At 73.6% G+C, this 450,046-nt stretch carries 424 protein-coding genes, 5 tRNA genes, 13 pseudogenes and 1 CRISPR repeat array (1 of these 443 cut by a window edge); of the genes and pseudogenes, 282 read left to right on the top strand and 160 right to left on the bottom strand.

The window, feature by feature from the left end:
* The first annotated feature begins 676 nt into the window (after nt 1-676).
* Nucleotides 677-2,146 (top strand): transposase, encoded by a 1,470-nt coding sequence (locus tag HUT16_RS15490; protein WP_254897823.1) that lies wholly within the window; start codon nt 677-679, stop codon nt 2,144-2,146.
* An 83-nt stretch (nt 2,147-2,229) separates the two neighbouring features.
* Nucleotides 2,230-2,685: a CRISPR direct-repeat array (repeat unit 29 nt; unit sequence GTCCGACCCGGGCGCGCAGGGGCTGACCG).
* A gap of 84 nt (nt 2,686-2,769) precedes the next feature.
* On the opposite strand, the gene HUT16_RS15485 is transcribed toward HUT16_RS15490, so the two are convergent.
* Entirely contained in the window at nt 2,770-4,140 is a 1,371-nt protein-coding gene (locus HUT16_RS15485; RefSeq protein WP_176188760.1) for a site-specific integrase, read from the bottom strand.
* Between the two features lie 141 nt (nt 4,141-4,281).
* On the opposite strand from HUT16_RS15485, the pseudogene HUT16_RS15480 reads away from it, so the two are divergent.
* Nucleotides 4,282-5,031 (top strand): annotated as a pseudogene (locus HUT16_RS15480) (transposase family protein).
* Nucleotides 5,032-5,328: 297 nt separating this feature from the next.
* On the opposite strand, the gene HUT16_RS15475 reads toward HUT16_RS15480, so the two are convergent.
* On the bottom strand, nt 5,329-6,324 hold the full coding sequence (locus tag HUT16_RS15475) for an IS630 family transposase (RefSeq protein ID WP_176188759.1): 996 nt from the start codon (nt 6,322-6,324) through the stop codon (nt 5,329-5,331).
* A gap of 617 nt (nt 6,325-6,941) precedes the next feature.
* Here HUT16_RS15475 and HUT16_RS15470 point away from each other — a divergent pair.
* The 6 genes from HUT16_RS15470 (at nt 6,942) to HUT16_RS15445 (ending at nt 14,048) form a co-directional block, all read left to right on the top strand.
* Nucleotides 6,942-8,210 carry an ATP-grasp domain-containing protein gene (locus HUT16_RS15470; protein ID WP_176188758.1) on the top strand — a complete coding sequence of 423 codons (1,269 nt, stop codon included), beginning with the start codon at nt 6,942-6,944 and terminating at the stop codon, nt 8,208-8,210.
* Nucleotides 8,198-9,205: a TauD/TfdA family dioxygenase gene (locus HUT16_RS15465; protein ID WP_176188757.1), complete on the top strand. Its 1,008-nt coding sequence runs from the start codon at nt 8,198-8,200 to the stop codon at nt 9,203-9,205. The genes HUT16_RS15470 and HUT16_RS15465 overlap by 13 nt, the downstream gene beginning before the upstream one ends.
* Nucleotides 9,206-9,313: 108 nt before the next feature.
* Nucleotides 9,314-10,564: an ATP-grasp domain-containing protein gene (locus HUT16_RS15460; RefSeq protein WP_176188756.1), complete on the top strand. Its 1,251-nt coding sequence runs from the start codon at nt 9,314-9,316 to the stop codon at nt 10,562-10,564.
* Nucleotides 10,565-10,609: 45 nt separating this feature from the next.
* Nucleotides 10,610-11,371, top strand: coding sequence for an SDR family oxidoreductase (locus HUT16_RS15455; RefSeq protein WP_176188755.1), 762 nt, complete (start codon nt 10,610-10,612; stop codon nt 11,369-11,371).
* Nucleotides 11,368-12,780, top strand: coding sequence for a hypothetical protein (locus HUT16_RS15450; RefSeq protein ID WP_176188754.1), 1,413 nt, complete (start codon nt 11,368-11,370; stop codon nt 12,778-12,780). Before HUT16_RS15455 ends, HUT16_RS15450 begins: the two co-directional genes overlap by 4 nt.
* Entirely contained in the window at nt 12,777-14,048 is a 1,272-nt protein-coding gene (locus HUT16_RS15445) for an MFS transporter (RefSeq protein ID WP_176188753.1), read from the top strand. Before HUT16_RS15450 ends, HUT16_RS15445 begins: the two co-directional genes overlap by 4 nt.
* 35 nt (nt 14,049-14,083) lie before the next feature.
* On the opposite strand, the gene HUT16_RS15440 is transcribed toward HUT16_RS15445, so the two are convergent.
* From HUT16_RS15440 to HUT16_RS15375, 14 genes are all read right to left on the bottom strand, one after another.
* Entirely contained in the window at nt 14,084-14,989 is a 906-nt protein-coding gene (locus tag HUT16_RS15440; protein ID WP_176188752.1) for a LysR family transcriptional regulator, read from the bottom strand.
* 189 nt (nt 14,990-15,178) lie between these two features.
* Nucleotides 15,179-16,027, bottom strand: a complete 849-nt coding sequence (locus HUT16_RS15435) for an aldo/keto reductase (RefSeq protein WP_303392079.1) — start codon at nt 16,025-16,027, stop codon at nt 15,179-15,181.
* Nucleotides 16,028-16,052: 25 nt separating this feature from the next.
* A complete protein-coding gene (locus tag HUT16_RS15430; RefSeq protein WP_254897822.1) occupies nt 16,053-17,120 on the bottom strand; it encodes a quinone oxidoreductase in 1,068 nt (355 codons plus the stop codon).
* Complete coding sequence (gene ilvE / locus HUT16_RS15425) at nt 17,113-18,111, bottom strand: branched-chain-amino-acid transaminase (RefSeq protein ID WP_176188750.1); 999 nt, start codon at nt 18,109-18,111, stop codon at nt 17,113-17,115. The genes HUT16_RS15430 and ilvE overlap by 8 nt, the downstream gene beginning before the upstream one ends.
* Complete coding sequence (locus tag HUT16_RS15420) at nt 18,083-18,769, bottom strand: HAD family phosphatase (protein ID WP_176188749.1); 687 nt, start codon at nt 18,767-18,769, stop codon at nt 18,083-18,085. Before HUT16_RS15420 ends, ilvE begins: the two co-directional genes overlap by 29 nt.
* Nucleotides 18,766-20,109, bottom strand: a complete 1,344-nt coding sequence (locus tag HUT16_RS15415; protein ID WP_176188748.1) for a D-arabinono-1,4-lactone oxidase — start codon at nt 20,107-20,109, stop codon at nt 18,766-18,768. Before HUT16_RS15415 ends, HUT16_RS15420 begins: the two co-directional genes overlap by 4 nt.
* Nucleotides 20,106-21,089: an NAD(P)-dependent oxidoreductase gene (locus HUT16_RS15410; protein ID WP_176188747.1), complete on the bottom strand. Its 984-nt coding sequence runs from the start codon at nt 21,087-21,089 to the stop codon at nt 20,106-20,108. The genes HUT16_RS15415 and HUT16_RS15410 overlap by 4 nt, the downstream gene beginning before the upstream one ends.
* Nucleotides 21,089-21,763 carry an RraA family protein gene (locus HUT16_RS15405; RefSeq protein WP_176188746.1) on the bottom strand — a complete coding sequence of 225 codons (675 nt, stop codon included), beginning with the start codon at nt 21,761-21,763 and terminating at the stop codon, nt 21,089-21,091. Before HUT16_RS15405 ends, HUT16_RS15410 begins: the two co-directional genes overlap by 1 nt.
* Nucleotides 21,763-23,805: a transketolase C-terminal domain-containing protein gene (locus HUT16_RS15400; protein WP_176188745.1), complete on the bottom strand. Its 2,043-nt coding sequence runs from the start codon at nt 23,803-23,805 to the stop codon at nt 21,763-21,765. The genes HUT16_RS15405 and HUT16_RS15400 overlap by 1 nt, the downstream gene beginning before the upstream one ends.
* A 22-nt stretch (nt 23,806-23,827) precedes the next feature.
* Nucleotides 23,828-24,625, bottom strand: coding sequence for an SDR family oxidoreductase (locus HUT16_RS15395; RefSeq protein WP_176188744.1), 798 nt, complete (start codon nt 24,623-24,625; stop codon nt 23,828-23,830).
* A complete protein-coding gene (locus HUT16_RS15390; RefSeq protein WP_176188743.1) occupies nt 24,615-25,715 on the bottom strand; it encodes an N-acetylneuraminate synthase family protein in 1,101 nt (366 codons plus the stop codon). Before HUT16_RS15390 ends, HUT16_RS15395 begins: the two co-directional genes overlap by 11 nt.
* A 415-nt stretch (nt 25,716-26,130) precedes the next feature.
* The gene (locus HUT16_RS15385) at nt 26,131-29,337 is read right to left on the bottom strand and encodes a BTAD domain-containing putative transcriptional regulator (protein ID WP_176188742.1); all 3,207 of its coding nucleotides are present in this window, start codon (nt 29,335-29,337) and stop codon (nt 26,131-26,133) included.
* Between the two features lie 242 nt (nt 29,338-29,579).
* Nucleotides 29,580-30,302, bottom strand: a complete 723-nt coding sequence (locus HUT16_RS15380; protein ID WP_176188741.1) for a response regulator transcription factor — start codon at nt 30,300-30,302, stop codon at nt 29,580-29,582.
* A gap of 368 nt (nt 30,303-30,670) precedes the next feature.
* Nucleotides 30,671-31,036, bottom strand: a complete 366-nt coding sequence (locus HUT16_RS15375; RefSeq protein WP_176188740.1) for a helix-turn-helix domain-containing protein — start codon at nt 31,034-31,036, stop codon at nt 30,671-30,673.
* A 183-nt stretch (nt 31,037-31,219) separates the two neighbouring features.
* On the opposite strand from HUT16_RS15375, the gene HUT16_RS15370 reads away from it, so the two are divergent.
* On the top strand, nt 31,220-32,704 hold the full coding sequence (locus tag HUT16_RS15370; RefSeq protein WP_176188739.1) for an MFS transporter: 1,485 nt from the start codon (nt 31,220-31,222) through the stop codon (nt 32,702-32,704).
* A 173-nt stretch (nt 32,705-32,877) separates the two neighbouring features.
* Here HUT16_RS15370 and HUT16_RS15365 read toward each other — a convergent pair whose 3' ends face one another.
* Complete coding sequence (locus tag HUT16_RS15365) at nt 32,878-33,456, bottom strand: TIGR03086 family metal-binding protein (RefSeq protein WP_176188738.1); 579 nt, start codon at nt 33,454-33,456, stop codon at nt 32,878-32,880.
* Between the two features lie 218 nt (nt 33,457-33,674).
* On the opposite strand from HUT16_RS15365, the gene HUT16_RS15360 reads away from it, so the two are divergent.
* Nucleotides 33,675-34,520, top strand: a complete 846-nt coding sequence (locus tag HUT16_RS15360) for an NAD(P)H-binding protein (RefSeq protein WP_176188737.1) — start codon at nt 33,675-33,677, stop codon at nt 34,518-34,520.
* A 74-nt stretch (nt 34,521-34,594) separates the two neighbouring features.
* Here HUT16_RS15360 and HUT16_RS15355 read toward each other — a convergent pair whose 3' ends face one another.
* Together HUT16_RS15355 and sigJ are read right to left on the bottom strand one after the other, a co-directional pair.
* Nucleotides 34,595-35,371 carry an SDR family oxidoreductase gene (locus HUT16_RS15355; RefSeq protein ID WP_176188736.1) on the bottom strand — a complete coding sequence of 259 codons (777 nt, stop codon included), beginning with the start codon at nt 35,369-35,371 and terminating at the stop codon, nt 34,595-34,597.
* 57 nt (nt 35,372-35,428) lie between these two features.
* Complete coding sequence (gene sigJ / locus HUT16_RS15350; RefSeq protein ID WP_254897821.1) at nt 35,429-36,334, bottom strand: RNA polymerase sigma factor SigJ; 906 nt, start codon at nt 36,332-36,334, stop codon at nt 35,429-35,431.
* 182 nt (nt 36,335-36,516) lie between these two features.
* Between sigJ and HUT16_RS15345 the strand changes: the two genes are divergently transcribed.
* Nucleotides 36,517-37,716: a serine/threonine-protein kinase gene (locus HUT16_RS15345; protein WP_176188734.1), complete on the top strand. Its 1,200-nt coding sequence runs from the start codon at nt 36,517-36,519 to the stop codon at nt 37,714-37,716.
* 870 nt (nt 37,717-38,586) lie between these two features.
* On the opposite strand, the gene HUT16_RS15340 is transcribed toward HUT16_RS15345, so the two are convergent.
* Entirely contained in the window at nt 38,587-39,354 is a 768-nt protein-coding gene (locus HUT16_RS15340) for a helix-turn-helix transcriptional regulator (protein ID WP_254897820.1), read from the bottom strand.
* A gap of 64 nt (nt 39,355-39,418) precedes the next feature.
* Here HUT16_RS15340 and HUT16_RS15335 point away from each other — a divergent pair, with 64 nt between their 5' ends.
* A complete protein-coding gene (locus HUT16_RS15335; RefSeq protein WP_254897819.1) occupies nt 39,419-40,924 on the top strand; it encodes an MFS transporter in 1,506 nt (501 codons plus the stop codon).
* Here the strand turns inward: HUT16_RS15335 and HUT16_RS15330 are convergent.
* From HUT16_RS15330 to HUT16_RS15320, 3 genes are all read right to left on the bottom strand, one after another.
* A complete protein-coding gene (locus HUT16_RS15330) occupies nt 40,893-41,492 on the bottom strand; it encodes a superoxide dismutase (RefSeq protein WP_176188733.1) in 600 nt (199 codons plus the stop codon). The two genes, HUT16_RS15335 and HUT16_RS15330, sit on opposite strands and share 32 nt — an antisense overlap.
* Before the next feature lie 158 nt (nt 41,493-41,650).
* Nucleotides 41,651-42,505 carry a siderophore-interacting protein gene (locus tag HUT16_RS15325; RefSeq protein WP_176188732.1) on the bottom strand — a complete coding sequence of 285 codons (855 nt, stop codon included), beginning with the start codon at nt 42,503-42,505 and terminating at the stop codon, nt 41,651-41,653.
* 11 nt (nt 42,506-42,516) lie between these two features.
* Entirely contained in the window at nt 42,517-43,545 is a 1,029-nt protein-coding gene (locus HUT16_RS15320) for an ABC transporter substrate-binding protein (RefSeq protein ID WP_176188731.1), read from the bottom strand.
* A 173-nt stretch (nt 43,546-43,718) separates the two neighbouring features.
* On the opposite strand from HUT16_RS15320, the gene HUT16_RS15315 reads away from it, so the two are divergent.
* The 4 genes from HUT16_RS15315 (at nt 43,719) to HUT16_RS15300 (ending at nt 47,041) form a co-directional block, all read left to right on the top strand.
* Nucleotides 43,719-44,750, top strand: a complete 1,032-nt coding sequence (locus HUT16_RS15315) for an iron ABC transporter permease (RefSeq protein WP_176188730.1) — start codon at nt 43,719-43,721, stop codon at nt 44,748-44,750.
* Nucleotides 44,747-45,772, top strand: coding sequence for an iron chelate uptake ABC transporter family permease subunit (locus HUT16_RS15310; RefSeq protein ID WP_176188729.1), 1,026 nt, complete (start codon nt 44,747-44,749; stop codon nt 45,770-45,772). Before HUT16_RS15315 ends, HUT16_RS15310 begins: the two co-directional genes overlap by 4 nt.
* A 137-nt stretch (nt 45,773-45,909) precedes the next feature.
* The gene (locus tag HUT16_RS15305) at nt 45,910-46,722 is read left to right on the top strand and encodes an ABC transporter ATP-binding protein (protein ID WP_176188728.1); all 813 of its coding nucleotides are present in this window, start codon (nt 45,910-45,912) and stop codon (nt 46,720-46,722) included.
* An 85-nt stretch (nt 46,723-46,807) separates the two neighbouring features.
* Nucleotides 46,808-47,041 (top strand): hypothetical protein, encoded by a 234-nt coding sequence (locus tag HUT16_RS15300; RefSeq protein WP_176188727.1) that lies wholly within the window; start codon nt 46,808-46,810, stop codon nt 47,039-47,041.
* Nucleotides 47,042-47,056: 15 nt separating this feature from the next.
* On the opposite strand, the gene HUT16_RS15295 is transcribed toward HUT16_RS15300, so the two are convergent.
* The gene (locus HUT16_RS15295) at nt 47,057-49,537 is read right to left on the bottom strand and encodes a lysylphosphatidylglycerol synthase transmembrane domain-containing protein (RefSeq protein WP_176188726.1); all 2,481 of its coding nucleotides are present in this window, start codon (nt 49,535-49,537) and stop codon (nt 47,057-47,059) included.
* 127 nt (nt 49,538-49,664) lie between these two features.
* On the opposite strand from HUT16_RS15295, the gene HUT16_RS15290 reads away from it, so the two are divergent.
* Entirely contained in the window at nt 49,665-49,943 is a 279-nt protein-coding gene (locus HUT16_RS15290) for a hypothetical protein (protein ID WP_176188725.1), read from the top strand.
* Between the two features lie 96 nt (nt 49,944-50,039).
* Nucleotides 50,040-50,534, top strand: coding sequence for an NUDIX hydrolase (locus HUT16_RS15285; RefSeq protein WP_176188724.1), 495 nt, complete (start codon nt 50,040-50,042; stop codon nt 50,532-50,534).
* Between the two features lie 134 nt (nt 50,535-50,668).
* On the opposite strand, the gene HUT16_RS15280 is transcribed toward HUT16_RS15285, so the two are convergent.
* The 3 genes from HUT16_RS15280 to HUT16_RS15270 all read right to left on the bottom strand — a co-directional run bounded on the left by HUT16_RS15280 (nt 50,669) and on the right by HUT16_RS15270 (nt 52,918).
* Nucleotides 50,669-51,364 (bottom strand): class I SAM-dependent methyltransferase, encoded by a 696-nt coding sequence (locus HUT16_RS15280; protein WP_176188723.1) that lies wholly within the window; start codon nt 51,362-51,364, stop codon nt 50,669-50,671.
* A gap of 69 nt (nt 51,365-51,433) precedes the next feature.
* Nucleotides 51,434-52,150 carry a tyrosine-protein phosphatase gene (locus tag HUT16_RS15275; protein ID WP_176188722.1) on the bottom strand — a complete coding sequence of 239 codons (717 nt, stop codon included), beginning with the start codon at nt 52,148-52,150 and terminating at the stop codon, nt 51,434-51,436.
* A 69-nt stretch (nt 52,151-52,219) separates the two neighbouring features.
* The gene (locus HUT16_RS15270; protein WP_176188721.1) at nt 52,220-52,918 is read right to left on the bottom strand and encodes a hypothetical protein; all 699 of its coding nucleotides are present in this window, start codon (nt 52,916-52,918) and stop codon (nt 52,220-52,222) included.
* Between the two features lie 276 nt (nt 52,919-53,194).
* On the opposite strand from HUT16_RS15270, the gene HUT16_RS15265 reads away from it, so the two are divergent.
* The 4 genes from HUT16_RS15265 (at nt 53,195) to HUT16_RS15250 (ending at nt 56,884) form a co-directional block, all read left to right on the top strand.
* Nucleotides 53,195-53,929: an RNA polymerase sigma factor gene (locus tag HUT16_RS15265; protein WP_254898313.1), complete on the top strand. Its 735-nt coding sequence runs from the start codon at nt 53,195-53,197 to the stop codon at nt 53,927-53,929.
* Nucleotides 53,926-54,801 carry a hypothetical protein gene (locus HUT16_RS15260; RefSeq protein WP_176188720.1) on the top strand — a complete coding sequence of 292 codons (876 nt, stop codon included), beginning with the start codon at nt 53,926-53,928 and terminating at the stop codon, nt 54,799-54,801. The genes HUT16_RS15265 and HUT16_RS15260 overlap by 4 nt, the downstream gene beginning before the upstream one ends.
* 324 nt (nt 54,802-55,125) lie before the next feature.
* Complete coding sequence (locus tag HUT16_RS15255; protein WP_176188719.1) at nt 55,126-55,266, top strand: hypothetical protein; 141 nt, start codon at nt 55,126-55,128, stop codon at nt 55,264-55,266.
* A 61-nt stretch (nt 55,267-55,327) separates the two neighbouring features.
* Nucleotides 55,328-56,884, top strand: a complete 1,557-nt coding sequence (locus HUT16_RS15250) for a protein kinase (protein ID WP_176188718.1) — start codon at nt 55,328-55,330, stop codon at nt 56,882-56,884.
* On the opposite strand, the gene HUT16_RS15245 is transcribed toward HUT16_RS15250, so the two are convergent.
* The 6 genes from HUT16_RS15245 to HUT16_RS15220 form a co-directional block, all read right to left on the bottom strand.
* Nucleotides 56,881-57,396 carry a potassium channel family protein gene (locus HUT16_RS15245; protein WP_176188717.1) on the bottom strand — a complete coding sequence of 172 codons (516 nt, stop codon included), beginning with the start codon at nt 57,394-57,396 and terminating at the stop codon, nt 56,881-56,883. The two genes, HUT16_RS15250 and HUT16_RS15245, sit on opposite strands and share 4 nt — an antisense overlap.
* On the bottom strand, nt 57,393-58,736 hold the full coding sequence (locus tag HUT16_RS15240; RefSeq protein ID WP_254897818.1) for a hypothetical protein: 1,344 nt from the start codon (nt 58,734-58,736) through the stop codon (nt 57,393-57,395). Before HUT16_RS15240 ends, HUT16_RS15245 begins: the two co-directional genes overlap by 4 nt.
* 163 nt (nt 58,737-58,899) lie before the next feature.
* Nucleotides 58,900-59,172, bottom strand: coding sequence for a Sec-independent protein translocase subunit TatA (gene tatA, locus HUT16_RS15235; RefSeq protein WP_176188716.1), 273 nt, complete (start codon nt 59,170-59,172; stop codon nt 58,900-58,902).
* Between the two features lie 202 nt (nt 59,173-59,374).
* Entirely contained in the window at nt 59,375-59,698 is a 324-nt protein-coding gene (locus tag HUT16_RS15230; protein WP_176188715.1) for a DUF202 domain-containing protein, read from the bottom strand.
* Complete coding sequence (locus HUT16_RS15225; RefSeq protein ID WP_176188714.1) at nt 59,695-60,057, bottom strand: YidH family protein; 363 nt, start codon at nt 60,055-60,057, stop codon at nt 59,695-59,697. The genes HUT16_RS15230 and HUT16_RS15225 overlap by 4 nt, the downstream gene beginning before the upstream one ends.
* A gap of 103 nt (nt 60,058-60,160) precedes the next feature.
* Nucleotides 60,161-61,705 carry an MFS transporter gene (locus tag HUT16_RS15220; protein WP_176188713.1) on the bottom strand — a complete coding sequence of 515 codons (1,545 nt, stop codon included), beginning with the start codon at nt 61,703-61,705 and terminating at the stop codon, nt 60,161-60,163.
* 110 nt (nt 61,706-61,815) lie between these two features.
* Here HUT16_RS15220 and HUT16_RS15215 point away from each other — a divergent pair, with 110 nt between their 5' ends.
* The gene (locus HUT16_RS15215) at nt 61,816-62,403 is read left to right on the top strand and encodes a TetR/AcrR family transcriptional regulator (RefSeq protein WP_176188712.1); all 588 of its coding nucleotides are present in this window, start codon (nt 61,816-61,818) and stop codon (nt 62,401-62,403) included.
* 86 nt (nt 62,404-62,489) lie between these two features.
* Here HUT16_RS15215 and HUT16_RS15210 read toward each other — a convergent pair whose 3' ends face one another.
* The gene (locus HUT16_RS15210; RefSeq protein ID WP_176188711.1) at nt 62,490-62,825 is read right to left on the bottom strand and encodes a cupin; all 336 of its coding nucleotides are present in this window, start codon (nt 62,823-62,825) and stop codon (nt 62,490-62,492) included.
* 165 nt (nt 62,826-62,990) lie between these two features.
* Between HUT16_RS15210 and HUT16_RS15205 the strand changes: the two genes are divergently transcribed.
* Nucleotides 62,991-63,251 (top strand): hypothetical protein, encoded by a 261-nt coding sequence (locus HUT16_RS15205; protein ID WP_176188710.1) that lies wholly within the window; start codon nt 62,991-62,993, stop codon nt 63,249-63,251.
* An 81-nt stretch (nt 63,252-63,332) separates the two neighbouring features.
* Here HUT16_RS15205 and HUT16_RS15200 read toward each other — a convergent pair whose 3' ends face one another.
* Together HUT16_RS15200 and HUT16_RS15195 are read right to left on the bottom strand one after the other, a co-directional pair.
* On the bottom strand, nt 63,333-64,490 hold the full coding sequence (locus HUT16_RS15200) for an acyl-CoA dehydrogenase family protein (RefSeq protein WP_176188709.1): 1,158 nt from the start codon (nt 64,488-64,490) through the stop codon (nt 63,333-63,335).
* A 161-nt stretch (nt 64,491-64,651) separates the two neighbouring features.
* Entirely contained in the window at nt 64,652-64,969 is a 318-nt protein-coding gene (locus HUT16_RS15195; protein WP_176188708.1) for a hypothetical protein, read from the bottom strand.
* A 456-nt stretch (nt 64,970-65,425) separates the two neighbouring features.
* Here HUT16_RS15195 and HUT16_RS15190 point away from each other — a divergent pair, with 456 nt between their 5' ends.
* Together HUT16_RS15190 and HUT16_RS15185 are read left to right on the top strand one after the other, a co-directional pair.
* Entirely contained in the window at nt 65,426-67,297 is a 1,872-nt protein-coding gene (locus HUT16_RS15190; RefSeq protein ID WP_254897817.1) for an ATP-binding protein, read from the top strand.
* Entirely contained in the window at nt 67,294-69,645 is a 2,352-nt protein-coding gene (locus HUT16_RS15185) for a hypothetical protein (RefSeq protein WP_176188707.1), read from the top strand. Before HUT16_RS15190 ends, HUT16_RS15185 begins: the two co-directional genes overlap by 4 nt.
* 25 nt (nt 69,646-69,670) lie before the next feature.
* Here the strand turns inward: HUT16_RS15185 and HUT16_RS15180 are convergent, their stop codons facing one another.
* The gene (locus HUT16_RS15180) at nt 69,671-70,624 is read right to left on the bottom strand and encodes a cation diffusion facilitator family transporter (RefSeq protein ID WP_176188706.1); all 954 of its coding nucleotides are present in this window, start codon (nt 70,622-70,624) and stop codon (nt 69,671-69,673) included.
* 207 nt (nt 70,625-70,831) lie between these two features.
* Between HUT16_RS15180 and HUT16_RS15175 the strand changes: the two are divergent.
* The 9 genes and pseudogenes from HUT16_RS15175 to HUT16_RS15130 all read left to right on the top strand — a co-directional run.
* Nucleotides 70,832-72,547, top strand: a pseudogene (locus HUT16_RS15175) (threonine/serine exporter ThrE family protein); the annotation flags it as partial.
* 1,329 nt (nt 72,548-73,876) lie between these two features.
* Nucleotides 73,877-75,184: a C40 family peptidase gene (locus tag HUT16_RS15165; protein WP_176188705.1), complete on the top strand. Its 1,308-nt coding sequence runs from the start codon at nt 73,877-73,879 to the stop codon at nt 75,182-75,184.
* A 203-nt stretch (nt 75,185-75,387) separates the two neighbouring features.
* Nucleotides 75,388-76,161: a TnsA-like heteromeric transposase endonuclease subunit gene (locus HUT16_RS15160; protein ID WP_217712066.1), complete on the top strand. Its 774-nt coding sequence runs from the start codon at nt 75,388-75,390 to the stop codon at nt 76,159-76,161.
* Nucleotides 76,158-76,931, top strand: a complete 774-nt coding sequence (locus HUT16_RS37400; RefSeq protein WP_217712065.1) for a helix-turn-helix domain-containing protein — start codon at nt 76,158-76,160, stop codon at nt 76,929-76,931. Before HUT16_RS15160 ends, HUT16_RS37400 begins: the two co-directional genes overlap by 4 nt.
* A gap of 27 nt (nt 76,932-76,958) precedes the next feature.
* Nucleotides 76,959-78,191: a Mu transposase C-terminal domain-containing protein gene (locus HUT16_RS37395; protein ID WP_217712064.1), complete on the top strand. Its 1,233-nt coding sequence runs from the start codon at nt 76,959-76,961 to the stop codon at nt 78,189-78,191.
* Nucleotides 78,188-79,252, top strand: coding sequence for a TniB family NTP-binding protein (locus HUT16_RS15150; RefSeq protein WP_176188704.1), 1,065 nt, complete (start codon nt 78,188-78,190; stop codon nt 79,250-79,252). Before HUT16_RS37395 ends, HUT16_RS15150 begins: the two co-directional genes overlap by 4 nt.
* Nucleotides 79,249-82,236, top strand: a complete 2,988-nt coding sequence (locus HUT16_RS15145; protein WP_176188703.1) for a TniQ family protein — start codon at nt 79,249-79,251, stop codon at nt 82,234-82,236. The genes HUT16_RS15150 and HUT16_RS15145 overlap by 4 nt, the downstream gene beginning before the upstream one ends.
* 514 nt (nt 82,237-82,750) lie before the next feature.
* A complete protein-coding gene (locus HUT16_RS15135) occupies nt 82,751-83,584 on the top strand; it encodes a S1 RNA-binding domain-containing protein (RefSeq protein WP_176188702.1) in 834 nt (277 codons plus the stop codon).
* Between the two features lie 304 nt (nt 83,585-83,888).
* The gene (locus HUT16_RS15130; protein ID WP_176188701.1) at nt 83,889-84,629 is read left to right on the top strand and encodes a hypothetical protein; all 741 of its coding nucleotides are present in this window, start codon (nt 83,889-83,891) and stop codon (nt 84,627-84,629) included.
* Between the two features lie 140 nt (nt 84,630-84,769).
* Here the strand turns inward: HUT16_RS15130 and HUT16_RS15125 are convergent, their stop codons facing one another.
* Nucleotides 84,770-85,027 (bottom strand): DUF6221 family protein, encoded by a 258-nt coding sequence (locus HUT16_RS15125; RefSeq protein WP_176188700.1) that lies wholly within the window; start codon nt 85,025-85,027, stop codon nt 84,770-84,772.
* On the opposite strand from HUT16_RS15125, the gene HUT16_RS15120 reads away from it, so the two are divergent.
* Nucleotides 85,026-85,754: a DUF6000 family protein gene (locus HUT16_RS15120; RefSeq protein WP_217712063.1), complete on the top strand. Its 729-nt coding sequence runs from the start codon at nt 85,026-85,028 to the stop codon at nt 85,752-85,754. The genes HUT16_RS15125 and HUT16_RS15120 overlap by 2 nt on opposite strands.
* Nucleotides 85,755-85,975: 221 nt before the next feature.
* On the opposite strand, the gene HUT16_RS15115 is transcribed toward HUT16_RS15120, so the two are convergent.
* Nucleotides 85,976-86,947 (bottom strand): Lrp/AsnC family transcriptional regulator, encoded by a 972-nt coding sequence (locus HUT16_RS15115; RefSeq protein WP_176188699.1) that lies wholly within the window; start codon nt 86,945-86,947, stop codon nt 85,976-85,978.
* 163 nt (nt 86,948-87,110) lie between these two features.
* On the opposite strand from HUT16_RS15115, the gene HUT16_RS38205 reads away from it, so the two are divergent.
* The 6 genes from HUT16_RS38205 to HUT16_RS15090 all read left to right on the top strand — a co-directional run bounded on the left by HUT16_RS38205 (nt 87,111) and on the right by HUT16_RS15090 (nt 92,726).
* Entirely contained in the window at nt 87,111-87,818 is a 708-nt protein-coding gene (locus HUT16_RS38205) for an MFS transporter (protein ID WP_254897816.1), read from the top strand.
* Complete coding sequence (locus HUT16_RS38200; RefSeq protein WP_254897815.1) at nt 87,773-88,696, top strand: MFS transporter; 924 nt, start codon at nt 87,773-87,775, stop codon at nt 88,694-88,696. The genes HUT16_RS38205 and HUT16_RS38200 overlap by 46 nt, the downstream gene beginning before the upstream one ends.
* Complete coding sequence (locus HUT16_RS15105) at nt 88,681-89,553, top strand: hypothetical protein (RefSeq protein WP_176188698.1); 873 nt, start codon at nt 88,681-88,683, stop codon at nt 89,551-89,553. The genes HUT16_RS38200 and HUT16_RS15105 overlap by 16 nt, the downstream gene beginning before the upstream one ends.
* A 178-nt stretch (nt 89,554-89,731) precedes the next feature.
* Complete coding sequence (locus HUT16_RS15100) at nt 89,732-91,030, top strand: GNAT family N-acetyltransferase (protein WP_176188697.1); 1,299 nt, start codon at nt 89,732-89,734, stop codon at nt 91,028-91,030.
* A gap of 85 nt (nt 91,031-91,115) precedes the next feature.
* The gene (locus HUT16_RS15095) at nt 91,116-91,973 is read left to right on the top strand and encodes a hypothetical protein (RefSeq protein WP_176188696.1); all 858 of its coding nucleotides are present in this window, start codon (nt 91,116-91,118) and stop codon (nt 91,971-91,973) included.
* A 345-nt stretch (nt 91,974-92,318) separates the two neighbouring features.
* A complete protein-coding gene (locus HUT16_RS15090; RefSeq protein ID WP_176188695.1) occupies nt 92,319-92,726 on the top strand; it encodes a hypothetical protein in 408 nt (135 codons plus the stop codon).
* A 13-nt stretch (nt 92,727-92,739) separates the two neighbouring features.
* On the opposite strand, the gene HUT16_RS15085 is transcribed toward HUT16_RS15090, so the two are convergent.
* Nucleotides 92,740-92,928, bottom strand: coding sequence for a DUF397 domain-containing protein (locus HUT16_RS15085; RefSeq protein WP_254897814.1), 189 nt, complete (start codon nt 92,926-92,928; stop codon nt 92,740-92,742).
* Entirely contained in the window at nt 92,921-93,775 is an 855-nt protein-coding gene (locus tag HUT16_RS15080) for a helix-turn-helix transcriptional regulator (RefSeq protein WP_176188693.1), read from the bottom strand. Before HUT16_RS15080 ends, HUT16_RS15085 begins: the two co-directional genes overlap by 8 nt.
* A 147-nt stretch (nt 93,776-93,922) precedes the next feature.
* Here HUT16_RS15080 and HUT16_RS15075 point away from each other — a divergent pair, with 147 nt between their 5' ends.
* The 6 genes from HUT16_RS15075 to HUT16_RS15050 all read left to right on the top strand — a co-directional run bounded on the left by HUT16_RS15075 (nt 93,923) and on the right by HUT16_RS15050 (nt 96,991).
* Nucleotides 93,923-94,168, top strand: coding sequence for a hypothetical protein (locus tag HUT16_RS15075; protein ID WP_176188692.1), 246 nt, complete (start codon nt 93,923-93,925; stop codon nt 94,166-94,168).
* A 16-nt stretch (nt 94,169-94,184) separates the two neighbouring features.
* Nucleotides 94,185-94,496 (top strand): hypothetical protein, encoded by a 312-nt coding sequence (locus HUT16_RS15070; protein ID WP_176188691.1) that lies wholly within the window; start codon nt 94,185-94,187, stop codon nt 94,494-94,496.
* A complete protein-coding gene (locus tag HUT16_RS15065; RefSeq protein ID WP_176188690.1) occupies nt 94,493-94,822 on the top strand; it encodes a hypothetical protein in 330 nt (109 codons plus the stop codon). Before HUT16_RS15070 ends, HUT16_RS15065 begins: the two co-directional genes overlap by 4 nt.
* A gap of 269 nt (nt 94,823-95,091) precedes the next feature.
* Nucleotides 95,092-95,385: a hypothetical protein gene (locus HUT16_RS15060; RefSeq protein WP_176188689.1), complete on the top strand. Its 294-nt coding sequence runs from the start codon at nt 95,092-95,094 to the stop codon at nt 95,383-95,385.
* A 146-nt stretch (nt 95,386-95,531) separates the two neighbouring features.
* Nucleotides 95,532-96,398, top strand: coding sequence for an alpha/beta fold hydrolase (locus tag HUT16_RS15055; RefSeq protein WP_176188688.1), 867 nt, complete (start codon nt 95,532-95,534; stop codon nt 96,396-96,398).
* Between the two features lie 71 nt (nt 96,399-96,469).
* Nucleotides 96,470-96,991: an SRPBCC family protein gene (locus HUT16_RS15050; protein ID WP_176188687.1), complete on the top strand. Its 522-nt coding sequence runs from the start codon at nt 96,470-96,472 to the stop codon at nt 96,989-96,991.
* Between the two features lie 99 nt (nt 96,992-97,090).
* Here the strand turns inward: HUT16_RS15050 and HUT16_RS15045 are convergent, their stop codons facing one another.
* Together HUT16_RS15045 and HUT16_RS15040 are read right to left on the bottom strand one after the other, a co-directional pair.
* Nucleotides 97,091-97,591, bottom strand: a complete 501-nt coding sequence (locus HUT16_RS15045; protein ID WP_176188686.1) for an RNA polymerase sigma factor — start codon at nt 97,589-97,591, stop codon at nt 97,091-97,093.
* A gap of 72 nt (nt 97,592-97,663) precedes the next feature.
* On the bottom strand, nt 97,664-98,434 hold the full coding sequence (locus HUT16_RS15040; RefSeq protein WP_176188685.1) for a TetR/AcrR family transcriptional regulator: 771 nt from the start codon (nt 98,432-98,434) through the stop codon (nt 97,664-97,666).
* 307 nt (nt 98,435-98,741) lie between these two features.
* On the opposite strand from HUT16_RS15040, the gene HUT16_RS15035 reads away from it, so the two are divergent.
* Nucleotides 98,742-99,347, top strand: a complete 606-nt coding sequence (locus HUT16_RS15035; RefSeq protein WP_176188684.1) for an N-acetyltransferase — start codon at nt 98,742-98,744, stop codon at nt 99,345-99,347.
* On the opposite strand, the gene HUT16_RS15030 is transcribed toward HUT16_RS15035, so the two are convergent.
* On the bottom strand, nt 99,332-100,570 hold the full coding sequence (locus HUT16_RS15030; RefSeq protein WP_254897813.1) for an MFS transporter: 1,239 nt from the start codon (nt 100,568-100,570) through the stop codon (nt 99,332-99,334). The two genes, HUT16_RS15035 and HUT16_RS15030, sit on opposite strands and share 16 nt — an antisense overlap.
* A 116-nt stretch (nt 100,571-100,686) precedes the next feature.
* Between HUT16_RS15030 and HUT16_RS15025 the strand changes: the two genes are divergently transcribed.
* Nucleotides 100,687-101,652, top strand: a complete 966-nt coding sequence (locus HUT16_RS15025; RefSeq protein ID WP_176188682.1) for a LysR family transcriptional regulator — start codon at nt 100,687-100,689, stop codon at nt 101,650-101,652.
* Nucleotides 101,653-101,794: 142 nt separating this feature from the next.
* Here the strand turns inward: HUT16_RS15025 and HUT16_RS15020 are convergent, their stop codons facing one another.
* Nucleotides 101,795-102,430, bottom strand: coding sequence for a YceI family protein (locus tag HUT16_RS15020; protein ID WP_176188681.1), 636 nt, complete (start codon nt 102,428-102,430; stop codon nt 101,795-101,797).
* Between the two features lie 210 nt (nt 102,431-102,640).
* Here HUT16_RS15020 and HUT16_RS15015 point away from each other — a divergent pair.
* The 4 genes and pseudogenes from HUT16_RS15015 to HUT16_RS15005 all read left to right on the top strand — a co-directional run.
* Nucleotides 102,641-102,888: pseudogene (locus HUT16_RS15015) on the top strand (MoxR family ATPase); the annotation flags it as partial.
* Nucleotides 102,889-103,295: 407 nt separating this feature from the next.
* Nucleotides 103,296-104,742: pseudogene (locus HUT16_RS39745) on the top strand (SNF2 helicase-associated domain-containing protein); the annotation flags it as partial.
* A 102-nt stretch (nt 104,743-104,844) separates the two neighbouring features.
* Nucleotides 104,845-106,350, top strand: coding sequence for a DEAD/DEAH box helicase (locus tag HUT16_RS37385; protein ID WP_303392139.1), 1,506 nt, complete (start codon nt 104,845-104,847; stop codon nt 106,348-106,350).
* Nucleotides 106,351-106,355: 5 nt separating this feature from the next.
* A complete protein-coding gene (locus HUT16_RS15005; protein WP_176188680.1) occupies nt 106,356-106,511 on the top strand; it encodes a hypothetical protein in 156 nt (51 codons plus the stop codon).
* A 19-nt stretch (nt 106,512-106,530) separates the two neighbouring features.
* Here the strand turns inward: HUT16_RS15005 and HUT16_RS15000 are convergent, their stop codons facing one another.
* Nucleotides 106,531-107,373, bottom strand: coding sequence for an alpha/beta fold hydrolase (locus tag HUT16_RS15000; RefSeq protein WP_176188679.1), 843 nt, complete (start codon nt 107,371-107,373; stop codon nt 106,531-106,533).
* A 54-nt stretch (nt 107,374-107,427) separates the two neighbouring features.
* Nucleotides 107,428-108,048 (bottom strand): HAD family hydrolase, encoded by a 621-nt coding sequence (locus HUT16_RS14995; protein WP_176188678.1) that lies wholly within the window; start codon nt 108,046-108,048, stop codon nt 107,428-107,430.
* A 120-nt stretch (nt 108,049-108,168) separates the two neighbouring features.
* On the opposite strand from HUT16_RS14995, the gene HUT16_RS14990 reads away from it, so the two are divergent.
* Nucleotides 108,169-109,575 carry a hypothetical protein gene (locus HUT16_RS14990; RefSeq protein ID WP_176188677.1) on the top strand — a complete coding sequence of 469 codons (1,407 nt, stop codon included), beginning with the start codon at nt 108,169-108,171 and terminating at the stop codon, nt 109,573-109,575.
* A gap of 147 nt (nt 109,576-109,722) precedes the next feature.
* Here HUT16_RS14990 and HUT16_RS14985 read toward each other — a convergent pair whose 3' ends face one another.
* On the bottom strand, nt 109,723-110,244 hold the full coding sequence (locus HUT16_RS14985) for a DUF2199 domain-containing protein (protein WP_176188676.1): 522 nt from the start codon (nt 110,242-110,244) through the stop codon (nt 109,723-109,725).
* 201 nt (nt 110,245-110,445) lie between these two features.
* Here HUT16_RS14985 and HUT16_RS14980 point away from each other — a divergent pair, with 201 nt between their 5' ends.
* The 3 genes from HUT16_RS14980 (at nt 110,446) to HUT16_RS14970 (ending at nt 111,888) form a co-directional block, all read left to right on the top strand.
* Nucleotides 110,446-110,817, top strand: coding sequence for a helix-turn-helix domain-containing protein (locus tag HUT16_RS14980; protein WP_176188675.1), 372 nt, complete (start codon nt 110,446-110,448; stop codon nt 110,815-110,817).
* Between the two features lie 102 nt (nt 110,818-110,919).
* On the top strand, nt 110,920-111,453 hold the full coding sequence (locus tag HUT16_RS14975; RefSeq protein WP_176188674.1) for a hypothetical protein: 534 nt from the start codon (nt 110,920-110,922) through the stop codon (nt 111,451-111,453).
* Between the two features lie 102 nt (nt 111,454-111,555).
* Nucleotides 111,556-111,888, top strand: coding sequence for a DUF2516 family protein (locus HUT16_RS14970; RefSeq protein WP_176188673.1), 333 nt, complete (start codon nt 111,556-111,558; stop codon nt 111,886-111,888).
* A gap of 89 nt (nt 111,889-111,977) precedes the next feature.
* Here the strand turns inward: HUT16_RS14970 and HUT16_RS14965 are convergent, their stop codons facing one another.
* Nucleotides 111,978-113,525: a PP2C family protein-serine/threonine phosphatase gene (locus tag HUT16_RS14965; protein WP_176188672.1), complete on the bottom strand. Its 1,548-nt coding sequence runs from the start codon at nt 113,523-113,525 to the stop codon at nt 111,978-111,980.
* 230 nt (nt 113,526-113,755) lie between these two features.
* Between HUT16_RS14965 and HUT16_RS14960 the strand changes: the two genes are divergently transcribed.
* Both HUT16_RS14960 and HUT16_RS14955 read left to right on the top strand, forming a co-directional pair.
* A complete protein-coding gene (locus HUT16_RS14960; RefSeq protein ID WP_176188671.1) occupies nt 113,756-114,289 on the top strand; it encodes an O-acetyl-ADP-ribose deacetylase in 534 nt (177 codons plus the stop codon).
* 336 nt (nt 114,290-114,625) lie between these two features.
* Nucleotides 114,626-115,855 (top strand): Cys-Gln thioester bond-forming surface protein, encoded by a 1,230-nt coding sequence (locus tag HUT16_RS14955; RefSeq protein WP_176188670.1) that lies wholly within the window; start codon nt 114,626-114,628, stop codon nt 115,853-115,855.
* Nucleotides 115,856-115,996: 141 nt separating this feature from the next.
* Here HUT16_RS14955 and HUT16_RS14950 read toward each other — a convergent pair whose 3' ends face one another.
* On the bottom strand, nt 115,997-116,821 hold the full coding sequence (locus tag HUT16_RS14950; RefSeq protein WP_176188669.1) for a class I SAM-dependent methyltransferase: 825 nt from the start codon (nt 116,819-116,821) through the stop codon (nt 115,997-115,999).
* A 248-nt stretch (nt 116,822-117,069) separates the two neighbouring features.
* Here HUT16_RS14950 and mshA point away from each other — a divergent pair, with 248 nt between their 5' ends.
* The 4 genes and pseudogenes from mshA to HUT16_RS14930 all read left to right on the top strand — a co-directional run.
* Nucleotides 117,070-118,359, top strand: a complete 1,290-nt coding sequence (gene mshA, locus HUT16_RS14945) for a D-inositol-3-phosphate glycosyltransferase (RefSeq protein ID WP_254898308.1) — start codon at nt 117,070-117,072, stop codon at nt 118,357-118,359.
* A 280-nt stretch (nt 118,360-118,639) separates the two neighbouring features.
* Nucleotides 118,640-119,155: a YbjN domain-containing protein gene (locus HUT16_RS14940; RefSeq protein ID WP_176188667.1), complete on the top strand. Its 516-nt coding sequence runs from the start codon at nt 118,640-118,642 to the stop codon at nt 119,153-119,155.
* Between the two features lie 31 nt (nt 119,156-119,186).
* The gene (locus tag HUT16_RS14935) at nt 119,187-119,684 is read left to right on the top strand and encodes an SLATT domain-containing protein (RefSeq protein WP_176188666.1); all 498 of its coding nucleotides are present in this window, start codon (nt 119,187-119,189) and stop codon (nt 119,682-119,684) included.
* A gap of 343 nt (nt 119,685-120,027) precedes the next feature.
* Nucleotides 120,028-120,171 (top strand): annotated as a pseudogene (locus HUT16_RS14930) (DUF397 domain-containing protein); the annotation flags it as partial.
* Nucleotides 120,172-120,506: 335 nt separating this feature from the next.
* On the opposite strand, the gene HUT16_RS14925 reads toward HUT16_RS14930, so the two are convergent.
* From HUT16_RS14925 to HUT16_RS14910, 4 genes are all read right to left on the bottom strand, one after another.
* The gene (locus HUT16_RS14925; RefSeq protein ID WP_176188664.1) at nt 120,507-121,490 is read right to left on the bottom strand and encodes an AraC family transcriptional regulator; all 984 of its coding nucleotides are present in this window, start codon (nt 121,488-121,490) and stop codon (nt 120,507-120,509) included.
* A gap of 153 nt (nt 121,491-121,643) precedes the next feature.
* The gene (locus HUT16_RS14920) at nt 121,644-122,351 is read right to left on the bottom strand and encodes a class F sortase (protein ID WP_176188663.1); all 708 of its coding nucleotides are present in this window, start codon (nt 122,349-122,351) and stop codon (nt 121,644-121,646) included.
* A gap of 106 nt (nt 122,352-122,457) precedes the next feature.
* Nucleotides 122,458-122,877, bottom strand: a complete 420-nt coding sequence (locus HUT16_RS14915) for a hypothetical protein (RefSeq protein ID WP_176188662.1) — start codon at nt 122,875-122,877, stop codon at nt 122,458-122,460.
* An 830-nt stretch (nt 122,878-123,707) separates the two neighbouring features.
* Nucleotides 123,708-124,181: a hypothetical protein gene (locus HUT16_RS14910; protein ID WP_176188661.1), complete on the bottom strand. Its 474-nt coding sequence runs from the start codon at nt 124,179-124,181 to the stop codon at nt 123,708-123,710.
* 449 nt (nt 124,182-124,630) lie between these two features.
* Here HUT16_RS14910 and HUT16_RS14905 point away from each other — a divergent pair, with 449 nt between their 5' ends.
* Together HUT16_RS14905 and HUT16_RS14900 are read left to right on the top strand one after the other, a co-directional pair.
* Entirely contained in the window at nt 124,631-125,833 is a 1,203-nt protein-coding gene (locus tag HUT16_RS14905) for a D-alanyl-D-alanine carboxypeptidase family protein (RefSeq protein ID WP_176188660.1), read from the top strand.
* 257 nt (nt 125,834-126,090) lie between these two features.
* The gene (locus HUT16_RS14900) at nt 126,091-126,303 is read left to right on the top strand and encodes a DUF397 domain-containing protein (RefSeq protein ID WP_254897812.1); all 213 of its coding nucleotides are present in this window, start codon (nt 126,091-126,093) and stop codon (nt 126,301-126,303) included.
* Nucleotides 126,304-126,397: 94 nt separating this feature from the next.
* Here the strand turns inward: HUT16_RS14900 and HUT16_RS14895 are convergent, their stop codons facing one another.
* Entirely contained in the window at nt 126,398-127,651 is a 1,254-nt protein-coding gene (locus tag HUT16_RS14895; RefSeq protein ID WP_176188659.1) for an MFS transporter, read from the bottom strand.
* Between the two features lie 158 nt (nt 127,652-127,809).
* Between HUT16_RS14895 and HUT16_RS14890 the strand changes: the two genes are divergently transcribed.
* The 3 genes from HUT16_RS14890 (at nt 127,810) to HUT16_RS14880 (ending at nt 130,035) form a co-directional block, all read left to right on the top strand.
* Nucleotides 127,810-128,568, top strand: a complete 759-nt coding sequence (locus HUT16_RS14890; protein WP_176188658.1) for a phosphoglyceromutase — start codon at nt 127,810-127,812, stop codon at nt 128,566-128,568.
* Between the two features lie 95 nt (nt 128,569-128,663).
* Nucleotides 128,664-129,209 (top strand): GIY-YIG nuclease family protein, encoded by a 546-nt coding sequence (locus HUT16_RS14885; protein WP_176188657.1) that lies wholly within the window; start codon nt 128,664-128,666, stop codon nt 129,207-129,209.
* Between the two features lie 235 nt (nt 129,210-129,444).
* The gene (locus HUT16_RS14880; RefSeq protein ID WP_176188656.1) at nt 129,445-130,035 is read left to right on the top strand and encodes a lytic polysaccharide monooxygenase; all 591 of its coding nucleotides are present in this window, start codon (nt 129,445-129,447) and stop codon (nt 130,033-130,035) included.
* Between the two features lie 77 nt (nt 130,036-130,112).
* Here the strand turns inward: HUT16_RS14880 and HUT16_RS14875 are convergent, their stop codons facing one another.
* On the bottom strand, nt 130,113-130,292 hold the full coding sequence (locus HUT16_RS14875) for a hypothetical protein (protein ID WP_176188655.1): 180 nt from the start codon (nt 130,290-130,292) through the stop codon (nt 130,113-130,115).
* Nucleotides 130,293-130,441: 149 nt separating this feature from the next.
* A complete protein-coding gene (phoU, locus tag HUT16_RS14870) occupies nt 130,442-131,116 on the bottom strand; it encodes a phosphate signaling complex protein PhoU (protein ID WP_176188654.1) in 675 nt (224 codons plus the stop codon).
* A gap of 285 nt (nt 131,117-131,401) precedes the next feature.
* Here phoU and HUT16_RS14865 point away from each other — a divergent pair, with 285 nt between their 5' ends.
* Together HUT16_RS14865 and HUT16_RS14860 are read left to right on the top strand one after the other, a co-directional pair.
* Nucleotides 131,402-132,682, top strand: a complete 1,281-nt coding sequence (locus HUT16_RS14865) for a cell wall metabolism sensor histidine kinase WalK (RefSeq protein ID WP_176188653.1) — start codon at nt 131,402-131,404, stop codon at nt 132,680-132,682.
* Entirely contained in the window at nt 132,679-133,371 is a 693-nt protein-coding gene (locus tag HUT16_RS14860) for a response regulator transcription factor (RefSeq protein WP_033250991.1), read from the top strand. The genes HUT16_RS14865 and HUT16_RS14860 overlap by 4 nt, the downstream gene beginning before the upstream one ends.
* Before the next feature lie 122 nt (nt 133,372-133,493).
* On the opposite strand, the gene HUT16_RS14855 is transcribed toward HUT16_RS14860, so the two are convergent.
* Complete coding sequence (locus HUT16_RS14855) at nt 133,494-134,180, bottom strand: DUF461 domain-containing protein (RefSeq protein ID WP_176188652.1); 687 nt, start codon at nt 134,178-134,180, stop codon at nt 133,494-133,496.
* Between the two features lie 376 nt (nt 134,181-134,556).
* Here HUT16_RS14855 and HUT16_RS14850 point away from each other — a divergent pair, with 376 nt between their 5' ends.
* From HUT16_RS14850 to HUT16_RS14820, 7 genes are all read left to right on the top strand, one after another.
* On the top strand, nt 134,557-135,039 hold the full coding sequence (locus HUT16_RS14850) for a CarD family transcriptional regulator (RefSeq protein ID WP_014136563.1): 483 nt from the start codon (nt 134,557-134,559) through the stop codon (nt 135,037-135,039).
* 281 nt (nt 135,040-135,320) lie between these two features.
* Nucleotides 135,321-136,076: a 2-C-methyl-D-erythritol 4-phosphate cytidylyltransferase gene (gene ispD / locus HUT16_RS14845; protein ID WP_176192683.1), complete on the top strand. Its 756-nt coding sequence runs from the start codon at nt 135,321-135,323 to the stop codon at nt 136,074-136,076.
* A 67-nt stretch (nt 136,077-136,143) separates the two neighbouring features.
* Nucleotides 136,144-136,623 (top strand): 2-C-methyl-D-erythritol 2,4-cyclodiphosphate synthase, encoded by a 480-nt coding sequence (gene ispF / locus HUT16_RS14840; RefSeq protein WP_176192684.1) that lies wholly within the window; start codon nt 136,144-136,146, stop codon nt 136,621-136,623.
* A gap of 49 nt (nt 136,624-136,672) precedes the next feature.
* The gene (locus HUT16_RS14835) at nt 136,673-137,068 is read left to right on the top strand and encodes a PPOX class F420-dependent oxidoreductase (RefSeq protein ID WP_176188651.1); all 396 of its coding nucleotides are present in this window, start codon (nt 136,673-136,675) and stop codon (nt 137,066-137,068) included.
* A 122-nt stretch (nt 137,069-137,190) separates the two neighbouring features.
* Nucleotides 137,191-138,588 carry a cysteine--tRNA ligase gene (cysS, locus tag HUT16_RS14830; protein ID WP_176188650.1) on the top strand — a complete coding sequence of 466 codons (1,398 nt, stop codon included), beginning with the start codon at nt 137,191-137,193 and terminating at the stop codon, nt 138,586-138,588.
* Nucleotides 138,589-138,680: 92 nt separating this feature from the next.
* Entirely contained in the window at nt 138,681-139,673 is a 993-nt protein-coding gene (gene rlmB, locus HUT16_RS14825; protein WP_176188649.1) for a 23S rRNA (guanosine(2251)-2'-O)-methyltransferase RlmB, read from the top strand.
* 219 nt (nt 139,674-139,892) lie between these two features.
* Nucleotides 139,893-141,464, top strand: a complete 1,572-nt coding sequence (locus HUT16_RS14820) for a DoxX family membrane protein (protein WP_254897811.1) — start codon at nt 139,893-139,895, stop codon at nt 141,462-141,464.
* A 171-nt stretch (nt 141,465-141,635) separates the two neighbouring features.
* Here the strand turns inward: HUT16_RS14820 and HUT16_RS14815 are convergent, their stop codons facing one another.
* The 3 genes from HUT16_RS14815 to HUT16_RS14805 form a co-directional block, all read right to left on the bottom strand.
* Nucleotides 141,636-142,385 carry a nucleotidyltransferase family protein gene (locus tag HUT16_RS14815; protein ID WP_176188647.1) on the bottom strand — a complete coding sequence of 250 codons (750 nt, stop codon included), beginning with the start codon at nt 142,383-142,385 and terminating at the stop codon, nt 141,636-141,638.
* 109 nt (nt 142,386-142,494) lie between these two features.
* Nucleotides 142,495-142,932 (bottom strand): hypothetical protein, encoded by a 438-nt coding sequence (locus tag HUT16_RS14810; protein ID WP_176188646.1) that lies wholly within the window; start codon nt 142,930-142,932, stop codon nt 142,495-142,497.
* Between the two features lie 218 nt (nt 142,933-143,150).
* On the bottom strand, nt 143,151-144,248 hold the full coding sequence (locus HUT16_RS14805; RefSeq protein ID WP_176188645.1) for an ABC transporter ATP-binding protein: 1,098 nt from the start codon (nt 144,246-144,248) through the stop codon (nt 143,151-143,153).
* A gap of 289 nt (nt 144,249-144,537) precedes the next feature.
* On the opposite strand from HUT16_RS14805, the gene HUT16_RS14800 reads away from it, so the two are divergent.
* A tRNA-Thr gene (locus tag HUT16_RS14800) sits at nt 144,538-144,614 on the top strand.
* Between the two features lie 80 nt (nt 144,615-144,694).
* On the opposite strand, the gene HUT16_RS14795 is transcribed toward HUT16_RS14800, so the two are convergent.
* Nucleotides 144,695-147,607 carry a BTAD domain-containing putative transcriptional regulator gene (locus tag HUT16_RS14795; protein ID WP_254897810.1) on the bottom strand — a complete coding sequence of 971 codons (2,913 nt, stop codon included), beginning with the start codon at nt 147,605-147,607 and terminating at the stop codon, nt 144,695-144,697.
* Nucleotides 147,608-147,678: 71 nt separating this feature from the next.
* Here HUT16_RS14795 and HUT16_RS14790 point away from each other — a divergent pair, with 71 nt between their 5' ends.
* Complete coding sequence (locus HUT16_RS14790; RefSeq protein ID WP_176188643.1) at nt 147,679-147,864, top strand: hypothetical protein; 186 nt, start codon at nt 147,679-147,681, stop codon at nt 147,862-147,864.
* Between the two features lie 70 nt (nt 147,865-147,934).
* Here the strand turns inward: HUT16_RS14790 and HUT16_RS14785 are convergent, their stop codons facing one another.
* Nucleotides 147,935-149,257 carry a chloride channel protein gene (locus tag HUT16_RS14785; RefSeq protein ID WP_176188642.1) on the bottom strand — a complete coding sequence of 441 codons (1,323 nt, stop codon included), beginning with the start codon at nt 149,255-149,257 and terminating at the stop codon, nt 147,935-147,937.
* A gap of 141 nt (nt 149,258-149,398) precedes the next feature.
* On the opposite strand from HUT16_RS14785, the gene HUT16_RS14780 reads away from it, so the two are divergent.
* Both HUT16_RS14780 and HUT16_RS14775 read left to right on the top strand, forming a co-directional pair.
* Nucleotides 149,399-149,623, top strand: coding sequence for a hypothetical protein (locus HUT16_RS14780; protein ID WP_176188641.1), 225 nt, complete (start codon nt 149,399-149,401; stop codon nt 149,621-149,623).
* 225 nt (nt 149,624-149,848) lie between these two features.
* Nucleotides 149,849-150,382 (top strand): methylated-DNA--[protein]-cysteine S-methyltransferase, encoded by a 534-nt coding sequence (locus HUT16_RS14775; RefSeq protein WP_176188640.1) that lies wholly within the window; start codon nt 149,849-149,851, stop codon nt 150,380-150,382.
* A 13-nt stretch (nt 150,383-150,395) separates the two neighbouring features.
* On the opposite strand, the gene HUT16_RS14770 is transcribed toward HUT16_RS14775, so the two are convergent.
* A complete protein-coding gene (locus HUT16_RS14770) occupies nt 150,396-151,493 on the bottom strand; it encodes an ATP-grasp domain-containing protein (protein ID WP_176188639.1) in 1,098 nt (365 codons plus the stop codon).
* Between the two features lie 324 nt (nt 151,494-151,817).
* Here HUT16_RS14770 and HUT16_RS14765 point away from each other — a divergent pair, with 324 nt between their 5' ends.
* Together HUT16_RS14765 and HUT16_RS14760 are read left to right on the top strand one after the other, a co-directional pair.
* Nucleotides 151,818-153,224, top strand: a complete 1,407-nt coding sequence (locus HUT16_RS14765; RefSeq protein WP_176188638.1) for a family 2B encapsulin nanocompartment shell protein — start codon at nt 151,818-151,820, stop codon at nt 153,222-153,224.
* Between the two features lie 198 nt (nt 153,225-153,422).
* The gene (locus HUT16_RS14760) at nt 153,423-154,424 is read left to right on the top strand and encodes a family 2 encapsulin nanocompartment cargo protein polyprenyl transferase (protein WP_176192682.1); all 1,002 of its coding nucleotides are present in this window, start codon (nt 153,423-153,425) and stop codon (nt 154,422-154,424) included.
* A gap of 160 nt (nt 154,425-154,584) precedes the next feature.
* On the opposite strand, the gene HUT16_RS14755 is transcribed toward HUT16_RS14760, so the two are convergent.
* Nucleotides 154,585-155,586: an NAD-dependent epimerase/dehydratase family protein gene (locus tag HUT16_RS14755; RefSeq protein ID WP_176188637.1), complete on the bottom strand. Its 1,002-nt coding sequence runs from the start codon at nt 155,584-155,586 to the stop codon at nt 154,585-154,587.
* Between the two features lie 199 nt (nt 155,587-155,785).
* Here HUT16_RS14755 and HUT16_RS14750 point away from each other — a divergent pair, with 199 nt between their 5' ends.
* A complete protein-coding gene (locus tag HUT16_RS14750) occupies nt 155,786-157,084 on the top strand; it encodes a DUF1254 domain-containing protein (RefSeq protein ID WP_254897809.1) in 1,299 nt (432 codons plus the stop codon).
* Between the two features lie 27 nt (nt 157,085-157,111).
* Nucleotides 157,112-158,443, top strand: coding sequence for a DUF1254 domain-containing protein (locus HUT16_RS14745; protein ID WP_176188635.1), 1,332 nt, complete (start codon nt 157,112-157,114; stop codon nt 158,441-158,443).
* Nucleotides 158,444-158,914: 471 nt separating this feature from the next.
* Here the strand turns inward: HUT16_RS14745 and HUT16_RS14740 are convergent, their stop codons facing one another.
* A complete protein-coding gene (locus tag HUT16_RS14740; RefSeq protein WP_176188634.1) occupies nt 158,915-159,787 on the bottom strand; it encodes a hypothetical protein in 873 nt (290 codons plus the stop codon).
* A complete protein-coding gene (locus HUT16_RS14735; protein ID WP_176188633.1) occupies nt 159,781-160,683 on the bottom strand; it encodes an RNA polymerase sigma factor in 903 nt (300 codons plus the stop codon). Before HUT16_RS14735 ends, HUT16_RS14740 begins: the two co-directional genes overlap by 7 nt.
* Before the next feature lie 152 nt (nt 160,684-160,835).
* Between HUT16_RS14735 and radA the strand changes: the two genes are divergently transcribed.
* Nucleotides 160,836-162,368 carry a DNA repair protein RadA gene (radA, locus tag HUT16_RS14730; protein ID WP_176188632.1) on the top strand — a complete coding sequence of 511 codons (1,533 nt, stop codon included), beginning with the start codon at nt 160,836-160,838 and terminating at the stop codon, nt 162,366-162,368.
* Between the two features lie 169 nt (nt 162,369-162,537).
* Complete coding sequence (gene disA, locus HUT16_RS14725) at nt 162,538-163,596, top strand: DNA integrity scanning diadenylate cyclase DisA (protein ID WP_176192681.1); 1,059 nt, start codon at nt 162,538-162,540, stop codon at nt 163,594-163,596.
* On the opposite strand, the gene HUT16_RS14720 is transcribed toward disA, so the two are convergent.
* On the bottom strand, nt 163,593-164,228 hold the full coding sequence (locus tag HUT16_RS14720) for a helix-turn-helix domain-containing protein (RefSeq protein ID WP_217712059.1): 636 nt from the start codon (nt 164,226-164,228) through the stop codon (nt 163,593-163,595). The two genes, disA and HUT16_RS14720, sit on opposite strands and share 4 nt — an antisense overlap.
* Before the next feature lie 121 nt (nt 164,229-164,349).
* On the opposite strand from HUT16_RS14720, the gene HUT16_RS14715 reads away from it, so the two are divergent.
* Entirely contained in the window at nt 164,350-165,618 is a 1,269-nt protein-coding gene (locus HUT16_RS14715; protein ID WP_254897808.1) for an MFS transporter, read from the top strand.
* A gap of 92 nt (nt 165,619-165,710) precedes the next feature.
* Here the strand turns inward: HUT16_RS14715 and HUT16_RS14710 are convergent, their stop codons facing one another.
* Nucleotides 165,711-166,592 (bottom strand): hypothetical protein, encoded by an 882-nt coding sequence (locus tag HUT16_RS14710; protein ID WP_176188629.1) that lies wholly within the window; start codon nt 166,590-166,592, stop codon nt 165,711-165,713.
* Nucleotides 166,593-166,725: 133 nt separating this feature from the next.
* On the opposite strand from HUT16_RS14710, the gene HUT16_RS14705 reads away from it, so the two are divergent.
* Both HUT16_RS14705 and HUT16_RS14700 read left to right on the top strand, forming a co-directional pair.
* The gene (locus HUT16_RS14705) at nt 166,726-167,478 is read left to right on the top strand and encodes a rhomboid family intramembrane serine protease (RefSeq protein WP_176188628.1); all 753 of its coding nucleotides are present in this window, start codon (nt 166,726-166,728) and stop codon (nt 167,476-167,478) included.
* A 36-nt stretch (nt 167,479-167,514) separates the two neighbouring features.
* Nucleotides 167,515-168,420 (top strand): A/G-specific adenine glycosylase, encoded by a 906-nt coding sequence (locus HUT16_RS14700; RefSeq protein WP_176188627.1) that lies wholly within the window; start codon nt 167,515-167,517, stop codon nt 168,418-168,420.
* 82 nt (nt 168,421-168,502) lie between these two features.
* On the opposite strand, the gene HUT16_RS14695 is transcribed toward HUT16_RS14700, so the two are convergent.
* Entirely contained in the window at nt 168,503-170,095 is a 1,593-nt protein-coding gene (locus tag HUT16_RS14695) for an MDR family MFS transporter (RefSeq protein ID WP_176188626.1), read from the bottom strand.
* A gap of 211 nt (nt 170,096-170,306) precedes the next feature.
* Here HUT16_RS14695 and HUT16_RS14690 point away from each other — a divergent pair, with 211 nt between their 5' ends.
* Complete coding sequence (locus HUT16_RS14690; RefSeq protein WP_176188625.1) at nt 170,307-170,903, top strand: TetR/AcrR family transcriptional regulator; 597 nt, start codon at nt 170,307-170,309, stop codon at nt 170,901-170,903.
* 40 nt (nt 170,904-170,943) lie between these two features.
* Here the strand turns inward: HUT16_RS14690 and HUT16_RS14685 are convergent, their stop codons facing one another.
* Complete coding sequence (locus tag HUT16_RS14685) at nt 170,944-171,984, bottom strand: M23 family metallopeptidase (protein ID WP_176188624.1); 1,041 nt, start codon at nt 171,982-171,984, stop codon at nt 170,944-170,946.
* 339 nt (nt 171,985-172,323) lie between these two features.
* Between HUT16_RS14685 and HUT16_RS14680 the strand changes: the two genes are divergently transcribed.
* On the top strand, nt 172,324-173,430 hold the full coding sequence (locus HUT16_RS14680) for a low specificity L-threonine aldolase (protein ID WP_176188623.1): 1,107 nt from the start codon (nt 172,324-172,326) through the stop codon (nt 173,428-173,430).
* 86 nt (nt 173,431-173,516) lie between these two features.
* Here HUT16_RS14680 and HUT16_RS14675 read toward each other — a convergent pair whose 3' ends face one another.
* Nucleotides 173,517-175,808 (bottom strand): immune inhibitor A domain-containing protein, encoded by a 2,292-nt coding sequence (locus tag HUT16_RS14675; protein ID WP_254898307.1) that lies wholly within the window; start codon nt 175,806-175,808, stop codon nt 173,517-173,519.
* 442 nt (nt 175,809-176,250) lie between these two features.
* Nucleotides 176,251-178,770 (bottom strand): ATP-dependent Clp protease ATP-binding subunit, encoded by a 2,520-nt coding sequence (locus HUT16_RS14670; protein WP_176188622.1) that lies wholly within the window; start codon nt 178,768-178,770, stop codon nt 176,251-176,253.
* Between the two features lie 466 nt (nt 178,771-179,236).
* Here HUT16_RS14670 and HUT16_RS14665 point away from each other — a divergent pair, with 466 nt between their 5' ends.
* A complete protein-coding gene (locus HUT16_RS14665; RefSeq protein WP_176188621.1) occupies nt 179,237-179,695 on the top strand; it encodes a hypothetical protein in 459 nt (152 codons plus the stop codon).
* Nucleotides 179,696-179,708: 13 nt separating this feature from the next.
* Here the strand turns inward: HUT16_RS14665 and HUT16_RS14660 are convergent, their stop codons facing one another.
* From HUT16_RS14660 to HUT16_RS14595, 14 genes are all read right to left on the bottom strand, one after another.
* Nucleotides 179,709-180,071 carry an Lsr2 family protein gene (locus tag HUT16_RS14660; protein WP_176188620.1) on the bottom strand — a complete coding sequence of 121 codons (363 nt, stop codon included), beginning with the start codon at nt 180,069-180,071 and terminating at the stop codon, nt 179,709-179,711.
* 104 nt (nt 180,072-180,175) lie between these two features.
* Nucleotides 180,176-180,703, bottom strand: a complete 528-nt coding sequence (locus tag HUT16_RS14655; RefSeq protein WP_176188619.1) for an amino-acid N-acetyltransferase — start codon at nt 180,701-180,703, stop codon at nt 180,176-180,178.
* An 11-nt stretch (nt 180,704-180,714) separates the two neighbouring features.
* Nucleotides 180,715-181,107: a BlaI/MecI/CopY family transcriptional regulator gene (locus tag HUT16_RS14650; RefSeq protein ID WP_176188618.1), complete on the bottom strand. Its 393-nt coding sequence runs from the start codon at nt 181,105-181,107 to the stop codon at nt 180,715-180,717.
* 103 nt (nt 181,108-181,210) lie between these two features.
* The gene (locus HUT16_RS14645) at nt 181,211-181,363 is read right to left on the bottom strand and encodes a hypothetical protein (RefSeq protein WP_176188617.1); all 153 of its coding nucleotides are present in this window, start codon (nt 181,361-181,363) and stop codon (nt 181,211-181,213) included.
* 2 nt (nt 181,364-181,365) lie between these two features.
* Complete coding sequence (gene lysX, locus HUT16_RS14640) at nt 181,366-182,952, bottom strand: bifunctional lysylphosphatidylglycerol synthetase/lysine--tRNA ligase LysX (RefSeq protein WP_176188616.1); 1,587 nt, start codon at nt 182,950-182,952, stop codon at nt 181,366-181,368.
* A 136-nt stretch (nt 182,953-183,088) separates the two neighbouring features.
* Nucleotides 183,089-183,787, bottom strand: coding sequence for a hypothetical protein (locus HUT16_RS14635; protein WP_176188615.1), 699 nt, complete (start codon nt 183,785-183,787; stop codon nt 183,089-183,091).
* A gap of 141 nt (nt 183,788-183,928) precedes the next feature.
* A complete protein-coding gene (locus tag HUT16_RS14630) occupies nt 183,929-184,723 on the bottom strand; it encodes a type III pantothenate kinase (protein WP_176188614.1) in 795 nt (264 codons plus the stop codon).
* Nucleotides 184,724-184,746: 23 nt separating this feature from the next.
* A complete protein-coding gene (gene nadC / locus HUT16_RS14625) occupies nt 184,747-185,718 on the bottom strand; it encodes a carboxylating nicotinate-nucleotide diphosphorylase (protein WP_176188613.1) in 972 nt (323 codons plus the stop codon).
* A gap of 48 nt (nt 185,719-185,766) precedes the next feature.
* Nucleotides 185,767-187,380, bottom strand: coding sequence for an L-aspartate oxidase (locus HUT16_RS14620; RefSeq protein ID WP_176188612.1), 1,614 nt, complete (start codon nt 187,378-187,380; stop codon nt 185,767-185,769).
* Between the two features lie 16 nt (nt 187,381-187,396).
* Nucleotides 187,397-187,849: an aspartate 1-decarboxylase gene (gene panD, locus HUT16_RS14615; RefSeq protein WP_176188611.1), complete on the bottom strand. Its 453-nt coding sequence runs from the start codon at nt 187,847-187,849 to the stop codon at nt 187,397-187,399.
* Between the two features lie 97 nt (nt 187,850-187,946).
* A complete protein-coding gene (gene panC / locus HUT16_RS14610; RefSeq protein WP_176188610.1) occupies nt 187,947-188,852 on the bottom strand; it encodes a pantoate--beta-alanine ligase in 906 nt (301 codons plus the stop codon).
* A complete protein-coding gene (locus tag HUT16_RS14605) occupies nt 188,852-189,766 on the bottom strand; it encodes a Rossmann-like and DUF2520 domain-containing protein (protein ID WP_176188609.1) in 915 nt (304 codons plus the stop codon). The genes panC and HUT16_RS14605 overlap by 1 nt, the downstream gene beginning before the upstream one ends.
* A gap of 106 nt (nt 189,767-189,872) precedes the next feature.
* Nucleotides 189,873-190,562, bottom strand: coding sequence for a response regulator transcription factor (locus tag HUT16_RS14600; protein WP_176188608.1), 690 nt, complete (start codon nt 190,560-190,562; stop codon nt 189,873-189,875).
* Nucleotides 190,563-190,585: 23 nt separating this feature from the next.
* Nucleotides 190,586-191,800, bottom strand: coding sequence for a sensor histidine kinase (locus tag HUT16_RS14595; protein ID WP_176188607.1), 1,215 nt, complete (start codon nt 191,798-191,800; stop codon nt 190,586-190,588).
* A 114-nt stretch (nt 191,801-191,914) separates the two neighbouring features.
* On the opposite strand from HUT16_RS14595, the gene HUT16_RS14590 reads away from it, so the two are divergent.
* Both HUT16_RS14590 and HUT16_RS14585 read left to right on the top strand, forming a co-directional pair.
* Nucleotides 191,915-192,919, top strand: a complete 1,005-nt coding sequence (locus tag HUT16_RS14590) for an SAM-dependent methyltransferase (protein WP_176188606.1) — start codon at nt 191,915-191,917, stop codon at nt 192,917-192,919.
* A gap of 15 nt (nt 192,920-192,934) precedes the next feature.
* Nucleotides 192,935-194,098: an NADH-quinone oxidoreductase subunit D gene (locus HUT16_RS14585; RefSeq protein ID WP_176188605.1), complete on the top strand. Its 1,164-nt coding sequence runs from the start codon at nt 192,935-192,937 to the stop codon at nt 194,096-194,098.
* A 30-nt stretch (nt 194,099-194,128) separates the two neighbouring features.
* Here HUT16_RS14585 and HUT16_RS14580 read toward each other — a convergent pair whose 3' ends face one another.
* A complete protein-coding gene (locus tag HUT16_RS14580) occupies nt 194,129-194,896 on the bottom strand; it encodes a hypothetical protein (RefSeq protein ID WP_254898306.1) in 768 nt (255 codons plus the stop codon).
* A 309-nt stretch (nt 194,897-195,205) separates the two neighbouring features.
* Here HUT16_RS14580 and HUT16_RS14575 point away from each other — a divergent pair, with 309 nt between their 5' ends.
* The 8 genes from HUT16_RS14575 (at nt 195,206) to HUT16_RS14540 (ending at nt 205,457) form a co-directional block, all read left to right on the top strand.
* The gene (locus HUT16_RS14575) at nt 195,206-195,550 is read left to right on the top strand and encodes a WXG100 family type VII secretion target (RefSeq protein WP_176188603.1); all 345 of its coding nucleotides are present in this window, start codon (nt 195,206-195,208) and stop codon (nt 195,548-195,550) included.
* Between the two features lie 65 nt (nt 195,551-195,615).
* On the top strand, nt 195,616-198,846 hold the full coding sequence (locus HUT16_RS14570) for a toxin glutamine deamidase domain-containing protein (protein WP_176188602.1): 3,231 nt from the start codon (nt 195,616-195,618) through the stop codon (nt 198,844-198,846).
* Entirely contained in the window at nt 198,843-200,120 is a 1,278-nt protein-coding gene (locus HUT16_RS14565; RefSeq protein ID WP_176188601.1) for an SUKH-4 family immunity protein, read from the top strand. Before HUT16_RS14570 ends, HUT16_RS14565 begins: the two co-directional genes overlap by 4 nt.
* A 49-nt stretch (nt 200,121-200,169) precedes the next feature.
* Complete coding sequence (locus HUT16_RS14560; protein WP_176188600.1) at nt 200,170-201,123, top strand: Ppx/GppA phosphatase family protein; 954 nt, start codon at nt 200,170-200,172, stop codon at nt 201,121-201,123.
* A gap of 209 nt (nt 201,124-201,332) precedes the next feature.
* Nucleotides 201,333-202,136, top strand: a complete 804-nt coding sequence (locus HUT16_RS14555; protein ID WP_176192679.1) for a sugar phosphate isomerase/epimerase — start codon at nt 201,333-201,335, stop codon at nt 202,134-202,136.
* Nucleotides 202,137-202,168: 32 nt separating this feature from the next.
* Nucleotides 202,169-202,927 (top strand): class I SAM-dependent methyltransferase, encoded by a 759-nt coding sequence (locus HUT16_RS14550; RefSeq protein WP_176188599.1) that lies wholly within the window; start codon nt 202,169-202,171, stop codon nt 202,925-202,927.
* A 115-nt stretch (nt 202,928-203,042) separates the two neighbouring features.
* Nucleotides 203,043-204,887, top strand: a complete 1,845-nt coding sequence (ilvD, locus tag HUT16_RS14545; RefSeq protein ID WP_176188598.1) for a dihydroxy-acid dehydratase — start codon at nt 203,043-203,045, stop codon at nt 204,885-204,887.
* 48 nt (nt 204,888-204,935) lie between these two features.
* A complete protein-coding gene (locus tag HUT16_RS14540) occupies nt 204,936-205,457 on the top strand; it encodes a hypothetical protein (RefSeq protein ID WP_176188597.1) in 522 nt (173 codons plus the stop codon).
* Between the two features lie 7 nt (nt 205,458-205,464).
* Here HUT16_RS14540 and HUT16_RS14535 read toward each other — a convergent pair whose 3' ends face one another.
* Entirely contained in the window at nt 205,465-206,514 is a 1,050-nt protein-coding gene (locus HUT16_RS14535) for a hypothetical protein (protein WP_176188596.1), read from the bottom strand.
* 62 nt (nt 206,515-206,576) lie between these two features.
* Nucleotides 206,577-207,005, bottom strand: coding sequence for a hypothetical protein (locus tag HUT16_RS14530; protein ID WP_176188595.1), 429 nt, complete (start codon nt 207,003-207,005; stop codon nt 206,577-206,579).
* Between the two features lie 206 nt (nt 207,006-207,211).
* Here HUT16_RS14530 and proC point away from each other — a divergent pair, with 206 nt between their 5' ends.
* The 3 genes from proC to HUT16_RS14515 all read left to right on the top strand — a co-directional run bounded on the left by proC (nt 207,212) and on the right by HUT16_RS14515 (nt 210,035).
* The gene (proC, locus tag HUT16_RS14525; RefSeq protein WP_176188594.1) at nt 207,212-208,039 is read left to right on the top strand and encodes a pyrroline-5-carboxylate reductase; all 828 of its coding nucleotides are present in this window, start codon (nt 207,212-207,214) and stop codon (nt 208,037-208,039) included.
* An 11-nt stretch (nt 208,040-208,050) separates the two neighbouring features.
* Nucleotides 208,051-208,725: an HAD family phosphatase gene (locus HUT16_RS14520; protein ID WP_254897807.1), complete on the top strand. Its 675-nt coding sequence runs from the start codon at nt 208,051-208,053 to the stop codon at nt 208,723-208,725.
* A gap of 95 nt (nt 208,726-208,820) precedes the next feature.
* Nucleotides 208,821-210,035 (top strand): MFS transporter, encoded by a 1,215-nt coding sequence (locus HUT16_RS14515; protein WP_176192677.1) that lies wholly within the window; start codon nt 208,821-208,823, stop codon nt 210,033-210,035.
* A 299-nt stretch (nt 210,036-210,334) separates the two neighbouring features.
* On the opposite strand, the gene HUT16_RS14510 is transcribed toward HUT16_RS14515, so the two are convergent.
* A complete protein-coding gene (locus HUT16_RS14510; RefSeq protein WP_176188593.1) occupies nt 210,335-210,976 on the bottom strand; it encodes a TetR/AcrR family transcriptional regulator in 642 nt (213 codons plus the stop codon).
* 70 nt (nt 210,977-211,046) lie between these two features.
* On the opposite strand from HUT16_RS14510, the gene HUT16_RS14505 reads away from it, so the two are divergent.
* Nucleotides 211,047-211,814 (top strand): MBL fold metallo-hydrolase, encoded by a 768-nt coding sequence (locus tag HUT16_RS14505; protein WP_176188592.1) that lies wholly within the window; start codon nt 211,047-211,049, stop codon nt 211,812-211,814.
* Between the two features lie 225 nt (nt 211,815-212,039).
* Here HUT16_RS14505 and HUT16_RS38190 read toward each other — a convergent pair whose 3' ends face one another.
* From HUT16_RS38190 to HUT16_RS14485, 4 genes are all read right to left on the bottom strand, one after another.
* A complete protein-coding gene (locus tag HUT16_RS38190) occupies nt 212,040-212,579 on the bottom strand; it encodes a VOC family protein (protein WP_254897806.1) in 540 nt (179 codons plus the stop codon).
* Between the two features lie 116 nt (nt 212,580-212,695).
* The gene (locus HUT16_RS14495; protein ID WP_176188591.1) at nt 212,696-212,908 is read right to left on the bottom strand and encodes a DUF397 domain-containing protein; all 213 of its coding nucleotides are present in this window, start codon (nt 212,906-212,908) and stop codon (nt 212,696-212,698) included.
* 26 nt (nt 212,909-212,934) lie between these two features.
* Nucleotides 212,935-213,150, bottom strand: coding sequence for a DUF397 domain-containing protein (locus HUT16_RS14490; RefSeq protein WP_176188590.1), 216 nt, complete (start codon nt 213,148-213,150; stop codon nt 212,935-212,937).
* A complete protein-coding gene (locus tag HUT16_RS14485; protein ID WP_176188589.1) occupies nt 213,140-213,973 on the bottom strand; it encodes a DUF5753 domain-containing protein in 834 nt (277 codons plus the stop codon). The genes HUT16_RS14490 and HUT16_RS14485 overlap by 11 nt, the downstream gene beginning before the upstream one ends.
* A 165-nt stretch (nt 213,974-214,138) precedes the next feature.
* On the opposite strand from HUT16_RS14485, the gene HUT16_RS14480 reads away from it, so the two are divergent.
* The 4 genes from HUT16_RS14480 (at nt 214,139) to HUT16_RS14465 (ending at nt 216,209) form a co-directional block, all read left to right on the top strand.
* Entirely contained in the window at nt 214,139-214,657 is a 519-nt protein-coding gene (locus HUT16_RS14480) for a hypothetical protein (protein ID WP_176184168.1), read from the top strand.
* A gap of 14 nt (nt 214,658-214,671) precedes the next feature.
* Nucleotides 214,672-214,980 (top strand): hypothetical protein, encoded by a 309-nt coding sequence (locus tag HUT16_RS14475; RefSeq protein ID WP_176188588.1) that lies wholly within the window; start codon nt 214,672-214,674, stop codon nt 214,978-214,980.
* Nucleotides 214,977-215,282, top strand: a complete 306-nt coding sequence (locus HUT16_RS14470) for a hypothetical protein (RefSeq protein WP_176188587.1) — start codon at nt 214,977-214,979, stop codon at nt 215,280-215,282. The genes HUT16_RS14475 and HUT16_RS14470 overlap by 4 nt, the downstream gene beginning before the upstream one ends.
* Before the next feature lie 147 nt (nt 215,283-215,429).
* Nucleotides 215,430-216,209 (top strand): class I SAM-dependent methyltransferase, encoded by a 780-nt coding sequence (locus tag HUT16_RS14465; protein WP_176188586.1) that lies wholly within the window; start codon nt 215,430-215,432, stop codon nt 216,207-216,209.
* 60 nt (nt 216,210-216,269) lie between these two features.
* Here HUT16_RS14465 and HUT16_RS14460 read toward each other — a convergent pair whose 3' ends face one another.
* The gene (locus HUT16_RS14460) at nt 216,270-217,274 is read right to left on the bottom strand and encodes a hypothetical protein (protein ID WP_176188585.1); all 1,005 of its coding nucleotides are present in this window, start codon (nt 217,272-217,274) and stop codon (nt 216,270-216,272) included.
* 222 nt (nt 217,275-217,496) lie between these two features.
* On the opposite strand from HUT16_RS14460, the gene HUT16_RS14455 reads away from it, so the two are divergent.
* The 6 genes from HUT16_RS14455 (at nt 217,497) to HUT16_RS14430 (ending at nt 222,339) form a co-directional block, all read left to right on the top strand.
* Complete coding sequence (locus HUT16_RS14455) at nt 217,497-218,684, top strand: acetoin utilization protein AcuC (RefSeq protein ID WP_176188584.1); 1,188 nt, start codon at nt 217,497-217,499, stop codon at nt 218,682-218,684.
* Nucleotides 218,681-219,532, top strand: coding sequence for a phosphatase (locus HUT16_RS14450; protein WP_254897805.1), 852 nt, complete (start codon nt 218,681-218,683; stop codon nt 219,530-219,532). The genes HUT16_RS14455 and HUT16_RS14450 overlap by 4 nt, the downstream gene beginning before the upstream one ends.
* A 118-nt stretch (nt 219,533-219,650) precedes the next feature.
* Nucleotides 219,651-219,860 carry a helix-turn-helix domain-containing protein gene (locus HUT16_RS14445; RefSeq protein ID WP_014136488.1) on the top strand — a complete coding sequence of 70 codons (210 nt, stop codon included), beginning with the start codon at nt 219,651-219,653 and terminating at the stop codon, nt 219,858-219,860.
* Between the two features lie 123 nt (nt 219,861-219,983).
* A complete protein-coding gene (locus HUT16_RS14440; protein ID WP_003948845.1) occupies nt 219,984-220,082 on the top strand; it encodes an AURKAIP1/COX24 domain-containing protein in 99 nt (32 codons plus the stop codon).
* 200 nt (nt 220,083-220,282) lie between these two features.
* Entirely contained in the window at nt 220,283-221,338 is a 1,056-nt protein-coding gene (locus HUT16_RS14435; protein WP_176188583.1) for an NAD-dependent epimerase/dehydratase family protein, read from the top strand.
* Nucleotides 221,335-222,339, top strand: coding sequence for a lysophospholipid acyltransferase family protein (locus HUT16_RS14430; RefSeq protein ID WP_176188582.1), 1,005 nt, complete (start codon nt 221,335-221,337; stop codon nt 222,337-222,339). Before HUT16_RS14435 ends, HUT16_RS14430 begins: the two co-directional genes overlap by 4 nt.
* 75 nt (nt 222,340-222,414) lie before the next feature.
* Here HUT16_RS14430 and HUT16_RS14425 read toward each other — a convergent pair whose 3' ends face one another.
* From HUT16_RS14425 to HUT16_RS14415, 3 genes and pseudogenes are all read right to left on the bottom strand, one after another.
* Entirely contained in the window at nt 222,415-223,632 is a 1,218-nt protein-coding gene (locus HUT16_RS14425) for a DUF5667 domain-containing protein (protein ID WP_176188581.1), read from the bottom strand.
* Between the two features lie 303 nt (nt 223,633-223,935).
* Nucleotides 223,936-224,756, bottom strand: a pseudogene (locus HUT16_RS14420) (ECF subfamily RNA polymerase sigma factor, BldN family).
* Nucleotides 224,757-225,284: 528 nt separating this feature from the next.
* Nucleotides 225,285-226,208, bottom strand: a complete 924-nt coding sequence (locus tag HUT16_RS14415; protein ID WP_176188580.1) for an HAD family phosphatase — start codon at nt 226,206-226,208, stop codon at nt 225,285-225,287.
* Between the two features lie 83 nt (nt 226,209-226,291).
* Between HUT16_RS14415 and HUT16_RS14410 the strand changes: the two genes are divergently transcribed.
* The 7 genes from HUT16_RS14410 to hemB all read left to right on the top strand — a co-directional run bounded on the left by HUT16_RS14410 (nt 226,292) and on the right by hemB (nt 233,537).
* Nucleotides 226,292-226,564: a glutaredoxin family protein gene (locus tag HUT16_RS14410; protein WP_176188579.1), complete on the top strand. Its 273-nt coding sequence runs from the start codon at nt 226,292-226,294 to the stop codon at nt 226,562-226,564.
* Between the two features lie 162 nt (nt 226,565-226,726).
* On the top strand, nt 226,727-227,401 hold the full coding sequence (locus HUT16_RS14405) for a 3'-5' exonuclease (protein WP_176188578.1): 675 nt from the start codon (nt 226,727-226,729) through the stop codon (nt 227,399-227,401).
* Between the two features lie 107 nt (nt 227,402-227,508).
* The gene (locus HUT16_RS14400; protein ID WP_176192675.1) at nt 227,509-228,381 is read left to right on the top strand and encodes a redox-sensing transcriptional repressor Rex; all 873 of its coding nucleotides are present in this window, start codon (nt 227,509-227,511) and stop codon (nt 228,379-228,381) included.
* Between the two features lie 31 nt (nt 228,382-228,412).
* Nucleotides 228,413-229,858, top strand: coding sequence for a glutamyl-tRNA reductase (locus HUT16_RS14395; RefSeq protein WP_176188577.1), 1,446 nt, complete (start codon nt 228,413-228,415; stop codon nt 229,856-229,858).
* A gap of 41 nt (nt 229,859-229,899) precedes the next feature.
* On the top strand, nt 229,900-230,874 hold the full coding sequence (hemC, locus tag HUT16_RS14390; RefSeq protein ID WP_176192674.1) for a hydroxymethylbilane synthase: 975 nt from the start codon (nt 229,900-229,902) through the stop codon (nt 230,872-230,874).
* Nucleotides 230,871-232,490 carry a uroporphyrinogen-III synthase gene (locus tag HUT16_RS14385; protein ID WP_176188576.1) on the top strand — a complete coding sequence of 540 codons (1,620 nt, stop codon included), beginning with the start codon at nt 230,871-230,873 and terminating at the stop codon, nt 232,488-232,490. The genes hemC and HUT16_RS14385 overlap by 4 nt, the downstream gene beginning before the upstream one ends.
* 66 nt (nt 232,491-232,556) lie before the next feature.
* Nucleotides 232,557-233,537, top strand: a complete 981-nt coding sequence (gene hemB / locus HUT16_RS14380) for a porphobilinogen synthase (protein ID WP_176188575.1) — start codon at nt 232,557-232,559, stop codon at nt 233,535-233,537.
* Nucleotides 233,538-233,670: 133 nt separating this feature from the next.
* Here hemB and HUT16_RS14375 read toward each other — a convergent pair whose 3' ends face one another.
* From HUT16_RS14375 to HUT16_RS14365, 3 genes are all read right to left on the bottom strand, one after another.
* Nucleotides 233,671-233,928 carry a hypothetical protein gene (locus HUT16_RS14375; protein WP_176188574.1) on the bottom strand — a complete coding sequence of 86 codons (258 nt, stop codon included), beginning with the start codon at nt 233,926-233,928 and terminating at the stop codon, nt 233,671-233,673.
* Nucleotides 233,929-234,130: 202 nt separating this feature from the next.
* Nucleotides 234,131-234,475 (bottom strand): rodlet layer protein, encoded by a 345-nt coding sequence (locus HUT16_RS14370; protein ID WP_176188573.1) that lies wholly within the window; start codon nt 234,473-234,475, stop codon nt 234,131-234,133.
* A gap of 146 nt (nt 234,476-234,621) precedes the next feature.
* On the bottom strand, nt 234,622-234,966 hold the full coding sequence (locus HUT16_RS14365) for a hypothetical protein (protein ID WP_014136472.1): 345 nt from the start codon (nt 234,964-234,966) through the stop codon (nt 234,622-234,624).
* 332 nt (nt 234,967-235,298) lie between these two features.
* Between HUT16_RS14365 and HUT16_RS14360 the strand changes: the two genes are divergently transcribed.
* Nucleotides 235,299-236,006 carry a hypothetical protein gene (locus HUT16_RS14360; protein WP_176188572.1) on the top strand — a complete coding sequence of 236 codons (708 nt, stop codon included), beginning with the start codon at nt 235,299-235,301 and terminating at the stop codon, nt 236,004-236,006.
* Nucleotides 236,007-236,093: 87 nt separating this feature from the next.
* Here HUT16_RS14360 and HUT16_RS14355 read toward each other — a convergent pair whose 3' ends face one another.
* The 3 genes from HUT16_RS14355 to HUT16_RS14345 form a co-directional block, all read right to left on the bottom strand.
* The gene (locus HUT16_RS14355; protein ID WP_176188571.1) at nt 236,094-236,477 is read right to left on the bottom strand and encodes a hypothetical protein; all 384 of its coding nucleotides are present in this window, start codon (nt 236,475-236,477) and stop codon (nt 236,094-236,096) included.
* 114 nt (nt 236,478-236,591) lie between these two features.
* Nucleotides 236,592-236,882, bottom strand: coding sequence for a chaplin (locus tag HUT16_RS14350; protein WP_033252292.1), 291 nt, complete (start codon nt 236,880-236,882; stop codon nt 236,592-236,594).
* Between the two features lie 86 nt (nt 236,883-236,968).
* Nucleotides 236,969-237,211 carry a chaplin gene (locus tag HUT16_RS14345; RefSeq protein WP_176188570.1) on the bottom strand — a complete coding sequence of 81 codons (243 nt, stop codon included), beginning with the start codon at nt 237,209-237,211 and terminating at the stop codon, nt 236,969-236,971.
* 449 nt (nt 237,212-237,660) lie between these two features.
* Between HUT16_RS14345 and HUT16_RS14340 the strand changes: the two genes are divergently transcribed.
* Complete coding sequence (locus tag HUT16_RS14340) at nt 237,661-237,900, top strand: chaplin (protein WP_030457840.1); 240 nt, start codon at nt 237,661-237,663, stop codon at nt 237,898-237,900.
* 242 nt (nt 237,901-238,142) lie between these two features.
* A complete protein-coding gene (locus tag HUT16_RS14335; protein ID WP_254897804.1) occupies nt 238,143-239,798 on the top strand; it encodes an RICIN domain-containing protein in 1,656 nt (551 codons plus the stop codon).
* Nucleotides 239,799-239,808: 10 nt separating this feature from the next.
* Here HUT16_RS14335 and HUT16_RS14330 read toward each other — a convergent pair whose 3' ends face one another.
* Nucleotides 239,809-240,387, bottom strand: coding sequence for a DUF4291 family protein (locus tag HUT16_RS14330; protein WP_176188569.1), 579 nt, complete (start codon nt 240,385-240,387; stop codon nt 239,809-239,811).
* Between the two features lie 312 nt (nt 240,388-240,699).
* Between HUT16_RS14330 and HUT16_RS39740 the strand changes: the two are divergent.
* Nucleotides 240,700-241,473, top strand: a pseudogene (locus tag HUT16_RS39740) (N-acetylglucosamine kinase); the annotation flags it as partial.
* A 183-nt stretch (nt 241,474-241,656) separates the two neighbouring features.
* Here the strand turns inward: HUT16_RS39740 and HUT16_RS39735 are convergent.
* The gene (locus HUT16_RS39735) at nt 241,657-242,211 is read right to left on the bottom strand and encodes an ATP-binding protein (protein WP_368662739.1); all 555 of its coding nucleotides are present in this window, start codon (nt 242,209-242,211) and stop codon (nt 241,657-241,659) included.
* Between the two features lie 169 nt (nt 242,212-242,380).
* Between HUT16_RS39735 and HUT16_RS14320 the strand changes: the two genes are divergently transcribed.
* On the top strand, nt 242,381-243,139 hold the full coding sequence (locus tag HUT16_RS14320) for a GntR family transcriptional regulator (protein ID WP_176188567.1): 759 nt from the start codon (nt 242,381-242,383) through the stop codon (nt 243,137-243,139).
* A 50-nt stretch (nt 243,140-243,189) separates the two neighbouring features.
* On the opposite strand, the pseudogene HUT16_RS14315 reads toward HUT16_RS14320, so the two are convergent.
* Nucleotides 243,190-243,348: pseudogene (locus HUT16_RS14315) on the bottom strand (YbhB/YbcL family Raf kinase inhibitor-like protein); the annotation flags it as partial.
* 114 nt (nt 243,349-243,462) lie between these two features.
* Nucleotides 243,463-244,245, bottom strand: coding sequence for an NAD(P)-dependent oxidoreductase (locus tag HUT16_RS14310; protein WP_176188566.1), 783 nt, complete (start codon nt 244,243-244,245; stop codon nt 243,463-243,465).
* A gap of 71 nt (nt 244,246-244,316) precedes the next feature.
* Here HUT16_RS14310 and HUT16_RS14305 point away from each other — a divergent pair, with 71 nt between their 5' ends.
* A complete protein-coding gene (locus HUT16_RS14305) occupies nt 244,317-245,201 on the top strand; it encodes a LysR family transcriptional regulator (RefSeq protein ID WP_254897803.1) in 885 nt (294 codons plus the stop codon).
* Between the two features lie 30 nt (nt 245,202-245,231).
* Nucleotides 245,232-246,833: a cell wall metabolism sensor histidine kinase WalK gene (locus HUT16_RS14300; protein WP_176188564.1), complete on the top strand. Its 1,602-nt coding sequence runs from the start codon at nt 245,232-245,234 to the stop codon at nt 246,831-246,833.
* Here the strand turns inward: HUT16_RS14300 and HUT16_RS14295 are convergent.
* Nucleotides 246,776-248,134, bottom strand: a complete 1,359-nt coding sequence (locus HUT16_RS14295; RefSeq protein ID WP_176188563.1) for a DUF2079 domain-containing protein — start codon at nt 248,132-248,134, stop codon at nt 246,776-246,778. The two genes, HUT16_RS14300 and HUT16_RS14295, sit on opposite strands and share 58 nt — an antisense overlap.
* Nucleotides 248,135-248,236: 102 nt before the next feature.
* On the opposite strand from HUT16_RS14295, the gene HUT16_RS14290 reads away from it, so the two are divergent.
* Entirely contained in the window at nt 248,237-248,905 is a 669-nt protein-coding gene (locus HUT16_RS14290; protein WP_176188562.1) for a response regulator transcription factor, read from the top strand.
* A gap of 10 nt (nt 248,906-248,915) precedes the next feature.
* On the opposite strand, the pseudogene HUT16_RS14285 reads toward HUT16_RS14290, so the two are convergent.
* Nucleotides 248,916-249,410 (bottom strand): annotated as a pseudogene (locus HUT16_RS14285) (hypothetical protein); the annotation flags it as partial.
* Nucleotides 249,411-249,771: 361 nt separating this feature from the next.
* Here HUT16_RS14285 and hemL point away from each other — a divergent pair.
* The 7 genes from hemL (at nt 249,772) to HUT16_RS14250 (ending at nt 256,722) form a co-directional block, all read left to right on the top strand.
* Nucleotides 249,772-251,115 carry a glutamate-1-semialdehyde 2,1-aminomutase gene (hemL, locus tag HUT16_RS14280; protein ID WP_176188560.1) on the top strand — a complete coding sequence of 448 codons (1,344 nt, stop codon included), beginning with the start codon at nt 249,772-249,774 and terminating at the stop codon, nt 251,113-251,115.
* Nucleotides 251,116-251,150: 35 nt separating this feature from the next.
* A complete protein-coding gene (locus tag HUT16_RS14275; RefSeq protein ID WP_254898304.1) occupies nt 251,151-251,801 on the top strand; it encodes a histidine phosphatase family protein in 651 nt (216 codons plus the stop codon).
* A gap of 151 nt (nt 251,802-251,952) precedes the next feature.
* Nucleotides 251,953-252,555 (top strand): TlpA disulfide reductase family protein, encoded by a 603-nt coding sequence (locus tag HUT16_RS14270; protein WP_176188558.1) that lies wholly within the window; start codon nt 251,953-251,955, stop codon nt 252,553-252,555.
* Entirely contained in the window at nt 252,552-253,331 is a 780-nt protein-coding gene (locus tag HUT16_RS14265; protein ID WP_176188557.1) for a cytochrome c biogenesis CcdA family protein, read from the top strand. The genes HUT16_RS14270 and HUT16_RS14265 overlap by 4 nt, the downstream gene beginning before the upstream one ends.
* A 2-nt stretch (nt 253,332-253,333) precedes the next feature.
* Complete coding sequence (locus HUT16_RS14260; protein ID WP_176188556.1) at nt 253,334-255,121, top strand: cytochrome c biogenesis protein ResB; 1,788 nt, start codon at nt 253,334-253,336, stop codon at nt 255,119-255,121.
* Nucleotides 255,122-255,124: 3 nt separating this feature from the next.
* Entirely contained in the window at nt 255,125-256,246 is a 1,122-nt protein-coding gene (ccsB, locus tag HUT16_RS14255) for a c-type cytochrome biogenesis protein CcsB (protein WP_254897802.1), read from the top strand.
* Between the two features lie 71 nt (nt 256,247-256,317).
* The gene (locus HUT16_RS14250) at nt 256,318-256,722 is read left to right on the top strand and encodes a hypothetical protein (protein ID WP_033213895.1); all 405 of its coding nucleotides are present in this window, start codon (nt 256,318-256,320) and stop codon (nt 256,720-256,722) included.
* A gap of 64 nt (nt 256,723-256,786) precedes the next feature.
* Here HUT16_RS14250 and HUT16_RS14245 read toward each other — a convergent pair whose 3' ends face one another.
* The 3 genes from HUT16_RS14245 to HUT16_RS14235 all read right to left on the bottom strand — a co-directional run bounded on the left by HUT16_RS14245 (nt 256,787) and on the right by HUT16_RS14235 (nt 259,404).
* Entirely contained in the window at nt 256,787-256,987 is a 201-nt protein-coding gene (locus HUT16_RS14245) for an acyl-CoA carboxylase epsilon subunit (RefSeq protein ID WP_176188555.1), read from the bottom strand.
* Between the two features lie 56 nt (nt 256,988-257,043).
* Nucleotides 257,044-258,636 carry an acyl-CoA carboxylase subunit beta gene (locus HUT16_RS14240; RefSeq protein ID WP_176188554.1) on the bottom strand — a complete coding sequence of 531 codons (1,593 nt, stop codon included), beginning with the start codon at nt 258,634-258,636 and terminating at the stop codon, nt 257,044-257,046.
* A gap of 351 nt (nt 258,637-258,987) precedes the next feature.
* Nucleotides 258,988-259,404: a PLD nuclease N-terminal domain-containing protein gene (locus HUT16_RS14235; protein ID WP_176188553.1), complete on the bottom strand. Its 417-nt coding sequence runs from the start codon at nt 259,402-259,404 to the stop codon at nt 258,988-258,990.
* A gap of 74 nt (nt 259,405-259,478) precedes the next feature.
* Here HUT16_RS14235 and HUT16_RS14230 point away from each other — a divergent pair, with 74 nt between their 5' ends.
* Both HUT16_RS14230 and mqnP read left to right on the top strand, forming a co-directional pair.
* Nucleotides 259,479-260,936 (top strand): menaquinone biosynthesis decarboxylase, encoded by a 1,458-nt coding sequence (locus HUT16_RS14230; RefSeq protein WP_176188552.1) that lies wholly within the window; start codon nt 259,479-259,481, stop codon nt 260,934-260,936.
* Nucleotides 260,936-261,838: a menaquinone biosynthesis prenyltransferase MqnP gene (gene mqnP / locus HUT16_RS14225; protein WP_176188551.1), complete on the top strand. Its 903-nt coding sequence runs from the start codon at nt 260,936-260,938 to the stop codon at nt 261,836-261,838. The genes HUT16_RS14230 and mqnP overlap by 1 nt, the downstream gene beginning before the upstream one ends.
* Before the next feature lie 170 nt (nt 261,839-262,008).
* Here the strand turns inward: mqnP and HUT16_RS14220 are convergent.
* The 6 genes and pseudogenes from HUT16_RS14220 to HUT16_RS14195 form a co-directional block, all read right to left on the bottom strand.
* Nucleotides 262,009-264,665, bottom strand: a pseudogene (locus tag HUT16_RS14220) (fumarate reductase/succinate dehydrogenase flavoprotein subunit).
* A gap of 37 nt (nt 264,666-264,702) precedes the next feature.
* Nucleotides 264,703-265,419, bottom strand: coding sequence for an ABC transporter ATP-binding protein (locus HUT16_RS14215; RefSeq protein WP_176188550.1), 717 nt, complete (start codon nt 265,417-265,419; stop codon nt 264,703-264,705).
* Nucleotides 265,416-266,201 (bottom strand): ABC transporter permease, encoded by a 786-nt coding sequence (locus HUT16_RS14210; RefSeq protein WP_176188549.1) that lies wholly within the window; start codon nt 266,199-266,201, stop codon nt 265,416-265,418. The genes HUT16_RS14215 and HUT16_RS14210 overlap by 4 nt, the downstream gene beginning before the upstream one ends.
* Nucleotides 266,198-267,589 (bottom strand): ABC transporter substrate-binding protein, encoded by a 1,392-nt coding sequence (locus tag HUT16_RS14205; RefSeq protein ID WP_176188548.1) that lies wholly within the window; start codon nt 267,587-267,589, stop codon nt 266,198-266,200. The genes HUT16_RS14210 and HUT16_RS14205 overlap by 4 nt, the downstream gene beginning before the upstream one ends.
* Nucleotides 267,590-267,600: 11 nt before the next feature.
* The gene (locus HUT16_RS14200) at nt 267,601-267,828 is read right to left on the bottom strand and encodes a ferredoxin family protein (protein WP_030904666.1); all 228 of its coding nucleotides are present in this window, start codon (nt 267,826-267,828) and stop codon (nt 267,601-267,603) included.
* A 52-nt stretch (nt 267,829-267,880) separates the two neighbouring features.
* Nucleotides 267,881-268,645, bottom strand: a complete 765-nt coding sequence (locus HUT16_RS14195) for a GntR family transcriptional regulator (RefSeq protein WP_176188547.1) — start codon at nt 268,643-268,645, stop codon at nt 267,881-267,883.
* A 212-nt stretch (nt 268,646-268,857) separates the two neighbouring features.
* Between HUT16_RS14195 and HUT16_RS14190 the strand changes: the two genes are divergently transcribed.
* Nucleotides 268,858-269,235: a VOC family protein gene (locus HUT16_RS14190; RefSeq protein WP_176188546.1), complete on the top strand. Its 378-nt coding sequence runs from the start codon at nt 268,858-268,860 to the stop codon at nt 269,233-269,235.
* A gap of 3 nt (nt 269,236-269,238) precedes the next feature.
* On the opposite strand, the gene HUT16_RS14185 is transcribed toward HUT16_RS14190, so the two are convergent.
* Together HUT16_RS14185 and HUT16_RS14180 are read right to left on the bottom strand one after the other, a co-directional pair.
* Complete coding sequence (locus HUT16_RS14185) at nt 269,239-269,949, bottom strand: MOSC domain-containing protein (protein ID WP_176188545.1); 711 nt, start codon at nt 269,947-269,949, stop codon at nt 269,239-269,241.
* 77 nt (nt 269,950-270,026) lie between these two features.
* Nucleotides 270,027-270,767 carry a cyclase family protein gene (locus HUT16_RS14180; RefSeq protein ID WP_176188544.1) on the bottom strand — a complete coding sequence of 247 codons (741 nt, stop codon included), beginning with the start codon at nt 270,765-270,767 and terminating at the stop codon, nt 270,027-270,029.
* A gap of 71 nt (nt 270,768-270,838) precedes the next feature.
* Between HUT16_RS14180 and HUT16_RS14175 the strand changes: the two genes are divergently transcribed.
* The 6 genes from HUT16_RS14175 to HUT16_RS14150 all read left to right on the top strand — a co-directional run bounded on the left by HUT16_RS14175 (nt 270,839) and on the right by HUT16_RS14150 (nt 276,455).
* Nucleotides 270,839-271,516, top strand: coding sequence for a UbiX family flavin prenyltransferase (locus HUT16_RS14175; protein WP_176188543.1), 678 nt, complete (start codon nt 270,839-270,841; stop codon nt 271,514-271,516).
* A 118-nt stretch (nt 271,517-271,634) separates the two neighbouring features.
* Nucleotides 271,635-272,096 (top strand): Lrp/AsnC family transcriptional regulator, encoded by a 462-nt coding sequence (locus tag HUT16_RS14170; RefSeq protein WP_030462120.1) that lies wholly within the window; start codon nt 271,635-271,637, stop codon nt 272,094-272,096.
* 22 nt (nt 272,097-272,118) lie between these two features.
* Nucleotides 272,119-273,081 carry a threonine/serine dehydratase gene (locus tag HUT16_RS14165; RefSeq protein WP_176188542.1) on the top strand — a complete coding sequence of 321 codons (963 nt, stop codon included), beginning with the start codon at nt 272,119-272,121 and terminating at the stop codon, nt 273,079-273,081.
* Between the two features lie 53 nt (nt 273,082-273,134).
* Complete coding sequence (gene mqnE, locus HUT16_RS14160; RefSeq protein ID WP_176188541.1) at nt 273,135-274,298, top strand: aminofutalosine synthase MqnE; 1,164 nt, start codon at nt 273,135-273,137, stop codon at nt 274,296-274,298.
* A 197-nt stretch (nt 274,299-274,495) separates the two neighbouring features.
* Nucleotides 274,496-275,413 carry a L,D-transpeptidase family protein gene (locus tag HUT16_RS14155; protein WP_254897801.1) on the top strand — a complete coding sequence of 306 codons (918 nt, stop codon included), beginning with the start codon at nt 274,496-274,498 and terminating at the stop codon, nt 275,411-275,413.
* Between the two features lie 97 nt (nt 275,414-275,510).
* Nucleotides 275,511-276,455 (top strand): beta-ketoacyl-ACP synthase III, encoded by a 945-nt coding sequence (locus HUT16_RS14150; protein ID WP_176188540.1) that lies wholly within the window; start codon nt 275,511-275,513, stop codon nt 276,453-276,455.
* Nucleotides 276,456-276,626: 171 nt separating this feature from the next.
* Here HUT16_RS14150 and HUT16_RS14145 read toward each other — a convergent pair whose 3' ends face one another.
* Nucleotides 276,627-277,268, bottom strand: coding sequence for a TetR family transcriptional regulator (locus HUT16_RS14145; RefSeq protein ID WP_176188539.1), 642 nt, complete (start codon nt 277,266-277,268; stop codon nt 276,627-276,629).
* A gap of 327 nt (nt 277,269-277,595) precedes the next feature.
* On the opposite strand from HUT16_RS14145, the gene HUT16_RS14140 reads away from it, so the two are divergent.
* Nucleotides 277,596-279,938 (top strand): serine/threonine-protein kinase, encoded by a 2,343-nt coding sequence (locus HUT16_RS14140; protein WP_176188538.1) that lies wholly within the window; start codon nt 277,596-277,598, stop codon nt 279,936-279,938.
* Nucleotides 279,939-280,059: 121 nt separating this feature from the next.
* On the opposite strand, the gene galE is transcribed toward HUT16_RS14140, so the two are convergent.
* A complete protein-coding gene (galE, locus tag HUT16_RS14135; RefSeq protein WP_176188537.1) occupies nt 280,060-281,034 on the bottom strand; it encodes a UDP-glucose 4-epimerase GalE in 975 nt (324 codons plus the stop codon).
* Nucleotides 281,035-281,209: 175 nt separating this feature from the next.
* On the opposite strand from galE, the gene HUT16_RS14130 reads away from it, so the two are divergent.
* Nucleotides 281,210-282,262 carry a S1C family serine protease gene (locus HUT16_RS14130; protein ID WP_176192670.1) on the top strand — a complete coding sequence of 351 codons (1,053 nt, stop codon included), beginning with the start codon at nt 281,210-281,212 and terminating at the stop codon, nt 282,260-282,262.
* An 81-nt stretch (nt 282,263-282,343) separates the two neighbouring features.
* On the opposite strand, the gene HUT16_RS14125 is transcribed toward HUT16_RS14130, so the two are convergent.
* Nucleotides 282,344-283,498 (bottom strand): sensor histidine kinase, encoded by a 1,155-nt coding sequence (locus HUT16_RS14125; RefSeq protein WP_254898303.1) that lies wholly within the window; start codon nt 283,496-283,498, stop codon nt 282,344-282,346.
* Nucleotides 283,499-283,786: 288 nt separating this feature from the next.
* Between HUT16_RS14125 and HUT16_RS14120 the strand changes: the two genes are divergently transcribed.
* The 15 genes and pseudogenes from HUT16_RS14120 to HUT16_RS14050 all read left to right on the top strand — a co-directional run bounded on the left by HUT16_RS14120 (nt 283,787) and on the right by HUT16_RS14050 (nt 298,479).
* The gene (locus tag HUT16_RS14120) at nt 283,787-284,194 is read left to right on the top strand and encodes an NADH-quinone oxidoreductase subunit A (protein WP_176188535.1); all 408 of its coding nucleotides are present in this window, start codon (nt 283,787-283,789) and stop codon (nt 284,192-284,194) included.
* Nucleotides 284,185-284,838 (top strand): NADH-quinone oxidoreductase subunit B, encoded by a 654-nt coding sequence (locus HUT16_RS14115; protein ID WP_176188534.1) that lies wholly within the window; start codon nt 284,185-284,187, stop codon nt 284,836-284,838. The genes HUT16_RS14120 and HUT16_RS14115 overlap by 10 nt, the downstream gene beginning before the upstream one ends.
* A pseudogene (locus tag HUT16_RS39730) lies at nt 284,835-285,320 on the top strand (NADH-quinone oxidoreductase subunit C); the annotation flags it as partial. The gene HUT16_RS14115 and the pseudogene HUT16_RS39730, both read left to right, overlap by 4 nt.
* Before the next feature lie 541 nt (nt 285,321-285,861).
* Entirely contained in the window at nt 285,862-286,821 is a 960-nt protein-coding gene (gene nuoH, locus HUT16_RS14105; RefSeq protein ID WP_176188533.1) for an NADH-quinone oxidoreductase subunit NuoH, read from the top strand.
* Nucleotides 286,821-287,375, top strand: a complete 555-nt coding sequence (locus tag HUT16_RS14100) for an NADH-quinone oxidoreductase subunit I (RefSeq protein WP_176188532.1) — start codon at nt 286,821-286,823, stop codon at nt 287,373-287,375. The genes nuoH and HUT16_RS14100 overlap by 1 nt, the downstream gene beginning before the upstream one ends.
* Nucleotides 287,372-287,989, top strand: coding sequence for an NADH-quinone oxidoreductase subunit J (locus HUT16_RS14095; protein WP_176188531.1), 618 nt, complete (start codon nt 287,372-287,374; stop codon nt 287,987-287,989). Before HUT16_RS14100 ends, HUT16_RS14095 begins: the two co-directional genes overlap by 4 nt.
* A gap of 1 nt (nt 287,990) precedes the next feature.
* Nucleotides 287,991-288,362 (top strand): NADH-quinone oxidoreductase subunit NuoK, encoded by a 372-nt coding sequence (gene nuoK, locus HUT16_RS14090; protein ID WP_176188530.1) that lies wholly within the window; start codon nt 287,991-287,993, stop codon nt 288,360-288,362.
* A complete protein-coding gene (locus tag HUT16_RS14085; RefSeq protein ID WP_176188529.1) occupies nt 288,359-290,311 on the top strand; it encodes an NADH-quinone oxidoreductase subunit L in 1,953 nt (650 codons plus the stop codon). The genes nuoK and HUT16_RS14085 overlap by 4 nt, the downstream gene beginning before the upstream one ends.
* 196 nt (nt 290,312-290,507) lie before the next feature.
* Entirely contained in the window at nt 290,508-292,034 is a 1,527-nt protein-coding gene (locus HUT16_RS14080) for a NuoM family protein (protein ID WP_176188528.1), read from the top strand.
* A 32-nt stretch (nt 292,035-292,066) separates the two neighbouring features.
* Entirely contained in the window at nt 292,067-293,611 is a 1,545-nt protein-coding gene (locus HUT16_RS14075; protein ID WP_176192669.1) for an NADH-quinone oxidoreductase subunit N, read from the top strand.
* Between the two features lie 106 nt (nt 293,612-293,717).
* Nucleotides 293,718-294,575 (top strand): zinc metalloprotease HtpX, encoded by an 858-nt coding sequence (gene htpX, locus HUT16_RS14070; RefSeq protein WP_176188527.1) that lies wholly within the window; start codon nt 293,718-293,720, stop codon nt 294,573-294,575.
* A gap of 161 nt (nt 294,576-294,736) precedes the next feature.
* Complete coding sequence (gene ctaD / locus HUT16_RS14065) at nt 294,737-296,461, top strand: cytochrome c oxidase subunit I (protein WP_176192668.1); 1,725 nt, start codon at nt 294,737-294,739, stop codon at nt 296,459-296,461.
* 120 nt (nt 296,462-296,581) lie between these two features.
* Nucleotides 296,582-297,001 (top strand): SHOCT domain-containing protein, encoded by a 420-nt coding sequence (locus HUT16_RS14060; protein ID WP_176188526.1) that lies wholly within the window; start codon nt 296,582-296,584, stop codon nt 296,999-297,001.
* Between the two features lie 166 nt (nt 297,002-297,167).
* The gene (locus tag HUT16_RS14055) at nt 297,168-297,569 is read left to right on the top strand and encodes a YccF domain-containing protein (RefSeq protein ID WP_176188525.1); all 402 of its coding nucleotides are present in this window, start codon (nt 297,168-297,170) and stop codon (nt 297,567-297,569) included.
* Nucleotides 297,570-297,681: 112 nt separating this feature from the next.
* Nucleotides 297,682-298,479, top strand: a complete 798-nt coding sequence (locus tag HUT16_RS14050) for an aminoglycoside phosphotransferase family protein (RefSeq protein ID WP_254897800.1) — start codon at nt 297,682-297,684, stop codon at nt 298,477-298,479.
* A gap of 158 nt (nt 298,480-298,637) precedes the next feature.
* On the opposite strand, the gene mug is transcribed toward HUT16_RS14050, so the two are convergent.
* Entirely contained in the window at nt 298,638-299,225 is a 588-nt protein-coding gene (mug, locus tag HUT16_RS14045; RefSeq protein WP_176188524.1) for a G/U mismatch-specific DNA glycosylase, read from the bottom strand.
* Between the two features lie 190 nt (nt 299,226-299,415).
* Here mug and HUT16_RS14040 point away from each other — a divergent pair, with 190 nt between their 5' ends.
* Nucleotides 299,416-299,865 carry a hypothetical protein gene (locus tag HUT16_RS14040; RefSeq protein WP_176188523.1) on the top strand — a complete coding sequence of 150 codons (450 nt, stop codon included), beginning with the start codon at nt 299,416-299,418 and terminating at the stop codon, nt 299,863-299,865.
* 190 nt (nt 299,866-300,055) lie between these two features.
* Here the strand turns inward: HUT16_RS14040 and HUT16_RS14035 are convergent, their stop codons facing one another.
* Nucleotides 300,056-300,544 carry a YajQ family cyclic di-GMP-binding protein gene (locus HUT16_RS14035; protein WP_176188522.1) on the bottom strand — a complete coding sequence of 163 codons (489 nt, stop codon included), beginning with the start codon at nt 300,542-300,544 and terminating at the stop codon, nt 300,056-300,058.
* Between the two features lie 214 nt (nt 300,545-300,758).
* Between HUT16_RS14035 and HUT16_RS14030 the strand changes: the two genes are divergently transcribed.
* A tRNA-Tyr gene (locus HUT16_RS14030) sits at nt 300,759-300,839 on the top strand.
* 77 nt (nt 300,840-300,916) lie between these two features.
* Here the strand turns inward: HUT16_RS14030 and HUT16_RS14025 are convergent.
* On the bottom strand, nt 300,917-302,170 hold the full coding sequence (locus HUT16_RS14025; RefSeq protein ID WP_176188521.1) for a hydrolase: 1,254 nt from the start codon (nt 302,168-302,170) through the stop codon (nt 300,917-300,919).
* 331 nt (nt 302,171-302,501) lie between these two features.
* Between HUT16_RS14025 and HUT16_RS14020 the strand changes: the two genes are divergently transcribed.
* The 9 genes from HUT16_RS14020 (at nt 302,502) to HUT16_RS13980 (ending at nt 307,616) form a co-directional block, all read left to right on the top strand.
* A tRNA-Thr gene (locus tag HUT16_RS14020) sits at nt 302,502-302,574 on the top strand.
* Between the two features lie 42 nt (nt 302,575-302,616).
* Nucleotides 302,617-302,689 (top strand) — tRNA-Met (locus tag HUT16_RS14015).
* Between the two features lie 83 nt (nt 302,690-302,772).
* Nucleotides 302,773-302,937, top strand: coding sequence for a 50S ribosomal protein L33 (gene rpmG / locus HUT16_RS14010; RefSeq protein WP_006604855.1), 165 nt, complete (start codon nt 302,773-302,775; stop codon nt 302,935-302,937).
* Between the two features lie 90 nt (nt 302,938-303,027).
* The gene (locus HUT16_RS14005; RefSeq protein ID WP_176188520.1) at nt 303,028-303,489 is read left to right on the top strand and encodes a MaoC family dehydratase N-terminal domain-containing protein; all 462 of its coding nucleotides are present in this window, start codon (nt 303,028-303,030) and stop codon (nt 303,487-303,489) included.
* Complete coding sequence (locus HUT16_RS14000; protein ID WP_176188519.1) at nt 303,486-303,914, top strand: MaoC family dehydratase; 429 nt, start codon at nt 303,486-303,488, stop codon at nt 303,912-303,914. Before HUT16_RS14005 ends, HUT16_RS14000 begins: the two co-directional genes overlap by 4 nt.
* A 103-nt stretch (nt 303,915-304,017) precedes the next feature.
* Nucleotides 304,018-304,569 (top strand): TetR/AcrR family transcriptional regulator, encoded by a 552-nt coding sequence (locus tag HUT16_RS13995; protein WP_176192666.1) that lies wholly within the window; start codon nt 304,018-304,020, stop codon nt 304,567-304,569.
* An 83-nt stretch (nt 304,570-304,652) separates the two neighbouring features.
* Nucleotides 304,653-306,080: a DHA2 family efflux MFS transporter permease subunit gene (locus HUT16_RS13990; RefSeq protein WP_176188518.1), complete on the top strand. Its 1,428-nt coding sequence runs from the start codon at nt 304,653-304,655 to the stop codon at nt 306,078-306,080.
* A gap of 42 nt (nt 306,081-306,122) precedes the next feature.
* Entirely contained in the window at nt 306,123-306,566 is a 444-nt protein-coding gene (locus HUT16_RS13985; RefSeq protein ID WP_176188517.1) for an antibiotic biosynthesis monooxygenase, read from the top strand.
* 12 nt (nt 306,567-306,578) lie between these two features.
* The gene (locus HUT16_RS13980) at nt 306,579-307,616 is read left to right on the top strand and encodes a UDP-N-acetylmuramate dehydrogenase (protein WP_176192665.1); all 1,038 of its coding nucleotides are present in this window, start codon (nt 306,579-306,581) and stop codon (nt 307,614-307,616) included.
* Here the strand turns inward: HUT16_RS13980 and HUT16_RS13975 are convergent.
* Both HUT16_RS13975 and HUT16_RS13970 read right to left on the bottom strand, forming a co-directional pair.
* On the bottom strand, nt 307,613-308,647 hold the full coding sequence (locus HUT16_RS13975) for an adenosine deaminase (protein ID WP_176188516.1): 1,035 nt from the start codon (nt 308,645-308,647) through the stop codon (nt 307,613-307,615). The genes HUT16_RS13980 and HUT16_RS13975 overlap by 4 nt on opposite strands.
* Nucleotides 308,648-308,740: 93 nt before the next feature.
* Nucleotides 308,741-309,979 carry a pyridoxal phosphate-dependent aminotransferase gene (locus HUT16_RS13970; protein ID WP_176188515.1) on the bottom strand — a complete coding sequence of 413 codons (1,239 nt, stop codon included), beginning with the start codon at nt 309,977-309,979 and terminating at the stop codon, nt 308,741-308,743.
* Nucleotides 309,980-310,289: 310 nt separating this feature from the next.
* On the opposite strand from HUT16_RS13970, the gene HUT16_RS13965 reads away from it, so the two are divergent.
* From HUT16_RS13965 to HUT16_RS13915, 11 genes are all read left to right on the top strand, one after another.
* Nucleotides 310,290-310,362 (top strand) — tRNA-Trp (locus tag HUT16_RS13965).
* Between the two features lie 240 nt (nt 310,363-310,602).
* Nucleotides 310,603-310,872, top strand: coding sequence for a preprotein translocase subunit SecE (gene secE, locus HUT16_RS13960; RefSeq protein WP_254898302.1), 270 nt, complete (start codon nt 310,603-310,605; stop codon nt 310,870-310,872).
* A gap of 179 nt (nt 310,873-311,051) precedes the next feature.
* A complete protein-coding gene (gene nusG, locus HUT16_RS13955; RefSeq protein WP_176188513.1) occupies nt 311,052-311,969 on the top strand; it encodes a transcription termination/antitermination protein NusG in 918 nt (305 codons plus the stop codon).
* A gap of 166 nt (nt 311,970-312,135) precedes the next feature.
* On the top strand, nt 312,136-312,570 hold the full coding sequence (rplK, locus tag HUT16_RS13950; protein WP_030457453.1) for a 50S ribosomal protein L11: 435 nt from the start codon (nt 312,136-312,138) through the stop codon (nt 312,568-312,570).
* 77 nt (nt 312,571-312,647) lie between these two features.
* Nucleotides 312,648-313,370 carry a 50S ribosomal protein L1 gene (gene rplA, locus HUT16_RS13945; protein WP_176188512.1) on the top strand — a complete coding sequence of 241 codons (723 nt, stop codon included), beginning with the start codon at nt 312,648-312,650 and terminating at the stop codon, nt 313,368-313,370.
* 161 nt (nt 313,371-313,531) lie between these two features.
* Nucleotides 313,532-314,365, top strand: coding sequence for a hypothetical protein (locus HUT16_RS13940; protein WP_176188511.1), 834 nt, complete (start codon nt 313,532-313,534; stop codon nt 314,363-314,365).
* A gap of 106 nt (nt 314,366-314,471) precedes the next feature.
* Nucleotides 314,472-315,275, top strand: a complete 804-nt coding sequence (locus tag HUT16_RS13935; protein ID WP_176188510.1) for a hypothetical protein — start codon at nt 314,472-314,474, stop codon at nt 315,273-315,275.
* 293 nt (nt 315,276-315,568) lie between these two features.
* A complete protein-coding gene (rplJ, locus tag HUT16_RS13930; protein WP_014136320.1) occupies nt 315,569-316,123 on the top strand; it encodes a 50S ribosomal protein L10 in 555 nt (184 codons plus the stop codon).
* Nucleotides 316,124-316,203: 80 nt separating this feature from the next.
* Nucleotides 316,204-316,590, top strand: a complete 387-nt coding sequence (gene rplL, locus HUT16_RS13925) for a 50S ribosomal protein L7/L12 (RefSeq protein ID WP_217712175.1) — start codon at nt 316,204-316,206, stop codon at nt 316,588-316,590.
* 621 nt (nt 316,591-317,211) lie between these two features.
* A complete protein-coding gene (gene rpoB, locus HUT16_RS13920; protein WP_033250896.1) occupies nt 317,212-320,685 on the top strand; it encodes a DNA-directed RNA polymerase subunit beta in 3,474 nt (1,157 codons plus the stop codon).
* Between the two features lie 115 nt (nt 320,686-320,800).
* Complete coding sequence (locus HUT16_RS13915) at nt 320,801-324,694, top strand: DNA-directed RNA polymerase subunit beta' (protein WP_176188508.1); 3,894 nt, start codon at nt 320,801-320,803, stop codon at nt 324,692-324,694.
* Here HUT16_RS13915 and HUT16_RS13910 read toward each other — a convergent pair.
* Both HUT16_RS13910 and HUT16_RS13905 read right to left on the bottom strand, forming a co-directional pair.
* A complete protein-coding gene (locus tag HUT16_RS13910) occupies nt 324,673-326,853 on the bottom strand; it encodes a hypothetical protein (protein WP_176188507.1) in 2,181 nt (726 codons plus the stop codon). The two genes, HUT16_RS13915 and HUT16_RS13910, sit on opposite strands and share 22 nt — an antisense overlap.
* Nucleotides 326,850-327,686, bottom strand: a complete 837-nt coding sequence (locus HUT16_RS13905; protein WP_176188506.1) for a hypothetical protein — start codon at nt 327,684-327,686, stop codon at nt 326,850-326,852. The genes HUT16_RS13910 and HUT16_RS13905 overlap by 4 nt, the downstream gene beginning before the upstream one ends.
* Nucleotides 327,687-327,867: 181 nt before the next feature.
* Between HUT16_RS13905 and HUT16_RS13900 the strand changes: the two genes are divergently transcribed.
* The 5 genes from HUT16_RS13900 to HUT16_RS13880 all read left to right on the top strand — a co-directional run bounded on the left by HUT16_RS13900 (nt 327,868) and on the right by HUT16_RS13880 (nt 332,997).
* Complete coding sequence (locus tag HUT16_RS13900; protein ID WP_176188505.1) at nt 327,868-328,515, top strand: Crp/Fnr family transcriptional regulator; 648 nt, start codon at nt 327,868-327,870, stop codon at nt 328,513-328,515.
* A 116-nt stretch (nt 328,516-328,631) separates the two neighbouring features.
* On the top strand, nt 328,632-329,303 hold the full coding sequence (locus HUT16_RS13895; protein WP_176188504.1) for a hypothetical protein: 672 nt from the start codon (nt 328,632-328,634) through the stop codon (nt 329,301-329,303).
* Between the two features lie 101 nt (nt 329,304-329,404).
* On the top strand, nt 329,405-330,859 hold the full coding sequence (locus HUT16_RS13890; RefSeq protein WP_176188503.1) for a WGR domain-containing protein: 1,455 nt from the start codon (nt 329,405-329,407) through the stop codon (nt 330,857-330,859).
* A 259-nt stretch (nt 330,860-331,118) separates the two neighbouring features.
* On the top strand, nt 331,119-331,868 hold the full coding sequence (locus tag HUT16_RS13885) for a Sir2 family NAD-dependent protein deacetylase (protein ID WP_176188502.1): 750 nt from the start codon (nt 331,119-331,121) through the stop codon (nt 331,866-331,868).
* A 133-nt stretch (nt 331,869-332,001) separates the two neighbouring features.
* Nucleotides 332,002-332,997 (top strand): ADP-ribosylglycohydrolase family protein, encoded by a 996-nt coding sequence (locus HUT16_RS13880; RefSeq protein ID WP_176188501.1) that lies wholly within the window; start codon nt 332,002-332,004, stop codon nt 332,995-332,997.
* Nucleotides 332,998-333,064: 67 nt separating this feature from the next.
* Here HUT16_RS13880 and HUT16_RS13875 read toward each other — a convergent pair whose 3' ends face one another.
* From HUT16_RS13875 to HUT16_RS13855, 5 genes are all read right to left on the bottom strand, one after another.
* The gene (locus HUT16_RS13875; RefSeq protein ID WP_176188500.1) at nt 333,065-334,165 is read right to left on the bottom strand and encodes an ADP-ribosylglycohydrolase family protein; all 1,101 of its coding nucleotides are present in this window, start codon (nt 334,163-334,165) and stop codon (nt 333,065-333,067) included.
* A gap of 33 nt (nt 334,166-334,198) precedes the next feature.
* Nucleotides 334,199-335,491 carry a DUF2786 domain-containing protein gene (locus tag HUT16_RS13870; protein ID WP_176188499.1) on the bottom strand — a complete coding sequence of 431 codons (1,293 nt, stop codon included), beginning with the start codon at nt 335,489-335,491 and terminating at the stop codon, nt 334,199-334,201.
* Nucleotides 335,492-335,583: 92 nt separating this feature from the next.
* Nucleotides 335,584-335,970: a hypothetical protein gene (locus HUT16_RS13865; RefSeq protein ID WP_176188498.1), complete on the bottom strand. Its 387-nt coding sequence runs from the start codon at nt 335,968-335,970 to the stop codon at nt 335,584-335,586.
* Nucleotides 335,971-336,643: 673 nt separating this feature from the next.
* A complete protein-coding gene (locus HUT16_RS13860; protein WP_176188497.1) occupies nt 336,644-338,260 on the bottom strand; it encodes a transporter in 1,617 nt (538 codons plus the stop codon).
* Entirely contained in the window at nt 338,257-339,036 is a 780-nt protein-coding gene (locus tag HUT16_RS13855) for an ABC transporter ATP-binding protein (RefSeq protein ID WP_176188496.1), read from the bottom strand. The genes HUT16_RS13860 and HUT16_RS13855 overlap by 4 nt, the downstream gene beginning before the upstream one ends.
* A 303-nt stretch (nt 339,037-339,339) precedes the next feature.
* Here HUT16_RS13855 and HUT16_RS13850 point away from each other — a divergent pair, with 303 nt between their 5' ends.
* From HUT16_RS13850 to glmM, 41 genes are all read left to right on the top strand, one after another.
* On the top strand, nt 339,340-339,933 hold the full coding sequence (locus HUT16_RS13850; protein WP_368662682.1) for a DUF1707 and DUF4190 domain-containing protein: 594 nt from the start codon (nt 339,340-339,342) through the stop codon (nt 339,931-339,933).
* Nucleotides 339,934-340,264: 331 nt separating this feature from the next.
* Nucleotides 340,265-340,636 carry a 30S ribosomal protein S12 gene (rpsL, locus tag HUT16_RS13845; RefSeq protein ID WP_014144289.1) on the top strand — a complete coding sequence of 124 codons (372 nt, stop codon included), beginning with the start codon at nt 340,265-340,267 and terminating at the stop codon, nt 340,634-340,636.
* 2 nt (nt 340,637-340,638) lie between these two features.
* Nucleotides 340,639-341,109 carry a 30S ribosomal protein S7 gene (gene rpsG / locus HUT16_RS13840; protein WP_030457432.1) on the top strand — a complete coding sequence of 157 codons (471 nt, stop codon included), beginning with the start codon at nt 340,639-340,641 and terminating at the stop codon, nt 341,107-341,109.
* Nucleotides 341,110-341,148: 39 nt separating this feature from the next.
* Complete coding sequence (gene fusA / locus HUT16_RS13835) at nt 341,149-343,254, top strand: elongation factor G (RefSeq protein WP_176188495.1); 2,106 nt, start codon at nt 341,149-341,151, stop codon at nt 343,252-343,254.
* Between the two features lie 205 nt (nt 343,255-343,459).
* Nucleotides 343,460-344,653 (top strand): elongation factor Tu, encoded by a 1,194-nt coding sequence (gene tuf, locus HUT16_RS13830; RefSeq protein WP_030457430.1) that lies wholly within the window; start codon nt 343,460-343,462, stop codon nt 344,651-344,653.
* 526 nt (nt 344,654-345,179) lie between these two features.
* Nucleotides 345,180-345,488: a 30S ribosomal protein S10 gene (gene rpsJ, locus HUT16_RS13825; protein WP_012785157.1), complete on the top strand. Its 309-nt coding sequence runs from the start codon at nt 345,180-345,182 to the stop codon at nt 345,486-345,488.
* A 14-nt stretch (nt 345,489-345,502) separates the two neighbouring features.
* Nucleotides 345,503-346,150, top strand: a complete 648-nt coding sequence (gene rplC / locus HUT16_RS13820) for a 50S ribosomal protein L3 (protein ID WP_014136287.1) — start codon at nt 345,503-345,505, stop codon at nt 346,148-346,150.
* 5 nt (nt 346,151-346,155) lie between these two features.
* Nucleotides 346,156-346,833 carry a 50S ribosomal protein L4 gene (gene rplD, locus HUT16_RS13815; RefSeq protein WP_014136286.1) on the top strand — a complete coding sequence of 226 codons (678 nt, stop codon included), beginning with the start codon at nt 346,156-346,158 and terminating at the stop codon, nt 346,831-346,833.
* A complete protein-coding gene (rplW, locus tag HUT16_RS13810; RefSeq protein ID WP_033214018.1) occupies nt 346,833-347,150 on the top strand; it encodes a 50S ribosomal protein L23 in 318 nt (105 codons plus the stop codon). The genes rplD and rplW overlap by 1 nt, the downstream gene beginning before the upstream one ends.
* Nucleotides 347,151-347,195: 45 nt before the next feature.
* Nucleotides 347,196-348,032: a 50S ribosomal protein L2 gene (gene rplB, locus HUT16_RS13805; protein ID WP_014136284.1), complete on the top strand. Its 837-nt coding sequence runs from the start codon at nt 347,196-347,198 to the stop codon at nt 348,030-348,032.
* Between the two features lie 11 nt (nt 348,033-348,043).
* Nucleotides 348,044-348,325: a 30S ribosomal protein S19 gene (rpsS, locus tag HUT16_RS13800; RefSeq protein ID WP_014136283.1), complete on the top strand. Its 282-nt coding sequence runs from the start codon at nt 348,044-348,046 to the stop codon at nt 348,323-348,325.
* A gap of 61 nt (nt 348,326-348,386) precedes the next feature.
* Complete coding sequence (gene rplV / locus HUT16_RS13795) at nt 348,387-348,734, top strand: 50S ribosomal protein L22 (RefSeq protein ID WP_099899927.1); 348 nt, start codon at nt 348,387-348,389, stop codon at nt 348,732-348,734.
* Nucleotides 348,734-349,558, top strand: a complete 825-nt coding sequence (gene rpsC / locus HUT16_RS13790; RefSeq protein WP_176188494.1) for a 30S ribosomal protein S3 — start codon at nt 348,734-348,736, stop codon at nt 349,556-349,558. The genes rplV and rpsC overlap by 1 nt, the downstream gene beginning before the upstream one ends.
* Before the next feature lie 5 nt (nt 349,559-349,563).
* Nucleotides 349,564-349,983 (top strand): 50S ribosomal protein L16, encoded by a 420-nt coding sequence (rplP, locus tag HUT16_RS13785; protein ID WP_014136280.1) that lies wholly within the window; start codon nt 349,564-349,566, stop codon nt 349,981-349,983.
* Complete coding sequence (gene rpmC / locus HUT16_RS13780) at nt 349,983-350,207, top strand: 50S ribosomal protein L29 (protein WP_014136279.1); 225 nt, start codon at nt 349,983-349,985, stop codon at nt 350,205-350,207. Before rplP ends, rpmC begins: the two co-directional genes overlap by 1 nt.
* Complete coding sequence (gene rpsQ / locus HUT16_RS13775; RefSeq protein ID WP_014136278.1) at nt 350,207-350,479, top strand: 30S ribosomal protein S17; 273 nt, start codon at nt 350,207-350,209, stop codon at nt 350,477-350,479. The genes rpmC and rpsQ overlap by 1 nt, the downstream gene beginning before the upstream one ends.
* Nucleotides 350,480-350,581: 102 nt before the next feature.
* Entirely contained in the window at nt 350,582-350,953 is a 372-nt protein-coding gene (rplN, locus tag HUT16_RS13770; protein ID WP_030300391.1) for a 50S ribosomal protein L14, read from the top strand.
* A gap of 15 nt (nt 350,954-350,968) precedes the next feature.
* Nucleotides 350,969-351,280, top strand: a complete 312-nt coding sequence (rplX, locus tag HUT16_RS13765) for a 50S ribosomal protein L24 (protein ID WP_030457413.1) — start codon at nt 350,969-350,971, stop codon at nt 351,278-351,280.
* The gene (gene rplE, locus HUT16_RS13760) at nt 351,280-351,849 is read left to right on the top strand and encodes a 50S ribosomal protein L5 (protein ID WP_030457412.1); all 570 of its coding nucleotides are present in this window, start codon (nt 351,280-351,282) and stop codon (nt 351,847-351,849) included. The genes rplX and rplE overlap by 1 nt, the downstream gene beginning before the upstream one ends.
* 3 nt (nt 351,850-351,852) lie before the next feature.
* Nucleotides 351,853-352,038: a type Z 30S ribosomal protein S14 gene (locus HUT16_RS13755; protein ID WP_008747480.1), complete on the top strand. Its 186-nt coding sequence runs from the start codon at nt 351,853-351,855 to the stop codon at nt 352,036-352,038.
* 267 nt (nt 352,039-352,305) lie between these two features.
* Nucleotides 352,306-352,713, top strand: a complete 408-nt coding sequence (rpsH, locus tag HUT16_RS13750) for a 30S ribosomal protein S8 (protein WP_014136274.1) — start codon at nt 352,306-352,308, stop codon at nt 352,711-352,713.
* Nucleotides 352,714-352,735: 22 nt separating this feature from the next.
* A complete protein-coding gene (rplF, locus tag HUT16_RS13745) occupies nt 352,736-353,275 on the top strand; it encodes a 50S ribosomal protein L6 (RefSeq protein WP_030904898.1) in 540 nt (179 codons plus the stop codon).
* 3 nt (nt 353,276-353,278) lie between these two features.
* Nucleotides 353,279-353,662 (top strand): 50S ribosomal protein L18, encoded by a 384-nt coding sequence (gene rplR, locus HUT16_RS13740; protein WP_014136272.1) that lies wholly within the window; start codon nt 353,279-353,281, stop codon nt 353,660-353,662.
* Nucleotides 353,663-353,710: 48 nt separating this feature from the next.
* Nucleotides 353,711-354,331 (top strand): 30S ribosomal protein S5, encoded by a 621-nt coding sequence (gene rpsE, locus HUT16_RS13735; RefSeq protein ID WP_030457410.1) that lies wholly within the window; start codon nt 353,711-353,713, stop codon nt 354,329-354,331.
* Nucleotides 354,331-354,513 carry a 50S ribosomal protein L30 gene (rpmD, locus tag HUT16_RS13730; RefSeq protein WP_014136270.1) on the top strand — a complete coding sequence of 61 codons (183 nt, stop codon included), beginning with the start codon at nt 354,331-354,333 and terminating at the stop codon, nt 354,511-354,513. Before rpsE ends, rpmD begins: the two co-directional genes overlap by 1 nt.
* 1 nt (nt 354,514) lies before the next feature.
* A complete protein-coding gene (gene rplO, locus HUT16_RS13725; protein WP_176188493.1) occupies nt 354,515-354,970 on the top strand; it encodes a 50S ribosomal protein L15 in 456 nt (151 codons plus the stop codon).
* Nucleotides 354,971-355,231: 261 nt separating this feature from the next.
* Nucleotides 355,232-356,539, top strand: a complete 1,308-nt coding sequence (gene secY, locus HUT16_RS13720) for a preprotein translocase subunit SecY (RefSeq protein ID WP_176188492.1) — start codon at nt 355,232-355,234, stop codon at nt 356,537-356,539.
* The gene (locus tag HUT16_RS13715) at nt 356,539-357,198 is read left to right on the top strand and encodes an adenylate kinase (protein ID WP_176188491.1); all 660 of its coding nucleotides are present in this window, start codon (nt 356,539-356,541) and stop codon (nt 357,196-357,198) included. The genes secY and HUT16_RS13715 overlap by 1 nt, the downstream gene beginning before the upstream one ends.
* 114 nt (nt 357,199-357,312) lie before the next feature.
* The gene (gene map, locus HUT16_RS13710; RefSeq protein WP_176188490.1) at nt 357,313-358,149 is read left to right on the top strand and encodes a type I methionyl aminopeptidase; all 837 of its coding nucleotides are present in this window, start codon (nt 357,313-357,315) and stop codon (nt 358,147-358,149) included.
* Nucleotides 358,150-358,279: 130 nt separating this feature from the next.
* Nucleotides 358,280-358,714: a large conductance mechanosensitive channel protein MscL gene (gene mscL / locus HUT16_RS13705; RefSeq protein ID WP_176188489.1), complete on the top strand. Its 435-nt coding sequence runs from the start codon at nt 358,280-358,282 to the stop codon at nt 358,712-358,714.
* A 192-nt stretch (nt 358,715-358,906) separates the two neighbouring features.
* A complete protein-coding gene (gene infA / locus HUT16_RS13700) occupies nt 358,907-359,128 on the top strand; it encodes a translation initiation factor IF-1 (RefSeq protein WP_003956442.1) in 222 nt (73 codons plus the stop codon).
* A 35-nt stretch (nt 359,129-359,163) separates the two neighbouring features.
* Nucleotides 359,164-359,277, top strand: a complete 114-nt coding sequence (rpmJ, locus tag HUT16_RS13695) for a 50S ribosomal protein L36 (protein ID WP_003956441.1) — start codon at nt 359,164-359,166, stop codon at nt 359,275-359,277.
* Nucleotides 359,278-359,452: 175 nt separating this feature from the next.
* A complete protein-coding gene (gene rpsM / locus HUT16_RS13690) occupies nt 359,453-359,833 on the top strand; it encodes a 30S ribosomal protein S13 (RefSeq protein WP_123555013.1) in 381 nt (126 codons plus the stop codon).
* Nucleotides 359,834-359,906: 73 nt separating this feature from the next.
* Nucleotides 359,907-360,314, top strand: a complete 408-nt coding sequence (gene rpsK, locus HUT16_RS13685) for a 30S ribosomal protein S11 (RefSeq protein ID WP_030232513.1) — start codon at nt 359,907-359,909, stop codon at nt 360,312-360,314.
* Between the two features lie 133 nt (nt 360,315-360,447).
* Complete coding sequence (locus tag HUT16_RS13680) at nt 360,448-361,470, top strand: DNA-directed RNA polymerase subunit alpha (protein ID WP_030457404.1); 1,023 nt, start codon at nt 360,448-360,450, stop codon at nt 361,468-361,470.
* Between the two features lie 129 nt (nt 361,471-361,599).
* Nucleotides 361,600-362,100, top strand: coding sequence for a 50S ribosomal protein L17 (gene rplQ / locus HUT16_RS13675; RefSeq protein ID WP_033213976.1), 501 nt, complete (start codon nt 361,600-361,602; stop codon nt 362,098-362,100).
* 91 nt (nt 362,101-362,191) lie between these two features.
* Complete coding sequence (truA, locus tag HUT16_RS13670) at nt 362,192-363,094, top strand: tRNA pseudouridine(38-40) synthase TruA (protein ID WP_254897799.1); 903 nt, start codon at nt 362,192-362,194, stop codon at nt 363,092-363,094.
* A gap of 42 nt (nt 363,095-363,136) precedes the next feature.
* Nucleotides 363,137-364,795, top strand: coding sequence for an ABC-F family ATP-binding cassette domain-containing protein (locus HUT16_RS13665; protein WP_176188488.1), 1,659 nt, complete (start codon nt 363,137-363,139; stop codon nt 364,793-364,795).
* A gap of 237 nt (nt 364,796-365,032) precedes the next feature.
* Nucleotides 365,033-365,476, top strand: coding sequence for a 50S ribosomal protein L13 (rplM, locus tag HUT16_RS13660; protein ID WP_014136251.1), 444 nt, complete (start codon nt 365,033-365,035; stop codon nt 365,474-365,476).
* 47 nt (nt 365,477-365,523) lie between these two features.
* Entirely contained in the window at nt 365,524-366,030 is a 507-nt protein-coding gene (gene rpsI / locus HUT16_RS13655; protein ID WP_176188487.1) for a 30S ribosomal protein S9, read from the top strand.
* Nucleotides 366,031-366,167: 137 nt separating this feature from the next.
* Nucleotides 366,168-367,532 carry a phosphoglucosamine mutase gene (gene glmM, locus HUT16_RS13650; RefSeq protein WP_176188486.1) on the top strand — a complete coding sequence of 455 codons (1,365 nt, stop codon included), beginning with the start codon at nt 366,168-366,170 and terminating at the stop codon, nt 367,530-367,532.
* Nucleotides 367,533-367,579: 47 nt separating this feature from the next.
* Here glmM and HUT16_RS13645 read toward each other — a convergent pair whose 3' ends face one another.
* The 3 genes from HUT16_RS13645 to HUT16_RS13635 are packed head-to-tail and all read right to left on the bottom strand — an operon-like array spanning nt 367,580 to nt 371,906.
* Complete coding sequence (locus tag HUT16_RS13645; protein ID WP_176188485.1) at nt 367,580-369,367, bottom strand: glycosyltransferase family 39 protein; 1,788 nt, start codon at nt 369,365-369,367, stop codon at nt 367,580-367,582.
* A complete protein-coding gene (locus HUT16_RS13640; protein WP_176188484.1) occupies nt 369,367-370,380 on the bottom strand; it encodes a glycoside hydrolase family 26 protein in 1,014 nt (337 codons plus the stop codon). The genes HUT16_RS13645 and HUT16_RS13640 overlap by 1 nt, the downstream gene beginning before the upstream one ends.
* Nucleotides 370,377-371,906, bottom strand: coding sequence for a glycosyltransferase family 2 protein (locus tag HUT16_RS13635; protein ID WP_176188483.1), 1,530 nt, complete (start codon nt 371,904-371,906; stop codon nt 370,377-370,379). Before HUT16_RS13635 ends, HUT16_RS13640 begins: the two co-directional genes overlap by 4 nt.
* A 321-nt stretch (nt 371,907-372,227) precedes the next feature.
* Here HUT16_RS13635 and HUT16_RS13630 point away from each other — a divergent pair, with 321 nt between their 5' ends.
* Together HUT16_RS13630 and HUT16_RS13625 are read left to right on the top strand one after the other, a co-directional pair.
* Nucleotides 372,228-373,160: a hypothetical protein gene (locus HUT16_RS13630; RefSeq protein ID WP_176188482.1), complete on the top strand. Its 933-nt coding sequence runs from the start codon at nt 372,228-372,230 to the stop codon at nt 373,158-373,160.
* Nucleotides 373,161-373,182: 22 nt separating this feature from the next.
* A complete protein-coding gene (locus tag HUT16_RS13625) occupies nt 373,183-374,250 on the top strand; it encodes a glycoside hydrolase family 26 protein (RefSeq protein WP_176188481.1) in 1,068 nt (355 codons plus the stop codon).
* Nucleotides 374,251-374,257: 7 nt separating this feature from the next.
* Here the strand turns inward: HUT16_RS13625 and coaA are convergent, their stop codons facing one another.
* Nucleotides 374,258-375,250 carry a type I pantothenate kinase gene (coaA, locus tag HUT16_RS13620; protein WP_176188480.1) on the bottom strand — a complete coding sequence of 331 codons (993 nt, stop codon included), beginning with the start codon at nt 375,248-375,250 and terminating at the stop codon, nt 374,258-374,260.
* A 99-nt stretch (nt 375,251-375,349) separates the two neighbouring features.
* On the opposite strand from coaA, the gene glmS reads away from it, so the two are divergent.
* From glmS to HUT16_RS13580, 8 genes and pseudogenes are all read left to right on the top strand, one after another.
* Entirely contained in the window at nt 375,350-377,206 is a 1,857-nt protein-coding gene (gene glmS, locus HUT16_RS13615) for a glutamine--fructose-6-phosphate transaminase (isomerizing) (RefSeq protein ID WP_176192662.1), read from the top strand.
* A gap of 65 nt (nt 377,207-377,271) precedes the next feature.
* A complete protein-coding gene (locus tag HUT16_RS13610) occupies nt 377,272-377,640 on the top strand; it encodes a holo-ACP synthase (protein ID WP_176188479.1) in 369 nt (122 codons plus the stop codon).
* Between the two features lie 250 nt (nt 377,641-377,890).
* A complete protein-coding gene (locus HUT16_RS13605; RefSeq protein WP_176188478.1) occupies nt 377,891-379,327 on the top strand; it encodes an NAD(P)H-hydrate dehydratase in 1,437 nt (478 codons plus the stop codon).
* Nucleotides 379,328-379,484: 157 nt separating this feature from the next.
* Complete coding sequence (gene alr, locus HUT16_RS13600) at nt 379,485-380,669, top strand: alanine racemase (protein ID WP_176188477.1); 1,185 nt, start codon at nt 379,485-379,487, stop codon at nt 380,667-380,669.
* Between the two features lie 3 nt (nt 380,670-380,672).
* On the top strand, nt 380,673-381,827 hold the full coding sequence (locus HUT16_RS13595; protein ID WP_254897798.1) for an alpha/beta fold hydrolase: 1,155 nt from the start codon (nt 380,673-380,675) through the stop codon (nt 381,825-381,827).
* A gap of 61 nt (nt 381,828-381,888) precedes the next feature.
* Nucleotides 381,889-382,401, top strand: coding sequence for a tRNA (adenosine(37)-N6)-threonylcarbamoyltransferase complex ATPase subunit type 1 TsaE (tsaE, locus tag HUT16_RS13590; protein WP_176188476.1), 513 nt, complete (start codon nt 381,889-381,891; stop codon nt 382,399-382,401).
* A 102-nt stretch (nt 382,402-382,503) separates the two neighbouring features.
* Complete coding sequence (locus tag HUT16_RS13585) at nt 382,504-382,698, top strand: hypothetical protein (protein ID WP_176188475.1); 195 nt, start codon at nt 382,504-382,506, stop codon at nt 382,696-382,698.
* Between the two features lie 72 nt (nt 382,699-382,770).
* Nucleotides 382,771-383,774: pseudogene (locus tag HUT16_RS13580) on the top strand (IS5 family transposase).
* Between the two features lie 272 nt (nt 383,775-384,046).
* On the opposite strand, the gene HUT16_RS13575 reads toward HUT16_RS13580, so the two are convergent.
* Entirely contained in the window at nt 384,047-384,616 is a 570-nt protein-coding gene (locus HUT16_RS13575; protein WP_176188474.1) for a L,D-transpeptidase, read from the bottom strand.
* Between the two features lie 147 nt (nt 384,617-384,763).
* Here HUT16_RS13575 and tsaB point away from each other — a divergent pair, with 147 nt between their 5' ends.
* The 5 genes from tsaB to HUT16_RS13550 are packed head-to-tail and all read left to right on the top strand — an operon-like array spanning nt 384,764 to nt 388,250.
* Complete coding sequence (gene tsaB / locus HUT16_RS13570) at nt 384,764-385,411, top strand: tRNA (adenosine(37)-N6)-threonylcarbamoyltransferase complex dimerization subunit type 1 TsaB (RefSeq protein WP_176188473.1); 648 nt, start codon at nt 384,764-384,766, stop codon at nt 385,409-385,411.
* 54 nt (nt 385,412-385,465) lie between these two features.
* Nucleotides 385,466-385,954, top strand: a complete 489-nt coding sequence (rimI, locus tag HUT16_RS13565) for a ribosomal protein S18-alanine N-acetyltransferase (RefSeq protein ID WP_176188472.1) — start codon at nt 385,466-385,468, stop codon at nt 385,952-385,954.
* On the top strand, nt 385,947-387,035 hold the full coding sequence (tsaD, locus tag HUT16_RS13560) for a tRNA (adenosine(37)-N6)-threonylcarbamoyltransferase complex transferase subunit TsaD (RefSeq protein ID WP_176188471.1): 1,089 nt from the start codon (nt 385,947-385,949) through the stop codon (nt 387,033-387,035). Before rimI ends, tsaD begins: the two co-directional genes overlap by 8 nt.
* Complete coding sequence (locus HUT16_RS13555; RefSeq protein WP_176188470.1) at nt 387,032-387,292, top strand: hypothetical protein; 261 nt, start codon at nt 387,032-387,034, stop codon at nt 387,290-387,292. Before tsaD ends, HUT16_RS13555 begins: the two co-directional genes overlap by 4 nt.
* A gap of 28 nt (nt 387,293-387,320) precedes the next feature.
* Complete coding sequence (locus HUT16_RS13550) at nt 387,321-388,250, top strand: polysaccharide deacetylase family protein (RefSeq protein WP_176188469.1); 930 nt, start codon at nt 387,321-387,323, stop codon at nt 388,248-388,250.
* On the opposite strand, the gene HUT16_RS13545 is transcribed toward HUT16_RS13550, so the two are convergent.
* A complete protein-coding gene (locus tag HUT16_RS13545) occupies nt 388,226-389,404 on the bottom strand; it encodes a methyltransferase domain-containing protein (RefSeq protein WP_176188468.1) in 1,179 nt (392 codons plus the stop codon). The two genes, HUT16_RS13550 and HUT16_RS13545, sit on opposite strands and share 25 nt — an antisense overlap.
* Before the next feature lie 22 nt (nt 389,405-389,426).
* Nucleotides 389,427-389,741, bottom strand: coding sequence for a hypothetical protein (locus HUT16_RS13540; protein ID WP_176188467.1), 315 nt, complete (start codon nt 389,739-389,741; stop codon nt 389,427-389,429).
* A 260-nt stretch (nt 389,742-390,001) separates the two neighbouring features.
* On the opposite strand from HUT16_RS13540, the gene groES reads away from it, so the two are divergent.
* From groES to HUT16_RS13525, 3 genes are all read left to right on the top strand, one after another.
* A complete protein-coding gene (gene groES / locus HUT16_RS13535) occupies nt 390,002-390,307 on the top strand; it encodes a co-chaperone GroES (protein ID WP_014136232.1) in 306 nt (101 codons plus the stop codon).
* A 114-nt stretch (nt 390,308-390,421) separates the two neighbouring features.
* Entirely contained in the window at nt 390,422-392,056 is a 1,635-nt protein-coding gene (groL, locus tag HUT16_RS13530) for a chaperonin GroEL (protein ID WP_176188466.1), read from the top strand.
* A 235-nt stretch (nt 392,057-392,291) separates the two neighbouring features.
* The gene (locus HUT16_RS13525; RefSeq protein ID WP_176188465.1) at nt 392,292-393,293 is read left to right on the top strand and encodes a LysR family transcriptional regulator; all 1,002 of its coding nucleotides are present in this window, start codon (nt 392,292-392,294) and stop codon (nt 393,291-393,293) included.
* Between the two features lie 85 nt (nt 393,294-393,378).
* Here the strand turns inward: HUT16_RS13525 and HUT16_RS13520 are convergent, their stop codons facing one another.
* On the bottom strand, nt 393,379-393,705 hold the full coding sequence (locus HUT16_RS13520; protein WP_030905003.1) for a WhiB family transcriptional regulator: 327 nt from the start codon (nt 393,703-393,705) through the stop codon (nt 393,379-393,381).
* A gap of 534 nt (nt 393,706-394,239) precedes the next feature.
* On the opposite strand from HUT16_RS13520, the gene HUT16_RS13515 reads away from it, so the two are divergent.
* The 4 genes from HUT16_RS13515 to HUT16_RS13500 all read left to right on the top strand — a co-directional run bounded on the left by HUT16_RS13515 (nt 394,240) and on the right by HUT16_RS13500 (nt 398,816).
* Nucleotides 394,240-394,851, top strand: a complete 612-nt coding sequence (locus tag HUT16_RS13515; protein ID WP_014136228.1) for a response regulator transcription factor — start codon at nt 394,240-394,242, stop codon at nt 394,849-394,851.
* 195 nt (nt 394,852-395,046) lie between these two features.
* On the top strand, nt 395,047-395,766 hold the full coding sequence (shbA, locus tag HUT16_RS13510; RefSeq protein ID WP_176188464.1) for an RNA polymerase sigma factor ShbA: 720 nt from the start codon (nt 395,047-395,049) through the stop codon (nt 395,764-395,766).
* Nucleotides 395,767-396,026: 260 nt separating this feature from the next.
* The gene (guaB, locus tag HUT16_RS13505; RefSeq protein WP_176188463.1) at nt 396,027-397,529 is read left to right on the top strand and encodes an IMP dehydrogenase; all 1,503 of its coding nucleotides are present in this window, start codon (nt 396,027-396,029) and stop codon (nt 397,527-397,529) included.
* A gap of 168 nt (nt 397,530-397,697) precedes the next feature.
* Nucleotides 397,698-398,816 (top strand): GuaB3 family IMP dehydrogenase-related protein, encoded by a 1,119-nt coding sequence (locus HUT16_RS13500; protein ID WP_176188462.1) that lies wholly within the window; start codon nt 397,698-397,700, stop codon nt 398,814-398,816.
* Nucleotides 398,817-398,894: 78 nt separating this feature from the next.
* Here the strand turns inward: HUT16_RS13500 and HUT16_RS13495 are convergent, their stop codons facing one another.
* Complete coding sequence (locus HUT16_RS13495; RefSeq protein WP_176188461.1) at nt 398,895-399,536, bottom strand: hypothetical protein; 642 nt, start codon at nt 399,534-399,536, stop codon at nt 398,895-398,897.
* A 229-nt stretch (nt 399,537-399,765) separates the two neighbouring features.
* Here HUT16_RS13495 and HUT16_RS13490 point away from each other — a divergent pair, with 229 nt between their 5' ends.
* From HUT16_RS13490 to HUT16_RS39725, 8 genes are all read left to right on the top strand, one after another.
* The gene (locus HUT16_RS13490) at nt 399,766-401,430 is read left to right on the top strand and encodes a serine/threonine-protein kinase (RefSeq protein WP_176188460.1); all 1,665 of its coding nucleotides are present in this window, start codon (nt 399,766-399,768) and stop codon (nt 401,428-401,430) included.
* A 201-nt stretch (nt 401,431-401,631) separates the two neighbouring features.
* Nucleotides 401,632-402,720 (top strand): protein kinase, encoded by a 1,089-nt coding sequence (locus tag HUT16_RS13485; protein WP_176188459.1) that lies wholly within the window; start codon nt 401,632-401,634, stop codon nt 402,718-402,720.
* A gap of 155 nt (nt 402,721-402,875) precedes the next feature.
* Nucleotides 402,876-404,570, top strand: coding sequence for a serine/threonine-protein kinase (locus tag HUT16_RS13480; protein WP_176188458.1), 1,695 nt, complete (start codon nt 402,876-402,878; stop codon nt 404,568-404,570).
* Between the two features lie 74 nt (nt 404,571-404,644).
* On the top strand, nt 404,645-406,252 hold the full coding sequence (locus HUT16_RS13475; RefSeq protein ID WP_176188457.1) for a succinic semialdehyde dehydrogenase: 1,608 nt from the start codon (nt 404,645-404,647) through the stop codon (nt 406,250-406,252).
* A 20-nt stretch (nt 406,253-406,272) separates the two neighbouring features.
* Entirely contained in the window at nt 406,273-408,033 is a 1,761-nt protein-coding gene (locus HUT16_RS13470; protein WP_176188456.1) for a GMC oxidoreductase, read from the top strand.
* Nucleotides 408,034-408,098: 65 nt separating this feature from the next.
* Nucleotides 408,099-409,694: a zinc ribbon domain-containing protein gene (locus tag HUT16_RS13465; protein ID WP_176188455.1), complete on the top strand. Its 1,596-nt coding sequence runs from the start codon at nt 408,099-408,101 to the stop codon at nt 409,692-409,694.
* A gap of 793 nt (nt 409,695-410,487) precedes the next feature.
* Nucleotides 410,488-412,074 (top strand): glutamine-hydrolyzing GMP synthase, encoded by a 1,587-nt coding sequence (guaA, locus tag HUT16_RS13460; RefSeq protein ID WP_176188454.1) that lies wholly within the window; start codon nt 410,488-410,490, stop codon nt 412,072-412,074.
* 151 nt (nt 412,075-412,225) lie between these two features.
* The gene (locus HUT16_RS39725) at nt 412,226-413,230 is read left to right on the top strand and encodes a Rieske 2Fe-2S domain-containing protein (protein WP_176188453.1); all 1,005 of its coding nucleotides are present in this window, start codon (nt 412,226-412,228) and stop codon (nt 413,228-413,230) included.
* Nucleotides 413,231-413,242: 12 nt separating this feature from the next.
* Here the strand turns inward: HUT16_RS39725 and HUT16_RS13450 are convergent, their stop codons facing one another.
* The gene (locus HUT16_RS13450; RefSeq protein WP_176188452.1) at nt 413,243-413,470 is read right to left on the bottom strand and encodes a hypothetical protein; all 228 of its coding nucleotides are present in this window, start codon (nt 413,468-413,470) and stop codon (nt 413,243-413,245) included.
* Nucleotides 413,470-415,074 carry a PspC domain-containing protein gene (locus HUT16_RS13445; RefSeq protein WP_176188451.1) on the bottom strand — a complete coding sequence of 535 codons (1,605 nt, stop codon included), beginning with the start codon at nt 415,072-415,074 and terminating at the stop codon, nt 413,470-413,472. The genes HUT16_RS13450 and HUT16_RS13445 overlap by 1 nt, the downstream gene beginning before the upstream one ends.
* 135 nt (nt 415,075-415,209) lie before the next feature.
* Here HUT16_RS13445 and HUT16_RS13440 point away from each other — a divergent pair, with 135 nt between their 5' ends.
* On the top strand, nt 415,210-416,586 hold the full coding sequence (locus tag HUT16_RS13440; RefSeq protein WP_176188450.1) for an ATP-binding protein: 1,377 nt from the start codon (nt 415,210-415,212) through the stop codon (nt 416,584-416,586).
* Nucleotides 416,579-417,259, top strand: a complete 681-nt coding sequence (locus tag HUT16_RS13435; RefSeq protein WP_176188449.1) for a response regulator transcription factor — start codon at nt 416,579-416,581, stop codon at nt 417,257-417,259. Before HUT16_RS13440 ends, HUT16_RS13435 begins: the two co-directional genes overlap by 8 nt.
* 69 nt (nt 417,260-417,328) lie before the next feature.
* Here the strand turns inward: HUT16_RS13435 and HUT16_RS13430 are convergent, their stop codons facing one another.
* The gene (locus HUT16_RS13430) at nt 417,329-418,684 is read right to left on the bottom strand and encodes an acyltransferase (protein ID WP_176188448.1); all 1,356 of its coding nucleotides are present in this window, start codon (nt 418,682-418,684) and stop codon (nt 417,329-417,331) included.
* A gap of 262 nt (nt 418,685-418,946) precedes the next feature.
* Here HUT16_RS13430 and HUT16_RS13425 point away from each other — a divergent pair, with 262 nt between their 5' ends.
* From HUT16_RS13425 to HUT16_RS13410, 4 genes are all read left to right on the top strand, one after another.
* A complete protein-coding gene (locus HUT16_RS13425; RefSeq protein WP_176188447.1) occupies nt 418,947-420,380 on the top strand; it encodes a glycosyltransferase family 39 protein in 1,434 nt (477 codons plus the stop codon).
* Between the two features lie 182 nt (nt 420,381-420,562).
* Entirely contained in the window at nt 420,563-421,834 is a 1,272-nt protein-coding gene (locus HUT16_RS13420; RefSeq protein WP_176188446.1) for a glycosyltransferase family 39 protein, read from the top strand.
* 87 nt (nt 421,835-421,921) lie between these two features.
* On the top strand, nt 421,922-424,531 hold the full coding sequence (gene pcrA, locus HUT16_RS13415; RefSeq protein ID WP_176188445.1) for a DNA helicase PcrA: 2,610 nt from the start codon (nt 421,922-421,924) through the stop codon (nt 424,529-424,531).
* A 169-nt stretch (nt 424,532-424,700) separates the two neighbouring features.
* Nucleotides 424,701-425,105 (top strand): cobalamin B12-binding domain-containing protein, encoded by a 405-nt coding sequence (locus tag HUT16_RS13410; protein ID WP_176188444.1) that lies wholly within the window; start codon nt 424,701-424,703, stop codon nt 425,103-425,105.
* Nucleotides 425,106-425,292: 187 nt separating this feature from the next.
* Here HUT16_RS13410 and HUT16_RS13405 read toward each other — a convergent pair.
* The 4 genes and pseudogenes from HUT16_RS13405 to HUT16_RS13390 all read right to left on the bottom strand — a co-directional run.
* A pseudogene (locus HUT16_RS13405) lies at nt 425,293-426,858 on the bottom strand (DUF5691 domain-containing protein); the annotation flags it as partial.
* A complete protein-coding gene (locus HUT16_RS13400) occupies nt 426,858-427,001 on the bottom strand; it encodes a hypothetical protein (RefSeq protein WP_176188442.1) in 144 nt (47 codons plus the stop codon). The pseudogene HUT16_RS13405 and the gene HUT16_RS13400, both read right to left, overlap by 1 nt.
* Before the next feature lie 163 nt (nt 427,002-427,164).
* Complete coding sequence (locus HUT16_RS13395; RefSeq protein ID WP_176188441.1) at nt 427,165-428,487, bottom strand: SWIM zinc finger family protein; 1,323 nt, start codon at nt 428,485-428,487, stop codon at nt 427,165-427,167.
* A gap of 235 nt (nt 428,488-428,722) precedes the next feature.
* Nucleotides 428,723-429,076 carry a MerR family transcriptional regulator gene (locus HUT16_RS13390; protein WP_176188440.1) on the bottom strand — a complete coding sequence of 118 codons (354 nt, stop codon included), beginning with the start codon at nt 429,074-429,076 and terminating at the stop codon, nt 428,723-428,725.
* 103 nt (nt 429,077-429,179) lie between these two features.
* Between HUT16_RS13390 and HUT16_RS13385 the strand changes: the two genes are divergently transcribed.
* The 6 genes from HUT16_RS13385 (at nt 429,180) to sucD (ending at nt 436,981) form a co-directional block, all read left to right on the top strand.
* Nucleotides 429,180-429,596, top strand: coding sequence for a hypothetical protein (locus tag HUT16_RS13385; protein WP_176188439.1), 417 nt, complete (start codon nt 429,180-429,182; stop codon nt 429,594-429,596).
* A gap of 158 nt (nt 429,597-429,754) precedes the next feature.
* Entirely contained in the window at nt 429,755-430,852 is a 1,098-nt protein-coding gene (locus HUT16_RS13380) for an AAA family ATPase (RefSeq protein WP_176188438.1), read from the top strand.
* An 11-nt stretch (nt 430,853-430,863) separates the two neighbouring features.
* Complete coding sequence (locus tag HUT16_RS13375) at nt 430,864-433,320, top strand: DUF5682 family protein (protein WP_176192660.1); 2,457 nt, start codon at nt 430,864-430,866, stop codon at nt 433,318-433,320.
* 90 nt (nt 433,321-433,410) lie between these two features.
* Nucleotides 433,411-434,544 (top strand): VWA domain-containing protein, encoded by a 1,134-nt coding sequence (locus tag HUT16_RS13370; protein ID WP_176188437.1) that lies wholly within the window; start codon nt 433,411-433,413, stop codon nt 434,542-434,544.
* A 356-nt stretch (nt 434,545-434,900) separates the two neighbouring features.
* Nucleotides 434,901-436,073: an ADP-forming succinate--CoA ligase subunit beta gene (sucC, locus tag HUT16_RS13365; protein WP_176188436.1), complete on the top strand. Its 1,173-nt coding sequence runs from the start codon at nt 434,901-434,903 to the stop codon at nt 436,071-436,073.
* 17 nt (nt 436,074-436,090) lie between these two features.
* Nucleotides 436,091-436,981: a succinate--CoA ligase subunit alpha gene (gene sucD / locus HUT16_RS13360; RefSeq protein ID WP_176188435.1), complete on the top strand. Its 891-nt coding sequence runs from the start codon at nt 436,091-436,093 to the stop codon at nt 436,979-436,981.
* Here sucD and HUT16_RS13355 read toward each other — a convergent pair.
* Nucleotides 436,914-438,539, bottom strand: a complete 1,626-nt coding sequence (locus HUT16_RS13355; protein ID WP_176188434.1) for a LuxR C-terminal-related transcriptional regulator — start codon at nt 438,537-438,539, stop codon at nt 436,914-436,916. The two genes, sucD and HUT16_RS13355, sit on opposite strands and share 68 nt — an antisense overlap.
* Nucleotides 438,540-438,656: 117 nt before the next feature.
* Between HUT16_RS13355 and HUT16_RS13350 the strand changes: the two genes are divergently transcribed.
* Entirely contained in the window at nt 438,657-439,928 is a 1,272-nt protein-coding gene (locus HUT16_RS13350; RefSeq protein ID WP_176188433.1) for a DUF6350 family protein, read from the top strand.
* 179 nt (nt 439,929-440,107) lie between these two features.
* On the opposite strand, the gene HUT16_RS13345 is transcribed toward HUT16_RS13350, so the two are convergent.
* Together HUT16_RS13345 and HUT16_RS13340 are read right to left on the bottom strand one after the other, a co-directional pair.
* Nucleotides 440,108-440,881 carry a hypothetical protein gene (locus tag HUT16_RS13345; RefSeq protein ID WP_176188432.1) on the bottom strand — a complete coding sequence of 258 codons (774 nt, stop codon included), beginning with the start codon at nt 440,879-440,881 and terminating at the stop codon, nt 440,108-440,110.
* Nucleotides 440,878-441,792, bottom strand: coding sequence for an ABC transporter ATP-binding protein (locus tag HUT16_RS13340; protein ID WP_176188431.1), 915 nt, complete (start codon nt 441,790-441,792; stop codon nt 440,878-440,880). The genes HUT16_RS13345 and HUT16_RS13340 overlap by 4 nt, the downstream gene beginning before the upstream one ends.
* A gap of 492 nt (nt 441,793-442,284) precedes the next feature.
* Here HUT16_RS13340 and HUT16_RS13335 point away from each other — a divergent pair, with 492 nt between their 5' ends.
* Both HUT16_RS13335 and HUT16_RS13330 read left to right on the top strand, forming a co-directional pair.
* A complete protein-coding gene (locus tag HUT16_RS13335; RefSeq protein ID WP_254897797.1) occupies nt 442,285-443,103 on the top strand; it encodes a sensor histidine kinase in 819 nt (272 codons plus the stop codon).
* Nucleotides 443,100-443,780 (top strand): response regulator transcription factor, encoded by a 681-nt coding sequence (locus HUT16_RS13330; protein WP_254897796.1) that lies wholly within the window; start codon nt 443,100-443,102, stop codon nt 443,778-443,780. The genes HUT16_RS13335 and HUT16_RS13330 overlap by 4 nt, the downstream gene beginning before the upstream one ends.
* A gap of 45 nt (nt 443,781-443,825) precedes the next feature.
* Here HUT16_RS13330 and HUT16_RS13325 read toward each other — a convergent pair whose 3' ends face one another.
* Nucleotides 443,826-444,218, bottom strand: a complete 393-nt coding sequence (locus tag HUT16_RS13325) for a hypothetical protein (RefSeq protein WP_176188430.1) — start codon at nt 444,216-444,218, stop codon at nt 443,826-443,828.
* Entirely contained in the window at nt 444,215-444,526 is a 312-nt protein-coding gene (locus HUT16_RS13320) for a hypothetical protein (protein ID WP_176188429.1), read from the bottom strand. Before HUT16_RS13320 ends, HUT16_RS13325 begins: the two co-directional genes overlap by 4 nt.
* A gap of 403 nt (nt 444,527-444,929) precedes the next feature.
* Here HUT16_RS13320 and HUT16_RS13315 point away from each other — a divergent pair, with 403 nt between their 5' ends.
* Complete coding sequence (locus HUT16_RS13315; protein WP_176188428.1) at nt 444,930-445,976, top strand: Scr1 family TA system antitoxin-like transcriptional regulator; 1,047 nt, start codon at nt 444,930-444,932, stop codon at nt 445,974-445,976.
* Nucleotides 445,977-446,025: 49 nt separating this feature from the next.
* Here the strand turns inward: HUT16_RS13315 and HUT16_RS13310 are convergent, their stop codons facing one another.
* Nucleotides 446,026-446,643: a hypothetical protein gene (locus HUT16_RS13310; protein WP_176188427.1), complete on the bottom strand. Its 618-nt coding sequence runs from the start codon at nt 446,641-446,643 to the stop codon at nt 446,026-446,028.
* A gap of 366 nt (nt 446,644-447,009) precedes the next feature.
* On the opposite strand from HUT16_RS13310, the gene purN reads away from it, so the two are divergent.
* Together purN and purH are read left to right on the top strand one after the other, a co-directional pair.
* Nucleotides 447,010-447,669, top strand: a complete 660-nt coding sequence (gene purN / locus HUT16_RS13305; RefSeq protein ID WP_254897795.1) for a phosphoribosylglycinamide formyltransferase — start codon at nt 447,010-447,012, stop codon at nt 447,667-447,669.
* Nucleotides 447,666-449,273, top strand: coding sequence for a bifunctional phosphoribosylaminoimidazolecarboxamide formyltransferase/IMP cyclohydrolase (gene purH / locus HUT16_RS13300; RefSeq protein ID WP_176188426.1), 1,608 nt, complete (start codon nt 447,666-447,668; stop codon nt 449,271-449,273). The genes purN and purH overlap by 4 nt, the downstream gene beginning before the upstream one ends.
* A gap of 77 nt (nt 449,274-449,350) precedes the next feature.
* On the opposite strand, the gene HUT16_RS13295 is transcribed toward purH, so the two are convergent.
* On the bottom strand, nt 449,351-450,046 hold the 3' portion of the coding sequence (locus tag HUT16_RS13295; RefSeq protein WP_176188425.1) for an RDD family protein. It continues 45 nt past the right edge of the window; 696 of the gene's 741 nt are visible here — the last part of the coding sequence; its start codon lies beyond the right edge, outside the window; it ends in the stop codon at nt 449,351-449,353.

Genomic DNA, 450,046 nt, shown 5'->3' with positions numbered 1-450,046 from the left:
GAGGACCCACGGTCGGCCACATCAAACACTCTGAGTGACAGACCCTGCGCCGGCCGAGCAGGAAGAAACAGGGGGAGGATATGGGATCCCTCTGGAGCAACTTGCCCGGAACTTGCCCGGGAGTATCCGTAGCCGCTTGGGACCAGCTGAACCGTATGGGACAGGCCGTCACGCTCAGACGTGCCCTGAACAGGCAAAACTGGGACGCGACCCCGCCGATTGGGACCGGTCGGCGGATGATCAAGCGTCCTCGTAATGCGTAGGTCATGGGTTCGAATCCCATAGGCGGCTCAGGGAAGGCCCAGGTCAGATAGTCACTGACCTGGGCCTTTGTCGTCTCTCGGGTGCCAGGGCGGGCTGCTGCTCGCGCCGATTCGTTCGATCGGGGGCCGTGTGCGGCCGAAGTGCGGCCATCAGTGCAATTGCACTGCAAGGTGTGGCCGGGGGCGGCACAGGCCAGTTCTCGCGCGTCGCAACGAGGCTGTGGAATTTCTACAACGGCAGGCCGGGTTGGGGACTCGCTTCATCCGGTCCGGGGTGTCGCTTCTTCATGAGGCCGACTCCAGGAATCCTCGCGAAAGTGCTGCAGCCTGCATTGTCAGTGGCCGCGTCTAGAGTCGCTTCCGTTGGTGGCGGAAGCGTTCGGCGGGAAGGGGTGAGGTCTGTCGTGGCACAGGTGGAGACGCTGCGTGCGTACCGGTTCGCCCTGGACCCGACCGCGGCCCAGCTCGCGGATCTCAACCGGCACGCCGGTGCGGCCCGGTGGGCGTTCAACCATGCCTTGGGTGTGAAGGTCGCCGCGCACCGGCAGTGGCGCGCCCAGGTCGACGCCTTGGTGAGCGGAGGGATGCCGGAAGCGCAGGCCCGCAAGTCGGTGAAGGTACCGGTGCCGGGCAGCCAGGCGATCAAGAAGGCGCTGAACACCCTCAAAGGCGATTCCCGTGCCGAGACCGAGCTGCCGGACGGGTTCCACGGCCTGCACCGGCCGTGCCCGTGGTGGCACGAGGTGTCGACCTACGCCTTCCAGTCCGCGTTCATCGACGCCGACCGGGCGTGGGGCAACTGGCTGGACTCCCTGACCGGACGCCGGGCCGGCGGGCCGGTCGGCTACCCGCGGTTCAAGCGCAAGGGCCGCGCCCGCGACTCCTTCCGTCTGCACCACGACGTGAAGAAGCCGACGATCCGTCTCGACGGCTACCGGCGCCTCCAACTCCCCCGGCTCGGTTCCATCCGTGTCCACGACTCCGGCAAGCGCCTGGCCCGCCTGGTTGCCAAGGGGCAGGCCGTCATCCAGTCCGTCACCGTCTCCCGCGGCGGCAACCGCTGGTACGCCAGCGTCCTTGCCAAGGTGGTCCAGGAGGTCCCCGGTAAGCCGACCCGCGCTCAGACCGGCCGCGGCACCGTCGGCGTCGACTGGGGAATCTCCCACCTGGCCTCCCTCTCCCAGCCCCTCGACCCCGCCGACCCCGGCAGCATCCACATCGCCAACCCCCGCCACCTCGACCAGTGGACCCGCCAACTCGCCAAGGCACAGCGGGCGCTGTCGCGCACCGAGCGCGGGTCCAGGCGGCGGGTGAAGGCCGCGCGGAAGGTCGGCGCGATCCAGCACCGGATCGCGCAGCGCCGGGCGAGCACCGTGCACCTGCTCACCAAGAAGCTGGCCACCGGGTTCGCGACCGTGGCGGTCGAGGACCTGAACGTGCGCGGGATGAGCGCCTCCGCGCGCGGAACCGTCGAGAAGCCTGGTAGGCGCGTGCGGCAGAAGGCTGGCCTGAACCGCGCCATTCTCGACGCCGCCCCCGGCGAACTGCGGCGCCAGCTCACCTACAAGACTTCCTGGTACGGCTCTGCCCTAGCGGTCCTCGACCGCTGGCACCCGTCCAGCAAGACCTGCTCTTCCTGCGGAACAGCGAGACCCAAGCTGACGCTGAGCGAGCGGGTGTTTCACTGCACCACCTGCGGCCTGGCCATCGACCGCGACCACAACGCGGCCATCAACATCGCCCGGCACGCCGCCGTCCCCCTGGTAGAGGGGGACGTTAACGCCCGCAGAAGTCCACCCCCGGCCGACAACGGTCGGCACGGACGCGCCGCAAGGCAGAAGCGGGAAGGCCCACCACCTGGTGGGCCACCTCGGCGGGAGTAATCCCCCGACAGCCCCTTACCCCGGACAACTCCACAGAGAGTCAAGGAAGCGCAAAACCCGGACAACACCCCAGCTCGCAAAGGGTCCGACCCGGGCGCGCAGGGGCTGACCGGCGTACGCCCAGGAGCGCGTCGGCGCCGAGCGGTCCGACCCGGGCGCGCAAGGGCTGACCGTGTGCCGCTAACGCAACACTTCGCTGTGGAATGTCCGACCCGGGCGCGCAGGGGCTGACCGTCGTACCCGAACACGTCGTCGTACGCCCGCCGGTCCGACCCGGGCGCGCAGGGGCTGACCGCCCAAGCGCTCCAGCGGCCCCGGTGCCGACCTGTCCGACCCGGGCGCGCAGGGGCTGACCGATGATGCCGGGCTTGTCCTCGGTGCCCAGGTAGTCCTACCCGGGCGCGCAGGGGCTGACCGGAGTGGACGGAGATGCCGCTGTGGCGCACCCCGTCCGACCCGGGCGCGCAGGGGCTGACCGTCGATCGCGACCGTGTAGGCGGAGGGCGAGTCGTCCGACCCGGGCGCGCAGGGGCTGACCGGATGGTTCCCAAGACGGATGCTGTCCTGGCAGTGTGGCGTTGGGACAGCAGAATTGCTGTCCCAACGCCACACTGCGTGAGCGGTCAGGCGGTCTTCGCCTCGCTGGGGGTTTTGGTCGGCCGGGTCAGGGGCCGCATCTGGGGGACGGCGGCCTGCGGCGTGGTGCCGTCGGGGACGGCGGCGAGCGGGCGCCGGGTGTGCGGGACCAGTTCGGCGACCTTCTCGGCGGCTTCGCGGTTGAGGTCGTCGAGGACGGACTGGTAGACGTCTCGGGTGATCCGGGTGTCGGAGTGGCCGAGGGTCTCGGCGACGATCTTGGGGTCGATCTTGCCGAACAGCATGATGGTGGCAGCGCCGTGTCGGAGGTCGTGAAGGCGGATCGGGGGCAGGCCGGCGGCTTCGACGATGCGGTCGAAGAGGTCGCTGACCTTGCCCGGGTGGAGGATGGAGCCGTCTTCGTTGGTGAAGATCCGGCCGGTGTTCTGCCAGGCGTCGCCCCAGGCTGCGTGCTCGTTCTCCTGGCGGATCTTGTGATCTTCGAGGCCGTCGAAGGTGCCCTTGTCGAGGGACAGCAGGCGAACGCCCGAGCTGGTCTTGGGCGCGCCCTCCAGGACCTCCCAGCCGTCCTGGACGAGCTGGGTGGCGATGGCCAGGGAGCGCTGTGCGGCGGAGTAGTCCTCCCAGCGGACGCCGCACGCCTCGCCGCGGCGGGTGCCGCGGAAGGCGATGATCCGCCAGAGCATGTACAGCCGGTCGTGCGCGACGAAGTCGAGGAAGGTGGCGGTTGGTTCGGGAGTCCAGACCATGACGGGGCTCGGCTTGACGCCGGTCTCCTGCCAGCGGGCGATCCGGTCCTCGGTCCAGATGAGTGCCTTTGGCTTGGTGCCGGGCAGCAGCTCGACGTGCTCGAAGGGGTTGAACGGCGACATCACCTGCTGCGCGATGGCGACGTTGAGGGCCGCACGGCCGGTGGCCTTGATGTGGGGCTTGAGGTGGACGCGGGCGTCGCACTCGTACCGCTTGAGGCCGGTGACCCGCAGGCGCTTACGACCGGCGAGCCAGCGGTCGAGCCACTCGGCGACGGTCATCTTCGAGTTGAGGACCTGTCCGGTCTTGAACCGTCGGAGGGTCTCGTCGTAGTCCGGCAGCGGCTCCTTGGCCGCCGCGCAGGCTTCGAGCAGGTCGCTGATCGCCAGTTGACCGGTCGGGTCGTCCTTCTCGGGTATTGCCATCAGGGCGATGACCTTAGACAGCTCTTCCTTCGCGTCGGCGGCGGTGGTGAACCCGCCCCGGTGGAAGTGACGGCGGCTGTTGTCCTGACGCGGCACCAGCTCTTGGGTGACGTACCAGATGCCGTGGCGGGAGCTGGGTGCCTTCGGGCACTGCGCGCCGTACGGCTTGCCGGTGTCGGGGTTGCGGCATGCGCAGCGTCGGGAGACGGTGCCGTTCTTCATTGCGGTTCTTACAGTGAGCCTTTTCAAGGCGGGCACCGATCGGGTGATGGCTTGGCGGTCGGTGTAAGGGCAGAACGAACGAGGCTCCCGGGTGGTTGAGCGAGATGTCTCACGTCTCAAACAACCAGCCAGGAAGCCTCGTTGGTCACCTATCCTGCTGCACTGGACCTGCCGCACGCGCTCGTCGAGTGGGTCACCATGCTCATTGTCACCCGCGAGGGTGACCGACGGTGCAAGCTCCGACCGTCCCAGCGAGCGTTGGTTGCGCTGGTGTACCTGCGCAAGCACGACACCCTCGCGCAGATCGTCGCCGGCTTCCGGATCAGCGTCGGTACCGCCCACGCCTACGTCCACCAGGTCACCGATCTGCTGGCACGGAAGGCGCCCGGCCTTACCTAGGCCCTGCGTGACACCGATGCGGAGTACGTCCTGGTCGACGGCACCCTCGCCGAGTGCGACCGCGTGGGCGACGGCCGCGCCGACTACTCCGGCAAACACCGCCGCCACGGTGTCAACCACCAGGTCATCACCGGCCCGACGGGCACACTCGTGTGGATCTCCCGCGCTCTGCCCGGCCGAACCCACGACCTCACCGCCGCCCGCACCCACCGCATCGTCAAGACCTGCATCCGGCTACGCATCCCGGCCCTGGCCGATATGGGCTACACCGGCGCGGGCGGCACCTTCGCCGTACCGACCAGACGCCCTGCCCACAAGCAGCTGTCCGTTGGACAGCGGTCGCTGAACCGGGCCCACGCCCGGCTCCGCCACCCTGTCGAACGCGGCGTGGCTACGCTCAGGCGCTGGAGAATCTTCCGCCATGCCCGTTGCAGCCCGAACTGGCTGACGTCAGCAGCCAAGGCAGTCCTCACCCTTGAGCTCCACCGCTGAAAAGGCTCACTGGTACGATCTCGACCCTTTATTGATCGGCAGGGTGCTGGTCGGCCTGTGTGAGCTGTAGGTGCGGGGCGGAAGTCTCCGGTCTCTGCACAGGATGGGGCGGTTTGGCGGAGTGGTCGCCGCATGCTACTGGCATGCGAGACAATGGCCTCAGCCTTGTCGATCAAGGAATGTGTTGTCGGTCTGAGTGTCAGGAGCGGGGTATGGCGGATCTGCTGTCCGACTGGTTGATCAAGGCCGTGTCGGAGTTCGGGGCAGCCTGCCAGACGAAGCTATTGACTCGAAACGCTAAATTCCCGGCTCCTCGGTGATGTAGCGGACGTGCGGGCCTTGGAAGTAGCCACGGATGACGTGCGGCTGCTTCTGTCGGCGGCGGAAGAAGCGGCGGACCTCGTCGGCGAGCTGATCGGCGTTGCGGGCTCGGGAGGCCGGCAGCAGGGTCCACTTCAGGTCGGCGTTGACCAGCTCGTCGGGGTTGGTCTCGGGCGCGTACGCGGGCAGCAGGTGCAACGTGATGCGGCCGGGGTGGCCGGCGAGCCAGGCACGGACCTTCTTGCTGCGGTGGACGGAGTGCCGGTCGACAACGAGGTGGACGGGGCGGTCGAACTGCCTGTTCAGGCGGTCGAGGAAGTCGCAGAACACCTCGGCCGTGAAAGATCCCCGGTAGACCGTGAACCACATCCGGCCCCGCGGGCTGATCGCGGACATCGCGTTGACCGAGAAGCGGTTGCCGGTCCGCTGCACGGTCGGCGTCTCGCCGCGCGGGGCCCAGGTCCGGCCGGACACCTGGTCCGAGCGCACGCCGGTCTGATCCGCGAACAGCACCTCGGCGCCTTCCTCCAGGGCCTTCGAACGGATCGCGGGCCAGGCCTCCTCGCGCCAGGCGCGGACTGCTTCCGGGTCCTGCTCGATCGCGCGCTTGTCCGGGCGCTGGAAGGACAACCCCCAGCGCTTGAGGTACTTGCCCACGCCCTGCTCGGTCAGTCGCACCCGGTACAGCAGGGCGATCAGGTCGCCGACGACCGCGCGGGTCCACAACTGCCCGCCCAGGCCGAGGTCTTCGGGGCGGTGGTCGATCAGGGCCTGCCGGACGCACTGCTGCCGGTCCGGATCGAGCACCTGGTGCTCGCCCACCCGCCGGCCTCGGGTCCTGGACACCAGCGCTTCCCGGCCTCCGGCCTGCCACGCGGCCCACCAGTCGGTCACCGACTCCATGCTCACGCCGAGCAGTTCGGCGACCTCACGCCGGTCCCGGCCCGCCCGAAGCGCGGCAACCGCCCGCATCCGCAGAGCTTCCTGGGCCTTCGGCGACAGCCGCCGCGCATCCCCAACCAGATCCGTCACGCCCGGACCAACGAGCGCCGAACCTTACCGTTTCGGGTCAATAGGCTCGTCGCCCAGGTCCATGGAACCTGGTCTGGGAAACGCTTCAAGGGGGATCGTGGGACGCCTATCGCAAGCGCCGTAGGGGTATAACTGCGTGAGCAGACGGGGAAACACGTGCCAGTTCGGGCGGGATTACGGGCCACGGGGCAACCTTCTGACCTGCGGGTTCAGCGCCAAATGGTCGATGCTGGCGGCAGCCAGCATGATCACTCTCGGGCTCGTAATGCGTAGGTCATGGGTTCGAATCCCATAGGCGGCTCAGATATCGAAGGCTCGGTCAGATCATCTGACCGGGCCTTCTTTCGTTGTCCCGGCTCCGGGCGCGGGTGGTGCGGGTTTCGGCGGGGGCCGGGGTGCGGGGGTGGTGGGCTGGGGTTTTCGGGGGGTTGGGGGCGGGGGGTGGGGGCTGCCGCAAGGTTTGCTTAAGCCCCGGGTTCAAAAGCTTTCGCTACCGCGGGCGGGGCCTGCCGGTCACGATCGGAGTGACGGCCGCTGACCGACGGGGAGCGAGACACGTGAGCATCCTGCTAGTCCACAAGAAGAACCTGAGCCGGCGTCGGCTCCTGGCGAAGACCAGGGAGTACGCGCAGCGGCACGGGGAGCGGTTGCTGCTGATCATGGCGGACCCGAGCTGGGAGGCGGAGTACTTCGACCGGGTGGCCGTCGCCGACACCACGAGCATCGAGGAGAGCCTCGCGGCCTGCCGGGAACTGCTGGCGGACGAGGAACCGATCACCGGGGTCGTCACGCTGAGCGAGTTCTGCGTGCCGACGGCGGCGGCGATCGCGGCGGAGTTCGGGCTGCCCTCGGTCAGCGAGTGGACGGCCTACACGGCGCGGGACAAGTTCGCGATGCGCAGCGCGTTCGCGGCGGCGGGGGACGTCCCGCAGCCGGGGTTCGCGCTGGTCGCGGACGCCGGGCAGGCGGCCGAGCAGGCGGCGCGGTTCGGGTACCCGGTGATCCTCAAGCCGGTGATCGGGTGCCACAGCATGTTCGTGCAGAAGGTGCACGACGAGCGGGAGCTGGTCGAGGCCTTCCCGGAGATCCAGAAGGGCGCCTGGGAGGGCTTCGCCTTCGATCCGCTGCACGAGCGGACCTTCGAGCGGTACGCGGGCGGCATCCTGGTCGAGGAGTTCGTCGACGGCCCGGAGATCAGCGTGGAGTCGCTGATCGTCGACGGGGTGACGCACCCGGTCGCCATCCACGACAAGCCGCTGCCGCAGGGCGCGACCTTCGAGGAGGTCTACGCCTGCACGCCGACCCGGCTGCCGGCCGACACGGTGGCCGCGATCCACGCCGCGACCGAAGCCTGCCACCGGGCGCTGGGCATCACCACCGGCGCCTCGCACGTGGAGTGGCGCCTGCGCGACGGCCGGGAGCCGGTGATCCTGGAGGCCGGCGCCCGGATGGGCGGCGGGCCGATCTACCGGTCGGTGCTGCTGAGCACGGGCGTCGACATGCTGGAGGCGATGCTCGACCTGGCGACCGGGCGGACGCCCGTCATCGCGCCCAGGCCCGAGCCGGTGCCGGTCGGCTTCCGCAACATCTTCCCCGAGCGCCCCGGCACGCTGACCGAGGTCGTCGGGGCCGCCGAGGCCGAGGCCGCCGACGACGTGCACGACCTGGAGGTCTTCCGCGGGCCCGGCGACCTGCTGGACGTCCCGCCGAACACGTACGAGGGCTACGGCCACGTCATCTTCACCGCGCCGGACATCGAGCGCCTCGACGCCCGGTTCGCCGAACTGCTGCGGACACTGCGACTGGAGACCCGATGGACGCACTGAGCGAAACACTGACGGCATCGTCGGACGTCGACGGGCACGGGATCGCGCTCACCGACCTGCGGCTCGCGGACCGGGTTCGCGACGCCCTCGGTGCCAGGCTGCAGGAGGCCCTCGGCGACCCGTTCCCGAAGCTGGACACCGACACCGACGCCGCGATCCTGGCCCGGATCGGCGCGCACGCGCTGCGCCGGACGCTGCCGGCCTCCGTCCTCGACACGCTGGCCGGCTTCGCGGGCGCCCGCAGCGACGTGCTGGTGCTGTCGAACCTGCCGCAGCAGGAGTTCCCGCCGACCCCGGTCAACGGCTTCGGCGAGGAGTCCGACCTCTGCCTCGTCACCTCCCTGCAACTCGGCCTGATCGCGCTGCTCGGGCTGACCCCGTACGCGGTCGACTACGAGAACAGCGGCAAGCTGATCCGCAACGTGGTGCCCAACCCGGAGGCGGCCGGGACGACCAGCTCGTGGGGGTCGGACACCGAGTTCTTCTGGCACACCGACAACCCGCACCTGCCGTTCGGCGGGGAGGGGCTGAACCCGAGGCCGTTCCCGCCGCGGTTCCTCACCTTCTACGCGGTGCGCAACGCCGAGCAGGTGGCCACCGAGTTCGTCGGGGTGGACACCGCGCTGCGCGGGCTGCCCGACGAGGTCCTGGACCGGCTGTCCGCACCGGAGTTCCTGGTGAAGGCGCCGGACTCCAACGACGTCACGGCCGACGGGGACCGGCTGGCGCTGGAGGGCACCTCGGTGATCCAGCACGGGCCGGAGGGCGTCCTGATCCGCTACGACCGCGGCACCACCCGGGGCATGACCGCCGCGGCCGACCAGGCGCTGGCCGCGCTGTCGGAGCACCTGTCCCGCACCCCCGCCTTCGCGCCGGTGCTGCGGCCGGGGCAGTTCCTGATCTTCGACAACTACCGGGTGCTGCACCGCCGCAAGGCCTTCGACCCGGCGCCGCCCGGCACCGCCAGGTGGCTGCGCCGCTGCTACGCGAGCTGACGGATCGTCAGGAGCGGGGCAGCGGAAGGAAATTCCCGCAGGACCAGAGCAGTCGCCCCCGGCGCGTCCGCGACCGGAGCGGATCCCCACGGAACGAGGAGAACACGGATGTATCGGGTCGCCGTGGTCGGTGGCAAGCCGGCCCCCATCAGTGGTGCCAAGGAACTGGGCATCGACGTCGTGCTCGTGCACGAGGAGGGCAAGTACGACCTCGACGAGCTCGGCCCGCACTGCGAGCGGATCGTGCACGCCGCCATCGACGACCGGGACGCGATACTCGCGGTGCTCCGGCCGCTGCACCGGGAGCGCCCCTTCGACCTGCTGCTGACCTCCACCGAGGACGCCGCGATCCCGGTCGCCGCGGTCAACGCCGAACTCGGCCTGCCCGGCACCAGCGAGCGCACCTCGCGGATCATCAAGGACAAGGCGCTGACCCGCCGGGCGCTGGCCGAGCACGGGCTGAGCCCGGTCCGCTTCCGGGCGCCGGAGAGCGCCGAGGACGCCGCCGACTTCCAGGGCGAGGTCGGCGACCGGATCGTGGTCAAGCCGATCGACGGCGTCGCCAGCCTGCACATCCACGTCGCGACCACCCCGCAGGAGGCCGCCGCGGCCTGGACGGCGCTGCAGGAGGCCGGCTACTCGCGGGTGATCGCCGAGGAGTACCTCGACGGCCCGGTGGTCAGCGTCGACTCCTTCTCCCACCAGGGCCGGCACATCGTGGTCGGGATGTCGGAGTACCTCATGAACGACCTGTTCGTCGAGTGGCAGGTCGCCACCATCAGCGAGACCGCCTGGCCGCACCGCGAGGCGCTGCGCGCCGCCACCGCCGAACTGCTCGACGCGGTCGGCCTGACCGACGGCCCCGCGCACAGCGAGTTCGTGCTGACCCCGGCCGGCCCCCGGGTGCTGGAGACGCACAACCGGCTCGCCGGCAGCGGCGCCCCCGACCTGGTGCGGCGGGCGACCGGCGTCGACCTGGCCCGGATGTTCCTGACCGTGCCGCTGGGCATCGACAAGCTCCCCGAGACCCACCCGGAGCCGACCGGCGGCGCGGCGATCCGCTTCTTCGTCCCCGAGGCCGGCCGGATCACCGCGATCACCGGCCTGGACGAGGTCGGCGTGCCGGTGCTGCGGGTGCCGCCGGGCGTGCGGCCGCCGCACATCATCCCCTACCTGTACAAGTTCGCCGAGGACGAGGCCGCCGTCGTGATCTCCAAGAGCGAGGGCGACACCGTCAACCCGCTGCGGGCGGTCATGGACTGCGACAACGGCTACGTCCTGGCCCAGGGCCGCGACATGCGGGACGCCGTCGCCAAGGCCGCGGCGCTGACCGAGCGGATCCGCTTCCACGTCGAGTAGGCCGCCGGACCAGTCCGAACCCGACCCACCGAGAGAGGAAAGACCATGGTGAAGACCGCAGTCGTGACCGGCGCCAGCAGTGGCATCGGAGCGGCGGTCACCGCGCGGCTGGCCAAGCAGGGGTACCGGGTGCTCGCGGTGGCCCGCCGGGCCGACCGGCTGGCGGAGCTGGCCGGGCGGACCGGGGCCGAGCCGCACGTGCTCGACGTCACCGACGCCGGGGCGGTGGACCGGTTCGCGGCCGCCGTCGCCCGGTGCGACGTCCTGGTCAACAACGCCGGCGGCGCGTTCGACGCGGCCGCCCTCCAGGACGCCGACCCGCAGGTGTGGCGGCACAGCTTCGAGGTGAACGTGCTCGGCACGCTGCACGTCACGCGGGCCCTGCTGCCCGCGCTGCTGGCGGCCCCGGGCGCGACCGTGGTCACCATGAACTCGACCGCCGGGTTCACCCCGTACGAGGGCGGCGGCAGCTACACCGCGGCCAAGCACGCGGCGCACGCCCTGACCGGGACGCTGCGGCTGGAACTGGCCGGGCGGCCCGTGCGGGTCGTCGAGATCGCCCCCGGCATGGTGCGCACCGAGGAGTTCGCGCTCAACCGCTTCGCCGGCGACGCGGACCGGGCCGCCGCCGTCTACGCGGACGTCGACCGGCCGCTGACCGCGGAGGACGTCGCCGAGTGCGTGGCCTTCACGGTCGGCCTGCCGATCCACGTCAACGTCGACCAACTGGTCGTCAGGCCGCTGGCCCAGGCCGCGCAGCACAAGCTGCACCGCGGTCCGCTCTTCCAGGAGGAGGCCCCCCGATGACGGACGCGATCACCGAGGCGTACAACCGGGAGTGCCTGGCACCGGACAGCCGGCTGCTCGGCGTCACCGGCCGGATGCGGCTGCCGGAGAAGCTCGCCGCGGCGCACGGGGCGGGTTCGCTGCCCCGCCCGCTGTTCCTCGCCGAACGGGAGATCCGGGAGTTCACCGACGACCTGCGCGGCTTCTTCGGCCTGCTGACCACGCTGCCGCAGCGGCTGTTCGACGGCAGCACGGACGCGTACGCCGCCGCGGTCGGGATCAGCCCGCGGCGGGCCGCGCTGATGAAGCGGCTCGGCGTCGCCCCCGTCCTGCACGGCCGCGCCGACCTGCACCACGACGGCACCTCCTTCAAGCTGCTCGAGTTCAACGTGGGCACCCACCTGGGCGGCACCGACCGGGCCGAGCTGATGCGGCTGCACCTGGAGGACGAGGCGTTCCGCGCCTTCGCCGAGGAGCACCGGCTCGACTACGCGCACACCGGCGAGCAGATCGTCGAGGTGCTGCGCCGGCTCGGCGAGCAGGTGACCGGCGGCGCGGAGCCCGTCGTCGCCTTCGTCGAGGCCGACGGCGGGCTGGCGCCCTACCTGCACCTGGTGCTCTCCTTCCAGGAGATGGCGGCGCGGCTGGGCCTGCGCGTCCTGCTCGCCGAGATCGGCCAGGTCACCAGCAAGGACGACAAGCTGTACCTGGACGGCACCCCGATCGACGTCGTCCTGCGCTACTTCTCGGTCAACCAGCTGTGCGCGGACGGCCGCGACGGCGCCGAGGCGGAGCCGTTCTTCCGGGCGCACGAGGCCGGCAAGACCCTGCTCTACACCCCGCTGGACGGCCTGCTCTTCGAGCAGAAGACCAGCCTGGCCCTGCTCTCCGACCCCCGCTGGCGCGCGGCCTACTCCGCCGAGGAGGCCGAGCTGATCGACCGGCTGCTGCCGTGGACCCGGCTGCTCACCGCGGGGGAGAGCACCGCCGGCGGCGAGCGGGTGGACCTGCTCGACCACTGCCGGGAGCACCGCGCCGACCTGCTGCTCAAGCCGGGCAACCAGGACGGCGGCCGGGGCATCGTCGCGGGGTGGACCGTCGACGACCGGGCCTGGCGCGAGGCGCTGGACGCGGGCCGCGGCCGGGGGTGGATGGTGCAGCGGCGGGTCGTCCCGCGGGCCGAGCCGATGGTGGACCCGGACACCCGCGAACTGCGGGACTGGCACGCCACCTGGGGGATGTTCGTCACCCCGCACGGCTACGGCGGCTTCCACATCCGGGCCCTGCCGGCCGAGAACGGCGGCATCCTCTGGCACGGGGCCAGCGGCCAGGTGCGCAAGACCGGCGTCTTCCACTACCGGGAGGACCGGGAGGACCCGGCGGCCCCGCAGGCCCCGCAGGCCCCGGTGGCCGGAGGGGAGGCACGATGACCGCCGACGTGACGACGGCGGCCCCGCAGGAGCGGCCGCGCTCGCTGCTGGTCCGCCACCCGGACTTCCGCCGGCTGTTCACCGCGTACAGCCTCAGCCAGGTCGGGACGCAGGTCAGCTACGTCGCGGTGCCGCTGGTGGCGATCGAGGCGCTCGGCGCCGGGGCCTTCCAGGTCAGCGCGCTGGCCTTCCTCGGCTCGCTGCCGTTCCTGCTGGTCGGCCTGCAGGCCGGGGCGTGGCTGGAGCGGGTGCGGCGGCGGCCGGTGCTGGTGGCCGCCGACCTGGTGCGCGGCGTGCTGATGGCGTCGGTGCCGGTCGCCTGGGCCCTCGACGCGCTGACCGGCGCGCAGCTCTACCTGGTGGTGCTGCTGGTCGGCGTCGCGACGGTCTTCTTCGAGGTGGCGTCCGGGGCCTACATCCCGCACCTGGTCGGCCGGGACAACCTGCTGGAGGCGAACGCCAAGCTCGGCGGCATGTTCGCGGGCGCCGAGGTGGCGGGCCGGAGCATCGGCGGCTTCCTGGTGCAGGTGCTCACCGCGCCGTACGCGCTGGTGGTCAACGCGGTGACCTACCTGTGGTCCGGGCTGTGGCTGGGCCTGATCCGCAAGCAGGAGCCGCGGCTGGAGAAGCCGGGCACCGCGAAGCCGCTGTGGCCGGACGTCCGCAGCGGCATCACGTACGTGTTCCGCAACGCGGTGCTGCGGACCGTCTCGCTGGAGACCTCCTGGAGCAACTTCTGCCTGCGCATCGTCATCACGCTGGTGCCGCTGCTGTACGTCTCGGAGCTGCACCGCTCGGCCTCCCTGGTCGGCGCCTTCCTGACCGCGGGCGGCGTGGGGGTGTTCCTCGGCGCGGCGGTCGCCCGCCGGATCGGGCTCCGGGTCGGCTACGGCCGGGCGCTGTGGATGGTGGGCGCCTGCTGCGGGCCGTTCGCGCTGGTGGTGCCGTTCGCGGTGCACGGCGCGGCGGTGTGGATCGGCATCGCCGCCTGGGCGGTGGTGGCGTTCAAGGTCGGCGTCGACAACGTGCTGAAGGCCGCGATCCGGCAGCACGTCACCGCGGACGAGATGATGGCCCGGATGGGCGCCACCTACCGCTTCATGATCACCGGCGTGCTGGCGATCGGCTCGGCGGTGGCCGGCCTGCTGGCGGGCGCGGCCGGGGTGCGGGTGGCGATCCTGGTCGGCGCGGTCGGCCTGGCCGCCAGCTGGCTGGTGCTGTTCTGCTCGCCGGTGCGCGGGATGCGGGAGATGCCCGGCGTCGAGTGAGCCGCCCCCTGCCGCCCGCGGAGGGGGCGGGCGGATCAGGGGGTGGCCGCCCGCGCGGTCCGCGACAGGGCGGCGACCGTCGCCCGGATCGCCGGGCGGCGGTCGCCGCCGGACCGCCAGACCGCGTACACGTGCCGGCTCAGCAGCGGCTGCACCGGGACGACCCGGACGCCCTCCGGGATGCTCTCCCGGCCGAGCCGGGGGATCACCGCGATGCCGAACCCGGCCTGGACGAGCGCCAGTTGGGTGGCGTACTCGCCGGCCGTATGGACGATCCGGGGCTCGATGCCGTACCCGCGCAGGGTGTAGAGCAGCCACTCGTAGCAGCCGGAGCCGGGCGTCCAGCTGATCCACCGGTCGCTGTGCAGCTCGGCCAGGTCGACCGTCGTGCGGGCGGCCAGCGGGTGGGCGGCGGGCAGGGCGATGTCGGCGACGTCGTCGAGCAGTTCGGTGCGGCTCAGCCCGGGCGGCAGGTTCAGCGGCACGTTGAACCAGTCCTGCACCACCGCGATGTCCAGGTCGCCGCGGATCACCAGCGGTATCGACACGTCGGGCTCCAGCTCGGAGACCCTGGGGGACAGCGCCGGGAACCGGGCCGCGAGGCTGGTCAGCGTGCCGGTCAGCAGGCCCCGGGCGGCGGTCGGGAAGCCGGCCACCGACACCTCGCCGACCACCGCGCCGCGGTGGCCCTCCAGTTCGGCCTCGGTCTGGTCGACCAGGGCCAGGATCTTGTCGGCCCGGTCGACCAGCAGCTTCGCGGCGTCGGTCAGCAGCACGCCCCGGCTGTGCCGTTCGAGCAGCGTCTGGCCGACCTCGCGTTCGAGCTTCGCGAGCCGCTGGGAGACCGCCGAGGTGGTCAGGTGCAGCACCGCCGCGGCCGAACTGATCGACCCGGTCGCGGACACCGCGTGCAAGGCCCGGATCCCGTTGAGCTCCAGCATCTGCGTACGTCCTTCCGCGGGTGGCCGGCGTCGGAGCCGTTGAAGTCTACGGGCGGCGGGGCCGGGCGGCCCGGGCCCGGACGGACGGCACGGCGGGCCCCGGCCGGACGGCGGTGCGGTGCCGTCGGCCGGGGCCCGCCGTGCACGGGCGCGGCGTCCCCCGGCCGCGGCGGGCCGGGGGACGGCGGGTCAGGACGCCGGGTAGGCGGCGTCCAGCCGGGCGAACTGCTCGTCCGTCAGCTCCAGGTCGGCGGCCGCGGCGTTCTCCCGCAGGTGCGCGGCGGAGCTGGTGCCGGGGATCGGCAGCACCACCGGGGAGCGGCGCAGCAGCCAGGCCAGCGAGACCTGGGTGGTGCTCGCGCCGAGCTCGGCGGCGACCTCGGCCAGCGGCCCCCGGTCCTGGGCGTGCTCGCCGCGGGCGATCGGCAGCCACGGGACGAAGGCGATGCCCTCGGCCTCGCAGTACTCCAGCACGTCCTCGTCGACCCGGTCGGTGAGGCTGTAGCGGTTCTGCACGCTGACCACGTCGATCTCGGCCCGGGCCTCGACCAGTTCGGCCACGCTGACCTGGGACAGGCCCAGGTGCCGGACCTTCCCCTCCTTCTGCAGCTGCGCGAGCGCGCCGAACTGCTCGGCGGCCGGCACCTTCGGGTCGATCCGGTGCAGCTGGAACAGGTCGAGCCGCTCCAGCCGCAGCCGGCGCAGGCTCAGTTCGGCCTGCTGGCGCAGGTACTCGGGCCGGCCCAGCGGCACCCACTCGTCGCGGGAGGGCCGGGACTGGCCCGCCTTGGTGCCGATGACCAGGCCCTCCGGGTAGGGGTGCAGGGCCTCGGCGAGCAGTTCCTCGCTGGTGCCCGGGCCGTAGGAGTCGGCGGTGTCGATGAAGGTGGTGCCGAGCTCGACGGCGAGCCTGGCCAGGTCGAGCGCGGCCGGGACGTCGGCGGGCGGGCCCCACACGCCGTCCCCGGTCAGCCGCATCGCACCGAAGCCCAGGCGGCGGACGGTCAGGTCGCCACCGAGGGCGAAGGTCTGGTTCACGGTTTCCTCTCCAAACAACGGACGTTCATCGTGCTGCCGGACGGCGGTCCGCGCCGTCGCCGGGGACCAGCACGACCTTGCCGAGCACCCGGCGCCCGGCCAGGTCGGCGTGGGCCGCGGCCGCCTCGCGCAGCGGACGGTCATCGACCGCCTCCAGCCGCAGCATGCCCCGGGCCAGGTGGTCGAACACCGCCCCGGCCCGAACGAGCAGCTCGGACCGGTCGCGGACGTGGTGGGTCAGGTCGGGGCGGGTCAGGAACAGCGAGCCGCCCGCCTGCAGCAGCGCCGGGTCGACCGGATCGACCGGCCCGCTCGCCGCGCCGTGCAGCACCAGGGTGCCGCGCGGGCGCAGTGCGGCCAGGCTCTGCGCGAAGGTGGCGGCCCCGACCCCGTCGTAGACCGCGGCCACCCCCGCGCCGCCGGTCAGCGCCCGGACCTGCTCGGCGAGCGGGGGGCCGGCGGCGTCCGGGCCGTAGCGGACCACCTCGGCGGCGCCGGCCCGCCGGGCCAGCTCCTCCTTGTGCGCGGTGGAGACGGTCGCGATCACCCGGGCGCCGAGCAGCGTCGCCCACTGGGTCAGCAGCAGCCCCAGGCCGCCCGCCGCCGCCTGGACCAGCACGTCCTGCCCCGGGCGGACCGGGTGGCTGTCGTGCACCAGGTAGTGCGCGGTCATGCCCTGGAGCAGGGCGGCCGCCGCCGTCCGGTCGTCGATCCCGGCGGGGACCGGCACCAGCCGTTCGGCCGGGACGGCGGCGTACCGCGCGTAGGCGCCGCGCACGTTCGCCCAGGCGACCCGGTCGCCGACCCGCAGGCCGTGCGGGTCGGTGCCGGGGCCGAGGGCGCGCACGGTGCCCGCGCCCTCCTGGCCCAGCACGGCCGGCAGCGGCACCGGGTAGCGGCCCGAGCGCAGGTAGAGGTCGACGAAGTTCACCCCGGCGGCCGCGACCTCCACCAGGGCCTCGCCCGGGCCGGGGCGCGGCACCGGGCGGCGTTCGAAGCGCAGCTGCTCGGGGCCGCCCGGCTCGCGCAGCACGACGGCGTCCATCGTCCCGGCGTCCGCCGCTGCGGTGCGCACCGCCCCGGCCTCAGACATGGGCCCCGACCGGGACGGGGGTGAGCCAGCCCAGGTGCCGGTCCGAGCGGCCGCGCACCAGGGAGAAGTAGAGCTCGTACAGGCGCTCGGTGACCGGCCCGGCGACGCCCTCGCCGACCCGCAGGCCGTCCACCGCGGTGATCGGCAGCACCTCCCAGGCCGTCCCGAGGAAGAACAGCTCGTCGGCGAGGTAGAGCTCGGTGCGGTCCACCGGGCGCTCCTCGACCTCGTAGCCCTCCTCGGCGAGCAGGGTCAGCGCGGTGGAGCGGGTGATGCTCTCCAGCACCCCGCTGGAGAGCGAGGGGGTGATCACCACGCCGTCCCGCACCAGCGCGACGCACGCGCCCGCGCCCTCGCTGACCTGGTGCCGGTCGTTGAGCAGGATCGGCCAGTCGTGCCCGTTCTCCCGGGCCTCGATCAGGGCCAGCCGGCCGTTGTGGTAGTTCGAGAACGCCTTGACCCGGGGCGGCGTGCTGGCGTCGGTGATCCGCAGCCAGGAGCTGACCGCGGCCCGGCAGCCCTCCCGCCGGAAGCCGCTGCGGAACGGCCAGCTGTCCACCACGACCTCGCAGCGCGCCCCGGCCGGGACCATCTGCTCGCGGATCAGGCCCTCGGGGAAGGCCCACGGGCGGACGTAGGTGTCGCCGGCGGCGCGGTTCGCCTTCAGCAGGTCCACCACCGCCTCGGCCAGCTCGTCCCGGCTGTGCGGGATCTCGACCCGGCAGATCCGCGCGGAGTGCCGCAGCCGGTCCAGGTGGTCCTCCAGCCGGAACAGCAGCAGGTTCTCGCCGTCCTCCGCCAGGTACGCCTTGATGCCCTCGAAGACGGCGGCCACCGACGCGTGGCCCACGGCGTTGACGTGGATGGTGGCCTCGCTCCAGGGCCGCAGCCGGCCGCCGCGCCAGATCCACTCGGGGCCGTCCGCGCCGGGGGTGGCCAGGGAGCCGAGGTGGGCGGCGGCCTCATGCCGCAGGGGCGTCGCGGAACTCATCGTCGAAGAGCCTTTCCAGGGAGGCGAGGGACAGGGATTCGAAGCTGGGCACCACCGCCGCGGCCCCGGCGAACGCGGCCGGGTCCGCGGCGGCGGCGCCGGGCACCGCGACGCACCGCAGCGCGGCCGCGACGGCCGCGCTCACCCCGGGCACCGAGTCCTCGAAGGCCACCGCGCCGGACGCCCGGACGCCGAGCGCGGCCAGGGCGTGCAGGTAGAGGTCCGGGGCGGGCTTGTTGGGCAGCGGGAGATCGCCGGTGACGACGGTGCGGAAGCGCCCGCGCACACCCAGCCGCCGCAGGTGCGGCTCCACCCACCGGCCCGGCGCGCTGGAGACCACGGCCGCCGGGAGCCCGCGGCCGGCCGCCTCGGCCAGCAGGGCGGCCACGCCGGGCAGCAGCGGCTGGGCGTGCGCGAGTTCGGACTTGCGGGTGCGCCGGTGCTCGGCCTCCCGGGCGGTCATCGGCCGGCCCAGGAGCCGGCCGAGGTGCTCGGCGGCGAGCCGCTCGCCGTCGTGCCGCCCGCGCATCCGGGCCCACAGCCCGTCCGGGAAGTCGAGGCCGAAGCCGCGGTAGGCCTCCCGCCAGGACTCCCGGGCGGCGTTCTCGGTGTCGCAGATCAGGCCGTCGAAGTCGAACAGCAGCGCGTCGAGCGTCATGCCGCGCCCGCCCGTTCCCGCGCGCCCACCGGGCCGAGCAGGCGCACCGCGTAGTCGCCGGCGAACCGGCCCTCCGGGTCGACCCGGGCCCGGACCCGCTGGAAGTCGGCCCACCGGGGGTAGCGCGGGGCGAGCACCTCGGCGGTGGCGGTGTGCGCCTTGCCCCAGTGCGGCCGTCCGCCGTGGGCGCGCATCACGTGCTCGACCACCCGCAGCAGCTCCACCTGGCCGGCGCTGCGCGGCACGGTGAGGTTGACGTAGCCGGTGGCCCGGCCGTACGCGGGGCTGAGCGGCGAGTCCTCGTCGGCGGCGCCCACCCGCACCAGCACCGAGTACGGCGAGTACTGCCCGGCCCGCCGCAGCGCGCCGCCCAGCTCGCGCAGCGCGTCCGGGGTCCGCTCCAGCGGCAGGGCGTGTTCGAGGGCGATGAACCGCACCGGCTGCGGGAAGGTGAACACCCGGTCGGAGACGTCCACGTAGGTCGCCGGGCCGGGGACGGGCAGGGACAGCGCCCGGCTGAGCGCGGGCACCGCCGTGGCCGAGCCGCGGCCGGCCAGGCCGGTCACCCCGCAGCACAGCTCCTGCGCGGTGGTGGAGTAGCGGCGCAGCCGGGCCCGCGGGGTCGGCGGGGCGGCGGTGCGCTCCGCCGTCCGGATGCCGACGTCCCGCCGCCAGGGCAGCCAGGACAGGCTGACGTGCTCGGCGCTCGCCGCCCAGCCGGAGAAGTCCCGCAGCACGGCTTCGAGCGGGGCCGCGCTCTGCCGGACCTCCAGGTTGAAGGCCGGCACGCAGCGCAGCGTGAGCGAGGAGACCAGGCCGAGCGCGCCCACCGAGGTGCGGGCGCAGTGGAACAGCTCCGGGTCCTTCGCGGCGTCCAGCCGGTGCACGGTGCCGTCGGCGGTGACCAGGCGCAGCGCCGTGACCAGCGAGGACAGCGGGCCGAAGGAGAGCCCGGTGCCGTGGTTGCCGGTCGCGACCGCGCCGCCGACGGTCTGCTCGGCCAGGGTGCCGAGGTCGGGCAGCGCCAGGCCGGCCCGCCGCAGGACGGCGGCCAGCTCGCCGAGCCGGGTGCCGGAGCGCACGGTCACCGAGGGCGCGGTGCGGTCGACCGACTCGACGCCGGTGTGCCGGGTCAGGTCCACCAGCAGCCCGTCGGTGACGGACAGCTGGTTGAACGAGTGGCCGGTGCCCGCGGCGCGGATGCCCAGGCCGAGCCGGGCGGCGGTGGTCACGGCGTCCACGATCGCGTCCTCGCCGACCGGGCGCAGCACCCGGCGCGGCGTGCAGCGGGCCGTGCCGGACCAGTTGCGCCAGGAGGCGCGCGGTGCGGACGGGCTCATGCGGGTCCCCTTCCGTGGGCCGGGGCGAGTCCGTGCGGTGCGGACGCGTCCCCCGGGGCCCCGGCGGGGGACGGCCGGGCGCCGAGCGTGCGCAGGTAGGCCCGCAGCGCGTCCCGCCAGGTGGTCATGGTGTGCCCGAGCGAGCGCAGCCGGTCGGTGTTGAGGGTGGAGTCCACCGGCCGGTCGCCGCGGAAGCCGCAGTCGGCCATCGGCACCGGGACGGGCGCGGGCGCCGCGGCCGAGCCCGCCCCGGCCCGCAGCTGCCGTCGCAGCTCCAGCCCGACGTCGTACCAGCTGGCCCGGCCGGCGTTGCCGATGTGCACCGTGCCGCCGGGGGGCTCCGGCAGGCACAGCAGGTGGACCAGCGCCTCGGCCAGCTCCCGGGTGCCGGTGGGCAGGCTGTACTGGTCGCTGACCAGCAGGGCCGGTTCGCCGCGTTCGGCGGCGCGGACCGCGGCGAGCACGTTGTCCACCCGCTCGTCCGCGCCGCCGAACAGCCAGGAGGTCCGCACGACCAGCGAGTCGGGCAGCAGGGAGGTGATCCGCTCGCCGGCCAGCTTGGTCAGCCCGTAGACGCTCACCGGGTTGGGCAGGTCCTGCTCGGTGTAGCCGTGCTCCGGGGTGTCGAGCCCGTCGAACACGTAGTCGCTGGAGAGGTACACCATCCGGGCGCCGTGCCGCCGGGCCTGCTCGGCGACGTTCCGGGTGCCCCGCACGTTGACCCGCATCGCGAGCCGCGGGTCCGCCTCGCAGGTGTCGACGATCGCGCAGGCGGCCAGGTGCACCACGACGGTCGGCCGGAAGCCGTCCACCGAGCGGCTGAGCGCACGGCCGTCCGCGATGTCGAAGTCGGCCAGCGAGACGCCGTGCACCGGCCAGTGCGCGGTGCGCCCGTCCGCGCGCAGCGCCCGGACCAGGGCCTGGCCGAGCATGCCGTCCGCGCCGGTGACGTAGATCCGCTCCGGCCGTGCGCCGCCCATCAGAGGTGACCGAATTCGACCAGCAGCTGCTGGAGGGTGGCACCGGAGTTGATCTTCTCCCGGATGAGCCGCTCCTTGGCGATCTGCCGGCGGGCGCCCTCCAGCGCCTCCTCGGCGGAGTCGGCGGGGACGACGGCGATGCCGTTCTCGTCCGCGACCACGATGTCGCCGGGCGCGATGATCTGCCCGTCGACCACCACCGGCACGTTGAACTGCACCGGCTCGGTGCGGTTGTGCTCGGCGCTGGGCGAGGGCCGGGGCACCGTGGAGCGGTACCAGACCGGGAAGTCCAGGTCGCGGATCTCGTCCACGTCCCGGATGGCGCCGTCCACGATCCCGCCGGCGATGCCCGCCTTGAGCGAGAGGGTGGACATCAGGCCGCCCCACATCGCGGTCCGGGCGGTCTGGTGGCAGGCCACCACGATCACGTCGCCGGGCTGGGCCTTGGCGAGCAGCGGCATGCAGTCGACCAGGTTGTCGACGGACAGGTTGACGGTCAGCGCGGGCCCGGCGATCTTGTGGCTGGGCTTGACCGGCAGCAGCCCGCCGATCGCGCCCATCCGGCCCTGCGCGTCGGTCACCAGGCAGGAGGGGCTGTACTCGCGCAGGACCGCGCGGAACTCCTCGACCACCGCCTCGGAGGGCCGCTTGACGTCGTTGTAGACGGTTTCCATCACCGTGCTCCGTTCTGCTGGGGGTGCTGCTCGGTCTGCTCTCGGTGGTGCTCTTCGGCCCGTTCCTCGGCGCGGCGGTCGCGGGCGGCGACGGCGAGGGGCCCGGCGGTCGCGGTGCCGCGGGTCTGCGCGAGCACCGCCCCGGCCAGCGCCTCGAAGTGCAGCCCGTGGACGCGCAGCACCTCCTCCGGGGTGCCGCAGCGCGGCACCTCGGTCAGCCCGATGCCGCGGAAGGCGGGCGGGTGCGGCAGGTTCAGCTCGGCCAGCGTGCGGGCGACGGCGTCGCCCTGGCCGCCGCGCACGTAGTGGTTCTCCACCACGATCAGGTGGTCGGCCCCGGCGGCCAGCGCGGCCAGCCAGTCGGCGTCGACCCGGTTGAGCCAGGGCAGTTCGACCACGGTCGGGGCCGCGCCCCGGTCGGCCAGCAGCTCGGCGGCCCGCAGCAGCTGGTCGAGCACGGTCGGACCGGCGCCGACCAGGACGGTGCGGCCGCCCTCGCGCACCACCCGGCCGTGGCCGGTGCGCAGTTCGGCGACCGGCAGCGCGGCCACCCGGGCGGGCACCTCCACGCTCTCCAGCCGCAGGTAGAAGCTCTCGTCGGTGGCGGCGCAGTGCCGCACCGCCTGCCGGGTCCCCGCGCAGTTGGCGGGCTGGAGCACGGTGAGCCCGGGCAGGGCGCTGAACGCCGCGACGTCCCGCACGGCCTGGTGCGAGTGGCCCGGCGCGGCGGGCAGCAGGCCGGCCAGCGCGCCGGTGTAGACGATCCGGCGGCCCTCGGTGGCGTTGTTGTAGATCTGCTCGTACGGCCGGGAGTGCAGGAAGCAGGCGAAGGAGTTCACGAACGGCAGCAGCCCCTGGGAGGCCAGGCCGCCCGCCGCCGAGACCATGTCCTGCTCGGCGATCCCGAACTCGACGAAGCGGTCCGGGTGCGCCTGCGCGAAGGGGATCAGGCCGGTGTCGAGCACCAGGTCCGCGTCCAGGGCGAGGATGCGCTCGTCCCGCGCCGCGAGCGCGGTCAGCTCGCGGCCGTACGCCTCGAAGAGCTTCTCGGCGCCCGGGTTCCGCTCCGGCGCCGGGTCCTCGGCCACCAGGGCCAGCGGGCCGAGGCCGTTGCGGGCCAGCAACTCCTCGGCCGCGGCGACGAGCTGGGCGTGGGCGGCCCGGTAGTGCTCGGGGGCCGGGGCGCCGCTGTGGAACAGGTAGCGCCAGGGCGTGCCCGTCCCGTCGTCGGTGAACGCCGCGGGCATCGAGGTGGCGGCGAAGGCCGCGCAGCCGCCGCCCTTCACGGTGTCCGCGACGATCACCGCGGGCAGCTCCGGGAAGGACTCCCAGCGCTTGCGGAAGGCGGCCTCCAGGGCCTGCTGGTCGTGCCCGTCGCAGCGGACCACGCCCCAGCCGAAGCCGGCGAAGCGGGCCTCCAGGTCGCCCAGGCCGTTGACGTCCTCGACCCAGGTGTCCGACTGGATCTTGTTGTGGTCGACCACCACGGTCAGCTCGTGCATCCCGCGCCGGACCGCGCCGGCCAGGGCCTCGTAGTTCTGGCCCTCCTGGAGCTCGCCGTCCCCGGTGACCACGTAGATCCGCCGGGAGCGGCCGGCCAGCCGGTCGGCCAGGACCACGCCCTTGGCCTTGGAGACGCCCATGCCGAGCGAACCGGTGTTGAAGGGCATGTGCGGGGTGTGCACGTCGGGGTGCCCGGGCAGGCCGCCGAGGCGGCGCAGCCGGTGCAGCTTCTCCTCGGGCAGCGCGCCGAGGCCGATCAGCGCGGCGTACAGGCCGGGCGCGTCGTGGCCCTTGGAGGAGAAGTAGAGGTCCCCGTCCTCGGCCAGCGGCGCGCGCATCTCGTGCAGGAACAGGTGGCTGACCAGGTCGGCGGCGCTGAAGCTGGAGCCGAGGTGCCCCGAGCCGGCCCGCATCACCATGTACAGCGTGTTGATCCGGGTGAGCGCCGAGAAGGCACGGCAGCGCTCCAGGGGGTCTGCCACCCCGTCGAGGACGCGGGTGATCTCCGCGACCTCCACCCGGTGCAGGGCGACGGGCATTGTCTCTCCTTCGGGGGTTCGGTCACCAGCTGACATAGCCGCCGTCCAGCAGCAGTTCCTGGCCGGTGACGTAGCCGCTGAGGTCGGAGGCCAGGAAGAGCAGCGGGCCGGTCAGGTCGCCGTCCACGGCCATCCGCCCCAGCGGGACCCGCTCGGCGAACTTCCGCCGGAACTCCGGGTCCTGGCCGCCGAGCACGCCGCCGGGGGACAGGGTGTTGACGCGGACGCCGGCCGGGCCCCAGTGCGCGGCCAGGTAGCGGGTCAGGTTGTGCACCGCGCCCTTGGACATGCCGTAGGCCGGGTGCTTGAGGAACGGCGGGTCGAGCGGGATGTGGCTGTAGAGCGGCTGGTAGGGGGCCACGTTGCCGTAGAGCGACCCGATGTTGACCACCGAGCCGCGGCCCCGCTCGGCCAGGTGCGCGCCGAAGACCTGGCACACCAGCAGCACCCCGCGCACGTTCACGTCGAGGATCGCGCCGACGGAGTCCTCCGGGACGTCGGCGAAGGCCCAGCCGCCGTGCGCGGCGGACGGCGGGTGGTCGATCCCGGCGTTGTTCACCAGGACCGACGGGCTGCCGAGCCGGTCGAGGCAGGTCGCGAGGGCCGCCCGGAGCGAGGCGCGGGAGGTGACGTCGGCGGCCAGCGGCAGGTAGCGGCCGGAGCCGGCGGGCAGGTCGGCCAGCGGGGCCGGGACGGACGCCGCCAGGTCGAGACCCAGGACGTCCGCCCCGGCGGAGAGCAGCGCGCCGCTCCACACCGTGCCGAGCCTGCCCGCCGCACCGGTGACCACGGCCACCCGGCCGGTCAGGTCAATCGGCATGCGTGGCGGCCTCGGAGTCGAGCAGCGCGGTCAGGGCGTCCCCGGCGGCCAGGTGGTCGGGCAGGATCGCGTCGTCCTCGGCCAGCGGGACGGAGAGCGTCATGCCGATGACCTGCTCCAGCTGGTAGGGCTTGAGGCCGTCGCCCGGCGACTTGCAGGCGATGTCCGCGGCGGTGAGCCGGTGGCCGGCCGGCAGCTCCCGCGCGGCGACCAGCTTCTTGCCCATCTTGCGCACGGCGGGGGCCTCGGTCTCGCTGCACCGCTTGACCGGCGAGCCCAGGGCGGACCGGGCGCGGCCGAGGCCGGCGGTCAGCTCGGCCAGCTGCTGCGGGTCCAGCGAGAACGCGTGGTCGGTGCCGGGCAGCGTCCGGTCGAGCGTGATGTGCTTCTCGACGACGCGGGCGCCCAGCGCGTAGGCCAGGTAGCTCATCTCGGGGCCCAGGTCGTGCCCGGAGAAGCCGATCACGACCTCGGGGAACTCCGCCCGGAAGGTCTCGATCACCGAGAGGTTGAGGTCCTCCGGGCCGGCCGGGTAGACCGCGGTGCACTGCAGCAGGGCCAGGTTGCGGTTGATCGGCAGGACGGCCTCGCAGGCCCGCCGCACCTCCGACATGGTGGCGCCGCCGGTGCTCACCACCAGGGCCCGGCCGGTCTGCGCGGCGTAGCGCAGCAGCGGGGTGTTGGTCAGGTCCGCCGAGGCGATCTTGATGGCGGGCAGGTCGAGCTCGACCAGGAAGTCGACGCTCGGCAGGTCGAAGGCGGTGGAGAAGAAGTCGATGCCGAGCTCGGCGGCGACGCCCGCCAGGTGCTTGTACTCGTCGAGCCCGAACTCCAGCGCCTCGCGGTGCGCCCCGTAGGTGGGGCCGAAGGAGTTCCGTCCGGTGTAGGGCTGGTCGAACATGGCCCGGGTGAACAGGGTCCTGTTGTCGCGCTTCTGCAGCTTGGCCGCGTCGGCGCCGGCCTGCGCCGCGGTACGGAAGAGGGCTTCGGCCTGTTCGAGGCTGCCGCCGTGGTTGTGTCCGATCTCGGCGATCACGTACGCCGGGGTGTCGTCGGCGATCCGCTGGCCACTGATATGGAATTCCCGCATCTGTGTCACGTTCCTTCGCTCTGCTCGGTTCGTCGCCTTCTGAGCGCGCACCACCGTTGCAGCGCGGTGTCCCGGCGCCGTACCGGTTCCCTCCCGGGGACGGCACCGGGAGCGGGAACGGGGGGCGCCGGATCAGGACAGGATCGGTACCTCCTCGTGCCAGTCTGGTTCCACCGCGTCACACAGACACCACCACACGATGGGGAGCTTCCAGTCATGCGCCGTGTCATCCACCGAGTGCCCTCCGCCGCGACCGTGCCGACCGGCCGGGAGCGGGGGTGCGGCGCCGGGTCCAACACGGACAACCCGGGCCCGAACGCCGTCCCCGCCGGCCCGGGCCGCTGACCGCGCCGGGCCGGCCGCGTCCCCCCGCGGCTCCCCCGGACGCGGGGCGCGCGGCCCGGCCCGGCGCCCCCTACGGAGGGGACTGCCGGCGGCAGCAGACGGGCGTGCCGATCCGGGCGAAGAGCGTCTCGGCCTCCGCGGCGTAGGACGCCGCGGTCGCGGAGGAGCGGCCGCTCCACCGCGCGACCGCGGCCAGGCCGTCGAGCGCGAGCGCGAGCTCGTAGACGTTCTCCACGCTCCGGGCGTCCTTGCGGGCCAGCGCGTACTGCTGCTCGGCCCGCTGCCCCTGCCCCTCGCGCAGCAGGACGGTGCCGAGCAGGTTGGCGATGGCGGTGCGGCGCATCGGCGAGACCACCTCCACCGCCAGGGTCCGCTCCGTCAGGGACAGCGCCGGCCCCGGGTGCCCGGCGCGCTGGAGCGCGTACGCCCGCCAGGCGTCCACCAGGGCGACCATCGTCGCGTTGCGCAGCTGGGCGTAGATCGCGGCCGCCTGCTGGAACCGGTGCACCGCCAGCTCCCACTCGCCGAGCCCGAGCCGGGCCTCCGCGAGGTTGAGCAGGGCGAGCGCCTCGTCGCTGAGGTTGTTCATCCGCCGGCCCAGCTTCAGCGCGGTGAAGGCGGCCTTCTCGGCCTCGTCGTGCCGGCACAGCACGTTGAGGGCGGAGCTGATCCCGTTGAGCGCGATCGCCTCCTCGCGCGGGTCGGCCAGGCCGCGCAGGATGGGCAGCGCCCGGCGCAGGTAGTGCAGCGCCTCCTGCGAGCGGCCCAGCGAGTTGTGGAAGGAGCCGAGCCGGCTGAGGCAGGCCGCCTGGCCGTGCTCGTCGCCGATCTCGACCGCCAGGTCGAGGGCCTCCTCCAGGTGGGTGATCCCCCGGCCGCCCTGGCCGGAGAGCCAGTGGCTCAGGCTGGCGTTGGTCAGGCACAGCCGCAGCATCAGCTTGTCGCCCAGCCGGCGGGCCGCTGCCACCGAGATCTCGCTCACCTCCAGCAGCTCCTGCGGGTGCTCCTGCAGGGTCAGGTACGCGCCGAGGTTGCGCGGCAGGCCGGCGGCCTGCCGGTACAGGCCGGCGTCGGCGGCGGCGCGCAGCAGGGCGACCAGGTTGCGGCGCTCCCGGCCGAACCACTTCAGCGCGAGCTGCGGGGTCAGCTCCGGCAGCACGTACGGCTCGGCCGGGACGGGCTCGGCGGGGTAGCGCACCCGGCCGGGGAACAGCACGTCGGCGGCGGCCTCGGCGGCCGCCACGTAGTGGTCCACCAGCGCGGTGAAGCGGGCGGCGTCCCCCGGCGGCGCGGCCGCGGCGGGGGTGAGGCTGCGGGCGAAGTCCCGCACCAGGTCGTGGAAGCTGAAGCGGCCGAACTCGGGCTGCTCCAGCAGGTGCACGTCGATCAGCGACTCCAGGATCCGCTCCGCCTCGTCGGCGGACGTCCCGAACAGCGCGGCCGCCGCGCCGACGTCGATGTCGGAGCCGGGGTTGAGGCCCAGCAGCCGGAAGGCCCGCTGCTGCTCCGGCCGGAGCACCAGGAAGGACAGCTTGAGGCTCTCCACGACGTCGCGGTCCCCGGCGCTCAGCTCGTCGAGGCCGGTGGGGCGCACGCTCAGCCGTCCGACCAGGTGCCCGAACGTCCACTGCCGGCGGTGCCGCAGCCGGGCCGCGGCGATCCGCAGCGCCAGCGGCAGCCCGCCGCAGAGGCCGACCAGGTCGACCACCGCCTCCGGCTCCGCCGCGCAGCGCTCGGTGCCGACGATCCGCTCGACCAGGGCGACGCCCTCGCCGACGGGCAGCTGCCCGACGGAGAGCTGGGCGGCCCCGTCGAGGTTGACCAGCCGGCGGCGGCTGGTGACGATCGCCAGGCAGTCCGGCGCGGACGGGATCAGCGGCAGGATCTGCGTCTCGTCGAGCACGTTGTCCAGGACCAGCAGGAGCCGGCGGTTCGCGCAGGCCGTGCGCCAGGCCGCGGTCCGCTCCGCCAGGCCCTCGGGCACCTGGTCGCCGCTGACGCCCAGGCTGCGCAGGAGCACGTCCAGCACGGCCTCCGGGCGCAGCGGATCGCAGCCGGGGGTGAACCCGTGCAGGTCGATGAAGATCCGTCCGTCCCGGAAGCCGTCCGCGATCCGGTGCGCCAGGTGCACGGCCAGCGAGGTCTTCCCGCTGCCGCCCATCCCGTCGAGCGCGATCAGCCGGGGGGCCGGGTCGGGGCGCTCCAGGAGGTCGGCGAACCAGTCGAGTTCCTCCTGCCGCCCGGTGAAGTCGTCGATGTCGTAGGGCAGCGTGCTGGGCGGGGGGACGGCCACCCGCCCCGGCCAGGCCGCGGGCCCGGGGGGCGCCATGGGCCCGGTCGGCGCGGCGGGCCCGGCAGCGCCGGCGGCGGGTGCGGCGGGCGGGACGGGGCCGGCGGGGTCCGGTTCGGCGGGGGCCGGGTGGTCGGCGGGCCCGGGCTGCTCGGCGGGGGTCTGCTGCTCGGCGGCCAGCAGGGCCGGGTCGGCGCAGAGGATCGCGGTGTGCAGCTGGGCGAGCGCGGCGCCGGGGTCGATCCCGAGTTCGTCGGCCAGCAGCTCGCGGGCCCGGTTGTACTCGGCGAGCGCCTCGGCCTGCCGGCCGCTGCGGTAGAGGGCGAGCATCAGCGCGTGCCGCAGCGACTCGCGCAGCGGGTTGCGGTCGACCAGCGCGCGCAGCTCGGAGACCAGGGTGGCCGCCTCGTCCGGGTTGGCCTGGACGGTGGAGAGCCACTCGTAGGCGGCCAGCCGGCTCTCCTCCAGCGCGGTGGCGGCGGTCTCGATGATCCGGCCGCCGGTGCCCGCCAAGGCGTCGCCGCGCCAGAGGGCGAGGGCGGCGCGCAGGTGGCCGGTCACGGCGGCGGAGTCCTGCGGGTCGGTCTGCCGGGCCAGTTCGATTTCCTGCCGGAACTCGTGCAGGTCCACCCAGGCCGCGCCTAACTGGAGCCGGTAACCGGGGCCCTCGGTGCAGATCTGCGCCACGCTCTTCGGAATGCGCAGCCGGAGATCGCCGATGGCTTTGCGCACTTGGTGGGTCGCGGTGCGCGGGGGGAATTCCTCCCAGAGCGCGGTCGTCAGGCGGTCGGTGGGAACCACCCGGCCCGATTCCAGCAGCAGGACGGCGAGCACTTTCTCGTTCTTCGCGCCGCCCAGGTGCTTTCGCTGCCGGTCGTCCGAGGTGACCTCCAGCGGGCCGAGGAGGCGGAAGCGCCAGCGTGCGGCGCTGCCGTCGCTTTCGGCTGCGTTCCCGGTTTTGGTAGAATTCCCCCGCAAGATTTCCATGTGAGACCCACACCCCCTGTTCGGCTGCGGCAGATACCAAGAGCCCCGGCCAGCATACACGTGCGTATGCATGACAAAACTGTCGCTCGATTCAAATGCGACCCAAAGTATTGTGCGGCGGCGGAGCATACTCACTTTTCGCCGCATTTGTCGGGATAGCGGGGGATTCGGGAAAGGGGATTGCGGCCGGATTCGGGCGGGATCGGCCGGGTTCGGGCGGGGCCGGGCGGGTTCGGCCGGGATCAGCCCGGGTGGCCGAGGCGGAAGCCGATGCCGCGGACGGTGACGATCCAGCCGGGACCGAGCTTGGCGCGCAGGGTGCTGACGTGGGTGTCGACGGTGCGGCCGCGGGGCGACCAGGTGTCGGCCCAGACCCGGGCCATGATCTGCCGGCGGGGGAGCACCGTGCCGGGGTGGGCGGCGAGCAGGTGGAGCAGGTCGAACTCCTTGCGGGTGAGGTCGACCGGGGTGCCGTGCAGGGTGGTGAGCCGGGCGCCGGCGTCGATCCGCAGCGGGCCGTGGACGAGGACCGGGCGGGCCGGCGGGCGGGTGCGGGTCCGGCGCAGCACCGCCTCCATCCGGGCCAGCAGCTCGCGGAAGCCGTACGGCTTGACCAGGTAGTCGTCCGAGCCGGCCTGCAGGCCCAGCACGCGGTCGAGTTCGGAGCCGCGGGCGGTGACGGTGATGATCGGGGTGTCGGCCACCGCGCGGATGCCGCGGCAGACCTCCAGGCCGTCCAGGTCGGGCAGGTCGAGGTCGAGCAGGACGAGGTCGGCGTCGGGGTGCGCGCGCAGCGCCTCGGCGCCGGTGGTCACGCCGTGGGCGGCGTAGCCCTGCCGGGCCAGCGCCCGCAGCAGCGGGGCGGCCGCGTGGGCGTCGCCCTCCACGACCAGGACGCGCAGGGCCCGGGGGCCGCGGTGCGGCGCGGGCGGGGGTTCGAGCAGGTGGGTGGCGGGCCGGTTCATCTGTCCCCCTCGGGCGCGCCCGGTCGGCACGGACGGGGTCGTGCTCAGGGCTGGTCGGGCGCGCGCTCGACGAGGATAACAAACAGACCTGTCTGATTGCGAGCGGGGTTTTGCCGGGTCGGGAGGGGGTGTTTTGCCGTCTTTCGGGCAGGCTGAGGGGAATTGAAAGCATGCAGGTCTGGATGTTTCCGGCCCGGATGTCAGGGGCCGGTCGGGGGTGTCACGGCTTGCTCCGCGGACTGTCAGGGCTGTGAAAACCCGCTGTCCGGCGGGGGCGGCGGGGCCGCATCCTCGGTTCGGCGGGCAGTCCGGCGGGCGGTGCGGGAGGAGCGGAAGGAGGAGGACGGACGGGCCCGGCCCGGGGGAGGTCAGGCGCCGGCCGTGTCGAAGGCGGTGCGGGCGCGCTCGACCTCGGGCAGGTGCTCGGCCGACCAGTCGGTGAGCGCGGCGAACAGCGGGGCCAGGCTGAGGCCCAGCTCGCTGATCTCGTACTCGACCCGGGGCGGCACCTCCGGGTGGTAGGTGCGCACCACCAGGCCGTCGCGCTCCAGTTGGCGCAGGCGCTGGGTGAGCACCTTCGCGGTGATGCCGCCGACGTTCCGGTTCAGCTCGACGAAGCGCTGCCGGCCGAACCTGTTCAGCGTCCACAGGATCGGCGTCGTCCAGCGGCTGAACACGATGTCGAGCACCGGCGTGATCGGGCAGGCCTGCGCGCCGCCGTCCTGCACGTCCATCCCGCACCCTTCCCGCCGGTCGGTTTCCTCAAGGTACCCAGTTTATTCGGGATTCCGGCTCTCCGACAGCCACCGACCGGTCCCGTCCCCGGACCGGCGGCACCCGAACGCCCGCGACTTCCCCGCGCCCGCGGCTCCCGAAACGCCCGGGCCTCGCGAACACCCACGACTCACAGGAGTGAGATGTCCGTGCACGACGCGCTGCGCGCCCCGGCCGCGGTCACCGAACCGGGGCCGGTCCGCCGCCCCGGCCTGATCCTGGCCTTCCTCTGCCTGGCCGGTTTCATGACCTTCCTCGACGTCTCGATCGTCAACGTCGCCCTGCCCACCATCGAACACGAACTGGGCATCTCCCAGACCACGTTGGAGTACGTGGTCACCACCTACGGCATGGTGCTGGGCGGCTTCCTGCTGCTGGCCGGCCGGCTCGCCGACACCTTCGGGCGGCGCCGGATGCTGCGGCTCGGACTGGTCCTGTTCGCGCTGGCCTCGCTGGTCGCGGGCCTCGGCCACGACGCCTGGGAGCTGATCGCCGCCCGCGGCGCGCAGGGCCTGGGCGCCGCGTTCATCGCCACCGCCGCGCTCGCCCTGCTCAGCGGCAACTTCGCCGAGGGCGCCGAGCGCAACCGGGCGCTCGGCGCCTGGGGCGCGCTGTCCGGGCTGGCCGCGGTGGTCGGCGTGACGCTCGGCGGGGTGCTGACCGACGGCCCCGGCTGGCGCTGGATCTTCTTCATCAACGTGCCGATCGGCCTGGTCGGCGCCCTGCTGGCGCCCCGGGTGGTCGGCGAGAGCCGGGCCGCCGGGCGCGGCCGCGGCTTCGACCTGGCCGGGGCGGTCTCGCTCACCGCCGCCCTGGTGCTGCTGATCTTCACGCTCGGCCAGACCGTCTCGGACGGCGAGCTGCCGTACGCCCGGATCTACGGCGGGGCCGCGCTGGTGGTGCTGCTGCTGGCGGTCTTCGTGGTGGTCGAGCGCCGCACCGCCGACCCGCTGATCCCGTTCTCGGTCTTCCGCCGCAAGTCGCTGCGGGCCGCCAACGTGATCGCGGTGCTGCTGCTGGGCACCTGCGTGACGCTGTTCTTCTTCGCCTCGCTGTTCCTCCAGCAGGTGCTGGACTACTCGGCCGTCCGGACCGGCTTCGCGTACGTGCCGCTCGCGGTGCTGACCGCGGTCGGCGCGGGCGTCGCCTCCCAGCTGGTCACCAAGGTCGCGGCCAAGCCGGTGCTGCTGGTCGGCCTGGCGCTGGCCACCGCGGGCATGCTGCTGCTGTGGCGGGTCCCGGCCGACGCCTCGTACCTCACCGACGTCCTGCCCGCCTTCGTGCTGATGGGGCTGGGGCTGGGGGCCTCGTTCGTGCCGGTGCAGGTCTCGGCGTTCGCGGGGAGCACCGAGCAGGAGTCCGGGCTGGCGGCCGGGCTGATCAACACCGCGCAGGAGGTCGGCGGCGCGCTCGGCCTGGCGGTGGCCGCCACCTGGGCGTTCCGGCGGGTCGCCGAGCTCACCGAACGGGCGCACGGCGTACCGGAGCTGGTGCTGAAGGCGCGGACCGCGGTGTTCCACGACGCGTTCCTGGTCGGCGGGGTGTTCGCCGGGGCGGCCCTCCTGGTCACCCTGGTCCTGCTGCCCTTCACCAAGGCCACCGGCGAGCCGCCGGTGCCGCGCGGCTGACCGGGCCGACGGGGCCGACGGGGCCGACGGGGCCTGCCGGGCCGACCGGATCGGCGGCGGGCGCCCGGGTCCGGTTCCGCGGACGGCGGAGGGCCGCCGGACTCGAAGTCCGGCGGCCCTCCGGGGCGTGCGACGCCGGGCGGGCGTCAGGGGCGTACGGCGCCGGGCGGGCGTCAGGGGCGGCGGCCGTACCAGCCGGCCAGGCGGTCGATGCCGGGCGCGTCGGCCGGCACCGGGACGACCGGCCCGTACGGCACCCGACCGCCGCGCGGCTCGGCCGGGACGGCGCGCTCCATCGCGGCCAGCGGGGCGGCCAGCGCCTCGGCGGGCCAGTCCACCGCCTGTCCGGTGGCCTGGGCGAGGTCCCAGCCGTGCAGCACCAGCTCGTTGGTCCAGATCACCGCGGCGGCGGCGCCCGGGACGGGCCCCCACGGCAGGGCGATGGTCCGGCCCAGCACGGCCGGGTCGTCCCAGGCGGCCCCGAAGCCCTTCCGGGCCTCGGCCCAGGCGGCCGCCCACCCGCCGTCCGGGACGTCGACGGCGAAGTGCGGCACCGCCGTGAACGGGCCGCCGCCGGCCATCGCGGTGCTGCGGCGCAGCACCGAGACGACGTGGTTGGCCAGGTCGCGGACGGTGTAGTCGGGGCACGGGGTGGCCAGGTCGTACTGGTCGGGGCGGAGGTCGGCGAGGATCCCGCCGAGGGTGTCGGCGGCGGCGTGGAAGCCCGGGCGGGGGTCTGCGGTGGATGCCATGGGGCCAGCCTGGGCGGCGCTCCGGGCGCCGGGCCCGGGACTTTGCAGAACCCTGTAGAAGAACCGACAGATCTGTCTGGTCCGGGCGGAAAACCGGGGGTCGCTTTCCTCTAGGTACCTACTATCTTTCCGATGCTAACGTCGTGGACGTGGCCGAACGGGCCGCAACAAGCGCGGGGGACAAGGGACTTGGACCCCCGGAACCGAGGAGTTCGATCATGATCGTTGTCACCGGGGCCACCGGGAACGTCGGCCGCCCGCTGATCTCCCTGCTCGCCGCAGCGGGCGAGCAGGTCACCGCGGTCTCCCGCCGGGAGCCGGCGGGCGGCCTCCCCGACGGCGTCACCCACGTCGCCGCGGACCTCGCCGACTTCGCCGGCCTCGGGCCCGCGCTGAAGGGCGCGGACGCGCTGTTCCTGCTGCTGGCCGGCGAGCTCAACGGCCCCGGCGCACCCGCCACCGAACTGCTGGACCTGGCCCGCGAGTCCGGCGTCCGGCGGGTCGTCCTGCTCTCCTCCCAGATCAACGGGACCAGGCCGCAGGCACCCTCGCACACCCGGCTGCGCGAGTTCGAACTCGCCCTGCGGCTCAGCGGGTTGGAGTACACCGTGCTGCGTGCCGGGGGGTTCGCCTCCAACGCGTACGCCTGGGCCGAGGGCGTCCGCGGGCAGCGCACCGTGCGCGCCCCGTTCGCGGACGTCGCACTGCCGGTCGTCGACCCGGCCGACCTGGCGGCGGTCGCCGCGGCCGCGCTCCGGGAGGACGGGCACCACGGGCAGGTGTACGTCCTCACCGGGCCCGAGGCGATCACGCCCCGCCGGCAGGCGGCCGTGCTCGGCGAGGCGCTCGGGGCGGAGGTCGCGTTCGTCGAGCTCAGCCGCGAGCAGGCCCGCGCGCACCTGGCCCGCTTCATGCCCGAGGAGGTCCTCGACGGCACGCTCGACATCCTGGGCGAGCCCCTCCCCGAGGAGCAGCGGGTCAGCCCGGACGTCGAGCGGGTCCTCGGCCGTCCGGCGCGGGGCTTCGCGCAGTGGGCGCGGGAGGCGCTGCCCGCCTTCCGGTGAGCTCCCGGCCCGGCACTGCGCGGCCCGGCGCCTCGCGGCCCGGTGCACTCCGTCGCCCGGCGCCTCGCCGCCCGTCACTTTCCGGCGAGGAACTCCGCCCAGGTGCGGGTGCCGTAGGCGTTCTGCGGGGCGGTGAGGGCGCCCGCGCGCAGGGCGCGGCCGGCCCGGCCGGGCAGGTGGAGCGGGAGCACCGGGCGGCGGCGGCCGGTGCTGCGGAGCCAGTCGGCGGCGAGGTCGGTGGCGAGGCGGGTCTCGGGGCCGGCGAAGTCGGGGGCGTGGCCGGCGGGTTCGCCCAGGGCGAGTTCGACCAGCCGGGCGGCGACCTCGGCGGGGTGGACCGGCTGGACGGGGGTGCGGGAGACCATCGGGACGAGGGGGAGCCTGGCGAGCGGGCCGAGCATGCCGTCCAGGAGCTGGGGGAACTGGGTGGCGCGCAGGTTGGTCCAGCCGAGGCCGGAGGCGCCGAGGAGCTGCTCGCCCCGGAGCTTGATCCGGTAGTACTTCAGCGGGATCAGGTCGACGCCGACGATCGAGACGTTGACCACGTGCCGGACGCCGGCCCGCCGGGCGGCGTCCAGCAGGTGGCGGAAGGCGGGCAGGTCGTTCTCCGGGTGCCGGGGGTCGCTCGCGCAGTGGATGACGGCGTCGGCGCCGGCGAACGCCGCGTCCAGGCCGGTGCCGGCGGTGAGGTCGCCGGTGTGCCAGTGGGTGTCGGCGTCGGCGGGCAGGCCGGTGCGCCGGGTGAGCGCGCGGACCGGGCGGCCGGTGGCGCGGGCGCTGCGCAGCACCTCGCGGCCCAGGACGCCGGTCGCGCCGGTCACCAGCAGGGGCGGGGCGGTGCGGTCGTTCATGGTCCGGGTTCCTTCCGGGGAGGGGGTCGTGGGCTCTCCCAGGTAGGAACCGGACGGTCAGCCGTTCTGTGACAGCGCGCGGTGCCGCTGCGCGTAGTGGGCGAGTTTGTCCGGGTTGCGCAGGATGCGGACGACGGTGACGCCGTCGGGCCCGGCGTCGACCGTGCCGAGGGAGGTGAGCGCGTCGCCCTCCCAGCCGAGCAGGACGGCGGTGCCGTTGGCCTCGGCGAGTTCGAACCGGACGCCGTCGGTGAACCGTTCGAACAGACCGGCCAGGAAGCGGGCGGCGTTGGTCCGGCCGTGCACCGGCCGGAGCGCGGCGCGGACCTTGCCGCCGCCGTCCGCCCAGACCACCACCTGTTCGGCGAGGAGCCGTTCGAGCTGGTCGAGCGCCCCGTCGGAGGCGGCCCGCAGGAAGCGGCCGAGCAGGGCGGCGTTCTGCTCGGCGTCGACGGTGCCCGGGTGCGGGGCGTCGGCGGCCAGGTGCTTGCGGCCGCGGTGGTAGAGCTGGCGGGCGGCGGCCTCGGTGCAGTCCAGGACGCCGGCCACCTCGCGGTGGCTGTAGGCGAACGCGTCGCGCAGCACGACGGCGGCCCGCTCGGGCGGGGAGAGCCGCTCCATCATGGTGAGCACCGCGAAGGACACCGCCTCGCGCTGCTCGGCCCGCTCCATCGGCCCGAGCGCCCCGGTGGCGACCGGCTCGGGGAGCCAGGTGCCGGGGTACTCCTCGCGGCGGGCCCGGGCCGAACCGAGCCGGTTCAGGCAGAGGTTGGCGACCACCTTGTTCAGCCACGGGCCGGGCGCGGCGACCTGACCCGGTTCGGTGCCGTGCCAGCGCAGGTAGGCGTCCTGCACGGTGTCCTCCGCCTCGGCGGCCGACCCGAGCATCCGGTACGCCAGCGCGAACAGCCGCTGCCGGTGGCTCTCGAACTCCCGTACCGCGTCGTCCCGTTCCCCGTTCACGGTGTCCACGCTAGGGCACCGGGGCCCGTGGCGCCGAGCCGCTCCGGGGGCGCGGGGCGCCGGGTGGCTCCGAGCCGGTCCGGGCGGTGGACCGGTGCATCCCTCCGCGGATCGCGGGTACGCGCCGACGGATCGTGTCCCGTCCGTGTGGTGCGGTCGCTCACCCGACAACGGAGAATGGCATGCACTCGACAGTTGAGGGCGTCGGCACCGCGGGACTGTTCGCGGACCGGTACCGGATCGCGGGGCTGCTGGGCCAGGGCGGCGGCGCCCGGGTGCTGCGGGCGGTGGACCTCCGGCTCGGCCGCGAGGTCGCGCTGAAGGTGCTGCACCAGGGCGCCTCCGAGGACTTCACCCGCCGGTTCGCCGCCGAGGCGCGGACGCTGGCCCGGCTCCGGCACCGGGGGCTGGTCGAGGTCTACGACTACGGCCGCGCCGACGACCGCCCCTACCTGGTCCTGGAACTGGTGGACGGCCCGACGCTGGCCGACGCGCTGCGCGCCTCGGCGCTCTCCGTCCCCGCCACGGTCCGGCTCGGCCGGGAACTGGCCCGCACGCTGGCGTTCGTCCACGCCTGCGGCGTCGTCCACCGCGACGTCAAACCGTCCAACGTGCTGATCGACGCCTCGGGGGCGCCGCGGCTCGCGGACTTCGGCATCGCCCGTTCGCCGGTGGACGCGGACGCCGCGGACGCCGACGCGACCCGGACGGGCTTCGTCGTCGGCACCCCCGCGTACCTGGCGCCGGAGCAGATCCGCGGCGAGGGCGCCCGCCCGGCCGCCGACGTCTACGCCCTGGGGCTGCTGCTGATCGAGTGCCTCACCGGGCAGCGCGTCTACCCGGGCGGCCCCATCGAGGCGGCCGTGGCCCGGCTGCTGCACGCCCCCTCGATCCCGGACGGCATCCCCGCCCGGCTCGCCCGGGCCCTGCGCGCCATGACCCGGCCGGACCCGGCGGCCCGGCCGTCCGCCGAGGAGTGCGTGGAACTGCTCGACCCGGGGAAGCCCGCGCCCCCGCCGGCCGGGGTCCGCTCCGGCGGCCGGAGCGAACTGCGCCGACGGCTGGCGCTCTCGGCGGGAACGGCCTGCCTGCTGCTCGTCGGCGGGGCCGGGAGCGTGGCGTTCGGCGCGAGCGACGGCACGGAACCCTCCGCCCGGCTGCAACCCGCGGCCGCCACCGTCACCATCCCCGTCCCGCCCGCCCCGACCACCCCGGCCGCAGAGCCCGCCGCCGCGCCTGCCGCTGTGCCCGCGCCCGCGCCCGCCGCCGACCGCGCCCCGGCCCGTCCCGCCGTCCGGACCGAACCGCCGCAGGCCCCCCACGACAACGGCCGGAAGAAGGAGGGCAAGGGCCCGAAACCGCCCCGGCGGGGACGGGGCTGAGCTCTCCGCCCAACTGCGTTGCGACCCGCCCGCGCCGAAGCGGCTGACAACAGCCCGGGAACGCCCCGGCAGGGCTGAGCGACCGGGCTGCTGCGCGCGCGGCGGGACGGAGCCCTCCGCCCGGCTGCATCGATGACCGCCCCGAGCACCCCGGCGCTGCGCCCGCCCCGAACCGTCGGACGCCCGCCGCGGCAGCGGTCGGAAGAACGAGGTCGAGGGCCGGGAACGCCCTGGCGGAGGCTGAGCGACCGCGCTGCGCGCACGGCGGGACGGAGCCCTCCGCCCGGTTGCAGCCTGCGGCCGTCACTGTTCCGTCCGTCCCGGCGGCCGCCCCCCGGCAACGGCCGGAAGACGACGCGGAGGGTCCGGGAACGCCCTGGCGGAGGCTGAGCGACCGCGCTGCGCGCACGGCGGGACGGAGCCCTCCGCCCGGTTGCAGCCTGCGGCCGTCACTGTTCCGTCCGTCCCGGCGGCCGCCCCCCGGCAACGGCCGGAAGACGACGCGGAGGGTCCGGGAACGCCCCGGCGGGTCTGAATGGCCGTGCTGCGCGCGCGGCGGGGCGGAGCCCTCGGCCCGGTTGCAGCCTGCGGCCGTCACTGTTCCGTCCGTCCCGGCGGCCGCCCCCCGGCAACGGCCGGAAGAGGACGCAGAGGGTCCGGGAATGCCCTGGCAGGGCTGAGCGACCGCGCTGCGCGCGGCGGGACGGAGCCCCTCGGCCCGGTTGCAGCCTGCGGCCGTCATCGTTCCCGTCCGCCCGAGCCCCCCGGCCGTCGCCGCCCGCCCCGGCGGCCGGGCCCAACAGCCGGTCGCCTCCCCCCCCCGCGACAGCGGTCGGAAGAACAACGGGGCCGAGGGCCCGGGTGGTGGGTTCAGTCCGGCGGGGGGAGGCCGATCCAGTTCGCGAGGCCGGTGGCGCCGGATTCGGTGAGGTGGACGACGCGGGGGCTGGCGCCGTGCCGGATCCAGCGGAGGGCCAGCAGGCGGGCGGTGAGGGCGGCCCCGGCGGCGCCGGCCAGGTGGTGCTGCTGCTCGCTCCAGTCGACGCAGTACCGGACCAGCGGGCGGCGGGGCGGGAGGGCGTCGAGGTCGATGCCGAGCCGGTGCAGGGCGGTGCGCCCGGCCGGGGTGAGCCGGTAGCGGTGGTCGTGGCCGTAGCCGGAGGCGCGGTCGCGGACGGCGGCGGCCGGCCGGTGGGTGCCGTCGTGGCCGGTCAGCAGGCCGCGGTCGAGCAGGGTGCCCATCAGGGCGACGCCGAGCCGCCCGGCCAGGTGGTCGTAGCAGGTGCGGGAGCGGCGCAGCGCGTTGGTGGTGCCGCTGTCGCGCAGCGAGGTGATCGGCAGCGGGGGCGCGATCAGGGCGAGCGCTTCGAGCGCGTGGCCGACCTCGGGACCGGCCAGCCGGTAGAAGCGGTTGCGGCCGCTGCTGCGGACGGTGACCAGCCCGGCGTCGAGGAGCCGGGCCAGGTGGGCGCTGGCGGTGGGCGCGCCGACGCCCGCCTCGGCGGCGAGGACGGCGCCGGACAGGGCGCGGCCGTCGCCGAGCGCCTTCAGCATCCGGGCCCGGGACGGGTCGGCGAACAGCGCGGCGGCCCGGGCGACGTCCGGCTGGCCGCTGGAGGGGGTGAGGGGAGCGGGCACGGGGCCAGCCTACGGCGGGCACGGTTCGACGGGCGGCGAACCGTTCCGCGCCGAGACTGCCGTCATGGCTTCCGTACAGATGACGCAGACGCTCGCCCGCCCGCCGGCCGCCCGGCTCGTGCTGCCGCCGCTGGTGGCGCTGAGCCTGGGCCACTTCCTGGTGATGCTGGACGTCACGGTGGTGAACGCGGCGGTGCCGGGCGTGCGGGCCGCGCTGGGGACGGGCGCGGCCGGGCTGCAGTGGGTGGTGGACGGCTACAGCACGGTGTTCGCGGGGCTGCTGCTGCTCGGCGGCGGGCTCGGCGACCGGTTCGGGCACCGGCGGCTGTACCTGGCGGGGCTCGGCCTGTTCGCGGCGGCCTCGGCGCTCTGCGCGGCGGCCCCGTCGGGGACGGTGCTGGTGGGGGCCCGGCTGGGGCAGGGGGCGGGGGCGGCGCTGCTGGTGCCGGCCTCGTTCGCGCTGCTGCGGGCGGCGTACCCGGACGTCGCGCTGCGGGCCCGGGCGGTGGGGGCGTGGGGGCTGGTCTCGGCGGTGGCGTTCGGCGCGGGGCCCGCGGTGGGCGGGCTGCTGGTGGCCGGGCCGGGCTGGCGGTGGGTGTTCTGGGTGAACCTGCCGGTCGCGGCGCTGGCGGCGGCACTGACCTGCCGTCACGTCCGTCCGTCGGCGGCGGTGCGCTCGGGGCGGCGGGGCGATCCGCTGGGCCAACTGCTGGGCGCGGCGGGCCTGGTGGCGCTGGTCGGGGCGGTGAACGAGGCGGGCGCGCGGGGCTGGGGCTCGCCGTGGGTGCTGGCCGTGCTCGCGGGCGGCGCGGCGGCGCTGGCCGGGTTCGTCCGGGTGGAACTGCGGCTGGAGCGGCGGCTGGAGCGGCGCTCGGCGCGGGAGCCGGGCGGCCGGGCCCCGCTGCTGCCGCCCGCGCTGCTGCGGGACGGGCGGCTCGCGGTGGTGGACGCGGTCGGGCTGCTGCTGAGCCTCGGTTACTACGGGATGCTGTACGTGCTGACGCCGTACTTCCGGCAGGTGCTGCACCTCGGCGCGCTGGGGGCGGGGCTGGCGCTGCTGCCCTCGGTGGGGATGGGCCTGCTCGCGGCCCCGCTGTCGAGCCGGCTGGCGGCCCGGTCCGGCCCGTACCCGCCGATGGCGGGCGCGCTGCTGCTGGGGGCGGCGGGGTTCCTGGGCTGGCTGGCGGCGGGGCCGCACACCCCGTACCCGGTGCTGCTGTTCGCGTTGGCGGCGACCGGGCTGGCGACGCCGCTGACGGTGGTCGCGGCCACCGTCGCGGTGCTGGAGGCGGCGCCGCCGGCCTCGGCGGGAACGGCCTCGGCGGTGTTCAACGTCGCGCGGCAGGCGGGCAGTTCGTTCGGCGTGGCGCTGTTCGGCACCCTGGCGGGCGCGCTGGGCCCGGTGCGCGGCCTGCACGTCTCGGCGCTGGTCGCGGCGGGCGCCTTCCTGCTCGGGGCGCTGCTCGTCGGCGGGCTCCGGCGGCGGGAGCGGGCGGCGGCGGGGGCGCGGCCGACGGGCGGCGCCCCCGCCGCCGGGGTCAGGCCCGGGTGGCGGCGTAGCGGGCGCTGACGTCCTGCCAGTTGACGACGTCCCAGAGGCGGGTGACGTAGTCGGGGCGGACGTTCTTGTACTGGAGGTAGTAGGCGTGCTCCCAGGCGTCGAAGGCGAGCAGGGGGGTGGTGCCCTGGCCGACGTTGCCGTGGTGGTCGTAGACCTGCTCGATGACGAGCCGCTCGCCGAGCGGCTCCCAGGAGAGGATGCCCCAGCCGGAGCCCTGGACGCCGACGGTGGCGGTGGTGAGCTGCTGCTTGAAGGCCTCGAAGGAGCCGAAGTGCTCGGTGATCGCGTCGGCGAGGGCGCCCTCGGGGCGGTCGCCGCCGTCGGGGGAGAGGTTCTCCCAGAACAGCGAGTGCAGGACGTGGCCGGAGAGGTTGAAGGCCAGCGTCTTCTGCAGGCCGACCAGCGAGCCGAACTGCTCCTTGTCGCGGGCCTCGGCGAGCTGGTCGAGCGTCGAGTTGGCGCCGTTGACGTACGCCTGGTGGTGCTTGGAGTGGTGCAGTTCGAGGATCTCGGCGGACATCGCCCGTTCCAGGGCGGAGTAGTCGTACGGCAGGTCAGGCAGCGTGTAGGCACCCATGGCGGAGCGGCCCTTCTGGTTCGACGGAGGGTCAGTTGCGACTGTCACCCTATTGCAAACCTCTTGCAAGAGCACTGATGGGGCATTAAGCCCAGGTGTCGCCGCACGACGAAGGCCCGCCCGGTGGGACCGGGCGGGCCTTCGTCGTGCACGGCGGGTCAGGACTGCCCGGCGTACGCCTCCTCGCGCAGCCGGTCCTCGGACGCGCCGCGCCGCCAGTAGCCGGAGAAGGCCACCGCGCGCCGGTCGACGCCGCGTTCGCGCACCAGGTGCCGGCGCAGCTCCTTGACGGTGCCGGACTCACCGGCGATCCACGCGTACGGGGCGCCGTCGGGCAGTTCGGCCGCGCGCAGGGCGGTCGGCAGGCCGGAGGGCGCGCCGGGGGCGCGGACCAGCCAGTGCAGCTCCACCCCGTCCGGGGCGGGCAGGTCCTGGACGTCGTCGGCGTCCGGCACCTCGATCCAGGCCAGCGCCCGGGTGCCGGCCGGGAGGTGCTCCAGGATGCCGCCGGTCGCGGGCAGCGCGGTCTCGTCGGCCAGCAGCAGCACGAAGTCGGCGTCCGCGGGCGGCCGGAAGGACACCGAGCGGTTGTCGGCGACGGCCGGGCCGAGCAGCACCACCCGCGCGCCGGGGCCCGCCGCGGCGGCCCAGGCGGCGGCCGGACCGGCGGGTGCGCGGTCGTCCGGGCCGGTGCCGTGCAGCGCGAAGTCGACGTCCACCTCGGGCGGTTCGGCCCGCTGCGCGCGGACGGTGTACGAGCGCATCACGGCCCGCTCGTCCGCCGGGAGCGCCCGCCAGGCCGCGAACCAGCCCTCGCCCTGCGCGTACGGCAGGTTCGGCTCGTCCTGCCCGGGGTGCGGCAGGAACAGCGAGAAGGACTGGTCGCGCCCGCCGCTCGCGAAGCCGCGCAGCGCCTCCCCGCCGAAGGTGACCCGCAGCATGGTCGGGCCGAGTCGGCGGGTGCGCACCACGTGCGCCGGGAAGAAGTCGTACTCCTGGGCCTGGCCGGTCATCGGGGGGTCCTTCAGCTCAGCTTGCGGGACTTCTGGATCGCGGCGGTCAGCCGCTCGATCAGCGGGGCGAACCCGGCGTACGAGAAGCGCGGCACCGCGTCCCACGGGGTGATCTGCTCGGCCTTGACGGCGGGCAGCTGGCCCCAGGAGGGCTTGGCGGCCAGGTCCTTGGGCTGCAGGGCGGTGGAGCGCTGGTCGAGCAGCAGCAGGTCGGCCGGGTACTTGCCAGCGTTCTCCCAGCTCAGGCCCTCGTAGTAGTCGCCGCCGTCGGTCTTCTCCGGCTGGATGAACTCCACGCCCAGCTCGGCGAAGTAGATCAGGTCGCAGGAGATCTTCGGGTTGGAGACGTAGAACAGGTCGGCGCTGCCGGAGCAGGCCATCACCTTGACGCCGCCGGCCGCCTTGACGGCCTGCCGCAGCTCCTCGGACGCCTTCTCGAAGCGGGCCTTGGCGTCGACCACCTTCTGCGCCCCCAGGTCCGCGCCCAGCGACTCGGCGAGCTTGGCGTAGTGCTCGATCGGCTGGGTGATGGTGACCCGGCCGGTGGAGATCAGCGCCTGCGGGGCGAGCGGCAGGATCTTGTCCTTGGACTCGTCCGGCACGTACCAGTACGCGCCCGGGTCGTACATGTGGGTCACCAGCAGCTCGGGGCGCAGCGCCGCGTACTTCTCGATCGAGAACTCGCCCCAGGCGTTGCCGATGATCTCGATCTTGTCCACGTCCAGGCTGCCGGCCTGCGGGTCGGCCTTGCCGTCGGCGGTCTTGGTCTCGCCGAAGACGCCGACCAGCTGCTTGTCCAGGCCGAAGTCGGCGAGCGCGGCGGCGGCGCCGGTGAAGGCCACCACCCGGGACGGGACGCTCTTCGCGGTGACGGTCTGCGGGCGGTCGTCGGTGAAGGTCCACGCGCCGCCGCCCGTGCCCTTGGCCCCCTCCGACGCCTTGTCGCCGGAGGAGCCGCAGGCGGCGAGCACCGCGCCGAGGGCGGTGGCTCCGCCCGCGGCGAGCAGGCCGCGGCGGGTCAGGCGGGGGGAAGACGACATGGCGGTACCTCGGTTCGAGCTTCGGGGCAGGGGGGAACCACACACCGGTGGGGGTGCCGGAGCGCGGTACCCGGCGGTAGCCGCCGGGCGTACGCAGGTTAACCTAACCTAAGTTGCGGTACGGAGAGCCCCCAGGCCCCGCCGACCCGTCCCCCGACCCACCCGGAGCACCCTTGAGCACCACCGGCTCCCTCCCGATACCCGGCGCCGCCCCCGCCCGCCGCGGCTCGCCCCGCGCGCTCGGCCTGGCCGTCGGGCTGCTCGTGCTGCTCGCCGTCCTGGTGCTCAGCCTCGGCCTCGGCGCCAAGCAGCTGAGCCCCGCCGAGGTCTGGCACGGACTCCTCGACCCGGACGCCCCCGGCTACACCGTCGTCCACCGGATGCGGCTGCCCCGCACCCTGCTCGGCCTGCTGGCCGGCACTGCGCTCGGCCTGGCCGGCGGCGTCATGCAGGCGCTCACCCGCAACCCGCTCGCCGACCCCGGCCTGCTCGGCATCAACGCCGGCGCCTCGGCCGCCGTCGCCACCGCGGCCGCCGTGCTCGGCGTCACCTCCTTCACCGGCTACGTCTGGTGGGCGCTGGTCGGCGCCGCCCTGGTCTCCGTCCTGGTGTACGCCGTCGGCGGCGGCCGCGGCGCCACCCCCGCCCGGCTCGCACTGGCCGGCGCCGCGCTCAACGCCACCCTGTACTCGTACGTCAGCGCGGTGATGCTGCTGGACACCGCCTCGCTCGACAAGCTGCGCTTCTGGACGGTCGGCTCGCTGGCCAGCGCCCAGACCTCCACCGTGCTCGGCGTCCTGCCGTTCATCGCCGTCGGCGCGCTGCTCGCGCTCGGCCTGGCCCGCCCGCTCAACGCGCTCGCGCTCGGCGACGACGCGGCGCGGGCGCTGGGGGCCAGGCCGGCCGCGATCCGGGCCGCCGCGATCGTCGCCGTCACCCTGCTGTGCGGCGCGGCCACCGCCGCCTGCGGCCCGATCGTCTTCGTCGGCCTGATGGTGCCCCACCTGGTCCGCGCCCTCACCGGCCCCGACCTGCGCTGGCTCCTCCCGTACTGCGCCGTCCTGGCCCCCGTCCTGCTGCTCGGCGCCGACGTCCTGGGCCGCGTCCTGGGCCGTCCCGGCGAGCTCCAGGTCGGCATCGTCACGGCCGTCCTCGGCGGCCCGTTCTTCCTGTACTTCGCACGACGGGGGAAGGCCCGCGCATGAAGACTCTGAGGGTGGCCCGGTTCTCGGTGCGGTACCGGCCGCGGGGCCTCGCGGTGGGGGCGGGGGCGCTGCTGGCGGCGCTCGTGGTCGGGGTGCTCGCGCTCGGGCGGGGGGACTTCCCGATCGGGCCCGGGGACGTGGTGCGGGCGCTGCTCGGCGGCGGGGACGCCGCCCAGAGCTACGTCGTCAACCAGCTCCGGCTGCCCCGGGTGGCCACCGCGCTGCTGGTCGGCGCGGCCCTGGCGCTGGCCGGGGCGCTGTTCCAGACCCTGGTGCGCAACCCGCTGGGCAGCCCGGACGTCCTCGGCTTCACCCAGGGCGCGGCCACCGGCGCGCTGCTGGTGGTGGTGGCCGGCGGCTCCAGCGCCGCGCTGGCGGGCGGCGCGGTGGCGGGCGGCCTGGCCACCGGCGCGCTGATCTACGCCCTGGCCTGGCGCGGCGGGGTGCAGGGCGCCCGGCTGGTGCTGGTCGGCATCGGAACGGCGGCGATCCTCACCGGCGTCAACGGCTACCTGCTGACCCGCACCCAGCTGATGGACGCCGCCCGCGCGGTGCTCTGGCTCACCGGCAGCCTGGACGGCCGGGGCTGGGACCAGGCCCGCCCGCTGGCACTCGCGCTGGCCGTGCTCGTCCCGCTGGTGCTGCTGGTCTGCGGGCCCGCGCTGCGCGCCCTGGAGCTGGGCGACGACGCGGCGAGCGGGCTGGGCGTGCGCCCCGAGCGGCTGCGGATCGCGCTGCTGGGCGCCGCCGTGCTGCTCGCCTCGCTGGCCGCGGCCGCCGCCGGGCCGGTCAACTTCCTGGCCCTGACCGCCCCCCAGCTGGCCCGCCGGATCACCCGCTCGCCGGGCCCGAACCTGGCCGCGTCCATGTGCACCGGTGCCGCGCTGCTGGTCACGGCGGACTTCGCCGCGCAGCACCTGTTCGGCGACCGGCAGCTGCCGGTGGGCGTGGTCACCGGCGTCCTGGGCGGCGGCTACCTGGTCTGGCTGCTCGCCACCCAGCGCCGGGCCGGCCGCCTGTGACCGACCCGCCCGTGCCCGACCCGCCCGTGCTCGCTTCGCCCGTGCCCGACCCGCCCCTGCCCGCTTCGCCCGTGCCCGCCCCGCCCCTGCCCGCTTCGCCCGCCCCGCCCGTCCCGTCGTCCCGAACGGAGCCCCCCATGGCCCAGCCCGCGTCGCGCCTGGCCGGCCGCGACCTGACCCTCGCCTACGACAAGCGCACCATCGCCGAGGGCCTGACCGTCGACGTCCCCGACCACTCCTTCACCGTGGTGGTCGGCCCGAACGCCTGCGGCAAGTCCACCCTGCTGCGCGCGCTGTCGCGCACCCTCAAGCCGGTCTCCGGGCAGGTGCTGCTGGACGGCCGGTCGATCGCCACGCTGCCCGCCAAGCAGGTCGCCCGCACCCTGGGCCTGCTCCCGCAGTCCTCGATCGCCCCGGACGGCATCACCGTCTCCGAGCTGGTCTCCCGCGGCCGCTACCCGCACCAGGGCGTGCTGCGCCAGTGGTCGACCGAGGACGAGCGGGTGGTCGCCGAGGCGATGGCCGACACCGGCGTCGCGGAACTCGCCGACCGGCCGGTGGACGAGCTCTCCGGCGGCCAGCGCCAGCGGGTCTGGATCGCCATGGCACTGGCCCAGCAGACCCCGCTGCTGCTGCTCGACGAGCCCACCACCTACCTGGACATCGCGCACCAGGTCGAGGTCCTCGACCTGTGCGCCCGCCTGCACCAGGAGCAGGGCCGCACCCTGGTCGCCGTCCTGCACGACCTCAACCAGGCCGCCCGCTACGCCACCCACCTGGTCGCGCTGCGCGACGGGAAGCTGGTCGCGGCCGGTCCGCCGCAGGAGGTGGTCACCGCCGAGCTGGTCGAGGAGGTCTTCCGGCTGCCCTGCCGGGTCATCCCCGACCCGGAGACCGGCACCCCGCTGGTCGTCCCCGCCGCCAACCGCCGGGCCCCCGCCAAGGCTTGACCCCCGCGCCGGGCCGTCCGACCGGATGCGAGACCCGCCGCCGGAAAGGCTCGGGTTCGCGCCGCTCCGGTCGGATACTGGCGGTATGCGTGCCAATGCGGAGAACCCCGAGAACCCCGAGTACCCCGAGGACGGCGACGAGCAGTCCCCGACCGTGCTGGAGGCCGCCGACCAGGAGCGGGCGGCGGCCGAACCGGAGGTGGACGACCTGGAGGTGTTGCGGCAGCAGCGCGAGCGGGGCGCGGAGCCCGCGGACGAGGGCGACGCGGTGGAGCAGGTCCGCGAGGTCGCCCTGGAGGACGAGGACTACCGGGAGTAGCGGCTCGGGCCGGCCTCAGATCTGCCCGCGGCGCTTGAGCCAGGCGAAGGCGGCCCAGCCCGGCAGCACCGGCAGCACGAAGGTCAGCAGCCGGAACAGCATCACGGAGTCCCGCGCGCCGACCGCGCCGACGCCGCCGGTCAGCGTCAGCAGGGCGGGCATCAGCAGCTCCACCCCGCCCGCGCCGCCGGGCAGCGGCACCACGTTGCCCGCCGCGTTGCCGGCCAGGAAGGTCATCGCGACGGCGTTGAAGCCCGGGTGCTGGCCGACCGCGCGGGTGCAGCAGTACAGGCACATCACGAAGCACATCGACACCAGCAGCTGCCCGGCCACGCCGGTGGCCAGCCGGCCGGGCCGCTGCGCCAGGTCGAGCAGCCGGGGCAGCACCTCGGCGCGCAGCGGCCGCAGCAGGGTCTGGGCCCGCCGCCGCAGCGAGGGCACCGCGGCGACCGACACCGCGACGACGGCGGTGGCCGCCCCGGCCAGCCAGAGCACCCAGCCGCCGGCCAGCGGGGAGGACGACTCGCCGCCGACCGACGCGGTGTCCACCCCGACCAGGGCGCTGAACACGGCGAGCTGCAGCATGTGCAGCAGCAGGCCGAACAGCTGGCTGACGCCGATGCTGGACATCGCCTGCGCGGTGGGGATGTTCGCGCACTGCAGGTAGCGGGTGTTCAGGGCCAGGCCGCCGACACCGCCGGGGGCGACCACCTTGACGAAGGACCCGGCCACCTGGGTGGCCAGGGTGGAGCGGAACGCCAGCTTCTCGGGGACGAAGCCGCTGAACGCGAAGCTCGCCACCGGGTAGCTGACCGCGGCCCACAGCACGGCGCCGGCCAGCCAGAGCGGGTCGGCCGCGGCGATCACGTCCACCGGGTTGGAGAACTGCAGCAGCGCGTACCCGACCACGACGCAGGCCACGATGGCGAGCAGGGTGCGCGGGCGCAGCCGCTCCAGCCGGACGGGCACGGCGGTGGACCGCGGCGTCTGCCCCTGCACCTCGGCGCGCAGGGCGGCGGCCAGCTCCCCGTGCCGGGCCAGCGCGGCCCGGGTGCGGCGGGCCAGCGCGATCGGTTGCAGCAGCGGCAGCGCGGCGCTGACCGGCCCGGCCCCGAGCACCTCGACCGCGGCCCGCACCGCCCGCTGCGGCCCGGCGTACAGGGCGAGGACGGCGAGCAGCCCGGCGACGTCCAGCCGCAGCAGCAGCTCGCTCGCGGCGATCTCGCCGTGGGCCAGGCCGACCAGGTGCACCCGGCCCTCGGCGTCCAGCAGCACGGTGTTCGGGGACAGCGAGCGGTGCGCGATCCGGCGGCGCTGCAACAGGGCCAACTGCTGCCAGGCGTCGCGCAGTTCGGCGTCGGTGGGACCGGCGTCGGTCTCGGTGCCGCCGCCGGTGCCGCCGTCGTCGGTGCCGTTGTCGCCGGTGCCGTCGCCGTCCGGGTCGGGCAGCTCGTCGAAGAGCGCGGCGAACGGCCGGGCGTCGATCCGCCGGTAGGCGACCAGGGCGGCGTCCGGGCCGAGTTCGACCACCGCGAGGGGGATGCGGGTGCGGGCCCCGGCGGCGGACGCGGCGTGGCCGAGCAGGGTCTGGTGCTCCAGCACGGCGCGCAGCGGGCGCAGGCCGAGCGGGCGGGGCGCGGTGCGCAGCCGCAGCGCCAGCCACAGGTGGCCGAGCAGCCCGCTGGCCTGCGCGTACCGGTCGAGCAGGTGGACGTCCAGGTCGGGGCGGCCGTCGTGCTGGGTGACCAGGTAGCGGCCGCTGCCGAGCATCAGCACCGCGCTCGGGCGGACGCCGGTACCGGCCAGGGCCACCGCGATCTGCTCCTCGGTGGGCTCGCCGACCGGCTCGCCGACGGCGTACCGGGCGGCGTGCGCGGTGGTCCAGCCGAGCAGCAGCGCCAGCACCAGCGACAGCGGGGTGGCGTACCCGGTGACCAGGCCGGACAGCCCGGACAGGCCCAGCGTGACGCCCAGCGCGGTGCGCCAGCGGCGGCGCCCGGCGGTGCCGAGGGCGGTCATGAAGGCCAGCACCGGCGCGAGGTGCCCGTACACCGGGTCGGTGCGGCCGAGGCCGGAGGGCAGCGGGTGGGTGAGCGCGGCGAGGTCGCCCGCCAGCAGGTCCAGGCCGAGCGAGAGGCCGTACGCCAGGACGGCGGCGAGCACGCCGTCGGCGACCCGGCGGCCCTCCCCGCGCAGCACCCGGTCGACGGCGAAGCCGAGCGGCACGGTGAGCAGCGCGGCGCCGCACAGCGCGGCGGTGAGCTTGGCGGGCGGCCAGGGCAGCAGTTCGACGCCGCGGGCCACGTCGCTGTCCAGGCCGAGCGCGGAGGAGCGGGCGTAGCAGGCCAGCAGCAGCACCAGGGCGATCCAGCACCCCCCGGCGGCCAGCCGGATCAGCGCGGCGGGGTGCCGGACGCGGTCCACCCGCCGGGCGGGCGTCCGGCGCGGGGGCGTCCGGGACTCCCGGGATTCGTCGGCTTGTATCACCGTGGCCACGCGGCATGGTCCCACACCGGCCCGGCCCGATCGGGCCGTTCCGGCAAGGGGGACCGAGTGTCCTGGTGTACATCGGTCGATAACGGGAATATCGGTCTGATGGAGGTCCGAGGAAGGGAGTCATGCGATGACCGAGCGCTCGACCGACAGGACGGCCATGCTCCGCCGGGGCGGTGAGGAACTGCTCGCGGAGCGCGGCATGGTCGCCGACCCGGTGGCCCTCGCCCCGCAGCTGCACACCGGGGCGGCCCCCGAGACCCGCGGCGGCCCGCACTACGTGGACGCGGTGTTCAGCCACGGCGGCCGCCGGATGCCCCCGGCCGCCGGGCCCGCCGAGGGGCCCGCCGCCCACACCGACCTGCCCGGCCACCGGCACCGCGGGGCGGAACGGCACTCCGCGCACTGAGGGCCGTCCGGGCCCGGCACCGCGGGGTGGGAGAGCCCGGCACCGCGGGGGTGGGAGAGTGGGGCCGCAAGCTCCCGCCCCCGTCGAAGGAGTGCCATGGCCGACGCCCCCGAGTTCGCCTCCCGTGAGGAGTGGCTCGCCTCGCTGCACCGCGTCTACGCCGCGGCGGGCTGCCTGATCACCGACCCTGAGGGCCGCGTCCTGATCGTCAAGGCCGGCTACCGCGACGCCTGGCAGTTCGTCGGCGGCACCGTCGACCTCGGCGAGAACCCCCGGCAGTGTGCGACCCGCGAACTCCACGAGGAGACCGGGCTGCGCCGCGAGGCCGGCGAACTGCTGGCCGTCGCCTGGACCAACCCCAGCGGCGAACTCGACCACCCCGCCTGCCACTTCCTCTTCGACTTGGGCGTCTTTCCCGCCGACACCCCGATCACCCTCCCGCCCGGCGAGCTCGACGCCCACCGCTGGGCCGCCGTCCCCGAGGCGCTCGCCCTCCTCGGCCCGGCCCGCGCCCTGCGGCTCGAAGCCGGCCTCGCCGCCCGGGTGGACGGCCGCACCCGGCTGGTGACGGCGCCCGCCTCCGGCTTCTGAGCAGGGGAGGACGAGGCGGAGCGAGACCGGGGAACCGCGCGGTCGGCGAGCCCGCCCAGCCGGATCGCGACGCGGGATGCGGACTTGCCCGGTCCCGCGATCCCGCTGACGGGCGGCTTTCGCTGCGCGCCGTGCTACGCCTTGCGCCAGACGTACGCCGCCGAGACCGGGTGGCCGCGGTAGCGCTCCCACTTGGGCTTGAGGGCCGTCCACCGGTCGCCGACCACCTCCTCGCGCATCTCGGCGAGCTGCCAGCCCGCCGCGAGGCCCGCGGTGAGGTGGTCGCTGACCAGGTGGACGTGGGTGGTGATGGCGACCGGGCCGTCGGGGCCGTCGTAGTGGGTGGGCATGCCCGCGGCCATGATGAAGGCGGGGTGCAGGCCGACCAGGACGAACAGGCCGCCGGGGCGGACCAGGCGGTGGGCCTCGCGGTAGAGCGGGCCGAGGTCGGCGAGGTGCTCGTCGACGAGCGAGCAGGCGGCGAGGCCGTACTCCCCGGCGGGCAGGCCGGTCGCGGCCAGGTCGCCCTCCAGCAGCCGCCGGTGGGCCCCGCGGGCTCCGGCGCGGGCGAGCATCTCGGGGGTGAGGTCGACGCCGTCGACCGCGGCGACGCCGCGGTCGCGCAGCCAGGCGCCGGTGCGGCCGGTGCCGCAGCCGAGGTCGACGGCGAGGTCGGTGCCGGCCCAGCGCGGGACGGACAGCCGGGCCAGCACCTCGACGTCCATCGCGTCCTGGACGGTGTCCTCGTAGCTGTCGACCCACCCGGCGTAGCCGGTGCGGACGTCGACGGTGGGGTAACCGCGGGTGTCGAACAGGGAGAAGTTCGTCATGCCGGACAGTCTGGTTCGCGGCCCGCCCGCACCGCGAGCGGTTATCCGGGCGGCCGGTCGTCCGGGCGGTTATCCGAGCAGCCGGGCCCGGACGGCGGCGACGTCCCCGGCGGGCAGCCACTGCTCGGCGTCGAACTCGGCCAGCACCTCGTGCAGGGCCTGTTCGGGGGTGGTGCCGGCGTCGGCGAGCAGGCGGGCGGGGCCGGCCTCCTCCTCGGAGCGGTCCAGGATCGCCCACAGCGGGCGCAGGTTGGCGGCGGAGAGCAGGTAGTCCTCGGCGACCGCGGCGGGGGTGGCCCCGGCGAGGGCGAGCAGGACGAGGGCGGCCAGGCCGGTGCGGTCGCGGCCGGCGCCGCAGTGCACCACGACGGTGCCGGGGCGGGCCCGGGCGACGGCGGCGACCAGTTCGGCGACGGCCTGCCGGCAGTGGTCGAGGTAGGGGCGGAAGGCGAGCGGGGTGCCGTCCAGGGCGCCGAACCGGGACCACCAGTCGGGCCCGGCCAGCGCGTCGAGCGGGACGCGCACCAGGTCGATGCCGTCGGGCGCGGGCAGCAGCGGCCGGTACTCGGCGGCGTCGCGCAGGTCGACGACGGTGCGCACGCCGTACGCGACCAGCGAGTTCTGGCCCTCGGCGGTGAGCCGGTCGAGGTTGTCGGCCCGGACGACCGCGCCGGTGCGGGTGCGCCGTCCGTCGAGGGTGGGCAGCAGGCCGAGGTCGCGGACGTTCAGGCAGCCGTCCCAGTCGAGCCGGCGTTCCTCGTGCGGTATCGCCGTGGTCCCCGTCATGTCCGCCCCCGCGTGTGCGCCCCGTGTCCGTTCCGGAGGTGCGCCCGGCGCACCGCCACTGACAGGGACTCAGCCCGCCCCGGGATGGTTCCCGCCGGGGGCGTGGCGGAACTCCCAGAGCGTCCGGCCGAGCGTGTCGAGCACCCGCACGGTGCGGAACCTGGCGTCCAGGGCGGACAGGAAGCCGCGGGCGGCACCGGCCAGGACGGCCTGCGCGACCGGGTCGTGCCGGCTCCACGCGCCGTGCAACTCCAGGGCGCCGCCGATGAGTTCGGCGCGCTGGATGCGGGCGACGGCGGCCGCGGCGAGGGCGCCGTTGACGCCGTCGAGCTCGGCCTGGCCGAGGTAGTGCTCGCGCTCCTCGACGCGTAGCCGGCGGCGCAGCTCGGGCAGCGCGTAGCCGCGGACGGCGGCCACCGAGTCCTCGACGGCGATCAGCCAGCGCGGCCCGGGCGCCACCTCCCACCAGACCTCGCCGCCGACCGGCAGCAGTTCGCCGATCGGGGAGTGCCAGCGCTCAAGCCCGGTGGGGGAGTTGGCGTCCGGCCGGATGCTGCGCCGGTCCCAGGCGGACTTGTCGGTGACGGAGAGGTTCACGGTGTACCGCACCCGCCCGTCGCCGGGCACCGCCCGCACGCCGAGCACCGCCCAGCGGTCGCGGTCGGGCAGCGAGAAGGAGTGCCGCCAGCCCTGGAACCCGAGCCGGCGCAGCGCGGGCGCGAAGTGGTCGCGGATCCCCGTGGTGTACAGCTCCTGGGCGGTGCGCATGGCGGCTCCGGCCTCCTCGTCCGATGAAGGGTGCGTGGGCGAATCGCCCCGTATTTGCACGGTATGTCGGTGGTGGGGGGCCGAACCGCGGGCGAAGGGCGGCAGCCGGCGGGACGAAGGTCGGTGCGGCGCGGGCCCTGCGGCCCGGTCCGGCGGCGGAGCTGACGCGGCGTCGGCGGGCACCGGGCCCGCACCGGGCCGACACCGCTCGGCCACCGCTCCGTCACGGGACGGGCGGCGCCCCGGCGGTGGGAGCGTTCCCCCGGATGGCGCATGATGTGGCGGGTGCACAGAGCTGAACACCACGGGGCGGACGACGGGGACCGGCTCGGCCGTCCGGATGCACCGGACCGTCCGCCCGCCCGGCGGACCGACCTGGCCGCCGCCGTCCGCGCCGCCCAGGACGGTGACGAGGAGGCGTTCCGGGTGCTGTTCCGGGCCGTCCAGCCGGGGCTGCTGCGCTACCTGCGGGTGCTGGTCGGCGGGCGGGCCGAGGACGCCGAGGACATCGCCTCGGAGGCGTGGCTGCAGATCGCCCGCGACCTGCCGGGCTTCCGCGGCGACGCGGACGGGTTCCGCGGCTGGGCCGCGACGGTCGCCCGCAACCGGGCCATGGACCACCTGCGCCGCCTGCGCCGCCGCCCGGTCGCCGACCTGCCGGTGGAGTACCTGGCCGAGCTGGCCGCCGCCGAGGACACCGAGGGCCGGGCGATGGCCGCCGTGGCCACCTCCGACGCGCTCGCGCTGATCGCCGCGCTGCCGCCCGACCAGGCCGAGGCGGTGCTGCTGCGGGTGGTGCTCGGGCTGGACGCGGAGAGCGCCGCGAAGGTGCTCGGCAAGCGCTCCGGCAGCGTCCGGATGGCCGCCCACCGGGGGCTCAGACGGCTGGCCAAGGTGCTGGAGCAGGGCGGGGGAGCGGCCGCCGGGGTGCCCCGCCGGGAGTCCGGGAAAAGAATTCCCGCGCAGGGTGTGACACCGGCGCAGGTGCCGACGCTGAAGGACACGAGATGAGCACCAACCGATCCCGCCGGATCGATCGCGCCGTCGCCGAGCAGCTGCTCGGCGGCGTCACGGTCGACCCGGAGGCCGGTCAGGACCCCTCCGCCGGGCAGCGGTCCGCGCCAGGACGGCCGGAGCTCGCCGCCCTGCTCGCCGCCGCGGCGGGCGGGGCGGCCGGTGACGGCCCGCTGCCCGGCGAGGAGGGGGCGCTGGCCGCGTTCCGGCAGGCTCGTCGCCAGCCGGCCCCCAGGCAGCACCGGAGACGAAAGATGGCGGACACCGCGCTCGCGCGTGCCCTCAGTGCGAAGGCCGTGGCCGTCGCACTGGGCGTCACCGCCGTGGGCGGCGTCGCGGTCGCGGCGTCCACCGGCCGGCTGCCGGAGGTGCTGGGCGGCCCCGCCCCGGCCCCGCCGGCGACCAGCGCGGCGCCCGCGCCGTCGTCCGCCGAGCCGTCCCCGGCCGCACCGTCCTCGGCGAGCCCCGGTGCCGACCGCACCGGGCGGCCGAGCCCGTCGCCGAGCCGCTCCGGCAGCCCGGCCCGGCCCACCGGCCGGGCCTCCGGCGACCCGTCCGACCCGTCCGGCCTGCCCGACCTGTCGAAGCTCTGCGCGGGCTTCGCCGGGCGGATCGCGGGCGGCAGCAAGCCCGGGGAGGCCGCCGTCGACCCGGATCTCGCCGAGCTGCTGAAGGCGGCCGGCGCGCCGGAGAAGGTGACCGGCTTCTGCGCCCTGCTCGCCGCGCACGGCTGGGACCAGCCGGGCGGGGACGGGCGCGGGAGGCCCACGGCCGTCCCGAGCCGGCCGTCCTCGCCGTCGCCCTCGTCCTCCGGCAAGTGGGGACGCCAGAGCGCCCGGCCGTCCGGCGGGGGGAACAGCCAGGACTGACACCGCACTCCGGTCGGACCGCGGGCTCCCCCGGGCCCCCGTCCGACCGGGCACCGCCTCCGGGCGGCCGACGGGCCCCTGTACCCGTCGTCCGCCCGGGACCGACTCCGGACGGGCGACGGGCTCCCCCGGGCCCCCGCCCGTCCGGATCAGGCTCCGACCGGCAGCGGACTCCCCCGGGTCCGCGGCCGGTCGGGGACCGCTCCGGACGGACGGCCGGACTCCCCCGGGTCCACCGTCCGTCCGGGGCTCCGACCGGCAGTACCGTCCGAAACACCCTGGAGTCACGGTGAACGAACGACCGCACCGCCAGGCGAGCCCGCGATGACCTTCCCCCGCACCTCGCCCGCCGCCGACCGCGCCGCCCGCCGCGCGCTGGAGGACGGCCCGCCGCGCACCCTGCGCGCGCTGCTCGCCGTCGCCCTGGCCGCCCTGACCGCAGCACTGCTCGTCCAGCGCCCCTGAACCGGGTCCGGGCGGCCCGCTATGGTTCACGGGTGCCGGACCGAGGTGATGGGAGTATCCGATGATCGGACGCGCGCTGAACGGCCGCTACGAACTCGGCGAGATCCTCGGAGTCGGCGGCATGGCCACCGTGTACCGCGCCGTGGACCACCAACTGGGTCGCCCGGTGGCGGTCAAGGTGCTCAACGGCGGCCTGGCCGACGACCCGAGGTTCGCCGAGCGGTTCGCCCGCGAGGCCCGCTCGGCCGCGCTGCTGGCGCACCCGCGGGTGGTCACCGTCTTCGACTCCGGCGTCGACCAGGGCTCCCCGTACCTGGTGATGGAGCTGGTGCACGGCGCCACGCTGGGCCGGGTGATCGCCGAGCAGGGCGTGCTGCCGGTGGAGCGCGCCGTCGGCACCGCCGCCGCCGTGCTGGACGCGCTGGCCGCCGCGCACGCCCGGGGCCTGGTGCACCGCGACATCAAGCCCGGCAACGTGATGATCACCCGGGACGGCGAGGTCAAGGTCGTCGACTTCGGCATCGCCCGGGCCGGCTCCTCCTCCGGGCAGCAGCTCACCCAGACCGCGTCCGTGCTGGGCACCGCCGCCTACCTCTCCCCGGAACAGGCCACCGCCGGCCAGGTCGACGGCCGCGCCGACCTGTACGCGGTGGGCTGCGTGCTCTACGAGATGCTGACCGGCGCGCCGCCGTTCACCGCCGACACCCCCGTCGCGGTGACCTTCAAGCACGTCACCGAGTACCCCGTCCCGGTCTCCGCGCACCGCCCCGACGTGCCGCCCGCGCTGGACGTCGCGATCATGCGGCTGCTGGCCAAGCACCCGGCCGAGCGCCCCGCCGACGCCAGGGCCGCGGCCGCCGAACTGCTCGCCGCCGTCCCGGCCGCCCCCGCCGACCGCACCGCCCAACTCCTCGGCGCCGCCACCCGGGTGCTGCCGCCCGTCCCCGCCGCCGCCTTCCCGGCCCCGCCGCCGCAGCCCTGGACCGAGCCGCAGCGCACCTCGGTGCTGCCGCCGGTGCAGGCCCCGCTGCTGCCCTCGGCCCGCTACGAGGACGAGGAGCCCGCGCCCCACCGCGGCCGCAACCCGCTGCTGTACGCGGGCATCGGCGCCGCCGTGATCGCCTGCGTGGCGGGCATCGCCGCGTTCTCGCTCGCCGGCGACGGCTCCGCTCCCGAGGCCGGGCGCACCCCGGCCCCGGCGGCCGCCGCCACCACCGCCGCGCCGACCCCGACGCCCTCCCCGCCGCCCTCCCCGACGCCGACCCCGTCCCCGTCGGCCAGCACGAAGCCCAGCACCTCGCCCAGGCCCTCCGCCACCCCCAAGGGCGGCGCCCTGGTCGCTCAACTCACCCAGCTGCGCGCCGAGGTGGCCCAGACCACCTTCGACCGGGACCGGGACAAGCAGGACGACCTGACCGCCCTGCTGGCCCGGGCCGCCCAGTCCGTCAACGACAAGCAGCCCGCCGACGCGGAGGACTCCCTCAAGGACGCCCAGCGGCTGGTCCGAGACCTCCAGCGCCGCAAGGCCGTGGACGCCCCGGTCCTGATCGGCTGGCAGACCCGGCTCGCCGCCCTCACCACGGCGGTGCACCTGCAGGCCGCCCAGCAGGACGACTAGTCCCCGGGGCGCTCGCGGTGGTGGGCCCGCTGCACCGCGCGGGTCTTCACCTGCCGGGTCAGCGCGGTCACGCCGGTGGTCAGGAAGACCACGGTGTACAGGAGTTGGAGCATCACCACGACCCGGGCGGTCTGCCCGGCCGGGTGGATGTCGCCGTACCCGACGGTCGCCATGGTGATGACCGTGAAGTACAGCCCGTCGACCTTGGTGGTCAGCCCGTCCAGCTCGCCGGGCTGCCGGGACATGCCCAGGTAGGAGGTGGCGAAGACCACCAGCGCGCCGCACAGCAGGAACAGGATGCGCGGCGCCGGGTGCCGGGCGCGGCCCAGCACCTGCAGCCGCACCTCGCGCAGCAGGCCCAGGCCGAGCAGGACCAGCAGGCTCCCGGCCACCAGCCAGCTGAGCAGCGGGTGGTGCGGCCCGAACCAGTCCAGCGGCACCGTGAAGTAGGCCGTCAGCAGCAGCACCGGTCCGGCCAGCAGGACGAGGTACGTCCGGGCCGTCTCCCTCACGCCGGTGCGGCCTTCCCACCGGCGGGCGGCGGGCCGGGCGGCGGGCCCGCGGGCGGCTCGGCGGGCTCCTCGGCAGGGGGGCCGGCGGGGGTGTCCAGGAACTCCAGCACCGCCAGCCCGGCCAGCAGCACCACCGCCGTCCACAGCACCACCGCGCTGGTCGGGTAGCTCCAGGTCAGCACCACCACGGCGGCGACGGCCACCGCGCCCCAGCCCAGCCAGGACTTCCAGCGGTGCACGAACGGGCCGACCGGGCCGAGCCGCATGCCGATGCCCTCGGCGGCCTGCCGCACCGCGCCCAGACCGGACCCCCACAGGTGCCGCACCCAGCCGGCCCGGCGGCCCCCGCCGGTCAGCCAGGCGGCCAGCGCGATCACCACGCCCAGCGCCAGCACCATCCGGATCGCGGCCCGCAGGTAGCGCACCAGCGTGTCGTACACCGCCATCGCGGCGGCCTGGTCGACGTCGGCGGGCAGCTTGTCCAGGTAGATCGCCCGGAACACGCTCAGCCCGATGCCCAGCACCCCCGCCCCGGCGGCCGCCCCGAGCGCCGCCCAGACGGTGGCCCGGCGGTGGTGCACCGCCAGCACGATCCCGCCGACCGCGCACAGCAGCGCCAGCACCGGCACCCAGAACCCGGCCAGGTCGAGCAGCCGCAGCCCGGTCTGCGCCTTGCGCACCGCGTCCGACTGCACCAGCGTGTAGTCGGTGTGCACCTCGGGGATCTTCGACGCCAGCCCCAGCCCGTTGGCCACCAGCCGGTCCTTCACCGCCGCGATCACCGGGGCGAGGTCCAGGCTGACGGTGTCGCCCTTGACCTGCACCGCTCCGCCGCCCTGCCCGGTCAGCACCTTGTCGAACGCGGCGTGCGCGTTGCGCAGCACGCCCGTCCAGACCGTGGCGAAGGCGTCGGACCGGACGAACCGCAGCACCTGGTCGTGGACGAACCCGGTCAGCCCGCTGGTCAGCGCCGGGCCGAGCCTGCCCAGCGCGGCGTCCAGCAGCGGCCGGTCGCCGGGCGCCGCGTCGTTCAGCAGGTCGGTGATCGGCAGCTGCTGCATCACCGCCGTGGTCACCCGGTCGGTCAGCGCGCCCTGCACCGCCGGGTCGGAGGCCAGCGGCGCCATCGTGGCCACGAACCGGTCGGTGTCGGTCACCTGCGACTTGCTCCAGGCGGCGACCACCCCGAGCGGGGTCAGCACCACGGCCAGCACGATCAGCAGCGCCGCGAAGAAGGACTGCACCCGGTGCCGCTTCCGCGGCGGCCCCTGCTCCTCCAGCACGGCGATCCGGCCGCGCAGCTCAGCGAGCTCCCGGTCGTCCGACGGGTCCGCCGCCATCCGGTGCCTCCCAGGTGATCCGCCGTCAGGTGGATACCAGGAGATAACAGGATGAAACGGTCAGCCACTCGGGCGTCCCGACACGCCGGAGCCCCCGGTCCGTCAGGGCGACGGGCCGGGGGCTCCGGTACGGCGGGCGCGGTCGGCCGGGGCCGACGCGGCGTCAGGCCGTGGTCGGCTTGGTGGCCTCGGCGGCCTTGGTGACCACGATCGGCTCGACGGCCGGGCGCAGCGGCTCGGCCTGCGAGGCGGCGGTGCCGTTCTGGGCCTCCGCGGGGGCGTCGTCCTCGCGCAGGGCCTTGGTCTCCGCCTTGAGGATGCGCATCGACTTGCCCAGGCCGCGGGCCATCTCGGGCAGCTTCTTCGAGCCGAACAGCAGGACCAGCACCACCACCATGATGGCGATGTGCCAGGGCTCAAGACCGTTACGGAACATCCCTGACCACCGGTCCTTTCGTGGAAGTTCTCGCTGTGACAAGGGGGCCGAGCGGAATGCCCGACTCGGCCAGTATGCACGGCTCGGTCCGCGAACGTATACACCCGTCGGCAAACAGCCGCCGAAAAACAGGTGATCCCAGTCATGTGGTCTGTGCCACCGCGAGGGGTCCGCCGGTGCCCCGGCGGACCGGCCCGGAACCTCACCCGCCCGTGTTCACCAGCACCGACCACGCCGCGCCGCCGGCCGCCAGCACCACCGCGGCGGTCAGCCCCCGCATCCACCACCGGCCCGCCGAGACGTGCGGACTGTGTTCCACCGCACTGCGCCGCCGCAGCCCGTGCGCGTACGTCCCGGCCGCCGCCGCCGCCAACACCCCGCCCAGCGCGGTCAGTCCGGGCCGCCCCCGGACGTACCCGGTGCGCAGCACCAGCAGCGCGTCGGCGGCCAGCACCAGCGCGGTGCGGCTCCACGCCAGCAGGGTCCGCTCCGGTTGCAGGCCCGGGTCCCGCCCCGCCGCCGTCACCGCGACCAGCCGACGATCAGCACCGAGAACACCGCCGCCGCGACCGCCACGCACACCGTCAGCACCAGCATGGTCCGGGTCGCCGGCAGCGGGCCGCCCGCCCGCATCGCCCGCTCCACCCGCACCCACCGCTGGTAGGCGGCCCACCCCAGCCCCGCCCCGCCCGCGGCCAGCAGCACCGAGAGCGTTACCCGCACCGGCACCGGCGCCAGGTCCGGGGTCAGCTGGTCCAGCCCGACCGCCCCCGCGAGCAGCGCCAGCGCGGTCCTGATCCAGGCCAGGAACGTCCGCTCGTTCGCCAGCGTGAACCGGTAGTCCAGTTCCTTCGGCTCCTCGGGTTCCCCGGACTCCTGCGCCATACGGCGACCCTAGGCGGGGCCGCCCGCGCCCACAACGGAACCGCGCCGGGGCGAGTCGCCCCGGCGCGGTCCCTTCCGCGTCCGACCTCCGCCGCGTCGCGGCCTACGCGGCGAGCTCCCGCTCCTCCTGCGCCGCGGCCTGCGCCGCGCCCGGCACCGGCAGGTGGCGCATCAGCAGGTGGGCGGCCAGCGCGGCGCCGAGCATGACCAGGACGCCGACCACCGCGGCGACGTGCATCCCGTCGGCGAAGGCGTCGCGGGCGGTGGCCAGGAGCCGGTCGGCGGCCTCGCCGGGCAGGTGGGCGGCGGTGGTGACGGCCCCGCCGAGGGTGTCGCGGGCGGCCTCGGGGGCGGTGCCGTCCATCCGGGAGCGGTAGATCGCGGCGCCGGCCGCGCCGAGGACGGCGATGCCGAGCGAGCTGCCGAGCTCCTGGGCGGTCTCGGAGGTGGCGCCGGCCGCGCCGGCCCGGTCGGCGGGGGCGGCGGAGAGCACCATCTCGCCGGTGATGCTGATGGTGCCGACCGAACCGGCCGCGATCACGCCGGCCGCGATCAGCGGGAGGGCGAGCGAGGAGCCCGGGTCGACCAGGGCCATCGCGACGAACCCGCCGGCGCCGGCCAGGAACCCGGCGACCAGCAGGACGGCCGGTCGCACCCGGCCGGCCAGCGCCCCGAACCCGCCGACGGCCGCGCCGACGCCGACGCTGGGCAGCAGCGCCCAGAGCGAGGCGGCCAGCGGGCTGTAGCCCTTGACCAGTTGCAGGTACTGCGAGGTGAAGAGGGTGAAGCCCATCATCGCGAACATCGCGATGGTGTTGACGGTGATCGCGCCGGTGTAGGTGCGGATGCGGAACAGGCTGATGTCGATCAGCGGGTTCGCGGCCGTCCGCAGCCGGACCACCAGGGCGCCGCCGATCGCCAGGCCGACCAGCAGCACCAGGGCGGGGAGCGGGCTCCAGCCGTCCACCGCGAGCGTCTTGATGCCGTAGACGACCGGCAGCACGGTGGCCATCGAGAGCGCGGCGCCGAGCAGGTCGAAGCGGCCCTGCTGCGGGGCGCGGTACTCGGGGAGCAGCACCGGCGCCAGGACCATCACCAGCAGCATCGCGGGGACGGCGATCAGGAAGGCCGAGCCCCACCAGAAGTGGTTGAGCAGGAGTCCGCCGATCACCGGCCCGAGGGTGGCGCCGGCCATCATCACGCCGCTCCAGGCGCCGATCGCGGACTGCCGCTGCTTGGGGTCGGGGAACATGTTGCGGATCAGGGCCAGCGTGGAGGGCCCGAAGACCGCCCCCGCGATGCCCAGCAGGGCCCGGGCGGCGATGAGTCGGCCCGCCCCGTCCGACCAGGCGGCGACCAGCGAGGCGGCCGCGAAGGCGGCGGTGCCGCCGATCAGCAGCTTGCGCCGGCCGATCCGGTCGCCCAGCGCGCCCATCGGGATCAGCAGCCCGGCGAGCAGGAACGAGTACATGTCCATGATCCACAGCTGCTGGGTGCCGCTGGGGTGCAGGTCGGTGGCGATGAAGGGGACGGCGAAGAACAGGACGCCCATGTCCATGGCGAGGACGAGGGTCGGCAGCAGCAGGAGGGCGAGGCCCAGCCAGGCCCGGCGGCCGGCGCGCTCGGCGGTGCGGTGGTCGGTGGTCATGACGATGACTGTACGGATGTCTTGCACGAATGTCTAGTACAAGCGTCTAAATCAATCGTTCCAGACGTTCGAGCAAGACAATCGTCTTGGACGGAGTTAGCATCGGCGGCATGGGAAATCGTGAGGACCTGCTGGCCAGCGCTGCCCGCTGCCTGCAAGAGAAGGGCTACGGGCGCACCACCGCCCGGGACATCGCCACCGGCGCGGGCGTCAGCCTGGCCGCGATCGGCTACCACTACGGATCGAAGGACGCCCTGCTGATCGAGGCGCTGGTCGAGGCGATGGGGAAGTGGGGCGACTCGATCGGCGCCGCGCTGTCCGCCGCCACCGCGGTCGACGACCCCCGGGAGCGCTTCGTCCGGGCCTGGAACGCGGTGCGCGACAGCTTCGCCGCGCACCGGGGGCTGTGGACCGTGCAGTTCGAGCTGCTCGCCCAGCTCGACCACCTGCCCGGGCTGCCCGAGCGGCTGGCCGCGGCGCAGAAGGAGGGCCGGCTCGGCCTGGCCGCGCTGTTCCAGGGCAAGGCCGAGGTGGCGGACACCCCGGACGAGCTGGCCCGGGGCATCTTCTACCAGTCGCTGCTGCTCGGGCAGGCCGGCCAGTGGCTGATCAGCCCCGAGCTGGCGCCCAGCGGCGAGCAGTACCTGCTCGGGCTGTCCCTGGTCTCCGGTGACGTGCTGGGCGGGGCGAAGGGCTGACCGGCCCGGCGGGCGGAGGCGCCGCGGCCGCCGCCGGGGGAGACGCCGGGGACGCACCGGGGGAGACGCCGCGGGCGCCGGGGGTGTCAGGCGGTGACGGCGGTGAGCAGCACCACCGCGTCGGTGTGGGCGAGCAGGCCGTGCCGCTCCTGCGGGATCGGGTGCAGCTCGCCCGGGCCGGCCTCCTGCCGGCGGCCCGCGACGGTCAGCGCGACCCGGCCGCGCAGCACCTGGAGGCTGGCCGCGACCGGGGCGTTGTGCTCGTCCAGCACCGCCCCGGCGCGCAGCGCGATCACGGTCTGCCGCAGCACCCCGTCGTGCAGCAGCAGGTGGGCGCTGCGGCCGTGCGGGCTGGCGGCGGCCTTGGCGGCGTGCTCCTCGGCCAGGGCGTTCAGGTCGATCCGGGTCGGCTGCTCGGTCATCGCGTTCTCCTCCGTCGGTCCCCCCGCACCACCGGGCCCGCCGACCGGGCCCCGCGGTCGACCCTAAGCGGCGCCCCGCGCGTGTCGCGCGCTGGATCACGCGCAGGGGTTAAGGAAGGGGCCGCTCGGCGTGCGGGGGCGGGGGAGTGGGCCGATGGTGGCCCTATGACGACCAATCAGAAATTCACCGTCGGCGGCTTCCAGGTCAACCGCCGCCTGCTCACCGCCGGCGCGGCCCTCACCGGGGTCGGCGCCGTCGTCGCCCTGGCCGGGACGGCGCTGGTCTGCACCGCCCTGGTGAGTGCGGGCCGGGGCTGGGTGCGGACCCTGGAGACCCACCCCGCCGAAATGGCGCAGCGCACCTTCCAGCAGGCGAAGGCCGCTTCGGCGGCCGGACGGGAGGCCTGGCGCAGCAGCGTCAACTGACCGGAGCGACGGTGGAACGGCACGGAGGCGGGCGCCCGACCGGGTGCCCGCCTCCGCCGTGCGCGCTCGGCCCGGCCGGTCCTACAGGCCGAGCGACTTGGCGATGATCGTCCGCATGACCTCGCTGGTGCCGCCGTAGATCCGGAACACCCGGTTGTCGGCGTAGAGCCGGGCGATCGGGTACTCCAGGATGTAGCCGTAGCCGCCGTGCAGCTGCAGGCACTGGTCGATCACCCCGGAGGCCGACTCGGTGCAGAACAGCTTGGCCGCGGCGGCGTCCGCCACCGTCAGCTCGCCGTTCTGGTAGAGCTCCAGCGCCTGGTCGACCATCGCCTGCTGGGCGAGCACCTGGGCCTGGCAGTCGGCCAGCGAGAACTTGGTGTTCTGGAACTCGGCGACCGCCTTGCCGAACACCTTGCGGTCCTTGACGTACTGCACCGCGAAGCGCACCGCGGCCGCCGCCGAGGCGTACGCGCCGACGGCGATGGCCAGGCGCTCCTGCACCAGGTTGTGCGTCAGGTAGGAGAACGCCCGGCCCTCCTCGCCGAGCAGGTCCGCCACCGGGACCTTGACGTCGGTGAAGGACAGCTCCGCGGTGTCCGAGGTGCGCAGGCCGATCTTCTGCAGCTTGCGGCCGACCGCGTAGCCCTCGGACTTCGTGTCCACGCACAGGATGGACAGGCCCGCGCGGCGGTCCGCCGGGTCGTACGGGGCGGTGCGGCAGACCACCAGCACCAGGTCGGCCAGCACGCCGCCGGTGATGAAGGTCTTGGCGCCGTTGAGGACGTAGTGGGTGCCGTCCTCGGACAGCTTCGCCGTGGTGGCGATGCCCGCCAGGTCGGAGCCCGCGCCCGGCTCGGTCATCGCGATGGCGGTCATGATCTCGCCCGAGACGAAGCCGGGCAGCCAGCGCCGCTTCTGCTCCTCCGAGGCGTACTCCATCAGGTACGGCAGCACCAGGCCGGTGTGCACGCCCGAGGAGCCGAAGGTGACGCCCGCGCGGGCGGTCTCCTCGTAGATCACGGCCTGGTACTTGAAGCCGCTCTCGCCCGCGCCGCCGTACTCCTCCGGGACCTCGATGCCGAACACGCCCAGCTCGCCGAGCTTGCGGTAGAAGTCGCGCGGCGGGTGGCCGGCCTCCTCCCAGCTCCCGTAGACCGGGACGACCTCGTTGGCGATGAAGTCCCGGATGGTCTCCCGGAACGCCTCGTGGTCCTCGTTGTACACGGTGCGGCGCACGGTGCGCTCCCTTCGGCGGCTGCTCGCTCAAGTTAATCGCCAGTAGCTTCCGGTGTCCAGGGAGGCGGACGGGCAGGTGAGCGGGCTGCGGAGGGATTTCGGCGGCGCTCGCCGGGGTGCGGGCGGCGGCGCGGTTCCCCGCGCCCCCGCCCGCGGGCGGCCTAGTACAGGACGAACGGGTAGTAGACGGTGTGCGCCAGGTTCGCGTTGGACTGGAGGGCGCCGACGCCGCCGGTGTTGTCGGTGGCGGCGAGGGTGTTGTTCTGGTTGCTCGCGCCGGAGCCGGTCGCGGTCTGCTGGGTGCCGTTGGCGTTGCCGTGCACCGGGCCGACGATGTTGCCGGAGCCGATGGTGCCGACCACGCCGCTGTTCGAGGAGTGGTCGGCGCCCGCGCCGTTGTCGGCGGCGGCGGTGCCGGCCCCCGCGAGGAGGAAGGCGCCGAGGGCGGCGACGACGGCGACTGCGCGAATACGGGACACGGTGGTCTCCCTGCTAACTGGTGCGAATGTGGCGCTGCGGGGTGGCCGCCCCGTTCGCGCCGGTTCCTGGCGTCGCGTCATCAGGATTGCCCACGGGGCCGTTCGGGTTCCAGTGCGGGCACGCGGGTTCGCCCGAAGGTGTCACTCCGGTGGAATAGCGCCGGGACCGGGAGTGACCGGCGCCGGTCCGCAGAACACCGCGCTGACAAGGGATTTCACCGTTCCGGGCAGGTCCGCCGCGATCTCCGCACGTCAACGCCGGGTTGACCGAGGATCGACAGGAACGGGAAATCGGAAAGCAGTGGTCCCCCGATTGTCGTACTGGCACACTGGGGCCTTATGTCTGATGGCCTTCCCCCCGCTTCCGGAGCCGACGGAAGTGGCGCCGAATTCCCCGCGTCCGAGAACTCGGCGGATCTCCGCACCACGGAGGTCGACCTCGGCGGCCTGGTGGGAGTGCTCGCCACGCACCTCTACTCCACCCCGCTGGTGGCGCTGCGCGAACTGGTGCAGAACGCCCACGACTCGCACACCCGGCGGAAGTTGGAGGACCCGGAGGGGGCGTACCGCCCGCTGATCCGGGTCACCGGCGACCCGGCGGCGCGGACGGTGTCGATCGAGGACAACGGCGCGGGGCTGACCGAGCCGGAGATCCACGCGTACCTGGCGACCGTCGGCACCGGCTACACCCGGATGCTGCGCGACCTCACCGGCAACCAGGACCTGATCGGCGCCTTCGGGCTCGGCTTCCTCTCGGCGTTCTCGGTGGCCGAGGAGGTGACCGTCACCACCGCCTCGCACCGCGAGCCGGCGGCCGCGCACACCTACCGCAGCCGGGGCGGCGAGCAGTACAGCGTGGAGCGGGCCCCGGCGCGGCCCGGGCCGGGGACGGTGGTGCGGCTGCGGCTGAAGGCCGAGCACGCGCACCTCGCCGACGAGCACGCGCTGCGCGAGGTGCTGGCCCGGTACTGCGTGCTGCTGCCGATCGCGGTGTACGTCGGCGGGGACGAGCGGCCGGTCAACGACGTGGCGGTGCCCTGGCGGCAGGACGCGCCGGGCTCGGCGCACCTGCACCGGATGCGCTTCGCCTCGGCGTTCGCCCGCAGCTTCGAGCCGCTCACCGCCTTCCCGGTGACGCCCGTCGAGGACCGCACGGACGCGGTCGGGCTGCTGTGGGTGCAGGACGGCGGGACGTACGGGTCGAGCGACAACCGGGACCTGGCGGTCTACCTGCGCGGCATGCTGCTCGCCGACGACGCCCGGGACCTGCTGCCCAGCTGGGCCGGGTTCATCGGCGGCGTGGTCGAGTCGACCCGGCTCACCCCCACCGCCAGCCGCGAGGACCTCCAGCGCGACGAGCACTACCGGGCGCTCCAGCAGGCGCTGGCCGACGCGATCGTGGACGGCCTGTACGAGACCGCCCGGCTGCACCCGGCGGCCTGGCGGCGGATCCTGGCCCGGCACGGCCAGGACCTGCTGGGCGCGGCGCTCTGCGACGAGCGGCTGTTCACGCTGCTCGCCGACGACGTCCCGGTGCCGACCTCGCAGGGCGAGCTGACCGCGGGCGCGCTGCGGGCCGCGGGCTCCGGCGCGGTGCACGTGGCGCTGGGCAGCGGCGGCGGCTTCGAGGAGATGCTGTACCGGGCGATGCAGGTGCCGATCGCCCGCGGCGACCGGTACGCGGTGCTGCCGTTCCTGCGCCGCTACGCCCGGCTGCGGGACTGCCGGATCGTCGAACTCGGCAGCGAGAGCGGCAACAAGGAGCTGTTCCGGGCCCCGGACGTGCCGCTGCCCGCCGAGCAGCAGGCCTGGCTGGCGGCCGCGCTGACCGAGGACGGCGAGCAGCTGGTGCCCGCCAGGTTCGACCCGCCCGGGCTGCCGCTGGTGCTGGTGCCGGACCGCGAGGCCGAGCTGAAGGCGCGGATCGAGGACGACCGGGCGGACTCCCGCATCCCGTCCGCCGCCCTGCAGTTGGCGCGGGCGTTCACCGCGCGCACCGACGGCGCGGTCAGGGCCCGGCTGTACCTGAACCTGGCCTCGCCGGCCGTCCGCGACCTGCTGGCCGCGTACCGGGACGGGCACACCGGGGCGGCCACCGCCGCGGCGCTGCTGCGCTCGCTGAAGGTCATCATGGCGGCGGCCTCCGGCTCCGCGGGCGGCGACCTGGGGGCGGCGCTGTCCGGGATCTCCACCGCGGTGGCCGCGCTCACCGCGGCCGTGCCCGCCGACGGGCTGTCGGCGGTGCCCGACACCATCTCCGTCGAGGCCGCCGACGCCGCAGATGCCGCTGACGCCGCAGACCTTCCGCAGGGGGACGAGGAACGATGACCACCGACATCTGGTCCTGGGTGCACGACACCCACCGGCAGCTCGCCGAGTCCGGCCAGCACCGGCTGGCCGACGCGCTCGCCGAGATCGCCGGGCACGCCGTGGAGGGCCGCAACGAGCAGCTGGACGCGATGTACCCGGAGGCGCTGGCCTCCGCGCGGGCCCTGGGCCTGCCCTGGGTGGAGGTGTTCCTGCGGCACTGGCGGCTGCAGAACCTGCTGAACAAGCGCCACCAGGGCGAGGCCGCGCTGTCCGAGGCGGTGTCGCTGCTGGAGTTCGCGCACCGCGAGGAGACCGCGTCCTGCCCGCAGTCGGTGTGCGCCGTCCAGGACTTCACCATCTGCCACGCCAACATCGACGGCCCCGGCTACGTCCCGGAGCGGCTCGCCGTGCTGGAGGAGGCGCTGCAGCGGGTCGAGCCGGCCCGGGCCTGCTTCGACTGCCTGTCCCGCGAGTACGCCGACACCCTGGAGGACGACGGCCGCCCGGCGGACGCGCTGACCCACCTCGACCGGGCCGAGACCCGGATCACGGCCGCCGGCGAGCGGGTCTCGCTCTCCTTCGCGCACAGCCGCGCCTCCGCCCTGCACCGGCTCGGCCGCCACCAGGACGCGCTGGACGCGTACGACACCGCCGAGCGCGCCCACGTCGCCGCCGGGAACCGGCCGGACGACGACGACCGGCGCAAGCTCGCGGCCGGCCGCGCCCTGCAGTTCGCGGCGCTCGGCCGCCCCGGCCCCGCGCTGGAGCTGCTGCCGGACGCCGAGGAGGCCGACCGGTACCCGGACATCCGGCACCGCTGGTCCTCCGCCGTCGAACTGCTGGCCGCCGCCGGTGAGTTCGACAACGACGCCGCGCTGGGCGCCCGACTCGCCTCCTGGGCGGGCGAGTTGGACACCGCCGGGTCGCACCGCCCGTGCCTCGACCTGGTGCTGCGGGCCGGTCGGCTGGCGCTCGCCCGGGGCGCCCGCGAGGTCGCCCTGACGCTGGCCCGCACCGGCGAGCGCAAGCTCGGGCAGCTGCGCCGCACCGAGGGCGTCGCCGAGCAGGTGGCCGCGCTGCGGGCCGCCGCCGAGGCCCTGCCGCTCCCCGAACTCCCGGTGCCGGTCGAGGAGTTGCCGGCCTGGCTGGCCGAGCACCGCCCCGACCCGGAGACCGGCGCCGACCTGCTGGCCGCCGCGCTGGCCCGCGGCGAGCGCCCCGACACCGTCCTGGTGGTCAACCTGGCCGGCGCCCTCGGCGCGCTCGGCCACACCCGGGCCGTCGCCGAACTCGCCTGGGCCCAGCTGGAACTGGACCCGGGCCACGCGTACCTCACCGGCATGCTCGGCCAGCTCCTGATCGACTCCGAGGACGGCGAGGGCGTCGACCGGCTGGCCACCCGGCTGGCCCGGGCCACCCCCGAGGACCCGTCCGACGCGCACTGGCTGCGGGCCCGCTGGGCCGCCGCCCAGGGGCGCTGGGAGGAGGTCGGCGAGCAGTGCGCGGCCGTCCTGGTCCACTCGCCCGACGCGCTCAACACCCGTCGGCTGGCCGCGGCCGCCGCGACCCGGCGCGGCGACCACGCCGAGGCCCAGCGGCTGTACCTGGAACTGCTGGAGCACGCCCTCGACCCGGCCGAGGCGGGCGAGGAGGACGCGTACCGCACCGTCCAGGAACCCGACCTGTGGCACCTGATCACCGCCGCCACCGCCAACCGGGACTGGGCGGCCGTCCGCGCCGCCGGCGCCCGGATCGGCATCGAGTTCGACACCGACAGCGGCCCGGTCGAGGAGCAGTGGCAGCTGATCGAGCTGCGCGTCCCCCGGGCCAACGGCACCACCACCGACCTGCCCGCGCTGCGCACCGGCCCGGCCACCGCCAAGGTGCTGCCGGTGCTCGGCGAGGATCTCGACCTCAACCACGGCGACGTCGCGGTCTTCTCCCCGGCCGTCCTCAACGACCGCCCCGAGCCCGGCTCGCCCGAGCAGGAGGACTGGCGGCCGGTCTTCGAGTTCCTCACCCTGCTCGACCCGGCCGGCTACACCACCTACTGGATCGACGGCGTCCGCCCCGACCCGGAGCGGTGGTACGCCCTGCGCGACGCCGTCCGGGCCGCCGGGCACGAGGTCTGGGTCTACAGCGGCGACACCTACCGCACCGCCGACCCGGCCGACCCCGAGGGCAGCCTCCCCGGCGTCTACGCGGCCCTCGGCGTCCCCCCGACCGCCACCGCCGCCCAGGCCGACGCCCTCCTCACCGCCCTCACCGCCGACCTCGCCCACCCGCTGGCCTGGCCCGCCCTCGCCGAGGCGGCGGGCGCCGACACCGCCCGCCACCGGAAGATCGTCGACGACTACGGCCTCTGACCGGCTCCCCGCCCCGCCCGGCCGGTCAGGTGCGGGGCGGGGTGGGGTCGAGGTAGACCCGGGTGACGGAGGGGACGGCGTGGCGGACGGCGCGTTCGGCGCGGTCGCAGGCGGTCTCGATGTCGGTGGCGGTGGCGAGGTCGGCGAAGTCGACCTTGGCGGCGACCAGGACGTCATCGGGGCCGTGCACGCTGGTGACCAGGTCGAGGACCCGGACGACCTGGGGCTGGGCGGTCAGGGCCTCGGTGATGGCGCGCTCGTCGCGCTCGGGGAGGGAGCGGCCGATCAGCAGCGAGGCGTTGTCCCGGGCCAGGACGTAGGCGACCCAGGCGAGCAGGGCGCCGATCAGCACGGAGGCCAGGCCGTCCCACAGGGCGTCACCGGTGAGCTGGGCGCCGAGCAGGCCGCCGAAGGCGAACAGCAGGCCGACCAGGGCGGCGCAGTCCTCCAGGAAGACCGCCTTCACGGCGGTGTCCGGGGTGTGCCGCAGGTAGCGGTAGCCGCCGACCCGGTGCCGGCGGGTCTCGCCGCGCAGCTGGCGGACCGTCCGGGAGAGCGAGACGGACTCCAGGACGAAGGCGACGGCCAGGATCAGGTAGGAGAGGGCCGGGCTGCCCAGCTCCTCGCCGTACTGGAAGGTGTGGATGCCGTCGTGGATCGAGAACACCGCGCCGCCGACGAAGGTCGCGAAGGAGGCGAGCAGCGCCCACAGGTAGCGCTCGCGGCCGTAGCCGAGCGGGTGCTCGTCGTCGGCGGGGCGGGCGCTGCGCTTGAGCGAGAGGAAGAGCAGCACCTCGGTGACGGTGTCGGCGAAGGAGTGCGCGGCCTCGGAGAGCATCGCGCTGGAGCCGCTGATCGCGCCCGCCACGGCCTTGGCGAACGCGATGCCGAGGTTGCAGAGGCCCGCGACGACCACCGTGGTGACGCTCTCGCCGCCGCTGTCCCCGGGGGTGCCGGTCACCGTCCGTTGCTCGCTCATCACCGGCCATTGTGTCCGATCCGCGACCCGCCGCCCCGGAGCGGTGCGGGGCATGTCCTCCCGGCGCCGGACGGCCGGGCCGGGGGCCGGGCCGGGGTGGCGCGGCCCACGTCACGCGCTGTTCGCACCCGCGCCGCCGATCGGGCAAGGTGGAGGCCAGGAGGCCGCCCCGACCGGGCGGGCGGCCGGGGTGGTGGAGGAAGTGCCGTGTCCGATCGCGAGCCGGAGGGCGCGCCCGCGCAGGAAGCGCCGCCCACCGAGGGGCTGCTCGGACCGGACGCGCCGCCGATCGGACGGACCGTCAGCGTGCCGCACGCGCCGGAGCCGCTGCAGACCGAGGGGCTGCTCGGCCACCTCCCGCTCCCCGAGTCCGCCGAGGCCGCCCGGCCCCGCCGCAACCCGCTGCTCCAGGACACCCTGACGCCCGAGGAGTGGAACGCGGCCGGCTACACCCCGTCCCACGGCATCGACCTGGCCGAGCTGCACAAGGGCGCCCCCGGCGACGCCCCCTGGCCGGACCGGATGCGCACCCTGCTGCGGACGCCGATGGCCGAGCGCCCGGCGTTCGAGCGCACCGCCCGCGAACTGCACCCCGCGGCCGGTGCGCAGGCCCAGCGCAACGTGCCGCGGGTGCTGGACCTGTCGCTGCGGATCGGCGAACTGCTGCTGGCCAGCGGCGAGGCCGCCGAGGACGTGGAGGCCGCGATGCTCGGCATCGCCCACGCGTACCGGCTCGACCACTGCGAGCCGCAGGTCACCTTCACGCTGATCTCGATCTCGCACCAGCCCTCGCTGATCGACCCGCCGGTCACCGCGGACCGGGTGGTGCGCCGCCGCACCTCCGACTACACCCGGCTGGCCGCCGTGTACGAGCTGGTCGCCGACATCACCGCCGAGCAGGTCACCGTCAACGACGCGTACCGGCGCCTCGCCGGGATCCGCCGCAACCGGCACCCGTACCCGGTGTGGCTGATGGCGGTGGCCACCGGGCTGCTGGCCGGGGCGGCGTCCTTCCTGGTCGGCGGGCAGGTCGACTCCACGGCCTGGCTGGTGTTCGTCTCCGCGTTCACCACCGCCGTGGTCGGCGACCGGCTGGCCTCGGCCGTCGCCCGCCGCGGGCTGCCGGAGTTCTACCAGTTCGTGATCGCCGCGATGCCCGCCGCGCTCTGCGGCATCCTGCTCTCCTTCAACGAACTGCACCTGCGCGGTTCGGTGGTGATCACCGGTGGACTGTTCGCGCTGCTGCCCGGCCGGGCGATGGTCGCCGCCGTCCAGGACGGCCTGACCGGCTTCTACATCACCGCCGCGGCCCGGCTGCTGGAGGTGATGTACCTGATCGCGGGCATCGTCATCGGCGTGATGCTGGTGCTGTACGTCGGCGTCAACTACAACGCCAGGCTCAGGCCGGACGAGAGCCTGGGCGGCACCGCCAACCCGCCGGTCCAGCTGGTCGCCGCGATGGTGCTGGCGCTGGCCTTCGCGATGCTGCTGCAGACCGACCGGCGGGCGCTGCCGATGGTGGTGCTGAACGCCGCCGTCGGCTGGTCCACGTACGGCGTGCTCACCCACAACGCGGGCGTCTCGGCGATCGTCGCCACCGGCCTGGCGGCCGGCCTGGTCGGCCTGTTCGGCCAGCTGCTGGCCCGCTACCGGTCGGCCTCCGCGCTGCCGTACGTGACCGCGGCGATCGGGCCGCTGATGCCCGGTTCGGCGCTCTACCTCGGCATGCTGGCCTTCGCCCAGGGCCACGCCGGGTCCGGGCTGGTCTCCGCCTCCCGGGCGGTCGCGCTGGCGCTGGCGCTGGCGATCGGCGTCAACCTCGGCGGCGAGGTGGCCCGGCTGTTCCTGAAGAACCCCGGCGCGAGCGACCGGGACTCCCCGCACGCGCTGATCCCGCGCCGGGCGGCCGAGCGCACCCGCGGCTCCCGACCCCGCGTCACCCCCTGCAAGAAGAGGCACCACCCGATGATCAGTGCACTGCTGGACGGCTACCGCCACCACATCGTGGACGCCCACAAGCAGCCGCTGTTCCTGCTGCTGGTCGGGTTCATCACCTCCTTCGCGTTCATCCGGTTCAGCACCCGGATGATCCGCGCCCAGGTCCGCTGGTGGCCCGGCAACATCACCCCCGGCGGGCTGCACATCCACCACATGGTGTTCGGCCTGGGCTTCCTGCTGCTCGGCGGCATCGGCACCTTCGCCACCTACGGCGGGCACCCCTGGACCGACTGGTTCGGCCTGTCCTTCGGCATCGGCTGCGGGCTGGTGCTGGACGAGTTCGCGCTGATCCTGCACCTGGACGACGTGTACTGGAGCGAGCAGGGCCGCAAGTCGGTGGACGCGGTGATCCTCGGCATCCTGCTCACCGCGCTGCTGCTCACCGGCTACGTGCCGCTCGGCGTCGTCCCCGGGCAGGACACCCGCTGGGGGCTGGTCGCGGTGATCGGGGTCAACGCGCTGGTGTCCCTGGTCGCGCTGCTCAAGGGCAAGGTCTGGACGGGGCTGCTCGGCATCATGGTGCCCGGCCTGTCCTGGATCGGCGCGATCCGGCTGGGCCGCCCCGGCAGCCCGTGGGCGCGCTGGCGCTACACCGGACGCCCCCGGCGGATGGCGCGCGCGATCCGGCGCGAACGCCGACTGCACGCCCGGACGGACCGGGCCCGCACCTGGCTGTTCGACCTGATCGCCGGGGCGCCCGACAAGGTCCCGGCCGGCCACCCGAAGGCGCAGGCGGTGGCCGAGCGGATGGCCGCCCGGGCGCTGGCCCACCGCCGCCGTCCCGGGCGGGGCGCGGCCTGGGCGACGGGTGGCCCCGGCGCCGAGGGGGCGGCCGGGGCCGCGCACGGCGACCCGGCGCGGCGGGCCCGGGCCCAACGGCGGCGGCGCACCGTCCGGGCCGGACGGCCGCGGACCACCGCGACCGGGCCGGGGCGGCCCTCGGGTCGGGTGCGCTGACCGGTGTCGGCGGGGGTGCCGGGGCTGGCGGGGGTACCGGTGCTGGCGGTGGTGCTGTTGAAGGAGCGTTGAAACCGGGGGCGGCGCGGCTCCCGGCCGGTAGAGTTCGTGGACGTCCCGTCCGTGCGGCGCACCGGCCCGTTCCGACAATCCGACATCTCACCCGGGCGGCCGTATGGCGGTGGCGCTGCGCCGCCGCCGGGTCTGAGAATCTTGCGGTGCGTCAGCGGATGATCACTTCATGCGACATCCGGCTGATCGTCAGGAACCGCCACCGTCCGCCGAGAGGGGACCGTCATGCCGCGCAGGCTCCTCCCCACCCTCCTCCTCGCCACCGCCGCCGTGCTCGCCCTGCTCCCGGCCGCGAACGCCCCCGCCGCCGCCCCCGAGGCCGCCCCCGCGGGCGCCCCCGAGGCCGTCCGCGCCGCCCGGCCCGCCGACGACCCGCCGCAGCCCGACTTCCCCTCCGCCGAGGACGTCGACCGGGCCCGCGCCGACGCGGACGCCAAGGCCGCCGACACCGCCGCCGTCGAAGCACGACTGGCCGCCGCCCAGCGGGAGTTGGAGCAGGCCGGGCAGAGCGCCGAACAGGCCGTCGAGGCGTACAACGGCGCGCTGGTCCGGCTCGGCCGGGCCGAGGAGGCCTCCAGGGGCGCCGCCGCGCGCTCGACCGCCGCCGAAGCCGACCGGACCGAGGCCGCCGACCGGGCCGCCGAACTGCTCGCCGAGATCTACCGGCAGGGCGCCACCCCGCAGCTCTCGGCCGTCAACGCCCTGCTGGACCCGCGCGGCACCGCCTCGCTGTCCGGCCGGGCCGCCGCCGTCGGCACCGCCGGAGCCCGGACCAGGCAGATCCTCGACGACGCCACCTCCACCGCGAAGGCCGCCGCCCGCGCCGCCGACGAGGCCCGCGCCGCCGAGGACACCGCCCGCGCCGCCGCCGGGGCGGTCCGCACCGCCAAGGAGCAGGCCCAGCGGCGCGTCACCGAGCAGCAGGCCAAGGTCACCGAGACCGCCGCCCGCCGGGAGACCCTGCTCGCCGAACTCGCCACCGCCCGCAACACCACCGTCGAACTCGAACGGCAGCGGCAGGAGGCGCTCGACGCGATCGCCGCCCGCGAGGCCGAGGAGGCCGCCCGCCGGGCCCAGGCCGAGGCCGAGCAGCGGGCCGCCGCCGCGGCCGCCGCCGAGGCGGCCCGGCACCACGCCGTCCCGCAGCAGCGCGAGAGCGCCTGGTCGGCGGGCGGCTCCGCGGCCGCCCTCGCCTTCGCCCGCTCCGTCGTCGGCCTGCCCTACATCTGGGGCGGCGAGGGCCCGGGGGGCTACGACTGCTCCGGCCTGACCATGATGGCCTGGCGCCGCGGCGGCAAGGCGCTCACCCACTTCGCCGCCGACCAGTACGCCGAGTCCACCCCGGTCAGCTACGCCCAACTCCGCCCCGGAGACCTGGTGTTCTGGACCAAGACCGGCCGCGCCGCCGACATCTACCACGTCGCCATCTACCTCGGCGACGACCAGATGATCGAGGCCCCCCGCCCCGGCACGGCCATCAAGCAGGCCAGCCTTTGGATCATGGGACGGCCGGACTTCTACGCCCGCCCCTGAGCACCCGGCGGTCATGTAGGTTCCCATTTCTCCGTGCGCTTTCCCACTGAATCTGCGTCTACCTTGCGTGTGTGCAAGATCAATGGGGCGGTGAGGGGGCGGTTCGGCGGGCGCGCCTACCGATTCCTCGATTCTTCACCATCACGGGTGATCTGAAGCCGGTTCGCCCCGCCCCGGTCCGTCGGGCGGGAGATGGTCGCGCCATGACTGGCTGGTCTGATGTTCTAATCACCGAGGGCATATCCGTGCCGTCGGCCTCTGATGTGGCGGTGCGCTACCGCGGTGAGAGCGGTGCCTTCGTGGACACCTCCTTGGATCGGGTGTCGGTCGACGACGTTCTGGCGGGCCTGCCGGTGCGGGAGATGCGCTGGTTCGCGGGTCGGCAGTGCTACTCGGGGTGGTACTGGTCGGCGACGACGGGTGGGCACGTGGTCTACGAGAGCCGGTTGGAGTTGGCTCGTATCCTGCTGGCCGACCATGATCCGCAGGTCGTCTCGATCGCTGCTCAGCCGTTCTGGCTTGAGTGGTCCGATGGCAGCCGTACACGTCGGCATGTTCCTGATCTGTTGCTCGGCCGTGCGGACGGCTCGGTGGCCGTGGTGGACGTGAAGGCCGCGTACCGCCTCGACGATCCGAAGGTGGCCAGACAGTTCGCGTGGACTGAGCGCCTGGCCCACGCTAGGGGCTGGGACTTCGAGGTGTGGTCCTCAGCCGACCCGGTGCTGCTGGAGAACGTGCGCTTCCTGGCCGGCTACCGCCGCGACGCGATGATCGACCCAGAGCTGACCGAGGCGGTTATCGGTGCCGTGGACGAGCCGGTTCCGGTCGCGCACCTTGAGCGGTCGCTGCCCGGGATGGGGGAGGCGGCCGTCATCCGGCCGGTGATCCTGCATCTGCTCTGGCGCGGCTGGCTGCTGGCGGATCTGTCGCGCCCACTGGGCGGCGCCACCCAGGTCCGGCTGGGGGTGGTGGCGTGAACGGGCATGTTGTCACGATTGTGGCTGGGGCGACGCTGCTGCTCGATGGAGACCCGGTTCAGGTTGTCGAGTTCGACGGCCGGTCGGTGATGGTGCGTGCGCTCGGCGACGGCGGCTACCGCACTCTGACACTGGCGGAGCTCGTGGCTCGGGCCCGCGGAGTGGGGTCCGGGCCCGTGGACGCCGACGACCCCGGGTTGGTGCTGGCCGGCCTGTCGGCGGACGAGCGGGAGAAGGTGACTGCTCGCGCCGGGCACGTTCGCGAGGTCCTGACAGGCTTTGCCGCCGGTCACGCGGAGTCGGCAAGGCCGGGTGAACCGCGTCCGCAATTCGCCCCGGAGGCGGCGCTGAAAGACAAGTACGCGGCGAAGGCTGCCGAGCTGAAGGTCTCGGTCAGGACGGTGGAGAACTGGGTGTCCGCGTACCGGGCCTCCGGCGAGGCCGCGCTGGTGGACGAGCGGAAGCGGACCGGGCGCCGCAGCTCGGTCGATCCGCGCTGGGACGCGGCAGTGCTGGCGGAGTTGGCCGCCGGGGTGGACGCGTCGACACCCACCCGGAGCGCGGTCCTGCTGCGGGTCGCGGAGCGTCTGGAACGCGAACACGGCGAAGGCGCCGTCCAGGTTCCGCCGAAGACGACGGCCTACCGGCGGCTGGCGGAGCTGGCCAAGGGCCGCAATGCCGTGTCCGGTTCGGCGAAGGGCCGACGGTCGATCGCTTCCCGCCCGCAGGGAACCTACGGACGGCTGCGGGCGACCCGTCCGGGCGAGTAGCTGATCCTGGACACTCAGGACCTGGACGTGTTTGCGATGGAGCCAGTCACCTGCCGCTGGGTACGTGCTCAGCTGACAGTCGCCCAGGATCTCTTCGACCGGCAGATCCTGGGGCTGAGGGTGACACCGGTATCCACCAAGGCCGTCGACGTCGCCGGCGTGCTGTTCGAGTCGATCACCGGTCGCAGTGGTGGACGGTCCGTGCTGGGGTCGCCGCACGGAGTCCCGCAGCGGCTGGTGTTCACCGAGCACGGGGCCGAGGAATCGTGGTGCCTGCCGGAGGCACTCGTCGTCGACCATGGGAAGGCGTTCCTGTCGTCGCATGTCATCGGAGTCTGCGCGCGGCTGGGCATCTCCATCCAGCCCGCCCAGCCGAAGAAGCCGACCGACAAGCCCACTGTCGAGCGGTTCTTCAGGACTCTGCGGGAGGGGTTGATCCAGCACCTTCCCGCCTACAAGGGGCCCGACCTGCACAGCCGGGGGATCGGGCTGGAAGAGCAGGCGTTCCTGTTCTTGCACGAGTTGGAGGACGTGATTCGCGATTGGATCGTCACCGTCCACCACACCGGCAAGCACGACGGTCTCACCATCCCGGAGTGGCCGGGTCTGGCCTTGTCGCCGAACGAGATGTTCACTCTCGGTGTCGGCAAGGCGGGGCGTCTGCGGTTGCCCGCTCGGCCCGAGCTCGCGCTGGAGTTCCACCGGGTGGCCTGGCGGACGATCCAGCACTACGGCGTCGAGGTGAACGGGCTGCTTTACAACGGGCCCGCCCTTGACGGGCACCGCAACCAGGCCAGCCCCTACGGCGGGATCCAGGCCGGCAAGTGGCCGATCCGCGTGAACGACGAGGACGTGCGCTCGGTCTACTTCCAGGAACCGGCCGACGGGTCCTGGCACTGCCTGGAGTGGGAGCACACACCCATGTTGGGCACCGCGTTCTCGGCAGAGGCCGCCCAGTACGCCCGTGCGCTTGCAGCTCGGAACGATCGCTTCACCGACCCAGTGGCCGCGCTCAAGCAGGTCCTCCAGCGCTGGGACAACGGGCAGGTCCTGGACCGGCGCGAACGCCGGATGGCAGCCCGCCTGTCCGCTGAGCGCTCCGGTACCCCGCTGCCGCCCGCCGCCCAGGATGACGACTTCCCGACCCGGCTGCCCGCACAGAGCTCCAGTCCTCAGCTGGAGGGCGACGGCGACAGCGAGGACGAGCTGTTCGACGACATCGACGGCTACTACGACGACGCGCTGGAGGTGCTGGAGTGACCACCGCCTACAGCCTCTCGCGCAAGCAGGGCTGGCGCCGCTTCACCGACACACCGGCCCGGACACGGCCGGAGCGGATGTCGCCAACCGCGCTGACCCGCCTCGCACCGCTCGAACGCGCCCACTACAACGATTCCCGGCACGACTGGCACGCGAACTTCGGCACGATCGCAACGCCGCAGCTCAAGCAGGTCCGCGAGGAACTGGAACTCATCGTCGCCTCGAACCGGCAGGACAGCGACCGGGTCCGCGGAGCGGCGGTCATCGACGGATTCCCCGGCCTGGGGAAGACGACAATGGCGAACCTGTTCGCACGCGACTACGACCGGACCGCCCGCCAGTTGGGCGGCGAGACCACCGAAGCGGGCGACGAACGGATACCGGTCTTCCGGGTCGGCCTGACCTCGAACACCACCCTGCGGACCCTGAACAAGATGATCTGCGAGTTCTACGGGCATCCCGGCGCGGCCAACGGCACCGCCGCCCAGCTCGCGACCTTCGCACTGGACTGCGTCCTCAAATGCGAGACCCGCATCGGGATCATCGACGACGTCCACTTCATCAACCAGAACAGCAAGGACGGCTTGGCGGTCAGCAACCACCTGAAGTGGCTGGCCAACGAACTGCCCGTCACGTTCATCTACGCGGGCGTCGGGCTGACCGAACGCCGGTTCTTCGACGAGGGCCTGTCGGGTGAGTCCACCGCACTCGCCCAGACCGCAGCCCGCTGGACCCGCCTGGAGGTCGCGTCGTTCGACCGGGACGACAGCTGGACCGGACTCATCAAAGCGATCGAGAAGCAGCTGATCCTGGCCAAGGCACGGCCGGGCAAGCTGGTCGCCCTGGACGACTACCTGTTCGAGCGGACCGGCGGACACATTGGCTCGTTGATCACCCTGGTCACCCGAGGGTGCTTCAAAGCCATCGCGAACGGGACCGAGTCGCTGAGCCGAGAACTGCTGGAGACAATCCGGATCGACGAAGCCGCGGAGCGTTCCCGGAAACGCCGCGCCGCTGAGACCAAGAAGCGGGTACGGAAGAAGGAAGGGGCCGGCAGGTGACCGGCGACGTGAACACGGTTCCGCTCAGGGCCGCCCCGATCGACGGCGAGAGCGTGGACTCCTGGATCGAGGAACTGGCCCGCAGACACCGGCTTTCCCCAAGCCAGTTGTTGCCCGCACTCGGTCTTCCCGAGCGCGCACGTTCGATCCACCGCCTGATCAAGGCCACTCCCGAGGAGTCCTGGCGGCGGATGGAATGTGTGGCCGGCATGCCCGAGGGAGGACTTCGCTCCGTCCAACTTGCAGGTCAGGCAATGAGGATGACGCTCGTCGGCGGCGGCACGAGGTTCTGTCCGGTCTGTCTGGGCGAGAACGGCGGCCGATGGCTGCTCGCTTGGCGGTCCAACTGGGCGGTCGCCTGCACCCGTCACCGCCTTCTGCTACTCGATAGCTGCCCGTCCTGCGCGAGGACACTGAGGGTCTACCTGCCCGGCGGAACCGAGGAACTTCCACCAGGGACGTGCGCCTACCAGCCTCAACATCGGAGCACGCGCTGCGGCACCGACCTGGCCGCGCTTTCGGGAATCCCGGCTCCCCAGGTCGCCCTGGAAGCCCAGGACTGGATCGACGGCCTCCAGCGGGACGCTGACCGGAACGGCGACCTGGACTCCGCGATCACGCTGGATGAACTCCCTGCCGTCGCCTACTGGCTGATGGGCCACGAGGGAACCGACTGGCAGGCCCGTGCCGCCGAACTCGCACCGGGCCGCGCTCGGACCACCCTGCTCGTGCTGAACGGGCGGCTGCCGAAGGCGGACGCTCCCCTGGTCGCGGTCGTGCTCGACATGGCCCGGACTGTTCTCGGTGCCGATCACGAAGCCGGAGTCGCCGCCGTGCGCGAACTCTCCAGCGGACGTCGTACACGGACCGGAGTCGTGCCTGCAGGGATGAACTTCCACCGGTGGAAGACGATGAAGGGACCGTTCCCGAACCGCTTCCTGCAATCGATCGATACCGACATGACCCCCATGGACCGGTTGAGATTCAAATCGCCCACCCCGCAGGCGGGAAAGCCCGGCAACCGCACGGCCGAGACAAGGGGGCGGCACATCCCGCACCTGATCTGGCCGGACTGGGCCGGCCTCCTACTGCCACTCCGATCGGGCTTCCGGTCCGAGCTTTTCCGTGCGACCGCAGCCACATGCCTGCTGATACCCGGGTCGTCCGAACGTGCCTACAGAGACCTGACCACTCACTTCAACCGCCGCGTCACCTCCGCCCACCTCAGCGTCCTCCTCCAGAGCTTCGGCGATCTGCCCGAGTCCGGCCTCACCGATGTTCTGGCCGCGTTCTGCCGCATAGCCGACTACCTGGACACCTGCGGCTCTCCGATCGACTACCAGCGACGCCGCGAGCGGATTCCCGCACACTCGCTGATCACCTGGCCGCAATGGCGGGACCTGGCCTGCGAAGCCGGCTTCCACCCGGGAAAGAGCCCCCGCGACGACCAGACTGCCCGCGGCCGCCACCTGCACGCCCAACGCCATCTCCTGCAGCTGCTGACAGGCGCGGACCTCGGCGTGGACGGGCACCGATTCGGCTTCACCGGCAGCTCCGACCACAGCCGCTACGTAACGTTCACCCACCAACTCACTCTGCCCCTGCGGTCGGCTCTCGCCGGGCACGCCCAGCGGATCCTGGACGACCTGGAGATCGACGAACCGGTGACCTGGTCACCGCCCCTGGATCTCGCCCACGGATTGACGCTGCCCGGAGCACTCCCGTCCACGCTGGACACCACGACGATCCGCCGGATCGTGATCGAAGACCAGCGGCCCGTCAGCGAGGCGGCCGAAGTCCTGGGCGTCCACGTCGAACACGTCGCACTCGCGCTCCAACACCTCGACCGGCCCGAGCGGGATTGGAGCCCCCGCGCCCTGCCCCAGTCCTGGAAGCGCCGACAGGCCATGCCCCGGATCGCCACACGGGACTTCTTCGAACACGAATACGTGGGCGCGAACCGCACCCTCCATGACCTCGCCGCCGAGACCGGGTTCAGCCGATCCCTCCTCGCCCAAGCCGCCCGCTCGCACAAGATTCCCCTCAACAAGGGCAAAGCGCCGGCCATCAACGACCCCGCCTGGCTTCGCGACCAGTATCACGGGCAGCGGAAGTCGACGAGCACCATCGCGGAGGAACTCGGAACCACCCAGATGACTGTCAACAACGCACTGCACCGGCTGGGGGTTACGCCCCGCCCGCCAGGTATCCACAGCTCGGAGCAGATGATCAATCGCTTGGACGGTCGGCTTGCAAAGGACATCCGAGCCGCCGTTGAAGGAAGCCTCGGCGGCTGGGAGAGACTGCACCGCTTTCAGATCGCCATGGTCTTCCCGACCCTCAAAGCAGCGGCCGAGCATCTTGGCATCCCGCCCCGAACACTCGTCGTCCAGTTTCAACGCCTCGAACGCGACATCGGCGCCGAGATCTTCGTCCGCTCGACAGGGGGCACACCGCAGCAACCGACGAAGCGAGGAAGGCGGCTCCTCGACCATCTGGAGAAGCCACACATCCGAAGTCAAATGGCCAAGTCCATCGCCGACCACGAGCTCGACAGACTCGCGGAACACCAGGCAGCTGCGGCCCAACAGCAATTCCCCCGGCCGCGTCGCTCCGTCAGCCCGTTCACGGAGATCCCCGTCACCAGGCTCCGAATCACCGCCGCGATGCTCGCTCTGCTCAAGGACCTCATGACCCACAGCGATGGGGAATGCTACGGCGCGCTCGTCATCGACCGGCTCAAGCGCGACCCCGGAAACATCTACGAACAACTCCACCGCCTACAGGCGGCAGGTTGGATCACCAACCGAGTCGAAGACGACGCGTCCTGGAATTCCAGAGCCACCCCAGGACGCGGCCCCGGACGCCGCCGTACCTACTACCGACTCACCTCAGCCGGACGAGACGCGATCCTTCACGAGATCGCCCGTTGGCCGACCCGTCGGCGCACGCGCGAACGTGCCCAGTCGCGAACGGATGGATGAGATGGATGAGCTCGTCGGTCCCTACTCGAAGTAGGAGCCGATGTTGTTCCACATGAACGCGTCCTTCCAGGTCGGATCGTTCTTCGCCCAGCCGAGCACGGCGTCCACAACCTTCTCGCGCGACACCGTCCGCGTCTGATAGTGCTGGCTGGGTGTCCCGTCCCGGTACTCCAACTGGAACGTATTGTCCTGCCGCATGAGCACCTGCACGTACTAGTCACCAGGAGCCTGGCCGTCAGAGCGCTCCACGACGACCGCTCGACCTGGTTGCAGGTTGGCTATCGCCGCACTCATCTGTGGCTTCGTCGTCCGTCGGAAGGGCATCCCTGCCCCAGAACTCATCATCAGCATGCACGGATTATTGCGGCACCGGACGACAGCGCTGCCGTGAGTGGCAAGGCTCGCGAACCCGCATCCGCATCGAGAAGAGCCACCGTTCGGGGCAGGTCCCCTCAAGCCTCCGGGTAGAGCGAGTTTTCAAGCCGACGTACTGCCTCCGTGAAAGGCTGCCGTCATGGATGAAGCGTCGGACGATCAAGCTATAGGGAGCTTTCTGTCAACGATCCACGTAGGTGACCTATGCAGCGGGGTGGCAACCGAGATCACCCGCTCCCATGGGGTGGCGGTGACGCTGGACGGATTCACCGCCAAGCCGCTGGGGTCCGTCTGGCCGCTCGACCTGCCTTGGGGACGGCCTCGGGCCGAAGCCGTTCAGGTCGGTCAGCGGATCACTGCCGAAGTGCTCGCCGTCGACCTGGAAGGAGGCCACGTCCGGCTGTCACTGGCCGCCACCGAGAACCCGGAACTCTGGACGTTTCTGAACCGACTCGACCGTGGCGAGATCCTCTCCGGCACGATCGCGGCCATCGAGTCGTTCGGCGTGTTCGTGGCACTGGACGACGGCCCTGACCACCCGGTCTTCCCCGGCGTCGGATTCATCACGATCCCCGAACTCTCCTGGAGCCGTTTCGAAGCAGCATCGGACATCGTGCAGGTCGGGGAGCACGTCTCTTGCGAGTTCCTTCAGTTCGACACCTGGAACGGAGAGGCCCGGCTGTCCTTGCGAGCGATGAAGCCGGATCCCTTCCAGGTCTTCGCTGACGGCCATGCGGTGGGTCAGACATTGCGCGGAGTCGTCACCAAGCTGATTCCATTCGGCGCTTTCGTCCAGGTGGCCGACGGGATCGAGGGACTGGTCCACCTCGACGAGCTCGCATGGACGCCCGTGAAGACACCAGAGGACGTGATCCAGGTCGGCGACGCAGTCTCGGTCGTCGTCATCGACCTTGACCGAGAACGGCGAAGGCTGGCTCTCTCACGACGGCAGGTTCCTGTTTCGGCCCAGTGATCCTTCCGCTCGCAGCACTGGACTCGGCGGGCCGGCAAGTTGTCTCGGGCCCGCCATAAGTCTGCGTCGCGCGGGTCGGCCAGTCACTTCATGCCCCAGCTTCCACTCCCACATCGTGGCAGAAGCCTTGAGCTGAGCCGCGTCAGTGGCTCTGTCGCTGATCCTGTGACGCCGTCTGCCGCAACCTGCGGCAGTGAGCCAGCCGCAGATGAGGGCAGCCCTGCTGGGGCGCATCCTCCCGGCGGCCGGTAGCGTAGGGATCTTCGCGGGCGCGCTCCCGCGGAGTACGTGAAGGCAGACGCCGATGACCGAGGTTCACGCTCGACGTGCAAAGGCTCGCCTCGACGCGGCCCTGGAGGGCCTCGCAGTCTTCCGCGGAGCGGTTGCGCAGCCCGAGGAGTTCAACTGCGAGTGCCACTGGGGCAGTGCGGAGGAGCTCGCCCTTCTCAAGGTGCCGGACGTGAGGCTCGACCCCGACCTTCTCCGGCGGGCCTGGCAGCCGTCGGACTGGCGCGACCACGCCTCGGTGCTCCGCCGCATCCTGCCTCAGCTCGCCGGCGCTCTCCTCGACAGCCGATCGGAGTCGTTCGGGTACCGGGACGACATCGGCGTCTCGCTCGCCCGAGCGGACTGGCAGGAATGGCCCCGGAAACAGGCCGCGGCCGTGTGGGAGTTCCTGCACGCGTTCTGGGCCCACAGCCTTGTCACCGCTGGCCCCGTCGGGCACACCTCGCTGACCCTCGCCATGTGCGTCGAGGCGTCCGGCGAGCTGAGTCCCTGGCTCGACGTCTGGGAGACGCTGGAGCACCCGACCGCCGATCGGAACCTCGCAGAGGCCGTCGACACGTGGGACTACGACCTGCTCGCCGACGAACTCCCCTGGAGCACTTGGTACGACAAGGACGAGAAGCTGGCGGTTCTCACCGCCTGGCTCACCCGCCATGCCCCCGCTCGACTGAGAGCGTCCAACGCCCCCGCCGACCTGCTCCAACGCCTGAGGCTGATCGGCCTCACCGGGCCCGCCCGCTGGAACGATCCACACTGACCCGGCTACACCTACTGACCACGGGGCGGAACCGGGCTGAGGCTCTCCGGGGCGAGAGCCATCACAAGATCATCGACGGAGCCGATGAGTGGGCTCGGTAGCTGATTTTGTGACATTCCCGGACCTACTTGGACCAGGTTCTAGGGTCGCCACTCCGCCCGGTAGCCGGGGTGTTCGGCGTACGACTGTACGAGCACGCGCAAGGCATGGCCGAGGCCGGCGAAGCGCGCGTCGGACGAATCCATTGCCTCGTAGTCCCGGGCCAGCATGTCGACGAGGTCGAGCATCGGCAGGTGGCTGTCAAGCAGGGCGTCAGCCCCGAAGCGGTAAGCCACCTCGGCATAGGCATGATTGTCCGCCTCGTAGCGGGTGTGGAGGAACTTCAGGAGGTCATCCATGAGCAGATCATTGCCCAGCTTCGGCGATGTGGGGAAGAGTCCTGCCCGTGGGCTGACGGTCCCACCCCGAGCCAGCCTCAGAATCAGTTGGCCGCAGACCAATGGCGAACGGGAAGATGCCGACATGCGCTTTCCTCGCCCCTCGGACCCCGAACTGCTCGATGTCATCGAGCGCTACGTCAAGCCCATAACCAACGACACCGGGCGCTACCTCCACCTCCTTCACGCCAACTTCGCCCGTGACGACGAGCGTGAGCGCACACCCTTCCTCCAGTCACTGCGCTCAGCTGCTCAGGCGATCACCGATGAGGAACTCGAAATCCTCCTGGAGAGCGAATGGCGCTCCCGCCTCACCGCTGCCTGGTTGATCGGTGTGGACCGCCGGCAGCACTTCCGAGACGTGCTGGGTGACCTGCTTCTCGCCAGCCAGCTGTGCTTCTCCGGTCAGGGCTACTGCTTCGCTCTCGCACGCTTCTGCACGGAGGAAGATGCCCTGCACCTGGTGGCCTACCTGGAACGCTATCTCCAACAGCCCGACTGCCAGTACGACCAGCACTGGGCCATCAGCGCGCTCCTCCACATCGACAGTCAGGCGGGAACCGACCGCGCCAGCCGTCTCCTCGCCCCCGGAGGCATGTGGCACCAGTGGAACGACGCCCAGTTCAAGCCCTCGCCGCCGAGCCGATTCATCGATGAGCTGTGCGCACTCGCGGACTCGCCCAGGTAGACGTCGCAAGATCCACGACGGAGCCCGGCAATCCCGTACCTGCCGGGGCACTTCAGTGAGTACACAGTGACGGCCTGCCCACCCTGCCAGTGAGGAAACGCAAAGAAGATGGGTCAAAACCCGCGCAAGATCACTGGGAAGGGCGACAACAGCCCAGCTCAGGCTGAAGCCGAATGAAGATCACGATTGGAACCTACAGGTCAGCCGTCGCCGCCGGGCGTTCACCGGCTGCGGGGTGGGCGGGGGGCGAGGGGGAGGTGGCCGACGGCCTTCACGGTGCGGACCACGGGTTCGGTCTCGACGTGGTGGATCTCCGGGTGGGCGCCGAGTCGGTGGGTCAGGTAGTGGTGCAGGTCGGCCGGGTCGGTGCAGAGGGCCTGGGCGAGCAGGTTGGCGGGCCCGGTGACGGCGGCGACCACGGCGAGTTCGGGGTGTCCGGCCAGGTCGGTGCCGATTCGGTCGAGGTCGGCGGGGCGGACGGTCAGCCAGAGCAGTGCGCGGGTGGCGATGCCGTAGCCGGACGGGTCGACCTCCACGTCGAAGAACAGCTGTCGGCTGGAACGGAGTTCGGCGAGGCGCCGGGTGGCGGTGCCGACCGAGCAGCCGGCCGCGGCGGCGAGTTCGGCGTACGGGGTGCGGCCGTCGTGGCGCAGCGCGTCCAGCAGGCGTAGGTCGGTCGCGGTCGGGGGAGTGGCGGGCCGCTCCGGCAGGTCGGGTGCGAGCAGGGACGTCTGGCCGGGCGTCAGTGACTGCAGGCGGCCGTGCCAGGCGGTCGGGCCGCCGAGGTAGGTGTGCAGCAGGCAGTGCGCGGAGACCGAGGTGATGCCCCGGGTGTGCGGCAGGCGGCTCAGCACCGGCGGGTGCTCGGCCAGGTCGGAGCGGACGATCGCGAAGATCTGGGTGCCCGCCGAGGTCAGCTTCACCCAGGAGGTCTCCGGTCGGCGGGCCAGCGCCCGGGCGATCTCCTCCGCCGCCCCGGGCACGGCGGCCACCCGCACCACCCACTGGGCCTGCGCGGCCCGCTCGTGGTCGGCGACCCCGACCACCCGCAGCCCGGCCTCGGCCCGCAGCCTCCGGTAGCGCCGCGCCACCGTCTGCGCGGACACCCCCAGCGCCGCACCGATCCGCTCGAACGGCGCCCGGCCGTCGACCTGCAGCGCCTGCACCACGGCCCGCTCCAGCGCGTCCAGCACGGTCGCCCCCTTCGTCGAGGTGAGCCTAATCCGCTTCACGGGCGGGTGCGCTGGAGGAAATCCACCATCGAGACGCCGTGGCTGGAGGCGGTCCGGGGCCGCTGCCGAGGCTGGGGCGCGGGCGGGCCGCGGACGGCCGGCCGGACGAGGAGAGGGGGCCGGGATGGACGGGCGGACGGAGCGGTGGCGCTGGTGGGCGCTGGCGGTGCTGCTGGTGGCGGAGGCGATGAACCTGCTGGACGCGACGGTGGTGACGGTCGCCGCGCCGGTGATCCAGGCGGACCTGGGCGGCCCGGCCGCCGAGATCCCGTGGTTCAACGCCGCGTACACGCTGCCGTTCGCGGTGCTGCTGGTCACCGGCGGGCGGCTCGGCGACCTGGCCGGGCGGCGGCGGGTGTTCGTGCTGGGCGCGGCCGGGTTCGCGGCCGCCTCGCTGGGGTGCGCGCTGGCCCCCGGGCCGGGGCCGCTGCTGGCGGCGCGGGCGGTGCAGGGCGCGGCGGCGGCGCTGGTCATCCCGCAGACGGTCGGGCTGATCCGGGAGCTGTTCGACGGGCCCGAACTGGCCCGGGCGATGAGCGGCATCGGGCCGGTGATGGGGCTGGCCGCGATCCTCGGGCCGCTGCTGGGCGCGGTGTTGACCCGGGCCGACCTGTTCGGCCTGTCCTGGCGGGCGGCGTTCCTGGTCAACCTGCCGCTGGCGGGCGCGGTGCTGGCGGGTGCGCGGCTGCTGCCGGGCGGTCCCGGCGGCCCCGGCGGCCGCGGCGGGGCACCGGCGGGGGCATCGGCGGGGGTATCGGCGGCGGGCGGCTCGACCCGGTCGGCACGGTGCTGCTCGCGGCGGCCGGGGCGCTGCTCTCACTGCCGCTGCTGACCGGCGGACACGGCGGGCACGGTGTCCGGGACGTCCGGCGGGCGGCCGAACTCGGCTGCGGGGCCGCGCTGCTGGTGCTCTTCGTGCTGCACCAGCGGGCCCGGACGCGGGCCGGGCGGGCGACCCTGGTCGAGCCGGGCCTGTTCCGGGACCGGGGTTTCCCGGCCGCACTGGTCGCCTCCACGCTGTTCTTCGCGGTGCTCAACGGACTGCTCCCGGTGATCGTGCTCCAGGTCCAACTCGGCGCGGGCCGCGGCGTGCTGGCCGCCGGACTGACCTTGCTGCCGTGGACCGCCGCGATGGCGGCCGGCTCGCTCGCGGCGGGCGCCCGGCTGGTGCCCCGGTACGGCAGCCGGGTGATGCGGGCCGGGCTGGCGGTGCTGGCCGTCGGCCTGGCGGCGGCGCTCGCCGGGTACGCCGCGACCGGTGCCCGCCACTACCCGTGGTGGGTGCTGCCCGGGCTGGCCGTGACCGGGCTGGGCTGCGGGCTGTTCACGGTGCCGTTCTTCACCGCCGCGCTGTCCCGGGTCCGCCCGCACGAGACCGGCTCGGCCGCCGGACTGCTCAACGCCGTCCAGCAGTTCGGCGCCACCCTCGGCACCGCGCTGCTCGGCGGCGTCTTCCTGGCGCGGCTCGGCGGGCCCGACCCGGCGGCCGGTTCGCTGCCCGCGGCCCGGCTCGTGCTGGCGGTCGCGCTCGCCCTGGTCGCGGGGGTCGTCCCGGCGGTGCGGGCGATGGCCGGGCGCCGGGACGGGGAGGGGGCGGTAGGGCCTGGAAGTGCTGAAAAAACGTTTGCTCTGCCGTCTCCCGCACGTGCTAGGTTCGCCCACGAAATTCAGCAGGAGACAGAGGGGGGAACCTCATGCGGCGACGCGTGACGAGTGCGGCGGCGGCCGGTCTGCTGGCTGCGGCGGCGATGGTCGGGATGGTGCCGACCGCGCAGGCGGCGGGTTCGGCGGAGCCGCCGACGCCCAAGTGCCAGCTGCCCGGCCCGACCACGGTGGCGGACCGCCAGTCGGCCGGGTGGAAGCTGACTTCGGGTCAGAGCCTGGCGGCGAAGGACGGGAAGGCCGTCCTGACCATGGAGCCCGACGGCAACCTGGTGCTTTATTTGGTCAACTCCACCGGCGGCCCGAACCACCCGATCTGGAGCAGCGGCACCTGGGGCCACCCGGGCGCGTACGGTCTCCTCCAGAGCGACGGCAACTTCGTGGTGTACCAGGCCGGTGGCGGCCCCGAGACCGGCGGCGCGCTCTGGTCCACCGGTACCTGGGGGCTGCCGGGCGCCACCCTGACGATCCTTCCGGGCGCCCTCTTCCTGGTCGGCACGCCCGGCAAGTCGTGGAGCTCCAGCACCTTCGACGAGCCGTCCGCCTTCTGCCCCGGGGTGGCGGGCTCGCCGGGCGAGATCCTCTCGGGCTCCTGGACGGAGTCGGCCTCGGCCTGGCTGATCGTCCAGCCGGACGGGAACGTCGTGCTGTACCGCAAGCGCGACGACAAGGCGATCTGGTCCACCAACACCTGGGGCCACCCGAAATCCACGCTGCGGATGCAGGACGACGGCAACCTGGTCCTCTACCCGCTGGAGAGCTTCGGCTCCTGGAATAACGCGCTCTGGTCCACCAACACCGGCGGGAACCCCGGCGGGTACGCCGTCCTCCAGGACGACGGCAACTTCGTCGTCTACCAGCGCGACGGCCGGGCGCTCTGGGCCAGCGGCACCTGGGGCCTGTAGCCCCCGCCCGCTCCGGCGGGAACCGAACCGGCGGTCCGGGCCCCGCGCCCGGGCCGCCGTCCTGCGCGCCGGACCGGGCCGGGCCGCGCCCGCCGGGCCGGGCCGCACCGGGCCGCGCCCGCTCCGACCGGCCGGAAAACCGGATGCCGGGGGCGGGGGGCCGTCGTACGGTGGCCCGATGGGCAACGACGCACGACAGGGCCCCCACCGGGGCATCGAGATCCGGCCGATCACCCACGAGGAACTGGCCGACTGGGACCGGGCTATCGCGCTCGGGTTCATGCGCCCGCACGTCGCCCCGGCGACGCAGTGGCGGGAGCTGCTGTTCGAACCGGGCCGGATGCTGGGGGCCTTCGACCACGACGGCCCGGCGGCGGCGAACGGCCGGCCGCGCTGCGTGGCGACCTTCCGCAGCTTCGACACCGGGCTGACGGTGCCCGGCGGGGCGCTGCTGCCGGTCGACGCGATCACCGCCGTCACGGTCAACGCCACCCACCGCCGGCGCGGTCTGCTCAGTGGCATGATGCGGCACGACCTGACGGCCGCCCGCGAGCGCGGCGCGGCCGCCGCGATCCTGATCGCCGCCGAGCACAACATCTACGGCCGCTTCGGCTTCGGCTCGGCCGCCCCGCTGGCGGGCTGGCGGGTCGACGTGCTGCGCTCCGGCGGCATCCGGGCCGGGCTGCCCGTGCACGAGGGCCATCGGATCGACTTCGCCACCCTGGAGGAGTTCCGCAAGCACGGCCCCGAGTTGCACGAGCGCTGGCGGCCCACCCAGCCCGGTGCGATCGGCCGCCCCGAGGCCTGGTGGCGGCTGCGGGTCGGCGAGGTCGACCTGCCCGGCTTCGACTGGAAGCAGGGCTTCACCGCCTTCCACCGCACCGCCGACGGCACCCTCACCGGCATGCTCAACTACACCGTCGACGACAAGTGGGACGGCTCCTACCCCGACTGCCCGCTCACCGTCCGGGACTTCATCGCGCTCGACCGGGAGACCGCCAACGCGCTCTGGGCGTTCGCCTTCTCGGTCGACTGGGTGCGGCACGTCGTCGCGCCGCACCTCGGCGCCGGTGACGTGCTGCCGCTGCTGCTGGCGGACCCGCGCGGGGCCAAGCCGCACGAGGAGAGCTCCGACTTCACCTGGCTGCGGCTGCTCGACCTGCCCGCCGCGTTCGCCGCCCGCCGCTACGAGGCCCCCGGCCGCCTGGTGCTGGACGTCACCGACCGCGAGGGCTGGACGGCCGGGCGCTGGGCGCTGGAGACCGCCGCCGACGGCACCGGCCGGATCACCCCCACCGACGACCCGGCCGACCTCGCGCTCGACGTCTCCCGGCTCGGCACCCTCTACCTGGGCGGCGGCAGCGCGGCGGCCCTCGCCGACGCCGCCCTGCTCACCGAGCTGACCCCGGGCGCGGCCGTCCGTGCGGACACCCTGCTGCGCACCGCCCGCGCCCCCTGGAACCCGGACGGCTTCTGACCCGCCGCCGCCCCTGGTGCGGCCCCTGACCCCGCCGCCGGTGACCCACTGGCGGTCGGGGCGGGTTCCGGGCAGGCTGGCGGGCATGGGGGACCGGGCGAACTTCGTGCTGCTGGACGGGAACCGGGCCGTGCACGGGCCGTACGTGGACAAGTACGGCGCCGTCGGGCTCGACCTCGCGCTGCTGGCCGGCCCGGCGCGCACCGTCGAGCGGATCCGGGCGCTCGGGCCCGGCGGGTACTGGCTGGACGACGTGTTCTGCCAGGGCGCGGTCCTGGTCGACCTGCCGCGCCGGGTGCTGCTGTTCTTCGCCTGGGAGGGCCCGAGCACCGACCCCCGGCTGCGCGCGGCCGTCTTCGCGCTGCTCCGGGAGGCCTGGCCCGGCTGGGAGGTGCGCTGGTGCCTCGACGGCAACGCCGACCTGCTCCGGTACCTCGGCCGCGACCCGGAGACCGTCCGCGACCGGGACGTGCGCCCGGTGGTCGCGCCGCCGCTCAGTGCGGAGTGGGAGGTCGCCGCCGAGGAGTCCGCGCTCGTCGTGGTGACGGTCGGCCCCAGCCGCAGCCGCAGCCGCAGTAGCAGCCGCTGCCACCTGCTCGCCGACATCGGCGACCACCCCGCTACCGAGGGCCCCGCACTGCTGCAACGGCTGGACGGGGCAACCGACTTCAGTCACCGCGAGGTGGCCGCCGACGCGGGCCTGCACCTTGACCCGGAGCGCCGCACCCTCGGCTGGTGGACGCTCACCAACCTCCCCGACCCGGACGCCGTCCCGGCCCGCTGGCCGGGCTGGACGGTGCACCGCTGGGACGACGACCCCGCCCGCCACCTGGCCGCCGTGCCGGGTCTGTTCGCCCTCCCGGAGGTCGATCCGGGCGCGGCCAGGGCCGCTGTGCTGCGGGCCGCCGAGAACGACAACGCCCGGCGTGCCGGGCGGAGTTGAGCGAGGCGCCGGACGTCAATCGGGAGCTTGTTCCCTTCACCCCCAGGTGTGCCGAACACTCCTGCGATGGCGTGGAGTTGGCGCGGCCGGAGCGCAACTCTGGCGTATCGTCCGCGAACTGGGAGAACGCCTTCCGCGGTGACCGCCCGGAGGGGTGAACGGGAGTCCGGCGCGGGCGTGGCCGTTCGAATCTGACGGATCGACAGTTCCCTTGCCGCTGCATAGCGTTCGGGTCGATCGGGCCGCTCTCGGCAGCACGGAGAAATGCCCCGGTGGGTGCAGCAACACCCCCGGGGCGGAGTCGAAGCGCCCACCCAGAAAAAAGAAAACCATGGGGGCTTCGACATGTTCCACCTTAGCGTCTGGGCGGCACCCTGCATCGCCATCGCCGCGCTGTTTCTCGTTTTCGCCATCGCCTGGTACCTCTCCGGCCCAGGAGACACCCCAACCGGCCGTCACCGCACGGGAGTCGACACCCCGAAGGGCCGCCACCGGGCGGGCGGCCTCCCCGCCGCCGCACCGGCACCCGTGCGACCGCCGAACACCCTCCCGGTGTGCTCCCGGTTCCGGCACCCGCTCTCCCTGCACGCGCTGCGCCGCACGATCATGCCCCGCCTGCCGCTCGTCCACGGCCCCGCCACCCGGATCGCCGTCCACCCGGCCCCCCGCCCGGCCATCACCCCGCGCGTCATGCCGCTCTGGACCGCCTACGGCGCCCCGTTCCCGGCGGACCGCACCGAGAACGTGGCCTGAGCGGGGAGACGACTCAGACGGTGCCGAACTCGCCTGCGGCGGCGGAGGAGACGAAGGCGGCCCAGGCGGCGGGGGTGAAGCGCAGGCGGGGCCCGGCCGGGTCCTTGGAGTCGCGGACGGTGCCGGGGTGGTTGGTGTCCACCTCGATGCAGGCGCCGCCGTCATCGTTGCTGTAGCTGCTCTTGACCCAGTTCTCAGGCATGCCGTCGGCGCGCATCCTCAGCGAATCCTTCCAAAGCGGAGCTGATCTTGGCCTCGGTACTCCTCGGCGAGAGGGACTGGGCCCGCAACAGATCGTAGTCCTTCCTACGACTCACAACTGTCTCTGTGTCATCGTGCAAACGCCCCCATCGATCACCCTCCTCGTAGGCGGCCATCGATCCATCGGGCGAAGTGAGCATGATGAGCGAGGAGCCGCTCATCCGTGAGTGCACACCAGCGCTGAACGGCAGCACCTGCACCGTCACATTGCGGCGCCGACCAGCGGCCAGCAGTGCAGAGAGCTGTTCCACCATTACCTCCGGCCCGGCAATGGGACGTTGCAGCGCGGCCTCGTCGATGATGAACCAGTACTCGCACACCGCTGGTTCGGTGCGGAGCCGTTCCTGCTGTCCGAGTCGGGCGGTCAGCCAGCTCTCGATCTCCTCGTCCGACGCCCGGGACCCGCTCCCGTGCATGATCGCCCTGATCACCCGTTCGGTCTGGAGCAGGCCCGGGAACGACAGCGAGTACGAGGCGTGTTCCACCGCGCGGCTGTTGAGCTTGTGGAACGTGCTGTATTTGTCGGGGAACGGCTCCCGCTTCGCCAGCTCGTAGAGGCGGCAGAACAGTCCGTTCGTCCCGAAGACCATGTCCAGTTTCTCCGACAGGCCCTCCGGAGGCTTGGACGCTCCGCTCTCGATCCGGGACAGGTGCGCCTTGGAGAACTTGATGATGTTCCCCAGGCTCTCCAACGACATGTCGTTGTTCGCCCGGTGGAGGCGGATCTCGGCGCCGTAGAAGTGTCGGGGCGAGAGATTCGGCTGAAGGTCGCGTTCTTGCCAGCCCATCCGTCCAGCCTCCTTCGTGTTCCGCGCCCGCATCCGCGCAGGTCCGCAACGCGGCGCTCCTTGTTCAGGGTAGTGCCGCTCGGCAAGGCTTGAGGCACAGAAAGTGACCATTGCCAAGGTCAGCCGCCGTGCGAGGCAAGGATCGTGATGACCAGTCAGCAAAGCTCTGCCGCCCCGCCGGGGGTGGGCCTGCCCCTCCCCGGTGCCGCGCCCGGCGATCCGACTGCCCGGTTGACCATCCGGGTCTACACCGTGCGGGCCGACGGCAGTCGGGTGCAGGTCTCCTCCTGCGCCTTCGACGAGGACCTCGTCCTGCCGCTGGTCTCGGCGCTGACCTGGCCGGCCTGTGCGTGTCCGCGCTGTACCCCTGCCGCCCGTGACACTGCGGCCTGACCCCGAGGGGACCGAAGTGCTGTACACCGGACAGTCGTTGGAGGCCGCCGACACCCTCCGGCGCTTCCTCCGTGACGGATTCACCCGGGCCGAACAGGCCGCCGACCTGCTGGAGCTGGCCTTCCGCGCCGCCCGCCTCGACCCGCCGCCCGGGCTCTCGCCCGTCTACCGCGACGACATCGCCCCCGAGCACGGCGCCGTCGCGCTCGGCTGCGCGGGACTGCCCTGGGTCCAGCGCACCGCCGAAGCGCTCCTCGAACTCGCCTGTCTCCGAGGCGAATTGCACCTTCCCCAGCAGCCCTCTGCCCGCAAGGCGGTACAGCCGTGACCGACAACGACCCGCAGCGGCGCGCCTGGCGCCTCGCCGAGCAGCTCTCCCTCGCCGGCGGCGGTGACGCCAAGCTCACCACCACCCCCACCGGCTACCGCATCGAGCTCGCGATCCTCCGTCCCCACGGCGCCGACGACCACCGGGCCGTCCTGGACGCCCTCGCCCTCGGCGACCGCTGGGGACACCGCTACTCCCCGCCCTCCCGCAACGACGGCACCGCCCGCGAAACCGTCTGGAGCGAGATCCACACCGACCCGCCCCCGGAAGCCACCGAGGCCCGTGCTCACCGACCTGACGGCAGCCGTGCCGGGGAGGGGGGCTGAACCCGCTCGTCCACCCGTGGTGCTGAACGCGGCGAACGCCCAAGGTTCCACGTCCGGAGAAGAGGGGAACGACATGGCGCACGATCTGATCGCGGCTCCGTTCCTGGGGGCCCACGTCGTCTTGCAGCCGGGCCGAAATCCCGTGTCCACCGATCGAGTTGAGGCGGGCCGAACAGTGCGTGGCCCGGTACGCGGGGCGGCCGGCGGACCTCGGCCATTTCGCCGGGGACGCGCTGCTTCACACCGACTGGCACGACACGAACGTCCTCGTGGCCGGTCGGCAGGCCCGACTCGTCGACTGGGCCTGGGCCACCAGGGGGGCTCCATGGCTGGACGCCGCGTACTGGGCGCTCTGGCTCATCGCGTTCGGGCACGGACCCGCCTCGGCCGAGGGGTGGGCGTCCCGCGTTCCCGGGTGGCAGGCGGCTTCCGCAGCGGGGGTGGACGCGTTCGCCGTGGCCAACGCCCGGATGTGGGAAGAGATCGGCGGGGGCGACCCGGATGCGTGGACGGCCCGGATGATCGGTGCCGCGTGCGCCTGGCGCGACCACCGGAAGGCGTGACGGGGGCCGGGCGATTCCTGTGGTGCACGTCACGCGGGGGTGGGGGAGTGCGGGGGCGGGGCGGCTCCTCTTCCCGGCAGGACGTTCGACGGAACCGACCGGGGAGAGAACCGATGACACGTCAATTGATGCCGTCACAACGACCGTTGCCCGAGCTCGCGGGAGTGCGGCACGGCACGGCCGAGGTGGGCGGCCTGCGCCTGCACTACGCCGAGGCAGGGCCCGCCGACGCCCCGCCGGTCGTCCTGGTGCACGGCTTCCCGCAGCACTGGTTCGCCTGGCGGCGGGTGGTGCCGCTGCTGGCCGGGGACTTCCGGCTGCTCTGCCCGGACATGCCGGGCTTCGGCTGGTCCGAGGGTGCGCCCGGGCGCTGGTCGACCGAGGCGCGGGCGGCCGACCTGGTGGGCTTCCTCGACGCGCTGGAGCTGGACTCGGCGTTCCTGGTCGCCCACGACTGGGGCGCCTGGGCCGGGTACCTGGCCTGCGCCCGCCGACCCGAACGCTTCGACGGGTACCTGGCGTTGAACATGGTCCACCTCTGGCCGCAGCGCCGCGCCACCCTCGGCAGCGCCTGGCGCTTCTGGTACACGCTCGCCCTGGAGTGGCCGCCGCTCGGCCGCGCCGTGCTGCGCCACTGGCCCGCCTTCACCCGCTTCCTGCTGCGCCGCGGCCCGGCCGACCGCTCCGCACTCACCGCCGCGGAGGTCGCCGAGTTCGCGGAGGCCGCGCGGGTGCCGCTGGCGGCGCTGGCGGGGGAGTCCGTCCACCGGGCCTTCGTCGCCCGGGACCTCGCCGCCCTGCGCCGCGCGGAGTTCCACGCCCTGCGGCTGCGGACGCCCACGCTCGCCCTCACCGGCGAGCACGACCCGGTGATCCCGCCCCGGCTCCTCGCGGGCGGTACGGAGTTCTGCGACGACCTGCGGGTCGAGACCGTCCCGGGCGCCGGGCACCAACTGCCGGAGGAACGGCCCGAACTGGTCGCCGAACGGGTCAGGCAGCTGTTCCCGCGCTGACGGGGAGGGGGCCGGACGGCGCCGGATAGCCTGGGGGCGTTCCGGCGCCGATCAGTCAAGGAGTCGCGGCCGTGCCCGAATCGAGCGGTACCACCTGGCCGACGGCCGAGCTCGGACCGCTGCGCCGGCTGCGGGTGATCGCCTCGACGGCGAGGAACCCGGTCTGCGCCACCCGCCGGTTCGACGTCCCCCCGGAGCGGCTGTGGGAGGTCGTCTCCGATCTGGAGCGCGAACTCCCGCAACTCCTGCCCGGCGTACGGTCGTTCACCCCGGAGGCCGGAGAGCGGCCGGACGATGGCGCGGTGGGCGGCGCGGCGGGCGGGCGGTTCCGGGCCGTCGCGGTCAGCAGGCTCGGCCACCGGGAGACCTTCGAGGTGCTGCTCGCCCCGGGCTGGTGCCTGATGCAGAGCCGGGTGCTGCTGGGCGCGATGGCCGCCGAACCCGAGGACGGCGGCACCCGGTTCGGCTACCTGAGCGCCTTCCGGCTCCCCGGTGGCGGCGCCCTGCAGGCGCTGCGCCGGCCGGGCGCGGGGGCGCGCAGCGAAGCGCTCCTGGACCGGCTCGGCGCGCGGATCGCGGCCCGCCGGGCCTGAGGCCGGGGAGGGCGGAGCAGGGAGGTCAGGAGGGTAGAGCAGGAATACCAGGGAGGTCAGGGAGGTCAGAAGCGCAGCGCGGGGGGAGGTCGGGCGGGTTCACTCCCAGGCACGCCGGAAGGCCGCCCTGGCCCGGAAGAGCCTCGACCTGACCGTCCCCACCGGCACGTCGAGCAGCCGGGCCACCTCCTGCTCGTCCAGCCCCTCCAGGTGCCGCAGCACCAGCACCGCGCGCTGCTGCGGGCCGAGCCGCCGCAGCACGTCCGCCACGTCGCCCGCGAGCGCCGCGTCCCCGTCCGCGGGAACGTCCGCCAGGTCGGGCACGGCGACCTCCCGCCGGTGCTGCCGGGCGACCCGCACCGCCTCGCGCACGGCGATGACGCGCACCCACCCGTACAGCGCCTCCGGCGTCCGCAGCCCGTGCAGGCCGCGGAACACCGCGACGAACACCTCCTGCATCGCGTCCGGGGCGTGTTCCAGGGCCACCGAGGCGCAGATCCGCCCGACGTACGGGGTCAGTTCGGTGATCAACGCGTCCATGGCGAACACGTCGCCCTGCTGGGCCGCCACCACCAGCCGGGACGTCTCCTCGTCCCTCATCCGCGCCCCCGCCCGTGTCCGTCCCCCTGCCGGGGACCCTACTCGACGGGGGCCCTCACTCGGCGGCGATCTTCACTTGACGATGGTCTTGCCGATGCTGGGGAGCACGAAGTCCTGGATCAGGCCCTTGGCGTCGCGGACCAGGGGACGGAAGACCCGGTAGCGGGAGAGGTTGATCAGCCGGGCCACCAGGGGGGTGGAGCGGCGGACGAACTCGCGGGTGCGCTCGGTGTCGGGGGTGCGGTCGAAGACCCAGTAGAGGACGACGATCATCAGGTGCAGCCAGAGCACGTCCGGGAGCAGGTCGACCAGTTCGGCGTCCAGCTTGGGGGCGAGCTCGGAGCCCTGGAGGACCTCGCGGAAGAGCTCGACGGCGGTGGCCCGGGCGGGGTGGGACTCGTTGGAGAAGGGGCTGAGCGAGCTGGTCGGGTCGGCGGCGGTGCGGAAGAACTGGGCGGAGAACTCGTGGTACGGGGCGGCGGTGTCGATCCAGGAGTCGATCGCGATCTGGAGGCGCTCGGCGAAGTCCCGGGTGTGCGCCATCCGGGCCTTGGCGTCGGCGGCGTGCTCGTAGGTCATCTGGTCGTAGAAGCCCTGGATCAGGAACTCCTTGGCCGAGAAGTAGTAGTAGGCGCTGCCGACCGAGACGCCCGCCTCGGCGGCGATCGCCCGCATGGTGGTCTTCTCGTAGCCGCGCTCCTGGAACATCCGCATCGCGGTCTCCAGGATCAGCGCGCGGGTGGCCTCGCTCTTGTCGGTCTTCGGCTGGGCCCGGCCGCCCGCCAGCTCGCCGGACCCGGGCGGGCCGGGTGCCTGCTCCGTGCTGTCGTTCGCGTTCTCCACGCCGCCCGACCCTACCGGGCGCTGATGAGTCCGCTCCTGGCCGCTACCTGACACCTCGCCCCGCCTGATTCGCTTCCGTCCCGGTCGTCTACCCGTCCGAGCCTAGCCCGGACCGGGACAACTCCGGACCGGGAGGGCGAATCGGAACCGGACGGCTCCCCCTCCGGCCGCCGGGAACAGGTTTTCGAACGCGTTCAGGAACCTGTCGGGACGACTCTAGGGCACCGGTTCGGACACGCTCAACCCCGGAGCGTGGAAAGCCGGGCAGGGATGCGGGCGGTCGCGGGAGGTGTGGAAGGCTGGACGGATGCCCGCCCCCGACCACCGCCCGCTCCCGTCCACAGCGCCCCCGCCCGCAGCGTCCCCGCTCCCGCCCGCAGCGTCACTGCCCGCAGCGTCCCCGCCCGTCCTGCGCGAGGGCACCGCCGCGGACGCCGCCGCCGTCGCCCGGCTGCACGCCGCCAGCCGCCGCGCCGCGTACGCCCACCTGGTGCCGGAGCGGGTGCTCGACGCGGAGGACGCCCAGCAGGAGATGCTCTGGACGCTGCGGCTGGAGGCCGACTACGGGACGCCCGCCGACACCCCCGTCCTGCTGCTCGCCGAGGAGCCCGGACGAGACCCCGGGGCCGGGCGGGCCCTCGTCGGCTTCGCCCACCTGGTGCCGGACGGCGGCGAAGTCCGGCTGGAGCAGCTGCACGTCCGCCCCGACCGCACCGGTGGCGGGATCGGCACCCGGCTGCTGCGCGCCGCCCTGGACCGCTTCCCCGACGTGCCCGTCCGGCTGGACGTGCTGGCCGCCAACCGGCGCGCCGTCGCGTTCTACGAGCGGCACGGCGCCCGCCGGCTCGGCCGCGGCACCGCGCACTTCGCGGACGGGACGCGGCTGCCCGAGTACGTCTACGGCTGGCGCTGACCCGCCGTCGGCCCGCCCCGCGGGCCGGGCTCCACCCCGCGGGCCAGGCGGACGGACGCCGGCAGCGCGAGCGCGGCGGCGCAGCACGGCAGCAGGTAGCCGGTGCCCGGCGCGCAGTGCTGGGCGAGCGTGCCGCCGAGCGCCGCACCCGTGGAGATGCCGACCAGGATGGCCGCGACCGCCATCGCCATCCCCTCGGTCAACCGGTGGGCGGGCAGCAGCCGTTGGGCCAGCGTCATGCCGCTGACCATGGTCGGCGCGGTGCCCGACCCGGCCGCCAGCAGCGCCGCGCCCAGCGGCAGCACGCCCGCCCCGGCCAGGCCCGCCGACAGCGGCAGCAGCATCAGGGCGGTCATCGCGCCGGTGCCCAGCGCCAGCCGCACCGCCGCCGGGCGACGCGGTCGGACCGCGCCGAACACCAGCCCCGAGGCGCACGACCCGGCCGCGACCAGGGCCAGCAGCCCGCCGCCCGCCGACTGCCGGCCGAGTGCGTCGGTGTACGCGAGCGTGGTCACCTCCAGCGAGCCGAACAGCACCCCGGCGGCCAGGAACACCGCCAGCAGCGGCCGGAGGCCGGGCGTCCGGAGCAGCCCCCCGGTGCGCCCGGGGCGGTGCGGCGGCAGCGGTGGCTCGGTGGCGCGCTGGGCGGCGAACAGCAGGGTGCCCGCGGTGCCCAGCACCCGCGCGGCGAGCAGCCCGGCCTCGGGGAAGGCGGCGGTGCACAGGACCATGCCGAGCACCGGTCCGGCCATGAAGCACAGCTCGTCCAGCGACTGCTCCAGCGCGTTGGCCCGGTGCAGCACGGCCGGGTCGGCGCGGTGCAGGTGCGCCCAGCGGGCCCGGGCCAGGCCGCCCAGGTCGGGGCTGCTGCCGGACAGCGCCCAGCACAGGAAGAGCGTCCAGGCGGGCGCGCCGGAGCGGACGCACAGCAGCAGCGCCCCCGTCGGCAGCGCGCCGGCCAGCACCGCGGGCACCGCGACCCGGGACTGCCCGAGCCGGTCGACCAGTCGTCCCAGCAGCGGCAGCAGGACCGCGCCGGCCAGCACCCCGACCGCGGAGACCGCCCCGGCCAGCGCGTACGAGCCGCGCCGGTCGGCGACCAGCACCACGACGCAGACGCCGTTCATCGCCAGGGCGAGCCGGCCGAGCAGCCCGGACAGCGTGAAGGCCAGGGTGCCGGGTGCGGCGAACACCGGGCGGTAGCGGGCGAGCGGCAGCGACAAGGAGGGGCTCCGAGCTCCGAGGGGTGGGGGGAGCCTCCAGCCTCGGGGCGGGGGAGCGGCGGCGTCCAACACCCGCTCCGCCGCATTCACCGCTTCCCGTTGTTAATCTTCCGGGCGTGCCCCGCGACCTCCACCCCCGCCTGCTGCGCAGCTTCGCCGCCGTCGCCGAGACGCTGCACTTCGGCCGCGCCGCCGAGCGGCTGCACCTGGCCCAGCAGGCCGTCAGCCGCGACGTCCAGGCGCTGGAACGGGAGTTGGGCTGCGTGCTGCTGCACCGCTCCACCCGCAGCGTGGAGTTGACCGAGGCGGGCGCGGCGCTGCTCCCGAAGGCGCGCCAACTGCTGGAACTCCAGGCGGAGATCACCGCGCTGGGCGACACCCGGGCGCTGCTGGTCGACCTCAACAGCCAGGACTGGGGGCCGGACCACGCCGCCGAACGGGTGCTCGCCGCGGCCCGCCGCCGCTGCCCGGAGGCCGAACTGCTGGCCCGCTACCTGGGCGGACTCACCTCCGCCGCAAGGGAGTTGGCCGCCCACCGGCTGGACGCCTCGTTCGGCCGGTACGCCGGGCTGCCCGCCGCCGACCGGGCCCGGCTGGCCCACCTGCCGGTCCGGCTGGAGCCGATGGCGCTCTTCCTGCCGCCGGACCACCCGCTGGCCGCGCTGCCCGCCGTCCCGCTGGCCGCGCTGGCCGGGCACCGGGTGGACGTGTTCGCCGGGCAGCCCGCCACCGCCGAGTGGACCGACCTGGGCCTGCGGCTGCTGGGCGCGCACGGGCTGGCGGCCGCGCCCGGTCGCACCCCGCCGGTCGGCGCCGCCGAGTTCGCCCGCTACCTGGCCCGGCACGGCGACCCGGTGCTGACCGCCGCCGGGGCGCGGGACCTCCCGGGCGGGGTGGTCCGGCCGCTGGTCGACCCGGTGCCGCTCAGCCTGGTCGGCCTGGTGCACCGGCCGGGCGGCCGCCACCCGGGGCTGGCCGCGCTGCGTGCCTGCGCGGGTGAACTGGCCGCCGCCGAGGGCTGGTTGCGCCGCCCGCCGGGCAGTTGGCTGCCGGCCGAGGACGCGGCGCTGCTGTCCGTCTGAGGGGGCGCTGTTCGGCCGAGGGGCCGTGGCGCTGCGGTCCGGCGGGCGTCGACGGGCGGCTCCGGGAACGGCGGCGCCCCCGCCGAGGGGGACGGCGGGGGCGGTACCGGGGAGGCCGGACGGGCGGCCGGGACGGGCGGGTTCAGGAGGCTCGCACGGCGGAGACGTCCAGCGTCAGCTTGACCTTCTCGCCGATCAGCACGCCGCCGGTCTCCAGCGCGGCGTTGTAGGTCAGGCCCCAGGCGGTGCGGTCGACGCTGGTGCCGCCCTCGAAGCCGACCCGGTCGGCGCCGTACACGTCGGTCGCCGCGCCGGTGAACTCCAGGTCGAGGGCGACCGGGCGGGTGGTGCCCTTGATGGTCAGGTCGCCGTGCAGGCGGTAGGTGTCGCCCTCGACCCGCTCGGCGGAGGTCGACCGGAAGGTGATCTCCGGGTACGCGGCGGCGTCGAAGAAGTCACCGGTGCGCAGGTGCTCGTCGCGCTGGGCCTGGCCGGTGCTGATCGAGGCGACCTTGATCACCAGCTCGGCGGTGGACGCGGCCGGGTTGCCGCCGTCCAGGTACAGCTTGCCCTCGTACTCGGCGAACTCGCCGCGGACGTTGGTGACCATCGCGTGCCGGACCGCGAAGCCGATCTTGGAGTGGGCGGCGTCGATGGTGTAGTCGCCGGTCAGGTGGGCCAGGTCCGGGCCCTGGGCCTCGGTGGCGGCGGCCGGAGCGGCAGTGGTGGCGGCGGTGGCGGTGGCGGCGGTGTTCTTGCTGCGGTTGAAGATGCCCATGACTTCTCTCCTCGGGACGGGGGCCGAAGCCATTTGTTGAGGCTTCAACTTGTTCACGCGGTTCACCGTACGCCGATCTGGTTCAACTTTCAACCATGAAGTTGAAAGTTGTCCGAAACCTCTCCGGCGGCCGCGCCGCGGAAAACCGGGTGCGCCCGCCCGCCGCGCCCTCCACACCGGCCGCCGGACCCCAGAAATCCCCTCGCCGAGTCGCTCGGCCTGGAGTGCGTCTCGCTGCTCGGCACCCAGCTCGCCCCCGAGGACCTGATCGGCGCCCCGCAGATCACCCCCGAGGGCCGCTCCCGGTTCTGCCCGCCCGGGACCATCGCCCGCGACCAGCCCTACTGCCTGTTCCTGGACGAGCTGAACCGCCGCCACTTCCGATGCCCTCCGCGCTGGTCAACCGCCTGGTCCACGGCCACCTGCGGGCCAGCTCCGACGACTGGCTCGGCTGGGCCGCCGGGCACGTCCCGCACCCCGAACCGCTGCGCTCCTACGCCCGCCCCTTCCGCCGCCAGTCCGCCAGCCCCGACATTCCGCGCGGCGCGACGCTGCCGTTCACGGCGCGCGGGCCGGTCTTCCACGTCAGCTGAGCGCCCCGTCAGGGGCTCGGGGAACGGCGAGGCCCGGGCTGCTGGCGGTGCACTGCCGTGGCGCGCAGCTGCTTCGGGTTCTTGTCACTGCACGCAGCAGCCCCGACCTCCGATGGGCTCCGGCCACCAGCAGCACGGACCCGCCGTTCCCCGGGCCCCTGGTGGTGCATGCTCGTCTGCCGACAGTTCCCCGGGCCCCTGAATGCGTGCCGCCGGGCCCCTGGTCGCGCATCTACCCTGGAAGGTCCTTGCGCCCGATCCCCGGAGGCCCGATGTACGTCCTGCACGCCCAGTGGCGGGTCGACGGCCGGCTCGGGGTGTGGGCGGAGGACGCCGGGGCGTTCGGCGGGCGGCGGGTGGAGGGCGCGCGGCACCCGTACGCCTGCCCGGCGGGCGAGGTCGCGGCGCTGCTGGCCGCCGTCGGGCCCGGCCCGGCCTGGCTGGCCGAGCGCGGGGACGAGCGGTGGCTGACGCTGCGGCTGCCGACGCTCGGCTCGCGGCCCACCCCCTCGCCCGACCTCCCGGTCGGCTCCACCGCCCGCGGCCCGGAGCTGCGGCCGTGGCGGATCCCGGCGCTGCTGTTCGACCGGGCCGAGGCCGCGCAACTGCTCGGCGAACTGTTCGACCCGCACTGGCCCGGCACCACCGTCGAACTGCCCGGCGGCCGGACGGCGGAACTCGCGTACGGGGCGTCGCTGCGCTGGCTGACCGGCGTGCACGACCTGGCCTGGCGGCTGGCCGGGCGCGGCCGGGTGCTGCCCGCGCTGGTCGCGGAGCCCGCCGGGTGGGCCGCCCGCTGGCGGCCCGCGCACGCGCCGGACACCCGCCNGGGGCGCTCGCGCTGGCGGCCGGCTGCCCGCCGGTCGCCCGCGCCGAGGACGGCCACGAACCCACCGGCAGTGCTCTGCTCGACACCGTGCTGGACGCCCTCACCGACCACGAGACCCGGGTCGCCCTGGCCGACGGCCCCCCGCCCGCCCCGGCGGCCCGGCCTGGCTCGCCGCCCTGCACGGCCCCGACGGCCGGCTGCCCGCCCGCCCGACCCCGCCCAGGTCGCCCGCCTCGCCGCCGACGCCGCCGGCACCGCGCCCCTCGGCCGGCTCCGGCTCGCCTTCCGCCTCGCCGAACCGCTCGGCACCGCCGCCGACGACCCGGACGCCACCGTCCCGGACGAGAACTGGCGGCTGGACGTGCTGCTCGGCCCCGTCGACCGGCCCTCGCTGCTGCTGCCCGCCGCCGAACTCTGGTCCGGCGGCCCCGGCGCCGCCGCCCTGGCCCGGACGGTCGACGACCCGGTCGAGGCGTACCTCGCCGAACTGGACCGCGCCGCCCGCCTGCTGCCCGGCCTGCGGGCCGCCCTGCACCGCACCCGCCCCACCGGCCTCGACCTCGACCGGGCCGGCGCGCTCGCCTTCCTGCGCGACAGCGCCCCCGCGCTCACCGCCGCCGGCCACCGCGTCCTGCTGCCCGCCTGGTGGCAGCGCCGCCCGGCTCGGCCTCGCCGCCACCGGCGGCACCGCCGCCGCCCCCGGCTCCGTCCGGCGCGCCGCCCAGGCCGACCGGGACGCCGTCCTGGACTTCCGCTGGCAGCTCGCCGTCGGCGAACAGCCGCTCACCCAGCAGGAGTTGGACGAACTCGCGGCCGCCCAGGCAGGCCTGGTCCGGTTCCGCGGCCAGTGGATCGAGGTGGACGCCGGACAGCTCGCCGCCGCCCTGCGCTTCCTCGCCGACCGCCGCGACGACCCGCAGCTGGACGCCGCCGCCCTGCTCCGCCTGGCCGTCACCGACGGCGCCGTCGTCGACGGCCTCCCGGTCACCGCCGTGCAGGCCGGGGGCCCGCTCGGCGACCTGCTGTCCGGCCGCCTCGGCCGGCTCCCCGGCGCCCGCCGCACCCCGCCCCCGCCCGGCTTCACCGGCACCCTCCGCCCCTACCAGGAACGCGGCCTGGCCTGGCTGGACGCCCTCGGCCGGCTCGGCCTCGGCGCCGTCCTCGCCGACGACATGGGCCTCGGCAAGACCGTCCAGACCCTCGCCCTGCTCGCCCTCGAACACGCCCGCGGCGCCCGCGGCCCCGTCCTGCTGGTCTGCCCCACCTCGCTCGTCGGCAACTGGCGCCGCGAGGCCGCCCGCTTCGCCCCCCGGCTGCGCGTCCAGCTCCACCACGGCCCCGACCGCACCGCCCCCGACCCCGCCGCCGACCTGGTGATCACCACCTACGGCATCCTCCAGCGCGACGCCGCCGAACTGCGCGCCGTGCACTGGCGGCGGGTCGTCGCCGACGAGGCCCAGCACGCCAAGAACCGCGCCGCCCGACAGTCCCGCGCCCTGCGCTCCCTGCGCTCCGGCCCCCGGATCGCCCTCACCGGCACCCCCGTCGAGAACCGCCTCGCCGAACTCCACACCGTCCTCGACTTCGCCAACCCCGGCCTGTTCGGCACCCCCGAGTCCTTCCGCGAGCACTACGCCGTCCCGATCGAGCAGTCCGGCAACCGGGACGTCGCCGCGCAACTCCAGCGGCTCACCGCGCCGTTCCTGCTGCGCCGCCTCAAGAGCGACCCGGAGATCGGCCAACAGCTGCCCGCCAAACAGGAGTTCACCGTCCGCTGCAACCTCACCCCCGAACAGGCCGGCCTCTACCAGGCGGTCGTCGCCGACCTGCTCGGCCGCCTCGGCGGCATCCGCGGCGTCGAACGCAAGGGCGCGGTGCTGGCCGCCCTCGGCCGGCTCAAGCAGGTCTGCAACCACCCCGCCCAACTCCTGCGCGACACCTCGTCGTTGGGCGGCCGGTCCGGCAAGGTCGAACGCCTGGTCGCGCTGCTCCGGGAGGCCCTCGCGGAGGGTGACCGCGCCCTCGTCTTCACCCAGTACGCCGAGTTCGGCGCGATGCTCCAGCCCCACCTGCGCCGCCGCCTCGGCACCCCCGTCCTCCACCTGCACGGCGGCCTCGGCGCGGCGCGCCGCCAGGAACTCGTCGACCGCTTCCAGTCCCCGGACGGGCCAGGGGTGTTCCTGCTCTCGCTGAAGGCCGGCGGCACCGGCCTCAACCTCACCGCCGCCAACCAGGTCGTCCACCTCGACCGCTGGTGGAACCCGGCCGCCGAGGACCAGGCCACCGACCGCGCCCACCGGATCGGCCAGCACCGCGACGTCCAGGTCCGCAAGCTGGTGTGCACCGGCACGGTCGAGGAGCGCATCGCCGAACTCATCGACACCAAGCGCGAACTGGCCGGATCGGTGGTCGGCGCGGGCGAGAGCTGGCTCACCGAACTCCCGACCGAACGGCTCCGCGAACTGCTCACCCTCTCCGCCGAAGCCACCGGGATCTGACCGCCGTGGACCAGCCGATCGACCAGTGCCTCGACACCTTCTGGCAGGGCGAGTTCACCCTCCGCCCGCCGCCGCCCGACCCGCCCGCCCCCGACCTGCCCGACCTCGCCCCCGACCTGGCGGCCCTCCTCGCCCCGCTCTACCGGCACCTGACCGGGTAGCGCACGCGGCGCGGGCCCCTCACACGGCGTCGATGAACTCGCCGACCAGCGCGGCGAATGCGGCCGGCGCCTCCACCCACGGCCGGTGCCCCACCCCCGGCAGGACGGCGAGCCGGGCGTCCGGGTGGAGGGCGGCGGCCAGCCGCGCCGGGGCGGTGCCGATCATCCCGTCCCGCTCGCCCGCCACCACCAGCACCGGCATCGGCACCGGCACCGGCCGGGCCTGGTCCGTGGCCGTGCCCGTGCCCGCGTAGAAGGCCTCCCGCATCCAGGTCGCGGCCGGGGCCGGCGCCGGGTCGAACGCCGCCGCGCGGGCCCTGTCGTTCCAACTGCCCCAGAAGAACGGGGTGATCCGCCGGACCAGCTCCGCCGTGGCGCCCGCGCCGTCGGCCAGCAGGGCGTCCGCCTCGGCCGCGTCCGGGTACCAGGGCTCCGCCGACCGGGCCGCCCTGATCGCGGCCAGCTCCGCCGCGTCCGGCTCCCGGGCCGCCCGCCCGACCGGGGTGACCAGCACCAACGACCGTACCCGGTGCGGGAATGCGGCGGCGTAGCGCTGTGCGGTGAGCGCCCCCGCCGAGTGGCCGAGCAGGTCGACGCGCTCCACCCCGAGGTGCTCCCGCAGGGCCTCCACGTCCGCGGCCTGGGCGTGGAACGCGCAGCTCGCCCGGTCCGCGGGGGCCGCCGAACGGCCGCAGCCCCGCGGGTCGAACCGGACCAGCTGCCGGCCGGCGTCCAGCCCGCCGAGGTCACCCAGGTAGCGGGCGTCCATGCCCGGGCCGCCGGGGATCGCCACCAGCGGTGCGCCGTCGCCCAGCCGCTCGTAGTGCAGGGCGGTCCCGTCGTACCCGTGGAAGATCGTCATGGCCCGGATGGTGGCACGACCCGGCCGGGCGCGGCGGGCAATTCCACCGGGCGGTCAGCCCAGCAGGCCGTGGCCGTCGAGCACCGCCCGCAGCCCGTCCGCCCCGGCGTGCCGGTGGCCGTGCATGCCGAGGGCCGTCGCGGCGGCGACGTTCCCGGCCGAGTCGTCGACGAACAGGCAGCGCTCCACCGGGACGCCGGCCAGCCCGGCGGCCGCCAGGTACACCCGGGGGTCGGGCTTGGCGTGTCCGAACCGGGCGGTGTTCAGCACGGCGTCCACGGCGGTGTCCAGCCCGCACGCGGCGAGGTCGGCCTCCAGCCGGGTCGTCCCGTTGGACACCAGCACCACCGGGACGCCGCCCCGCCGCACCCCGGCGACCAGCGCCAGCACGTCCGCGTCCACCCGGGACGGCTGTCGGCCCCAGGCCGCCACCGCCGCCCGCGCGGCCGCCGCCGACCCGCACGCCGCGACCAGGTCCGCCGCGACCGCCGCCCGCCACTGCTCGTCACTGACCAGCCCGGTCACCGCGGGCAGCAGCCGCTCCGGCCGGAACGCCGCCGCGCCGACCGTCCCCGGCGGCAGCCCCCGCGCCAGGTCGACCTCCGTCAGGTCCGCCCAGATCCGCAGCACCCCGTCCAGGTCGCACAGCACCGCCCCGACCCGCCGCTCCGCCATCCCGCCCAGCCCCCTCGGTCCGCCCGGCCGGCCGACTCCCGCCCCGGTGGCGTGCATCCGCCGCCCCCACCGTACTTCTCCGTATGGCTACCACCCGCCCCGCCGGGCACAATCACCCCCATGCCCTTCCGCCCCCGCCACCCGCGCACCCTGCGCGCCTACGCGGCGCTGCTCGACCACTCGGTCGCGAGGATCGCCGAACTCTCCGCCGACGCGCGGGAGTTCGACCGGAACGAGATCTACCGGCTGGCGGACGTGTGGGACAACAACAGCGCCGCCCTGTTCGCGGCGGCCACCATGCGCTTCCGCTGGGCCCGCGCGCTCCAGGCTCGCTGGGCGCTGCGCTGGATGGCCGACTTCGGCAACCGGCGGCGCAGTTGGGTGGTCGAACGGACGGCCGCCGCGGGCGTCCCGGTCGAACGCTTCCTGCGCCCGCCCGAGCCCGAGCCCGGAGCCGGGGTCGAGCCGGGCCGCTGGCACCGCCACTACTGGTACCTGCGGGCCGAACTCTCCTCGGAAGTAAGCGAGTTGCCGGAGGGTCTGGCCGAGGAGTACGACCTGTCGGCCGCCGTGTTCCGGGGGATCATGATCGAACGGTGCGGCGCCGAACGGCTGGAGGGGTGGCTGGAGTTCGACCTGCCGTGCCGGTACGGCGACGGGACGGGCAGGGCGGAACTCGTCGTCCGCATCGAGGACCCGGACGAGCTGCGCCTCGACAGCGGCCGGGACACCACCGGGCTGTCCCTGCGCACCGGCCCCGACGGCGTGACGCTGCGGGTCGGCGAGGCCGGGGAACTGCGCTGCCGCTCCATGGTGCTGGAGCTCGACGACGAGGGCTGGGAGAGCTCGCCGACCGGCCGCCGGTTCGCCGCCGCCCACCCGAAGCCGCGCGAACGCCGCGGCGTGCGGCAGTGGTTCCTCCCCTCGCTCCGCTCCGCCGGGGCGCCCGACAACGCGCGGCTGGCTGTCTACTGCGCGATGATCGCCGCCCGCCGGGTCCGGTTCCCCGGCGCGGCCGCCGAGACCGACGCCCCGCTGCGGGCCGTCACCACCGCCCTGGCCGGCGCCGGGCAGCGGATCCTGGACGCGGGCGCGATTCGCCGCCGCGCCGACCGGGACGTCGCCTTCGAGGCCCTGCTCGCCGACTGGTGCCGGCTCGGCGGCCCGGACTTCGTCGAAAACATCTCCGACCGCGTCCCCGTCCCGGCCGAACTCCGCGCGGTCGGCCCCCGGGCCCGCCCCGCCGTCCACGCTCTGCCCTCCCGGCTCCGCCTCGTCCGCTACCGGCTCCCCTCGCCCGCCGTCCCGGCCGAGTACAGCCACCCCGCCTACGTCGAGTTCAACTTCGCCCAGCCCCCCGTCAACGACCCCGACGCCCCCTGGATCATCCGCGTCCAGGGCTTCCAGCACCCCGGCACCCTCGTCCTCACCCTCGACGCCTTCCACCGCACCACCGCCCCCGCCTCCACCCCCACCCGCCTCACCTTCGGCCCCCACCTCACCGCCACCGGCACCCCGGACCGGTGATCCGCGCCGGACCACCCGCCCGCCCACCGGGTGCACCACGCGAACGGCAACACCGTCCACCAGGACGCCTCCGGCGCACCGATTTAGGTGGGCGGCGGCGATCTCCGGGACCACTCCGTCGCCCGTCCCCTCCCCGGCCGGTCGTGGTCAGGAGTCGCCGTCGGCGGCGTGGAGAACGGCCTCGGCGATCTCGCGCACGCGATCCCGGGTGATGCCGGTCCGCTGTTCGACGGCGAGCGGGTGGTCGGTGGGTTCGAGCTCGATGAGGGGACGCTGACCGATGGGCCTGGTGTGGAGGTTGGTCTTCAGGTTGACGGTGCTGGGCGCGTAGACCGGAAGCTCGGTGGTCAGCCAGCCGAAGTACGGGTGCTCGGATTCGCGCCCCGGGGTGTCCCAGAGGTCTGCGGCGCGGGAGAAGTTCTCGCGGCTCAGGGAGACCCAGACGCCCCAGGAGAACACGTCGCCGCTGCCGATGACCGGTATCTCGATCAGGCCCTTGACGAAGTAGTGCTGTGCTTTGATGACGCACTGATCCGACGAGAGCAGGCAGTCGGGCGCCTCGTCGAAGCTCGGGTCCCAGACGTGCGGGGCCGTGGCCGAGTAGTTCATCGGCGGCTCTGCGTGGCGTTCACCGCAGCACGAGCAGGTGAAACCGGGATCACTGGTCATGGGCGGAAGCCTAATGACCGGCCCCGACACCTGTCGGGGCCGTGTTCCGTCTTCGGGCGGCGCGAGTTGGGCCGACGGCGACCGGGACCGGCGCACCTCCGCGGAGACCGGACGGGTCCGTCGGGCCCGGCCGGGCGGGTGCGGGGGCCGGGCGCTAGCAGGCTGCTTGCAATTGCAAGCAGGGCGGTGCAGACTGCCCGTATGGCGTCACTGAACGTGGGCTCGCTCGGCGAGTACATCCGGGAGCAGCGGCGGAGCGCGCAGTACTCGCTGCGGCAGCTGGCCGAGGTCGCCGGGGTGTCCAATCCGTACCTGAGCCAGATCGAGCGCGGGTTGCGCAAGCCCAGCGCGGAGATCCTCCAGCAGATCGCCAAGGCGTTGCGGATCTCGGCGGAGACGCTCTACGTGCAGGCCGGGATCCTGGAGGAGCGGGAGGACGGCGAGGGGCCGGGGCTGCGGGCCGCGATCCTGGCCGACCCGCTGATCAACGAGCGGCAGAAGCAGGCCCTGCTGTCGGTCTACGAGGCCTTCCTGAAGGAGAACCAGGCGGCCCGCCCGCCCGGCCCCGCCTGACCTGCCGGAACGACGAACGAACCAGACCCGAACGACCAGAGCTGCGTGACCGAGCCCCGCGCGACCCGACCGCGCGACGGCTCCCGACCGGGAGGACCCGACATGCCGATCAGCGACGAGTTCAAGAAGACCCTCACCGACCCGACCCCGCTGTACGCCCTGGCCGGCGCCGGCGACCTCGCGTACGAGAAGCTCCGCGAGGTGCCCGCCCAGCTGGAGGCGCTCGCCGCCGACCGCAAGGGCACCCAGGAGAGGGCCGCCGCCGCCCTGCAGGACGCGGGCGCCGCGCTGGCCGGTGCGCAGGCCAAGGTCACCGAGGCGGTCAACGCGCTGCCCACCGACGTGAAGGAACTCCAGGCCAAGGCGCAGGAGTTCGCGATGCAGCAGGTCGGCCGGGCGCTGGAGTTCGCGGTGAAGGCCAAGGAGGTCTACGACGAACTGGCCGTCCGCGGCCGCACCGTGGTCGACGCCGCCAACGCCGACCCGGAGGCCGCCGAGGGCGAGGCGGAGGCGGACGTGGTGGTCGAGGAGGTCGTGATCACCGAGGTCGTGGTGGACGAGGAGCCCACCGCGGCGGAGCCGACCGCCAAGAAGGCCCCCCGGGCCCGGAAGAGCGGCGCGCCGAAGGCGGAGTGACCCGGCACGGCGGTCCGCGCCCGGCCGGAACGCCGCGCCGCCGGGGGCCGTTGACTGGGGCAGTGACCGTGCCAGGATGGAGGAAAGAGTGAGGAGCTCAAGGTGATCCTGTACGTCGACCTGCTGAACCCCTTCTGGTGGATCGCCACGGCGATCATCTGCTTCAAGGTGTTCGCGCTCGGCGACGCCCTGTTCCGCCGGGAGGACGCGTACCGGGCGGCGGACAAGAAGACCAAGGGCTTCTGGGTGATCATCCTGAGCCTCTCCCTGGTCTGGGACCTGCTGTTCGGCGCCAACCCGATCACCGGCCTGATGACGCTGGTCGGCCTGGTCGCCTCGATCGTCTACGTGGTGGACGTCCGGCCCGCGATCAAGCTGCTCACCGACGGCCGCGGCGGCGGGCGCAGCAACCAGGGCCCGTACGGCCCCTGGTGACGCGGCGGCAGGAGAACGGCAGGAAGGGCGGCCCCCGGCTCGGGGGCCGCCCTTCCGCGTGCGCGGGCGGCGGCGGACCGCCGGGCCGCTCAGCCCATGATCACCGGGGCCGGGTTGCGCTCCAGCAGCAGCACCGCGACGTCGTCGGTGAGCGCCCCGCCGTTCAGCTCCTCGACCTCGGCGATCGCCGAGTCGACCAGCCGGCCGCGGGTCAGCCCGGCCGCCTGGTGGTCGGCGATCAGCTCGATCAGGCCCTCCTGGCCCAGCCGGGGCGAGCCCGCCCCGACCTTGCCCTCGACCAGGCCGTCGGTGTACATCAGCAGCCGCCAGCCGGGGGAGAGTTCGATCCGCAGCGCGGGCCAGACCGAGTGCGTCGCGTCGCACGGGAGCAGGCCGAGCGCCGGGCCGGCCTGGTCGAGCGGGAGCAGGACGGGCGGGCCGTCGGCGCCGAGCAGCAGCGGCGCGGGGTGCCCGGCCAGGTACAGCTCGGCGGACTCGGGGCCGCCGTCCCCGGCCGGGGCGTCCAGCACCACCATGCACAGGGTCGCGAAGATCTCGTCGCTGCGCCGCTCGTGCTCCAGCACGTGCTGGAGGGTGGTGAGCAGGTGCTGGCCGGTCAGCCCGGCGAACACCAGCGTCCGCCACGCTATCCGCAGCGCGACGCCGAGCGCGGCCTCGTCCGGGCCGTGGCCGCAGACGTCGCCGATCACCACGTGCACCCGGCCGTCCTTGGTGCGGACGGCGTCGTAGAAGTCGCCGCCGAGCAGGGCGCGGCGGCGGCCGGGGCGGTAGCGGCGGGTGAAGGACAGCCCGGCGCCGTCCAGCAGCGGGGTGGGCAGCAGGTGGCGCTGGAGCCGGGCGTTCTCCTGGCCGCGGATCTCGGCCTCGACCAGGCGGCGCTGCGACTCGTCGGCGCGCTTGCGCTCCACCGCGTAGTGCAGGGAGCGGGCCAGCAGCGGGCCGCCGGTGTCCTGCCGGAGCAGGAAGTCCTGGGCGCCGGCGGCGACCGCGGCGGCGCCGAGCTCGGCCCCGGCGGCGTCGGTGAGCACCACCACGGCGGTGTGCGGGGCGCGCAGCAGCAGTTCGCGCAGCCCGTCCAGCCCGTCGGACGGCTCGTCAGCGAGGTCGGCGAGGTCGGCGAGGTCGGTGAGTTCGGAGGCGTCGGCGGCGGGGCCGGCGGGTCGGCCCGCGGGCTCGTCGGGCGTGCCGAGGTCGAGCAGGACGCACTGGAAGTCGGGGGCGCGCTGCCCGCGGCGGCCGCTGCCGGGCGGCGGCGGCAGCGCGGCGAGGGCCTCCCGGATGCCGCCCACCCGGTGCAGTTCGACGTGTCGGCCGAGCTCGGCGGCCAGCGAGTCGAACAGGGCGTGGCCGGAGCCGTCGGCCTCCACCACCAGCACCCGGAAGCCCGCGGTGGGGCGGGCGGGCTCGGTGGTGCCGGGGGTGCCTGGGGTGCCTGGGGTGCTGCGGGGATGCGGTATCGGCGCCGGACCGGTGGTCGGGCCGGTGGTCACGCCGGTGATCGGGCCGGCGGTCTGGCCGGCGCGCTGGGCGCTGTGGGCGCGGCGGCCGCGGCTGCGTTCGGCGGTACCGGCGCTCGTGGTCGCGTCGGGTGCCCGCCCGTCTCCCGTAGCGGGCATCGGTCGGTCCTTCCTTTCCCCGACGGACCAACGGCTGGTGTCCGTCCGCAGTGCCCGGGTGGCACCGGGCATCGGGGGGCTTCCCGCGACCATAACGTGATCTCCGAGGATTTCTTGGACTGGGCGGCGCCGATGTGGTTATTGCCACGCGGCTGGTGGCGGCTTTGCCTGGGGTTTTCGCAGGATTCCGCCGCCGGTGGACCGGAATTGACCGGAGGTGAGCAGCGGTGATGCAGATCACGCTGGTGCAGGGTGACATCACGGAACAGCAGGTGGACGCGGTGGTGAACGCCGCCAACAGCTCGCTGCTGGGCGGCGGTGGAGTGGACGGGGCGATCCACCGCAGGGGCGGGCCGGAGATCCTGGCCGAGTGCCGCGGGCTGCGCGCCTCGCACTACGGCAAGGGCCTGCCGACCGGCCGGGCCGTGGCGACCACGGCGGGGCGGCTGCCGGCCCGTTGGGTGGTGCACACCGTCGGTCCGGTGTACCGGGCGGAGGACTACCGGGAGCGCGCGGGACTACTGGCTTCGTGCTATCGGGAGTCCCTTCGGGTCGCGGTCGGGCTGGGGGCGCGGACGGTGGCCTTCCCGGCGGTCTCGGCCGGGATCTACGGCTGGCCGCTGGAGGACGCGGCCCGGATCGCCCTGGAGACCGTGGCCGCGGAGGCCCCGGACCTGGACGAGGTGCGGTTCGTGCTGTTCGGCGCCGAGGCGTACGCGGCGTTCGAACGGGTGCGGGACGAGGTCGAGGGGCGGACGGGCTGACGGCGCCGGGGGGCTGCTGCAACAACCACCCGAACGGCTCCATGGTGGCGTGACGGGGCGTCAACACGCCAGAGGAAATCGATAACTCGTTCGAGTGAACCGTCGAACGGGCGCTCGGGCCGCCCCGCGGCGGGCCCGGTCGACGGCCGGGCGGTCCGGGTGCGGCGCCCGCCCGGCGGTCCGGGTGCGGTCGACGGGCGGCCGGCCCCGGGGTGCCACCGCCGTTCCTGCGCCGACCGGGTGACCGCCCGTCCGCGCCGGGTGGGGCGACGCCTCCGGCCCCCTTTCGCTGCCTACCGTGGGACGGCCGCCGCCCAACTCCCGGAATGGTGATCCGTGTACGCACGTGCAACCCGGCTCGTCGCCCTCGTCTCCACCGCGCTACTCGCCCTGTGTCTGCTCCCGGGGACGGCCTCCGCCCGGTGGGAACCGCCGACCGGGCCCGCCGCCCTGGCCGCCCCGGCCGCGATGGTGATCGCGGCCGCCACCGGACCGGGCCAGACCTACGGCGGCTTCGAGGCCCCCGCCTCCTTCGACCCGCTGTCCGGGTACCCGCAGCCCGGCTACGACACGGCCGGGTACGCCCCGGTCGGCTCGGGCTTCGGCGGGATCATCTACGGCACCGCCACCACCGGCGCCCGCCTGGAGCTGTACTGCGTGGACCTCAACACCTCGACCGGGACGGGCATCCCCTACGACCCGGGCTCCTGGCGGCTGGCCGACGTGCCCAACCTCGGTCTGGTGATGCGCATCCTCACCCAGTACTACCCGGTGACGGGCGAGCCCGCCGCCGCGAGCGGCGACGCTCAGCGGGCCGCCGCCGTCCAGGCCGCCGTCTGGTTCTTCACCGACCGCTTCGTCCTCGCCACCGGCGACCCCAGGTTCGCGCTGACCTCGGCGATCGTCACCCGGGTGATCGGCCAGGGCCCGCTGTCCGAACCGGCCGCCCCCCTCGCCATCGACGGCCCCGGCACGGCGGTGACCGGCGGGATCACCGGCCCCTACACCGTCCGGGGCGCTACGGGTGACGCCGTGCTCACCGCCACCGGCGGGGACCTGTTCGCCGACGCCGACGGCACCCGGCCGATCGCCGACGGCGCCACCCTCCCGGCCGGGGAGCCGTTCTGGTTCCGCCCGTCCGCGCCCGGCTCGGCCCGGATCCGGGCCAACGCCACCGCACAGAGCCCGGTCGGCCAGGCGTTCGTCTACGCCCCCGCCGATCCGGCCGACCCGGACCCGGCCGACGCCCAGCGGCTCGTCCTCGCCCGGGCCGCCTCCGTCGCCGACCAGGCCGAACTGACCGTCACCGTCAACGCCCCGTCCCCCAGCCCCTCCCCGTCTCCGAGCCCCAGCCCCAGCCCTTCCCCGAGCCCCAGCCCCAGCCCCTCGCCCTCGTCCAGCACCCCGGTGCCCAGCCCCACCCACTCCCACGGCCACGGTCCGCACCCCGCCCTCCCCGACACCGGTGCGAGCACCCCGGTCCTGCCGATCGCCTCGGCCGCACTGGCCCTGGGCGCGCTCGGCGCGACCGTCCTGGTGCTCTCCCGCAAGCGCCGGCGCCACTGAGCCCCCGGCCGGGGCGCCGCTGACGCCGCCGGACCCGCGTCCCGCCGTGTGACGGGCCGCCGCCCGACCACCGGGCGGCGGCCCGTTCCGGGTGCCCGGCGGGGCACCCGACCCGTGCGGGTCGGCCCGGGACGGCCGGGCTCAGCGCGGGGCCAGCGCGGCCCAGTCCACCGTCAGCTCGCCCTGCCGACGCCGGTTCGGCGCGTCCCGCAGCGGCCAGTCCGCCGCCAGCGCCGCGCAGGCCGCCGCCCAGCGCTGCCGCGCCCCGAAGGCCCCCAGCGGCGCGGCGGCCGCCCAGGCCCGGTCGAAGTCGCGCAGGAAGGAGTGCACCGGCCGCCCCGGCACGTTGTGGTGGATCAGCGCCTTCGGCAGCCGCTCCGCCAGGTCGGACGGCCGCTCCAGGTTCGCCAGCCGGGCCGCGAAGGTCACCGTCCGCGGCCCCTCCGGGCCGAGCGCCACCCAGACGTGCCGCCGGCCCACCTCGTCGCAGGTGCCCTCCACCAGCAGCCCGTCCGGCGCCAGCCGCCCGCACAGCCGGGCCCACACCTCGGCCACCCGGTCCTCGTCGTACTGCCGCAGCACGTTCGCCGCCCGGATCAGCTGGGCCCGCGCCCCGCCGTCCAGCGGCACCTCGAACCCGCCCCGGCGGAACTCCAGCAGCGGCGGCTCGGCCATCGGCAGCGCCGCCGCCACCCGGGCCGGGTCGATCTCGATCCCCACCACCCGGACGTCCGCCCGCACCGCCCGCAGCCGCGCCGACAGCTCCACCGCCGTCCACGGCGCCGCGCCGTACCCCAGGTCCACCACGACCGGCGGGGCCGCCGCCGCCCGCAGCGCCCGGCCCGCGGCGTGCGCGATCCACCGGTCCATCCGCCGCAGCCGGTTGGTGCCGGTGGTGCCCCGGGTGATCGTCCCCACCGGCCGGCCCGACCGGCCCCGGGACGACGGCGTGTCGCTCGCTGCCATGGTCACCAAGCGTACGCAGCCGTTCCGCCGCCCCCGGTACCCGGATGCGTCGGCGGGGACCGGCGGGAATACGACGACGCGCCGCCCCGTTGCCCTGGCTGAAGTCCCTCCGCCCGCTGCCGCCGGCCGCGGGCGGCGGCACGAGAACAGCAGACCTAGACGGCCGGCGCACAGGGAGGCATCCGCAGGTGACCCAGCACCTCGTCCGCACGCCCCGCCGGGAGCCGCGGTGGGCCGCCGCCGCTCCCGTGGCGCCCGCTGCCCCCGTAGCGCCCGCCGCGCCCGCCCGCCGCCCGCGCCGGATCGCCATGCTGAGCGTCCACACCTCCCCGCTGCACCAGCCCGGCACGGGGGACGCCGGCGGCATGAACGTGTACATCGTGGAGCTGGCCAAGCGCCTCGCCGAGCTGGACATCGAGGTCGAGGTCTTCACCCGCGCCGTCAGCTCGGACGACGCCCCCGCCGTCCAGCTCGCCCCCGGCGTGCTGGTCCGGCACGTCACGGCCGGCCCGTACGAGGGCCTCTTCAAGGAGGACCTGCCGGCCCAGCTGTGCGCCTTCACGCACGGCGTGCTGCGCACCGAGGCCGGCCACCGCCCCGGCTACTACGACCTGGTGCACTCGCACTACTGGCTGTCCGGCCAGGTCGGCTGGCTGGCCGCCGAGCGCTGGGGCGTCCCGCTGGTGCACACCATGCACACCATGGCCAAGGTCAAGAACGCGGCCCTCGCCGAGGGGGACACCCCGGAGCCCGCCGCCCGGGTGATCGGCGAGACCCAGGTGGTCGGCGCGGCCGACCGGCTGATCGCCAACACCGCGGAGGAGGCCGCCGAGCTGGCCCACCACTACGCGGCCCGCCCCGACCAGCTCGCCGTCGTCCACCCCGGCGTCAACCTGGACGTGTTCCGCCCCGGCGACCGCGCCGCCGCCCGGGCCCGGCTCGGCCTCCCGCAAGACGCCGCGGTGCTGCTGTTCGCCGGCCGAATACAGCCGCTCAAGGCGCCGGACGTCCTGCTCAAGGCGGTGGCCCGGCTGCTGGACCGGTACCCCGGCCTGCGCGAACGGCTGGTCGTCCCGGTCGTCGGCGGCCCCTCCGGCACCGGCCTGGCCCGCCCCGAGAGCCTGCACAAGCTCGCCGCCCAGCTCGGCATCAACGACGTGGTCCGCTTCCACCCGCCGGTCGACCAGCACCGCCTCGCCGACTGGTACCGGGCCGCCACCGCCCTGGTGATGCCCTCCCACAGCGAGTCCTTCGGCCTGGTCGCCCTGGAGGCCCAGGCCTGCGGCACCCCCGTGGTCGCCGCCGCCGTCGGCGGCCTCCCGGTCGCCGTCCGGGACGGCCGCACCGGCACCCTCGTCCCCGGCCACGACCCCGACGCCTGGGCCCACGCCCTCCACCCCTACGTCGCCGACCCCTCCCTCACCCCCACCCGCGGCGCCGCCGCCGCCCACCACGCCGCCGCCTTCGGCTGGCTCACCGCGGCCGGGGCCACCGCCGAGGTCTACACGGGAGCGATGACGGCCGTCGCCCGGGCCTGAACCCTCCGGCACGCGAAGGGGAACAGTCCACAGGGGAAACAGACCAGGGGCCCGGGATGTGCTTTCAGGGGCCCGGGGAACGGCGGGTCCGTGCTGCTGGCGGCCGGAGCCCATCGGTGTGTCCGTGCTGCTGCGTGTCTTGAACAGAACCCGAAGCCGATGCGCGCCACGGCAGTGCACCGTCCGCAGCCCCGGCCTCGCCGTTCCCCGAGCCCCTGGCGGTGCTCTCTCCGAGCCCCAGGGACGCCGGCCCGCCGGCCGGGAGGCTAGCGTGGGGGGCATGGCTGCCAAGGACGACGCACTGACCCTCCTGCGCACCGCGCTCGACCAGGCGGGTGTCGCCTGGGAGCCGGCCGCCGCCGACCCGTACACGGTGGTGGCCGCGCTGCCCGGCACGCGGAAGCTCTCCACCGCCTGCGCGCTGCGGATCGGCGACCACACGCTCTCGGTGAACGCGTTCGTGATCCGGCGGCCGGACGAGAACCACGAGGCGTTCCACCGCTGGCTGCTGGAGCGCAACACCCGGATGTTCGGGACGGCGTACGCGGTCGACCGGCTCGGCGACGTCTACCTGGTGGGGCGGCTGCCGCTGGAGGCGCTGACGCCCGGCGCGGTGGACCGGCTGCTGGGCAGCGTGCTGGAGAACGCCGACGAGCCGTTCAACACCCTGCTGGAGCTGGGTTTCGCCACCGCGATCCGCCGCGAGTGGGAGTGGCGGACCAAGCGCGGCGAGTCCACCCGCAACCTGGCGGCGTTCGCGCACCTGGCGAGCGATACCCCTTCCGCCGGGGCCTGATCCCGGTATCCTCCCGGCCGGGGAGGAAACCATGGACACCGAATACGCCGGATCGGCCGAATCCGCCGCCGTGCAGCGGAAGTTGGCCTGGCTGGAGGCCGAGCTCGCGACCGAGCTGAAGGAGCGCCGACGCCGCCGCGACTGGGACCGGCGCCGGGCGCTGACCCTCCAGCTGGCCACCGTCAGCCTGTCCGCGCTGGTCACCGTGCTGCTGGGCCTGAAGGTCGGCGAGCCCGCCGCCACCCGGCTGGCGGACGTGGCGCTGGTCTCCGGCGCGCTGGTCACCGTGCTGGCGGCCTGGGCGGCCTTCTTCGGCTACCGCACGCTGTGGATCCAGCGCTCCGACACCGTGCACCGGCTGAGCTCGCTGCGCCGCCGCCTCGCCCTGCTGAAGGCCGAGTACGGCGAGGCGGTCCCGGAGGCGTCCCGGCTGACGCCGCTGATCGACGAGTACCAGGCGATCCTGGAGGACGACCACGACTCCTGGGTCCGCCTGCGCCAGAGCGAGGCCGGCGGCGCGGCCTCCTGACGTTCCGCTCAGCTGCCGGTCCGGATGACGTACCACGTGCCGGTCGACCGCCCAGGGCGCGCCCCCGTCGCCGGGCACGAGCACCAGCTCGCTGCCCTCGCCGGGGCGGGAGAACTCCCCGAGCCGACCGGTCGCCGGATCGACCAGCAACTCGCCCGACTCCGGCACCCAGGACGACGGTTGAGCCCCGGCGCAATTCCCGCAGAGCTATGACCTGGTGCGGGCTGTCGCACTGCCGCCGGAGGAGTCCTTGGCCCGGATCGTGGAGGTTGCGGAGGAACACCGGAACGCAGGTCGCCCTCAGTGAGTCCGCCTCGTTCGAAAGCAGCGTGGGGGCGGCAACGGCGGCTCGTGCGTCGAGGTGGACGACGCCGACTTCGGCCGCGTCCGCGACTCCAAGGACCCGCACGGCCCGCACCTGGAGTTCACCCCCGCCGCCTGGGCGGCCTTCGTCACCGCTGCGGTGCGGGTGCCGAGGGGGGCGTAGCCGCGTTTGTCGTAGTGGTTCGCGACGGCTCGGGCGTGTTTGAGCCTGTTGTGATGGGCCGTTCGGCGGTGTTGCGTCTCCTGTAGCGCTCCTCGTCGAAGCCGGGGGCCGTCCGTCGCGCGAGCGCCCAGCCCCCTGTGGCGGATCGGTGCGCCCGCCACCGGTCCCAACGCCCGTTGCCGACCGGCAGGAACAGCCGCAGCCGCTCCCACTCGGCATCCGCGAGGTCTCCCCGTTCCACACCCGGACCAGCGACCGGAAGGGGCGAAAGTCATCTGACCGACCGGACAGTTCCTAGGGCGGTCGGCACATCCGTGGATGCGTCGGCGGCCCACTCAGGAGCCGGCGTGCAGCGTGCGCGACGGAGGTTGGCCGTAGCGGTGGTGGTAGTGCGTGGCGAAGCGTGATGGGGTGAAGCCCCATCGGCAGGCGACGGCGGCGACCGTGGTCCGGGTCGGATCGGCGTCGAGCAGATCGCGGTGGGCGCGCTGGAGGCGGACCTCGCGCAGGTAGCCGATCGGGGTCGTGTCCAGGTGCGTACGGAATGCCCAGTGCAGGGTGCGGACGCTTGTCCCGGCGAGTTCGGCGAGCGATGCGGGAGTGTGCGCCTGCTCCGGGTGGGCGTTGATCACATCCAGCGCCACCCGCAGGTAGGCGGGCCGAGCCGGAGCCTCGGGCCGGTCGAGTTGGCCGCGCCAACGGTGCCCGGAAGCCAACAGCAGCCCCGTCAACAGCTGTTCGCGCAACAACGGCAGCATCAACCGATGTCCGTACAGGCTCTCGCCCCCGTGGGAAAGACGCTGCCACACCGCCTCCAGGCATGCCGCCCACTCCGCACCCCGACCGGAGGCGATGCCCAGCACCGGGTCCAGAACCACCGGGCGCGCCACCGGGGCACCCACGAGGCGTTCCAGGTGCAGGGCCAGGGCGGGCACGCTCAGTACCAGGCCGCGGCTGACGTCCGCGCTGCCGCGCTCCATTCGCAGTTCCCGCTCCCCGTCCATCGTCACAGCAGTGCGTCCTGCCGTCGCCACTGCCGCGCGATCGGATTGGGTGACGCGCATCGCTCCGCGCAGCGCCACCTCCACTGCCACCATCGCACCGGCGGGCGCGGTGCTGAAGACGCATCCCTTGCTCACCTCGCCGGCGCCCAGCACCACTCCGCCGCCCAGGGGCACCACCCGCATCCGTACCCGTCGCAGCCCGCCGGGCCCGGGCTGCACCCGCTGTGCGCCCATCTGCTCCACCAGGGCCGCGCATCCTTCGTCCGTGCCGTGCGCGTCGACCACGTCCACAACCGTGACTTCTTCCTCAGCCATTCCCCATACGGTGCCGCACCGTCCACCCGCTGATGGCTCGTAGTCGGCGTCACGGCCTCGAACGGGTGACGTGCCACGCGGCCCGGAGCCCGGTGCCCGACGTGCCGGTGCCTTGTCCACCGGCGGTCGGCGGACCCTGCGTTCCGCTCCGGGTCAGGGGGAGGTGGTGGAGGTGAGGTGGGCGAAGACGACGACGTTGCCGAGGTACTGCTTGCGCTGCTTGTCGAAGCCCGCCCCGCAGGTGATCAGCCGCAGTTCGGGGCGGGTGCTGGGCCCGTAGACCAGGTCGTCGGGAAAGCCGTCGGCTGCGTACGCCTGGACGGCGTCGATGGTGAACACCGCAGTGGTGCGGTCGGCGCGCTGGACTTGGACGGTGAGGTCCTTCTTCAGTGCGCCGAGGTTGTAGAAGACGGCGGGGCCCTGGTGGTTGTCGACGTGTCCGGCGATGATCGCGGTGCCGGTGGCGCCGGGCGTCGTGCCGCCCCGGTACCAGCCCGCCAGGTTGCGGTCGTCCTCCGGCGGTGCGGCGAGCTGCCGGTTCGGGCCCAGGTCGAGGGCGGTGAGCGGGGCGTCGACGCCGATGGAGGGGATGCGGACCCGGGTCGGCGTCGACGGCGCCATCGGTGCGACGGAGGGGGCGGCGTCGCTGTGCGCGGGTGCCGTGGCCGGCCGGTCCGGATCCGGGCCCCGGGCGGCGCTCGCGGTGGAGAGCGCCTGGGCGGCACCGGGTTGCGGGGGCGGCTGGTAGTGCTCCCGGCCGCCGGTCACCAGGAACGCGCCGAGCAGGGCGGCGGCGGCGAGCAGCACCACCGGGCCTCGGCGGCGAGGCTGGGCGAGCGGTGGGTCTTGACGGTGCGGCATCCCGACTCCAGGAACAGATGGGGTGAGAGGGCCCCGGCGAGGCGGAGCAGGTGACGGGCGAATGCCCCGTGCACTCGGGCGCACGGGGCATTCGGGCGGCGAGAGGTCAGGCGCGGCCGTTGGCGCGCCGGCGCACCAGCACGGTGCCGCCGATGCCCGCGACGCCGAGCAGGGCGGCACCGGCCGCGAGTTCGGCGGTGTTGCCGCTCTCACTGGTGGAACCCGCGCCGGTCTTCATCGCGCCCTTCGGGCTGTCGCACACCGTGACGATGTTCGCGGCGGCCTTGTCGTAGGCGGCCTTCAGCGCGGCGACGTTGTCCTCTTCGGCCTTGCCCGGGTGACCGCCGTCGGCGACCTGCTTCTGGTAGTCGGCCAGCGCCGCCTTGTAGGCGGTGTCGGCCTGGTCGGCGGCTGCGGCGGCCTTGGCGCAGTTGTCCGGCGGCGTGGTGGCGGCGAAGGCCGGGGCGGCGGCCAGCGGGCCGAAGGCGAGAGCGGCAGCGGCGATCACAAGAGCGTTACGACGCATGGGAGTTCCTCCAAGGAACGGGCTACCCGGAAGTCCGCCGACGTTGGCGGCCGGTGCCCTGGGCACCATGCAAGGCAGGCCCGCCCCGCCTCGCACCCGCAGCCACCGCGGCGGCTCCCCCGTCCGGGGCACAGCACGGTCTCGTTTCCGCAGGTCAGAGCCGCTCTGCGGGCTCGCCGTCGGGCAAGCGCCGAATGGGGGACGCCCCCGGCGCAACCGAACGCCCCGGCCTTCCGCGGCAGGTCCCACTCCGCACCGCCTCATCACGTCAACGTGCCTTGCAGGAAAGGGTCTTGGAGATGGCCTGCCCAATCTGGAGGGAAGTCGGTGGGGAGAATTGCACTCACGGGAAAGGGCGTTGCGTTTTCAGGCAAGTGGAGCCGTTGCCGCGTGGCACCGCACAAGGGCACCGGCCCGGTTCAGGACGGCTGTTGACGCAGGTGGCGCGATGATGCTTGGCACGCGATCGGCCGGTGCCGGGCTGCCGGGCAGCGTCTTGCGGATCGGGGTCACCGAACTGCCGGTGGGCGACGGGGACGGCCCCGAGCGCGGACGAACTTTCCGTGGGCGCGGTCTTCACCAGTCGCGTCGACGGTGCGATCGGTGTGGAGCCCCCCTGTCCGGGGCCGTGCGCACCACGCGTGCCGGCCGTCGGCGCGTCGCGGACGCCGACCGCTCGCCGGTTCGATCCGCCCCGGCTCGCTTCGGCCACGGTAGGCAGGGGCAGGCGTCGGCCCGCCCGCGGCCCCGAGGGGCGCTGCGGGCGGGCCGGTGAGCGCAGGGATGTGTTCGGCAGGCAGGACGGGGTCCTGGAGAAAGACTTCCGGGGCCTAGAAAGTGCGGGTGACGACGCCGTAGGTGTTCGTGTGCCCGGCGCTGTACGCCTCCAGCGTCGCTTGCAGCACGGTGTGCCGGTCGCTGGCGCAACCGGTGGCGGTGAGGCGCCAGTTGACGGCGTGGAGGTCGAAGCCGCCGTTGGCGTTCCAGGCGACGCTGATGGGCTTGTCGCCCGTCCCCGTGAAGGGGGCGGGGAGTTCGGTGGAGGGGCCCACCACCGTGGCGGTGCCCTCGGCGAGGGCGACGGTGTAGGAGCCAGCGGGGACGGCGGGGTTGCCCGCGGTGAAGAGGGTGCCGCTGTAGTCGGCGATGCCGAGCAGCCCGGTGTAGTCGCTCAGGGCGACGACGTACTTGGCACACGGGTAGTAGTCGTCGGCGTGGGCGACGGTGGTGGAGACGGCGGCCACCGGCAGGGTGAGGGCGGCGGCGGAGGTGAGGGCGGTGATCGTCCTACGGGTGCGGTTCATGGCGGTGTCACTTCCCGGTCGGCGCGGGTGCCGGGCCTCGGCACGGCACTTGCCTGGGACGGACCGGCTCTTGCAGGCACCTGCTGGCCGGTGCGGGTAGATCGTCCCCCTGGCGGCCCTCCCCGGACCGTCTTCGAACGGGTTCTCGCTGGTCCCGGCCGGCGGTGCCAGGACGCATTTCAGTGAACGTCTCCCGTGCTGGTGGGCGCCAGCCCCAGATCTGTGGGCCGCCCGCTACTCCGAGCAGTTTTCCCTGGACAGGCGGGTCGACGGTCCGCCAGGCGCGATCGGAGTTTTCCGCCACCTGTCCCCCTACTGCAACGGCCTTGCGCCCCAGTGCAAGGGGCCGTGTCGTCAGGGGCTGTTCGGCGCAGCCGCGGGTCACCTGGGAGAGGGCACTGCGGGCGACCGCCGACGGATCGGCGGCACGCCCAGGGGACTCATGCGGCATGCAGATAATCCGCAATATTGGTTACGCTTCGTCAACAGCTCTGCTGGTAGTGCTCTCTGCGGTGACAGCGGTCGCCGCTGCGCCGGGGGATGCGCCGCCGCCGGGGGTGGTGGGTGGGGAGCGGTTGGGTGCGGCGGGGGTGCAGGTGGCCGCGGGGGCGCCGGCGCTGCCGGCCGGCCTGACCGGGAAGTCCTGGGTGGTCGCGGACGCGGGCAGCGGGGAGGTGCTGGCGTCGTTCAACGCGCACGCGAAGCTGCCGCCCGCCTCGACGCTGAAGATGCTGTTCGCGGACACCGTGCTGCCGCGTTTCCAGGCGTCGGAGGTGCACAAGGTCGCCTGGTCGGAGCTGCAGGGGATGGGGGCGGGCAGCAGCCTGGTCGGGATCAAGGAGGACCTGGACTACAAGGTCGAGGACCTGTGGCGCGGGGTGTTCCTGTCCTCGGGCAACGACGCGGTGCACGTGCTGGCGAACATGAACGGCGGCGTCGCGAAGACGGTGGCCGACATGCAGGAGCGGGCGGAGCGGTTGCAGGCCCTGGACACCCACGTGGTCAGCCCGGACGGCTACGACATGGACGGGCAGGTCACCTCGGCGTACGACCTGACCCTGTTCGCCCGGGCGGGGCTGCGCAACGCGGACTTCCGGGCGTACTGCGCGACCCGCTGGGCGCAGTTCCCGGGCGCGGTGGACAAGAAGACCGGGCAGCGCGGCAGTTTCGGGATCGCCAACACCGACCGGCTGCTGGGCACGTACCCGGGCCTGATCGGGGTGAAGAACGGCTACACCACCAACGCGGGCGCCACCTACACCGGCGCGGCCGAACGCGACGGGCGGACACTGCTGGTCACGGTGATGCACCCGGACAACAGCACGAAGGTGTACGACGAGGCGGCGGCACTCCTCGACTGGGGTTTCACCGCAGCGGGGAAAACCACCCCGGTCGGAGCCCTCGCCGAGGACCGCGCTCCGGAGCAGACTCCTTCGCCGGCCGCGAAGCCGACGGCCAGGCCCGTGGCCGACACCCCGGACAATCCCGGTACGCCGACGGCGGCCGCCGGACCCGCCGTCGCGGGCGCGGCCCCGGCCGCCGCGGCCCACGACGGCACGGCCGCGGCCTGGGGCCTGGCCGCGATCGGCGCCCTCGCAGCGGCCGGGATCGCAGCCCGGTTGCACGGGACCCGGCGCCGACGGCGCAGCTGACGAACGGCAAGGCGGCTGCGCAGAACTCGGCCCTCCCCGAGATCCTCCGGCTCCGCGACGGGATCAACCACCTCACCCGGCACGACCTCGCCGACCTGCTCGGCCACTCCCGCAGCCACATCTCCCGCATCCGGACCGGATCGCGCACCACCACCGACACCCGCTCGCTGCTCGCCCCCGCCGCAAGCGTCCTGCGCCTGGCCGAGATCGCCCGTCAGCCCGGCCAGGCCACCACTGCGGTGGCCGAACTGCGGTCCGTGGTCGCCCGACCGGAAGCCCGCGCCGCCGACGGCCGCACCGGCCTCGACCTCCTGTGCCTGCTCGCCCGGGCCCGCACCGGCCGCGGCGGCGCGAACATCGGCCACGTCCGCGACTCCAAGAACCCGCACGGCCCGCATCTGGAGTTCACCCCCACCGCCTGGGCGGCCTTCGTGACCGCCACCGTCGCCGGGGAGTTCGGCCAGGTCTAACCGCGTGCTCCCTACCGTCGAAAGAGGCCCGCTCCCACCCGGGAGGGGCCTCTTTGCAATCCGCCTGTTCAGCGCGAGCCCCCGCCCCCGGGCGTCAGGCCGCGACCTCCACCGGCTGCGCCGCGACCCCGCCGACCACCGGCGGGCGGGGCTTGCGGCGCCCGATCGCGACGAAGGCGAGGGCGGCCAGCGTGCCCGCCGCCGCGCAGGCGCCCCACAGCGCCCAGCTGCCCGCGTACTGGAGCAGCAGGCCGCCGCCGAGCGGGCCGAGGAACGAGGCCAGTGACCAGGAGAGCGAGTAGACGCCCTGGTAGCGGCCGCGGGCCCGGGCCGGGGAGTGCTCGGCGACCAGCGCCATCATGGTCGGCGAGGTGACGATCTCGCCGACCGTCCAGACCGCCACCGTCAGCGCGTACAGCGCGGCGGAGGAGCCGGCCAGCGCGGTCAGGCCGAAGCCCCAGCCGGTCAGCAGCGCGCCCGCCACCAGCAGGGCGGTGCGGTCGCGGGTCTCCATCAGCCGGGTCAGCGGCAGCTGGAGCAGCACGATCAGCACCCCGTTCAGGCTGATCACCAGGCCGAACCGGGCGGCCGAGAGGCCGTGCGCGCCCATGTCCACCGGCAGCGTGGTGGAGCCCTGCTGGACGACCAGCGCCAGCAGCAGGTTCGCCCCGACCACGGCCATGAACGCGCCGTCCCGGAAGACCGAGCCCAGCCCGACCCGGGGCTCCGCCGCCGCGGCCGGGGAGGTCTCCGGCCGCGTCTCGGGGACCTTCACGAACACCACCACCGCGCACAGCAGCGTGGTCAGCGCGTCCAGCAGGAACAGCGTCAGGTAGCCGTGCACGGCGATCAGCCCGGCCACCGCGGCGGACGCCCCGAAGCCGATGTTGATCGCCCAGTAGTTCAGCGCGTACGCCCGGACCCGGTCCGCGGCGGGCACCAGGTCGGCGATCATCGCGCTCACCGCCGGGCGGGACGCGTTGCTCGCCAGGCCCACCAGGAAGGCCACCGCGGCGATCGCCACCGGCCCGTCGGTGAACCCGAGCACCGCCGTGGACAGCGCGGTGGCCAGCTGCGCCACCAGCAGCGTGGGCCGCCGCCCGAGCCGGTCGGTCAGCACCCCGGCGCCGACCGAGGCCACCGCCGAGCCGAGCCCGAACAGCGAAGCCACCAGGCCCGCGTACGAGGCCGAGTAGCCGCGCTCGTGGGTGAGGTACATGGACAGGAAGGTCACCACGAAGCCGCCGAGGCGGTTCACCAGGGTGGACGTCCACAGCCACCAGAACCGGCGGGGGAGTCCGCCGCCCGCTCTGCGTGCTTCGGCGGCCAGGCGGGCGAGGAGGGGCATGGGCGGGCTCCCGGGAGGTGCGCCCGGAGCGGCCGCGGGCAGGGTGGGGCGGCCGTCCGCGGACGGGTGGAACGGTAAGAGTCGAAACCGATGAGCGAACATTACATCGCGGATGGACACCCGAGCGACCGGATTAAGCCCTCGACTAGGCTGGCCCCATGGCTGACACGACCTATCGCTTGATCCTGCTCCGCCACGGCGAGAGCCAGTGGAACCAGAAGAACCTGTTCACCGGTTGGGTCGACGTCGACCTCAACGAGAAGGGCGAGAAGGAGGCCGCCCGCGGCGGCGAGCTCCTGCTCGCCGAGGGCCTGCTGCCGGACGTGCTGCACACCTCGCTGCTGCGCCGCGCCATCCGCACCTCGCAGATCGCCCTCGACAAGGCCGACCGCCACTGGATCCCGGTCCGCCGCAGCTGGCGGCTGAACGAGCGCCACTACGGCGCCCTCCAGGGCAAGGACAAGGCCCAGACCCTCGCCGAGTTCGGCGAGGAGCAGTTCCAGCTCTGGCGCCGCTCCTACGACACCCCGCCGCCGGCCCTCGCCGACGACGCCGAGTACTCCCAGGCCGGCGACGCCCGCTACGCCGAGATCCCGTCCGAGCTGCGCCCGAACACCGAGTGCCTCAAGGACGTCGTCGAGCGGATGCTCCCCTACTGGTACGACGCCATCGTGCCGGACCTCGCGGCGGGCAACACCGTGCTGGTCACCGCCCACGGCAACAGCCTGCGCGCCCTGGTCAAGCACCTCGACGGCGTCTCCGACGAGGCCATCGCCGGCCTCAACATCCCCACCGGCATCCCGCTCGTCTACGAGCTCGACGCCGACTTCAAGCCGGTCACCCCCGGTGGCCGCTACCTCGACCCGGAGGCCGCCGCGGCCGCCATCGAGGCCGTGAAGAACCAGGGCAAGAAGTAACCACCCCCCTCGCCCTCGCCCCACACCTCCCAGCCCCCTGTCCGGCGCAACGACGCCCCGGCCCAGGGGGCTGTTCCGTTCTCGCCGGAGGCCCCGTGCACACCCCGCTCACCAGCCCCGACCGCCTCTGGACCGCCGCGGAGGTGCTGGCCGCCCCCTGCCCGGTGCCGGCCGAACCCGGCGTCTACGGCTGGCACTTCACCGCCTCCCCGCACCCGGCGCTGCCGGCCGGCCGGCTGCTGTACACCGGGATCGCGCCCCGCCGGATGCCGCCGGGGCGGCCCAGCCGGCAGAGCCTGCGCACCCGCATCCGCTACCACTACCGGGGCAACGCGGCCGGGTCGACGCTCCGCTACAGCCTCGGCTGCCTGCTCGGCCTGGAGCTGCGCCGGGTCAGCGAGCGGGGCCGGATGACCTTCGGCCGGGCCGGCGAGGCGGAGCTGAGCGCGTGGATGGCGGAGCACGCCCGGGTCTGCTGGACGGTCCGGCCGGAGCCCTGGGACCTGGAGTCGCGGCTGATCGCGGCCCTCGACCTGCCGCTCAACCTGGCGGGCAACGAGCGCGGCGGCTTCCACGGCGACCTGGCCGGCCTGCGGCGGGCGGCCCGGGTCCGGGCGCACGGGCTGCCGGTCACCAGCTGATCGGAGGTGCCGCCGAGTGACCGGAGATGCCACCGAGTGGCCGGACGCTTCGTCAACTCGCGTGCGGCAAAGCCTTCTTAAGGTTCTCGAATGGTTCAGACCATTGACGGGGGGAAGGCGCGGATCCTAGCGTGGGAGCACTGTCGGCGCGGGCATGACAATCTTGGTCGCCCCCCACGCGGCCCTTCCGCGTGCCCGCGGTCGTGTACTCCATCCACCCCCACGGAGGAGCACCATGCGCAAGCGCAACATCCTGGCGGTCGGCTTCGCCGCCGCCGCAGCGGTCCTGGCCACCGCCGTCCCGGCCAGTTCGCACGGGTACATCACCACGCCGCCCAGCCGCGCCGGACTGTGCGGGTCGGGCGTGGTGAAGAAGTGCGGGCAGATCCAGTGGGAGCCGATGAGCGTCGAGGGCCCCAAGGGCTTCCCGGCCTCCGGCCCGGCCGACGGCACGCTGTGCGCCGGGGCCGACGCGCGCTGGGCGCCGCTGGACGACCCGCGCGGCGGGGCCTGGCCGGCCACCAAGGTGACGCCGGGGCAGCAGCTCACGCTGACCTGGAACATCAGCGCGCGGCACGCCACCACGTCGTTCCGGTACTTCATCACCAAGCCGGGCTACGACGCCGCCACCAAGATCACCAGGTCGAACCTGAACCTGACCCCGCTGCTGACCGTGTCGATGGGCGGCAAGCTGCCCCCGGCCTCGCTCAGCCACACCGCGACGCTGCCGACCAACCTGACCGGCCACCAGGTCATCCTGGCGGTCTGGGACATCGCGGACACCGGCAACGCGTTCTACCAGTGCATGGACGTCAACTTCTCCTGACGTCCGGGAAGCAGTCGGACGGCCGGGCGCCCTTCCAGAGGGGGTGCCCGGCCGTCCGGCCGTCCGCGCGCGGGGGCTCAGTGGCCGCCGCAGCAGCCGCCGGTCACACCGCCGCACTGGCAGGGCGAGCCGGACTGGCAGCCGCAGCCGCAGCCCGGGCCGCAACCGCAGCCGGCGGCGAGGATCGGCAGGAGCCGCGCCGCGGCCGGGGCGGCCGGGCCGGGCGGGGGAGTGGTCGGGGTGCCGGTCGTCTTCATCGCGCTGCCTCCTGGTCCGGACGGAGCCGGGCAGCCCGAGGGAGTTGCCCGTCCCTTCGAGTGAAACCCCCCGTTGACGGTGCGTCAACGGGCGCGCGGAGGCTGCCGACCGAGCCTCCGTGCGCCCCCCGGCGGGCCCGCCGGGACGGCTACTCGGCCGGCTCCGCGGTGGCCATGAAGTCGGCCACGTGCTCGCCGGTGACCAGGTACACCACGCGCTTGGCGACCGAGACCGCGTGGTCGGCGAAGCGCTCGTAGTAGCGGCCGACCAGGGTGACGTCCACCGCGGTCTCGATGCCGTGGTGCCAGCGGTCGTCCAGCAGGTGCGAGAACAGCTCGCGGTGCAGGGCGTCGATGGCGTCGTCGTCGGCCTCCAGCTCCAGCGCCTTGTCGACGTCCTTGGTGGCGATCACCAGGCCGGCCTTGGCGACCAGCCGCTGGGCGAGCTGCCCCATCTCCAGCACGATCGGGTGCAGGTCGCCGGGGACGGCGGTCTCCGGGTAGCGCAGCCGCGCCACCTTGGCGACGTGCCGGGCCAGGTCGCCGCAGCGCTCCAGGTCGGCGCTCATCCGCAGCGAGGTGACCACGATCCGCAGGTCGGTGGCGACCGGCTGCTGGCGGGCCAGCAGGTCGATGGCCCGGTTCTCCAGGCCGTGGTGCAGGCCGTTGATCTTCTCGTCGGCGGCGATCACGCTCTCCGCCAGCTCCAGGTCGGCGTCCAGCAGGGCCGTGGTGGCCCGGCCCATCGCCGAACCGACCAGGCGCGCCATCTCGACCAGGCTGTCGCTGATCGAGTCGAGTTCCTCGTGGTACGCGTCGCGCATGCGCTCTTCTCCTCCAGTACCGGTGTCGGTGGCGGTGCCGACCGGACGCCCCGGACCGATCCGCCGGAGGGCGGGAGGTGCGGGCGGCCGCTGCTGGTGGCGCGAATGGTAGCCGCGTCACCGCCCACACGGGCTTGCCCGGCCCAGACTGAGCCGTTCGGGCGACCTCCCACGGCCGGTGCGGTGAACCGGCGGGAGCCTGAAGGTGAATTCTCGGCAACGTCAGGCCGATGCCTTGATCGCACCCTTACGGAGCTCGCCCGGACACCATTTACGCTGACAGGCATGGACGTGAACGTGGCCGCCGCCGCTGCCTGCGCCATAGCCGGGCTCGGTGTCGGCCTCACCGCCTCCATCGCCTTCCGCTGGAGCGAGCGCGAGCAGGCCCGCGGCAGGAACGGCAGGACGAGCAGGACGAGCAGGACGATCAGGACCGGCGCACCGCCGGAGCCGGACGAGGAACCGGCGCTGCCCCCGGGCGTGGACACCGTGCTCTCGGTGCTGCGCTCCTGCGCCATCGTGCTCGGCGAGGGCGACGAGGTGGTCAAGGCCTCCTCCGCCGCCTACGCGATGGGCCTGGTCCGCGGCGGCAAGGTGGCCGTCGACCGGATGCTCTCGCTGGCCCGCTCCACCCGGCGGGACGGCGAGATCCGGCAGATCGAGCTGGAGCTGACCCGCCCCGGCGCCTCGGCCCGCACCGCCGAGCCGCTGGCGGTCTCGGTCCGGGTCGCCCCGCTGGGCTCCCGGCTGGTGCTGGTGCTGGTCGAGGACCGCACCGAGCGCCGCCGGATCGAGGCGATCCGCCGCGACTTCGTGGCGAACGTCTCGCACGAGCTGAAGACCCCGGTCGGCGCGCTCTCGCTGCTGTCCGAGGCCGTCGCGGACGCCTCCGACGACCCGGAGGCGGTGCAGCGCTTCGCCGGCCGGATGCAGGTCGAGGCGACCCGGCTGGCCAGCCTGGTGCAGGAGATCATCGACCTGTCCCGGGTCCAGGACGACCAGCTCAAGGTCGACCCGGAGCCGGTCGCGGTGGACGAGCTGATCGCCGAGGCGATCGACCGCTGCCGGCAGACCGCCGCGGCCAAGCAGATCGTCATCGCGGCGGGCGGCACCACCGGCCTGTACCTGGTCGGCAACCGCGGCCAGCTGGCCGCCGCACTCGGCAACCTGGTGGAGAACGCGGTGAACTACAGCCCGCCGCGCACCAGGGTCGCCCTCGCCACCCGCCGGATCTCCAGCGCCGCGGCGCTGGGCGAGGCGGACGGCGAGCTGATCGAGATCTCGGTGACCGACCAGGGCATCGGCATCTCGGAGAAGGACCGCGAGCGGATCTTCGAACGCTTCTACCGGGTGGACCCCGCCCGCTCCCGCCTCACCGGTGGCACCGGCCTCGGCCTGTCCATCGTCAAGCACGTCGCCGCCTCGCACCGCGGCACCGTGTCGGTGTGGAGCGTCGAGGGCCAGGGCTCCACCTTCACTCTGCGGCTCCCCGCCGGGCAGGCCCCGGTCGAGGACCCCGAAACCCACGCAGCAACCACACTTCCTGCCCCGGAGGCCCGATCGTGACCCGTGTACTGGTGGTCGAGGACGAGGAGTCGTTCAGCGACGCCCTGTCGTACATGCTCCGCAAGGAGGGCTTCGAGGTGGCGGTCGCCGCCACCGGACCCGACGCGCTGGAGCAGTTCGAGCGCAACGGAGCCGACCTCGTCCTGCTCGACCTGATGCTGCCCGGGCTGCCCGGCACCGAGGTCTGCCGCCAGCTGCGGGTCCGCTCCAACGTGCCGGTGATCATGGTCACCGCCAAGGACAGCGAGATCGACAAGGTGGTCGGCCTGGAGATAGGAGCCGACGACTACGTCACCAAGCCGTACTCCACCCGCGAGCTGGTCGCCCGGATCCGCGCGGTGCTCCGCCGCCGCGGCGAGGACGGCGGCGGCGACGGCGCGGCCGCCCCGGGCGCGCTGGAGGCCGGCCCGGTCCGGATGGACGTCGACCGGCACGTGGTGACGGTGGACGGCGCCAAGGTCGACCTGCCGCTCAAGGAGTTCGACCTGCTGGAGATGCTGCTGCGCAACGCGGGCCGGGTGCTGACCCGGATGCAGCTGATCGACCGGGTCTGGGGCGCGGACTACGTCGGCGACACCAAGACCCTGGACGTCCACGTCAAGCGCCTGCGGGCGAAGATCGAGCCGGACCCGGGCGCCCCGCGCTACCTGGTCACCGTCCGCGGCCTGGGCTACAAGTTCGAGCCGTAGGCCGACCCGCCGGAGCGCCGCGCCGCGGTGCTCCGGCCCGCAGCGGTCAGCACGAAGGGCCCCGCCGAGGCGGGGCCCTTCGCCGTGCGTCGACCGGCGGCCGCGGGCGGTCGCCCGCCGGACTACTGGGCCGAGGCGGAGCCCGACGGGCTGGCCGAGCCGCTCGCGGTGGCACCGGCCGAGGCCGAGCCGCTGGCGCTGGCGCTGGCGCTGGCACCGGCGGACGGCGAGCCGCTCGCGCCGGGGGAGGCCGACCCGGAGGCGGACGTGCTCGGCGAGGCCGCGGCGGACGGGGACGCCTTCGGGCCGAAGCCCTCGTACAGGCCGTCGGCGGGCTGCACGTTGGCCTCGGCGGAGACCTCGCCGGCGTTCTTGAAGGTGAAGGTGGTCTTCGCGTAGCCGCCGACCGACAGGTCCGAGGTCGGGATCGAGGCGGCGGTGCCGCCCTCGGCGCCGAGCAGCACGGACTGGCCGGGCTTGAGCGTGACGTCCGACACGGCGGCGCCGCTCTCGTCGGTCAGCTTGGCGGCGGCGTCGTCGATCTTGACCGAGGTCAGGACCTCGTCCTCGGTGCCGGTGTTGGCGATGTTGACCGTGAGGTTCGCCGCCCCCGAGTACGAGCCGGCGGTGCCCTTCGGGGTGACCACGACGATGTTGTTGAGCTTGACGTCGGTACCGATCGCCGTCGCCGCGTTGTCCGGCTTGATCTGCAGCGTGCTCGCGTCGTTGCCCGCGGCGCAGGCGGCCAGCGGGACGATCGCGGCGAGGACGATGGCGGCGACAGCGCCGCGTCGAAGGCTCCGGCTCACGGCGGCGACTTCTCCTTGATGGGGGGATGATCCAGCGGAAGACGGATCACGGTCGGTGGTCGAGGGTCAGACTACCGACCACACATATCCGGCTCTCACGGGGTGGCCCCGTGTCGCGGTCGGATCACGATCCGGGGGCGTCCGGCGAGTCGGGGGCAAAAACTCAAGATCCAATCATGGTTTCGGGACGGTGACCAGAGGTTTCGTCGCGCGGTCAGACCGCCTCCGACCTGCGGGAAGCCCGCATCGAACACCGGTCGCAGCATGCGACGGGGGTGGTTGTCAAGCCCTGGAACCCGCCCTGACCTGCGAAAACGCCCTTCGAGTCAGCCGAAAAGCGTGTTATTCTGGAAAGCCACGGAAGGGGTCCTGTCACATGACGTTCAAGGTTGGCGACACGGTGGTCTACCCCCATCACGGGGCTGCGCTGATCGAGGCCATCGAAACTCGCCAGATCAAAGGTGTGGACAAGACCTACCTGGTGCTGAAGGTGCAGCAGGGAGATCTGACGCTTCGCGTTCCCGCGGAGAACGCCGAGTTCGTCGGCGTCCGCGACGTGGTGGGCCAGGAGGGTCTGGACCGCGTCTTCGAGGTGCTCCGGGCGCCGTACACGGAAGAGCCCACCAACTGGTCTCGCCGCTACAAGGCGAACCTCGAGAAGCTCGCGTCCGGTGACGTGATCAAGGTCGCAGAGGTCGTCCGCGACCTGTGGCGCCGCGAGCGCGAGCGCGGCCTGTCCGCCGGTGAGAAGCGGATGCTGGCCAAGGCCCGGCAGATCCTGGTGAGCGAACTGGCGCTCGCCGAGAACACCAACGAGGACAAGGCCGAGACGCTGCTCGACGAGGTCCTCGCCTCCTGAGCCGCACCCGACCGGGCTGTCCGAGGTGTCGGACCGGCCCGTTCGAATCCTGATCTCCCAAGCCCCTGCAACGGCAAGGCCCCTGCAACGGCAAGCCCCTGCAACGGGTTTGAGCCAGGTTTGACGCAGCGCCCGGTGGTGCCCGAACGGCACCTCGGGCGCTTCGCCATGCCCGGAAGGGGTCGGTGGCATGGCGGAACGGCGGGCGCGGTTCCACTAACGTGCAGTCAGGAAGGGGGCCTGCCCGCTCGCGTCATCCGCGCTCGGCACGGGCCATACCCATCACTACCGAGGAGCCAAACCTGAACGCCTCAGCACAGCTCGCGGCAGCGGTCGTCCCGGCCGCCGGGCGCGGCGAGCGACTCGGCCCCGGCGCCCCCAAGGCGCTGCGCGAACTCGGCGGCGTGCCGCTGCTGGTGCACGCCGTCCGGGCGCTGGCCCGCAGCCGGGCGGTCGGCCTGGTGGTGGTGTGCGCCCCGCCGGACGGCGTGGCCGAGGTGGTCTCGCTGCTGGACAGCCACGGCCTGGACGGCAAGGACGTCCGGGTGGTGCCGGGCGGCGCCAGCCGGCAGGAGTCGGTGCGCCTGGGCCTGGCCGCCGTCCCCGCGGGCACCCGGGTGGTGCTGGTGCACGACGCGGCCCGCCCGCTGGTGCCGGTCGAGGTGGTGGACGCGGTGGCCGCCGCCGTCCGGGCCGGGGCCGCGGCGGTGGTGCCCGCGGTGCCGCTGGCCGACACCGTCAAGCGGGTCGAGCCGCAGCCGTCCGGCCCGGAGCCGGTGCTGGACACGCCCGACCGCGCCACCCTGCGCGCGGTGCAGACCCCGCAGGGCTTCGACCTGCCCGGGCTGGTCGCCGCGCACGAGAGGGCGCGCGCCGAGGGCGCCGAGGTGACCGACGACGCCGGGCTGATCGAACGCTTCGGCGGCCGGGTGGTCGTGGTGCCCGGCCACGAGGAGGCGTTCAAGGTCACCCGCCCGCTGGACCTCGTGCTCGCCGAGGCCGTGCTCGCCCGCCGGAGGGCCACCGATGGCTACTGACCGACCGAACGACCGACCGAACGACCGACCGAACGACCGACCGAACGACCGACCGAACGACCGCCCGATCCTCCCCCGGGTCGGCATCGGCACCGACGTGCACGCCTTCGAGGAGGGCCGCCCGCTGCGGGTGGCCGGCCTGGACTGGCCCGGCGAGACCGGCCTGGCCGGCCACTCGGACGCCGACGTGGCCGCGCACGCCGCCTGCGACGCGCTGTTCTCCGCGGCCGGCATCGGCGACCTGGGCGCGCACTTCGGCACCTCCCGCCCCGAGTGGGCGGGCGCGGCCGGGGTGGCGCTGCTCGCCGAGGCCGCCCGGCTGGTCCGGGAGGCGGGCTTCGAGATCGGCAACGTCGCCGTCCAGGTGATCGGCGTCCGCCCGAAGGTCGGCAAGCGGCGGGCCGAGGCCCAGGCCGCGCTGTCGGCGGCGGTCGGCGCCCCGGTCTCGGTCTCCGGCACCACCACCGACGGCCTCGGCCTGACCGGCCGGGCGGAGGGACTCGCCGCGATCGCCACGGCGCTGGTCTACGAACGGCCCGCCGCCTAGCCTGGCCCAGGTCCTGACGAACGCTCAGGAACCGGACACAGGAGGAGACATGGCCGTCGAACTCGCCGACAAGGTGAAGGAACTGCTGGACGCGAAGAGCTACGCCGTGGTCTCCACGGTGCAGCCCGACGGGAGCCCGCAGTCCTCCGTGGTCTGGGTGAAGCGGGACGGGGAGGACATCCTGTTCTCCACCGTCCAGGGCCGCCGCAAGCACCTCAACCTGGTGCGCGACCCGCGGATCAGCCTGCTGGTCAACCCGGCGGACAACCCGTACACCTACTTCGAGGCCCGCGGCGAGGTCACCATGACCACCGAGGGCGGCCGGGAGCTGATCGACGAGCTGTCGCGCAAGTACCGGGGCGAGGACTACGGCTTCGACGGGCCGGACGCGGTGCGGGTGGTGGTCCGGCTCAGCCCGCGCAAGGTGGTCGGCAACAACCTCTGAGCGCGCCGGCCCCCGGGTGCGGCGGCCGTCGGCCGCGCGGGCTCGAGAAGGGCTCGGACGAGGGCACGCCAAAGGGCCGGAAGGTGGCGGGGCACCCCCCGCCGCCCACTACCCTGGTCGCTGTGAGCCTTCGCCTGTACGACACCATGACCCGCCAGGTACGCGACTTCGTCCCGCTGGTGCCGGGCTGTGTCTCGATCTACCTGTGCGGTGCCACGGTCCAGGCACCGCCGCACATCGGGCACATCCGCTCCGGCCTGAACTTCGACGTGATGCAGCGGTGGTTCCGCTACCGCGGCTACGACGTCACCTTCGTCCGCAACGTCACCGACATCGACGACAAGGTGATCGCCAAGGGCCGCGAGCAGTCCACCGAGTGGTGGAAGATCGCGTACGCCAACGAGCGCGCCTTCAACGAGGGTTACACCGCCCTCGGCTGCCTGCCGCCGAGCGCCGAGCCGCGGGCCACCGGGCACGTGCCGGAGATGATCGAGATGATGCGCGGCCTGATCGAGCGCGGCCACGCGTACGCCGCCGACGGGAACGTGTACTTCGCGGTCACCACCTTCCGCGAGGAGTACCTGGCGCTCTCCAACCAGGAGCTGGAGAACCTGCGGCAGCCCTCCGCCGACAACGAGACCGGCAAGCGCGACCCGCGCGACTTCGCGATGTGGAAGGCCGCCAAGCCCGGCGAGCCGAGCTGGGAGACGCCCTGGGGCCGCGGCCGCCCGGGCTGGCACCTGGAGTGCTCGGCGATGGCGCACAAGTACCTCGGCCGGGCCTTCGACATCCACGGCGGCGGGCTCGACCTGATCTTCCCGCACCACGAGAACGAGATCGCCCAGTCCCGGGCGTTCGGCGACGAGTTCGCCAACTTCTGGGTGCACAACGCCTGGGTGACGCTGGCCGGCGAGAAGATGTCCAAGTCGCTGGGCAACTCGGTGCTGGTCTCCGAGATGGTCAAGCGCTGGCGCCCGATCGTGCTGCGCTACTACCTGGCCGGCCCGCACTACCGCTCGATGATCGAGTACAGCGAGGAGTCGCTGCGCGAGGCCGAGACCGGGTTCAACCGGATCGAGGGCTTCATCGAGCGGGCCGTGGAGCGCTGCGGCCCGGTCGACGCGGCGCCCGAGGTGCCGCCGGCCTTCGCCGAGGCGATGGACGACGACCTGGGCGTCCCGCAGGCGCTCGCCGTGGTGCACACCGCCGTCCGGCAGGGCAACAGCGCGCTCGGCGCGGACGACAAGGAGTCGACCGCGGCCCGGCTGGCCGAGGTCCGGGCGATGCTCGGCGTGCTCGGCCTGGACCCGCTGGACGAGCAGTGGGCCGACGGCGGCGGCCAGGGCGAGGAGTTGACCGGCGTGGTCGACGCGCTGGTCAAGCTGGTCCTCGACCAGCGCCAGGCCGCCCGCGCCCGCAAGGACTTCGCCACCGCCGACGCGATCCGCGACCGGCTCGGCGAGGCCGGGCTGGTGATCGAGGACACCCCGTCCGGCTCGCGCTGGACGACCAACCCGTAGGACCAGTAGCCCCCCGGGGCGCGCCGGGGCCGTACCTTTGTAGGGGTGCGGCCCCGACGCACGCAGCAGACGCAGAGACAGGAAGTACAGCCATGGCCGGCAACAGCCAGCGCAGGAACCGACGCAACGCCGGATCGAAGAAGGGCGCGAGTGTCGGTACCGGCGGCCACAGCCGGAAGGCGCTCCAGGGCAAGGGCCCGACCCCGCCCGGCGAGGCCCGCAAGGGCCACCCCAAGCAGCGCGCCGCCAACGCCGCGCTCAAGCGCGAGCGCGACGCCAAGTCCCGCGCGGGCATGCGCCGCTCCGGCGCCGGTTCGCGCAGCGGCCGCGGCGGCGCGGGCGCGGCCGAGCTGGTGGTGGGCCGCAACTCGGTGGTCGAGGCGCTCCAGGGCGGCGTCCCGGCGACCGCGCTGTACGTGCAGCAGTTCATCGACACCGACGACCGCGTCCGGGACGCCTTCCAGGCGGCCAACGAGCGCGGCGTCCCGCTGATGGAGGCCCCGCGCCCGCAGCTGGACCAGATGACCGGCGGCCTCAACCACCAGGGCCTGGTGCTGCAGGTCCCGCCGTACGAGTACGCGCACCCCGAGGACCTGCTGGACGGCGCCGCCGACTCCGGGCAGGACGCGCTGATCGTCGCGCTGGACGGCGTCACCGACTCCCGGAACCTGGGCGCCGTGGTCCGCTCGGCCGCCGCGTTCGGCGCGCACGGCGTGGTGATCCCGGAGCGCCGGGCGGCCGGCATGACCGCGGGCGCCTGGAAGACCTCCTCCGGCGCGGCGGCGCGCCTGCCCGTGGCGCGCGCCACCAACCTGACCCGCGCGCTGGAGGCGTACCAGAAGGCCGGCCTGATGGTGGTCGGCCTGGCCGCCGACGGCGAGGCCGAGATCGGCGACCTGGAGGCGCTGACCGGCCCCGTGGTGATCGTGGCCGGCTCCGAGGGCAAGGGCCTGTCCCGGCTGGTGTCGGAGACCTGCGACCTGCGGGTGCGCATCCCGATGCCCGGCCTGACCGAGTCGCTGAACGCGGGCGTGGCCGCCGGCGTCGTGCTGTACGAGGCCTCCCGGCTGCGCGCCAAGCGCTGACCGCGGGCCGGCGCGTCGTTTTCGTGGGGGAACCGGTCGGGTCCGGTCGGGCCCGATCGGTTTTCTCATGATCACTTCAAATCCTCTCCCGGAATCCACCCGGGAGAGTGTCCTCGGGGCCCGTCACCCGGTTAGAGGGGTGTGGACACCAGAACACCTCTGCGCCTCGGGCAGCGCCCCGCGGGGATAGACGACGGACCGGTCCTCAACACGGTCCGGGTGCCGTCCGACCCGTCGAGGCTCAGCAGCACCCAGGCCAGCTTCCGGGTCAGGCTCTCCGCCCCGGTGGCCCCGATGATCGACGCCCCGGCCGGTGCCGCCTTCGGTGACCCGTACGGCCTGCGCGGCGGCGTCCGCCCCACCGTCACCCCGCAGGTCGTGGTGCCCGCGTCGTCGGTGCCCGCGCTGGCCGGGATCACCGCCGCCTCGGTCACCGGCGCGGCGCCCCGCCGCAAGGCCCGGGTGGTCACCGCCTGGAGCGGCCAGGCCGGGCCCGGCGACACCGCCGCGACCCAGCTGCTGGAAGCCGTCCGGCTGACCACCGTGCCCGCCCCCGCCAAGGGCTTCGCGGACGACGACACCCAGCAGCTGCAGGGCGTCCCGCGGCAGTACGGGCCGGCCGGCACCCCCGGGGAGACCCCGCACGTCGGCGTCCCCGAGCTGCTGGACGAGTCGGTCCGGATCGGCGCGGGCCGCAGCTGGCAGCCCGAGGGCGAACTGCCCGAGGTGCCGTCGCTCAGCGAGGGCTCCAAGCATGCCTGGTACCCCGGCCGCCGGGTCGACCTCGGCCTGGTGCTGCTGCCGCTGCGGGTGCTGCTCGGCTCGCTGTCGGTGTACGCCGGGTTCAGCAAGCTGTGCGACCCGGTGTACTTCGACGGCGGCGAGCGCGGTTCGATGATGCGCTGGCTGTCCTCGCTGCACCCGTGGAAGGTCGCCCAGCCGCTGCTGGACCTCGCGATGGCCCACCCGGTGGGCGCCGGGCTCGCGGTCTCCTTCCTGGAGGTCGTGGTGGGCGTGCTGTCCATCCTGGGCCTGTGGCAGCGGCTGGCGGCCGCCACCGCGATGGCGCTGTCCGCGGCGCTGCTGTTCACCGTGAGCTGGAAGGCGGTGCCGGTCTACGACACCCCCGACCTGATCTTCCTCGCGGCCTGGAGCCCGCTGCTGATCGCCGGTGCGCCGTTCGCCTCGCTGGACGGCCGGATCGCCCTGGAGGCGTTCCGCCGGTACGGGCCCGCCGAGCCCGGCGCGGTCCGGCGGCGGATGCTGCGCCGGCGCGGCGTGGTCACCGCGGTCGTGATCGGCCTGACCATGCTGTCCGGCTCGCTGCTCGGCGCGGCGGTCCGCACCGGCGACACCAAGGCGCCGGCCAAGCCGGCCACCGACTACGGCACCCCGGTCTGGCCGAGCAACAGCCCCTCGCCGACGCCGTCGCCGACCCCCACGCCCTCGCGCACGCCGAGCTCCACCCCGAGCCCGAGCAAGGCCCCGGCCTCGCCGTCGCCCTCGCCCAGCCGCAGCGGCGCCAAGTCCAAGCAGTCGAACGGGAATTCGGCCAGCGGCGGTTCCACCTCGACCCCGCGCTCCGGCGCCGGCGGCGGCACCACCGGGGCGGGCGGCGGCTCCGGCAGCGGCAACGGCGGCTCGGCGGGCGGCACCGGCACCGGCGGCGCCCCCGCGGGCACCCCGCGCACCGCGCAGCCCTCGCACGGCGTGATCGGCGGGCTGCTGGGCAGCGGGCCGCCGCTGCTGGAGCTCGGCATGAGCCCGCAGCGGCCGGCCGGCACCGCCTGACGGGGCACCGCCTGACGGGCCGCGGCGCCCGCCCGGAGGCCGCAGGAACGCCGCAGGGCCCCCTCTTGGACGAGAAGTCCGGGAGGGGGCCCTGCGGCGTTCTCCGGGCCCGCGCGTTTCCGCCGTGGGCGGCCCTGGGGTCCCGGGCGGCCGTGGGTGTCGGCGGGGTGGTCAGGGCCGCTGCGCGGCGAGCTCCTTGGCGGCCTCGGTGAGGTCCTTGGCGGTGTCGATGGCCCGCCAGTAGCAGCCCTGCGGCAGCTGGTACCCGGCCAGCCGCCGGTCGCGGGCGAGCTGCGGGAAGGTGGTGCGCTCGTGGTCGCCGACCTCGGGCAGCAGTTCGCGGAAGCCGGGCGCGAAGACGTACAGGCCCGCGTTGATCAGGAACGGGGACGGCGGGGCCTCGATGAAGTCCAGCACGTTGCCGAAGCGGTCGGTCTCCACCGCGCCCCACGGGATGCGCGGGCGGGCCAGCGCCAGGGTGGCCACGGCGGCCCGCTCGTGGTGGAAGGCGGCCATCTCGCGCAGGCTGAACCTGGTCCAGATGTCGCCGTTGGTGGCGTACCAGGGCTCGTCGGGGCGCGGCAGGGAGGCCGCCGCGTACCGCAGCCCGCCGCCGCGGCCCAGCGGTTCGGCCTCGACCACGGTGCTGGTCCGCAGCGGCAGTTCGGCCCGCTCCAGCCAGTCCCGCAGCACCTCGGCCAGGTGGCCGCAGGAGACCACCACGTCGGTGACGCCCTCGGCGGCCAGCCACTCCAGCTGGTGCCCGATGATCGGCCTGCCGGTGCCGGGGATCTCCACCAGCGGCTTGGGCCGGTCGTCGGTGTAGGGGCGCAGCCGGGAACCCTGCCCGCCCGCCAGGATCACCGCCTGGGTGACGGCGGGGGCGGCGGCGCCCGGGGCGGTGCCGGTGTCTGCTGTCATGCGCGCCACGATAACGGGCCCGCCCCGGACCGGGACGGGCCCGCGCGGCGTGTCGGCCGACCGGGGCGGGCGGGTGCCCGCCGTCCGGCCAACGGCCTTGCCGGGAGCGTCAGTTGACCGCGCCGGCGGCGAACGAGCCGTCGCAGACCGGGCGGGCGAAGGAGCGGGCCCGCTGCACGTCGCCCTGGTACTTGCGCACCGCGGCGCGGCCGAGCTCGCCGGCCAGCTGGCTGCAGTACGGGGTCAGCGAGGGCTTCTCGCGCATGGTGCGCTCCAGCAGGTCGAGCGCCGTGCCGGGGTTGTGGTTCTTCAGCTCCTCCATCAGGTCCACCCGGAGGGCGTCCTGCGGGGCCATGCCCTGGGTGTCGGGGACGGCGGAGCTGCGGCCGATGGTGCCGTCGCCGCTGGAGGCCGCGACCACCTGCTGGTCCAGCCCGGTCGGCGGGGCCCACGGGACGCGGGTGACGGCGAGCGTGCCGGTGGTCACCAGGATCACCGGCAGGGTGAGGGCAACGGTCTGGGCGATGCGGCGCACGAGCTGTTTCACGCACAGGAGAGTAGCGGTGCGTGGCGGGGCGGGCGCGTCGCGTTACACCATCGGGTGACGGGTGTCCCGTTTTGTGCCGCCATCGGGTTGACGGAACGCCCCCGGGGAACGCCGGAACCCCCTGCCGACCGCCGTGGGCAGGGGGTTCCGTGAAGAGCGGTGGGACGGGCGCCGCCGTCAGGTGCGGCGCCCCTCCGGAGCCGGGGCCGGGGTCGGCGTCAGCGGCTCAGGCGCGCGCCGCCGGCCGCCTCGGTGGTGAACACGTGCGGCTCGTTGCCGACCGGCACGACGTGGATGGTCTCGCCGCGCTGCGGGATCTCGCGGCTGTGCACGCGGACCACGATGTCCTTGTCCTCGCCGGACACCTGGGTGGTGCCGTAGACGTAGCCGTCGGCGCCGAGCTCCTCGACCACGTTGACGGTGACCGCGACGCCCTCGAGGCCGCCGGCCGGGACGACCTGGAAGTGCTCGGGGCGGATGCCGACCACGACGCTCTTCGCGTCGCCGGCCTTGGCGAGGTCCTCGCGGGCGATGTTGATGATCGAGCCGCCGAACTTCACGCCGCCGTCGACCAGCGGAACCTCGATGAGGTTCATCGCCGGGGAGCCGATGAAGCCGGCCACGAACAGGTTGCCCGGGCGGTCGTACATGGCGCGCGGGGCGTCGACCTGCTGCAGGATGCCGTCCTTGAGGACCGCGACGCGGTCACCCATGGTCATGGCCTCGGTCTGGTCGTGGGTGACGTAGACCGTGGTGATGCCCAGGCGGCGCTGCAGCGAGGCGATCTGGGTGCGGGTGGACACGCGGAGCTTGGCGTCCAGGTTCGACAGCGGCTCGTCCATCAGGAAGACCTGCGGCTGGCGGACGATCGCGCGGCCCATCGCGACGCGCTGGCGCTGACCGCCGGAGAGCGCCTTCGGCTTGCGGTCCAGGTACTGGGTCAGGTCGAGGATCTTGGCGGCCTCTTCGACCTTGGTGCGGATCTCGGCCTTGTTCACGCCGGCGATCTTCAGGGCGAAGCCCATGTTCTCGGCGACGGTCATGTGCGGGTACAGCGCGTAGTTCTGGAACACCATGGCGATGTCCCGGTCCTTCGGCGGCAGGTGGGTGACGTCGCGGTCGCCGATGCGGATGGCGCCCTCGTTCACGTCCTCCAGGCCGGCCAGCATGCGCAGCGAGGTCGACTTGCCACAGCCGGAGGGGCCGACGAGGACGAGGAACTCGCCGTCCGCGATCTCCAGGTCCAGCTGGTCGACGGAGGGCTTGTCGGCACCCGGGTACACACGGGAAGCCTTGTCGTACGTCACAGAAGCCATGGTGCTTCGCTCCTTCACCGGCAGGAACGTGCCGGACGATCCGAGTAAAGGTGGATGTTTTCCACCGCTCCCGACTGGTCTTGACCACGGCAGTCGAGCACGGCTGCCCGTGACGCTACCTGGCAGTTCATCGTTTTGTCAGCCCTCCACCGCCCCCGAGTTCGCATCGATCCGGTCACACCGCTCCTCCACGACCCTCCTCCGCGCCCCCACAACCACCCGCACCTCCGGGCCCCTGCCCGGTACACTGCCCACTGGTGCCGCCGTGGATCGCGCGGACGGCCACCGCGCCTCCTTAGCTCAGTTGGCCAGAGCACCTGTCTTGTAAACAGGGGGTCGTCGGTTCGAACCCGACAGGGGGCTCCACGGGCGCACCACGGGGGCCGCTCCACCGGACGCGCCGCCTCCTGACGATCCGTCACACCGCGGCGGCGGACCGCCGCCGCTCACCCCGCCGCGAGCAGCTCGTGCAGTTCGGCGACCGCCTTGTGGCCCGAGGCGCCGAGCCGCTCCAGGGCGGCGCGCCAGGCGGTGCGGGCCTCGGCGAGGCGGCCGAGGTCGCGCAGGACCAGGCCGTGGGTGTGCTCGATGGTGCCGGCCGCGAAGGCGTCCTGGAGGGCGGTGGCCTGTTCGAGCAGGCCGCGGACCAGCTCCAGGGCCTCGGCCGGCCGGCCGACCCGGCGCAGCGCCTCGGCCTGGCCGCGCCCGTTCTCCAGCGCGACGTGCCAGGGGACGACCCACGGGGAGGGGGCGGTGGCCCGGGCGAAGTAGTCCAGCGCGGTGGCGGGGTCGTCCAGCCGCAGGTGGGCGAAGCCGATGTTGGCCAGGCCCGCGCAGACCGCGTCGCCGAAGTCGCAGCGCCGGCCGGCCTCGACGCTGCGCCGGTGGTGGGCGATGGCCAGGTGCGGGTCCTCGGCCTCCACCAGGTTGCCGAGCGCGCTGAGCACGGTGGCCTCGCTGCGCAGGTCGCCGGTCCGGACGGCGAGGTCGAGCGCCTCCTCCAGGCTGGTCACGGCCTCTTGGACGCGCCCGAGGTGGGACAGCAGGAGGCCGCGGTTGCTCAGCAGCGTGCCGCGGTGCACCGGGTCGTCGACCAGGGCGAGGCTCCGGTCGATCAGTTCGACGCCCCGGAGGTTCTGCCCGGTGACGAAGTGCACGTGCGCCATGTCGCTGAGCGCGTGCGCCAGCGCGGTGCGGTCGTCGTCGCGCAGGGCCAGCCGGTGGACGAGCTCGTTCAGCCGGAAGGACTCGGAGTGCCGCCGCACCCGCAGGTACGGCGCGAGCGCGCGGACGGGCAGCGAGACCTCGGCGGCGGTGGCCCACGGCTCGGCGGCGACCCGTTCGACCAGGGTGGACAGGTTGCCGAACTCGGCGTCGCCGAGGGCGAGCGCGGCGTCCCCGTCCAGCCGGTCGGCGCCGTCCACCGGGGGCAGCCGCCGCAGCTGGTGGGTCTTGGGGTCGAGGGCGAGCGCGATCCGGACCGCGACCGACAGGTACCAGCCGAACGCGGCCCGGACGTGCCGGGTGCGTTCGGCGGGGTCGGGGACCAGCTCGCGGGCGTAGTCGCGGACCAGGTCGTGCGGGGCGTACCGGTCGGGGCCGGGCTCGTCCAGGAGGGCGACCTCGACCAGCCGGTCGAGGGCCGCGCCGGCCTGGGCGGGGGTGATCCCCAGGACGGCGGCGAGCAGCGGCGCGGAGTAGTCGGGCAGGTCGATGGCGCCGATCGCGGCGAGCGCGGCGGCGGCCCGCAGGTCCGGGCGGCGGGCGGAGGCGCGCAGCGCGTCGTACGTCAGGGCGAGCGACTGGCGGATGCTCAGGTCGTCGAGTTCGAGCTCGTCCAGGCGGTCCTCGTGCTCCTCCAGCCGGCCGACCAGGCCGCGGACGGGGAGGGTGCGGCGGGCGGCGAGGCGGGCGCCGGCGATCCGCAGGGCGAGCGGCAGCCGGCCGCAGAGCCGGACCAGCCGGGCCAGGTCGGCCTGCTCGATGGCCACCACGGACCGGTCCACCGTGGCGCGGCCCGCGGTGCGCTCGACCAGGGCGATGCCGTCGCGCTCGGAGAGCGCGTCGAGCCGCAGGTGCAGGGTGTGGTCCAGGGTGTGCATGGGGGTGCGGCCGGTCACCAGCACGGCGCAGCCGGGCTCGGCGGGCAGCAGCGGGCGGACCTGCGCGGGGTCGGCGGCGTCGTCGAGGACGAGCAGGGTGCGGGTGCCGGTGAGGGTGGTGCGCAGCAGGGCGGCGGCGCTGTCGGCGTCGGCGGGGACCGCCCCGGGGGCGGTGCCGAGGCCGCGCAGCAGGGCGGTGAGCGCGGCGTGCGGGGTGAGCGGGGCGAGGCCGGGGGTGGCGCCGCGCAGGTTCAGGAACAGCTGCCCGTCGGGGAAGTCGGCGCGCAGCGCGTCGGCGCAGTGCACCGCCAGCGCGGACTTGCCGACGCCCGCCATGCCGCTGACCACCGCGACGGCGGGCCGCCCCGAGCCGTCCAGCAGGGCGCGGCGCAGGACGCCCAGCTGCTCCCGGCGGCCGACGAAGTGGGCGGCGGGGGCGGGCAGTTGGGACGGCCGGGGCCGCCCGTCCGGCCCGCCGGACGCCACGGGCCCGGCGGGTGCGGCATCCGGGCCGGGGACGGGCCCGGCCGGGGGTGGTTCGGCCAGCAGCCGCCGGTGCGCCTCCCGCACGGCGGGCCCGGGTTCGACGCCCAGCTCCTCGACCAGGGCGGCGCGCAGGCGCTGGTGCACGGCCAGAGCCCGGGCGCGGTCGCCGGTCTGCTGGAGGGCCCGCATCAGCTGGGCGTGGAAGGCCTCGCGGAGCGGGTGCTCGCCGACCAGCCGGGTGAGTTCGGGCACCAGGGCGTGCGGGCGGCCCAGGCGCAGCTCGGCGTCGAAGCGCCACTCCAGGGCCTGTAGCCGGCTCTCCCGCCACTGCTCGCACGCCGCCCCGGCCCCGGCCGGCTCCGGCAGGTCGGCGAGCGGTTCGCCGCGCCACAGGCCGAGCGCGGTGGCGGTCTCGGCCAGCACGGCGGGCAGGTCGCCGGCCTCGTGCGCGGCGCGGGCCCGCCGGACGGCCACCTCGAACCGCCGGGTGTCCAGCTCCTCGTCCGCCACCACGAGCCGGTAGCCGGCGGGGGTGGCGCGCAGCCGCGTCCCCTCCTCGTCGGCGAGCGCCCTGCGCAGCCGGGCGACCAGGTTGCGCAGCGAGGCCTCGGCGGTGGCGGGGGCGCGGTCGCCCCAGAGCGCGTCGACCAGGCGGTCCAGCGAGACGGGCCGGTCGGCGTTCAGCAGCAGGACGGCGAGCAGGGTGCGGGCCTTGGGGCCGCGGACCGGGCGGTCGGCCGTCCCGTCGTGGGCCGTCAGAGTTCCGAGCAAGCCGAAGCGCACCGTGGTGCTCCCTGTCCGCGTGCGCCCCGCCCGACTCCCCATCGGTGCACGTTAGGCAGATGTTATCGACCGATTACCGGCCCGATCCAGGCTGGCCCCGTCGCACCACGGACCCTCCGCCGGAACTCCACGCTTCCGTCCGGCCGCACGGCAAGGAGAAGAGCATGAGCAGCGCCCGCCGCACCGCCACCGCCCGCCGCACCGCCACCGCCCCCCGCACCCGGCGGGACATCGCCTGGTCCTGACCCGGCCCGCCCCACGGCCGGCGCCCCGCCGCGCCCCGCCGCGCCCCGCCCCGTCGCGCCCGCTGACCGGCTACCGCAGCGAGTGCTCCGGTGCCGCCACCCGGTGCACGAGCGTCGCGGTCAGGAACGCCACCACCGCCGCGACGATCAGCAGCGGCATCGAATCCGGCGCCTGGCTCCCCAGCAGCGCCGTCGCCAGCACCGTGCTGGTCACCGGCAGCCGGGTGACCGCCGCACTGCTCGCCGCCAGCCCCACCGCCAGCCCCGACTCGATCCCCATGCCGGGTAGGCCGCCCGCCGCCACGCCGAGCGCCGCGCCCAGCAGCACCGCCGGGAAGATCGGGCCGCCGCGCAGCGACCCCAGCGCCACCCCCCAGCCCAGCCCCTTGAACAGCACCAGCGCCAGCAGCGCCCCCACCGGCCAGCTCTGCGGGTCCGCCGCCAGCTGCCCCAGCGTGGCCTGCCCCGACAGCGCCGCCTCCTCCGGCGAACGCCCGGTCACCAGCGCGTACCCGGCGATGCACACCCCCACCAGCACCGCGCACAGCACCGTGCGCACCGCCGTCCGGTGCGCCGTGAACGCGGCCGAGCGGTACCCCAGCGTCTGCCCCGCCACCAGCACCACCGCGATCACCACCGCCAGCGGGATCCCCCACAGGAAGTCCCCGACGTCCGGCAGCTGCGCCTGCGGCACCGACGGCAGGCTCAGCGCGCCGATCGACAGCCCCGTCCAGTGCCCGAACCCGGTGAACACCAGCGCCCCGACGCCCGAGGCCAGCAGGCACGGCAGCAGCAGCATGGTCAGCTGCGCCCCGCCCAGGCCCGCCGCCTCGATCATCATCACCACCGCCACCAGCGGACTCCCGAAGATCGTGGCGATCGCCGCCGTCGACCCGGCCGCCCCCAGCATCGGCCCGACCACCGGGCTGGCCGCCCGCTTCGCCGCGCTCACCGTCAGCAGCGCCAACCCGCTGCCCAGCGCCATCAGCGGCGCCTCCGGGCCGAGCACCGCACCCAGCGGCAGCGCCGCCAGCGCCGCCAGCACCACCGACGGCACCTCCACCGGCAGCGTCGGCGGCCCGCCCAGCCCCAGCACCGGCACGTGCCCGCCCCGCCCCGGCATCCTGGTCACGATCGGCGCCAGCAGCAGACCGGCCAGCGCCAGCGCGGGCAGCGGCCACCACCACGGCGCGTGCGCGTAGCCCCAGGACCTGGGCAGCGACTCCCACACCCAGTGCTGCAACTCGTGCTCCAGGCTGACGAAGCCGAACGCCGCCAGCGAGACCGGCACGCCGACCAGCGCCGACACCAGCAGCAACCGCCCGTACCCGGGGCTGCGGAGCAGCTCGCGCAGGCCGGGCGACGGGGACGTACCGGCGGCCTCTGCTGGCATCTGCGCTCCCTGTCACCCGGCGGACACACCTGCCCCGACCGTCCGCCGCCGACCCGCACCCGGGCCAGCGGGGTGGGCCGAACGGGCGAGCGGCGCCCCCTCGGTCGTACGGTGGACGCAGGACCGATCGAGGAGGACGCGATGCCCGGTTCCATGACCCTCGGCCACACCGACACCCTGGTGATGCTCGACCACGGCGACGCCGAACGCCTCGCGGCGCTGCTCGCGGGCCTCTCCGCGATGGCCGCGAGCGGCCGTCTCTCCACCGAACAGCTCGCCGCCCTGGGCTCCGGCGAGGCCCCCGACCGCGCCGAACTCGCCACCTGGTCCCGCACCCTCGCGGCCCACCTCCGCGACCACCTCTGACCTTCCGGCACGGCGGAAGCGAAACCAGGGGCCCGGGGAACGGCGGGGCCGTGCTGCTGGTGGCCGGAGCCCATCGAAGGTCCGTGCTGCTGCGTGTCCTGAACAGAACCCGAAGCCGATGCGCGCCACGGCAGTGCACCGCCGGCAGCCCGGGCCTCGCCGTTCCCCGAGCCCCTGATGGCGCTCTCCCGAGCCCCTGATGCTGCAAGTCCTAGAGTGGGGAGCATGCAGCTCTCCTGGGTGACCGTCCCGACCCCGTTGCCCAGCGGCCCGATGCGGTTCGCGGTGACCGACCGGGGGGTGGCCGCCGCGAGCTACCTGTGCGACACGCCCGTTCCGGAGTGCACCGACGAGCGGCGGGCCGACCTGGTGCGGGCCCGGGTCGGCGAGTACTTCGCCGGCTCGCGGCGGGAGTTGGAGCTGCCGATCGACTGGAGCGGCGCCACCGGACCCCACCTGGCGGTGCTGCGCTGCCTGGTGGCGACCGTCGGCTGGGGCCGGACCGTCACCTACGGCGAACTCGCCTCCCGCAGCGGGGTGTTCACCGATCCGTCCGAGCCGGGGGTGCCGGCCCGGACGGTGGGCCAGATGATGGGGGCGAACCCGCTGCCGCTGCTGGTGCCCTGCCACCGGGTGGTGGCCGCGGACGGGCTGGGCGGCTTCGGCGGGGCGTGGCACGGGGTGGAGACGAAGCGCTGGCTGCTCACCCTGGAGGGCGTGCTGCCGCCGACCCTGGACTGGTCCGGGCCGACGGCCTAGCGAACGGCGGGGGCTACACCGCGACGGTCGCGGCGGGCCGCCGCTCCGCGCCGTCGAGGCGTTCCAGCGCGGGCGCCGCGGACTGCCGGGGCAGCACCGCCTGGATGGCGGAGACCAGGGTGTACTCGCCGAGCGTGAGCTCGTCCGCGGCGGGCAGCGACGGCCGGGCGCCCAGGGCGAGTTCGAGGGCCGCGGCGGGCAGGTTGAGCCCGCACATCCGGAGCTGGTGCAGCCCGCCGGACGGGCGGGTGTTGACGTCGAGGACGACCGGGCGCCCGGTGCCGCGCTCGTGCCGGAACTGCACGTTGGACAGGTGGCCGACGCCGAACTCCGCCACCAGGCGGCGGGCCGGTTCCAGGTAGGCCGGGTCGACGGTGAAGCCGCGGCGGCGGCCCTGCTTGGTGCGGCCGACCGCGGCCAGCACCCGGCCGTCCTGCTCGGCCAGGCAGTCCACCGAGACCTCGGGGCCGTCCAGGTAGGGCATCACCAGCAGTTCGGCGGGGGCGGCGGACCGCTCCAACGCGCCCAGCACCTGGTCGAGTTGGACCCGCGCGTCGACGTAGCCGGCGAGCCGGCCGAGGTTGAACGGCTCCCGGGTGAGGACGCGGAAGCCCTCGCCGCCCGCGCCGGAGGCCGGCTTCAGGCAGGCGGCCGAGCCGGTCGCCTCGATCTCCTCGACGGCGGCGAGCAGTTCGGACGCGGTGCCGGCCTGCCGCCACAGCGGGGTGGGCAGCCCGACCGCGTCCAGCGCCCGGTAGCCGTCGACCTTGCTGGCGAACAGCGATATCGCGGAGGCGGGCGGGCAGACCAGCGCGGTGCCCAGCGCCTCGAAGTCGCGGCGGCGCAGCGATATCGCCAACTGGTGCAGGCGGGGCAGGAACACGTCCACGTCGTGGCGGGCGCAGAATTCCAGCGCGAATTCCACGTACGCCTCGGCGGTCAGCCCGTCCGGTTCGAGGGCGCCCAGGTCGGCGGCGGCGATGACGGGGGAGTCGGGGTCGACGTGGGTGGCCAGGACGTGCACCGGGCGCGGTGCGGCCCGCAGCAGGTCGATGAAGAAGACGTTCTCGGCGTAGGTGCGGTTCAGCCAGACGCGGACGGGCGCGGTCACGAAGGTCTCCCTGGAGAAGGGCGTGCCGATGGGAGGTCACCGACCGGTTCGCCTGCCCTGTGGCGGCGGTCACCACGCGGTGAGGGGGCCACCTTAGCGCTGTTCCGCCGCGGTTCGAACAGGGGGGCGGTGAGCAGCGCGGACGCCTGGAACGGGGGCCCGGGAGGCGGGGTCCGCACACCCCGCCCGGGCGCCCCGGTGCGCTGGTCGCACTATTGCGTCCATGCGCCCGAATCACCCCCACGAGTGATTGCCGCCTCACCTGAACGGACGTCAGCATGGTTGCCGCAACGTGCCGTCGACACGATCAGGGGCCCCTCGGAAATGACGACCGAAACCACCGCCGGAATTCCCCAGACGAGGCCGCGGAGCAGCCTCTCGGTGGCGGCCGCCAAGAACCTCGCGTCGACCACCAAGTCGGCCCCGCAGATGCAGGAGATCAGCAACCGCTGGCTGCTCCGCGCGCTGCCCTGGGTCGAGGTCTCCGGCGGCACCTACCGGGTCAACCGGCGGCTGTCGTACGCGGTCGGCCGCGGCCGGGTGGGCTTCGTCCGGACCGGCCGGGAGGTCGCGGTCGTCCCGCCGACGCTGCGCGAGGTCCCGGTGCTGCGCGGTTTCGAGGACGACGCGCTGCTGGCCGAGCTGGCCGGCCGCTTCGTCCAGCGGGACTTCGCGGCCGGCGAGGTGCTGATCGAGCAGGGCCGCGAGATCGACGAGGTCTACCTGGTCGCGCACGGCAAGGTCGACAAGGTCGGCACCGGCAAGTACGGCGACCCGACGGTCCTGGGCACCTTCGCGGACGGCGACCACATCGGCGACGAGGCGCTCACCGTCGCCGACCGCCGCTGGCCCTACAGCGTCAAGGCCGCCACCGCCGGCACCGTGATGGTGCTCGCCTGGCCCGCCTTCCAGGAGCTCGCCGACCGCTCCGAGGCGCTGCGCGACCAGATCCTCGCCTTCATCGCCGACTCGCAGCTCCCGCAGACCCACAAGGGCGAGGCCGCGATCGGCATGTCGGCCGGCCACGAGGGCGAGCCCGTCCTGCCGACGGCCTTCGTGGACTACGAACTCGCGCCGCGCGAGTACGAGTTGAGCGTCGCCCAGACGGTGCTGCGGGTGCACAGCCGGGTCGCCGACCTCTACAACAAGCCGATGGACCAGACCGAGCACCAGCTCAAGCTGACCGTCGAGGCGCTGCGCGAGCGGCAGGAGCACGAGCTGGTCAACAACCCGGAGTTCGGCCTGCTGGCCAACGCCGAGTACGGCCAGCGGATCCAGACCCACTCCGGCCCGCCCACCCCGGACGACCTGGACGAACTGCTCTGCCGCCGCCGCAGCACCAAGTTCTACCTGGCCCACCCCAAGGCGATCGCCGCCTTCGGCCGGGAGTGCAACAGCCGCGGCCTGTACCCGGAGGCGATCCGGTTCGAGGGGCGGACGGTGCCCAGCTGGCGCGGCGTCCCGATCCTCACCTGCAACAAGATCCCGGTGGTCGACGGCACCACCTCGATCCTGGCGATGCGCGTCGGCGAGGACAACCAGGGCGTGATCGGCCTGCGCCCCGGCGCGCTGCCGGACGAGGTCGAGCCGGGCCTGAACGTCCGCTTCATGGGCATCGACGAGAAGGCGGTCATCTCCTACCTGGTCAGCGCCTACTACTCGGCGGCGATCCTCGTCCCCGACGCCATCGGCGTGCTGGAGAACGTGAACGTCGCCCACTGGCAGCACTGACCACCGGGCGGGCCCACCGTCCTGGGCCCGCCCGTTCCACCGCCTGACGGTCCGTCAGCAAGCATTCCCGCCGCCCCGCAGCCGGGGCCGGCCGAGGGGGAGGACTTCACCATGGCCATCACCGTGCCCGAACGCGACCAGCACGGCGAGCGGGCGGCGGCCCCGGCCGTCGACGGGGGGCGCGACACCGCCGAGGCGATGGCCCTGCTCTCCCGGGCCCGCACCACCGTCGACCCCGCGCTGCGCGCCGCCGTCGACACCCTCCCCGACTCGATGCGCCTGGTCGCCGGCTACCACCTGGGCTGGCTGGAGGCCGACGGCGCCCCCAGCGCGGTCGGCGCCGGCAAGTCGATCCGCCCGGCGCTGGTGCTCGCCGCCACCACCGCCGTCGGCGGCCGCCCGCAGGACGCGGTCCGTGCCGCGGCCGCCGTCGAGCTGGTGCACAACTTCACCCTGCTGCACGACGACGTCCTCGACCGCGACCACACCCGCCGCCACCGCCCCACCGCCTGGCGGGTGTTCGGCACCACCGGCGCGATCCTGGCGGGGGACGCCATGCACTCCCTCGCCCTGCGGGTGCTCGCCGAGGACCCGCACCCGGCGGCCTCGGCGTCCGTCCGCCGCCTCGCCGACTGCGTGGTCGAGCTCTGCGCGGGCCAGCAGGCCGACTGCTCCTTCGAGCAGCGCACCGACGTCACGCTCGCCGAGTGCCTCGCCATGGCCGAGGGCAAGACCGGCGCCCTGCTCGGCTGCGCGTGCGCGCTCGGCGCACTGTACGCGGGGGCGGACGCGGAGACCGCCGACGCGATGGACGCCTTCGGCCGCGAGATCGGGCTCGCCTTCCAGCTGATCGACGACCTGATCGGCATCTGGGGCGACCCGGCGGTCACCGGCAAGCCGGTGGGCGCCGACCTCGCCGCCCGCAAGAAGTCCCTCCCGGTGGTCCACGCCCTCTCCTCCGGCACCCCGGCCGGTGCGGAGCTCGCCGCGCTCTACGCCACCGGCCGCCCGCTCAGCCCCGCCGAACTCGCCGCCGCCGCCGACGCGGTGGACCGGGCGGGCGGCCGCAACTGGGCCCAGACCGAGAGCTGCGACCGGATGGCCGCCGCCATCGCCCACCTCGCCGCCGCCGTCCCCGACCCCGCCCGCGCCGACGACCTCCTGGCCCTCGCCGAACTCGTCACCCGCCGCACCTACTGAACCCGGGGGCTCGGGGAACGGCGAACTCGGGGCTGCTGACGGTTCACCGCCGGAGCACGCATCGGCTTCCGGTTCTGATACTGCGACGCGGCAGCACGGACCTCCGATGGGCTCCGGCCGTCAGCAGCACGGACTCGCCGTTCCCCGAGCCCCTGCACGCTCACGCCCCGGCGAGGATCTCCCGCTCCTTCGCCGGGTCGATCCCCAGCGGCGTGTCCAGCTGCCGGTAGGCGACCTCCGCGCGGCCGCCGGCTTCGAGCCAGGCCCAGGTGTCGGTGACGGTGTCGAGCAGCGGGCGCACGCGCAGGCCCGCGGCGAGCGCGGTCGCCGGGTCGGCCCGCCAGGTGCCGTGCCAGCCGTCGGCGGCGGGGGCCCAGAGCGGGAGTTCCACCCAGGGGGAGACCCCGGCGGCGAGCAGGTCGGCGTCCGGCGTCCAGACGAGTTCGGCGTCGGAGCCGGTCGCGGTGCGGCAGGCGTCGAGGAACTCCCCCGTGGTCGTCGAGCGGATCGGCGCGGTGGTGAGGTAGCGTCCGGCGGCCCGCCGCTGCGCGAGGTCGAGGCCGAACGCGGCGAAGTCGCGGGCGTCGATCAGGCTGAGCGGGCGGTCGGGGGTGCCGGGGGCGAGCACCCGGCCGCCGCGGGCGATCCGGTCGAGCCACCAGGGGAGCCGGCCGATGGGTTCGTGCGGGCCGATCAGCAGGCCGCAGTTGAGGATCGCGGCGGGTCCGTCGAAGTGGTCGCGCAGGGCGCGTTCGCACCCGGCCTTGAGCGCGTTGGCGAAGGGCTGGTCGGGCGGGAGGTCGCCGGGGCAGTCGAGGGTGGGGGAGTCGGCGTCGACCGGGCGGGCGGGCCAGTCGGCGAAGGCGTGGACGGAGGAGACGAAGCCGTAGTGCCCGGCGCGGCCGCTGAGCAGCCGGGCGGCGGTGGCGACGTCGTGGGGCTGCTGGCCGGAGGTGTCGACGACGGCGTCCCAGTGCCGTCCTTCGACGAGGCGGCGCAGGTCGTCGGGGTTCGCGCGGTCGCCGTGGACGGCTTCGACGCCGGGCGGGTCGGTGCGGCTGACGCCGCGGTTGAAGGTGGTGACGCGGTGGCCGCGGGCGAGCGCCTCGGTGGCGTAGGCGAGGCCGAGGAACTTGGAGCCGCCGAGCAGAAGGATGTCCATGCCCCGCAGGGTCTCCGGAGCGGCGGCGGTCCATGCGCCGCGTTCGCCGGGAGCGGAGCGGTTACGCCGGGAGCAGACGGTCGGTCAGGCGCGCGGCGGGGTGGTGCCCGGAGTGCCGATCGGGGGGTCAGCACATAGCATCCCGGTGTACCGGTATGTCTGAATTGCCCCTTTCGCGGGGGGTAGGAGGGTGGGCGAGATGGGGAACCCGGTCGGTGCGGATCCGGCGGCGGTGCGGCGGACGGCGGCGCAGGCGTGGACCTGGGGCTACCCGATGCTGGAGAACTACCGGATGCTCTACCCGCAGGCGATCGACGACGCGGACCCCCGGTACGTCGGGGGCTTCGGCGTGTTCCGGCACCACCCGCAGCCCGCCGCCGCGGCCGGCACCGACGCGGTGACGCCCGACCGCGACACCGCGCACTCGTGGGCCTGGCTGGACCTGCGGGCCGAGCCGTGGGTGCTGGAGAAGCCGGCGACCGGCCGCTACCACGTGCTGCCGGTGCACGACCTGGACACCGCCTATGTCGGCTTCGTCGGCTCGCGGACCACCGGGGACGGCGCGGGCCGCTACCTGATCGCCGGGCCCGGGCACCGGGCGAACCCGCCGGAGGGCTTCGACGGGGTGCTGCGGGCCGACGGGAACCTGGTGGGCATCGTCGGGCGGACGGCCTCGGCGGGGGAGGGGGACGCGCCGGAGGTCGAGCGGGTGCAGGCCGGGTACCTGCTCAAGCCGCTGAGCGAGCACCTGGGCACGCCCCGACCGGTCGCCGGGGAGCCGGTGTGGCCGGTGTGGCGGGGCGAGGAGGTGCTCGGCACCCTGGAGTTCTTCTCGCTGCTCGACTTCCTGCTGGGCTTCTTCCCGGCCCTGCCCGCCGACGCCGACCTGCGCGGCCGGCTGACCGAACTGGGCGTCGGCAGCGGCGACTTCGAGCCGGCGGCGCTGCCCGCCGAGGTGCGCGAGGCGATGCTGGCGGGCATCGCGGACGCCCGGGCGGAGCTGGCCCGGGCCGTCGAGGGGGCGACCGCCGGCGCGGTTAGGTCCGGCACCCGGGAGCAGCTCGGCACCGACCACCTGAACCGGGCGCTGGGCGCCCGCACGGGCCTGTACGGCCTGCCCGCGGAGGAGGTCTGGTCCGGCGACGGCCGGCCGTGGACGGCGGGCGGCCTGGAGCCCGCGGTGCTGCGCTTCGCGCCCGGGCGGCTCCCGCCGGCCCGGTTCTTCTGGTCGGCGTCGGTGCACCGGCTCCCGGAACGGCTCCCGGCCGACGACGGGACCGACCGGTGCGCGATCGGCGACCGCACCCCCGGCCTGGTGCACGGCGAGGACGGCTCGCTGACCCTGTACGTCCAGCACCGGCGCCCCACCGACCCGGCCGAGGCGGCGAACTGGCTGCCCGCCCCCGAGGGCCCGTACTCCGTCGCGGTGCGCGCCTACGGCCCCGGGCCCGAACTGCTGGACGGCAGCTGGCGGCTGCCCGACCTGACCCCCCGATGAAGTCACCGATCAGACAAGGACGTTCGCATGGCTGACGCCACGCCCGAGATGCTGGCCGCCGAGGCCTTCGTGTACGGCTCCCCGCTGGTCGCCAACCTGACCACGGTGGACACGATCCACCGCCGGGGCATCGGGTCGATCCCGGCCGTGGAGTGGAACTCCTTCGGCCACGCCGACCGGCTCGCCGACCAGCACGCCGAGTTCGTGTCGGTGAACAACGACACGGTGTACTCGGTCGCCCCGCTGGACCTGTCCGCCGGCCCGCTGCTGCTGCACGTCCCGGACACCGGCGGCGCGTACGACGTGCTCCAGTTCATCGACGCCTGGACGAACAACTTCGCCTACGCGGGCCGCCGTTCGTCCGGCACCGCCGAGCAGTCCTGGCTGGTCGCCCCGCCCGGCTGGCGGGGCACCGCCCCGGAGGGCGTGCCGGTGATCACCGCGCCGACGGCGGTGGCGGTGCTCGCGGTGCGCAACTACTGCGCCGGGCCGGACGACCTGCCGCGGGTCCGGGACCTTCAGCGGCAGCTGACGCTCACCCCGCTCGCGGACGGCGGCACCCCGGCCGGGCTGCCGGAGCCGGACGCCGGCGTCCCGGCGGAACTGCTCTTCCTGGAGCGGCTGCGGCGGTGGGCGGCGGCCTTCCCGCCCGCCGCCGACGACGTCGCCTTCCAGCAGCGCTTCGCCCCGATCGGCCTGCTCGACCAGGGCCGCTCGCCGTACCTGGACGGCCCCGCCGAGTGGGCGGCGGCGCTGGCCAAGGGCCTGGCGGCGGGCCGGGAACGGGTGGAGGCGGCGACCGTCGGCGCCGGCGACCCCACCGGCGAGTGGACGGCCAACCTGCACCTGTTCGACTACAACCTGGACTTCCTCGGCCCCGGCACCCGGGACGAGCCGCAGTGGCGGATCGCCGACCGCCGCGCCGCCTACCTGACCCGGGCGGTCGCCGCCCGGGCCGGCCTGTGGGGCAACCACGCCTACGAGGCCGCGTACGCCACCACCTACAACGACGCGGACGGCGTCCCGCTGAGCGGCGCCCACGCGTACACCCTGCGCTTCGAGCAGACCCCGCCGGTGGGCGCGTTCTGGTCGGTGACGATGTACGGCACCCCGGACTACCTGCTGGTCGGCAACGAGATCGACCGGTACTCGATCGGCGACCGCACCCCCGGCCTGGTGCACGGCGAGGACGGCTCGCTGACCCTGTACGTCCAGCACCGGCGGCCCACCGACCCCGAGGAGCTCGCGAACTGGCTGCCCGCGCCCGAGGGCGGGTTCCGGCCGATGGTGCGGATGTACCAGCCGCAGGACGCGGTGCTCGACGGCAGCTACCGGCTCCCGGCCATCCGGCTGCGCTGACCCGGCAGAAGGACGGACGGGGGAGACGGACGGACGGGGGGCCGCGACCGGGCGGGCGCCGGGCCCGGCGGTCGGTACCGCGGTCGGCCCGCCGCCGGTGATCGCGGTGGTCCCGGTGCCGTCAGCCCCGCGCCGCGCCCCGACCGCACCGCGTTCCCGGTCGGCCCCGGGCTCCCCGAGGGGCCCGCCGGGCCGGTGCCGGTGGTGCGCACCGTCCCCGACGTGCCGCCGTCCGGCACGGTCGGGCTGCGGCGGAGCAGGTGCGACGAGCTGGGCGCCCGCGGCGGACGGTTGATCGTCGCCGGGGCGCAGCCCTCCTTCGTCCGGCTCGCCGGGCACACCGGGTCGGCCCGGGCACTCGGCCCGGACGGAGTCGTTCCCGCCGACCCCGTCCTGGACGCCTCGCGGGAGGAGGCCGTGGCCCGCGGTGAGCGCCGCCCGGCGGGCGAGCTCCCTGCGGCGGACCGACCGTCAGGGCGGCGGCGACACCGGCGCGGACGGGCCGGTGGACCCGGGAGAGCCGGAGGAGTCGGGAGACCCGGACGGGGCGGACGGGGACGGGCTCGGCGAGGCGGGTGGCGGCGAGGAGGAGGCGGGCGGCGAGGACGGGGCGGACGGCGAGGGGCTCGCCGGGGCCGGGTCGGAGGCGCTCGCCGAAGCCGAAGCCGAAGCCGAGGGCGTGGGCGTCGGCGAGGGGTCGGGCGACGGGCCGTCCGGAGTGGGCACGCCGCGGTGGTCGGTGCCGCCCTCCAGGGTCACCACGGCACTGGACGGCGGCAGCGCCAGGTGCGCCGTCCAGCGCGAGCGCGGGGCGCGCGCCTCGTCCACCGTGACCGTCACGGTGATCCGCTGGCCGGGCTCCAGGGTGCCGGAGTCCCGGCTCAGCCGCAGCCAGTCCACGTCCAGCACGGCGTGCCAGGACAGCGGCCCGTCACCGGAATTGGTCAGCGTCAGCACGGTCCGGTTGCCGTACGCGCCGGCCTGCACGGTCAGCCGGCTCGCGGTGGCGGACGGCGGCGGGCCGGGCTCGGCGGTCAGCGCGGGGCTGGACAGCGGCGCGGCCCCGTGCGAGGGCACCGGCACGGCCGCGCCCTGAACGCTCGGCAGGGACGTTTCTGCGGTCACCACGCCCGCCAGCTCCATCGTCGCCACCCGGGCGACCGGCGGCAGCACCGCCACCGGCGTCGGCTCCGGCACCGGGACGCGCTGCCCGGGCCCGGCCGTCGGGTCCACCCGCACCGAGGACACCGCCGAGGCGTGGTCCTCCCCGCCGCCCCGGTGCGCGCTCCACAGCGCCACCACCGGCGCGGCCAGCACCGCCGCCAGCACCCCGGTGGTCACCACCCGCTGCCGCACCGCCGAACCGCGCGGCGCCGGGGCGACCCGGTGCCGGGGAAGCCGCGCTGGTCGAACCGCGGCGGGACCGGGCCCTGCGCGATCCGCCGGCCCGCCGCCGCGCCCGCCAGGAACGCCGTACCGCCGGACGGCGGCGCGGCCGCCGGGCGCAGCGGCCCCGGCGCGGCCAGCAGCGGCAGGCCGGGCAGCCCCGCCAGGCCGTGCCCGAGCTGGCCCGCGACCCGCTCCGCGGTGCCCCGGCAGGTCGGGCACTCCACCAGGTGCACCACCAGCTCCCGGCGCAGCGCCGGGCCCAGCACCCAGCCCCGCCAGGACTCCGCGCCGACGCCGCCGAGCTGGGCCAGCTCCGGGCAGGAGCCGACGCCGAGCACCAGCAGCGCCGTCCTGGTCCGGCCGACCTCGGCGCCCGCCGCGTCCAGCAGCGCCGCCGCGGCCTCGGTGCTCAGGCCGAGCACCGCCGCGACCTCCGCGCCGTCCAGCCGGTGCCGCACCGCCAGCTCCAGCGCCTCGCGCTGCTCCGGGTCGGTGCCGGCCGCCTCCGGCCAGGCCAGCGAGGCGAGTTCGCGGCGCCGCTCGCGGACCGCGCCGGGCCCGGACGGGCCCCGGGAGCCGGGCGGGGGCGCGCCGTCCTGCTCGGCCTCACCGTCGAGCCGGGCCAGGCAGCGGTGCCGGGCCAGCGCGTACAGCCAGGCGCGCAGCAGCGCCGGGTCGTCGATCCGGTCGCCGTGGCGCTGGGCCAGGTCGCGGACCTCCAGGACGGCCGCGGTGGCGGCTTCGTGCTCGCAGAGCACGGACAGGCAGTAGGTGAACAGCCCGTCGACGCACGCGCCGTACGCCCGGAGTACCGGGGACGGGCCGACGGGGTGGGGCTGGCCGGTGGTCACCCGATCGACGGTAGGCAGCCGAAACCCGTCGCCCGGAGGGTTTCGGCCGGTTGTCCTCCTTTCGGGTAACAGGACCGATTCCTTGTTCGCCCGGTTGACGCCGTTCGAGTGACGTCCGGGCGCTGTCGGTGCGAGGCGCTACCGTGGCCCGCATGGCTGCCCGTACCAAGACCACCGCGAAGCCGCGCCCCTCGTACCGCTGCACCGAGTGCGGCGCCCAACTGCTCAAGTGGGTCGGCCGCTGCACGGAGTGCAACGCCTGGGGCACGGTGGAGGAGTACGGCGCGGTGCCGATCCGGACGACCGCGGCCGGGCCGGTCTCCGCGCCCGCCAAGCCGATCGCGCAGGTGGACGGCCAGGTCGCCACCGCCCGCACCACCGGCGTCCCGGAGCTGGACCGGGTGCTCGGCGGCGGCCTGGTGCCGGGCGCCGTGGTGCTGCTGGCGGGCGAGCCCGGCGTCGGCAAGTCCACCCTGCTGCTGGACGTGGCGGCGAAGGCCGCGAGCGACCGGCACCGCACGCTGTACGTCACCGGCGAGGAGTCGGCCGGCCAGGTGCGGCTGCGCGCGGACCGGATCAACGCCCTCTCCGAGCACCTCTACCTGGCCGCCGAACAGGACCTGGGCGCGGTGCTCGGCCACATCGACGCGGTCAACCCCGGCCTGCTGGTCCTCGACTCGGTGCAGACCATCGCCTCCGCCGAGCTGGACGGCGCCCCCGGCGGCCCCGCGCAGGTCCGCGAGGTGGCGGGCGCGCTGATCCGGGCCTCCAAGGAGCGCGGCATGGCCACCCTGCTGGTCGGCCACGTCACCAAGGACGGCCAGATCGCCGGCCCCCGCCTGCTGGAGCACCTGGTGGACGTGGTGCTCTCCTTCGAGGGCGACCGGCACGCCCGGCTGCGGCTGATCCGCGGCGTCAAGAACCGTTACGGCGCGACCGACGAGGTCGGCTGCTTCGAGCTGCACGACGAGGGCATCGTCGGCCTGGCCGACCCCTCGGGCCTGTTCCTGACCCGCCGCGACAAGCCCGTCCCCGGCACCTGCCTGACGGTCACGCTGGAGGGCAAGCGCCCGCTGGTGGCCGAGGTGCAGGCGCTGATGGTCGACTCGCAGATCCCCTCGCCGCGGCGCACCACTTCCGGCCTGGAGTCGCCGCGGATCGCGATGATCCTGGCGGTGGTCGAGCGGCACGGCGGCGTGAAGCTCGGCAAGCAGGACATCTACACCGCCACCGTCGGCGGCGTGAAGCTCACCGAGCCCTCGGCGGACCTCGCGATCGCCCTGGCGGTGGCCTCCTCCTCGACCGACACGCCGCTGCCGAACAACCTGGTGGCGATCGGCGAGGTCGGCCTGGCGGGCGAGGTGCGGCGGGTGACGGGCGTGCAGCGCCGGCTCGCCGAGGCGCACCGGCTCGGCTTCACGCACGCCCTCGTCCCGCCGGATCCGGGCAAGGTCCCGGCGGGCATGACGGTGGTGGAGGTCTCCGACATCGGCGAGGCGCTGCGCGCGATCCCCGGCCGCCGCCCCCGCTCGAAGGCCCGTCAGGACGCCGCGCCGCCGGTCCGCCCGGCCGCGGATCCGGCCGCCCAGGCGCTCGCCCGGGCCCGCGCCCAGGCCCCCGTCCCGGCCTTCCCGGAGGAGCTGATGGCGGGCTGGGAGCCGGTCGACTCGGACGAACTGGCTTGACCCACGCCCCGCCGAGGCCGTACGCAGTTAGACTTCACCTGCTCATCGGCATCATTCGCAGCAACAACAGACAGACCGTCGGCCGCCGCGGCACACGGTTAGGGTCGGCCCAAGGAGTCACGTGGCAGCCATCGACCGGGCGGACAAGTCCTCCCGCGAGGAGGCCCTGCTGCGGGCTTCCCTCAGTGCGATCGCGCCGGGCACGGCGCTGCGGGACGGCCTGGAGCGGGTGCTCCGGGCCAACACCGGCGGCCTGATCGTCCTCGGCTTCGACAAGAGCGTGGACGCGCTGTGCACCGGCGGTTTCGTGCTGGACGTCGAGTTCACCGCCACCCGGCTGCGCGAGCTGTGCAAGCTGGACGGCGCGGTGATCATGGACAAGGACCTCACCAAGATCCTGCGCGCGGGCGTCCACCTGATGCCGGACGCGAACATCCCCACCGACGAGACCGGCACCCGCCACCGCACCGCGGAGCGGGTCAACCGGCAGACCGGCTACCCGGTGGTCGCGGTCTCGCACTCGATGCGGCTGATCGCCATCTACGTCAACGGCGCGCGCCGGGTGCTGGAGGACTCCACCACGGTGCTGTCCCGGGCCAACCAGGCGCTGGCCACCCTGGAGCGCTACAAGCTCCGCCTCGACGAGGTGGCCGGCACCCTGTCCGCCCTGGAGATCGAGGACCTGGTCACCGTCCGGGACGTCTCGGCGGTGGTGCAGCGCCTGGAGATGGTCCGGCTGATCGCCGGCGAGATCGCCGGGTACGTGCTGGAGCTGGGCACCGACGGCCGGCTGCTGTCGCTGCAGCTGGACGAGCTGATCGCGGGCGTCGAGCCGGAGCGCGAGCTCGTCGTGCGCGACTACTTTCCGGACCGGGCGGCCAAGAAGGGCCGCACCGTCACCGAGGTGCTCTCCGACCTGGAGGCGCTCACCCACGCCGAGCTGCTGGACCTGCAGACCGTCGCCAAGGCGCTCGGCTACACCGGCACCCCCGAGTCGCTGGACTCCGCGGTCTCCCCGCGCGGCTACCGGCTGCTGGCCAAGGTGCCGCGGCTGCCCAACACCGTCATCGAGCGGCTGGTCGACCACTTCGGCGGCCTGCAGAAGCTGCTCGCCGCGTCCATCGACGACCTGCAGACCGTGGAGGGCGTCGGCGAGACCCGGGCCCGCTCGGTGCGCGAGGGCCTGTCCCGGCTCGCCGAGTCCTCCATTCTGGAGCGGTACGTCTAGTCCCGCTCCGGCGCCCGCTCCTGGCCCGGCTCCGCCTGCGGCGGCCGCACGGCGTACAGCAGGGCGAACAGCGCGACCTCGACGGCGTCCGGGTCGGTGGAGTCGCCCTCCGCGAACACCTCGTCCAGCGCCTCGTCGAGCCGGGTGCGCAGCCGCCGCAGCCGTTCCGGGCTGAGCCGGAAGGTGGCGTGCGCGAACTTGCCGGGCTGCGGGTTGCCCTGCGCCGCCGGGGTCAGGTCGATCCGGCCCGCCAGGAAGTGGCGCCGGAAGTCGGAGCGCACCAGGTCCATCGCGGCGAGGATCGCCCCCAGCGCGGGCGGCGGCTCGTCGCCCTCCGCGTACACCTGCGGCGACAGCCGCAGTGACTGCTGGGCCGAGCGGTAGCGGCTCTCCACGATCCCGGACACCAGCCGGGTCTCCGCCACGTACACCAGCCCGACCTGCTCCAGCTGCTTGACGTGCCGGTACAGCTTGGTCGGCGCCTCGTCCAGCTCCGCCGCGACCTCCTTCACCGACCTCGGCTCGGGGTCGTGCTTCATCAGTGCCCCGAGCACGGCCAGCCGCAGCGGGTCGGCCAGCGCCTTGAGCGTCGCGACGTCGGTGACCTCGCGCTCCTTCGTCCGATCAGCCACGTTCACATTCAGCCACAGCGTCAACGCTTGTGCAATCGTTCTCGGCCGTGCAACCATTCACGCAGGCGTGAATGGTTGCTTGAACATGAACGTGGACGGGGACATGAACGGGGTACGAGGGATGACCACGACGACCGAGCCGGACACCGCCGCGGTGCCGCTGCGCCGCAACCGCCGCTTCCAACTGCTCTGGGCCGGCGCCGCGTCCGCGATGCTCGGCACCTGCCTCGCCGACACCGCGTACCCGCTGCTGCTGCTCGCGATGACCGGCTCCCCGACGGTGGCCGGGGCGTTCGGCGCCGTCCAGTTCGGCGCCTCCGTGCTGTTCGGCCTGCACGGCGGCACGCTCGCCGACCGGCACGACCGGCGGCGGATCCTGATCCTCGCCGACACCGTCCGGCTGCTCACCGCGCTCAGCGTCGCGCTCGCCCTGGCCGCCGACCGGCTGACTGTCCCGCACGCATTGCTCGCCGCCGCCGTCATCGGCGCCACCATGGCCTACGGCGGCCCCTCCCGGATGCTCGCGCTGCGCGCCGTCGTCCCGCCCGAGCAGCTCCGCCAGGCCCTCTCCCAGGACGAACTGCGGGTCAACGGCGCCGCGCTGGCCGGGCCGCCGCTGGCCGGGTTCCTGCTCGGCCTCGGCACCGCCGTGCCCTTCCTGACCACCGTCCTCACCTCCGGCCTGGCCCTCGGCGCGAGCGTCGCCGTCCGGTTCGACTCCCGCCCGGAGCCGGGCCCGCAGGCGCCTGCACCGGGGGAGGAGGCACCCGGGGAGGAGGCGCCGGGGGAGAGGGGCGGCGCGCTGGCCGGACTGCGCCACCTGTTCGCCCGGCCGGTGCTGCGCGGCGCGGTGCTGATCGCGGCCGGGCTCAACCTCACCGGCGCGGCGATCCTGCTCGCCGTCATGGTCCTGCTCCGCAGCCGCGGCACCTCCGAGGCGGGCATCGGCCTGGCCCTCACCGGCGAGGCCGTCGGCGGCCTGCTGGGCGCGCTGCTGGTCTCCCGGCTGCACCGCCGCTTCCGCCCCGGCACGGTGCTGCTGGCCGTGGCCTGGGCCGAGGTGGCGGCCTTCGCCGCCACCGCGACGGCCACCGGCCCGCTGCCCGTCTTCGCGGCCCTCGCCTTCGGCTGCCTCGGCGTCCCGGCGCTGCGGGTGATGATCGACGTCCTGGTCTTCCAGCGCGTCCCCGCGGCGGTGCGCGGCCGCGCGGTGGCCGGGACGATGACCCTCCTGATGGCGGGCGTCCCGCTCGGCACCATGACCGCGGGCCTGCTGCTGGACCGCCTCCCGGCCCCCGCCGTCCTGCTCCTGCTCGCCGCGGCCCTGGCCGCCGCGCTCCTCCCGCTCACCCTCGGCCGCACCCTGCGGGGCACCGGCTGGACCGAGTAGGGCTTCGCGCGGCCAACCACCGGGGCCCGGGGAACGGCCGGTCCGTGCTGCTGACGGCCGAGCCCCCGGCGGTGCGCCTCCCGGAGGGGCGCTCAGCCCTCCAGCCGGATGGACGCCCGGGCGGAGAGCGGGCCGCCGGCCGGGCCGGTGAGGTCGGCCTGGACGAGGTAGTTGCCGGGCTGGGCGGGGGTCGGGTCGGCGGTGGCGCACTGGGGCTTGGAGCGGCTGCGGTCCCAGGTGAAGGTCTCGGTGACGCCGCTGTTGCCGGCGATCTGGGCCCAGGCGTCGGTGCGCTCGGTGATGCAGTCCGCGGAGGACCAGACCCGCTCGTTGCCGCTGGAGGTCACGGTCAGGAAGGAGTACTCGTGCGAGAGGTTGATCCGGCAGCCCGCCCCGGAGGAGTTGCGGATGGTCAGGGCCAGCTTCGGCTTGTCCTTGGCCGCGTACGAGTTCTGCGCCGAGGCGAGTTCGAGGGTGAGCTGCGTGGTGGTGCAGACCGGCAGCGCCATCACCTCGGTGGTGTTCACGGCCGGCGAGGCCCCGCCGCCGGGGCGGGAGGTGCCGGTGCCGCCGCCGGTCGAGCCGCCGGAGGAGCTGCCGCCGGTCGAGCCGCCGGAGCCGGAGCCGCCGCCCGAGGAGCCGCCGCCGACGACGCTGATCTCGCCGCCCGCGCCGCCGCCGGTCGAGCCGCCGGAGGAGCTGCCACCGGTCGAGCCGCCCGAGGAGCCGCCGCTGCCGCCGGGGCGGGTGGTGATCGCGGGGCCGGTCGGGGAGGCGCCGGGGGTGATGGACTGGGCCGGCACGGGGAGCGGGCTGTTCCCGGAGGACTTCTTCTGCTTGCCGCCGTCGTCGCCGCCGAACACGAGCAGGCCCACCACGAGGAGGACCACGGCGAGGGCGATGAGGACCACGACACGGCGCCGCCAGTAGATCGAGGCGGGCAGCGGTCCGACGGGCTGGCGCAGAGAAGGCACGCGCAAACTCTACGAGACCCTGTGCACCTGTTGACGCATCAACACCGCACCGGGACCACTTCTTTCACATGATCCGCCATTTGGTCCGGAAGAGGGACTCGACACGTCGGCGCGTCGCCCTATAGTCGCCCTCATGGCCTCCCCGCACGACCACGCCCCCTCCGACACGCGGCTCGACCCGGCGCAGATGATCGCCGAGGCGCGGCGCGCGTTCTTCGTCATGTTCGGGTTCCTGTGCATCGTGTGGGCGGTGCAGTTGGTGAACTGGCTGCTGGACGGCCGGATGGCCCTGCTGCACGGGATCCGCCCGCACGACGTGGACGGCCTCGGGTACCTGCTGACCGCGCCCTTCCTGCACCTGAACTGGCAGCACCTGGAGGGCAACTCGGGCCCGCTGTTCGTGTTCGGCTTCCTCGCCGCGTACCGGGGGGTGCGCAAGTTCCTCGGGCTGACGGTGCTGCTGGTGGTCACCAGCGGCGCGGCGGTGTGGCTGTTCCAGCAGCCGGGCACGGTGACGGTCGGCGCGAGCGGCGTGGTCTTCGGGTACTTCGGCTACGTGGTGCTGCGCGGCCTGTTCGACCGGAACCTGATCGACTCGCTGATCGGCCTGGTGATGGGCGCCTCCTTCGCCTACCTGCTGACCACGGCCGTCCCGGGCACCCCGGGGGTGTCCTGGCTGGGCCACCTGGGCGGGCTGGCCGGCGGCCTGCTGGGGGCGTGGATCTTCCGCGACCGCGGGCCGAAGCCGGCCGCCGCGCCGTCCGGCCGGTCCGACGGCGGCGCCCTGCCGGTGCCCTCCCCGGGCAAGCAGGGCGGCCAGGCCCCAGCGGGCCCGGTCAGCCCGCGCGCGGACCTGCTCAAGGAGCTCGACGACCTGGGGCTTTAAGCCCGGGCGCCCGGTCGTGGCAGGATCGGGGGTGCCATGGTTGCCACTGCTTCGACTCTTGCCCCCGGCGCCCTCCAGGCGCTGCACTCGACCGTCATCGGCTGGTACGAGGCCAACGCCCGCGACCTGCCCTGGCGGTCCCCGGACGCCTCGCCCTGGGCCGTGATGGTCAGCGAGTTCATGCTCCAGCAGACGCCGGTGAAGCGGGTGCTGCCCGCCTACGCGGCCTGGATGGAGCGCTGGCCCACGCCCGCCGACCTGGCCGCGGACGCGCCCGGCGAGGCGGTGCGGATGTGGGGCCGGCTCGGCTACCCGCGCCGCGCGCTGCGGCTGCACGGCGCGGCCGTCGCGATCACCGAGCGGCACGGCGGCGCCGTCCCCGAGGACCACGCGGCGCTGCTGGCGCTGCCCGGGGTCGGCGAGTACACGGCCGCCGCGGTCGCCTCGTTCGCCTTCCGGCAGCGGCACGCGGTGCTGGACACCAACGTGCGCCGGGTCTTCGCCCGGGCGGTCACCGGCGTCGAGTACCCGGCGAACGCCACCACCGCCGCCGAGCGCCGCACCGCCGTCGAGCTGCTGCCCGCCGGCGAGGAGCGGGCCGCCACCTGGGCGGTCGCGGTGATGGAGCTGGGCGCCCTGGTGTGCACCGCACGCGGCCCGGAGTGCGGCGGCTGCCCGCTGCGGGCCGAGTGCGCCTGGCAGCGGGCCGGCTGCCCGCCGCACCAGGGCCCGGCGCGCCGCGGGCAGACGTACGAGGGCACCGACCGGCAGGTGCGCGGCAAGCTGCTGGCGGTGCTGCGGGACGCCCACGGGCTGGTCGGGCAGGGGCAGCTGGACGTGGTGTGGCCGGACGCGGTGCAGCGGGCCCGGGCGCTGGACGGGCTGGTCGCCGACGGGCTGGTGGAGCCGGTCGGCCCGGGCACCTACCGGCTGCCGCAGTAGCGGCGCGCGGACGCGGGACGGCCCGCCGCCCCCGGTCGGGGGCGGCGGGCCGTCCGTTCGTGCGTTCAGGCCCGGGCGGGCCTCAGAGCGCGCCCTCCAGGGCGGCCTCGGCCTTGGCCTCGGCGGCGTCCGCGCCACCGCGGAGCTTGACCTCGCGGATGAACAGCGAGGCGACGATGGCGACCACGCTGATCACGGTGCCCCACAGGAAGACGGTGTGCATGCCGTTGGCGATGCCGTGCTGGAGCACCGAGACCGCCTCGGCCGGCATGCTCTTCAGCGTCTCCGGGCTCATCGAGCCGGTGGACTCGCCGCCGGTCGGCATCCCGGCGTCCTTCAGGGTGTCGTTGAGCCGGTTGACGTAGAGCGTGCCGAACAGCGCCACGCCGAAGGAGCCGCCGATGGTGCGGAACAGGGTGGCGGAGGACGAGGCGACGCCCATGTCCTTCATCTCCACGCTGTTCTGCGCGACCAGCATGGTGACCTGCATCAGGAAGCCCATGCCGGCGCCGAGCACCACCATGTAGCAGGAGGAGGTGAAGCTCTTGGTGTCCACGGCGAGGGTGGACAGCAGCAGCGTGCCGCCGGCCATCACGGTGGTGCCGATGATCGGGAAGATCCGGTACTTGCCGGTCTTGGTGATGGCCTGGCCGACCACCAGCGAGACCACCAGCATGCCGAACATCATCGGCATCAGCAGCAGGCCGGAGTTGGTCGCCGAGGCGCCCTGCACGATCTGCTGGTAGGTGGGCAGGAAGGTCACCGCGCCGAACATCGCGAAACCGACGATGAAGCCGATGATCGAGACCATGGTGAAGTTCCGGTTGCGGAACAGCTGGAGCGGGATGATCGGCTCGGCGACCCGCTGCTCGACGTAGCAGAAGCCGATCAGCGAGGCCACGCCGAGCGCGCCCAGGCCGAGGATCTGCTTCGAGCCCCAGGCGTACTCGTGGCCGCCCCAGGTGGTGACCAGCACGGCCGAGACGATGCCGACGGTGAGCAGCACCGCGCCGAAGTAGTCGATCTTCGCGTTGGAGCGGATCTTGGGCAGCTTCAGCACCACGACGATGAAGACCAGCGCGATCGCGCCCAGCGGCAGGTTGACGTAGAACGTCCAGCGCCAGTTCAGGTGGTCGGTGATGAAGCCGCCGATCAGCGGGCCGCCGACGGTGGCCAGCGCCATCACGGCGGCGAACATGCCCTGGTACTTGCCGCGGTCGCGGGGCAGCACCAGCGCGCCCATGATCGACATCACGCCGACCATCAGACCGCCGGCGCCCAGGCCCTGGACGGCGCGGAAGGCGATCAGCTGGGTCATGCTCTGCGACAGGCCGGACAGCGCCGAGCCGAGCAGGAAGATCGCGATCGAGACCAGGAACGAGCCCTTGCGGCCGTACAGGTCGCCGACCTTGCCCCAGATCGGGGTGGAGGCGGCGGTGGCCAGGGTGTAGGACGTCACCACCCAGGACATGTGCTCGGCGCCGTGCAGCTCGCCGACGATGGTGGGCATCGCGGTGCCGACGATCAGGTTGTCGAGCATGGCGAGCAGCATGGTGATGACCAGGCCGACCATCACCAGGCGGATCTCGCGGTGCGGGCGCTGCTCGAACTCGTCGGGCTTCCCGAGTTCGACCGACGGCTCCTCCGGAACCGCCTCGGAATGCTGGGTTGTCATGGTGCGTCTCTCCCGGGGCGCAGAGGTGCCGCGGGGTGCCGCGGCGGTACTTACTTGACGACCGGCTAGTTAATCGCCGTCCGGCACGGTAGGTTGTTCCCTAGCCGGTCGTCAAGCCAGTTTCGAAACAGTCCCCCTGGGCAGGGACAATGCCAGCAGAACCGGACCTTGACACCCGTCCGCACCCGCTTCCCGAGGCAGGCCGCCAGCGATGACCACCACCCAGAGCCCCCGCAGCGACACCAGAGCGCGGATCATCGACGTGGCTCTGGAGTTGTTCGCCGAGCACGGCTACGAGAAGACCTCGCTGCGCGAGATCGCCGACCGCCTCGGCGTCACCAAGGCCGCCCTCTACTACCACTTCAAGACCAAGGACGACATCGTCCGCGGCATCGTCGAGAAGATGGCCGTCCCGCTCGACGACGCCATCGCCTACGGCGAGGGCAAGCCCTGGTCGCCCCAGCTGCGCGACGAACTGCTGCGCCGCTTCGCGGCCGGGATGGGCGAGCGGGCCCCGCTGCTGCGCTTCTTCCACGAGAACCAGCCCGCGCTGCGGGAGTCCGCGGCCGGGCTGGCCTTCAAGGAGCGGATGATCCGGATGATCAACCTGCTGCACGGGCCGGAGCCGACCTTCCGCGACAAGCTGCGCGCCACCGTGGCGCTGACCTCGATGCACTCGGCGATGTTCCTGCTCAAGGCCGACCTGTGCGAGCCCGGTCGGCCGCTCGCCTCGGTCGAGGAGGCGATGGACGCCGCGCTGGAGGTCGCCCTGGAGGTCGCGGCACGCATCGAGCCGCCCGCGCGGTAGGCGCGGACGGCTCGGTGGTGCGGGAGCGGCGGGCGGCGGATCAGAAGTTGTTCGCGCCGTGCTGCTTCAGGTAGCCGACCGGGTCGATCACCTTCGCGTACTGGTTGGCGGTGCGGATCTCGAAGTGCAGGTGCGGGCCGTGCGAGTTGCCGGTGTTGCCGGACTTGCCGACCTGGTCGCCCGCGCCCACGTGCTGCCCGGCCTTCACGCCCAGCTGCGACAGGTGCGCGTACTGCGCGAAGCGGCCGTCGGAGAGCTTCAGCACGATCTGGTTGCCGTAGGCGCCCGCGTAGCCGGAGGACACCACGGTGGCGTCGCCGACCGCCAGCACCGGGGTGCCGACCGAGACCGCGAAGTCGGTGCCGGTGTGGTAGCCGGCCGCGTACGCGGCGTTGGTCTTGTGGTACGGGTTGCTGATCGTCGCGCCCGGCGCGGGGGAGGACCAGGACGGCTTCACCGGCTCCGGCGCAGGCGCGGGCGCGGGGGCGGGCTCCGGCGTCGGCTCGGCGGCCGGGGCGGCGGGCTGCTCGGCGGGGGCGGCCTGCTCGGCCGGCTGCTGCTGCTCGGCGGGCTGCTCGGCGGCGGGCTGCTGCTGTCCGGCGTCCTGCGGCTGCTCGGTGTGCTGCTGTCCGGCGCCGTCGCCGGTCTGCTCGGCGGCCCGCAGTTCGGCGCGGTGCTCGTCGCGGGAGGCCTGCTGGTCCTGCCGGGCCTGCGCGTCCTGGCCGGAGTCCTGCCCGCCGTCCCGCTCCAGGGAGGAGGCGATCGCGGCCTTGGCGGTCTTGGCCTGCTCGCTCTGCCGGTCGCCCTGGACCGGCAGGCGGAAGTCCTGCAGCTGCGTGCGGGTGCCCTCGGCGGCGGTCGTGGCGGTCGCGGCGGTGTCGGCCGGGTGGGCGGTCTGCGCGAGGGCCTGCCCGGTCGGGATCAGCAGCGCGCCGGCGGCGACCACCGCGGCGCCGGAGGCGATCGCCTTGGCGGGGGCGAGCCGGGCCGTGGTGAGCGGGCCGGCCGAGAGGACGGAGCGGACGTGGCGGGTGGTGGCCGCCTGGAGAAGCCGGCGGCCGGTGGCGGGGAGAGAACGCATCGGAGTCGGAACCTCACGGACGGGGCCAGTGCGGGGCCGAGCCGGTGCGGCTCGCCGAACTGGTGGAACGACTCCGGTGTAAACGAACCGGATGCGAAGGCCCAAGAGTGTGACCTACGACGGCCGGTAGTGGACAAGTCGGGCAAAAAGCCCCTCCGGACCAGCGGGCGGGCCGGGTTTTCGCGCCCTAAACCTCCTATCGCGGGTCGTATGTCGAAAATGTGCTGTGAGCAGCGCCACCGGAGACCGCCCGGTTTGCGGCCGAACCGGCTCGGGTAGAACCCGCTTTCGAGCCAGCTGCACCATCCGATCCACCCGACCGTCGGAGATGATCAGCTGATGAACGACACCCCTGTTCCGGACCGCCGCTTCCGGGCCCGCCGCCAGGCCGACCGCCTGCTCTCCGGAAGCCGCCCGCAGACCGTCCGGGAGGCGCTCGCCGACCTGGCCGCCCTGGCCGACGGCCCCCACCCGCTGGACGAGCCGGTCGACATGTACGGCAACGGCATCGTCCGCACCCTGGAGCGCCGCACCGCCGACCTGCTCGGCAAGCCCGACGCCGCCTTCTTCCCGACCGGGACGATGGGCCAGCAGGCCGCCCTGAAGACCTGGGCCGACACCCACGGCCCGGTGGTCGCCATGCACCCGCTGGCCCACCCCGAGGTGCACGAGCGCCGCGCCCACCAGGTGCTGTCCGGCCTGCGCAGCGTCCCGCAGACCGGCGCCCGGCGGCACCCCACCGCGGCCGAACTGGCCGGGCTGGACGAGCCGTACGACGTGCTGATGCTGGAGCTCCCGCTGCGCGACGCCGGTTTCCTGCTGCCCGACTGGGCGGAGCTGGAGGCGCTGTACGAGCTGGCCGAGCGGCAGGGCCGCCCGGTCCACCTGGACGGCGCCCGGATCTGGGAGTCCGCCCCGCACCTGGGCCGCTCGCTGCCGGAGGTCTGCGCCCGGGCCGGCTCGGTGTACGTCTCCTGCTACAAGTCGCTCGGCGGCCACAGCGGCGCTCTGGTGGCCGGCGAGGAGGAGTTCGTCCGCCGGCTCAAGGTCTGGCGCCACCGCTACGGCGGCAGCCTCTGGCAGCAGTGGCCGGCCGCGCTCTCCGCGCTGGCCGGGCTGGACCGCGAGCTGCCCCGGCTGCCCGGGTACGTGGCGCACGCCAAGCTGGTCGCCGCCGCGCTCGCCGAGGTCCCCGGCGCCCGGGTGAACCCCGAGCCGCCGCACACCCACCAGTTCCAGTTCTGGCTGCCGTACGCCGCCGACCGGTTGAACGAGGCCGGCTGCCGGCAGGCCGAGGAGCAGGGCGTCGCGCTGTTCGGCGGCTGGCGCGAGCCGGGCCCGCAGCCCGGGCTGTCGATGACCGAGGTGACGGTGCTCGCGGACGCCGAGCAGTGGAGCGCCAAGGAGGTCACCGAGGCGGTGGAGTCCTTCCTCGCCCTGCTCTGAGCCCCGGCCCGGGCGGCTCCCGGGCAACGCGGAGGGCCCCGGCGGTTCGGAAACCGCCGGGGCCCTCGCGCACTACCGATCAGGCGTCACTTCCGGACGGGAGAGACCTTGATCATGGCTTCCAGGTTGTCGTGGGACTGCCACAGCACCTCGATCTGGGTGCGGGTGTCCGGGACCTTGACCCCGCTGTACTGGTTCTCCGCGAACCAGTACTGGGTGGTGTGGTCGTTGAAGACCGTCACCCCGCGCGAGCTCGGGATCTTGGTGAGCGCGTCGGCCTTGTGCAGCTTCAGGCCGTCGGTCCGGTCGAAGCCGAAGGTGGCGTCGTAGGACTGGAAGCGCGGACGCATCAGCGTGCCGTCGTTCCACTTCAGCGGGGCCGGGTGGGCGTCGACCGGCAGGATCAGGCCCTGGCCCGGGTGGTTGAAGACGTTGTTGTCGGACTGCGAGGAGTCCCACAGCCAGATCAGGATGCCGTTCTGGTTGGCGTAGTGCTCCACCCAGTCCGGACGCGCGGCCGAGCCGAAGTTGTACGGGCCGGTCTTCAGCGTGGTGTCGTACGAGACGTACTGGCGGTTCTCGACCAGGTAGTGCTGGTCGTAGTCCTTGGAGAACTTGCCGGAGATCCGGGAGAAGCCGGAGGCGGTCCAGCCGTTGTCGCCGTTCTCGGCGCCGTCGGTGAACAGGGCCGCGCCGTCCGCGGTCACCGCGATGTTGTCCAGGGCCAGGCCCTTGTAGTGGACGCCGCCGTCGGTGGTGTTGCGGAAGCGGATCTTGACGGCCTGGCCGGCGTAGGCGTTCAGCGGGAAGGACAGGTCGCCCCACGCGCCGTTCGAGGTGCCGTTGACGGCGTTGTCCGGCAGCGCGGCGCCGTTGAAGGTGCCGGCCAGCGCGGTCCAGTTCTTGCCGCCGTCGGTGGAGACCTCGGCGTACGCGTAGTCGTAGTCCGTCTCCAGCTCGTACCAGGCCTTGGCGGTCAGCGTGGCCGAGGCCCCCGAGTTGGGCACGAGCCCGGTCAGGTCGACGTCACGGGTCAGGGTGACGTTCAGGTCGTCGGCGCTGCCGCTCCACCACTCGTTGCCACCCTCGAACGGGGTGTTGATCTCGGTGGTGACCGTCTTCGACGGCAGGTTGACGATCAGGCCCTGCTTGCGCTTGGTGTTGTACTCGACCGGGCCGAGCAGCGACAGCGAGGTCTGGCCCGCCTTGGCGGTGTCGTAGTTCAGCCAGCCCAGCTTGAGCTTCGACCAGACGTCGAGGTCGTTCGGCATGTCGCCGATCTCGTTCTTGCCCTCGCCCAGCCAGGAGCCGGAGGACATCAGCGACCAGAAGCCGACCGAGTTGTCGATGCCCTGGCCGCTGGTGTCGTACAGGTCCGGCAGGCCGAGGTCGTGGCCGTACTCGTGGGCGAACACGCCCAGGCCGCCGTTCTCCGGCTGCATGGTGTAGTCGCCGACCCACAGGCCGGTGGCGCCGATCTGGGTGCCGCCGAGCTTGTTGTTGTCCGGGCCGGTCTTGCCCGCCTGGTTGGCGTACGCGTAGGAGCGGTGCGCCCACAGCGCGTCGGTGCCCTGCACGCCGCCGCCGGCCGACTGGTCCTCACCGGCGTGGACGATCTGGAAGTGGTCCAGGTAGCCGTCCGGCTCGTTGAAGTTGCCGTCGCCGTCGTAGTCGTAGCGGTCCCACTGGTCGTACTGCGCCAGGTCGGCCTTGATCTGGGCGTCGGTGCGGCCCTTGGCCTTCTGGTCGGCGACCCAGGCGTCGATGCCGTCGCGGATCAGGTCCTGCGCGTTGGCGCAGACGTGCTGGCCGCAGTAGTCCGAGCCGTAGCGGGCCTCGTTCCACGGCACCCGCACCCAGTCGGTGACCAGGCCGTCGACCGAGTACCGGCCGGAGGACTGGCGCTCGTAGTACGTCTTCAGCGAGGGCTTGTTCTTCGCGAAGTAGAGGTCCTGGTAGTGCGCCTGGTTGTAGTCCGCCTGCCAGGCCGTCGAGTTGTCGTTCTTGCGGTCCGGCGCGGCGATCTGGTTGTGCGCCGGGCCGGGGGTGCCGCCGTACTTGACCTTGCCGTCGGCGGTCGTGGTGGTGTTGTCCACCTGGGTGCCGAAGTCGACCAGGATCGTGAAGATCTTGTCGGTGCGCTCGCGGGACAGCTCGACGTACTTGTCCCGGCCCAGCTTGATCGAGGAGCCGCTGCCGTGCTTCTCGACCTTCGCGGTGCCGTTGACCAGCTGCTCCACGGCGGCGGTCTGCTCGGCCTGCTGCTTCTCGGCCAGCGGGCTCTGCAGTTCGCGCGGGACGCTGTCGTTCTGGATGACGTCGGCGGGGTCGGTGATCGTCGTGGTCGCCGGGGCGGCGGTGGCCGTGCCCGGAAGCATTCCGGCGCCCAGCGCGGCGGTCACCGCGACGGCGGCCGAGGCCGCGACAGCCCTCTTGGTTATTTTCAACGTGGTGACGTCCTCCCCTTACCGGTGGGGCTGGTGGCCGGACCGGTGAACCAATGCAAGACAGGTGGACGACATTTGACCCAAGGTCCAGTAAAAAAGAAAGACCTTGACCATGGCATGGCCACGCCGCTATGCTCCGGCAACTCGGCTGGTCTGACGATCCGTCAATCTACTTGCCTGGCCTGCCAGTCAAGGGCCGATCGTGTCCGCACCGCGCCGTTCGACCACCCGTTCGGCGGGCATCCGGCCCGGATTCACAGCACACGGAAACCTAAACAGTTTTTCAACTGAAAAGCCGGGCACGGAAAAGCCTCCGCCCCCGACCTCATCGGGTCGGGGGCGGAGGCTTGCGAAACGCTTTGCGGTGCTATTACTACTTGGTCAGGTCCGGACCGGCCGCCGAGACCGCCGCCGGAGTGTCCGCCACCGGGGACTTCTCCTCGCCGCGGAAGGTGAACTTGGCGTCCTTGCCCTCGCCCTCCACGCCGACGACCACGATGTGGCCCGACCGCAGCTCGCCGAACAGGATCTTCTCGGACAGGTGGTCCTCGATCTCCCGCTGGATCGTGCGGCGCAGCGGACGCGCGCCCAGGATCGGGTCGTAGCCGCGCTTGGCCAGCAGGCTCTTGGCCTCCGGGCTGAGCTCGATGCCCATGTCCCGGTCCTTCATCCGCTGGTCGACCCGGGCGATCATCAGGTCGACGATCTCGATGATGTTCGCCTCGGACAGCTGGTGGAAGACCACGATGTCGTCGACGCGGTTGAGGAACTCGGGGCGGAAGTGCTGCTTGAGCTCCTCGCCGACCTTCGCCTTCATCCGCTCGTAGCCGGCCTGGACGTCACCCGTGGCCGCGAAGCCCAGGTTGAAGCCCTTGGAGATGTCCCGGGTGCCGAGGTTGGTGGTCATGATGATGACCGTGTTCTTGAAGTCCACGACCCGGCCCTGGGAGTCGGTCAGCCGACCGTCCTCCAGGATCTGCAGCAGCGAGTTGAAGATGTCCGGGTGGGCCTTCTCGACCTCGTCGAAGAGGACGACCGAGAACGGCTTGCGGCGCACCTTCTCGGTGAGCTGGCCGCCCTCCTCGTAGCCCACGTACCCGGGCGGGGAGCCGAACAGCCGCGAGACGGTGTGCTTCTCCGAGAACTCGGACATGTCGAGCGCGATCAGCGCGTCCTCGTCCCCGAACAGGAACTCCGCCAGGGTCTTGGACAGCTCGGTCTTACCGACGCCCGAGGGGCCGGCGAAGATGAACGAGCCGCCGGGGCGCTTCGGGTCCTTCAGACCGGCCCGGGTGCGGCGGATCGCCTGGGAGAGCGCCTTGATGGCGTCCTCCTGGCCGATGACCCGCTTGTGCAGCTCGTCCTCCATGCGCAGCAGGCGCGAGGACTCCTCCTCGGTCAGCTTGAAGACCGGGATGCCGGTGGCGGTGGCCAGGACCTCGGCGATGAGCTCCTCGTCCACCTCGGCCACGACGTCCATGTCGCCGGCCTTCCACTCCTTCTCCCGCTTGGCCTTCGCCTGGAGCAGCTGCTTCTCGTTGTCGCGCAGCGACGCGGCCTTCTCGAAGTCCTGCGCGTCGATCGCGGACTCCTTCTCCCGGCGGACCTCGGCGATCTTCTCGTCGAACTCGCGCAGGTCCGGCGGCGCGGTCATCCGGCGGATGCGCATCCGGGAACCGGCCTCGTCGATCAGGTCGATCGCCTTGTCCGGCAGGAAGCGGTCCGAGATGTACCGGTCGGCCAGGGTGGCGGCGGCGACCAGGGCGGCGTCGGTGATCGAGACGCGGTGGTGCGCCTCGTACCGGTCGCGCAGGCCCTTGAGGATCTCGATGGTGTGCGGGAGCGAGGGCTCGGCGACCTGGATCGGCTGGAAGCGGCGCTCCAGCGCGGCGTCCTTCTCCAGGTGCTTGCGGTACTCGTCCAGCGTGGTGGCGCCGATGGTCTGCAGCTCACCGCGGGCCAGCATCGGCTTCAGGATGGAGGCGGCGTCGATCGCGCCCTCGGCGGCGCCCGCGCCGACCAGGGTGTGCAGCTCGTCGATGAACAGGATGATGTCGCCGCGGGTGCGGATCTCCTTGAGCACCTTCTTCAGGCGCTCCTCGAAGTCACCGCGGTAGCGCGAGCCGGCCACCAGGGCGCCGAGGTCCAGCGTGTAGAGCTGCTTGTCCTTCAGCGTCTCCGGGACCTCGCCCTTGACGATCGCCTGGGCCAGGCCCTCGACCACGGCGGTCTTGCCGACGCCGGGCTCGCCGATCAGCACCGGGTTGTTCTTGGTGCGGCGGGACAGCACCTGCATGACCCGCTCGATCTCCTTCTCGCGCCCGATCACCGGGTCGAGCTTGGCCTCGCGGGCGGCCTGCGTCAGGTTGCGGCCGAACTGGTCGAGCACCAGGGAGGTGGACGGGGTGCCCTCGGCCGGGCCGCCGGCGGTGGCGGACTCCTTGCCGCTGCCGGTCTGGTAGCCCGACAGCAGCTGGATCACCTGCTGGCGTACCCGGTTCAGGTCGGCGCCGAGCTTCACCAGGACCTGGGCGGCGACGCCCTCGCCCTCGCGGATCAGGCCGAGCAGGATGTGCTCGGTGCCGATGTAGTTGTGGCCGAGCTGGAGGGCCTCGCGGAGCGACAGCTCCAGGACCTTCTTCGCCCGGGGGGTGAAGGGGATGTGACCGGACGGGGCCTGCTGGCCCTGGCCGATGATCTCCTCGACCTGCTGGCGGACCGCCTCGAGCGAGATGCCGAGGCTCTCCAGCGCCTTTGCGGCGACACCCTCGCCCTCGTGGATCAGGCCCAGGAGGATGTGCTCGGTGCCGATGTAGTTGTGGTTGAGCATCCGGGCTTCTTCCTGTGCCAGGACGACAACCCGCCGCGCGCGGTCGGTGAACCTCTCGAACATCGTTAATCGCTCCTCAGAGCGGTCGGTCAGTTCGGGGGCCGTCCCCGCCCTGTCCTTCCGCATGCTAGTCCCGCTCAGCAGCGCGGCTACGGAACTCCCACGGAGCGGGAGCAACATGCTGCGCGACCAGCCGACACCTGTCCCAACCTGATGCTGGGAGACGGTGTTCCCAGCGGCGGGCCCGATGCACCGGATCCCGCTACGCCAACGGCGAACACGGTTCGGTGGAACCGGCTCACCGGCCCCGCGACGTGCTGCGTCCGGGCTCCTGCGACCCCGTCCACCAGCATTCATACCCGGTAATCCGCCGGGTTTCCCGCGGTTTCCGCGGGGTGCGTGTTCGCCTGGCGAGAAGTCCGCCGACCCGGCGTCCGAGGTGACGGACCATCAGGTCGGCCGCGGGCGGCGTGCGGCCGTACCGGTGGCGGCCGCGTGACCGCCCGGCCCCTCCAGCGTTGCACAGGTCGTGACCCGTCCGCCGCCGCCCGCCGCCGGCGCCCCGACCGCCCCGGTCGCGGCGGCGGCACCGCCCGCCGCCGTGCTCTGGCGCGGATCGGACCGGGTGACCGCCCCGCTGGGGCCCGCCAGGGCCGCCCTGGGCCGCCTGGAGCGGCTGGGCCGCCCCACCGGGCCGGTGCTGCGGCGGGCCGACCGGGCGGCCTTCCTGCTCGCCCCCGGGGCCGCCGAGCCGGTGCCCGAACTGCTCCGCTGGCTCGGCTGGGGCCCGGAGCTGCGGCTGCCCATCGAGGCCCGCGCGGCGCACCCGGGAGACCCCCGGGTGCCCGGACCGCGGACCGCGCACTGGCTGCGGGCCGGAACCCGGCCGCCCGCCCTGGACCTGCGCTCGCCCGACCTGCTCTGCCTGCTCGACGCCCTCGCGGACGCCTGCGCGCGGGAACGGCTGGGCCTGCCGCCCGCCCGCTGAGTGCCGCCGGGGCTCAGGAGGCGTTGGCCTTCTCGTACGCCTCGCGCACGTTGCTCGGGACGCGGCCGCGGTCGTTGACCGGGAGGCCGTTCTCCTTCGCCCAGGTGCGGATCTTGGCGGTGTCCGCCTGGCCGGCCGCGGCGGCCCGCCCGGTGCTCCGGCCGCCGCCGCTGCCGCCGCGGCGGGGGGCGGTCAGCCGGCCGCTCTGCTTGCGGCCCTTGTCGACGTACGGGGCGAGCAGGCCGCGGAGCTTCTCCGCGTTGTCGCTCTTCAGGTCGATCTCGTAGGCCACGCCGTCGAGCGCGAACGTCACCGTCTCGTCCGCGGATCCGCCGTCGAGATCGTCTTCCAGAATGACCTGAACCCTCTGTGCCACGGGCTTCCCTTTCCGCGATAACGATCCATTGCCTAGAGAAAGGAAAGCGCCTTTTCCCGGAAAACACAAACCCCTGTGTCGCAGGTCGCGCCCGGGGGCATGACTCACAGGTGCAGCAGCATCCGCGAGTTGCCCAGGGTGTTCGGCTTCACCCGCTCCAGGTCGAGGAACTCGGCGACGCCTTCGTCGTACGAGCGCAGGAGTTCTTCATAGACTTCCGTGGCCACGGCGGCCGGGTCTGCCGTACGATCGTCGTTTTCGCCGATCTCGACGAAGCCGTGTTTCGAGAAGAACGGAACCTCGAACGTCAGGCAGAAAATCCGACGGACGCCGAGCCAGCGCGCGGTCTCCAGCAGCTTGTCCAGCAGCTGGTGCCCGATACCGAGCCCCTTGCAGGCCGGATCGACCGCGAGGGTGCGCACCTCGGCGAGGTCTTCCCACATCACGTGGAGCGCGCCGCAGGCCACCACCCGGCCGTCCTCGTCGCGTTCGGCGACCCAGAACTCCTGGACGGATTCGAACAGCGTGACGGTCGGCTTGTCGAGCAGAATGCCGTTCCGGGAGTACGCGTCGATGAGCCGGCGGACGGCGCGCACGTCGGTGGTCCGCGCACGGCGGATGGTGACCTCCATGGCGGGGAACGTTATCGTGCCGCGGGCGGCGTGGTCTCCTCGGTGTCGGCGCCCGCCACCCGCAGCGCGTCGCGCAGCCACTCGCGCTGTTCCGGCGACATCATCCCGAAGAAGTGCACCAGGGCGGCCGCCGGATTGTCGCTCGTCGCCCAGGCGTCGTTCATCAGCGCGGCGGTGTACGCCTCCCGGGAGGAGACCGGCTCATATCGGTATGCGCGCCCGGCGCGCTCCCGGCGCACCCAGCCCTTTCGATAGAGCTTGTCCAGCACGGTCATCACGGTGGTGTACGCGATTTCGCGTTCCGACCGCAGATCCTGCAGAACCTCCCGGACGGTGACGGGGCGGTTCCACTGCCACACCCGGGTCATGATGTCGTTCTCAAGTTCTCCGAGTTGCCGCACCATAGTGCCGCCAAGGATAGGACCGATGCGGACAAATGGCGGCAAACGGCAAACGAGCGGCGCGCCGTTCCCCGGAGGGGGGAACGGCGCGCCGGGCGGGATACCGCTATTCGGCGGAGGAACGCGCCGCCATGGCCTCGGCCGCGGCGTCCTCCTTCGCCTTCTGGGCGCCGCCCTGGCTGCGGATGATGGCCCGCACCAGGAAGGCGAAACCGATCGCCATCACCAGCGGCGGGACGATCGCGCTGACGTACTCCACGGTTACTCCTCGGTGGTGTCGGACGCGGCCGCGGGCGCGGCCTGCTCGCTCTTCGCGGCCTTTTCGGCCTTCTCCGGCTTCACCAGCGGGAAGAGCACCGTCTCGCGGATGTTCTTGCCGGTGAGCAGCATGATCAGGCGGTCCACGCCCAGGCCGAGGCCGCCGGTGGGCGGCATCGCGTACTCCAGGGCGCGCAGGAAGTCCTCGTCCACCTGCATGGCCTCGACGTCGCCGCCGGCCGCCAGCAGGGACTGCGCGGTGAGCCGGGCGCGCTGCTCGACCGGGTCGATCAGCTCGGAGTAGGCGGTGCCCAGCTCGGTGCCGAAGATCACCAGGTCCCACTTCTCGGCGACGCCCTCGATCGAGCGGTGCTGCCGGGTCAGCGGGGAGACCGAGGTCGGGTAGTCCTTGATGAAGGTCGGCTTGATCGCGTGGTGCTCCAGCAGGCGCTCGATCAGCTCCAGCACGATCTGGCCGTGGTCCCACTTCGGGTCCAGGTACTGGTCCAGGCCGTGCTCCGCGGAGAGCTTCCACAGCTCCTCGACCGAGGTGGCGGGGGTGACCTCGGCGCCCAGGTGCGCGGAGATGCCCGGGTACACCGAGACCTCCTGCCAGGGCTCGGCCAGGTCGATCTCGTGCTCGGTGCCGTCCGGGCCGACGCCCCTGACCACGGTGGTGCCCAGCGCGTCCCGGGCGGCGTTGACGACGATCTCCCGGATCAGCTCGGCCTGGGTGTCGTAGTCGCCGTACGCCTCGTACGACTCCAGGGCGGTGAACTCCGGGTTGTGGGTGGCGTCCGCGCCCTCGTTGCGGAAGTTCCGGTTGATCTCGAAGACCTTCTCGGCGCCGCCGACCACCAGGCGCTTGAGGTACAGCTCGGTGGCGATGCGCAGGTACAGGTCGATGTCGTACGCGTTGATGTGCGTCACGAACGGGCGGGCGTTGGCGCCGCCGTGGATCGGCTGCAGCATCGGGGTCTCGACCTCGAGGTAGCCGCGGTCCTCGTAGGTGCGGCGGATCGAGCGGATCACCCTGGTGCGCAGCTGGAGCATCTCGCGCGCCTCGGGGTTGACGATCAGGTCCACGTACCGCTGGCGGACCCGGGCCTCCGGGTCGCTCAGGCCCTTGTGCTTGTCGGGCAGCGGGCGCAGGCACTTCGCGGTGAGCTCCCAGCGGTCGACCATCACGCTGAGCTCGCCGCGCTTGGAGGTGATCACCTCGCCCTCGACGCCGACCTGGTCGCCGAGGTCGATGTCGCCCTTCCAGGCGGCCAGCCGCTCGGCGCCCAGCTTGTCCAGGGACAGCATCACCTGGAGGTCGCCGGAGCCGTCGCGCAGGGTGGCGAAGCAGAGCTTGCCGCCGGTGCGGGCCAGGACCACCCGGCCGGTGATGCCGACCCGCTCGCCGGTGGCGGTGTCCGGGGCCAGGTCCGGGTGCTTGTCGCGCAGGTCCGCGATGGTGGTGGTGCGGGGGAAACCGACCGGGTACGGGTCGATGCCGGCCGCCCGGAGCCGGTCCAGCTTCTCGCGCCGGACGCGCATCTGCTCGGGAAGGTCGTCGGTCGCGGGGAGAGTGCTCTGATCGCTCACCCCACCAGGGTAGCCAGGCTGACGGCCTGCTCCGCCACGGGATATCCGCCGGTGCGCGCCGGACGCCCGGGCCGCCGGGGAACGCGGGAGGCGCGGCCGCCTCCGGGGGGAGGGGGCCGCGCCTCGGGTGCGGGGGTCAGCCGTCGGTGCCGGTGGCGAGTTCCGGGTGGTCCTCGTCGTCCGGGGGGTCCTGGTGGGGGGTCGGGCGGGAGCGGCGGCCGAAGAGTTCGGCGGGCGTCGGCATCCGGCGGGGCCGGGGGCGCTCGGCGGGGTGCGGGGGCTGCTGGTCGCTCATCGGGAACCGTCCTCCAACTGGGGTGGCGGGCTGGGGTTCGGGCGCCGGGCTCGGCACCGCCGCGAGGTGGCGCTGTCCGGAGCCGAGGGAGAGCCGTTCGCGGACCTCGGCCTCGGCGAGCGCGTGGCAGCGGCCGGCGAGCCGGGAGCGGCGGGCCTGCTCGGTCGGTCCGCACGGCTGGCGGGACAGCGAGCGCAGCGCCGACAGGTCTTCGGCGGTGGGCAGGTAGCCGTCGGTGACGGCCTCCTCCAGGCGGTCCAGGTAGCCCCCGGCGCTGCCGGGCAGGGCGCCGCGGTAGCGGGTCAGGTCGGTCAGCATGAAGGCGCGCAGCCGCCCGCCCTCCTGGACCGCCTCGTCGATGGCCTCGGTCAGCCGAAGCGCGTCCTGGACGTCCTCGGCCCACAGTTCGCCGGCCGCGGCTGGTACCGGGAGCCGGTCGGGGGCGGCCGGGTAGAGGGCTTGGGCGAGGACACGGCGCAGCACCCGGACTTCGTCGGCGCTGAAGGCCATGCCGCCGCGCGATCCGTGTGGCGTTGGCATGGGTCGACAGTACGTGTCGTACGTCCGACTTATGGCGATTGATGACGTGTTTGTCCCGATTGGCCTATGAGATGGTGCATGCGCGACGAGGGCGCCGCCCGGCCCGCCGCCCGGCGTGGCGGCCGGTCAGGCGGCGGCCGGTCAGGCGGTGGCCGGGCGGTTGCGCTCGAAGATCAGGCGCAGGCCGATCAGGGTCAGCCAGGGCTCGTGCACGTCGATCGAGTCGGCCTCGCCCAGGACCAGCGGGGCCAGGCCGCCGGTGGCGATCACCTGGACGTCGTTCGGGTCCTTGGCGAGCTCCTTGGCCATCCGGTTGACCAGGCCGTCCACCTGCCCGGCGAAGCCGTACAGGATGCCCGACTGCATGCCCTCGACGGTGTTCTTGCCGATCACGTTGCGCGGGCGGGCCAGCTCGATCTTGCGGAGCATCGCGGTGCGGCCGCCCAGGGCGTCGACCGAGATCTCGATGCCCGGGGCGATCGCGCCGCCCACGTAGTCGCCGCGCGCGTTGATCGCGTCGAAGGTGGTGGCGGTGCCGAAGTCGACCACCACGCACGGGCCGCCGTACAGGTGGTTGGCGGCCAGCGCGTTGACGATCCGGTCGGCGCCGACCTCCTTCGGGTTGTCCATCAGCACGTGCACGCCGGTCTTCACGCCCGGTTCGACGATCACCGCCGGCACGTCCCCGTAGTAGCGGCGGGTCACCTCGCGCAGTTCGTGCAGCACCGCCGGGACCGAGGAGCAGATCGCCAGGCCGGCCACCCGGTCGTCCGCCGAGACGATCGGGTGGGCGCCCATCAGCCCCTGCATCAGCACCGCGAGTTCGTCCGCGGTGCGGCGCGGGTCGGTGGAGATCCGCCAGTGCTCGACGATCTCCTCGCCGTCGAACAGGCCGAGCGTGGTCTGGGTGTTGCCGACGTCGATGGTGAGGAGCATGGGGCGCTTTCTGCTTCGAGGGGTCAGGAGCTGCGGAGGTCCAGGCCGATGTCCAGGACCGGCGCGGAGTGCGTCAGGGCCCCGACGGCCAGGTAGTCGACACCAGTCTCCGCGACCTCGCGCGCGGTGGCCAGGGTCAGGCCGCCGGAAGCCTCCAGCTTCGCCCGGCCCGCGACCAGCGCGACCGCCTCGCGCAGCTGTTCGGTGGAGAAGTTGTCCAGCAGGATCAGGTCGGCGCCGGCCGCCAGGACGGGGGCGATCTGCTCGACCGTGTCCACCTCGACCTCGATCGGCAGCTCCGGGAACGCCTCCCGGACGGCGGTGAACGCCTCGGCGACGCCGCCCGCCGCGACCACGTGGTTGTCCTTGACCAGCGCCGCGTCGGAGAGCGCCATCCGGTGGTTGGCGCCGCCGCCGGCCCGCACCGCGAACTTCTCCAGCGCGCGCAGGCCCGGGGTGGTCTTGCGGGTGTCGCGGACCACCGCGCCGGTGCCCTCCAGGGCGTCGGCCCAGGCGCGGGTGGCGGTCGCGATGCCGGACAGGTGGCAGAGCAGGTTCAGCGCGGAGCGCTCGGCGGTGAGCAGGTCGCGGGTGCGGCTGCGCACCGACAGCAGCACCTGGCCGGGGGCGACCCGGTCGCCGTCCTCGACGTGCCGCTCGACCTCGAACTCCTCCTCGCAGACCAGCGAGACGACGGCCTCCGCGACCCGCAGGCCGGCCACCACGCCCGCCTGGCGGGCGGTGAAGTCGGCGGTCGCGACGGCCTCGGCCGGGACGGTCGCCACCGAGGTGACGTCCTCGCCGCCGGCCAGGTCCTCGGACAGGGCCATCATCGCCACGTCCTCCACCTCGACCGGGTCGAGCCCGGCCTCCTCCAGCAGCGCGGCCAGCGCCGGGTCGAGACCGGTCTCGTACTCCTCGCCCTCACCGCACGCGCAGCCGTCGCCGCAGCCGCCGGACTCGGTGGACAGGAGGGGGAGTTCGGAGTGGGACATGGTGGCGGGGCTCCAGGGTTCGGCGATGGGGGCGGGACTGACGGTGGGTCAGCCGGCGAGCGGGTGGACGACGTGGCGCTGCCAGTGGGCGTCGTCGCGGTCGGGGAAGTCCTCGCGCCAGTGGCAGCCGCGGGTCTCCTCGCGGAGCGCGGCGGCGGCGGTGAGCGCGCCGGCCACCTGGTGGAGGTTGGTGGCCTCCCAGGTCTCCACGGACGGGTCGGCGGGGTGCTCCGGGTCGGCCAGTTCGGCCAGGCCCTTGGCGGTGGCGGCCAGCGAGTCCGCGGAGCGGAGCACGCCCGCGCCGGTGGACATCAGGTGCTGGATCCCGGCGCGGGCCGCGGCGGGCAGCAGCGGCACGGGCGTCGCGGCGTGCGCCGCGTCGGTGGTGACGGTGCGGGCCGGGAGCCGGCCGGCGGCGTTCAGCGCGGCCAGGTCGGCGGCGATCCGCTCGGCGAACACCAGCCCCTCCAGCAGCGAGTTGGAGGCCAGCCGGTTGGCGCCGTGCACGCCGGTGCAGGCGACCTCGCCGCAGGCGTACAGGCCGGGGACGGTGGTGCGGCCGTGCAGGTCGGTGCGGACGCCGCCGGAGGCGTGGTGGGCGGCCGGGGCGATCGGGATCGGCTCGGTGACCGGGTCGATGCCGTTGGCCCGGCAGGCGGCCAGGATGGTGGGGAAGCGGTGCTCCCACATCTCGGCGCCGAAGTGCCGCCCGTCCAGGTACATGTGCCGGGTGCCCTTGGCGTGCATCCGGCGGATGATCCCCTTGGCGACGATGTCGCGCGGGGCGAGTTCGGCCAGTTCGTGCTGGCCGACCATGAAGCGCACCCCGTCCGCGTCGACCAGGTGCGCGCCCTCGCCGCGGACCGCCTCGGAGACCAGCGGCTGCTGGCCCTTGGCGTCCGGGCCGAGCCAGAGCACGGTCGGGTGGAACTGGACGAACTCCAGGTCGGTGACCTCGGCGCCGGCCCGCAGGGCGAGCGCGACGCCGTCGCCGGTGGAGACCGCCGGGTTGCTGGTGGCCTCGAAGACCTGGCCCATGCCGCCGGTGGCCAGCACCACGGCGCGGGCCAGGATCGCGCCGACGCCGTCGCGCTGCCCCTCGCCCATCACGTGCAGGGTGACGCCGGAGGCGTGGCCGTCGGCGTCGGTGAGCAGGTCCAGGACGAGGGCGTGCTCGATCAGTTCCAGGCCCGGGTCGGCCTCGATCGCGGCGACCAGGGCGCGCTCGATCTCGGCGCCGGTGGCGTCGCCGCCGGCGTGCGCGATCCGGCGGCGGTGGTGGCCGCCCTCGCGGGTCAGCACGATCTCGCCGTCCTCGTCGAGGTCGAACTCGGCGCCCGCCTCGATCAGTCGGCGCACCGCGTCCGGGCCCTCGGTGACCAGGGTGCGCACCGCCTCCTCGTCGCACAGGCCGGCCCCCGCGACCAGGGTGTCCTGGAGGTGCTGCTCGGGGGTGTCGCCCTCGCCCAGGGCGGCGGCGATGCCGCCCTGGGCCCATCGGGTGGAGCCGTCGTCCAGCACCGCCTTGGTGACCACCATGGCCCGCAGGCCGGCCTTGCGGGCGTTGAGCGCGACGGTGAGTCCGGCCACGCCGGAGCCGACCACGACCACGTCGGTGCTCGTGGTCCAGCCGGGGGCGGGGGCGGTCAGGCGGTACGGCATGGGTTCAGCTGCTCCTTCAGCGCGCGACGGCGTCGGCCGCGTCGTTCGGACCACCACCGTACGCGGCGTCGCCGCGCACCAGTCCGCTGCCCTCGGGGGCGTCCGCCGGGTCGCCGCCGAGGCCGGTGATCCGGTTGCGCTCGTCGACGAAGACCACCTTCGGCAGGTACGCCTTGGCCTCGGCGGTGTCCATCTGCCCGTAGGCGATCAGGATCACCAGGTCGCCGGGGTGGACCAGCCGGGCGGCGGCGCCGTTGATGCCGATGACGCCGGAGCCGCGCGGCCCGGCGATGGTGTAGGTCTCCAGCCGGGCGCCGTTGTTGATGTCGACGATGTGGACCAGCTCGCCGGGGAGCAGGTCCGCGGCGTCGAGCAGGTCCTCGTCGACCGTCACCGAACCGACGTAGTGCAGGTCGGCCTGGGTGACGGTGGCGCGGTGGATCTTGGACTTGAGCATGGTGCGGAACATGGGTCACGCCTCCTGTGAGTGCATGCCTGGTGGTGCGTACCGGGAAGGGACGGGGCGGGCGGGCCCTCGGGAGGCCGACCGCCCCGGGGTGTCCGGGCTAGCGGACGATGACGCTCACGTTGTCGATCAGCCGGGTCGAGCCGACCCGGGCCGCGACGGCGAGCACCGCCTCGCCCTGGAAGTCGTCCGGCGCCTCGGTGAAGGACAGCGGATCGATCAGGGCCAGGTAGTCGGGGGAGATGCCGTCCGCGCCCTCCAGCACGGCGGCGGCCGCCTCGCGGACGGCCTTCGGGCCCTGCGCGCCGGCGTCCCGGCCGGCGAACAGGGCGCGGGAGAGCGCGAGCGCCCGGGTGCGCTCGGCCTCGGAGAGGAAGCGGTTGCGGGAGGAGAGCGCGAGGCCGTCCTCCTCGCGGACGGTCGGGACGCCGACCACCTCCACGTCGAAGTCCAGGTCGGCCACCATCCGGCGGACGATCGCCAGCTGCTGGGCGTCCTTCTCGCCGAACACCGCGAAGTCCGGGTCGGTGATGTGCAGCAGCTTGGCGACGACGGTCAGCATCCCGTCGAAGTGGCCCGGGCGGGACGCGCCCTCGAAGCCCTCGCCCATCGGGCCCGCGGAGATCCGGACCAGCGGCTCGCCGTTCGGGTACATCTCGTCCACGGACGGGGCGAACACCACGTCCGCGCCCATCTCCTCGGCGAGCGCGACGTCCGCCTCCAGCGAGCGCGGGTAGCGGTCCAGGTCCTCGCCGGCGCCGAACTGCAGCGGGTTCACGAAGACCGTCACCGCCACCCGGCCGTCCTGGCCGACCTGGCGGCGGGCCGCCCGGACCAGCGCCGCGTGGCCCTCGTGCAGCGCGCCCATGGTCATCACCACGGCGTTGTCCACCGGCTGCTCGTCCGGCCAGAACGCCGCCTCGAACTCGTCCACGGTGCGGGTCAGCACCGCCTTGCGGACCTTCGCCGCCTTCGGGGCCTTCGCCGGGCGCCTGTCGCGTGCCATCAGTGCTTCTCCTCGTTCAGTACGTCCAGCAGCGCCGCCGCCGGCTCCGGCTTCAACGTGCCGTTGGCCACCGCGCGCTGCGCGGTCGCCCTCGCCATCGCCCGGTAGGCCTGGCCGATGTCCGGGGTCACCGTAGCGAGTCGGCCCAGGTGCGTGCGCACCGTCCCGACGTCGCCGCGGGCCACCGGGCCGGTCAGCGCCAGGTCGCCCGAGCGCAGCGCGTTGTCCAGGGCCGCGCCCAGCAGCGGGCCGAGCATCTGGCCGGGCTCGGCGACGCCGGCCGTGCGCAGCAGCTCCATCGCCTGCGCGACCAGCGTGACCAGGTGGTTCGCGCCGTGCGCGAGCGCCGTGTGGTAGAGCGGCCGGACCTCCTCCGGGATCCAGGACGGCTCGCCGCCCATCTCCACCACCAGCGCCTCGGCGACCGGCCGCAGCTCCTCGGGCGCGGTCACCCCGAACGGGCAGCCGGCCAGCCGGGCCACGTCCACCGGGGTGCCGGTGAAGGTCATCGCCGGGTGCAGCGCCAGCGGCAGCGCCCCGGCCCGGGCGGCGGGCTCCAGGACGGCCACGCCGTGCGCGCCGGAGGCGTGCACCAGGAGCTGGCCGGGACGGACGGCGCCGGTCGCGGCCAGGCCCTGCACGAGGTCGGGCAGGGCGTCGTCCGGGACGGTCAGCAGCACCAGGTCCGCGGCCGCCATCACCTGCGGGGGCGTCACCAGGCGCACCCCGGGCAGCAGGTTCTCGGCGCGGCGGCGGGACGTGGCGGAGACGCCGGACGCGGCGACCACGCGGTGGCCCGCGAGCTGCAGGGCGGCGCCCAGGGCGGGGCCGACCCGGCCCGCGCCGACGACACCGACGGCGAGCCGGGCGGGGCGGTTACCGGGGTCGGAGGGGTCTCCGAAGTCGGGCAGCACTCTTCCGTTCCAGTCCTCTAGGGGTACCAGACGTACCGGTCAATGGTACGGGGGTTTGCCGCCCGCGTCGGCGCCGAGGGCGGACGGGGTGCGGGGCCCGCGACCGTCAGGGGGTCTCGCCGGCCCGGACGAGGCCGTTCTCGTAGGCGAGGACCACGGCCTGGACGCGGTCGCGCAGGCCCAGCTTGGCGAGGATGCGGCCGACGTGGGTCTTGACGGTGGCCTCGGAGAGGACCAGGCGGGCGGCGATCTCGCCGTTGGAGAGGCCCTGGGCGACGAGCAGGAAGACCTCGCGCTCGCGCTCGGTCAGGGGCGCCAGGACGGGGGAGCCGGGGGTGCCGGCCGGGGTGGGGAGCACCTCGGCGAAGCGGTCGATCATGCGGCGGGTGGTGGTGGGGGCGACCACCGCGTCGCCGCCGTGCACCGAGCGGATCGCCGCGACCAGCTCGACGGGCGGCACGTCCTTGAGCAGGAAGCCGGAGGCGCCCGCCTTGAGCGCGGCGAAGGCGTACTCGTCCAGGTCGAAGGTGGTCAGGATGAGCACCCGGGGGGCGTGTTCGAGCGGGGTGCCGTGGTCGTCGAGGCAGATCCGGCGGGTGGCCTGGACGCCGTCGAGCCGGGGCATCCGGACGTCCATCAGGATGACGTCGACCTCCGCGGTGCGCAGCACGTCGAGGGCCTGCTGGCCGTCGCCGGCCTCGGCGGCGATCTCGATGTCACCCTGCGACTGCAGGACCATCCGGAACCCGGTGCGCAGCAGTTCCTGGTCGTCGACCAGCATCACGCGGATCGGCATCGGTCGGCTCTCCTTCATCTGGTTCATCTGGACGCTTTGAGGGGCAGGACGGCCCGGATCCGGAAGCCGCCGCCGGGCCGGGGGCCGACGTCCAGGCTGCCGCCGACCATGCCGACGCGTTCGCGCATGCCGATCAGGCCGTGGCCGAGCCCGTCGGTGCCGCCGGAGAGCTGTTCGCGGGTGGAGCCGCGGCCGTCGTCCTCGACCAGCACCTCCAGCTCGCCGTCGCGGAAGTCGAAGGCGACCTTGGCCCGGGCGTCGGGGCCGCCGTGCTTGCGGACGTTGGTGAGGGCCTCCTGGACGATCCGGTAGACCGTCAGCTCCAGGCCGCGGGGCAGTTCGCGGGCTTCGCCGGTGGTGGCGAAGTCGACCGGCAGGCCGGCCGTGCGGACCTGCTCCAGCAGGTCGGGGAGCTCCTCGACGCCGGGCTGCGGCACGTACTCGCCGGCGGTGTCGGAGGTGCGCAGCACGCCGAGCAGGCGGCGCATCTCGGCGAGGGCCTGGCGGCCGGTGGAGGCGATGGTGCCCAGGGCCTCCTTGGTCTGCTGCGGGGAGGAGTCCAGCACGTAGGCGGCGCCGTCGGCCTGGACGATCATCACCGAGACGTTGTGCGCGACCACGTCGTGCAGCTCGCGGGCGATCCTGGCGCGTTCGGCGGCGACCGCGACCTGGGCCTGGGCGTCGCGCTCGCGCTCCAGCCGGGCCGCCCGGTCCTCCAGCTCGACCAGGTAGGCGCGGCGGACCCGGGTCAGCCGGCCCCAGGCCCAGCACAGCACGAACGGGGTGGTCATCAGGGCGGCCAGGAACAGCACCTTGGCGGTGCTGTCGCCGCGCTCGGAGGCCGGGGTCAGCCGCCACAGCGTCAGCGGCCCGGCGGCCAGGCTGGCGGCCAGCGCCAGCCGGGACGTCCAGGCGCGGCCGAACGCGGCGCCGGTGTAGCCGAACACCAGGTACGCGATGCTGGAGGCGTTGGGTTCGACGCCCGCCACCACCTGGCCGAGGCCGAGCGCGACGGCCGCCGCCGTGGTGGCGTCCGGCCGGCGGCGGCGCACCACCATCAGGGCGGGCAGCAGGAAGGCGACCGCGATGCCGGCGTAGTGCTTCCAGGAGGGCATCGGGTCGTCCGGCATGCCGGTCGACTCGACCGCCGCGAGCACGCCGAGCATCAGCACCAGCAGCGCCCAGGCGGAGTCGACGACCACGGGGTGTCGGCGGAGCCAGGCGTTGAGTCGATGCACGCCTCCAGCCTAGGGAGTCCGGACGGCCGTTCTGCTCCGCCGCGAGGGCGATCCGGAGCCGTCCCCGCTACTCCCCAGGGTGGAGACCGGGTCGTCCCGGTAACGTCGTCCGCCATGACATGGATGCGGTGGCGGCCCGCGATCGAACACGCCCTGTACCGGCCGGACGGCGGCTTCTACCGCCGGCCCGAGGGCCCCGCCGGGCACTTCCGCACCTCCGTGCACGCCTCCGCGCTGTTCGCCGGGGCGGTGGCCCGGCTGCTGGCGGGCGTCGACGCGGCGCTCGGCCGGCCGGAGCGGCTGGCCTTCGTCGACGTCGGCGCCGGGCGCGGCGAACTCACCCTGGCGGTGCGCGCCCTGCTGCCCGCCGGGCTGCGCGAGCGGGTGGACTTCCGGGCGGTGGAGCTGGCCGACCGCCCGGCCGGGCTGCCCGGTCCGGTGCACTGGTCGGCCGAGCTCCCGTCGGGCGTCGCGGGCCTGCTGTTCGCCAACGAGTGGCTGGACAACGTCCCGCTGGAGGTGGCCGAGCGCGGCGCGGACGGGCGGCTGCGGTACATCGAGGTCGCGCCGGACGGGAGCGAGCGGCCCGGGGGCCCGCTGGGCGCGGCGGACGCCGCCTGGGCCCGGCGCTGGTGGCCGGACGGCGAGCGGGTCGAGCTGGGCGGCCCCCGGGACGCCGCCTGGGCCGCGGCGGTCGGCGCCCTGGAGCGGGGCCTGGCGGTGGCCGCCGACTACGGGCACCTGCGGGCCGCCCGGCCGCCGTTCGGCACCCTGACCGGGTTCCGGGACGGCCGCGGGTGCGCCCCCGTCCCGGACGGCTCGTGCGACCTGACCGCGCACGTCGCCCTCGACGCGGCGGCCGTGCCCGGGCACCCGGCGCTGCTCGCCACCCAGCGCGAGGCGCTGCGGGCGCTCGGCGTCAGCGGCGCCCGCCCGCCGCTGGCGCTGGCCGCCACCGACCCGGCCGGGTACCTGCGGGCGCTGTCCGGCGCCGGGGAGGCCGCCGAGCTGACCGATCCGGCCGGGCTCGGGGCGTTCCACTGGCTGGTCCAGCCCGTCCGCATGCCGGTACCGGAGGACCTCGCGGGCCTGCCGGGATGGCAGACTCTCCCCTCGTAGAAGGAGGCGACGGCCATGACGGAGACCACGGTCGGCATCGGCCCGGGCGCGCAGACGCTCCCCGGCGAGCCCGGCAGCACCGACATGGTGCTCAACATCGGCCCCCAGCACCCGTCCACGCACGGCGTGCTGCGCCTGAAGCTGGTCCTCGACGGCGAGCGGATCACCAGCGCCGAGCCGGTGATCGGCTACATGCACCGCGGCGCGGAGAAGCTCTTCGAGGCCCGCGACTACCGGCAGATCATCATGCTGGCCAACCGGCACGACTGGCTGTCCGCGTTCGCCAACGAGCTGGGCGTGGTGCTGGCCGTCGAGCGGATGCTCGGCATGGAGGTGCCCGAGCGGGCGGTGTGGCTGCGCACGCTGCTGGCCGAGCTCAACCGCGTCCTCAACCACCTGATGTTCCTCGGCTCCTACCCGCTGGAGCTGGGCGGCATCACCCCGATCTTCCACTCCTTCAACGGCCGCGAGGAGCTCCAGCACGTGCTGGAGGAGGCCTCCGGCGGCCGGATGCACTACATGTTCAACCGGGTCGGCGGCCTCAAGGAGGACCTGCCGGCCGGCTGGCTGGGCCGGGTCCGCCGCGCGGTCGGCGTGGTGCGCGGGCAGCTGCCGGTCTTCGAGGACCTGGTGCTCGGCAACGAGATCTTCCGCGGCCGCACCGCGGGCGTCGGCGTGCTCTCCCGCGCCCACGTCCACGCGTACGGGGTCAGCGGGCCGATCGCCCGGGCCAGCGGCGTCGACTTCGACCTGCGCCGGGACGAGCCCTACCTCGCGTACGGGGAGCTGCGGGACGTCCTGAAGGTGTCCGTCCGCGAGGAGGGCGACTGCCTGGCCCGCTTCGAGTGCCTGCTGGAGCAGACCGCCAACGCCCTCGACCTCGCCGACGCCTGCCTCGACCGGCTCGCGGAGCTGCCCGCCGGGCCGGTCAACCAGCGGCTGCCCAAGGTGCTCAAGGCGCCGGAGGGCGAGACCTACGCCTGGACCGAGAACCCGCTCGGGCTGAACGGGTACTACCTAGTGTCGCGCGGCGAGAAGACGCCGTGGCGGCTCAAGCTGCGCTCGGCGTCCTTCAACAACATCCAGGCCCTGACCGAACTGCTGCCGGGGACGCTGGTGGCGGACATGGTGGCGATCCTGGGGTCGATGTTCTTCGTGGTCGGCGACATCGACAAGTAGGCGGGCGGGGACGGGCCCCGGCCGGTGCTCCTACTGGTCGGCCGGGTGCGGGGCCAGCCGGGTGTCGTGGGCCTTGCAGAGGGCGACGAGGGTCTCGTACGCGGCGGGGCCCATGAGTTCGGTGAGCTCGGGGCGGTAGGAGACGTAGACCGGGTCGGGGGCGTGGTGGGCCTCGGGGGAGCCGGTGCACCACCAGTGCAGGTCGTGGCCGCCCGGGCCCCAGCCGCGGCGGTCGTACTCGCCGATGGAGACCTGGAGGTAGCGGGTGTCGTCGGGGCGGTCGATCCAGTCGTAGGTGCGGCGGACCGGCAGCTGCCAGCAGACGTCCGGCTTGGTCTCCAGCGGCTCCAGGCCCTCGCGCAGGGCGAGGACGTGCAGGGCGCAGCCGGCGCCGCCGGGGAAGCCGGGGCTGTTGAGGAACAGGCAGGCGCCGTTCACCCGGCGGGTCTGCCGGTCGCCGTCCTCGTCGAACATGGTGATGCCGCCGTCGAGGCGGATCCGGCCCTTGGCGTCGGTGCCCTCGGCGTGGTGCTCCCAGATGTCGGGGGTGAGCCGGGCGGCGTGCCCGACGACGCGCTGCTCGTCCTCCTCGTCGGAGTAGTGGGCGCCGAGGGTGCAGCAGCCGTCGGAGGCGCCGCGGCCGGGCTGGATGCCGTGGCAGCCCTTGCCGAAGATGCAGCCCCAGCGGGAGGTGAGCCAGGTGAGGTCGCAGCGGAACACCTGGTCCTCGTCGTCGGGATCGGTGAACTCGACCCAGGCGCGCGGGAAGTCGAGGGCGACCTCGCGGACGGTGGGCATCGCCAGGTCGACGACCGGACCCTTGGCCCCGGTGCCCTTGGCGGGCTTCTTGGTCTTCTTGCTCTTGGTGCTGTCAGCTGGTGCCACCCGGTAAGGGTAGGGCCTGGACGGGGCGGCCCGGGGTGCGGCGGCGCGGCTTTGCCGGTGGTTCGTGCCGGTCCGCGCGGTTTCCGCCCGTTTCAGGTGGGTGGTGATGGTGAAACGGCTGTGAAAAGGGCCGCAGGCCGGTCGGCGGCGGGCGCAGTGGTCCTAGGATGGCTCAGCCGGTAGGTCGGGCGCACGGGCGCCCTTGCACGGGGGAGTGCACAGATGGGCGACGAGGTCGTCATCCGGTCGTGGGAACTCCACGGCGAGGGGCGGGAGTTCGAGAAGATCTCGGACGAGTTCGGCAAGGCGGCGAAGCAGCTGGAGAGCGGGCTGTCGGGGCTGGGCGCCCCGTGGGGCTCGGACGAGCCCGGCACGCCGTTCGGCACCGCGTACGGCGAGGCCCGGGAGGGCGTGCTGGCCGGGCTGCAGGGGCTGGCCGAGCGGCTGGGCCGGGTCGGCCGGGGCCTGCACACCATGGCCGACAACCTGGACCGCACCGATCAGGACATCAGCGCGGACTTCGACGCGCCCTCGCTGAACCACCCGACCGCGACCGGCCGGGCCTGAACCGGAGTCAGACCACGCGGCGGGCGGCTGCGCGCGCCGAGCCGTACCACCCGAAGGGGGAGCACGTGTCCAGGAACCTGCCGGAGGAACTCGCCCCCGCGCTGGCGCGGACCGGCCACGCGTGGCCGCAGGCGGACGAGGACGGGCTGCGCCGGGCGGCGGGCCTGTGGCGGGAGTTCGGCTCGGAGGCGGACGCCCTGGTGGCCCGGGGCGCGGCCTCGGCGCAGCGGGTGTCGAGCGAGAACAAGGGCCGCGCGGTGGAGGCGTTCGCCGAGCACTGGCGGCAGTTCAGCGGCGGCGGGCGCGGCCAGCTGGACGACGCCTCGGCGGCCGCCGCCCTGGTGGCCACCGCCCTGGACAAGGCGGCCGGCGTCGCCGACCAGGTGAAGTCCGAGATCGTCTCGGTGCTCACCGAGCTGACCGAGAAGATCCGGGCGGCGGACGCGGCCGAGGCCGCGGCCAAGGCGGACATCGCCGAGGCCGGCCGGCAGATGACCACCGGGGTGGGCGGGCTGGTGACCGGCGCGATCGGCGCGGTCGTCGGCGCGGCCAAGGAGGTCACCGCCGAGGCCGAGGAACTGGCCGCGGTCGAGCACGCCAAGGTGAGGATCGGCCAGCTGCTGGAGCGGCTCGGCCGGGACATGGGCGAGGCCGCGAAGTCGCTGTCCGGGGAGCCGCCGCTGGTGGCCCTGGAGCGGATCTCGCAGGCCGACGGGCGGGGCCTGCACGGCGAGGGCCGGGAGTCCTCGATGGCGGCCCGCTCCGGGCAGGTCACCGGGGCGCTGGCGATGGCCGGGGTGGCCCGCTCGGTGGAGGTGGCCGACGTGGCCGGCCTGCACGCCGAGCTGAAGGCCGACGGCACGGTGCGTACCGACCGGCACGGCAACCCGGTGCTGCTCGGCGAAGACGGCCAGCGGGTCAAGGGCGTCGAGGGCCTGACGGTCAAGCAGGGCGAGGACGGCACCCAGCAGTTGGTGACCGGGGACGGCGTCCCGGTCAGCGGCGTGGCGATGGGCGCCGACGGCAAGCCGCTGCTCGGCGCCGACGGCAAGCCGCTGCTGGTCGGCCTGAGCGGCGCGCTGGTCGGCACCGGCATCGTGCTCGCGCTCGGCCACAACGGCAAGCTCGAACTCGGCGACGACGGGCACCCGGTGATGCTGGGCGCCGACGGCAACCCGGTCTCCGGCCTGGTCGCCGACTCCAAGGGCCACCTGCTGGCGGGCACCGACGGCCACCCGGTCACGGTCGACGCCTCGGGCCGGGCGGCCGCCCCGAACGGGCAGGTCGTGCAGTTCGGCGCGGACGGCCGTCCGCTCGACCTGCTCGGCCCCGACGGCAAGCCGGTCCCCGTCCTGGACGGGCAGCAGCAGGGCGGCGGGCCGTTCCAGAACGGCCCGGGCCACGGGCACGGCCAGAACGGCCAGGGCGGCTGGCCGAACGGCACCGGCCCCTCGGCCGCGGGCGGGCACGGCACCGGCCCGGACGGCTCCCACCTGCTGCTGGGCGACGGCGGCCTGCTCGGCGACGGCGGCGTGCTGGACCAGACCGTCCAGCGGACCACCGCCCCGCTGAACGCGGTGGCGCAGAGCGCGCCGGGGGCCGGCCCGCAGCCCGGCCCGGCCGACGGCGGCGGCGCGCACCGCGGCAACGGCGGTGGCTACCAGGGGGGTTACCAGGGCGGCTCCGGCGGCTCGCAGCACACCCCCGCGTACGGCGGCGTCCAGGCCGCGGTCTCGTACGGCGCCCCGTCCTACGGCGGCCCCTCCGGCGGGTCCTACCAGGACTCCGGCACCGACTACACCCCGCCGGTGCGCGGCCCGCTGTCGGTGCACGTCGACTCGGTGGCGGCGCCGCCCGCGCCGAGCGCCCCGCCGGTGTCCAGCAGCGGCGACATCTGGTCGTCCGGCGGCGGCTCCGGTTCCGGTGGCGGCGGCGGTCGGCACGCCGCGGACCCGGGCTCCTCCTTCGGCGGCTCCTCGTCCTCCGGCGGCTCCTCGTTCCAGCTCGGCCCGGTCGGCGGCGGCTCCGCCGGATCGGTCGGCGGCGGCATCCCCACGGGCATGCCGGTGACCGGCGGCCCGGTGCCCGTCACCGGCCCGGTGGGCGGGCCGGTCGGCGCGGCCCCGGCGCGGCGGCGGGCGTTCCCGGCGCCCCGGTGCGGCCGGTGCGGCTGCCCCGGTGACCGGCCCGGTGTCAGGCGCGGCGGGCACGGGCGCCACCGCTCCGGCGCCGTCGGCACGCCCGGCGCGGCCGGCGGCCCGGCCGCGGTGATCGGCGTCGGCCAGCAACCGGTCGGCGGCCGCCCGGTGGCGACCGGCCCGGTGCCGCCGGCGGGCGGCGGCGGGATCGNCCAGCAGTCGCCCGGCGGCCCGCTGCGCGGGTACGAGCCGCTGACCGACGTCCGGCGCCAGTCCGGCACGGACGAGCAGGGCCTGCCGGTGAACCCCGGGCAGGCGTCCGCGGCCTGGCTGGTGATCGCCGACGGGCGGCGCGGCGGCGGCGCCGTCGGCCCGCTGCCGACCGCGGAGCGCGAGCGCGTCCTCGCCGACAGCCGCCCGTACGGCCTGCCCGGCGGGCTCGGCCCGGTCGACCCGGCGCACCAGGCCGAGGCGGTGCGCCGCACCCCGGTGCCCGAGCCGGACCCGATGGTCGGCGAGTGGATCGAGGTGCTCAACGGCGGCGGCCACGCCGAGAGCGGGCGCGCCAACAACTGCGTGGACGTCTCGCTGTCCGCCGTGGACACCCTCGGCGGCGTGCCGACCTGCGCCGCGCCCCGGCTGCCCGACGGCCCGGCCGGCGAGCGCGGCGGCCGCGACCGCGCCGAACTCGAACTCGGCACCCGCTTCCTCGACCTCGGCGACGGCGCCGACGCCCACGGCAGGCTCGGCCAGGCCCTGCTCGCCCACGGCACCGGCACCCGCGCGGTGCTGCTCACCGTCGACGCGTTCGGCCGCTCGCACACCTGGAACGCCGTCAACCACAAGGGCGTGCTCAGCTACCTGGACCACCAGACCGGCTACGCCGCGCCCGTCCCGCTCTACCCGGCCGACCACGGCCTGTGGGCGATCGCGGTGGACGCCGCCGACCGGCCGATCGACCTGACCGCGCCGCTGCCCGCCACCGTCGCCGTCCCGGCGCACGCCCCCGCCGCCGCGACCGGGGCGGCGCCCGAGCCCGAACCGGCCCTGGTCGGCGCGGGCGGCCCGGACGCCGACCGCCCCGGGCCCGCCGCCGAGCCCGTGCCGCCGCGCTCCCGGCTCACCATCCACCGCACCACCGGGAGCACCAGCCGATGATCACCCGCGAGCAGGCCCTCGCCACCGCCCACCGCTGGGTCAACGGCGACCTCCCGCAGGAGGGGGCGCGGCCTGTCAGGTGCCACGAGTTCGACCTCGGCTGGGTGCTCTGGCCGGAGCCCGCGCCGCTGCTCACCGACCCGCTCACCGGCGCCCGCCGCGCCCCCGAGGAGATCGGCGCGGCCTGCGCCGTCGTCGACCGGGCCACCGGCGAGCTCGTCGTCTACCCGTCCGTCCCGGTGCCGGTGGTCGAGCAGCTGCACCGCGACCGGCTCGGCGCCGGCAGCCACGACCCGTCCCGGCCGCCGGTCACCGGCCCCGGCACCCGGGCCACCCTCAGCTACCGGGACGAGCAGGACCGGCTCCAGGCGCTCACCGTCCACTCCGCGCACGGCCGGCCGCACCCGGCCCTGCGCGCCCGGCAGCAGCTCGCCGAGCAGGGCGTCCCGGCCGAGCGGCTGGTCGCGCTGCGCACCGACCTGCGCCTGTCGATGCTCCCCGGCAGCTACTCCGAGCAGGCCGTCGCCGAGCAACTCCCGGGCGTCCGGCTGGAGTTCGAGCAGCCGTACGGGCCGCGCCACGACCACCGGGCGGCCGCCGTGCGGGCCCTGGTGGCCCGCACCCGCAGCGGCTACAACCGGGTGCCGTTCCCGACCTCGGTGCCGCCCGCCCAGCCCGAGGACGGGACCGGCCTCGGCAAGCGGCTGGCCGCCCTGTTCGGCGCGGACGGCGTGCGCCGCTTCGAACCGGCCGAGACGCTCGCCGCCGACCTGCCCGAGGCCGCCGCCCGCCCGCTCCAGCGCACCGGCCTGCCGCGCGAGGTGCCCGGCTTCTTCACCCTGCACCTGCCCACCGCCGACGGCATCGCCGAACAGGCCGCCCCGCCGCTGCCCGACCTCACCGAGCACCTCACCGCCCTCGGCCGCGGCCGCCGGGCCACCGCCGCCGCCCGGACCGCGCTGCTCGGCCAGCGCCTGGTCGGCACCGACGGCTGGGCGCTGCTCACCGTCGACACCGCCCAGGGCCGGGTCCGCGCCGTCGACCCCGACACCTGCGAGGCCCGCTACTGCAACGCCGACCTCACCGCGTTCACCCGCTGCCTGGCGCTGCTCGCCGAGCGCCGGCCCGCCCTGCGCGACCTCCGGCCCGAGCAGGCCGGGCCCGCCGTCGCCGAGTTCCAGTGGGCGCTGGCCGGGCTCGACCGCACCGCGCTGCGCGACCCGGAGAACTGGTGGTCGGTCGTCGTCGAGCAGCTCTGGGACGGGATGCTGTGACCTTTCCCGTATCCCCGCCGGTCACCGGCGTGGGCTAGGTTGGACGGTCATGCGACTCGGTGTGCTCGACGTAGGCTCCAACACCGTCCACTTCCTCGTGGTGGACGCCCACCCCGGTGCGGCCCCGCTGCCCGCGTACTCGCACAAGGCCGAACTGCGCCTCGCCGAGCTGCTGGAGGCGGACGGGTCGATCAGCGGGGTCGGGGTCGAGCGCCTGGTCTCGATGGTCGCCTCCTCGCTCCGGGTCGCCGAGGACAAGGGCGTGGTCGACCTGCTGCCGTTCGCCACCTCCGCCGTCCGGGAGGCCGTCAACGGCGAGGAGGTGCTGCGCCGGGTCGAGGACGAGACCGGCGTCGCGCTCACCGTCCTGTCCGGGCAGGACGAGGCCCGGCTCACCTTCCTCGCCGTCCGCCGCTGGTTCGGCTGGTCCTCCGGGCGGCTGCTCAACCTCGACATCGGCGGCGGCTCGCTGGAGATCGCCTGCGGCATCGACGAGCAGCCCGACGTCGCCACCTCCCTCCCGCTCGGCGCGGGCCGCCTCACCTCCCGGCTGCCCGGCGAGGTCGCCGACCCGGGGGACCTGCGCGAGCTGCGGCGGCACATCCGCGCCGAGATCGCCGGGGCGGTCGGCGACTTCGCCCGGCTCGGGCCGCCGGACCACTCGGTGGCCACCTCCAAGACCTTCAAGCAGCTCGCCCGGATGACCGGCGCCGCCCCCGAGGGCGCGGGCGTCCGCGTCCCGCGCAAGCTCACCCGCTCCGGCCTCTCCGCGTGGCTGCCCCGCCTCGCCGCGATGACGCCCGCCGAACGCGCCCGGATCCCCGGCGTCTCGCTCGGCCGCGCCCGCCAGCTGCTGGCCGGCGCGCTGGTCGCCGACGCGGCGATGGACCTCTTCGGCCTGGACGAACTCGACATCTGCCCGTGGGCCCTGCGCGAGGGGATCATCCTGCGACGGCTGGACACGATGGACGGACCGGAGAACCGGACCGCGATCGAGGCGTAGCGCGGCGCTCGCCCCGCACCCCTGACGCGCGCCTCCCGGCTGCGCGGCGCGTCTGGCTCGTCCCGGTCTGACTTAGTCTGGTGGGCGTGGCGGATTCGGCGGACGAGCGGCGGTCGAGGCGCGGCCCCCTGCCGTTGAAGGCGGCGCGGGCCGCCCGCGCGGCGCGGCGGAAGCTGGACCGGCCGGGGTGGCCGCCGCCGCACCCGGCGCTGCACGTGCCGGACACCAAGGTCGCGCTGTCGACCGCGTCGGTGTACCCGTCGACCACCGAGACGGCGTTCGAGCTGGCCGCGCGGCTGGGGTACGACGGCGTCGAGGTGATGGTCTGGAACGACCCGGTGAGCCAGGACGTGGAGGCGCTGCTGCGGCTCTCGGACCAGTACGGGGTGCCGATCCTCGCGGTGCACGCGCCGTGCCTGCTGATCACCCAGCGGGTGTGGACGACGGACCCGTGGACGAAGCTGGTGCGGGCCCGGCGGGCGGCCGAGCGGCTGGGGGCGGACACCGTGGTGGTGCACCCGCCGTTCCGGTGGCAGCGGCAGTACGCGCGGGAGTTCGTGGCGGGGGTGAACCGGATGGCGGGGGAGACCGACGTCCGGTTCGCGGTGGAGAACATGTACCCGTGGCGCTACCGGGACCGCGAGGTGCTGGCGTACGCGCCGGGGTGGGACGTCACGGACGAGGAGTACCGGCACTTCACCGTGGACCTGTCGCACGCGGCGACGTCCCGGACGGACGCGTTCGAGCTGGTGGACCGGATGGGCGACCGGCTGGCGCACGTGCACCTGGCGGACGGGTCGGGGTCGGGCAAGGACGAGCACCTGATCCCCGGGCGGGGCAAGCAGCCGTGCGCGGAGCTGCTGGAGCGGCTGGCGCGGACGGGCTTCGACGGGCACGTGGTGCTGGAGGTGAACACCCGCAAGTCGGGCGGCCCGGCGGAGCAGGAGGCGGACCTGGCGGAGGCGCTGGCGTTCACCAGGCTGCACCTGGCGACGTCCCGGCCGCGACACTGACGGGAACCACGACGGAACAGGGGGACCACCCGGTGTACGACACCACGGCACACGCCAACTCCTTCGGCCCGGTGGCCGCGCAGTACCAGGCCGCCCGCCCCTCCTACCCGGACGCGCTGTTCGACGAGCTGGAGCGGCTCGCCGGCCGCCCGCTGCCCGGCGCCGACGTGCTCGACGTCGGGGCGGGCACCGGCATCGCGACCAGGCTGCTGGCCGGGCGCGGCGCCCGGGTGATCGCGGTCGAGCCCAGCGACGGGATGGCGGCGGTGCTGCGCGAGGTCAGCCCGCAGATCCCGGTGGTCAAGGCCGCCGGGGACGAACTGCCGTTCCACGACGCCTCGGCGGACTTCGTGACGTACGCCCAGGCGTTCCACTGGACCGAGCCGGAGCGCTCGGTCCCGGAGGCGCTGCGGGTGCTGCGCCCGGGCGGGGCGCTCGCGGTGTGGTGGAACGTCAAGGACTACGAGGTGCCGTGGCTGGCCGCCCAGCAGGAGCGGACGGCGGCCGCCCTGCCGTCGTCGTACCACCACTACGGCGGGGTGAACGTCCGGCACGAGGCGTTGACGCGGACCGGCCTGGAGGTGCGCTCCGCGCGACTGCGCTGGGAGCGGACCCTCCCGGTGGAGCAGGTGATCGACGACCTGACCTCCCGCTCGTACTTCGCGGTGCTGGAGCCGGAGCAGCGGGCCCCCGTGCTGGCCGCCGAACGGGAGGCGCTGCTCGCCGAGTTCCCGGACGGGCAGGTCGTCGAGCCGTACCTGCTGGACGTCTTCGTGGTGCCGAAGCCGTAGCCGGGCGTCCGCCGGGCCCGCCCGCGCTGACCGCATCGCGGACACCGTGTCCGGGGGCGGCCCGCGCGGGCGTAGGCTCGACAGCCCCCGAGAGTCTCCTGAAGGAGCGGCAACGATGCCCCAACTGAGGTCCAACACGGTCACCCAGGGTCGCAACATGGCGGGCGCGCGCGCCCTTCTGCGCGCCGCGGGCGTAGCCCGCGAGGACTTCGGCAAGCCGATCATCGCGGTCGCCAACTCCTTCACCGAGTTCGTCCCGGGCCACACCCACCTGCAGCCGGTGGGCCGGATCGTCTCCGAGGCGATCAAGCAGGCGGGCGGCATCCCGCGCGAGTTCAACACCATCGCGGTCGACGACGGCATCGCGATGGGCCACGACGGCATGCTGTACTCGCTGCCCTCGCGCGACCTGATCGCCGACTCGGTCGAGTACATGGTCCAGGCGCACTGCGCCGACGCGCTGATCTGCATCTCCAACTGCGACAAGATCACCCCCGGCATGCTGATGGCCGCGCTGCGCCTCAACATCCCCACGGTCTTCGTCTCCGGCGGCCCGATGGAGGCCGGCAAGGCCACCCTGGTCGACGGCACGGTGCGCAAGCTGGACCTGGTCGACGCGATCTCCCAGGCGGTGAACGAGAACGTCTCGGACGCGGACATCTCGATCATCGAGGAGAACGCCTGTCCGACCTGCGGCTCCTGTTCGGGCATGTTCACCGCCAACTCGATGAACTGCCTGACCGAGGCGATCGGCCTCTCGCTGCCCGGCAACGGCTCGCTGCTGGCCACCCACACCGGCCGCCGCGCCCTGTACGAGCAGGCCGGCCGCACCGTCGTGGAGATCACCAACCGCTACTACGGCGGCGACGACGACTCGGTGCTGCCGCGCAGCATCGCCACCCGTGCCGCGTTCGAGAACGCCATGGCGCTGGACATCGCGATGGGCGGCTCCACCAACACGATCCTGCACCTGCTGGCCGCGGCCCAGGAGGCCGGGGTCGACTTCGACATGCGGGTCATCGACAGCGTCTCCCGCCGGGTGCCGTGCCTGTCCAAGGTCGCCCCGAACGGCTCCTACTACATGGAGGACGTGCACCGGGCCGGCGGCATCCCCGCCATCCTGGGCGAGCTGTACCGCGGCGGCCTGCTGCACGAGGACGTGCACACCGTGCACTCCGGCTCGCTCGCCGAGTGGATGAAGACCTGGGACGTGCGCGGCGGCTCCGCCTCCGCCGAGGCCGTCGACCTCTGGTACGCCGCCCCCGGCTGCGTCCGCTCCGCCGAGGCGTTCAGCCAGTCCGAGCGCTGGGACACCCTGGACACCGACGACGCGAACGGCTGCATCCGCAGCGTCGAGCACGCCTACTCGGTCGAGGGCGGCCTCGCGGTGCTGTACGGCAACATCGCCGAGGACGGCTGCGTGGTGAAGACCGCGGGCGTGGACGAGTCGATCTGGCGCTTCCGGGGCCGGGCCGTGGTCTGCGAGTCCCAGGACGAGGCGGTCGAGAAGATCCTGACCAAGCAGATCGCCGAGGGCGACGTGGTGGTCATCCGCTACGAGGGCCCCAAGGGCGGCCCGGGCATGCAGGAGATGCTCTACCCGACCTCGTTCCTCAAGGGCCGCGGCCTGGGCAAGGCGTGCGCGCTGATCACCGACGGCCGGTTCTCCGGCGGCACCTCGGGCCTGTCCATCGGCCACATCTCCCCGGAGGCGGCCTCCGGCGGCGCCATCGCGCTGGTCGAGGACGGCGACTCGATCACCATCGACATCCCGGCCCGCACCATCAGCCTGGACGTCTCCTTCGAGGAGCTGCACGAGCGCCGGCTCAAGCTGGAGTCCGAGGGCGGCTACCGCCCGAAGAACCGCGACCGCCAGGTCTCGGCCGCGCTCAAGGCGTACGCGGCGATGGCCACCTCCGCCGACAAGGGCGCCGTCCGGGACGTCTCCAAGCTCGGCTGAGGCGCGTGGCGCCGGGGGCCGGCCCCCGTTCGTGGTGATAATCGGACCGTGAGTACGACGAGTACGGCGGGGACGACCACCACCGCGGACGGGGCGCCCGCCCCCCAGCCGATCCGCTGGTTCGGCACCACCTGGGTCGACCGCGGCACCGGCTACTGGCTGCGCCGCGCCGCGGTGTCGCTCGGCGCCCTCGCGGCCACCGCCGCCGGGGCGCTCCTGCTGCGCCTGGGCGTCTCCGGCGTCCGGATCTCCGAGGCGGCCCCGCTCTCGGTGCTGCTGATGCTCGCCATCGGCGTCTGCTCCGCCCTGGCCGGCCTGCGGAACTGGAAGATCCTCACCGAGGGCAAGGACTCGCTGACCGGCTGGGCGGCCGAGGAGAAGCAGCTGGCCGGCGTCTGGCTGGTCGGCTTCGCCGGGGCACTGGCCGTCTACTTCGCCCGCAGCCTGGTCGAGGCCCCCGGCGAGGGCCTCAAGCGGGCCGTCCACGACCAGGAGACCGCCACCTGGCTGCGCCGCAGCGCCGCCCGGGCCGAGCGCGACGCGCGCAAGGCGGCCCGGCGGCGCTCCTGAGCGGCCGTCAGGTGCGGCTGACCGTGCCGCAGTCCTGCGGCCCGTTCTCCATCGGCTTGGTCCGGTCGTACGGGTCGCTGGCCGGGCCGCTCGGCGCCGGGCCGGTCGCGGCCGCCCGCATGAACGCGAACTCGGGCTCCAGGAAGCCGGAGCCCATCTCGCACCGGTTGTTGCCGAAGTCGGCGCTGCCCTTGTCCAGCACCGGCCGGCCGGCCTGCACGTCGTAGTGCGCCGGGTCGTAGAACCGGAAGTCCTGCACCCGGCGGACGATCTCCCGCTCGACCTCCCGGCCGTGGTCCGCCTGCACCCAGGAGGCCGGCGCCGCGGTGCCGCCCGGAGCGGCCTTCCCGGCGTCCGGGCCGGGGCGCAGCGCGTACACGTAGGTGACGTCGGTGTGCACCAGCATGCCCCGGTCGCCGTCGCCCTCGAAGCTGATCCGGCCCTGCACCTTCACCTCGGTGGTGACCGGCACCGCCCAGGCCGGGTCGAACCGGCTCAGCCAGCTGGTCGGGTCGTTCTCGGCGCTCGGGTGCGCCAGCGCCTTGGCGAGCAGGTCGGCGTCCTGCCGGTCCATCAGGTCCAGGACGGGCTGCGCGCTCGCGCCCGACACCACCTGCGGGTCCAGGTTGCTGGCCACCAGGTACGCCTTGACGGCGGCCAGGTCGGCGGCCACCTGCTTGGCGCTGAACACGCCCGTCGCGGGCGTGCTGTCGGGCATGCCGATGCCGTCCGCGCCGTTCGGCCACGCCTCGGCGGGCGAGCCCGACCAGGGGTGCTCCGGGGTCGGCACGTCCGGGGCCACGGTGGGCGGGGCGCTGCTCGGCGCGGCGGTCTCCGCGCCCACCGAGGGCAGCGCGGAGGACTTCGGCGCCTTGGAGCGGCCGACGCCGGCGGCGCCCAGGCCGACCAGCACGGCGGTGATCACCAGCACCAGCAGCAGCCCGTCGCGCACCGAGCGGGTGCGCTTGGGCCGCTCCGGCGCGGTCGTCTGCTCGAAGGGGTTGTCAGGTCTTCCGGGGCCGCCGTCGGCGGGCCCCGGCTCATCTATCGTCGGCACGGCCGGAAGTATGCCGACCACCGCGGACACGCCCGACAGCGGGGGGCGGACGTGACGCGCCGTCAGCCCTTGCGGGCCGCCTTCACCGCCCCGACCACGCCCGCCACCGCCAGCAGCGCGCCGGCCGGCAGCAGCGAGTCGAACAGCGCCCCGAACAGGCCGTGGTCGCCCAGCAGCCACAGGGCCAGCGTGTTCAGCACCAGCAGCGCCCCCGTGGCCGGCAGCACGGACTGCCACGGGTGGGCGTCCGCCCAGCGGCGCAGCCGCCGGTCGCCGCCGCCGCGCAGCCGCCCGCCGACCGTGCCGACCAGGAAGAAGAAGAACAGCCCCAGGCTCACCGGCCCGGCCAGGATGTCCAGTGACCAGTGCAGCGTGAGCACGTCCACCGCCAACGCGGCCCCGCCGACCACCGTGCCCACCGCCGCCGCCGTCCGCCACGGCCCGAGCGTCGCGGCGGCGACGGCGACCTGGCGGTTCTCACGTCCTGACAACTCTCCGTGTCCCATGCCTCCACGGTGCTCCCGCCCGGCCCCGGAATCCAGAGCCCGGGCCCCTGAGATTCCCCCTACGGGGGCGGGCGGCCCCCCGCGCGCCGCCGGGCCGCCCGGCCGCCCGCAGGGTGGACACCTCCGCCGGGGCGGCGGCGTCCCGGGGCAAGATGGGCGGCCAGGAACCGCAGCGCACGGAGGCACGCACCATGAGCGACAGCACCACCGCCGGCCAGAAGATCGCCTTCCTCGGGACGGGCAAGATCGGCGAGGCCCTGCTCTCCGGCCTGCTGCGGGCCGGCACCTCGCCCGCCGACGTGCTGGTCACCGCCCGCCGCCCCGAGCGGGCCACCGAGCTGGCCGACCGCTACGGCGTCACCACCGTCACCAACGCGGAGGCCGCCAAGCTCGCCGACACCCTGATCCTCGCGGTCAAGCCGCAGGACATGGGCACCCTGCTGGACGAGCTGGCCGAGCACGTCGCCGCCGACAAGCTGGTGGTCTCCGCCGCCGCGGGCATCCCCACCGCCTGGTTCGAGGAGCGCCTCGCCCCCGGCACCCCCGTGGTCCGGGTGATGCCCAACACGCCCGTCCTGGTCGACGAGGGCATGAGCGTGATCTCCGGCGGCTCGCACGCCACCGAGGCGCACCTGGCCCGCACCGAGGCGATCTTCCGCTCGGTCGGCAAGGCCCTGCGCGTCCCGGAGGGCCAGCAGGACGCCGCCACCGCGCTGTCCGGCTCCGGCCCCGCCTACTTCTACTTCCTGGTCGAGGCGATGATCGACGCCGGCATCCTGCTCGGCCTGCCCCGGCAGGTCGCGCACGAGCTGATCGTGCAGTCCGCGATCGGCGCCTCGGTGATGCTGCGCGACTCCGGCGAGCACCCCGTCAAGCTCCGCGAGGCGGTCACCTCCCCGGCCGGCACCACCATCGCCGCCATCCGCGAGCTGGAGAACCACGGCGTGCGGGCCGCGATGCTCGGCGCCCTGGAGGCCGCCCGGGACCGCTCCCGGGAGCTGGCCGGCGGCGGCAAGTAGGCTCGGGCGACGTGAGTGACGACATCCGCCGCGACGGCTACGACCTGCTGATCCTGGACAACGACGGCGTGCTGGTGGACAGCGAGCCGATCTCCAACCGGGTGCTCGCCGAGTACCTGACCGAACTCGGCCACCCCACCACCGTCGAGGACTCCTACCGGGACTTCATGGGCACCGCCGCGCACACCGTGCACGACGTGATCGCCGAGCGGTACGGCGCGAGCCTCCCGGAGGGCTTCGACGACCTGTTCCACGACCGGGTGTTCGCCGCCTTCGAGCGCGAGCTGCGGCCGGTGGCGGGTGCCGAGAAGCTCCTCACCCACCTCCAGGAGCACGGCGTCCGCTACTGCGTCGCCTCCTCCGCCCACCACTCCTGGATCCGCACCGCGCACCGCCTCACCGGCCTGTCCGGGTACTTCACCGACGAGTTGCTGTTCTCCGCCCAGGACGTCGGCGTCGGCAAGCCCGCCCCCGACCTGTTCCTGCACGCCGCCCGCACCATGGGCGTCGACCCGGCCCGCTGCCTGGTCCTGGAGGACAGCCGCAACGGCGTGCTGGCCGCCCGCGCCGCCGGGATGGACGTCTACGGGTACGCGGCGCTCACCGACCCGGCCAAGCTCACCTCGGCCGGGGCGACCGGCCTGCTCGGTACCCTGGACGAAGCGATCGGCCTGCTGCCGAACTGATCCCCCCGCACCCCTCCCGCCGGCGCCGCCGACCGCCTACGCTCTGCCCAACAGTTGCGTACCGGCCGGTAGCGTCGGTGGTGAGCGAGGTCCCGATGCAGGTCACGGCCACGGCCGCACCCACCGCCCGGCTCCGGCAGGCCCGGGCCGCACTGGCGGTCTCCTTCTTCCTCCAGGGCACCACCTTCGCCCTGCTGGTCACCTGCATCACCGACCTGCAGAAGCGCTACGGCCTCAGCGACGGGCTGCTCCCGGTCTTCCTCGCCGCCGTCCCGGTCCTGGCCGGCGCCGGCTCCATCGCCTCCGAGACGCTGGTCAAGCGCACCACCGCGCGCGGCGTCCTGCGCGTCGTCCAGCCCGCCCTCTGCCTCACCCTCGCCCTCACCGGCCTCGGTTCGCAGCTGTGGCAGCTCGCCGTCGCCCTCGGCCTGTTCGGCCTGCTGGTCGGCGCCCTCGACGCCTCGATGAACATGCTCGGCGTCGGCCTCCAGCACCGCTACGGCCGCAGCATCATGATCGGCTTCCACGCCGCGTTCAGCCTCGGCGGCATCGTCGGCGCCGCGATCGCCGCGGCCGGCTCGCACTGGGACACCGGGCTGCCGCTGCTCTTCGGCGGCGCCGCGGTCGTCCTCGTCCCCGCCGCGATCGTCGCCGGACGCTGGTTCGCCGGACCGGCCGAGCTGGGCGACGCCGTCCGCGAGGCCGCCGTCCTCGCCGCCCGCCGCATCCCCTGGAAGCCGCTGCTCCCGCTGTGCGCCGTGATGGCCTTCGCCTACATCGCCGACGCCTCGGTCTCCAACTACAGCGTCAAGTACCTCACCGACGGCCTGCACAGCCCCGAGGACCTCGCCAAGTTCTCCTACCTCGGCTACATGGTCGCCATGCTGCTCGGCCGCACCGTCGGCGACCGCGCCGTCCAGCGCTTCACCGTCCTGCCCGTGGTGCGCACCGGCACCGCCGTCGCCGCCGCCGGCTTCCTGATCGCCGTCCTGGCCCCCGGCACCTGGACCGGCGTCCTCGGCTTCACCGTCCTCGGCTTCGGCATCTGCGCGATCATCCCCCAGGTCTTCGCCGCCGGCGGCCGCCTCTTCCCGCACGCCAGCGACGCCGCCGTCGCCCGCCTCAACCTCTTCAACTACGTCGGCTTCCTGATCGGCTCCCCCCTGGTCGGCGCCCTCGCCGCGTTCTCCGACTACCGCTGGGCCTTCTGCGCCCCCATGCTGCTCGTCCTCGCCATCCTCCCGCTCGCCCCGCACTTCGCCCCGGCCCCGGCCGACGACCGGACGGATTCGGCCCGCATCCCGGCCTGAGCGCTCAGACCGACCGGGCGGGGTCGTCCAGCCAGGCGTGCCGGCCGGCCGGGGCATCCGGCCACCGCAGGCGCTGGGCGCGCATCTTCACGAACTCCACCGGCCGGCTCCGTTCACGAGAAGCGGCAGCGCTTGTTCACGAGATTGAGCAGCAGTTGATCGCGCGTGAGAGTCGAACGCGCCGTCGGGGAGCGGCTCTGGCCCGATGTCCGGCGGGTGCTCCCACTGCAAGGCGCGCTGCGGGTCCAGGTGTTCGGCGGAGGCTGCTGTGGCCGATCGGGGCGGTGGTGAGCGAGGGCTCAGGTCGTGTGGGCAAGACCCGAGAGGAGCATGCCGGTCAGCCAGTCCTCGTAGGCGTCGGTGTTCCAGCCGCGGCCGGCGGTGAGCTGGGTGTACAGGTGAGGGCCGGTCAGGGCCCACCAGGAGTCCGCCAGGCGGGCCGCGTCGGCGTCCGCGGGCAGGACGCCCGTGTCGGTGAGGTGGGTGACGAAGGCGCTGACGCCGGTCATCCGCTCTTCTTCGCTGAGGGTGAGGATCTGGCTGCCGTCGGGGCCGGCTTGGGCGAGAAGCGCGGCGAGGTCGGCGAGGCGTTCGTGGACGCCGCGGACGAACGCGGCGTACAGGCGGAGCTTGGCGTGGGTGTCGCGGGCGGCCAGGACGGCCTTGAGCTGGGGCCGCTGGGCCATGGCCAGGGGTTCGTCGTCCCCGGCCAGGGTGACGTCCCACAGCGCCTTGACCAGCCCCGGCTTGCCGCCGAACGCCTTGTAGAGGGTCTCGGGGGAGACACCGGCGCGCTCGGCCACCGCGCGGACGGTGGTGGCCCGGTAGCCGTCACGGAGCAGCAGCTCCCGGCCGGCCGCCAGGATCGCGGCACGGCTGCGGCGCGCGGCCTCCTGCCGGCGCCCCGAGTCGTACGGCCTGCGCGCAGTCTCACCGGTCATCTCGGATTCCCCTCTTATCCATTACAGTCAACTGTATCGAAATGTGTCCGTCCCCGTCCCGGAGGAACCCATGCCCCGCTACGACCGCCGCGTCGCCCCCGGCGTGGACCGCCTCGGTGACGACGTCGTCAACTTCTACCTGGTCGAGGAACCCGACGGACTGGTCCTCATCGACGCGGGGCTGCCGGCCCACCTGGGGCAGTTGCGCGCGCATCTGGCCGACTCCGGGCACTCCCCGGCCGATGTCCGCGCCGTGCTCCTGACCCACGCACACCCCGACCACACCGGCCTGGCCCACACCCTCCAGCGGGCCGGCGCCGAGATCTGGGTCCATGAGAGCGACGCCGCGATCCTGCGCGACGGCCCGCGCAGCGCCCTGCGCCACGCCAAGCCGGAACGCTCCGCCCTCCCCTACCTCCTGCGTCGGCCCGCCGCGATCGCCACCCCGCTCCACCTCGCCCGCAAGGGCGCCTTCACCGCCCCCGCCACCCCCGGCGTGCGCACCTTCGACACCGGCCGACGGCTGGAGGAGGTCCCCGGCAGGCCGCGGGCCGTCCCGCTGCCCGGCCACACCCCGGGCAGCACCGGCTACCTCTTCCCCGACCGTGGACTGCTCTTCACCGGCGACGCCCTGGTCACCCACGACGGCCTGACCGGACACACCGGCCCCACCCTGGTCTGCCGCGGCTTCACCCACGACAGCCGCACCGCCCTGGCCTCCCTGGACCAGCTCGACGAACTCACCGAAGCCACCCTGCTCCTGCCCGGCCACGGCCGCCCCTTCGACGGCGACCCGCGCAGCGCCACGCACCAGGCTCGACAGGCCGGCTCCCGCTGAACGACAAGCCGGTTCCCGCCATGACCCCGGAACGGGCAAACCGTTGCGCCCCCCGACTCTCTCCCGGAGACCGGCCGTCTCCGCGAAAATCGAACATCGAATGCGGCAGGTGCCTCCCAAACTCGTGAACAACTGCCGCCTGTTCTCGTGAACAAAGCCACCGTCTGACGGAAACGACGGAGGCCCGGATCGTGCGGGGCCTCCGTACGCGTGCGGTCCGCTCTGCTACGGGCCCTCGATGCCGACGATGGTGCCGAACGGGTCGCGCAGCTGGGCGATCCTGCGGCCGGGTTCGATGGTCAGCGGGCCGCGGTGGTGCTCGCAGCCGGCCACCAGCAGTCGCTCCCGGGCCTGGTCGACGTCGTCCACGCCCCAGTACACAACCGGGCTGCCACCTCGGAGGTTGCGCTCGTCGTCCGCCGGGTGGAAGCCGACCTCGATCCCGCCAACCTCCACCCAGGCGTAGACGGCTCCGGTGTCGCTGACGTCCGTCTTCACGGGGACGTCCAAGAGTTCACCCCACCGCGGAGAAGGTGATGATGCCGCACTCCGGTCCGGCCTGGGAGCGGCAGACGTCTGCTGCTGGCGGCGGATCTCCTCCACCTCCTCGCGGGCCCGCTTCACTTCGGTGGCCACCCGCTTGCAGAACATTGCGGTCAGGTCGTCACGGCCCCGCATCCGGGCCTTGCCGGGCAGGCAGGCGATCAGCGTGCCGCGCCTGGTCTTTGTGCAGCCCCGCAGCACGGCCGCCCGATCGACGCCCACCTGCGCACATCCCAGACTTCGGATGAAGATCGAAACCTCCGTATCCAGGACAGGCGACACTGGACAGCGGAAGGCCCCCTCCGGGGAGGGGGCCTGCTCGGCACTGAGTGGTGCGGTCAGCTGGTGCCGAACCGGCCGGTGGTGGTGGCGGTGACGAAGGCCGCCCAGGTGGTGGGGGTGAACTCCAGGTGCGGGCCGTGCGGGTCCTTGGAGTCGCGGACATGGCCGGGGTTGGCGTCGTCCACCTCGATGCAGTCGCCGCCGTCGGAGTTGCTGTGGCTGCTCTTGCGCCAGCGGCGCTCCATCGCAGATGGCTCGTGGTGGGGCATCGAGGTCCGTCCCTTCCGTGGTGCGGTCAGCTGGGGCCGAACTGGCCGGTGGTGGTGGCGGTGACGAAGGCCGCCCAGGCGGTGGGGGTGAACTCCAGGTGCGGGCCGTGCGGGTCCTTGGAGTCGCGGACATGGCCGGGGTTGGCGTCGTCCACCTCGATGCACCCGCCGCCGTCGGAGTTGCTGTGGCTGCTCTTGCGCCAGCGGCGCTCGGCAGTCTGCTTGAGGTCGTCATGGGCCATCGGTGGCTAGTCCTTCCAACTCGGCGCTGATCACTCGCGTGGACTCGGCCGTGGACAACGCCTGAGCCCTCAGCAGATCGTAGAGTGCCGTGCGTTCTGCGACCTCACGGGCGTCTTCGAAGACCACCCCGGCCCGGGTGGTCTCCTCGTAGGCGATTTGGCGGCCGCCCGCCAGCCCAAGGAGCCATAGCGATGAGGTCTCGGAGTGGACGCCGGCGGAGAAGGGGAGCACCTGCACCACGACGTTCGGGAGTTGTGCCGCTGCGAGGATGGCGCGCAACTGCTCGGTCATCTCGGCCCGGCTGCCGATCCGGCGGCAGATCGCGGCCTCGTCGAGGATGAACCAGTACCGGCACTCCGAGCTGTTGTACATGCGGACCTGCCGTCCGAGCCGCGCCCGCACTCGTTGCTCGACCTCTTCCTCCGGGCCGTAGGGCATACCGGAACGCAGGATGTGTCGGGCGGATGCCTCGGTCTGGAGCAGGCCGTGGATGCCGGGGCTGTAGGACTCGTCAACCTTGGCCGTGTCGGCGAGGGCCAGGATCTCCCGGTACTTCGCGGGATGGTCCTCCTGCCGGGCCAGCGGCAGCAGTCGCGTGAAGTGGCCGCCGGTCTCGAACACCCGGTCCAACTGCTCGGACAGGCCCTCCGGAACGCGGTGGTCCCCGCTCTCCACCCGGGAGAGGGTGGCGATGGAGAAGTGCACCTCACTGGCCAGACGGGACAAGGGCCAGCTGCGTTCCTCTCGGTGCCGCAAGACCTCGGAGCCGTAGAAGTGACGGGCACTCAGGGTCGGATTCGGACGCCGCTTCTGAAAGCCCATGATCGCTTCCTCTACCCCTCGCGTTGCACGCGTTCCACGCAACGGAGCCCGGGCTCGGCCGTTTCTCAGCTGCCCGGATGGAACGCGTCTCTGCTGTTCAGCGTAGCGCCGGTCCGCGACGCTTGGAGCACAGAACGTGACATTCGCGGATCGAGGAGACGGGTGGTGACCGCCATGGCCAACTCCCTGCTTGACCGGTTGGAGCGGCAGGATCGGGCCTTCGCGCGCAAGGTGTGTGACGGCCTTCGGGAGGCGCTCGGCTCGGCCGGTCTCAAGCTGCCCTCGCTGGGGGTGGAGAAGGCGGCCACGGGCACGCACCTGGTGCAGCTCGGTGGCGTGAGCCCGGACGTGGCAAGTGAGTTGGCGACGCTGGTCTGGACGGGTGCGCCGTACGTGCGGGCCGTGCGGGGCGGGGATTGCGCCGGGGGCCAAGCGGCGTCCTGGGTGCCGGAGCCGGGTGAGTTGCTGGTCGATACGGCGAACGGTCGGCTCGGGGAGTTCTCCCACCTCGGCGAGGGCGGCGAGCTGGTGCTCGTGCCCGGCGACGGGGGCGCGCCCTGGGTGGTCGACCGGCGCGCGGTGCGTCATCCCACCCGGGCGGACCTGGTGCGGGCCGAGTCCGTCCGTCCCGAAGCGTCCGTGCCGACACCATCGCCGACACCATCGCCGACACCGTCGAAGTGAGTGAGGGAGAGCAAGTGCTGTACACCGGACAGCCGTTGGAGGAGACCGATGTCCTCCGGCGGTTCCTGCGCGGCAGGTTCACCGAGGCCGAGCGGGCCGCCGATCTGCTGGAACGGGCCTTCCGGGCAGCGAGGTTGGACCCGCCGTCCGGCCTGTCGCCCATCTACCGGGACGACGTGCTGCCGGAGTTCGGCGCCGTCGCGCTGGGCTGCGTCGGGCTGCCGTGGGTGCAGCGGCTGGCCGAGTCGCTGGTCGAACTGGCCTACCTGCGCGGCGAATTGCCCGTTCAGTCGGGCGCCTGCGCGCTGGGGGCCGCCTCGTGAGCGAGATGCTGCGGCAGCGCGCCTGGGAGATCGCCGAACGGCTCACCAGGGCCGGCGGCGGCGGGGAGGCCCGGCTGACCGTGACCCCGGACGGCTACCGGGTCGAACTCGACATCCTCCGCCCCGCCGACGGCTCCCCGGGCCCCGACGACCACCGGGCCGTCCTGGACGCCCTCGCCCTCGGCGACCGCTGGGGACACCGCTACTCCCCGCCCTCCCGCAACGACGGCACCGCCCGCGAAACCGTCTGGAGCGAAGTCCACCACGCCCCCAACGACCGGGCCGATCGGGCTGACAGCTAGTGCTCTGACCGGGATGGTTGGCCGGGTCGGTGGTCGGGGCGGTTGGACGTGCGGTGCCGTCCGTCCGATTGTCGGGGAGGTCGGAGTCCGGCCGCCGCAGCCCAGAACGGCACGCCCGCCTGACAGTCACGCACTATGGTGGCGCGCATGTCCGAATCCTCAACCAGGGACTTCTACGACGAACTGGCCCGCGACTACCACCTGATCTTCCGGGACTGGGACGCGAGCATGGCGCATCAGGCCCAGGTGCTGGACGAGCTCCTGCACTCGCGTCTGGGGCCGGGACCGCACAGAATCCTGGACTGCTCGTGCGGGATCGGGACCCAAGCGGTCGGACTGGCCCTGGGACGGCACGAAGTCGTCGGCAGTGACCTGAGCCCCCTCGCAGCCGCACGAGCCGCAGCCGAAGCGGCAGCCCGTGGCGTCAGCCTTCCGGCAACCGCCGCGGACATGCGTCAACTGCCCTTCAAATCGTCGATCTTCGACGTCGTCCTGTGCGCCGACAATTCACTCCCGCACCTGCTGTCCGCGCAGGACCTCCAGGCGGCACTCATCGGCATGCGCCGCGTGCTCCGAGACGACGGACTGCTGGTGATCACCCTCCGGGACTACGACGACGCCCGCCTGGCCAAACCCACAGCGACACCACCCCAGGTCTCCGAGACCCCCGACGGCCTGGTGATCAACTTCCAGCTCTGGCACTGGCACGAGGACGGCGAACGCTACGACCTCGAGCACTTCCAACTCACCCCGGCGCAGAACACCTGGAATGTCCGAGTCCGCCGCACCACCTACTGGGCACTGACCCGCCAGCAGTTGACGGAGTTCGTCACTGAAGCCGGCTTCACCAGCCTCACCTGGCACACCCCGGCCTCCAGCGGGTACTACCAGCCCGTACTCACCGCTCAGCGCACTTCGTCCCGGTAGGAGACCAGGCACGCATCCGGTCCGGGGCGGGCGCGGACCTGCTCCTGCTGCCCGGCGCGGTCAGCAGGTGGCGGCCCGGGCGCGGCGGAGGGCTTCGCGGGCCAGGGTGGCGCCGGTGCCCGGGGTGACGGGGGCGGACGGCGGGGCCTGGGTGCAGGGCGGGCAGGGGCCGGGGCGGGGGACGGGGTCGTGGCAGGCGGGGCAGGTGGGTGCGGGGGCGGGCGGGGTGAGGACGGCGGGGAGTTTGTCGGTGAGGCGGCGGCGCAGGAGCCCGCCGGGGAAGTGGACCTGTTCCGGGAGGCCGGGCAGCAGCGCGGCGGCCAGGTCGGCGGGGGTGCTGCCGCGGTCGATCCAGCGGGCCACCAGCGGGGCCAGACGGGCGGCCTCGGCCTCGCCGATCCGCAGGCGGGGCTCGCGGCGGACGACGCGCAGCAGGGCGTCGGCGGCGGTGCGCATCCGGCCGTCGAGGACGGGCGCGGGGACGGGCGCGGGGGCAAGTGCGGGGGCAAGTACGGGGATGGGCGCGGGCGGGCGCGGTGCGGTCCGGGTGCGTTGGCGCGGGATCGCGGGCGGCCCGGCAGCTGGTTCGGCGTGCGGTTCGGCGGGCGGCCCGGCAGCTGGTTCGGCGGGCGGTTCGGCGTGCGGCCCGGCGGGCGGTTCGGGAGGGAGGGGTGGGAGGGGGGTTCCTTGCTCCTGGTTCTTTGTCTTTAGGAGCTCACGGGAACCGGACTCCGGTTCCCGCACAGTCGGTGCGACCTGCGCGGACGGGAACTGCCAGGGGACGTCGGTGACGTGCTGCACGGAGATGATGTGGCCCTGGGCGATCCGGACCCGGCGGACGGCGTAGTAGCCGGCCGCGGCCAGATCACGCAGGTACTTGCGGATGCGGTTGAGGCTCTCGCCGGAGTGGCGGGCCATCTCCTCGGCGGGCATCCATCGGCCGTCGGGGAGGGAGAGCAGGAACCCGAGCAGCCCCCGGGGGCCGCAGTGGAGGTCGGAGTTCTGCAGCAGTTGGTTCGGAAGAACGGTGAAGCGGCCCGCGTGGGCGCTACGATTGATGTGCATCGGAGTTGTGGCTCCTGTGTCGTGCCCCGGGGTGTTACCGCACCGCCGGGGCGAACATTTAATGAGGCGACGTCGCGGAACGTAACACGCCGACTACGCTCCGCGCGAAGCGGTCCGGAAACGATCGCCACTCGGTCACCATCCGGTCGGTCGTGGACGGCGGGTCGACGGCGAAGCGGCGCTGATCGGTCACTCCGGGGCCGCCCCGATACGGTGTGGGGCATGGCGGAAACCACCTGCGGCCTGCACCTGTTCTGGGACGAGGCCGAGACCGGATACGACTTCGGCCCCGGGCACCCGATGGACCCGACGCGGCTCGCGCTCACCATGCGGCTGGTCGAGTCGCTGGGGCTGACCGCGCTGCCGTCGGTGACGGTGCGCTCGGCCCCGGCGGCCGGGGACTCGACGCTGCGGCTGGTGCACACGGCCGAGTACGTGGCGGCGGTGAAGCGGGCCGCGGCCGACCCCGCGACGGTCGACGCCGCGCACGGGCTCGGGACGGACGACAACTGGGCGTTCCCCGGGCTGCACACCGCGTCCGCGCTGATCGCCGGGCAGTCGGTGGCCGCCGCCGAGGCGGTCTGGCGCGGCGAGACCCCGCACGCCGTCAACTTCGCGGGCGGGCTGCACCACGCGATGCCCGGCCGGGCGTCCGGGTTCTGCGTCTACAACGATCCGGCCCTCGCCATCGCCCGGCTGCTCGAACTCGGCGCCGAACGGGTCGCCTACGTCGACGTGGACGTCCACCACGGGGACGGCGTGCAGCAGGCGTTCTGGAACGACCCCCGGGTGCTGACCGTCTCGCTGCACGAGAGCCCCACCACGCTGTTCCCGCAGACCGGTTGGGCCACCGAGACCGGCGGCCCGGACGCCGAGGGCACCGCCGCCAACCTGCCGCTGCCCGCCGGGACGGGCGACGCCGGGTGGCTGCGCGCCTTCCACGCCCTGGTGCCGGAACTGCTGGCCGCGTTCCGCCCGCAGGTGATCGTCAGCCAGCACGGCGCCGACACCCACGTCGAGGACCCGCTCGCCCACCTCGCCGTCACCGTCGACGCCCAGCGGATCATCGCCGAGTCCGTCCACCGCCTCGCCCACGAGCACGCCGACGGCCGCTGGATCGCCACCGGCGGCGGCGGGTACGCGGTGGTCGACGTGGTGCCCCGGACCTGGACGCACCTGGTCGCCACCGCCGCCGGCCACCCGGTCGACCCGGCCACCGAGACTCCCCAGGAGTGGCGCGCCGAGACCTACCGGCTCACCCGTCGCCCCGCCCCGCTGCGGATGACCGACGGGGCCACCCCGAACTGGTCCGACTTCCACGACGGCGGCTACGACCCCGCCGACCGCCTCGACCAGGCCGTCCTGGCCACCCGCCGGGCCGTCCTCCCGCACCACGGACTGATCCCGTGACCGCCCGGATCGACCGCGACGAACTGCGCGGCTACCTGGTCAAGCACCGGCTGGCCGGTCCCGAAGTCCCCACCCCGCGGCAGAACAACCTCCGGCACTACCGGCTGTTCGCCCAGGGCGACCCCCGGACGCTGATGGGCCTCGATCCCGCCGCCGCCCGCCGCGACGAGGCCGCCGTGCTGGAGCTGATGGCCGCGAAGGCCGGCGTGAACCCCGACCCGCGCCACCGCCAGGGCCCGGACTCCATCGACCCCGACCGCACCCTCGACGCCCTGGACCGCCTCGCCGCCCTGCTGCGCCGCACCGCCGACCGGCGCGGCAGCGTGCTGGCCGGCACCGGCCACCCCACCAAGCTGGCCGGCTTCCACCGCGCGCTGGCCGAGGCGCTCGAAGCGGCCGGCTGCACCGTGCACACCCCCGCGCGGGGCGCGCGCTTCCGCGAGCCCACCCCCGAGGGCGAGCGCCCCCGTTACCTCGACGTACTCGACGGCGTCCTGGTGATGCGCGCGCTGGACGGCCCCGACGGCCCCGGCCGCCCCGGCCCCGGCGACCTCGCGCACACCCACTCCCCGCTGCCCGTCCGGCTCGCCCTGACCGCCCTCGCCGACGCCGGGCACCGCCCGCCCGACCTGGTGCTGGGCGACCACGGCTGGCTCTGCGGCGCCGGCCGCCTCGGCATCCCGGCCGGGGGCATCGCCGACTGCAACGACGTCGCCCCGTTCGCCGCCGAGGCGGACGGTCTGGTGGACGTGGTCGTCCCGCTGGAGGACGGCTCCGCGCCGAGCTGCTACGTTCCGCTGAGCGACTACGTACTGCAACGGGCGGATCTCGCACCGTACAACAGGTGAGGGCCCCCCTCTTCCCACCCGTACCACGCATAACTACTCTGGGGATACACGTGTGCCGGTGGAGTCACCGGAGGGGAAGCCGGTGCCTTGCACACGGGTAAGGGTCGGGTGATGGGTCATGAGTTCCGGCGAGCGTCCCCTGCAGGATGTCGTCTTCCTGACCGTGGCCGAGGTCGCCTCGGTGATGCGGGTCTCGAAGATGACGGTCTACCGCCTCGTGCACAGCGGAGAGCTTCCGGCCATCAGGGTCGGCCGCTCCTTCCGGGTGCCCGAGCAGAAGGTGCACGAGTACCTCCAGGAGTCCTACGTGCGGCTCGAGAGCGCGTAGCCCGGAGCCCCGCAGGGGCACCGATTACGGCAAACGCGACGTGGACGGTAGGCTAGGCCCTCCGTCAGTCGTATGGACTCCCGTCTCTCACGGGCGCGGGTCCGAGTGAGCGAGGAATGTTCCGTGGGCTCTGTCATCAAGAAGCGTCGCAAGCGTATGGCCAAGAAGAAGCACCGCAAGCTTCTGAAGCGGACTCGCGTCCAGCGTCGCAACAAGAAGTAACACCGTTCGGCGCCGTCCTCGCTCACGCGGGGATGATCCCCCCGCACACGCGTTCAGCGACGCAGGTAGAACTGGCGCCGACGGTGAACCACTGCCCGCCCCGGGAGAAATCCCCGGGGCGGGCAGTGGCGTTTCCGCCCCCGCGACCTGCGCGCGGTACGGTGCAGACCAGGGTGGGCGTCCAGGGAGGTCGGGGCAGCGTGGGCAAGGTCGTGCTCGTCACCGGGGTGGCGCGTCCGCTCGGCGCGCGGTTCGCCGAACGGATCGCCGAACACCCCGAGGTGGACCGGGTGGTGGGCGTCGACGCCGCACCGCCGCCGTCCGACCTGCCGTCCGGCGTCCGGTACGCCCAGGTCGACCCGCGGCGCCCCGCGGTCGCCCGGGTGATCGCCGAGCACGGCGTCGACACCGTGGTGCACCTCAACGTCACCGCGCTCGGCCACGGCGGCCGGGCCGCGGTGAAGGAGAGCAACGTCATCGGCAGCATGCAGCTGCTCGGCGCCTGCCAGCAGGCCCCCGGCCTGCGCCGCCTGGTCGTCAAGTCCACCACCGCCGTGTACGGCTCCGCGCCGCGCGACCCGGCCGTGTTCGGCGAGCGCACCCAGCCCAAGGCGCTGCCCCCCGGCGGCTTCGCCCGGGACGCCGCCGAGGTCGAGGGCTACGTCCGCGGCTTCGCCCGCCGCCGCCCCGACGTCGACGTCACGGTGCTGCGCTTCGCCAACATCCTCGGCCCGGACGGCGACACCCCGCTCGCCGCGTACTTCCGGCTCCCGGTGCTGCCCACCGCCTTCGGCCACGACCCCCGGCTGCAGTTCGTCCACGAGGAGGACGCCCTGGAGGTGCTGCGGCTCGCCGCGCTCGGCGCGCCCCCCGGCACCTACAACGTCGCCGGGGACGGCGTCCTGCTGCTCTCCCAGTGCGCCCGCCGACTCGGCCGCCCCACCGTCCCGCTGCTGCGGCCCGCGCTCGGCCTGATCGGCCGGCTGGCCCGGCAGCTGGCCGCCCCCGCGGACCGGGCGTTCTCCCAGGAGCAGCTCCAACTCCTCACCCACGGACGGGTGGTGGACACCGCCCAGCTGCGCGAGGGCTTCGGCCACACCCCGCGCTGGACCACCTCCGAGACCTTCGCCGACTTCGCCGCGCACTGCGCGCCCGGCCCGCTGCCGCCCGAGCGGCTCACCGCCGTCACCGACCGGCTGACCGGCCTGCTCACCGACCACCACCCCACCCGGAACCAGGAAACGAGGCCGCGATGACAGCCGCCCGGGAGTCCGCCGACCCGGCGGCCAAGGTCATCCCGATCGAGTCCGCCCCCAGCTGGAACGGGCCCGAGCCCCGCCCCGGCCTCGCCGACCGGATCGCCGACGGCGTCGGCGCCGCCCTCGCCGGGCAGCTCGGCGCCACCGCCACCCGGGTGTTCGGCAAGGGCTGGGAGGAACGCGCCACCAGCGGCCTGGGCTTCCTGCGCCGCCGGCTCACCGGCGACTACGAGGTCGACGACTTCGGCTTCGACCGGGAGCTCACCGAGGAGGTCTTCCTCGCCCTGCTCCGGCCGCTCGCCGAGAAGTACTTCCGGATCGAGGTGCGCGGCACCGAGCACATCCCCGCCGAGGGCGGCGTGCTGATCGTCGCCAACCACTCCGGCACCGTCCCGCTGGACGCCCTGATGACCCAGGTCGCCGTCCACGACCACGCCGACCGGCACCTGCGGATGCTCGCCGCCGACCTGGTCTTCGTGCTCCCCGTGGTCAACGAGCTGGCCCGCAAGGCCGGCCACACCCTGGCCTGCAACGAGGACGCCCAGACCCTGCTGGAGCGCGGCGAGGTGGTCGGCGTCTGGCCCGAGGGCTTCAAGGGCATCGGCAAGCCCTTCTCCGACCGCTACAAGCTCCAGCGCTTCGGGCGCGGCGGCTTCGTCGCCTCCGCGCTGCGGGCCGGCGTGCCGATCGTGCCCTGCTCGATCGTCGGCGCCGAGGAGACCTACCCGATGATCGGCAACTTCAAGACGCTGGCCCGGCTGCTCGGCCTGCCCTACGTGCCGATCACGCCGACCTTCCCCTGGCTCGGGCCGCTCGGCGCGATCCCGCTGCCCACCAAGTGGACCATCCAGTTCGGCGAGCCCATCCCCACCGACAGCTACCCGAAGGACGCGGCGGAGGACCCGATGCTGGTCTTCAACCTCACCGACCAGGTCCGCGAGACCATCCAGCACACGCTGTACAAGCTGCTGGTGCAGCGGCGCTCCGTCTTCGGCTGAGCTGAGCTGAGCTGAGGGGACGGCGCCGGGTGGCGGAACCGGGGGCGTGCGGGACGCACGCCCCCGGCGGTGCCGCTAGTTGAGCGTCAGGCCCGGCAGCAGGCCCGGGATGAGCGGCGGGAGGGTGATGCCCTGCCCGCCCCCGCCCGGCGGGGTCGCCGCCGGGGTGCCGGAGGCGGCCGGGGAGGCCCCGGGGGCCTGGGCCGCCGGTGCGCCCGTCGCCGTGGGGGAGGCGCCGGTGCCGGTCAGGCCGCCCAGCAGGTCGCCGAGGCCGCCCGCGGTGGCCGCGCTGGGCGCCGTGGTGGCCCGGCCGGACGGCGCGGTGGCCGGGTCGTGGCCGCCGCTCGCCCCGCCGGACGTTCCGGTGCCGGGGAGCAGCGGCTGCCGGCCGGTGCCCGGGCCGGTGCCGGTCCCGCCGTCGGCGCCGGTGCCGCCGCTCGGGGCCGTCCCGCCGGTGCTGCCGCCGCTGCCGCCCTGCCCGGGGGTCTGCCCGAGCCGGAGCGGCGCGACGTCCTCGCTTATGTCGTCGAAGAGCTGGTCGACCTTGGACGCCTGGGAGCTCAGCCCGGAGGGCAGCCGGGACTGCAGGGCGGACCAGCGCTGGTCCTCCCCGGCGAAGCCGGCGAGCTGGCGCATCGGGGTGAGCGAGCCGTTGGTGCGGTAGACCGCGCGCAGCAGGTCGCGGCCGCGGAGCGCCTCGGCGTGCATGTCGTCGAGGGCGCGGCGGACCTGGTCGACCGTGGCGGGGCTGAGCGCGGTCGGGCTGTCGGAGCGGCCCAGCAGCGTCTGCGCCTCGTCGAGCCGGGTGGACGCCTGCTGGAGCAGCAGTGCGCCGCGCTCGGTGTCGTTGTCGGCCCAGTCGAGGCGCAGCCCTTCCAGGCCGCGCTTCATGCCGTACAGGGTGTCGCCGGGGAGGGCGTTGGTGGAGGCGGCGGCGGCTCCGGCGAGCCCGCCGACGGCGACGCCGGCGACCAGGCCGCCGATCGCGAGGCGGCGGCCCCAGCGCGTCCGCCGGACGCGCTGACCGCGCTGGGCGGGGAGGACCGCGGTGGGTGCGCCGCCGGCCCACTCCTGCTCGAACGCGGCCATCAGCTGGGCGCGTTGGACCGTCCGCGTCTCGGCGGCGAGCTCGGGGGCGGGGACCGCGCCGAGTGCGTCGGCCATCGCGAGGAGCTCGGTCATGGCGGCGGAGCCGGCCCGGTGCGAGCCGCCGCTCCGGTGGTCACTCTGGTGGGCCTCCAGCGCCTCGGCGAAGGACTTCGCCCGCCGGTGCTCCAGCATGTTTGCCGTCACGGGCCACACCTCCCTTCGTCGTTTTCGACACCGTGGCCCGCAGGTTGGTTGTCCCGACGGGCCGAAACCACACCATCGGGTGACAGTTCGAGTTCCCACTTGACTGCGGGCCCGGTGGCGGATTGCACGCTGGCCAACGAGCGGTGTCGGGAGTCGGTTACGCACGACCCCCCTGGCGTATTAAGCAGAGCAGATGACCGCTCCGTCACCCGGACGTGCGTGTGCCGGGGGCGGGTTGACGGTCCGTCGGCCGCCGGGGGCGGCGGCGACGGTCTGTGGGCTGTCGCGTCCACGGTCGGCGGATCACCTGGCGTCCGGCGGCAGCAGGCGGGCCAGCGTGCGCACCGCCCGGTACTGCAGCGTCTTGATGGCGCCCTCGTTCTTGCCCATGATCCGGGCCGTCTCGGCGACCGAGAGGCCCTGCAGGAAGCGCAGCGTGACGCACTCCTGCTGCTGCGGGTTGAGCCGGCGCACCGCGTCCAGCAGGGCGGCGTTGGAGAGCGACTCCAGCACCGACTCCTCGGGGCTGCGCTCGCACTCGTTGGAGTCCAGCATCTCGCCGGTGGTGACCTCCAGCCGGAACCGGCTGGACTTGAAGTGGTCGGCCACCAGGTTGCGGGCGATGGTCACCAGCCAGGCGCCGAAGTCGCGGCCCTGCCAGGTGAAGGTGCCGATCCGGCGCAGCGCGCGCAGGAAGGTCTCGCTGGTCAGGTCCTCGGCGGTGGCCCGGCTGCCGACCCGGTAGTAGATGTACCGGTACACGGTGTCGGCGTAGTGGTCGTAGAGCCGCCCGAAGGCCTCGCTCTCGCCGTTCTGGGCCCGCTCGACCAGCTCCACCACCGGGTTGTGCTCGGTGTCGTAGCCGGGGCCCGCGGGGGCGCTGCGGGCCCGGCCGCGGGTGCCGGGGGCGGGCACGGTGCGGCCGCGCGCCCCGCCGGCCGGGTGTTGCCGGCGGCCGGGCCGGTGGCGGACCCGGTGGTGGTCGAGCGCCGCAGCGGCGCGGCGAACGCGGCGGGCGCGGTGGCGGCGAACGAGGGCGCGGCGAACGCGGGACCGGCCACCGCGGGCTGCGGCACGGTCAGTTCGAACTCGCGGATCGCGGCCCACAGCCGTTCCAGGCGCACACCGCGGCGCAGAGTGGCGGTCGACGGGCGGGAGGTGGCTGGCGCGTCGTTCCGGACGGGTGGGTACACGGGACTCCCAGAGGCAGAACTGTGGACGGATCACCTCCGCCTGTGCGGAGAGCACGCCGCACTGGCCACCCGTCACGGGGACGTTCGGGTGGGGTGCATCCAGGAGAGAATAACGCTTTGTGCAATGACAGCTACACCGCGTGGTCGAAGTGGTCGGTTGAGGTCCACTTCTTGCGCATATTCACCTGTCGGTGACCGGAGTTGACGCCATCCACCCGGCTCAATGTGACCACTTGTGCACATCAGGTGACCGAACACCGGTGCGCGGGCCCGGTTTCCCCGCTATCCACGGTCCCAACCCATGACTTTGGCCGACTGGCGAACGATCAGTTCCGGTCACAGCCGGACGTTCTCGAACCACCCGCCGCCCCGGACGGGTTCACCCCCGCTGACGTGCACGACTACCCGCGGGCGGGCGTGTCGGCGGCGCCGGATTGACGCCTCGGCGCCGCCCCGGGGTCAGGCGCGCTGCCGCCGGTGCACCGCGACCGCCGCCGCGGCCGCCCCCGCCAGCACGCCGAGACCGGCCGCCGCCGGGACGCCGATCCGGGCCGCCTTGCGCCCGGTGCGGAAGTCCCGCACCCGCCAGCCCATCGCCCGCGCGTGCCGGCGCAGCGCCCCGTCCGGGTTGATCACGTACGGGTGGCCGACCAGGCTCAGCATCGGGATGTCGTTGGCGGAGTCGCTGAACGCCGCGCAGCGCGCCAGGTCCAGCTGCTCGCGCCGGGCCAGCGCCTGCACCGCGGCCGCCTTCGCCGGGCCGTGCAGCATCCCGCCGACCAGCCGGCCGGTGTACTCGCCGTCCCGGGTCTCGGCGACGGTGCCGAGCGCGCCGGTCATGCCCAGCCGGCGGGCGATCAGCCGGGCCACCTCCTGCGGGGCGGCCGTCACCAGCCACACCCGCTGCCCGGCGTCCAGGTGCATCTGCACCAGGGCCCGCGTCCCGGGCCAGACCTTCTCGGCCAGCACGGGTTCGAAGATCTCCTCGCAGATCCGCTCCAGGTCCGCGGTGCGCTTGCCGGCGACCAGGCCCAGCGCGCTGTCCCGGGCGTCGGCGATGTGCTCCGGGTTCTCCGCGCCGCGCAGCCGGAAGGCGGCCTGCTGCCAGGCGAAGCGGGCCAGGTCGCGGCGGGAGAAGAAGCGCCGCCGGTACAGGCCGACCCCGAGGTAGAAGATCGCCGCCCCGCGCAGGATGGTGTTGTCGCAGTCGAAGAAGGCGGCGGCCCGGACGTCCCCGGGCACCGGCGTGTGGTCCCCCTCCGGCGCCCCGGGGCCGTCCGGCGCGAGCCGGGCCTCGGCGGCGTCGGCCGCGGCCTCCCCCGCCAGGACGGTCCGGTCGTCGGTGGAACGCCTCGACCGGGTGAGCCTTCGCAGCGCTGCCATGCGACGAGCATAGTCAGCGCGGCCGTCCGACCCCGTGTCGGCGGAGTGCCGGGGCAGTGAACGGGCGGCGGCACAATGAACCGGTGAGCCTGTTGCGACGCGCGAAGAAGAACCCCGCCGAGACCACCGTCACCCTGATCGGCAAGCCCGGCTGCCACCTGTGCGAGGACGCGCGGGCGGTGATCCTCAAGGTCACCGCCGACCTCGGCGCCTCCTTCGAGGAGAAGGACATCCTCCAGGACCCGGCCCTGTACGCGGAGTACGCCGAGCAGATCCCGGTGACCCTGGTCGACGGCCGCCAGCACGACTTCTGGCGGGTCGACGAGGGCCGCCTGCGCAAGGCGCTCGGCGCCTGAGCCCCCGCGGGGCCCGCCGCCTCCCGGGCCCCGGCCGCGCCCTCCGCCGCAGCACTGCTTCGTGAACGTTCGATGAAGATCGCCCTAGGAGTTCGCCCGCTTCTCGGCTTACGATCGAACGGTTTTCCGTGTCCGCCGGGGGCTGTGCATGAGGAGGGCGCGATGAGCGGCTACGCCGTCGTCGACGTCGAGGCCACCGGTCGTAGCCCCTGGCGCCACCGGGTGGTCGAGGTCGCCGTGGTGCAGTTGGACGCCGGGCTGCGGATCGAGCGCGAGTTCGCGACGCTGGTGGACCCGGGCGGCCCGGTCGGGCCGACGCACGTGCACGGGATAGCGCAGGAGGACGTCCTCGGGGCGCCCAGGTTCCGGCAGATCGCGCCCTGGCTGCTGGAGCTGCTGGCCGGCCGGGTGCTGGTGGGCCACCACGTGACCTGCGACCGGTCGTTCCTGGAGCGCGAGTTCGCCCGGATCGGGGTGGCGCTGCCGCCCGTGCCGCTGCTGTGCACGATGCGGATGGCCCGCCGGCTGCTGCCCGAGGCGGGCGGTTTCGGGCTGTCCGCGTGCGTGGACGCGGCCGGCCTGGGCTGGTTCCCGGCGCACACCGCGCTGGGGGACGCGCTGGCGACGGTGGAGCTGCTGCGGCACTGCCGCCGGACGGGCTGCCCCGAGGAGCGGCTGCCGGCCCGGCCGGCGGTGCCGTGGCCGCGGCTGGCCCCGGCCCGCTCGGAGCGCTCCCGGGGCGGCGTCCCGCTGCGGCGCCGGGTGGCGCCGCTGGGCCCCTGGCCGGCCGGGGTGGAGGGCCCGCGGGCGCTGATCGGCTCGGCGGGTTACGAGTGATGCGTGTCACTGTTCGGGGACAAATCGGGCACCATCTTTGTGCACACGTTCACAAACGCATAGCCTGGCGGTCCAAGCCCAGCTTCACCCGCAGGAGCAACGTGGCAATCGGCCGACCCTCACCCAGCAGTTCGCAGACGCCCGACCAGGGCGCCGCGCGCAGGCCCTCGCGTGCGCGGGGCATCCCGGAGGCGACCGTCGCCCGCCTCCCGCTCTACCTGCGGGCGCTGACCGCGCTCTCCGAGCGCTCGGTCCCCACCGTCTCCTCCGAGGAACTGGCCGCCGCGGCCGGGGTGAACTCCGCGAAGCTCCGCAAGGACTTCTCCTACCTGGGCTCCTACGGCACCCGCGGCGTCGGGTACGACGTGGAGTACCTCGTCTACCAGATCTCCCGCGAGCTGGGCCTCACCCAGGACTGGCCGGTCGTCATCGTCGGCATCGGCAACCTGGGCCACGCCCTCGCCAACTACGGCGGCTTCGCCTCCCGGGGCTTCCGGGTGGCCGCGCTGCTGGACGCCGACCCCAACGTGGTCGGCAGCACCGCCGCGGGCCTGCCCGTGCGGCACATGGACGAGCTGGAGGAGATCGTCGCCACCCAGCAGGTCTCGATCGGCGTGATCACCACCCCGCCCGGCGCCGCCCAGCAGGTCTGCGACCGGCTGGTGGAGGCCGGCGTGACCAGCATCCTGAACTTCGCCCCGACCGTGCTGACCGTGCCCGACGGCGTGGACGTGCGCAAGGTCGACCTCTCGATAGAGCTCCAGATCCTCGCCTTCCACGAGCAGCGCAAGGCCGGCGACGAGCCGTCCGCGGGCGACTCGGTGCTCGACCGCGCCCCCGGACCGGTCCGCGCCGCCGCGGCCAAGCTGCGCCGGGCCGCCGGCGGCAAGGCCGAGCAGGCGAAGACCGCGCCGCCGAAGACCGCGCCCGCCGCCAAGGGCGGCCCGGACGACGACCTGTCCGCGGTGATGCCGGCGTGAGCACGCACATCCGTCACGACGAGGTGGGGGCATGAGTCTTCTGGTAGTCGGTCTGAGCCACCGGACCGCGCCGGTCGGCGTGCTGGAGCGCGCCGCGCTCACCGGCCTGGCCCCGACCAGGCTGCTGCACGACGCGGCCGCCTCGGCGACCGTCGGCGAGGCCGCGCTGGTCAACACCTGCAACCGGATCGAGCTGTACGCCGACGTGGACAAGTTCCACGCGGGCGTCGCCGAGCTGTCCCAGCTGCTCGCCGGGCACAGCGGCGTCGACCTGGACGAGCTCACCCCCCACCTGTACGTGCACTACGAGGACCGCGCCGTCCACCACCTGTTCTCGGTGGCCTGCGGCCTGGACTCGATGGTCGTCGGCGAGGGCCAGATCCTCGGCCAGCTGCGCGACGCGCTGGCCAAGGCGCAGGAGGAGCACACCGCGGGCCGCGGCCTGAACGAGCTGTTCCAGCAGGCCCTGCGGGTCGGCAAGCGCGCGCACAGCGAGACCGGCATCGACAAGGCCGGCCAGTCGCTGGTCACCTTCGGCCTGGAGCAGGTCGCCGCCGGGGCCGGCCCGATCGCCGGCAAGCGCGCCCTGGTGGTCGGCGCGGGCTCGATGAGCTCGCTGGCCGCCGCCACCCTGGTCCGCTCCGGCGTCACCGACCTGCTGATCGCCAACCGCACCCCGGCCCGCGCCGAGCGGCTGGTGGAGATCCTCGGCGGCGCCGCCCGCACCCTGGACTTCGCCAAGGTCCCGCAGGCGCTCGCCGACGTCGACCTGGTGATCTCCTGCACCGGCGCGGCCGGCACCGTCATCGACGCCGCCGAGGCCGCCGCCGCCATCGCCGTACGGCGCGCGAGTCGAGAAAACACGGCCGCCCGTAGCGCCGCCTCCCCGCTGGCCTTCCTCGACCTGGCCATGCCCCGGGACGTCGACCACGCCGTGCACGGCCTGGCCGGCGCCCTGCTGGTCGACCTGGAGAGCCTCTCGCACGCGCACGCCGCCACCCCCGGCGCGGGCGACGTGGACGCCGTCTCCACCATCGTCGCGGACGAGGTCACCGCCTTCGGCCAGGCGCAGCGCGCCGCCCGGATCGCCCCGACCGTGGTCGCCCTGCGCGCCATGGCCTCCGAGGTGGTCAGCAGCGAGCTCGCCCGCCTCACCTCCCGGCTGCCGGACCTGGACGAGCGCTCCAGCGCGGAGATCTCGCAGACCGTGCGCCGGGTGGTCGACAAACTGCTGCACGCCCCCACCGTCAAGGTCAAGCAGCTCGCCGCCGAACCGGGCGGGGCCTCCTACGCGGAAGCCCTGCGCGAACTGTTCGACTTGGACCCGGCGGCAGTGCACGCTGTCTCCGGCACCCCGATCGGCGCCCAGGCGGGGTCCTCGATCCCGCCGGGCGGCATCCCCGCCGCCCAGGCCGCCGTCCCCCCGGCCCCCACCGACCGGGCCGCAGCAGTCCCGCCCGCCGGAGCAACCAGATGAACACCCCGTCAGCCCCCCAGCACGACCAGGACGATCTCCTCATGAATGGTCAAGAGACAGTGACGCCGCTGCGCCTCGGCACCCGCCGCAGCGCCCTCGCCATGGCCCAGTCGGGCATGGTCGCCGAGGAGGTGGCCAAGGTCACCGGCCGCCGGGTGGAACTGGTCGAGATCACCACCTACGGGGACGTCTCCCGCGAGTCGCTGGCCCAGATCGGCGGCACCGGGGTGTTCGTCTCCGCCCTGCGCGACGCCCTGCTGGAGGGCCGGATCGACCTGGCCGTCCACTCGCTCAAGGACCTGCCCACCGCCGCCCCCCCCGGGCTGCTGCTGGCCGCCGTCCCCGAGCGCGAGGACGTCCGGGACGCGCTGGTCGCCCGCGGCGGCCTGACCCTGGCCGAGCTGGTCGCCGGGGCCGGCGGCCGCACCGTCCGGGTCGGCACCGGCTCCCCGCGCCGGATGGCCCAGCTGAACGCCTGGGCCCGCGCCCGCGGCGCCGACCTGGACACCGTGCCGATCCGCGGCAACGTGGACACCCGGATCACCTACGTCACCTCCGGCGAACTCGACGCCGTGGTGCTGGCCACCGCCGGACTCAACCGGCTCGGCCGCTCCGCCGAGATCACCGAGCACCTCGACACCGCGCTGATGCTGCCCGCCCCCGGGCAGGGCGCGCTCGCCGTCGAGTGCGTCGACCCGACCCTGGCCGCCGTCCTGGCCCGGCTCGACCACCGCCCCACCCGGGCCGCCGTGGTCGCCGAACGCGCCCTGCTCGCCACCCTGGAGGCCGGCTGCTCCGCCCCGGTCGCCGCGCTGGCGACCTGGGCCGGCACCGAACTGCGCCTGAACGGCGCGGTCGGCACCACCGACGGCGTGGAACTGCTCAAGATGTCCGCCACCGGCCCGCTCGTCCCCGACGAGACCGCCGAGGAGCAGGCCGCGGCCCTGGGCCGCGCCCTGGCCACCAGGCTGCTCGACACCGGAGCGGCCGACCTGATGGGGGAGCGCGCCCGATGACCGCCGCCGGATTCCACCCGCCCGCAGGGCGCTGCACCTTCCTCGGCGCCGGCCCCGGCGACCCCGGACTGCTCACCCTGCGCGCCGTCGACGTGCTCGGCACCGCCGACGTACTGATCGCCGACCCGCTGACCGCCGCCGCGGTCCGCACCCACTGTCCCAGCGGCGTCCAGGTCATCGACCCGGCCGACGCCGGCCGGGAGCTCGCCGACCTGGCCGCCGACGCGGTCAAGGCCGGCCGCCACCTGGTCCGCACCGTCGACGGCGACCCCGGCCTGGACGGCTGCGCCGCCCAGGAGATGCTGCGCTGCGCCAAGGCCGGCGTGCCGTTCGAGGTCGTGCCCGGCGTCGCCCAGTCGGTGGGCGTGCCCGCCTACGCGGGCGTGCCGCTGCGCGGCGGCCAGGGCGCCGACGTCCGGTTCGTGGACGCCGAGGCGCTGCTGGCCGGCCAGGTCGTCGACCTGGGCGCGCCGGAGACCACCCTGGTCGTGCGCACCACCCTGGGCCAGCTGCCCGCGACCGCCAACTCGCTGGTGGCGCACGGCCGCAAGCCCGACGCGGCGCTCTCCGCGACGCTCTCCGGCACCACCACCCGGCAGCGCACCTTCACCTCCACGCTGGCCGCCATCGCCGCCGACCTGAAGGCCGCCCGGGTGCTGCCCTCGCCGGTCTCCGCCCCGGTGGACCCGGCGACCTCGGTGATAGCCGTGGTGGGCGAGCAGGTCGCCCACCGCGCCTCGCACTCGTGGTTCGAGACCAAGCCGCTGTTCGGCTGGAACGTCCTCGTGCCGCGCACCAAGGAGCAGGCCCACGGCCTGTCCGAGCAACTGCGCTCGTACGGCGCGGTGCCGCAGGAGGTGCCGACCATCGCGGTCGAGCCGCCGCGCACCCCGCAGCAGATGGAGCGGGCCATCAAGGGCCTGGTCACCGGCCGCTACGAGTGGATCGCCTTCACCTCGGTCAACGCCGTCAAGGCCGTCCGGGAGAAGTTCGAGGAGTACGGCCTGGACGCCCGGGCGTTCGCCGGCATCAAGGTCGCGGCGGTCGGCGAGACCACCGCGCAGGCGCTGGTCGACTTCGGCGTCAAGCCCGACCTGGTGCCCTCCGGCGAGCAGTCCGCGGCCGGGCTGCTGGAGGACTGGCCGCCGTACGACCCGGTGTTCGACCCGATCGACCGGGTGCTGCTGCCGCGCGCCGACATCGCCACCGAGACCCTGGTGGCCGGCCTGGTCGAACTCGGCTGGGAGGTCGACGACGTGACCGCGTACCGGACGGTGCGCGCCTCGCCGCCGCCGGCCGAGACCCGGGAGGCGATCAAGGGCGGCGGCTTCGACGCGGTGCTCTTCACCTCGTCCTCGACCGTCCGCAACCTGGTCGGCATCGCCGGCAAGCCGCACAACGTGACCGTCATCGCCTGCATCGGCCCGGCCACCGCCAAGACGGCGGAGGAGCACGGCCTGCGGGTCGACGTGATGGCCCCGGCCCCGTCCGCGTCGGCGCTCGCCCAGGCGCTCGCCGACTTCGGGGCCACCCGCCGGGACGCCGCCACCGCGGCGGGCGAGCCGGTCTACCGGCCGAGCGAACGCCGCCCCGGCTCGCGCCGCAAGGCGCGTTGACCCTCCGTCAGGGGGAGGCCCCGGCCTCCCCCTGACGCGTTCTTCCGTGACTAGGGAGCCTTCGAAGTGTCCGCCGAATTCCCGTCCGTCCGCCCGCGCCGGCTGCGCTCGACCCCGGCGATGCGCCGCCTGGTCGCCGAGACCCGGCTGCACCCGGCCGAGCTGATCCTGCCCGCGTTCGTCCGCGAGGGCATCACCGAGCCCCGGCCGATCGGCTCGATGCCGGGCGTCGTCCAGCACACCCGGGACACCCTGCGCCGGGCCGCGGTCGAGGCCGCCGAGGCCGGGATCGGCGGCATCATGCTGTTCGGCGTCCCCGAGGTGCAGGACGCCACCGGCACCGAGGGCACCAACCCCGAGGGCATCCTGCAGCTCGCCATCCGCGACGTGGTCTCCGAGGTCGGCGACCGGCTGGTGGTGATGTCCGACCTGTGCCTGGACGAGTTCACCGACCACGGCCACTGCGGCGTGCTCGCCGCCGACGGCTCGGTCGACAACGACGCCACCCTGGAGCGCTACGCCGAGATGGCCGTCGTCCAGGCCGACGCCGGCGTCCACCTGGTCGGCCCGTCCGGGATGATGGACGGTCAGGTCGCGGTCGTCCGCAAGGCGCTGGACGCGGCCGGCCACCGGGACACCGGCATCCTCGCCTACACCGCCAAGTACGCCTCGGCCTTCTTCGGCCCCTTCCGGGAGGCCGTCGGCTCCTCGCTCAAGGGCGACCGCAAGACCTACCAGCAGGACCCGGCCAACGCCCGCGAGTCGCTGCGCGAGCTGGCCCAGGACGTCGCCGAGGGCGCCGACCTGGTGATGGTCAAGCCCGCGATGTCCTACCTGGACATCGTCCGCCAGGTCGCCGACGCCTCGCCCGTGCCGGTCGCCGCGTACCAGGTCTCCGGTGAGTACGCGATGGTCGAGGCCGCCGCCGCGAACGGCTGGATCGACCGCGAGCGCACCATCCTGGAGACGCTCACCTCGATCCGCCGGGCCGGTGCCGAGCAGATCCTCACCTACTGGGCCGTCGAGGCCGCGGCCATGGTGCGCTGACCGGACCGGGAGCACGGGGCGCGCCGGGCGCGGAACGGCGCTCCGGCGCCGCCCGCCGGCACGACCGAGCACCGGCAGCACGGAGGGCACGGAGGCCGCGACCGGCCCCCGTGCCCTCGGCATCGGCGCGACGTCAGTCGATCGCGACGATGCCGCCCTCGCCGCCGCCGACGGCGGTGGAGGTGGCCCAGCCGTAGCCGCCGCCCGCGGTGAAGATGTGGGAGGTCTCGGCGAAGCCCCCCCAGTGACCGGCGACGAAGGGCTCGTCCGCCGTGGCCACGCCCTCGTGGCCGCCGCCGACGGCGACGTGCGCGTAGGCGGGAGCGGCGATGCCGGCCAGCGCGAGGGCGGCGACGGAGGTGATGACGGCCTTGCCCAGCTTGCTCTTCATGGGAGTTCCTCTCTGCGTCAGGTGGTGCGTCTCTACGTCAGCACAGGGGTGCGGCTGGAGCGGCGCTGCACGCGCCCACCGGGGCTCCGATCACCCGATCGCGCCGCAGACGAACAGGTTTCCGGGAGCGGCCGGAGACGTGGAACCGCCGGGCCCGCGGGGATCGCTCCCCCGGACCCGGCGGTCGGTCGCGACCGGCAGGTCAGCCGATCAGGTGGGAGACGCCACCGTCGCCGCTGCCCACGGTGTTCTGGCCCACGACGCAGGTCTGCGACGGCTTGTTGTCCAGGACGTCGGCCTTGATCGGCACCGCGACGCCGATGACGGCGACGGCGATGTTGTCGACCTCGGGGAGGCAGAGGTTCGGGTTGTCCAGGGTGTGGAAGTTCGGGCTGTGGTTGCCCGAGGTGCCAGTGGCGTTGGTGCCGCCGTTGCCCTGGACCGAGGTGGCGGCGCCGTCCGCGTCGCCGATGGCCATCGCCGGGGAGGCGATCGTGGCGAGACCGGCGGCGGCAACGCCGGCGGCGGCGAGAGCCTTCTTGATCATTGGGTTTTCCTTTTCGGATCTGATGGAGTGGAGCAGCGGACCGGTGCGTGGCTCGCGCCGGGTCCTACCGCCGGGCCGGGGGAGCGGCCCCGGCGGGTCGTACCGCGCGGAGCGTGGGGCTCCGCGCCGGGGGCAGCGACGGTGGGTCAGCCGACCAGGTGGGAGACGCCGCCGTCGCCGCTGCCGAGGGTGCCCTGGCCGACCACGCAGGTCTGCTTGGGCTGGTTGTTGAGCGCGTCGACCTCGACCGGGACGGCCACACCGAGCACCGCGACGCCGATGTTGTGGATCTCCGGGAGGCAGAGGTTCGGGTTGTCGGCGAAGTGGAAGTTCGGGCTGTTGTTGCCCCAGGTGCCGGTGGCGTTGGTGCCGCCGTTGCCCTGGATCGAGCCGGCCGAACCGTCCGCGTTGCCGATCGCGACGGCGGGGGTGGACACCGCGGCCAGCGCGGCGGCGGCCAGGCCGACGGTAGCGAAAGTCTTCTTGAGCATGGTGGAGATACCTCTCTGAAATGCCGTTCGAGGGGTGCTGCCCCGTCGTCGTCGGGATCAAAGAATGGCGACTCGGAAAGTTACGGGCTCTTCGGGAAATTCGTCAGCGATCACCGTTTCGCCCGCGCGCCGGTCGGATTGTCGACCATGCGGAGATCGGATTATTCAGCCGTTCCGGTTAACTCCCGCTATCCGTAGGGGAGCTGGATCGTTCGCCAGGGTGCCCACCCGGGCACTCGGACCTCGGGTCAATTCACCGAACGGGCTTTCCCGAACGGATTTACCCGAACGAACTTTCCCGAACGAATTTACCCGAACGAACGGCGAACACGATGAAGCTCTCCAAGCGGGCGACCGGCGCCCTGCTGCTGGCGGTCGGCGCCGGCGTGGCGGCGACCCAGGGCGTGGCCCAGGCGGCCCCGAAGACCCCGGCCGAGGTGGCCGCGATCGAGGACGGCCTGGCCGGCCAGGAGGTGCCGTTCAGCATCCCGCTCAGCGCGGCGACCGCGTCGCTGCCGCTGCTGCCGGCCGGCGGCGAGATCCACGGCGGGATCCCGACCTCGCCGCTGATGCCGCCCGCCGAGACCGGGCAGAGCCCCACCCGGCCGATCCCGGACCACGTGCTGCCCGCGATCAACGGCGGCAAGACCGGGCCCTCGCTGGGCGCGGTGCTGCCGCTGCCCGAGGTGGACCGCGGCGCCGAGCTGGGCACCCTCGGCCTGGACGCCCCGGCCGCCCCGCTCAACCTGGGCGGCCCGGCGGTCGGCCTGGGGCAGCCGGTCTCCTTCGTGGAGGGCCAGGGCGGCCGGATCACCGACGCCGCGCTGACCCTGGACAAGGTCGACCCGCACCTGGTCACCGCGCCGGTGCAGGCCGTCCCGGGGGCGAGCGCCTCGCTCGGCGGCGAGCAGGACCAGGTCTCGGTCACCGACTCGGTGCGGAACCTGGCGGCCACCACCACCGCCACCACCGGCGAGATGATCAACCAGGCCGACCCGGTGGGCGTGCTCGCCGGCGGGCTGGACCAGGCGCGGATCTGACGCCGCGCCGGAACGCGCGGCGGCCCGGGCTCCTCGCGGGGGGAGGAGCCCGGGCCGTTGCGCGTTCCGCCGCGCCCGGCGGTGCGCTCAGCCGGGCAGCACGCCGAGCAGCGGGCCGGCCAGCGGGAGGTCCTCCGCGCCGCCGCCGCCGGACAGCGGCGAGGTGAGCGGGGCGGTGCCGACCGGGGCGACCCCGTTGTCGGGGACGACCGCGACGCCGTTGTTCAGCACGTCCGCGCCGGAGCCGGCCCACGGGTCGAGCCGCAGCTCCTTCACCGGGGCGAGCGCGTAGCCCAGCGCGCTGGTGGTGCCGCCGACGGCCTGCTGGGCGTCGGTGTTCTGCAGGTGGGTGGTGGGCACGGGGAGCCCGCCGAGCGATTCGGCCTCGGCGTGCGCGGCCTGGGCGGTGACGCCGCCGAGCAGCATCGCGGCGCCGAGCGCGGCCACGGCGCCGGTGGTCTTCCGGGACATCGGCCAATCCTTACGGGGTGAGCGGAGCGGTGCTCCGGGGAGGAACGCGCGCGGCCCCCCGGCCACGGGGCCGAGGGGCGGTCTGCACGGGGTTGCCGATCAGCCGGGGGCTGGTCAGCAGTCGTCGCCGACCGGCGGCGCCGGGGGCTCCTCGACGACCGGGGCGTCGATGTTGGCGCAGGAGTTGCCGAACGCCGGGTTCAGCAGGCCGATGACGTTGATCGAGTTGCCGCAGACGTTCACCGGGACGTGCACCGGCACCTGCACGGCGTTGCCCGAGAGCACGCCGGGGGAGTTGGCGGCGACGCCCTCGGCGCCGGCCGAGGCGTTGGCCAGACCGGCCGAGCCGAGCACCAGGCCGGCAGCGGCGGCCGACAGGACGGCGGCCTTCTTCACGTTCTGCATGGGGGTTGATCTCCTAGATCACACAGGGAGTTGGTGCGCCGCACCGCACGGGTGTGCGGTGCGGCGCGGGCGCTGCGTCAGGCAGTTCAGCCGACGTTGGCGCAGGAGTTGCCGAACGCCGGGTTCAGCAGGCCGATGACGTTGACGGTGTTGCCGCAGACGTTGACCGGGACGTGCACCGGGACCTGGATCAGGTTGCCGGAGAGCACGCCGGGGGAGCCGGCGGCGACGCCCTCGGCGCCGGAGGAGGCGTTGGCCAGACCGGCCGAGCCGAGGACCAGGCCGGCGGCGGCGACGGACAGGACCGCGGCCTTCTTGAAGTTGCGCATAGCTTTCTTCCTCACGTTCTGCCCGACTGTGGATGGTCGGGTGCCGGGCGATCGCATCATCGCCCGGGGTTTTCCGGATGCGCCGTGAATGTCACTCACGCGGCCCAACACCCTCGTGTCGCCCGTGGCTTGGGCGAAGCGTGCCGCGTCGGGGTGCGCCCGCGACCGCTCGCTCACGGCGGGGAGCGGTCGTTCCGCGGCGCGTCCAGGGCGGCTCGGGGCTGCCTGTGGAGCGGTGTTCGTGAGGAAGAACGAGCCGGGGCGGCCGGGGAAACGGGCGGATCCGCCGATCACCCGAATGCGGCGGATTACGCCGAGCGGGTGATTGTTCGGGGGCGTGCGCAACTGCACCGGGGCGGTTTCGTTGGCCTGGTGCACGTCCCGTGTGCTTCCTACCGGCAGCCCCCGGCGCGGCAATTGGAAGATCTGATTTATCGAGGAGACTCAGCATGAGCATCAAGAAGGCCGCCGCCGTCGGCGCCGCTGTCGTGGGCATCGTCGCCGCCGGTGCGGGCTCCGCCATGGCGAGCAGCGGCGCCGAGGGTGTCGCCGCCGGTTCCCCCGGTGTCGCCTCCGGCAACGAGATCCAGGTGCCGGTCCACATCCCGGTCAACCTGTGCGGCAACTCGATCGACGTGATCGGCGCCCTGAACCCGGCGTTCGGCAACTCCTGCGCCAACGTCGGCTGACGCGCGACCCCTGGTCGGCCGAGCCGCCGTCCGCACCCTCCTGGCGGGGTGCGGGCGGCGGCTCGTCCGCTTTCCGGGGGCGGTGGGTGACGGGGCGTCATGCTGTCGCGAGTCTTGTTGTGTTACCTGTCAGTACCTAGCATGTGAGCCTGCCTCATGTTCGCCGGGCCGTCCGCCCGGCCCCGTGCTCCGCGCCGCCCGGCAGCCGCCGGGCGATCCCCCACCCTCGCAAGGAGTCATGAGTGTCCAGGTCACCCCGCTCCGCCCCCGCCCGCCGCCGTCCGCCCGTCCTGCTTGCCACCGCCGCCCTGCTCGCCGCCCTCGGCCTCGGCTCCGGCCTCGGCGCCGCCGACGCGCAGGCCGCGTCCGGCAGCCCCGGCAAGCCCGCCGCGATCGTCGCGCTCGGCGACAGCGCGATCTCCGGCGAGGGCGCCGGCACCGACACGAACGACGACTACGTCCCCGGCACCGACACGCCCACCAACTACTGCCACCGCTCCACCAAGTCCGAGATCTTCGTGACCAAGCTGCCCGGCGTCACCCCGATCGACCTGGCCTGCTCCGGCGCCCAGACCGGCGACCTGGTCAGCGACCCCGAGCTGGCGAAGATCACCGGGCCGGGCAGCGGCGACTTCGGCGAACCCAAGCAGGACGTCCAACTCGCGGCCACCGCACGCCAGTACGACGTCAAGATGGTGGTCGTCACGATCGGCGCCAACGACGACTTCGAGTTCGCGAACATCATGATGGACTGCCTCGCCCAGTACTTCCCGATCCCGCAGTCCAAGGGCTGCCGGGACACCATCGGCAGCGCCGAGATCACCCGCCGCGCCGCCGCGGTCAAGCCCAAGGTGACCGCCGCGCTCACCAGCGTCCGGAGCACCATGCGGGCGGCCGGCTACACGGACGACTCCTACCAGCTGGTCTACCAGTCGTACTTCAACCCGATCACCCCCGACATCCGGCGCAACGACTACGCCGGCAAGGTCGCCGACGGCTGCCCCGCCTTCCCCGAGGACCTCGCCTGGGGCCACAACTGGGTCGTCCCCACCCTCAGCGACGCCCTGCGCGAGGCCGCCGCGGGCGTCCCCGGGGTGCGCTACCTCGACCAGCGCCGGGTCGCCTTCGGCCACGAGGTCTGCGCCGAGTGGACCACCTCCCCGTACGAGTACACCAACGGCGACGTGATCGACCTGTCCGAGAAGACCCGCAACGGCTGCGACAGCCCGATCTCCATTCCCGGCCTGTGCATGAACAACGTCCGCCAGTCGTACCACCTGCGGGTCGCCGGGTACGCCGCCGAGGCCGCCTGCCTGCGGCAGTTCTACCAGCAGGCCGCGCTCGACCAGGCGTTCTGCTCGCTCAACCAGCAGGACGGCACCTCGATCACCGCGCTCACCCCCGGGCAGCCGTTCCCCGACACCCCCGAGGACGGCGCCTGGTACCAGCTCACCAACCAGGCCGACGGCAAGGTGCTCGACCTCTCCGGCGGCGGCAGCTACGGCGACGCCACCAACGGCCGCACCGCCCTCACCTATCCGGCCACCGGCGGGCTCAACCAGTCCTTCGTCCTCGAGGCCAAGGCCGGCGGCAGCTACGAACTCGACTTCAGCGGCAACCGCGACATGTGCCTCGACGTGGCCGGGGCCTCCACCGCTCCCGGCGCCAAGGTCCAGCAGTGGCGCTGCAACGGCGGCGGCAACCAGCACTGGCTGCTGAAGCCCGTCGGCGACGGCACCTACCGGCTCGCCGACTCCCAGGACCCGACCAAGCTCGCCACCGCCGGCCCGCAGACCGACGGCCAGGGCAACGCCCTCGTCCGGCTCGCCGCCGACGACGGCTCCGCCGCCCAGCACTGGCGGCTCACCAAGCTCGGCATCGTCTACCTGCACGGCTGACCCCGGGGGGTCAGGACACCCCCAGCCGGACGGCCGCACCCGGGGGCACCGGGTACGGCCGCTCCGGCGGCAACCGGCCCGGCTCCCGGGTGGCGCGCAGCTCGCGGGCCAGCGGCGTCAGGTCCTCGATCCGCACCAGCCACTCGCCCAGGTAGCGCTCCACCAGCGAGCCGCTCAGCCCCAGTTGCAGCGAACGGTGGCCCAGCGGCCGCAGGTCCAGGTCCCGCTCCGGGTCCCACTGCACCCGGGCCTCGGCGCGCCGCAGCTCCCGCTGCCACGCGGCCCGCGAGTCGTGCACCCCCCGCTCGTACGAGCTCAGCACCGCCGCCTCCAGCGCGGCGTCGAACCCGGCCCGCCGGATCACCACCCCGAGCACCCGCTCCTGCCCCGCGCTCCGGGCCCAGTCACTGCGGTGCATCAGCCAGCGGAACGACGGCTTCACCCAGGTCATCCGCCCCGGGTCGAACGCCGCCGGGAACCGCCCCGCCGCCGCGGCGGGCTCGGCGATCTCCGGCCCGAACGCCTGGTAGACCGTCACCGTCTCCTCGTCGTACCGGGCCCGGACCTGTCGCTTCGGTGTCTGCTCCACCCCACCATGGTGACCTGCGGACGGGAGGGCCCCGCCAGGGGCTCGTGTGCATTCAGGGGCTCGGGGAACGGCGAGCCCGTGGCTGCTGACGGTTCACTGCCGGAGCGCGCATCGGCTTCGGGTTCTGTCAAAGACACGCAGCAGCACGGACACTTCGATGGGCTCCGGCCACCAGCAGCACGGCCCCGCCGTTCCCCGGGCCCCTGTCGGGGCCACTGCGCAGCACGGCCCCGCCGTTCCCCGGGCCCCTGATTTCGCGTGCCGCCGGCCTGGCCCGAATAGCATGGCGGCCTCTCTGCCTGGAGGTTCGCGGTGACCGGTACGGCCTTGGTGCTCGGGTTGGACGTCGGGGGGACCAGTACGCGCGCCCTGGTCGCGGAGTTGGACGGGCGGGTGGTCGGGCGGGCCCGGGGCGCCGGGGGGAACCCGGTCGCGCACGGGGCGGAGACCGCGGCCAAGGAGATCGGGGACACCGTGCGGGCCGCGCTGGCCGGGGTGGACCCGGGGCGGGTCGCGGCGGGGGTGCTGGGGCTCGCGGGCGGGCTGGTGGCGCGTTCGGACTTCGGGGCGCTCTGGGACGGCCTCGGGCTGGGCGCGCACCCGGTGCTGGTGAGCGACGTGCTGCTGGCGCACGCCGCCGGCACCGCCGAGCCGGACGGGAACGTGGTGCTCAGCGGGACGGGCGGGATGGCCGCCGAGATCCGCGGCCACGAACTGCGCCGCACCGCGGACGGGCACGGCTGGCTGCTGGGCGACCGCGGCTCGGGCGTCTGGCTCGGCCGCGAGGCCGTCTCCGGCGCGCTCACCGCGATCGACCGGGACGAGCCGCTCACCGGCCTGGACGCGGCGGTCGCCGCGGCGCTGACCGGCCCCGACGGCCCGGGCGAGGACCCGCGGTCGGCGCTGATCGCCGCCGTCCACGCACAGGCCCCCACCCGGCTGGCCCGGCTCGCCCCGGTCGTCCTGGACCGGGCCGGTGCGGGCGACCCGGCGGCGCTCGCCCTGGTGGCCCGCGCCGCCGACCACCTGCTCGACACGCTCGCCCTGCTGCGCGCGCCCGGTTCCGCGCTCCCGGTGGTGCTGGCCGGCGGCCTGCTCACCACCGACACCCGCTGGCCGCCCGGCTCCGCCCGCTGCTCGCCGCCCGCTGGCCCGGGCCCGGCTGCGCACCGCGGGCAACGGCGCGGGCGCGGCGGCCTGGCTGGCGGCGCGGTCACTGGGCCGCGGCACCGCGGAGCTGCACCGCGCGCTGACCGCCTGAGGCCGCGGTCACTGGCAGGTCATCGCCCAGGGGGCGACCCCGCCGTGCGGGGCCTTGTGCGGCGGGGCCGGCGTCGTCGGCCGGGCGGGCGGTGTCGGCCGGGCGGGCCGCCCGGACGGGCGGGCGGTGTCGGCCGGGCGGGCCGCCCCGGACGGGCGGGCGGCGGCGCCGGGGAGGGCGATCTCGGCCCAGACCCATTTGCCGCCGCGCTTGCGGACCACGCCGTGGGCGAGGGCGAGTTCGGCGATCAGGAGCAGGCCGCGGCCGGACTCCTCGTCCTCGGCGGGGCGGCCGGGGACGGGGACGGCGGTGGAGGAGTCGTAGACCTCGATGACGGCGCGGTGGTGCAGCGGGTCGGCGTGCACCCCGACGGTGACGGCGTCCCCGGTGGCGTGGCGGACGGCGTTGCCGAGGAGTTCGGAGGTGACCAGGTCGAGGGTGAAGCGGGTGTCCTCGTCCAGGGGGGTGTTCCAGGCGGTGAGGAGGTCGCGGACCCGGCGGCGTCCGGCGGCGACGGTGGCGGGCTCGCGAGGCAGTGAGAACCATCGACGGTGGACGGACATGGCGGGCTCCTCACGCGGTTTCGCCCGATGGGCGGAGACTCGGCAGCCGATATGAGGGTATGTCAGATCCCAACATCTCTAGACAAGCTGAAATCTCTAGAGATGTCAATGCGTCAGGAGCCGCCCCTGCGTAGGATGTCTAGAGAAGAGGGGAAGGAAGTCCGCCGACATGACCAGTCAACCGCGCGCCACGCAGCCCAAGTACCAGCGGATCGCCGACGACCTCAAGCGCGAGATCGACGCCGGGCGCTACCGCCCCGGCGACCGGCTCCCCGGCGAGAACGACCTGATGGCGACGTACGGCGTGGCCAGGATGACGGCGCGTCAGGCGCTCGGCGTGCTGCAGGGCGAGGGGATAGCGGAGGCCCGCCGGGGGGTGGGCGTCTTCGTGCGGGAGTTCCGGCCGATACGGCGCCGCGGCATCCAGCGGCTCGCCGGCCGGACGTGGGGCGGCGGGGCCTCGGTCTGGTCGGCCGACATAGCCTCCCGCGAGCTGGCGGTGGACCAGCTGAGCGTCACCGAACGGGAGGCGCCCGAGCAGATCGCCGCCGTGCTCGGCCTCAAGGGCGGCGAACCGGCCTGCGTGCGCAGCCGCCGCTTCGTGCTGGACGGCAAGCCGGTGCTGCTCTCCGACTCGTACCTGCCGGCCGCGCTGGTGGCGGGCAGCCGGATCACCGACCCCGACACCGGCCCCGGCGGCACGTACGCCCGGCTCGCCGAACTGGGCCACAAGCCGGTGCACTTCCAGGAGCAGATCCGCTCCCGGATGCCCGCGGGGGACGAGGCGGACCGGCTGGCGCTGGCGCCGGGCACGCCCGTGTTCCTGGTGCACCGGATCGCGTTCGCCGAGGACGGGCAGGCGGTGGAGGTCAACGAGATGGTGCTCGACTCGGCCTCGTACATCCTGGAGTACGACTTCGACGCCTGACCGGGGCCCGCGACGGCGACGGTGACGGCGTCGGCGCCGCTGACCGAGGCCGGCCCGAGGGGCTCCACCGGCAGGGCGCGCACGGCGAACACGCAGCGGTGCGGGCCGCGGCCGGGCGGCGGCGCGGCCCCGCCGAAGCCGTTGCTCCCGTAGCCGTTGCGGCCGTGCCCCGCCCCGGCGGGCAGGCCCGGGAACCCGCCGCCGCCCGCGTACCACGCCTGCTCCGCGCCGAGCCGGCCGCCCGCTCCCGCCGTTTTCCCGGCTTCCCCCGGTGCCGTTCGCCTCCGGCGGGCCGTCAGCCGTCAGCCGTCAGCCGTTCGCCGTCAGCCGTTCGCCGCCGCCCCGAGGTCGAGTTCGGCGCGGGCCGGGTCGGCGAGGAGGGTGGCCAGGGCGGCGGCGAAGACCGGGCCGCCCCCCGCGAGGGCGAGGTCCTTGGCGGCGAGGCGGATCGGGAAGTCCGCGTCGGTGCTGTCGATCCGGGCCATCACGCCGGACAGCGGGCCCGCGGCCAGGGCCCGGCGGGCCTGCGCGGCGGGGACGCCGAGGCGTTCGGCGACGGCCAGGGCCTCGCCGACCACGGTCACCGAGCTGACGACGGCGCCCATCATGACCAGCTTGAGGGCCGCGCCCGCGCCGGGGCCGCCGCAGCGGACCACCCGGCCGAGGTGCTCCAGCACGGGCTGCGCCCGGTCCAGCGCGGAGTCCTCGCCGCCCGCGTAGACGACCAGCGAGCCGGCCGCGGCGGCGGTGACGCTGCCGAGCACCGGGGCGTCCACCAGCTGCACGCCGTCCGGGAGTTGGGCCCGCTGCTCGGCGACGGCGGCCGGGCCGATCGAGGATATGTCGATCCACAGCGCACCCGGGGCGAGCGCCGGACGGAACCGGTCCGCCACCTCGACGACCGCCGCCGGGTCGGCGAGCACCGTCACCACCACGTCCGCACCGCGCACCGCCTCCTCGGGGGAGGCCGCCTCGGCCAGGCCCCCCGCCCGGCCCGCCGTCCGGTTCCAGACCGTCAACTCCTTCGCCACACCGTCCAGCCGACGGGCCATCGGAAGCCCCATCCGGCCCAGCCCCAGCACTGCCACCCGCTCCGTGATCTCCATGGCGACCACGCTAGGCGCGTCCCAGCCAGGCGACAAACGAATGTCCGGCATGGTAGCCATGCACTATGGACATGGCTTGGCTGGAGGTCTTCCGCACCGCGGCCCGACTCGGCTCGTTCACCGCGGCGGGCGAGCGGCTGGGCTGGACGCAGTCCGCGATCTCGCGTCAGATCGCTTCACTGGAGGGCGAGTTGGGCGTCGCCCTGTTCGACCGGCTGCCCCGCGGAGTGTGCCTGACCGAGCACGGGCGGACGCTGCTGCCGCACGCCGAGGCGCTGCTGGAGCGGCTCGACGGCACCCGGCGCGACCTGGCCGCGCTCACCGGCCTGGCCACCGGCCGGCTCCGGCTCGGCGCCTTCGACAGCGCCAACGCCGCCCTCGTCCCGGCCGCGCTGGCCGCCTTCCGGGCCGCGCACCCGGCGATCGCGCCGACCCTCACCGAGGGCCTCTCCGGCCACCTGCTCGGCCTGCTCGCGGACGGCTCGATCGACCTCGCCGTGGTCACCGCCTACCCCGGACACCCGTACGACACCGACCTGTTCGAGCTGCACCGGCTGGTCGACGACCCCGTCCTGGTGGCCGTCCCGCGCACCCACCCGCTGGCCCGGCGCCGCCGCCTGCGGCTGGCCGAACTCGCCCCGGAACCCTGGATCGCTGCCAGCCGCCACCCCGAGGCCACCCTGCTCGCGGCCTGCGTCCGCAGCGGCTTCCACCCCCGGATCGAGTACGAGGTGGCCGGCTGGACGGCCAAACTCGGCCTGGTCGCCGCCGGGTTGGGCATCACGCTGATCCCCTCGCTGGCCGCCCGCGCGGCCCGCCCCGACCTCGCGCTCGTCCCGCTGCACCCGGACGACACCCCCGTCCGCCACGTCCACGCCGTCGTCCGCCGGGGCCGGCTGCCCGCCCCGGCCGTCGCCGCCTTCCTGCCCTTCCTCCGGGCCGCGGCCGGGAGTTGACCACGGGCGGTCGTCGCCTATCCTGGCGCGGTGCGCTGGTGGGGGAGGGTCTCGGTACGGGTGCGGGCCGCGCTCGGCGCGGCGGCGGCCTCGGTGCTCGCCCTGTCGCTGGCCACCGTCTGGGTCGGCGACGCGGCCTACCAGCAGTGGATGCCGAACGCGGAGGCGAAGGCGCTGCGCGAGGCCACCCTGCTGGACGCCGCGATCACACCCCCGGAGACGCCCGACACCGAACCGACCGACCCCGGCGCCCCGCCCTGGATCGCGTGGTTCGGCCGCCTGATCGAGGGCGGGTACCAGCAGTCGGCGTACGCCATCGTGCTGGAGGACGGCAGCTGGGCCGTCCACGACCGGGTCGACCAGGGGAAGTCCAACTACCTCCCGCCGCTGACCAACCACGTGCACGGCTACGCCGACCTGCTGCGGATCCACCTGCCGGACGGCGTCGGCTACGACATCAGCACGCCGGTCGGCCCCAACCCCACCGACCGCACCGTCACCTTCCTGCGCCGCACCGAGCCGCAGCGCGGCCGGAACCTGAACGCGCTCACCGGCCGGACCGACCTGGCCGACCAGTGGGTCACCACCTACATCATGGTCAACCCGATCGAGGCGAAGGCCACCCGGGCCAAGGTCCGCTCCATCCTGGGCTGGTACGTGGTGCCGTTCGGGTCGCTGTTCGTGGCGCTGGTGGCCTGGGCGGTCACCGGGCTGGCGCTGCGACCGGTGGAGGCGATCCGCCGTCGGATGGAGCTGATCGGGGCGGGTGCCTTCCACGAGCGGGTGCCGGTCCCGGCGGCCCGGGACGAGATCGCCGGGCTGGCGGTGACCACCAACCGCACCCTCGACCGGCTGGAGCGCTCGCTGGTCGAGCAGCGCCGCCTGGTCACCGACGCCGCCCACGAACTGCGCACCCCCGTCGCCGTGCTGCGCAGCACGCTGGAGGTGGCGGTGGCGCACCCCGAGCGGGCCGACTGGCGCGAGGTGGTGGAGCGCAGCCTGGCCGACACCACCCGGCTGCACCGGCTCACCGACGACCTGCTGCTGCTCTCCCGCGCCGAGGAGCGGCCCCGCCAGACCGCCACCGTCGCATGGGACGGCCTGCTGTCCGAGCAACTCGCCGAACGGGCCTTCGGCGGCGAGCGGCGGATCCGGGTGGCCGAGCTGCGGCCCGTCACCGTCCCGGGCACCGAGCAGCTGCTCGGCCGGGTGGTCGACAACCTGCTGGACAACGCCTGCCGGCACGCCGCCGAGCGGGTCACGGTGGCGCTCCGGGTCCTTGACGGCCGGGCGGTGCTGACCGTCGCCGACGACGGTCCGGGCATTCCGGCCGCCGACCGGGAGCGGGTCTTCGAACGGTTCGTCCGGCTGGACGAGGCCAGGTCCAGGACGGACGGCGGCACGGGGCTGGGCCTGTCGCTGGTGCGGGGCATCGCCGAGGGGCTGGGCGGCTCGGCCGAGGCCGTCGAGCCGTCCGCTGGCACCGGCGCGGAACTGGTGGTCCGGCTGCCCCTCGACACGTCCGACCCGGCCCCGGCCGACAACCCGGCCCCGGACCGGGCCCCGGCCCCGGATCAGTCGGGCGACCACCGGTACACCGCGACCCCGCCCCCGGCGGCCACCTCGCGGTAGCCCTGGTCGGCCAGTTCGGCGCGGGCCCGGAGCATCTCGGCCTCCGGGAGCGGGAAGTCGCCCGGCCGGTCCAGGACCGCCACCCACTCCGCGGTCGGGCGGCCCCACGGCGCGTCCCGGCCGGGGCGGGTGAGGTAGGGGAACAGCGAGACGGTGCAGCGCCCGGTCAGTTGGGGCGCCAGCCGGTTCGCGGCGGCGACCCGGGCGCCGTCCGGGACGGTCGCCAGCACGGCCCGGGCGTCCACCGGCCGCGGGGGAGCGGAGCCGGCCGGGGCCGGGGGGAACAGCAGCAGGGCCAGCACCGGCACCAGCACCGGCACCAGCGCCGCCACCGGCCCGGACCACGGCCGCGCCCGGCGGCGCACCCGGTCCAGGCCGTCGGTCAGCGCCAGGAACAGGATCGGCATCAGCACCGCGTTGTAGTGCTGCCGGGTGTCCCAGTAGGCGGGGTCGACGGACCAGAAGCGGGCCGCCAGCGGGGGAACGGCGAGCAGCACCAGCGGCGAGCGCAGCGCCAGGAACGCGGTCGGCAACAGCAGCACCAGCACCGTCCGCCACTTCCCGCCCGGCAGCAGCAGCCGGGCCAGCGGGTCGCCGCCCCGCCAACTCCCGCTCGCCGCATAGGTGTACAGGCCGTCCGGGTTGTGCGCGGGGATGACCAGGAACACCGCCAGCACCGTCACGCCCACCGCGGCGAGCACCGCCGCCGCCCCCAGCGCCCGCCGTCCGCGGGCGAACACGTACGCCCCGACCGCCGCCACCAGCAGGCCCTGGTCCTCCTTGACCAGCAGCAGCGGCAGCGCCCACCCCACCGCGGCCCGCCACCGCCCGCGGGCCAGCGCCTCGACGGCGAAGGCGGCGAGCGGCACCGCGAACGCGATCTCGTGGAAGTCGAACTCCACCGCCGTCCACAGCCCCCAGGACAGCCCGTACCCGCAGCCCACCGCGGCGCCGCGCACCGGCCCGAGCCGGTCCACGGCCAGCCGGGCCACCGGCAGCGCGGACAGCGCGAACAGCGCCGCCTGCGCGAGCAGCAGCGTCCGGGCGTCCGGGAACAGCCGGTAGAGCGGCGCGAGGACGGCCAGCACCGGGCTGAAGTGGTCGCCGAGCAGGTTGAACCCGCTGCCCTTCAGGGCGGACACCGGCGCGCCCAGCCCGGCGTAGCCGCGCACCCCCTGCTCGAAGATCCCCAGGTCGAAGCCGGAGGTCTCCATCCGCTGCTGGCGCACCACCGCCACCGTGCCGTAGGCGCCGAACAGGACCACCGGGAGCAGGACTGGGAACCACCGTCGGAACAGCATGGGCGCGAACGTAGGAAGGCCGCGCTGAGGGGATCCTGAACGAAGCTGAAGATCCTTTCAGCCCCGGGCCGCCCCGCCGGGGCCCTGTCTAGGCTGGCCGGCATGAGGCTCCTACTGGTCGAGGACGAGGTACGGCTGGCGCAGTCGCTCGCCGACGGGCTGCGCGCCGACGGCTACGCGGTCGACGTGGCGGGCGACGGCGTGAGCGGCCTGGCGCAGGCCGGGGCGGTCCGGTACGCGGCGGTGGTGCTCGACCTGATGCTCCCCGGGCTCAACGGCTACCGGGTCTGCCGGGCCCTGCGGCAGGCGGAGAACCCGGTGCCGGTGCTGATCCTCACCGCGAAGAGCGGCGAGTGGGACGAGGCCGAGGCGCTGGACTGCGGGGCGGACGACTTCCTCCGCAAGCCCTTCTCGTACGTGGTGCTGGCCGCCCGGCTGCGCGCCCTGATCCGGCGGGGCGCGGCGGGCCGCTCCGCGGTGCTGGCGGTCGGCGACCTGACGGTGGACCCGGCGGCCCGGCGCTGCACCGTCGGCGGGACGGGACTGCGGCTGACCGCCAAGGAGTTCGGCGTCCTGGAGTGCCTGGCCCGGCGGCCCGGCCAGGCCGTCCCCAAGCCGGAGATCCTCGACTCGGTCTGGGACACCGCCTTCCGCGGCGACCTCAACATCGTCGAGGTGTACGTCGCCGCCCTGCGCCGCAAGCTCGCGGCCGCCCGGGCCCGCTGCGTGATCGAGACCGTCCGCGGCGTCGGCTACCGGCTGGTGCCCTGACCCCGGACCGTCAGGGCCAGACCAGGCAGTACAGCTGGTGGCCGGCCTCGTGCAGGCGGTTGGCGAAGTCCTGCCACTCGTGCAGCATCTGGTAGATGACGAAGGCGTCCCGCGGGCCGCGGCGGTCGGGGACGGTGGACCAGATGAAGGCGGCGGCGCCGAGCTCGGTCTCGTCGGCCTTGCGCAGCGGTTCGACCACGGTGTGCGGGAGTTGGACCACCGCGTAGTCGGGGTGCAGGACGACCAGTTCGAGCGGGGGGACGTGGTGCAGCGGGACGCCCTGGATGCCGGTGAGCACCATCGCGCTCATCGTCTCGGGCTTGATCTTGGTGGAGAGGTGGCCGCCGGCGGAGCCGCTGGTCTCCATCAGGTCGCCGAGCCGGCCGAGGGTGCCCAGTTCGCCGGCGTCCAGCCCCAGGCCGCCGGGACCGAGAGCGGTGGGAACCCTGGCGGCGGTCGCGCGGTCCGGAGCGCCGAAGTACTTGTAGGTGACCCCCACTCTGCCCTCGCCCCTCCTTCCCCTGCCCGTTCCCGTACCCCCGCCGGCCTCGCCGGGCCTGCGGCTGAGCCCCGCGGCCTCGTCGAAACCGTCCTGCCTCTCGGACACTCGGACCATCCTCACCGGAACTCGCCGGAATCGACAGACCCTCGCACGCTCGGTGTCCCTCCCGAACATGCCCCTTACCCGTCTGCCGGCGCGCTACACGAGCGCGCGTCACTCGACCTTACCTTTGGCACAGCCAGTGAGGGGAGCAGCACACGGATCATCGTTCCAGATGATCGGGCCCGACATGCAGAACGCCAGGACACGATTTGAGACCATGTCCGGGTAAGGGCGGTTCCCGGCCGCTCCCAGCACCCAACGGATGAGCGAGCAGATGAGCTACCCGTACGAAGCCCCCCAGTCCCAGTCGCTGTTCGACCGCGCCCTGGCCGTCACCCCCGGCGGCGTCAACTCGCCGGTGCGGGCCTTCCGCGCGGTCGGCGGCACGCCCCGCTTCATGGTGTCCGGCACCGGCCCGTACCTGACCGACGCGGACGGCCGCGAGTACGTGGACCTGGTCTGCTCCTGGGGCCCCATGCTGCTCGGCCACGCCCACCCGGCGGTGGTCGAGGCGGTGCAGCGGGCGGTGTCCCTCGGCACCTCGTTCGGGACGCCGGGGCAGGGCGAGGTGGAGCTCGCCGAGGAGATCGTCTCCCGGATCGCGCCGGTCGAGCAGGTGCGCCTGGTCTCCAGCGGCACCGAGGCCACCATGTCGGCGATCCGGCTGGCCCGCGGCTTCACCGGCCGCGCCAAGGTGGTCAAGTTCGCCGGGTGTTACCACGGTCACGTGGACGCGCTGCTGGCCGCCGCCGGTTCCGGCGTCGCCACCTTCGCCCTGCCGGACACCCCCGGCGTGACCGGCGCCCAGGCCGGCGACACCATCGTGCTGCCGTACAACGACCTGGACGCGGTGCGCGCCGCGTTCGCCGCCCACCCCGGCGAGATCGCCTGCGTGATCACCGAGGCCTCGCCCGGCAACATGGGCGTCGTCCCGCCGCTGCCCGGCTTCAACCGCGGCCTGGCCGAAATCTGCCGGGCCGACGGCGCGCTGTTCGTCTCCGACGAGGTGATGACCGGCTTCCGGGTCTCCCGGGCCGGCTGGTACGGGCTGGAGGCCGCGCAGGAGGGCTGGGCGCCGGACCTGCTCACCTTCGGCAAGGTGATGGGCGGCGGCTTCCCCGCCGCCGCGTTCGGCGGCCGCGCCGACGTGATGGCGCAGCTGGCCCCGGCCGGCCCGGTCTACCAGGCCGGCACGCTCTCCGGGAACCCGATCGCCACCGCCGCCGGCCTGGCCCAGCTGCGGCACTGCACCGACGAGGCGTACGCCGCCGTGGACCGGGCGGCCGCCGAGGTGTCCGGCCTGGTCACCGCGGCGCTCGCCAAGGAGGGCGTGGCGCACCGGCTGCAGACCGCGGGCAACATGTTCTCGGTCTTCTTCACCGACCAGCAGGTCACGAACTACGACGAGGCGCGCGGCCAGCAGGCCTTCCGCTTCAACCCGTTCTTCCACTCGATGCTGAGCCAGGGCGTCTACCTGCCGCCGTCGGCCTTCGAGTCCTGGTTCGTCTCGGCCGCGCACGACGAGCGCGCGGTCGAGCGGATCGCCGCCGCCCTGCCCGCCGCCGCCCGCGCCGCGGCCGAGGCCACCGAGGAGACCGCCAAGTGACCGAGAAGAACCAGGACATCACCGTCGTCCACGTGATGCGGCACGGTGAGGTGCACAACCCGGAGGGCGTGCTGTACGGCCGCCTCCCCGGCTACCACCTCTCCGACCTGGGCCGGCAGATGGCCGAGCGGGTCGGCGAGCACCTCAAGGACCGGGACATCACGCACGTGGTGGCCTCGCCGCTGGAGCGCGCCCAGGAGACCGCCGAGCCGATCGCCAAGGCGCACGGCCTCCAGGTGGCGGCCGACCCCCGGCTGATCGAGGCGGAGAACGTCTTCGAGGGCAAGACCTTCGGCGTCGGCGACGGCTCGCTGCGCAACCCCGCGTACTGGAAGTACCTGACCAACCCGTTCAAGCCGTCCTGGGGCGAGCCGTACATCGACCAGGTGGTGCGGATGATGGGCGCCCTCGCGGCGGCCCGGGACGCGGCCCGCGGGCACGAGGCGGTGTGCGTCAGCCACCAGCTGCCGATCTGGATCCTGCGCTCCTTCGCGGAGCGCCGCCGGCTGTGGCACGACCCGCGCCGCCGGCAGTGCTCGCTGGCCTCGCTGACCAGCTTCACCTACGAGGGCGACCGGATCGTCTCGATCGGCTACCGCGAGCCGGCCCGGGACCTGCTGCCGGCGCACCTGGTGGGCCAGGGCAAGAAGGGCGACAAGCCGGTGGGCAAGAGCTTCGGGGCGTAGCTCACACCGGGCCGCGCGGAGTAAGCCCAGCGCGTGGCGATATGCCCGAATTAAGACGATCATAAGCGGGAAAGCCGCAGGTCAAGGGGGGTCCGTCCGAGAAGGCCGGACCCCCCTAAAACGGGCCGCGAAGCCATGCGAAACTTTTCACATGTCACGGACGTCCAGCCGCCGCATCCGCCTCACCGCCGCTCTCGGCGCGGCCACCGCCCTGGCCCTCGCCGGGTGCTCCAGCTCCGGCAGCAGCAGCAGCAACAGCGGCGGCGGGGTCGGCTTCGTCACCGGCAAGGGCGGCATCGCCACCGCGGCCCCCGCCGGCCGGGTGGCCGCCCCCGACATCACCGGCACCTCGCTGGACGGCAACCCGCTCAAGCTCTCCGACTACCGCGGCAAGGTGGTCGTCCTCAACATCTGGGGCTCCTGGTGCAGCCCGTGCCGGGCCGAGGCCAAGGGCCTGCAGGAGACCAGCGAGAAGTACGGCGACCAGGTCCAGTTCCTCGGCATCAACACCCGGGACACCGACACCGCCAACGCCGTCGCGTTCGAGAAGAACTTCGGGGTCACCTACCCGAGCATCTACGACCCGGACGGCGCCGAGATCCTCAAGTTCCCCAAGGGCAGCCTCAACCCGCAGTCCATCCCCACCACCATCGTGATCGACCGGGACGGCAGGCTGGCCGCCCGGGCGATGCGCGCGATGTCCGCCGAGGACCTGCAGAAGATGGTCGACCCGGTGCTGGCGGAGTCGAAGTGAGCACCCTGCTGGCGGCGTCCGACATCGGGTACAACGAGACGGTCGGCAGCGGCGCGCTGGTGCTGGCCCTGCCGATCGCGCTGGCCGCCGGGCTGGTCTCGTTCTTCTCGCCGTGCGTGCTGCCGCTGGTGCCCGGCTACCTCAGCTACGTCACCGGGTTCTCCGCCGCCGACCTCTCCGACGCCAGGGGCGCCCGGCGCGGCCGGATGCTGGCCGGCTCGCTGCTGTTCGTGCTCGGCTTCGCCGCGGTGTTCGTCTCCGGCGGCGCGCTGTTCGGCTCCTTCGGCCACAGCCTGGAGGCGCACCGGCGGGTCATCTCGGTCGTGATGGGCGTGCTCACCGTGCTGATGGGCCTGGCCTTCATGGGCCTGCTGCCCGGCTTCACCATGCGCGAACTGCGCTCGCACCGCCGCCCCGCGATCGGCCTGGCCGGTGCCCCGCTGCTCGGCCTGGTGTTCGGCATCGGCTGGACGCCGTGCATCGGGCCGACGCTGGCGGCGATCCAGGGCCTGGCCATCGACCAGGCCAGCGCCGGGCGTGGCGCACTGCTGATGGCCGTCTACTGCCTCGGCCTCGGCGTACCGTTCGTCCTGGCCGCGCTGGCGTTCCGCAAGGCCCTGGGCGCCTTCGGCTGGGTCAAGCAGCACTACCAGTGGGTCATGCGGATCGGCGGCGGGATGCTCGTCGCCGTCGGCCTGGCCCTGGTGACGGGGGTGTGGGACTCGCTGGTCAACCAGCTCCAGTACCTCACCCAGGACTTCTCGATCGGAATCTGACCGTGAGCGACACGAAGACCAGCCCCCAGCCGGCCGACGCCGCGGAAGGACCCGACACCGCGGAAGGACCCGACGCCGGACGGCTCGACGACGCCGAACGGCTCAGCAGCGCGCCCGAGGAGAACGACGCCGCCCCGGTCGGGATAGGCGTCCTCGGCTGGCTGCGCTGGTTCTGGCGCCAGCTCACCTCGATGCGGGTCGCCCTGCTGCTGCTGTTCCTGCTGTCGCTGGCGGCCATCCCCGGCTCGCTGGTGCCGCAGAACACCAACGCCTTCAAGGTCGCCGAGTGGAAGAACGCCCACAAGGGCATCACCCCGCTCTACGAGAAGCTCCAACTGTTCGACGTGTACAGCTCGGTGTGGTTCTCCGCGATCTACATCCTGCTGTTCGTCTCGCTGGCCGGCTGCATCCTGCCCCGCACCTGGCAGTTCGTCGGCGTGCTGCGCGCCCAGCCCCCGGCCGCCCCGCGCAACCTGACCCGGATGCCGGTCTACGCGGCCTGGCACACCGGCGCCGCCCCCGAGCAGGTCGAGGCGGCCGCCCACCGGCTGCTGAAGAAGCGCCGCTTCCGGGTCGCCGCCGGCCCGGGCCCGGTGGCCGCCGAGAAGGGCTACCTGCGCGAGGTCGGCAACCTGCTGTTCCACTTCGCGCTGTTCGCCCTGCTGACCGGCTTCGCCTGGGCCAGCCTGGACAGCGGCTCCGGCACCAAGATCGTGCTGGAGGGCCAGGGCTACTCCAACACCACCACCCAGCTCGACGACTTCACCGGCTCCCGGTTCTACGGCGTCGACGACCTGGACGCCTTCGGCTTCAAGCTGGACGGCTTCACCGCCGACTTCCAGACCTCCGGCCCGGCGGCCGGCACCGCCAAGGAGTTCGTGGCCAACGTCCGCTACTGGGAGGGCTCCGACTCCGGCCGGCAGAAGAACGCCAGGATCGAGGTCAACCACCCGCTGGAGGTGGGCGGTTCCAAGGTCTTCCTGACCGCGCACGGCTTCGCCCCGGTGGTGACCGTCCGCAACGCGCAGAACGAGGTCGTCTACCGCGGCCCGACGGTCTTCCTGCCCCGGGACTCCAACGTCACCTCGTTCGGCGCGATCAAGGTCAACGACTACGGCACCGGCCCCGACGGCCAGAAGACCCAGATGGCCTTCCAGGGCTTCTTCCTGCCCACCGCCGCCTCCGACTTCACCCACACCGGCCCGATCTCGGTCTTTCCGGCCGCCGCCAACCCGCAGCTGGTGATCAGCGCCTACGTCGGCGACCTGCGCACCGACAGCGGCCTGCCGCAGAACGTGTACGAGCTCGACGACAAGGCGCTGACCCAGCTCCAGGTCGACGGGAAGCCCGCCGCGGTCAAGCTCAAGGTCGGCGAGGGCTGGGACCTGCCCGACGGCTACGGCAGCATCACCTTCGACGGCTACCAGCAGTGGGCCAACTTCACCGTCTCGCACCGCCCCGGCAACGCGATCGCGCTGCTCGGCGCCGTCGCCGCGATCCTCGGCCTGATCGGCTCGCTGTTCGTCCAGCGCCGCCGGATCTGGGTCCGCGCGGTGGCCGCTCCCGACGGCCGCACCCTGGTCGAGGTGGCCGGTCTGGGCCGCAGCGACTCCGCCCGCACCGCGGAGGAGCTCGCCGAGCTCGCCGTCGAGCTCCAGGACGACGCCCCCGCGACCGACGCCCCCGCCACCGATGCACCCCCGGGGCCCGACGCCCCCGCCACCGACGCACCCGCCGCAGCCGACTCCCCGGCCGCTGCCGTCCCCACCGCCCCGGAAACCAAGGAGTAGACGGTGCTGCTCGCGCAGGTCGACACCCAGTTGGCCAACATCTCCAACTACCTCATCTACTCGGCGATGACCGTCTACACCCTGGCGATGTTCGCCCAGATCTTCGAGTGGACGTTCGGCGCCAAGGGCGGCGTCGCCGTCCGCTCCGCGCAGCAGAGCTCCCTGGCCGAGTCGGTCGCCGACTCCGCGGACGCGGCCAAGGGCGTCCGCAAGGTCACCGTCACCGTCGCCTCCCAGGGCGGCGGCACCACCACGCTGACCCGCACCGCCCTCGCCGACGCCGGTGCCACCACCGTCACCAGCGGCCGCGGCGACGACGGCCCGGCCGACGGCGTCGGCCCGGCCGGCACCAGCGAGAAGGCCGACCTGGTCGGCCGGATGGCGGTCTCGCTGACCGTCCTCGGCCTGCTGCTGCACGCCGCCAGCGTGGTCGCCCGCGGCCTGTCGGTGATGCGCTGGCCGTGGGGCAACATGTACGAGTTCTCGTGCGCCTTCTCCCTGATGATGGTCGGCGCGTACGTCATCCTGCTCGCCACCAAGAAGAACGTCCGCTGGCTCGGCCTGCCGGTGACCGTGGTCGCGCTGCTGATCCTCGGCGTCGCGGTCTCCGTCCTCTACACGGACTCCGAGCAGCTCGTCCCCGCCCTGCACTCCTACTGGCTCGGCATCCACGTCTCCACCGCCACCATCTGCGGCGGCGCCTTCTTCGCCGCGTTCGTCGCCACCGTCGCCTACCTGCTCAAGGACCGCTACGAGCACCGCGTCGCGGCCGGCCTGACCGTCCGCGCCGCCAACCTGATGGAGCGGCTGCCCGCCTCCGGGACGCTGGACAAGCTCTCCTACCGGATCAACGCGGTGATCTTCCCGCTCTGGACGTTCACCATCATCGCGGGCGCGATCTGGGCCGAGGCGGCCTGGGGCAAGTACTGGGAGTGGGACCCGAAGGAGACCTGGTCCTTCATCACCTGGGTCGCCTACGCCGCCTACCTGCACGCCCGGGCCACCGCCGGCTGGCGCGGCCGCAAGGCCGCCTACCTGGCGCTGCTCGCCTTCGCCTGCTGGCTGTTCAACTTCTACGGCGTCAACATCTTCATCACCGGCAAGCACTCCTACGCCGGCGTCTGACGCCCCCGCACCCGCACCACCACGAGATCCCCACCACCCACGCACCACGAAGCCGCGAGGAGGGCCGCACCATGGAGTGCGACGAGGTCATCATGACCGTCCGAATCACCGCAGCGGAACGCACGCTGCTGCGACGGCTCGCCCAGGGCCACCACAGCGACGTCTCCGAAGTCGTCGCCGACGGGCTGCTGGACGTCCTGCCCACCCTGCACTGCCCGGCGGACGCCCACCGGCTGCTCGCCGCCATCACCACGCCCGCGCCCTGCGCGCTCACCGTCTGGCTCCCCACCGAGCTGGCCGACCTGCTCACCATCGCCACCGCGCGGATCGCCCAGTCCACCGGCGTCCGCCTCGGCTCCTCCTGCATCATGCTCGGAGCCGCGGTGCGCCTCTGGCTGGCCCAGGACCCGCAGCGGCTGGCCGCCAACCTCACCACCATGCACGCCGGCCGTCCTGCCGCCCTGGCCGCCGCGTAGCGGCCCGGGGAGCAACGACGGCGGGGCCCGGAGCGAAGGTTCGCTCCGGGCCCCGTTCCGTCGGCTACGCGGCCTGCTGCCAGCTGACGGGGGAGAAGTACGCCGGACGGCGCTCGATGCGCGACCAGGTGGCGACCGGCTCGACCACCGGTGCGGCCGAGGTGGCGGCGGCCACCGCGGCCCGGGCGGCCAGGACCGCGGTCAGCGCGGCCATTTCCTCGGCGGTCAGCGAGCCGCGGACGATGCGGACGAGAGGTTCGTTCATGGTTCCGTTCTCCCCCAAGCTTGAGTCTGAAAGGTTTCGGCGAGCTCGACCGCTGGTTACATCGGCGGGTTGCCGTGTTTGCGGCTGGGCAGGTCGGCGTGCTTGGTGCGGAGCATGGCGAGTGCGTGGGCGAGGACGGCTCGGGTTTCGCTGGGGTCGATGACGTCGTCGACGAGGCCGCGTTCGGCCGCGTAGTACGGGTGCATCAGTTCGTTCTTGTATTCCTTGATCTTCTGGGCGCGCATGTCGTCGGGGTTGTCGGCGGTGTTGATGTCGCGGCGGAAGATGACGTTGGCGGCGCCTTCGGCGCCCATGACGGCGATCTCGTTGGTGGGCCAGGCGTAGGAGAGGTCGGCGCCGATGGAGCGGGAGTCCATGACGATGTAGGCGCCGCCGTAGGCCTTGCGGAGGATGAGCTGGATGCGGGGGACGGTGGCGTTGCAGTAGGCGTAGAGGAGTTTGGCGCCGTGGCGGATGATGCCGTCGTGTTCCTGGTCGACGCCGGGCAGGAAGCCGGGGACGTCGAGCATGGTGACCAGGGGGATGTTGAAGGCGTCGCACATCTGGACGAAGCGGGCGGCCTTCTCGGAGGCGTTGATGTCCAGGACGCCGGCCAGGGACTGGGGCTGGTTGGCGATGAGTCCCACGACGTGGCCGTCGATGCGGGCGAGGGCGCAGATGACGTTGGTGGCCCAGCGTTCGTGGACTTCGAGGAACTCGCCGTGGTCGACGATCTCCTCGATGACCTTGCGCATGTCGTAGGGGCGGTTGCCGTCGGCGGGGACGAGGTCGAGGAGGGTGTCGTTGCGGCGCTCGACGGGGTCGTCGGCGGCGACGACGGGGGGCATCTCGCGGTTGTTCTGCGGGAGGAGGGAGAGCAGGTAGCGGACTTCCTCGATGCAGGATTGTTCGTCGTCGTAGGCGAAGTGGGAGACGCCGGAGACGGCGGAGTGGACGTCGGCGCCGCCGAGGCCGTTCTGGGTGATCTTCTCGCCGGTGACGGCCTGGACGACGTCGGGGCCGGTGATGAACATCTGCGAGGTCTCGCGGACCATGAACACGAAGTCGGTCAGCGCGGGGCTGTAGGCGGCGCCGCCGGCGCAGGGGCCGAGCATCACGGAGATCTGCGGGATGACACCGCTCGCGCGGGTGTTGCGCTGGAAGATGCCGCCGTAGCCGGCCAGCGCGGTGACGCCCTCCTGGATGCGGGCGCCGGCGCCGTCGTTCAGCGACACCAGCGGCGCACCCGCCGCGATGGCCATGTCCATGATCTTGTGGATCTTCTGCGCGTGCGCCTCACCCAGCGCACCGCCGAAGATCCGGAAATCGTGCGCATAGGTGAACACCGTGCGCCCGTGCACCGTGCCCCACCCCACGATCACACCGTCGGTGTGCGGCTTCTTCCCCTCCAGACCGAAACCCTGCGCCCGGTGACGCCGCAACGGCTCCACCTCGTGGAACGAACCCTCGTCCAACAGCAGATCGATCCGCTCCCGCGCAGTCAGCTTCCCCTTGGCGTGCTGCGCCTCGGTGGCCTGCTCGCTCGGCCCGCGGCGGACCTGCTCACGCAGCTCGTGCAACTCGGCGACCCGACTACGGGCATCGGCCGGAGCCTCGCCGCCGACCGGCGCATCGTGCAGGACCGTCATCTCGAACCACTCCAAGCTCGCGTGGGGCAGCGAACACCTCTACTGCTACGACAGTACGAGTCAGTGCGCCCGGCTTTCGGCATCGAATCCGTACAAGGTCGGGCGCCGATCGCTGTACAGGCTCGACATAGGGGGGCGCACGGGCCCGCCGCCGGGCCGTTCCGGGCGGGGGTCCGGGCGCCCCCCGGCCGGGGGGTGGTGGAGCGGTCGAACCGGCAGGTCAGCGGCGGGGCGGGGGGTGCACGGAGGCCGCCGGTCCAGGGTGCGCGGGAAGGGGCGCACACGGGCCGGCGGCCGGGTGTCCGGGGCCGCGGTCCGGTCCGGATGGTAGGGATGCGCCAAAAGGCGTGATCAGCCCCGGGGACGGTCCCCGTCCCCGGGGAGGTCGTCGCCCCGGCGCAGGTCGTCCTCGCGGCGGCGCAGGTCCGCCTCCCACTGCTTGAGCATGTCCTCGTGCGCGTCGTCGCCGCGCTTCAGCGAGGCCAGGAACTCCGGGTCGTCGTCCGGGGCGAGCGGGCGCCCGTCGGCCCGGTACCCGGGGCGCGGGGCGGCCGGGCCGGACGGCCGGAACGGCCCGCGGCGGGCGCCGGTGCGGTCGCGCCCGGCCACCAGCCAGGCGATCGAGCCGACCAGCGGGAAGAACAGCACGACGATCACCCAGCCGACCTTCGGCAGGTGGCGGACCTCGTCCTCGGGGGTGGTCAGGCAGTCGATGAACGCCCATACCCACAGGGCCAGCAGCGCCACCACGGGCACGACTCTCAGCACAGCGCGGACTCCGGTGAAGGTTCGAACAGGACCCTTGGCGGGCTCAGGGTAGCCCGTACCGGATACTGACAGGTATGGCATACGACGATCTCCGTTCCTTCCTCCGGGCGCTGGAGCGGGAGGGCGACCTCAAACGGATCAAGGTCGAGGTCGACCCCTACCTGGAGGTCGGCGAGATCGTCGACCGGGTGCAGAAGGCCAAGGGCCCCGCGCTGCTGTTCGAGAACGTCAAGGGCTCGGCGATGCCGCTGGCCATGAACGTCTTCGGCACCGAGCGGCGGCTGTCCAAGGCGCTCGGCCTGAAGTCGCCCGACGACATCGCCGAGAAGATCGGCGGCCTGCTCAAGCCCGAGCTGCCGCAGGGCTTCACCGGCTTCCGGGAGGCGTTCGGCAAGCTCGCCTCGATGGCGCACGTCCCGCCGCGGAACGTGAAGTCCGCCGACGCGCCCGTCCACGAGGTGGTGCTCACCGGCGAGGACGTCGACCTGGAGGCGCTGCCCGCGCTGTTCACCTGGCCGCTGGACGGCGGCTCCTTCTTCAACCTCGGGCTGACCCACACCAAGGACCCGGACTCCGGCGTCCGCAACCTCGGCCTGTACCGGCTCCAGCGGCACGACAGGCGCACCATCGGCATGCACTGGCAGATCCACAAGGACAGCCGCAACCACGCCGCGGTGGCCGCCAAGCGCGGCGAGAGGCTGCCCGTCGCGATCGCCTTCGGCTGCCCGCCCGCCGTCACCTACGCCGCCACCGCGCCGCTGCCCGGCGACATCGACGAGTACCTGTTCGCCGGGTTCGTCGCGGGGGAGCGGGTCCGGATGGTCGACTGCAAGACCGTCCCGCTCCAGGTCCCGGCGGACGCCGAGGTGGTGCTGGAGGGCTGGCTGGAGCCCGGCGAGCTGCTCCCCGAGGGCCCGTTCGGCGACCACACCGGCTTCTACACCCCGCAGGAGCCGTTCCCGGCGCTGACCATTGACTGCGTCACGATGCGCCGCCGCCCGCTGCTGCAGTCCATCGTGGTCGGCCGGCCGCCCACCGAGGACGGGCCGCTGGGCAAGTTCACCGAGCGCTTCTTCCTGCCGCTGCTCAAGGTGATCATCCCGGACATCGTCGACTACGACCTGCCCGAGGCGGGCGGCTTCCACAACTGCGTGATCGTCTCGATCGACAAGAAGTACCCCAAGCACGCGCAGAAGGTCATGCACGCCATCTGGGGCGCCCACATGATGTCGCTGACCAAGCTGATCGTCGTGGTGGACGCCGACTGCGACGTGCACGACTACCAGGAGGTCGCCTGGCGGGCCCTGGGCAACGTCGACTACAGCCGGGACCTGTCGGTCGTCGAGGGCCCGGTCGACCACCTCGACCACGCCTCCTACCAGCAGTTCTGGGGCGGCAAGGCGGGCATCGACGCCACCCGCAAGCTCCCCGAGGAGGGCTACACCCGCGACGGCGGCTGGCCCGAGATGGTCGCCTCCGACCCGGAGACCGCGGCCCGGGTCACCCGCCGCTGGAAGGAGTACGGACTGTGATGACCACCGCTGAGGCGTTCGAGACGCAGCCCAGCAAGACCCGGGCCTTCCTGCGCCTGGTCGCGATCGAGCACTCGGTCTTCGCGCTGCCCTTCGCCTACATCGCCGCGCTCACCGCGATGTTCCTCGCCGACAAGTCGGTGCACTGGCGCGAACTGCTGCTGGTCACGGTCTGCATGGTCGGCCTGCGCACCTTCGCGATGGCCGCCAACCGGATCATCGACCGCGAGATCGACGCCCGGAACCCGCGCACCGCGGGCCGCGAGCTGGTCACCGGCGCGGTCTCGGTGCGCACCGCGTACATCGGCTCGGCGATCGCGCTGGTGGTCTTCCTCGGCTCGGCGGCGCTGCTCAACACGCTCTGCCTGCTGCTCGCCCCGGTCGCCGTCGTCCCGATGGTGGTCTACCCGTACGGCAAGCGGTTCACCGACTTCCCGCAGGCCATCCTGGGCCTGGCCCAGGCGATGGGCCCGATCGGCGCCTGGCTGGCCGTCACCGGCAGCTGGTCCTGGGAGGCGGCGGTGCTCGGCCTCGCGGTGGGCATCTGGATCGGCGGCTTCGACCTGATCTACGCCTGCCAGGACGTCGCGGCCGACCGCGGCACGGGCGTGCGCTCCGTCCCGGCCCGGTTCGGCGTCCCCGCCGCGATCACCGGCGCCCGGGTCTGCCACGCCCTCACCACCGCCCTGCTGGCCTGGTACGCGGTGCTCACCGACGCGGGCGCGTTCTTCTGGTGCGGGCTCGCGGTGGTGGCGGGGGCGTTCGTCTACGAGCACACCATCGTCAAGCCGCACGACCTGTCCCGGCTGAACCGGGCGTTCTTCTCCACCAACGGGTTCGTCGGCATCTCGCTGTTCGTCTTCGCCCTGATCGACCTGGTCAACCGCGGCCTGACGGTCTGACGGCGAAGATAGAGCACCGCCAGGGGCTCGGGGAACGGCGAGCCCGGGTCTGCTGACGGTGCACTGCCGTGGCGCGCATCGGCTTCGGGTTCTGTTCAAGACCCGCAGCAGCACGGACACTTCGATGGGCTCCGGCCGCCAGCAGCACGGACTCGCCGTTCCCCGAGCCCCTACGCCCCCTCCAGGGCGAGTCGCGCGTACGCCCGGACGTCCGCGTCGCCGTCCGCCAGCCGTTCCCGCAGCGCGGTGGCGACGTCCGCCCGCGCGGCCCCCGCCGCCATCGCCCGGACGGCGGCCTTGCGGACGTCCCCGTTCTCGTCCCCGGCCAGGGCCGTCAGCACGTTCCAGCGTCCGGCCGCGCCCAGTGCGGCGGCCGCCGCCTTCCGGACCTGCCAGGCGGCGTCCGCCCGTTCCGCCAGGTCCGCGAGGAGGGCCGGCCCGCCCAGGCCCGCGGCGCCGGTGAACGCCCCGGCGCGCACCAGCGGGTCGGGGTCCTCGGCCAGCACCGCCAGCACCCGGGCCGAGGAGGCCTCGCCGATCACCCCGAGCCCCTCGCCGACCGCGACCCGCACCTCCCGCGCGGTGTCGGCCGCCCCGGCGGCCAGCGCGTCCGCCGCGTCCAGCGAGACCAGCCCCCGGACGGCCTGCAGCCGCACCGGGACCTCCGGGTCGCGCAGTCCGGCCGCGAACAGCGCCACCGACCCGCCGCGCAGCACCCGGGCGAGTTCCAGGACGCCCGCCCGCACCACCGGGTCGGGGGAGCCGGCCGCTCCGGCCAGGTCGGCCCCCAGCGCGGGGTCGAGCACCTCCACCAGTTCGCGCAGGCCCGCGACGGCCGCGCCGCGGACCCGCCCGTCCGGGTCGCCGAGCGCGGCGGCCAGCGCGCGGCCGGTGCCGTCCGGGTGTGCTCGGTGAGCGCGGCGACGGCGGCCAGCCGGACGTCCGGGTCGCGGTCGGCCAGGTAGCCGACGACCGCGTCGCCCTCCGCCCGCAGCACCTCCAGCACCCGGCCCTGCGGCCGCGCCGCCGCGGAGGCCGCCGCCCCGCCCGCCGCCGAGGCGCTCACCCCGGTGCGCCCGACCGCCATCGCCTCGACGGGGCCGAGCAGTTCGACCTCGCCGCCGGGGGGTTCCAGCCCGTCCACCGGGACGAGGTAGGGCGCGACCGGCCGGGTCAGGAACTCCATCTCCCCGTCGGCCCGCTTGCGCAGGTTGAGGTGCCGGAACCAGGCGGCGTCGTCCTGCCCGGGCCGGTCCAGGCGCTGGTGGTAGAGCCCCCAGCGGGACTCCTCGCGGGCGAGCGAGGCGCGCGCCGCCATCTCCGCGCAGTCCCGGATGAAGTCGACCTCGACCGCCCGCATCAGCTCGTGCGGGGTGCGGGCGCCGATCGAGGCGACCTCGCCGCGCATCCGCTCGAAGTGGTCGAGCGCGACGGAGAGCCGGGCGCCGGTCTTCGGCGGGGCGACGTAGTCGTTGACGAAGCGCCGCAGCTTGTACTCGACCTGCTGCTGCGGCGGCCCGTCGGGGTGCTCCAGCGCCCGGTAGACCAGCCGGTGCGCGTCGGCGACCTGGTCCGCGGGCAACTCGGCCCGCACCTCGGGGAGTTGCGAGACCGCGTGCGTCCCGGCCAGCTCGCCGAAGACGAACGCCCCGATCATGTAGTTGTGCGGCACGCAGGCGAGGTCCCCGGCCGCGTACAGCCCGGGCACCGTGGTCGCGGCGTTTTCGTCGACCCAGACGCCGCTGGCGCTGTGGCCGCCGCACAGGCCGATCTCGGAGATGTGCATCTCGACGTCGTGGGTGCGGTAGTCGTGGCCGCGCCCGGCGTGGAAGGTGCCCCGGCTGGGGCGCTCGGTGGTGTGCAGGATGGACTCCAGCGCCTGCACGGTCTCCTCCGGCAGGTGGGTGGTGCGCAGGTACACCGGCCCGCGGTCGGAGGCGAGTTCGACCGCGAACTCGGCCATCATCTGCCCGGACCAGTAGTCGGAGTCGACGAACCGCTCGCCGTGCCGGTTCACCTGGTACCCGCCGAACGGGTTGGCGACGTACGCGCAGGCGGGGCCGTTGTAGTCCTTGATCAGCGGGTTGATCTGGAAGCACTCGATGCCGGACAGCTCCGCGCCCGCGTGGTACGCCATCGCGTAGCCGTCGCCCGCGTTGGTCGGGTTCTCGTAGGTGCCGTACAGGTAGCCGCTGGAGGGCAGCCCGAGCCGCCCGCACGGCCCGGTGGCCAGCACCACCGCACCGGCCGAGACCAGCACGAACTCGCCGCTGCGGGTGTCGAACCCGGCCGCGCCGACCGCCCGGCCGCCCTCGGTGAGCACCCGCACCGGCATCACCCGGTTCTCGATGGTGACCCTCTCGCGCATCCGGCGCTCGCGCAGGACGCGGTACAGCACCTTCTTGACGTCCTTGCCCTCGGGCATCGGCAGCACGTACGAACCCGAGCGGTGCACCTGCCGCACCGCGTACTCGCCGTGCTCGTCCTTCTCGAACTTCACGCCGTAGCGCTCCAGCCGCTGCACCATGGCGAAGCCGCGCCGGGCGGTCTGCCGCACCGTCGCCTGGTTGACGATGCCGTCGTTGGCGCGGGTGATCTCGGCGACGTACGCGTCCGGGTCGGCCCGGCCGGGGACGATCGCGTTGTTGACGCCGTCCATGCCCATCGCGAGCGCCCCGGAGTGGCGCACGTGCGCCTTCTCCAGCAGCAGGACGCGTGCCCCGGCCTCGGCGGCGGCGATCGCGGCCATCGAGCCGGCGGTGCCACCGCCGACCACCAGGACGTCGCACTCCAGCCGGCGCGCCTGGCTGATCTCGGGTGTGCGCATCTGCGGTGCCTCTCAGGGGGGTTCGGGTGTGCGGGGTTCAGGCGTACTGGGTGAGGAGCAGCGCCCGCAGCGCGCTCCGGTCGGCCGCCGGGTCGCGCGGCGCGGGCACCTCGTGCAGGGCGGCCAGGGTGCCGCCGGAGAGCACGGCGACCCGGTCGCCGAGCAGCAGCGCCTCGTCCACGTCGTGGGTGACGAAGACGACCGTGCAGCGCTCCTTCTCCCAGACGGCGAGCAGGAGTTGCTGCATCGCGGCGCGGGTCTGCGGGTCGAGCGCGCCGAACGGCTCGTCCATCAGCACGGCCCGCGGCGCGCCGGCCAGCGCCCGGGCCAGCTGCACGCGCTGGCGCTGCCCGCCGGACAACTCCCTCGGCAGTCGGTCGCCGTGGCCGTCCAGGCCGACCCGCTCCAGCCAGTCGGCGACCGGGGCGCGCCGCTCGGCGCGCTTCAACCCGGCGATGGCCAGCGGCAGTTCGACGTTGCGGCGGACGGTCCGCCAGGGCAGCAGGCCGTCCTCCTGGAACACCAGCGCCCGGTCGGCGCCGGGGCCGGTCAACGGCCGCCCGCCGGCCAGCAGTTCGCCGCCGCTGGGCGGCAGCAGCCCGGCCAGCGCCCGCAGCAGGGTGGACTTGCCGCAGCCGGACGGGCCGAGCACGGTCAGCACCTCGCCCGGCGCCACGTCCAGCTCGACGTCGCGCAGCACCGGCCGCCCCCGGTGGCCGACGCTCAGGCCGCGCGCGGTCAGTCGCAGGCTCATGCCCCCACCCCCGCCGGGACGGCGGCGGGCAGCCAGCGGGTCAGCCGCCGCCCGAGCAGTTCGACCGCGCCGGAGGTGGCCCAGCCGAGCAGCCCGATGGTGACCATGCCGACGAACACCCCCGGGTAGTCCAGCACGGTGTACGCGGACCAGGTGCGGTAGCCGACGCCGTACTGGCCGGAGACCATCTCGGCGGAGATCACGCAGATCCAGGAGACGCCCAGGCCGACCGAGAGCCCGCCGACCACCCCGGGCAGCGCGCCCGGCAGCACCACGCCGAACAGCACCCGCCCGGTCCCGCCGCCCATCGTGCGCACCGCCTCCTCCCAGCGCGGCGGCACCGCCCGCACCGCGTGCCGGGTGGCCACGGTGATCGGGAAGAACGCGGCGGCGCAGGTGATGAAGACGATGCCCTGCTCGTTCTCCGGGAACAGCATGATCGCCACCGGGACGAGCGCGATCGCCGGGATCGGCCGGACGAGCTCCAGCACCGGGCCGATCAGGTCGGCGGCGGTGCGCGAGCGGGCGGTCAGCACCCCGGCGCCGACGCCGAGCAGCGCGGCCAGCGCGAAGCCGGTGCAGATCCGCCGCAGGCTCTCGGCCAGGTCCTGCCAGTACGCGGCGGTGCCGAGTTGCGCCCGCAGCGCGTCGGCGACCTCCAGCACCGTCGGCAGGTGGTCGAAGCGCACCCAGGCCTCCACCTTCAGCGCGGTGAGCAGCTGCCACAGCCCGAGGAAGCCGAGCAGCGCCGCCGCCCGCAGCAGCCTGCGCCGCGCGGTCACGCGGCGTCCAGCGCTTGCCGGTAGGTCAGCGCGGTCGCGGACGGGTGGGCGGCCAGGTAGGCCTTGGCGCCGTCCTCGGTGGTGAAGGGCTTGAACGCGTCGCCGTCCCGGACCCACCAGTCCTGGTCGGCGAACCAGCGGGTGCCGGTGGCCGCGTCGGGCACGTACGCGGCCCGCAGCTTCCCGGCGCCCGCGGCCGCACCGGCCTTCACGGCCCTGAGCAGGCAGGTCGGGTCGGCGGCCGGGCGGGTGGCCTGCTCGCCCTCGTACCAGAGCTCGCCGGCCAGCGCCGGGTCGGTGACCGGCCGCCCGCAGACCGGGTCGGTGCCGGTGATCCGGGCGGGTTCGCCGTCGGTGACGCCGGCGTCCCGCAGGTAGGACGGGTCGGTGAAGCGGTCCAGGTCGAGCGCCTTGAGCACGCCGACCGAGGCCAGGAACGGGACGTCGGTGCGCATCGCGTCCAGCAGTCGCGGGTCGAGCGCGGTGGCGAAGGTGGCGATGCCGTCGGGGCCGTTGTAGAGGTACACCACCTCGGGCGGCAGGCCGGTGGCCTCGGCGACGGTCTGCGCGGCGGCCAGCGGGTGCTGGTTGAGGTCGCGGGTGGCGGCGTCCTGGGCGCGCAGGAAGGCCCGGACGACGGCGGGGTGCGCGGTGCCGAACTTCTGCCGCACCACCACGCCGTGCAGGGTGGGCCGGCCGAGCGCCGAGCCGTCGTACAGCAGCCGCCCGTCCCCGGCGAACACCACCGCGGCCGGCCAGGCCACGAACTGGGCCAGCGCGTCCACGCTGTGCGCCTTCAGCGCGGAGGCGCCGACGGCGGGCTGCTGGTTCTGCTTCTGGATGTCGGACTCGGCGACCCCGGCCCTGGCGAGGGCCTGCACCAGGGTGCCGTCGGAGGCCGAGCCGACCGAGCTGGAGACCTTCTTGCCCTTCAGGTCGGCCAGCGTGTGCGCGGGCGAGTCCTTCGGCACCACCACCGAGTTGAGCCCGCCGAGCAGGTTGTACCCGGTCACCGAGACCAGCCGGGTGCCGGGGCCGCCGGCCGCCTGGGCGCGCGAGCCGTTGATCAGCAGCGGGTAGTCGCCCATCGAGCCGATGTCGATCTTGTCGGCGAGCATCTGCGCGGTGATCGGGGCGCCCGCGTCGTAGTCCTGCCAGACCACCCGGTAGTGCCGGCCGTCCTGCCGGCCCAGCTCGGCGAGCTGCTGCTCGAAGTAGCCGCGGGCCCGCAGCAGCGTTCCGGCGGTGACGGTGTTGATGGTCTTCGACTGGTAGCCGACCACCACCTCGACGGTCTTCGGGTCGCCGTCCGAGGAGCACCCGGCGGCCCCCGCGACCAGGGCCGCGGCTATCGCGACGGCGCCCAACTTGCTTGCTGCACGAGACATCTGACGCATCCTCAGCGAATCAGGTAGGGCATGTTGACGGTGACCGCCCCGGTGGGGCAGCGGGCGGCGCAGGGGCCGCAGTACCAGCACTCGTCCACGTGCATGTACGCGGTGCCGTCCTGTTCGTCGATCGCCAGCGAGTCCAGCGGGCACATGTCGACGCACAGGGTGCAGCCGGCGATGCACAGCGAGGCGTCGATGGTCACGGGCACGTCGGTGCGGTGCTCGGCGAGCGCCATCGGTCCAACTCCAGGGTGAGGAAGGTCGGTTCGGGTTTCGGGTGGCGAAGGGTCAGGCCAGGTCGCGGAGCAGCCGGCCGCGCATGGCCAGCCGGTCGCCGCGGAAGCGCACGTACTCCAGGTCCACCGGCCGGCCGTCGGCCAGCGTGGTGAGCCGTTCCAGCATCAACAGGGCCGCACCGCGCGGGACTTCGAGCACCGCGGCGGAGTGCGCGTCGGCGTTGACGGCCTCCAGGGTGATGTCGGCGGCGCCCAGCGGCTGCCCGGCGGCCTCCTCGATCAGCCGGAACACGTCCCGGTGGGCGAGGTCGGCCGGCTCCAGCAGCGCGCCGATGTCCGGCGCCAGGTAGGTCAGGTCCAGCGACAGCGGCAGCCCGTTCAACCGGCGCAGCCGCTCCACGTACACCACGTCCGCGCCGTCCGGCAGGCCGAACCGGCGGGCCACCGCCCCCGGTGCCCGGACCGGCCCGAACGAGCGGACCTCGTTGACCACCTCGCCGTGCTCGTGCAGGGTCTCGGCCAGGCCCTCCAGCCGGTTCAGCCCGTGCGGCACCTTCTCCGCCGCCACCAGCGTCCCCGACCCGGGCACCCGGCGCACCAGCCCCTCCCCGCGCAGCAGGTCCAGCGCCTGCCGCACGGTGTTCCGGGACGCCCCGAACTCCTGCGCCAGCGCGTCCTCGTGGGGCAGCGGGCCGGTCCCGAACGCCTCGCTCAGCACCTGCTGCCGCAGCACGTCCGCGACCTGCCGGGCCCGGTCGGCCCGCGGCCGCCTGGCCGCGCCGCCGCGGTGGTCGCGCACGGTGTTCTCGCTGGTCATCGGGTCTGCTCCGGCCCTCGGTTGCGCTGTCGGCGGCAACCCTAGGGCCGGGCGGCCCCGGTTTTCGTTGCCGCACCATTACGCCACCTGACGCCCCGTCGGGACCGCCCCCCACCTGCGCGGACGCCGCTCCCGCCGGATGAACCGCCACCCGCCGCGCCGATGCGCCATGCTGGAGGGCGGAGGCCACCGCGAGCGGAACGGGGAACCCGATGATCGGCACACTGCAGTGCGTGGTGCTGGACTGCCACTACCCGGCGGGCCTGGCCCAGTTCTACGCCGCCCTGCTCGGCGGCGAGGCGGACCGCCCCGACCCGCGCTGGTCGCTCGACGAGGCGTGGTCCACCGTCCACCTGCCCGACGGCCGGGTGCTCGGCTTCCAGCGGGTCGAGGACTACCGCCCGCCGATCTGGCCCGACCCGGCCCACCCGCAGCAGCTCCACCTCGACGTCGACGTCGCCGACCTCGCCGCCGCCGAGGCCGAGGCGACCGCCCTGGGCGCCGAGCTCAAGGCCCGGCACGAGGGCTGGACGGTGCTCACCGACCCGGCCGGCCACCCGTTCTGCCTGGTCCCGCACCGCCCGGCCTGAGGCTCACGCCAGCGCCAGCGCGTCCCCGACCCGCAGCCGCCCCGGCCGGGACACCGTCGCCAGCGCCCCCAGCTCGCCGTCCCGCTCGTGGACGACGGTCTTCAGGATCTCCGGCGCGTGCGGCAGCCCCGGCTGCGCCGCCCCCGCCATCGCGCACCGGACGCTGGAGCGGACGAACGCCAGCCGCGCCCCGCCCTTCACCCGGCCCTCCCGGCCGAACCAGCCGTCCTCGGTGAACGGCGGCGTCCCCGGCGGGGTGCGCAGCAGCACGTTCGGCCGGAACCGGCGCTCGTCCACCACCGCGGACGGCACCGCCTGCGCCACCCAGTCCAGCGTCGCCGTGGTCAGCACGCTCACCGGCAGCTCGTCGAAGTGCGAGACCGCGTCCTCCAGGGCCAGCGCGACGTCCTCCTGCTCCAGGTAGGCGCGCAGGAAGGCGTCCGGGTCGGGCACCGGCATCCCCAGCGGGTCGAACAGCTCCGGGCCGTCGATCCGCGCGCCCAGCCGGGAGCTCAGCCGCAGCAGGCCGTCCATCCGGCGGAAGCGCCGGGTGTTCTTCCCCGAGCCGAACCGCCCGGCCCCGTCGCGCACCGCGTACAGGCGGTCGCCGACCAGGCCGCGCTCCTCCACCTCGACGGAGTCGAGCAACTCGCCCCCCGTGGACTTCACGGGGTAGCGCCACAAGCGCTCGACCACACCGACGATCTCAGGCATGGCGGGAGCCTAGCGGGGCGCTCCCGGGCTGGTCTAGACCAAGTCGCCGGTGCGAGGGGGCCGTTGGGAGCGCCCGCTCACCCGATCCGCGCCACCGCCCGCACCGGCGCCCCGTCCGCCGCCGTCAACCGCAGCGGGAACAGCGAGACCTCCACCGGCACCCCCGCCTCCTGCGCCGCCAGCAGCGCCGACAGGTCGGTCAGGTTCTCCGCGATCACCCCGCCGCCCTCCGGCCCCAGCAGCACCCGGTGCGCCGCCAGCGTCGCCTGCTCCGGCTCCGGGTCGTGCTCGTCCGCCAACTCGGCCAGCAGGCTGGCCACTCCGGGGTCCGAGGGCCCCGGATCCGGCGTCGGGTCCACCGACAGCGCGTCGATCCCCACCGTCCGGACGCCCGCCGCGACGACGGCCCGGGCCGCGGCCTCGGTCAGGTACGGGTGCGCGAAGTACCGGTCCGTCCCCCAGTACCGCGGCCACCCCGTCGCCAGCAGCAGCACCGTCCCCGGCCCCGAGACCGCGAGCGCCCCCGCCAGGTGCTCCGGCGTCACCTCGCCCCGGGCCGGCAGCCCCCGCAGGTCCACCACCACCGCGGGCCCGGTGAACAGCTCCAGCGGCAGCCCGTCCAGCGTCGGCCACCGCACGTCCAGGTGGTACGGCGCGTCCACGTGCGTCCCCGTCTGCGACCCCAGGTGCACCGCCAGCACGTTCACCCCCTCGCCCTCCACCGTCAGAGCCGCCCGCAGCTCCACCCCCGGGTCCCCCGGATACACCGGCATCCCGGACACCACCGGGTGCGTCAGATCCACCAACTCGGCTGCCATGCACCCATTCTGTCCCCGCCGGCGGCCCGCCGTTCCCCGAGCCCCCGGTTCCGCGCCCCACAATGGGAATCATGAGCACCACCCGCAAGCCCTGGGTCGTCGGCGTCTCCGGCGCCAGCGGCACCCCCTACGCCGCCTCGGTGATCCGCGCGCTGCTGGCCGCCGGCGAGGCCGTCGACCTGATCGTCAGCCGGGCCGCCCGCCTGACCATCCTGGACGAGACCGGCGTCTCCTTCCGCGACGCGCACTGGCGCGCCGACCTCGCCGCCTGGCTCGGCACGGACGAGGCCGACCTGCACGACGTCCGCCACTGGCCCGCCGGGGACTTCGCGGCCGGCCCGTCCTCCGGCTCGTACCCGGCCAAGGGCATGCTGGTCGTCCCGGCGACCACCGGCGCCGCGGCCGGCATCGCGCTGGGCCTGTCCAAGGACCTGCTGCAGCGCACCGCCGCGGTCACCCTCAAGGAGCGCCGCCCGCTGGTCCTGTGCCTGCGCGAGACCCCGCTGACCGGCAGCACGCTGCGCCACCTGGTGGCGCTCGACGAGCAGGGCGCGGTGGTCCTCCCGGCGTCCCCCGGCTTCTACGCGGGCGGCTCGACGGCCCGCGAACTGGTGGACTTCGTGGCCGGCCGGGTGCTGGACGCCGTCGCCGTCCCGCACGCGCTGTACCGCCGCTGGTCGGGCACCCTCGGCGAGGCCGCGAGCACCCCCGCGGGAAGTCCGGAAACCGCCCCGCGCCGGGGCGAGTGAGCGGACACGTTACGGGAGAGTATGTTCTCTGGGATACCCGGGTTGATCGGCGCGCGGCGCCTTGGATTCCGGATAATGATCTGTGGTTCTGGTGAGGTTCGGAAGGACGCGGCAGGCAATGGACTCTGTGGACAGACAGCTCATCCAGGCACTCCGGGAGAACGGCCGGGCCTCGTACGCCGAGCTGGGCCGCCTGGTGGGCCTGTCCGGGCCGAGCGTGACGGACCGGATCAACCGTCTGGAGCAGGCGGGCGTGATCACCGGGTACCGGGCGACGGTCAACCCGGCGACGCTCGGCTACGGGGTGACGGCGCTGATCGGCCTGCAGCTCACCGACGCGGCCGACCACGACGACGTCTCGCACCGGCTGAAGGACCTCCCCGAGGTGGAGGACTGCTGGTTCATCGCGGGCGACGACTCGTACATGCTGAAGGTCCGGGTGCCGGACGTGGAGGGCCTGGAGTCGGTGGTCAAGCGGCTGTCCGGCACCAAGGGGGTGGCGCGCACCCGCACCACCGTGGTGCTCTCCACCAAGTGGGAGAACCGGGTCAGCGAACTCCCGCTCCACCTCGCCGAATAACCCCTCCGGAGGGAGCGCCGCCATGGCCCTGGTCGACCTGGAAGACCTGCGCGCCGCCCAGCGCCGGATCGCCGGCACGGCGGTGCGCACCCCGCTGCTGCCCTGCCCGTGGGCGGCGGACGGCGGGCGGCGGCTCTGGCTGAAGCCGGAGAGCCTCCAGCCGACCGGGGCGTTCAAGATCCGCGGGGCGATGAACCGGCTGGCCGCGCTCACCGAGGAGGAGCGGGCCAGGGGAGTGGTGGCCCAGTCCAGCGGCAACCACGCCCAGGCGGTGGCGTACGCCGCCTCGCGGCTCGGCGTCAAGGCGGTGATCGTGATGCCGGACACCTCGCCCGCCGTGAAGATCGAGAACACCCGCGCGTTCGGCGCCGAGGTGGTGATCGTCACCGCCGAGGAGCGCGACACCGTCCCGGCCGAGCTGGCCGCCGCGCACGGCTACGTCTGGGTGCCGCCGTACGACGACCCGTACATCGTGGCGGGCCAGGGCACGGTCGGCCTGGAGATCGCCGAGGACGCCCCGGACGAGCTGGACACCGTGCTGGTGCCGGTCTCCGGCGGCGGCCTGATCTCCGGGACGGCCGCCGCGCTCAAGCTGGCCTGCCCGGGCGTCCGGGTGGTCGGCGTGGAGCCGGAGCTCGCGGCGGACGCGCAGCAGAGCCTGCGCTCGGGCGTGCGCACCGCCTGGCCGGTCGCCGACACCTACCGGACGATCGCGGACGGCCTGCGCACTCCGTCGGTGGGCGTCCTGCCGTTCGAGCACATCACCGCCTACGTGGACGACATCGTCACCGTCTCCGAGGACGAGATCCGGGCCACCGTCGCCCTGCTGGCCCGCCGCGGCCGCCTGGTCGCCGAGCCCTCCGGCGCGGTCGCCCCCGCGGCCTACTTCCACCGCCCCGGCGAGCTGCGCGGGAGGGTGTTCGCGGCGGTCGTCAGCGGGGGGAACCTCGACCCCGCCCTGCTGGCCGATCTGCTGGCTACCTAGGCGTAGTCTCGGTCCCGGCAACGAATCGAAGTCGCAAGGAGGCGGAGCGCCGCATGGACGCAGGGCTCAAGCGCGAGCTGGAGGCGAAGGTCTACGCCGGTGAGCGGCTGACCCGCGAGGACGGGATCGCGCTCTACGCGAGCGACGACCTGGCCTGGCTGGGCGGCCTGGCGCACCACGTGCGGACGCGGAAGAACGGCGACGTCGTCCACTTCAACGTCAACCGCCACCTGAACATGACCAACGTGTGCAGCGCCTCCTGCGCGTACTGCTCGTTCCAGCGCAAGCCGGGCGAGAAGGACGCGTACACGATGCGGATCGAGGAGGCCGTCCGGCTCGCCAAGGCGATGGAGTCGGAGTCGCTGACCGAGCTGCACATCGTCAACGGCCTGCACCCGACCCTGCCGTGGCGCTACTACCCGCGCTCCCTCAAGGAGCTGAAGGCCGCGCTGCCGAACGTCTCGCTGAAGGCGTTCACCGCCACCGAGATCCACTGGTTCGAGCGGATCAGCGGCCTGAGCGCGAGCGAGATCCTGGACGAGCTGATCGACGCCGGCCTGGAGTCGCTGACCGGCGGCGGCGCGGAGATCTTCGACTGGGAGGTCCGCCAGCACATCGTCGACCACGACACCCACTGGGAGGACTGGTCGCGGATCCACCGCCTGGCGCACGAGAAGGGCCTCAAGACCCCGGCCACCATGCTGTACGGCCACATCGAGGAGCCCCGCCACCGGGTCGACCACGTGCTGCGGCTGCGCGAGCTGCAGGACGAGACCGGCGGCTTCCAGGTCTTCATCCCGCTGCGCTACCAGCACGACTTCCACGACTCCAAGGACGGCAAGGTCCGCAACCGGCTGATGGCGCGCACCGAGATGGCCACCGGCGCCGAGGCGCTGAAGACCTTCGCGGTGTCCCGCCTGCTGTTCGACAACGTCCCGCACGTCAAGGTGTTCTGGGTGATGCACGGCGTCACCACCGCGCAGCTGGCGCTCAGCCACGGCGCGGACGACATGGACGGCTCGGTGGTCGAGTACAAGATCACCCACGACGCGGACAACTTCGGCACCCCCAACAAGCTGGGCCGCGACGACCTGCTCCAGCTGATCCGGGACGCCGGCTTCCGCCCGGTCGAGCGCAACACCCGCTACGAGGTCATCCGCGAGTACGACGGACCGGACCTGACGCGCCGGGAGACCCCGCAGGCGATGCGCCTCTGACCCCCCGTTCGGACCACGCGCCCGGTGACCGGTTTCCGGCCACCGGGCGCGCTGCGCTCCCGCGGGGCGCACGGGACGAAGACGCACCCCCGGGGCATCCGGGAACGCGGAGAAACGTTTCCCGAGCGCGTATGCTCACAGGCTCATCACACGGCCCGGGTTCCACCTCGTCCCCGCGGTCTGGGAGGATCGTCCGCATGTCCGGTTCCCATCGCGTCTCCTCGCACCGCCGCCCGGCCCCCGCGCCGACCGACCGGAGCGAGGCCGAGCAGCCCCAGGGCCGAGCCGCCACCCGCCGCAGCCGCCGCAAGCCGAAGCCGCGCCGGGCCCGCAAGTTCACCGTCGGCACCGCCACCCTGCTGGCCCTCGCGGCCGGCTGGTTCACCGTCGGCCCGGGCCGGACCTTCCAGGGCGAGGTGGCCAGCGCGGCCCCCGACCGCGAGCCCGAGGTGGTCCCGATGCAGGCCTCCGACGCCGGGCAGCACACCGAGGCCCCCGCCGCCGACCGCTCCGACCGGGACCGGATCACCACCATCCCGGGCATCGGCGCCGACTGGATGGCCAAGGTCCCCGCCGAGACCCGCCAGCTGCTGGTCGCCAGCGGCCAGGGCAAGGACTCCTCGGACAACACCGTCACGCTGTGGACCCGCGGCGCGGACGGCAGCTGGCAGGCGGGCCAGGCCTGGCCCGCCCACAACGCCTACAAGGGCTGGACCACCGACCACAGCTCCGGCGACCTGCGCAGCCCGATCGGCCTGTTCTCGCTCACCGACGCCGGCGGCCGCAAGGCCGACCCGGGCTCCAAGCTGCCGTACGACCACAACAAGAACTTCGTGATGTCCGGGCGCGGGTTCAACAACGAGCCGCTGGCCGGCTCCTTCGACTACGTGATCGCGATCAACTACAACCGGGCCGAGGGCAAGTCCCCGCTCGACACCACCTACCCGGAGGGCGCGGCCAAGGGCGGCGGCATCTGGCTGCACCTCGACCACGGCGGCCCCACCCACGGCTGCGTCTCGCTCACCGAGGACCACATGGTCGAGCTGATCAAGACCCTGGACCCGGCGCAGCACCCGATGATCATGATGGGCGACGCCCAGTCGCTGGCCGCCTGAGCACCCGGCGGTTGTGAGGGACCTACAGCATCGGGCACCCGATCCTGTGTCGGGCCGTCACCTCCCGACTCACCGGTAACCCGGTTGAGTGGGTGGTATGACCGCCTCCCGCATCGTGGCGCTGGGCCACCACCAGCCGCCGAAGATCCTGAGCAACGACGATCTCTCGGCGATGGTCGACACCGACGACGAGTGGATCCGCTCCCGGGTCGGCATCCGCACCCGCCACATCGCGGAGGACGAGACCCTGGTCGACCTCGCGGTGGGCGCCGCCGAGAAGGCGCTGGCCAAGGCCGGGACGACGCCCGAGCAGATCGACCTGGTCGCCGTCGCCACCTGCACGGCCGTCGAGCGCAGCCCCAACACCGCCGCCGCCGTCGCCGCCCGGCTCGGCATCCCCACCCCCGCCGCGTACGAGCTGAACACCGCCTGCTCGGGCTTCTCGTACGCGCTGGCCACCGCCGACCACGCGATCCGGGCCGGCGCGGCCACCCGGGCGCTGGTGATCGGCGTGGAGCGGATGTCCGACATCATCGACTGGACCGATCGCACCACCTGCGTGATCTTCGGCGACGGCGCGGGCGCCGCCGTGCTGGAGGCCGCCCCCGACGAGCGGGCCGGCGTCGGCCCGGTGGTGTGGGGCTCCGAGCCGGAGAAGGGCGCCGCGGTCGCGATCAGCGGCTGGAAGCCGGTCATCAGCCAGCAGGGCCAGACCGTCTTCCGCTGGGCCACCACCCAGGTCGCCCCGCTGGCCCGCAGGGCCTGCGAGAAGGCCGGGATCGACCCGTCCGAGCTGCGCGGCTTCGTCGCCCACCAGGCCAACCTGCGGATCATCGACGCCATCGCCGGCAAGCTCGGCCTGGCCGAGGACGCGGTGGTCGCCCGCGACGTGGTCGACTCCGGCAACACCTCCGCCGCCTCCATCCCGCTCGCACTGTCCAAGCTGGTCGAGCGCGGGGAGCTGCACAGCGGCGATCCGGTGCTGCTGTTCGGCTTCGGCGGCGGCCTGGCCTACGCCGGACAGGTCGTGCGCTGCCCCTGAGCGGCCGCGGACGGAAACGGAAGGGGCGGCCGGGAGGAAAATCCTCCCGGCCGCCCCTTCCGTCCGTTGCAGGACGGCGCTCCGCGGTACGTCGGCGAACCTCCCCCGAGGCACGGCCGCATCCGACACACCCGGACAGGAACCGGGGCCGAGCGCCGATGGGCGTGGTCGTTACTTCGGCGGCTTCTTTCCGGTGACTCCCAGGTACACCTGGAGCGCCAGGTTGGGCTTGAGGTCCTTGACCTTCACGCCCCAGGAGGTGAACGCCTTGCCGTGCTCGGCCGCCGCGGCGAGCAACGAGACCAGGGCGCCGGCGACCGCCGACGGTTCGACCGTCTTGTCGGTCTTGCCCTGGTTGTTGCGGACCGCTTCGGCCAGCGGGGCCGCCACCGAGTTGAGGACCTTCATGCGGATCTTGAAGAACCGCTTGTCCCCTTCGGCGGCACCGAGTGTGATCACTCGGAGAATGGCGTCATTCTTGCGCCAGAAGGCGAGGAATCCGTCCACCAGTTCTTCGGAAGTGGTGAAGCCGGTCTTTCCCGCCCAGGACTTTCCATCGACGAGCTCTTTGAGCCCGCCGCTGTCCTCGGCCATTTCCTCGGCGATCTCAAGGACTGCGCCCTCGACATCCGGGAAGTACTGGTAGAAGGTCGCGGGGGAGGTACCCGCCATACGGGCGACGTCGATGACCTTGACGTCCCGGTACGGCGACGTGCTGAGCATCTCGCGGAGGCAGTCGAGCAGCTTCTGCCGCGTCTCCTGTCCGCGCCGCCCGGCGACGCGACCGTCGACGGTGCGAACTTGTCCTGTCATGTCGTCAGCTTACAGTGGCACGATCTTGGCGCTAATCGGTAGTGCGACTATTAGTCCGGGTGAGGGGGAAACGACGCCATTTCCGCGCGGAGTTGTTGCCCCCCCGTGTGCTGATGACCCCACAGCGTGACGACAAGTCAGCTCGGACCGGTCCGGCGGGCCCCGCGGAGGCGTCCGGGGGCCTGCGGAGGGAGCGGCTCCGGTACCCGGGTCCGGTACCCGGGGGCGTGTCCCGGGCGGGGGAGATTGGCTCCCGGGCGGCGGGCATTGGAGAATCGGGGGGCGCCGCCGCCGGGGGGCGCTGGCGGAAGGGGAGGTGGCTGCGGAGTGGACCAGCTGACGGCGCACGATCCGAGGCGGATCGGGCCCTTCGAAGTGCTGGCCCGGCTCGGCGCGGGCGGCATGGGCCTGGTGTACCTGGCCCGGTCGGCCTCGGGCCGGCGGGTGGCCATCAAGACCGTGCGCAGCGAGCTGGCCGAGGACAACCTCTTCCGGGTCCGCTTCGCCCGCGAGATCGCGGCCGCCAAGACGGTCGGCGGCTTCTACACCGCCGCCGTGGTGGACGCCGACGCCGACGCCGCCGTCCCGTGGCTGGCCACCGCGTACGTGCCCGCGCCCTCGCTGGAGGACCTGGTCGACGACTGCGGCCCGCTGCCCGCCGACGCGGTGCGCTGGCTGACCGCCGGCATCGCCGAGGCGCTGCAGTCCATCCACGCGGCCGGCCTGGTCCACCGGGACCTCAAGCCGTCCAACGTGCTGGTGGTCGAGGACGGCCCGCGGGTGATCGACTTCGGCATCGCCGCCGGGGTCTCCAGCACCCGGCTCACCATGACCAACGTCGCCGTCGGCACCCCCGCCTACATGTCGCCCGAGCAGGCCCGCGACAGCCGCAGCGTCACCGGCGCCAGCGACGTGTTCTCGCTCGGCTCGCTGGTGGTGTTCTGCGCCACCGGGCACCCGCCGTACCGCGGCTCCAACCCGGTCGAGACGGTGTTCCAGCTGCTGCGCGACCAGCCGGACCTGTCCGGCCTGCCGGTCGAGCTGGTGGACCTGGTCCGGGCCTGCATGCGGCCCACCCCCGAGCACCGGCCGACGCCCGCCCAGATCCAGGCCGAGCTGGCCCCGCACCTGTTCTCCCGGGCCGACGCCTCCGGCGAGGCCGGGGACTGGCTGCCGCCCGCCGCGCTCGACCTGATCGAGGCCAAGCGCAGCAGCAGACGTCCCGTCAGTGCCCAGCAGCCCCCGGTCCGGCCGCAGCCGCCGGTGGTGCTGCCCTCCCAGCCGGTGGCGCCGCCGCCGCTGCCCGCGCCCGCCCCGGCCCCGGTCGGGGCGCTCGGCCCGGTCGGCGGGGCCGGCCCGGCCGGCCCGGTGTCCGAGGCCGAGGTGGTCACCGAGCGGGTGCACCCGCACCGGCGGCCCGGCCCCGGCGGCCCGGGCGACGCCGAGATCCGGCTGCCCGGCGCGCACGTGCCGATAGGGCCCGGACCGCGGGCGGAGCCCGCCCCGCCCGCGGCCGCCCCGGCCGGCACCGACTGGGTGCGCCGCAGCTCCGCGCCGTCCGCCGCCCCGCCGCAGCCCGCGGCGCGCTGGCGGCCCTGGCGGTTCCGGATGTCCAACGACGTGTGGGGCACCCCGGTGGTCGCCGACGGCACGCTGTTCGCCTCCAGCTTCGAGGTGCACGCGCTGGACATCGGCTCCGGCGAGCGCCGCTGGAAGACCCGGGACGTGGCCTGGGCGCTGGCCGTGGACGGCGGCCGGGTGCACGCCGCCGACGGCCCGCACCTGTACACGGTGGACGCCGCGGACGGCACCGAGCGCTGGCGGCACTCGCTGGACGGCTGGGTGTACGCGCTGGACGCCGCCGACGGCGTGCTGTGCTGCGGCGTGCGCGGCGGCGGCGTGCAGCTGCGCGCGGCGGCCACCGGCGCCGAGCTGTGGCGGGCCGACGACGCCCAGCAGGAGTACGAGAACCCGCAGTCCGGCCCGGCGCTGGTCGCCGGTGCGGCCTACTACCAGGGCGGCGGCCGGCTGCACTGCGTGGACCCGCTGGGCTCCGGGGTGCGCTGGACGGTGCCGCTGGGCGGCGAGGTGCCGTCCCGCCCGGTCGAGCACGCCGGGGTGCTCTACGTGACGTCCGGTCAGCGGGTGCACGCGCTGGACGCGGCCACCGGCGCCGAGCGCTGGCGGTTCGACGCGCCGGTGGTGCTGTTCACCCCGCCCGCGGTGGACGGCCGGGCGGTGTACGTCGCCGACTACCTCGGCACCCTGTACGCGCTGGACGCCGCCACCGGGCACGGCCGGTGGCGGGCCGCCACCGCCGCCCGGCAGGGCGCCGAGCCGGCCGTGGTCGCCGACGGGACGGTGCTGCTGGGCTCCGGCGACACCCTGTTCGCGTTCGAGGCGGCCGGCGGCCGGGAGCGCTGGCGCTACAGCACCCGGGGCGACCTGGTGGGCTCCCCGGCGGTCGCCGAGGGCCTGGTGCACCTGGGCAGCCGCGACCACTCGCTGCACACCCTGGAGCTGGCCACCGGCCGACTGCGCTGGGAGCTGGGCACCAAGGGCGAGCTGACCGGCTCCCCGGTGGCGGTCGGCGGCCGGGTGTTCGTCGGCTCCAAGGACCGCTGCGTGTACGCGCTGGACTCCTTCTACGGCACCGCCGTCCCGCAGTAGGCGCGCGCAGGAACGGTACGGCCCCGGACCCCGCGCGGGGTCCGGGGCCGTTCGTGGTCGTCCGGGGCCGTCCGTTGTCGTCCGGGGCCGTACGTGGTCGTCCGGGGGAGCCGGGGGCGGCTCAGGGGTGGCGGTACTGCCAGCCGGCCCAGGCCGAGGCGACCATCGAGCGGAGGTCGTGCCGGGCGCTCCAGCCCAGCTCGCGGCGGATCAGCTCGGCGGAGGCCACCACCCGGGCCGGGTCGCCGGGGCGGCGGGGGGCCACCTCGGGGGCGATCCGGATGCCGGTGACCTCGGTGATCTCGGCGATCATCTCGCGCACCGAGGCGCCGCGGCCGGTGCCGATGTTGAGCGTCAGCCCGATCCGCTCGCCCGGCCCGGCGGCCTCCAGCCGGCGGACGGCGGCGACGTGCGCGGAGGCGATGTCCGAGACGTGGATGTAGTCGCGGACGCAGGTGCCGTCCGGGGTCGGGTAGTCGTCGCCGAAGACCAGCGGCGGCAGCCCGGCCGTCAGCCGCTGGAGGACCAGCGGGACCAGGTTGGCCGCGCCCGGGTCGGACAGCTCGGGGGCGGCGGCGCCCGCCACGTTGAAGTACCGCAGGGAGACCGCGGAGAGGCCGTGCGCGGCCGCGCAGGCGTTCAGCAGCCACTCGTCGGCCAGCTTGGTCTCGCCGTACGGGTTGATCGGCAGGCAGGGGGTGGACTCGTCGACCAGGTCGACGTCCGGCATGCCGTAGACGGCGGCGGAGGAGGACAGCACCACCCGGCGCACGCCCGCGTCGACCGCGGCGGCCAGCACGGTGCGCAGGCCCTCGACGTTCTCGTGGTAGTAGAACAGCGGCCGCTCGACCGACTCGCCCACCTGCTTGCGGGCGGCCAGGTGCAGCACGCCGGTGACGCCGTGCTCGGCCAGCACGCGGTCCAGCAGCCGGCGGTCCAGCGTGGAGCCGGCCACCAGCGGGACGCCGGGCGGCAGGTGGGCGGCCGATCCGCTGCTCAGGTCGTCCAGGACGACGGTGGACACGCCGGCCGCGGCCAGCTCCCGGACGACGTGGCCGCCGATGTAGCCGGCCCCTCCCGTGATCAACCAGGTCATGGCCCGATCCTAGAGGCCGCTTTTCGGTGCGGCCCTTGGTGTGTTGCCCGGGCAATCGGACATTTCGGTGAAATGCTGACAAAGCTCTGTCCAGCGACCGGAGGTGGCCGCCGTGCGCCCGAAGAAGGAACCGACCCGCCCGCTCCCGGCCGGCCCCCGGCCCACCGGGCCCAAGCTGTGGTGGGGGCCCGCGGCGGTGCTCGCTTCGGCCGCGCTGCTGGTGACCGGCTGTTCCAGCTCCGGCTCCGGGTCCAGCTCCACCGCGGCGGCCAGCAGCTCCTCGTCGGCGCCCGCCCCGTCCAGCAGCAACCAGCTGGAGCAGGACTACCAGCAGGTGATCTCCCAGGTGCTGCCCTCGGTGGTGCAGATCACCGCGGGGGACGGCCTCGGCTCCGGGATCGTCTTCGACGACAAGGGCGACATCGTCACCAACGCGCACGTGGTCGGCAGCGCCACCACCTTCACCGTGACACTGGCCAACAGCACCAAGCCGCTGGACGCCACCCTGGTCGGCAGCTACCCGGAGTCCGACCTCGCGGTGATCAAGCTGTCCGACGCGCCCGGCGGCCTCAAGCCGGCGGCCTTCGCGGACAGCTCCAAGGTCTCGGTCGGGCAGATCACGCTGGCCATGGGCAGCCCGCTGGGCCTGTCCAGCAGCGTCACCCAGGGCATCGTCTCGGCGGTCGGCCGGACGGTCAGCGAGCCGCAGTCCGCCGGCTCGCCCGGCGCCACCATCGGCAACATGGTGCAGACCTCGGCCGCGATCAACCCCGGCAACAGCGGCGGCGCGCTGGTCAACCTCTCCAGCCAGGTGATCGGGATCAACACGCTGACCGCCGTCGACCCCGAGCTGAACGGCTCGGCCGCGCCCGGCATCGGCTTCGCCATCCCGTCGGCCACCGTGACCAGCATCGCCAACCAGCTGATCAAGGACGGCAAGGTCACCAACTCCGGCCGGGCCGCGCTCGGCGTGACCGTCCGCCCGTACTTCGACTCGAACTTCCAGCCGGCCGGCGCGGCGGTGGTCTCGGTGGTCGACAACGGGCCCGCCGCCTCCGCCGGGCTGCAGGCCGGCGACGTGATCACCAAGATCAACGACACCGCGATCAACAGCCCCTCCGCGCTGACCAGCGCGCTGGCCTCGCTCAGCCCCGGCGCCAAGGTCACCGTCGGCTACCAGCGGGACGGACAGGGCAAGACCGCGGAGGTCACCCTCGGGACGCTTTAGCGCCCGACAGGCCCGGGCCCGGAGTGCCGTACCGCGCAAGGGAGGCGGCACTCCGGGCCCGTCCACGTCCGCACCCCGGGGTCAGGCCTCCCGGGCGGCCCGGGTGTGCCAGGGCAGCTCGACCGTCACCGAGGTCGGCCCGTCCGCCGGGCTGTCGACCACGAACACGCCGTCGACCGACTCGGCGCGCTCGGCCAGGCCGGCCAGCCCGCCGCCCGGATGCACCCGGGCCCCGCCGCGGCCGTCGTCGCGCACCGTCAGCATCAGCCGGCCGTCCTGCCGCCAGACGTCCACCGAGGCGGTGCGGGCGCCGGAGTGCTTGGAGGCGTTGGTGAGCAGCTCGCTGACGGTGAAGTAGGCGATGCCCTCGACCGCGGAGTCCGGCCGCTCGTTGCCCAGCTCGACGTGCACCCGGACGCCGCCGGGCAGCGTGCAGCGGGCCGCGACCGAGGAGAGCGCCGCGTCCAGCCCGCGGTCGGTGAGCACCGCCGGGTGGATGCCGCGGGCCAGGTCGCGCAGCTCCTGCAGGGCCAGCTTGACCTCGCCGTGCGCCGCGTCGACCATCTGCTGCGCGGCCGCCGGATCCTCCGTCAGCTTCTCCTTGGCCAGGCCCAGGTCCATCGCCAGGGCCACCAGCCGGGCCTGCGCGCCGTCGTGCAGGTCGCGCTCGATGCGGCGCAGGTCGGCCGCGGCGGTGTCGACCACCACCCCCCGGTCGTCCTCCAGCTCGCGGACCCGCTCGGCCAGCACGCCCGGCGACAGCAGCGACTCCACCAGCCACCGGGAGACCGCGCCGATCGCCCGCATCGCCCAGGGCAGCACCGGCCAGCCGACCACCAGCAGCACCAGCGTCAGCGTGAAGCTGAGGACGCCCCAGATCAGCAGCACCACGCAGTACAGCGCGGAGCGCCAGCTCAGCCCGTCCCCCAGGGCGGCCACCACCCGGCCGGACAGCCCCGCCCGGGCCGGGCGCAGCGGCTCCGGCTCGGCCACCGTGCTGCGCAGCTCGGCCCGCGCCCGGCGGCGGCCCAGCCCGCCGAACCAGCGGCAGCAGCTCAGCCCGAAGGCCAGCAGCGGCAGGCCGACGACCGTCACCGCCGTCCCCAGCCCGGCCGTCAGCAGCACGACGGCCACCACGAACCCGGCCAGCCCGACCGGGAGGTTCAGCAGCGAGTTGCTGACCTCGCGCCACAGCTGCGCTCCGTACAACGACGGGCGCTTCGCCTCGTCCTCCATGGTCGGCGCCCTCTCCTGGTGATCTCGCCGGTGCTTGTCGATCACCAGCATCCCGGTCGGCGACCTCCCCCCGCCATGGTGCTGCACACCCTCTTCTTCCGGGGGTTATCCCCACCCCCCGCACTGCGGCCCGGGCCCGGACCGTCCGCAAGCGGAATTCCGACCGGTGTCCGGCGGAAGTCCACCGTCCGTCTTGCAGGACGGGCAGGTGGCGGAGTAAACGAGCGGTGCACATAGACTCCCGCGATAGCGATGGTTATGGACGGGCAAAGAAGAAGGGCGTAACCCATGGAGTGGCAGCCGCTCGCTGCCGATCCCGCCGCCGGCAGCGGCTACTTCGACGCCTACGCGGCGGTCGGACTGCTGGCGGTCATCGGTGTCCTCTTCGTCACGGTGTCCTTCACCGCGAACCGACTGCTGCGACCGGTGGTCGACACCCCCGAGAAGCTGCTCGCCTACGAGTGCGGGGTCGACCCGGTCGGCGAGGGCTGGGCGCACACCCAGGTCCGGTACTACGTCTACGCCTTCCTGTACGTAATCTTCGCGGTCGACGCGATCTACCTGTTCCCGTGGGCCACGGTGTTCGCCGCCGCCGGCTTCGGGGCGGCCACGCTGGTGGAGATGTTCGTCTTCATCGGCTTCCTCGCGGTCGGACTGCTCTACGCCTGGAAGAAGGGCGTCCTGGAATGGACGTGACGCACTCGCACGGGACGCCCGGCAACGGCCCCGTCCCGCTCGGCATCCCCGACCCGGCCCGCCCCGGCGCGGCCGTCGAACAGCGCCGCCTCGGCCCGCTGGCCCGGCTCGCCCCGGACCCGGTCAAGGTGGTGCTCAACTGGGGCCGCCGCTACAGCCTCTGGTGCTTCAACTTCGGACTGGCCTGCTGCGCGATCGAGTTCATCGCCGCGTCGATGGCCAAGCACGACTTCATCCGGATGGGTGTCATCCCGTTCGCGCCCGGCCCCCGCCAGGCCGACCTGATGATCGTCTCGGGCACCGTCACCGACAAGATGGCCCCCGCGGTCAAGCGCCTGTACGAGCAGATGCCCGAGCCGAAGTACGTCATCTCCTTCGGCGCCTGCGCCAACTCCGGCGGCCCGTACTGGGACTCGTACTCCGTCACCAAGGGCGTCGACCAGATCATCCCGGTCGACGTCTACGTGCCCGGCTGCCCGCCCCGGCCCGAGGCGCTGCTCCAGGGCATCCTCAAGCTGCAGGAGAAGATCGCCGCCGAGGACGTCCCGCAGCGCTACGCCGCGCCCGCCGACGCGCTGCGCCGCCCGCTGCGGCCCGCGCCCGCGACCGCGCCCGACGCCGCGCCCGGGGAGGGCCCGCAGTGACCGACCACCCCCAGCCGCCCGGCACGCCCGAGCCGACGCCTGAGGCACAGCCCGAGCCGGCCCCCTCGGCGCAGCCCGAGTCGGCCCCCGAGGCGCAGCCCGAGCCGACGCCCGCCGAGCGCACCGCCGCGTCCGTCGGGCCGTGGGCGACCGCCGCGGAGGCGTACGACCTGCTCACCGTCGACGTGCCCGCCGAGCACTGGATCGAGGCGCTCACCGCGGCCCGCGACGTCCTCGGCCTGGCCTTCCTGGACTGGCTGAGCGCCGTCGACGACCTCGACCGGGGCTTCGCCGTCTGCGCGCACCTGGCCGCCGTCGGCGAGCCCGGCAGCGTGCGCCGGCTGCTGCTGCGCACCCGGGTGCCGCGCGAGAAGGCCGCGCTGCCCACCGCCGTCGGGGTGTACGCCGGTGCCGCCTGGCACGAGCGGGAGACCCTGGAGATGTTCGGCATCGAGTTCCCGGGCCACCCGCACCCCGTCACCCTGCTGCTGCCGGACGGCTTCGAGGGCCACCCGCTGCGCAAGGACTTCGTGCTGGCCGCCCGGGTCGCCAAGGACTGGCCCGGCGCCAAGGAGCCCGGCGAGGCCGCCGACCACGGCGGCCCGGCCCGGCGCAAGATGCAGCCCCCCGGCGTCCCCGACCCGAACGAGTGGGGCCCGCTCAAGGGCACCCTCCCGCCGGTCGCCGAACGCCCCGCCCGCGGCGCGCGCGCCGCCGGAGCGGCCGGGGCCCGCGCGGCCGGAGCCGCCGGAGCCGCCGGGTCGACCGGCCGCGCCGCACCCGCAGCGTCGGCGAGGGATCGGTCAGCCAGGGCGCGCCCGAGACCCCGGCCGCACCGCCCGAGGCCCCGCGCCGCACCGCCCGCACCCAGTCGTCCGACGCCCCGTGGCACACGCCCGTACCGGCGCGGGACGAGAAACCGGAGCCCGAGCAGCCGGAACGGTCCGAGCAGCAACCCACCGAACGGCCCGCCAAAGAGCCCACCGAAGGGCCCACCGAGCAGCAGCAGGACGGAGACGGCGCGTGAACCTCCTCGACACGCTGCTGCGCTGCGTCGGCACGCTGGTGGCGTTCCTGGTGCTGCCGCTGGTGGTCGGCCAGGCCGAGCACAAGGTGATGGCGCACATGCAGGGCCGGCTCGGCCCGATGTACGCGGGCGGGTTCCACGGCTGGGCGCAGCTGGTCGCCGACGGGGTGAAGTTCGTCCAGAAGGAGAACGTCGTCCCGGCCGGCGCCGACCGCAGGGTCTTCCAGCTCGCCCCGGCCGTCGCGCTGCTGCCGTACCTGCTGGTGCTGCTGGTGATCCCGGTCGGGCCGGACGGGATGGTCGGCCAGGTGGTCGACGCGGGCATCTTCTTCGTGCTGGCCGTGATGGGCATCGGCGTGCTGGGCTCGCTGATGGCGGGCTGGGCGTCGGCCAACAAGTTCTCGCTGCTGGGCGCGCTGCGCACGGCCGCGCAGCTGATGTCGTACGAGCTGCCGATGCTGCTGGCCGCGGCCTCGGTGGCGATGGCGGCGGGCACCGTCTCGCTGCCCGGCATCGTGGACGCCTTCCACTGGTGGTGGGTGCCGTGGCAGCTGATCGGCGCGTTCGTGTTCTTCACGGCCGGCCTGGCCGAGCTGCAGCGCCCGCCGTTCGACATGCCGGTGGCCGACTCGGAGATCATCTTCGGCGCGTACACCGAGTACACCGGCCTGCGCTTCGCGCTGTTCCTGCTCTCCGAGTACGCGGGCATCGTGGTGCTCTGCGGCCTGACCTCGGTGCTCTTCCTGGGCGGTTGGCACGGCCCGTTCGAAGGCGACCTCGGCTGGCTGTGGACGCTGGTGAAGACCTTCGCGCTGGCCTTCGTGGTGCTCTGGCTGCGCGTCACCTACCCGCGCCTGCGCGAGGACCAGCTGATGCGCTTCGCGTGGACGGTGCTGATCCCGCTGGCGCTGGCCCAGCTCGCCCTGACCGGCATCATCAAGGTGGCGATCTCGTAATGGGAATTCCCGGCTCCGGCCTGGCCAAGGGCCTGGCCGTCACGATGCGCACGATGATGCGGAAGACCGTCACCGCGCAGTACCCCGACGTGCAGCCCGACCTGCCGCCGCGCACCCGCGGCGTGATCGCGCTGCTGGAGGAGAACTGCACGGTCTGCATGCTGTGCGCCCGCGAGTGCCCGGACTGGTGCATCTACATCGACTCCCACAAGGAGACGCTGCCCGCCGCCGACCCGAACGCCCGCGCCCGCACCCGCAACGTGCTGGACCGCTTCGCCATCGACTTCTCGCTCTGCATGTACTGCGGGATCTGCGTCGAGGTGTGCCCGTTCGACGCGCTGTTCTGGTCCCCGGAGTTCGAGTACGCCGAGACCGACATCCGCGAGCTCACCCACGAGCGCGAGCGGCTGCGCGAGTGGATGTGGACCGTCCCGCCGCCGCCCGCGCACGACGCCGCGGCGGAGGAGCCCAAGGAGATCGCCATGGCCCGCAAGGCCGCCGACAAGCTGGCCGCCGCAGCGGCGGCGGCCGCCGAGGAGGGTGGGGAGAGTTGAGCACCCTGCTGGCCGCGGCGGGCTCGCTGGAGCCCGCCGCGCGCTCGTACCTCTCGCCGACCGGGCAGGAGATCGTCTTCCTGCTGGTCGGTGTGCTCGTGCTCGGCGCGGCCGTCGTCTCGGTGACGACCCGGCAGCTGGTGCACGCCGCGCTGTGGCTGGTGGTCGCGCTGGGCGGGCTCGCGGTCGAGTTCCTGCTGCTGACGGCCGAGTTCGTGGCCTGGGTGCAGGTGCTGGTGTACCTGGGCTCGGTGATCGTGCTGGTGCTGTTCGGCCTGATGCTGACCCGCGCCCCGATCGGCCGCTCCCCGGACGCCGACTCCGGCAACCGCCCGGCCGCGCTCGCGGTCGGCCTCGCCTCCGCCGCCACCCTGGTCACCCTGGTGGTCGACGCGTTCCGCTCGTCCTGGATCGACCTGTCCGGCGCGGCCGGCACCACCCGGCTGACCGGCGAGTACCTGTTCTCGCACTGGGTGCTGCCGTTCGAGGCGCTGTCGGTGCTGCTGCTCGCCGCCCTGATCGGCGCGATCGTGCTGTCCCGCACCGAGGGCGGCCGCGCCAGGCCCCGGGCCGGGAAGCTGCGCACCGCCCCGCCGAAGCCGAAGGAGCGCTGAGGTGCACCTCGCCTACCCCGCCGTCCTCGCCGTGCTGCTGTTCAGCGTCGGCGTGTACGGCGTGCTCGCCCGGCGCAACGTCGTCCTGGTGCTGATGTCGGTCGAGCTGATGCTCAACGCGGTCAACCTCAACCTGGTCGCCTTCGACGTCTGGCTGCGCGACACCCTGCACGCCGGACAGGCGCTGACCCTGTTCACCATCACCATCGCCGCCGCCGAGATCGGCCTGGGCCTGGCCATCGTGCTGCTGGTCTACCGCACCCGCCGCACCGCCGCCGTCGACGGGGTCACCGCGCTCGGCGACCGCCACGAGGCGGACGACCCCGCCGGCGCCGGGCCCGCCGACGCCGAGAAGGAGCAGGCCGCCGCATGAACCTCGCGCTGCCGATCCTCGTCCCCGCGCTGCCCGCGCTCGGCGCGGCCGCCGGCCTGGCCACCGGCCGCCGGTACCCCGGCCTGGCCCGCCCGCTGGCGGTGCTGCCGGTCGCGGCCTCCGCCGTGCTGGCCCTGGTCACCGCCCTCCAGCTGGGCACCGGCACCACCCTGGACGCCGGCACCCGGCTCGCCCCCACCGGCGGGCCCGACATCTCGCTCGCCCTGCACCTGGACGGCTTCTCCTCGCTGATCTCGGTGCTGGTCGGCCTGGTCGCCACCTGCGTGCAGGTCTACTCGACCGCGTACCTGAAGGACGACCCGCGCTACCCCTCGTACGCGGCCCTGGTCTCGCTGTTCACCGCCGCGATGTTCCTGGTCGTCTACTCCGGCGACCTGATCGTGCTGCTGGTCGGCTGGGAGGTGATGGGCATCTGCTCGTACTTCCTGATCGGCCACCACTGGGAGGGCGCCGACGCCCGCACCGCCTCGCTGAAGGCCTTCCTGGTCACCAAGCTCGGCGACGTGCCGTTCCTGTTCGGCCTGTTCCTGCTCGGCGCGGACGCCGGCAGCTTCCGGATCACCGAGGTGCTGCGCACCGCCGCCGACGGCGGGCTGCACCACCCCACCCTGATCGCGCTGCTGCTGCTCGCGGGCGTCGCCGGCAAGAGCGCCCAGTTCCCGCTGCACACCTGGCTCCCGGACGCGATGGCCGGCCCGACGCCGGTGTCCGCGCTGATCCACGCCGCCACCATGGTCGCGGCCGGCATCTACCTGGTCGCCCGGCTGCTGCCGGTCTTCCTGCTGTCCTCCGCCGCGCTGCTGGTGCTGGCCGTGATGGCCGCCGTCACCATGGTCGGCTCCGCGCTGTGCGCGCTCGCCCAGGACGACCTCAAGCGGGTGCTGGCCTACTCGACCGTCGGCCAGCTCGGCTACATGGCCGGCGCGCTGGCCTCCGGCGACCGGCAGGCCGCGGTGTTCCACCTGGTCTCGCACGGCGCGTTCAAGGCGCTGCTGTTCCTCACCGCCGGCGTGGTCATCCACGCCGCGCACACCAACTCGATCAGTGCCATGTCACGGATCGACGGTCTGCGCCGCCGCGTCCCCGACGCCTACTGGACGATGGGCCTCGGCCTGGCCGCCCTGATCGGCCTGCCGCCGCTCGCGGGCTTCTTCTCCAAGGAGTCCGTGCTCACCGCCGCCGAGCACGCCGCCCACGGCGAGGCGCTCACCGGCCACCTCGGCCCCGCCTCGGCCGTCCCCGCCGCCGCGGGCTGGACGGTCCTGGTGGCCGGCCTGCTCACCGCGCTGCTCACCGCCGCCTACGCCACCCGGCTCTGGCTGGTCGCCTTCCACGCCAAGCCGGTCGCGGCCGCCCCCGCCGACGCCCCGTACTCCCCGGAGATCGACGAGGCCGACCCGGCGCACGCCGAACCCGCCGCGATGCGCTGGCCGCTGTGGGTGCTGGCCGTGCCCACCCTGGGCTTCGGCCTGCTCGGGCTGCGCACGCAGTGGCTGCCCGCGCTGCTCGACGGCGAACCGCTGCGCCCCGCCGTCGGCACCATGCTGCTCGGCACCGGCGCCGCCGTGCTCGGCATCCTGGCCGCCTACGCCGCCTGGCGCCGGGTCGGCGCCCGCGCCGCCGCCGGGCAGCCCGCCACCGACCCGGGGCGCCTGCTGCTCGGCCCGGCGTACGGGCCCGCCCAGCACGGCTTCGGCGTCGACCGGCTCTACAGCGCCCTGTTCGTCCGGCCCACCGCGGCCGCCGCCAGGCTGGTCCGGTTCCTGGACCGCGCCGTGGTCGAGACGTACGTGCGCGGCGCCGGCGCGGCCCCCGGCTGGTTCGGCCGCGCCGTGCGCTTCGCCCAGACCGGCAACGTCCAGGGCTACCTGAGCGCGCTGCTGGCCGGGGCCGTCCTGCTCGCCGTCCTGGTGGCGGTCGGCTCATGACACGTCACCGGCCCGTGTCGCGTCATCCTCTGTCGCGTCATCTTGTGTCACGTCATCTAGTGACGCGTCATGTCGTGCCGCGTCATCTTGTGTCACGTCATCTTGTGTCGCGTCATGTCATGCCGCGTCATCTAGTGACGCGTCATGTTGTGTCGCGTCACCGTTCCCCCGTCCCGGCACGCCCTTGGAGCCCCCGATGAACGCGGTCCTCATCGCCCTCCTGGCCCTGCCGCTGCTCGGCGCCGCCCTGATGCTCGCCCCGATCGGCGACAAGCAGGCGCTGCGCCTCGGCACCACCGTCACCGGCGGCACCCTGCTGCTGTCGATCGCGCTCGCCGCGGGCTTCGACCACGACGACCCGAGCCGGATGCAGGCCGTCACCGACGTCTCCTGGATCCCCGCCCTGGACGTCCGCCTGCACCTGGGCACCGACGGCATCTCGCTGCCGCTGCTGGTGCTCACCGCCCTGCTCACCTTCCTGTGCGCGCTCTACTCGGTGAAGAAGCTCCCCGCCGGGCCCGGCGGCCGGGCCTTCACCGGGCTGCTGCTCCTGCTGGAGACCGGCATGCTCGCCACCTTCGCGGTGCTCGACCTGGTGCTGTTCTTCCTGGCCTTCGAGATCGTGCTGATCCCGATGTACTTCCTGATCGCGCGCTGGGGCAGCGGGCAGAAGGTCGCGGCCGCCAACCGGTTCATCCTGTACACCCTGCTCGGCTCCGCCGTGATGCTGCTCGGCTTCCTGCTGATCGGCGTCAAGGCCGGCACCTTCGACATGGTGAAGCTCGCCGACGCGCACGGCGGCGGCCTGTCCCACACCACCCAGCTGATCGCCGCGCTGGCGATCCTGATCGGCCTCGCCGTGAAGGCCCCCGCCTGGCCGCTGCACTCCTGGCTGCCCGACGCGCACACCGCCGCCCCCACCGCGGGCTCGGTGCTGCTGGCCGGCGTGATGCTCAAGATGGGCACCTACGGCCTGGTCCGCGTCCTGCTGCCGATCGTCCCCGACGGCACCGCGACCTTCGCCCCCTACCTGGGCGCGTTCGCCGCCGTCGGCATCGTCTACGGCTCGCTCGCCTGCCTGGCCCTGGCCCGGCCCGGCGCCAAGGGCGACCTCAAGCGGCTGATCGCGTACTCCTCGGTCGGCCACATGGGCTTCGTGCTGCTCGGCATCGCCTCGCTCACCCCGGTCGGCCTGAACGGCGCGCTGTTCGCCAACGTCGCGCACGGCCTGATCACCGGCCTGCTGTTCTTCGTGGTCGGCGCGGTGAAGGACCGCTACGGCACCGCCGATCTCGACACCCTGTCCGGGGCCACCGGCGCCGCCCTCTACGGCCGCGCCCCCCGGATCGGTGCCCTGCTCGCCTTCGCCGCCGTCGCCAGCCTCGGCCTGCCCGGCCTGGCCGGCTTCTGGGGCGAACTGCTCGCCATGTACGGCGCGTTCGACCCGGCCGGCGGACTCTCCCGGCCCGCGTTCGTCACCTACATGGCCCTGGCCGGCCTCGGCACCCTGCTGACCGCCGCCTACCTGCTGATCGTGGTCAAGCGAGTCTGCATGGGCGACCCGAAGCAGCCCGCCCCGGTCACCGACCTGCCCGACCTCAAGGGCTACGAGGCCGCCAGCTGGACGCCGCTCGCCGCGCTCACCCTGCTCGCGGGCCTGTGGCCGGCCCTGCTCCTCGGCCTCTCCGACCCGGCCGTCAAGCACCTCCTCGGAGGCGGCTGATGACCACCGCTCACGACCTGGGGCAGCCCCTCATGACTCCGCTCGCCGTCGCCGACCCGGGTGGCCTGATCCAGTCCGTCGACTGGGTGGCCGTCGCCCCGCCGCTGATCGCCGCGCTCGCCGCCCTCGCCGTCCTGGTCACCGACCTGTTCCTGCCCGAGGCCCGCAAGCGCCTGCTGGGCTGGCTGAGCGCCGCCGGGCTGCTGGCCGCGCTGGCCGCCCTGCTGCCGCCGGCCCTCGGCGACACCCGCTCCACCTTCTGCTTCGAGAGCCCCGGCGGCGGCTGCTCCTACACCGCCGACCACTTCGCGCTCGCCTTCCAACTGCTGGCGCTGGGCGGCGCGCTGCTGACCGTGCTGCTCTCCCTGCACACCGTGGAGACCGAGAAGCTGCCGGGCGGCGAGTACTGGTTCCTGCTGCTCTCCTCCGCCTGCGGCGCCGCCCTGCTGCCCGCCGCCCGCGACCTCGCCACCCTGGTGATCGCCCTGGAGGTCGCCACCCTGCCCGCGTTCGCCCTGGTCGGCCTGCGCCGGGACGGGCGCGGGGCGGAGAGCGCGCTCAAGTTCTTCCTCTCCTCGGTCACCGCGACCGCCGTGATGCTGCTCGGCGTCAGCTTCGTCTACGCCGCCGCCGGGACGATCCAGCTCCAGGGCATCGCCGACGGGCTGGCGCACGCCCCCGGCCAGCTGAAGCCGCTCGCGGAGGCCGGCGCGGTGCTCACCCTGGTCGGCTTCGCGTTCAAGACCGCCGCCGTCCCGTTCCACTTCTGGGTCCCCGACACGTACGTCGGCGCCCCGCTCCCGGTGGCCGGCTACCTCTCGGTGGTCGGAAAGGCGGCCGGCCTGTCCGGCCTCGCCCTGGTCACCACGCTCGCCTTCCGCCCGTACGGCCACACCTGGGGCCTGGTGCTGGCGGTGCTCGCCGCGCTCACCATGACGGTCGGCAACGCGGCCGCGCTGCGCCAGCGCACCGACACCCCGCACGGGGCGGTCCGGCTGCTGGCCTGGTCCTCGATCGGGCAGGCGGGCTACCTGCTGGTGCCGCTGGCCGCCGCCGGGTACGCCGACTCGGCCGAGCCGCTGGGCGCGACCGTGGCGTACGCGCTGATCTACGGCCTGGTGAACCTGGGCGCGTTCGGCGCGGTCGCGCTGGTCGGCGGCTCCGGCCGGCTGGACGGCTTCCGCGGCCTGGCCGGGCGCAACCGGTGGGCGGCGTTCGCGCTGGCGTTCTTCCTGCTCTGCCTGGCCGGTCTGCCGCCGGGCGTGGTCGGCCTGTTCGGCAAGGTCGTGGTGTTCCGCTCGGCGGTGGACGCGGGCCTGGGCTGGCTGGCCGTGGTGATGGCGGTGAACGTGGTGATCGCGCTCGCCTACTACCTGAAGTGGACCGCCCTGCTGTTCGCCCCGGCCGTCCCCGCGACCGGGACCGAGACCGGGACCGAGACAGCGGCCGGAGCCGGTGCCGGAGCCGCGGTCCCGGTCGGCCCGGGGGCCGTGCTGGGCCTGGCGGCGGTCGGCGCGGTGGTGCTCTCGGTGGCCCCGCAACTGGTGCTGCAGGTGGTGTCGGGCAGCCTCTTCTGAACCGTGGTCGAATGCCGGAGGGAACGAACCGTCGGGTTCGGCGCGTTGATCCCGGCAGAAGGAAGCGGTTCCACGGCTTCCACCGGCGCCACAGGAGGGTCCCGCAGTGCACAGCCACCACAACGGATTGCGGACGGCCGTCCTGCTGGGCGGCCTGTCCGCGCTGATCCTGGTGATCGGCAGCTTCTTCGGCCGCACCGGCCTGCTGGTGGCCCTGCTGATCGCGGTCGGCACCAACGCCTACGCGTACTGGAACAGCGACAAGCTGGCGCTGCGCGCGATGCGGGCCCGCCCGGTCAGCGAGATCGAGGCGCCGCAGCTGTACCGGATCGTCCGCGAGCTCTCCACCTCGGCCCGCCAGCCGATGCCCCGGCTGTACATCTCGCCCACGCCCGCGCCGAACGCCTTCGCCACCGGCCGCAACCCGCGCAACGCGGCGGTCTGCTGCACCGACGGCATCCTGAAACTGCTGGACGAGCGCGAGCTGCGCGGCGTCCTGGGCCACGAGCTGAGCCACGTCTACAACCGGGACATCCTGATCTCCTCGGTGGCCGGGGCGCTCGCCTCGGTGGTGATGTTCCTGGTCAACTTCGCCTGGCTGATCCCGATCGGGCGCTCGGACGACGACGACGGCCCGGGCCTGGTCGGCATGCTGGCGATCATGATCCTGGGGCCGGTCGCCGCCAGCCTGATCCAGCTGGCCGTCAGCCGCTCCCGCGAGTACCAGGCCGACGCCGACGGCGCCCGGATCACCGGTGACCCGCTCGCCCTGGCCAGCGCCCTGCGCAAGCTGGACGCCGGCACCCAGCGGCTGCCGCTGCCGCCCGAGCCGCAGTTGCAGACCGCCAGCCACATGATGATCGCCAGCCCGTTCCGTCCGGGCGAGCGCGGCACCAAGCTGTTCTCCACCCACCCGCCGATGCGCGAGCGGATCGACCGGCTGGAGCGGATGGCCGGGCGCTGACCGCCCGGGCCCTTCCGGCCCGTCCGTTGCCCCTTCGAGCGACCGCCCGTCCGCTGACCCCTTCGGGCGACCGCCCGGCGAGCGTCCGCCGCCCGCCTCCGCTCCGCTGGTAGGGCTGAACGCACTGACCAGTGCGAGGCCGGAGGTGCGGTGCGGTGACCATGCTGCCGAGCGATGCAGAACTGGGCCCGGCCGGCCCACCCGTCCCGCAGCCGCCGTCGCGCCGCCGCTTCGGCCGGGCCTCCCGCCCGCGCCGCGGCCGGGCGCTGGTGGTGTGGCTGACCACCACCGACCACAAGCAGATCGGCACCCTCTACCTGGCCACCTCGTTCGCCTTCTTCCTGGTCGGCGGGGTGCTGGCGCTGGTGATGCGGGCCGAGCTGGCCCGCCCGGGGACGCAGATCGTCTCGAACGAGCAGTTCAACCAGGCGTTCACCATGCACGGCACGATCATGCTGCTGATGTTCGCCACCCCGCTGTTCGCGGGCTTCGCCAACTGGTTCATGCCGCTGCAGATCGGCGCCCCCGACGTCGCGTTCCCGCGGCTGAACGCCTTCGCGTACTGGCTGTACCTGTTCGGCTCGCTGATCGCGGTGGCGGGCTTCCTGACCCCGCAGGGCGCGGCGGACTTCGGCTGGTTCGCCTACGCGCCGCTGAACAGCGCGGTGCACTCGCCGGGCGTCGGCGCCGACATGTGGATCATGGGGCTGGCCTTCTCCGGCTTCGGGACGATCCTCGGCTCGGTCAACTTCGTCACCACCGTGGTCTGCCTGCGGGCGCCCGGCATGACGATGTTCCGGATGTCGATCTTCACCTGGAACGTGCTGCTGACCTCGGTCCTGGTGCTGATGGCCTTCCCGGTGCTGGCCGGCGCGCTGCTCTGCCTGGAGGCGGACCGCAAGTTCGGCGCGCACGTCTTCGATCCGGCCAACGGCGGGCCGATCCTGTGGCAGCACCTGTTCTGGTTCTTCGGCCACCCCGAGGTGTACATCATCGCGCTGCCGTTCTTCGGCATCGTCACCGAGATCTTCCCGGTGTTCTCCCGCAAGCCGGTGTTCGGCTACTCCGGTCTGATCGCCGCGACCATCGCCATCGCCGGCCTGTCGGTCACCGTCTGGGCGCACCACATGTTCGTCACCGGGCAGGTGCTGCTGCCGTTCTTCTCCTTCATGACCTTCCTGATCGCGGTGCCGACGGGCGTGAAGTTCTTCAACTGGATCGGCACCATGTGGCGCGGCTCGCTGAGCTTCGAGACCCCGATGCTCTGGTCGGTCGGCTTCCTGGTGACCTTCCTGTTCGGCGGCCTGACCGGCGTGCTGCTGGCCTCGCCGCCGATCGACTTCCACGTCTCGGACTCGTACTTCGTGGTCGCGCACTTCCACTACGTGGTGTTCGGGACGGTGGTGTTCGCGATGTTCGCGGGCTTCTACTTCTGGTGGCCCAAGATGAACGGGCGGATGCTGGACGAACGCCTGGGCCGGATCCACTTCTGGACGCTGTTCGTCGGCTTCCACACCACCTTCCTGGTGCAGCACTGGCTGGGCGCCGAGGGCATGCCGCGCCGCTACGCCGACTACCTGGCGAGCGACGGCTTCACCACCCTCAACACCGTCTCCACCATCGGGTCCTTCCTGCTCGGCCTGTCCACCCTGCCGTTCCTCTACAACGTCTGGAAGACCGCCAAGTACGCGCCGAAGGTGGCCGAGGACGACCCGTGGGGCTACGGCCGCTCGCTGGAGTGGGCCACCTCCTGCCCGCCGCCGCGGCACAACTTCACCACCCTGCCGCGGATCCGCTCCGAATCCCCGGCGTTCGACCTGCACCACCCCGACATCGCCGAGTTCGACCGGTTGCAGAACGACCGGTCGCTGCCCGACCCGCACTGAGGCCCCGCCGGGGCCGGATTCGACGTGCGGTGTCCGTTTCGCGGTGGTACGAATCGTTTCGTCCCTGCGCCGTTCGAGGTGCGGGGACGTCCGGCTGACTGCGCGCGGGATCGGAGCGTCATGGACAACTATCCGCTGCTCAACATCTTCTGGACGATGCTGGAGCTGTTCCTCTGGATCCTCTGGTTCTTCCTGCTGTTCAAGATCATCACCGACATCTTCCGCAGCGAGGACATGGGCGGCTGGGGCAAGGCCGGTTGGACGATCTTCGTGATCCTGCTGCCGTTCCTGGGCGTGCTGGTCTACCTGATCGCCCGCGGCGGCTCCATGCACCAGCGGGACGCGGAGCAGGCCAGGAAGGCCGACGCGGCGTTCCAGGACTACGTCCGCAGGGCGGCGGGCACCGGCGGCGCCTCCTCCGGCGGTGGCGCCGGCTCCACCGGGCACGTGGAGGACCTGGCGAAGCTGGCGGACCTCAAGAGCAGCGGCGCGCTGTCCGAGGAGGAGTACCAGCGGGCCAAGGAGAAGCTGCTCGCCTGACACCCGTTCGGCCGCACGGCGAGCGGCCCGCCCCCGCGGCGGGCCGCTCGCCGTGCCCGGCCCGCTGCCGGTCGGACGTTCTGCCGCCTGCCGTTCTGCCGTCCGCCCGCCACCTGCTGCCCGCCGCCACCTGCCGCTGACGGCCCCGGTGTGCGAGCCTGGAGGCATGAAGCTGATCAACTTCCTGCTCAACGTCATCTGGCTGCTGTTCTGCGGCCTGTGGATGGCGATCGGCTACGCGATCGCCGGGATCATCTGCTTCGTCCTGATCGTCACCATCCCGTTCGGCATCGCGTCCTTCCGCCTCGCGGGATTCATGCTCTGGCCGTTCGGCCGCACCACCGTGGTGCGGGCCGACGCGGGCGCCCCGTCCTGCGTGGGCAACGTGATCTGGCTGGTGCTCGCGGGCTGGTGGCTGGCGATCGGACACATCGTCACCAGCATCCCGCTGTTCCTGTCGATCATCGGGATCCCGTTCGGCTGGGCGAACCTCAAGATGGTCCCGATCTCGCTGACCCCGCTCGGCCGCGACGTCGTCTCCAGCGACGAGGGCTTCGGCGCCCGCTGACGACCTGGCGCAACCCTCCCCGGCGCGGGCCGGGCGGCCCGAAAACCGTTCGCGCGAGGGCCCGGCGCGGGGTACAACTGCCCGGTCGCGTACGGACGGTGAGGAGTGGCGCGTGGTGGACGGCGAGATCACCGGCGGGGAGACCGCGGACGGCGAGGTCATGGCCGGCGGGGTCAACCGGGTGGAGCGGCGCGGGAGTCGGGTGCTGCGCCCGACCGGGCCGTGGTCGCCGGCCGTGCACGGGCTGCTGGCGCACGTGCGGGCGGCCGGGTTCACCGCCGGGCCGCGGTTCCACGGGCTGGCCGAGGACGGCCGGGAGGTGCTGGACTTCCTGCCCGGCGAGGTCTCCGACTACCCGCCGACCCCGGCCGCCGCCTCCCGCACCGCGCTGCTCGACGCCGCCCGGCTGCTGCGCGAGTACCACGACGCCACGGCGGGCTACACCGCCGAGGGCTGGATGCTGCCCGCCCGCGAGCCCGCCGAGGTGGTCTGCCACGGCGACTACGCCCCGCACAACTGCGTGCTGGACGGCGAACACGTGGTCGGCGTCATCGACTTCGACACCGCCCACCCCGGCCCCCGGCTGTGGGACGTCGCCTACGCCGCCTACCGCTGGGCGCCCACCACCGCCCCCGGCAACGCCGACGGCTTCGGCACCCCCGACGAACAGGCCCTCCGGGTAGGGGAGTTCTGCGACGCGTACGGCCTCGGCCGGGCCGACCGGGCCGGTCTGGTCGACGCGATCGAGGCCCGGCTGCACGCGCTGGTCGCGCACATGCGGGCCGAAGCCGCCGCCGGGAGCGCCGCGTTCGCCTCGCACCTCGCCGACGGGCACCACCTGATGTACCTCTCCGACGCCGCGTACGTGGTGCGCGAGCGGGCCCGGTTCGAGGCTCGGCTCCTGGCGTAGGGCCGGGAGACCGGCTCCCGGTGCCGGTGGTACGGGGCCTTGGGGACGGAACCGGGCGGGAAGGGGAGTTCGGCCGTGGCCCGACTCCCGACCGGCACCAGCCGTTGCGAACAGCCCGGGTGCCCTCGCCTTTCTCGACTTCCGGCCGGACGGCCGCCTCAACCGTCCCGGCGTTCCAGGTGCTCGCGCAGGACCCGGAACTCGGCCGCGATCCCGTCCAGCGTGTAGTGCGCGTTCAGCCCGCTCGGGTTCGGCAGCAGCCACACCTCGGTGTCGCCGATCGGGTCCGGCTGCGGGCCGACCGTCGCCCGCGGCCGGCCGAACGCCGCCCGGTACGCCCCGATCCCGAGCACCGCCAGCGCCCGCGGCCGCAGCCGCCGCACCCGGGCCACCAGTGCCTGCCCGCCCTCCCGGTACTCCTCGGCGGTCAGCTCGGCCGCCTTCGCGGTGGTCCGGGCCACCACGTTGGTGATCCCCAGCCCCAGCCCGAGCAGCTCCCGCTGCTCCGACGGGTCCAGCTGCCGCGGGGTGAAACCGGACCGGTGCAGGGCGGGCCAGAACCGGTTGCCCGGCCGGGCGAAGTGCAGGCCGGTGGCGCCCGACCACAGGCCCGGGTTGATCCCGCAGAACAGCACCCGCAGGCCGGGCGCGGCCAGGTCCTCGATGCTGGTGTCCTGGGCGGCGGCGAGCTGTTCGGACGTGGGCTTGGCGCCGGTGGCCGGGCGCTGCGGCGGGGTGCGGGTCACCCCGCCCACTCTGCCCTACCGGGCGGGCGCGCGAACGCTGCCGAGCGCCTGCGAACCGTTTTCGGGACCATGGTCCCGGAGGGACGTTCGGGCAGGTCGGGGCGGGTGCGTCCGATGTCCGGCATATCGGATGGATAGTCAGTTCGATTGTTTTCCTGACCTGATGACTTCCCGGGCGGAGAATGGGGCGGTGCCATACGAACTGAACGCGCTGATCGCCGCCAAGGAGCTGATCGCCGTGGTGACGGCCGAAGTCCCGCTCGCGCGCTCCGCACCCCTGCCGCACGGCCTCGCGCTGGTGCCGATGACCGACGAGCTCCACGACGCGCTCCAACACCCCTCCAACGCGCCGGACTTCGGGTTCAAGCGGTTCCCCTCCGGATTCGCCCTGCGCATCGCCGGCTGGTCCAAGTCCACCCCGATCGCCTACGTCGAGGCCGACGACGAACACCCCGCGGGCCGCCGCGCCGCCCTCTGGTACGACGGCCGACCCACCCTCGGCCCGCTCACCCCCGCGGACGGCGCCCCGCTCGCCCGCGTCCTGCACGCCCTCGGCACCACCGACGCCACCACCCCGGCCGTCACCGCCGCCGTCGAAGCCCACCGCCTCGCCGGGCCCGCCCGGCCCGTCGAGGGCTGAGCACGGGCCGACCGCCCGGTCGGTTCTCGCCGCAGGGCCGGTACGGCCGGGTGACGACCCCGCCGGGGGCTGCTCGAACGGGGGAGCGGGGAGGTCGGCGCCCCCGCGCGCTCCGGCACGACCCCGTGAACGCCGGGAGGGCGCGCCGTCGCCGGCGCGCCCTCCCTGGTGTGGAACCGCGTCCCACCGCTCAGCGGTAGTTGACGAACTGGATCGCGAAGTCCAGGTCCTTGCCCTTGAGCAGCGCCTGCACGGCCTGCAGGTCGTCCCGCGACTTCGAGCTGACCCGCAGCTCGTCGCCCTGGACCTGCGCCTTGACGCCCTTCGGGCCCTCGTCGCGGATGATCTTCGCGACCCTCTTGGCATCGTCGGTCGTGATGCCTTCCTTGATGTCGGCGAAGATCTTGTACTCCTTGCCGGACAGCTGCGGCTCCGCCGCGTCCAGCGCCTTCAGCGACAGCCCGCGCTTCACGAACTTGGTCTGCAGCACGTCCAGGATCGCCCGGACCCGCTCCTCGCCGTTGGCCTTCATCTCGATCTTCTCGCCGGACCGCTTGATCTCGGCCCCCACGTTCTTGAAGTCGAACCGGGTGGCGATCTCGCGGGAGGTCTGGTTGATCGCGTTGTCGACCTCCTGCCACTCGACCTTCGAGACGATGTCGAAACTGGAGTCGGCCATGGGTGTTGGTCTCCTTGCACTACAGGCTGCACGGTCGCGCCGCCCGCCACCGGCGGGCGACGCCCCAGCCTATCCAGCGCCCCGGGCCCCCGCCCGCAACGGCGGCGCGCAGACCTTGATCACGACGTGGCGCAACCAGGTGGCGGACCACCCCCCAACATCAGGTATCGTTTACGACGTCGAACGGGGCAGCGCTCCGCGAGACACCATCCCTGGCTGGTTGCCCGAGCGGCCAAAGGGAGCAGACTGTAAATCTGTCGCGCAAGCTACGCAGGTTCGAACCCTGCACCAGCCACTGGATAGTGAAGAAGCCCCCGGGCTGCGGAGACGCAGCCCGGGGGCTTCTTCGTCGTTCAGGGGGGCCGGGCGGGGTCAGCCCGGGTGGTTCTGGCGGGGGAGGGCCAGGGTGACGGTGTCGGCGAATTCGCGGACGGCGCTGGTGCGGGAGACGATGCGGCCGCAGTGGACGACCAGGCGGGAGTGGCCGCCGGAGAGGGCGCCGGTGAGGCTGTCGCCGCGGACGGCGAGGAGCTCGGCGGGGAAGCCGGCGTCGACCCGGACGGGGGGCAGGCCGAGGGTGGTGCGGGCCTGGGTGGAGACGGCGTCGTAGGCGGCTTCGGGGGAGAGGGCGCCGCTCGCGGCGAGCAGGCGGGCGGCGTCGAGCGGGTCGGCCCGGCCGACCGGGTTGGAGGCGTCGCGGAGGGCGCCGCCGCCGGCCGTGAGGGCGACCCGGGCATGTGCGAACTCCCGTACCAGGGACGGGCGCAGGCCGATCGGGTGGCCTTCGAGCCCGGTGCAGCCGCCGTTCTGCGGGAGGCAGACCACCCGGATGCCGGCGCTGGCCAGCACGCCGGCCCCGCCGGGCGGCAGGGCGCTGCACGGGCCGAGCGTCACCCGGGGCCGGTGCGGGGCCAGCGCGGCGACCACGCGGGCGAGTTGGGCCTGGTCGGCGGCGTTGGTGTGCAGGTCGACGGGGCAGTCGGCGTCGGCCGCGGCCTCCAGCAGGAGGTGCACGTAGCCGACCGGGTCCGGGTCGAGGTCGGGGCAGCCGCCCGCCGCGTCCGCGCCGAGCTTGAGCGCGTCGCGCAGCAGGGCCCGGCCGTCCGCCCCGGCCCGGCCGGTGAGCAGCCGGGGCATCGCGACCGCCTGCAGCTCGGCCAGCCCGCGCAGCGACTGGCGGGCGGTGAGGACGGCCTCCAGCCGGCCCAGCCCGTGCACGTCGCCGATCCGGACGTGGGTGCGCTGGGCGGTGGCCCCGTAGCCGAGCGAGGTCAGCGCGGACTCGGTGGCCCGGCGGACCAGCTCGGCCGGGCCGTCCCCGGCCGGTTCGGGCAGGGCCGCGGAGAACGCGCTGTCGTAGTGCCCGTGCGGTTCGGCGGGGGCGGGCACCAGCAGGTAGCCGGACAGGTCGATCCGGGCGCCGGTGGTGACGGTGGGCTGCCCGGGCATCGCGGGCAGCGGTCCGAGGCTGCCGACCGTGCCGACGGCCTGGATCCGGTCCCCGCTGATCCGGACGTCCACCACCCGTCCGTCCAGCAGCCGGGCCCCGGTGAGCAGCAGTACCGGCCCGTGCCCGAGCGGGTTGGCGGGCGGCGGCGGCTGGGCGCCCTCGCTGCGTTCGCTCATCGGCCCGCTCCTCCAGTCCCGTTGACCGCCCGGCGGCCCCGGGGCCGGTACGGGGCGGCCGACCTGCGGCGCACCCGTGAAGAGGTCACTCGAGAGATCGCTTGAGAGATGTGAGGGATCACTGACGGTCGAGCCTAGGCCGCGGGCGGTCGGGACGGTCGGATGCGGGGCGCCGGGACGTGTCGTGACGTGTCGGGCGGCCCCGGGTTGCGGCGGGGGTCGAACGGGTGTCGGGTGACGGGCCGTCAGTACGGGGCCGCCGACCTGCGGAGATCCGCCGCGGATACGGATTTCACCTCTGGCCCGGAACCGTGTAATCTCTTCCTCGTTCGCCCCTATAGCTCAGTCGGTAGAGCGTCTCCATGGTAAGGAGAAGGTCTGCGGTTCGATTCCGCATGGGGGCTCTGGTGAGAAGCTCCTCGCTCCGGTGAGGTTCCGATCATCAAAGCGGTGTAGCTCAGTTGGTAGAGCAAGCGGCTCATAATCGCTGTGTCACCGGTTCAAGTCCGGTCACCGCTACCCCGCGTAGTCGATCGGGGGGATTACTCCCGATCGGCTACTCTTGTCTGTGTTCTTATTCATTGTCCAAGGAAGGCACTCCCGTGGCTGCCACCGACGTCCGCCCGAAGATCACGCTGGCCTGCGTGGAGTGCAAGGAGCGGAACTACATCACCAAGAAGAACCGGCGCAACGACCCGGACCGTCTTGAGATGAAGAAGCACTGCCCGCGTTGCAACTCTCACACGGCGCACCGCGAAACCCGCTGACTTTGCCTCGACTCCAGGCCGCACCCCACTCGGGGAGCGGCCTGGAGTCGTTTCTGCAGGCCGGACCGTACGCACCAGAGGAGTTGCCCCATGCCACTCGACCCCTCGTTCATCGGGCGGACGTACCCGCCCACCGAGCCGTACGAGGTGGGCCGGGAGAAGATCCGCGAGTTCGCCGCCGCGATCGGTGACGCGAACCCGGCGTACACCGACGTCGAGGCCGCCAAGTCGCTGGGCCACCCGGACGTCATCGCTCCGCCGACCTTCCCCTTCATGCTGAGCTTCCGGGCCGCCGCGCAGGTCGTCAACGACCCCGAGCTGGGCCTCGACTACAGCCGCGTCGTGCACGGCGACCAGAAGTTCGTCTACGCCCGCCCGGTGCGGGCCGGCGACCGGCTCTCCGTCACCGTCTCGATCGACGCGATCAAGTCGCTGGCGGGCAACGACGTGCTGACCGTCCGCGGCGAGGTCGACGACGCCGGCGGCGAGCACGTGGTGACGTCGATCATGACGCTGGTGGCGCGCGCCGCCGACGAGGCGGGGGAGGAGTGACCGTGGCGGTCCGCTTTGACGAGGTCCAGGTCGGCACCGAGCTGCCGGCGCAGTCGTTCCCGGTGACCCGGGCGACGCTGGTGCAGTACGCCGGTGCCTCCGGGGACTTCAACCCGATCCACTGGAACGAGAAGTTCGCCCTGGAGGTCGGCCTCCCGGACGTGATCGCGCACGGCATGTTCACCATGGCCGAGGCCGCCCGGGTGGTGACCGACTGGGTCGGCGACCCGGCCGCGGTCGTCGAGTACGGCGTCCGGTTCACCAAGCCGGTGGTCGTGCCCAACGACGGCACGGGTGCCACCGTCGAGGTCACCGCGAAGGTCGCGGCGCTGCTGGAGGACGGGCGGGTCCGGGTCGACCTGACCGCCACCAGCGCGGGGCAGAAGGTCCTGGGCATGGCCCGGGCCGTCGTCCGCCTGGTCTGACGCGCTCCGGGTGGGGGCCCCGGACGACGGGGCCGCCGCTCGGGGGCTTGCTAAGTTATTGGCCAATCACTAACCTGTGGGTGTGGCCAGGAACAGCATGCGGATGTCCGCCGAGGAGCGGCGCGAGAGCGTCGTCCGGGCGGCCATGGTGGAGTTCGCCCGGGGCGGTTACCGGGGGACGTCCACGGAGGCGATCGCCCGCCGGGTGGGCGTCTCGCAGCCGTACCTGTTCCGGCTCTTCCCCAACAAGCAGGCGATCTTCGAGGCGGCGGCCGAGCACTGCATCGAGGAGACCTGGCGGGTCTTCGACCGCGCGTCGGAGGGTCTGACGGGGGAGGCCGCGTGCGAGGCGATGGGCGAGGCGTACCTCGGCCTGATCGCCGACCGCGAGCAGGTCATGATGCAGATGCAGATCTACGTCTCGGTGTTCGCGGCGGAGTCCGTCGGGGACAACGAGATCGGCGAGGTCGCCCGGGCCGGCTGGCTCCGGCTGTTCGAGCGGATCCGGGAGCGGCTCGGCGACCGGGCGGCGGCCACCGAGTTCATGGCGCACGGCATGCTGATCAACACCCTGGTGGCCCTGGGGTACCCGGCCGGCCACGAACTCTGGGAGGGCTTCGTGGAGCTCAGCCAGCAGCGGAACGGGGAGAGCTGAGGCGCTCCGCCGACAGCGGCGGCGCGTCCTTTTTTCGGCCCACAAAAGTTATTGATCAATCACAACCTTGGGGGAGAGAGCTGATGAACAGGCAAGCCGTCTGGACCCTGGTGGTCGTCAGCGTGGCCGGCTTCATGGCCGGGCTCGACAACCTGGTGGTCACCACCGCCCTGCCCGCGATCCGCGCCGACCTGGGCGGCGCGCTCGCCGACCTGGAGTGGACGGTCAGCGCGTACACCCTGACCTTCGCCGTCCTGCTGATGTTCGGCGCGGCCCTCGGCGACCGCTTCGGCCGCCGCCGGATGTTCCTCGCCGGGCTCGCGGTCTTCACCCTCGGCTCGGCGTCCGCCGCGCTCGCCCCCGACATGGGCACGCTGATCGCCGCCCGCGCCGTCCAGGGCGTCGGCGCGGCGGTGATGATGCCGCTCACCCTGACCCTGCTCACCGTCGCGGTGCCCGCCGCCAGGCGCGGAGTGGCCTTCGGCATCTGGTCCGGGGTCAGCGGGCTGGCCGTCGCCACCGGGCCGCTGATCGGCGGCAGCCTCACCGAGCACTTCTCCTGGCAGTGGATCTTCTGGGTGAACGTCCCGGTCGGCCTGCTCCTGCTGCCGCTCGCCCGCGCCGTCCTCGGCGAGAGCCGCGGCGAGGAGCCGCGCCTCGACCTCCCCGGCACCGTGCTGGTCAGCACCGGCCTGTTCGGCGTCGTCCTCGGCCTGGTCCGCGGCAACCCCGACGGCTGGACCGACCCGCTGGTCCTCACCGCGCTGATCGGCGGCACCCTGCTGCTGGCCGCCTTCGTCGGCTACGAGACCCGCTTCGCGCAGCGGCCGATGCTGCCGATGCGGCTGTTCCGCAGCCGGGCGTTCAGCGCCGTGAACGGGGCCAGCCTGCTGATGTTCCTGGGCATGTTCGGCTCGATCTTCCTGATCAGCCAGTACTTCCAGGGCGTCAACGACTACACCGCCGAGCAGGCCGGCGTCCGGATGCTCCCGTGGACCGCCATGCCGCTGCTGGTCGCCCCGATCGCCGGCGTCCTCACCGACCGGATCGGCGGCCGCCCCCTCGTCGTCACCGGACTCGCCCTGCAGGCCCTCGGCCTGGTCGGGATCGCCCTGCTCGCCGAGAACTCCGCCGGGTACGGGGCGCAGGTCCCCGTCCTGATGGTCTGCGGCATCGGGATGTCCCTGTACTTCGCCCCCACCGCCAACCTGGTGATGGCCAGCGTCCGCCCCGCCGAGCAGGGCATCGCCTCCGGCGCGAACAACGCCGTGCGCGAGGTCGGCGGCGCGCTCGGCGTGGCCGTGCTGTCCGCGGTCTTCTCCGCCCGGGGCGGCTACGGCAGCGCCGACGCCTTCACCGACGGCATGGTCCCCGCGCTCCTGGTCGGCGCCCTCGCGATCGGCGGCGGCGCGGTGTCCGCGGCGCTCATCCCGCGCCGGCACGGCATGCGGGACGCCCGGACGGTCGCCGCGAGCCGGCCGGCCGAAGCCGTCCTGGCCGACAAGTCCTGACCACCCGCTCCCGACCACCCGCGAACGAGGAGGAACCCGCCGATGCTCGCCATGACACTCCCGTGGAGCCCCGGACCCGCCGCGCGGCGGCCCCCGGCCCGGCCCGTGGTGATGGCCGCCGAACTCCGGGTCCGCGGACTGCGGCACGTCCCCGGCTTCCTGCGGCAGTCCCTCAAGGTCCGCGCCCGGGCCCGCCGCGCCCCCGGCGCGCTCGGCGTCACCCTGCGGGCCGAACCGCTGCGGCGCACCTTCTGGGTGCTCTCCAGCTGGAGCGACCGCGAGGCGCTCACCGCGTTCGTCCGCTCCGAGACCCACCAGCGGGCGATGACCGCCCTGCGCCCGGTGATGGCCCACTCCCTGTTCCGCACCTGGGACGCGGAGACGGCGGCGGAACCGACCTGGACCGAGACGCGGCGGACGGGTAGCGGCGGCGCCGGGGGCCCGGGCCCCGGCCGCTCTCCGCCGCTCCCTCCGGGGCTGCCTTAGGCTGGGGCGGTGATCGAGGAGATGGACGCGCCGCTGGCCCCGTTGACGACGCTGCGGTTGGGCGGGCCGGCCCGGCGGCTGGTGACGGCGCAGACGGACGCCGAGGTGGTGGCCGCGGTGCGGGCGGCGGACGCGGCGGGGGAGCCGCTGCTGGTGCTGGGCGGCGGGTCGAACCTGGTGATCGGGGACGCCGGTTTCCCCGGGACGGTGCTGCGGATCGCCACCGAGGGCTTCGCCCTGGACGGGACGCTGCTGGAGCTCGCGGCCGGCGAGGTCTGGTCGGACGCGGTGGCCCGCACCGTCGCCGCCGGGCTGGCCGGGATCGAGTTCCTGGCCGGCATCCCCGGCTCGGCGGGCGCGACGCCGGTGCAGAACGTCGGCGCGTACGGCCAGGAGGTCGCCGAGAGCATCACCGAGGTGGTCGCCTACGACCGCCTGCTCGGCGAGACGGTCACGCTGGCCACCGCGGAGTGCGCCTTCTCCTACCGGCACAGCCGCTTCAAGGCGGACCCGGACCGGTACGTGGTGCTGCGGGTGCGGTTCCGGCTCGCCGACGAGGGCGGGCTGTCCTCGCCGGTCAAGTACGCCGAGGTCGCGCGGGCGATGGGCGTCGAGGCGGGGCAGCGGGTGAAGCTGGGCGACGCCCACGCCGAGGTGCTGCGGCTGCGCGCGGGCAAGGGCATGGTGCTGGACGAGGCCGACCACGACACCTGGTCGGCCGGGTCGTTCTTCACCAACCCGATCCTGACGGACGCCCAGTTCGCCGCGTTCACCGCCCGGTTGGGCGACCTGCGGGCGCCGAGCTACCCGGCCGGCGAGGGCCGGACCAAGACCTCGGCGGCCTGGCTGATCGACAACGCGGGCTTCCGCAAGGGCCACGGCAGCGGCCCGGCCACGCTCTCCACCAAGCACACCCTCGCCCTGACCAACCGCGGCGCGGCGACCACCGAGGACCTGCTCGCGCTGGCCCGCGAGGTGCGCGACGGGGTGCGCGCGGCGTTCGGGGTGGAGCTGGTAAACGAGCCGGTGATGGTCGGCGTCAGCCTCTAGGCCTCCGCCGGCTCCTCGACCAGCCAGGCGTCGATCTCGCCCAGCAGCTCCTTCACCACGTGCTCGGGGGCCCGCGAGGAGCGGACCGACTGGCGGGCGAGCTCGGCCAGCTCGGCGTCGGTGAAGCCGTGCGACTCGCGGGCCAGGGTGTACTGGTCGGCCAGCCGGGAGCCGAACAGCAGCGGGTCGTCGGCGCCCAGGGCGAGCGGGACGCCGGCCTCGAAGAGCGCGCGCAGCGGCACCTCCTCGGGGCTGTCGTAGACGCCGAGCGCGACGTTGGAGGCCGGGCAGACCTCGCAGGTGACCTGCCGGTCGGCCAGGCGCTGGAGCAGCCGCGGGTCCTCGGCGGCGCGCACCCCGTGGCCGATCCGGGCGGCGCCCAGGTCGTCCAGGCAGTCGCGGACCGAGTCGGGCCCGGCGAGCTCGCCGCCGTGCGGGGCGGCGATCAGGCCGCCGTTCCGGGCGATGGCGAAGGCCCGGTCGAAGTCGCGGGCCAGGCCGCGGCGCTCGTCGTTGGAGAGGCCGAAGCCGATCACGCCCCGGTCGGTGTACCGGACGGCTAGCCGGGCCAGCGTCCGGGCGTCCATCGGGGACTTCATCCGGTTCGCGGCGACCAGCACCCGGATGCCGACGCCGGTGGCCTCGGAAGCCTCCCGGACGGCGTCCAGGACCAGTTCGAGGGTCGGGGTCAGGCCGCCGAGCAGCGGCGCGTACGAGGTGGGGTCGACCTGGATCTCCAGCCAGCGGGAGCCGTCGGCGCGCTCGTCCTCGGCGGTCTCCCGGACCAGCCGGCGGATGTCGGACTCGTCGCGCAGGCAGGAGCGGGCGGTGTCGTAGAGCCGCTGGAAGCGGAACCAGCCGCGCTCGTCGGTGGCCCGGAGCTTGGGCGGGTGCTCGGAGCTGAGCGCCTCGGGCAGCCGGATGCCGTGCTTGTCGGCGAGTTCGAGCAGCGTCGCGGGGCGCATCGAACCGGTGAAGTGCAGGTGCAGGTGGGCCTTCGGCAGGCTCCGGACATCACGCAGGCGATCCATTCACCGATCCTGCCGCAAAACGCCCGGAAACAGGAACTGCCCCCCGCGCCTCGCCCGAAGGGGTGAGGTGCGGGGGGCAGTGCTGACGGGAGGTCAGGCGCGCGCCTCGCCGAGCAGCTTCTGCATCCGGCTGACGCCCTCGACCAGGTCGGCGTCGCCGAGCGCGTAGGACAGCCGCAGGTAGCCGGGGGTGCCGAAGGCCTCGCCGGGGACGACCGCGACCTCGGCCTCGTCCAGGATCAGCGCGGCCAGCTCGGCGGAGGTCTGCGGGCGCTTGCCGCGGATCTCCCGGCCCAGCAGGTCCTTGACCGACGGGTACACGTAGAACGCGCCCTCCGGCTCGGGGCACAGGACGCCGTCGATCTCGTTCAGCATCGCCACGATGGTGCGGCGGCGGCGGTCGAACGCGGTCTTCATCTCGTCCACCGCGGACAGGTCGCCGGCCACGGCGGCGATCGCCGCGCGCTGGGCCACGTTGGAGACGTTCGAGGTGGCGTGCGACTGCAGGTTGGCGGCCGCGTTGACGACGTCCCGGGGGCCGATCAGCCAGCCCACCCGCCAGCCGGTCATCGCGTAGGTCTTGGCCACGCCGTTGACCACGATGCACTTGTCGGCCAGCTCGGGCAGCAGGGCCGGCAGCGAGGTGAAGGTCGCGTCGCCGTACACCAGGTGCTCGTAGATCTCGTCGGTGAGCACCCACAGGCCGTGCTCCAGCGCCCAGCGGCCGATCGCCTCGGCCTCGGCCTCGGTGTACACCGCGCCGGTCGGGTTGGACGGCGAGACGAACAGCACCACCTTGGTGTTCGCGGTGCGGGCGGCCTCCAGCTGCTCCACCGAGACCTTGTAGCCGGTGGTCTCGTCCGAGACGACCTCGACGGGGACGCCGCCGGCCAGCTTCACGGCCTCCGGGTAGGTGGTCCAGTACGGCGCGGGGATGATCACCTCGTCGCCCGGGTCGAGGATCGCGGCGAAGGCGTTGTAGATCGCCTGCTTGCCGCCGTTGGTCACCAGCACCTGCGAGGCGTCCACCTGGTAGCCGGAGTCGCGCAGCGTCTTGGCGGCGATCGCGGCCTTCAGCTCCGGCAGGCCGCCGGCCGGGGTGTAGCGGTGGTTCGCCGGGTCCTGGCAGGCGGCGACCGCGGCGTCCACGATGTAGCCGGGGGTCGGGAAGTCGGGCTCGCCGGCGCCGAAGCCGATCACCGGGCGCCCGGCGGCCTTGAGGGCCTTGGCCTTGGCGTCGACGGCGAGGGTGGCGGACTCGGCGATGGCGCCGACCCGGGCGGAGACCCGGCGGGCGGCGGGGGAGACGTTCTCGGGGGTGGGTGCGCTCATGCGTTGAATGTTCCCAGACCGCACGGGCGGCGGTCATCGCCGTTCCGGCACGCGCACCCGGGCGTTCCAGCATCCGTCCCGCGGCTCCGGACGATCTCGGGCGGACGGTGATCGGAGCCGGAGGATCTCGGGCGGAGGGCGTCGAAAGTCGGCGAATGTGGATCTCGGTGAATGAGGTTCGACCAATCGGCGAAGAACCCGTACACTCACTGCTCGATGGCTCCCGAAGTGCGGATCCTTCGGCCGGGTACACCACACGGCCGGGTGGATGCGGTAGGTTGGGGGCCGCGCCGGAACCGCGAGGTTCCGTAGGGCACTAGCTCAATTGGTAGAGCACCGGTCTCCAAAACCGGCGGTTGGGGGTTCGAGTCCCTCGTGCCCTGCTGCTCGATCCGTGCCAAGCCCGTTCGCTCCGCAGAGCGAGCGGGCTTGATGCGGAGAGGGCCCCACCCAGCACAGCTTTCGCCGGATCGCCCGTGCACCAGGCACGGACCTCCGCAGGACCGGGATTCAGGTGAGGACGAGTGACGGAGACCACGGGCTCCACCGCAACGCCTGAGAGCGGCAACCCCGAGGGGGCCGAAGGCGCCGCGGACGAGACCACCAGCACCGAGGACGGCAAGCTGTCCCGGCGCGAGCGCCGGCGCGCCAACAAGGCGGCCGGGAGCGAGGGCGGCAAGAAGTCCGGCAAGCGGGCCAAGAAGGGCCTGTTCGCCCGGATCGCGATCTTCTACCGCCAGATCATCGCCGAGCTCCGCAAGGTGGTCTGGCCCACCCGCAGCCAGCTGATCCAGTACACCACCGTCGTGGTGACCTTCGTGATCGTGCTGATGCTGCTGGTCGCCGGTCTCGACTGGGTCTTCGCGAAGGGTGCCTTCTGGGTCTTCGGCTGACGCCCGATCCGGCAAAACCCCGCAGGGATCGCCGCAGGTCCCGCACCGAATACTCCACCCCGACCCGGGCCGAACTCTTCGGCCCGGGTCGAGCTGTCGGCGCGAAGGGCCACGGGCGACTACCGTTGAGTCGGTACTGTTGAGGTATCCGTTCCACAACCAGGAAAGAAGCAGCGACCGTGTCTGAGTCCCCCCTGTACGACGCCGACGAGACCGTCCGCGAGGCGGATGTCGCCGCCGAGCCGGACGCGGCCGAGGCTGCCGACGTCGAAGCTGCCGACGTCGAGACCGCCGAGGAGATCGTGGACGAGGCGGACGGCGAGGAGGACGAGGTCGAGGCCGCCGACGAGCTGGAGGCGGGCGAGCCGGCCGAGGCCGCCGCCGTGCACGAGGTGGACGAGGCCGACGCCGCCGCCGAGGAGGCCCTCGCCGAGGAGGCCGCCGAGGCCGTCGAGGACGCCGAGGACGCCGAGCCGGTCGAGGAGGTCGAGAGCGACCCGGTCGCCGAGTTCCGCGAGCAGCTGCGCCGTGCCCCCGGCGAGTGGTACGTGATCCACACCTACGCCGGCTACGAGAACCGGGTGAAGCAGAACCTGGAGCAGCGCTCCGTCTCGCTGAACGTCGAGGACTACATCTTCGAGTCCCAGGTTCCGCAGGAGGAGGTCGTCCAGATCAAGAACGGCGACCGCAAGACCATCCGGCAGAACAAGCTCCCCGGCTACGTGCTGGTCCGGATGGACCTCACCCCGGAGTCCTGGGGCGTCGTGCGCAACACCCCCGGTGTCACCGGCTTCGTCGGCAACGCCTACGACCCGTACCCGCTGACCCTGGACGAGGTCGTCAAGATGCTCGCCCCCGACGTGGAGCGCGCCGCCGCCAAGGAGGCCGGCAAGGCCTCGCCGGTGCGCCCGGTCGAGGTGCAGGTGCTGGACTTCGAGGTCGGCGACTCGGTCACCGTCACCGACGGCCCGTTCGCGACCCTGCAGGCGACCATCAACGAGATCAACCCCGACTCGAAGAAGGTCAAGGGCCTGGTGGAGATCTTCGGCCGGGAGACCCCGGTCGAGCTCTCCTTCGACCAGATCCAGAAGAACTGACCCACGGCGGACCGGTGCCGGGGCGGGGCGAGAGCCTCCGCCCCGGCACCGTTTTGGTTCCGCACCGCCTCACCAGTTAGCCTGGTCCGATGTGTGTCCTGGCGGTCGGGTTTCGCCCCGGGGCCGGGCACATCAGCAATCACCTCTCGGAAGGACCCGGAGAGACATGCCTCCCAAGAAGAAGAAGGTCACGGGGCTCATCAAGCTCCAGATCAACGCCGGTGCGGCCAACCCGGCCCCGCCGGTCGGCCCCGCGCTCGGTCAGCACGGTGTCAACATCATGGAGTTCTGCAAGGCGTACAACGCGGCCACCGAGTCGCAGCGCGGCATGATCGTGCCGGTGGAGATCACGGTCTACGACGACCGCTCCTTCACCTTCGTCACGAAGACCCCGCCGGCCGCTCGCCTCATCCTGAAGGCCGCGGGCATCGACAAGGGCTCCAAGGAGCCGCACAAGACCAAGGTCGCCAAGCTGACCTCGGCCCAGGTGCGCGAGATCGCCACCACCAAGATGCCCGACCTGAACGCCAACGACCTGGACGCGGCGGAGAAGATCATCGCCGGCACCGCCCGGTCGATGGGCATCACCGTCGAGGGCTGACCAGCCCGTACGTCCTCCGTGGTAGGGCCAGCGCGGCCCGTTCCCACCACGAACTCCATTAACCACCAGGAGCAGCAGTGAAGCGCAGCAAGGCCCTCAAGGCCGCGGACGCCCAGGTCGACCGCGCCCGGATCTACGCCCCGCTCGAGGCCGTCCGCCTCGCCAAGGCGACCTCCACCAGCAAGTTCGACGGCACCGTCGAGGTCGCCATGCGTCTGGGCGTCGACCCGCGCAAGGCCGACCAGATGGTCCGCAGCACCGTCATCCTCCCGCACGGCACCGGTAAGACCGCTCGGGTCCTGGTCTTCGCGAACGGTGAGCGTGCCGAGGCCGCGCGTGCCGCGGGCGCCGACATCGTCGGCTCCGACGAGCTGATCGACGAGGTCGCCAAGGGTCGTCTGGACTTCGACGCCGTCGTCGCCACCCCGGACCTGATGGGCAAGGTCGGCCGCCTGGGCCGCGTGCTCGGTCCCCGTGGCCTGATGCCGAACCCGAAGACCGGCACCGTGACCCCGGACGTCGCCAAGGCCGTCAACGACATCAAGGGCGGCAAGATCGAGTTCCGCGTCGACAAGCACTCGAACCTGCACCTGATCATCGGCAAGACCTCGTTCTCCGACGAGCAGCTGGTCGAGAACTACGCCGCCGCGCTCGACGAGGTCCTCCGGGCCAAGCCGTCCGCCGCCAAGGGCCGCTACCTGAAGAAGGTCGCCTTCTCCACCACCATCGGCCCCGGCATCCAGGTGGACCCGAACCGCACCCGCAACCTCCTCGTCGAGGAGGACCCGGCGGCGGTCTGACCCCGAGTCAGTTCCCCCTGCGGTCAACGCTCTGACGGGCCCGCACCCCTCCGGGGGTGCGGGCCCGTCGGCGTCCGGAAAGGGTTTGCGCGGCGCTCCGGGCGGTTCGGTAGAGTCCGGCCCGTAGTTGAGATGAGAATCCGATCAGAGGGGGACCTCCCGTGCGCGCACTGCGTACCCTCGCCGTGGCCTGCCTGGCCGCCGGCGCCCTGACCGCCTGCAGCAGCTCCGGCTCGGGCGGCGGTTCGACCGAGGCCAAGGGCGGTTCCTCCGCCTCCGCCTCCGCCGAGGGCGCCGGAGCGGGCAAGGGCGGGACGAAGCTCGCCCCCAAGGAGGCCCTGCTCGCCTCCGCCGTGGTGATGGAGAAGGCCGGCAGTGCCAAGCTGTCCCTCGAGGGCGTCGACGTCAAGGGCAGCATCGACTACGTCTGGAAGGACCCCGGGTCCTTCCTGATGAACACCACGGAGGAGGGCCAGGAGGTCAAGGTCCTCTTCGCCGACGGCCAGATGTACGTCGGCGCCACCCCCGACATGGCCGCCGCGGCCAAGGGCAGGAAGTGGATGGTGATCGACGCGTCGGACAGCTCGGACGAGGCGGCCTCCATCACCGCGACGATGCAGGCGATGAACCCGGGCGTCCAGCTGGCCGCCGCCGCGCCCACCGCCACCCTGGTCGGCACCGAGACCGTCGCGGGCCAGAGCACCACGCACTACCGCAGCGAGATCAAGGCGGAGGACCTGGTCGCCAAGATGAAGATCGAAGGCGCCCTCAAGGACCAGGTGCTGACCGAGATCAAGAAGGACGGCGCGACCGTCGTCACCGAGCTGTGGATCAACGGCAAGGGCGAGCTGGTCCAGCAGTCCGTCATCGACCCCTCGGCCGACGCGGGCGGCAAGCCCGCGACGGTCACCTACGGCGGCCTGGGCACGGTCAAGGTCACCCCGGCTCCTGGCCCCGACGAGGTCTTCAAGCTCGGGGACCTGCTGCAGCAGTAGTCGTGAGCCGGCGGCCCGCCCGTTCCCGGGGGCGACTCCGGGGCCGGGCGGTCCGCATGGCATGGTGAGGGGTCGAGGCGGCGGCGAGGCGGCAGGAGGCGGAGCGATGGCGGCACCGGCACGTTGGGCCGCGGCCCTCCTGGCGGCCGCGCTGCTCGCCGGGACGGCCACCGGCTGCGGCTCCTCCGGGAAGACCCCCGACGGCGGCGCCTCCTCCACCAGCGCCTCCCCGTCCACCGCGCAGCCCAGCCCCACCGACCGCTCCCCGCACGGGGTGATGCTCTCCGCCCAGCTGGTGCTGCACGACGCCCGGCGGGCCGAGTACACCGCGGTGCTGGCCGGCGAGGGCGCCAAGGGCGCGCTGTTCTGGGCGCCCAAGACGGTGCTGAAGTACCAGGGCGACGCGGACGACGAGATGCTGGTGGTACTGGACACCTCCGCCTACCTGGGCGGCGACCCGGCGAGCGCGGCCCGGCTGGGCGGCCCGCACTGGCAGAAGTTCTCCACCGGCCGGATCCCGTACACCGACCTGATCGACCGGCTCAGCCCGGTGGTCGCGGTCGCCGCGGCCGCCGCCGACCCCGACCCGCAGCTGGTCGGCGAGGAGAAGCTGCTCGACACCACCGCCGAGCACTACCGGATCACCACCACCGCCGCCCGGTACGCCGCCGCGCAGACCCAGCTCGACCCGGCCCGGCAGCGGGCGCTGGAGTCCGCGCTCGGTCCCGGCGACGTGGTGCTCGACCTGTGGCTCGACGACAGCGACCAGGTGGTGCGGCTGCGCCGGGCCGCCGCCGAGGTCGACACCGTGGACTACACCGAGTTCGGCAGCTCCTCGCTCTCGGTCCAGGCCCCCGCCGAGGCCGACACCGCACCCGGCACCGGGGCCAGCCCGCCGCCCTTCCCCTAGCCGATTTGGTCAAACCCGTCCGGCCCGGTTAGGCTGGCCGAGCCAAAGACCGCTGGTTGTCGCCGTGCCCCGCGAGGGAGGACGGCACCGAAGGATCCGCACCCGTTGCGGGTCGCCCGCGCAGGTTGTGGAGCAGAGTGGAGATCTCCGGGCCGTTCACGGTCCGTCGAGGTCATTGCGAGCCCCGGTGCCTGCGCGCCGGGGCTTCTTCGCTTCCTGGGGTCCGCGGCGTTGGATGGTCGACTTCTCGAAGGTCGGCCCGACTTCGACATCACGGAAGGAGGCGTAAGCCTATGGCCAGGCCCGACAAGGCTGCCGACGTCGCCGAGATCACGGACAAGTTCCGTGCCTCCAGCGCCGCCGTTCTGACCGAGTACCGCGGTCTCACGGTGAAGCAGCTGAAGACGCTTCGTCGCTCGCTCGGCGGCAACGCCGATTACGCCGTGGTGAAGAACACGCTGACCAAGATCGCGGCCAACGAGGCCGGGATCTCCGAGCTGGACGACCTGTTCGCCGGTCCGACGGCTGTCGCCTTCGTCACCGGTGACCCGGTGGAGTCGGCGAAGGCTCTGCGTGACTTCGCCAAGGAGAACCCTGCTCTCATCATCAAGGGCGGTGTCCTTGACGGTAAGGCGCTGTCCGCCGATGAGATCAAGAAGCTCGCGGACCTCGAGTCCCGCGAGGTGCTGCTCGCCAAGCTGGCGGGTGCCCTGAAGGCCAAGCCCTCCCAGGCTGCCGCCGTGTTCCAGGCGCTCCCGTCCAAGCTCGTTCGCACCGTCGAGGCGCTGCGCGAGAAGGTCGAGCAGGGCGGTGCCGGTACTCCGGCTCCCGCCGAGGACGCGGAGTAACCACTCCCGTCCCAGCGGGCCCGTAAGCACGCCCGCCAACCCGTACATCCGGCACCTGCCGATTTAGTGGAAGGACGCCAATCATGGCGAAGCTCAGCACCGAGGACCTGCTCGAGCAGTTCGAGGGCATGACCCTGATCGAGCTCTCCGAGTTCGTGAAGGCGTTCGAGGAGAAGTTCGACGTCACCGCCGCCGCGCCGGTCGCCGCCGTCGCCGCCGGTGCCGGCCCGGCCGCCGCCGAGGCCGTCGAGGAGCAGGACGAGTTCGACGTCATCCTCGACGGTGCCGGCGACAAGAAGATCCAGGTCATCAAGGAGGTGCGCGCCCTCACCTCCCTCGGCCTGAAGGAGGCCAAGGACCTCGTCGACACCGCCGGTGCGAAGGTTCTGGAGAAGGTCGCCAAGGACGTCGCCGAGAAGGCGAAGGCCCAGCTCGAGGGCGCGGGCGCCAAGGTCACCGTCAAGTGACCCGTTCCTCTCGCTGAGAGGTTCTCTTCCGGCCGGGCCGGCCACCCTTCGGGGTGGCCGGCCCGGCCTGCTTGCGTTCCGGGCCCGGCCGCGGCGGCCGGGTTCCGGGTTGCTCCCGATGGCCCAAGGCGGAATCGGCTCCTGTCGGGGCCCGGGGGTAGGGTGATCGCTGTCCGTCGGCCCCCGTGCGCAGGCAGCGTGTAACGCGGGGCGCGGTCCGGACGATGGGCAGTGCGAGGTCCACACCCTGGTGCGGGCCTTGACGAACAGCACGCGGCGCGCGATTCTCAAGGCGCGTGCCCAAGCGGTACCGCCGCCGATGCATATTCGGGGGCGGCGCTGGGAAGGTTCCCGGTGACGCAGAAGTGGGTGCGACGGCCCGGCCGGTGAGGGATCACTGCCCGGGTTGTCGGTTGTACGGGAGGAGCGTCCGATTCGGTCTCCGAATCAGGGCTTGCTAGCAGTGTCGCCTTTGGCTACACTGTCCCTTTGCGCTGCCTGTTAGCTGCTCCGTGACTCGTCGCCCGGAGTGGTCCCTGTCCTGACCTGGGGTTTTCCGCCTCGGCAAGGCCCGGCCGGTATGCGCGTAGTGAGCTCCGAGCCCTCGGAAGGACCCCCCTCTTGGCCGCGCCGCGCAACGCCTCGAACAATTCCGCATCCACCGCCCCGCTCCGCGTCTCGTTCGCGAAGATCAAGGAGCCCCTCGAGGTCCCGAACCTCCTGGCCCTGCAGACCGAGAGCTTTGACTGGCTGCTCGGGAACGCGGCCTGGAAGTCCCGGGTCGAGGCTGCCCTGGAGAGTGGTCAGGACGTCCCCACCAAGTCCGGTCTGGAGGAGATCTTCGAAGAGATCTCCCCGATCGAGGACTTCAGCGGGTCGATGTCCCTGACCTTCCGGGACCACCGTTTCGAGCCGCCGAAGAACTCCATCGACGAGTGCAAGGACCGCGACTTCACCTTCGCGGCCCCGCTCTTCGTCACCGCGGAGTTCACCAACAACGAGACCGGTGAGATCAAGTCCCAGACCGTGTTCATGGGCGACTTCCCGCTCATGACCAACAAGGGCACGTTCATCATCAACGGCACCGAGCGTGTCGTCGTGTCCCAGCTGGTGCGTTCTCCCGGCGTCTACTTCGACTCCACCCTGGACAAGGTCTCCGACAAGGACATCTTCTCCGCCAAGATCATCCCCTCCCGCGGTGCCTGGCTGGAGATGGAGATCGACAAGCGCGACATGGTCGGTGTCCGCATCGACCGCAAGCGCAAGCAGTCGGTCACCGTGCTGCTCAAGGCCCTCGGCTGGACCACCGAGATGATCCTGGAGGAGTTCGGCGAGTACGAGTCGATGCGCGCCACCCTGGAGAAGGACCACACCCAGGGCCAGGACGACGCGCTGCTCGACATCTACCGCAAGCTGCGCCCGGGCGAGCCGCCGACCCGCGAGGCCGCGCAGACGCTGCTGGAGAACCTGTACTTCAACCCGAAGCGCTACGACCTCGCCAAGGTCGGCCGCTACAAGGTGAACCGGAAGCTGGGCAACGCCGAGTCCCTGGACTCCGGCGTGCTCACCGAGCCGGACATCATCAACACCATCAAGTACCTGGTGAAGCTGCACGCCGGCGAGACCGAGTGGCGCGATGACGAGGGCCGCGACATCGTCATCGAGGTCGACGACATCGACCACTTCGGCAACCGCCGCCTGCGCAACGTCGGCGAGCTGATCCAGAACCAGGTCCGCACCGGCCTCGCCCGCATGGAGCGCGTGGTCCGCGAGCGCATGACCACCCAGGACGTCGAGGCGATCACGCCGCAGACCCTGATCAACATCCGGCCGGTCGTCGCCTCCATCAAGGAGTTCTTCGGCACCAGCCAGCTGTCGCAGTTCATGGACCAGACGAACCCGCTGTCGGGCCTGACCCACAAGCGCCGGCTGTCCGCGCTCGGCCCCGGTGGTCTGTCCCGCGAGCGGGCCGGCTTCGAGGTCCGTGACGTGCACCCCTCGCACTACGGCCGCATGTGTCCGATCGAGACCCCCGAAGGCCCGAACATCGGTCTGATCGGCTCGCTGGCCTCGTACGGCCGGGTCAACGCGTTCGGCTTCATCGAGACCCCGTACCGCAAGGTCGTCGACGGCGTCGTCACCGAGGCCGTGGACTACCTGACCGCGGACGAGGAGGACCGGTACGTCATCGCGCAGGCCAACGCCCCGCTCACCGCGGAGCTGACCTTCGCCGAGCCCCGCGTCCTGGTCCGCCGCCGCGGCGGCGAGATCGACTACATCCCCGGCACCGAGATCGACTACATGGACGTCTCGCCGCGCCAGATGGTGTCGGTCGCGACCGCCATGATCCCCTTCCTCGAGCACGACGACGCCAACCGCGCGCTAATGGGCTCGAACATGATGCGCCAGGCCGTCCCGCTGCTGCGCAGCGAGGCGCCGCTGGTCGGCACCGGCATGGAGTACCGCTGCGCCGTCGACGCCGCGGACGTCATCACCGCCGACAAGGCCGGCGTGGTGCAGGAGGTCTCGGCCGACTACGTCACCGTCGCCAACGACGACGGCACGTACAACACCTACCGGGCCGCCAAGTTCACCCGCTCCAACCAGGGCACCGCCTTCAACCAGAAGGTGCTCGTGGACGAGGGCGCCCGGGTCGAGGCCGGCCAGGTGCTGGCCGACGGCCCGTGCACCGACGAGGGCGAGATGGCCCTCGGCAAGAACCTCCTCGTGGCGTTCATGTCGTGGGAGGGCCACAACTACGAGGACGCGATCATCCTGTCGCAGCGCCTCGTCCAGGACGACGTCCTCTCCTCGATCCACATCGAGGAGCACGAGGTCGACGCCCGCGACACCAAGCTGGGCCCCGAGGAGATCACCCGGGACATCCCGAACGTTTCCGAGGAGGTCCTCGCCGACCTCGACGAGCGCGGCATCATCCGGATCGGCGCCGACGTCGTCACCGGCGACATCCTGGTCGGCAAGGTCACCCCCAAGGGCGAGACCGAGCTGACCCCGGAGGAGCGCCTGCTGCGCGCGATCTTCGGCGAGAAGGCCCGCGAGGTCCGCGACACCTCGCTGAAGGTGCCGCACGGCGAGTCCGGCAAGGTCATCGGCGTCCGCGTCTTCGACCGCGAGGAGGGGGACGAGCTCCCCCCCGGCGTGAACCAGCTGGTCCGCGTCTACGTCGCCCAGAAGCGCAAGATCACCAACGGTGACAAGCTGGCCGGCCGCCACGGCAACAAGGGCGTCATCTCCAAGATCCTGCCGGTCGAGGACATGCCGTTCCTGGAGGACGGCACCCCGGTCGACATCATCCTGAACCCGCTGGGCGTCCCGTCCCGGATGAACCCGGGACAGGTCCTGGAGATCCACCTCGGCTGGCTCGCCAAGCAGGGCTGGGACGTCTCCGGCCTCGCCGACGAGTGGGCCAAGCGCCTCCAGGCGATCGGCGCCGACACGGTCGAGGGCGGCACCAACCTCGCCACCCCGGTCTTCGACGGCGCCCGCGAGGACGAGATCACCGGCCTGCTGGACAACACCACGCTCACCCGCGACGGCGAGCGCCTGGTGAACTCCACCGGCAAGGCCCGGCTGTTCGACGGCCGCTCCGGCGAGCCGTTCCCGATGCCGATCTCGGTCGGCTACATGTACATCCTCAAGCTGCACCACCTGGTCGACGACAAGCTGCACGCCCGTTCGACCGGCCCGTACTCGATGATCACCCAGCAGCCGCTCGGTGGTAAGGCGCAGTTCGGTGGTCAGCGCTTCGGTGAGATGGAGGTGTGGGCCCTTGAGGCGTACGGCGCGGCCTACGCGCTGCAGGAGCTGCTCACCATCAAGTCCGACGACGTCCTGGGCCGCGTGAAGGTCTACGAGGCGATCGTCAAGGGCGAGAACATCCCCGAGCCCGGCATTCCCGAGTCCTTCAAGGTCCTCATCAAGGAAATGCAGTCGCTCTGCCTCAACGTGGAGGTGCTGTCCTCGGACGGCCAGTCCATCGAGATGCGCGACAGCGACGAGGACGTGTTCCGCGCCGCCGAAGAGCTCGGCATTGACCTGTCCCGGCGCGAGCCGAGCAGCGTCGAAGAGGTCTGACGGAGGCCGGGCCGGCCTGCGGGTCCGATTTCAAAGACCCCGGGCCGGCCCGCCCCCAGGCCCCCCTCAGACCAACAGACAGACTCTCGAATCACGAAAGAGGGCTTGACGACCAGTGCTTGACGTCAACTTCTTCGACGAGCTCCGCATCGGACTGGCCACCGCCGACGACATCCGCCAGTGGTCGCACGGCGAGGTGAAGAAGCCGGAGACCATCAACTACCGCACGCTGAAGCCGGAAAAGGACGGCCTCTTCTGCGAGAAGATCTTCGGTCCCACCCGGGACTGGGAGTGCTACTGCGGCAAGTACAAGCGCGTCCGCTTCAAGGGCATCATCTGTGAGCGCTGCGGCGTCGAGGTGACCCGCGCCAAGGTGCGCCGCGAGCGGATGGGCCACATCGAGCTGGCCGCCCCGGTCACCCACATCTGGTACTTCAAGGGTGTCCCGTCCCGCCTGGGCTACCTGCTCGACCTGGCGCCGAAGGACCTCGAGAAGGTCATCTACTTCGCCGCCTACATGATCACCTGGGTCGACGACGAGCGCCGCCAGCGCGACCTCCCGTCCCTGGAGGCGCACGTCTCGGTCGAGCGCCAGCAGATCGAGAACCGGCGCGACGCCGACCTGGAGGCCCGGGCCAAGAAGGCCGAGTCCGACCTGGCCGAGCTGGAGGCCGAGGGCGCCAAGGCCGACGTGCGCCGCAAGGTGCGCGAGGGCGCCGAGCGCGAGATGAAGCAGCTGCGCGACCGCACGCAGCGCGAGATCGACCGCCTCGACGAGGTCTGGACCCGCTTCAAGAACCTCAAGGTCCAGGACCTGGAGGGCGACGAGCTGCTCTACCGCGAGCTGCGCGACCGCTTCGGCACCTACTTCTCCGGCTCGATGGGCGCCGCGGCCCTCAAGGACCGCCTGGAGTCCTTCGACCTGGGCGAGGAGGCCGAGCGCCTCCGCGAGATCATCCGCACCGGCAAGGGCCAGAAGAAGACCCGCGCGCTCAAGCGCCTCAAGGTCGTCTCCGCCTTCCTGCAGACCAGCAACAAGCCCAAGGGCATGGTGCTCGACTGCGTCCCGGTGATCCCGCCGGACCTGCGCCCGATGGTCCAGCTCGACGGTGGCCGCTTCGCCACCTCCGACCTGAACGACCTGTACCGCCGCGTCATCAACCGCAACAACCGCCTGAAGCGGCTTCTCGACCTCGGCGCGCCCGAGATCATCGTGAACAACGAGAAGCGCATGCTCCAGGAGGCCGTCGACGCGCTCTTCGACAACGGCCGCCGCGGCCGCCCGGTCACGGGCCCCGGCAACCGTCCGCTGAAGTCGCTGTCCGACATGCTCAAGGGCAAGCAGGGTCGTTTCCGCCAGAACCTGCTCGGCAAGCGCGTCGACTACTCGGCCCGTTCGGTCATCGTCGTCGGCCCGCAGCTCAAGCTGCACCAGTGCGGCCTGCCCAAGGCCATGGCGCTGGAGCTCTTCAAGCCGTTCGTGATGAAGCGCCTGGTCGACCTGAACCACGCGCAGAACATCAAGTCGGCCAAGCGCATGGTCGAGCGCGCCCGCCCCGTGGTGTGGGACGTCCTCGAAGAGGTCATCGCCGAGCACCCGGTGCTGCTGAACCGTGCGCCCACCCTGCACCGCCTCGGCATCCAGGCCTTCGAGCCGCAGCTGGTCGAGGGCAAGGCCATCCAGATCCACCCGCTCGTCTGCACCGCGTTCAACGCGGACTTCGACGGCGACCAGATGGCCGTGCACCTGCCGCTGTCCGCGGAGGCGCAGGCCGAGGCCCGCATCCTGATGCTGTCCTCGAACAACATCCTGAAGCCGGCCGACGGCCGCCCCGTCACCATGCCGACCCAGGACATGGTGCTGGGCCTGTTCTTCCTCACCTCGGACCGCGAGGAGGTCAAGGGCAAGGGCCGTTCCTTCTCCTCGACCGCCGAGGCGATCATGGCCTTCGACGCCCGCGAGCTGGACGTCCAGGCCACCATCGACCTGCGCATGGGCGCCGGCACCGTCCCGCCGCGCGGCTGGACCCCGCCGGTGGACGAGGACGGGCAGCCGACCTGGCACGAGGGCGAGCCGTTCCGGATCACCACCACGCTGGGCCGGGCGCTCTTCAACGAGCTGCTGCCCGAGGACTACCCGTTCGTCGACTACGAGATCGGCAAGAAGCAGCTCTCGGCGATCGTCAACGACCTCGCCGAGCGCTACCCGAAGGTCGTCGTCGCCGCGGCGCTCGACAACCTGAAGGCGGCCGGCTTCCACTGGTCGACCCGTTCCGGTGTCACCGTCTCGATCTCGGACGTCATCGTCCCGCCGACCAAGCCCGCCATCCTGGAGGGCTACGAGGCGCAGGCGGAGAAGGTCCAGCGCCAGTACGAGCGCGGTCTGATCACCGACAACGAGCGCAAGTCCGAGCTCATCGGCATCTGGACCCGCGCGACCAACGAGGTCGCCGACGCGATGGCCGCGAACTTCCCGAAGACGAACCCCATCTTCATGATGGTCGACTCGGGCGCGCGCGGAAACATGATGCAGATGCGTCAGATCGCCGGTATGCGCGGTCTGGTGTCGAACGCGAAGAACGAGACCATCGCGCGTCCCATCAAGGCCTCGTTCCGCGAGGGCCTGTCCGTGCTGGAGTACTTCATCTCCACCCACGGTGCCCGCAAGGGTCTGGCCGACACCGCGCTGCGCACCGCCGACTCGGGTTACCTGACCCGTCGTCTGGTGGACGTCTCGCAGGACGTGATCATCCGCGAGGAGGACTGCGGCACCGAGCGCGGCCTCAAGCTGGAGATCGGCCAGGTCGGTGCGGACGGCGTGCTGCGCAAGGCCGACGACGTCGAGACCAGCGTGTACGCCCGCATGCTCGCCGAGGACATCACCGTCGACGGCAAGCTGATCGCCACCGCCAACACCGACCTCGGCGACGTCCTGATGGACGAGCTGATCCGGCACGGCGTGAGCTCGGTCAAGGTCCGCTCGATCCTGACCTGCGAGTCCGCGGTCGGCACCTGTGCCTTCTGCTACGGCCGCTCGCTGGCCACCGGCAAGCTGGTCGACATCGGTGAGGCGGTCGGCATCATCGCCGCCCAGTCCATCGGTGAGCCCGGCACCCAGCTGACCATGCGCACCTTCCACACCGGTGGTGTGGCCGGTGACGACATCACCCAGGGTCTGCCCCGTGTCGTCGAGCTCTTCGAGGCCCGCACCCCCAAGGGTGTGGCCCCGATCTCGGAGGCCCAGGGCCGCGTCCGCATCGAGGACACCGAGAAGACCCGCAAGGTCGTCGTCACCCCCGACGACGGCAGCGACGAGATCGCCTACCCGGTCTCCAAGCGCGTCAAGCTGCTGGTCAGCGAGGGCGAGGCGGTCGAGGTCGGCCAGAAGCTGACCGTCGGTGCGACCAACCCGCACGACGTGCTGCGCATCATGGGCCAGCGTGCCGTCCAGATCCACCTGGTGGCCGAGGTCCAGAAGGTCTACAACTCGCAGGGCGTGTCGATCCACGACAAGCACATCGAGATCATCATCCGGCAGATGCTCCGCCGCGTGACGATCATCGAGTCGGGCGACGCCGAGCTGCTCCCGGGCGAGCTCGTCGAGCGCGGCCGCTTCGAGCAGGAGAACCGTCGCGTGGTCTCCGAGGGCGGCCACCCCGCCTCCGGCCGTCCGCAGCTGATGGGCATCACCAAGGCCTCGCTGGCCACCGAGTCCTGGCTGTCGGCCGCCTCCTTCCAGGAGACGACCCGGGTGCTCACCGACGCGGCGATCCACGCCAAGTCGGACCCGCTGCTGGGCCTCAAGGAGAACGTCATCCTCGGCAAGCTCATCCCGGCCGGTACGGGTCTGCCCCGCTACCGCAACATCCGGGTCGAGCCCACCGAGGAGGCCAAGGCCGCGATGTACTCGGCCGTCGGCTACGACGACTACGACCTGTCGCCGTTCGGCGCGGGCTCCGGTCAGGCCGTCCCGCTGGACGACTACGACTACGGCCCGTACACCGGCTGATCCTCCGCCGGCTGCACCGCAGGGCGGCCACCCCACTCGGGGTGGCCGCCCTGCGGCGTTCCGGCGAGCATCCGTTGGAACAGCAGGTTCCTGAGGCGGCCGGGGTCGGAGTCCGCTTCGGTGAGTGCGGACATCAGGTGCATGGACGGGTCCGCCTCGGCCGAGGCGGAGAGGGCGGCCGCAAGGCAGTCGAGGACCTGGTCGAGGCCCTCTCCCTCGGGCACCGGGTGAAGCCACCCGGCGGCGCGGGGGACGGCCTCCGGATGATCGCGGAAGTTCCCCAGGAGTTCGGCGAGACCCCGGGTCAGCAGGCGCTCCGGCAGCGGTGCGGGAGTGGAGAGCAGCCACGGCCCCGACTCCCCCTCCTGGCGCACCTTCAGCAGGGCCAACAGGGAGAGCGTGCCGAGGTGGCCGGGCCGGTCCCGGGTGAGCCAGGTGTCGACCTCGCCGACCAGCAGCGGGAGGGTCCGTTCTTCTGCGGCGAGGTCGTCCAGCAGCGCGAGCAGTCGCCCCCGCAGGCCGTTCTCGGCGTGCTGGGCCAGGTGACGGAGCCGGGTCATGGCCAGGCGCCGGTCGCCGGGGCGACTTCCGGGGGCCAGGAGCACGGGGCGGCAGATGTCGATCACGGCCTGGCCGGGACCGTTCTGGGACTTGGCCCAGGCCGTCATCAACTGCCAGACGCCCCGGCGCATGTGCTCGTCGGCCAGCACCCGGCCGGTGACTTCGGCGAGCAGCGCGGTCCGGCCGGCTTCCACGGCGATCCGTCGGCTCTCGTCCAGCCGGTCGATGTCCTTGTGGCGCAGGATCAGCTCCGCGAGGGCGCGGGCGGCCGGGTTGGCGGCCGTCCGGTTGCGGACGGGAAGGCGGACGAGCCAGTCGAGGAGGACGGAGCGGATCTGGGGGAAGTTGTCCCACACGTAGACCAGGACGGCCTCCGTGTAGCCGGACCGGTCGAACACCACCTGGTCGTACGGGTCGACCTGGGCGGAGAGCGCCGCCAGACGGGAGCGCAGCCCCTGCCCGGAGAAGAGCGTCGCCACCGTGGGCTCGCCGTGGGAGCCTCCCGGTGATGCCCGCACCAGCGCGGTCTCCAGCGCCAGCGCGTCCTGGTCGATGGTGTGCGCGGGTGCGGTGCGGTGGACGACCAGGCTGACCAGCAGGCAGCGCAGACGCAGGGACAGGCTGCTGCTCCCCGGGCCGGTGGCGGCCTCGTTGAACAGCCTGTCGAGCTCGATCCGCCAGTCGCCGAGCGCGGACTCGATCCGGGCGGCGAGTTCCTGGTCGAACCCTTGCTCCGGGGGCGGAGCGGAGCTCCGTCGACGGCCCGCCAGGGGCGGCAGCCAGGACAGGACGGCCTGCTGCTCCGACCCGGTCGGGGCCGAGCCCCACTGGCGGATGACGGTCTCCACGGCCCGGGTCGCTTCCACCGCGTTCATGCCGCGCAGCAGCGCCCGGGCCGTAGCGGTCCTGACGTAGGCGATTGCGGCCGGGTGCTTCCGGGACCTGAGGTGCTCCTCGACCAACCGCTGCGGGTCCGGAGCGGCGCGCAGGTGGACGACCGGGACCTGGGGGTGCTGCCAGCCGTCCACGGATTCCCACAACTGCTCGGTGAACGTGACGATCAGCCGTGAACCCCCTGCCAGGAGTTGTTCGCCGAACGCGGCGAGCCGGTCGAGGAAGCCGGAGCCGGGGAGGTCCGTGCCGGGATTCTTCAGTTCGAGGATGTAGACGCGCTGCGGCTCCAGGGGCAGGCGGCTCACCGAGGGAGCGTCCCAGTCGGGTTCCAGATCGAGGATCGCCGTCGCCGTGGACGCGTGATCGGCGCACAGCCGGCGGACGAAGGTGGACGATCCGCAGCCACGCCTGGCTATGACCAGCAGGACACCGGAGGTTCCGCCCGGTGCGAGGAAGGCGGTCCCGGCCGTTCGGCCCTCGGACCAGTCGTCGACCTCGACGTACGGGGCGAGCAGCAGGGCGTCCCGTGGGAGTTCGGTGGCGTCCAGGACGTCCCGGCGCCGGATCTCCTGGTGCACCACGGACCCGATGTGGTGGGCCAGGACACCGATGTTGGTGACGGGGCCGGGGACCGTCGTCGCGTCCGGGAGGCCGTGGAGCGGGGGGTCGAGTTCTTCGTCGGAGTCGGATCGGTCGGGGGTCACTGCTGTGTCGCCTCCGGGTGGAGACCGGTCACCAGCCCGGCCTGGTTGATCTGGACGGCGTGCACCGAGTCGATCCGGTCGGCGACGGTGTGGACGTTGAGCCGCCCGCTGGAGGCGGCGCTGTGGAGGAGCTCGGCCGCCAGGCTGCCCCGGCGGTTGCCGAGCGGGACGAGCGGCAGGGAGGGGGAGCGGGCGTCGAAGTGGGACGCGAGCTTCTCCGGGGTGACGCGCGGGGCGTACACCCACGAGGGTTTGGAGAAGTCCTTGTCCGGTACGTCGGTCGCCGGAATGCGAAGGAAGTGGCGTTCCTCGGTCAGTTGGCTCCGGCCGGCGCCGATCACCCGCTGGAACATCTCGTCGGAAAGCACCAGTGCGGTGTGGCCGCCGTTTGCCACGGCCCCTTCCAGGGCGGTTCTGGCGGTCGCGGAATCGATGAAACGCGAGACGTCGTTGATGGCGTCGGAGAGGTGGCTGGGTGGAAACGGCCCGATGTGCAGGGCCATGCGAATGGCCAGGTCGGGGGCGCCGGGAGCCTTTTCGACCTGGTAGTTCTCCAGGGCCTGATCGAGGTGCCTGGGCATGGGGTCGACCAGTCGCCAACTGCGGAGCGGTGCGAAGGCCATGGTGAAGCCGTCCCCGTTGTCGCGGGTGAACGAGGGGTGCGCCCACTCGTCGGCGAGGCCGCTGCTGGTGAAAGCGGTTCGGAGCGCCGTGGTCATCGCCTCCTTGAGGGGAGGCTGGAGCGATTCCGGTACTTTGCTGAAATTGCGGGCGTCAATGGTCAGGATCGTGTATTCGGGAGGGATGTCCCAGGTGTGCTCGGGTGACGACATGTTTGAATCCTCCGGGCAAGTCGAACGTAATTTCGGAGCCAAGTGGTCCGGCGTGTGCGGACGGATGTTCCGCCTCGGCGGGGTCGATGATTTTGATATCAGGGGCCGGGCCCTTCGGTCTGCGTCAAATGACGCAGACCGAAGGGGAATTTCCGCATCCAGGCAGACGAGGTCGGGTGGAATGGGCGAATTGACGAGCTATGCCGGATTGATCCGAGGAGCGGGAACGCCGACGTCATGGCGGCCCGGGCAGGTGCTGATCCGGGAGCAGAGCGCGCCGGACGGGGTGTTCCTCATCGGCACGGGCTTGGTGAAGATCGCCAGCAGCGCGGCCAACGGCCGGACCGGTGTCCTGGCCTGGAGGGGCTCCGGGGAGCTGATCGGCGAGCAGTCGTGCGTGGACGGCGGGCCGCGCTCGGCGACGGCGGTGGTGACCCGGGGCGGGACCGGGACGTTCCTCGCGGCCAGGGCGTTCGCGCAACTGATGCGTGAGCACCCCGGCTTCGCCGAATCGGTGCTGCGGAGCATGAGTGTCCGGCTGCGGGAGGCCGACCGGGGCAGGGTGGACCTGGGGGCGCTGTCCGTCGGTGCTCGCACCGCGGCCTTCTTGGCGCGGTACGTGAGTCGGGACGCGCGATCCGGGTCGGCCTCGGGCGGGGTCGTCGATCTCACCCAGCAGGAAGTGGCGGAGGCGGTCGGCGCGTCACGCGAATCGGTGTTTCGAACGCTGCAGGAGTTCGAGGAACGGGACTGCCTGAGGCGGGACGGGCGCGGCCTGATCACCGTCCTGGACGTCCTCGGCCTGGAGGCCCGGGCGCGGAGGGGCTGAGCGGGGGAGCCCCCTAGGGGGATCCCTCCCGGGGCGGAGGGTGGGGAACCGCCCTCGGGAGGGAGGCGGTGGGGGAGCGGGGCCGGGAGAGTGGGGGGTGTCGAGAGGAGGCCGCGGTGAAGCGGTTGATGGGGGCGGCGGCCGTCGTGGGGCTGCTGGTGGCGGGGACGGCCGGATGCGGGCCGTGGGACGACGAGCAGCGGAAGACCGTGTCGTACGAGGTGCCGGGGCAGGTCACCGAGCTGCGGGTGACGGGGGAGGTCGGCGGGATCGAGGTGACGGCGGGGGACGGGCCGGTCCGGGTGGTGGAGAAGCGCAGCTGGCAGGAGCGGGAGCCGCAGGCCGTCCACGTGCTCGCCGACGGGGTGCTGAAGCTGGAGTACTCCTGCGCGCGGTGCGGGGTCGGCTACCAGGTGCGGGTGCCCGCCGGGACGGTGCTGCGGCTGAAGGAGACCACCGGTGGCATCCGGGTGCGCGGCCTGAGCGGGGACGTCACGGCGGAGGCGGTCACCGGCGGCGTGGAGGCGACCGGGCTGCGCAGCGCCAACGTCACGCTGCGGGCCGAGACCGGCGGCGTGAGCGCCCGGTTCGAGGCGGCGCCGGCCCGGGCGGAGCTGCGCACCGAGACCGGCGGGGTGGAGCTGACCGTGCCCGCCGGGGAGGCGTACGCGGTGGACGCGCACGCCGCGACGGGCGGCACCGAGGTGAGCGTGCCCTCGCAGGCCGGGGCCGCGCACGCGCTGATCGCCCGGGCGGGCACCGGCGGGGTGAAGGTCGGCACCGGCTGATCGCCAACTGTCGGTGCCACGCCGTAGATTGAGCGGTGTCGGCAGGTGGCGAGGGCCCCGCCGGCACCCCCAGAACTCTGTGCCCGAAAGGGGCGTCGGCCATGTCTGCCACCGTTTCCGCGGACCCGCAGGTGACCTACCTGGAACTCTCCGAGGACGAGGGGAGTGCCCACAAGTTCTACGAAGTCACGGTCAAGGAAGCCGAGTTGACCATCCGCTACGGCCGGATCGGCGAGCCGGGCACCACCAAGACCACGGTGTGCGCCAGCGCCGAGAAGGCCGCCGCGCAGGCCGCCAAGAAGATCGGCGAGAAGGTCCGCAAGGGCTACGCCCCGGCCGTCCGGGGCGTGCGCCAGCGCCGCTCGGTGACCCGCCGGCAGATCACCTCGACCCGCTCCACCGCCCGCCAGGCGCCGCTGCTGTGGCGCTTCCGCTCCGGCTCGCCCGCGTTCGGGGTGTACGTCGGCGAGGAGCACGCCTGGGTCGGCAACGAGAAGGGCGACGTCTACACGCTGACCACCGACGGGCAGGTCACCGGCCGGTTCGGGCTGCCCGACGGCGTCAAGTGCATCGTCGCCGACGACTGGTGGATCTACGCGGGCTGCGACGACGGCAAGGTGTACGACCTCGGCGGGAAGGTGCCGCGGGTGGCGTACGAGATCGCCCAGGACGTGGACATCTACTGGTTGGACATCCACGACGGCGTGCTCGGCGTCGCCGACGAGCGCGGCGGGCTGACCACCGTCGACCACGAGGACGAGTTCCAGTGGCGGCGCAGCGCCCAGGGCTCCTCCGGCTGGATGGTGCGCTGCGACGCCGAGTCGGTCTACCACGGCTGGTCGGCGGGCGTGGCCCGGTACGCCAAGCGCGGCGGCGACCAGCAGTGGCACACCCGCACCAAGGGCGCGGTGCTGTTCGGCTGGCAGGAGCGGGACGAGGTGTTCGCCGGCACCTCGCAGGGCTGGGTGCACCGGCTGCGCAAGGCCGACGGCTCGGAGGTCGCCGCGTACAAGTGCGACGCCTCGGTGTTCTCCTGCGCGGCCTCCCCCGACGGGGAGTTCGTGTTCGCGGGCGACAACCACTCGTCCGTCTACTGCTTCGCCGCCGACGGCACCCGGCTGTGGAAGCTGGGCACCGGCTGCGGCTCGGCGTACAGCATGCAGTACCGCGACGGGCGGCTGTACCTGGTCACCACCGACGGCTCGCTGGCCTGCCTGGACGCCTCCCAGGGCGCCGTGCAGGCCGCCGAGCAGGGCACCCTGCCGGCCACCGCCGAGGTGAGCGGCGCGGGCGTCGAGCGGGTGGTGGCGGGCGCCGAGCTGGAGACCGTCAGCGTCGGCGCGGCGGCCTCCGGGTCCGGCGTCGAGGTGGAGTGCGTGGCCGAGGGCGGCCGGCTGCGGGTGCGGGTGGTGACGCCCGGCTACGATGCCGCGCTGCGGGTGCAGTTCCCGAAGGACGTCCGGGTCGCCGGGGCCAGGTACCTGGTGGCCGAGGTGCGCCGGTCCGAGTCCGGCGGGTTCTACCGGGCGCGGGGAGAGATCAAGCGGCTGCTGTGACGTCCCGACGTCCGTGGCGGGGGGCGGGCCCGGCCCCGGGTGGTGAACGGGATGCCGGTGGCGCCGGCCGGGTCGCTGCCGCCGTGGTGGCGGTAGCGGGGGAGTAGCCGCCCCCGTCCTCCCCGGGAGGGACGCCCGGCTCGCACCGGCCCGGCAGGCTCGGAGACCTCGGGAAGGGCACGCGCACCAGGGGGCCGGGAGCGTCGGGGGCGGGTTAACCGGTGGCCGGGTGTGGAGGGCGGACCGTACTCTCCGGGGCATGACTGGGAAGCGGCCGCTGGTGGCGGTGTTGACGGGGGCGGGGATCTCCACCGATTCGGGGATTCCCGACTACCGGGGTCCGCGGGGGCTCTGGCAGCGGGACCCGAGTGCGCAGGAGCTGGTGACGATCGGGCCGTACCTGGCCAGTGGCGAGGTGCGTCGCCGGGCCTGGCTGATGCGGCGGGACGCGGGCGCGATCGGCGCCGTGCCGAACGCGGGCCACCGGGCGCTGGTGGAGCTGGAGCGGTCCGGCGTGCCGGTGCGGGTGCTCACCCAGAACGTGGACGGGCTGCACCAGGCGGCCGGCCTCCCGGCGCGCAAGGTGGTCGAACTGCACGGGACGGCCACCGAGGTGCAGTGCGCGGACTGCCGGGCCACCGACCCGATGGCGGTGGCGCTGGACCGGGTCGCCGCGGGCGAGGACGACCCGGCCTGCGAGCGGTGCGGCGGCGTGCTGCGGCCGCGCACCGTGATGTTCGGCGAGGCGCTGGACGAGACGGTGCTCCAGCAGGCGGACGCGATCGCCAGGAACTGCCAGGTGTTCCTGGCGGTCGGCAGCTCGCTGCAGGTCCACCCGGCGGCGCTGCTGCCGAAGATCGCGCTGGAGCACGGCGCCCGGCTGATCATCGTCAACGGCGAGCCCACGCCGTGGGACGAGGCCGCGCACGAGGTGGTCCGGACGCCGATCTCGCAGGCGCTCCCGGAACTGGTGGCCCGACTGGTGGACGGCGACCTGTCCGGCACCTGACCGCCGCACGCCCGGGCGGACGGATGCCCCGGCGGACAGACGCCCCGGCGGACGGGTGCCCCGGCGGACGCCCGGGCGCTACGGTACGGACTCGAGCGGCGCCCCGGCCGGGGCCCGAGGAGAGGAGCACGGAATGCGGCGGGCGACCGGAGCACTGCTGGGCCTGGCCATCGGGGACGCCCTCGGCAAGCCCACCGAGTTCCTGAACCTCCACGAGATCGGGCTGCTCAGCCCCGACTGGCGACAGCTTCCGCTGCCCGGGAAGGCCCAGGTCACCGACGACACCCAGATGACGCTCGCGCTCGCCCGCGCCCTGCGCGACGCCCTCGCCGAGGGGCCGCTCGTCCCGCCGCGCCTCGAAGCGCCGCTGCGCGCGGAGTTCGTCGACTGGTGGCGCTCCCCGGACAACGACCGGGCCCCCGGCATGACCTGCCTGCGCTCCTGCTTCCGGCTCTCCACCGGCCGGCCCTGGCAGGACGCCAGCGACCTCGGCTCCAAGGGCTGCGGCGCGAACATGCGGGTCGCCCCGCTCGGCCTGGTCCGCGAGTTGACCGACCGCCAGGTGGCCGGCGCCGCCCAGCTGCAGTCCGGCCTCACCCACGGCCACCCCACCGCGCTCGCCGCCAGCGAACTCACCGCGTTCACCGTCCGCTGGCTCGCCCAGGGCGCCGACCCGGCCGGACTCCCGGCCCGGCTGCGCGCCCACGCGCACGAACAGCGCACCCGCTACGACGAGTTCTGGCTCGGCGACCTCGCCTCCCGGGACCACTTCGGCTCCCCGGAGGAGTTCATCGCCCGCGGTTGGGACGAGAGCCTGCGCGCCCTCGACCGGCTCGACGCCGCGCTCGCCGCCGCCGACCCCGAAGCCGACCCCTGCGAGCGCACCGGCGCGGGCTGGGTCGCCGAGGAGGCCTTCGCCAGCGCCCTGCTGTGCTTCCTGCTGTTCCCCGACGACCCGGTCGCCGCCGTCCGCCGCGCCGCGGTCTCCTCCGGCGACTCCGACTCCCTGGCCTGCCTGGCCGGCGCGTTCGCCGGCGCCCGGCACGGCGCGGACGCCTGGCCGCGGGAGTGGACGGAGCGCATCGAGTACCGCGAGGAGCTGCTGGCGTTCGGCGCGCTCTGGGACTGAGCCGACAGCGGCGGGAGCAGCGGCCCGGGATGCGCTCCCAGGGACGCAAAGACGCGTTTCCAGGGGCTCAGGGCTCGCGGTGGCACGGGCTGGCGGTGACGGGGGCCGGTGACGGGGGTGCGGCGGGGCCGGGGACGGCCGTGGCGCGGGGCAGGGGGTAGCGGGCGGCCAGGGCCGTGCGGTCGCCCGGGGTGCGGGCGGTGACCAGGTCGTCGGCGACCTGGAGGACGACCTCGCGGCCCTCCACCAGCGCGCACCAGTCGGCGGGCAGGCCGGACAGGCCGTACACCGCGCCCACCAGGTTGCCGCACACCGCGCCGGTGGAGTCGCTGTCGCCGGAGTGGTTCACCGCCAGCACCAGGGCCGCGCGGGCGTCCGCACCGACCAGGGCCGCGTAGACGGCGATGGCCAGGCACTCCTCGGCGATCCAGCCGAGGCCGACCCGCTCCACCGCCTCCGCGCTGCCCGGGCCCTCCGCGGCGATCCGCACCGCCCGGCGCAGGGCGTCGCCGGTCTCCTGGCCCCAGTGCTGCGCGTCGAGCCGGGCGAGCACCGCGTCCACCGCGGGCCGCAGCGGCACCCCGGCCGCGAGGTAGGCGACCAGGGCCGCGAACGCACCGGCGGCGAGGTAGCCGGTGGGGTGGCCGTGGGTCAACTGCGCGGCCACGGCGGCCCGTTGGAAGGCCTGCTCCGGGTCCGGCCCGACCAGGCCGAACGGCGCCGAGCGCATCACCGTCCCGCAGCCCTTGGAGGCCGGGTTCACCGGGCCGTCCTGGCCGAACGGGGCGGCGGGCCGGTAGTCGGTGGCGATCCCGGTGGTGCAGGCGTTGCCCGGGGCCCGCGACGCGTACAGGAACTCCTGGGCGGCCAGCCAGCCGTCCGGGTTCGGGCCGGGCCCGGGCAGCCGCTGGGTGAGGAACCAGCGCCGGTACGCGGCGTGCAGGTCCTCCGGGCGGCCGCCGCGCAGCAGGCCCTCCGCGGTGAACAGCGTCATCTGGGTGTCGTCGGTGACCTGGCCGCCGCGCCCGGCGTCCGCCAGGTCGGTCAGGCCGGCCGGGCCGTACCCGGCGCGGATCTGCTCCAGGCGCTGGAACTCGACCGGCCAGCCCAGGGCGTCGCCCAGGGCCCCGCCGAGCAGCGAGCCGCGCACGCGTTGTGCGAAGTCCACCGGTGTCCCCCTCTGTGGTGCGCCGACGGTGCGTCAGCGTTCGATGCGCCCCGAACCGCGGTGCAGGGAGGCCCGGTCGGCGGCGGCCCGGCCCTCGGCCCAGCCCTCGCCGTCACTCACCCGCACCCGCTGCGAGACGAGTCTGGGGAACATTTCTCTCACAGCGTCCTCGACGGCCTCCGCCCGGGCCGCCAGTACGGGCAGCAGGCCGCCGGCGGGGACGGCCGGCAGCGGATCCCCGTCCGGGCCGGTGCCGTTCGTACGCCCCGCCGCGGCCTCCTCGGCGGCCCGTTCGGTGGCCCGCTCGGTGGCCCCGGCCAGCCGCTCCCGGATCCGCGCCGCGTACGCCACCAGGAAGGACTGCCGGAACGCCTTGGTGCGGGCCGCGCCGTCCTTGTGCTTGCGGCTGCCCGCCCGGTGCATCGCCGCCGTCGCCTGCACCAGCAGCGAGGTGTACAGCAGCTCGACCGCGTCCAGGTCGGCGTCGAAGCCGACCACCGTGCAGAACCCGAACTCCTTCGCCCACACCACCCGGCACCGGTTCGCCGCCGCCACCGCGTCCAGCAGCATCGTCTTCGGGCCCTCGTACGGGTTGTCCACGCCGATCCGCACCGCCGCCGGGTCGTCCGCCGACCGGCCGCCGCCCGCCGCGAGCAGCGCCTCGTCGATCGAGTGCCGGGCCATCAGCTCCTGGGCCTTCGCGGTCAGCGCCTCCGCCTCCTCCGGGAACCCGGTCGACTCGGCCTTCGCCAGCAGCGCCCGGATCCGGCCCAGCATCCGCGGCTCGTCCGCGCGCGGCGCCCCCGTCCGGGGCGCGGCCTGCCCGGGCGCCGGGCCCACCGGCTGGACGGGCGGCAGCAGCGCCCAGACCCGCAGCAACTCCAGCGCCGCCGTCGCCAGCGCGAACCGGTCCAGCCGGTGCCGGGCCGCGAACTCCGGCAGGTACGCCTCGTCGGACGGCCACCACGGGTGCGCGTCCAGCTCCCGCAGCTGCTCCCGCCAGCGCCGGTCCAGCGCCGCCGCCGGGTGCCGCCGGCCCTCCGCCGCGATCAGGTCCGCCGCCAGCGCGACCTGCACCGGCCCCAGCTCCCGCCGGGCCACCCGCACCAGGTCGGCGGGCTGCCACCCGGCCGCCCAGCACCGGGCCACCGACCGCTCCGCCACCCCCAGCAGCGCCCGGCTCACCGCCGGCCAGCGCTCCGCCGACGCCGCCAGCGACGACGCGGCCCCGTCCACCACGTACTCCAGCCCCCCGGCCGGCGCCCCCGCCACCCGGCCCACCGCCTCCGCCACCAGCTCGTCCACGGGCTGATCGGTGCTGGTCACGGCGCGTCCTGCTTCCTGCGGGGAACGGGGGAGGGAACGCCCTCCATGATGCCGGACCCCCGGCCGCCCGCCGGGGCGGCGAGGGGCCGGGCTCAGCCGCCGGCCCGCAGCGCGGCGAGCAGGGCGGGCGCGTCCGGCGCGTCCAGGACGAGCAGGACCGGGGCGCCGGAGCCGGCCTCGTGGCAGTCGACGGCCAGCGGCTGCTTGGCGCTGCCGGACAGCCGGTCGCCGCGGAACGGGCGGCGGACCCGGTCCACCACCAGGCCGGCCGGGTAGGGGCGCACCGCCACCCGCCCGTCCGGCGTGGTGGCGAGCGCCCCGCGGTCGGCGACCAGGAAGAGGTGCCCCGCGCCGCGCGGGGGAGCGCCGGGGCCGCTGACCCGGCCCGGGACGCAGACCCGGCCCGGGACGCAGACCCGGCCCGGCGGCGCGAGCTCCGGCACCTCGACCAGCGGGTCGCGGTCGCGGCGGCGCAGCACCGCCGCCCGCACCCCACCGCCAGCAGCACCGGCACGCCGCAGGCCGCCAGCGTCAGCAGGGCCGGGGAGCCGGGCCCGTCGACCACCGCCGCGAGCCCGCCCGCGGCGGCCAGCGCGACGGCGGCCTCCCGGGCGGTGCGCAGCTGCCAGGGCCGGCGCAGCGGGTTGCCCCGGGACCACAGGCCGAGCCAGAGCGCGTGCCACAGCGCGCCGGCGGCCAGCGCGGACGCGGCCAGGCCCACGCCGAGCGGGAGCCGGTGGGAGCCGGACGGCGAAGCCGCCAGCTCCTGGCGCGTCCCGCCCTGCCGGAGCGCGACCAGGTCGCCGCGCCAGGACTCGGCGGTCACCACGGAGCCGTCCGCGACCTTGAACAGCGAGTCGCCGTCCGGCAGTTCGGTCCGGCGGACGGTGCCGTCCGGGCCGGCCAGCCGCAGCCCCCAGGTCTCGCCCTTGCCGCCCCGGTGGTCCTTGCCGGCCACGGTCAGCGGGGTCTCCAGGACGCAGTCCCCGCCGCCGGGGCAGTTCCGCGCGGCGGCGTACGCCCGCTGGTCGGCCCGGGCGGCGGGCAGCGCGGCCAGCAGCGACCAGGCCGCCACGGCCAGCAGCACCGCGGCGACCGCCGCGGCGACCAGCGCCCCGCGGCGGTCCTCCGGCGCGACCGGACGGTCGGCGCTCACCGCTCGACCACCTTGGCGAGGATCTCCGGCGTCCGCTCGACCAGCGGGCCCGCGGCCACCCGGATGCCCAGCGGCACCATCGCGGCCCCGTACAGCAGGCCGAACGGCAGCACCGGCCAGGTCGGGTGGTGGCCCAGCAGCAGGAAGGCGAGCAGCCCGCCGACCGGCAGGCAGAGCACCGCCACGCCGACCATCGAGCCGAACGCGTTCAGCATCACCACGCCGTTCTGCCCGGGCGCCGCGTTGCGCATCGGGTTGCCGTCGGCGGGCAGCGCGTACGGCGCGTACACGCTGATCACGCAGCCCAGGCCGACCGCGGTGCCGAGCACGCCCAGCGACAGCCCGAGCGCGGGGGCCAGCCCGGCCCAGTCGCCGGTGAGGGCGGCCACCGGCGGGCCGAACAGCAGCAGCACCGGCACCGCGTACAGCAGGACCGCCAGCACCCGGCCGCGCAGTTCGTCCCGGGCGTCCCGCCGACTGCCCAGGGTGGCGGCGATCATCCAGAACCCGGAGCCGTCCATGCCGAACAGGTTGACCGCCTGCAGGCCGAGCATCAGCCCGCCGATCGCGATCACGTACACCGTGCCCCAGCCCTGCACCACCGACAGCACCGAGAACACCGCCGTCATGCCGATGCCGGTGAACACCGCGGCCTTCGCCCGCGGCTCGCGCCAGGCGTAGCGCAGGTGCCGCTGGGCGACAGTGCCGACCCGGCCGGCCGGCAGCAGCCGCCACAGGCCCTCCGCCCGGGCGGAGGCGGCGGGCGAGGACTCCAGCAGCGTCGAGGAGTCGCCGCTGACCATCAGCTCCCGCAGGCTGCGCAGCCACCAGCGCAGCAGCAGCACCAGCAGGGCCGCGGTCAGCAGCAGCTGCCCGGCGGCGAGCGGGTAGGCGCCCTCCCCGGCCGAGCGCACCGCGTCGATCGCCGCCACCGGCGGGATCCACCGCACCACCGAGGCGTACGGGTGCAGCACCGACAGGTCGACGCCCCGGTCCGAACCGTTCAGCGAGCTCTGCAGGCCGAGGTTGCCGGCCTGCACCAGCACCGCGAACAGCAGGCCGCCGAAGATCGCGAAGTCCTTGCCGCGCCGACTGGACAGCATCCGGGCGTTGCCCGCCCCGATCGCCCGGATCAGCGCCACCAGGGTCAACAGGACCAGCGGCACCGCGACCACCGCCACCACCGCCGAGGCCGCGCCCCGCCCGGCCGCCACCGCGGCGCCGGTCAGCAGCAGCAGGTTGATCAGCGGCCCGGGCCCGACCAGCCCGCCCAGCAGGGTGCCGCGCAGCAGCGCGGACGGCCGCAGCGGCAGCATGGTCAGCCGGGTCGGGTCGGCGCTCTCGTCGCTGGAGAAGAAGAACAGCGGCATCGCCGCCCAGGCCACGGTCAGCCCGGTGACCAGCACCGCGGCCGCGTCGGCCGCGCCCTCCCGGCCGTGCAGCACGGCCAGCCCGACCGCGCCGCCCAGCCCGAACAGCAGCCCGATCACCAGGCCGGCGACGTACCCGGCGGCCAGCCCGGGGGTGCGCCGCAGCCCGTTCCGCAGCAGTCGGACCTTGAGCGCGACCAGGGCCCGGACGACGGTGCGGTCGTCGGTGGCGGCGGCGCTCACCGGTCGCCCCCGCCCAGCCAGTCGAGCGCCTGCCCGTCGTCCTCGCGGACGCCGACCAGCCCGAGGAACGCCTGGTGCAGCGAAGTCCCGCCGCGCACCTCGTCGATCGGCCCGGCGGCGACCACCCTGCCCGCGTTGACCACGGCGACCCAGTCGCACAGCGACTCCACCAGCTCCATCACGTGGCTGGAGAACACCACGGTCGAGCCGGAGGCGGCGTACCTGGTCAGCACCCCGCGGATGGTCTGCGCGGAGACCGGGTCGACGCCCTCGAACGGCTCGTCCAGGAACAGCACGTCCGGGTTGTGCAGCAGCGCGGCGGCCAGGCCGATCTTCTTGCGCATGCCGGTGGAGTAGTCGGCGACCAGCTTGTCGGCGGAGGCGGTCAGGTCGAGCACCGCCAGCAGCTCCTCGGCCCGCCGGTCGGTCTCCGCCCCGGCCAGGCCGCGCAGCCGCCCGTTGAAGCGCAGCAGTTCGCGCCCGCTGAGCCGCTCGAACATCCGCAGCCCCTCGGGCAGGATGCCGATCCGGGCCTTGACCGCGGCCGGGTCCCGCCAGACGTTCTCGCCGTGCACCAGCACCGTCCCCAGGTCGGGCCGCAGCAGCCCGGTGACCATCGACAGGGTGGTGGTCTTGCCGGCGCCGTTCGGACCGACCAGGCCGATGAACGAACCGGCGGGCAGGTCCAGGCTCAGCCCGGCAACGGCGGTCTGCGCGCCGAAGCGCTTCCACAGGTCGCGGATCGAGACGGCGGGCGGCGGAGTGGTCGCCTCCATGGCGGTGCTCTCCTTGTCGGGTCGGTCCGGACGGGCCGGTCCGGACGGTCGGTCCGGAGCGCCCGGCCGGTGGTTTCCGGACGGGTTCCTGCGGGGCGGAGCGGCGGCCGAGGGTGTGCCGAGGCGACCCTATGATCATTCCTTTACCCGCACATCCCCCGTTCGGCGGTGCACCGGCCCTCCCGGGGCTCCCCGTTCCGCCCTCGGCGCTCCCCCCTTCCCGCCCCCGGCAACTACCCGGCCGCTCCGTTCGTCCTGCATCCTGGGAGCGAACGCGCACACGGGGAACGGGAGGTGACCGCGGTGGCGGGTCAATGGGGGTCGCCGGCGCCGTACGGGCAGCAGCCCTGGCAGCCGGCGTCGACGCCGCAGTCCGCCATGCGGGCCGCCAACGCCGACCGCGAACGCACCATCGACGTGCTGCGGGCCGCCTTCGCCGAGGGCCGGCTGACCGCCGCCGAGTACGAGCAGCGGATGGGCGCCGCCCACCAGGCCGCCACCTACGGGCAGTTGGCCGCCCTGGTGGCCGACCTGCCGTCCGGCCCGATGGTGCAGCCGTTCGGCGCGCCCGTCCCGGTGGTGCCGCCCACCTTCATGCCCATGCCGGCCTTCGTCCCGTCGCCGCCGGTCCGCAACAACGGCCTGGCGGTGGCCTCCCTCACGCTGGGGTGCCTGGCGCTGCCGGTGTCCGGCTTCGCCGCCGCCGTCGCCGGGGCGGCCGGGCTGACCGCGCTCGGCCTCGCCGGCACCGCCGCCGTGGCCACCGGCCACCTGGCCCGGGCCCGGCTGCGCACCACCGGGGAGGACGGGGACGGCCTGGCGGTGTTCGGTCTGATCATGGGCTGGCTGTCGGTGACCCTCCTGCTGTTCCTGCTCACGGTCACGGCGGGGAGCTGAGCCGACCGCCCGACGTCCGGGCCCGGTCCCGTGCCGCGCCCGGAGGCGTGCCCGGCCGGGCACGCTCCATTTGTTTTGACCGCCGCCTGTGCGCTAGGTACGCTCTGACCTTGTGCCTGGGGTGTGCCCGGGTCCTTGTGCGTGCCGCAGATCGGCCGCCGCAGCGGAGACTCCACCCGCTCGGTGCGTGCCGTAGCCGCAGCGCAGCTCATGGGATTCCGCGATTCTTCCCCCGAAGAAGGCCAACACACCCGACCGCGTGGGTCGGAGGGTGCGGGCCATACCGCAGGTTAGTTCCACCAAGCCTTGGCACACAGAAAACGGAGAAACGGTGCCTACGATCCAGCAGCTGGTCCGAAAGGGCCGGCAGGACAAGGTCGAGAAGAACAAGACGCCCGCACTGAAGGGTTCGCCCCAGCGCCGCGGCGTCTGCACGCGTGTGTACACGACCACCCCGAAGAAGCCGAACTCGGCTCTCCGCAAGGTCGCCCGTGTGCGCCTCACCAGCGGGATCGAGGTCACCGCTTACATTCCGGGCGAGGGCCACAACCTGCAGGAGCACTCCATCGTGCTGGTCCGCGGTGGCCGTGTGAAGGACCTTCCTGGTGTCCGCTACAAGATCATCCGCGGCTCGCTCGACACCCAGGGTGTCAAGAACCGCAAGCAGGCCCGCAGCCGCTACGGCGCCAAGAAGGAGAAGTAAGAATGCCTCGTAAGGGCCCCGCCCCGAAGCGCCCGGTCATCATCGACCCGGTCTACGGCTCCCCGCTGGTGACCTCGCTGGTCAACAAGATCCTGCTGCACGGCAAGCGCTCCACCGCCGAGCGGATCGTCTACGGCGCCCTCGAGGGCGTCCGCGAGAAGACCGGCGCCGACCCGGTGGTCGCGCTCAAGCGCGCCCTGGAGAACGTCAAGCCGACCCTCGAGGTCAAGTCCCGCCGCGTCGGTGGCGCCACCTACCAGGTGCCGGTCGAGGTCCGTCCGGGCCGCGCCAACACCCTGGCGCTGCGCTGGCTGGTCGGCTACTCCCGCGCCCGCCGCGAGAAGACCATGACCGAGCGTCTGCTCAACGAGATCCTCGACGCCAGCAACGGTCTGGGCGCTTCCGTGAAGCGTCGCGAGGACACCCACAAGATGGCCGAGTCCAACAAGGCCTTCGCGCACTACCGCTGGTAGTCCGAACCCCGTCACTAGACAGAGAGAGAACGAGCCACCATGGCTGCAACCTCCCTTGACCTCGCCAAGGTCCGCAACATCGGGATCATGGCGCACATCGACGCGGGCAAGACCACCACCACCGAGCGGATCCTGTTCTACACCGGTGTCTCGTACAAGATCGGTGAGGTCCACGACGGCGCTGCCACGATGGACTGGATGGAGCAGGAGCAGGAGCGCGGCATCACCATCACGTCGGCCGCGACGACCTGTCACTGGACCCTCGACGGCGTCGACAACACCATCAACATCATCGACACCCCGGGCCACGTCGACTTCACCGTCGAGGTGGAGCGCTCGCTGCGCGTGCTCGACGGTGGCGTGACGGTGTTCGACGGCGTCGCCGGTGTCGAGCCCCAGTCCGAGACCGTGTGGCGGCAGGCTGACCGCTACGGCGTCCCGCGCATCTGCTTCATCAACAAGCTGGACCGCACGGGCGCCAACTTCTTCTTCTGCGTGCAGACCATCGTGGACCGCCTCGGCGCCACCCCGCTGGTCATGCAGCTGCCGATCGGTGCCGAGGCCGACTTCACCGGCGTCGTCGACCTGGTGAAGATGAAGGCCCTGGTCTACTCGGCCGACGCGCCCAAGGGCGAGATGTACGACGTCGTCGACATCCCGGCCGACCTCGCCGAGCAGGCCGCGGAGTACCGCGAGGCCCTGATCGACACCATCTCGAACGTCAGCGACGAGGTGATGGAGCTCGCCCTGGAGGGCGAGGACATCCCCGAGGAGCTGCTGGTCGCGGCGATCCGCAAGGGCACGCTGAACTCGGACTTCACCCCGATCTTCTGCGGCTCGGCGTTCAAGAACAAGGGCGTCCAGCCCCTGCTCGACGCGGTGGTGAAGTACCTTCCGTCGCCCCTCGACATCGAGGGCATCGAGGGCACCAAGCCGAACAACCCCGGCGAGAAGATCGTCCGTCAGGCCTCGGACGACGAGCCGCTCGCCGCGCTCGCGTTCAAGATCATGTCTGACCCGCACCTGGGCAAGCTCACCTTCGTCCGCGTGTACTCCGGCCGCCTGGAGTCCGGCACCTCGGTGCTGAACTCCGTCAAGGGCAAGAAGGAGCGCATCGGCAAGATCTACCGCATGCACGCGAACAAGCGTGAGGAGATCGACTCGGTGGGCGCCGGCGACATCATCGCCGTGATGGGCCTCAAGCAGACCACCACCGGTGAGACGCTGTCCGACGAGAAGCAGCCGGTCATCCTGGAGTCCATGGACTTCCCGGCCCCGGTCATCCGCGTCGCGATCGAGCCCAAGTCCAAGGGCGACCAGGAGAAGCTGGGTGTCGCCATCCAGCGCCTGGCCGAGGAGGACCCGTCCTTCCAGGTCAACACCGACGAGGAGACCGGCCAGACGATCATCGCCGGCATGGGCGAGCTGCACCTCGAGGTGCTGGTCGACCGCATGCGCCGCGAGTTCAAGGTCGAGGCCAACGTCGGCAAGCCGCAGGTGGCGTACCGCGAGACGATCCGCAAGGCCGTCGAGCGCATCGACTACACGCACAAGAAGCAGACCGGTGGTTCCGGCCAGTTCGCGAAGATCCAGATCGCGATCGAGCCGCTGGAGTCCGGCGAGGGCTACGAGTTCGTGAACAAGGTCACCGGTGGCCGCGTTCCGAAGGAGTACATCCCCTCGGTCGACGCCGGTTGCCAGGAGGCCATGGAGTTCGGCGTGCTCGCCGGCTACCCGCTCCAGGGCGTCCGCGTCAGCCTGCTCGACGGTGCGTCGCACGACGTCGACTCGTCCGAGCTGGCGTTCAAGATCGCCGGTTCCATGGCGTTCAAGGAAGGTGCCAAGAAGGCGTCGCCGGCTCTGCTCGAGCCGATGATGGCCGTCGAGGTCACCACCCCCGAGGACTACATGGGCGACGTGATCGGCGACATCAACTCCCGCCGTGGCCAGATCCGGGCCATGGAGGAGCGTCACGGTGCCCGCGTCGTCAAGGCGCTGGTGCCGCTCTCCGAGATGTTCGGCTACGTCGGTGACCTGCGCAGCAAGACCTCCGGTCGCGCGAGCTACTCGATGCAGTTCGACTCGTACGCCGAGGTTCCGCGGAACGTGGCGGACGACATCATCGCCAAGGCCAAGGGCGAGTGACGTCCCGGTAATCGGGATGAATCAGACCCTTTAGGCTAGAAGGAGGGCACCCGGACGCTTGCCCGTCCGGGTTCCGCCCGGGAGCCCTCCGGCACCCCCACCCGCGGGACGGCAACGGGGCGCGACACCAGCGCCCCGTGCCAACAACCCGATCCAGACCAACTGACGTCGTACGGCGTACAGAACTGTCCTCAGGAGGACTGCAGTGGCGAAGGCGAAGTTCGAGCGGACGAAGCCCCACGTCAACATCGGCACCATCGGTCACATCGACCACGGTAAGACCACGCTGACCGCGGCCATCACCAAGGTGCTGCACGACGCGTACCCGGACATCAACCCCTTCACGCCGTTCGACCAGATCGACAAGGCCCCGGAGGAGCGTCAGCGCGGTATCACCATCTCGATCGCGCACGTCGAGTACCAGACCGAGGCGCGTCACTACGCCCACGTCGACTGCCCGGGTCACGCCGACTACATCAAGAACATGATCACCGGTGCGGCCCAGATGGACGGTGCGATCCTCGTCGTCGCCGCCACCGACGGCCCGATGCCGCAGACCAAGGAGCACGTCCTCCTGGCCCGCCAGGTCGGCGTCCCCTACATCGTCGTCGCCCTGAACAAGGCCGACATGGTGGACGACGAGGAGATCCTGGAGCTCGTCGAGCTCGAGGTGCGCGAGCTCCTCTCCGAGTACGAGTTCCCGGGCGACGACCTGCCGGTCGTCCGCGTCTCGGCGCTGAAGGCGCTCGAGGGCGACAAGGAGTGGGGCGAGAAGCTCCTCGGCCTGATGCACGCCGTCGACGAGGCCATCCCGACCCCGGCCCGCCTCACCGACCAGCCGTTCCTGATGCCGATCGAGGACGTCTTCACGATCACCGGTCGTGGCACCGTCGTCACCGGCCGCATCGAGCGCGGCATCCTCAAGGTCAACGAGACCGTCGACATCATCGGCATCAAGACCACCAAGACCACCACCACGGTCACCGGTATCGAGATGTTCCGCAAGCTGCTCGACGAGGGCCAGGCCGGTGAGAACGTCGGTCTGCTGCTCCGCGGCATCAAGCGCGAGGACGTCGAGCGCGGCCAGGTCATCATCAAGCCGGGTTCGGTCACGCCGCACACCGACTTCGAGGCCCAGGCCTACATCCTGTCGAAGGACGAGGGTGGCCGTCACACCCCCTTCTTCAACAACTACCGCCCGCAGTTCTACTTCCGCACCACCGACGTGACCGGCGTCGTGACCCTCCCCGAGGGCACCGAGATGGTCATGCCGGGCGACAACACCGCCATGACCGTCGCGCTGATCCAGCCCGTCGCCATGGAGGAGGGCCTGAAGTTCGCCATCCGTGAGGGTGGCCGCACCGTCGGCGCCGGCCAGGTCACCAAGATCGTCAAGTAATCGCCGATCTGACCTCCGGTCAACTCCGGGGCCCGGCCCACTCCCTCGCGGGGGTGGGCCGGGCCCTCGGCGTTCTCCGGGGATTTCCCCTCCCCGCAGGTTTGCCGACCGCGCAGCCGGTGTGACGTGCACCCCAGCGGGTGAACCCGATTGGCGTATCGCCCGCGTTCTGTGGCAGGATGTCTGAGTTGCTCGGTTGAGTACCGATGCTGCGCGCCTCCCGCCGGGAGGACCGGAAGCGAGTCCCACGTACTCGTCGTTCCCGTGAATGGCCGTTCATGCTCCCACGTGCTGTGTGTGGGTGCAGTGGTGTGTAAGCGACACCGCGGCAGCTGCGGGGCGAAAGTACGGGAATCTTCCGGGAAGCGTGTGCGGGGTACCGGCCCGGCTCCACCTCACCCAGCAGTTCGAAACCGACGAGATCGTTTCGCCGGTTTTTTGCAAGCGCGAGTGCGACACGCCCGAGCGCGGGGGTCGGAGGGGGAGTCGTGCAGCGACGTACGACACAAAGGACTACGAAGTAGCCATGGCGGGACAGAAGATCCGCATCCGGCTCAAGGCCTACGACCACGAGGTCATCGACTCCTCGGCGAAGAAGATCGTCGAGACGGTGATCAGGACTGGTGCGCAGGTCGCGGGCCCGGTGCCGCTGCCCACTGAGAAGAACGTTTACTGCGTCATCCGCTCGCCGCACAAGTACAAGGACTCGCGCGAGCACTTCGAGATGCGCACTCACAAGCGTCTGATCGACATCCTCGACCCCACGCCGAAGACGGTTGACTCGCTCATGCGTCTCGACCTGCCGGCGGGCGTCGACATCGAGATCAAGCTCTGAGAGGCGCACCGAAGATGGCTAAGCAGATTAAGGGCATCCTGGGCGAGAAGCTCGGCATGACCCAGGTCTGGGACGAGAACAACCGGGTCGTCCCGGTGACCGTCGTCAAGGCCGGGCCGAATGTCGTGACCCAGGTCCACACCGCCGACAGCCCGGCCGGCTACGACGCCGTCCAGATCGGCTTCGGCGAGATCGACCCCCGCAAGGTGAACAAGCCCCTCCAGGGCCACTTCGCCAAGGCCGGTGTCACCCCCCGCCGCCACCTGGTCGAGCTCCGTACCGCGGACGCGTCCGAGTACACCCTGGGCCAGGAGATCACCGCCGAGCTGTTCGAGGCGGGTGTCAAGGTCGACGTGACCGGCACCTCCAAGGGCAAGGGCTTCGCCGGTGTCATGAAGCGTCACAACTTCAAGGGCCTCGGCGCCGGTCACGGCACCCAGCGCAAGCACCGTTCGCCCGGCTCCATCGGTGGCTGCGCCACCCCGGGCCGTGTGTTCAAGGGCATGCGCATGGCGGGTCGGATGGGTCACGAGCGCGTGACCACCCAGAACCTGACCGTGCACGCGGTCGACGCGGAGAAGGGTCTGCTGCTCATCAAGGGCGCGATCCCGGGTCCGAACGGCGGCCTCGTCCTCGTCCGCACCGCGGCGAAGGGGCTGTGAAGGATATGAGCACCATTGACATCCTGTCGCCGGCCGGCGACAAGGCCGGCAGCCTGGAGCTGCCCGCCGAGATCTTCGACGCCAAGGTCAGCGTTCCGCTGATGCACCAGGTGGTCGTGGCGCAGCTCGCCGCCGCCCGCCAGGGCACCCACAAGGTCAAGCGTCGTGGCGAGGTCCGCGGTGGCGGCAAGAAGCCGTACCGCCAGAAGGGCACCGGTCGCGCCCGCCAGGGCTCGACCCGCGCGCCGCAGTTCGCCGGTGGTGGCGTCGTGCACGGTCCCGTGCCGCGCGACTACTCGCAGCGGACCCCGAAGAAGATGATCGCCGCCGCCCTGCGCAGCGCGCTCACCGACCGGGCTCGTCACGAGCGCATCCACGTCGTCACCGGCGTGACCGCGACCGAGGCTCCGTCGACCAAGGCCGCCAAGGTCCTGTTCGGCAAGATCTCCGAGCGCAAGAACCTCCTCCTGGTGGTCGAGCGCGAGGACGAGCTGGGCATCCTGTCCGCTCGCAACCTGCCGAACGTGCACATCCTGGACGCCGGCCAGCTGAACACCTACGACGTGCTCGTCTCCGACGATGTGGTCTTCACCCAGGCCGCCTTCGAGCGTTTCGTGGCCGGTCCGGCCGCGTCCGCCAAGGCCGTTGCTGCTGAGGGCGAGCTCGAAGGGACTGCCGCCTGATGAGCGAGATCACCTCCAAGACGTTCACGGACCCCCGTGACGTCCTGATCAAGCCGGTCATCTCCGAGAAGAGCTACTCGCTCCTCGACGAGAACAAGTACACGTTCGTCGTGGCTCCCGGTGCCAACAAGACCCAGATCAAGCAGGCCGTCGAGGCGGTCTTCTCGGTCAAGGTCGAGGCCGTGAACACGCTGAACCGCCAGGGCAAGCGCAAGCGCTCCCGCACCGGTTTCGGCAAGCGCAAGGACACCAAGCGCGCGATCGTGACGCTGGCCGAGGGCAACCGCATCGACATCTTCGGTGGTCCGGTCGCCTGACCCTCGGGTCAGGGACTGCGATCGTCGTAAAGGACGAGGACAGAAATGGGTATCCGCAAGTACAAGCCGACTACGCCGGGCCGCCGTGGCTCCAGCGTGGCCGACTTCGTCGAAATCACGCGGTCCACGCCGGAGAAGTCGCTGGTTCGCCCGCTGCACAGCAAGGGCGGCCGTAACAACGCCGGTCGTGTCACTGCTCGCCACCAGGGTGGCGGCCACAAGCGCGCCTACCGCGTGATCGACTTCCGTCGTCACGACAAGGACGGCGTGCCGGCGAAGGTCGCTCACATCGAGTACGACCCGAACCGCACCGCGCGCATCGCGCTCCTGCACTACGCGGACGGCGAGAAGCGCTACATCATCGCCCCCCGCGGCATCGCGCAGGGCGACCGGGTCGAGAACGGCGCCGGCGCCGACATCAAGCCCGGCAACAACCTGCCGCTCCGCAACATCCCGGTCGGTACCACCATCCACGCGGTGGAGCTCCGTCCCGGCGGTGGCGCCAAGCTGGCCCGCTCCGCGGGTTCCGGCATTCAGCTGCTCGCCCGTGAGGGTCGCATGGCGCACCTGCGCATGCCCTCCGGTGAGATCCGCCTGGTGGACGCGCGCTGCCGCGCGACCGTCGGCGAGGTCGGCAACGCCGAGCAGTCGAACATCAACTGGGGCAAGGCCGGCCGTATGCGCTGGAAGGGCGTCCGCCCGACCGTGCGTGGTGTGGCCATGAACCCGATCGACCACCCGCACGGTGGTGGTGAGGGTAAGACCTCCGGTGGTCGCCACCCGGTCTCGCCGTGGGGCAAGCCCGAGGGCCGGACCCGTCGCCCGAACAAGGCGTCGGACTCCCTCATCGTGCGCCGCCGCAAGACCAACAAGAAGCGCTAGGAGCAGGTCAGATGCCGCGCAGTCTCAAGAAGGGCCCCTTCATCGACGACCACCTTCAGAAGAAGGTGGACGTGCAGAACGAGGCGGGCACGCAGAACGTCATCAAGACCTGGTCCCGTCGTTCCGTGATCTCCCCGGCCATGCTCGGCCACACGATCGCGGTTCACGATGGCCGCAAGCACGTCCCGGTGTTCGTCACCGAGTCGATGGTCGGCCACAAGCTCGGCGAGTTCGCTCCCACGCGCACCTTCAAGGGGCACGTGAAGGAAGACCGCAAGTCGAAGCGTCGCTAATCGCTTCCGCGAGCTGTAGCGCCAGAACGACAAAGTGACTTACTCCATTAAGGGGACAACCATGGAAGCCAGGGCCCAGGCGCGGTACATCCGCGTCACGCCCATGAAGGCCCGCCGCGTGGTGGACCTCATCCGTGGCCTGCCGGCCACGGAGGCCCAGGCCGTCCTGCGTTTCGCTCCGCAGGCCGCCACCGTGCCGGTCGGCAAGGTGCTCAACAGCGCCATCGCCAACGCCGCGCACAACTACAACCACTCCAACACGGACGACCTCTACATCTCCGAGGCGTACGTTGACGAGGGCCCGACCCTGAAGCGGTTCCGTCCGCGCGCCCAGGGCCGTGCCTACCGGATCCGCAAGCGGACCAGCCACATCACCGTGGTCGTCAGCAGCAAGGAAGGGACCCGGTAATGGGCCAGAAGGTTAACCCGCACGGGTTCCGCCTCGGCATCAGCACGGACTTCAAGTCCCGCTGGTACGCCGACAAGCTGTACAAGGACTACGTCAAGGAAGACGTCGCCATCCGGCGTCTCATGACGAAGGGCATGGAGCGCGCCGGCATCTCGAAGGTGGAGATCGAGCGCACCCGTGACCGCGTCCGCGTGGACATCCACACCGCCCGTCCGGGCATCGTGATCGGCCGCCGCGGCGCGGAGGCCGACAAGATCCGGGGCAACCTGGAGAAGCTGACCGGCAAGCAGGTCCAGCTGAACATCCTCGAGGTCAAGAACCCCGAGCTGGACGCCCAGCTCGTGGCTCAGGGCGTCGCGGAGCAGCTGTCCTCCCGCGTCTCCTTCCGTCGCGCCATGCGCAAGAGCATGCAGTCGACCATGAAGGCCGGCGCCAAGGGCATCAAGGTCCAGTGCTCCGGTCGTCTCGGCGGCGCCGAGATGAGCCGTTCGGAGTTCTACCGCGAGGGCCGTGTGCCGCTGCACACCCTGCGCGCGAACGTCGACTACGGCTTCTTCGAGGCCAAGACCACCTTCGGCCGCATCGGCGTGAAGGTCTGGATCTACAAGGGCGACGTCAAGAACATCGCCGAGGTCCGCGCTGAGAACGCCGCTGCCCGCTCCGGCAACCGTCCGGCCCGTCCCGAGGGCGGTCGTCCCGCCCGCGGTGGCGAGCGTCGCGGTGGCGAGCGCGGTGGCCGCGGCCGTCGTCCCGCCGCTGCCGAGGCCGCTGCGGCCCCGGCCGCCGAGGCTCCGGCTGCCGAGAACACCGGAACGGAGGCCTGACCGCAATGCTGATCCCCCGTCGGGTCAAGCACCGCAAGCAGCACCACCCGAAGCGCCGCGGCGCCTCGAAGGGTGGCACCGAGCTGGCGTTCGGCCAGTTCGGCATCCAGGCCGTGACCCCGGCCTACGTGACGAACCGCCAGATCGAGTCCGCTCGTATCGCGATCACCCGTCACATCCGTCGTGGCGGCAAGGTCTGGATCAACATCTACCCGGACCGCCCGCTCACCAAGAAGCCGGCCGAGACCCGCATGGGTTCCGGTAAGGGTTCGCCGGAGTGGTGGATCGCGAACGTGCACCCGGGTCGGGTCATGTTCGAACTGTCGTACCCGAACGAGAAGATTGCTCGCGAGGCGCTCACCCGCGCCGCGCACAAGCTTCCGATGAAGTGCCGGATCGTTCGGCGCGAGGACGGTGAGAGCTGATGTCGGCCGCTACCAAGGCTGCTGAGCTTCGCGAACTGGACAACGAGGGTCTCGTTGCCAAGCTCCGTGAGGCCAAGGAGGAGCTGTTCAACCTCCGCTTCCAGGCGGCGACCGGGCAGCTCGACAACCACGGACGGCTCCGGCTGGTCCGTAAGGACATCGCGCGGATCTACACCCTGATGCGCGAGCGCGAGCTGGGCATCGAGACGGTGGAGAACGCCTGATGACTGAGAACACCAACGAGACGCGCGGTTTCCGCAAGACCCGTGAGGGTCTCGTCGTCAGCGACAAGATGGACAAGACCGTCGTCGTCGCCGTCGAGGACCGCGTCAAGCACGCGCTGTACGGCAAGGTCATCCGCCGTACCAACAAGCTGAAGGCGCACGACGAGCAGAACGCGTGCGGTGTCGGCGACCGTGTCCTCCTGATGGAGACCCGGCCGCTGTCCGCGACGAAGCGCTGGCGCGTCGTCGAGATCCTCGAGAAGGCCAAGTAACAAGGTTGTTCGCGGTACGGCCGTATGTGCACCAGGCCCCCAGGGGCGCGGGTGTGAGCAGCGGCCGGCCCGTCAACACTTGTTGACGATCAGGAGAAAGCTGTGATCCAGCAGGAGTCGCGACTGCGCGTCGCCGACAACACGGGTGCCAAGGAGATTCTCTGCATCCGCGTTCTCGGTGGCTCCGGTCGCCGCTACGCCGGCATCGGGGACGTCATCGTCGCCACCGTCAAGGACGCGATCCCCGGCGGTTCGGTGAAGAAGGGCGACGTCGTCAAGTGCGTCGTCGTCCGCACCGTCAAGGAGCGCCGCCGTCCGGACGGTTCGTACATCCGCTTCGACGAGAACGCCGCCGTCGTTCTCAAGAACACCGATGGCGACCCCCGCGGTACCCGCATCTTCGGCCCGGTGGGCCGCGAGCTGCGTGACAAGAAGTTCATGAAGATCATCTCGCTGGCGCCGGAGGTGCTCTAACCCATGGCGAACAGCATGAAGATCAAGAAGGGTGACCTGGTCCAGGTCATCACCGGCAAGGACAAGGGCAAGCAGGGCAAGGTCATCCAGGCCATCCCCGCTGACAACAAGGTCCTGGTCGAGGGTGTCAACCGGGTCAAGAAGCACACCAAGCCGGGCCCCGGCACCCAGGGTGGCATCGTGACCGTCGAGGCCCCGGTGCACGTCTCCAACGTCCAGCTGGTCGTGGAGAAGGACGGCAAGAAGGTCGTCACCCGCGTCGGCTACCGCTTTGACGACCAGGGCAACAAGATCCGCGTTGCCAAGCGGACCGGTGAGGACATCTGATGTCTGAGACGACTGTTGAGAAGGTGACCCCCCGCCTCAAGGAGAAGTACCTCTCCGAGGTCAAGGGTCAGCTGCACGAGCAGTTCTCGTACGAGAACGTCATGCTGATCCCCGGCCTGGTCAAGGTCGTGGTCAACATGGGTGTCGGCGAGGCCGCCCGTGACAGCAAGTTGATCGAGGGTGCCATCAAGGACCTGACCGCGATCACCGGTCAGAAGCCGGCCGTCACCAAGGCCCGCAAGTCCATCGCGCAGTTCAAGCTGCGCGAGGGCCAGCCGATCGGTGCCCACGTCACCCTCCGCGGTGACCGCATGTGGGAGTTCGTGGACCGTCTGGTGTCGCTGGCGCTGCCGCGTATCCGTGACTTCCGCGGCCTCTCGCCCAAGCAGTTCGACGGCCGTGGCAACTACACCTTCGGTCTGACCGAGCAGGTCATGTTCCACGAGATCGACCAGGACAAGGTCGACCGTCAGCGCGGTATGGACATCACCGTCGTGACCACCGCTCAGACCGACGATGAGGGCCGGGCGCTCCTGCGCGCTCTGGGCTTCCCGTTCAAGGAGGCGTGAGCCATGGCGAAGAAGGCCCTGATCGCTAAGTCCGAGCGCAAGCCGAAGTTCGGCGTCCGGGCGTACACCCGGTGCCAGCGCTGCGGCCGCCCGCACTCGGTGTACCGCAAGTTCGGCCTCTGCCGTGTGTGCCTCCGTGAGATGGCGCACCGCGGCGAGCTGCCGGGCGTGACCAAGAGCTCCTGGTAGTCCCTACCAGCTGTTCTGACATCAGCGAGTAGCGTGCCCGACCTCGACGCTTTTGGGTTCCCGCAAGGGATCCCGTAAGGTGTTGGGGTCGGGCCCCTGCTGCGGCGTCCCCCTTCGGGCGACCCGCGGCCCTCTCGTGAGGGTCCGCGAACATTCAGTCTTACTACGTCGCAGGTCCCCTGCGCTTGTGCCCCTTTCGCACTCCTCCGAGTGCGCGGAGGGGGACCTGGCGCGGAGAAACCACGGCGGGAGAGGCCTGAGGCCACCATGACCATGACCGACCCCATCGCAGACATGCTCACGCGTCTGCGTAACGCGAACTCGGCGTACCACGACTCCGTGGCGATGCCGGCCAGCAAGATCAAGGCGCACGTCGCCGAGATCCTGCAGCAGGAGGGGTACATCTCCTCCTACAAGGTTGAGGAGCCCACCGAGAACGAGGTCGGCAAGAAGCTGACCATCGAGCTCAAGTTCGGCCCCAACCGCGAGCGTTCCATCGCCGGCATCAAGCGCATCAGCAAGCCGGGTCTGCGTGTGTACGCAAAGTCCACCAACCTGCCGAAGGTGCTCGGCGGCCTGGGCGTGGCGATCATCTCCACGTCCTCCGGCCTCCTGACCGACAAGCAGGCCGCCAAGAAGGGCGTAGGCGGAGAAGTTCTCGCCTACGTCTGGTAATTCGGGAAACGGAGGTACAGCAATGTCGCGCATTGGACGGCTGCCCATCCAGGTTCCCGCTGGTGTGGACGTCACCATCGACGGCCAGACGGTCTCGGTGAAGGGCCCCAAGGGCTCGCTCACCCACGTCGTCGCCGCGCCGATCGAGATCGGCAAGGGCGAGGACGGCACTCTGGTCGTCACCCGCCCGAACGACGAGCGTCAGTCGAAGGCCCTGCACGGCCTGTCGCGCACGCTGGTGGCGAACATGATCACCGGCGTGACCGCGGGCTACCGCAAGTCGCTGGAGATCAGCGGCGTCGGCTACCGAGTCACGGCGAAGGGCTCCGACATGGAGTTCGCGCTGGGCTACAGCCACCCGATCCTGGTCACCGCGCCGGAGGGGATCTCCTTCGTCGTCGAGACGCCCACCAAGTTCCACGTGGACGGCACCGACAAGCAGAAGGTCGGCGAGATCGCCGCGAAGATCCGCAAGCTGCGCAAGCCCGACCCGTACAAGGCCAAGGGCGTCAAGTACGCGGGCGAGGTCATCCGCCGCAAGGTCGGAAAGAGTGGTAAGTAAGCGATGAGCGTCTCTGTCAAGATCGGCAAGGGCAACGCCTACAAGAACGCCGCCCGCAAGCGCCGCGCCATTCGCGTTCGCAAGCGCGTCGTCGGCACCGAGGTGCGTCCGCGCCTCGTCGTGACGCGTTCGAACCGCCACATGGTCGCCCAGGTCATCGACGACGCCAAGGGTCACACCCTGGCGTCGGCGTCCACCCTCGACGTGTCCATCAAGGGCACCGAGGGCGACAAGACCGAGCTGGCCAAGAAGGTCGGAAGCCTGGTCGCCGAGCGCGCCAAGGCCGCCGGCGTCGAGTCGGTCGTCTTCGACCGCGCGGGCAACCGGTACGCCGGCCGCATCGCCGCCCTGGCGGACGCGGCCCGCGAGTCCGGGCTCGACTTCTAAGCCGCTCGTCGACTCTGTCGGCGGACGTAAACGAGAGAGGTAATTCCAATGGCTGGACCCCAGCGCCGCGGTAGCGGCGCCGGCGGCGGCACCGGTGGCGAGCGGCGCGACCGTAAGCGGGACGAGCGGGGCGGCGCCCCGGTCGCCGAGAAGACCGCTTACGTCGAGCGCGTCGTCGCGATCAACCGTGTCGCCAAGGTTGTCAAGGGTGGTCGTCGTTTCAGCTTCACCGCGCTGGTCGTGGTGGGCGACGGTGACGGCACCGTGGGTGTCGGTTACGGCAAGGCGAAGGAGGTTCCGGCCGCCATCGCCAAGGGTGTTGAGGAGGCCAAGAAGAACTTCTTCAAGGTCCCCCGTATCCAGGGCACCATCCCGCACCCCATCCAGGGCGAGAAGGCCGCCGGCGTCGTGCTGCTGAAGCCGGCGTCCCCCGGTACCGGTGTCATCGCCGGTGGCCCGGTGCGTGCCGTCCTCGAGTGCGCCGGCGTTCACGACATCCTGTCGAAGTCGCTCGGCTCGGACAACGCGATCAACATCGTGCACGCCACCGTGGCCGCTCTGAAGGGCCTCGTGCGCCCCGAGGAGATCGCCGCCCGTCGTGGCCTGCCCCTGGAGGACGTGGCCCCGGCCGCGCTGCTCCGGGCCCGTGCGGCTGGGGTGAGCGCCTGATGGCTCGCCTGAAGGTCACCCAGACCAAGTCGTACATCGGTAGCAAGCAGAACCACCGTGACACCCTGCGCTCGCTCGGCCTGAAGCGGCTGAACGACACCGTGGTGAAGGAGGACCGCCCGGAGATCCGCGGCATGGTCCACACCGTTCGCCACCTCGTCACGGTCGAGGAGGTGGACTGAAATGGCGGACAACTCCCCCATCAAGATCCACAACCTGCGTCCGGCGCCCGGCGCCAAGACCGACAAGATCCGCGTCGGTCGTGGTGAGGGCTCCAAGGGTAAGACCGCAGGTCGTGGTACCAAGGGCACCAAGGCCCGCTACCAGGTTCCGCAGCGCTTCGAGGGTGGCCAGATGCCCCTCCACATGCGCCTGCCGAAGCTGAAGGGCTTCAAGAACCCGGCCCACAAGCAGTTCCAGGTCGTGAACCTGGACCGCCTGGCCGAGCTCTACCCGAACGGTGGCGAGGTCACCGTGGCCGACCTGGTCGAGAAGGGCGCCGTTCGCAAGAACGAGCTCGTCAAGGTCCTCGGCCAGGGCGACATCGCGGTGGCGCTGCAGGTGACGGTCGACGCCGTCTCCGGCTCCGCCGCCGAGAAGATCACCGCGGCCGGCGGTTCGGTCACCGAACTGCTCTGACGCGCCGTCGATCCGACGCACGGACAGACACCGGGCCCCGGCCCCCCTCGCGAGAGGGGAGCCGGGGCCCGGTGCCGTTGGGGCCCCTTGCACACGCTCGATTTGTGTGTCAAACCCGGGCAAGCCGTACCCCGTGAGTGGGGGAGCGGCCGCACGCGCTTCTGTCCGGGACCCGGGCACTGTTAGAGTCCGTGAAGTTCCCTTTCCCCACATCAGGACCGACCCTTCCGCCGACGACGCGCGGGAGGCGCAGGAGGCACCGTGCTCAGTGCGTTCGCGCGGGCGTTCCAGACGCCCGACCTGCGCAAGAAGCTGCTGTTCACGCTGGGCATCATGGTGCTGTTCCGGCTGGGCGCCCACGTTCCGATGCCCGGAATCAACTTCCAGGCCGTTCACGCGTGCGTGAAGGGCCAGAACCAGGGGTTGTTCGGGCTGGTCAACCTGTTCAGCGGCAACGCGCTGCTCCAGTTGACCGTCTTCGCGCTCGGGATCATGCCGTACATCACGGCCAGCATCATCCTGCAGCTGCTCACCGTGGTCATCCCGCGGCTGGAGGCCCTGAAGAAGGAGGGGCAGGCCGGCACCGCGAAGATCACGCAGTACACCCGGTACCTGACCATCGCCCTCGCCGTGCTGCAGGGCACCGGCATCCTGGCGACCGCGTCCAGCGGCGCCCTGTTCTCGGGCTGCCCCGAGGGCGGCAACATCGTGCCGGACCAGTCGATCTTCCGGATCGCCACCATGGTCATCATCATGACCGCGGGCACCACCGTGATCATGTGGCTCGGCGAGCTCATCACCGACCGCGGCATCGGCAACGGCATGTCCATCCTGATCTTCACCTCGATCGCGGCCGGCTTCCCCGGCTCGATGTGGGCGATCAAGGAGTCGGGCACCCTGCTGGACGGCTGGGGCGAGTTCGCCTCGGTCATCGCGGTCGGCATCATCGTGGTCTGCCTGGTCATCTTCGTCGAGCAGGCCCAGCGCCGGATCCCGGTGCAGTACGCGAAGCGCATGGTCGGCCGCCGTTCCTTCGGCGGCACCTCGACCTACATCCCGCTGAAGGTCAACCAGGCGGGCGTGATTCCGGTCATCTTCGCCTCCTCGCTGCTGTACATCCCCGCGCTGGTGGTGCAGCTGACCAACTCGCAGGCGGACTGGGCGGTCTGGATCAGGAACCACTTCGTCAAGGGTGACCACCCGATCTACATGGCGACCTACTTCGTCCTGATCGTGTTCTTCGCCTTCTTCTACGTCGCGATCTCCTTCAACCCCGAAGAAGTCGCCGACAACATGAAGAAGTATGGTGGGTTCATCCCGGGCATCCGGGCCGGCCGGCCGACGGCCGAGTACCTGAACTACGTGCTCACCCGCATCACGTGGCCGGGTTCCCTCTACCTGGGCCTCATCGCGTTGATCCCGATGGTCGCCCTGGTCGCCTTCGGACAGCAGACCAACTTCCCGTTCGGCGGCACCTCCGTGCTCATCGTCGTCGGCGTCGGACTCGAAACTGTGAAGCAGATCGAGAGCCAACTCCAGCAGCGCAATTACGAAGGGTTCCTCCGCTGATGCGAATCGTCCTCGTCGGACCCCCCGGGGCCGGGAAGGGTACTCAGGCGCACGTCCTGGCCAAGACCCTGTCCATTCCCCACATCTCCACCGGTGACCTGTTCCGTGCCAACATCAGCCAGGGCACCCCGCTGGGTGTCGAGGCGAAGTCCTACATGGACGCCGGGCGCCTGGTGCCCGACGAGGTCACCATCGGGATGGCCAAGGACCGCATGCTCCAGCCGGACGCCGCAGGCGGCTTCCTGCTGGACGGCTTCCCGCGCAACCTGGGCCAGGCGGAGGCGCTGGACGCCATCCTGGCCGAGAACGGCATCGCGCTGGACGGCGTGCTGGACCTTGAGGTCCCCGAGGACGAGGTCGTCAAGCGGATCGCCGGTCGCCGGCTGTGCCGCAAGGACGGCGCCCACGTGTTCCACGTGGTGTACAACCCGCCGAAGACCGAGGGCGTCTGCGACGAGTGCGGCGGCGAGCTGTACCAGCGCTCGGACGACACCGAGGAGGCCGTGCGGGTCCGGCTGGAGGAGTACCACTCCAAGACCGAGCCGATCATCGGCTACTACCAGGAGCAGGGCCTGCTGGTCACCATCTCCGCCCTCGGCAAGGTGGACGAGGTGACCGAGCGCGCGGTCGCCGCCCTGGAGCAGAACAAGAACGCCTGACGCCACGGGACGTCGTGAGACGGCCGGGTCGCCCCGCAGCGGGCGGCCCGGCCGTCTCGTGCGTCGTACGGTGGAGGGCAGTCCGAGACACAGAACGTGGAAGGCGTTGACCAGATGGTGGAGATCAAGACCCCCGAGCAGATCGCCAAGATGCGAGCGGCCGGGCTGGTCGTCGCCGAGGCGCTGAAGGCCTGCCGCGAGGCGGTCGCCCCGGGGGTGACCACCGGGGAGCTGAACGACGTCGCCGACGCGGTCATCGCCAAGCACGGCGCCACCTCCAACTTCCGGGCCGACCACGGCGGCCTGTGGTTCCCGGGCGTGATCTGCGCCTCGGTGAACGAGGAGGTCGTGCACGGCATCCCCGGCGAGCGGGTGCTGAAGGCGGGCGACCTGATCTCGATCGACTGCGGTGCGATCCTGGACGGCTGGCACGGCGACGCGGCGATCACCGTCGCGGTCGGCGAGACCGCCGCCGAGAACGTGATGCTGTCCAAGGTCACCGAGGGCTCGATGTGGGCCGGCATCGCCCAGATGAAGAAGGGCAACCGGCTGGTCGACGTCTCCCGGTCGATCGAGGGCTTCATCCGCCGCCAGCCGCTGCCGCCGAAGGGCAAGTGGGGCATCACCGAGGGCTACGGCGGCCACGGCATCGGCACCGCGATGCACATGGAGCCGCACGTGCTGAACTACGTGGCCGGCCGCGGCAAGGGCATGAAGCTGGTCCCCGGCACCGTGCTGGCGATCGAGCCGATGGTGTCGCTGGGCACCCCGCACACCGAGGTGCTGGCGGACGACTGGACGGTCGTCACCACCGACGGGACGTGGGCCTCGCACTGGGAGCACTCGGTGGCCGTCACCGAGCAGGGCCCGCTGGTGCTGACCGCCTTCGACGGCGGCCGGGCCGAGCTGGCCAAGCTGGGCGTCACCGCCGCGCCGGACCCGCTGGGCTGAACCGGCCGGGGCCGCGCGGGCTGAGGCACTTCTCTCACTGCGGGCGGATCGGGGCCCCGGGGTTTGGACCTCGGGGCCCCTTGTCCTATTTTCGTCAGCTGACACCCGCAGCAACCCCAGGGGAGAGACAGTGCTCAAGGGCTTCCGCGACTTCATGATGCGCGGCAACGTCATCGACATGGCCGTCGGTGTGGTCATCGGTGCGGCCTTCACCGGTGTGGTCACCGGCTTCGTCAGCGCCTTCCTCACCCCGGTGCTGGGCGTGGTGGTCGGCGCGGCCGGCGACTTCAGCGCGTACAAGTTCCACGTGGCGGGCGTCATCTTCCCGTACGGCCAGTTCCTGAACGTGCTGATCGCGTTCGTGCTGACCGCCGCGGTGCTGTACTTCTGCGTGGTGCTGCCGGTCTCCAAGGCCACCGCCCGCTACCTGCCGAAGAAGCCCTCGGTGCCCAAGCGCCCGTGCCCCGAGTGCCTGACCGACATCCCGGAGGCGGCCCGCCGCTGCTCGGCCTGCACCGCCGTGGTGGAGCCGGTCATCCCGGTCCAGGTCGCCGCGAAGCGCTGAGCCGGTGCGGGGCGCCGCCGGGCGCTGATTTCGCTCCGGTGCGGTGCTTGGTTTACGATGGTGCGTCGGCTCTCTCGTAGCGTGTTCCCGCACGCCCTCAGCCCAGGGGAATCCCCCGGGTCGAGGTGAAGCCTGGTTCGCACGAGCGTTCCGCATACGGTAGCCGGACCCGAAGGGTGGATCTCGCAGTTCATGGCTAAGAAGCAAGGCGCCATTGAGATCGAGGGCACCGTGATCGAGTCTCTTCCGAACGCGATGTTCAAGGTCGAGCTGCAGAACGGTCACAAGGTCCTCGCGCACATCAGCGGCAAGATGCGCATGCACTACATCCGCATCCTCCCGGATGACCGGGTCGTGGTGGAGCTCAGCCCCTACGACCTGACCCGCGGCCGGATCGTCTACCGCTACAAGTAACAACCGCCAGATCTAGACCCCGGAGAACCTGAGTCATGAAGGTCAAGCCGAGCGTCAAGAAGATCTGCGACAAGTGCAAGGTGATCCGCCGCCACGGCCGGGTCATGGTGATCTGCGACAACCTGCGCCACAAGCAGCGCCAGGGCTGATCCACCCCGCATTTCTCGTAGGACCTTCGCGCGACGCGCACCACGTCATACAGCGGGCCGCCCGATCCGTCCGACAGGACGGACTGCCACCCCCGGTCAGAGGCCGGGGCTCCCTGTCGAGAGACAGCGAGTAGGCGGCACGTCAGACCTCTGAGAAGAACCACAGGAGCCTTGAATGGCACGCCTTTCCGGCGTTGATCTCCCCCGCGAGAAGCGGATCGAGATCGCCCTCACCTACGTCTACGGCATCGGCAAGACCCGCGCCCAGCTGGCGCTCGCCGAGACCGGCGTGAGCGGTGACATCCGCGTCCGCGACATCACCGAGGACGACCTCGTCAAGCTGCAGAAGTTCGTCGACGCGAACTTCGAGGTCGAGGGTGACCTCCGCCGCCAGGTCGCCGCCGACATCCGCCGCAAGGTCGAGATCGGCTGCTACGAGGGCCTGCGCCACCGCCGCGGCCTGCCCGTCCGCGGCCAGCGCACCCACACCAACGCGCGTACCCGCAAGGGCCCGCGTCGCGCGATCGCCGGCAAGAAGAAGCCGGGCAAGAAGTAGTCCGTCCCGTCAACCGGACATCCCTCCGGCCCGCGGGTTAGCGGACCGACCACCTCAGTAGGAGAACAGACTTATGCCCCCCAAGGGTCGTCAGGCTGCCGGCGCGAAGAAGATCCGCCGCAAGGAGAAGAAGAACGTCGCCCACGGGCACGCTCACATCAAGAGCACGTTCAACAACACCATCGTTTCGATCACCGACCCCGCGGGCAACGTGATCTCCTGGGCCTCCGCCGGCCACGTCGGTTTCAAGGGCTCGCGCAAGTCCACCCCGTTCGCCGCGCAGATGGCCGCCGAGGCCGCTGCCCGTCGCGCGCAGGAGCACGGCATGCGCAAGGTCGACGTCTTCGTCAAGGGTCCGGGCTCCGGCCGCGAGACCGCGATCCGCTCGCTCCAGGCCACCGGCCTGGAGGTCGGCTCGATCCAGGACGTCACCCCCACCCCGCACAACGGCTGCCGTCCGCCGAAGCGCCGCCGCGTCTGACGCGACGCCTGGGGTCACCAGGCGTTCGGCGTTGTAAACCTGGTACGGGGTCCCGTTCTTCGCGGGACCCCGTACGCTTGAGTTCTGTCGGCATCAAATAGTGGGTGCCGAAGACAACTGGAGGATCCAGAACATGCTGATCGCTCAGCGTCCTTCGCTGACCGAAGAGGTCGTCGACGAGTTCCGCTCGCGGTTCGTGATCGAGCCGCTGGAGCCGGGCTTCGGCTACACCCTCGGCAACTCGCTCCGTCGCACGCTCCTCTCCTCGATCCCGGGTGCCGCCGTCACCAGCATCCGGATCGACGGCGTCCTGCACGAGTTCACCACCGTGCCGGGCGTCAAGGAGGACGTCACCGACCTCATCCTGAACATCAAGCAGCTGGTCGTCTCCTCGGAGCACGACGAGCCGGTCGTGATGTACCTGCGCAAGCAGGGTCCGGGTGTGGTCACCGCCGCCGACATCGCGCCCCCGGCCGGTGTCGAGGTGCACAACCCCGAGCTGGTCCTGGCCACGCTGAACGGCAAGGGCAAGCTGGAGATGGAGCTGACCGTCGAGCGCGGTCGCGGCTACGTCTCCGCCGTGCAGAACAAGGCCTCGGGCCAGGAGATCGGCCGCATCCCGGTCGACTCCATCTACAGCCCGGTGCTCAAGGTCACCTACAAGGTCGAGGCGACCCGCGTCGAGCAGCGCACCGACTTCGACAAGCTGATCGTCGACGTCGAGACCAAGCCGGCCATGCGTCCGCGCGACGCGATGGCGTCGGCCGGCAAGACCCTGGTCGAGCTGTTCGGCCTGGCCCGCGAGCTGAACGTCGACGCCGAGGGCATCGACATGGGCCCGTCCCCGACGGACGCCGCCCTGGCCGCGGACCTGGCGCTGCCGATCGAGGAGCTGGAACTCACCGTCCGCTCCTACAACTGCCTCAAGCGCGAGGGCATCCACACCGTGGGTGAGCTCGTCGCCCGCTCGGAGGCCGACCTGCTCGACATCCGCAACTTCGGTGCGAAGTCGATCGACGAGGTCAAGGCGAAGCTGGCCGGCATGGGCCTGGCCCTCAAGGACAGCCCGCCCGGGTTCGACCCGACCGCCGCCGCCGACGCCTTCGGCGCCGACGACCTGGACGACCAGGGCTACGCGGAGACCGAGCAGTACTGAGTTTTCGACACCGGGGGCGGTCCTTCACCGGACCGCCTCCGGTGGCGTGAGAAGTCGTGCGGACGCGGTGTCCGCACGCCCGCTGCGGTACCTGGTACGGCCGCAGTCGGAGATTCGAGGAGCTAAGTCATGCCCCGTCCCACCAAGGGTGCCCGTCTCGGCGGCGGCCCGTCCCACGAGCCGCTGCTGCTGGCCGGCCTGGCCCGCGAGCTGTTCCAGTACGGCCGCATCACCACCACCGAGGCCAAGGCCCGCCGCCTGCGCCCGCTGGCGGAGAAGCTGATCACCAAGGCGAAGAAGGGCGACATCCACAACCGTCGCCTGGTGCGCAAGACCATCACCGACGTGTCGGTGCTGCACACCCTCTTCACCGAGATCGCCCCGCGGTTCGAGAACCGCCCCGGCGGCTACACCCGCATCACCAAGATCGGCGGCCGCCGCGGCGACAACGCGCCGATGGCCGTGATCGAGCTGGTCGAGGGCGAGATCGCCACCAAGGCGACCGTCGCCGAGGCCGAGGCCGCCACCAAGCGCTCCGTCAAGGAGGCCGAGACCAAGGCCGCCGAGACCAAGGCCGCCGAGGCCGAGGAGACCAAGGCCGACGAGGCCGCCGAGACCACCGAGGCCTGAGCCTCCCGGTAGGTCTTCGTCCGGGCCCGCCCTCCCGCTCGTCGGGGGAGCGGGCCCGTTCGCTTTCCGCTTGTCAGACAGGGGAGTTGGAGTGGTGAACGACTGCGCCGAGCTGCCGCCGGTGAAGGACGGCCCGGCGGACGGGCACACCCGGGTCAGGCTGGACCTCGCCTACCACGGCGCGGAGTTCTCCGGCTGGGCCCGGCAGCGCGAACGGCGCACCGTGCAGGGCGAGTTGGAGGACGCGCTGCGGATCGTGCTGCGCAGCGAGGAGAACTTCCCGCTGACCGTGGCCGGCCGCACCGACGCCGGGGTGCACGCCCGCGGCCAGGTCGCGCACGTCGACCTCCCCGACGCGCTCTGGGCCCAGCACGGCGCCAAGCTGCTGCGGCGGCTCGCCGGGCGGCTGCCCGCCGACGTCCGGGTGTACCGGGTGTCCGAGGCGCCGCACGGCTTCGACGCCCGGTTCGCGGCGGTCTGGCGGCGCTACGCGTACCGGGTGGCCGACCACCCCGGCGGGGTCGACCCGCTGCTGCGCGGGCACGTGCTCTGGCACGACCGGCCGCTGGACCTGGAGCGGATGAACGAGGCGGCGGCGCTGCTGGTCGGCGAGCACGACTTCGCGGCGTACTGCAAGAAGCGCGAGGGCGCCACCACCATCCGCACCCTGCTGGAGCTGCACTGGGAGCGGGTGCCGATCGACCCGTACGCGGCCCAGGAGGGCTCGCTGGCGGTGGCCACGGTGCGGGCGGACGCCTTCTGCCACAACATGGTGCGCGCGCTGGTCGGGGCGATGCTGCTGGTCGGCGACGGGCACCGGCCGGTGGAGTTCCCGGGCGAGGTGCTGGCCGGCGGGGTGCGCAACTCGGCGGTCAACGTGATCCGGCCGCACGGGCTGACCCTGGAGGAGGTCGGCTACCCGGCCGACGAACTGCTCGCCGAGCGCAACCGGATCTCGCGGCGGCTGCGGACGCTGGGCGAACCGGCCGGGTAATCCGTTTTGTCGCGGGGTGGGGGCTTGGCACAATTCCGGAGCATGGGACACGTCGAGATTTCGCACCTGGAGTACTACCTGCCGGACGGGCGGGTGCTGTTCGACGACGCGTCCTTCCGGGTCGGCGAGGGCGCGGCCGTCGCCCTGGTCGGCGCCAACGGCGCCGGCAAGACCACGCTGCTGCGCATGATCGCGGGCGACACCCAGCCGCACGGCGGCTCGGTGACCGTCACCGGCGGCCTGGGCGTGATGCGCCAGTTCGTCGGCACCACCGGCCGGGAGAGCGCCGAGGACGCCCCGGGCGCGCTGCCCGCCGACGCCTCGGTGCGCGACCTGCTGGTCTCCGTCGCCCCCGAGCGGATCGCCGACGCGGCCCGCGCGGTGGACGCCGCGGAGCTGGCGATGATCGCGCAGGACGACGAGAAGTCGCAGATGGCCTACGCCCAGGCGCTGTCCGACTGGTCGGACGCCGGCGGCTACGAGTACGAGGCGGACTGGGACGTCTGCACCACGGCGGCCCTGGGCATGCCGTTCGACCGGGCCCAGTGGCGCGGCCTGAACACCCTCTCCGGCGGCGAGCAGAAGCGGCTGGTGCTGGAGGCGCTGCTGCGCGGCCCGGACGAGGTGCTGCTGCTCGACGAGCCGGACAACTACCTGGACGTGCCGGGCAAGCGCTGGCTGGAGGAGGCGATCCGGACCACCGGCAAGACGGTGCTCTACATCTCGCACGACCGCGAGCTGCTCTCCCGCACCGCCGAGAAGATCATCGCGGTGGAGTCCGGCGCGGCCGGCTCCAGCGTCTGGGTGCACGGCGGCGGCTTCGAGTCCTTCCACCAGGCCCGCCAGGACCGCTTCGCGCGCTTCGAGGAGCTCGGCCGCCGCTGGGACGAGGAGCACGCCAAGCTGAAGAAGCTGGTGGTCAACCTGCGGCAGGCGGCCTCGGTCAGCCACGCCCTGGCGACCCGCTACGCCGCCGCGCAGACCCGGCTGAAGAAGTTCGAGGAGGCCGGCCGGCCGGAGGAGCCGCCGCGCGAGCAGTCGATCACCATGCGGCTCAAGGGCGGCCGCACCGGCGTGCGGTCCTTCACCCTGCAGGGCCTGGAGCTGTCCGGCCTGATGAAGCCCTTCGACCTGGAGGTCTACTACGGCGAGCGGGTCGCGGTGCTGGGCTCCAACGGCTCCGGCAAGTCGCACTTCCTGCGGCTGCTGGCCGGGGACGGGACGGTGCGGCACGGCGGCAGCTGGAAGCTCGGCGCCCGGGTGGTGCCGGGGCACTTCCGGCAGACCCACGCCCACCCGGAGCTGCTCGGCCGCACGGTGCGCTCGATCGTCGAGGAGGAGCACGCGCTCTCCCGCGGCGCGGCGATGTCCGCGCTGCGCCGCTACGAGCTGGACCGGCAGGAGGAGCAGAAGTTCGAGTCGCTGTCCGGCGGGCAGCAGGCCCGGCTGATGATCCTCAAGCTGGAGCTGTCGGGCTCCACCGCGCTGCTGCTGGACGAGCCGACCGACAACCTGGACCTGGAGAGCGCCGAGGCGCTCCAGCAGGGCCTGGAGGCGTTCGACGGCACCGTGCTGTGCGTCACCCACGACCGCTGGTTCGCCCGGAGCTTCGACCGCTTCCTGGTGTTCGGCTCGGACGGCCGGGTCTACGAGTCCCCGGAGCCGGTCTGGGACGAGACCCGGGTGGTCCGGGACCGCTGATCCGTCGATGTCGAGGCCGCGGGGCCGGGCCGGTTTGGAATCCGCCCCACCGGCCCGGTATCGTTGGCCGCTGTTGTGCGTATTGGCTCGCTCTATCTCACGTGAGAGGTCGGTACGCCGGAGACGACAGGCCGAACTCCAGCGGCTGCCCGAATTGCGTCCGGGCGGATCGGCTGGAGGCCCCGGGCCTTGGTGCTCCTGTCAGGACCCACTCACTGAAAAGCGAAGGCTACGACCGTGCGTACGTACAGCCCCAAGCCCGGCGACGTCCAGCGTCAGTGGCACGTCATCGACGCGACCGACGTCGTGCTCGGCCGCCTGGCCTCCCAGGCCGCCAACCTCCTGCGGGGCAAGCACAAGGCGATCTACGCGCCGCACGTTGACACTGGTGACTTCGTCATCATCATCAACGCCGACAAGGTGCACCTCTCGGGCAACAAGAAGACCCAGAAGCTGGCCTACCGCCACAGCGGCTTCCCGGGCGGTCTCCGCTCGGTCCGCTACGACGACCTGCTCGCGAACAACCCGGAGAAGGCCGTCGAGAAGGCCATCAAGGGCATGGTTCCGAAGAACAGCCTGGGCCGTCAGATGCTCTCGAAGCTGAAGGTCTACTCGGGCGACCAGCACCCGCACGCTGCGCAGCAGCCGGTGCCGTTCGAGATCACCCAGGTCGCGCAGTAATTCCGGCCACCCACACCCCAACTGACGTAGAAGAGCTGAGGAACACCGTGGCCGAGACTGCCATCGAGAGCACCCTCGAGGTCGACTTCGACGACGAGAACGTCGACGAGTACACCACCGAGACCGAGTACACCACCGAGTCGCTGGCCGGCCGCTTCGGCGAGGCCGTCCCCGGCGCCGGCCTCGGCCGCCGCAAGGAGGCGATCGCCCGCGTGCGCATCGTCCCCGGCACCGGCCAGTGGAAGATCAACGGTCGCACCCTGGAGAACTACTTCCCCAACAAGGTGCACCAGCAGACCGTGAACGAGCCCTTCAAGCTCCTGGAGCTCGACGGCCGTTACGACGTCATCGCCCGCATCGCCGGCGGCGGCGTCTCCGGTCAGGCCTACGCGCTGCGCCTCGGCGTCGCCCGTGCGCTGAACGAGGCGGACGTGGACAACAACCGCGGCCCGCTTAAGAAGGCCGGCTTCCTGACCCGCGACGCCCGCGCCGTCGAGCGCAAGAAGGCCGGTCTCAAGAAGGCCCGCAAGGCGCCGCAGTACAGCAAGCGCTAATCGCACCCTTCATGCGATCCTCGCCCCGGAGCACTTCTGTGCTCCGGGGCGTTGTGCCTCCCGGACCGGTGCGGAGTCCGCGGGGGCGGCACCACACGAGCCCACCACAGGCGCGACAGGACGGGACGAACGCGAACATGGCACGACTCTTCGGTACGGACGGGGTGCGCGGGGTGGCCAACGAGGGCCTGACCGCCGAACTGGCACTGGGCCTGTCGGTGGCCGCCGCGCATGTGCTCGGCGACGCCAACGCGTTCGAGGGGCACCGGCCGGTGGCCGTGGTCGGCCGGGACCCGCGGGCGTCCGGAGAGTTCCTGGAGGCCGCCGTGATCGCCGGCCTGGCCAGCGCCGGCGTGGACGTGCTGCGGGTCGGCGTGCTGCCCACCCCCGCGGTGGCGTACCTGACCGGCGCGCTCGGCGCCGACTTCGGCGTGATGCTGTCCGCCAGCCACAACGCGATGCCCGACAACGGCATCAAGTTCCTCGCCCGCGGCGGCCACAAGCTGGACGACGCGCTGGAGGACGCCATCGAGGCGCACTACCACCGCTACGGCGCCGGCGACGAGAGCTGGAAGCGCCCCACCGGCGCGGCGGTCGGCCGGGTCCGCCAGTACAACGAGGGCTTCGACCGGTACGTGGCGCACCTGGTCGCGGTGCTGCCGAACCGGCTCGACGGGGTGCGGGTGGTCATCGACGGCGCACACGGCGCGGCCGCCCGGGTCGCCCCGGAGGCGTTCGCCCGGGCCGGCGCCGAGGTGGTGTACACCCTGGGCACCGAGCCGACCGGCCTGAACATCAACGACGGCGTCGGCTCCACCCACCTGGACAAGCTGCGGGCCGCGATGAAGGAGCACCGGGCCGACCTGGGCGTCGCCCTGGACGGCGACGCCGACCGCTGCCTGGCCGCCGACGCGGAGGGCAACGAGGTCGACGGCGACCAGATCATCGCGATCCTGGCGGTCGGCATGAAGGAGGCCGGCACGCTGCGCCGCAACACCGCCGTCGCCACCGTGATGTCGAACCTGGGCTTCACCCTGGCGATGGAGCGCGAGGGCATCGGCCTGGTGCACACCGCGGTCGGCGACCGGTACGTGCTGGAGGAGATGAAGCAGCACGGCTACGCGCTGGGCGGCGAGCAGTCCGGGCACGTGATCCTGCTGGACCACGCGACCACCGGCGACGGCACCCTGACCGGCCTGATGCTGGGCGCCCGGCTGGCCGCCACCAAGCAGCCGCTGGCGGACCTGGCCTCGGTGATGACCCGGCTCCCGCAGGTGATGATCAACGTCAAGGGCGTGGACAAGGACCGGGTGGAGTCCTGCGCCGAGCTGCAGGAGGCGGTGGCCGCGGCGGAGGCCGAGCTCGGCACCACCGGCCGGGTGCTGCTGCGCAAGTCCGGCACCGAGCCGCTGGTGCGGGTGATGGTCGAGGCGGTCGGCCAGGAGCAGGCGCAGGACGTTTGCCAGCGGCTCGCCGACGCGGTGCGGCTGCACCTGGGCTGAGCGGGCCGCCGTCGGGGGGAGGGCCCGGCCCTCCCCCCGACGGGCGCCTACTGCTGCGGCTGCGGGGCGTTCTTCTTCACCGGGATCCACACCTGGTAGAAGCCGGTGCCGTAGCTGTTGCGGTACGGGATGCTGACCAGCAGCCGGTACTTGCCCTCGGCGCGCAGCTGCTGGGTGAGCTTGTCGTCGAGGGCGCCGGTGACCGTCCGGTCGAACACCACCACGTCGAAGTAGCTGTCGGTGAGGGCGGCCTTGAAGCCCGCCTCGCCGGTGAGCACCTTCTTGTCCTTGGTCTGGTAGGTGATCGTGTACGTGGACGTCCACTGGTCGAAGCCGACCTGTCGGCGCAGGTAGTAGCGGGGCACCGAGTTCGCCTCGACCAGGTAGTGGCCGTCGGGCACCAGCTGCCGGTCCAGCGTGGTGATCAGCTGGTCGGAGTTCGGCCAGGCGTGGTATAGGCTGGTCGACTGCACCATGCCGAGCACCAGCATGGTGACCCAGGCGAGGATGCCGAGCTGCGGGTGGCGGAAGTGCGAGCCGACCACGCGGGTGATGCCGAGGGCGGCCATCGGGGTGGCGAAGAGCAGGCCGTAGCCGATGTGCTTGTGCAGCGAGACGCTCTCGTGGATCCAGATCTGGTAGGCCGGGGCGAGCAGCGCGGTGCCGGTCAGCAGCAGGCCCATCAGGACGCGCCAGAGCCGGCGCGGCACCCGGACCGCCTGGAGGGTGGGGGCCTCGCTCATCCGGCCCTTGCGGGCGTACAGCACGGTGCCCAGCAGGGCGAGGGCGAACAGCAGGCCGCCCCACTCGGCGCAGTCGCGGAGCATGTCCAGCCGGACGCCGTGGCCGGCGGCCCGGCCGGTGGTGGTGGACCGCAGGCCCTCCAGCACGTCGGAGCCGGTGAGCCGCAGCGCGGCGTAGGCGCCGCCGACCGCGACGGCGGGGATCGTGAACAGCCGCAGCAGCGACCACCAGGCGTGGTGCGGGACGGCGGCCAGGCAGGCCAGCGCGATCACGACCGGGACGTACATCAGCGAGGCGTACTTGACCGCGACGGCCAGCAGCAGCACCGGCGGCATCAGCAGGGTGGCCAGCCACCAGCCGTTGCGGGCGGTGCGCACCGCGAGCCAGGCGGCGAGCGCGATCAGGAACAGCGCCAGCGCGTCGTAGGTGGCCAGCGCGCCCATGAACAGGGTGGACTGGGTGACCGCGAAGCAGGCCGCGGCGACCAGGGCGACCCGCTCGTTGAACAGCCGGCGGGTCATCATGTACAGCAGCGCGGTGGCGCCCAGCATGAACGCCAGCGACAGGGCGCGGGCGCCGGCCAGGCCGAAGTGCGCGTCGGCGGCGGCGGCCAGCGGCGGGTACAGCAGCGGCGAGCCGGAGAAGTACGAGGCGAAGGAGTCCGGCAGCGGGGGGCCGCCCTGGAGGTGGTGCAGCTGCAGGTGGCCCGCGTACAGGTACAGGGCCTCGTCCTCGAAGGCGCTGTTGCCCAGCCGGAGCGTCAGCAGCGCCTGGGTGACCAGGACGACGAGCAGCACCAGGCGGCTGACCCAGGTGCGGCGGCTGCTGGGCAGCGGGTCCCAGCCGACGTCGGGGACGTCGGGGACGGTGTAGCCGGGTTCGGCGGGGGCGGCGTACCGGGGTTCGGCGGGGGCGGACGGCTGCCGCAGCAACTGCTGCTGCAGCAACTGCTGTTGCAGCTGCCGCTGCTCCGCGGCCTCCTCCTCCGGGTCGCGTTCGCCGGTGAACCAGCCGAAGTTCCGCTCCGCCTGGTAGCGGTCCTCCTCGGCCGGGGCCTCGGGGCGGTGGGTGTCGTCGCGCTGCTGCGTCATCAGGGTTTTCTCGGGTCGAAGCCGTACTGCGGGTCGGCGGCGTGCTCCTTGAACGCCTTGAGCGAACTGGGGGTCTTCTCCAGCCGCCAGTCGGCGCGCTTGCTGATGTTGAACCAGACGAAGCCGAGGACGTCGGGGTGCTTCTCGATGCCGGTGAACAGCTCGTTGACGAACGAGGACGCCTTCTTGCCGGGCTCGGCGGCGGTCTCGCTGATGATGAACGGCTTGCCGCTGAACTTGCGGACCTGCTGCATGGTGGGGCCGTAGAGCTGCTCGAAGTCCCGGTCGCAGCACTCGGTCCAGTAGCCGACCATGCCGACCCAGTCGACGTAGCCGTCGCCCGGGTAGTACGGCTGGAGCGGGATCTGCTGGACCGGGTTGACGATGTTCGGGCTCCACACCCAGATGACGTTGGAGGCGCCGCGGTCCTGGAAGATGTCGTGGATCCGGCGCCAGGCCGTCACGAAGTCCTCGGCGCTGTTGGTCTTGGTGCCCCAGTCGTACCAGTGGCCGTTCATCTCGTGGGCGAAGCTGATCGCCACCGGCACGTTGGTCTTCTGCACCGCGGTGGCGAACGCCTTGAGGTAGTCGTCCGAGCCGCCCTTGGCGATGTCGGCCAGCGGGGTGTCGTGCGGCTCCCAGGCGATGTACGGCAGGGCGCCGTTCTGCCAGGTCAGCCGGACGCCGGTGGAGTCGAACTGGTCGCCCCAGCCGGCGTAGTTCTCGACGATGTTGGGCTGCTTGCCGACCATCTCGGTGTACTTCTGCACCGGGTCCCAGGAGGCCGGGGCGCCGTCCAGCGCGACGCCCAGGTACTTCTTGGCGGGCTGGAGCAGCGGCGTCAGGTCGACCGGGGCCCGGCCGCTGGGGTCGGCGGAGGCGACCTGGGTGCTCCCCGGGCCGAAGGCGTCGCCGCCGCCGGAGGAGCCGGGCCGGTCGCAGCCGGTCAGCAGGGCCAGCGTCGCGGCCAGCAGCAGGCAGGCGGCGGTCCGGGCTCGGCGGGTCGGGTTCACGCGGCCTTCTCGCTTCGGGGCTGGAGGAGGGTGCGGCCGACCACCAGGGCGTAGAACAGCCCGGAGGCGAGCACCAGGGCGTAGTCCGGCGGGTAGCCGGTGAGGATGCGCCAGACGGCGACGCCGACCCAGGCCAGCGCGGTGCCGCCGCCCCACACGGACAGCCCGACCCAGAGCCGCCGGGTCCGGTTCTTCTTGGCGGTGCTGGAGCCGGTGGGCTGCCAGGCCATCCGCTTGCGGCGGATGATGTCCCAGATCGCGAAGAAGTGCGCCCAGCCGTACATCATCCGGCAGGACCAGGCCTCCAGGCGGTACGGGACGCGGTGCCAGAGCGGGAAGATCACCGTGGTGTACACCAGGCTGGGCAGCACCAGCCACAGCCGCTCGACCAGGAACATCTCCGGGTGCCAGATCAGCAGGGTGAGCGGGATGACCGGCGACAGGAAGATGAAGATCGCGGTGTGGATGTAGTAGAAGAAGCCGGACATGTAGCAGAGCCGGCTGCTCCAGCGGAGCTTGGTGTCCCAGAACTTGCGGCTGCCGAGCAGGCTCATCGAGCCGGAGCACCAGCGGTACTGCTGGTTGTAGAAGGCGCCGGCGGTGTCCGGGCAGACGCCGGTGGCCAGCGCCAGCGGGACGTAGCGCAGGCCCCAGCCCAGGCGGCGCAGGTCGAAGCCGGTGTGCACGTCCTCGGAGTGCTCGATCAGGGTGGTGCCGCCGTTCTCCTCCAGCGCGGCCCGCCGGTAGACGGCGCAGCTGCCGACGCAGATGGCGCCGTCCCTGGCTTGCCGGGAGACCTGCACGGAGCGGTAGAACAGCTCCTGGACGGCGCCGGCGCCGCGCTCGACCCAGCTCTGCGAGTCCAGGACCCGGAAGTACTGCGGGGACTGCACGATGCCGAGCTTCGGGTCGGCGGCCAGGTGGGGGAGCAGCTCGGTCAGCAGGTCGGCGCGCGGGGTGAAGTCGGCGTCCAGGATGAGGATGAACTCGCCGTCGGAGTTGTCGAACCCGAAGTGCAGGTTGCCGGCCTTCTTGTACCAGCCGCGGTTCGGGCGGGTGCCGTAGCGGAAGCCGAAGTCGGCGGCCATCGCCTCCAGCTCGGGGCTGGCCGAGTCGTCGAGCACGTAGGGCATGCACAGGCCGGGGTAGCTGTCGGCCATCTCCCGGACGTGCGTCCAGGTGTTGTGCAGGATCTCGATGGGCTCGCCGCACACCGGGAGGAAGACGTCGACCGTCGGGTACTGCGCGGGGCGCCAGGAGCGCACCAGCTGGCGGTGGCCCTTGAGGTCGAAGTCGCCGTTGAGGCCGGTGACCCGCAGCGAGATCAGGTAGTAGACCACGGTGAACAGCAGGAACGGCGCGTAGAACCACAGCCAGGGCGAGCCCAGGACCAGGGTGCCCTGGCTGACGACCAGGCAGCCGAAGCTGACCAGCGAGCTGAGCGTCAGCACCCACAGGTGTCGCTTGGTGTACGCGAACTTCTCGCTGTAGTCCGGGGGTTGGGGCAGCAGCCCGACCTGGGGCACCGCCTCTGGCTTCCGGCGGCGCTGGGTGGGGATGGCCGCTCGGCGCCGGTCGCGGCGCGTCGATTCGATACTGCTGGACAAAAGTGGCCCCCGTGAGCCGTGCTTGCGGACTCGATTCGGCCTGCCTGCGCGGCGGTTGCTCGCGAGCCGGCGGCGGCTAGAGTCTAGCCGACGGCTTTTGTCCACTCGGGGCGGGCGAGTGACGCTTTCATTACGGTAGCCCGTGACGACGGCTCAGAAAGCGGACATTTCGGCTTGCTGTGGAGGCGGCATCACCGAATGGGCGCACATGCCCTAGCATTCACGCACATGAGCGATGGGATGGGTGTACCGCAGAGTCCGAACCCTCCGGGCGGCCAGCCGCAGCAGCCCTACAGCGGCGCGCAGCAGGCGCCCGGTCAGCCTTCGGTCCAGGGCGCGCCGCCGTTCCCGCAGCAGCCCCAGCCGCCCCAGCAGTGGCAGCAGCCACAGTACTCCTACCCGGGGCCGCCGCCGGTGCAGCCGGGCCCGCAGCCGGTGCAGCCGCCGGCCGCGCCGGACTGGCAGCAACTGGCCGACCAGCGCGAGGCGCAGGCGCGGCGCAAGCGCACCCTCCTCGTGGTCGGCATCGGCGCGGGCGTGCTGCTGCTCGCCGCGGGCGGGATCTCCGTCGCCCTGCTGAACAAGGACGACAAGACCCCGGACCCGGTCGCCTCCGCCTCGCAGTCGGCCCCGGCCACCGGCTCCCCGAAGGCCAGCGGTTCCCCCAAGCCGTCCGGGAGCGCCTCGCCGGCCAAGCCGCTGCCCCCGGCGGTCACCTCCGACGTGCTGTTCGCCGACCAGTCGCTGAACATCGGCGGGCACAACTACGTGCGCAAGACCATCGCCAACACCGACACGTGCTGGAAGGCAACCGGCGGCGGCCTCGGCGACGTCCTCAGCGGTGCCAACTGCAACCGGCTGATGCGGGCCACCTACTTCACCGGCAACACGGCGGTGACGGTGGGCGTCGCGGTCTTCAAGGACGAGGCGGACGCGAAGAAGGCGGGCAGCGGCGTCAAGGGCCAGATCCAGCCGCTGTTCGGCCAGGACGACGTCGCCGTGTTCTGCCGTGACGTCTCCTGCGCGCTGACCAACCGGGTCGAGGGCCGCTACCTGGTGTTCACCGTCGCGGGTCCGATCGGCGGCGCCGCGGGCGACCAGGACCAGGTCGCCCAGAGCTCCGGCAAGGAACTCGACGGCTACTTCGACCAGTTGCTGACCAAGGGGGCCTGACCTCCGGCCGAAGGAGGAACGGATGAACCGCCGATCGTGGTGCCGCGGCGCGGTGGCCCTGGTGCTGCTCGCCGCCGGGGTGGCGTGCTCGGCGCAGTCCGACGGCACCGGCCCGGCCGGCGCCCTGTTCGGCGACGACCGGGACGCCTCCGCGCCCCCCGCGGCCACCGCCCCGCAGTCCCCGGCCGTCCCGCCGACCAAGGACGACCTGCTGCGCTCCGACGGGGTGTACTTCGGGGTCAGCACCTACCAGACGCCGCTGGCCGCCGAGACCGACGCGGTCGCGGCGGCGGCCGGCAAGCGGCCGACGATGCTGCAGTACTTCCTGGACTGGCGCAAGGAGTTCGACCCGGAGACGGTGCGGGAGATCTACCGGCAGGGCGCGGTGCCGATGCTCACCTGGGAGCCCGGGGACGCCCCCTACCAGGCCGACCAGTCCGGGTACACCACCCGCCGGATCGCCGACGGCGAGTTCGACGCGTACGTCACCCGCTTCGCCCGGGCGGTGCGCGACCAGCAGTGGCCGGTGGTGCTGCGGTTCGCGCACGAGATGAACGGCGACTGGTACCCGTGGGGGTCGAACGTCAACGGCAACCGGCCGGGCGACTACGCGGCGGCCTGGCGGCACGTGCACGACGTCTTCGCCCGGGAGCACGCGGACAACGTGATCTGGCTGTGGAGCCCGAACGTGCTGCGCGGCACCTCCGGCGACCTGAAGGACCTCTACCCGGGCGACGCGTACGTCGACTGGCTGGGCATGGACGGCTACGGCTTCGGCGAGGCCACCGCGGGCGAGGTCCTCGACCCGACGTACCTCCGGCTGCGCGAGATCGCCGACAAGCCGGTGTTCGTCTCCGAGACCGGCGCGATGCCGGGCGCGGGCAAGGCCGGCTGGATCACCGACATGTTCCGCTGGATCGCCGCCCACCCGAAGGTGCCCGGCTTCGTCTGGTTCGAGCACAGCGTCGAGGAGGGCGGCCGCTACGACTACCGCTTCACCGCCGACCAGGCCACCCGCAAGGCGTTCGCGGACGGCCTGGCCACCCTGAAGCTGCGCGGCTGGCCGGTGGCGGACCGCCCGGCGTCCTGACGCCCGCTCAGAGCTTGCGCAGCAGCGCCCGGCGGACCTTGTGGTCCTGGCCCTTCTGCAGCACCAGGGTGGCCCGGCCGCGGGTGGGCAGCACGTTCTCCAGCAGGTTCGGCCGGTTGATGGTCCGCCAGACCTGGCGGCCGTAGTCCATCGCCTCCTCCTCGGGCACCTCGGTGAAGCGCCGGAAGTAGGAGTTCGGGTCCTGGAACGCGGTCCGCCGCAGCTTGCGGAACCGGTCCAGGTACCAGGCCTCGATGTCGTCGGTGCGGGCGTCCACGTAGATCGAGAAGTCGAAGTAGTCGGCGACCGCCATCCTGGTCCGGCCGTCGGTGCCGGGCAGCGCCGGCTGGAGCACGTTCAGGCCCTCGACGATCAGGATGTCGGGGCGCTCCACCACCAGCCGCTCGCCCGGCACGATGTCGTACACCAGGTGCGAGTACACCGGCGCCGTCACCCGCTCCTTGCCGGCCTTCACGTCCGCGACGAAGCGCATCAGGGCCCGCCGGTCGTACGACTCGGGGAAGCCCTTGCGGGCCATCAGGCCGCGCCGGCGCAGCTCCGCGTTGGGCAGCAGGAAGCCGTCGGTGGTGACCAGCTCCACCCGCGGGTGCTCGGGCCAGCGGGCCAGCAGCGCCTGCAGCAGGCGGGCCGTGGTGGACTTGCCGACCGCGACCGAACCGGCCACGCCGATGATGAACGGGGTGCGCACCCGCTCGGTGTCGGGCGTGTCGAGGAAGCTCCCGATCGCGCCGCGCAGCTCGTGGGTGGCGTGCACGTACAGGTTCAGCAGCCGCGACAGCGGCAGGTAGACGTCCCGCACCTCGTCGAGGTCCAGGGCGGTGCCGAGCCCGCGCAGGCGCTCGACCTCCTCCGCGGTCAGCGGCAGCGGGGTGCGCTCGCGCAGCGCGCTCCACTCGGCGCGGTCCAGATCCACGTACGGGGAGGGAGTGGGCGCCGGGGCGGCGCCCTTCGTACAGAGTTCGGTCAGCACGGTGTCCATTGTGGGCCGTCCGCGGGCCGCCGGGTGCTGTGGTGTCGGTCACCCGGTGTGGTCATCCGACCGCTCAGTGGCCGAACATTCGCACCTATGCTGGCGCACATGTGCGGAATTGTTGGATATACGGGGCCGCAGGCGGCCCTGGACGTAGTGATCGCAGGACTGCGGAGGCTGGAGTACCGGGGCTACGACTCGGCCGGCGTCGCGGTCCAGACCGAGGGAGCCGACGGGCAGTGGCTCCTCACCACCGACAAACGGGCCGGGAAGCTCGTCAACCTGGAGAAGTCGCTGGCCGAAACCCCTCTCCCGGCCGGCACCACGGGCATCGGACACACCCGCTGGGCCACCCACGGCGGCCCCACCGACGCCAACGCCCACCCCCACCTGGACGACCACCGCAGGGTCGCGGTGGTCCACAACGGCATCATCGAGAACTTCGCGCGGCTGCGCGCCGACCTCGCCGACCGGGGCCACACCCTCCGCTCCGAGACCGACACCGAGGTCGTCGCCCACCTGCTCGCCGAGGCCTACGACGGCGACCTGGCCGAGGCCATGCGCGTCGTCTGCCGCCAGCTCGACGGCGCCTTCACCCTGGTCGCGGTGCACGCCGACGCCCCCGGCACGGTGGTCGGCGCCCGCCGCAACTCCCCGCTGGTGGTCGGCGTCGGCGAGGGCGAGAACTTCCTCGCCTCCGACGTCGCCGCGTTCATCGAGCACACCCGCGAGGCCATCGAGCTCGGCCAGGACCAGGTCGTCGAGCTGCGCCCCGAGGGCGTCACGGTGACCGACTTCGACGGCGCGCCCGCCGAGGTCCGCGAGTACCACGTCGACTGGGACGCCTCGGCCGCCGAGAAGGGCGGCTACGACTACTTCATGCTCAAGGAGATCGCCGAGCAGCCCAAGGCCGTCGCCGACACCCTCCTCGGCCGGATCGGCACCGACGGCAGGCTCACCCTCGACGAGCTGCGCATCCCCGACCAGGTGCTGCGCGAGGTCGACAAGGTGGTGATCGTCGCCTGCGGCACCGCCTTCCACGCCGGGATGATCGCCAAGTACGCGATCGAGCACTGGACCCGCATCCCCTGCGAGGTCGAGGTCGCCAGCGAGTTCCGCTACCGCGACCCGATCATGGACGACCGCACCCTGGTCGTCGCGATCTCGCAGTCCGGCGAGACCATGGACACCCTGATGGCGCTGCGGCACGCCCGCGAGCAGGGCGCGAAGGTCCTGGCGATCTGCAACACCAACGGGTCGACCATCCCGCGGGAGTCCGACGCCGTCCTCTACACCCACGCCGGCCCCGAGGTCGCGGTCGCCTCCACCAAGGCGTTCCTCACCCAGCTGGTCGCCTGCTACCTGGTCGCCCTCTACCTGGGCCAGGTGCGCGGCACCAAGTGGGGCGACGAGATCTCCTCGGTCATCCGCGAGCTCGGCGACGCCCCCCGGCAGGTCGAGCAGGTCCTCGGCACCATGGAGCCCGTCCGGGCGCTCGCCCGCTCGCTGGCCGACGCCCGCTCGGTGCTCTTCCTCGGCCGGCACGTCGGCTACCCCGTCGCCCTCGAAGGCGCGCTCAAGCTCAAGGAGCTCGCCTACATGCACGCCGAGGGCTTCGCCGCCGGCGAGCTCAAGCACGGCCCGATCGCCCTGATCGAGGAGGGCCTGCCGGTGGTCGTGGTGGTGCCCTCGCCGCGCGGCCGCTCGATCCTGCACGACAAGATCGTCTCCAACATCCAGGAGATCAGGGCCCGCGGCGCCCGGACCATCGTGATCGCCGAGGAGGGCGACGAGGCCGTCGTCCCCTACGCCGACCACCTGATCCGCATCCCCGCCACCCCCACCCTCCTGCAGCCCCTGGTCTCCACCGTCCCGCTCCAGGTCTTCGCCTGCGAGCTGGCTACCGCCAAGGGCCACGAGGTCGACCAGCCGCGCAACCTCGCCAAGTCCGTCACGGTCGAGTAGCCCGCGTATCGTCCATGCCTGCGTAGTGGGTACCCACGACGCAGGCATGGACGAAGGAGCAGGACGTGATCATCGGGGTCGGCATCGACGTGGCGGACATCGGGCGGTTCGGGGAGTCCCTGGAACGCACCCCCGGCCTCGCCGAACGCCTCTTCACCCCCGCCGAACTCACCCTCCCCTCCGGCCGGCGCCGCGGCACCGCCTCGCTGGCGGCCCGCTTCGCCGCGAAGGAGGCCGTCGCCAAGGCCCTCGGCGCCCCGCCCGGCCTGCACTGGGAGGACGCCGAGGTCCGGGTCGAAGAATCCGGCCGCCCCCTGCTGCACGTCACCGGCACCGTCGAGGCCCGGGCCGCCGCGCTCGGCGTCACCTCCTGGCACATCTCGCTCAGCCACGACGCGGGCGTCGCCTCGGCGGTGGTCATCGCCGAGGGCTGAGACGCTTCGTCGGACGAAGGGGAACAAGCCAGAGGACTCGGACGAGAACGGCGGGAGGCGCGCATTCAGGGGCTCGGGGAACGGCGAGTCCGTGCTGCTGGTGGCCGGAGCCCATCTGGGGTCCGTGCTGCTGCGTGTCTTTGACGGAACCCGAAGCCGATGGGCGCAACGGCAGTGCACCGCCAGCAGCCTGGGCCTCGCCGTTCCCCGAGCCCCTGAACGCGCCTCCCGTCGAGAATGGAGAACCCGCATGCGCCACGCCCACACCGTCGAGCAGGTCCGGGCCGCCGAGGCCGCGCTGATGGCCCGGCTGCCGGAGGGGACGCTGATGCAGCGGGCCGCCGCCGGGCTGGCCGCCGTCTGCGCCGGGCTGCTGCCCCGGGTGTACGGCAGCCGGGTGCTGGTGCTGGCCGGATCGGGGGACAACGGGGGCGACGCCCTCTTCGCCGCCGCCCGGCTCGCCCGCCGCGGCGCCCGGGCCGAGGCGCTGCTGCTGGACCCGGCGAAGGCGCACGCCGAGGGCCTGGCCGCGCTGCGCGCCGCCGGCGGCCGGGTCACCGACGACCCGGACGCCTTCACCCGGGCCGACCTGGTGCTGGACGGCATCGTCGGCATCGGCGGCCGCGGCCCGCTGCGCCCCGCCGCGGCCCCGTTCGCCACGAGGGAGCGCCGCGGCCGCCTGGTCGCCGTGGACGTCCCCTCCGGCGTGGACCCGGACACCGGCGAGGCCGCCGGGCCCGCGCTGCGCGCCGACGTCACGGTCTGCTTCGGCACCCACAAGCCGGGCCTGCTGATCGACCCCGGCGCGCAGTACGCGGGCGTCGTCCACCTGGTCGGCCTCGGGCTCGACCTGCCGCCCGCCCCCGTCGAGGCGCTCCAGCACGCCGACGTGGCCGCGCTGCTGCCCGCCCCCGGCGCGGAGAGCGACAAGTACCGGCGCGGGGTGGTCGGCGTCGCCGCCGGATCGGCCCGCTACCCGGGCGCGGCGGTGCTGGCCGTCGCCGGGGCGCTGCACGGCGGGGCCGGGGCGGTGCGCTACACCGGACACGCGGCGGCCGAGGTGGTCCGCCGCCACCCCGAGGCGCTGGTCACCGAGGACGGCCCGGCCCGGGCCGGTCGCGTCCAGGCCTGGGTGGTCGGCCCGGGCGGCGGCGAGGACGCCGAACGCACCCTGCGCGAGGCGCTGGACACCGGCGCGCCCGTCCTGGCCGACGCCGACGCGCTCACCGAACTCGCCCGGCTCGGCCCGTCCGCGCTGGCCGGCCGCGACGCGCCCGTCCTGCTCACCCCGCACGCCGGGGAGGCCGCCCGGCTGCTCGCGGGCGTCGGCGAGGACACCGACGCCGAGGCGGTCGCCGCCCGGCGGCTGCGGACCGCCCGGCTGCTCGCCGCGCGGTACGGCGCGACCGTGCTGCTCAAGGGCTCCACGACGGTCGTCGCCGACCCGGACGGCCGGGCCCGGGTCAACTCCACCGGCACCGGCTGGCTCGGCACCGCGGGCAGCGGCGACGTCCTCTCCGGCCTGGCCGGCTCGCTGCTCGCCACCGGCCTCACCCCGCTGGACGCCGCCTCCGCCGCCGCCCACCTGCACGGCCTGGCCGGCCGCCACGCCGCCGCCCCGGGCGCCCCGATCACCGCCCTCGACCTCGCGGGCGCACTCCACCACGCCTGGGCCTCGCTCGCCTGAACGGGGCCCGGGGAACGGCGGGGCCCGGCCTGCTGACGGCGCACTGCCGGGGCGCGCATCCGCTTCCGGTTCCCGCCACCGCACGCGGCAGCGCGGACTCGCCGTTCCCCGAGCCCCTGATGGGGCTCGCCGCCCGGGTCTGGGAGACTGATACGCGATGACGACTGCGAACACCACCGGGACGCCCGCCCTGGCCCAGGGGGCGCGGGCCGAGGCGACCATCGACCTGGCCGCGCTGCGCGACAACCTGGCCGCGCTGCGGGCCCGCACCAACGGGCCCGAGCTGATGGCCGTGGTCAAGGCGGACGCCTACGGCCACGGCGCGCTCAGGTGTGCCCGGGAGGCCGTCGCGGCCGGGGCCGGGTGGCTGGGGACGGCGACGCCGGAGGAGGCGCTCGCGCTGCGGGCCGCCGGGATCGGGCCGGAGCAGGCCCGCATCCTGTGCTGGCTGTGGACGCCGGGCGGGCCGTGGGCCCGGGCGCTGCGGGAGTCGGTGGACATCTCGGTCAGCGGCCAGTGGGCGCTGGACGAACTGCTCGCCGCCGTCCGGGAGACCGGCGTCCCGGCCCGGGTGCACCTGAAGGCCGACACCGGCCTGGGCCGCAACGGCTGCCAGCCGCACGACTGGCCGGACCTGGTGGAGAACGCGGTCAAGGCGCAGTCCGACGGCCTGCTGCGGGTGGTCGGCGTCTGGTCGCACTTCGCGGCCGCCGACGAGCCCGGCCACCCCTCGATCCAGGCCCAGCTGGACTCGTTCGCGCAGGTCCTGGCGTTCGCCGAGCGGGCCGGCGTCGACCCCGAGGTGCGGCACATCGCCAACTCCCCGGCGACGCTGCTGCTGCCGCAGTCGCACTACGACCTGGTCCGGCCCGGCCTCGCCCTGTACGGCCTGTCGCCCGTCCCGGAGGTCGGCGGGCCCGCCGACTTCGGGCTGCGGCCGGTGATGTCGCTGGCGGCCCGGCTGGCGCTGGTCAAGCACGTGCCCGGCGGCCACGGCGTCTCGTACGGGCACCACTACACGACGCCGGGCCCGACCACGCTCGGCCTGGTCCCGCTCGGCTACGGGGACGGCGTGCCGCGGCACGCCAGCAACACCGGGCCGGTGCAGATCGGCGCCACCCGCTACCGGGTGGCCGGGCGGGTCGCGATGGACCAGTTCGTCGTCGACCTCGGCGGGGACACCCCGGAGGTCGGCGCGGAGGTGCTGCTGTTCGGCGCCGGCGACCGGGGCGAGCCCACCGCGGAGGACTGGGCGCGGGCCTCCGGCACCATCGCGTACGAGGTCATCACCCGGATCGGGGGCCGGGTCCCGCGACGCTACGTCGGCGGACTGCGGGGGTGAGCGGTGGCTGAGGAGTCCTCCTCCGGCGGGGTGTCCCGGGCCGGGCTGATCGGCATCTCGCTGGGCGTGCTGGCGGCCGGCGCCGCCGCCGGGGTGGCGATCGAGCGGCTGACCGTCGGCCGGGCGATGCGCAGGCGGGCCCGCGAGGAGCTGGACGCGGCGGCCGCCTTCGGCTCGCTGCGCGGCACCCCGACGACGGTGGCCGCCGCCGACGGCACCGAACTGCACGTCGAGGTCGACGAGGCGGCCGGGGCGCCCGGCCCCACCGTGGTGTTCTGCCACGGCTACTGCCTCAACCAGGACAGCTGGCACTTCCAGCGGGCCGCCCTGCGCGGCGCGCTGCGCACCGTGTTCTGGGACCAGCGCAGCCACGGCCGCTCCGAGCGCTCCCGCTCGTACCTGGGCGGCGAGCCCGCCTCGATCGACCTGCTCGGCGCCGACCTCAAGGCGGTGCTGGACGCGGCCGCCCCCGAGGGGCCGGTCGTGCTGGTCGGGCACTCGATGGGCGGGATGACGGTGATGGCGCTCGCCGACCGGCACCCCGAGCTGTTCGGCCCGGACGGCCGGGTGGTCGGCGTCGCGCTGGTCGGCACCCTGGCGGGCGACTGGGACGCGGTGCCGCTGGGCCTGCCCGCGGTCGGTGCCAAGGTGGTCAAGCGGGTCGCGCCCGGGGTGATAAGGGCGCTGGGCCGCCAGGTCGAGCTGGTGGAGGCGACCCGGCGCTGGGGCTCCGACCTGGCCGCGGTGTTCTACCGGCGGTTCTCGTTCGGGAGCCGGGACGTCGACCCGGCGGTCGCCCGGTTCGCCGAGCAGCTGCTGGACGCCACCCCCATCGACGTGGTCGCCGAGTTCTACCCGACCTTCTCCGCGCACGACAAGCGCGCCGCGCTGGCCGCCCTGGACGGCCTGCCGGTCCTCGTCCTGGCCGGGACCAAGGACCTGCTGACCCCGCCCGAGTACTCCGAGGCGATCGCCGCCGAACTGCCCGGCGCCCGGCTGGTGCTGGTCGAGGGCGCCGGGCACCTGGTGATGCTGGAGCGCCCCGGCACCGTCGACCACGAGCTCGCCGTACTGCTGGAGCGCGCCGCCGAGCGCGCCGGGACGGGCCCGCTGCCGTCGGCCGTGCGGGAGCTGGCGCAGGAGCCGGCCGGGGACTGAACGGGGCGCTCCGCCCGGTGTGGCACCTTAGGGGTGGCCGCAACGATCGAAGAAGGACGCCATGGGTTCGCAGACCACTCTGACCGTCGAAACCGCGGAGCGGATGACCGGCCTCGGCCGGCGCCTGGCCGCCCTGCTGCGCCCCGGCGACCTGGTGCTGCTGTCGGGGGAGCTGGGCGCGGGCAAGACCACGCTGACCCGCGGCCTGGGCGAGGGCCTGGGCGTGCGCGGCGCGGTCACCTCGCCGACCTTCGTGATCGCCCGGGTGCACCCCTCGCTGACCGGCGGCCCCGCGCTGGTGCACGTGGACGCGTACCGGCTGGGCGGCGGGCTGGAGGAGATGGAGGACCTCGACCTGGACGTGTCGTTGCCCGAGTCGGTGGTCGTGGTCGAGTGGGGCGAGGGCAAGGTCGAGGAGCTGTCCGAGGACCGGCTGGAGATCCGGATCGAGCGGACCCTCGGCGGCGAGGCGGTGGGCGCGCCGGACGAGGAGGCGGACGGGCGCCGGGTCGTGCTGACCGGGCTGGGCGGTCGCTGGGACGGTGCGGACCTCACCGGATTGGGTGAGAACTGAGCCGGGTTTCCGACACCCTGTCGGGAAACGGTTGCGGCGCACCGCGCGGGCGTGATGGGATGGCGCCAGCAGGTTAGGTATGCCTAACTAGGGAGGCGCCCGATGCCGAGCACACCCCCCACGAACCACCCGGACCAGGACCGCCCGGACCGCACGCACCCCGCGACCCTCGCGGACGCGGGCGCCGGGGAGCACCCGGAGCGCACCGCCGCCGCGCCCGTGCCGATGCGCGCCCTGCTGGCGTCCTGCCGGGCAGCCGAGGCGGTCTCCACCCCGCCGGAGCGGCGCGCCGCCTAGGGCGCGTATTTGGTTGTGATCATTCTGGGAAGTTGTCTTCGCGGTGCGGTCTGATCCGGTAGACCGTGTTCCGTGACGCGAGTGCAACTATCAGATGCAGAGTGGGAGTTCATCGAGCCGTACCTGCCGATCGGCGAGTACGGCCCGTACCCCGAACAACTGCGCCGGCAGTTCGAGGGCGTGGTCTGGCACTTCAAGACCGGCAGCCAGTGGCGTGAGACGCCGAGGGAGTTCGGCGCCTGGTCGACCGTCCACAACCGGTTCCGGCAATGGCGGGACGCCGGCGTCTTCGAGGCCCTGCTGGAAGGCGCGATCGCGGAGGCCGCCAAGCGGGGTGAGGTGGACCTGTCGCTGGTCAGCGTTGACTCCACCACCGTCCGGGCCCACCATGACGCCGCTGGGATACACCTGGACCCCGACACGCTCGCCGATCTGGAGAAGGCCGCCGAGGAAGCGGAGAAGGCCCGCCAAAAGGGGGCAGCTCGGAGGGACAAGACGGGCAGGGCGCCACAGACGACCCGGAGCAGGACGAGCGGCGGCGTGTCCGGCGCAGGCGAAAGCTCCGGCTGAAGGCTGCCCTGCTCGGGCGGTCCAGGGGCGGTCAGACCAGCAAGGTCCACGTCGTCGGCGAGCGTAAGTGCCGCCCGCTGGTGCTCGTTCTGACCGAGGGGCAAGCCGCCGACAGCCCGCAGTTCATCCCCGTGCTGAAGAAGATGCGGGTTCGCGGGCCGGCCGGCCGCCCCCGCACCCGACCCGACGCGGTCGCCGGAGACATGGCCTACTCGTCCCGCGGCAATCGCTCCTACCTGCGCAAACGCCACATCAAAGCGGTCATCCCGGAGAAGAGGGACCAGGCCGCCAACCGGAAGAAGAAGGGCAGCGGAGGCGGTCGTCCCGTCAGCCATGACGCCGAGCTCTACAGAGAGCGGAACACCGTCGAGCGCCTGATCAACAAGCTGAAGGCCTGGCGGGGCATCGCCACCCGGTTCGACAAGAAGCCCGAGAGTTACCTCGCCGGCCTCCAGCTTCGCGGCGCCATGATCTGGATCAAGGACCTCACCAGAGCCACCGCTTGATCACGACCAAATACGCGCCCTAGGGCCTGTCCGGTCGGTCTTGTCGGATCAGCGCGCGGCTCCCCCAGCCCCTCGGGGGGCTGGGAGGTGCCCCCTTGGCGCCCGGCTGGGAGTGCCGGCCCGACGCCCTCGTACTGGATGTACTTGGGTGTTGGGCCGGTGCTTCCAGGCGGGATGATCCGGCGTCGGGCGCCCGGCAAGATCGGCCGGACAGGCCCTAGGGCCCGGGCCCGTCCGGGGAGCCCCGGCGCCGCCGTGCGGGCGGCCCCGGGTCATTCGACCACGACCACCCGGGTGCCGGTCGGCGCGAAGTCCCACAGCAGCTGGCCGTCCGCCCGGGTGGCCCGGACGCCGCCGGTCTTCGTCCTCGGGTCCAGCGACGGCGCCGGGGCCTTCTCGTCGACCAGCGCGCTGAAGCCGAACACCGTGCCGGACTGCTGGGCGAACCGCACCACGTGCTCGATCTGCCGCCCGTCCGTGCCGGTGCCCGCCGCGGTCCGGCTGGCGACGCTGTAGGTGCCCGCCGCGGGCAGGGTGTTGCCCGGCACCACCTTGAACGAGGCCACCACCGGGTTGGGCTTCTTCGGGTCGACCAGCCACACCTGCTGGTCCTTCAGCGAGTACACCACCCGCAGGCCCGAGCCGGACTCGGCGGGCAGCGGCGGCGGGGTCGGCCGCCCGCTCTCCGGGGCGGAGGCCGAGGGGGCGGCGCTCGACGCGGACGGCACCGCCGCGACCGCGCGGGAGGCCGCGCCGTTCGCCTGGAAGGCCAGCAGCCCGATCACCGTCAGCGCGCCCAGGGTCAGCCCGCCGACCACCGCACCAGGACCCAGCTTCGCCACGTCAGCTCCTCAACGCTCCGCGTCTCACCTTCGGGAAGGCCCATCGTGCCAGGTGCGGCCCGCCGTTCCGGCCTCCTCGCGGTCGTGTGTTCCCGCCGGGGCGGGCGCGGTGCGGGCCCCCGCGCCGGACCCTCTAACCTTGAACCCGTGCTCCTCCTCGCCTTCGACACCGCCACTCCCGCCGTCACCGCCGCCGTCCACGACGGCGAACGGGTGCTCGCCGAGTCCTACGAGGTCGACGCCCGGCGGCACGGCGAACTGCTGCTGCCCACCATCGCCGACGTGCTGCGCGCCGCGGGGGTGGACAAGCGCGAGCTGACCGGCCTCGCGGTCGGCGTCGGCCCCGGCCCGTACACCGGCCTGCGGGTCGGCCTGGTCACCGCCGCCGCCCTCGGCGACGCGCTCGGCCTGCCCGTGCACGGCGTCTGCACCCTGGACGCGATCGCCCACCAGGCCCGCACCGAGGGCCTGACCGGCGCGTTCGCGGTCGCGACGGACGCCCGCCGCAAGGAGGTCTACTGGGCCTCGTACGACGCCGACGGCGCCCGGGTGGGCGGCCCCTCGGTGGACCGCCCGGCGGAGATCGGGCCCGGCGACCGGACGGTCGGCGCGGGCGCCCTGCTGTACGGCCTGCCGGCGGCGAGCGGCCCCGAGCACGTCTCGGCGGGCGCGCTGGCCGACTTCGCGGTCCGCGAGCTGGCCGCCGGCCGGGAGCTGCTGCCGAACGCCCCGCTGTACCTGCGCCGGCCGGACGCCCAGGTGCCCGCGGGCTACAAGGCGGTGCTTCCGGCGTGAGCGGCCCTCGCGGCGGGGCGGCCGGCCGGCGTGGCTAGGTACGCGCTGCGTCCCATGCGGTGGTGGGACGTCGAGCCGGTCATGGTGCTGGAGCACCGGTTGTTCCCCGAGGACGCGTGGTCGCGGGGGATGTACTGGTCCGAGCTGGCCGAGGCGCACCCGGGCGGGAGCCGGCACTACGTGGTGGCGGTGGACGCGGACGGGTCGGTCGTCGGCTACGCCGGGCTGATGGCGGTCGGCGCCGACGGGGACGTGCAGACCATCGCGGTGGACTCCGACCACCAGGGGGCGGGGCTCGGGGCGGTGCTGCTCGCCGAGCTGACGGCGGAGTCGGTCCGGCGCGGCTGCGCCGAACTGCTGCTGGAGGTGCGGGTGGACAACCTGCGCGCGCAGCGGCTGTACGAGCGGTTCGGGTTCGAACCGGTCGGGATCCGGCGGGGCTACTACCAGCCCGCCAACGTGGACGCACTGGTGATGCGTCTCGACCACCTGGCAAGTGACGCAAGTGACGCAAGCGATCTGAAGGATCATCACAATGGCTGACGAACCCCTCGTCCTCGGCATCGAGACCTCCTGCGACGAGACCGGCGTCGGCATCGTCCGCGGCACCACCCTGCTGGCCGACGCGGTCGCCTCCAGCGTCAACGACCACGCCAGGTACGGCGGCGTCGTGCCGGAGATCGCCAGCCGGGCGCACCTGGAGGCGATGGTCCCGACCATCCGGCGGGCGCTGGACACCGCCGGGATCAAGGCGAGCGACCTGGACGGCATCGCCGTCACCGCCGGCCCGGGCCTGGCGGGCGCGCTGCTGGTCGGCGTGAGCGCCGCCAAGGCGTACGCGTGGGCGCTGGACAAGCCGCTGTACGGCGTCAACCACCTGGCCTCGCACATCTGCGTGGACCAGCTGGAGCACGGCCGGCTGCCGGAGCCGACGATGGCGCTGCTGGTCTCCGGCGGCCACTCCTCGCTGCTGCTGAGCAGCGACATCACCTCCGACGTGCGGCCGCTGGGCGCGACCATCGACGACGCGGCGGGCGAGGCCTTCGACAAGGTGGCCCGGGTGCTCGGCCTGGGCTTCCCCGGCGGCCCGGTGGTGGACCGGATGGCCCGCGAGGGCGACGGGAAGGCGATCGCGTTCCCGCGCGGCCTGAACAACGCCGGCGACCCGGCGTACGACTTCTCGTTCTCCGGCCTGAAGACGGCCGTGGCGCGCTGGGTGGAGGCCCGGCGGCGGGCCGGGGAGCCGGTGCCGGTGGCGGACGTCGCGGCGTCCTTCCAGGAGGCGGTCACCGACGTGCTGACCCGCAAGGCGGTGCGGGCGTGCAAGGACAACGGTGTCGACCACCTGATGATCGGCGGCGGCGTGGCGGCCAACTCGCGGCTGCGCGAGATGGCGCAGCAGCGCTGTGACAAGGCCGGCATCGTGCTGCGGGTGCCGCGGCCGGGTCTGTGCACCGACAACGGCGCGATGGTGGCGGCGCTCGGCGCCGAGATGGTCTGGCGCGACCGCGCCCCGTCCTCCTTCGACCTGTCGGCGGACTCCTCGCTGCCGGTCACCGAGACCCACGTGCCGGGCACCGGGCACGGGCACGTCCACGCGCACGCGCACCAGGCGCTGAAGTGACCCTGGCGGCGATGTGGGAGGCCCGGGCGGCGGACGGCCGGGGCGCTGAACTGCACGCCTGGGCCCGGGAGTCCGCGCTGCCCGCGGTGCGCGGGGCGGCCGGCCTGGAGCGGGTGGAGCTGTTCACCGCGCCGGGCGAGCGGGTGCTGTTGATCGCGCTGTGGACGGGGGAGCCGCAGCCGGTGCCGGAGCCCCCCGCCGAACTGCTGGCCCGCCCGGTGCACCGCTGGGCCTTCACCCGCACGGACGCGGGGTAGCAACCGGGAAGACCAACCCGATCGTCCTATGATCGACACGCGTGTCGAGGACGAGCGGGGGACATCGGTGAGGCAGCGGCGGGCACGGATCGGGTACGGGGCGGGCGCGCTCGCGGCGCTGCTGGCGGCGAGCGGGTGCGGCAGCGGCTCCGCCCCGGACGGCCCCGCGCCGGTCCGGGCCAAGCCGGTCGCCGCCGCCTCCCCGGCCCCCTCGGCCCCCGGCGCCCCCTCGACGCCCGCCCAGGACGCCGTGCCCGAGGCCGCGTGGGCGAAGTGGGGCCTCAAGCCGATGCCCAAGGCGCCCGCGCCGCCCGCCGACCGGCCGGTCAAGCTGACCGCGACCGGCCCGGTGCCGGTGTTCAGCGACGTCCCGACCTCCGACAAGGTCGTGTTCATCACCCTCGACGACGGGGCCGAGAAGGACCCGGAGTTCGTCCGGATGCTCACCGAGCTGAAAGTGCCGGTGACGATGTTCCTGACCAAGGACATCGTCAAGAACGACTACGGCTACTTCAAGCCGCTCCAGGCGCTCGGCAACAGCATCCAGAACCACACCGTCAGCCACCCGGTGATGAGCAAGCTCGCCCCCGCCCAACAGAAGGCGCAGATCTGCGAGGACCAGGCGGCCCTCACCGAGCAGTACGGCACCGCCCCCTACCTGTTCCGCCCGCCCTACGGCGACGGCGCCGACACCCCCGCCCTGAACACCGCCGTCCAGGAGTGCGGGCCGCGGGCCGTCGTGCTGTGGCGGGAGTCCATGCAGATCCACGACATGCAGTACCAGGCCGCCGACAAGAAGCTGAAGAACGGCGACATCATCCTCGCCCACTTCCGCGGCCCCTCCGAGCTCAAGGGCGAGAGCATGACCCGGATGTTCGGCGAACTGCTCTCCCGGATCCAGGAGCAGGGCTTCGCGGTCGCCCGCCTCGACGACTACGTCGCCAGGCCCGCCGGCTGACCCAGCATCATCACCGGGCCGGCCGCGGTGCGGGCCACGATCACCGTCACCGCGTTCGGCCCGGCCGGCTTCAGCTGCCGCCGCAGCTCCTCCGGGACGACCGACGCCCCGCGCTTCTTGATCACCACGGTGCCGATCCGGCGCTCCCGCACCAGCGCCTTCAACCGCTTCACCTGGAACGGCAGCACGTCGGTCAGCTCGTACGCCTGCGCGTACGGCGTCGGCCGCAGCTCGTCCGAGGTGACGTACGCGATCATCGGGTCGATCAGCCGCCCGCCCACCGCCGCCGCCACCTCGGCCACCATCCGGCCCCGGATCACCGCGCCGTCCGGCTCGTACAGGTAGCGCCCCACCGGGCCGACCGGCGGGTCCGGCAGGGCGCCGCCGCAGAGCGAGTGCGGGCCCGGCAGCAGCGTCGCCCGGTACGGCTCGGCGGCGGCCGTGCCGAACCACAGCACCGCCTCCTTCACCTCGCCCCGGTCCGACACCCACTCCGCCTCGGCGCCCTCCGGCACCAGCTCGTGCGGGATGCCCGGCGCCACCTTCAGCGCCCCGAACGGGGCGCTGCGGGCCGCCTCCACCGCCCAGGACAGCGGCGGCGAGTACGCCTCCGGGTCGAACACCCGGCCGCGCGAGGTGCGCCGCGCCGGGTCGGTGAACACCGCGTCGAAACCGGCGGTGTCCACGTCCGCGACGTCCGCGCGGCGCACCTCCACCAGCTCGGCCACGCCCAGCGCCGCCGCGTTCGCCCGGGCCACCTCGCAGGTCAGCTCGTCCCGGTCGACCGCCAGCACCGCGATGCCGGCCCGGGCCAGCGCGATCGCGTCCCCGCCGATCCCGCAGCACAGGTCGGCCAGCCGCCGCACCCCCAGCGCCGCGAACCGGCCCGCCCGCCACTCGGCGACCGTGCGCCGGGTGGCCTGCTCCACCCCGTGCTGGGTGAAGTACATCGCGGCGGCGTCCGCCCCGAACTTCGCCTCCGCCCGCTGCCGCAGCCGGGCCTGCTCGAACGCGGCCCGCACCAGCTCCGCCGGGTACTCCCGCCGCAGCCTGGTCGCCAGCGCCAGCTCCCCGGCCGCCGTGAACCCCCGCAACTCGGCCAGCAGCGCCTGCCCCTGCTCGGTCAGCAGCGCCCGGAACGACTCGATCTCCACCGCACCATTGTCGCGGCTCGGATCAGGAGGCCAGCACCCCGAACGCGAGCGCCGCCAGCGCGGGCCCGGCCAGCCCCACCGACAGCGGCGCGATCCGGTAGCCCCGCCGGGCCGTCGTCACCACCGACACCAGCGCCACCGCCGGCCCCAGCACCATCACCGCGCCGCACAGCACCACCGCCAGGCCCGCCCCGCCCCCGCGCTCCGAGGCGCCGGCCAGCGCGAACGCCAGCACCATGAACGCGTAGGGCACCGCGCACAGCAGCGGCACGGTCAGGGCCACCAGTGCCGCCGCCAGGAGCGCGTCCCGTCCCGCGGACGGCCGTTTCTTCGCCATGTGCCCATCCTGGCGGGGGAGTTCGCCCGTTGCCTGAGTACCCGTACTCGGAACCGCCCGGTATCGAACGGAAACTCGAACCCGACGCCATTGGCACTCTGGTTGACTGAGTGCTAACCGCGTCCTAAGGTCGTTCCTGGCACTCCCCCCAGGGAGAGTGCTAACGCGATGAAGCGTGTCCGACCCCCGCGACGGCGGCCGCGCAGACCTCGCCCCCTACCTGTTAGACAACCCCGTAATCTCCGAAGGGGAGCTCGGACGTGACCACCAGCAGCAAGGTTGCCATCAAGCCGCTCGAGGACCGCATCGTGGTCCAGCCGCTCGACGCCGAGACCACCACCGCCTCCGGCCTGGTGATCCCGGACACCGCCAAGGAGAAGCCCCAGGAGGGCGTCGTCCTGGCCGTCGGCCCGGGCCGCTTCGAGGACGGCCAGCGTCTGCCGCTCGACGTCGCCGTCGGTGACATCGTCCTGTACTCGAAGTACGGCGGCACCGAGGTGAAGTACCAGGGCGAGGAGTACCTCGTCCTCTCGGCCCGCGACGTCCTCGCGATCATCGAGAAGTAAGACGTCCGCGCAGTAAGACGTCCCAGCCCGCCCCGGATCCGTGTCGCACCGACAGGGGCCCGGGGCGCGGTTGTTGCTCCACGTACGCAGACCTACCCCTGAGGAAACGGGACCATGGCGAAGACCCTGCAGTTCGACGAGGACGCCCGCCGCTCGCTGGAGCGCGGTGTCAACAAGCTGGCCGACACCGTCAAGGTGACCATCGGCCCCAAGGGCCGCAACGTCGTCATCGACAAGAAGTTCGGCGCCCCCACCATCACCAACGACGGTGTGACCATCGCCCGCGAGGTCGAGCTCGACGACCCGTACGAGAACCTCGGCGCGCAGCTGGTCAAGGAGGTCGCCACCAAGACCAACGACGTCGCGGGCGACGGCACCACCACCGCCACCGTGCTCGCCCAGGCCCTGGTCAACGAGGGCCTGCGCAACGTCGCCGCGGGCGCCGGCCCGGCCGCCCTGAAGAAGGGCATCGACAAGGCCGTCGCCGCCGTCTCCGAGCACCTGCTCTCGGTGGCCCGCGAGATCGAGGGCAAGGACGACATCGCCGCCGTCGCCTCCCTCTCCGCCCAGGACACCCAGGTCGGCGAGCTGATCGCCGAGGCGATCGACAAGGTCGGCAAGGACGGTGTGATCACCGTCGAGGAGTCCAACACCTTCGGCGTCGAGCTCGAGTTCACCGAGGGCATGCAGTTCGACAAGGGCTACCTGTCGCCGTACTTCGTCACCGACGCGGAGCGCCAGGAAGCCGTCCTGGAGGACCCGTACGTCCTGATCAACCAGGGCAAGATCTCCTCCATCCAGGAGCTCCTGCCGCTGCTGGAGAAGGTCCTGCAGGCCGGCGGCTCCCGCCCGCTGCTGATCATCGCCGAGGACGTCGACGGCGAGGCCCTCTCCACCCTGGTGGTCAACAAGATCCGCGGCACCTTCAACGCGGTCGCGGTCAAGGCCCCCGGCTTCGGCGACCGCCGCAAGGCCATCCTCGGCGACATCGCCACCCTCACCGGCGGCCAGGTCGTCTCCGAGGAGGTCGGCCTCAAGCTCGACCAGGTCGGCCTGGACGTGCTCGGCACCGCCCGCCGGATCACCGTCACCAAGGACGAGACCATCGTCGTCGACGGCGCCGGCGACTCCGCCGAGGTCGCGGGCCGGGTGGCCCAGATCAAGGCCGAGATCGCCAACACCGACTCCGACTGGGACCGCGAGAAGCTCCAGGAGCGCCTCGCCAAGCTGGCCGGCGGCGTCTGCGTGATCAAGGTCGGCGCGGCCACCGAGGTCGAGCTCAAGGAGCGCAAGCACCGCCTGGAGGACGCCATCTCGGCGACCCGCGCCGCGGTCGAGGAGGGCATCGTCGCCGGCGGCGGCGCCTCGCTCGTCCACGCCGCGAAGGTCCTGGCGGACGGCCTCGGCCTGTCCGGCGACGAGGCCACCGGTGTCGCCGTGGTCCGCAAGGCGCTCGCCGAGCCGCTGCGCTGGATCGCCCAGAACGCCGGCCTGGAGGGCTACGTCATCACCTCCAAGGTCGCCGAGCTGGAGGCCGGCCAGGGCTACAACGCCGCCACCGGCGAGTACGGCGACCTGGTCAAGGCCGGCGTCATCGACCCGGTCAAGGTCACCCGCTCCGCCCTGGAGAACGCCGCCTCCATCGCCTCCCTGCTGCTCACCACCGAGACCCTCGTGGTGGAGAAGAAGGAAGAGGAGGAGGCCGCGGGCCACGGCCACTCGCACGGCGGCCACGGCCACAGCCACTGAAACGGCGCTAGCCGCCAGCCGCTGAGGCGGCGAAGGCGACAGCAGGGGCGCGAGGAACCGCGCGACCGGCCCCGCACTCCCGTGGTGCGGGCCCGGATCGCCGGGGCCTCGCGCCCCTGCGCGTGCTGCACGCGTGCTGCGCGCGCCCCTTCGCGTGCAGCACCCGGCGGGGGCGGGCGGGCCGGGCGCGCAGTTCCGCGGCGCCCCCGTTCCGGCCCCCCTTACAGTTGACCGCGTGATCGAAGCCCGCCACCTCCGCGTCCTGCACGCCGTCGCCCGGACCGGGTCGTTCTCCGCCGCGGCGCGCGAGCTGGGGTGCACCCAGCCCGCGGTGAGCCAGCAGATGAAGGCGCTGGAGAAGGCGGTGGACACCCCGCTGGTGGTGCGGGCGGGCCGGGAGATGCAGCTGAGCGAGGCCGGGAGGGTGCTGCTGCGGCACGCGGACGGGATCCTCGCGGGGCTGTCGGCCGCCGAGGAGGAGGTCGCGGCGATCGCCGGGCTGCGGGCCGGGCGGGTGCGGCTGGTCTCGTTCCCGACGGCCAGCTCGACGCTGGTGCCGCGGTCGGTGGCGCAGGTGCGGGCGGCCCACCCGGGGGTGCGGGTCTCGCTGGTGGAGGCGGAGCCGGCCCAGGCGCTGGCGATGCTGCGCGGCGGCGAGTGCGAGGTGGCGCTGGCGTTCCGGTACCCGGACTCGCAGGGCGGCCCGAGCCTGCCGTCCCCGCACGCGACGCTGCGCGAGGCGCGGGCCGAGGCGGTGCTGGAGGCGGCCGCGACGGCGGCCGCGAACGACTGGTCGGAGCTGGTGGTGCGCCCGCTGCTGGACGATCCGCTGGTGGGCCTGGTCCCGGCGGGGCACCCGCTGGCGGACCGGGGCGAGGACGAGCCGGTGGACCTGTCCGAGCTGGCGGGGGAGCAGTGGATCGCGGGCTGCCCGCAGTGCCGGGGGCACCTGGTGGAGCTGTGCACGGACGCGGGCTTCAGGCCGGCGATCGAGTTCGCGACGGACGACTACCCGGCGGTGGTGGGCCTGGTGGGCGCGGGCCTGGGGGTGGCGGTGCTGCCCGGGCTGGCGCTGGAGTCGGTGCGGCACCCCGGGGTGGCGGCGGTGCCGGTGCGGGTGGCGTCGGGCGAGCCGGCCCGGCGCGAGGTGGTGGCGCTGACCCTGCCGGACCTGGAGGGGGTTCCGGCGGTGGCGCTGATGCTGGAGCAGCTCGCGGCGGCGGCCGCCGCCCGCTGAGCGCGGCGCCGGCCGGGGACGGGCGGGCGGCGCGTCCGCGGGGCGCGGACCGCTGCGGCGGGGACGGCCGCGGCGGGTCGGTTCCTCAGCGGCGGATGGTCTGCGGCATCGCCAGCGGGACTTCGGCCAGGCGGTTGCGGGAGCGGCCGAGCAGCTCCTCGCGCTCGTCCTCGGTCATGCCGCCCCAGACCCCGTAGGGCTCGCGGACGGCGAGGGCGTGGGCCGCGCACTGGGAGCGGACCGGGCAGCGCATGCAGACCTCTTTGGCGCTCGTCTCGCGGGAGGTCCGGGCCGCACCGCGCTCGCCCTCGGGGTGGAAGAACAGCGAACTGTCGACGCCGCGGCAGGCGGCGGAGAGCTGCCAGTCCCAGAGGTCTGCGTTGGGGCCTGGGAGGCGGGAGAAATCTGCCATGGCTCGTTCCCTTCATGGCTCGGGACCCTGACTGCTCGGTCGCGGTCGCTGCGGCGAGGCTGCACGGGGCCGGTACGGACACCTGGAAATATGACTTACGCCCACTACACGGACAAGTCACCCACAGACCGACGAATCAGTCAATGACCTGACAGAAGCTATAAAAACGGACAAAAGGGGCAAGGGGTTTGAACCCGAATGCTGCACCGATCGGGTGTCCGCCCCGGCGCGGACCGCCTCCGGAGGGCGTGCGCGGCGCGGACACCGCGTGCGAGCTGCACAAAAGTGCGGCGCGTGCACCGCGAGGTGGCTCTTCTGTGATGGGTCGGCCACGTACAGTGGTGGAGATGGACGTGAAGCCGTAACTCATTCGAGTGACGGTCGTTGGATGTACGGAGGCGGTCAGAGGGCGCAGGACATCGGGAACGGTCGCGCAGCGAGGCGATCGGAACGGGTCCGTCCCGGGGCCGTGTCGGAGAGGTTCGTACCAGCCAGGAGGCTCAACGTGACGCGGATCAGCTGCGGAGGACGGTCATGACATCCGTACTCGTCTGCGACGATTCCCCGCTCGCCCGGGAGGCGCTTCGCCGTGCGGTGGCGACCGTGCCCGGCGTGGACCGGGTGACCACTGCGACGAACGGTGAGGAGGTCCTCCGCCGCTGGGTGGCCGACCGTTCCGATCTCGTTCTGATGGACGTCCGGATGCCCGGCCTCGGCGGGGTGGAGACGGTCCGCCGGCTGCTGTCGGCCGACCCGGGCGCCCGGATCATCATGCTCACCGTCGCCGAGGACCTGGACGGGGTGGCCCTCGCGGTCGCCGCCGGGGCCCGCGGCTACCTGCACAAGGACGCCTCGCGCGCCGAACTGCGGGCCACCGTCACCCAGGCGCTGGCCGACCCGACCTGGCGCCTGGCGCCGCGCCGGCTCCGCAGCCCGGACATGGGCGCCGCGCCGACCCTGACGGCCCGTGAGATCCAGGTGCTGGAGGGGATGAGCCACGGCCGTTCCAACGCCGAGATCGGCCGCGAGCTGTTCCTGTCCGAGGACACCGTGAAGACGCACGCCAGGCGGCTGTTCAAGAAGTTGGGCGCCTCGGACCGCGCGCACGCGGTGGCGCTGGGCTTCCGCTGGGGCCTGGTCCGCTGAGCGGGCGCGCGAACTGCGCTCGCTCGGACGTGTGACGTTGTGGTCCCGAGGCTGCACCATGGAGTAGTGGAGCACCTCGGGGACCAGCGGACAGGCAGGGGAGGCGGCACGGTGCACGCGGCGACGGATAACGTTCCGATGCACAAGTCCGGACGCGGTGCCGCGTTTTCCGGCCCGACCAGGCACCATGGACCGATGCGTGACGACGAGGAGGCCGCCGGGCCCGACCCGGTGCAGCCCGCCCCCGAGGGTGCGGCTGCCGATCCGTCGTCGGCACCGGACGACCGGCCGGGCGGATCCGACGGCCCGTCGGCGGGGGCCCGCCCGCCCGTCCTCGGCGCGGGGACGTCACCCGAGGTGGCCGAACTGGTCGCGGCGGCGGTCCGCGGGGACGGCCCGGCGATCGAGTCGCTGCTGGGCTACGTGCTCCCGCTGGCGCTGCGGTACTGCCGCGGCCGCCTGGTGCGGCTGCCCGGCGGGGCCCGGCACCACGTGGACGACGTGGCCCAGGAGGTCTGCGTCGCGGTGCTCTGCGCGCTGCCCCGCTACCGGGACACCGGGCGCCCGTTCGAGGCCTTCGTGTACGGGATCGCCGCGCACAAGATCGCCGACCTGCAGCGGGCCGCGATGCGCGGGCCCGGCTCGACGGTGATCCCGCCGGACGACCTGCCGGAGACGCCGGACGACTCGCTCGGCCCGGAGGAGCGGGCGCTGCTGTCCAGCGACGCCGCGTGGATCAAGGAGCTGCTGTCCTACCTGCCGGCCCGTCAGCGCGAGCTGGTGCTGCTGCGGGTGGCGGACGGGCTGTCGGCGGAGGAGACCGGCGAGGTGCTCGGGATGTCCCCGGGCGCGGTGCGGGTCGCCCAGCACCGGGCGCTGTCGCGGCTGCGGGCGCTGGCGGAGGAGAGCGGCTGAGTCCCGTCCGCGCTGCTGGGCGGGCACGGGCCGTACGCGGAACAAGCGCGGCGGGCCGGGTGTTGTCAAGAGGGCGCGACGACCTACCCCGCACCACCAGTACCATGGGGTATCGGCGCCTGGTCGGGTCGCCAAAGTTTCTCCGGTGCGCACGGGGTTCCGTTGGAGGTTCCTCCGAGAGCGCCGGACGTCTTGGCGGCCGGTGAGTGACACCCGGGTGCCCGTGCGCAGAACGACGGCCCGCCACCGGAAGGTTCCCCATGTCCTACAACGCCGCCGGCGTACCCGAGAAGTTCGCGATGCTCGGACTCACGTACGACGACGTCCTGCTGCTGCCCGGGGCCTCCGAGGTGCTGCCCAACCAGGTCGACACCTCCTCGCGGATCTCCCGCAACGTGCGGGTCAACATCCCGCTGCTGTCGGCGGCGATGGACAAGGTCACCGAGTCGCGGATGGCGATCGCGATGGCCCGCCAGGGCGGCGTCGGCGTCCTGCACCGCAACCTCTCGATCGAGGACCAGGTCAACCAGGTCGACCTGGTGAAGCGCTCCGAGTCCGGCATGGTCACCGACCCGATCACCGTCGGCCCGGAGGCCACGCTGGCCGAGGCCGACGCGCTGTGCGCCCGGTTCCGGATCTCCGGCGTGCCGGTGGCCACGGCCGAGGGCAAGCTGCTGGGCATCGTCACCAACCGCGACATGGCCTTCGAGACCGACCGCAGCCGCAAGGTCGCCGACATCATGACGCCGATGCCGCTGATCACCGGCAAGGTCGGCATCTCCGGCGAGGACGCGGTCGCGCTGCTGCGCCGCCACAAGATCGAGAAGCTGCCGCTGGTCGACGACGAGGGCCGGATCAAGGGCCTGATCACCGTCAAGGACTTCGTCAAGGCGGAGAAGTACCCGAACGCCGCCAAGGACGCCGAGGGCCGGCTGCTGGTGGGCGCCGCCGTCGGCGCCTCCGCCGAGGCCTTCGACCGCGCCCAGGCGCTGGTCGGCGCGGGCGTGGACTTCCTGGTGGTCGACACCTCGCACGGGCACTCGCACAACGCGCTGTCCTGGATCTCCAAGATCAAGGCCGCGGTGCCGGTGGACGTCGTCGGCGGCAACGTCGCCACCCGGGACGGCGCCCAGGCGCTGCTGGACGCGGGCGTGGACGGCGTGAAGGTCGGCGTCGGCCCCGGCTCGATCTGCACCACCCGCGTGGTCGCGGGCGTCGGCGTCCCGCAGGTCACCGCGATCTACGAGGCCGCCCAGGCCTGCCAGGACGCGGGCGTCCCGATCATCGGCGACGGCGGCCTCCAGTACTCCGGCGACATCGGCAAGGCGCTGTGCGCCGGTGCCGACACCGTGATGCTCGGCTCGCTGCTGGCCGGCTGCGAGGAGTCGCCGGGCGAGCTGCTGTTCATCAACGGCAAGCAGTTCAAGTCGTACCGCGGCATGGGCTCGCTGGGTGCGATGCAGACCCGCGGCCAGGCGAAGTCCTTCTCCAAGGACCGCTACTTCCAGGCCGAGGTCTCCTCGGACGAGAAGCTGATCGCCGAGGGCATCGAGGGCCAGGTGCCCTACCGCGGCCCGCTGGGCGCGGTGCTGTTCCAGCTGGTCGGCGGCCTGCGCCAGACCATGGGCTACGTGGGCGCGGCCAGCATCGGGGAGATGCAGACCAAGGGCCGGTTCGTCCGGATCACCTCGGCGGGCCTCAAGGAGAGCCACCCGCACGACATCCAGATGACCGTCGAGGCGCCGAACTACAACGCGCGCTAGGACCCACCGGGAATCCGTCCGGACCGCAGGGGAACGCGGTCCGGGCGGATTCCTGCCGTTCGGGGGAGAGGGTGCGCCCCTGGCGGGGCGGCCGGGGCGCGTACGGGATACTTGGGGCGTGGCCGGGGGGACCCGGTCGGGAGATGGAAAGCAGCAGAAGGGCTCGAAGTGACTGAGATCGAGATCGGGCGAGGCAAGCGCGGCCGCCGGGCGTACTCCTTCGACGACATCGCCGTCGTCCCCAGCCGCCGTACGCGTGACCCGAAGGAGGTCTCGATCGCCTGGCAGATCGACGCCTACCGGTTCGAACTGCCGTTCCTGGCCGCGCCGATGGACAGCGTGGTCTCGCCGCAGCAGGCCATCGCGATCGGGCAGCTGGGCGGCCTGGGCGTGCTGAACCTGGAGGGGCTGTGGACGCGGTACGAGGACCCGCGGCCGCTGCTGGAGGAGATCGCCGCGATCACCGACCAGGCGGCGGCGACCCGGCGCCTGCAGGAGGTGTACGCGGAGCCGATCAAGGCCGAGCTGATCAAGGAGCGGATCAAGGAGGTCCGTGACTCCGGCGTCGTGACCGCCGCGGCGCTCTCGCCGCAGCGCACCGCCGAGTTCTCCAAGGCCGTGGTGGACGCCGGCGTCGACGTGTTCGTGATCCGCGGCACCACCGTCTCGGCCGAGCACGTCTCGGGCGCGGCCGAGCCGCTGAACCTCAAGCAGTTCATCTACGAGCTGGACGTCCCGGTGATCGTCGGCGGCTGCGCCACCTACACCGCCGCGCTGCACCTGATGCGCACCGGCGCGGCCGGCGTGCTGGTCGGCTTCGGCGGCGGCGCCGCGCACACCACCCGGGGCGTGCTGGGCATCCAGGTCCCGATGGCCACCGCGGTGGCGGACGTCGCGGCCGCCCGCCGCGACTACATGGACGAGTCCGGCGGCCGGTACGTGCACGTGATCGCGGACGGCGGCGTCGGCTACAGCGGCGACATCCCCAAGGCGGTCGCCTGCGGCGCGGACGCGGTGATGATCGGCGCCGCGCTGGCCCGCGCCACCGACGCGCCCGGCCAGGGCTACCACTGGGGCATGGAGGCCGTCCACGAGGAGCTGCCGCGCGGCAAGCGGGTCCACCTGGGCACCGTCGGCACCACCGAGCAGATCCTGACCGGCCCGTCGCACACCCCCGACGGCACCATGAACCTGTTCGGCGCGCTGCGCCGGGCGATGGCCACCACCGGCTACACCGAGCTCAAGGAGTTCCAGCGGGTCGAGGTCACGGTCAATCCCGGCCGCTGACGCCCCGCCGGGCAACGGACGGAGGGCCCCCGCCGCGGGTCGCGGCGGGGGCCCTCCGGCTGCGGGGAGGCGCCTGGCTCAGGAGTCGGCGGCCTTCTTGGTGGTGGTGAAGCCGATGACCAGGCCCAGCATGACGAAGAGCGCCGAGTAGGCGTCGAAGTTGTCCTTCCAGGCGTCGAACAGGGTGTCGAAGTGCTGGGTGAAGACCTCCAGCGTCGACACCTTGGCCCCGTACTTCTCGGCCTCGTCGCTGAGGATCATCGCGATGGCCAGGAACTCGCCGACGAACAGGCTGATCACGGAGAACAGCGAGCCGAAGAACGGCAGCACCGGGTTCTTGCCGCCGAGCTTGCCGATGGTGAAGCCGACCAGGGCGGCGATGCCGATCACGGCCCAGCTGAACTCGTGGTCGATGGCCTTCACGACGAAGGCGTACACGACGCCGACGACCACGGCCACGGCCAGGCCGGTGAGGATCGCCACGGCGCCGTTCTTCGGTGCGGCCGGTGCGGCCGGCGGCGCCATCGGGGCGGCCCCCCAGGGCTGGCCGCCCGGTGCGCCCGGCTGCGGCGGCACGCCGTAACCCGGCGCCCCGGGGGGCTGCGCCTGCGGGGCGCCCCAGCCCTGGGCGGCCGGGGGCTGCTGGCCCGACTGGCCCGGCGGCGGAACCGTGGGCGTGGCGTACGGGTTGTAGGGGTTGTTCGGGTCGGGTGTGCTCATCGCGGTCTCCCCCGTTTTCTGTGGTGTCAAGAGCGCGCAGAGGCCAGCAGTCCGAACGGACAGCCGAACAGCCCCGACGGGCAGCGCAAGGGGCGGGTGGCCGGGGCGGTACGGGACAGGGGATGATGGGTGTCCGGCGTGCGACCGCCACCCCCGGCGGTCCGACATGTCGTCAGGTCACGGCCGGGGAGCCCGCCGCGGGCCGCAACACCATGGGGAGAGCGCACCGATGACGCAGCCGCAGGAACCGACCGGCCGACTGCTGGCGGACCGCTACCGGCTCGGAGAGGTGCTCGGACGCGGCGGCATGGGCACCGTCTGGCGGGCCGAGGACGAGATGCTGGGGCGGATCGTCGCCGTCAAGGAACTCCGGATGACCGGCACCGTCGACGAGATCGAGAAGCACCGGCTGGTGGTCCGCACCCTGCGCGAGGCCAAGGCCACCGCGCGCATCCGGCACACCTCCGCCGTCACCGTCTTCGACGTGGTCGAGGAGGACGACCGGCCGTGGATCGTGATGGAACTCGTCTCCGGCCGCTCGCTGGCCGACGTGGTCGCCGAGGACGGCGTGCTCACCCCCGAGCGGGCCGCCGCGATCGCGCTCGACCTGCTCGGGGTGCTCGGTGCCGCCCACCGGCAGGGCATCCTGCACCGGGACGTCAAGCCGTCGAACGTGCTGATCGGCGAGGACGGGCGCACCGTGCTCACCGACTTCGGCATCGCCAGCGTCGAGGGCGACACCTCCATCACCTCCACCGGCATGCTGGTCGGCGCCCCCTCCTACATCGCCCCCGAGCGCGCCCGCGGCAAGCTGCCCGGACCGCCCGCCGACCTGTGGTCGCTGGGCGGCACGCTGTACGCGATGGTCGAGGGCGTCCCGCCGTACGACCGGGGCGACGCGCTGGCCACCCTCACCGCGGTGATGACCGAGCCGCTGCCCGCGCCGCGCAACGCCGGGCCGCTGCGCGGTGTCATCGAGGGCCTGCTGGAGAAGGACCCGGCCAAGCGGATGGACGCCGACACGGCCCGCCCGCTGCTCGAACTGATCGCCGCCGGGAAGCCGCTGCCGGAGGCCGAGACGGTGGCCGTCCCGGCCCCGCCGGTCCCCGCCGAGCCGGGGCGGGTCGAGCGGACGGCCGAACTCCCGCCCGCGGGCGGGCCGTCCGGTGCGCGGCGGCGCGCGGTGACGGCCGGGTCGCGGTGGCCGCGGTGCTGGTGCTGGTCGCCGCGCTGGTGGCGTTCTGGCCCAGGGCGACCAGGGCGGCACGGGCGGGCGGGGCTCCGCGGACGGCGGCGCGACGACGCCGGCGGCGGCGGGGTGCCGGGCGGCCCCTCCGCGGCGGCGTCCGAGTCGCCCTCGTCCTCGCCGTCGCCGTCGTCGTCGCCCTCCGCCGCCGACTCCGCCTCGGCGCCGCCGCCCTCGCCGTCGGCCTCCGGGGGGCAGGTGCCCGCCGGGTACAAGGTGTACAAGGACCCGTCGGGGTTCAGCATCACGCTGCCCGAGTGGATGGCCGACCAGGGGCAGGACTACCGCTCCACCAGCCGGCGCTTCGAGGGGCGCGGGCTGCGGCTGGTCGTCGACTGGCAGAGCCCCGCCGGGGACAGCGCGCTGAAGGACTGGCAGGCCTCCGACCGCAACGCGAAGATGACCAACTACCGCAAGGTCAGGGTGGAGTCCGTCGCGTACCGGGACTGGAGCAACGCCGCCGACTGGGAGTGGACGTACACCGGCAAGAGCGGCGCCCTGCTGCACTCGCTCAACCGCGGCTTCGTCACCGGGAACGGCAAGTACGGGTACGCGATCTACTGGACCATGCCCGAGGAGGTGTGGTCGGCGCCGGAGGGCTCGCAGGCCAGGCAGACCTCCTTCGAGAGCTTCCAGCCCGCGCCGTGACGGGCCGCCGCCGACGCGCCCGACGCGCCCGACGCGCCTGACACGCCCGACGCGCCCGGCGGGGGGCGGCTCCGGCGCGGGCCGACGGGGGCACGGGGGCGGTGGGGCGGCTTCCGGTCGTGCGGCCGAAAGCGCGTACCGTACGGTCGCGGGGGCAGGCGGCGGCCGTACGCTGGCCGGACTACGGCGTGAGGAACAGGCATGCGAGCGGCCCCGGGTCAGGTGGTGGCCGGACGGTACCGGGTGACGGACCGTCCGGAGGGTGAGGTCGGTGTTCCCGCGGTGGACGTCCACGGCGGGGCGCGGGTGCGGCTGTTCGGGCTGGAGCTGCCCGACCTGCTGGTGCCGGGCCACCCGGTGGAGGAGTCCGCGCCGTCGTACGGGCCGCGGCTGACCGCGCGGGTCGCGCAGGTCGCGGCGGCGGCCGGGTCGCACCCGCGGCTGCTGCGGGGGCTCGCGGCCGGGCCGGACGGCGAGGTGCTGTGGGTCGCCGAGGAGGCGGTGGCGGGGGTGCCGCTGGAGCGGCTGGCGGGCAACGGGCCGGTCTCGCCGTACCGGGTGGCGGAGATCGGGGCCGACCTGGCGGGCGCGCTGCGCTCGCTGCACGAGGCGGGTCTGACGCACGGGAACCTGACCCTGCGCACGGTGCTGGTCTGCGAGGACGGCGCGGCGATGCTCGGCGGGCTGCTGCTGGGCGCCGCCGAGGAGGAGCTGTGCGCGGCGCTGGGCGGCGAGGTGCCGCGCCGGGTGTACGAGACCCGGGCGCTGATGCTCGGACCGCTCGCCGAGCGCTGGGCGATCGACCCGGGCGCCCCCGCGGACACCTGGGCGCTGGGGGTGCTGCTGTACCGGCTGCTGACCGGCCACGGCCCGTACCCGGAGGACGACCTGCCGACGCTGCTGGCGGCCGTCCGGGACGGGCGGCACCACCCCGCCGACGGGTGCGGCCCGCTGCGGCCGCTGGTCGAGCGGCTGCTGCGGCCGGACGCCGCGGCCCGGCCCGACGCGGCCGCCGTCCAGCGGGAGTTGCGCGACCTGCTGGTGTTCGCACCCGAACCGACCCTGGACGGCCCGCCCGACCCGCTGCTGCCGGTGCCCCGCCCGGCGGCCGGGCCGCTGGTGCCGCACCCGCGGGGCCGGCGCCGGGCGGGGGCGGAGCGGGCGACGGACCGTCAGGCCCCGGCCCGTCCGCCGCGGGTGCCGCCCGGGATGCTCGGGCCGCTGGTACTGGGGGGCGTGCTGGTGCTGTTGGCGGCGGCGCTCGCCGTGATCGTGGCGGTCGCAGGCTGAGAGCGGCCGGTCACGGTGAGGCGCGTGGACCGGGTCGCGATTCCCGGGCGGCCCGGTGCGGCCTAGGCTTGCCTCCTGAACCGTCGGTGCGAGCAGGCACGCGGTCTGCCAGGACCCCGTCCGACCGGCGGTGGGGGAGCGAAGGGGGGACGGTCATGGGCGCACAGGACCAGTCGACCGGCCGTCTGCTGGCCGGGAGGTACGCGCTCGGCGAGCGTCTGGGGCGCGGCGGGATGGGGACCGTCTGGCGTGCCAGGGACGAGATGCTGGACCGGGAGGTGGCCGTCAAGGAACTGACGGTCAGCCACCTCTCGGAGGAGGACCTGGAGATGCTCCAGTCCCGGATGAAGCGCGAGGCCAGGGCCGCGGCCCGGATCAAGCACCCGGGTGTGATCACCATCCACGACGTGCTGGAGCAGGACGGCCGGCCGTGGATCGTGATGGAGCTGGTGGACGGCCGCGCGCTGTCCGACGTGATCACCCAGGACGGCACGCTGACGCCCCGGGAGGCCGCCGACGTCGGCCTCCAGGTGCTCGCCGCCCTGCACCGCGGCCACCAGCTGGGGGTGCTGCACCGCGACGTCAAGCCCGCCAACGTGCTGCTGGAGCACGGCACCGGACGGGTGGTGCTGCTCGACTTCGGCATCGCCACGTTCGAGGGCGCGATGGACATCACCCGCCCCGGCGACCTGGTCGGCTCGCCCGACTACCTGGCCCCGGAGCGGGCCCAGGGGCAGCGGCCCGGCCCGGCCTCCGACCTGTGGGCGCTGGGCGCGACGCTCTACCACGCGGTCGAGGGCGAGTCCCCGTTCCGCCGCGACAACCCGCTCAGCACGCTCACCGCGGTGGTCGACGAGCCGCTGCCCACCCCGCGCCGGGCCGCCGGGCTCGGGCCGGTGCTGGCCGCGCTGATGGCCAAGGACCCGGCCGAGCGGCCCGGCGCCGACGAGGTCGGCCGGATGCTGCGCGAGGTCGCCGACGGGCACACCGTCAGCATGCGGGTGCCCGACCAGCCCGGGGCGTCCCGGCTGCCCACCCAGGTGGTCCCGGTCGTCGACCGGACCGCGCAGACCGTCCCCGACCCGGCGGACGCGGCGTCGGGGGCGTCCGCGGCGTCCGAGGCGGGCACCGAGCCGGGCCGGACCGCGGCCCAGCCGCCCGCCACCGCCACCGCCACCGCCCCGGTTCCGGCTCCGGCTCCGGTTCCGACCCCCGCCCCGGCGCCCCGGCGGCGCGGGCGGGCGCTGCTCTGGACGCTGGTCGGCGTGCTGCTGCTGGCCGGGGCCGGCGGCGGCGCGTACTACGTCCACCAGCACCGGCAGGGGACGGTCGCGGCGCCCGACCCGACCCCGTCCGGCGACAACCCGCTGACCGGCGAGAGCCCGCTGCCCAGCGGCGCGCCCGCGCCCCCCGGGTACGTCTGGACGGACGACCCGGCCGGGTTCCGCTTCCTGCTGCCCACCAACGGGACCTGGGAGCGCAGCGAGCACGACGGCGGGCAGATCTACTACACGCCCGACAACCAGGAGCACTTCCTGCTGTTCGCGGTCTCGGTCGGCCAGGCCCTCGCCCCGAAGGACCACTTCCTGGAGATGGAGGGCTCGCTCGCCAAGAGCCTCAAGGACTACCAGCGCACCACCCTCGACACCGTCAAGATCAAGGGCCAGGAGGCCGCGGTGTGGGAGTTCGCCTTCGGCGCGAAGGACGCCCGCCGGCACGCCAAGGAGGTCGAGTTCCGGCGCGCGGACGGGACGGCGTTCATGGTGTACGTGTCGGGGCCGGAGAAGGACTGGCGCGACAGCCTGCGGCAGTTCACCACCGTGCTGAACAACTTCACGCCGACCATCTGACCGGAATCCGACACGCCGCCTTTTGGTGTTACCGGCGGGTACACAAGACGGGTTCCAGGGCCTAGGCTGCCCGCATGACGGAGAGCACGATCCAGGGCCGGCGCAACCCCGCGGCGAAGGGTGCGGCGCGCGGCGTCGCATCGGCGGTGCCGGCCGCGCTGGTGGCGCGGCTGGCCAAGGGCGTGACGGCGTCCGGCGGGCAGACCGCCGAGACGCTCGCGCCACTGACCGGCGAGGTGCTGGCCGCGCTGCCGGTCTCCTCGGAGGCGGACGTCGAGCGGGCGTTCGACCAGGCCCGGCGGGCCCGGCCCGGCTGGTCCGCACTGTCGGTGCGGCACCGGGCCGGCGTCCTGCTGCGCTTCCACGACCTGCTGCTCAAGCGGCAGGACGAGGTGCTCGACCTCATCCAGGCGGAGACCGGCAAGGCCCGGCTGCACGCCTTCGAGGAGGTGATGGCCGTCGCCTCGGCGGCCCGGCACTACGGCCGCACCGCGCACTCCTACCTCAGGGACCGCCGCCGCGGCGGCGCCGTGCCCGGGCTGACCAGCGCCGTGGAGGCCCGCCGCCCCAAGGGCGTGGTCGGGCAGATCTCGCCGTGGAACTACCCGCTGGAGCTGTCCGTCGGCGACGCGCTGCCCGCCCTGGTCGCGGGCAACGCGGTGGTCAACAAGCCGGACACCCAGACCGCGCTGACCGCGCTGTGGGCCCGCGAGCTGTTCGTCGAGGCCGGACTGCCCCCGCAGGTCTGGCAGATCGTCCTCGGCGACGGCCCGGTGGTCGGCCCGCAGGTGGTCGAGCGCGCCGACTACGTCGCCTTCACCGGCTCCACCCGCACCGGGCGGGACGTCGCCCGGCGGGCCGCCGAGCGGCTGGTCGGCGCCTCGCTGGAACTCGGCGGCAAGAACGCCATGCTGGTGCTCGCCGACGCGGACCTGGAGCGGGCCGCCGCGGGCGCCGTCCGGGCCTGCTTCTCCTCGGCCGGCCAGCTGTGCATCTCCATCGAGCGGATCTTCGTGCACCGCTCGGTCGCCGACGCCTTCCTGGCGCGGTTCGCCGAGAAGACCGCCGCGCTGCGCCTGGGCGGCGGCCTCGCCTACGGCGCCGACATGGGCTCGCTGGTCTCCGCCCGCCAGCTGGAGACCGTCACCCGGCACGTCGAGGAGGCCGTCAAGGCCGGCGCGACGGTGCTGGCCGGCGGGCAGGCCCGGCCCGACCTGGGCCCGCTGTTCTACGAGCCGACCATCCTGGACGGCGTCACCCCCGACATGGCGGTCTGCGCCGAGGAGACCTTCGGCCCGGTCGTCTCGGTCTACCGCTTCGACACCGAGGACGAGGCCGTCACCGCCGCCAACGGCACCCCGTACGGCCTGAACTCCAGCGTCTGGACCAAGGACACCGCCCGCGGCCGCAAGGTCGCCGCCCGGCTGCGCACCGGCACCGTCAACGTCAACGAGGCCTACGCGGCCGCGTACGGCTCGGTGGCCTCGCCGATGGGCGGCATGGGCGACTCCGGGCTCGGCCGGCGGCACGGCGCCGAGGGCATCCTGCGCTACACCGAGGCGCAGACCATCGCCGTGCAGCGGCTGCTGCCGATCGGCCCGTCGCTCGGCATGGACGACCGCAAGTTCGCCGAGTTCTTCACCACCGGCCTGAAGGCCATGAAGGCGTTCCGACTGAAGTAGCGTTCCCGGGAGGGGCAGCAGTGTCGTACGACTACGACGTCGTGGTGGTCGGTTCGGGGTTCGGCGGCTCGGTCGCGGCCCTGCGGCTCACCGAGAAGGGCTACCGGGTCGCCGTCCTGGAGGCCGGGCGCAGGTTCCGCCGCGAGGAACTGCCCAGCACCTCCTGGAACCTGCGCGACTACCTGTGGGCACCCGCCCTCGGCCGCTACGGCATCCAGCGCATCCACCTGCTGCGCAACGTGCTGATCCTGGCCGGGGCGGGCGTCGGCGGCGGCTCGCTGAACTACGCCAACACCCTGTACGTCCCGCCGAAGGCGTTCTTCGAGGACCGGCAGTGGCGGCACATCACCGACTGGCAGGCCGAGCTCGCCCCGTTCTACGACCAGGCGCAGCGGATGCTCGGGGTGCGGCTCAACCCCACCACGACCCCCTCCGACGTGCACCTGAAGGCCGCCGCCGAGGCGATGGGCTGCGGCGACACCTTCCACCTGGCGCCCGTCGGGGTGTTCTTCGGCGACGGGCGGGACGGCACCGGCGAGGCGAAGGCCGCGCCCGGCGACGAGGTCGACGACCCGTACTTCGGCGGCGCCGGACCGAAGCGCCGGGCCTGCACCGAGTGCGGGGAGTGCATGACCGGCTGCCGGCACGGCGCCAAGAACACCCTCACCGAGAACTACCTGTACCTGGCCGAGCGGGCCGGCGCCGAGATCCTGCCGATGACCACCGTCCGCCGGCTGCGCCCGCACGGCGGGGGCTACGCGGTCGACGTGCTGCCCACCGACGCCCGCACCCGGCGGGCCCGGAAGGCCGGGGCGCGCACGATCACCGCCGAACGGGTCGTGGTCGCGGCCGGCACCTACGGCACCCAGACCCTGCTGCACCGGATGCGCGAGGGCGGGCTGCTGCCCGGGATCTCCGCCCGGCTCGGCCACCTCACCCGCACCAACTCCGAGGCGCTGGTGGGCGCGCAGACCTCCACCCGGCGCTACGGCGAGCGCCCCGACTTCACCCGGGGCGTGGCCATCACCTCCTCGGTGCACCCCGACGCGAACACCCACATCGAGCCGGTCCGCTACGGGCGGGGCTCCAACGCGATGGGCGCGCTCTCGATCCAGCAGGTGTCCGGCGCCGGGCGCGGGCCGCGCTGGCTGCGCTACCTGGGCACCGCCGCCCGGCACCCGTGGAACTTCGTCCAGTCGATGAACCAGCACCGCTGGTCGGAGAAGACCATCATCGGCCTGGTCATGCAGTCCCTGGACAACTCGCTGACCGTCTCGCTGAAGAACGGCAGGCTCACCTCCCGGCAGGGCCACGGCGCGCCCAACCCCAGCTGGATCCCGGCCGCCGAGGAGGGCGCCCGGGCGCTCGCCGCCTCCATCAACGGCTTCCCCGGCTCCACCGCCGGCGAGGTCTTCGACATCCCGCTGACCGCGCACTTCCTCGGCGGCTGCCCGATCGGCGACAGCCCCGAGACCGGCGTCGTCGACCCCTACCACCGGCTGTACGGTCACCCCGGGATCAGCGTGGTCGACGGCTCCGCGGTCTCCGCCAACCTGGGCGTCAACCCCTCGCTCACCATCACCGCACAGGCCGAGCGCGCCATGTCGATGTGGCCCAACCGCGGCGAGGCCGACCCGCGCCCCGAACCGGGCGCCGCCTACCGCCCGGTGCCGCCCGTCACCCCGCGCCAACCCGCGGTCCCGACAGGGGCGTTCGGCGCGCTGAGGCTGCCGCTGCTGGCCGTCCCCGACGTGCCCCGCCGGGCCCCGGAAGGCGATTGACATTCCTTTACCCGCGGTGGGATAAACGGGCCCTCGAAGCACGAACCACCCGGGGGGACCCAACCATGCCCATCTGCCCGTCCTGCGGAGCGGCCTCCGCCGACCCCGCGGCGACCTGCGCCAACTGCGGAAGACCGCTCGCCGCGCCCGCGATCGGAGACGTGGTCGAGGACACCGGCCCGGCCGGTGCCGGCCACTCCCCGTGGGGCTCCGGCCAGGTGCACCACACCCGGGAGACCCCGCTGGTCTCCCGGGGCTGGCTGATCGCCGGCCGGGTGCTCGTCGCGCCCACCGCGCTGCTGGTGCTGGCCGCCGTGATCGGCGCCGCCAGCCAGGACAGCCGGGACGACGAGTCGGCGCTGTTCGAGACCTCCTGGTCGGCCGCCGGCTTCCAGACCTGGCTGTCGCTCGTCCTCACCGCCTTCGGCGCGCCCATGCGGGTCGCCATGAGCGCCGCCGGCAAGGAGGACGCCGACAGCCTGGCGATCGGCTACAGCACCAGCACCCACGTGGTGATGTACCTGGTCACGCTCGGCTGGCTGCTGCTGCTCTGGCTCGGCCTGCACCTCTCCGCCCGGACCCGCCGCCGGGCCGGCGCCGCCGAACCGGCCGGGCCCGCGGTCGGGCTCCAGGCGCTGCGCACCGGCGCGCTGTCCGCGGCGGTCGCGCTGCTGCTGGGCTGGCTGGCCGGCCACGACTCCTCGGACACCGGCGAGGGCCTGCCCTCGATGCACGTCGAGATCGGCCCCGCGCTGCTGCCGCTCACCCTGGTCGCCGGCCTGGCCGCGGCCGTCCTGGTGCTGGCCGTGGACGGATCGGCCGTGCTGCGCGCCGAGGCCGCCCGGCGCGGCTGGCTGAACAGCCTGCTGCTGGCCTGGCAGCACGCCTCCCGGGTGGTCGTCGCCCTGCTGGCGCTGCTCACCGCCGTCGCGCTGGTGGTGGAACTCGCCTACGGCGACTCCTTCTCGCAGCTCGGGACGCTGGCGCTGGTCACCAACTTCGGCGTGCTGATCCACGGCGTCGGCAGCGGCGCCACCCTCCTGGCCGGCGGCGTCTTCGAGCGCGGCCACGAGTCGATGTCGCTGTTCGACCTGGGCGGCCACGGCTCCGGCTGGTGGTTCGCGGCGCTCCCGGCGCTGGCCGCCGCGCTGGCGCTCGGCTGGTCCGCCCACCGGGGCCGGCTGGTCCACCGCGACCGGGCCGTGCTGGCGGGCGTGTACGCGCTGCTCAACACGGTGCTGCTGCTCGGCACCTCGATGTGGATCACCATGAGCGCGCCGGGCGGCGGGGACGGCCCGCTGGGCGGGTCGGTCTCCCGGACCCAGGACGCCCTCGGCTGGTCGGTGCCCTCGGTGCTGGTCTCCTCCGTGCTGTGGGCCGCGTTCGGCGCGCTGGTGGTGCCCGGGGCGCTCGACTCGCTGCGCGGCACCCCCGTGCCGCCGGCCCCGCCGCGCCCGCCGGCCCCGCCGATGCCGGCCGTGCCGCCGGTGCCCGGCGAACTGCCCGGCGGGTCGGCCGTCCTGCCCGGCCAGGCGGTCACCGACCGGCTGGACACGGTCGGCTCGGTCGAGCTGGTGGTCGACGAGCCGCCGGCCCCCGCCGTCGCGCTCGACAAGGACGCGGACCCGCACGCCGGGTTCCGGCGCCCCGAGGCCGGCTGACCCGGGCCCCGAGGCCGACTGACCCGGGCCCGGACCCCCGCGGGTCCGGGCCCGGACAGGGCAAAGGGCCCCGCGGGGGAACGGGGCCCTTTGTCGCAGCACTCGGCGTCAGGGCCGCGCCGGTGCTGGGGTGACGGCGCCGGGGGAGGAGCGCCGTCGCGGAGAAATGGTCACGGGCACGCCCGGGGGCCGGATGGGCCTCACGGAGCGTGAAAGAGCAGCCGTCCGCGAGAACGGGCTCTCCGGGCCGGGAGGTGTACGGTGAGCCCCCCGCCTTCCCTGCATCGTCCTGGACGAGGGCCTTGCCGTGCAACCGATTCGGCGTAAATGAAGGGTGCGGCCGGAACCGGACACGGCGCGGGGCGGCACCGGCCCGACCGCCGGGGGTGGTCACCGTCCGTGATAAGGGCTTGCTGGGCGTACCGGGGCGTACGCCGGGGCGGGCGGCTGACTGAGGTGCGGCGGCCGGCACCGGTACCGGCCGCCACACCCCGGGTCCGCCCGGTCGCGGACGGGGTCGCTGTCCCCTGCTGACCCGACCGCGGCACCGGGGCGCGGTCCCACGGCGGGCCCGTGCCCGCCACGCGCACCCGGTGGACCGGAGAAATGATCCACGCGTGGTTCCGCCGCGAGGTGCCGCCCGCACCTGGAGGGTGCCGGCGTTCCGCGCGGTCTCCCGGTGCAACGATTCGCCCGCCCGCGCGGTCACGGGCGCCGGCGCGGGCAGTCGGGTGAAAGCCTCCCGGTAGACTCGGGGTCGACACCCCCTTGTACCGCCGCCGGAAGGCCGTCTGTGTCCGCTGACTCCCCCGTCCAGTCCGCACCCGAGAACGACACCGTCCTGGTCGTCGACTTCGGTGCCCAGTACGCCCAGCTCATCGCCCGTCGGGTGCGTGAGGCGCGGGTCTACAGCGAGATCGTGCCGAGCACCATGCCGGTCGCCGAGATGCTCGCCAAGAACCCGCGGGCGATCATCCTCTCCGGCGGTCCGTCGTCGGTGTACGAGGAGGGTGCCCCGCAGCTCGACCGCGCCATCTTCGAGGCCGGCGTCCCGGTCTTCGGCATGTGCTACGGCTTCCAGCTGATGGCCAAGACCCTCGGCGGCACCGTCGACAACAGCGGCGCCCGCGAGTACGGCCGCACCCCGCTGAGCGTCTCCCGCCCCGGCTCCACGCTGTTCGAGGGCACCCCGGCGCAGCAGTCGGTGTGGATGTCGCACGGCGACGCCTGCTCGGCCGCGCCCGAGGGCTTCACGGTCACCGCCTCCACCGACGTGGTGCCGGTCGCCGCCTTCGAGAACGACGACCTCAAGCTGTACGGCGTGCAGTACCACCCCGAGGTGATGCACTCCGAGCACGGCCAGCAGGTACTGGAGCACTTCCTGTACCGCGGCGCCGGCATCGCCCCGGACTGGACCACGACCAACGTGGTCGAGGAGCAGGTCGCGCTGATCCGCGAGCAGGTCGGCGACAAGCGCGCCATCTGCGGCCTGTCCGGCGGCGTGGACTCCGCGGTCGCCGCCGCCCTGGTGCAGCGCGCCATCGGCGACCGGCTGACCTGCGTGTACGTCGACCACGGCCTGATGCGCAAGGGCGAGACCGAGCAGGTCGAGAAGGACTTCGTCGCGGCCACCGGCGTCAAGCTGGTCGTGGTCGACGCCGAGGAGCGCTTCCTGACCGCGCTGAAGGGCGTCTCCGACCCGGAGCAGAAGCGCAAGATCATCGGCCGCGAGTTCATCCGGGTCTTCGAGCAGGCCCAGGCCGACATCATCGCCGACGAGGGCCCCGCCGTGGAGTTCCTGGTCCAGGGCACCCTGTACCCGGACGTGGTGGAGTCCGGCGGCGGCACCGGCACCGCCAACATCAAGTCCCACCACAACGTCGGCGGCCTCCCCGAGGACCTGGAGTTCCGACTCGTCGAGCCGCTGCGCAAGCTGTTCAAGGACGAGGTCCGGATGGTCGGCCAGGAGCTCGGCCTGCCCGCCGAGATCGTCCAGCGCCAGCCGTTCCCCGGCCCCGGCCTGGGCATCCGGATCGTCGGCGAGGTCACCAAGGAGCGCCTGGACCTGCTGCGCGAGGCCGACGCCATCGCCCGCGAGGAGCTGACCCTGGCCGGCCTGGACGCCGAGATCTGGCAGTGCCCGGTGGTGCTGCTGGCCGACGTCCGCTCGGTCGGCGTGCAGGGCGACGGCCGCACCTACGGCCACCCGATCGTGCTGCGCCCGGTCTCCTCCGAGGACGCCATGACCGCGGACTGGTCGCGGCTGCCCTACGAGGTGCTGGCGAAGATCTCCACCCGGATCACCAACGAGGTCAAGGACGTGAACCGGGTCGTCCTGGACGTCACCTCCAAGCCGCCGGGCACCATCGAGTGGGAGTGATCCCACCGGCAACCGTGTGACCGCGCCGCCGCTTCCCGCGCCAGGGGAGTGGCGGCGCGGCCATGTGGGAAGGGCACGGGGCACAATCGGACCCGGTCCGGTCGGCAGCGGCGTCGGCGGACGGCAGGCGGCGAGGGAGAGGGCGGCGAGGATGGCGACGGGGACGGGCAACACGGCGGGCAGCACGGCGGGCGCCAGGATCACCGAGTGGAAGGCCCGGGGCGCGCGCTGGGCACTGCTGCCGCTGCGGCTGTTCCTCGGCGTGACCTTCGTCTACGCCGCCTTCGACAAGCTCTCCGACGCGCACTACCTGGCCGGCGCGGGCGACCCGGCCTCCTTCTACGCCCAGACCCTGGCCGCCAAGGGCGGCAGCCCGATCGGCTGGGCGCTGTCCCCCGCCCTGGACGCGCCCACCTTCTTCGGCCTGCTGATCGCCTTCGGCGAGCTCGCCGTGGGCCTGGGCACCCTGTTCGGCCTGTGGGGCCGGGTCGCCGCGCTCGGCGGCGCGCTGCTGTCCGCCACCCTCTGGCTGTCCGTCAGCTTCCACACCACCCCGTACTACCTCGGCAACGACCTGGCCTACCTGATGGCCTGGACGCCGCTGCTGCTGGCCGGCACCCCCCACCTGTCGGTCGACGGCTACCTGGCCGCCCGGGCCGCCCGGGACCGGGCCCGCGGTCTGGCCGAGGACGCGGTGCGCCGCCGGGCCCTGCTCGACGGCGGCATCGCGGCCGTCGCGCTCGGCGGCGCCGGGCTGCTCTCCGGCTCGCTCACCGCGAGCTTCGGCCGGGACGAAGCCCCCGCCACCGCGGCCGGCTCCGGCGCCACCAGCCCCGTCCCGCAGCCCGGCCCCTCGGTGCCGGCCGCGCAGGTCCCGGTCGGCGGCTCCGCCACCGTCAAGGACCCGGCCAGCGGCGACGCCGTCTACGTCGTCCAGCCCGCCGCCGGCCAGTACACCGGCCTGTCCTCGGTCTGCACCCACTCCGGCTGCGCGGTCAACCCGCCCAAGGACGGCCGGCTGTACTGCCCCTGCCACGGCTCCGTGTTCGACGCCGCCACCGGCGCGGTGATCACCGGCCCGGCCGTGAAGCCGCTGCCCAGGTTCGCCGTCACCAAGAACGGCGACCAGCTGGAGCTCGGCCCGCAGCAGTCCTAGCGGGCCCGGGACTCAGTCCAGGCTGTGGTCGTCGTCGCGGGCCCCGCCCTTCCCGCGCCGGGCCGCCGCCACCAGGGCGCCGGCCAGGCCGCCCGCGCCGAGCACGATGCACGCCAGCGGCAGCACGAAGCGGCTGTTCACCTCGCGGTCGTTCAGCGAGGCCACCAGGTACAGCACCGCCAGCGCGGTGAACAGCCCGCCCGCGACCAGCGCGTACAGGTCGAACCGATGCTTCCTCATCACCGCACCACCTCGATGTCCCCGGCGCCCACGGCCACCGTCAGTTCCAGTACGCCCCGGGACGGCTGTCCGTCCGGGACCTCGATCACGACGTCCTCGTTGGTGAACGGGCCCTCGAAGCTCTGCCCGTCCGGCAGCCGGACGGTGCCCGCGCCGTCGCGCAGCTTCATCCGCAGCTCCACCCCGGACGGCACGGTCACCCGGGCCTCGCCCGCGCCGACCCGCAGCTCGGTGGAGAGGGTGCCGCCCTGCGGGTCCAGCGCCGACAGGTCGAGCCGGGCGTCGCCGAGGCCCAGCGTGTAGCGGGGGCGCAGCTCGCCCGCCCCGACGTGCCAGGCGCGGTCGCCGGTGCTGTCCGCGACCGTCGCCGAGGTGCCCGCGGCGGCCACCAGGCCCGCGGTCAGCAGCAGCGACAGGAAGGTCAGCCCGCGGGTGCGCCCCCAGCGGGAGCCGACCAGCATGGCCAGGCCCAGCGGCAGCAGCGCCACCGCCAGCACCGTCGACCAGCGGTGCTGCCCGTGGTCGCTCGCCGCCACCGCCCAGGACGCGCCGACCGCGACCAGCACCGCGGACGCCCCCAGCACCGAGCTGCCGCGCTCCGCCTTGCGGCGGGCCTTCCACTCGCGGTGCCGCTCCATGCTCGCCCGGTGCCGCTCCATCGCCTCCCGCTGCGCCCGGTGGCGCTGGTCGGCCCGGGCCCGGAAGTCCGCCGTCCGGCGTTCCAGCCGCTCCCGGTGGGTCTCTCCGCGGTCTCCGCGGTCCTCGGGGTCCTCGGGGTCCCCGGGGTGCTCCGCGCGGGGCTCCTTGCGCAGCGGGTCGCCCGCCGGCAGGTCGGTGCGCTGCCACCAGGGCCGGGCGGCCGCCCCGGGCGGCGGCGTCGCCCCGCCGTACGGGTTGCGCTCCGGGTGCCGCGGGTCCCACAGGTAGCCGGACGGGCCGACCGGCGGGGTGTCGGCGGGCCGCTCCTCGGTGGCGCCGCCCGCCGAGTGCTCCTGCTGCCAGGAGCGCATCCGGTCCTGGAGCTCCGTGCTGCGGGCCTGCCACTCGACCCGCAGGTCCCGGCCGACCGCCTCGCTCCAGGTCTTCCAGTCGGCGAACGGGCCGGTCTCCTCCAGCCGGTCCCGCGGGCCGGACGGCCCGGCGGGCGGGGCCTCGCCGCTGTCGAAGCGCCGCCGCCGCTCCGGGTCGTAGCGCAGCGCCAGGAACACCAGGACGGCGAGCAGCAGCAGCGGGAACAGCTGGCCGCCGTCGCCCATCGAGGAGAAGAACACCCCGGTGCCGATCGCCGTCACCAGCACCGCGCCCACCGACTGCCCGTCGACCCGGCCGGTCAGCACCCGCTGCAGCTCGGTGCGGCCGCCCTCGCCGTCCTCGGCCTCCCGCGGCACCACCAGCCAGGCCAGGCCGTACAGGAACAACCCGAGCCCGCCGGTCAGGCCGAGCACCGCGATCACCACCCGGAACACCACCGGGTCGATGTCCAGGTAGCGGCCCAGGCCGCCGCACACGCCCGCCACCACCCGGTGCCGGGAGGAGCGGGTCAGCGCCGGGCGGCCCTCGGCGGGGGAGGCCGGCGGTTGCTCCGGGATCTGGTCGTCCGTCATGTCCCCCATCCTTCCGGGCCGCCGGGCCCGGCCCAACCGCCCCGGGCCCGGGAGCGACCCTGAACTGTCCCTGAGGGCCGCCTAGGGGCCGGACCCTGATGCGCCGCCGCACCGGCACCTGCCACCATCGGTGCCGTGGCCGCACCCGAGACCAGAACCACCGAACCCGCCCCGACCGAGGCGCCGGCCGGTGCGCCGCCCTACCGGCGGCTGTACCGCAGCCCGCACGGCCGGATCCTCGGCGGCGTCTGCCAGGGCCTGGCCACCCACCTCGGGGTGCCGGTCACCTGGGTGCGGCTGGCGTTCATCGTGCTGTTCTTCTCCGAGGGCATCGGCGCCCTGCTGTACGCCGCGTTCTGGGTCGTGGTGCCGCTGGGCATCAACCAGGCCGCCCCCGGCGCCGACCGCCCGGCCCGCCGCCCCGGCGACGGCGGCGGCCGCTTCGGGCGGATGCGCGAACTGCTGGAGCGCACCTTCCACGGCGACCAGGGCCTGCCCGCCGCCGCGGACGGCCCCGCCCCGGTCGAGGGCCGCGGCCGGGCCGGCAGCATGGGCCAGCTGTTCGCCCTGGTCGCGCTGGTCATCGGCGTGATGGCGCTGCTGTCCGCGCTGGGCATCCAGACCGCCAAGCCGTACGTGTGGCCGCTGCTGGCGGTCGGCATCGGCGTCGCCCTGGTGTGGCGGCAGGCCGACGACTCGCGCTGGCAGAGCTGGTTCGGCCTGGAGCCGGGCAGCCGCAAGGGCGCCTACCTGCGGGTGCTGTCCGGGGTGCTGCTGGTGGTGGCCGGCATCATCGGCTACTTCGTCACCCAGGGCGTGGACTCGCCGGTCGCGCTGGTCGTGGAGTCCTCGCTGGCCGTGGTCGCGGGCGTGCTGGTGCTCGGCGGCCCGTCCATGCTGCGGATGTGGCAGGACCTCGGCGCCGAGCGCACCGCCCGCATCCGGGCCCAGGAGCGGGCCGAGATCGCCGCACACGTCCACGACTCGGTGCTGCACACGCTGACCCTGATCCAGCGCCGGGCCGAGGACCCCAAGGAGGTGCTGCGCCTGGCCCGCGCCCAGGAGCGCGAGCTGCGGCTGTGGCTCTACCGCCCGGAGGCCGCCGCCGAGCAGGCCCCCGACACCCTGGCCGAGCACCTGCGGGAGATCGTCGCCGAGGTCGAGGACCGGCACGGCGTCCACCTGGAGCTGGTCTGCGTCGGCGACTGCCCGATGGACGAGAGGATCGCCTCGCAGATGCGGGCGGCCAGGGAAGCCATGGTGAACGCCGCCAAGTACGGTGGCGGTGGACCGGTCCAGGTCTACGCGGAGGTGGAGGGGAGGACGGTGTCGGTGTTCGTCCGCGACCACGGCCCCGGCTTCGACCCCGACGACCTCCCCGAGGACCGCATGGGCGTACGCGAATCGATCATCGGCCGGATGCGGCGCAACGGGGGCACCGCGCGGGTGCGGCCCGCGCCGGACGGCGGGACCGAGGTCGAGCTTGAGATGGAGAGGGCGGCAGATGACTGACGCAGCGTCGCAGGGGGCGGCACCGGGCAGGCGGGCCCGGGTGGTCCTGGTCGACGACCACCGGATGTTCCGCACCGGCGTGCGGGCCGAGATCGGGCGCACCGACGAGACCGGCATCGACGTGGTCGGCGAGGCCGACGACGTGGAGTCCGCGGTCCGGGTGGTCGCCGAGACCCGGCCCGACGTGGTGCTGCTCGACGTCCACCTGCCCGGTGGCGGCGGCGTCGAGGTGCTGCGCCGCTCGGCCGGCGCGGAGGGCGTGCGCTTCCTGGCGCTGTCCGTCTCGGACGCCGCCGAGGACGTGATCGGCGTGATCCGCGGCGGCGCCCGCGGCTACGTCACCAAGACCATCACCGGCACCGACCTGGTCAACGCGATCTTCCGGATCGCCGACGGCGACGCGGTGTTCTCGCCCCGGCTGGCCGGCTTCGTGCTCGACGCGTTCGCCGCCACCGACACCCCGCCGGTCGACGAGGACCTCGACCGGCTCACCCAGCGCGAGCGCGAGGTGCTGCGGCTGATCGCCCGCGGCTACGCGTACAAGGAGATCGCCAAGCAGCTGTTCATCTCGGTCAAGACCGTGGAGAGCCACGTCTCCGCGGTGCTGCGCAAGCTCCAGCTCTCCAACCGGCACGAACTGACCCGCTGGGCCACCGCCCGCCGCCTGGTCTGAACGGCAGGACGCCCCGGGCCCGGCACCCCCCGCGGGGGGTGCCGGGCCCGGGGCGTGCGGGACGGGGGGTCAGATGACCTGTTCCATCCGCTGCTGTTCGACGTTGTCCGCCCGGGCCGCGCTGCGGCGGTCGAGCGCCTTGGCGACCCTCTTGCCGAGCTTCTGGCCGGGCATCTCGATCAGCTTGTAGGTCAGCTGGCTGGCGACCAGCACCGCCGCGACGAAGGTCAGCGGCAGCAGCCAGCGGCCCCAGCCGGTGGTCGGGTAGGTGACCAGGTGGTCCTTGAACCACCAGGTCGCCCAGAGCACCGGGATGTGCACCACGTACACCGAGTAGCTGACCGTGCCGAGCCAGGTCAGCGGGCGGGGCCAGCGCTTGGAGCGCAGCAGCATGCCGAGGCCGAAGACCGCCCAGGCCGCCACGTACGGCAGCGAGAAGCCCTCCCAGCTGGAGGTCCAGGTGCGGTTGAAGGCGGACTTGCCGTGGTTGTACATGTAGCCGACGAGGAAGCCGGAGGCCAGGACGAAGGCGCAGGCGACGGCGGCCAGCGCCCGGTCGATCTGGCCCTTCTCGGCGCGGAAGATCGCGGTGCCGGCGAACATGGTGGCCAGGATCATCATGCTCTCGAAGAACGTGGACCTGGCGTTCACGAACAGCAGCAGCGCGCCGAGCCCGCCGAGCACCAGCGCGCCGATCCGGACCAGTTCGGGCCGGCCGAGCAGGACCAGCACCAGGCCGGTCAGCATCACCAGGACGGTGGCGATGATCAGGTGGTGGGTGGTGGACGGGGCCGTCCAGACCGGCTTCGTGGTGATCAGGGCCGGCTTCCACCAGGCGCCGAGCAGCAGCGCGGCCGCCGCGAAGAACAGCGCGATCGGGGCGCTCTGCCGGTGCCAGCCCTTCACGAACAGGGCGCTGACCAGGAAGTAGAACACCATTTCGTAGCAGAGCGTCCACATCGCGCCGAGCGCGCTCGGTATGTTGGTCATCTCGTGCAGCAGCGTCAGGTTCGCCAGGTACGACCAGTACGGGCGGTCGGTGACCACGCTCGGGACCGCCGAGTACTTGGTGGGCAGCACCAGCAGCGACAGCACCACGGTCACGATGATCAGCGGGTAGATCCGGAACAGCCGGCCCACCCAGAACCCGCGCACGTCACCGCGCCGCTCCAGCGAGGCGGGCACGATGTACCCGCTCACCAGGAAGAAGAGCATCACGGAGAAGATGCCCAGGTCGAACTTCTCCTCGAAGGCCGGGCCCCACGAGTACCACCGGAGCAGGCCGAAGTGGTGCACCGCGACGAGCAGAGCGGCGATTCCGCGCAGCGCGTCGAGCCAGCCGAGGCGCGCGGGGGGTCGTCCGGGGACGGCGGGCTTCCTGGTGCCATCCGCGAAGGAGGCGGACTGGTGTTCAATCGCGGTCACAGCCGATGAGGCTAGCCCACGACCGTCGTCATGCGCACCGTCCCAGGTGGTGACAGATGGGTTGCGTCCGGTACGCCTCCCGGTGCAGCGGCTCCATCCGGTGCGAGCGGTCCACGCGTTCCCGCTAGGCTCGCCCTGATCAGTGGCGAGACGGACAGTGTTTTCGGAGAGGTGCCCGCCCATGAGTGTCAGCGCGACCAGCAATCCTGCGCCCTCCGGCGCGGGTGCTGCCGCATCGTCGGGCCGGAGCGGGCTGCGAGCGGTGGCCGCCCGGACCCGGGGCCTGGTGTGGCTGCTGCCCGCAGTGGTCACCTTCGCCGTCTGCGCGTACGGCGCGGGCCGGCCCCTGCTGTGGGCGGACGAGCTGGCCACCTGGAACGCGGCCGACCGCTCGCCGCGGCAGATCCTCCACCTGCTGCACAACGTGGACGCTGTGATAGGCGTCTACTACCTGCTCATCCACTTCTGGACGGAGGCGTTCGGCCACTCGCTGGCCATGATCCGGATGCCCTCGGTGCTGGCCATGGCCGGGGCGGCCGCCTTCGTCACGCTCATCGGACGCAAGCTCTTCGGCACCACCGCGGGCGTGGTGGCCGGCCTGCTGTTCGCACTGATCCCCTCCGTCTCCCGCTACGGCCAGGAGGCCCGCGGCTACGCGTTCGTGGTGCTGTTCGCCGCGGCGGCGACCTTCCTGCTGCTGCGCGCGTTGGAACGGCCGGGGGTGCTGCGCTGGGTGCTCTACGCGCTCGCCCTGATAGGGGCCGGCGCCTTCCACATGATCTCGCTGGTCTTCCTCGTCCCGCACGCCCTGGTGGCGGCCTGGCGCTGGTGGGACGGCCGCTCGCGCGGCGTGCTGATCGGCTTCCCGCTGGCGGCCCTCGGCGGGGTGCTGCCGCTGGTGCCGCTGGTCCTGCTCGGACAGCGCCAGGTCGGGCGGCAGCTGAACTGGCTGGGCAAGCCGAGCCTGGAGTACGTCGCCGCGGGGTTCTGGCACGGCCTGTTCGCCTCGTCCTGGATCGGTCTGTGCGTGCTCGCCATGGCTGTCCTGCCGCTCGCCTGGTCGCGCGGCCGCCGTCCGGCGGCGGAGATCGGGATGATCGCGGTCCTGCCGATCCCGCTGCTGTGGATCATCTCGCAGGGGCACACCTCCTACTTCCTCGACCGCTACCTGCTCTTCACCCTCCCGGCCTGGGCCGTGCTGGCGGGCGCCGGCCTGACCGCGCTGCGCCCCCGCGCGCTCACCGCGATCGGCCTGATCTCGGTGCTCCTGCTGGGCGCCCACGACCAGCGGGCCCTGCGGCTGCGGTACTCCCACGCGGGCTGGGACGGCGCCGCCGCGGCGAAGGTCATCGCCCAGGGCTACCAGCCCGGCGACGCGGTCGCCCCGCTGCGCTACGGCAACGGCATCTTCAACGGCGTGGTCAGCGCGCTGGACTTCTACCTGCCCGAGCAGGACAAGCTGAAGGACGTCTTCGTCGAGCGGAGCGCGATCGCCAAGGGTGACCTGTACCCGACGCTCTGCACCGACTTGGCGGCCTGCCTCGGCGACACCAAGCGGATCTGGGTGGTCGCGATCGGCTGGGGCGACTCCTTCCAGGGCTTCTCGCCCGAGGAGACCGCGCTGCTCAAGAAGACCTTCCCGAAGACCACGGTCACCCAGGTGCCGAACACCGTGGTCACCCTGATGGAGCGCTGACACCGCGACGGCAGAGGTCGCGCGATCGACCGGACGCTCGATCGTGCGCCGTTAGACTGACCCCGCACCGGTTCTTCCACGCGCCACGGCCCCGCAGTAGCGGGGCCGTGGCCGTGCGGTCGCACCAGAAGTTCTCCCCGGACGCCGCTCCACCGCGGCACGACGCCCCCAAGGAGCGGTCAGTGATCAGCAGGCTCGGCGCCGGTGGGACGGTTCCGCGCGAGGACAACGGATCACTGGCCGAGGGGTCCGTCCGAGGTGCCTCGCCGACACGGGACTCGCTGCTGGTCCGGCTCCGGACGGCCACCCGCTACGCGCTGCCCGCGCTGGCCGGCTACGCGGTGGTCCGGGCGATCGGCGTCGTCGTGCTGCTGCTGTGGGACGGCCAGCACGGCACCACCGCACTGCACCGCCTGGCCACCATGTGGGACGCCTACTGGTACCAGGAGATCGCGGACCACGGCTACTCCGGCACCAAGCCGATGCCCGGCCCGCACGGTCTCTACCAGCCGTACGCGTTCTTCCCGGTCTACCCGGTGACGATCCGGGCGGTCGGCTGGGTGCTGCCGCTGTCCACGTCCTACGTGGCCCTGCTGGTGGCCTGGGCCGCCTCGCTGGCCGCGGCGTGGGGGATCTTCGCGGTGGCGGCCCGGTTGTACGGCCGCCGCACGGGCGTGATCGCCGCGGTGCTGTGGGGCGTCCTGCCGTACGCCGTGGTCGAGAGCATGGCGTACTCCGAGCTGATGTTCACCGCCTTCGCGGCCTGGACCATGTACGCGGCGGTGACCCGCCGCTGGGTCTGGGCCGGGGTCCTGTGCACGCTCGCCGGACTCACCAGGCCGACCGGCGTGGCCGTCGCGGCGGCGGTCGGCATCGGGGCGCTGTGGGCGGCGGTCACCCAGTGGACCGAGGCCCGCCGGGCCGGGGAACTGCGCCTGCGGCGGGCGCTGTGGCTGCGCCCGCTGATCGGCGGAGCCCTCGCACCGGTCGGCTTCGCCGCGTTCGTCGCCTGGGTGGGGGTGCGCAAGGGCCGCTGGGACGGCTACTTCCGGGTGCAGGACGCCTGGGAGTCGCACTTCGACTACGGCAAGTCCACGTACGACGTCATCCACGCCATGATCACGGTGCCAGGGGGCATCTGGCTCACCGACGTCGTCGTGACCTTCACCCTGGCGGGCTCGCTGGCGCTGTTCGCGGTCTCCCTGCTCCAGCGCCAGCCGCTCACCCTGGTGGTCTTCAGCGGGGTGATGCTGCTGCTCGCCATCGGCGACGCCGCCTACTTCAACTCGCGCGCCCGCTTCCTGCTGCCCGCCTTCGCCCTCCTGCTGCCGCTGGCCGCGGGTCTGGCCCGGGTGCGGACCCGGGGCGTGGTACCGAGCCTGCTCACCGCCGCGGCCCTGTGCTCGGCCCTGTACGGCGGGTACGTCGCCTTCGTCTACACCAACTCCCCGTGAGCCGGTCCGGCGCCCCGGGCCAGCGGACCGCCCGCGCGGCCGGAACGGGCCGGGGATGTCGGCGGTGGGCCATAGACTCGAAGGGCCATGAGTAGCCTCTTCGATGACCTCCCGCTCCCCGGCTTCGAGCGCCCCGCCGTCGGGTCGAGCCCCCGCCCCGCAGCTCAGCAGTGGTCCCAGGAGGAGGCACCGCCCCCGGACGAACCGTACGACGACGGCGGGTACGACCCCGGCTACGCCGAGGAGGACATCCCGGACGGGCTGTTCGCCACCGACCACGCCGCCGAGGCCGAGCGCGACGCCTGGCACCGCAACGGCGCGGCCCGCACCGTGGTCGACCCGGCGCAGCTGCTGGAGGGCATGAACGACCCGCAGCGCGAGGCCGTGCTGCACGCCGGCTCGCCGCTGCTGATCGTGGCCGGCGCCGGCTCCGGCAAGACCCGGGTGCTCACCCACCGGATCGCCCACCTGCTGGCCGCGCGCGGCGTGCAGCCCGGCGAGATCCTGGCGATCACCTTCACCAACAAGGCCGCCGGGGAGATGCGCGAGCGGGTCGAGGCGCTGGTCGGCCCGCGCGCCAAGGCGATGTGGGTCTCCACCTTCCACAGCGCGTGCGTGCGCATCCTGCGCCGCGAGGCCAAGCAGCTGGGCATGAACTCCAGCTTCTCGATCTACGACTCGGCGGACTCCCAGCGCCTGATGGCCCTGGTCTGCCGGGACCTCGACCTCGACCCCAAGCAGTTCCCGCCGAAGTCCTTCACCGCCAAGGTCAGCAACCTCAAGAACGAGCTGATCGACGAGGAGACGTACGCCGACCAGGCCGCCAACCCGATGGAGAAGAAGCTCGCCGAGGCGTACTTCCTCTACCAGCGGCGGCTGCGCGAGGCCAACGCCCTCGACTTCGACGACATCATCATGACCACCGTCCACCTGCTGCAGGCGTTCCCCGACGTCGCCGAGCACTACCGGCGCCGGTTCCGGCACATCCTGGTCGACGAGTACCAGGACACCAACCACGCCCAGTACACGCTGGTGCGCGAGCTCTCCGGCGGCTCCGCCGCCCACGCGCCCCGGATGACCGTCGACGGCGAGTACGTGAACCCCGCCGAGGCGCAGCTCGCGCAGCTCCCGCCCGCCGAGCTGTGCGTGGTCGGCGACGCCGACCAGTCGATCTACGCCTTCCGCGGCGCGACCATCCGCAACATCCTCCAGTTCGAGGAGGACTACCCGGACGCGACGACGATCCTGCTGGAGCAGAACTACCGCTCCACCCAGACCATCCTCACCGCCGCCAACTCGGTCATCGAGCGCAACACCAACCGCCGCAAGAAGAACCTGTGGACGGCGGGCGACCAGGGCGAGCAGGTCGTCGGCTACGTCGCCGACGACGAGCACGGCGAGGCCCAGTTCATCGCCGAGGAGATCGACCGCCTCACCGACGCGGGCGACGCCCGCCCCGGCGACGTGGCGATCTTCTACCGCACCAACGCCCAGTCCCGGGTGTTCGAGGAGGTGTTCATCCGGGTCGGCCTGCCGTACAAGGTCGTCGGCGGGGTGCGCTTCTACGAGCGCAAGGAGGTCAAGGACGTCCTGGCCTACCTGCGGGTGCTGTCCAACCCCGAGGACACCGTCCCGCTGCGCCGCATCCTCAACGTCCCCAAGCGCGGCATCGGCGAGCGCGCCGAGGCGATGATCGACGCCCTGGCCTCCCGCGAGCGGATCTCCTTCGCCGCCGCGCTGCGCCGGGTCGACGAGGCGTACGGGATGGCCGCGCGCTCCGCCAACGCGGTGAAGAAGTTCAACGAGCTGCTGGCCGGGCTGCGCCAGGTCGTCGAGTCCGGGGCCGGGCCGGCCGCCGTGCTGGAGGCGGTGCTGGAGGAGACCGGGTACCTCGCCGAGCTCCAGTCCTCCACCGACCCGCAGGACGAGACCCGGGTGGAGAACCTCCAGGAGCTCGCCGCGGTCGCCCTCGAGTACGAGAAGGACCCGGGGGAGCGCCCCGAGGGCGACGAGGGCCCGCCGGTCGGCTCGCTCGCCGACTTCCTGGGGCGGGTCGCGCTGGTCGCCGATTCCGATCAGATCCCGGACGAGGAGGACGGCGCGGGCGTCATCACGATGATGACCCTGCACACCGCCAAGGGCCTGGAGTTCCCGGTCGTCTTCCTCACCGGCATGGAGGACGGGATCTTCCCGCACATGCGGGCCCTCAACCAGGTCAAGGAGCTGGAGGAGGAGCGCCGCCTCGCCTACGTCGGCCTCACCCGGGCCAGGCAGCGGCTCTACCTGACCCGCTCGGTGCTGCGCAGCGCCTGGGGGCAGCCCTCCTACAACCCGGCCTCGCGCTTCCTGGAGGAGATCCCCGACAAGCTGATCGAGTGGAAGCGCACCGGCGCGGCCGCGGTGCCGCCCTCGCGCGGCTACTCCTCGTCCGGCTCCTCCGGCTCGGGCTCCGCGCGGGGCTCCGGCTTCTCCGCCGCCGCCTCCCCGAAGGCCGGCTGGGGCAAGTCCGCGCGGACGGTCACCGACCGGGAGGTCGTCGGGCTCGCCGTCGGCGACCGGGTCAGCCACGACAGCTTCGGCCTCGGCACCGTCGTCGCCACCCAGGGCGTCGGCGACAAGGCCCGGGCGACGGTCGACTTCGGCTCGGCCGGGCGCAAGGAGCTGCTGCTGCGGTACGCCCCCGTCGAGAAGCTCTGACGGGCCGGGTCGGCCCCCGCACGCTGTGATTTTGCCCTCCTCTCGGCAGGTGGGGAAGGACGGCGGCCCCACCGGGCCGCTAACCTCCCCTCAGATCTGTTAGAAGTGGTTAACACCGAGCCCGCGGCCGCACGGCCGGGTGGTGGACAACGTGGTCCAGGAGGCAGTCATGGTGGTGTCGGGGCCGATCCGAGTCGTGGTCGCCAAGCCCGGGCTCGACGGGCACGACCGGGGAGCCAAGGTCATCGCGCGGGCGCTGCGCGACGCCGGCATGGAGGTCATCTACACCGGCCTCCACCAGACCCCCGAGCAGATCGTCGACACGGCGATCCAGGAGGACGCGGACGGCATCGGCCTGTCCATCCTCTCCGGCGCGCACATGACCCTCTGCGCGAAGGTGATCGAGCTCCTCAAGGAGCGCGACGCCGCGGACATCAAGGTCTTCTGCGGCGGGATCATCCCCGACGCGGACATCACCGAGCTCAAGGCGCTCGGCGTCGCCGACATCTTCACCCCGGGCACCTCCACCCAGGACGTCGTCAGCTGGGTGCAGTCCAACCTGCGCGCCAGCTGAGAAGCGCACTGTGCTCAGGGGCCCGGGGAACGGCGGGGCCCAGGCTGCTGCGGGTTCACTGCCGTTGGGTGCCGCTGCTTCGGGTTCTGTTCACTACACGCAGCAGCACGAACCTTCGATGGGCTCCGGCCGTCAGCAGCACGAGCCCGCCGTTCCCCGGGCCCCTGGTCTGTCCCCTTTCTCCTCCCTAAGAGTTCTCCAGCTCGGCGAGCATCGCCTGCCGGAAGCGCAGGGTGCCCGCGAGGCGGGTGAAGGTGTCGGACCAGGCGGTGTCCGGGGAGGTGTCGGCGGCCAGGGCCTCGACGGCGGGGGCGGTCTCGGGGGCGAGGGCCCGCTCGGTCATGCCGAGGACGCCGCTGTGGCTCCACGGGTAGGAGCCGAGTTCCGCGGCGCGCTTGAGCGCGGCGACGACGGCGGTGGAGAGCGGGGGCGTCCAGGGCGTGGCGCAGGCGCCGAGCAGCTGGAAGGCGTCGCCGAGCCCGTGGGTCTGGACGAACGCGGCCGTCCAGGAGGCCCGTTCGGCGGGCGGCAGGACGGACAGCAGCTTGGCGGGCGCGCCCGGGGCCCGGGTGTCGCGGCCGGGCCGCGGCGGGGTGCCGAGCAGGGCGCGGGCCCAGGTCGCGTCCTGCTGGCGGACGGCGGCGCGGGCCCAGGCCTCGCGGAGGTCCTCGGCCCACTCGGCGCCGCCGCCGTCCGGTGAGTCGACGGTCGGCAGCGCGAGCAGCTGCTCGGGGGTGAGGCCCGTCCCGGCGGTCCACCGGTCGAGCGGGGCGCCCGCGACGACCTCGCCGAACCACCAGGCCCGTTCGCCGCGCCCGGTGGGGGACTTGAGCGGTATGCCGTCGCGCTGCATCGCGGCGTCGCAGGCGGCGGGCGCCGTGACGTGCAGCCGGTCGCCGTCGAGCCGGACGGCCCGGGCGGCCCGCTCGGCCATTCGGGCGGCGAGCGCCGAGCCGGGGAGGGTGGAGAGCAGTTCCGCGGCGGTGGCCCGGACGTTCTTGGAGCGGTCGGAGAGCGCGGCCTCCAGGAACTCCTCGTCGGCGGCGGAGAGGCCGTCCTGGAGGGAGTCCAGGAACAGCACCCGGTCCTCGGCGCGCTCGGTGCTCCAGGTGGAGGCGAGCAGCGCCAGTCCGGCGGCCGGGTCGGTGCGGCGCAGCCTGGTCAGGTGGGTGACGCGCTCGGCGAACAGGCCCTCCTGCCACAGGAGTTCACCGGGCTGGTCGAGGAGGTCCTGCTCGCCGGCGGTGCGGGTGACGTACTTCCAGTCCGGGTTCTGCGGGGCCAGCCAGCGGCCGAGCGGGCCGGCCAGCGTGACCGCGTCGGAGCGCAGTTCGGAACGGGCCCGGGCGGTGTCCAGCAGGGTCGGGACCAGGGCGGGCGGCAGCCGGTAGCCGTGCGCGCGGGCCGCGGTCAGCCACTGCGGGAGCAGCTCGGCCAGGTTGGCCGAGCCGCCGTGGCCGCTGCGGGTGCCGAGCAGCACGGCCAGTCGGCGGGCGGCGGCCTCGGGCAGGGCGGGCCGCGGGTCGTCCGGGGCGGCCGCGGGGGTCTCCACGGCGGGGGCGGGCAGTGCGCCGGCCCGGCGGCGGACGGCGGCGACGGCGGCCAGGTCGAGCAGCGCGCCGGCCGGTTCGGTGCGGTCGACGGCGGCGGCCAGCGGGGTGCGGGCCTGCGGCAGCGGACGGCGGTCGGTGCCGAGCAGGGCGGCGCCGTGCAGGTCGGCCCAGTCGTCGGCGGGGGCGAGCGTGGGCGCGGTCATGCCCGGTCTCCGTTCGGCCGGTGGGTGGCGGTGCGGTGGCGGCGGCCCCAGCCGCTGGCGAGGGCGGCCCGGCGGGCGGCGTGGTGCAGGGTGATGCGCCGGACGGCGGCGCGCTGCCGGATGCTGCGGGTGCGGGTCATCGGGTTCCTCCGGTCGACGGTGCGTCAGGGGGCGCCGGGGAGCGTCCCGTTCCGTCGGATGGTGCGGACATCGGGTGCGGGGAGCGGTGCCGGGTGTCAACGAGGGTGGTCCGGTGGGCGGTGCGCCGCCGGTTGACGGGGCGTCAACCGGCGGTGGGGGCGGTCAGCCGAGCGGGACGGGCCGGTGCTCGGCGTCCCACGCGGTGACGGGGGCGAAGCCGCGGTGGCCGCACTCGCCGAACAGCGTGACGGGGTGCCCGGCGGAGACCGCGGCGAGCCGCCACAGGGCCGGTTCGGGCAGCGCGCCGCGGCGCACCGGCAGGCTGTGCGTGCCGTCGGTGAGCTGCCAGCCGTCCGGGGTGCGGACCGGCACCACGTCGGCCAGGACGGTCGGCCAGCCGTCCAGCCACGGGTCCTCGGCGACGGCGGCGCCGTACTCGGCGAGTGCCCCGGCGGGCGTCAGACCCGCGGGCGCGGCGGCCGGGGCGGGCTCCGGGCTGCCGTAGCGGGTGCCGAGGACCGCCCGCAGCGGGCGCGCCCCCGGGTGGTAGGCCAGCTCGGCCTCCAGCAGGCGGCCGGTGGGCAGCGCCAGGTCGGGGGCCTGGCCGGGGCGGCCGAAGGCGAGCAGCAGGGCCTGCCGTCCGGTCTTCGCGCCGCGCAGCCACACCCGGCGGGTGGTCAGCCGGTCGTCGGCGGTGTCCCGGCTGCCCAGGACGTGCCAGCGGTCCCGGACGGTCGGGCCGGCGAGCAGGTCGGCGGTGTCGGTGGTGAAGCCGACCCGGGCCCGGACGGTCGCCGCGAGGGCCTCCGGCAGGGCGTCGATCCGGCCGTAGGCGCCGGCCAGCAGGTGCAGCATCGCGTACTCCTCCAGCAGTTCGTCCTGCGGCGCCTCGGCCAGCACCCGCACCCGGGACGCCAGGCCGCCCGCCTGGGCGTCGACCATCCGCGCGGCCACCTCCTCCCACGCACCGGCCGGCAGCGGGTCGGCCAGGCCGCGGCGGACCCCGTCGGCCAGCCGCAGCCGCAGCTCGCGGGCGCCGCCCGCGACCCGCTCGGCCCGGCGGGCGGCCCGCTTCCGGGCGGCCGCCGGGTCCGCCTCGGCGGCCTTCGCCCGCTGCTCGGCCGCCTTGGCCGCCCTGTCCGCGGCGGCCCGGCCGCGGCCGTCCAGCCACTCCTCGACCCAGTCCGGCGGGGCGGCCCCGTCGGCGACGGCCTCCGGCCCGGCGGCCCACAGCAGCAGCAGCCCCAGGGCGTGCTTGCACGGGAACTTCCGGCTCGGGCAGCTGCACTTGTACGCGGGCGTCCCCAGCTCGACCGCCGTCCGGTACGGGGTGCTGCCGCTGCCCTTGCACAGGCCCCACAGCGCGCCCCGCCCGGTGCCGGTGGCCGACCAGGGGGCCGGGCCGGAGAGCTTGCCCGCGGCCTTCAGGGAAGCCGGATCGGGCGCCAGCGAAAGGACGTGTTCGGTGCTCCAGCGTTCCTCCATGCCGACGACGCTAGGAGGGGCCACTGACAGTCGAGGGGCCGTCAGGGCCCGCCCCCGGAGCCGTCGGCCGCACCGCGCGGAGGGCGGGGCGGTTCCGGGGCGGGGCCTTCCTCGGGGCCTTCCTCGGGGCGGGCCGGGGGCGGGGCGCCGGGGGCCTGCCCGCCGCCGGGCGGCGGAACCGCTCCGCCGTGCCGGTCGGCCGGAGGCCGGAGCGAGCCGGAACCCGGACGGGCCGTCAGGCCGGGGCCAGCGGGCAGCCGGTGCCGACCCGGTCGGCCAGGTCGGCGCGCAGGGCGGCGAGCTCCGCCGCCCGGGCGTCGATCAGCGCGATCTTCTCCCGGAACAGCTCGGAGAGCCGCTCGGCGGCGTCCGGCGCGGCGCTCAACTCCGCGCCGGTGCGGGCGATCTCGGCGAGCGAGAAGCCGAGCGCCTGCGCGGTGCGGACGTACCGCAGCCAGGGCTCCGCCTCGGGCGGGAAGTCCCGGTAGCCGTTGGGCAGCCGGCGGGAGGCCAGCAGCCCGGTGCGCTCGTAGAAGCGCAGCGTGTCGCGGCTCAGCCCGGTCCGTTCGGCGAGTTCCCCGATGCGCACGTCCCTGCTCCCGTCGGCGGCTCGACCCTGGGACTTGACCCTGGACAGTACTCCACCCCCCAGCATGGGCCCGTCCCCGCACGAGACGGCACAGGAGCCCGACATGACGCCCCGCTACGCCCGCCTGGTCCGCGCCAGCGCCTGGTACGACCTGCTGGTCACCGCCCCCTTCGCCACCCCCTGGACGTACGCCCTCGCGCACCGGGCGCTGTCCGCGGCCTCCGGCGGGCTGGGGCTGGGCCAACTGCCGCCGCTGGAGCCGATGCAGACGCTGTTCGCCAACCTGATGGGGTCGGTGGTGCTGGTCTGGGCGCTGCTGCGGCTGCTGCGCCCGCAGCCGGTGCACGGGCTGTTCGACGGGGTGGCCCGGGTGCTGTTCGCCTGCTGGCAGGGCTGGGCGCTGGGGCAGGGCGCGACCGGGCTGCTGTGGGGCTTCCTGGCGGTGGAGGCGGCCTTCGGCGCGGCCCAGCTGTGGCCCTGGCGGCGGGCGGCCGACCGGCCCGTCCCGGCGGCCGGCTGACGCCGGGTCGGTTGTCAGTGCCGGGCGGCACAGTGGTGGGTGCACGGGGCGAACGGCAGTTCTCCCGCCCAGGTCAGCCCCGTGGCGTTCGTCCTTCGCGCCCTCCGTGCGCAGCGTTCTGACGACTCGTCAGTCCCCCCGTGAGATCGGAGCAGTCGATGACCACCGAGACGACCAGCGAGGTCCTGCGGCAGCACGCCGAGGACGCGTTCGCCGAGGAGCTGGCCGCCCTCGCCCGGCACGACGACCGGGACCGGCCGGAGCGCTGGCGCCTGTCGCCGTGGGCGGTCGCCACCTACCTGCTGGGCGGCGAGCTCGCCGACGGCACGGTGATCACGCCCAAGTACATCGGCCCGCGCCGGGTGATCGAGGTCGCCGTGACGACGCTGGCCACCGACCGGGCGCTGCTGCTGCTCGGCGTGCCCGGCACCGCCAAGACCTGGGTCTCCGAGCACCTCGCCGCCGCGATCTCCGGAGACTCCACGCTGCTCGTCCAGGGCACCGCGGGCACCCCCGAGGAGGCCGTCCGCTACGGCTGGAACTACGCCCAACTGCTCGCCCACGGCCCGAGCGAGGACGCGCTGGTGCCGTCCCCGCTGATGCGCGCCATGCGGGACGGGCGGATCGCCCGGGTCGAGGAGCTCACCCGCATCCCGGCGGACGTGCAGGACAGCCTGATCACCATCCTGTCCGAGAAGACGCTGCCCGTGCCGGAGCTGGGCTCCGAGGTGCAGGCGGTGCGCGGGTTCAACGTGATCGCCACCGCCAACGACCGGGACCGCGGCGTCAACGAGCTGTCCTCCGCGCTGCGCCGCCGCTTCAACACCGTGGTGCTGCCGCTGCCCGCCACGCTGGAGGAGGAGGTGGAGATCGTCACCCGCCGGGTCGGCCAGCTCGGCCGCTCGCTCGACCTGCCCGAACTGCCGGGCGGCGCCCAGGAGATCCTCCGGGTGGTGACGGTCTTCCGCGAGCTGCGGGCCGGCCTGACGGCCGACGGGCGGACGAAGGTGAAGACCCCCAGCGGCACGCTCTCCACCGCCGAGGCGATCTCGGTGGTCACCAACGGCCTCGCGCTGGCCGCGCACTTCGGCGACGGCGTGCTGCGCGCGGGGGACGTCGCGGACGGCATCGTCGGCGCGGTGGTCCGCGACCCGGTCGCCGACCGGCAGGTGTGGCGGGAGTACGTGGAGGGCGTGGTCCGCGACCGCGACGGCTGGAAGGACTTCTACCGGGCCGCCCGGGAGGTCTCCGCGTGAGTGCCGAGGCCATGAGCGCCACGGCCGCGGGCGCCGGGGCCGGGGCCGGGGCCGCGGAGGTGACGCTGCTCGGGGTGCGCCACCACGGCCCCGGCTCGGCCCGCGCGGTGGCCGCCGCACTGGCCGCCCTGCGGCCGGACGCGGTGCTGATCGAGGGCCCGCCGGAGGCCGACGACCTGGTCGCGGCCGCCGCCGGGAAGGACATGGTGCCGCCGGTCGCGCTGCTCGCGCACGTCGCCGACGACCCGGCGCGGGCCGCGTTCTGGCCGCTGGCCGAGTTCTCGCCCGAGTGGGTGGCGCTGCGGTACGGGCTGGACGCCGGGGTGCCCGTCCACTTCATCGACCTGCCCGCCGCGCAGAGCCTCGCGCTCGGCCCGCGCGGCGCCCGGGACGAGGGCCCGCTCGCGGACGGCGACGGGGGTGCTTCCGGCGGCGACGGGGGTGCTTCCGGCGGCGACGAAAACTCCGCCGCCGGGGGTGACACGTCCGGCCGTGACGGAGCGTCAGGAGAGGGGGAGGGGCCGGGAGTGCCGGGGGGCACTTCCGGGCCCGGGCCCGTCGACCCGATCGCCGAACTCGCCGCCGCCGCGGGCCACCCCGACCCGGAGGCCTGGTGGGAGGACGCGGTCGAGCACCGCACCCCCGACGGCGACCCGCTGGCCCCGTTCGCGGCCCTCGCCGAGGCGATGGCGGCGCTGCGCGAGCACCACCCGGCCGAGCGCCGCGACCTGGTCCGCGAGGCCGCGATGCGCCAGCGCGTCCGGGCCGCCCGCAAGGCCGGGCACCGGCGGATCGCCGTGGTCTGCGGCGCCTGGCACGTCCCGGCGCTGGCCGTGCTGCCGACCGTCGCGCACGACCGGGCGCTGCTCGCCGGGCTGCCGAAGAAGCTCAAGGTCGAACTGACCTGGGTGCCGTGGACGCACCGCCGGCTGTCCCAGCACACCGGCTACGGCGCGGGCATCGATTCGCCCGGCTGGTACCACCACCTGTTCACCGCCCCCGGGCAGCCGGTCACCCGCTGGATGACCAAGGTCGCCGAGCTGCTCCGGGCCGAGGACCACCCGGTCTCCTCCGCGCACGTCATCGAGGCGGTCCGGCTCGCCGACGGCCTCGCCGCGGTGCGCGGCCGCCCGCTGCCCGGCCTCACCGAGACGCTGGACGCGGTGCGCGCCGTGATGTGCGACGGCTCGGACGTCGCGCTCGCCCTGGTCCGCGAGCGCCTGGTGGTCGGCGACGCGCTCGGCGAAGTCCCCGACGGGGTGCCCGCCGTGCCGCTCCAGCGGGACCTGACCCGTCTGCAGCGCTCCCTGCGGCTCAAGCCGGAGGCCGCCCCCCGGGACCTCGTCCTCGACCTGCGCGAGGGCCTCGGCGTGGAGCGCTCCCGGCTGCTGCACCGGCTGCGGCTGCTCGGCCTGGACTGGGGCCGCCCGTCCCGGGACGGCGTCAACTCCACCGGCACCTTCCGGGAGACCTGGCAGCTCGTCTGGGAGCCCGAGTTCTCCGTCCGCCTGGTCGAAGCCGGCCAGTGGGGCACCACCGTGCGCTCGGCCGCCACCCACAAGGCGATCGCCGAGGCCGAGGGCGCCGAGCTGACCGCCCTGACCGCGCTCGCCGAGCAGTGCCTGCTGGCCGACCTGCCCGACGCGCTGCCCGAGGTGATGCGGCTGCTCGCCGACCGCGCCGCGCTCGACACCGACGCCGGGCACCTGGCCGCCGCGCTGCCCGCGCTGGTGCGGACCCTGCGCTACGGCGACGTCCGCTCCACCGACACCGGCTCGCTCACCGCCGTCGCCCACGGCCTGGCCGAGCGGCTCGGCCTCGCGCTGCCCGCCGCCTGCACCGGCCTCGACGCGGACGGCGCGAGCGCCCGCCGCGCCGAACTGGACGCCGTCCACCAGGCGATCGCCCTGCTCGGCGGCGACACCGTCGAACGCTGGGCCGGCACGCTGGCCGCACTGGCCGCCCGCGAACCGCACGGCGGTCCCGCGACGGGCGTCCCCGGCCTGCTGCGCGGCCGCGCGGTGCGGCTGCTGCTGGACGACGGGCGGCTCGACACCGAGGAGGCCGGGCGCTGGCTCGGCCTGGTGCTGTCCACCGCCTCCGACCCGGCCGACGCCGGCGGCTGGGTGGAGGGCTTCGTCTCCGGCGGCGGCGCGCTGCTGCTGCACGACCCGGCCCTGCTCGGCCTGCTCGACGGCTGGCTGTGCGGCGTCTCCCCGGACGCCTTCACCGACCTGCTGCCGGTGCTGCGCCGCACCTTCTCCTCGCTGGAGACGGGCGTCCGGCACACCATCGGCTCCCGGGTCGCGGCCGGCCCGCTCGGCGCTCCCGCGGCGGCCTCCGCCCCGAGCGCCCCGCTGGACGAGGAGCGCGCCGGGGCGACCACGGAGGTGCTGGCGCTGCTGCTGGGGGTGTCGCTCCCGCCGCCGCGGTTCCCCCGGCAGCCGGACCGCCGCGCCACGGCCTGACCGGCCCCTTCCCCTCTCCCCCTTCCCCCCTTCCGCTTCGCGCAGTTCCCCGCGCCCCCGACGGGGCACGAGAGTTGAGGAGTCACAGACATGGCGGTCCGTCAGGACGATGAGCGGATGCGGCGCTGGCGGCTGGTGCTCGGCGGGGACGCGGACGGCACCGGCGTGCGGTTGACCGGTCGGGACGCGGCGATGGACGGGGCGCTGGGGGCGCTGTACCGGGAGGACGGCAAGCGCTCGGCGGGGCTCGGCGGGTCGGCGCCGAAGGTGGCGCGCTGGCTGGGGGACATCCGGGAGTACTTCCCGACCAGCGTGGTGCGGCTGATGCAGCAGGACGCGATCTCCCGCCTCGGCCTGGACCGGCTGCTGCTGGAGCCGGAGATGCTGGCCGCCGTCGAGCCGGACGTGCACCTGGTGGGGACGCTGCTGTCGCTGAAGCACGCGCTGCCGGAGACCACCCGGGAGACCGCCCGGGCGGTGGTCGGCAAGGTGGTGGCCGACCTGGAGCGCCGGCTCGCGGACCGGACGCGCTCGACGGTCGGCGGCGCGCTGGACCGCAGCGCCCGGGTGAACCGCCCCCGGCACCGGGACATCGACTGGGACCGCACCATCCGGGCCAACCTGTCGAAGTACCTGCCGGAGTACCGCACGGTCGTCCCGGAGCGGCTGGTCGGCTACGCGCGGGCGCAGCGGGCGGTGAAGAAGGAGGTGATCCTGTGCATCGACCAGTCGGGGTCGATGGCGCCCTCGGTGGTGCACTCGGCGGTGTTCGGCGCGGTGCTGGCGTCGATGCCGAGCCTGGACACCCGGCTGGTGGTGTTCGACACCTCGGTGGTCGACCTGACCGAGCAGCTGAGCGACCCGGTGGACGTGCTGTTCGCGACGCAGCTGGGCGGCGGCACCGACATCAACCGGGCGCTGGCGTACTGCCAGTCGAGGATCAGCCGGCCGTCCGAGACGATCGTGGTGCTGATCAGCGACCTGTACGAGGGCGGCATCCGCAACGAGATGCTCAAGCGGGTGGCCGCGATGAAGGCCGCGGGGGTGCAGTTCGTCGCGCTGCTGGCGCTGTCCGACGAGGGCGCCCCGGCGTACGACCACGCGCACGCGCAGGCACTGGCGGAGCTGGGCGCCCCGGCGTTCGCCTGCACGCCGGACGCGTTCCCGGAGATCATGGCCGCGGCGATCGAGAAGCGTCCGCTGCCGGTGCCGGACCGGGGGTGAGTCGGGGGCGCCGCGGGCCGTCAAGGGCCGGGGCGCCCACCCGTACGGGTGAAGCGGTGGTGGCGCTCACCATCGCGCGCCCCCGCTGGTGAGGAGGCCCGGGGACGCGCCGGGACGGGGTCGTTGTGACGGTTCTCACCAAGGCGGACCCGGCCCCGGGCGAAACACGCCGGTCGTCCGGGGATAACCTGCCATGCGGACGTGACGCGCGTGTTGATTGACGATGCGCCCGGCAACTGCGTGGGCCGCAAGGCCGTACATCTGCGTACCCGCTCAGTGTCGACGACCCGCAGCGAAGATCCTGCCGTGGCACGCTCGTAGAGACACATTCCGCGACCACGAACAAGGACAAACACGTGGACCTGTTCGAGTACCAGGCGAGGGACCTCTTCGCCAAGCACGGCGTACCCGTGCTTGACGGCGATGTCATCGAGACCGCCGCAGACGCTGCCGCCATCGCGGAGCGCTTCGGCGGCCGAGCCGTCGTCAAGGCTCAGGTGAAGGTGGGTGGCCGAGGCAAGGCCGGTGGCGTGAAGCTCGCGTCCGACCCGCAGGACGCCGTGGCCAAGGCCGAGGCGATCCTCGGCATGGACATCAAGGGCCACACCGTCCACAAGGTCATGCTGGCCCAGACCGCGGACATCAAGGAGGAGTACTACGTCTCCTTCCTGCTCGACCGCACCAACCGCACCTTCCTGGCCATGGCCAGCGTCGAGGGCGGCGTGGAGATCGAGGTCGTGGCCGAGGAGAACCCGGACGCGCTGGCCAAGATCCCGGTCGACGCGAACGAGGGCGTGACCCCGGAGAAGGCCGCCGAGATCGTCGCCGCCGCGAAGTTCCCGGCCGAGATCGCCGACCAGGTCGCCGACGTCCTGCAGAAGCTCTGGGTCGTCTTCGTCAAGGAGGACGCCCTCCTGGTCGAGGTCAACCCGCTGATCAAGTCCGGCGAGGGCAAGATCATCGCCCTGGACGGCAAGGTCTCCCTGGACGAGAACGCCGAGTTCCGCCAGCCCGAGCACGAGGCGCTCGAGGACAAGGCCGCCGCCAACCCGCTGGAGGCGGCGGCGAAGGCCAAGGGCCTGAACTACGTCAAGCTCGACGGCCAGGTCGGCATCATCGGCAACGGCGCGGGCCTCGTCATGAGCACCCTGGACGTCGTCGCGTACGCCGGTGAGAACCACGGCGGCGTGAAGCCGGCCAACTTCCTCGACATCGGCGGCGGCGCGTCCGCCGAGGTGATGGCGAACGGCCTGGAGATCATCCTGGGCGACGCCGACGTCAAGTCGGTCTTCGTCAACGTCTTCGGCGGCATCACCGCCTGTGACGCGGTCGCCAACGGCATCGTGCAGGCCCTCGCGCTCCTGGAGAGCAAGGGCGAGGCCGTCACCAAGCCGCTGGTCGTCCGCCTGGACGGCAACAACGCGGAGCTCGGTCGCCAGATCCTGACCGACGCCAACCACCCGCTGGTCGAGCAGGTGGACACCATGGACGGCGCCGCTGACCGCGCCGCCGAGCTGGCCAACAAGTAAGGAAGGGACTCAACACCATGGCTATCTTCCTTACCAAGGACAGCAAGGTCATCGTCCAGGGCATGACCGGCTCCGAGGGCATGAAGCACACCCGCCGCATGCTCGCCTCCGGCACTCAGATCGTCGGCGGCGTGAACCCGCGCAAGGCGGGCACCACCGTCGACGTGGACGGCACCGAGGTCCCGGTGTTCGGCACCGTGGTCGAGGCGATCGAGAAGACCGGTGCCGACGTCACCGTCATCTTCGTGCCGCCGGCGTTCACCAAGTCCGCCGTGATCGAGGCGATCGACGCCGAGATCGGCCTCGCCGTGGTCATCACCGAGGGCGTTCCGGTGCACGACACCGCCGCGTTCTGGGCCCACGCCGGCGCCAAGGGCAACAAGACCCGCATCATCGGCCCGAACTGCCCCGGCCTGATCAGCCCCGGACAGTCCAACGCGGGCATCATCCCGGCCAACATCACCGGCTCGGGCAAGATCGGTCTGGTGTCGAAGTCCGGCACCCTGACCTACCAGCTCATGTACGAGCTCCGTGACCTCGGCTTCTCCTCCGCGGTGGGCATCGGTGGCGACCCGGTCATCGGCACCACCCACATCGACGCCCTCAAGGCGTTCCAGGAGGACCCGGAGACCGAGCTGATCGTGATGATCGGCGAGATCGGCGGCGACGCCGAGGAGCGTGCCGCGGCCTACATCGCCGAGCACGTCACCAAGCCGGTCGTCGGCTACGTCGCGGGCTTCACCGCGCCCGAGGGCAAGACCATGGGCCACGCCGGCGCCATCGTCTCCGGCTCCTCCGGCACCGCCCAGGCGAAGAAGGAGGCCCTGGAGGCCGCCGGCGTCAAGGTCGGCAAGACGCCGTCCGAGACCGCCCGCCTGGCCCGCGAGCTGTTCGCCGCCGCGCAGTAGTCAGTACGCCCGAGGGCGCCGCGCACCGTTCCGTCCGGACGGTGCGCGGCGCCCTCGGCGTCTCCCTCGGCGTCTCCCGGGGCCGACCCGCTACGGGGCGCAGACCGGGCCGCACGGGGCGGCCAGCGGCGGCGGCAGCGGGTGGCGCTCCGGCGGCGGGGCGAACGGCGGCCGGCCGGCCGCGAACGGACCCGCCGCGAACGGGCCGCCGGGCAGCGCGCGGTGTCCGGCCCGCCCGGGCGGGCCGGTCCAGCGGCGGCGGCAGCTGCCCGTGCCGGCCGATCACCCGGGCCGGGACGCCGGGCGCCGGACTGCACCACGGCGTCCGCAGCCCCGGCGCGCGGTACGGGGCGGCCGGGCCCGCGCTGCCCGTACCGGCCGAGGTGCAGGCCGTCGCGCCCACCGGCTCCGGCGCCGAATCCGTCGGGCCCACGCCCAGCAGGGCCGCCACGATCACCCCGCCCACCACCGCGGTCAGCGCCGCCGCCGCGCCCGTCACCAGCCCGGTGTGCAGCCGGCTGTCCGCGACCAGCCGCGCCGTGGACGGCACCCGCGGGCCCGGGCAGCCGTGCACCGCCGCCCGGTGCAGCAGGGCCGAGAGCCGCTCCGCGAACTCCGGGTCGTCCGGGTCTGCGCCGACCAGCGCCGGGACCTCCCGGGCCAGGTCGGCCCGCGCCGAACGCACCCGGCTCCCGGCCGCCGCCGTGCTCGACTCCACCTCCACCGCGACCCGCTCCACCGGCAGGCCCAGCGTGTCGTGCAGCACCAGTGCCCGCCGCCGCGGCCGCGACAGCCGCAGCAGCGCCTTCACCAGCGCCCGGTCCTGGTGGGTCAGCTTCTGCGGCGGCTCGGGCGGCTCCGGGGCGCCCGCCGCGTCGACCACGATCCGCCGCCGCGGCCACCGCAGCAGGTGCGCCCGCCGCGGGCCGCCCCGGTGCCACGGCGACAGCGCCAGGTCGAACGCCTCCCCGCGCACCCGCCCCTCCGGGTCCGGACCGGCCGACACCTCCTCCCACCGCCGGGCCGCCGACCCCAGCGCCAGGTGCACGCAGTGCGCCGCGCGGTGGCGATGGCCGGTCAGCAGGAAGGTCTGCTGCACCAGCCGGGCGTGCACCAGCGCGGCGAACTCCCCGAAGTCGGCCGGGACGGGGGCGGGCTCGGTCTCGGGCTCGGCGGGTGCGGGTGCGGGCGCGGCGGCGGCCGTCGCGGCGGGCGCTTCAGGGGCTCCGGGCGTTCCGGGCGTTCCGGGCGTTCCGGGTGCTTCGGGTGCCTCGGGTGCTTCGGGTGCTTCGGGGGTCAGCGTGGCGAGCAGGGCCACCGCCTCCTCGCGGGTGCGGACGCCGAGCTTGCGGATCGCCCGGTCGAGGTGGCTGCGGGCGGTGCCCGGAGCGACGCCCAGGTGCCGGGCGATGGCGCGCAGGTCGTCGCCGGCGGCCAGCCGGGCCAGGGCCTGGGCCTCGCGCGGGGCCAGGCGGCGCAGCAGGAGCTCCGCGTCCTCACGGGCCCGGGGAGAGGTCCCGGCGGTGCGTTCCGGTTCGGCGGTCGAGGGCGAGGTCACCGATCTCCTCCGTGGCAGGTCCGTCCCGGAAAAAGGCACATGTACTGATAATCCGGGACACGGCGAAGGTTCGCGCGTTGACACCCCGCAACGGGTGGTCTTGGCAGCATGAGGGCCATGACGCAGTTGATGGGCCGTCCGATCCTGGGCCTGCCGAGCGACTTGGACAGCCGCTCCACCCTCTCCGACCTGCTCACCGGCGTCCGCGCCGCGCTGCTCACCCTGTCCGTGGTCGCCGTCCCGGTGTTCGGCTTGTGGGTGCTCGCCCCGTACGGTGACGACACGGCGCAGGACGCGGCCCGAGCCGCCTTCGGGCTCTGGCTGCTCGGCCACGGCGCCCCGCTCGTCCGGGGCCCCGGCGCCGCGCCGGTGACCGTCACGCCGCTGTTGCTCACCGCCGTCACGGCCGTGCTGCTCTCCCGCGCCGGGCACCGCCAGGCCCGGCGCGCCCGGGGGCGCGGATGGATGCGCTGGCGCTCCCCGCTCGCGGTGTACGCCGGGTACCTGCTGGTCGCGGCCGCCGCCGTCGCCCAGTGCGCCGACCCGCAGGCCCTGCTGCGCTCCCGGGCCGTGGCCGACCTCGTCGCCGTCGCCCTGCTCACCGCCGCCGCGCTCGGCCACGGCCTGTGGACCGGGCTCGGCCGGCCGTCCGCGCTGCCCCGGCTGCCGCTGCCGCCCGCGCTCTGGCCGGACGGCGCCCCGGCGGCCACCGGACGGGCGCTGGCCGGCTGGCTGCTCGCGCTGACCGCCGGCGGCGGGGTGGTGCTCGCGGTCGCGGTGCTGCTCGGCTCCGCCGGACAGCACGCGCAGCGGCTCGGCGGCGGCGCCGCCGACTGGCTCGGCATGCTGCTGGCCTGCCTGGCGCTGGTGCCCAACGCGCTGCTCTGGTCCGCGAGTTACGCGCTCGGCGCGGGATTCGAGGTCGGCACCGGGAGCCACGCCGGACCGTTCGGCACCCGGCTCGGCCCCGCCCCGGACTTCCCGCTGCTCGCCCTGCTCCCCGCCGACCGCGGCCCCGACTGGCACTTGCTGGCCTGTGCGGCGGGCGCTGCGGCGGCGCTCACCGCCGCCCTGCTGATCGGCCGCGCCGCCACCCGCTGGACCGCCGCCCAGACCGCGGCCGTCGCCACCGCGACCGCCCTCGCGGGCGTCCTGCCCGCCCTCCTCGCCGGGTACCTCGCCGGTGGCGCCCTCGCCTCCGGTCGGATGTCCGAACTCGGCCCCGTGCCTTGGCAGTTCGCCCTCGCCCAGACCGCCTGGCTGCTCGCCCTCACCCTGCCGGGGGCGCTGCTGTCGCGCTGGTGGCTCGGCCGCCACGGCGACGGCGCGGGGCCGGTGATCCGCGCTCGGGTGGGGGCGTACCGGCTGGTGTGCCGCCTCGCCGCGTGAACCCGCGCGGGCCGGTGCAGCGGGACGGCGCAGCCGGTGCGCCGGGAACTGCGCACAGCGGGAGGTGAACGTCCGCGAGGTCGCGAGGCGGGCGGTGGGCCGATGTCGCCTCGCGATCCTGCGGCGGGTGCCTGGTCGCCCCCGCAGTTCCCCGCGTCCGGCTGCGCCCGGTCCGGGGTTCACGCGTGCGCGTCCTTGCGGCGCAGGGTGCGCAGGCCCGCCAGGGCCGCGAGGGCCGCCCAGGCGGCCATCAGGAGGAGACCGGTGGTGTGGCCGTAGGGGGCGCCGGGGGTGTCGGCGAGGCGGAGGGCGTACTGACCGGCCCGGTCGGGGAGGAACCGGGCGGCCTCGCGGACGCCCGGGACGGCGGCCAGGGCGGTGGTGCCGAGGAAGACCGCGGGGGAGAGCAGCCCGAGGGCGGCCGTCTGGTTGCGCAGGACGGTGGTGAGCGCCAGGCACAGGACGAGCAGCAGCGGGTGGTAGAGCACCCCGGCGGCGAGGGCCCGCGCGGTGCCGGGGGCGGACAGGTCCAGGCCCACCGTGGCGGCGGTCGCGGCGAGTTGGCAGCCGACGGTGACCAGGCCGACGGCCAGGCCGAGGCCGGTGCCCAGCAGCAGCTTGGCGCGGTAGAAGCGCAGCCGGTCCGGGACGGCGGCGAGCGAGGTGGCCAGGGTGCCGGAGGCGTACTCCTGGCCGATCAGCAGGACGCCCAGGCAGGCGACCGCGACCTGCCCGAAGTTCAGCCCGTAGTACAGCCCCTCCATCGGGTCCTCGGTCAGCGAGGTGTCGGTGCTCCCGTACGCGGCCTGGGCGGCCGCCGTGATGCCCGCGCTGAGCGCCACGGCGAGGAACGGGGTCGTCCACAGCGGGCGCAGCGTGGCGAACTTCGCCCACTCGGCGCGCAGCGGGTACGTGGTGCGGGTGCGGGTGCGGGTGCGGGTGCCGGTGCTCATGCCGCCACCGCCCGGTACTCGACGGCGTCCGCGGTCATCCGCATGAAGGCCTCCTCCAGGGAGTCGTGGGTGACGGAGAGCTCGACCAGCACCACCCGGTGCTCGGCGGCCAGCGCGCCAAGCCGGCCGGGGTCGGCGTCCGGGACGTCGAACGCGCCGTCGCCGCCGGGCACCGGCACCGCGTCCGGGTGGGCGGCGGCGAGCAGGGCGGCCAGCGCGGCCGGGTCGACGGCGCGGACCCGGACCCGGCGGCGGCCGTGCCGGGCCAGGAAGTCGGCAGTGGAGGCGTCGGCGAGCAGCCGGCCCCGGCCGATCACCACCAGGTGGTCGGCGGTCACCGCCATCTCCGCCATCAGGTGCGAGGACACCAGCACCGCCCGGCCCTCGCCCGCGAGCCGGCGCAGCAGGCTCCGGATCCACCGGATGCCCTCCGCGTCCAGGCCGTTCACCGGCTCGTCCAGCAGCAGCGCGGCCGGATCGCCGAGCAGGGCCGCCGCGACGCCCAGGCGCTGGCGCATGCCGAGCGAGAACGTCCGGATCCGGTGTCCGGCGACCCCGGCGAGGCCGACCAGGGCCAGCACCTCGCCGACCCGGCGGGCGGACAGGCCGTGCGAGGCGGCGATCCAGCGCAGGTGCCCGGCGGCGGTCCGGCCCGGGTGCAGCGCCTGCGCGTCCAGCAGCGCGCCGACCCGGCACAGCGGGCGGTCGAGCCCGGCGTACGGCCGCCCGTCCACCAGCGCCGTCCCGGACGTCGGCCGGTCCAGCCCCAGCACCATCCGCAGGGTCGTCGACTTCCCGGCCCCGTTCGGCCCCAGGAACCCGGTCACCCGCCCGGGCTCGACCCGGAACGACAGGCCGTCCACGGCCCGGCGCTCGCCGTACGCCTTGGTCAGGTCGCGGATCTCGATCACGGGAACTCCCCTCGTCCGTTCGGTGCTCCGAGTCAACCGCCCAGCCCCGGGCGGCCGGATCCCGCGCGCGGGTGGACCTCCTCCCTCCCGGGAGGGAGGAGCGGGCGAGCGCCGCCCTGACAAGGCGGACGTCGTTGGCCGGCCCGGATCGGGCGGCCGGGAGGGTGGGGGAGGATGGTCGGATGCCCGCACTGCTCGCTCCGCTGTCGCGTCCCGCCACCTACACCCGGTGGGTGCACCTGATGGTCGGGTTGGTGTTCGCCGGGGTGGTGCTGCTGGTGTACCCGGGGACGGAGGGGGTGTCGACCGGGCGGGCGGTGGCGTGGGCGGTGGCGGTGGACGTGCCGCTGCTGTGCCTGGTGGCGCTGGTGCCGGGGGTGCGGCGCGGGGAGGGCGTGCAGGCGCGGCTGCTGCTGGCGCCCGCGCGGGAGGAGGAGATCGGGGTCGCGCCGTCGGCGGGCTGGGCGGCGGGGGCGGACGGCGTGCTGGCTGGTGGCCCGGGTCGGGCTGGGGGTGCTGCTCGGGACGGCGACGGCGGCGGTGGTCCGGGCGGTGGCGGCCGTGCCGCTGCTCGCGCCACCGGCGGCCCTCGTCCTGCTCTGGCTGGTGGTGTACGCCGGGCGCCTGCAACTCGCGCTCGCGGTAAGGCTGTTGGGCCCGTCCGGGGCCGAGCGGCTGGCCGCCGCCGAGGCCCGGGCCGAACGCCTGCTGGAGCGCAACCGGCTGGCCCGGGAGCTGCACGACTCGATCGGCCACGCGCTGACGGTGACGGTGGTGCAGGCGGGCGCGGCCCGTGAGGTGGCCGATCCGGCGTTCCGGGAGCGGGCGTTGGAGGCGATCGAGACCACCGGGCGCCGCGCGTTGGACGACCTGGAACGGATGCTGGTGCTGCTGCGCGAGACCCCCGAGGCGGCCGTCGCCGAACGGCCTGGCCTGGACCGCGCCCCCGAGCTGTTCGCCGCCGCCCGGGCGGCCGGTAGCACCGTCGACGCCGAACTCGACGTCCGGGCCGCCGAGTTGCCCGGAGTGCTGTCCCGCGAGGCGTACCGGATCGTCCAGGAGGGCGTCACCAACGCGCTGCGGCACGCCCCCGGCGCGCCGATCCGGGTCCGGGGCGCGGTGGCGGACGGCGTGCTGGAGCTTTCCTGCCGCAACTCCATCACGGGGAACGGGAGTTCGCGTAGGGGCGGCGGCAAGGGCCTGCGCGGGGTGCGGGAACGCGCGGTACTGCTCGGCGGCGAGTGCGCGGCGGGCCCGGACGGGGCGTACTGGCTGCTGCGGGTGCGGCTGCCGCTACGGTTGGGGCGGTGAGCGTGATCAAGGTGCTGCTGGTCGACGACGAGGAACTCATCCGCTTCGGCCTGCGCGCCGTCCTGGACGCCCAGCCCGATCTGGAGGTGGTCGGCGAGGCCGCCGACGGCGCCGAGGCGCTCGGCCTGGTCCGCTCGCTGCGCCCCGACGTGGTGCTGATGGACGTGCGGATGCCGGGTCTGGACGGGCTGGCCGCGACCCGGGCGATCCTGCGCGGCACCGACGCGCCGCCGAAGATCCTGGTGGTGACCACCTTCGAGGCCGACGACTACGTGTACGAGGCGCTGCGCGCGGGCGCCGACGGCTTCCTGCTCAAGCGCTCCCGCCCCGCCGAGGTGGTCCAGGCGGTGCGGCTGGTGGCGGCGGGGGAGAGCCTGCTGTTCCCCGCCGCGATCCGCCGCCTCGCCGCCGCCCGGGCCGGACGGGACGCCGACGGCGGCGCGGTGGCCCGGGCGGGACTGACCGGCCGGGAGGGCGAGGTGCTGCGCCTGATGGCCCGGGGCCTGTCCAACGCGGAGATCGGCGAACGGCTGCACCTGGGCGTGCAGACCGTGAAGACGCACGTCAGCGCGGTGCTCGGCAAGCTCGGTGCCCGGGACCGCACCCAGGCGGTGATCGCCGCCTACGAGTCCGGCTTCGTCACCCCCGCCCCGGACGGGACGGCCGACCGGGGCTGATGCGTTCCGTCCGGCCGCGGGCTGTGGGCCATGGGCCACGGGCGCTCAGTGCGGGAGGGCGGGGACGGTCCGGTACGCGCCCCGGCGCAGCAGGTCGGAGAGCCGGGCCGCGACGTCGTCCGGGTCGGCCGGCTCCGCGCCGGTGCGCTCGACCAGGACGACGTACACCCGCTCGCCCGGCAGCCGCAGGTCCCGGGGCGTCGGGTCGGCGCACAGCGTGCGGTCGCCGAGCAGGTGGTCGCAGTGCCCCTGCTTGATCGCGTCCCGCAGGTCGGCCCACTCGTCCGGGTTCAGGTACAGCACGGTGCGCGGGTCGGTGGCCCGGGCGACCGCCACCCCGCGGGGCGAACTCGCCAGCACCACCCCGTCCAGGTCGTCGCCGACCGCGTGCCAGTCCAGCCCCGGGTGCCCCTTCGGGTAGTACTCGACCGGGATCACCGCCCCACCTCCAGCGGCGGGAGGAACGGCTCCGCCTCGGGCGCGTCCACCTCGACCCACAGCCGCTCCCAGCGGTCCCCCGAGGTGTGCCCGAACCGGTCGCCCGCGTGCAGGGTCCGCAGCACCTCCTCGGCGAGGCGGTGCCCCGGCTGCTCCACCAGCCGGAGGGTGATCCGGAACCCGCCGTCGCCGGACTCCTCCACCAGCGCTCGGCGCCCCGTCAACTCGCCCAGCGTGTCCCCGATCCACCGGGCCCGGGCGGCGGCGTCGCCCGGGTCGGTGCCGTCGGTCCGTTGTTGTGCCGGCACGCTCCCTCTCTCCTTTCGTCGACGGCCCCCCGTGGGGACCGAACGTCTGATTGATTGATTTGCCCATCAGCTTTCACTGGTCCCATCCACGTCCGGCGCGGGCGCGAGGCCGCCCGGGTGCACGGGCACCTCCGTCCCGCCCCGGAGCGGCCGGACCCACATCAGCCCGCACCACTCGCCCATGTACCGGACCAGTGCCCCGGACTTCCGGTCGACCACCAATTCGCCGATGGCAGCGGGTCGGTACGGGGTGGGCGGCAGCAACTCGGGCCCTGCGGACGCTTCCTGCTCGCTCACTCTGTGCTCCGATCCTTCGCCAATGTGTCACCAGCATCGGCATCCGCGGCTACGATCGGAAGCGTTTGGAGTCAACACTCGTGGTTTTCGACCGGGGAGAACGTACGTGCGCATCAACGAACTTGACCCCTCGTCATCCCCGCTGGCCGCACTCGGCTGGCAGTTGCGCGAACGACGGCAGCAACAGCGGCTCACCCAGGACGAGTTGGGGTCGCTGGTGAACTACACCGGCGCGTACGTCTCGATGATCGAGAACGGGAAGCGCCGCCCCCCGGTCGAGTTCATCCGCGCGGCGGACCGGGCGCTGGGCGCGGCCGGTGCGCTGGAGGGCCTGTGGTGGATGATCGGCCACACCTCTTTTCACGGCGGGTTCCCGGAGTACGTGGGCTTCGAGGCCAGGGCTCGCCGCATTCAGGTGTGGGAAGTCGGGATTCTGCCCGGCATCATTCAAACCGAGGAGTACGCCCGGGCATTGGAGGCGGGATATGTGGAGCGGGGATCGGTCACGCCCGAGCAGGCCGCAGAGCGGGTCGGTGTCCTGCTGGGCAGGCAGGCTCCGCTGCACCAGGCGGATCCGCCGGAGTTGCACCTGGTGATCGACGAGAGCTGCATCCGCGCAGTGGTTGGTTCACCTCAAGTGATGATGCGGCAGTTGGACTGGTTGATCGCGCTGTCGGCGCGCCCCAACGTCGTCCTCCAGATCGTGCCGTTCGCCCACGGGGCCAAGCGCCCCTTCACGCACATGACCATCCTCCTGACCATGGCCGATGGCGAGTTGATGGGGTACACCGAGACGCATCAGCGGGGCTATGTCGAACACGAATACGGAACCGTGGCGGGCTGGTTGGGTGAGTATCATCGCCTGCAGATCGAAGCTCTCTCCCCGGCTGACTCCCTCGTGCTGATCAGCAAGGCTCGGAAGGATCTGTGCAACATGGTCCCCGTTGACACAGCCAACGCCAGTTGGTTCAAGTCCAACTACTCCGGCGGCGGTGGTGCGTGCGTCGAGATCAGCACCTCCCACGCGCAGTCCCACGGCGTGGTGCTGGTTCGTGACAGCAAGAACCCCGAGGGTTCGTACCTCACCCTGCCCGCCGCCTCCTGGCAGGCCTTCGCGGCGGCCGTCGGCGGCGGGGCGTTCCGCGTCGGTTGAGTCCGACACCCGTGAAGAGGCCCCCGGCCCCTCGGCCGGGGGTTTCTCGTTATTCGTCGGCGACGTCGTAGAGGTTGCTCAGCCAGGCCGGGACGTCGTACTCCTGGGCGCAGCTGTGCGCGGCCTCCTGGGTGACCGAGTCGTTGCGGCAGTTCAGGTAGTCGCGGTAGGTGAACTGCATGCCGAAGACGCCCAGCGAGACCACCAGGGCGAGGCCGCCGGTCAGCAGGGCGCTGAGCGCGGCGGGGACCTGCGGGCGGACGGGGCGCGGGGAGAACGGGTCGGCGGCGGGCTCGGCCGGGGTGCGCAGGACGGTGATCGCGTACCAGACGGCGAGCAGCGAGAGCGGGAAAGCCAGCCAGTACAGGCCGAACAGCACCGCGAGCAGGGCGGCGAAGCCGGAGAGCAGGGCGTTGCGGGCGGTGCGGTGGGTGGGGTCGGCCGGGTCCAGCTTGGGCGGCGAGGGCTGCTGCTGGCCGGGCTCGGGGCGTCGGCCCCACGGCGGGGGCTGGGGACGGTCCTCCCCGGGCTGCCCGTCCGGCTGCTGCCCGGTCTGCTGCCCGGTCTCGGGCGGGCGCGGGGTGCGGGGACGCCAGGGCTGGTCGGGCGCGCCGGGCGGAGGGGGCGCGAAGGGGTTGCGCTCGCCGCTGTCCTCGCCGCTGCTCATGGTCTCGGCCGTTTCTGCTCGTCGGATGGCCCGCCCCGTCGGTGGGGGAGTGGGCGGCCCGGGTCAATGATCCCCCAGTCGGTTCCCGGCCGTACGGCACCCTGCCGGATCGGTGTCCGGGGCGGGGGCGCGACCGCGAGATCCCCGTCTCAACTACGCGCGTAGCGTTGCCCGCTGGTTACGGGCGGCCTCCCACCAGCCGTTATCGTGGTGACGGTCGGCAGCACCCGACGGTTCCCGGGGCCCGCAGCGCCGCGGCCGCCCGGCGGTCCGCCGCCGTCGCTCCCGACCTGCCGCCGCCCGTAGTGGCCCCACCGACGGTGGACGTACCAGCGGGCGACAACCCGACGTACGGAGAATCGCGCCGTGGCTGCCGCTGACGCCCAAGTGTTCCCGCCCCGTACCCCCGGACCGGCCCGGCTGGTGGTGCTGGTCTCCGGCTCCGGCACCAACCTCCAGGCGCTGATCGACGCGGCCGCCGACCCCGGTTACGGCGCGCGGATCGTCGCGGTGGGCGCGGACCGCGACGGCATCGCGGGCATCGAGCGGGCCGAGCGGGCCGGCATCCCGGTCTTCGTCCGGCGGATCAAGGACCACGCCGACCGGGCCGCCTGGGACGCCGCGCTGACCGCCGACGTCGCCTCCCACGAACCCGACCTGGTGGTCACCGCCGGGTTCATGAAGATCCTCGGCCCCGCGTTCGTCGGCGCCTTCGCCGGGCGCACCGTCAACACCCACCCCGCGCTGCTGCCCGCCTTCCCGGGGGCGCACGGCGTGCCCGACGCGCTGGCGTACGGGGTGAAGGTCACCGGCTGCACCGTCCACCTGGTGGACGGCGGCGTGGACACCGGGCCGATCATCGCCCAGGGCGTGGTGGAGGTCGAGGACGCCGACCACGCCGACGGCGGCGAGGCGCTGCACGAGCGCATCAAGACTGTCGAGCGCAAGCTGCTCGTCGAGGTCGTGGGCCGGCTGGCCCGCGAAGGACACCGCATCGAGGACCGAAAGGTATGGATTCCGGCATGAGCGCCGCTTCCTCCGGCAACACCCCCGTCTCCGAGAACGTGCGCCCGATCCGGCGCGCGCTGATCAGCGTCTACGACAAGACCGGGCTGGAGGAGCTGGCCCAGGGGCTGCACGCCGCCGGGGTCGCCATCGTCTCCACCGGCTCCACCGCCGGGCGGATCGCCGCCGCGGGCGTCCCGGTCACCGAGGTCTCCGAGCTGACCGGCTTCCCCGAGTGCCTGGACGGCCGGGTCAAGACCCTGCACCCGCGCGTGCACGCCGGCGTGCTGGCCGACCTGCGCCTGGAGTCGCACCGCGCGCAGCTCGCCGAGCTGGGCGTCGAGCCGTTCGACCTGGTCGTGGTGAACCTGTACCCGTTCACCGCCACCGTCGCCTCCGGCGCCACCCCCGACGAGTGCGTCGAGCAGATCGACATCGGCGGCCCGTCCATGGTCCGCGCCGCCGCGAAGAACCACCCCTCGGTGGCCGTCGTGGTCGACCCGGCCCGCTACGCGGACGTGCTGACCGCCGTGCGGGGCGGCGGCTTCGACCTGCTGACCCGCAAGCGCCTCGCGGGCGCCGCGTTCGCGCACACCGCCGCGTACGACGTCGCCGTCGCCTCCTGGTTCGAGGAGTCGGGCTACACCGAGTCCGAGGCCGCGTTCCCGTCCTTCCTGGGCAGCACCTGGGAGCTCGGCAACGTCCTGCGCTACGGCGAGAACCCGCACCAGCAGGCCGCGCTCTACACCGACACGTCGTCCATCGGCGGCTCCACCGCGGGCGGCGGCCTGGCGGGCGCGCAGCAGCTCCAGGGCAAGGAGATGTCCTACAACAACTACGTGGACACCGACGCGGCCCGCCGCGCCGCGTACGACCACGCGGGCCCGGCCGTCGCCATCATCAAGCACGCCAACCCGTGCGGCATCGGCACCGGCGCGGACGTCGCCGAGGCGCACCGCAAGGCCCACGCCTGCGACCCGGTCTCCGCGTACGGCGGCGTGATCGCCGTCAACCGCCCGGTCACCGCCGAGCTGGCCGAGCAGATCGCCCCGATCTTCACCGAGGTCGTCGTCGCCCCCGGCTACGAGGACGGCGCCCTGGAGGTGCTGGCCAAGAAGAAGAACCTGCGGGTGCTGCTCGCCCCCGAGGCCCCCGCCGACGCGCTGGAGTCCCGCCGGATCTCCGGCGGCCTGCTGCTCCAGCAGGTCGACCGGGTCGACGCGGCCGGCGACGACCCGTCCACCTGGACGCTGGCCACCGGCGAGGCGCTGTCCGCCGACGAGCTGGCCGAGCTGTCCTTCGCCTGGCGGGCCTGCCGGGCCGTCAAGTCCAACGCGATCCTGCTCGCCAAGGACGGCGCCTCGGTCGGCGTCGGCATGGGCCAGGTCAACCGGGTCGACTCCTGCAAGCTCGCCGTCGAGCGGGCCGGCGAGCGCGCGGTCGGCTCCTACGCCGCCTCGGACGCGTTCTTCCCGTTCGCCGACGGCCTGGAGATCCTGCTCGCCGCGGGCGTCAAGGCCGTGGTGCAGCCGGGCGGTTCGATCCGCGACGAGGAGGTGATCGCGGCTGCCGAGAAGGCGGGCGTGACCATGTACCTCACCGGGGCCCGGCACTTCTTCCACTGACCCCGGGTCGGTGACGCTGAGGGCCCCGTACCCCAGCCGAGCTGGGGTGCGGGGCCCTCGGGCGTCCGCGGCGCAGGCTAGCGCTTGATGACGACGGTGCCCGCCGCGCGGTCGTGCCAGCCCTGCAGCTTGCCGGAGTTGTCGAAGAACGGCGAGATGAAGACCAGCAGCGTGCCGATGCCGCACACCAGACCGCCCAGCAGCGGCAGGATGTAGCGGATGAAACCGCCGCCCACGCCCGGGTGCTGGCCGTCGTTCTCCCGCACCACCCGCAGGCCCAGGGCCATCTTGCCGATGGTGGCGCCCGCCAGGCCCACCATCAGCCACTCGTAGAGCAGGCTGAACACGGCGATCACGGCGAACATGGTGAGCAGCGTCACGACCACGCTGGTGCCGGTGTCCCGCACGCACGACTCGTAGCCCGTGCTGCCGTAGTCGTACTGGTTGCAGTCCTTGGACTTGGCCAGGCCGACCGCGCCGGCCAGACCGGCCGCCATGGCGATGCCGATGATGACCGAGGTGACGATGCCGTCCAGCAGCCGGGCCAGGAAGCGCTGGCCCATGGTGGCGATCCGCACCGTGCCGACGTGCGCGATGTTGATGTAGCCGTTGTTGGCCTGGATCGTGCCGGCCGGCTGCGGGTAGCCGTAACCGGCCTGCGGCGGCACCTGCTGCGGGTAGCCGTAGGGCTGCTGCTGCTGCTGCCCCTGCGGGTAGCCGTAACCCGGCTGCTGCGGCGGGGCCTGCTGCGGGTAGCCGTAGCCGGGCTGCGG

Origin of the sequence: Kitasatospora sp. NA04385 (genome assembly GCF_013364235.1) — a bacterium.
GTDB lineage: Bacteria > Actinomycetota > Actinomycetes > Streptomycetales > Streptomycetaceae > Kitasatospora.
The sequence above is the reverse complement of the archived record's forward strand: the minus strand, read 5'-3'. Positions and strand labels throughout refer to the sequence as shown.

Bases quoted from the DNA above. Each gene is read 5' to 3' on its own strand.
- rplO (WP_176188493.1), top strand. From the start codon at position 354,515: ATGGCGGACAACTCCCCCATCAAGATCCACAACCTGCGTCCGGCGCCC.
- HUT16_RS14880 (WP_176188656.1), top strand. From the start codon at position 129,445: ATGCGCAAGCGCAACATCCTGGCGGTCGGCTTCGCCGCCGCCGCAGCG.
- HUT16_RS13755 (WP_008747480.1), top strand. From the start codon at position 351,853: ATGGCGAAGAAGGCCCTGATCGCTAAGTCCGAGCGCAAGCCGAAGTTC.
- HUT16_RS15160 (WP_217712066.1), top strand. From the start codon at position 75,388: ATGACTGGCTGGTCTGATGTTCTAATCACCGAGGGCATATCCGTGCCG.
- HUT16_RS15440 (WP_176188752.1), bottom strand. From the start codon at position 14,989: ATGCTGGAGCTCAACGGGATCCGGGCCTTGCACGCGGTGTCCGCGACC.
- HUT16_RS15255 (WP_176188719.1), top strand. From the start codon at position 55,126: ATGACCTTCCCCCGCACCTCGCCCGCCGCCGACCGCGCCGCCCGCCGC.
- HUT16_RS14055 (WP_176188525.1), top strand. From the start codon at position 297,168: ATGAAGCTGATCAACTTCCTGCTCAACGTCATCTGGCTGCTGTTCTGC.
- HUT16_RS15335 (WP_254897819.1), top strand. From the start codon at position 39,419: ATGGCTTCCGTACAGATGACGCAGACGCTCGCCCGCCCGCCGGCCGCC.
- HUT16_RS14385 (WP_176188576.1), top strand. From the start codon at position 230,871: ATGACCGCCGCCGGATTCCACCCGCCCGCAGGGCGCTGCACCTTCCTC.
- HUT16_RS14455 (WP_176188584.1), top strand. From the start codon at position 217,497: ATGGCGGAAACCACCTGCGGCCTGCACCTGTTCTGGGACGAGGCCGAG.
- HUT16_RS14290 (WP_176188562.1), top strand. From the start codon at position 248,237: ATGAGGCTCCTACTGGTCGAGGACGAGGTACGGCTGGCGCAGTCGCTC.
- HUT16_RS14275 (WP_254898304.1), top strand. From the start codon at position 251,151: ATGCGGCACGGTGAGGTGCACAACCCGGAGGGCGTGCTGTACGGCCGC.
- HUT16_RS14230 (WP_176188552.1), top strand. From the start codon at position 259,479: ATGGCATACGACGATCTCCGTTCCTTCCTCCGGGCGCTGGAGCGGGAG.
- HUT16_RS13375 (WP_176192660.1), top strand. From the start codon at position 430,864: ATGAGCGCCACGGCCGCGGGCGCCGGGGCCGGGGCCGGGGCCGCGGAG.
- HUT16_RS14765 (WP_176188638.1), top strand. From the start codon at position 151,818: ATGACGACCGAAACCACCGCCGGAATTCCCCAGACGAGGCCGCGGAGC.
- radA (WP_176188632.1), top strand. From the start codon at position 160,836: ATGGCTGCCCGTACCAAGACCACCGCGAAGCCGCGCCCCTCGTACCGC.
- shbA (WP_176188464.1), top strand. From the start codon at position 395,047: ATGCGTGACGACGAGGAGGCCGCCGGGCCCGACCCGGTGCAGCCCGCC.
- HUT16_RS14585 (WP_176188605.1), top strand. From the start codon at position 192,935: ATGACGGAGACCACGGTCGGCATCGGCCCGGGCGCGCAGACGCTCCCC.
- HUT16_RS14350 (WP_033252292.1), bottom strand. From the start codon at position 236,882: ATGCAGAACGTGAAGAAGGCCGCCGTCCTGTCGGCCGCCGCTGCCGGC.
- HUT16_RS14345 (WP_176188570.1), bottom strand. From the start codon at position 237,211: ATGCGCAACTTCAAGAAGGCCGCGGTCCTGTCCGTCGCCGCCGCCGGC.
- rpsH (WP_014136274.1), top strand. From the start codon at position 352,306: ATGACCATGACCGACCCCATCGCAGACATGCTCACGCGTCTGCGTAAC.
- map (WP_176188490.1), top strand. From the start codon at position 357,313: ATGGTGGAGATCAAGACCCCCGAGCAGATCGCCAAGATGCGAGCGGCC.
- HUT16_RS15130 (WP_176188701.1), top strand. From the start codon at position 83,889: ATGACCGAGGTTCACGCTCGACGTGCAAAGGCTCGCCTCGACGCGGCC.
- rplE (WP_030457412.1), top strand. From the start codon at position 351,280: ATGTCTGAGACGACTGTTGAGAAGGTGACCCCCCGCCTCAAGGAGAAG.
- HUT16_RS14165 (WP_176188542.1), top strand. From the start codon at position 272,119: ATGGCCCTGGTCGACCTGGAAGACCTGCGCGCCGCCCAGCGCCGGATC.
- HUT16_RS14340 (WP_030457840.1), top strand. From the start codon at position 237,661: ATGAGCATCAAGAAGGCCGCCGCCGTCGGCGCCGCTGTCGTGGGCATC.
- HUT16_RS13885 (WP_176188502.1), top strand. From the start codon at position 331,119: ATGACTGGGAAGCGGCCGCTGGTGGCGGTGTTGACGGGGGCGGGGATC.
- HUT16_RS14560 (WP_176188600.1), top strand. From the start codon at position 200,170: ATGCGACTCGGTGTGCTCGACGTAGGCTCCAACACCGTCCACTTCCTC.
- rpsJ (WP_012785157.1), top strand. From the start codon at position 345,180: ATGGCGGGACAGAAGATCCGCATCCGGCTCAAGGCCTACGACCACGAG.
- HUT16_RS15330 (WP_176188733.1), bottom strand. From the start codon at position 41,492: ATGGGTGCCTACACGCTGCCTGACCTGCCGTACGACTACTCCGCCCTG.
- HUT16_RS14635 (WP_176188615.1), bottom strand. From the start codon at position 183,787: ATGCCAACGCCACACGGATCGCGCGGCGGCATGGCCTTCAGCGCCGAC.
- HUT16_RS14865 (WP_176188653.1), top strand. From the start codon at position 131,402: ATGGACGTGAACGTGGCCGCCGCCGCTGCCTGCGCCATAGCCGGGCTC.
- HUT16_RS39725 (WP_176188453.1), top strand. From the start codon at position 412,226: ATGGCGACGGGGACGGGCAACACGGCGGGCAGCACGGCGGGCGCCAGG.
- HUT16_RS14705 (WP_176188628.1), top strand. From the start codon at position 166,726: ATGGCCTCCCCGCACGACCACGCCCCCTCCGACACGCGGCTCGACCCG.
- HUT16_RS15105 (WP_176188698.1), top strand. From the start codon at position 88,681: ATGCGGCGACGCGTGACGAGTGCGGCGGCGGCCGGTCTGCTGGCTGCG.
- HUT16_RS15185 (WP_176188707.1), top strand. From the start codon at position 67,294: ATGACCACCGACATCTGGTCCTGGGTGCACGACACCCACCGGCAGCTC.
- HUT16_RS13385 (WP_176188439.1), top strand. From the start codon at position 429,180: ATGACGCCCCGCTACGCCCGCCTGGTCCGCGCCAGCGCCTGGTACGAC.
- HUT16_RS15075 (WP_176188692.1), top strand. From the start codon at position 93,923: ATGACCAGTCAGCAAAGCTCTGCCGCCCCGCCGGGGGTGGGCCTGCCC.
- rpsQ (WP_014136278.1), top strand. From the start codon at position 350,207: ATGACTGAGAACACCAACGAGACGCGCGGTTTCCGCAAGACCCGTGAG.
- HUT16_RS15375 (WP_176188740.1), bottom strand. From the start codon at position 31,036: ATGGACGTGCAGGACGGCGGCGCGCAGGCCTGCCCGATCACGCCGGTG.
- HUT16_RS14485 (WP_176188589.1), bottom strand. From the start codon at position 213,973: ATGGGCTTTCAGAAGCGGCGTCCGAATCCGACCCTGAGTGCCCGTCAC.
- HUT16_RS14145 (WP_176188539.1), bottom strand. From the start codon at position 277,268: ATGACAGGACAAGTTCGCACCGTCGACGGTCGCGTCGCCGGGCGGCGC.
- glmM (WP_176188486.1), top strand. From the start codon at position 366,168: ATGGCACGACTCTTCGGTACGGACGGGGTGCGCGGGGTGGCCAACGAG.
- HUT16_RS13550 (WP_176188469.1), top strand. From the start codon at position 387,321: ATGATCGACACGCGTGTCGAGGACGAGCGGGGGACATCGGTGAGGCAG.
- HUT16_RS13855 (WP_176188496.1), bottom strand. From the start codon at position 339,036: ATGGAGGCGACCACTCCGCCGCCCGCCGTCTCGATCCGCGACCTGTGG.
- mqnP (WP_176188551.1), top strand. From the start codon at position 260,936: ATGACCACCGCTGAGGCGTTCGAGACGCAGCCCAGCAAGACCCGGGCC.
- HUT16_RS14915 (WP_176188662.1), bottom strand. From the start codon at position 122,877: ATGCGTCGTAACGCTCTTGTGATCGCCGCTGCCGCTCTCGCCTTCGGC.
- HUT16_RS14515 (WP_176192677.1), top strand. From the start codon at position 208,821: ATGCAGGTCACGGCCACGGCCGCACCCACCGCCCGGCTCCGGCAGGCC.
- HUT16_RS15080 (WP_176188693.1), bottom strand. From the start codon at position 93,775: ATGGGCTGGCAAGAACGCGACCTTCAGCCGAATCTCTCGCCCCGACAC.
- HUT16_RS15095 (WP_176188696.1), top strand. From the start codon at position 91,116: ATGGGGGACCGGGCGAACTTCGTGCTGCTGGACGGGAACCGGGCCGTG.
- tsaE (WP_176188476.1), top strand. From the start codon at position 381,889: ATGGGTTCGCAGACCACTCTGACCGTCGAAACCGCGGAGCGGATGACC.
- HUT16_RS15085 (WP_254897814.1), bottom strand. From the start codon at position 92,928: ATGCCTGAGAACTGGGTCAAGAGCAGCTACAGCAACGATGACGGCGGC.
- HUT16_RS15035 (WP_176188684.1), top strand. From the start codon at position 98,742: ATGCCCGCCCCCGACCACCGCCCGCTCCCGTCCACAGCGCCCCCGCCC.
- HUT16_RS15045 (WP_176188686.1), bottom strand. From the start codon at position 97,591: ATGAGGGACGAGGAGACGTCCCGGCTGGTGGTGGCGGCCCAGCAGGGC.
- HUT16_RS14950 (WP_176188669.1), bottom strand. From the start codon at position 116,821: ATGGCAGCGAGCGACACGCCGTCGTCCCGGGGCCGGTCGGGCCGGCCG.
- HUT16_RS14320 (WP_176188567.1), top strand. From the start codon at position 242,381: ATGACCAGTCAACCGCGCGCCACGCAGCCCAAGTACCAGCGGATCGCC.
- HUT16_RS15415 (WP_176188748.1), bottom strand. From the start codon at position 20,109: ATGAGCCCGTCCGCACCGCGCGCCTCCTGGCGCAACTGGTCCGGCACG.
- HUT16_RS14785 (WP_176188642.1), bottom strand. From the start codon at position 149,257: ATGCCAGCAGAGGCCGCCGGTACGTCCCCGTCGCCCGGCCTGCGCGAG.
- HUT16_RS14700 (WP_176188627.1), top strand. From the start codon at position 167,515: ATGGTTGCCACTGCTTCGACTCTTGCCCCCGGCGCCCTCCAGGCGCTG.
- rplF (WP_030904898.1), top strand. From the start codon at position 352,736: ATGTCGCGCATTGGACGGCTGCCCATCCAGGTTCCCGCTGGTGTGGAC.
- HUT16_RS14295 (WP_176188563.1), bottom strand. From the start codon at position 248,134: ATGCTGTTCCGACGGTGGTTCCCAGTCCTGCTCCCGGTGGTCCTGTTC.
- HUT16_RS14025 (WP_176188521.1), bottom strand. From the start codon at position 302,170: ATGAGCGAACGCAGCGAGGGCGCCCAGCCGCCGCCGCCCGCCAACCCG.
- coaA (WP_176188480.1), bottom strand. From the start codon at position 375,250: ATGGACACCGTGCTGACCGAACTCTGTACGAAGGGCGCCGCCCCGGCG.
- panC (WP_176188610.1), bottom strand. From the start codon at position 188,852: ATGGCACGCGACAGGCGCCCGGCGAAGGCCCCGAAGGCGGCGAAGGTC.
- HUT16_RS14270 (WP_176188558.1), top strand. From the start codon at position 251,953: ATGTCACGGACGTCCAGCCGCCGCATCCGCCTCACCGCCGCTCTCGGC.
- HUT16_RS14685 (WP_176188624.1), bottom strand. From the start codon at position 171,984: ATGCGTTCTCTCCCCGCCACCGGCCGCCGGCTTCTCCAGGCGGCCACC.
- infA (WP_003956442.1), top strand. From the start codon at position 358,907: ATGGCTAAGAAGCAAGGCGCCATTGAGATCGAGGGCACCGTGATCGAG.
- HUT16_RS14200 (WP_030904666.1), bottom strand. From the start codon at position 267,828: ATGGCGCTCGCCGAGCACCGCACCGACGTGCCCGTGACCATCGACGCC.
- HUT16_RS14835 (WP_176188651.1), top strand. From the start codon at position 136,673: ATGGCCGTCGAACTCGCCGACAAGGTGAAGGAACTGCTGGACGCGAAG.
- HUT16_RS13665 (WP_176188488.1), top strand. From the start codon at position 363,137: ATGGGACACGTCGAGATTTCGCACCTGGAGTACTACCTGCCGGACGGG.
- HUT16_RS14790 (WP_176188643.1), top strand. From the start codon at position 147,679: ATGTTATCGACCGATTACCGGCCCGATCCAGGCTGGCCCCGTCGCACC.
- HUT16_RS14920 (WP_176188663.1), bottom strand. From the start codon at position 122,351: ATGCCGCACCGTCAAGACCCACCGCTCGCCCAGCCTCGCCGCCGAGGC.
- rplD (WP_014136286.1), top strand. From the start codon at position 346,156: ATGAGCACCATTGACATCCTGTCGCCGGCCGGCGACAAGGCCGGCAGC.
- HUT16_RS15465 (WP_176188757.1), top strand. From the start codon at position 8,198: ATGGACGCACTGAGCGAAACACTGACGGCATCGTCGGACGTCGACGGG.
- HUT16_RS14750 (WP_254897809.1), top strand. From the start codon at position 155,786: ATGGGGAACCCGGTCGGTGCGGATCCGGCGGCGGTGCGGCGGACGGCG.
- HUT16_RS14875 (WP_176188655.1), bottom strand. From the start codon at position 130,292: ATGAAGACGACCGGCACCCCGACCACTCCCCCGCCCGGCCCGGCCGCC.
- HUT16_RS14060 (WP_176188526.1), top strand. From the start codon at position 296,582: ATGGACAACTATCCGCTGCTCAACATCTTCTGGACGATGCTGGAGCTG.
- HUT16_RS14775 (WP_176188640.1), top strand. From the start codon at position 149,849: ATGCAGCTCTCCTGGGTGACCGTCCCGACCCCGTTGCCCAGCGGCCCG.
- HUT16_RS14245 (WP_176188555.1), bottom strand. From the start codon at position 256,987: ATGAACGAACCTCTCGTCCGCATCGTCCGCGGCTCGCTGACCGCCGAG.
- HUT16_RS14590 (WP_176188606.1), top strand. From the start codon at position 191,915: ATGACATGGATGCGGTGGCGGCCCGCGATCGAACACGCCCTGTACCGG.
- HUT16_RS15220 (WP_176188713.1), bottom strand. From the start codon at position 61,705: ATGACCACCGACCACCGCACCGCCGAGCGCGCCGGCCGCCGGGCCTGG.
- HUT16_RS13900 (WP_176188505.1), top strand. From the start codon at position 327,868: ATGGGCGAATTGACGAGCTATGCCGGATTGATCCGAGGAGCGGGAACG.
- HUT16_RS15285 (WP_176188724.1), top strand. From the start codon at position 50,040: ATGGCCGACGCCCCCGAGTTCGCCTCCCGTGAGGAGTGGCTCGCCTCG.
- HUT16_RS14080 (WP_176188528.1), top strand. From the start codon at position 290,508: ATGAACGCGGTCCTCATCGCCCTCCTGGCCCTGCCGCTGCTCGGCGCC.
- HUT16_RS14310 (WP_176188566.1), bottom strand. From the start codon at position 244,245: ATGGAGATCACGGAGCGGGTGGCAGTGCTGGGGCTGGGCCGGATGGGG.
- HUT16_RS13370 (WP_176188437.1), top strand. From the start codon at position 433,411: ATGGCGGTCCGTCAGGACGATGAGCGGATGCGGCGCTGGCGGCTGGTG.
- HUT16_RS13905 (WP_176188506.1), bottom strand. From the start codon at position 327,686: ATGTCGTCACCCGAGCACACCTGGGACATCCCTCCCGAATACACGATC.
- HUT16_RS14075 (WP_176192669.1), top strand. From the start codon at position 292,067: ATGACTCCGCTCGCCGTCGCCGACCCGGGTGGCCTGATCCAGTCCGTC.
- rpsK (WP_030232513.1), top strand. From the start codon at position 359,907: ATGCCCCCCAAGGGTCGTCAGGCTGCCGGCGCGAAGAAGATCCGCCGC.
- HUT16_RS13585 (WP_176188475.1), top strand. From the start codon at position 382,504: ATGCCGAGCACACCCCCCACGAACCACCCGGACCAGGACCGCCCGGAC.
- HUT16_RS14580 (WP_254898306.1), bottom strand. From the start codon at position 194,896: ATGCCCACCGTCCGCGAGGTCGCCCTCGACTTCCCGCGCGCCTGGGTC.
- HUT16_RS15405 (WP_176188746.1), bottom strand. From the start codon at position 21,763: ATGGAAACCGTCTACAACGACGTCAAGCGGCCCTCCGAGGCGGTGGTC.
- HUT16_RS13350 (WP_176188433.1), top strand. From the start codon at position 438,657: ATGACGCAGTTGATGGGCCGTCCGATCCTGGGCCTGCCGAGCGACTTG.
- guaB (WP_176188463.1), top strand. From the start codon at position 396,027: ATGTCCTACAACGCCGCCGGCGTACCCGAGAAGTTCGCGATGCTCGGA.
- HUT16_RS15020 (WP_176188681.1), bottom strand. From the start codon at position 102,430: ATGGGCATCTTCAACCGCAGCAAGAACACCGCCGCCACCGCCACCGCC.
- HUT16_RS14890 (WP_176188658.1), top strand. From the start codon at position 127,810: ATGGCTGACACGACCTATCGCTTGATCCTGCTCCGCCACGGCGAGAGC.
- HUT16_RS14910 (WP_176188661.1), bottom strand. From the start codon at position 124,181: ATGAACCGCACCCGTAGGACGATCACCGCCCTCACCTCCGCCGCCGCC.
- nadC (WP_176188613.1), bottom strand. From the start codon at position 185,718: ATGTCCCACTCCGAACTCCCCCTCCTGTCCACCGAGTCCGGCGGCTGC.
- HUT16_RS14650 (WP_176188618.1), bottom strand. From the start codon at position 181,107: ATGGTGCGGCAACTCGGAGAACTTGAGAACGACATCATGACCCGGGTG.
- HUT16_RS15345 (WP_176188734.1), top strand. From the start codon at position 36,517: ATGCACTCGACAGTTGAGGGCGTCGGCACCGCGGGACTGTTCGCGGAC.
- HUT16_RS14695 (WP_176188626.1), bottom strand. From the start codon at position 170,095: ATGACAACCCAGCATTCCGAGGCGGTTCCGGAGGAGCCGTCGGTCGAA.
- rplV (WP_099899927.1), top strand. From the start codon at position 348,387: ATGGAAGCCAGGGCCCAGGCGCGGTACATCCGCGTCACGCCCATGAAG.
- HUT16_RS15355 (WP_176188736.1), bottom strand. From the start codon at position 35,371: ATGAACGACCGCACCGCCCCGCCCCTGCTGGTGACCGGCGCGACCGGC.
- HUT16_RS14965 (WP_176188672.1), bottom strand. From the start codon at position 113,525: ATGCCCGCTACGGGAGACGGGCGGGCACCCGACGCGACCACGAGCGCC.
- HUT16_RS15135 (WP_176188702.1), top strand. From the start codon at position 82,751: ATGGATGAAGCGTCGGACGATCAAGCTATAGGGAGCTTTCTGTCAACG.
- hemL (WP_176188560.1), top strand. From the start codon at position 249,772: ATGAGCGAGCAGATGAGCTACCCGTACGAAGCCCCCCAGTCCCAGTCG.
- mqnE (WP_176188541.1), top strand. From the start codon at position 273,135: ATGGACGCAGGGCTCAAGCGCGAGCTGGAGGCGAAGGTCTACGCCGGT.
- HUT16_RS15450 (WP_176188754.1), top strand. From the start codon at position 11,368: ATGACGGACGCGATCACCGAGGCGTACAACCGGGAGTGCCTGGCACCG.
- HUT16_RS14370 (WP_176188573.1), bottom strand. From the start codon at position 234,475: ATGATCAAGAAGGCTCTCGCCGCCGCCGGCGTTGCCGCCGCCGGTCTC.
- HUT16_RS15395 (WP_176188744.1), bottom strand. From the start codon at position 24,625: ATGCCGATTGACCTGACCGGCCGGGTGGCCGTGGTCACCGGTGCGGCG.
- rplC (WP_014136287.1), top strand. From the start codon at position 345,503: ATGGCTAAGCAGATTAAGGGCATCCTGGGCGAGAAGCTCGGCATGACC.
- HUT16_RS13395 (WP_176188441.1), bottom strand. From the start codon at position 428,487: ATGGAGGAACGCTGGAGCACCGAACACGTCCTTTCGCTGGCGCCCGAT.
- HUT16_RS15225 (WP_176188714.1), bottom strand. From the start codon at position 60,057: ATGGCGCAGGAGTCCGGGGAACCCGAGGAGCCGAAGGAACTGGACTAC.
- rplQ (WP_033213976.1), top strand. From the start codon at position 361,600: ATGCCCCGTCCCACCAAGGGTGCCCGTCTCGGCGGCGGCCCGTCCCAC.
- HUT16_RS15275 (WP_176188722.1), bottom strand. From the start codon at position 52,150: ATGACGGGGACCACGGCGATACCGCACGAGGAACGCCGGCTCGACTGG.
- rplK (WP_030457453.1), top strand. From the start codon at position 312,136: ATGCCTCCCAAGAAGAAGAAGGTCACGGGGCTCATCAAGCTCCAGATC.
- rplJ (WP_014136320.1), top strand. From the start codon at position 315,569: ATGGCCAGGCCCGACAAGGCTGCCGACGTCGCCGAGATCACGGACAAG.
- rplW (WP_033214018.1), top strand. From the start codon at position 346,833: ATGAGCGAGATCACCTCCAAGACGTTCACGGACCCCCGTGACGTCCTG.
- HUT16_RS14565 (WP_176188601.1), top strand. From the start codon at position 198,843: ATGATCACCCGCGAGCAGGCCCTCGCCACCGCCCACCGCTGGGTCAAC.
- HUT16_RS14600 (WP_176188608.1), bottom strand. From the start codon at position 190,562: ATGCCGATCCGCGTGATGCTGGTCGACGACCAGGAACTGCTGCGCACC.
- HUT16_RS13310 (WP_176188427.1), bottom strand. From the start codon at position 446,643: ATGAGCAGCGGCGAGGACAGCGGCGAGCGCAACCCCTTCGCGCCCCCT.
- HUT16_RS15300 (WP_176188727.1), top strand. From the start codon at position 46,808: ATGCGTGCCAATGCGGAGAACCCCGAGAACCCCGAGTACCCCGAGGAC.
- HUT16_RS13400 (WP_176188442.1), bottom strand. From the start codon at position 427,001: ATGACCCGCACCCGCAGCATCCGGCAGCGCGCCGCCGTCCGGCGCATC.
- HUT16_RS15270 (WP_176188721.1), bottom strand. From the start codon at position 52,918: ATGCGCACCGCCCAGGAGCTGTACACCACGGGGATCCGCGACCACTTC.
- HUT16_RS13520 (WP_030905003.1), bottom strand. From the start codon at position 393,705: ATGGCAGATTTCTCCCGCCTCCCAGGCCCCAACGCAGACCTCTGGGAC.
- rplB (WP_014136284.1), top strand. From the start codon at position 347,196: ATGGGTATCCGCAAGTACAAGCCGACTACGCCGGGCCGCCGTGGCTCC.
- HUT16_RS15250 (WP_176188718.1), top strand. From the start codon at position 55,328: ATGATCGGACGCGCGCTGAACGGCCGCTACGAACTCGGCGAGATCCTC.
- HUT16_RS15445 (WP_176188753.1), top strand. From the start codon at position 12,777: ATGACCGCCGACGTGACGACGGCGGCCCCGCAGGAGCGGCCGCGCTCG.
- HUT16_RS13485 (WP_176188459.1), top strand. From the start codon at position 401,632: ATGCGAGCGGCCCCGGGTCAGGTGGTGGCCGGACGGTACCGGGTGACG.
- HUT16_RS14375 (WP_176188574.1), bottom strand. From the start codon at position 233,928: ATGAAGAGCAAGCTGGGCAAGGCCGTCATCACCTCCGTCGCCGCCCTC.
- HUT16_RS15205 (WP_176188710.1), top strand. From the start codon at position 62,991: ATGACGACCAATCAGAAATTCACCGTCGGCGGCTTCCAGGTCAACCGC.
- HUT16_RS13515 (WP_014136228.1), top strand. From the start codon at position 394,240: ATGACATCCGTACTCGTCTGCGACGATTCCCCGCTCGCCCGGGAGGCG.
- HUT16_RS15265 (WP_254898313.1), top strand. From the start codon at position 53,195: ATGTGGCGGGTGCACAGAGCTGAACACCACGGGGCGGACGACGGGGAC.
- rpmJ (WP_003956441.1), top strand. From the start codon at position 359,164: ATGAAGGTCAAGCCGAGCGTCAAGAAGATCTGCGACAAGTGCAAGGTG.
- HUT16_RS13380 (WP_176188438.1), top strand. From the start codon at position 429,755: ATGACCACCGAGACGACCAGCGAGGTCCTGCGGCAGCACGCCGAGGAC.
- HUT16_RS14205 (WP_176188548.1), bottom strand. From the start codon at position 267,589: ATGTCTCGTGCAGCAAGCAAGTTGGGCGCCGTCGCGATAGCCGCGGCC.
- HUT16_RS15280 (WP_176188723.1), bottom strand. From the start codon at position 51,364: ATGACGAACTTCTCCCTGTTCGACACCCGCGGTTACCCCACCGTCGAC.
- HUT16_RS13475 (WP_176188457.1), top strand. From the start codon at position 404,645: ATGACGGAGAGCACGATCCAGGGCCGGCGCAACCCCGCGGCGAAGGGT.
- tsaD (WP_176188471.1), top strand. From the start codon at position 385,947: ATGGCTGACGAACCCCTCGTCCTCGGCATCGAGACCTCCTGCGACGAG.
- HUT16_RS14990 (WP_176188677.1), top strand. From the start codon at position 108,169: ATGCCCTTCCGCCCCCGCCACCCGCGCACCCTGCGCGCCTACGCGGCG.
- HUT16_RS14690 (WP_176188625.1), top strand. From the start codon at position 170,307: ATGACCACCACCCAGAGCCCCCGCAGCGACACCAGAGCGCGGATCATC.
- HUT16_RS15290 (WP_176188725.1), top strand. From the start codon at position 49,665: ATGACCGAGCGCTCGACCGACAGGACGGCCATGCTCCGCCGGGGCGGT.
- HUT16_RS14445 (WP_014136488.1), top strand. From the start codon at position 219,651: ATGAGTTCCGGCGAGCGTCCCCTGCAGGATGTCGTCTTCCTGACCGTG.
- HUT16_RS14150 (WP_176188540.1), top strand. From the start codon at position 275,511: ATGACCGCCTCCCGCATCGTGGCGCTGGGCCACCACCAGCCGCCGAAG.
- HUT16_RS14460 (WP_176188585.1), bottom strand. From the start codon at position 217,274: ATGCACATCAATCGTAGCGCCCACGCGGGCCGCTTCACCGTTCTTCCG.
- HUT16_RS15385 (WP_176188742.1), bottom strand. From the start codon at position 29,337: ATGGAAATCTTGCGGGGGAATTCTACCAAAACCGGGAACGCAGCCGAA.
- rpmC (WP_014136279.1), top strand. From the start codon at position 349,983: ATGTCGGCCGCTACCAAGGCTGCTGAGCTTCGCGAACTGGACAACGAG.
- HUT16_RS14760 (WP_176192682.1), top strand. From the start codon at position 153,423: ATGGCCCTGCTCTCCCGGGCCCGCACCACCGTCGACCCCGCGCTGCGC.
- galE (WP_176188537.1), bottom strand. From the start codon at position 281,034: ATGACCTGGTTGATCACGGGAGGGGCCGGCTACATCGGCGGCCACGTC.
- pcrA (WP_176188445.1), top strand. From the start codon at position 421,922: ATGAGTAGCCTCTTCGATGACCTCCCGCTCCCCGGCTTCGAGCGCCCC.
- HUT16_RS15000 (WP_176188679.1), bottom strand. From the start codon at position 107,373: ATGACGATCTTCCACGGGTACGACGGGACCGCCCTGCACTACGAGCGG.
- HUT16_RS15240 (WP_254897818.1), bottom strand. From the start codon at position 58,736: ATGGCGGCGGACCCGTCGGACGACCGGGAGCTCGCTGAGCTGCGCGGC.
- HUT16_RS15475 (WP_176188759.1), bottom strand. From the start codon at position 6,324: ATGCGGGCGGTTGCCGCGCTTCGGGCGGGCCGGGACCGGCGTGAGGTC.
- HUT16_RS14980 (WP_176188675.1), top strand. From the start codon at position 110,446: ATGGCGTCACTGAACGTGGGCTCGCTCGGCGAGTACATCCGGGAGCAG.
- hemC (WP_176192674.1), top strand. From the start codon at position 229,900: ATGAATGGTCAAGAGACAGTGACGCCGCTGCGCCTCGGCACCCGCCGC.
- HUT16_RS14190 (WP_176188546.1), top strand. From the start codon at position 268,858: ATGATCGGCACACTGCAGTGCGTGGTGCTGGACTGCCACTACCCGGCG.
- rlmB (WP_176188649.1), top strand. From the start codon at position 138,681: ATGGCCGGCAACAGCCAGCGCAGGAACCGACGCAACGCCGGATCGAAG.
- HUT16_RS15485 (WP_176188760.1), bottom strand. From the start codon at position 4,140: ATGAAGAACGGCACCGTCTCCCGACGCTGCGCATGCCGCAACCCCGAC.
- HUT16_RS14975 (WP_176188674.1), top strand. From the start codon at position 110,920: ATGCCGATCAGCGACGAGTTCAAGAAGACCCTCACCGACCCGACCCCG.
- HUT16_RS14575 (WP_176188603.1), top strand. From the start codon at position 195,206: ATGGGCGACGAGGTCGTCATCCGGTCGTGGGAACTCCACGGCGAGGGG.
- HUT16_RS13480 (WP_176188458.1), top strand. From the start codon at position 402,876: ATGGGCGCACAGGACCAGTCGACCGGCCGTCTGCTGGCCGGGAGGTAC.
- HUT16_RS14815 (WP_176188647.1), bottom strand. From the start codon at position 142,385: ATGACAGCAGACACCGGCACCGCCCCGGGCGCCGCCGCCCCCGCCGTC.
- HUT16_RS14935 (WP_176188666.1), top strand. From the start codon at position 119,187: ATGGACACCGAATACGCCGGATCGGCCGAATCCGCCGCCGTGCAGCGG.
- HUT16_RS13625 (WP_176188481.1), top strand. From the start codon at position 373,183: ATGAACCGCCGATCGTGGTGCCGCGGCGCGGTGGCCCTGGTGCTGCTC.
- HUT16_RS14510 (WP_176188593.1), bottom strand. From the start codon at position 210,976: ATGACCGGTGAGACTGCGCGCAGGCCGTACGACTCGGGGCGCCGGCAG.
- HUT16_RS14895 (WP_176188659.1), bottom strand. From the start codon at position 127,651: ATGCCCCTCCTCGCCCGCCTGGCCGCCGAAGCACGCAGAGCGGGCGGC.
- HUT16_RS14745 (WP_176188635.1), top strand. From the start codon at position 157,112: ATGGCTGACGCCACGCCCGAGATGCTGGCCGCCGAGGCCTTCGTGTAC.
- ctaD (WP_176192668.1), top strand. From the start codon at position 294,737: ATGCTGCCGAGCGATGCAGAACTGGGCCCGGCCGGCCCACCCGTCCCG.
- HUT16_RS14195 (WP_176188547.1), bottom strand. From the start codon at position 268,645: ATGACCAGCGAGAACACCGTGCGCGACCACCGCGGCGGCGCGGCCAGG.
- HUT16_RS14940 (WP_176188667.1), top strand. From the start codon at position 118,640: ATGGCTGCCAAGGACGACGCACTGACCCTCCTGCGCACCGCGCTCGAC.
- HUT16_RS15210 (WP_176188711.1), bottom strand. From the start codon at position 62,825: ATGACCGAGCAGCCGACCCGGATCGACCTGAACGCCCTGGCCGAGGAG.
- rpsG (WP_030457432.1), top strand. From the start codon at position 340,639: ATGCCTCGTAAGGGCCCCGCCCCGAAGCGCCCGGTCATCATCGACCCG.
- rpsC (WP_176188494.1), top strand. From the start codon at position 348,734: ATGGGCCAGAAGGTTAACCCGCACGGGTTCCGCCTCGGCATCAGCACG.
- HUT16_RS15410 (WP_176188747.1), bottom strand. From the start codon at position 21,089: ATGGGCGGCGCACGGCCGGAGCGGATCTACGTCACCGGCGCGGACGGC.
- ilvE (WP_176188750.1), bottom strand. From the start codon at position 18,111: ATGAGTTCCGCGACGCCCCTGCGGCATGAGGCCGCCGCCCACCTCGGC.
- HUT16_RS15165 (WP_176188705.1), top strand. From the start codon at position 73,877: ATGCCGCGCAGGCTCCTCCCCACCCTCCTCCTCGCCACCGCCGCCGTG.
- HUT16_RS13880 (WP_176188501.1), top strand. From the start codon at position 332,002: ATGCGGCGGGCGACCGGAGCACTGCTGGGCCTGGCCATCGGGGACGCC.
- HUT16_RS14755 (WP_176188637.1), bottom strand. From the start codon at position 155,586: ATGGACATCCTTCTGCTCGGCGGCTCCAAGTTCCTCGGCCTCGCCTAC.
- HUT16_RS14430 (WP_176188582.1), top strand. From the start codon at position 221,335: ATGACAGCCGCCCGGGAGTCCGCCGACCCGGCGGCCAAGGTCATCCCG.
- HUT16_RS13995 (WP_176192666.1), top strand. From the start codon at position 304,018: ATGTCCGCCGAGGAGCGGCGCGAGAGCGTCGTCCGGGCGGCCATGGTG.
- HUT16_RS15125 (WP_176188700.1), bottom strand. From the start codon at position 85,027: ATGGATGACCTCCTGAAGTTCCTCCACACCCGCTACGAGGCGGACAAT.
- HUT16_RS13495 (WP_176188461.1), bottom strand. From the start codon at position 399,536: ATGAGCACACCCGACCCGAACAACCCCTACAACCCGTACGCCACGCCC.
- rpsE (WP_030457410.1), top strand. From the start codon at position 353,711: ATGGCTGGACCCCAGCGCCGCGGTAGCGGCGCCGGCGGCGGCACCGGT.
- HUT16_RS13890 (WP_176188503.1), top strand. From the start codon at position 329,405: ATGTCTGCCACCGTTTCCGCGGACCCGCAGGTGACCTACCTGGAACTC.
- HUT16_RS14925 (WP_176188664.1), bottom strand. From the start codon at position 121,490: ATGGCTGAGGAAGAAGTCACGGTTGTGGACGTGGTCGACGCGCACGGC.
- HUT16_RS13450 (WP_176188452.1), bottom strand. From the start codon at position 413,470: ATGAGGAAGCATCGGTTCGACCTGTACGCGCTGGTCGCGGGCGGGCTG.
- HUT16_RS14120 (WP_176188535.1), top strand. From the start codon at position 283,787: ATGGAGTGGCAGCCGCTCGCTGCCGATCCCGCCGCCGGCAGCGGCTAC.
- HUT16_RS14850 (WP_014136563.1), top strand. From the start codon at position 134,557: ATGACGTTCAAGGTTGGCGACACGGTGGTCTACCCCCATCACGGGGCT.
- sucD (WP_176188435.1), top strand. From the start codon at position 436,091: ATGGCTATCTTCCTTACCAAGGACAGCAAGGTCATCGTCCAGGGCATG.
- HUT16_RS14465 (WP_176188586.1), top strand. From the start codon at position 215,430: ATGTCCGAATCCTCAACCAGGGACTTCTACGACGAACTGGCCCGCGAC.
- HUT16_RS14215 (WP_176188550.1), bottom strand. From the start codon at position 265,419: ATGAGCCTGCGACTGACCGCGCGCGGCCTGAGCGTCGGCCACCGGGGG.
- HUT16_RS13970 (WP_176188515.1), bottom strand. From the start codon at position 309,979: ATGAGCGCACCCACCCCCGAGAACGTCTCCCCCGCCGCCCGCCGGGTC.
- HUT16_RS14100 (WP_176188532.1), top strand. From the start codon at position 286,821: ATGGGAATTCCCGGCTCCGGCCTGGCCAAGGGCCTGGCCGTCACGATG.
- panD (WP_176188611.1), bottom strand. From the start codon at position 187,849: ATGTTCCGCACCATGCTCAAGTCCAAGATCCACCGCGCCACCGTCACC.
- HUT16_RS15090 (WP_176188695.1), top strand. From the start codon at position 92,319: ATGTTCCACCTTAGCGTCTGGGCGGCACCCTGCATCGCCATCGCCGCG.
- HUT16_RS13490 (WP_176188460.1), top strand. From the start codon at position 399,766: ATGACGCAGCCGCAGGAACCGACCGGCCGACTGCTGGCGGACCGCTAC.
- HUT16_RS15430 (WP_254897822.1), bottom strand. From the start codon at position 17,120: ATGTCTGAGGCCGGGGCGGTGCGCACCGCAGCGGCGGACGCCGGGACG.
- rpmD (WP_014136270.1), top strand. From the start codon at position 354,331: ATGGCTCGCCTGAAGGTCACCCAGACCAAGTCGTACATCGGTAGCAAG.
- HUT16_RS15370 (WP_176188739.1), top strand. From the start codon at position 31,220: ATGTCCGTGCACGACGCGCTGCGCGCCCCGGCCGCGGTCACCGAACCG.
- HUT16_RS13540 (WP_176188467.1), bottom strand. From the start codon at position 389,741: ATGGCGAAGAAACGGCCGTCCGCGGGACGGGACGCGCTCCTGGCGGCG.
- HUT16_RS15325 (WP_176188732.1), bottom strand. From the start codon at position 42,505: ATGACCGGCCAGGCCCAGGAGTACGACTTCTTCCCGGCGCACGTGGTG.
- HUT16_RS15365 (WP_176188738.1), bottom strand. From the start codon at position 33,456: ATGGCATCCACCGCAGACCCCCGCCCGGGCTTCCACGCCGCCGCCGAC.
- HUT16_RS15380 (WP_176188741.1), bottom strand. From the start codon at position 30,302: ATGAACCGGCCCGCCACCCACCTGCTCGAACCCCCGCCCGCGCCGCAC.
- HUT16_RS13935 (WP_176188510.1), top strand. From the start codon at position 314,472: ATGGCGGCACCGGCACGTTGGGCCGCGGCCCTCCTGGCGGCCGCGCTG.
- HUT16_RS14180 (WP_176188544.1), bottom strand. From the start codon at position 270,767: ATGGCAGCCGAGTTGGTGGATCTGACGCACCCGGTGGTGTCCGGGATG.
- alr (WP_176188477.1), top strand. From the start codon at position 379,485: ATGACGACTGCGAACACCACCGGGACGCCCGCCCTGGCCCAGGGGGCG.
- glmS (WP_176192662.1), top strand. From the start codon at position 375,350: ATGTGCGGAATTGTTGGATATACGGGGCCGCAGGCGGCCCTGGACGTA.
- HUT16_RS15320 (WP_176188731.1), bottom strand. From the start codon at position 43,545: ATGTCGTCTTCCCCCCGCCTGACCCGCCGCGGCCTGCTCGCCGCGGGC.
- HUT16_RS14155 (WP_254897801.1), top strand. From the start codon at position 274,496: ATGTCCGGTTCCCATCGCGTCTCCTCGCACCGCCGCCCGGCCCCCGCG.
- HUT16_RS14125 (WP_254898303.1), bottom strand. From the start codon at position 283,498: ATGGAGGACGAGGCGAAGCGCCCGTCGTTGTACGGAGCGCAGCTGTGG.
- HUT16_RS13985 (WP_176188517.1), top strand. From the start codon at position 306,123: ATGCTCGCCATGACACTCCCGTGGAGCCCCGGACCCGCCGCGCGGCGG.
- HUT16_RS14995 (WP_176188678.1), bottom strand. From the start codon at position 108,048: ATGGCGGAGCGGCGGGTCGGGGCGGTGCTGTGCGACCTGGACGGGGTG.
- phoU (WP_176188654.1), bottom strand. From the start codon at position 131,116: ATGCGCGACGCGTACCACGAGGAACTCGACTCGATCAGCGACAGCCTG.
- HUT16_RS15215 (WP_176188712.1), top strand. From the start codon at position 61,816: ATGGGAAATCGTGAGGACCTGCTGGCCAGCGCTGCCCGCTGCCTGCAA.
- HUT16_RS14905 (WP_176188660.1), top strand. From the start codon at position 124,631: ATGCAGATAATCCGCAATATTGGTTACGCTTCGTCAACAGCTCTGCTG.
- HUT16_RS14115 (WP_176188534.1), top strand. From the start codon at position 284,185: ATGGACGTGACGCACTCGCACGGGACGCCCGGCAACGGCCCCGTCCCG.
- HUT16_RS14620 (WP_176188612.1), bottom strand. From the start codon at position 187,380: ATGCCGTACCGCCTGACCGCCCCCGCCCCCGGCTGGACCACGAGCACC.
- HUT16_RS13975 (WP_176188516.1), bottom strand. From the start codon at position 308,647: ATGGATCGCCTGCGTGATGTCCGGAGCCTGCCGAAGGCCCACCTGCAC.
- HUT16_RS38205 (WP_254897816.1), top strand. From the start codon at position 87,111: ATGGACGGGCGGACGGAGCGGTGGCGCTGGTGGGCGCTGGCGGTGCTG.
- HUT16_RS14490 (WP_176188590.1), bottom strand. From the start codon at position 213,150: ATGGCCCATGACGACCTCAAGCAGACTGCCGAGCGCCGCTGGCGCAAG.
- HUT16_RS13645 (WP_176188485.1), bottom strand. From the start codon at position 369,367: ATGACGCAGCAGCGCGACGACACCCACCGCCCCGAGGCCCCGGCCGAG.
- HUT16_RS14405 (WP_176188578.1), top strand. From the start codon at position 226,727: ATGAGCGGCTACGCCGTCGTCGACGTCGAGGCCACCGGTCGTAGCCCC.
- HUT16_RS14175 (WP_176188543.1), top strand. From the start codon at position 270,839: ATGAGCACCACCCGCAAGCCCTGGGTCGTCGGCGTCTCCGGCGCCAGC.
- HUT16_RS14505 (WP_176188592.1), top strand. From the start codon at position 211,047: ATGCCCCGCTACGACCGCCGCGTCGCCCCCGGCGTGGACCGCCTCGGT.
- groL (WP_176188466.1), top strand. From the start codon at position 390,422: ATGGCGAAGACCCTGCAGTTCGACGAGGACGCCCGCCGCTCGCTGGAG.
- HUT16_RS14960 (WP_176188671.1), top strand. From the start codon at position 113,756: ATGCAGATCACGCTGGTGCAGGGTGACATCACGGAACAGCAGGTGGAC.
- HUT16_RS13435 (WP_176188449.1), top strand. From the start codon at position 416,579: ATGACTGACGCAGCGTCGCAGGGGGCGGCACCGGGCAGGCGGGCCCGG.
- HUT16_RS14170 (WP_030462120.1), top strand. From the start codon at position 271,635: ATGGACTCTGTGGACAGACAGCTCATCCAGGCACTCCGGGAGAACGGC.
- HUT16_RS15305 (WP_176188728.1), top strand. From the start codon at position 45,910: ATGGCCCAGCCCGCGTCGCGCCTGGCCGGCCGCGACCTGACCCTCGCC.
- HUT16_RS14675 (WP_254898307.1), bottom strand. From the start codon at position 175,808: ATGCTTCCGGGCACGGCCACCGCCGCCCCGGCGACCACGACGATCACC.
- HUT16_RS14415 (WP_176188580.1), bottom strand. From the start codon at position 226,208: ATGGCAGCGCTGCGAAGGCTCACCCGGTCGAGGCGTTCCACCGACGAC.
- fusA (WP_176188495.1), top strand. From the start codon at position 341,149: ATGGCTGCAACCTCCCTTGACCTCGCCAAGGTCCGCAACATCGGGATC.
- rplR (WP_014136272.1), top strand. From the start codon at position 353,279: ATGAGCGTCTCTGTCAAGATCGGCAAGGGCAACGCCTACAAGAACGCC.
- HUT16_RS13410 (WP_176188444.1), top strand. From the start codon at position 424,701: ATGGTGGTGTCGGGGCCGATCCGAGTCGTGGTCGCCAAGCCCGGGCTC.
- HUT16_RS15100 (WP_176188697.1), top strand. From the start codon at position 89,732: ATGGGCAACGACGCACGACAGGGCCCCCACCGGGGCATCGAGATCCGG.
- HUT16_RS14240 (WP_176188554.1), bottom strand. From the start codon at position 258,636: ATGACGGTCCTGCACGATGCGCCGGTCGGCGGCGAGGCTCCGGCCGAT.
- HUT16_RS13465 (WP_176188455.1), top strand. From the start codon at position 408,099: ATGCCCATCTGCCCGTCCTGCGGAGCGGCCTCCGCCGACCCCGCGGCG.
- HUT16_RS14670 (WP_176188622.1), bottom strand. From the start codon at position 178,770: ATGTTCGAGAGGTTCACCGACCGCGCGCGGCGGGTTGTCGTCCTGGCA.
- HUT16_RS14495 (WP_176188591.1), bottom strand. From the start codon at position 212,908: ATGCCCCACCACGAGCCATCTGCGATGGAGCGCCGCTGGCGCAAGAGC.
- HUT16_RS14680 (WP_176188623.1), top strand. From the start codon at position 172,324: ATGAACGACACCCCTGTTCCGGACCGCCGCTTCCGGGCCCGCCGCCAG.
- HUT16_RS15180 (WP_176188706.1), bottom strand. From the start codon at position 70,624: ATGAGCGAGCAACGGACGGTGACCGGCACCCCCGGGGACAGCGGCGGC.
- tatA (WP_176188716.1), bottom strand. From the start codon at position 59,172: ATGTTCCGTAACGGTCTTGAGCCCTGGCACATCGCCATCATGGTGGTG.
- HUT16_RS15260 (WP_176188720.1), top strand. From the start codon at position 53,926: ATGAGCACCAACCGATCCCGCCGGATCGATCGCGCCGTCGCCGAGCAG.
- rimI (WP_176188472.1), top strand. From the start codon at position 385,466: ATGCGGTGGTGGGACGTCGAGCCGGTCATGGTGCTGGAGCACCGGTTG.
- HUT16_RS15310 (WP_176188729.1), top strand. From the start codon at position 44,747: ATGAAGACTCTGAGGGTGGCCCGGTTCTCGGTGCGGTACCGGCCGCGG.
- HUT16_RS14655 (WP_176188619.1), bottom strand. From the start codon at position 180,703: ATGGAGGTCACCATCCGCCGTGCGCGGACCACCGACGTGCGCGCCGTC.
- HUT16_RS14780 (WP_176188641.1), top strand. From the start codon at position 149,399: ATGCCCGGTTCCATGACCCTCGGCCACACCGACACCCTGGTGATGCTC.
- HUT16_RS13445 (WP_176188451.1), bottom strand. From the start codon at position 415,074: ATGACGGACGACCAGATCCCGGAGCAACCGCCGGCCTCCCCCGCCGAG.
- HUT16_RS14395 (WP_176188577.1), top strand. From the start codon at position 228,413: ATGAGTCTTCTGGTAGTCGGTCTGAGCCACCGGACCGCGCCGGTCGGC.
- rpsM (WP_123555013.1), top strand. From the start codon at position 359,453: ATGGCACGCCTTTCCGGCGTTGATCTCCCCCGCGAGAAGCGGATCGAG.
- HUT16_RS15455 (WP_176188755.1), top strand. From the start codon at position 10,610: ATGGTGAAGACCGCAGTCGTGACCGGCGCCAGCAGTGGCATCGGAGCG.
- HUT16_RS13605 (WP_176188478.1), top strand. From the start codon at position 377,891: ATGCGCCACGCCCACACCGTCGAGCAGGTCCGGGCCGCCGAGGCCGCG.
- HUT16_RS14630 (WP_176188614.1), bottom strand. From the start codon at position 184,723: ATGCTCCTCACCATCGACGTCGGCAACACCCAGACCACGCTCGGCCTG.
- HUT16_RS14305 (WP_254897803.1), top strand. From the start codon at position 244,317: ATGGCTTGGCTGGAGGTCTTCCGCACCGCGGCCCGACTCGGCTCGTTC.
- HUT16_RS14715 (WP_254897808.1), top strand. From the start codon at position 164,350: ATGACCACGACGACCGAGCCGGACACCGCCGCGGTGCCGCTGCGCCGC.
- HUT16_RS13990 (WP_176188518.1), top strand. From the start codon at position 304,653: ATGAACAGGCAAGCCGTCTGGACCCTGGTGGTCGTCAGCGTGGCCGGC.
- HUT16_RS14005 (WP_176188520.1), top strand. From the start codon at position 303,028: ATGCCACTCGACCCCTCGTTCATCGGGCGGACGTACCCGCCCACCGAG.
- HUT16_RS15390 (WP_176188743.1), bottom strand. From the start codon at position 25,715: ATGCGGGAATTCCATATCAGTGGCCAGCGGATCGCCGACGACACCCCG.
- HUT16_RS15460 (WP_176188756.1), top strand. From the start codon at position 9,314: ATGTATCGGGTCGCCGTGGTCGGTGGCAAGCCGGCCCCCATCAGTGGT.
- HUT16_RS14985 (WP_176188676.1), bottom strand. From the start codon at position 110,244: ATGACCAGTGATCCCGGTTTCACCTGCTCGTGCTGCGGTGAACGCCAC.
- HUT16_RS13680 (WP_030457404.1), top strand. From the start codon at position 360,448: ATGCTGATCGCTCAGCGTCCTTCGCTGACCGAAGAGGTCGTCGACGAG.
- purH (WP_176188426.1), top strand. From the start codon at position 447,666: ATGAGCGCCGCTTCCTCCGGCAACACCCCCGTCTCCGAGAACGTGCGC.
- rplX (WP_030457413.1), top strand. From the start codon at position 350,969: ATGAAGATCAAGAAGGGTGACCTGGTCCAGGTCATCACCGGCAAGGAC.
- HUT16_RS14085 (WP_176188529.1), top strand. From the start codon at position 288,359: ATGAACCTCGCGCTGCCGATCCTCGTCCCCGCGCTGCCCGCGCTCGGC.
- rplP (WP_014136280.1), top strand. From the start codon at position 349,564: ATGCTGATCCCCCGTCGGGTCAAGCACCGCAAGCAGCACCACCCGAAG.
- HUT16_RS14250 (WP_033213895.1), top strand. From the start codon at position 256,318: ATGGAGTGCGACGAGGTCATCATGACCGTCCGAATCACCGCAGCGGAA.
- HUT16_RS39735 (WP_368662739.1), bottom strand. From the start codon at position 242,211: ATGTCCGTCCACCGTCGATGGTTCTCACTGCCTCGCGAGCCCGCCACC.
- HUT16_RS15420 (WP_176188749.1), bottom strand. From the start codon at position 18,769: ATGACGCTCGACGCGCTGCTGTTCGACTTCGACGGCCTGATCTGCGAC.
- HUT16_RS15360 (WP_176188737.1), top strand. From the start codon at position 33,675: ATGATCGTTGTCACCGGGGCCACCGGGAACGTCGGCCGCCCGCTGATC.
- HUT16_RS14035 (WP_176188522.1), bottom strand. From the start codon at position 300,544: ATGGCCGACTCCAGTTTCGACATCGTCTCGAAGGTCGAGTGGCAGGAG.
- proC (WP_176188594.1), top strand. From the start codon at position 207,212: ATGAGCGACAGCACCACCGCCGGCCAGAAGATCGCCTTCCTCGGGACG.
- HUT16_RS15120 (WP_217712063.1), top strand. From the start codon at position 85,026: ATGAGCAGATCATTGCCCAGCTTCGGCGATGTGGGGAAGAGTCCTGCC.
- HUT16_RS15400 (WP_176188745.1), bottom strand. From the start codon at position 23,805: ATGCCCGTCGCCCTGCACCGGGTGGAGGTCGCGGAGATCACCCGCGTC.
- HUT16_RS14355 (WP_176188571.1), bottom strand. From the start codon at position 236,477: ATGTCCCGGAAGACCACCGGCGCCGTGGCCGCGCTCGGCGCCGCGATG.
- HUT16_RS14360 (WP_176188572.1), top strand. From the start codon at position 235,299: ATGAAGCTCTCCAAGCGGGCGACCGGCGCCCTGCTGCTGGCGGTCGGC.
- HUT16_RS13630 (WP_176188482.1), top strand. From the start codon at position 372,228: ATGGGTGTACCGCAGAGTCCGAACCCTCCGGGCGGCCAGCCGCAGCAG.
- HUT16_RS14185 (WP_176188545.1), bottom strand. From the start codon at position 269,949: ATGCCTGAGATCGTCGGTGTGGTCGAGCGCTTGTGGCGCTACCCCGTG.
- ilvD (WP_176188598.1), top strand. From the start codon at position 203,043: ATGCCCCAACTGAGGTCCAACACGGTCACCCAGGGTCGCAACATGGCG.
- HUT16_RS14805 (WP_176188645.1), bottom strand. From the start codon at position 144,248: ATGGCTTCTGTGACGTACGACAAGGCTTCCCGTGTGTACCCGGGTGCC.
- HUT16_RS13345 (WP_176188432.1), bottom strand. From the start codon at position 440,881: ATGAGCACCGGCACCCGCACCCGCACCCGCACCCGCACCACGTACCCG.
- HUT16_RS13715 (WP_176188491.1), top strand. From the start codon at position 356,539: ATGCGAATCGTCCTCGTCGGACCCCCCGGGGCCGGGAAGGGTACTCAG.
- HUT16_RS14365 (WP_014136472.1), bottom strand. From the start codon at position 234,966: ATGCTCAAGAAGACTTTCGCTACCGTCGGCCTGGCCGCCGCCGCGCTG.
- rpsS (WP_014136283.1), top strand. From the start codon at position 348,044: ATGCCGCGCAGTCTCAAGAAGGGCCCCTTCATCGACGACCACCTTCAG.